The organism is Rhodococcus (subgen. Prescottella) equi, from assembly GCF_003013675.1.
Classification (GTDB): Bacteria; Actinomycetota; Actinomycetes; order Mycobacteriales; family Mycobacteriaceae; genus Prescottella; species Prescottella equi.
Genome location: NZ_CP027793.1, coordinates 1 through 461373 on the forward strand (window position 1 = coordinate 1; position 461373 = coordinate 461373).

Consider the following 461373-nt stretch of genomic DNA (forward strand, 5'->3'; position numbering starts at 1 on the left):
GTGAACGACGATCCGAACGCCTTGGCGAATGTCTGGCGCGACGTCGTTGCCGAACTGACCTCCGACGCATCCGACAGCCCCAAGCTGACGAAAGCGCAGAAGGCCTGGCTCGCCCTCGTTCGACCGCTGACCTATGCGCAGGGCTTCGCGCTGCTGTCGGTCCCGTCGCCTCTCGCTCAGGAAGCGATCGAACGCGACCTGCGGGAGCCGATACTGCGGGCCCTCAACCGTCATCTCGGCCAGAAGGTCGAGGGGCTCGGGGTTCGGATCGCCGCACCGTCCGAGGATCGTGGCGAGGACTCCGGCGACGCCGCGCCTGCGGACGAGACCGACCGCGGAGCCGCACTCGACTTCGCGGACTCGAGTTACCCCGACGGGGCGTCCGCACGCCGCAGGCACCTCACGATGAGCGAGTCCGTGGCCGTCGACCTGGCCGAACACGAGGAAGTCGACGACGACCGGGAGGCGCTCGCGAGCGTCCACGAGTCGTGGCCGTCGTACTTCACGAAGCCGCCGACCGGTCCCTCGACGAGCGCGACCGGCGGCAACAGCCTGAACGCGAAGTACACGTTCGACACGTTCGTCATCGGCGCGTCCAACCGGTTCGCCCACGCAGCCGCGGTCGCGATCGCGGAGGCCCCGGCCCGCGCCTACAACCCGCTGTTCATCTGGGGTGCCTCCGGCCTCGGCAAGACACATCTCCTGCACGCCGCCGGCCACTACGCCCAGCGCCTGTTCCCGGGACTGCGGGTGAAGTACGTCTCCACCGAGGAGTTCACGAACGACTTCATCAACAGTCTTCGTGACGACCGCAAGGTCGCCTTCAAGCGGCGGTACCGCGAGACCGACATCCTGCTGGTCGACGACATCCAGTTCATCGAGGGCAAGGAAGGTATCCAGGAAGAGTTCTTCCACACCTTCAACACCCTGCACAACGCGAACAAGCAGATCGTGGTGTCGTCGGACCGTCCACCCAAGCAGTTGGCGACGCTCGAGGAGCGGCTGCGGACGCGGTTCGAGTGGGGGCTGATCACCGACGTCCAGCCGCCCGAACTGGAGACGCGGATCGCCATCCTGTCGAAGAAGGCACGGATGGATCGGTTGGACGTCCCGCACGACGTCCTCGAGTTGATCGCCAGCCGCATCGAACGCAACATCCGCGAACTCGAGGGTGCGCTGATCCGGGTGACGGCGTTCGCGTCGCTGAACCGCCAGGCGCTCGACCTCAAGCTCGCCGAGGTAGTGCTGCGGGACCTGATGCCCGATTCGGCAGCGCTCGAGATCAACGCGGCGACGATCATGGCCGTCACCGCGGAGTACTTCAACACCTCGATCGACGACCTGTGCGGCCCCGGCAAGGCCCGGCCGCTGGCGCAGGCCCGTCAGATCGCGATGTACCTGTGCCGCGAGCTGACGGACCTGTCGCTGCCCAAGATCGGGCAGACGTTCGGCCGCGACCACACCACGGTCATGTACGCGGACAAGAAGATCCGCAAGGAGATGACCGAGCGCCGCAAGGTGTACGACCAGGTCCAGGAGCTCACCGCCCGGATCAAGCAGCGCTCCAAGAGTTGACGGCCGGTCGCCCCGCACACCCCGCGTCCGCACGGTTCACGCCGTGCGGACGTCGTGTTTCCAGGGGTGACTCGAGACACGAAACCCAAAGGATTAACACCTGTGGATAGGTATGTGTATAAGGTGTAATCGCTGTGGAGAACCGTGGGACAGTTCCGGACATCCTCGAGGTGTCCACAACGTCCCTCGATTCATCCTCGAGTACGTCCTCGAGAAGTCCCCACGCCTCGAGGAAGCCGGACCTGGGGCTTCGAGCGTTCATCCACAGATTCCACAGTGCCTATTACTGTGATTGAAGTCTTCTCGAGAGAAGTTCTTCTAAAACAGGACCTGTGAACATCTCGGCCCAGGCCTCCTGTTCACACCCCGCCTCGAGGTGTCTCGAGACGCGTTCGTCCGCTTTCCAACATGGCGTCCGAACGCTTACGGTGTCCCCTGTCCGCTGTGTCAGACTGCTAGCGCAGCCGTGTGCACTGCGGCCGCCGACCGTCCGCGCCTACCGAGAGGAACACCCGAGCGATGGAGCTTGGAAGTATGAAGTTTCGCGTTGCTCGGGAGGACTTCGCCGACTCCGTCGCCTGGGTCGCGCGCAGCCTGCCGTCCCGGCCGCCCGTCCCCGTCCTCGGCGGTGTGCTGCTGGGTGCGGACGAGCAGGGACTGACGGTCTCCGGCTTCGACTACGAGGTCTCTGCCCAGGTTCGGGTCTCCGCGGAGGTCACGACCACCGGCCAGGTCCTGGTGTCCGGCAAGCTGCTCGCCGACATCACCCGCGCGCTGCCCAACAAGCCGGTCGACGTCACCGTGGACGGCACCCGGGTGCTCATCGCCTGCGGTAGCGCCAAGTTCTCCCTGCCCACGATGCCGGTCGAGGACTACCCGCAGCTGCCGACGCTGCCGCAGCAGACCGGTTCACTGCCGGTGGACCTGTTCTCCGAGGCCGTCAGCCAGGTCGCCGTCGCTGCCGGCAAGGACGACACCCTGCCGATGCTCACCGGCATCCGCGTCGAGATCGAGGGCACCGACGTCGTCCTCGCGGCCACCGACCGATTCCGCCTCGCGGTCCGCAAGCTCGAATGGATGCCCACCGCCGGCGACGTCACGGCCGCGGTGCTGGTGCCGGCCCGCACGCTGTCGGAGTCCGCGAAGACCCTCGGCGGCAACACCCTGTCCCCGGTCGAGCTGGCGCTCGGCGCCGGTGCGTCGGTCGGCACCGAGGGCATGCTCGGCATCGTCGCCGACGGCCGTCGCACCACCACCCGCCTGCTCGACGCCGAGTTCCCCAAGTTCCGTCAGCTGCTGCCGGCCGAGCACACCGCGATGGCCACGGTGACGGTCGCCCCGCTGGTCGACGCGATCAAGCGTGTGGCTCTCGTCGCCGAGCGCGGTGCCCAGGTGCGGCTCGAGTTCAACAGCGAGGGCCTGGTCCTGTCCGCGGGCGGCGACGACGCCGGTCGGGCCGAGGAGGCGCTCGAGGCCGATTTCCAGGGCGAGCCGCTGGTCATCGCGTTCAACCCCGGCTACCTCATCGACGGTCTCAACTCGCTGCACTCCGAGCGCGTCACCTTCGGCTTCACCACCCCGAGCCGTCCCGCGGTGCTGCGTCCGGCCGGCGAGGAAGAGCTCGAGCGCGGCGAGTCCGGGACCTTCGCGGCCCCCGAGAGCGACTACATCTACCTGCTGATGCCGGTGCGGCTCCCGGGCTGATCAACGCCCGCGGCCGGCGCCTTCGGGAAACGGAGCCCAGCTCGAATCACCAACTAGCGGAGGGACATCCCAGGATGCAGCTCGGACTGGTCGGACTCGGCAAGATGGGTTTCAACATGCGCACCCGGCTGCGCGAACGCGGCCACGAGGTGGTGGGCTTCGATCCGCGGCCCGAGGTCACCGACGTGCCCTCCCTCGCGGACCTGGCGACTGCGCTCACGGCGCCCCGGGTGATGTGGGTCATGGTGCCGGCGGGTGAGATCACCCGCAGCACGATCAGCGAGCTGGCGTCCGTGCTCGAGCCCGGTGACCTGGTGATCGACGGTGGCAATTCCCGCTACACGGACGACCGCGGCCACGCCGACCTCCTCGGCGGCCGGGGCATCGGCTACCTCGATTGCGGTGTCTCCGGAGGCATCTGGGGTCTCACGGAGGGTTACGGACTGATGGTGGGCGGCGCGGAGGCCGACGTCGCGCGGGCGATGCCGATCTTCGACGCCCTGTGTCCCGAGGGCGAGCGTGCCGGCGGATTCGTGCACGCCGGACCGGTCGGCGCCGGACATTACGCCAAGATGGTGCACAACGGTGTCGAATACGGGCTGATGCAGGCGTACGCCGAGGGCTACGAACTGCTCGAGGCCGAGGACCTCGTCACCGACGTGCAGGGCGTCCTGCAGGCGTGGACGCACGGCACCGTGGTGCGCTCGTGGCTGCTCGAGCTGTTGGCGAAGGCGCTCGCCGAGGATCCGGAATTCGCCGAGATCTCCGGTTACACCGAGGATTCCGGCGAGGGCCGGTGGACGGTGCAGGAAGCACTGGACCACGCGGTGCCCGCCCCGGTGATCTCCGCTGCCCTGTTCGCGCGGTTCGCCTCGCGTCAGGCCGATTCACCCGCGATGAAGGCCGTTTCGGCACTGCGCAACCAGTTCGGCGGGCACGCCGTCCGGCCGGCCGGGCAATCCGGCGTCGTCCCGCCGTCCGGACAGTCGGGAACCTAGTGTTCGTCCGCAAGTTCTCCCTCCGCGACTTCCGCTCGTGGGACGCCGTCACCGTCGATCTCGAGCCCGGGTGCACCGTCTTCGTCGGACGCAACGGCCACGGCAAGACCAATCTGCTCGAAGCCCTCGGCTATCTGTCGACGTTGTCGTCGCACCGGGTCTCCAGCGATGCGCCGCTGATCCGGGCGGGCGCCCCGCAGGCCTACGCGGGCGCGCTGATCGCCAACCACGGGCGCGAACTGGGCATCGACATCGAGATCAACGACGGAAGGGCCAACCGCGCCAGGATCAACCAGTCCCCGGCGCGGCGGCCGCGGGAGATCGTCGGGATCCTGCAGACCGTGTTGTTCGCACCCGAGGACCTGTCGCTGGTGCGGGGGGACCCCGGAGACCGGCGGCGCTTCCTCGACGAACTGCTCACCGCACGGCGTCCGCGGATGGCCGGGGTCCGAGCCGACTACGACAAGGTGCTGCGGCAGCGCTCGGCGCTGCTCAAGACGGCAGGCGGAGCGCTCCGGCGCGGCGCCCGATCGTCGGATGGCGCGAGTGCTCTTGCCACCCTGGATATCTGGGACGGTCACCTGGCGGCACACGGAGCGCAACTGCTCGCGTCGCGGCTGCGGTTGGTGCACGACCTGGCGCCGCACCTGGTGGCCTCCTACCGGTCGCTGGCGCCGGAGTCACGTCCGGCCTCGGTGCGCTACAAGAGCAGCCTCGGAACCTCGCTACCGCCCGAATTGCTCGACCCGACAAGGGAACCCGATCCCGACGACGTCGAGTTGCTGGAAGTGAGCTTCCTGAACGAGCTGTCGGAGATGCGGCAGCGCGAGATCGAACGCGGAGTGTGCCTGGTGGGCCCGCACCGCGACGACCTGGAACTGATCCTCGGCGATCAGCCCGCAAAAGGCTTTGCCAGTCACGGTGAATCGTGGTCGTTTGCGCTGTCGATGCGGTTGGGGGCGTTCTTCCTGCTGCGGGACGACGGCAGCGACCCGGTCCTGATGCTCGACGACGTGTTCGCCGAACTGGACCGCAAGCGCCGGGCCGCTCTCGCGGGCGTGGCGGCCCAGGCCGAACAGGTCCTCATCACCGCGGCGGTCGCCGAGGACGTGCCGGCCGAGCTGTCGGCGACGCGCTTCGGCGTCGAGGCGCACGACACCGAGCGGGGGCGGCTCTCGCAGCTCACCGCTCTCGGCCGAATCAGCACGACGGGAGGAGACCGATGACCGGCGAACAGTCCGAGTCGCAGCCGGAGCCCGAACTCAAGGGCGTCGACCTCGCCCGGCGGGCGCTCGAGGAGGCCCGCGCGGCGGCGAAGGCGAACGGCAAGGCGGTGGGACAGGGGAGGAAGTCTCCGCGCGGCGGGGTCCGCGCGCTGCGGTCGCGTCGGCGTTCCTGGTCGGGTGCCGGACCGGACGACCGGGACCCGCAGCCGTTCGGTGCCCTGGTGAGCGCGGTGTCGAAGCAGCGCGGCTGGTCGACGCAGGTGTCGGAGGGCACGGTGCTGGGCCGCTGGGCCGATGTCGTCGGCCCGGACATCGCGTCGCACGCCGAGCCGACGGGGCTGCGGGACGGTGTGCTCAGCGTGTCGGCGGAGTCCACCGCGTGGGCGACGCAGCTGCGGATGATGCAGGCGCAGATCCTCGCGAAGATCGCGGCGGCGGTGGGGCACGGCGTCGTGAAGTCGCTGCGCATCACCGGCCCCACCGCGCCGAGCTGGCGCAAGGGCGAACGGCACATCTCGGGCCGGGGCCCACGGGACACGTACGGCTGACCCCTGGATTTACCTATTACCGGGTGTTACATTTACGGCTACTTCGTCGAGTGAACTGGGTCACGACGCCGCCGGCTCGAGGCGGGTCCGGCCTACACGAGTAGCTGGAGCAGTCATGTCGGTCACCTCCACAGCGCGCCCCACCGGGATCGAACCGGATCACATCCTGTTGCAGGCCCGGGACGTCGAATTCGACTGGTCGGACCTGCCGATGCACTGGATGCCGGGCGATCCGTTCACCACGCACGTCCTCAACGTCCTGCACCTGTTGCTGCCCGCCGGGGAGGAATGGTTCGTCGCCACCTACAAGGAGGCGCTGCCGCTGATCGAGGACGAGAAGCTGCGCGAGGACGTCGTCGGGTTCATCGGCCAGGAGGCGATGCACGCGGGCGCCCACACCGGCGTCCTCGAGCACTTGAAGTCCAACGGACTCGACCCCACGCCGTACACCGACCAGATGCACTGGGCGTTCCGAAAGTTGCTGGGTCCCAAGCCTCTCTCCGGTCGACGCGCGCAGAATCACCTGATCGAGCGGCTCGCGATCATCGCCGCCGTCGAGCACATCACCGCCTTCCTCGGCGACTGGGTCCTCAACGCCGACGGCCTCGACCGCGCCGGCATCCATCCGACCATGCTGGACCTGCTGCGCTGGCACGGCGCCGAGGAGGTGGAGCACCGCAGTGTCGCGTACGACGTCATGCGGTACTTCGACAAGCGCGAGTCGCGGCGGATCCGCACCCAGCTGATCGTGACGCCGATGATCGTGTGGCTGTGGGTGCGCGGCACCCGCTTCCTGATGCGCAACGATCCCGAACTGCGGAACTGGGCGCCCAGCCGGCGGCGTCCGCACTACTCCGACTTCCGTGCCGCCGGCCAACGCGGAACCCTGCCCACTGCAATGGAATTGGGCAAGCGCATGTCGACATACTTCCGGCGCGACTACCTCCCCGGCAAGGAGGGGTCGACGGCGCAGGCGGTGGCGTACCTGGCCTCGTCGCCCGCGGCCCGGGCGGCGGCCCGGTGAGGCTGCCCCGCGTCCGCGACCTGGTCACGCGCCGGGAGGAACTGACGCGGCCGGCGCCCCCGGCCGATTTGCAGGGGCGCGACCGGCCCGATCGCGCGATGACGATCGTCGAGGCCGTCGCCGACAAGTACCTGCGGGTGCTCACGGCGTACGACTACGACCCGGTCGTCGCCGGTCACAACCCGGACACCGCGATGACACTGATCGTCACCGAACGCACGATCGTCGCGGAGGACGAGAACGTCGCGGCGTTGACGTTCGCCGCGGTCGACGGCGGGGAACTGCCCGCGTGGCAGCCCGGGTGTCACCTCGACTTCCATCTGCCGTCCGGGCGCCGTCGCCAGTACTCGCTGTGCGGTGACCCCGCCGATCGGCGCCACTACCGGATCGCAGTGCGCTCCATACCGGACGGCGGCGGTGGCTCGATCGAGATGCACGGGCTGGCACCGGGCACCACCGTCACCGTCCGCGGTCCCCGCAACGGTTTCCCCTTCGTGCCCGCGGGCAGCGCGCTGTTCGTCGCCGGCGGCATCGGCATCACCCCGATCGTCGCGATGGTGCGTGCGGCCCGTGCCGCCGGAATGGATTGGCATTTCGTGTATTCCGGACGATCCCGGGAATCGATGCCGTTCCTGGACGAGATCGCGACGTGGGAAGCCGAACGGGTGTTCGTCCGGCCCGACGACGAGTTCGGCCTGCCCGGTGCCGCCGACCTGCTCGGCCGCGCGCCGGCCGGCGGCGCGGTGTACTGCTGCGGTCCCACTCCGATGCTCGACGCCGTCCGTACCGGCTTCGCCGACACCGACGCCGTCGCACTGCACTTCGAGCGGTTCGGGCCGCCGCCGGTGCTCGGCGGGGCACCGTTCGAGGTCCAGTTGGTGAGCACCGGCGAGGTGCTCGCGGTGCCCGCCGACGAGTCCGCGCTCGAGGTGATCCGGGAGCGGCAACCCGGCGTCGGGTACTCGTGCCGGCAGGGCTTCTGCGGTACCTGCAAGGTGCGGGTGCTGTCCGGCACACCGGACCACCGCGAGAACCGGCTCACACCCCAGGAACGGGAGGACCACATGCTGATCTGCGTCTCCCGGGCCGACGGTGGCCGACTGATCCTCGATCTCTGAAAACGGTTGACCGGAAGGAACTTCCATGAGTGCGCATCCAGAACCGCGGATCGTCGCGCGCGACGACGTCCGGCTCGCGGTGTACGAGCAGGGCAACCCGGCCGGCGAGACCCTGGTGCTGGTGCACGGCTGGCCCGACACCCACGACCTGTGGCGGCACGTGATCCCGCACCTGGCGGACCGGTTCCGGATCGTCAGCTACGACACCCGCGGGGCGGGCGCCAGCACCTCCCCGGCCCCGGTGTCGGCCTACGCGCTGCCCGAACTGGCGCGCGACCTGTTCGCGGTGATCGACGCGGTCAGCCCCGACGTCCCGGTGCACGTGCTCGCGCACGACTGGGGCGCGGTGGAGACGTGGGAGGCGGTGTGTGAGCCCGGCGCGGGGGAGCGGATCGCGTCGTACACGTCGATCTCGGGACCGAACCTCGACCACCTCGGGGCGTGGATGCGGCGCCGGCTCGCGCAGCGACGTCCCGCCGGCCCGCTCGCCCAGGCGGTGGCGTCGGGCTACACGGTGCTGTTCCAGATCCCCGTCGTCGGCACGCTGCCGTTCCGTCTGGGGCTGTGGCGGATCTGGCCGACCTTCCTGAAGTTCTTCGACCGCTTGGACCCGGCGCTCGTGCAACCCGCGCCGACGTTGCGTGCGGACATGATCACCGGCCTCAAGCGCTACCGGGCCAACATCCGGCCGCGGCTGCGCAGCCCGCGCGAGCGCCGCACCGACGTCCCCGTCCAGCTGATCCTCAACCGGCGTGATCTCGCGGTCCGCCCGGTCGGGTACGAGGACACCGAACGGTGGGTTTCCGACCTGCGCCGCAGCGAGCTGCCCGCGGGGCACTGGTCACCGATCTCCCACGGCCGCGACGTCGCGCGGCTGACGGCGGCGTTCGTGGACGATCTCCGCGCCGGGACTGCACCGGAGGGTGAGGCGGCCGGTTCCGCGTAGGGTTTCACCCTTCCGGGGCCGAGAAAATTCGTCTGTGAGGCAATCAGGGCTGTGTTAGGTGCCTTGTATGTCGGTGCGGACACGTAAGATGGTCGGGTAACTAGCGGCGAATCTCGACACACCGCTCGCGGTGCCTCGTTGTGCGTGGTTGCCAGAACCAGGGCCACCCTCTTTCGAAGCGCTGTGTAGAGCCGTGTCGGCACAGTACGGAGAAGGAGAGCTACCCACCCGTGGCTGCCCAGAAGTCAGACAAGAGCAACACATACGGCGCTTCCTCCATCACCGTCCTCGAGGGACTGGAAGCTGTCCGCAAGCGTCCCGGTATGTACATCGGTTCCACCGGTGAACGCGGCCTGCACCACCTGATCTGGGAGGTCGTCGACAACTCGGTCGACGAGGCGATGGCCGGCTACGCGAGCAAGGTCGAGGTGACCATGCTCGAGGACGGTGGCATCCAGGTCGTCGACGACGGTCGTGGCATCCCGGTCGCGATGCACGCCTCGGGCGCCCCCACCGTCGAGGTCGTCATGACCCAGCTGCACGCGGGCGGCAAGTTCGACTCCGACGCCTACGCGGTGTCCGGCGGTCTGCACGGCGTCGGCATCTCCGTCGTCAACGCGCTGTCGACCAAGGTCGAGGTCGACATCAACGTCGACGGTTACCGCTGGTCGCAGACCTACGAGCACGCCAAGCCCGGTCCGCTCGTGCAGGGCGAGCCCACGACCGATACCGGCACCACCGTCCGGTTCTGGGCGGATCCGGAGATCTTCGAGACCACCACCTACAACTTCGAGACGGTCGCGCGCCGCCTGCAGGAGATGGCGTTCCTCAACAAGGGCCTCACCATCACCCTCACGGACGAGCGAGTCGCCGAGGACGAGGTCACCGACGACGTCGTCCCCGTCACGGCCGAGGCGCCCAAGACGGCCACCGAGACCGAGGAGGAGGCCGCGGCGCCGAAGGCCCCGAAGGTCAAGTCCCGCGTCTACCACTACCCGGGCGGCCTCGAGGACTACGTGCGGTTCATCAACCGCACCAAGCAGGCGATCCACAACTCGGTCGTCGGTTTCACCGCCAAGGGCACCGGCCACGAGCTCGAGATCGCGATGCAGTGGAACTCCGGCTATTCGGAGTCGGTGCACACCTTCGCCAACACCATCAACACCCACGAGGGCGGCACCCACGAGGAGGGCTTCCGCGCGGCGCTCACCTCGGTCGTGAAGAAGTACGCGAAGGACAAGAAGCTCGTCAAGGACAAGGATCCGGAGCTCACCGGCGACGACATCCGCGAGGGCCTGGCCGCGATCATCTCCGTGAAGGTCGCCGAGCCGCAGTTCGAGGGCCAGACCAAGACCAAGCTCGGCAACACCGAGGTCAAGTCGTTCGTGCAGAAGGCCTGCAACGAGAACATCGCGCACTGGTTCGAGGCGAACCCCGCGGACGCCAAGACCATCGTCACCAAGGCAGTGTCGTCGGCGCAGGCCCGCACCGCGGCCCGCAAGGCCCGCGAACTGGTCCGCCGCAAGAGCGCCACCGACATCGGCGGCCTGCCCGGCAAGCTCGCCGACTGCCGCTCCAACGACCCGAGCAAGTGCGAGATCTACATCGTGGAGGGCGACTCCGCAGGTGGCTCGGCCAAGTCCGGCCGCGACTCGATGTACCAGGCGATCCTGCCGCTGCGTGGCAAGATCATCAACGTCGAGAAGGCCCGCATCGACCGCGTCCTCAAGAACGCCGAGGTCCAGTCGATCATCACCGCGTTCGGCACCGGCATCCACGACGAGTTCGACATCAGCAAGCTGCGCTACCACAAGATCGTGCTGATGGCCGACGCCGACGTCGACGGCCAGCACATCGCGACGCTGCTGCTCACGCTGCTGTTCCGGTTCATGCGTCCGCTCGTCGAGCAGGGTCACGTGTACCTGGCGCAGCCGCCGCTCTACAAGCTCAAGTGGCAGAAGGGCGCGGCCCCCGACTTCGCGTACTCCGACCGTGAGCGTGACGGTCTGCTCGAGGCCGGTCTGGCCGCGGGCAAGAAGATCAACAAGGACGACGGCATCCAGCGCTACAAGGGTCTGGGCGAGATGAACGCCAAGGAACTGTGGGAGACCACCATGGATCCGAGCGTGCGTGTCCTGCGTCAGGTCACCCTCGACGACGCGGCCGCGGCGGACGAGCTGTTCAGCGTGCTCATGGGCGAGGACGTCGAGGCGCGCCGCAGCTTCATCACCCGCAACGCCAAGGACGTCCGCTTCCTCGACGTGTAGGCACCTGCGGCGCCTGTGCGCCTTTCCGGTGGTGGGGACTACCGAAAAGGCGCACGGGCCGCGGAGCGGCCTAATACTTTTCACCAGAAAGCGAGCTCATGACCGACACGACGTTGCCCCCCGAGGAACCGTCGCACGACCGGATCGAACCGGTCGACATCCAGCAGGAGATGCAGTCCAGCTACATCGATTACGCGATGAGCGTGATCGTGGGCCGCGCGCTGCCCGACGTGCGCGACGGCCTCAAGCCTGTGCACCGCCGCGTGCTGTACGCGATGTACGACAACGGTTACCGTCCGGACCGCGGCTACGTGAAGTCCGCGCGCCCGGTCGCCGACACCATGGGTAACTACCACCCGCACGGCGACAGCTCCATCTACGACACCCTCGTGCGCATGGCGCAGCCGTGGTCGCTGCGCTACCCGCTCGTCGACGGCCAGGGCAACTTCGGTTCCCGCGGCAACGACGGCGCGGCCGCGATGCGTTACACCGAGTGCCGGATGACGCCGCTGGCCATGGAGATGGTCCGCGAGATCGACCACGACACAGTCGATTTCGTCCCGAACTACGACGGCAAGACGCAGGAGCCGACGGTCCTGCCGAGCCGGATCCCGAACCTGCTCGTCAACGGTTCCGGCGGCATCGCCGTCGGTATGGCCACCAACATCCCGCCGCACAACCTGCGCGAGGTCGCCGAGGCCATCTACTGGGCGCTCGACAACCACGAGGCCGACGAGGAAGCCACCCTCGAGGCCGTCATGGAACGGGTCAAGGGACCGGACTTCCCGACCTCCGGCCTCATCGTCGGCGGCCAGGGCATCCAGGACGCCTACCGCACCGGACGCGGGTCGATCCGCATGCGCGGTGTCGTCGAGATCGAGGAGTCCGATCGCGGCTCCACCCAGATCGTCATCACCGAGCTGCCGTACCAGGTCAACCCGGACAACCTGATCACCTCGATCGCCGAGCAGGTGCGCGACGGCAAGATCGCCGGCATCTCCAAGATCGAGGACCAGTCGTCCGACCGCGTGGGCATGCGCATCGTCGTCGTCATCAAGCGTGACGCCGTCGCGAAGGTCGTGCTCAACAACCTCTACAAGCACTCGCAGCTGCAGACCAGCTTCGGCGCGAACATGCTGTCGATCGTCGACGGCGTCCCGCGCACCCTGCGTCTGGACCAGATGATCCGCTACTACGTGGCGCATCAGCTCGAGGTCATCATCCGGCGCACCCGGTACCTGCTGCGCAAGGCCGAGGAGCGGGCCCACATCCTGCGCGGCCTGGTCAAGGCCCTCGACGCCCTCGACGAGGTCATCGCGCTGATCCGTTCGTCGCAGACCGTCGACGTCGCACGCACCGGCCTGATGGACCTGCTCACCGTCGACGAGATCCAGGCCGACGCGATCCTCGCGATGCAGCTGCGGCGCCTGGCCGCGCTCGAGCGCCAGAAGATCATCGACGAGTTGGCCGAGATCGAGCGCGAGATCGCCGATCTCAAGGACATCCTCGAGAAGCCCGAGCGGCAGCGTCAGATCGTCAAGGACGAGCTGTCCGAGATCGTCGAGAAGTACGGCGACGACCGCCGCACCCGGATCATCGCCGCCGACGGCGACGTCACCGACGAGGACCTCATCGCCCGCGAGGACGTGGTCGTCACGATCACCGAGACCGGCTACGCCAAGCGGACCCGGACCGATCTGTACCGGTCGCAGAAGCGCGGCGGCAAGGGCGTCAAGGGCGCGGAGCTCAAGCAGGAAGACATCGTCAAGAACTTCTTCGTCTGCTCCACCCACGACTGGCTGCTGTTCTTCACCACCAAGGGCCGGGTGTACCGGGCCAAGGCGTACGAGCTGCCCGAGGCCAACCGCACCGCGCGCGGTCAGCACGTGGCGAACCTGTTGGCGTTCCAGCCGGACGAGAAGATCCAGAGCATCATCCACATCAAGTCGTACGAGGACGCGCCCTACCTGGTGCTGGCCACCCGCAACGGCCTGGTGAAGAAGTCCCGGCTCGCCGACTTCGACTCCAACCGCAGCGGCGGCATCGTCGCGATCAACCTGCGCGACGAGGACGAGCTGGTGGGTGCCGTGCTGTGCTCGTCGGACGACGACCTGCTGCTCGTCTCCGCCAAGGGCCAGTCGATCCGCTTCGCCGCGACCGACGAGGCGTTGCGACCGATGGGCCGCGCCACGTCCGGCGTGCAGGGCATGCGGTTCAACCAGGACGACGAACTGCTGTCGCTCAATGTGGTTCGTGAGGGCACGTACCTGCTGGTGGCGACGTCGGGCGGTTACGCCAAGCGCACCCCCATCGAGGACTACGTCGCACAGGGTCGCGGTGGAAAGGGTGTTCTCACCATCCAGTACGACCCGAAACGTGGCACCCTGGTCGGTGCGGTCATCGTCGACGACGACGACGAGCTGTACGCGATCACGTCGGGCGGCGGTGTCATTCGGACCGCGGCCAAGCAGGTTCGCAAGGCCGGCCGCCAGACGAAGGGCGTGCGGTTGATGAACCTCGGCGAGGGCGACACCCTGCTGGCGATCGCACGCAACGCGGACGAACCCGAGGAGGGCGCTGCAGGTGCTGCGGGTTCCGATGGAGCGAAGGAGTCCTAGTTGAGCACTCCCCACGAGCCCGGCGACGGCAAGCAGCAGTCTTCGCCGCCCTCGGCCGCCGACAAGCGGCCGGGGGCGGCGGGGACGCCCGCGAAGCCGGGGAAGCCCGAGCGACCGGCGCAGAAGTCGTCTCCGGGCCCGCAGGGAAACGGCCAGGGCGCCCCCGCGGCGCCCGCGGCCGGTAAGCCCGGCAAGGGTTCGCCGGCCCCGCAGCCTGGTGCCGGGACGAAACCCGCCGCGGGTGCGAAGCCGAAGGATGCTGCCGCGTCCACCCCCGAACGGGGCGCGGACGGGGCGAAGCCGGATCCCAAGCCGGTACAGACGCCGCCGTGGCAGCGGGGACAGCAGCAGAAGGCGCCGGCGCAGGGTCCCAACGGATCCGCGCGGCCGGAAGCCCCCGGCAAGCCGCCGGCCAAGGCTCAACCGGCGCGGCCCGTCGTCACGGGCACGGCGGCCCCCAAACCGCCGCAGGGTGACGGTCGACCCGCGCGCCCTGTGGTCACGGGCACGGCGGCCCCCAAGCCGCCCGCCGCGGACCGTCGGGACGTCGCCAAGGCCAAGGCCGCGGCCATCGACGGCCCCACGCGCAGCATCGCGCGCACCGATCTGGCCAAGGACATGCCCGACCTGTCCGCGGTCCCGCGGCAGCGGCCCGCGTCCGGTTCTGCGCGCAAGGCGGCCCTGACTGCCGCCGTGACGGAGGACGGCGAGCCGCTGCGGGCCACGGTCCAGCTCCGCCGGATCGACCCGTGGTCGACTCTCAAGGTGTCGCTGGTGATCTCGGTGGCGCTGTTCTTCGTGTGGATGGTGGCGGTCGGTCTGCTGTACCTCGTGCTCGACGGCATGGGGGTGTGGGACCGGTTGAACAACGCGTTCACCGAGTTCACCACCGACTCGAGCGGCGGTGGCCTCGTGACCTCCGGGCAGGTCTTCGGCTACTCGGCACTGGTCGGTGTGATGAATGTGGTGCTCTTCACAGCCCTCGCAACGATCGGTTCGTTCATCTACAACCTGTGCTCCGACCTGGTCGGCGGCGTCCAGGTCACCCTCGCCGACCCCGACTGACCAGGCGAAACAGTGCCCCGCCGGACCCGTTTTGGTGTACGGCGCCACGGTGGGGTACTGTTCTGCCTGGTTCGAGGGCCTATAGCTCAGGCGGTTAGAGCGCTTCGCTGATAACGAAGAGGTCGGAGGTTCAAGTCCTCCTAGGCCCACTCCCACGTGCCGACGAAGGGTCACCGACATGAAGGTCGTCCTGTTCGCAGGAGCCGGATTGCTGGTGGCTCTCGGCCTCGCCAAGCTGCTGAAGAAGCGGCGCGGCGCGGATGTCTGGCACGAGGTCACAAACCACTGATTCCGGTCACGGAAGCGGTGCAAACGGGGCCTTAGCTCAGTTGGTAGAGCGCTGCCTTTGCAAGGCAGATGTCAGGAGTTCGAATCTCCTAGGCTCCACATTCGAAAGACGCCATCCCGGTCGGGACGGCGTCTTTCTGCTTGTGTGGGTAGGTGTCGGGGCAGGAACGACGCCGCGCGCGAAACCACGCCCCGCGCGAGCGATCGCCCGCGGGACGCGAAGCTGCGCGCAGCCGCGCCCAGGGGCCGGTCAGGGCCGCTCCGGGGCCGGCTCAGCCGGTGATCATGTCCTCCTGACCCCACACGGCGCGCATGCTCAGGATCTTGCCGTCGTCGTCGAACTCCATGATGTCGATCGGGGCGATCTCGATGGTCTGGTCGCCCATCTTGGTGACCAGACGGAAGTGGAAAGCGGCGGTGTTCGCGGCGATGCGCAGCGTCACCAGCTCGGCCTCCTGATCGAAGGGCTCGATGATCGCGTAGAACTCGTGGATCGACTCGCGCGTCGTCCGGACGGGGGTGCCCACGGGATCCTCGACGGTGGCGCCCTCCGCGTACAGGGCGAGGACGTCGTCGGCGGTACCGGTGGCGACGGCCTTGATGTAGCTCTCGACGGTGTTGCGGATGCTCTCGGGTGACGCGGCCATGCTGCTCCTCCAAAGTAGAACCTGTTTCAGGCGCGAGGGTATCCCAGCGACGGCGCCGCGCGGAAGGAATCCGGCACTCGTATCGAGGAGCGACGACGTGTGCGGCCACCGCGTCGAGCAACCTCACGGCGGGATGAGAGCGAGGGTGAACGTGCCGCGTGTCGATTCGGCGGCCCCGTTGGAAACCGGTGATGCTCAACGGCTTCTGAAAGCTGCCCGGAACGCGCTGGTCGTGGCCGTCAAATTGCACGCAGGTACATTCCGAGTAAAACGGTTACACGAACGTCCGTTTGGCGCTGAAATAGCTTCGTGGGTGTCGACGATCTGATGCGCGGAGCGCTGTGGAAGCCCTCCGGTGTCGTAGTGCTGCCGCGGGTGCGGGCGGGGGCAGCGGTGCCTGCACCGGTGACCGCGACGGTCGCGCGGCGGAACTCCGCCGTCCGATGGTTACGAGCCGCGGCCGGTGTTCGGCTAGGGATGCCGTTGCAACCGCCGTACGCTGGTGTCGATCTCGGGGACGTTCGGGGGCGTCGAGATCGAGCCGGGAGCGTGGCGCGGAATTTCGGCCGTTCCGGCGAGAAACAGGTTTCCGAACAGGGGGAATGGCAGTGAGTCGAACTGGTAGACAAGCAATTTCGGACGGCAGAACCAAGCAGGCCGAGAGGTCCGGTAAGCGCACGGAGATTCTCGGGGCGGCGTCGGAACTGTTCGCGGCCAAGGGGTACACCGGCACTTCGATGCGCGACATCGCAAGTGCCACGGGCATGCTGGCCGGCAGCCTCTACTACCACTTCGAGTCGAAGGAAGCGCTCGCGGCGACGATGGTGGCCGACCTCCGCGACGACATCCTGGCGGCGACCCAGCAGGAGGCGGATCCGTCGGACACGCCGATCGAGGCTCTCCGCCGGTTCGCGAACGCGGTCGCCGACGCGTCGGCTCGTCATCCCGGTGCGCTGCAGGTGTGCCTCGGTATCCCGGAGACCCAGGATCCGGAGTTGGCGGCGCTGCTGGAGGCCGAACCACGGTGGTCGGACCGCAAGTGGCAGGCACTGGTGAAGTCCACGGAGGACGCGGGCTTCCTGCGCCCCGAGGTGGACACGCGCATCCTTCGGGAGGTACTCCGTGTCGCGACCACGCACAGCGCCACCCTCGCGCCGACGGGTTTCTCGGCGCGCAAGGTGGTGAACTGCACGGTCGACCTCATGTTCGCCGGGCTGTCGAGCAAGCCCGCCGACGGCGATCTCTGCGACTCGGCACCCGCGAAGGTGGCCCGCAAGGTGATCGCGTCGTGGGATCGCGCCGACCAGGTGAGCCTGTCGGACCGGCAGGACCGCATCCTCGACGCTGCGCGGGTGGTGTTCGCGGAGAAGGGTTTCGACGCGACGACGACCCGCGACATCGCGAACGCGGTCGGTCTCACCCAGGGCAGCCTCTACCACCATTTCGAGTCCCGCGAGGCCATCCTCGTCGCCGTCCTGCAGATCTTCTCGGCTCGGATGCGCGACGCGCACGAGGCGATCGGTGAGGCGGGTGGGACACCCCTCGAGACCGTGGACGCGCTGATCCGGATGCGGAGCGCGGCGGGCAAGCGGTTCGCCGACGAGGTCACCATCCTCAAGTCGTGGGCGATGCTCACCAGCAAGGAGAACTACGACTTCCTGAAGATCGACGGCCGGAAGGTGCTGCGCGTGTGGGACCGCGCGTTCGCCGCCGGCGTGCGCGACGGCAGCATCACCATGCCGGGCTCGAGTCGGCTGGTGTTCCAGTGCCTGGGGGAGATCCTGTGGTCGACGCACACCCTGCCGCGGGTGTCGGTCGAACGGTTGACGCGGTACAACCTCGAGACCGTCCTGTGGGGCGCCTCGCCGAAGTAACGGGCAGATCGGGTCACGAACTGGGGAGGTCGGTGTGATCGGAAGGTGGTGTGCCGCAGCGGCGGCAGTGATCGGTGTGGTGGTGGCCGCGAGTCCCGCCGCGTCCGCCGATCCGGAGTTCTACCAACCGCCGCCGGCCCTCCCGGGCCAGGCCGGTGAACTGATCCGGACGGAGCCGCTGCCGTTGGTGTGGCAGCTGGGCAACGTGCCGGCCGCGGCGACACGAATCATGTACCGCAGCAACGATACCCACGACTCGGCGAACGCGGCCACCGGCGTCTTCTTCGATCCGGCCCTGCCGTGGACGGGCCCGGGACCGCGGCCGCTGGTGAGTATGGCGGCGGGCACCCAGGGGCAGGGCGACAAGTGTGCACCCTCCCGCACGATCGGGACGGTGCTGCAGTTCACGCCGCCGTCGGACGTGATCGTCTCCTACGAGGCGGTGTTCGTCGGAGCCCTGCTCTCCCGCGGCATCGCGGTGGTCCTCACCGACCTCGACGGCCTCGGCACCCCGGGCACACACACGTACGTCAACCGGGCGGCGTCGGCGCACGCCGTGCTCGACGCCGCCCGCGCCGCGAAACGCCTGCCCGGCACCGGGATCACCCCGGACGGACCGGTCGCGTTCTGGGGCTACTCGCAAGGTGGCGGGGCATCCGCGGCGGCGGTGGAACTCGCACCCGAGTACGCGCCCGAGCTCGACGTGCGCGGTGCCTTCGCCGGCGCCCCGCCCGCCGATCTCGCGGCGACACTCGACCGGATCGACGGAGCCTCGCTGTCGGGGGCCGTCGGATACACCCTCAACGGTATGGCGCAGAGCTATCCCGAGGTGCGGCCGATGATCGACGCGGAGCTGAACGATCGTGGTCGGCAGTTGCTCGCCGACGTGCAGGACCAGTGCGTGGGGGAGACCCGCCTGCAGTACGGCTTCCAACGCAGCGAGTCCTTCACGCGAACCGGGGAACCGTTGTCGACGGTGCTCGCCCGGTACCCGATCGCGGCGGAGTTGTTCGCCGAGCAGCGGATCGGGAACCGCACCCCGACGGCGCCCGTGCTGATCCAGGCGAGCGTCAACGACGACACGGTTCCGTACGGCCAGGTCCGTCAGCTCGCGAAGGACTGGTGCGGCAAGGGCGCGATGGTGCAGTTGAGCGACAACACCGTGCCGCCCATCAGTCCCGGCACCGGACTCAACCACGCGCTGCCGTATCCGCTCGGCATCGGGGAATCGCTCACCTGGGTGTCGGATCGGTTCGCCGGGGTGCCCGCGCCTAACTCCTGCGGGACGCTGTGAGAGTTACGGGCGCGGATCCGACAGCGACGGCGGCTTCGGGGCCACCGGCGGCATCTCCGGACGGCGGGTGAGCGCGAACACCGCGGCACCCACGGCGGTGACGGCCGCCCCGACACCGATCAGCACACGTCGGCGTCCACCTGCGGACGTCGGGACGGAAGCACTCTTGGTCGCACGCGTCATGGGTCCACTCTTGCACAGCGTGCACACGTGGCCCCGAACGCAATGGCACGATAGGGGGGTGACTTCACAGACTGCTACCGCAACGCTGCACACCAACCGCGGCGACATCAAGATCGCCCTGTTCGGTAACCATGCGCCGAAGACCGTCGAGAACTTCGTCGGCCTGGCGGACGGTTCCAAGGAGTACTCCACCCAGAACGCGAAGGGCGGCGCCTCCGGCCCGTTCTACGACGGCGCGGTCTTCCACCGCGTCATCGACGGCTTCATGATCCAGGGCGGCGACCCGACCGGCACCGGTCGCGGCGGCCCGGGCTACAAGTTCGGTGACGAGTTCCACCCCGAGCTGCAGTTCGACCGCGGCTACCTGCTGGCCATGGCGAACGCCGGCCCGGGCACCAACGGCTCGCAGTTCTTCATCACCGTCGGCCCCACCCCGCATCTGAACCGTCGCCACACGATCTTCGGCGAGGTGCTCGACGAGGAGTCGAAGAAGGTCGTCGACGCCATCGCCACCACCGCGACGGATCGCGCCGACCGCCCGGTCGACGACGTCGTGATCAACAGCATCACCATCGCGTAAGGACTCTCGAATGACGAACCCCGGCTGGGGTGGTGCGGCGAGCGAGGGCACCCCGCCACCTCAGCCGAGGTGCGTGCGTCACCCCGATCGCCCCACTGCCCTCTCCTGCACCCGCTGCGGCCGCCCGGCCTGCCCCGACTGCCTGCGTTCCGCGTCCGTCGGGCACCAGTGCGTCGACTGCATCGCCGCCGACCAGCGGAACACGCCCCAGGCACGCACCGTCGCCGGCGCCCCGGTGCGGTCCCAACTCCCGACGCCCGTCGTCACCTACGTGCTGATCGCACTCAACGTGCTGATCTTCGCGATCACCGCGCTGCAGGCGAAGTCGCTGATGGACAACGGCGGCGGCGTCGTGAACCGGTTCACCGGTGTCGCGACGTTCGACTCGCCGCTGTTCGGCTGGATGGTCCTCGATTCGTCCGCCGTCGCGCAGGGCGAACTGTTCCGGGTGATCGGCAGCGGCTTCCTGCACTTCGGTCTCATCCACTTGGCCGTAAACATGTTCGCGCTGTGGGTGCTGGGTCGCGATACCGAGATCGTACTCGGCCGCAGTCGCTACCTGGCGGTCTACCTGATCTCGCTGCTAGGCGGATCGGCGTCGGCGCTGATGTTCGAATCGCCGTTCGCGTTCACCGCCGGTGCGTCCGGGGCGATCTTCGGCATCATGGGCGCGCAGGCAGTGCTGCTGTTGCGAATGCGCCGCAGCGCCACCCCCGTCCTCACCGTGATCGGCATCAACGTCGTCATCAGCCTGACCGTGCCCGGAATCTCGCTGTGGGGCCACCTCGGCGGTCTCGTCGCCGGTGCCGCGGCGACCGCGGTTCTGGTGTACGCCCCGACGGGTCAGCGGACGCCGGCCGACGTCGCGCGCGCCCGCCAGCTCGGTTGGGCGGGTCTGGCAACCGTCGCCGTCGTGGTGGTCGGACTCATCGCGCTCCGCACCGTGATGCTGCGCGACCAACTGGGCATCGCGTAAAGATTCAGTTCTCCGCCGGCACCAGTCCGTGCACGGCGAGTGCGTCGAAGACGACCACCGGATCGACCCCGAGGTCCCAGCGTCCGAAGATCAGCAGGCGCTCGGTGCCGTCGGGGTCGACGGCGTCGATCTCGAGCATCGGCACCCGCCGGCCCAGCCGGGGGTACGCGACGATCCGGACCCGTTCGATGCTGTCGCGCCTGTAGACCCGTCGCCCGGTGAGCCGGGTGGCCGCGAGCGCGGGCGCGGGACCGTCCTGGACGATCGCCAGCTTGGGACGCTGTCGGCCCCCGAGAAAAGCGAGCACGAACATTCCGAGCGCCGCCAGGACGGCGAGGAAGCGTCCCGGGGCGTCGAGTCCGAGCAGGAGCGCGGCGGCGACCATGACGACGCCGCCCGCGGCCAGCGCGACCACCGCACCCAGTGGTGTGGACCACTCGAGCGACGGACCATGATCGATTTCATCCTCAGGCATGTGTACAACTACCCCTGTTATCCACAGGTGTTATCCACACTGGGGATGAATGACACGTGTGTAATTGGCGGCTGGGGATAACTCGGCTCTCCCGGTGAATATGCAGGTCACCGCCACCGCATCGTCATGATCAAGCCGACGACCATGAATCCGAAGCCGATGAGGAAGTTGTATGCCCCCAGATCGTTCATCCACGAGAGGTTCTCGCCGGCCAAGTAGTACACAATCAGCCACGCCAGTCCGACGAGCATGAAACCGAGCATCACCGAGACGTAAACCGCGCTCGACGGACCGGCCTTCACCTTCACAGGGGTGCGGTTCGCGGGATTGATCGTGTAATCGGTCTTCTTCCGGACCTTCGACTTCGGCATGACGTCCTTGTTTCGTGTGAATGGATAACGCGAGCACGATGCCCGGATCCGTCCGGGCCGCCAGGGTAGATTCGCACCTAACCTGCTGTGAGTACACGCTAACTCAAACCGACGCGGCCAGGACCGATTGTCCGCGGTGAGGAGTGATGATCGAGGGTGTCCGACGTCGGAGACGAGCCGCAGCGCACCCGGCCCCCGTTCGGCTTCTGGTCGATCGCCGTGCTCGTCGTCTGCCTGGTCGCGGGTCTGCTGATCGCCACCACCCGCGAGGTGTCCCACGGCAACGAGATCCGCGCCGCCGACTCCACCCGCCTGTCCGATCTCGTCCGGCAGGCGCAGACCGAGGTGGATCGCGCCGCCCGCACCCGCGACGAGCTGGCCGCCCAGGTCGAGGAACTGCAGGAGACGGCCGCCGGCACCGACACCCGGGTCGCGGAGGTGCTCACCGAGAGCCGGGCGCTCGCGGACGCCGCCGGCCTGACCGAGCTGAGCGGCCGCGGAGTGGTCGTGACCCTGACCGACGCCCCCCGCGACGCCGACGGCAAGTATCCGGCCGGGGCCTCGCCCGACGACCTGGTCGTCCACCAGCAGGACGTGCAGAGCGTGCTCAATGCGCTGTGGGCCGGCGGCGCGGAGGCCGTCGCGATGCAGGACCAGCGCATCGTGAACACGTCGGCGCCGCGCTGCATCGGGAACACCCTGCTGCTGCACGGGCGCACCTACAGCCCCCCGTACGTGGTGACGGCGATCGGTGACCCGGCGCGGCTCGCGGCCACTCTCGCGAACGAACCCGGCATCAAGATGTTCAAGCAGTACGCGGTCCGCTACGGACTCGGCTACACCCAGCAGCAGTCCGACGCCCTCACCGTCCCGGCCTACACCGGGCAGTTGCACACCGAGTACGCGCGACCGGTCGCGTAGCCGCAACGTACTGCGCATTACCCTTCATCTCATGCGCATTCTGGTCGTCGACAACTACGACAGCTTCGTGTTCAACCTGGTGCAGTACCTGGGCCAGCTCGGGACGAACGCCGAAGTGTGGCGCAACGACGATGCGCGACTGACCGGTGACGCCGCGATCGCGGCCGCCGCAGCCGACTTCGACGGCATCCTGCTCAGCCCCGGCCCGGGCACCCCGCAGCGGGCCGGCGCGACGATGCCACTGGTCGGCGCGTGTGCCGAGGCGAAGACCCCATTGCTGGGGGTGTGCCTGGGACATCAGGCGATCGGTGCCGCGTTCGGCGCCACCGTCGACCGTGCCCCGGAACTGCTGCACGGCAAGACCAGCCTGGTCCACCACAACGACGTCGGTGTCCTCGCCGGGCTGCCCGACCCCTTCACAGCCACCCGCTACCACTCGTTGACCGTCCTCGCCGACACCATTCCGGACGAGCTGGAGGTGACGGCCCGCACCGACAGCGGCATCGTGATGGCGATGCGGCACCGTGAGCTGCCCATCCACGGCGTGCAGTTCCACCCCGAGTCGGTGCTGACCCAGGGTGGGCACCGGATGCTCGCGAACTGGCTCGGCGTGTGCGGTCAGGCGCCGAGCGAGACGCTCGTCGCGACCCTCGAAGACGAGGTGGCCCGGTCGCTGGGAGACGCGCTCACGCGCTGACCCCCGACGACCGGGCGACCCGGATCAGCGCGGGATGCCCAGTTCGCCGACGATCACCGTCAGCGGCGCGTTCTTCGCGACGTCGCTGCCCGCGGGCTGCTGCTGTCCGAGGATCTTGCCGACCAGGCTGGCGTCGAGCGTCGACTGACGCGTCTGCGTCAGCTGGTTGGACGATCCGGTCCACCCGGCCTTGCGCAGGGCCTCGACGGCCTGCGACACCGACATCTCGGTGAGGTCGGGCATCGTGAACTGCTTGCCGTTGGACACCTGCACGGTGATGACGTCGCCCTTCGCGGCGGTGGACCCACCCGACGGGGAGGTCGAGATGACCTGTCCCTCGGGCTTGCTCGAGTCGACGGTCGCGACCTGGACCTTGAAGCCGACACCCTCGATGTTGGGCTGCGCGACGTCGATCGTCTGCCCGATCACGTTCGGGATCCGCACCTGTTCGGGTCCGGAGCCCAGCGTGATCGACACCGTGGAGTCCAGGTTGATCTTCGCTCCCGACGACGGGTCCTGCGCGGTCACCTTGTCGAGCTGCGCCGGATCCGACGGGGCCCGATCGACTTCAGGGGCGAGACGCAGCCCGACGGCGTTGAGCGCCTGCGCGGCCTCGTCCTGCGAGAGCCCCGCCAGCTTCGGCACCTGCACCTGCTCCGGGCCCGACGACACCTGCAGGGTGACCGTGCTCTTCTCGCTCACCGACGACCCCGCCGACGGCGTGGTCGCGATGACGTTGCCCTCCGCGACCACCGCGTCCGGGCGGGTCTGGATGCTCGTGTCGAGGTTCATCCCCCGCAGCTGCGCCTCCGCGGCCTGCGCGGTCAGCCCGGCGACGTTCGGCACCTCGACCTTCGCCGGGTTCGACACCAGCGACCAGATGAATGCGCCGATGATGCCGACCACGACCAACGCCGCGACCGAGAGCATCGTGTTGCGGGCGGTGTTGCTCTTCTTGGCCGGCGCCGCGGCGGGGACGGCCACCGGGGCGGCGGTCGCCGTCGACGTGCGCGCGGGTTCGGGGCGGTACCCCGAACCGGTGCCCGCGCCGCTGTCCACGGGGCCGAACATCGTGGTGCGGTCCTCGTCGGACATCACCATCGGCGCACTCGGACGTTGCCCGCCCAGCACCCGCACCAGGTCGCTGCGCATCTCGGCGGCGCTCTGGTACCGGTTGGCGGGGTTCTTGCTCATTGCCTTGAGGATCACCGAGTCCAGCGCCGGCGGCACCGCCGGATTCACCTGCGAAGGCTGCTTCGGGTCCTCCCGGACGTGCTGGTAGGCCACGGCCACCGGGGAATCGCCCTTGAACGGCGGCTCGCCGGTGAGCACCTCGTACAGCACACAGCCCAGCGAGTAGACGTCCGAGCGGGCATCCACCTGCTCGCCGCGCGCCTGCTCCGGCGACAGGTACTGCGCCGTGCCGATCACCGCCGCGGTCTGCGTCATCGGGCTCGAGCTGTCCGAGATCGCCCGCGCGATACCGAAGTCCATCACCTTCACCGCACCCGCGCGGTTGATCATGATGTTGGCGGGCTTCATGTCGCGGTGCACGATGCCGTTGCGATGACTGAAGTCCAGCGCCGCGCAGACGTCGGCGATGACCTCCATGGCCCGTCGCGGCTGCAGCGGGCCCTCGGTGCGGATGATGTCGCGCAGCGTGTCCCCGTCGACGTACTCCATCACGATGTACGGCAGCGGGCCGGCGTCGGTCTCGGCCTCCCCGGTGTCGTACACCGCGACGATCGCCGGATGGTTCAGCGCGGCCGCGTTCTGCGCCTCCCGGCGGAACCGCAGATAGAACGTGGGATCGCGGGCCAGATCCGCGCGCAGCACCTTGATCGCCACGTCGCGGCTCAGCCGTAGGTCCCGACCCAGGTGCACCTCGGACATACCGCCGAAGCCGAGAATCTCACCCAGCTCGTACCGGGAGGAGAGATTGCGCGGTGTCGTCATGGCTGTCCTTGCGTGGCCGTGGTGGTCGTGGTCTCGGCCGTGGTTGTGGTCGTGGTCGGCGGGGTGGTCGTGGTCGTCGTCGTCCGCGGCGGGGTGGTCGTCGTGGTCGTCGGCGGCTCGGTCGTGGTGGTCGTCGTGGTCGGCGGCACCGTCGTCGTGGTGGTGGTCGTCGGCGGCACCGTCGTGGTCGTCGTCCGCGGCGGAGTCGTCCGAGTGGTCGTCACCGGGGTCTTGGACGTCGTCGTCACCGCGGGCGGCGTCGACGGACCGTCCGATCCGCCGCCGAACAGCAACAGTCCCAGGGCGACGATCGCCGCCAGGGCGAGCAGGCCACCGCCGGCCCACGCGACCGCCTTCTGGCCGCTGCTCCAACCACCGCCCCGACCGTCGTCGTCGGTAGCGTCACCACCGTTGTCGCCGTCGAAGCTGCGTTGCTGCTGCGTCGACATCATCGCCGTCGCGGCGGGCGCGGCCACCGGCGGGACCATCCGTGACGCCGCGGTCGGCACCCGTCCCGGCGGCGGCGGTCGATGTCCCGCGCGCACCGCGGCGACCGCGTCCGCGAACTCGCCGCCGTTGGCGTAGCGGCCGGCCGGATCCTTGGTGAGCGTGATGTCGATCAGTTCGCGGATCGGCGCGGGCAGGTCGGCCGGCATCGGCTCGGGCGGTTCCTGCACGTGCTTCATCGCCACCGTCAGGGTGCCGCCGCCGCCGAACGGCCGCCGGCCCGACAGCGCCTCGTAGCCGACGACGCCGAGCGAGTACACGTCGCTGGCGGCGGTCGCCTCCTGGCCCAGGGCCTGCTCCGGGGCGATGTACTGCGCGGTGCCCATCACCATGCCGGTCCGGGTCACCGGCGACGCGTCGACTGCCTTCGCGATACCGAAGTCGGTGATCTTCACCTGCCCCGTCGGGGTGATGAGGATGTTGCCGGGCTTGACGTCGCGGTGCACCACGCCCGCCGAGTGCGCGGCCTGCAGGGCGCGTCCGGTCTGCTCGAGCATGTCCAGCGCATGCGGAATCGACAGGCGACCGACGCGGGCGAGCACCGCGTTGAGCGGCTCCCCGGCCACCAACTCCATCACCAGGTAGGCGAGGTTGGCGCCGGCCTCGTCGCGGGTCTCGCCGTAGTCGTACACCCCGGCGATGCCCGGATGGTTCAGTTGCGCGGTGGTGCGGGCCTCGATCCGGAACCGCTCGACGAACTCGGGATCGGACGAGAACTCGGCCTTGAGCACCTTCACCGCGACCCGGCGGTCCAGACGGCTGTCGGTCGCCTCCCACACCTGGCCCATGCCGCCGGTCGCGATCAGCCGCTGCAGGCGGTAGCGGCCGCCGATCACCGACCCGTTCGTCAACGACATGCCTCAACCCCTCTGCAATCCGGCCGCGATGACGGCTCGTCCGATCGGTGCCGCGACGGAGCCGCCCGTTGCGGCGAGTGCCCGGTCACCGCCGTCCTCCACGATGACCGCGATCGCGACCGTCGGATTCTGCGCGGGCGCGAAGCCGATGTACCAGGCGTGCGGCGGGGTGTTGCGCGGGTCGTTGCCGTGTTCGGCGGTGCCCGTCTTGGACGCGATCTGTACGCCCGGGATCTTGCCCTGACCGGCGGTGTTGTTCTCCGAGCCGATCATCAGCTGCGTCAGCGTCGACGCCACCTCGGGCGAGACGGCCCGGCCCAGCGACTTGGGGCTCGTGGTCGCCAGGTTCGACAGGTCCGGCCCCTGCAGCTGCGAGACCAGGTGCGACTCCATCCGCATGCCGCCGTTCGCGATGGTCGCCGCGATCTCCGCGTTCTGCAGCGGCGTCAGCGCGACGTCGCGCTGGCCGATGCTGGACTGACCGAGTGCCGCGTCGTCGGGGATGGAGCCGATCGTGCTGTCCGCGACCGGGATCGGGATGCCCGGGGTACCCGGCCCGATACCGAAGGCCTTGGCCTGCTCGGCCAGCGCGTCGGAGCCGGTCTTGATGCCCAGCTCGACGAACGCGGTGTTGCACGAGCGGGCGAACGCCTCCCGCAGCGATGCCGTGGCGCCGCCGCCGCACGTGGTGCCGTTGTAGTTCTCGAGCGTCGTCGACGTGCCGGGCAGCGTGATGTTCGGGGCCGCGGTCAGCTGTTCGTCCGGGTTGGCGCCGTTCTCCAGCGCCGCCGCCGTGACGACGACCTTGAACGTCGACCCCGGCGGGTACGTCGCGGACACCGCGCGGTTGAGCATCGGCCTGTCCGGGTCGGAGTTCAGTTCGTCCCACGCCGCCGACGTCTCGGCGCCGTCGTGGCTCGACAGTGTGTTGGGGTCGTAGCTGGGCGTGCTGGCCATCGCGAGGATGTTGCCGGTGCTCGGTTCGATCGCCACGACCGAGCCGGTGTAGCCCTTCGCGGTCAGCTCGTCGTACGCGACCTGCTGCATCACCGGATCGATCGTGCTGACCACGTTGCCGCCACGTGGATCGCGACCCGACACCAGATCGAAGAAGCGCTTGCTGAACAACCGGTTGTCGGAGCCGTTGAGGACCGGGTCCTCGGCCTTCTCGAGGCCGGCGCTGCCGTACTGCATCGAGTAGAAGCCGGTGACCGGCGCGTTCGCGAACGGGCTCGACGGCGCGGCCGGATTCGGCGGGTACACCCGCAGGTACTTGTAGCGGTCGTCGGTCGGGACCGAGGACGCGAGCACCTGCCCACCGGCCGAGATCTGGCCGCGCTGACGCGAGTACTCGTCGAGCAGCACCCGCGAGTTCCGCGGGTCGCCGCGCAGATCGTCGGCCTTGATGACCTGCACGTAGGTGGCGTTGGCGAGCAGCGCAGCGACCATCACCATGACGGCCAGTGCGACGCGGCGGAGGGGAGTGTTCATTGGCGACCCAGCATTTCCGTCGGGGCGTCCGCGATGGGCGCGGGCCCCTTCTTCTTGGGTGCGGCGGGAGTGCGGGCGGCGTCGGAGATCTTCATCAGCAGCGCCAGCAGCAGGTAGTTCGCGAGCAGCGACGACCCGCCGTACGACACGAACGGCGTGGTGAGACCGGTCAGCGGGATCAGCTTGGTGACGCCACCGACGACCACGAACACCTGGATCGCGATCGTGAACGACAGCCCCGCCGCCAACAGCTTGCCGAAGCTGTCGCGCACCGCGAGCGCGGTGCGCAGGCCGCGGACCACCAGGATCAGGAACAGCATGAGCACCGCGGCCAACCCGATCAGGCCCAGCTCCTCACCGATCGCGGCGACGATGAAGTCGGTCTTCGCGAACGGCACCTGCGACGGGCGGCCGCTGCCCAGTCCGGTACCGGCGATACCGCCGGTGGCCAGGCCGAAGAGCGACTGCGAGATCTGGTAGCCGGTGTTCTGGTAGTCGCCGAGCGGGTCCAGCCACGTGTTCACGCGCACCCGGACGTGCCCGAACATCTGGTACGCCAGGAAGAACCCGACCACGAGCAGGGCGCCACCGATCAGCAGCCAGCCGGCTCGTTCGGTCGCGATGTAGAGCATCACCAGCACGGTGCCGAAGACCAGCAGCGATGTGCCGAGATCCTTCTCGAACACCATGATGCCCACCGAGACGATCCATGCCACGAGGATCGGGCCGAGGTCGCGGGCGCGGGGCAGATCCATGCCGAGGAAGTGCCGGCCGGCGGTGGTGAACAGGTCGCGCTTGGCGACCAGCACCGCCGCGAAGAAGATGATCAGCAGGATCTTCGCGAACTCGCCCGGCTGGATGCTGAATCCGGGCAACCGGATCCAGATCTTGGCGCCGTTGACCTCGGAGAACCGGGACGGCAGCAGCGCCGGGATCGCCAACAGCACCAGGCCGGCGAGACCCACGGTGTAGCTGTAGCGCGCGAGCAGGCGGTAGTCCCGCAGGAAGATCAGCACCGCGACGAAGCCGCCGACGGCCAGAGCCGTCCACAGCACCTGCTGGTTCGCGTCCGGGGACGGAATCGGCAGCCCTTGGTACACGGCGTTCTCGGCGTCGGCCAGGTCGAGTCGGTGGATCAGCACCAGCCCGAGGCCGTTGAGCAACGCGACGATCGGCAGCAGCAGCGGATCCGCGTACGGCGCGTACCGGCGCACCGCGAGATGCGCGACGACGAAGACCGCGGCGTAGGTGAGCCCGTACTTCGCGAGATCCCAGGTGATGGTCTGCTCCTGGCTGGCCTCGACCAGCACCAGCGAGATCGTGGTGATGGCGATCGCGCAGAGGATCAAGATCAGTTCGGTGTTCCGCCGCGTCGACTGCGTCGGCGGGGGAGCGAAACCGCCGGGCGGACTGGGGAACGGTGCATCGGACGTGGACATCAGCTACCGGTCCTGCAGTTCTGCCCGGGGATCTGTTCGACGGGCGCGGGCGTCGGCGCGGGTGCCGCCGTGGTCGGCGCGGCCCCTTCGGGAGCCGGCGGTGCGGCCTCGGTGGTGGGTGCGGGCGACTCGGCCGGCGGCAGCGGTGTCGGGGTCGGCGTCGGCGTCGGCGTCGGCGTCGGTTCGGGCGTACACAGCGGCAGCAGGTCGCTCGCGACGAGCCGTCGCATCTGTTCCGTCGCGTCGTCCTTGGTGCCCGACGGCAGACCCGCCCGCACCTGCTCGCGCGCGGACGGTCGCAGGTCGTCGACCGTCAGCACGTGACAGTCGCTCGGTGCGCTGCCGGGGTCGACGATCCGCAGGGTGCCGTCGTCGGCGATACACCCGATCAGTGCGCTCTCCTGCAGCGAGTAGCCGAGGAACGAGCCCGGGATGCCCTGCAGCACGGTCACCCGGTCGTCGGAGGTCCCGACGTAGTAGTAGTTGCGGATCATGTTCCGGCCCACGAAGAGCCCGGCGACGAGCAGGACCACCAGGCCGAGCCCGATCAGCGTCCAGCGCAGCTTGTGCGACTTCTTCGGCGGAGCTTCGGGCGTGGGAGCGACCCGCTTGGGCGCCGCGCGCGGCGGGCGCATCGCCGCGGCCCGCCCGGCCGCCGTGTTCGGGGGAGGCGTGTCCTCCTCCTCGTCGGACGCCGCACCGCCGACGATCGGGTGACTCTGCCCGTAGTCGAGGTCGATGACGTCGGCGACGATGACGGTGACGTTGTCCGGTCCGCCACTGCGCAGGGCCAGTTCGATGAGCCGGTCGGCACACTCGTCATTGGTGCCCTCGCGCATCGTGTTGGCGATGGTCTCGTCGCTCACGACGTCGGACAGGCCGTCCGAGCACAACAGGTAGCGGTCCCCGGCGCGGGCCTCGCGCACCGTGAGCGTCGGCTCGATCTCGTTGCCGGTGAGGGCCCGCATGATGAGCGAACGCTGCGGATGGGTGTGTGCCTGCTCGGCGGTGATGCGGCCCTCGTCGACGAGGGACTGCACGAACGTGTCGTCGCGGGTGATCTGGGTGAGCTGGTCGTCGCGCAGCAGGTACGCCCGCGAATCGCCGATATGGACCAGGCCCAGCTTGCTGCCCGCGAACAGGATCGCGGTGAGCGTGGTGCCCATGCCCTCGAGCTCGGGATCTTCCTCGACGTGGTCGGCGATGGTGGCATTGCCCTCGTGGGTCGCGGCCTCGAGCTTGCCGAGCAGATCGCCCCCGGGCTCGTCGTCGTCGAGGTGCGCGAGCGCGGCGATCATCAGCTGCGACGCGACCTCGCCGGCCGCGTGCCCGCCCATGCCGTCGGCGAGCGCCAACAGTCGCGCACCGGCGTACACGGAATCCTCGTTGTTCGCGCGGACGAGACCGCGGTCGCTTCGGGCCGCGTAGCGGAGGACAAGGGTCACGGGCGGAGCTCGATCACGGTCTTGCCGACGCGCACCGGCGTGCCGAGCGGAACCCGGACGGCCGTCGTCACCTTCGCCCGGTCCAGGTAGGTGCCGTTGGTGGAACCGAGATCCTCGACGTACCAATCCGTGCCGCGCGGAGACAGCCGGGCGTGCCGCGTCGACGCGTAGTCGTCCGTCAGCACCAGCGTGGAGTCGTCGGCCCGCCCGATCAGAACCGGTTGTGTCCCGAGAGTGATGCGGGTACCGGCGAGCGCCCCCTGCGTCACGACGAGGTTCTTCGCGACCTTGGTCCGTCCGAGTGACGGCAGCACCGACGACGTACGCGAGTAACGCGGAGCGGGGCGGGCAACGCCCGCACCCGCGTAGATGTCGCTGCGCAGCGTCTTGATCACTGCCCAGACGAAGAGCCAGAGCAGCAGCAGGAAGCCTGCTCGCGTCAGCTGGAGTATCAATCCCTGCACTGCTCGACACCTCCTTCGGGGGGACGGCGGCGCGGATGCGCAACCGGGGCATTTTCAGCTGGCTGCATCATATGTTGAAGCCGGCGGCGGTGATCATGATCTTGGGCCGCACCCCGTGTCCGGGATGCGGCTTTCGCGGGGTGACGGGCGGCGTCTGCCGTGGTCAGAGGATGCGCACCAGGATTTCGGAGTGCCCGGCGCGAATCACGTCACCGTCCGCGAGCTGCCAGTCCTGCACCGGCGAACCGTTGACGGTGGTGCCGTTCGTGGAACCCAGGTCCGAGAGCATCGCGACCTGGCCGTCCCAGCGGATGTCGAAGTGCCGACGCGAGACACCGGTGTCGGGCAGGCGGAACTGCGCGTCCTGGCCGCGTCCGACGATGTTGTTGCCGTCCCGCAGCTGGTAGAAGCGTCCGCTTCCGTCCTCGAGCTGCAGCGTCGCGGTGAAGGTGCGTCCCGCCTCGGGCGTGTAGCCGGCCTGGTAGCCCTGGCCGTAACCCTGCTCGTACCCCGGCTGGCTGTAGGCCTGGTTGTATCCGGCCTGGTCGTAGTCGCCCTGCTGGTACTCGCCCTGCTGATAGTCGTAGTCGGCGTAGCCCTGCTGCTGGTCGTACTGCTGGTCGTACTGCTGGTCGTAGCCCTGCTGGTACTCGCCCTGCGGCTGGTAGCCCTGCTGGTAGCCGGGGTACTGGCCCGGGTACGGCTGTTGCTGGTCGTACCCCTGTTGATAGCCGCCCTGCTGGGGATAACTCTGGTCGTAACCGCCCTGCTGCGGGTAACCACCCTGCTGTGGGTAACCGGCGTCCTGCGGGTAGCCGCCCTGCGCCGCGCCGTACGCCTGCTGCTGGTCGTAGCGCGGCTGGGCGTAGCCCTGCGGGTAGTCCTGCTGGTAGCCGCCCTGATCCTGGTAGCCGCCCTGATCCTGGTATCCGCCCTGGTCGGCGGGGCCCTGTGCCTGATCCGGGTGGGCGCTGCCGTTACGCGCGCCACGGTCGTCGCGCTGCTCGCGACCGGGCTCGTTTCCGGAGTTCTGGGTCATGGGGCCTGCTCCTGGGGTCGGTGAAACGGGTGTCGGGGCGCGCCGGGCCCGGGGAGCGGGGCCGGATGCGCCGGCGTCGCCGCGGTGAGCATCCGGATCGACCGATCCGGTGGTTCGGAACTGCCCGGTGTGCAGTGTCGGTGACGCCTCGAATCGGACGTCGATGTCACCGTAGGTCTGCCAGCCCTGTTCTCGGATGTATCCCTCGAGGTGTCGCGCGAAAGACTTCACCGTCAGCTCGTGATCCGACGCCAACTTCGCGTGATCGGACTCGTTGATCGTGATCACGTAGCTGTTGGGAGCGAGGTAGTGCCCGCCGTCCAGTTCCTGGACGCGGTCGGTGGCCTCGCGCTGCAGCGCCGCTTCCACTTCCTGAGGTACGACGCCTCCGCCGAAGACGCGCGCGAAGGCGTCACCGACGGCCCCCTGAAGCTTGCGCTCGAAACGTTGAACGATCCCCACGGCATGAACCTTGCTGTTGTCTGTTCGCGGTCAGTCTGCGTGTCGCGGCTGCAATCAACCCGGCCGCTGCCCCTGCATGATATCCGGACACCCCGTCCCGGGGGTCCTGCTAGCCGCTTCGCGATGCGCTTTTTGCACCTCTACCTGCACGAATCGTGATTTCGGCGAAGTGCGTGCTAGTGTTTTCCACGTCGCTCGGGCGAGTGGCGGAATGGCAGACGCGCTGGCTTCAGGTGCCAGTGTCCTTCGGGACGTGGGGGTTCAAGTCCCCCTTCGCCCACAACGAGCAGTTCCACGAACTGCGGCGAACGAGGTCACGAACTCGAAAGAGTTCGTGACCTCGTTTTCGTTGGCGGGTTCGGTTGGACTGTCCACCGGATGCAGCGGCAGGGCTGCGGCCCGCAGGCAGTAGTCGGGTCACCCGAAGAGCCCGGCGGCGAGCGGGTCCGGTGAGTCCGGGCTACTTGCTGTCGACGTGACCGATCGGGTTGGTTGTGTTCGCCAAGGCCGCCCGGGCCGCGGCCCAGGCGTCGGTATCGAGCTCGAGCGCGGTGCGAAGGTACGCAGTGCTCATCCGCTGCAGTAGGGCCACCCGCTCCGGGTTTTCGTCGGTAGTCTCGGCGACCTCGTATCCGGGGATCCCGCCCAGGGCGTGCTCGGCGTCGTGCAGAGTGAGCAGGTCGGTGGCGCCGGGGCTGAAACTGTATGCGTCCGTGAACCAGTCGGGGCCGCGGCTGGACATCCGGGACTGGTCGTGGTCGCCTGCGACGACGAGTGTCGGCGTGGTGAGCTCACGGAACGACGGGTACATGAACGGGAAGTTGGCCCGCGCGAACGGATTCAGGTCCTCACCCCCGATGCCGGTCGCGGCCAGGAGGATGCCGGCCGAGACGCGGCTGTCGGACATGTCCTCCCCGACCTGCCCGTCCTCGTCCAGGATTCGGGCGCCGAGGAGTGCCTGCGCGGTCTGTGCGCCCCAGGAGTGGCCGGCGACGGCGATGCGGGTGTGGTCGACCCGTCCGGTCAGTCCGGGGACGGCGGCCTCGATGTCGGCGAGTTGGTCGAGGATGCGTTCGAGGTCGGCGATTCGTTCAGTCCAGATACTCGGGAAGCGAGGGTCGTCGAATCCGATCCCGTAGCGCCGGGAGTCCAGGTGGGTGGGCTGGATCACGACGAAGCCCCGGGAGGCCCAGAACGCGGCCAGAGGCGCGTAGCCGTCGTGGTTCCACCCGTTGCCGTGCGAGAACAGCACGACCGGCAGGTCGGAGCCGGTGGTCGGCGCGGAGACCCGCACCTCCAGCGGCAGTGCGCGGCCCGGGGCGGACAGTTCGACGGGGGCAACGGAGAGAACGGGGGTGCCGGCGCCGACGAGTTCGTCGAGGGTGGCGGCGAGTGCGGAAGACTGGACCGAAGAGGTCAAGACGGGGGTCCTTTCGAGGGGCTGTGCCCTGCCATAATGGAAAGCGGAGCACTGTTCCGAACAATACGGAGCAGTGTTCCGGATAGCAACCTGGTGCCGACGTGGAGGAGCGTGTTCTGTGACCGATGAGAGCGAGCGCCGGACGAAGCGCGCCGACGCGCGGCGGAACGAGCAGGCTCTTCTCGACGCAGCGGCGGCAGTGTTCGTGACGTCCGGCGTCGACGCGCCGGTGCGGGAGATCGCGGCGAGGGCCGGTGTCGGGATGGGGACGATCTACCGACACTTTCCGACCCGCCCCGAACTCGTGGTCGCGGTGTACCGCCACCAGGTCGAGGCGTGCGCGGACGCCGGCCCCAGACTGCTCGAGGAGAGTCCGACGCCGGAAGCGGCCCTGCGCGAATGGGTGGCCCTGTTCGTGGAGTTCCTGGTCACCAAGCACGGCCTCGCCGGCGCGTTGCAGGGCGACAGCGCCGGATCGGATGCGCTGCACGCCTACTTCGTCGACCGTCTCGTGCCGGTGTGTGCCGCCCTGCTCGACGCGGCGCTCGAGTACTGCGGCGCCATGCCCACGGTGGGCGCGTACAACCTGATGAAAGGCATCGGAAACCTGTGCATCGGGGCGGCCGCGGATCCCGCCTACGACGCCGACCGTCTGGTGCAACTGCTTGTCACCGGCGTACTCGGCGGATCCAGTCGGTAGACGAGAACAGGGACTGAGTCGTGACCCCGGTCTGCGAAGTGGAAAATCGCGGCCTTCGTCGTTCTCGAAGAAGTCGGGCCTTCTACTCTCGGCCGAACAACAACGTCTCGACGAGACCGATGCCCGGCGTGGGCGGGTCGCCGATGGTTCTCAGCAGTGTCGCGAGATCGGGTGCGACCTCGGTGGCGTCCTCGAACTCGGGTTCGGCGCCGTGCACGATCACGCCGTCGTCGCGGATCGCGAGATACGAGTACGGGCCGCGGACCGAGAGCAGGATCGGGCGGTGCCGCCTCCAGAACTCGGTGATCGCGGCCTCGTCTTCGGGGCCCGACGCTGCCTCCCGGCTCATGGTCTCGAACTCGTTCCAGGCGAACGCATCGTCGGACGGCTCCGCGTAGTCGCCGAGGGAGAGGAACCAGGTCGTGTCGTCGGGACCGGACAGGCGTGAGAACGACGACGCCCACGCCGTCTGGCCGGCCGGGGCGGACTCCAGCGGCGCAGGAACCCGCACGTGCACCGGGCCCGGTTCGAAAGACCAACCCGCCGAGCGTAAGCGGGCGATCGCGCCGACGAACTCCTCCATCGGCACCACGTTAGCGGGGTCAGCCGCAGACCGCGGTGGCCTCGACCTCGACGAGCACGTCCGGCTCGAACAGGTATTCCACGCCGATGAGCGATGCCGGGGGCATCGGCACGGCCAGTCCGATCTCGGCCGCGACCTGCTCGATGCCCGCCATGAACCCGTCGATCTTGTCGGGCGTCCAGCCCGTGACGTAGAAGGTGAGCCGCATGACGTCGTCGAAAGTTGCACCGGCGCCGGTCAATCCGGCCGCGGTGTTGCGCAGGGCCTGGGCCACCTGGCCCGTGAGATCGCCCGGTGCCACGGGAGTTCCGTCGGCGAGACGCGCGATCTGCCCGGCCACGTGGACGTGGCGGGTCCCGGATCCGATCGCGACGTGGTGATAGGGGGTCGGCCGGGTCATGCCGTCGGGGTTGCGGAACTGCACGGTCATGGTGGATGTCCTCCAGGATCGGTTGCGGAAGGTATCCAATTGATACTTGGTGTATGCAGGGCACTTCAACGAAACTAGGTGGCATGACCGATACCTACCCGGCCGTTTCCGGAGGACTCGCCGTCACCCCGGCTCATCGAGAACTGCTCGATCAGGTCCTCGACAAGTGGTCGCTGGCGGTGCTCGACCAGTTGTGCGAGCGTCCCAGCCGCTTCAACCACCTACGCCGGGCGATTCCCGCGGTGACGCAGAAATCCCTCACGGCGACGCTGCGCCGGCTCGAGCGCAACGGCATCGTCGAGCGCGAACTGCTGAGCACCCGTCCGGTCGCCGTGGAATACCGCATCACTCCACTCGGCAAGACGCTGCGCCATCCGGTGGATGTCCTCGTCGGCTGGGCGGAGACGAACCGCGCGGCGATCGAGGATGCTCGCGCCCGGTTCGACGCGGAACAGGACGGCGTCTGACGGTTCACGAGGGTGTGCGGACCCCGCCCGGCGCCACTCGTCCGGCATACTCGCGCAGCAGGTTCACCAGGTCGGTGTCGTCGACGGCCAGTCGCCCGGTGGGGCCGATCGCGGCGAGGCCGCCGACGACGGCGCGCCGGCTGTCGTGGACTGGAACGGCGACGGCGGAGCGGCCCACCCGGATCTCGTCGACCTCGCGCGCGGGTTCGCCGCGGCGGATCACCGACAGTTCCACCTCCAATGCGTCGTGGTCGGTGATGGTGCGGGCGGTGACCTTCCGCAGCGGACCGGCCGCGAGGTCGGGACGCGATGCGAGCAGCAGCTTGCCGATCGCCGACGCGTGTGGCGCCGTCACCAGTGTGCGCTCGCCGGCGAGTTCGTGATCGGGGTCGCGGTCGATCAGGCGCACCCGTCCGTTCTCGTACGACGCGAGGTACACGCCGTAGCGGACCCGGGAGCGCAGTTCCTCGAGCACCGCGCCGACGTCGACGGGTCGGTCTGCGGCCCCGGCCAATTCGCGGGTGCGGCGTCCGAGAGTGAAGCCGGAGAGATCGGCGACACGGACGAGATAGCCGTCGGCGACGAGCAGGTTCAGCAGTCGGTACGCCGTCGCCTGCGGGATGCCGGCGAGCGCGGCGATCTCCTTCGCGGAGGCCCCCGAGCCCAGTTGTGCGGCCGCCTCGAGCAGCGCGAGCGCCCGCTGCACGGCGCGCGGTTCGTTGCCGCCGAGGTCTCTCGCGGGCGCCATCAGCGAGCGTCCCGGCCGACCAGGACGGTGCGGCCGGACGCGTCGGCGGCGAACACGCCCGCCCCGGGCAGGACGTCCGCGGATTCGGCGTTGTCGAATGCCCCCATGCGCAGCAGCGCGTCCGGGTGGCGACCGCGCAGCCAGGAGCGCCACACCAGTCCGGACGACAGCACGGCGACCACCGCGACGGGCACCACGTACGACGCGTCGATCACGTTGACGTACACCAGGTATCCGAGCACCGACGTCCCGGCGACGCTGCCGAGGGTGCTCGCGGCGAGCACGCGGGGAGTCTGTTCGCCGATGCGGCTGAGGAAGCGCACCGACGCGATCGCCACCACCACGTACGCGACGATCACGGCGCCGCGCACGACCAGTCTCAGGTCGCCGAACACGACGCCGGTGCCGAGCACCGCGAACGTTCCGGCGCCGAAGACCACCACGCCGACCACGAGCGCCAGGGCCGCGTCCGGGGTGCGGAACGACGCATGCACCCGTCCGCACCAGCGGGGGAGTGCGCCCTCGACGCCGAGCGAATACACCAGCCGGGACGCGGCATTCGACGACGCCATCGACGAGGCCAGCCACGAACAGCTCAGTCCGACGTTCAATGCCACGACGATGACGGGATCGACCCCGGTCGCGGTGCCGTGCAGGTACGCGTCGACGAGGGTGTCGCTGCGCCCGGTCCAGGCCGCCCAACCGGCGAACAGGAACAGCGATCCGCAGATCAGCGGCGTGAGCAACACCGTTCGGGTGACGGTCACCAGCGGCCGCCGGGCCTCGGGTCCGAAGAAGGCGGCGCTCTCGAATCCCGCGAGCGCGAACAGTGCCGTGAGGACGAGCGCCAGCGTGCCGTGCCCCGACGCCGGCGGGACCAGGACCGGCGCGGACGCGTTGTCGCCGAACAGCATCAGGGCGACGATGAAGGCGAGCGAGCACATCTCGACGGCCAGGATCGTCACCGCCGCGAACCGCACACCGCGCACGAGGCAACACAGGATGCCCACCGCGAGCGCGAGGTACACCGGTGGTGCGGGCGGGGAGAATCCGGCGAGCCCGCACAGCGCGATCACCGCCTGACCGCCGTGATACAGCGTCATGACGGCGCTGCCGACGTACTTCACCAGCATCGCGACGGCGGCGGTGAGCGCCGCCCGGCTCCCGGATCCCCGGAACGCGAAGCTGTGCAGACCGCCGGCCGCCGCCATGCGCCGGGTGAACTGGGAGACGCAGAACGCGATGAGGGTGACGGCGATCGTCGCGACCAGGATCGTCACGATGCCGCTCACGAGGCGGTCGTGGGTGAGCATCGTGAGCGGCAGGATCACCATGGACACGGCCGGTGCGGTGGTGGCGACGGACTGCGCCAGCACCTCGACACCGGACAGTTGCCGCCGGCCGAGGGCTCGCATCGACGACAGGGCGGGACGCTCCGGCTCCCCGGTGGTGAACGAGCGCGCTATCGCGTCGGTGAGTGCGGACACGCGCGTGACGCTAGTGAGTCTGTGTAACAACGATATTGCGTGCATGCTTCCTCTGATCGCACCTGCTCGAGAATGCCACGCAACGGCACGACGCATGTTCTCAGTCGACTCCGCGAAACCGTTTCCCCCGTGACAACTCCGCGACCCGAGACGTCCCCAGGATGAGTTCCGAACTGATCACCCGGATCGCCGGGCGGACAACTGGGAGCGTGAAATGGCATTCACACGTAGAACTTTCATGCAGGCCCTCGGCGTCACGGGTGGCGCGGGCCTGGCGTACGGGGCGATGTCCTCGATCGGCATGGCCCCCGCCGCCGCCGGCGCCCCCAAGCGCTTCCAGTCGCTGTCGACCGGTGACTTCGTCGGCTCGGTGCGCGGCGATCACTCGGTGGTGATCCTCGGTGGCGGGCCTGCGGGTCTGTGCGCGGCCTACGAGATGCGCAAGGCCGGCTACAAGGTGACGGTGCTCGAGGCGCGGACCCGCCCCGGTGGTCGGGTGTGGTCGGTTCGGGCCGGCACCGAGGAGACGGATCTCAACGGCGAGACCCAGAAGTGCACGTTCTCCGAGGGGCATTTCTTCAACCTCGGGGCCACCCGCATCCCGCAGGGGCACGTCACGCTCGACTACTGCCGCGAGCTGGGTGTCGAACTACAGATGTTCGGCAACCAGAACGCCAACACGATGGTCAACTACACCGGCACCAAACCGCTGGCCGGGCAGTCCATCACCTACCGCGCCGCGAAGGCCGACACCTTCGGTTACGTCTCGGAGCTGTTGCAGAAGGCGACGAACCAGGGCGCGCTCGACGACGTCCTCACCAAGGACGACAAGGACGCGTTGTCGGAGTTCCTCAGCAGCTTCGGCGACCTGTCCGACGACGGTCGTTACCTGGGGTCGCCGCGCCGCGGCTACGACTCCGAGCCGGGGGCGGGCCTGAACTTCGGTACCCAGAAGCCGGCACTACCGATGTCCGACGTCATCCAGAGCGGCATCGGCCGCAACTTCGCATTCGACTTCGAGTACGACCAAGCGATGACGATGCTCACCCCGGTGGGCGGCATGGACCGGATCTACTACCGCTTCGCGGAGGAGATCGGCGACAGTCTCGTCTACGGCGCCGAGGTCACATCGATGAAGAACACACCCGACGGGGTGACCGTCGAGTACCGGGTGAACGGCCGGCTCGAGTCCGTCACCGCCGAGTACGCGATCTGCACCATACCGCCGCACCTGATCGAGCGACTCGACAACAACCTGCCGGCGGACGTCGTCACCGCACTGCGGGCCGCGACGCCGTCGTCGTCCGGCAAGCTCGGCATCGAGTACTCGCGCCGCTGGTGGGAGATCGAGGACCGGATCTACGGCGGTGCATCCAACACCGACCGGGACATCTCGCAGATCATGTTCCCGTACGACCACTACAACTCCGATCGCGGTGTGGTGGTGGCCTACTACAGCTCGGGTCGGCGTCAGCTCGGTTTCGAGTCGCTCACGCACCGGCAGCGGCTCGCGAAGGCGATCGCCGAGGGCTCGGAGATCCACGGCGACAAGTACACCCGCGACATCTCGTCGTCGTTCTCGGGTTCGTGGCGGCGCACCAAGTACTCCGAGTCGGCGTGGGCGTCGTGGGCCGGGGCCGGCGATTCGCACGGCGGCGCCGCGACCCCCGAGTACACCAAGCTGCTCGAGCCGGTCGACCGCATCTACTTCGCGGGCGATCACCTGTCCAACGCCATCGCGTGGCAGCACGGGGCCTTCACGTCCGCGCGTGACGTCATCACCAAGATCCATCAGCGCGTCGCCCAGGCCGCTTGAGCCCGTTCACCATTCACGAAGGAGCCATCATGACTTCCGTCTCTCGCAAGGCCATCGCCGCGGTCCTCGCAGGCTCGGCTTTGATCCTGACCGCAGCAGGTTGTTCGTCCGACACCGCCGAGGCGGAACCCGCACCCGAGTCGACGTTCGTCTCCAAGTCGGTTCTGGAAGCGGGCCAGGCGAATCCGATGATCGCGCAGGGTGTCGCGATCGGCGGCGGCGCGGCCGTCTACAAGACCAGCGGTCTGGGGCCGGCGGCGTCCAACAAGGCCGCGCCCGAGGGCACCCCGGAGTCGTACATCGACAGCCAGTTCGGCGGTGGGATGCTGCCGGCGGGGGTCACGGTCACCGAGGCGCAGGGCATCAACGTACTCAAGAAGATCCGGGAGAACCTGGAGGCACAGGGACTCACGCTCGAGGACGTCGTGACGATGCGCGTGTTCCTCGACAACGCGCCGGGCACCGATCGCGCCGACTACGCGGGCTGGAATCGCGCCTACCGGCAGTTCTTCGCCAACACGAACCTCGAGACCGGCGACACCGAACTGGTGCCGATGGGGACGGCGGCACCAGCCGCCCCGATCGAGCGGAACAGCGCGCGTCCCACCCGTTTCGCGCTCGAGGTCGGCAGCTTGCCGGTCGCGGGATGGTTGGTCGAGGTCGAGGTGGACGCGGTCTACCCCGACGGCGAGGAGCCGTCCTGATGGGCGCGCTGAGTCCCGGGCACTGGGCGATCGTGGCGGTGGTGCTGCTGGTGCTGTTCGGGTCCAAGAAGTTGCCCGACGCCGCACGCGGGCTGGGTCGCTCGCTGCGGATCCTCAAGAGCGAGGTCGGCGAACTGCAGGCCGACGATCAGCCCGGCGAGATCGGGAAGGTCGAGCCGTCCCGGCAGCTGTCCTCGTAGACGTCGACGAGCGAAGGGCCGCGCAACCAGAGCGTTGCGCGGCTTTCTTCGTTCCCGCCCGGTCACGGCCGCGGCCAGGCCCGGCCGTCGAGTTCCTCGATGTCGGTGTTGAACCGGCGCAGGTAGGCGGCGAAGGCGGCGACGTCCTCCGCGGACCAGTCGCGCATCACCCGGTCGAGGGCCGAGATGTTCGCCGTGCGCTCGGCGTCGAGTTCCTCCCGTCCGGCGTCGGTGAGCCGGAACTTGCGGGCCATGCCGCCGTCGGGGTCGGGGATGCGGTCGACGAGCCCGGCGTTGAGCATCGCGGTGGTCTGGCGGTGGAGGGTGGAGGTGTCGAGCGCGAGGGCGTCGCTGAGCTGTCCGATCGACATCGGTCCTTCCACGCTGATCCGGCTCAGGAGCGTGTACGCGCTGCGGTCGAGTCGGCCGCCGCTGCGGCGGGGGCGCGGATTGTGCAGCGTGAGGTGCCGGCCGAGCAGCATCGTCTCGAAATCGATCAGGTTCGTGGGCTTGTCCATACCGGTCCTCTCGCAAAGCCGCATCGGTGTCGCGATGCCCTCCCATTGTGCCCGCCGGAATCGGACATATCACTCCGAACTGGGATTTTGCGCGATGCAACTTGATTGCACGATACAACTTGGTTGTATGCTGCAACTACTTTGCGTAACGAAATCCATTGATCGAGAAGTTGGGAGACCCGCGTGGACAACTCCGCGCCCGCCACCCGTTCGGGGGGCATCGTCACAGTGCTGGCGGTCGCCGGCATCGTGGCAGCACTCATGCAGACCCTTGTGGTCCCGCTCATCGGCGACCTGCCGCGCATCCTCGACACCACGGCGTCGAACGCGTCGTGGGTCGTCACCATCACGCTGTTGGTGGGTGCGGTCGCCACGCCGGTCACCGGGCGACTGGGGGACCTGCTCGGCAAGCGGCGGATGCTGCTCTTCTGCTCGGTGCCGCTGGTGATCGGCTCGATCACCTGCGCGCTGGCCACGTCGCTCGCGCCCATGGTGATCGGTCGTGGTCTGCAGGGACTCGGCATGGGCATGGTGCCGCTCGGTATCAGTGCGCTGCGTGAACTGGTACCGCCACAGAAGCTCGGTTCGTCGATCGCGCTCATCAGCGCCACCCTCGGCATCGGCGGTGCGCTCGGTCTGCCGATCTCCGCGGCCGTCACCCAGAACACCAGCTGGCGGGTGCTGTTCTGGGGCTGCGCGGTGCTCAGCGTGCTCATCGGTGTGCTGATCTGGCGCCTGGTCCCGGCCACCCCGGCGATGGCCACGGGCGGCTTCGACTTCGTCGGCGCGGTCGGTCTCGGCATCGGGCTCGTGAGCCTGCTGCTCGCGGTGTCGAAGGGCGCCGTCTGGGGATGGGGGAGCCCCGAGATCCTGGGGCTGTTCGCGGTGGCGGTGGTCGTGCTGCTGGCCTGGGGCTGGTGGGAGCTGCGCACCGCGGACCCGCTCGTGAACCTGCGCCTGGCCGCGGGCCGTCAGGTGCTGTTGACCAATGCGGCGTCCGTCGTCGTCGGCTTCTCGATGTACGCGCAGTCGCTGATCATCCCGCAGCTCCTCCAGCTGCCCGAGTCCACCGGTTACGGGCTGGGCCAGTCGATGCTCGCCATGGGCCTGTGGATGCTGCCCGGTGGTTTCGTGATGATGGCCGTCTCGCCCGTGGGCGCCAAGTTGTCGGCGGCGCGCGGCCCGAAGGTCACGCTGGTGCTAGGTGCGCTGGTCATCGCCCTCGGCTACGGCTCGTCGATGCTCCTGCTGGGCTCGACGTGGGGCCTGCTCGTCGTGGTCTGCATCTCGAACGCCGGTGTCGGCCTGGCCTACGGCTCCATGCCCGCACTGATCATGAGCGCGGTGCCGCCGTCGGCCACGGGCTCCGCGAACAGCTTCAACACGCTGATGCGCTCGGTGGGTACGTCCGTCGCGGCCGCCGTGGTCGGTGTCGTGCTCGCGCAGATGAGCGTCGACATCGGCGGTGGGCACACGATCCCGACGGAGGCAGGTTTCCGTACCGGTCTGCTCATCGGGTGCGGTGTGGCGCTCGTCGCCGCCGCCATCGCCGCGGCGATCCCGGGTCGAAGGCCCGCGCCGGCGTCGGTCGAGCCCGGCGCACCCGCTGTCGCGAAGGTCTGACCAGGGCATTCGGGTGGAGTCGGGATCGCGGGATCTCGCACTCGGGCAAGAAGTTCGATCCCTGTGAGACAAACGTTCAACAAGTGCTAATGTTCGTCCTGCACTGGCCGCAGCTGACTACTCGCTGCGGCCAGTAGCTATTTTTGCAGCCGGATCCGCTCGGGGTCCGATGTTTCACGCGAAACGTGAGCCGAGTCCCACGACGACGTCCCGGATGCCGGTCCACCGCCGCGCGGTCGCGATCCGGCCCGCGACGTGCGAGGCCCGCACCAGCCGGCGGGTGGGACGGCGTCGGGCCCGGTCGTAGCGCCGCAAGGCGTCGGGCACAGCGTGTTCGGTGAGCAGCCGGCCCAGCGTCGCGGCGTCGACCATCGCCTCGCATGCACCCCGGCCCAGGTTCGGGGCCATCGAGTGCGCGGCGTCGCCGATCAGCGCGACGTTCCCGTGCACGTACGACGGCAGTTTCGGCGACTCGTAGAGGTCGTGGTGCAGCACGGTGTCCGGGTCGATCTGCTCGAGGATCTTCCGGACGTCCTGGTGCCAGTCGCCGAAACGGCTGCGCAGCAGGTCGACTCCGTCGGAGACGCCGACGGGGGACCGGACCGCGGCGAACCAGTTCACCAGGCCGCCCTCCCGCGGGGTGATGCCGAACAGGGCGCCCGGACCCCACGTCTCGGTGACCGATGCCGTCTCGCCGGGAATCCACCCGCGCCACGCCGTCAGGCCGGTGGGGACGGGGCGGTAGCGGGACCCGAACAACACGTCGCGGGTGGCACTACGGGTGCCGTCCGCCGCGACGACGACGTCGAAGTCGGCGAGGGTGCCGAGATCGGGTGCGGGCTCGCCGAATCGGACGGTGCCGGCCGGAAGACCGTCGACGAGGATGCCCAGCAGCGCCGGACGGGAGATCAGATACGCCGTGCGGCGGGCGCTGTCGACCCGGCCGATCACCGAGCCGTCCGGTCGCAGGAAGGCGGCACGCTGCTGCCGCGCACCGACGTCCCGCACGTGGGGGCCGACACCCGCGACGTCCAACGCGGAGATTGCCTGGGGCCACATCCCGAGAGCGGTCCCCGTGGTCGGCGGTGCGGGGGAGCGTTCGAACACCGAGACGTCCCATCCGCGGCGGATCAGGACGTTGGCGGCCGTCAGCCCACCGATGCCGCCACCGAGGATCGCTGCCTTGCCAGCCATGTGGGGACCGTACCCGACGTCCGGCGGCGCTTCCGGGCATCGATCCGGTGCGCCGCTCGCCCGGGTGTTTACAGGCCCGTCGACGCGGCGTCCAATGGAGGTGAAACGAAGATGCGCCGCCGTCGACGGTGTGTGAGCGCTGTCCGACTCCGGCGATTTGCCCTCTTGGAGAAGGGAAAGCGCGTGACTTCGATGTCCAGGTCCGCGGCGCTGGTGGCGGTGTCCGTGGCAGGCCTGGTCCTGTCCGCGCCGATCGTCCACGCGGACAACGTGACCGCGACCGTCCCGGTCGGTGCCGGACCTACCGAGGTGGCCGTCGCCCCCGACGGCTCCCGCGTCTACGTCACCGACTACTTCGATGCCGCGGTCACCGTCGTCGACACCGCGACCGGCACCGTCACCGCGACGGTGCCGGTCGGCGGGTATCCGACCGACGTCGCGATCGGCCCCGACGGTTCCCGGGCCTACGTCACCAATTCCGACGACGGCACGGTGTCCGTGCTCGACACCGCCGCCGGAACCGTGGTGGCCACCGTCCCGGTCGGCGCCGGCCCGGAGGGGGTCGCGGTGACTCCCGACGGTGCGCGGGCCTTCGTGTCGAACTACGACGGCGGCACGGTGTCGGTGATCGACACCCGCACGGACGCTGTGACCGCCACGGTTCCCGTCGGCCGGTTGCCCTCCGAGGTCGCGATCACCCCGGACGGCACGCGCGTGTACGTCGCCGAACAGGGCAGCAACGCGGTGGCGGTGATCGACGTCGCGACCGCGACCGTCGTCGGCAGCGTCCCGGTCGGCGACGGGCCGTTCGGGGTGGCGATCACGCCGGACGGCACCCGGGCCTACGTCACCGCGTGGGACAGCGACGCGGTGTCGGTGGTGGCGCTGCCGGTGAACGCCGTCGTCGCCACCGTCCCGGTCGGCGACCGCCCGTTCGGCACCGCGGTCACGCCCGACGGGACCCGTGCGTACGTGACGAACTATGCGAGCGACACGGTGTCGGTGCTCGGGACCGCGGTCGACGCCGTCGTCGGGAACGTCGTCGTCGGCGACAGTCCGTCCGCCGTGGCTATCACCCCGGACGGCACCCGGGCGTACGTGTCGAACTACGACGGCGACTCGGTGTCGGTGGTCGCGATCGAGCCGTGACTCGGCGGTGACGGTGCGGCCGACGATCGTGCCGATGCTGCAACTCGTCGGCCCTCCGGGCGCGAAACAATCGCTCTAGGCTGTGATGTGCACTTCATTTCCCTAGCAATGGGGAGAAAAACCACAGGTCACGGAGTGGAGAGGGGAGCCTTGCTTGCGTTTCTCCCGGGTGCGTGAATTAACCTTTTCTCAACACGGTGGACTCATAACCGTCTGAAACGCCCCAGAGCAACGTCGCCGGGGCGGACGTCAGTCCCGTGCCGAGGCTCAACGAGGAGCCATTCTCGGTCGGTGCCGCACAGTGTCGTGCAGGTACATGCTCTGCAGTTGTATGGCCATCAGCGCTGCTGGTCGTCGGTGCATCTACGCATACGAAGGCAGTAGGTATGAAGCATCTTCCCGGGCCCCAGGGGCTCTACCACCCGGCGAACGAGCACGACGCGTGTGGCGTCGCGTTCGTCGTCGACATGCACGGTCGGCGCAGCCGCGACATCGTCGAGAAGGCGATCACCGCGCTCGTGAACCTCGAGCACCGCGGCGCCGCGGGCTCCGAGCCCAACACCGGTGACGGCGCGGGCATCCTGCTCCAGGTCCCGGACCGCTTCCTGCGCGCCGTCGTCGACTTCGAACTGCCCGCCGCGGGCGCGTACGCCACCGGCATCGCGTTCCTGCCGCAGGGCGACGCTGCTGCCGACGAGGCCGCCGCCGGTGTCGAGAAGATCGTCGCCGAGGAGGGCCTGACGGTTCTCGGCTGGCGCGAGGTCCCCACCGACGACTCGTCGCTCGGCACGCTGGCCCGCGCCGCGATGCCGACGTTCCGTCAGGTGTTCATCGGTTCGGCCGGCGATTCGGTCACCGACATGGACCTCGAGCGTCGTGCGTACGTCATCCGCAAGCGTGTCGAGCACGAGCTCGGCGAATCCGGCGCCGGCGAGGACGGCCCGGGCCGCGAGTCGGTGTACTTCCCGAGCCTGTCCGGCCAGACGTTCGTCTACAAGGGCATGCTCACCACGCCGCAGCTCAAGGGCTTCTACCTCGACCTGCAGGACGACCGTGTCGAGAGCGCGCTGGGCCTGGTGCACTCGCGCTTCTCCACCAACACCTTCCCGTCGTGGCCGCTGGCGCATCCGTTCCGCCGCGTCGCCCACAACGGTGAGATCAACACCGTCAGCGGCAACGAGAACTGGATGCGGGCCCGCGAGGCGCTCATCAAGTCCGACGTGTTCGGCGACGGCGCGCTCGAGAAGATCTTCCCGATCTGCACCCCCGGGGCCTCCGACACCGCGCGCTTCGACGAGGTGCTCGAGCTGCTGCACCTCGGCGGGCGCAGCCTGCCGCACGCAGTGCTGATGATGATCCCGGAGGCCTGGGAGCGTCACGAGAGCATGGACCCGGCACGCAAGGCGTTCTACGAGTACCACTCGGCGCTCATGGAGCCGTGGGACGGCCCGGCATCGGTGTGCTTCACCGACGGCACCGTCGTCGGCGCCGTGCTGGACCGTAACGGCCTGCGCCCGTCGCGCGTGTGGGTCACCGACGACGGCCTGGTCGTCATGGCGTCCGAGGTCGGCGTCCTCGACATCGCCCCGGAGAAGATCGTGCGCCGCATGCGCATGCAGCCGGGCCGCATGTTCCTGGTCGACACCGCACAGGGCCGCATCATCTCGGACGACGTGATCAAGTCGGAGCTCGCCGCGGAGCACCCGTACCAGCAGTGGATCGACGAGGGCCTCGTCCAGATCGACGACCTGCCGGAGAGCAAGTACACATACATGACCCACGACCGGGTCGTGCTGCGCCAGCAGATCTTCGGCTTCACCAACGAAGAGGTCAACCTCCTCGTCAAGCCGATGGCCGTCACCGGCGGCGAGGCGCTGGGCTCGATGGGCACCGACACCCCCATCGCGGTGCTGTCGGCCCGTCCGCGGATGCTGTTCGACTACTTCCAGCAGCTGTTCGCGCAGGTCACCAACCCGCCGCTCGACGCCATCCGCGAGGAGATCGTCACGAGCCTGGGCGGCACCATCGGCCCCGAGGCCGACCTGCTGACGCCGTCGGCCGCGTCGTGCCGTCAGATCGTGCTGCCGCAGCCGATCCTGCACAACGACGACCTGTCGAAGCTGATCCACCTCAACGACAACGCGAAGTTCCCGCACTTCCGCAGCGTCGTCGTGCGTGGTGTCTACCCCGTCGCACAGGGCGGCGAGGGCCTGCGCAAGGCACTGGACACGGTGCGCGACAAGGTGTCCGAGGCGATCGCCGGTGGCGCCCGCATCATCGTGCTGTCGGACCGCGAGTCCAACGAGAAGTACGCGCCGATCCCGTCGCTGCTGCTCACCGCCGCGGTGCATCACCACCTGGTGCGCGAGAAGACCCGTACCAAGGTCGGTCTCGTCGTCGAGTCCGGTGACGCCCGCGAGGTCCACCACATGGCGGCGCTGCTCGGCTTCGGCGCCTCGGCCGTCAACCCGTACATGGCGTTCGAGACCATCGACGAACTGCTGCAGTCGGATCAGCTCGCCGGCCTGTCGCTGGACAAGGCCGTCACGAACTACATCAAGGCCGCCGGCAAGGGCGTGCTGAAGGTGATGTCGAAGATGGGCATCTCGACGCTCGCGTCGTACACCGGTGCGCAGCTGTTCCAGGTGATCGGCCTGTCGCAGGAACTCGTCGACGAGTACTTCACCGGCCTGCAGTCCAACCTGGACGGCATCGGTCTGGACGAGATCGCGGCGGATGTCGCTGCGCGCCATGCCAATGCGTACCTGGACCGGCCGGAGCTGCGGGCGCACCGCGAGCTCGAGGTCGGCGGCGAGTACCAGTGGCGCCGCGAGGGCGAGTACCACCTGTTCAACCCGGACACGGTGTTCAAGCTCCAGCACTCCACCAAGACCGGCCAGTACGAGGTCTTCAAGGAGTACACCAAGCTGGTCGACGACCAGTCCGAGCGCCTGGCGTCGCTGCGCGGCCTGTTCAAGTTCAAGAGCGGTCTGCGTCAGCCGATCTCGATCGACGAGGTGGAGCCCGCCAGCGAGATCGTCAAGCGGTTCTCCACCGGCGCGATGAGCTACGGCTCGATCTCCGCGGAGGCACACGAGACCCTCGCGATCGCGATGAACCGACTCGGTGGCCGCTCGAACTCCGGTGAGGGCGGCGAGCATCCGTCGCGCTTCACGCCGGACGAGAACGGTGACTGGCGCCGGTCTGCGATCAAGCAGGTCGCGTCGGGCCGCTTCGGTGTCACGTCGCACTACCTGAGCAACTGCACCGACATCCAGATCAAGATGGCGCAGGGCGCCAAGCCCGGCGAGGGTGGCCAGCTGCCGCCGCACAAGGTGTACCCGTGGGTCGCCGAGGTGCGTGGCTCCACCCCGGGCGTCGGCCTCATCTCGCCGCCGCCGCACCACGACATCTACTCGATCGAGGATCTGGCCCAGCTGATCCACGACCTGAAGAACGCGAACCCGCAGGCGCGGATCCACGTCAAGCTGGTCTCGGAGATCGGTGTCGGTACCGTCGCCGCGGGTGTCTCGAAGGCGCACGCCGACGTCGTGCTCATCTCGGGTCACGACGGTGGCACGGGCGCGTCGCCGCTGACGTCGCTCAAGCACGCCGGTGCGCCGTGGGAGCTGGGCCTCGCCGAGACCCAGCAGACGCTGCTGCTCAACGGTCTTCGCGACCGCATCGTGGTCCAGGTCGACGGTCAGATGAAGACCGGCCGCGACGTCATGATCGCGACGCTGCTCGGCGGCGAGGAGTTCGGTTTCGCGACCGCTCCGCTCGTGGTCTCGGGCTGCATCATGATGCGCGTGTGCCACCTCGACACCTGCCCGGTGGGTGTCGCGACGCAGAACCCGGTGCTGCGCAAGCGTTTCGCCGGTAAGCCGGAGTTCGTCGAGAACTTCTTCATGTTCATCGCCGAGGAGGTGCGCGAGCTGCTCGCCGAGCTGGGCTTCCGCACCCTGCAGGAGGCGGTCGGCCAGGTCGACGTCCTCGACACCACCGCGGCGCTCGAGCACTGGAAGGCGTCCAAGCTGGACCTGTCCCCGATCCTGCACCGGGTCGAGTCCGCGTTCGCGGACCAGGACCTGTACTGCTCGGGCACACAGGAACACGGCCTGGAGAAGGCGCTCGACCAGCAGCTGATCCAGCTGGCTCGTCCGGCGCTCGACAAGGGCGAAGCCGTCGCCTTCGAGTCGGAGATCACCAACGTCAACCGCACGGTCGGCACCATGCTCGGCCACGAGGTGACGAAGGCTTACGGCGCGGAAGGACTGCCGGACAACACGATCGACATCACCTTCACGGGCTCGGCGGGCAACAGCTTCGGCGCGTTCGTGCCCAAGGGCATGACGCTGCGGCTGCACGGTGACGCCAACGACTTCGTCGGCAAGGGCCTGTCCGGTGGACGCATCGTCGTCCGCCCGCCGCTGAAGACGGCCGAGGGCTTCGTGCCCGAGGACAACATCATCGGCGGCAACGTGCTCCTGTTCGGTGCCACTGCGGGTGAGGCTCTCGTCCGCGGCATCGTCGGCGAGCGTTTCGCCGTCCGCAACTCCGGCGCCACCGCTGTCGTCGAAGGTGTGGGCGATCATGCCTGCGAGTACATGACCGGTGGCAAGGTGGTCATCCTCGGAAAGACCGGCCGCAACTTCGGCGCCGGTATGTCCGGTGGTGTGGCGTTCATCTTCAACCCGGATCGTGATTTCGGGACCAACCTCAACACCGAGTTGGTCGATCTCGAGGACCTCAGCGTCGAGGATCTCGAATGGCTGCACGGCGCCGTCGAGCGCCACCGCGACGAGACCGGATCCGAGGTTGCGGCTCGGATCCTCGCCGACTGGTCGCACCAGAAGGCACATTTCGCGAAGGTCATGCCGCGCGACTACAAGAAGGTCCTCGTCGCTATCGAGACCGCGAAGAAGAACGGAACGAACGTGGACGACGCAATCATGGAGGCAGCTCGTGGGTGATCCGAACGGCTTCCTGAAGCACACGTCGCGCGAGCTGCCCATCCGCCGCCCGGTGCCGCTGCGCCTGATGGACTGGAAGGAGGTGTACGAGGACTTCTCCTCGGACACCCTCAAGACCCAGGCCAGCCGGTGCATGGACTGCGGTATCCCGTTCTGCCACAACGGCTGCCCGCTCGGAAACCTGATTCCCGAGTGGAACGACCTGGTCTACAAGGACCGGTGGCGCGAGGGAATCGACCGGCTGCACGCGACCAACAACTTCCCGGAGTTCACCGGGCGACTGTGCCCGGCGCCGTGTGAGGCGTCGTGCGTGCTCGGCATCAACCAGGACGCGGTGACCATCAAGCAGGTCGAGGTCGAGATCATCGACCGCGCCTTCGACGAGGGTTGGGTCCAGCCGGTGCGCGCGTCGCACATCACCGGCAAGAAGGTTGCTGTCGTGGGCTCCGGCCCCGCGGGTCTGGCTGCGGCGCAGCAGCTCACGCGGGCCGGGCATTCGGTGACGGTGTTCGAGCGTGAGGACCGCATCGGCGGTCTGCTGCGCTACGGCATCCCCGAGTTCAAGATGGAGAAGCGCCACATCGACCGCCGGCTGGCGCAGATGGAGGCCGAGGGCACGGTGTTCCGCACCGGTGTCAACGTCGGTGTCGACATCACCGCCGAGCAGCTGCGTGAGCAGTTCGACGCGGTGGTCCTCGCCGGCGGTGCCACCGAAGCGCGTGACCTCCCGATCCCCGGTCGCGAGCTGGACGGCATCCATCAGGCGATGGAGTTCCTGCCGATCGCGAACCGTGTGCAGTTGGGCGATCTGGCGGAGCCGACCATCACCGCGAAGGGCAAGAAGGTCGTCATCATCGGCGGCGGCGACACCGGTGCCGACTGCCTCGGCACCAGCCATCGTCAGGGCGCCGAGAGCGTGCACCAGTTCGAGATCATGCCGCGGCCCCCGGCCGAGCGCGCCGGCTCCACTCCGTGGCCGACGTACCCGCTGATGTACCGCGTGTCGTCCGCTCACGAAGAGGGCGGCGAGCGCGTGTTCTCGGTCAACACCGAGGAGTTCGTCGGTCGCGACGGCAAGGTGACCGCGCTCAAGGCGCACGAGGTCGAGATGGTGAACGGCCGCTTCCAGAAGGTGGAGGGCTCGGACTTCGAGCTCGAGGCCGACATCGTGTTCCTCGCGATGGGCTTCGTCGGTCCCGAGAAGCCGGGCCTGCTCACCGATCTGGGTGTCGACCTCAACGAGCGCGGCAACGTCGCCCGCTCGTCGGAGTGGGCCACCAATGTCGACGGCGTGTTCGTCGCGGGCGACATGGGCCGCGGCCAGTCGCTCATCGTGTGGGCCATCGCCGAGGGTCGCTCCTGCGCGGCCGCGGTCGACAAGTTCCTCGAAGGATCGACGGCTCTGCCGACGCCGATCAGCACCACCAGCGCTCCGCAGCGCTGAGCGATCGGCGGGGATCAACGTCGCTCCCTGCCGATCGTCCTTCGAAGCCCGAAGGCCCCGTTCCACGCATCGCCTCGCGTGGGACGGGGCCTTCGCCCTTTTTTCGGTCCGAAACGTGCGGAGGCACGAATTGTTTTCTGGACGTTCGACCAGAAAACGCTTCTACAACGATCTTGCAACGGCTATGGTCTGCCGCATGTGATGAGTGACACATGACCGCCGAGTCGGGGGAAAGGCGGACCTACCCGAGGAGGATCAGTGTTTTCGTCGAAACTTCGTAGAGCGGCCGGCCCGCTCGTGGCCTTGGCCAGCGCAGCCGCGCTGACCTTGGGCATGGTCGGGACGGCAGGTGCCGATCCCACGGGGCCGCCACCGTCGGCGACATCCGGTGACCAGCCAGCCGACAACCTTGGCTGGAAGACCGAGGTCGTCAGCGTCAACGGTGTGGCCGGCAACGTCGCCAATCCCGGCGACACGGTCACCTACCGGTCGAGCATCTGGGAGAACTCGAAAGCCGGCGGCTTCCTGAATCTGGGCCGGTACATGACCTCCATCCGGCACATCGCGCCCGCCGGATTCCAGTTCCTCAACGGGAACACCACGCCGAACGGCACCGTGACGAGCGAGGGCGCAGCCGGTGTCAAGGCCGTCTGCGCCGGGAACGGTTGTACGTCCGTTCCCGTGCTCGGCACGGACGGGTTCAAGGTCATCGGCAGCACCGTGCTGACTTTCACCGTCAACTACAAGATCCCGGACAACTTCGCGCCCGGTGACTACGACAGCGGCTTCCTCTTCGACGTCTACACGTTCAGCAGCCAGCAGGGCTCCAACGCCTCCGGTGCCAAGGTTCGGGTCCTGGACAACAAGTCGGAGACCACCACTTCCGTGGCTCCCGTCGGCACGGTGGCCATGGGTAGCTCGACGGATCTGACGGCCACGGTCTTGCCGGCCGGTGCCACGGGCACCGTGCAGTTCTTCGACGGGTCCGATCCGATCGGGGCTCCCGTCGCGGTGAGCGGTGGAACCGCCACCCTGGCGCACACTTTCACCGCAATGGGGACGTACTCCATCTCGGCCAAGTACACGGCTACGGGTCTGTTCCACGATTCGGAGTCGGCTCCGGTCGAGGTCGAGGTCGGCCCGGTCCAGACCGCGACGACCGTGACCGTGCCGGCCACGGCCGAGGCAGGCGCGACGGTGCCGCTGCAGGCCACCGTCACTCCGGCCGACGCACAGGGCACCGTCCAGTTCGCGATCAACGGTACCGACGTGGGCAGCCCTGTCCAGGTCAGCGGCGGCACGGCCACGCTGAACCATCGCTTCGACGACCCCGGCAACTTCTCCGTGACGGCGAACTTCGTCGGCGGCTTCGGGGTCGCCGGTTCGGCCGCCACCGCGCAGCAGATCGCCGTCTCGTACGGTGACTGGCAGACCACGACGGTGGTCGTCGAGCCGGTGACCGCCGAGGCCGGTAGCCCCACCAACCTGATGGCGACCGTTCGCCCCATCCCGACCGGTGGCACCGTCACCTTCTCCGTCGACGGCACCGCTGTTGGCACCGTCGATCTGGGCACCGCCGACGGCGTCGCGGCTTTCGCGCACACCTTCGACACCGCCGGCACCTACCAGGTGGTCGCCGACTTCGCCGGTACCGAGGGCTTCTCGGCCTCCACGTCCGCACCGTTCACGGCCACGGTCGCCCCGACCGCGCCCGTGCTCACGGCCGTGAACGCGGACCTGACGGTCCAGGGTCTGTCGGTCGTCGGCCAGACCGTCACGCTCACCGTCGATGTCGACCCGGCCGACGCGCAGGGCACCGTCCAGTTCTACAAGGGCACCGAGGCCGTCGGCGCCCCGGTCGCCGTCGTCGACGGCAAGGCGTCCGTCACCACCACCCTCGACTTCGAGGGCACGCAGCTGATCACCGCGAAATTCGTTGCCGGTGAGGGCTTCCGTGACACGGTGTCGAACCCTGTCGTGCTGAACGTGTCGGCCGCGCCGGTGGCTCCGGAACCGGGCGCCGGCAGCCTCGGCTCGCTGTTGGAAGGCCCGCTCGCCGGGCTGCTCGCCGGATCGATCGGAGGCTGACGAGATGAGTGCAGGAGGATCGATGAGTTCCAAGCTGTACCGCTACCTCGCGCCGGTCGCCGTGGGGGCGACGGTGGTCGCCGGTGCCGGTGTCCTGGGCGTGGGAGCCGCGTCCGCGGCGACGACGACCACGCCGTTCAACAACGCGTGTCAGGCGACGCCGTCCTCGAGTCTGGCCGGTGGGCCGCAGACTCAGGTGCAGGCGGCGTCGGTGACGGTCGATGCGCCCGAAACCGTGGCGCCCGGTGAGGAGTTCGTGGTGACGATCTCGCCGCCGCCGATCTCGGTGCCCAACGATCTCGGTTCGGGCGCGAGCCTGTCGAACATCTCGCGGCTCAAGATCGACGTCGCGATGCCGGAGAACGCGCAGTTCGTCGGCGCCGAGGTGGTGGCCGGGACGTCGTCGGGCATCACGGGTGTCGCGCCGAACGTCCTCGTGGTCAACGAGAGTGGAAATCCCGACCCGAACGGCACGATCATCCGGCTGTCCGGCAACAACGAGACGATCGGAAACGGACCGAAATCCTCGAAGAGTTCCGAGGGCGGCATCAAGGCGAACGCGTCGGGCAGCACCACTACGTTCCAGTTGCCGCAGGTCAAGGCCACGCTGAAGGCCGGCGCGGCCGGTGAGATCTCGATGAAGCTGCGCACCGCAGGAAACGCCGGTCAGTTCGGCAACGACGCCAACTTCCTGACGTTCCTGCCCCGGGCCAGTGCGCCGATCGTCGGCACCGTCTGGGCGCCCACCCAGTGCTCGCCGCGGGACACCGCGAGCGGTCCCCTGAACGCCGGAGCCGGTCCGCTGGCCACGATCCAGATCCAGCGCCAGGCGGTCGCGACCGTCACCTACCTGGACGGCCCGAGCGCGGTCACCAACGGCGGCGAGTTCACGCTCAACGCCACGGTCGTGCCGACCCCGGACAGCGGACAGGTGCAGTTCACCCGCGACGGTGAGGATGTCGGTGCACCGGTCGATCTGGTGAACGGCAAGGCGTCGCTGCCGCAGTCGATCGACACCGACGGCGACTACGTCTACGAGGCGAAGTACCTGGGCGCGGAGTTCTTCAACCCGTCGACCGCGTCGAAGTCGGTCACGGTGACGTCACAGGACATCCAGACCACGACGTCGGTGACCGGGCCGGAACAGGACGCCTACCGTGACCAGCCGGTGAACCTCACCGCGAAGGTCGAGCCGGGTGTCTCGGGTGGCACGGTGGCGTTCGAGGTCGACGGAACGCCGGTCGGAACCGCCGACGTGATGGATGACGGTGTCGCGGTGCTCCCGCACACCTTCACCACCAACGGCACGCACCGGGTGATCGCGCGGTACTCGGGCGCGGACGGCATCTCCCCGTCGGTCTCGCTGCAGTACCCGGTGAGTGTCACCGAGGCGCCGGCCGCCGACGTGGCCACCACGATCACGGTCGATCCGGTCGCCTCCACCGCCAAGGGCTCGCCGGTGACGCTCACCGCGCGCCTGGATCCGGCCGACGCCCGGGGCACGGTGCAGTTCAAGCTCGGCGACGTGCTGCTCGGCGGACCGGTGCGGGTGGACGCGAACGGCGTCGCGACGCTGACGACGTTCTTCCAGAACCCGGGAGAGTTCGTGGTCACGGCCCAGTTCACCGCCGACGCCGGGTTCATCGACTCGGCGGCGACTCCGGTGAACGTCACGGTGACCGGCGATCCGGACACCGTTCCGAATCCGGGCGGTGGCACCGGCAGCCTCGGTGGGCTGACGGGACTGTTCGGTAGCTTGGGCGGCTGATCCGATCCGTCTGGTGGGCCCCCTCGCGGAAGGCGAGGGGGCCCATCGTGTTCCGGGTACGAAGAGGACGTTTCGAAGAAGCCCACCACCGCGCCCCGCTCCGGTAACGTGCGTTTACCGATCGTGCACCGTATCGACATGTGGGGCTGCCAAGATCTACCTGTCGCGTCACCCGCAGGCGTTGTCACGGGAGGGGACGTCACGACATGTGGCCATGGGGAAGTGGCCACTCGGAGCGAGTGAGTGGGGTGCCGGGTTGATGCGTGTGAAGAGGTCGCTGGCGGTGTTCGGAGCCTGCGTCGCAACGGTTGTCGGTTCGGTGGTGTCGGTGGGGGTCGGCACTGCGCAGGCTGCTCCGAGTTGCCCGAATCTGCAGGTGGTGGCGATTCCGGGAACCTGGGAGACCACGACGGATCCGGGCGCGAGCCGCGGTCCGGGTCTGCTGTCGGCGGTGACCAACCGGCTGCCGTCGTCGGTCGGTGTCGACTACGTGACCTATGTGGCTACGGCGTTCCCGTGGGAGACCGAGGTGTACGGCGCGTCCAAGCGGCAGGCCGTCGACAACGCGCGCGGGATCATCGCGGACGTCGCCGGGCGCTGCGGCAACACGAACTTCGCCCTGATCGGGTACAGCCAGGGCGCGGACGCGGCGGGTGACCTGGCAGCCGAGATCGGTACCGGGCTGGGCGTCGTCCCACCGAATCGGATTGCGGCGGTGGGGTTGTTGTCCGATCCGCGCCGGTCCGAGGGTGACAACATCGTCGGCCCGCAGGTGATCGGAAACGGGGCCGGCGGACCGCGGATCGGCGGCTTCGGTCTGGTGAACCCGCAGACGCGCACCTTCTGTGCGGCCGGTGACCTGTACTGCTCCACCCCGAAGGACGACTTCGTGACCCGCCTGGCCGGGTTCATGGCCCAGAACTCTTCACCGCTGGCGCCGCTCAGTGGTCGGTACGCGCAGGAGGCGCTCGTCATCGCGCAGGACGTGATTGCCGCGGGCGGTGTGCCCACCCTCGAATCGCAGTCCTCCGACGGCGCCAACCACGATCGGGCCGACAAGCTCCGTCAGTTCTACGAGTCGCAGGTGCATCAGGACTACTCGACCTATGTCGTCGATCGCAACGGCGCCACCGCGACGTCGTGGCTCGCGAACTGGTTGCGCTCCGTGGCCTGACGGGCGTCAGCAGTACGTCTTCTCGGCCGTCGACACGTAGATCTCCGCGATCCGGTCCGCCGGCATCGGCAAGAACTGTGCGTATGCCTTTCCGGCCGAATCGAATTCGGCCAGAACGCTCGACCGTGAATCGCCCCGTGCCAGGGCCTCGCACGTGCCCTGCGCGTACAGCACCTCGACCCCGTCCATCCCGGTCGGTGGTATGCCCGCGCCCCGCAGTGCGGCGAGGTAGCGCTGCCCACGTTCGCCCGACTCGGCGACGACCTGCTCCGGTGACCGGGCGTCGATTCCGCCGGCCGCAGGTGCGGCCGGGCGCGGAGCGGGCGGCGGCACGGTGGTCACCGGTGGTGGGGGCGCGACCGTCGTGGTCGGTGCCGGCAGGGGAGTGGACGGTTCCGTCGCCGGGGCAGGCGCGGCCTGACCGGGGGACGACGCCTGTGCCGCTGTCGACGTCGTGGGGCTCGCCGAGGTGGCGGAAGCGTCGTGTCCGGTGTGTTCCGGCGTCGAATCCTGCCCGCTACACGCGGTGAGAAGCAGTGCTCCTGCTGCCGCGACGGCGGCGGTAACTGCACGTGTGCTCGTCATGAGCAAACAGTGTGGCATGTCGAACTACTGACCGGTAGACCCAAAAAATTCGATGGGCGAAAAGTCGCGAGATTCGTATTCGGCGGCGCCGTGCTGTGATATAAACCACTCCAGCTGTTACCTTGCGTAACAGTCGAAGGCGCTCCGAGTCCGCGGCGAATGTGCAGGTAGAAGCCATTCATTCGCCGGGCTCTCGGTGCTGTGGACGACGGGGTGTATCCGCAGCACAGTTCGACTGACCGAAACTCGCGGCGAGAGGCGTTCGCCGTTGCTCACCCCTCTGTGTGCCCATAACCCGTGGATACGCACATCGAATGCTCGATAACTGAGGAGGACGTGTGAAGAACGATTCGAGAGTCACGCGGCGTCGCGGGGCAATGCGCACCGTGGCCGTGGCAGGTGCGGTGGGCGCCTCGATGGCGCTGCTGGCTCCCTTGGCGTCGGCAGCTCCGACGCCCGCCCCTGTCCCGGGTGGTGGCGTGTGCGATCCCGCAATCGCGCAAGGCTGCCTCACGGTGCTCGTCGAGAGCGGTACGTTCGCGAACAACGGCTTCAACTTGCCGATCGGGCTCGGCGACATGGTCATCGCGGGCAACGCCCCTGACGACGACTTCATCCCCCGCGACGACGGCCACAACGGTGTCTACGGCAAGCCGTTGACGGTGCCCGGCGGTGTGCTCGGGGTCGATCTCCCGTTCAACAACCTGTTCGGCTTGGCCGCGGTGACCGCGACGGTCGAGGCGGTGGAGGTTCCGGTGTTCAACGGCGACCTCTTCAACTTCGATATGACCCTGAAAACGCGGATGAAGATCGACAATCCGTTCCTGGGCGACAACTGCTACATCGGGACCGATTCGGCCCCGGTCGAACTGAACCTGCACAAGTCCAACCCGGTCGACGACCCGTCGTCCATCGGTGTCAGTGACGGCACGGAGTGGCCCGCCGGCGTCTTGGTTGCGTCCAACATCCAGAACACGGCGTCGGACTTCACTCTTCCGGGGGCGACGGGCTGCGGTCCGTTCGGGATTCTCAACCCGATCGTCAACTGGCGGGCCAAGGTGCCCAACTCCACCGGAACGGAGCTGACGACCAAGGCGACCGGCTTCATTTCGGAGTCCGCCGCCGGTGGTACGGATCCGCTGGACGGTGCGGACGACGGCACCGGTTCGAGCGGTTCGAGCGGATCCAGTGGCTCCAGCGGTTCGAGCGGCTCGGACAGCTCCAGCGCTTCCAGCGGTAGCTGATTCGCCCATGATCCGGGCGTCCTGCCGGCCCGTCGGGGGGTCGGCAGGACGTCCGTTCGTCTACTTCAGCCCGTGGAACCGGGCCATCATCTTCTCGGTGAAGGCCCGCGGCGCGAGTCGACGGACCGTGAACACGAGGGGGGCCTTGTTCCCGACCGCGTACAGCGGCTTGGGTTTGTCCGCCTCGATCGCCTTCACGACCAGTTCCGCGACCGTCTCCGCGCGGATTCCTCGATCCTCGTTGCGCTGCATGGCCTTCGACACCGTCGTGTAGTCCGCCGTGTACGGCGAACCGTCGGCGATGTACCGGGTGCGACGGTCGCCGATGCCGGTGGCGATGGTGCCCGGTTCGACGGTGGTGAGCCACACGCCGAACGGGCTCAGTTCCCGTCTGGCCGCCGTCGCGAAGCCCTTCAGTGCGCACTTCGTGGCCACGTACGACGACCGGAACGCGAGCGGGAAGCTCGCGAGCATCGAGCCCACCATCACGACGCGGCCGTTGCCGCGCTCACGCATGCCGGGGAGCAGTAGTTGTGTCAGCTGGATCGCGCCCAGGACGTTCACCTGGAACAGGCGGTCGATCGCGTCCAGTGGCAGTTCCTCGAGCGGCCCCATCTGGCTCTCACCGGCGTTGTTGACCAGGACGTCCACGGTTCCCGCTGCGCGGGCGCACGCCTCGATACTCGCCCGGTCGGTGAGGTCCAGTGCCAGGTATTCCACGCCGGGAACTCGCGAACTCGGTTGCAGCGCATCCGGGTTTCGAGTGGTGCCGAGTACCCGATACCCGCGCGAGACCAGCGCCCGGGTTACTTCCAGGCCGATGCCCGACGATGCGCCCGTCACGAGCGCGGTGCGGCTCACCCGAGGCTCCGGCCCAGCGCGCGTCCGGCCGCGCGCCCGGAGAAGATGCAGCCACCGAGGAACGTGCCCTCGAGCGCGCTGTAGCCGTGCACGCCGCCGCCGCCGAACCCGGCGACCTCACCCGCGGCGTACAGGCCGTCGAACACGCTGCCGTCGGGCCGGATCACCTGCGAGTCCAGATTGGTCTCGAGACCGCCGAGGGTCTTACGGGTGAGCAGGTTCAGACGCACGGCGATCAGTGGTCCGTGCGCCGGATCGAGGAGCCGGTGCGGCTTGGCGACCCGGATCGCCTTGTCGGGCAAATAGGTTCGCGCGTTGCGGATGGCCATGACCTGCATGTCCTTCGAGAAGGTGTTCTCCATCTCGCGGTCACGCGCGACGACCTCCCGTTCCACCTGGGCGTGGTCGAGTTTCGCGTCGGGGGTCAGCGCGTTCATGCCGTCGACCAGGTCGCGCAGATTGTCGCGGACCACGAAGTCCACGCCGTGTTGCTTGAAAGCCTCGACCGGGCCGGGCGCACCCTTCTTCACGCGTCCGAGCAGGAGTTTCATGTCCTTGCCGGTGAGGTCGGGGTTCTGCTCGGAACCGGAGAGCGCGAACTCCTTCTCGATGATCGACTGCGTGAGGACGAACCACGTGTGATCGTGCCCGGTGCCGAGGATGTGCTTGAGCGTCGCGAGGGTGTCGAAGCCCGGGAACAACGGCACCGGTAGGCGCTTTCCGGTGGCGTCGAGCCACAGCGACGACGGGCCGGGGATGATCCGGATGGCGTGATCGGGCCAGATCGGGTCCCAGTTGACGATGCCCTCGGTGTAGTGCCACATGCGATCCCGGTTGACGATGTTGCCGCCCGCGTTCTCGGTGATCTCGAGCATGCGGCCGTCCACGTGCGCGGGCACGCCGGTGATCATGTGCTCGGGCACGCGGCCCAGGCGGTCGACGGGCCAGTTCTTCTTCACGAGGTCGGGGTTGCCGCCGATGCCGCCGGAGGTCACCACCACGGCCTGCGCGCGGAGTTCGAACTCGCCGGCGGGTGTGCGGGACGACTTCACGCCGCGCGGTTCGGTCGACGGCTCGAGCACCGTGCCGCGCACCCCCACGGCGGCGCCGTTCTCGACGATCAGATCGTCCACCTGGTGCCGGTAGCGGAAGGTGACCTGTCCGCGGGCGGCGGCGTCGAGCACCGGTTCGCGGAACACCCGGACCACTTCCGGTCCCGTGCCCCACGTGATGTGGAAGCGCGGTACCGAATTTCCGTGACCGGTGGCCAGCCCACCGCCGCGTTCGGCCCAGCCGACGTTCGGCATCACGCGCAGGCCGAGATCGTGCAGGTAGGCCCGCTTCTCGCCGGCCGCGAAGTCGACGTAGGCCTCGGCCCACTGCCGGGGCCAACGGTCTTCGCGGTCGCGGTCGAATCCGGCGCTGCCCAGCCAGTCCTGCAGCGCCAGTTCACGGGAGTCCTTGATGCCCATGCGGCGCTGCTCGGGGCTGTCCACCAGGAACAGGCCGCCGAGTGACCAGAACGCCTGTCCGCCCAGGTTTTCCACGTTCTCCTGGTCGACGACGAGAACCTTGCGCCCGGCCTTGACCAGTTCGTGGGTCGCCACCAGGCCCGCCAGTCCCGCTCCGACAACGATGACGTCGGCTTCCGTTGCCACTGCCTGTCTCCTGTCCGTTAGGTACCGCTGCTGTAACTGCTCACGACGGTGACGAACAGCCGCTGACGCGCCTGCCGGACCGCCTCGTTCTCGGGTTCCATCAGCACCTGCACGGCGGTGCCGTCGTGGATCGCGACCAGTGCCCGTCCCAGGGCCGCGCGGTCGGTGGCGCGTCGCCCCGCCGCGGCGAGAGCGTCCTCGACGATCGGCAGGATCGTGCCGAGAATCGCGTCCTCCCGGGCCGCCATGACGCGTTTGAGGGCGGGGTTGCGGAGGGCGTGCGCGGTGAACTCGGCGGTGATCCGGTACCACGCGTCGTCGACCGGAATCGCGGCCAGGACACGCTCGACGGCCGAGTCGAGGGTGAGGGTGGCCGGGCGGTCGGCGAGGGCGGTGCGGATGCCGTCGAGCATGGTTGCCGAGCGCTGCTCCCACATCGCGAGGAACAGCTCGTCCAGCGAGGTGAAGTTCGAGTAGAAGGCGCCGCGGGTGAACCCGGCGCGTTCGCACACCTGCTCCACCGTGGAGCGCCCGAAGCCCTCCTCGGCGAACACGTCACCGGCCGCGTCGAGCAGCCGTTGCCGCGTCTCGGCGCGCCGTTTCGTGACGCGCTTGGGTCGCGGTGTCTCGGCCGTCTGCACTGGTCACCCTCAACTTTCCGCGTCGGACCCCGTTCGATACAAAACTGTATCCGACGAACTCCGGCGTAGCGTCGAAATCGTGCAGATCTGGTATGTGAGCTACGGGTCGAACATGTCGCGCGCCCGCCTCGACTGCTACCTGCGGGGCGGTTGTCCCGCCGGCGGCGGGCGTACCTGTGCCGGCGCGCGGGACCCGCACCCGCCGGTGGGCCGCGCCGCCGTCCGGCTGCCGGGCACGGTCTACTTCGCGGGCCAATCGGTGGTGTGGGGCGGTGGGCGGGCGTTCTACGACCCGGACCTGCCCGGCGACACCGCCGCGTGCGCGTATCTGGTGACGGCCGAGCAGTTCGACGACATCCACGGTCAGGAGCCGTCGTGCTACGACCGAGTCCTCGACCTCGGGACGCGCGAGGGGTCCCCGATGTGGACGTTCACGGCGGCGGTGGGTCGCGCCGACGTCGTGCGGACCGCGCCGTCGGCCCCGTACCTGGACACCATGGCGACCGGACTTCGCGAAGTGTTCGGCTGGAATTCCGAACGGGCGCAGGCGTATCTGCGGCGTTTACGGCTCTGACCAGGGTACCGTCGAGGTGCCGCATACTGTGGCGGCGCTCACAGAATAGGGATCCGATGTCGAATCTGCATGTCGTTGCGACAATTCCGGCCAAGGCCGGCTCCGAGAACACGGTTCGTGCCGCGCTCACCGCGCTGGCCGAGGAGAGCCGCAAGGAGGACGGTTGCGTGTCGTACGACCTGTTCGAGTCCACGTCGGCACCGGGCACGTTCGTCGTCGTCGAGGTGTGGAAGGACCAGCACGCGCTCGACACCCACATGAAGTCGGACCACATGCGTGAGGCCGCCGGCGCGTTCGGCGCCCACCTGGCCGCAGCCCCCGGCATCCACCCGCTGCGCCCCGTCTCCTGACGTTTCCCCTCCTTCCCGCGTTTTGCGCACTTGTCGCGAGTTTTCGCCCCGCGAATCGACGATAAGTGCGCAAAACGCGAGGCCGACCGGGGAGTATTGAGGTTCTCGACGCGGGGTGAGGCGTCGCCCGGAGCATGGGGAGGGCTCGGATGCGGTGGATCTCGAGGACGCTGGCGGCGATCGCGGTCGCGGCGATCGCCACCGTCGGAACGGTGGCGCCGGCGAGTGCCACCCCGGACGCGGGAGAACTCGGCGCGCAGTGGACGGCCACCGCGGACGGCCCCGCGGCGTACCCCGGCATGGACATCGCGTGGGACGTCCCGATCCGGATGAGCGACGGGGTGATCCTGAAAGCCAACGTGTACCGGCCCGCGGACGCGGACGGGCGGCCCGTCGACACCCCGTTCCCGACGATCGTGAGCATGACGCCGTACACCAAGCTCGTGTCGGCGCTCGCCGAGGCAGCGGTGTCGGCTCCGGGAATCAGCGACGCGGTCATGGACTTCGCCCGCGACATCAACTTCTCCGGAACACAGTTGAGCGGTATCACCGATCTGACGCGGGCCCTGTCCGGCGGCGGGCTGCGCACGTTCACCGTCGACCGAGAGCTGATCCGCAGCGGGTACACCCAGGTGGTCGTCGACGTGCGCGGTACCGGTTTCTCGCAGGGGATCTGGCAGGTGTTCCAGGAGCGCGAGCAGCAGGACACCATCGAGACCATCGAGTGGGCCGCGCAGCAGGCGTGGTCGAACGGCCGAATCGGCATGAGCGGGGTCTCGTACTCCGCTATCAACCAGATCCAGGCGGCGTCGAAGCGGCCCGCGGCGCTGCAGGCGATCGTGCCGATCGAGCCGGGCGGCGACCTGGTCCGGGACGTCGTGGCGCCGGGCGGGGGTGCGGGCGTCGGATTCCTGCCGTTCTGGTTGGCGGCGGTCAACGGGCTCAAGCTGATTCCCGACGTCCAGGCGTTGATGCAGGGCAACCTCGACCAGACGTGGTTGCGCGACCGGATCGCCGATCCGGCGACGTTTTTCCAGTACCTCATCCAGGCGATCACCATCCCCGACGTCGACTCCATCCCGCCGGAGCTGCAGACGCTGCTCGAGCCGGACAGCTCGCTGCGCCTGGCCTGGCTGCCGCACGCCGAGCAGATCACGGCACCGACCCTGCTCTACGGCGGCTGGCACGACATCTTCACGAACTCACAGCCCCGGTTGTACAACGCGATCCCGCTGGCGCCCGGGAAGAAGCAGCTCGTCATGGGCGACACCTACCACCTCAACCCGGGCAGCGGCTTCGGTGATCCGGGCTACCCGCCGCGGCTCGACGTCCTGCAGCGGGCGTGGTTCGACCGGTGGCTCAAGGACATCGACAACGGCATCGAGACGTACGGCCCGGTCACGTCGTATCAGCAGGGCAACGGCTGGACCACCACGGATCGGTTCCCGCGCGCGGGCGTCGAACATCGCCGGATGTATCTGGCGGCGCAGCCGTCCGGCACCACCGCGGCGTCCGTGCACGACGGTTCCCTGCTCGCATCGCCACCGTCCGGTACGACGACTCTGACGGTGGCGCCGGGGCTTTCGAGCCTGTGCTCGCGGGACGCTGCGCAGGAACTCGCGGGCCTCCTCGCCGTGATCGACGGCTGCGCCAAGGACAACCGGATCGCGGAGCGGGATGCGCTCACGTTCACCAGCGCCCCGGTCGCGGCACCCACCCAGATCTCGGGGCCGGTGAACGTGCATCTGAACACCGTGCTCGACACCACCGACGGCTACTGGACGGCCACGCTCGACGATGTTGCCCCGGACGGTACGTCGACGGTCCTGACGTCGGGCCAGCTCACGTCGTCGCTGCGGGGCATCGACGAGGCCCGCAGTGAGCGCTCCGCGAACGGTGACCTGACCGACCCGTTCTACACGCTCACCCTCGCGGCGCGTCAGCCGATCGTGCCGGGCCGGCCCACCACGCTGGACGTCGGGCTCACCGCGACGGACGCGCTGCTGCAGCCGGGGCACCGTCTGCGGGTGTCGGTGGCGGCGAGCAACTTCCCGAAGGGCATGCTGTTGCGCCCGCTGCTCAACGAGAGCCGGTTGGCGCCCCAGCATCTGGTGCTGGACCCGGCGTCTCCGAGTTTCGTCAACGTTCCGCTAGACGTCCCGATCCCCTGATCCCACGGTCCGCCCCCCTCCCGCGTTTTGCGCACTTGTCGCGCCCACGACCCCCGAAATTCCGCGATAAGTGCGCAAAACGCGAGGTCAGGGGGAGACGGGGACGGGCGCCGAGGACGCCCCGTGCACGGCCCGCCAGGCACGGTCGCTGAGCAGCGTGGCCGCGACGAGGACCATCCACCCGCTCATCGACAGCAGTTCGACGCGCTGCGCGAAGCCGAGCCAGCTGTGACTGCCGGACGGGTCGTCGACCCCGACGAGCATCCACAGGGTGCCGACGAGGAACAGCACGACGACGGCGAGCCCGGACCACCACATCGCCCGCGGCGCACGGTAGACGAAGATCGCGATGATCAACGCGACCGCCGAGACCACGGCGGCCGTCACCGACACCGTGCTCGTGACGGCGTGCCACTGGTGGGTGAGCGGAACCTGCGTCGCCTCGCAGGCCGCCGTGGAACACCGCAGCGGCAGACGGGAATCGGCGATCGTGCCCACCGCGAAGACACCCAGCGCGAGCCAGCCGACCGTGGTGAGGAAGCGTCGCGGCGTGATCGTCAGCCCCAACACCGCCGCGACGGTGAGCACGATCCCGGTGAGCAGATCGCCGCTGCGGTAGAGGATCCCGTAGCGCTGGTCGGTGGCCGCCAGCTGGCTCGCGAACCCCTCGAACGGGCCCTCACCGGAGTTGAGGAAGAACGCCAGCACCCACGACGAGTACAGCACCGCTCCGGAGATGAGTAGGGCCGCGATGGTGTACCTGCGCAATGTGAGTGACACGGCGACCTCAGTTGCGCGGCTTGGCGAACGGGAACGCCAGCGATTCGCGGATGCTGCCGCCGGTGATGAGCATGACGATCCGGTCGACGCCCATACCGAGCCCGCCGGTGGGCGGCATCGCGTGCTCGAGCGCCTGCAGGAAGTCCTCGTCGAGTTCCATCGCTTCCGCGTCGCCGCCGGCCGCGAGCAGCGACTGCTCGGTGAGCCGTCGTCGCTGGTCGATGGGATCGGTGAGTTCGCTGTACGCGGTGCCGAGTTCGACGCCCCACGCCACCAGATCCCACTTCGCGGCCACACCGGGGATGGTGGGGTGCGGGCGGGTCAGCGGCGACATCGACGTCGGGAAGTTGGTGTAGAAGGTGGGGAACTCGGTCTGACCCTCCACCAGATGCTCGTACAGCTCCTGCGCGACCGCGCCTGCGTCCCAGCTCTTCTGGTACTCGATGTCGTTCTCGTCGCACAACTTCTGCAGCACCTCGAGGGGTGTCTCCGGGCTGACGTCCACGCCCAGTTTCTCGGCGACCGCGCCGTGCATCGTCTTCACGGGCCATTCGCCGGAGATGTCGACGGCGACGAGTTCGCCGTCCGGACCGGGACGCATGATCGTCTGGCTGCCGTGTGCGGCGACGGCCGCGGCCTGGATCAGCTCGCGGCACAGCACCATCATGCGTTCGTAGTCGCTGTGGGCCTCGTACGCCTCGAGGATCGTGAACTCCGGGTTGTGCTTGAAGTCGACCCCCTCGTTGCGGAACACCCGCCCGATCTCGAACACCTTCTCCATGCCGGCCACGCACAGACGTTTGAGGAACAACTCCGGTGCGATCCGCAGGTACAGGTCCAGGTCGTACGCATTGATATGGGTGACGAAGGGGGCCGCGTTGGCGCCGCCGTGGATACGCTGCAGGATCGGCGTCTCCACCTCGAGGTAGTCGCGGCCGGCGAGGGTGTCGCGCAGCGACTTCACGATCGCGGTACGCGCCGCCAGCAGCCGCCGCGACTCGGGGTTGATCGCGAGGTCGACGTAACGCTGCCGCACGCGAGTTTCCGCGTCCGTCAGGCCCTTCCACTTGTCGGGCAGGGGGTGCAGGCATTTGCCGTTCATGCGCCACTCCGTCGCCAGCAGCGACAGTTCACCCTTGCGGCTGCGGCCGATGGTGCCGCTCACCTCCATGAGGTCGCCGAGGTCGAAGTCGGTGGAGAACTCGTCGAGCCGGTCGCCGACCGTGGTGCGTTCGATGAGCACCTGGATGTCGCCGGACCAGTCCCGCAGCACCGCGAACGCGACCCCGCCGTACGTGCGGATCCGCAACAGGCGCCCCGCGATTCGCACCCGGGTGCCCTCCGGGGACGACGTCGCGGCGGCGACGGTGTGGGTGGGCGGGTAGGCGACGGGGTACGGATCGATGCCCTCGTCGGCCAGGCGGGCGAGCTTGTCCATGCGCACGCGAACCTGTTCGGGCCGGCGCGGTCCCACCGATTCCGGGGCCGTCCCGTCCGTCCTGCCCGTGGGCGCGTCGGCCGCCGGAGCGGCAACGTCGGGCGCACTGCCGTCCGCGTGCAGGACACCGGAGACGGCGAGTGCCGCCGGCACCGCGGCGCGGGTCCCGGTGTGCGTGGGCGCCTTCGCCCGGTGCCCGAACGTGGGCAACGTCAGGAAACCCTCGGCGATCGCCGACGCGATTCCGACGCGCGGCAGCTGCCGGTTGTCGTCGAAGCACAGGTACCGCGGCGCCCATTCGGGCTGGTACTTGACGTTCGAGCGGTACAGGGCCTCGAGCTGCCACCATCGGGAGAAGAACAGCAGCATCGACCGCCAGACCCGCAGGATCGGACCGGCACCGATGCGCGCGCCCTCCTCGAACGTGGAGCGGAACACCGCGAAGTTGAGCGACACCCGCACGACGCCGAACTCGTCGGAACGGGTCGCGAGTTCGGTGACCATCAGTTCGACTACACCGTTGGGGGCGTCGGGGTTCCGGCGCATCAGGTCGAGCGATGCGCCGTTCGGACCCCACGGGACCAGCGACAGCATGCCCAGCACCGTGCCGTCCTCGCCGAGCGCCTCGACCAGGAGGCAGTCGCCCTCGAGGGGATCGCCGAGCCGGCCCAGGGCCATCGAGAAGCCGCGCTCGGTCTCGGTGTCGCGCCACGCATCTGCACGCGCGACGACGTCGGCCATCTCGGCGGGCGGGATGTCGCGGTGGCGTCGGATGCGGACGGTGACGCCCTGCTTCCGGACCCGGTGCACGGCCTGGCGGACCTGCCGCATCTCGCGGCCGTTCAGATTGAACTCCCGGGTTTCGAGGATCGCCTCGTCGCCGAGCTGGAGCACCGACAGACCGGCCCGCTTGTACGCGGTGGCACCGGCCTCGCTCGCTCCCATCACGGCGGGCGCCCAGCCGTACTTGGAGCACAGGGCGAGCCACGCGTCGATCGCGTGCGGCCACGCCTCCGGGTTGCCGATCGGGTCGCCGCTGGCCAGGCACACGCCGATCTCCACGCGGTAGGTGACGGCGGCCTTGCCGCTCGGAGCGAAGACGACGGCCTTGTCGCGGCGGGTCGCGAAGTAGCCCAGGGAGTCGTCGGCACCGAAGCTGTCGAGCAGGCCGCGCAACGCCGATTCGTCGTCGCCGGTCAGCGCGTTCGACGCCCGCTGGGAGCGGAACAGCGTGATCACCGCCGCGAGCAGGGCGAGCGCCCCGAACAGTCCCAGCAGGGTGTTGACGAAGACGTGGGGGTGGCCGTCGAACTGTTCGTTCTCGACCACGACGAGGGCGGTGACGCGGTTGAGGGCCCACAGGAACCGCTGACCCGACGGCAGCGTGCCCGGGAACAGCTCCACCAGCCCCCAGCCCAGCAGGGTGCCCACCGCCAGGCCGGACACGAGGACGCCCAATGCCTTCCACGCGGCGCCGCGGCGGACCCGCGTGTAGAACTCCTTGCGGGCCGCGATCAGGATCCCGACGACCGCGAGCTGCACGACGCACGCGACGGCGGCGTTGACGTTCTCGTCCGCCACCGCGGTGACCGCGTTGAGAACTGCGAAGAGGGTCAGGTAGATCGTCAGCAACCACCACGCGATCCGTTTGCGGCTCGCGAGTGCGGCCGCCACCAGACCGACCACGACGGCCCACGACAGGCTCGTGTCGGGGGCGTCGAAGTAGTAGTCGTCGATGTACAGGCGCGGCGTGTGCACCAGGTAGCGCAGCGCGGGCGACAGGCTCCACAGGAACACCAGCACCGAGAAGACGCCGAGGACGAGGCCCGCGATGTGCGGAACCTCCGACAGCCGCCCGCGTTTCGGCGTCACCCGGGTCTGGTGGTGGTCCCGCCTGTCCGTGGTGTCCACAGGGCTACCGGTACTCGTGGCCATCGAGGTCCTTCCAGTGACTGTCGTCTCTCCGAGTCCAGTGTGAGGCGTCGATGGGCCGTTTGGGGCCAAGGAGGAAGATGGAGGCATGTCTGACGCTGTGGACGAGGTCCCGATCCGCGACGAATCGATCCGCCTGGGTCAATTCCTCAAGCTGGCCAATCTCATCGAGTCGGGTGCGGAGGCGAAGGTCGTCGTCGCCGAGGGTCTGGTCAGCGTGAACGGCGAGGTGGAGATCCGACGCGGTCGGCAGCTGCGGGACGGGGACGTCGTCGAGATCGGTGGCATGTCGGCGCGGGTGAGCGCGCCCGTGTCCTAGCGGCCGGCAGATCCCCGTCGGGACCCATCCGCCTACCCGGCCGGCGCCGAATACTCGGACGTAGCCGGAAGGAAAGCGGGGGACACATGACGACGCGTGCACTGTCGGGGATACTCGCGGCCGCGGTCGTGCTCGGGATCGGCCAATTGGTGTCGGTGCCGATCGGGCCCCCGTCGTCGCCCTTCTTCGCGGTCGGGTCCACCACCGTCGACCGCAGCCCAGCGTGGGCGCGGGAGTTCGCGATCACGACGTTCGGCACCAACGACAAGCCTGCTCTGTTCGTCGGGATGACGGTGCTGATCGTGGTGCTGGCGGCGGTGGCCGGCATGGTCGAGCGACCGCGCCGCCCGTACGGCAGCGCGATCCTCCTGGTCCTGGGGCTGGTCGGGGTGTACGCGGCCGTCAACCGGCCCGGGGCCACCGCGTCGTACGCACTGCCGACGATCGTCGGTGTCGCCGCCGGGATCGTCACACTGCGGGTGCTCACCGCGCGTGCGCCGGTGCGGACCGGGTCCGGGCAAGACGCGCCGGGGATGGCGCGCCGCCGGTTCCTGGTGCTGGCCGCGACAGCCGCCGCCGTCGCCGCCGCGGCGGGGGCAACGGGACGCTATCTCGCCGACCGGGTGGCGGGCGCGGTCCGTAACCGCGACGGCCTCGCCCTGCCCACGGTGCCCGCCACCGACCGCGCGCCGGCCCTCGCGCCCGGAACCGACGTCGCGGTGCCGGGCGCCACCCCCTTCGTGACCCGCAACGGAGACTTCTACCGGATCGACACCGCGCTGCAGGTGCCTATGCTCACCACTGACGAATGGCAGCTGCGGATCCACGGCATGGTCGATCGCGAGATCACCCTGAGCTGGGACGACCTGATCGCCCGCACGCCGATCGAACGCGCGATCACGCTGACGTGCGTATCCAACGAGGTCGGCGGCGAACTCGCGGGCAACGCCACCTGGGTCGGGTACCGGATCAAGGATCTGCTCGACGAGGTGGGCGTCGCGTCCGACGCCGACATGTTGCTGTCCACCAGTGCCGACGGCTTCACGGTCGGCACCCCGGTCGAGGTCCTGCGCGACGGCCGCGACGCGATCCTCGCGGTCGCGATGAACGGCGAACCGCTCCCGTTCGAGCACGGCTATCCGGTGCGTCAGGTGGTGCCCGGGCTGTACGGGTTCGTGTCGGCGACCAAGTGGGTGGTCGACTGGGAGCTGACCCGCTTCGACCGCGCCGAGGCGTATTGGACCCGACGCGGATGGGCGGCGCAGGCACCGATCAAGACTGCGTCGCGCATCGACGTGCCCGCCGCGTTCGGGAAGATTCCGTCCGGCCCCACGATCGTCGCGGGGACCGCATGGGCGCAGCACCGCGGCATCGAGAAGGTCGAGGTGCGGGTCGACAACGGCGTGTGGCAGACCGCGACGCTGGCGCCGCAGTACTCGATCGACACGTGGCGGCAGTGGACGTGGCAGTGGGACGCGCCTCCCGGTGTGCACAGCCTGCAGGTGCGTGCCACCGATCGGGCCGGCAACACTCAGACCGAGGAGCGGGCGGCGCCGATTCCAGACGGCGCGAGCGGGTGGCACTCGCGCACGGTGACGGTGTCGTGAGGCGGCCTCGCGGGACCTAGGCCGGATCGGGTGGCGCCGCTGCGGGTTCCGCTTCGCCGCCGAGTGCCGCGGCCAGCCGCTCGCGGGCCCGGGACAGGTGCCCGGTCAGCACTGCGACGGCGCGCTCGCCGTCTCCGTCCGCGAGTGCCTCCAGGATCTGCCGATGCTCGGCGACGATGCTCGACGTGGTCAGAAGGTGTTTGCCCTGCACCTGCACCATGCACAGGCGCACCTCGGACACCAGCGTCCGGAAGATCCGGCTCGTTCGGGGGCTACCGGCGGCGTCGACGAGTGAGGTGTGGAACCGCATGTCGGGTTCGACGACGGACAACGGGGCACCGTCGGTGAGCGTCGCGATCTCGCTGTTCGCGGCCACCGCGTCCGCGGGAACCACGTTGTTGCGGGCGAGTTCTCGGAGCACCTGGGACTCGAGGCCGGCTCGGGTGCGGTAGATGTCGCGCACGTCGTCGGGACCCAGTTGCAGCACCCGCGCGGTCTTGTGCGCGCTGCGCTGCAGCAGTCCCTCGCCGACGAGTTTCTCGATCGCGGCCTTGGCGGTGGGCCGGGCGACCTCGTACGTGCGGGCGACCTCGGCCTCGGTGAGCGCGTCGGAGTGCGTCAGGTCCCCGGAGAACACCCGCTGTCGGAGTTCGGCGGCCAATGCGTCGACGATCGACAGCGCCTCGACTCTGGCCACGGGTCCTCCTTGCTCGATTCCGGTCGATCCTCCCACGGGCCGTCTGCCGTGCACACCCGTTCGTCGGCCGTTCTTGACTTGCATGAATACTTGTCAAACAATCGAGTTTGATCCTGCTCTCGGACGGATGGTTCTGCATGACCCTCGATGGCGTTTCCCCCGCTGCTGCCGACCTGACCGAACGGCTCGGCGCCGCGGTCGTCACCGACCTGGATCAAATGCTCGCGTATCGCCGGGACCAGTCTTTGCTCACGCCCGACGGGGAACCGCTCGCGGTGGTGCGGGCGCGCAGCACCGAGGACGTCGTCGCGACCATGCAGATTGCGCACCGCCGCGGCGTCCCGGTGGTCACCCGCGGAGCCGGCACCGGATTGGCGGGCGGGGCGAACGCCATCGACGGGTGCATCGTGCTGAGCCTCGAGCGGATGAACGAGATTCTGCGGATCGACGAATCCGCGCGCCTCGCGACCGTGCAGCCGGGTGTCATCAACGGGGACCTCGCCGCGGCGGTCGCCGAGAAGGGGCTCTGGTACGTCCCGGATCCGGGCAGCCGGGCGATCTCCTCCATCGGCGGCAACCTCGCCACCAATGCGGGCGGCACCTGCTGCGCCAAGTACGGCGTCACCGCCGACCACGTCGCGCGCATCAAGGCGGTCCTCCCGGACGGTCGGATCATCCACACCGGTGCCGAGACCCGGAAGAACGTCGCCGGGCTCAACCTCACGCAGGTGCTGGTCGGCTCCGAGGGCACACTGGCGGTGATCGTGGAGGCCACCGTGCGGCTGCGGGCACAGCCGTCGGCGGCGTCGACCGTGGTCGCGAGTTTCCCCACCACCGCGCTGGCGATCGACGCGGTCCTGGCGATTCGCCAGGTGGCCGACCCGTGCCTGCTCGAGCTGATGGACCGCACCACCATCGCAGCGGTCAACGACCTGACGAGGATGGGTCTCGACGACACGGCGGGCGCGCTGCTGCTGATCCAGTGCGACGGCGGTGACGCGGCCGCCGAGGCCGCCCGCTGTGCGGCGGCGTGCGCCGCGGCCGGCGCCACCGAGGTGTACGACACCGCCGATCCGGTCGAGGGTGAAGAGTTCATGCAGGCCCGGCGGGTGGCGCTCACCGCGCTCGAGCGCAGGGGCAGCACCCTGCTCGACGACCTCGCGGTACCGGTCCCGGCGCTGCCGCGCATGCTGGCCGCGATCGAAGAGACCGCGGCCCGGCACGACGTCCTGATCGGAACGTTCGGTCATGCCGCCGACGGAAACCTCCACCCCACCATCGTGTTCGACGCGTCCGACGCGCCGATGACGGCCCGCGCCCGGGCCGCCTTCGACGAGCTCGTCTCGGCATGTCTCACGCTCGGCGGTTCCATCACCGGCGAGCACGGCGTCGGCGTGCTCAAGACGCCGTACATGGAGTCGATGGTCGGCGCGACCGAACGCGAGCTCATGGCGGGTATCAAATCCGTCTTCGATCCCACCGGCATCCTGAATCCCGGGCGCGGTTTCTGAGAGAGGTGGGGGTGGGGAGGACACGTCTCGAGTGACAATCGGCGCGGGGCTGACCGTCGCGGGGAAGGCAGAGGATCTCCATCTAGTTGTTCTGCTCGACGGTGACCTGAATCGCGCCGGAGTCGGCGGGCGTGCTCATCTGCCGGCTTGGACGTCGTCGACCAGTAACTTCTTCTGCACCTTGCCCATCGCGTTTCGCGGCAACGAGCTGACGACACGAATTTCTCGCGGTCGCTTGTGGATCGACAGGGTTCGGGCGACGAAGTTGGACAGCTCTACCTCGTCGGTGCAGTCGCCGACCACGTAGGCGACGATGCGCTGCCCGAGATCGGTGTCCGGGACGCCGATCACTGCGGCCTCCTCGACGCCGGGGTGGGCGAGCAACGCCTGTTCCACCTCACCGGCCCCGATCCGGTAGCCACCCGACTTGATCATGTCGATCGACTCCCTCCCGACGATGCGGTGGAAGCCCTGTTCGTCGACGACGGCGATGTCACCGGTCTTGAACCATCCGTCCTCGGTCATCGATTCGGCGGTCTTTTCGAAGTTGCCCAGATAGCCGTCGAACAGGGTTGCGCCCGCGATCTGCAACTGCCCCAGCGTCTCACCGTCGCACGGCACCGGATTGCCCGCCTGGTCACGAATGCGGGTGTGGACGCCACGGATCGGTGATCCCACCCACCCGGGTCGACGTTCGCCGTCGAATCGGGTGCTGAGCGTGATGAGGGTCTCGCTCATTCCGTAGCGTTCGATCGGCGCCGAGCCGGTGAGCGCCTGCATGCGTTCGAAGACCGGGACCGGCAGCGGAGCGCTGCCCGACACCAGGAGCCGGGCGGATCCGAGCGTTCGTGCCGCTGATTCGTCTGCGCACACACGGGACCACACGGTGGGGACACCGAAGTAGAGCGAACCACTCGCCGCTGCATACGATTCCGGGGTGGGGCGCACGGTGTGCACCAACGGCGACCCGTGCCGCAGGGCGCCCACGACTCCGAGGATGAGCCCGTGCACGTGGAACAACGGTAGTCCGTGGACCAGGGTGTCGTCCGGACTCCAGTCCCAGGCCTCGGCGAGCCCGTCCAGTCCCGCCGCGATGGCGGAACGGGCGAGCACGACGCCCTTCGGGGCTCCGGTCGTGCCCGAGGTGTACATGATCATCGCGGTCGTTCCGGGATCGGGCTCGGCATATGTCGAGCCCGATCGTGCGCGGGCGTGGATCGGGACATGCGGGAGTGTGACGTCTTCCCGCCGACCGCCGAGCCAGAGCTGCGCGCCCGAGTCCTTCAGGATGTGATCGCGTTCGGCGGGCCCCGAGTCGGGTGGTACAGGCACTGCCGGCACACCGGCCATCAGGCATCCTGTGACCGCGATGACCGTTTCGAGTGTTGCCGTCGCATCGATGGCAACGCTTGTGGCGCCGCTGATCTCGTCGGCAACGGCGGCCCCCGCCGCGATCAGGTCGGATCGGGTGAGTGCGCCGTCGCCGACGCGGACCGCGGGCTGGTCGCCGGAGCCGTTTCCCGGATCGACGAGCGAAGTCAGGAGTGGCCGGGGCATGAGGGTGGTCATCGGTGAAGGGTCCTTTCTCGAAGTCCCTACTGAACGGAGTCGGTCCACAATGTGGACCGCCGTGCTACGATGTGGTCCGGCTAACGTATAGCCCTCCATGCTCGACGTCAACAGACGTGTGTGAAAGGTCTTGAATGAACAGCGTTCTCACCGCGCTCCGGGTGTTCGAGGAGGTGGCGTCGGCGCAGCCGATCGGCTTGTCGGAGCTCGGTAAGCGGCTCGACGTCCCGAAGAGCACGGTTCAGCGCTGCCTCAGGACGCTGGCGGATGCGGGATGGCTGCGTCCCGCGACGAACGATGCGGGACGATGGGTGATCACCGGTAAGGCTTTCAGCCTGGGCAGCATGATGGCGGCGGGCGACGACCTGCGGGACGTGGCACTTCCGGAGTTGAGCCGGCTGCAGGTGGATACGGGTGAGACCGTTCATCTGGCGGTGCCCGACGGCGAAGAACTGGTGCTGATCGAGCGTCTCGACAGCGCACACCAGCTACGGGCGTTCCTGCCGTTGGGGACGCGCCTGCCGCTGCATGCCGCGTCGAACGGCAAGGCCTACCTTGCGTCGCTCCCGGATTCCGAGGTGGAGCGGATCCTCGCGTCCGACCTGGCCCCTTCGACCGGTCGCACCGTCACCGACCCGCAGGTGTTGCGGCAGGAGATCGAGGAAATCCGACGGCGTGGCTATGCGGTGACCGACCAGGGTCTGCACGACGGGATCGCAGCGGTCGCGGTTGCCCTGCGGGGCAGGGGGGGCGTCGTTCGGGGCTGCTTCAGCGTGTCCGGCCCGGCCTCTCGCCTGACGCCGGACCTCTACCAGGAGTATGGCGAGAAGGCGCTGGCCGCCGGGGCTGCGATCGAGCGCCTGCTGTCCTGAACGCGCTGGCCCGGGTTGTGTCCGAGGGCTCGCCGGCGGAAGCTACTCGGCCAGGACACTCCGGACCGGTGGCGGCATCGGTGAAAGCCGCCGGCGTGCCGGATAGCTGTGCGACACCGGTAGTCGTGCTTTCGTCGGCAGAACAGGGCAATCGCCCGATCTGGCGCGAGTTCCGAGGCGGCAGGCACCTCGTCGGCAGGCGTCGACTCGCAGTGTGGGCCGCATCGCAAAGGGATACTCGGTCCCAGGGAGGTGCTGCCGTGAGCGAATTGAACGTGCAGAGCAACCGGTTGGTCTTGCGATTGTCCGGTTTCGAGAAGATCGCCGCGTTGCACGGGGACGTGGCGATTCCCGTCGACCTCGTCCGTGACGTCGACGTCGTCGCCGATCCGTTCGCGAACACCCGCGGCATGCGGGCTCCAAGCCTGGGCATTCCCCGACGTCTGCGTATCGGGACGTGGCGCGGCGGGGGCGTACGCACGTTCGTCGTGGCGAGCGCCGGGGTTCCCGCGGTTCGGGTGCGCACCCTCGGCCGGACCGCCGGCGCGGAGTTCGACCAACTGCTCGTGAGCGCGCGGGACGCCGTGCAGGTCGCCGACCGGATCCGCGGGGTCGTCGCCGCCGGGCGGCCGGGGGTGTCCGAGCGGGAGGTGACCTTCCGGTCGGGCGACGGGACGGTCCTGGCGGGCACGCTCACCGTTCCGGCGGGGGCCGAGACCGGTCCGGTCGCGGTGATCCTCACCGGGTCCGGGGAGATGAACCGCGACGGCGATCACGCGAAACTTCCGATCGGCGTGAGCCGCGCGCTCGCGGAGGCGTTGGCGCGCAACGGAACCGCGTCGCTGCGCTACGACAAACGTGGGGTTCCGAAGTCGGGGGGCGACTACCTGTCGACCGGGCTGTCCGACAACCTGGCCGACGCCGCGGCGGCCGTCGAATGGCTCCGGACGGCAGGGGGTTTCGTTCGCGATGCGGTGGCGGTGATCGGGCACAGCGAGGGCGCCTGCCTGGCCGTGGCGCTGGGCGCCGACCGCGAGGTCGATCCCGCCGCCGTCGTGCTGATCGCGTGTCCCGCGGTGACCGGACGCGAGGTACTGCTGTGGCAGTCCGCGAAGGCTGCCGACAGTCTGTCGGCGCCCGTCCGCAGCCTTCTCCGGCTCCTGCGGATCGACGTGAAGGCGCAGCAGCGCAAGGCACTCGACAAGATTGCCCGGTCGACCGGCGACACCGCGCGGATGGGATTGCGCCGCGTCAACGCCCGCTGGCTCCGGGAGTTCCTCGACTTCGATCCGAAACCGCTGCTGCGGGAGATACGTTCGCCGGTTCTCGCGATCACCGGGGCGAAGGACCTGCAGGTGGACCCGGACGATCTGTCGGCTATCGCCGATCTCGTGCCCGCGGAGGTCGACACCGTTCGGGTACCCGACCTGACGCACCTGGTGCGGCGTGACGCCGGACCGCCGTCGTTGCGCGCCTACCGGCGCCTCGTCCGCGAACCCGTGGACCCGAAGGTCCTGTCGCTGGTGGCCGACTGGACGGCCGGCCACCTGCCCAGGCGCTGACGCACCCGTGCGCCTTTCTGGTAGTTCTGGCTACCGAAAAGGCGCACGGGTGGCGAAGCCGCCTACCGGACGACGACGCCGTCGTCGTCGCTGTAGACCGTCTCACCCGGGTTGAAGGTGACGCCGCCGAAGGAGACGGGCACGTTCTTCTCGCCGGAGCCGGTCTGGGTGCTCTTGCGCGGGTTGGTGCCCAGCGCCTTGATGCCGATGTCGAGGGTGCGGAGGATCGCCGAGTCGCGGACCGCGCCGTTGACGATCACGCCCGCCCAGCCGTTGGAGACGCCGCGTCCGGCGATGATGTCGCCGACGAGGGCGGTGTGGACGCTCGCGTCGCCGTCCACGACGAGGACGCCGCCGTTGCCCGGCTCACTGAGCGTCTGCTTGACCAGCAGGTTGTCCTGGAAGCACTTGATGGTGGTGATCGGGCCGGAGAAGACCGCCCGGGCACCGAACTGGATGAATTGGGTGTCGCAGCTGCGAATGTCCGGACCGATCTCGTCGGCCAGATCGGCGGTCGCTACCTGCTCACTCATGGTTTCTTCCCTTCGTCGGTTCGCCCGTCAACCATAATTGACCCGCCGGTAACTTGCGGTGGTCAGGCGCGTCCGTGGCGACGTTCGTAGTCGTCGCGCACCCGGTCGGCGCGGCGCTGCGCCTTCTCGGCCACCAGATCCGGATCGAGTCCGTGGCTGTGCAGCCGATGCCGCCGGTACACCTGCATCAGGGCCACCGCGAAGTACACGAGCGGGATGAACAGCAGCGCCATCATCGCCAGCGGAACCCAGATCGGCCCGGGGATCAACAGGAAGAGGGCGAGGATCGGCAGCACCGGCAGGGTGAACCGGATCAGGTACCGCGCCGACGCCCCGGGGCCCACCAGGTCCCGGCGGACCCAGTCCTGCAGCGAGTCCGGGAGCGTGCGCCCGAACTGGTAGCCCACGTACTGCCCGAAGGTGGGGCGCGAAGGTGCCGACATGAGTCCAGGGTAGAGCGGGCCGGTTCCCGAACTGCGACGCGGATCAGTGCCGGGCTTCGATGCCTTCCAGGAAGACGGACACCACGGAGTCGGCCAGGTGGTCCATGCCGAACTCGGCGGTGGGCGAGAACCAGCGCAACGACAACCAGACGGCATCGCGGATGAGGCCGTACAGCACCTCGGCCGGCAGGTCCGCGCGGAACTCGCCCGACGTGATGCCGGATTCGATCACCGTCATCCACGCGTCCTTGGTGGTGCGCGCGGCATCGCGGATCTTGCGGTGCGACTTCAGCTTGCGCAGATAGGTGCCGTTGTTCTGGTAGATCTCGGACGCGTGCGGATGCGCCTGGCTGACCCGGAACGACGCCTTGACGAGGTCGTCGAGGCGTTCTCGTGGTCCGTTCGACGACGCGAGGATCGCCTTGTACTCGTCGACGAGGGCGTCGAGATACTGCGTGACGATCAGTTCGGCTATCGCGTCCTTGGACGGGAAGTAGTGGTACAGGCTGCCGGAGAGGATGCCCACGCCGTCGGCGATGTCGCGGACCTTGGTCCCGGCGATGCCCTTCGTGGCGAACAGGGCGGCGGCCTGCTCCATGATCAAGGTGTGGCGCTCCGACCACTCCATGCCTACCTCCGAAATCGAAACGGCCCGGTGCTCGGGCAGTCGTGTTGTCCAAGTCGACTCTATCGGCAGCAAACATTTGCTTCCGAAGGGTGGTTCCACGCGCGCTCGCCGGGACGGTCCGCGTGCCGGAGGAGCTTCGACGCAGCGTAGGCCTACCTCCGGCGCGCCGATCTGATCAGAGCTTGCTCGCGTAACACCAGGCCTGGGCCGCGAGCCGCTCGGCCTGGGCGCCGAAGCTCTCCGGCGAGCGGTCGCTCGCGCCCATCGCGCCGCCCAGTGTGCGGGTGTTAACGCCTTCGACGATGCACGCGATCTTCCACCAGTTGTAGGCGACGTAGAAGTCGATGTCGGGCACCGTGTCCGGTCGGACGGCAGCGAGATACTGCTCCACCAGGTCGTCGCGCGTCGGAAATCCCGGCACCCGGGTGGGCGGATTCTCGAGCGCGCACACCTCGTCGTCGGGCTGCGCCCAGTACGCCAGTAGCTGGCCGAGGTCGGCGAGTGGATCGCCGACCGTGGTCAGCTCCCAGTCGAGAATCCCGCCGATCGTGCCGTCGGGTGTGAACAGGCAGTTGTCGAGGCGGAAGTCGCCGTGGACGATCCGCGCCGAGCCCTGCCGGGGAATACGTTCGAGCAGGCGGTCGTGGGCGCGTCCGATGTCGTCGAGGACGCGGACGCGGTCCTGTGCCCAGTTCGTCGACCAGCGCCGCAGCTGCCGGGCCAGATAGTCGTCCCGGTCGGCGAGGCCGCCCCAGCCGACGTCGCGGGGATCGACGGCGTGCAGGGCGGCCAGGGCGCGGACCAGTTCGGCCGCGACGGACGGCCGCCGGTCGGCGGGCACCACCGACGTCACGGTGTCGGGATCGCGGAGCACGACGCCGTCGAGGTGGTTCATGACGAAGAACGGCGCGCCGGTCACGGCATCGTCGTCACAGGTGCCGACGACGACCGGGACCGGCACCGGGGTGCTGCGCAGGCGCTCGAGCACCTCCGCCTCGCGGAGGACGTCGTGGGCGCGTGAGCGCGCCATCCCCAGGGGTGGGCGGCGCAGGACCCACCGGGCGCCGTCGGCGCCCTGTACCAGGTAGGTCAGATTCGACCGGCCGCCGGCGATGCGCTCGAAACGGAGTGGTCCCGTTGCGTCGTCGACGTGCTCGGTGAACCACCGGGACACCGCGTCGTCGCGGATCCCGGGGTCGGTGGTGCTGGTCATCGGCTGCCTTTCCGGTAGGGGCAGAGCCGGCGCTCGGCGTGTGCGAACCGCCGGTACGAGAGCGAGACTATACGGCGCATCAAACATTTGCTACATTCCGTTTGCACCACGATCTCGGCATTGTCACCTGCTCTGCGACAGGAGGATTCGTGCAGCACTCTCCCTCGATCACGGATGTGGACCGCCGGTCCGCGCTCAGTGTCTGTCTCGCGGCGACGGCCGACCTTCCGCTCGGGGAGTCGTTGGCGATGCTGCGCCGCATCGGAGCGGACCGCTTCGGGGTACTGGCGGCGACCATGGCCGGTCAGGGCTGGAACGAGTCGGTCGAGACGATCCGGGCGTCCGGCCTGCGGCCGGAGTTCATCGCGGGTGGTTGCCGCGCGATGCACGACGGTGGCGGATGGGAACGCGTGTTGTCCACGCTCGAACGAGCGGTCGACGCCGCGGCGGAGATCGGCGCCCCCACGGTGTGTTTCACCTCCGGTGGATCGGGCCGTCTCTCCTGGGAGGAGGCCGCGGACGCGGCGGTGGACCGGTTCGGTCCGCTCGTGGAGTACGCGCAGGAACGGGGCGTCGGTCTCGCGCTCGAGAACACGATGTCGATCCGGTCGGCGATGAGCTTCACCCACAGTGTCGCGGACATCGCTGCGCTGGGCCGACGGTTGGAAGTGGGGCTCATGGTGGACCTGTGTTCGGCCTGGCAGGAGCGGGGTTTGATGCAAACCATCGGCGACAACCTGGACGCCATTCGGATCGTGCAGATCGGCGATCGCCACGTCGACGCGACGTCGGTGCCGAACCGCCGGGTTCCGGGGGAGGGGAGCATCCCCCTCGACCGGATGGTGTCCGAGGTGGGCGCGCTCGGATACACCGGGTTGGTCGATCTGGAACTGCTCGGCCCGGTGATCGACGAGGAGGGGCCCGAGAACGCGATGGCTCGGGGACTGGAATGGATGCGGATCTACGTGCCGTGATCCCGCGGCGACAGGTAGCAAATGTTTGATACGCGAGGACCCGAAGGGACGCGGGCCCGCAGTCGGGACGCATACGAAGGATGGATCGATTTGTCGGACAAGAGAATGTCGGAGAAAGAGGCGGTCGGCCGGTTGCGGTCCGGTATGACCATCGGAATCGGCGGCTGGGGATCCCGCCGCAAACCCATGTCGCTGGTGCGGGAGATCCTGCGCTCGGACCTCGACGATCTCACCGTCGTGTCCTACGGCGGCCCGGACGTCGGCCTGCTGTGCGCGGCGGGCAAGGTGCGCAAGGTCGTGTTCGGGTTCGTGTCCCTGGACTCGATCCCACTCGATCCTCACTTCCGCGCCGCACGTCAGGGCGGGCGTGTCGAGGTCGCCGAGTACGACGAGGGCATGTTGCAGTGGGGGCTGTACGCGGCCGGCATCAGACTGCCGTACCTGCCGACGCGGGCGGGGCTCGGATCGGACGTCATGCGTGTCAACCCCGAATTGCGCACGGTCACAGACCCCTACGGCGACGAGACCCTCGTCGCGATGCCGGCGATCCCGCTCGACGCGGCGCTGGTGCACATGAACCGAGCCGACGTGCACGGCAACGCGCAATACCTGGGCCCGGACCTGTACTTCGACGACCTGTTCTGCATGGCGGCCGAGCAGGTGTACGTCTCGTGCGAACGCATCGTGCCGACCGCCGAACTCACCGCCGACGCGCATCCGTCGACGATCCGGATCCCCCGCCTGCTGGTGTCCGGCGTGGTGGCCGCGCCCGGCGGCGCGCACTTCACGTCGTGTGTGCCGGACTACGCCCGCGACGAGGCGTTCCAGCGGGAGTACGTCACGGCGGCCAAGGACCCGGAGAAGTGGCAGGCGTTCGTGGACCGCTACCTGGCGGTCCCGGAGGCGGAGTACCAGCGCGCGGTGCGCGGCGCGCGTGAGGAGGCTTCGGCATGAGTGCAGCGACGCGGGCGGAAGTGTGTGCGGTGGCGTGCGCCGAGGCGTATCGCGGCAACGGCGAGGTGATCGCCAGTGCCTTCGGCACCATCCCGGCGATCGGCGTCCGCCTCGCGCGGCACACGTTCGAACCCGACCTGGTGGTGTCGGACGGCGAGGCCGCGGCGGTGCGCGGGACGTGGGCGGTCGGCGGCCCCGCCGACGGCGAGGTCGAGGCGTGGCTGCCCTTCAACCAGATCTTCGATCTGGTGTGGAACGGCAAGCGCCACATCATGATGATCCCGACCCAGCTCGACACGTACGGCAACTGCAACATCTCCGCGATCGGGGACCACGACCGGCCGTCCGTGCAGCTTCTCGGTGTCCGTGGTGCCCCGGGAAACACCGTCTACCACCCGACCAGCTACTGGGTGCCCAAGCACAGCACCCGGGTGTTCGTGCCCAAGGTCGACATGGTGTCCGGTGTGGGCAACGACAACGCCCGCAAGGCCGGACCGGCGGCCACTCGGTATCACCAATTGCGCCGAGTGGTCACGGATCTGGCAGTCCTGGACTTCACCCCGGACTCGGGGCGGCTACGCCTGCTCTCCGTGCACCCGGGCGTCACCGTCGACGACGTCGTCGCGGCCACCGGGTTCGATCTGGTGATCCCGGACTCGGTGCCGCAGACACGCGCCCCGAGTGCGGAGGAGCTGGAACTGATCCGCACCGTGATCGATCCCCGCAACCTGCGCGACAAGGAGGTTCCCGCGTGACCACCGTCGAATCGAGCCGCAACGCGCTGCACACCCGGGTCTGCGACCTGTTCGGCGTGAAGTACCCGATCGTGCAGACCGGCATGGGCTACGTCTCCGACGCCAAGCTCACCGCGGCCACCGCCGCGGCGGGCGGTCTCGGGATCATCGCCGGCGGCATGCTGAGCTACGACGAACTCGAGCAGGCGATCCACTACGTCAAGGACCGGACCGACGCGTCCTTCGGTGTCAACCTGCGCGCCAATCAGGAAGACATCGACAAGCGACTCGATCTGCTGATCCGGTCCGGGGTCAAGGTGGCGTCGTTCGCGCTGGCCCCCAAGCGGGACCTGATCGCGAAGCTCAAGGACGCCGGACTGGTGGTGGTGCCGTCGATCGGTGCCCGCCGGCACGCGGAGAAGGTCGCCGAGTGGGGCGTGGACGCCGTCGTCGTGCAGGGCGGCGAGGGCGGCGGCCACACCGGCGCCGTCCCGACCAGCCTGCTGCTGCCGCAGGTGGTCGACGCGGTCGACATCCCGGTGATCGCCGCGGGCGGTTACTTCGACGGCCGCGGCCTGGTCTCGGCCCTCGCGTACGGCGCCGACGGCATCGCGATGGGCACCCGCTTCATGCTGACCAGCGATTCCCCGGTAGCGCAGGCAGTCAAGGACGTCTACCTGTCGAAGTCGGTGAACGACACCGTCGTGACCCTCGAGATCGACGGGGTTCCGCAGCGCGTCCTGCGGGCCGGGACGATCGACCAACTCGAGTCCACCCGCGGTCCGCAGCGCGTTCTGCGCGCGATGCGTAATGCCGTTGCATTCCAGCGACTGTCGGGGACCCCGTGGAAGGACATGATCCGCGAGGGCCTGGAGATGAAGAAGAGCCACGAACTCGGCTGGCGGCAGGTGGTCATGGCCGCGAATGCGCCGATGCTCTACCGGTCGGCGTTGGTCGACGGCAACGCAGACATCGGCGTGATGGCAACCGGGCAGGTGGTGGGCCTCATCGACGACGTCCCGAGCTGTGCCGAACTGATCGACCGGATCGTGCGGGAGGCGGAGTCCGTACTTCGCCGGCTCACCGCTGTGGACGAGCGCGCCGAGCGCACAACCGAACTCACACTTCCACGAGGAGACATCTGATGAACCAGTTGAAGGATCGAGTGATCGTGGTGACCGGTGCCGGTCGCGGTATCGGTCGCGAGCACGCGCTGTTGGCCGCCGCCGAGGGCGCCCGGGTGGTCGTCAACGACACCGGCGCCGGGCCGGACGGCAAGGGCGCGGACCCGTCGCTCGCGCATCAGGTCACGGACGAGATCACCACGGCAGGCGGTGCCGCGGTCGCGAACACCGCGGACGTCACGACCGTCGAGGGCGCGCAGAGCCTGCTCGACACCGCGCTCGGCAGCTTCGGTGAAGTGCACGGCCTGGTGAACAACGCCGGTGTGCTGCGAGATCGCATGTTCGTCAACATGAGTGAAGACGAGTGGGACGACGTCATCACCGGGCAGCTGCGGGCCACGTTCGCGCCGTGTCGCGTGTTCGGCGCGCACTGGCGCGACCGGTCGAAGGCCGGAGACGACGTCAAGGCGTCGATCGTGAACGTATCGAGCACGTCCGGGCTGCTCGGCGCGGTCGGGCAGAGCAACTACGGCGCCGCCAAGGCCGGCATCGCGTCGCTCACCGTGATCCTCGCGCAGGAGTTGGAGCGCTACGGGATTCGTGCCAACGCCATCACCCCCGTGGCCCGCACCCGGATGACCGAGAACGTGCCCGGCATCAAGGACATGGTTGCGAAACCCGCCGACCCGAACGAGTTCGACGTCTACCACCCCGGGAACGTCTCGCCCGTCGTCGCCTACCTCCTCACCGAACAGTGCCCGGCGAACGGATCGGTGTTCTACGCCAAGGGCGGCGAGATCCGGCAATTCCTGGGCTGGCAGTACGGGAAGGTCCTCGACAAGGGCGCCCGCTGGACAGTCGACGAATTGGTGCAGGAGATGAGCGGACTCGTCTGAGTCCGAACCCGACCGACACAACCCATCTGGAGAGAACATGGCAAACGCAGATGCCGTCGGAGTCGAGGGCGTGCCGTTCGACCTCGACGTCGAGCGGGGCAAGGTCCGCGAGTTCGCACGAGCGACGCACTCGACCAACCCCGACTATCTCGAACGTGAGGACGCGGTCTCCCCGCCGACGTTCCTCACCACCACACTGCACTGGCAGCCGCCGGAGGGAAACCCCTGGAAGGCTGTGGAACTCGACGGCAAGCGTGGTTTGCACGCCGAGCAGCAGTACGAGTTCTTCGGCCCCCCACCGAAGGCCGGCACGCGCCTGCGGTGCACCTCCCGGATCACCGACGTGTACACCAAACAGGGCCGGCGCGGCGGTGAGATGACGTTCGCGGTGATGGTCACCGACTTCGTCGACTCCACAGGCACACTCGTGGCCCGCGCGACCATGACCGGTGTCGAGACCGCCCGACCCGCGACGGAGGCATGATGACCGCGACCCTGACCGTTCCCGAGCCCTGGACCGTCGGACCGGTGACCCGCACCGACTTTGTTCGCTACCAGGGGGCGTCCGGGGACATGAATCCCATCCACCACGACCAGACCTACGCAGAGGCGGCCGGCTACAAGAGCCCGTTCTCGGTGGGCATGTTCCAGGCCGGGCTGCTGGCCACTTATGCCACGGACTGGCTCGGCGCCGAGAACGTTCGGTCGTTCCGCGTGCGCTTCCTCGAGCAGGTGTGGCCCGACGACGTGCTCACCTGCACCGCGCAGATCCTGCGGCGATACGAGGAGGACGGTGAGAGCAAGGTCGACCTCGAACTCGACTGTGCCCGTCAGACCGGCGGGCTCGCGGTCAAGGCGTGGGCGACGTTCGTGGCTGGAGCGGCGACGTGAAGGTGCAGCTGTGTGAAGTGCTCGGTGCTCCGGAGGTGCTGCAGTACAGGGACATCGCCGATCCGGAGCCCGGTCCGGGCGAGGTGCTCGTCGAGGTGCACGCGGCAGGCGTCAACTTCCCCGACGGGCTCGTCGTGTCCGGGAACTACCAGACCAAACCGGCTCTGCCGTTCGTGCCGGGATCCGAGGTCGCCGGCGTCGTCCGGGCCCTCGGCGCCGACGTCGACGGTGTCGCTGTCGGCGACCGGGTGCTGGCATTCTGCGGGATGGGCGGCTACGCGGAACTGGTGACGGTGCCCGCGACGATGGTGTTCCCGATCCCGGACTCGATGTCGTACGTCGACGCCGCGGGCTTCGTGGTGACCTACGGGACGTCGTACCACGGGCTGGTCGACCGGGCCGACCTCGCGGCCGGGGAGACGCTGCTGGTGCTGGGCGCGTCCGGTGGTGTCGGTCTGACCGCTGTCGAAATCGGAAAGGCGTTGGGCGCTCGCGTGATCGCGGCAGCGTCCAGCCCGGACAAGCTGGCGCTGTGTCGCGATCACGGTGCCGACGAGTTGATCGACTATTCCGCCGACGACCTGAAGACGCGACTGGCCGACGAGGCGCCCGGCGGCATCGACGTCGTGTACGACCCGGTCGGTGGGGAGCACGCGCAGACGGCAGTGCGCGCGTTGTGCTGGGGTGGAAGGTATCTCACGGTCGGATACGCGTCCGGTGACATCCCGAAGGTGGGGATGAACCGACTGCTGGTCAGTGGCGGCGCCCTGCACGGTGTCCTGTGGGGGGCGTGGGCCAAGCGCAACCCCGAGCACAACGCCGCGAACATGCGTCGGCTGTTCGATTGGTACGACCGCGGCGCGCTCCGTCCACACGTCAGCGAGACCTATCCGCTGGCGGACGCAGCCGCGGCGCTGGACGTGGTGATGGGCCGCCGCGCGCGCGGCAAGGTCGTTCTCACGAGTGGGAGGAGCTGACGGATGGACCTGTCGCCGAGCCCGGAAGCCCGGGACATCGTCAAGCGCCTCGAGGCGTTCATGGACGAGTACGTGTACCCGGCCGAGCCGGTGTACGCGGAGCAGCTGGAGGCGTCCGGGCCGCGCAGCCACGTGCTGCCGCCCATCGTGGAGGAACTCAAGGCCGAGGCCCGCCGGCAGGGCATGTGGAACCTCTTCCTGCCCGCACTCTCCGGGCTGACGCACCTCGACTACGCCCACATCGCCGAGGTGACCGGCCGGTCGCCGTACATCGCACCGGAAGCCCTCAACTGTTCCGCGCCGTCGACCGGCAACATGGAGATCCTGCACATGTTCGGCACGCCCGAACAGAAGCAGCGGTGGCTCGAACCGCTGCTCGACGGCCGCATCCGGTCCGGCTTCTCGATGACCGAACCGGACGTCGCGTCGTCGGACGCCCGCAACATCTCGACGTCGATCGTGCGCGACGGTGACGAGTACGTGATCAACGGACGCAAGTGGTGGACCACCGGCGCCGCCGATCCGCGGTGCGAGATTCTCGTGGTGATGGGGAAGACCGATCCGGATGCCGCACCGCACCGGCAGCAGTCGATGATTCTCGTCCCCGTTGCGACGCCCGGTGTCGAGATCATCCGTTCGCTGCCGATCTTCGGCTACCACGACCAGCAGGGACACGCGGAGATCCAGTTCACCGACGTCCGGGTTCCGCTGACCAACATGCTCGCCGGTGAAGGCGAGGGCTTCGCGATCGCCCAGGCCCGGCTCGGCCCGGGCCGCATCCACCATGCGATGCGCTGCATCGGTATGGCCGAGCGCGGACTGGAACTGATGGTGCGACGCACGATGGCACGCAACGCCTTCGGCGGTCCGATCTCTGACCAGGGCGTGGTCCGCACCTGGATCGCCGAGTCCCGCATGGAGATCGAGCAGGCTCGACTGCTGGTACTCAAGACCGCGTGGATGATCGACCGGGTGGGCGCCAAGGGCGCGCAGATCGAGATCGCCGCCGTGAAGGTGATCGGTCCCCGCGTCGCCAGGTCGGTGCTGAACCGGGCGATCCAGTGCCACGGCGGCGGCGGTGTCACCGACGACTTCCCGATCGCACGTATGTGGGCGAGCGCACGCATCCTCGGCATCGCCGACGGGCCGGACGAGGTACACATCCGGAGCGTCGCGCGGCAGGAGCTGCGGAAGTACAGGTAGGCATTCACGGTCCGGTGGCAGCGCCGACGAAGGGTGTGAGTGCAACCGATCGTGACCGACCGTACGGGTCGATCGAGACTTCTCAGGAGGATGTCGATGACGGGCATGACGAGGTAGCGACCAGTGACCGGACAGCAGCTTCGCCCAGGTGGGTTCGCCGAAGTACCCGAAGACTACGCCGACGTGCCGATCAGCGACGTGGTCCGGGAGTGGGCCCGGCAGATCCCCGACCACCCCGCGTTCGTGACACCGGGTCGGACGACGACGTGGGCCGAGTACGACCGCTCGGCCGATGCGGTGGCCCGCGGACTTCGCGTGACCGCCGGCGGGTTCCGCTCCCGAGCGGCCCTGCTGTTGCCCGACACGGCCGGCGTCCACGCGGCTCTGTGCGGGTGCTACCGAGCCGGCCGCGTGGCGGCGGCGATCGGGGCGCGGTCCGGCGTCCGGGAGGTCGCTCACATCATGCGGCGCACCGGCGCAACGGTTCTCGTCACGGCACCGGATATCCGTGGCCGGTCGTGGCGGGGACTCGTCGAGGAGTTGCGCGAGTACGGGGTATTTCCGACGGATGTTGTCGTGGTAGAGGAAGACAGCGGTGTCGTCGACCGTCATCGTCTCAGCAGCCCGGGCGTACCCGGTGCCGCGGCGCCCGCAGGTGCCGCGTTCACCACGTCCGAGGTGACGATCCTCAATTCGACGTCCGGAACGACGGGGTTGCCGAAGGTGGTTGCCCACGACGAACGCAAGTGGGTCGAGTTTGCGCGGGAGGCGATGCTGGGCGGCCGGATCGGGCCGGGCGACGTCGTCTGCTCCGTCGTTCCGGCACCCTTCGGCTTCGGGTTGTGGTCGGCGCACTTCCTCCCGGCGCTGCTCGGTGTCCCGGTGGTGGTGACCGCCCGGTTCGACGTCGACGAGATGGCGACAATGATCGAACGCGAACGGGTGACCGTACTGTGCTGCGTCAGTACCCAGTTCCGGATGCTGCTGCGTTCCGAGGCGGCCCGGCACCGGGATCTGTCGAGTCTGCGTGTCCTCTACACCGGGGGTGAGCCGGTGCCCTACCGGGATGCCCGCGCGTTCGAGGAGCGCACCGGCGCCAAGGTGCTGCAGTTCTACGGATCCAACGAGGCCGGTGTCGTGAGCCGCACGACAGTCGACGACGACGTCGAGACGAGGTTGCGCACGTGCGGCCACGTGCTCGGGTCGGCGAACGTGCGGGTCCTCGACGACTCCGGCGCCGAGTGTTCGGGGCGTCCGCGGCGCGGTCGGCCCGCCGTCCGCGGTCCGCTGGTGTCCGCCGGGTACTGGTCGGATCCGGCCGCGAACACCGAGTTGTACACCGAGGACGGCTGGATGATGCTCGGCGACATCGTGGAGATCGACGAGCACGACCGGGTTCGGGTGGTGGGCCGCACAGCCGATTTCGTGATCCGCGGCGGCAAGAACATCTCGATCGTCGAGATCGAGGAACTCGTCGGCGAGCATCCGTCGGTGTCGGAGGTGGCAGTGGTCGGTGTGCCCGACGAACTGTTCGGCGAACGCGTCTGCGCCGTCGTCGTTCCCGTCGCCGGCGGTGAACTCGATACCGAGACGCTCGCACGGTGGCTGCGATCGCGCGGTGTCACCGCCGAATACCTGCCGGAGTACGTCGTCACCGTCGCGAGGCTCGACGTGGGGCCGGGCGGCAAGACCGACCGCCGGGCCGCGAAGGCGACCGCGCTGGAGTCGCTCAGCCGTACAGCTCGCTGATCCGATCCGAGAAGTTGTCGACCACCTTCTTGCGCTTGAGTTTCATGCTGGGAGTGATCTCGCCGTTCTCGACGGTGAGCTCGCGCTCGAGGATCGTGAAGCGCTTGATCTGCTCCCACCGGTTGAGCCCGGCGTTGAGTTGGTCGACGTACGCGCTCATCATCGCGACCGTGGGACCGGCCGAGGCGATCTCGCGCAGCGGCTTGTCACCCATCCCGTTCTCCACCGCCCACTCGGCGATGGACTCGCCGTCGAGACTGATGAGCGCGACACAGTACGACTTCCCCTCGCCGTGCACGATGATCTCGCCGACGTACGGGCAGATCCCCTTGAACGTGGCGGCGATGGCCGACGGTGCCACGTACTTCCCGTTGGAGGTTTTGAACATGTCCTTCTTGCGGTCGGTGATCCGCAGGAACCCGTTCGCGTCGACCGTCCCGATGTCGCCGGTGTGGAACCAGCCGTCCGGCTCCAACGCCTCCGCCGTGGCCTGCGGATTCTCGTGATACCCGCTCATCACACCGGGACCTTTGATCAGGATCTCGCCGTCCTCGGCGATCTTCACGTCGGTGCCGGGGATCGGCCAGCCGACGGTACCGAACCGGTAGGCGGACGGCCGGTTCACGAGCGACGCCGCGCTGGTCTCGGACAACCCGTAACCCTCGAGGACCACGATTCCCACCGCGTCGAACCATTGCGCCACATCACGATCCAACGCCGCCGAGCCCGAGATGAAGAACTTCAGCCGACCGCCGAAGCGGTCTCGGATCTTCTGGAACACCAAACGGTCGGCGATCGCGTACTGGGCCTTCTGCATGCGGGACAACGAGTTTCCGGACTGCCGCGCCTTGGATGCGGCGAGGCCCACACCCATCGCCCAGTCGAAGATCTTCTCCTTGATGCCGCCTTCCGCCCGCACCGTCCCCTCGATCCGGGCGTGCGCCTTCTCGAAGATTCGCGGCGCCGCGCCCATGAAGGTCGGCCGCACGACGGCGAGGTTGTCGACGATCCTGTCGACCCGGCCGTCGACCGCCGTCGCGAACCCGATCTGCAGCGGCAACGTCAGCAACACCTTGCCGAACACGTGGGACAGCGGCAGCCACAGGTACTGGAGGTCGTCGGCGTCGAGGATGCCGGTCGCGTCGATCGCCGCGGCCTCGTACGTCCACGCGGAGTGGGGCAGCCGCACACCCTTGGGGCGGCCGGTGGTGCCCGACGTGTAGATCAGTGTGGCGAGGCTGTCGGGGGAGATGCCGGCGATCCGCTCGTCGACGACGTCGGACCGCTCTGCCAGCAGACGCTCACCGAGGGCGGCGAGTTCGTCGAACCCGATCACCCAGTCGTCGTCCGGAACGGTGCCGTCGAGCAGGACGACGCGAGCGACGTCGGGGATCTCCTCGCGGTGTTCGCGCAACTTGGCCAGCTGCGCATCGTCCTCGGCGACGACGATCCGGCTGCCCGAGTTCGCGACGATGAACGCGACGTCGGAGGCAGTGGTCGTCGGATAGACGGTGGTGGTGGCGGCGCCCGCGCACATCACCGCGAGGTCCGCGAGCACCCACTCGTAGCGGGTCGCAGAGGCGAGTGCCACCCGCTGTTCGGACTGCACACCCAGCGCGATGAGACCGGCCGCGAGTCGTCTGACGCGTTGGCCCACCTCCGACCACGTCACGCTCACCCAGCCCTCGCCACCCGGCCCGGGGTGACGGAACGCCTCGGACCCCGGTGACGCCGCCACCCGATCGACGAACATCCGGGCGACCGTCGGCGCCCGCTCCTCGATCCTGGACCAGTCCACGACCTCGTCTGACGCGCGCGAAGCTGTCATGGTCCCGAGTTTAGGAACCCCGGGGCAACCCCCGAACGGGAATTCACGGCACGGTTCGGTCTCGAATGCGTACCGTGGATTCCCGTTCGCGGGGCTGGTCGGGAGGGATCACATGACGGGGGCTCAACGCAGGTCCCGCCGGCGCAGTGCCGCGAGCCCGACGGCCAGCAGTGCCGCCGCGATCCCCAGCAGCCACAGGATCGGCGCCGCCTGGAACTCGGCGCCCGGCAGCCGCGGCAGGTGCAGGAACGGGACGAGATCGAGCAGCGGCTGTGGCAGGTCCGCGACCATCCCGAACACGTAGAGCGTCATCATCGCCGCGAACACACCCCACGCGGCGGGGGCGAAGCGCGGTACGAGGCCGAACATCGCGACGGTGATGCCGGTCAGCACCCACACCCCCGGCAGCTGCACCAGTGCGGCGGCGAGGATGCGGGGCACCTGACCGCCGACGTCGCCGATCGACGCGCCGTACGCGAGTCCGGCCGCGAGCCCGGCGACTGTGAGCGCGACGGCCGGCCCGGCGAGCGCGAACACGACGTGGCTCGTCGCCCAGCGCACGCGGGAGATCGCCGCGGCCAGCACCGACTCGGCGCGGCCCGTCTCCTCCTCGTCGTGCAGCTGCAGGGTCGCGGAAACGGAGTAGGCGCCGGCGACGAGCCCGAAGATGGTGAACCCCAGCGCGATGAACGAGTCCTCGATCGCCTGTGTGCCACCGAGCCGGGCGAGCGCCTGGAGGACCGTCTCGCTGCTGCCGAGCTGGTCGCTGACGCCGTGGGCGGCACCACCGATCACGAGTGCGAACATCGCCAGCCCCACCGTCCACGCGACGAGCGGCCCGCGCTGTGTGTGCCACGCCAGTCCGACCGGCCCGGACAGCGACGGTGGTGACGTCGCCGGACCGGGCCGTTCCGCGATGAGGCCCGCGCCGAGGTCGCGGCGGGCGAGCGTTCGGTACGCGACGGCGGCGAACACGACAGCGGTGACGGCCGGCAGCAGCAGCACCCACCAGCGTTCGTCCGCGTAGGGGCGCACCTGCTGCGACCACCCGATCGGCGACAGCCACGACAGTGTTCCCGATCCGGCGTCACCGACGGCGCGCAGCAGGAAGGCGACCGCGAGTACCCCGAACGAGATGCCCCGAGCGAGACGGGCCGACGTACTCACCTGCGCCGCAACGGCCGCGACGCCGGCGAAGACGGTCCCGACACCGAGCACGGCGGCACCGAACGCGACCGCCCCGGTTCCGCCGAGCCCGATCGCCGCCAGCCCGACGGCAGCGACGACCGCGCTGACGACGGCTCCGGACCCGGCCACCAGAAGCGCCGCCGTCAGTCCCGCGTATCGCCCCACCGCCGTCGAGTCGAGCAGCTCGGTGCGTCCGGTCTCCTCCTCGGTCCTCGTGTGCCGCACGACCGTGAGGATCACGGCGACGGCCAGGAAGGTGAACAGGTAGCCGGCACGCCACGTCGTCAACGCGCCCACACTGGACCCGAAGATCGGACCCACCAGGGCGATCTCGGATTTCAGTGTGGCCGTCGAGGCCGCGAAGGCGTCGAGCTGACTCTGGGTGGTGTACAGACCCATGATCGCCTTGCCGTAGACGGTCGGGAGCAGTCCGATGACGACGGCCCACAGCGGCAGGACGATTCGGTCGCGCCGCAGCGCCAGGCGCACCAGGGCGGCGGTGCCGGTGAACGGGGACCCGACCGGTACGGCCGCGTCGGCGACCGCCGGCGTCGCGGTGGTGGTCATACCCGCACCTCCTCCGAGAGTTCGTAGTGCCGCAGGAACAGCTCCTCGAGCGTCGGCGGGGTGCTGACCAGGCTCCGGACGCCGATGTCGCCCAGCGTGCGAATGAGCATGCCGAGGCTGTCGGCATCCACCTGGCAGTGCAGTTTCCGGCCGTCGAAGCGGATGTCCTCGACACCTGGGATCCGGCTCAGATCGCCTGCGTTGCCGAGGAGTTCGGCTGTGATGGAGGTTCGGCTCAGATGCCGCATGGACGCGATGGACCCGCTCTCCACCGCTCGCCCGCCCCGGATGATGGTGACCTTCTCGCACAGCGCATCCACTTCGGACAGGATGTGGCTCGACAGCAATACGGTCACACCGCGGGCACGGGCCTCAGCGATACAGTCGCGGAACACCTTCTCCATCAACGGGTCCAGGCCGGACGTGGGTTCGTCGAGCAGGAGCAGCCGGGCGTGCGACGAGAACGCCGAGATCACCGCCACCTTCTGCCGGTTGCCCTTCGAGTACGACCGCGCTTTCTTGCGGGGGTCGAGGTCGAACTGCTCGATCAGATCGGCCCGACGTGCGGCGTCGAGTCCGCCGCGCATCCGCGCCAGCAGGTCGATGATCTCGCCACCCGTCAGCGACGGCCACAGCGTGACATCGCCGGGCACGTAGGCGACCTCGCGGTGCAGGGACACGGCGTCGCGCCACGCATCGCGCCCGAACAGCGTCGCGGTGCCGCTGTTCGCCCGCAGCATGCCGAGCAGCACCCGGATCGTCGTGGACTTGCCGGCGCCGTTGGGGCCGAGGAACCCGTGGACCTCACCCTCGCCCACGGTCAGGTCCAGGCCGTCGAGGGCCCGGGTGGTGCCGAACGTCTTCTGCAACTGGGCGACTTCGATGATCGTGGTCATGCCGGCTCCTCCGAGGTTGCGTGGTGGGTGTAGGCGTCGAGCATCGAGGAATCGGTGAACAGCCCGTCGGTGTAGAGCTCGAGGGCGGGGAGCATGATCTCGTCGGTCATCTCCCGGATCGCACCGGCGACGTCCACCGAACCGTCTGGAGCCGTGTGCATCTGGAGATACAGCAGTGTCGAGCCGAGGCTGTTCATCGCGAGGTACCGGGCGCGCGCGGTGGGGGTGCGACTCGGCCGGACCCGACCTTCGTCGACAGCCGCCTCGAGGTAGCCCTCGACACCGGCCACCATGTGCTCGAACAGGGACGCGGCGAGGTGGCCGCCGGCCTGGAACGACCGGACGAGATAGGCGACCAAGGGTGCGTACCGCTCGATTTCGCCGAGCGCCGCCAGCATCCGCGCCGGGCCGCTCGCAGTGAGCACCTCACGCTTCTCGGTGACGATGACGTCGAGGACGTGCGCGTCGCACACCGCCCGTAGCCCCTGCTTGGAACCGAAGTGGTGGTTGACCAGGCCGGGGGACACACCGGCCGCGGTGGCGACGGCGCGGACACCCGCATCGAACCCCTGCGCTCCGAATACCCGGATCGCCGCGTCGCGGATGCGCGCACGGGTGTTGAGGTCCCGATCCGCCGGCACAGCCATCGCTGAACACATGTTCAAAGCATTGCTCGCCCGTTCAGGGCCCGGCAAGGTGCCCGACCCGGTCTTGACAGGATCTTGACGGCCCACCGAGGCAACGGTTTCGACCCTGTCGAACGCTCGTGCGCTGGCCGTCCCGGGTGACATGGGCAGGTGGAGGAGGGCGGCGCGATCTTCCCGCATTCCGCGGTCGGTGGTTCTCGCGTCTTCGATCCGACGGTCGCCGACCGGCAAGGCCGACCACCGCTGGGCCGAGGAGATCGTGTCGGCGGGCTGAACGAGCACTGCCCCGCGTCCGGCGCGGAGTTGCACACGAATCTGGACAAGCGTCCGAATGTTTGTTGAAATGGGGCGCTTCGCGTGCAACGTGACCACCGTCTCGTTTGCCCGGGGTCCGTAATCCTCATCGAAGGGCGAGCATGCGCAAGGCGACAGCGGTGTTCGGCGCCGCAGCCGTGGTGTCGGCGGTAGTCGTGCCGGGATCGGTCGCCGGTACGGCCATGGCCGCGACCGACGGTGCCACCGACGTCACGTTCACGGTCGGGGGTCAGGAAGGGCCTCTCGAACTGTTCGTTCCGAGAAGCGCTCCCATGCTCTGGGCGAACGGACAGGACGACGTCACCGGCACGGTGGCCGTGTCCGGCGTCCGGGACCGGCGCAGCGGCACGGGCCGATCGGTCACCGTGTCCGCCTCGATCTCGAACGTCACCAACGGGACCACGACCATCCCGAGGTCCGCCGTGACCTACACGGCGACCGGCGGAACCATGGGATTCGTGAGCACCGGCCCACAGTCGCTGGACTCGATCAAACCCGTGGTGGGGATCGCCCGCCACAACTGGCCCGACGTCACGTTCCTGTGGACGCCCTCGCTCTGGATCGACGTCTCCGACGGCGTGACGCTCGGCAACTACAGCGCGACCCTGACCCACTCCGCGGTGTAGTCCGCGTCCCGCCACCATCGGCATCTCACGAAAGCGTGTCCATGCGTCCTCTGTTGCGGAACCTCCTTGCCCTGCTGGCCCTGATCGCGTCGTTCACGGCGGCGTCGACGACGGTCGTCCACGCCGAAACCGGGTCGGGCGGGATCGGTATCGGGCTGGTGAACCCGCCGTCCGACCCGGCCTTTCCGAACTGGGAAACCGAGATCGTCGGCACTCTCGCCCCGGGCAGTGGACTGCAGCGAACGGTGCGGGTCGTGAACGGCGACTCGACGACTCGAACAGTGGACGTCAACGTCGGTGCGGCCTGGATGCGAAGCGGCGTCTACACGATCGGGGAACCCGGCAGTACCAACCGGCTCACGTCGTGGACCGGTCTGGACAAGCAGCGAGTCACACTGGCACCCGGCGCGGGAGCCGACGTGAAGGTGACCGTCAACATCCCGGCGGACGCACCCACCGGGGACCGCTACGCGACGGTGTGGGCGCAACCTGCCGCCCCCGGCGGTGGCGGGGTGGTGTCGACGTCGCGCGTCGGCGTCCGCATGGACGTCCGGGTGGGGCCCGGCGCCGGAACGACCGCGGACTTCACGATCGACGGTCTGACCGCCGAACGCGACGCCGCCGGCCAGGCGGTGGTCGTCGCCGACGTCCGCAACACCGGTGGCTGGGCCACCGAGGTCGGCGGCGAACTCACGCTGACCGAGGGGCCCGCCGGCAGGACCCTCGGGCCGCTGTACGCCGACGAGGTGGTCGTCGCCGCCGGAGCCGGCGCGAAGGTGCGATTCCGCATCCCGGACAGCGCCGAACTACCGGCCGGGCCGTGGCGCGCGCACGTCGCGCTCGAGAGCGGTGCGGTCGAGCGCGAACACGACGGGGAGATCACCTTCCCGGCGCCGGATTCCGGCGGCAACGGCTCGCTCGGCAGCCTCGGATCTTCCGGCGCGGGATCGTCGAGCTCCCCGCTGATGTGGGTCGGTATCGCGGGCGCTGCCGCGGCGGCCATCGGAGCGATCGGGTGGACCGTGCTGCAGCAGCAGAACCCGCCGGGGGTTCGCTGAGCTTCGGTGTGCCGGGCCCGCTCGGCGAGAACGTGGATCGCGCACCGATTCCTGTGACGATGGCCACGGACGGGGTAGGTTGTGTGTAACTCGAAATCTACTCACCAGTAGGAGTACGAAGATGCCCGCTCCGTCTGCGGCGACGTTCGCCCGCCTCGCCGCTCTCATCGCCATCCCGGATGCCGCGGACCGCCCGACGCGCCCGGTGGTCGAAGCGTTCACCGGGCGTGAGCTCGCGACCGTCCCGGTCGGTACCGCGGCCGACGCGCTCGCCGCGATCGAGCGGGCCCGAGTCGCCCAGAAGGCGTGGGAGAAGCGGTCCCCGGTCGAGCGGGCCGAGGTGTTCCTCCGCTACCGCGACCTGGTTCTCGAGCACAAGGACGCGCTGATGGACATGGCGCAGGCCGAGACCGGCAAGTCCCGCGCGTCGGCACAGGAGGAGGTCCTCGACATCGCGATGACCTCCCGGTACTACGCGCGCCTCGCGCCGAAGCTGCTGCGCCCCAAGCGGGTCCAGGGCATGCTGCCGGGGCTGACCAAGACCGTCGTCCGGCACCACGCGAAGGGCGTCGTCGGCGTCATCTCGCCGTGGAACTACCCGATGACGCTCGCGGTGTCCGATGCGATCGCCGCGCTGCTCGCGGGTAACGCCGTGGTGATCAAGCCGGACAGCCAGACGCCGTACTGTGCGCTCGCGTGTGCCGAGCTACTGTACCAAGCAGGTCTGCCCCGGGAGCTGTTCGCGGTGGTGCCCGGTCCCGGTTCCGTCGTCGGCACCGCGCTCGTCGAGAACACCGACTACCTGATGTTCACCGGATCCACCGCGACCGGACGCCTGCTCGCCGAGCAGGCCGGCCGGCGGCTGATCGGCTTCTCGGCCGAACTGGGCGGCAAGAACCCGATGATCGTCGCGAAGGGCGCGGACCTGCGCGAGGTCACCGATGCCGCCGTCCGCGCGTGCTTCTCGAACTCCGGCCAGCTGTGCATCTCCGTCGAGCGGATCTACGTCGAGGAGGCGATCGCCCCCGAGTTCATCCGCCAGTTCGGCGAACGCGTCCGGAACATGACCCTGGCCCCCGGCTACGAGTTCGGCATCGAGATGGGCAGCCTGGTGTCCGAGGACCAGGTCAAGACCGTGTCGGGACACGTCGACGACGCAGTGGCCAAGGGTGCCACCGTCGTCGCCGGCGGCAAGGCGCGGCCGGACCTCGGGCCGCTGTTCTACGAGCCCACGGTGCTCACCGGGGTCACGCCCGAGATGGAGTGCTACGCGAACGAGACGTTCGGGCCACTGGTGTCGATCTACCCGGTCGCCGACGTCGAGGAGGCCATCGCGCGCGCCAACGACACCGACTACGGGCTCAACGCGAGCGTGTGGGCGGGCAGCCACGCCGAGGGCGAGGCCATCGCGGCCCGCGTCATGGCGGGCACCGTCAACGTCGACGAGGGCTACGGCCCCACCTGGGGCAGCACCGCCGCCCCGATGGGCGGCATGGGGGTGTCGGGCGTCGGCCGCCGCCACGGCGCCGAGGGTCTGCTCAAGTACACGGAGGCGCAGACCGTCGCGACCACCAGGGTGGTCAATCTCGGCGGTCCGCGGTGGCTGCCGGCCAAGGTCTGGGCCAAGCTGCTGCCGCCCTTCATCAAGGCCATGAAGTACGTGCCGGGACGCTGACCCGTCCGCCGATCGGCCGAGCCCGCCCGCGTGGTCTCGGCCGATCGTTCGTTAGCCACGCGCACTACCTTCTGCGCGGAGATTCGACCCATTAGTCTCTTTCCTGTGAAAGAAGCTGCGTGGGTGCGTCGGGCGCTGGTGGTCGAGGACCAGCCGCTCATGCGCTCGCTCGTGGCCGACGCGCTGCGGCACGCGGGATTCGAGGTCCACGACCGCCCGTCCGCGGCGACCGATCTCGCCGATCTCGACGAGATCGACCCGGACGTCCTGGTCACCGACATCGACCTCGGGTCGCGGCCCAACGGCATGGAGATGGCGACCATCGTGCATGCGCGGGCGCCGCACTGCGCGACGGTGTTCCTCACGAACTATCCGCGGGCGAGCATCGCACCGGGCGAGGGCGTTCCGGCGGGCTCGGTGTTCCTCGACAAGGTGGCGCTCGAGTCCGTCGAGCAACTCGTGGCGGCGGTGGAATCCGCATTGGCGGAGAAGCCGCTGCCGCCTCGGCACCTTCCCGACGGCCCGGATGCCGCCCTCGGTCACCTCACCCGGACCCAACTCGATGTGCTGCGCTGTATCGCGCTCGGATGGTCCAACGCCGAGATCGCCCGGCGCCGGGCGTCGAGTCTGCGCAGCGTCGAGAAGATGGTGACCCGCACCTTCGACGCGCTGGGGGTCAACCACAACCCCGACATCAACCCGCGGGTCGCGGCAGCGCAGTTGTACGTCCGCCGCTTCGGATTGCCGGCGGAGTCCGATTGATTCGTCGGTTTCCGTGGCTGGCGCGCATCGGCGGCAGCTCCGCCGTCACCCGCTGGTCGTGGATTCTGACCGCCCCGTTCGCCGTCACGGTGATGGGCAGCTACATCACCGCCCGCAGCCCCCGGGACTGGCCGACCTACTTCGGTGTCGCGGTCATGGTGCACCTGATCATGGGTCTCGCTCTGCTGGTCGCGTGGCTCACGGTGTTACGTCCGGACCGTCCCCGGCACCGCCCGGTCGTCTCCCTGATCGTGTTCGCGGCGCTGGGGGCGTGCCGGCCGTTCCTGCTCGACGCGCTGTTGGTGTTCAACGGTTTCGCCACCGACGACCGGTCGCTCTGGGCCAGGCTCTTCATCAACATGACCACCGCGGTGGTGGCGCTCTCGCTGATCGCGATCCTCGTCGACTCCGTGCGGGAGCACGACGCCACGATGCGGCGGTTGCGGGCTGCTCGCACGGCGCTCGACGAGCAGCGGCGCGTCGACGAGGAGTACCTGGCCGGATTGGGGCGCCGCTACGCCGACGATCTGGCGGCGCAGATCGATTCGGCGCTCGCCGCGACCGACAGGGCCGGCATCGACTCCGCGAGCGGCGCGCGTCTACTGCGCGGCATCTCGGAGGAGATCGTCCGGCCCATGAGCCACGCGCTGTTCGACGACGTCACGCCGCCGCCGCGGCCCAGCGTCGCGCTGCCGGTGTTGACCCTGCGCGAACGTCTGCACGGAGTACTGCAGGCGGTGCGCCCGGCCCCACTCGTGCTGCCGGTGCTCCTGTACACCGCGGTCGTCCTGACGTATCTGGTCACGAGTTACGGCGTGCGTGAAACCGTCCTGCAGGTCGCGGCCGGGCTGGTCGTGTGCGTGTCGGGTAGCTGGGTCGTGGCGAAGGTGGCGGTGCGGATCGGGAACGCGGCCGCGCGGACCGGGTTTCTCGCGGCCGCGTACAGCGCCGTCGGCGCCGTCACCGCGGTGGCGTTCTGGCTGATCCTCGGCGGCGTCGGGTTCCCCCCGGCGTTCGTCGTGCCGGGTATCGCGTTCTATCCGTTCGCCGCGCTCGCGATGTGCCTGATCCGGGCCGCCAACGAGCAACGCGCGCTGGAGGAGCAGCAACTCGCCACGGCGCTCGCGGAACAGAGTCACCTGTCGGCGGAGGTGCACGGACGGGTGGTGGCGGCCCGTCGCCGGCTCGCTCACGTCCTGCACTCCTCGGTGCAGGGCGAATTGGTGGCCGCGGCCCTCACGATGCACGGCGCGGCCACGCCGGCACCGATGCGTCCGGCCGATCGTCGTTCGGTGGAGGGAACCGTCTCGGAGATCCTCGGCCGGGTACTCCGAGAGGTGGCCGACGAGAAGTCACGTCCGCGGATCCCCACCTCCGACGCCCGACAGCAGATCACCGAGCTGGTGGGGATGTGGTCGGCCGCGGTACCGGTCCGCAGCGACATCGATCCCGACGTCTGGCCGTTGCTGTCGGCGAGCCCGGTACGCCTCGAGCATGCGATCGACGTCCTGTCCGAGGGCTTCACCAATGCGATACGGCACGGAACCGGCGGGACCCTGTCTCTGACGATGGTCGTCGATCCGCGGACATCGTTGATCTGCATCGGAATTCGCTCGCCGGGACGGATCTCCCGCGACGGCTCGGACGGGGTGGGCCTCACCGCTCTGGCAGCGAAGGTCGGCACGGCCGAACTGGTGCAGGAGCACGACTCGGTGCTTCTCTCCGTGCGCTTGGACTGACCACCTCTCGGGTGGTGTGCCCGCCGTCACGGCGTGATGTCGCAATACCCGAACGTCCGCCGCGACCGCCGAATCGGCGCTCCTAGTGTTCCCCTCGGATGCCGGCCGGGACCGACCGACGAGCTGACGGACAGCTCCCGCATCCCGAGCGTCGAAGGGACGTGAGCCGAGATGGGACACACAGCGGGACAGATCATTCCACTCGCACTGGGCATGGTCGTCAGCCCTATCCCGGTGGCCGCCCTGATCGCGATCCTGCTGTCCGCGCGGGCCAGGACGAACGCGTTCGCCTTCACTGCCGCCGCCGTGGCGGCCTCGGCCGTCGTCGTCGGTATCACCGCCGCGACGACCAGGACGAGTGCCGCGCACGCGGGCCGTGCCGCCCACCCCACCCAGCTGATCTTCGCCACGTTGTTCGGGCTTACCTTCGTGGTGCTGGCCGTCCTCACCTGGCGGGGGCGCCCCCGGAACGGCGCGCCCGCCGTGATGCCGACGTGGATGGCGCAGATCGACACGATGGGACCCGGCCGCGCCGCGGTGCTCAGCCTGCTGCTGACCGTGCCGAACGCCAAGAACCTGCCACTCGAACTCAAGGCCGGAGCCCTCATCGCGGAAGGGCATCTGCCGCCGAGTCACGCCGCCGCACTGACGGCACTCTTCGCCGTCCTCGGCGGCACCGCTCTGATCGTCCTGGCCGTCCTCGCCGCCGTTCCCTCGAAGCGGGTCACCGCGGCGCTGGGTGTGGTCAAGGAGGAGTTGATCCAGCACAACGCGGCCATCATGACCGTGCTGTTCGTCCTGCTTGCGGGACTGCAGGTCTCGCACATCGTCACCGCGCTCACCGCGTGAGCGCACCGAACCGAAGGAGGAGAGACATGACTTACGCTGCCCCCCGAACCGATACGGCCATCATCCAGACCACCTACGGGCCGGTGCGTGGCACCCACTGCGGGCCGGTCGCGGTGTGGAAGGGGATCCGCTACGCGGCCGCCCCGACCGGTGATCGTCGCTTCCGCGCTCCGGTGCCCCCGCAGCCGTGGGCCGAGGTGTTCGACGCCGACCGATTCGGACCGGTGGGCCCGCAGAGCGCGATGCCGGGAATGTCACTCGGCGACGACGTTCGGCAGGACGAGGACTGCCTGTCGCTCAACGTGTGGGCCCCCGACGCCGGCGCGACGAAGAAGCCGGTGATGGTGTGGATCCACGGCGGAGCGTACTTCCGCGGTGCGTCGAGTCAGCCGGTGTACGACGGACGGGCGCTGGCCGAGGCGGGAGACGTCGTCGTCGTGACGATCAACTACCGACTGGGTGCCTTCGGCTTCGTCGACTTCTCGTCGCTGAGCAGCGACCGTCACCGGTTCGACACCAACGTCGCGATGCAGGACATGATCGCCGCCCTGCGCTGGGTGCAGGCGAACATCGCGGCCTTCGGTGGCGACCCGGACTGTGTCACCGTGTTCGGTGAGTCGGCCGGCGGCGGCGCGGTCACCACCTTGTTGACGATGCCGTCGGCGCGGGGACTGTTCCACCGCGCGATCGCCGAGAGCTCACCGGCCACGTCGGTGTACAACCAGGAGAGGGCCGCGCACGTGGCGCAGTTGTTCCTGGAGATCCTCGGCGGCGCAGACGATCCCGTCGATCGTCTGCTCACCGCGAGCACCGACGAGTTGCTCGCCGCGTCGGACGAGCTGTTCTCACGCATCCCCACCGACACCCCCGGGACACTCGCGTTCGGGCCGGTGGTGGACGGCACGCTGATACCGGACTACCCGGTCAACGCGTACTGGAACGGCACCGCGCTGCGAGTCCCGTTGCTGATCGGTACGAACAAGGACGAGGCCTCACTGTTCAAACTGATGAAGTCGCCGCTGATGCCGCTCGACCCGGACGTCATCCGCGGCATGTTCGCCGAGATCGCCGCCGAGCACCCGGACGTCGAGTTTCCCGATCAGGCCCGCATCGAGTCGGCGTACTCGGGACTGGCCACCAGGAACGACGCGATGGGCCTGACCCGCGACTTCGGATTCCGATTGCCGACGCTGTGGATCGTGGAGGCGCACAGCCGCTACGCCCCCACGTGGCTGTACCGTTTCGACTACGCGACCCCGATGCTGAAGGCACTGAAGATCGGTGCCACACACGCGACCGAACTGCCCTACGTGTTCGGAAACATCGCCCACGGTCCCCGGGAGATCACCTATCTTCTGGGCGGATTGTCCACGGCACGAAGGGTGTCGGAGCGGATGCAGCACCGTTGGTTGGCCTTCGCCGAGGCCGGGACCCCACTCGGGCTCGAAGGCGAGCCCGAGTGGCGGGCCTACGACCGCGACGGCCGCTCGACCCTGGTGATCGACAAGCACGACACGGTGGTTGCCGATCTCGACGGACCGCTGCGCGCGGCGTGGGGGGAGCAGGTCATCGCGTTCGCGTGAACACCCTGCGCGGTGGGCGTCGAAAAAATCGTTCGAAAGTTTGAAATGACCGAATCTGCAACGGATTTACCCGTCGGGGCAGCGTCGGCTCTGGTGGAATCGCGGTAGCGTCGTATCGAGACGCGCCACCGGGAGAAAGGCGCACACCATGACCGTGGAATCGCTCGAGGACGAACCGCGGGTAGGCCGCCGGGAGTGGATAGGGCTCGGCGTCCTCGCCGCCGGTCTGTCGCTCATCGTCGTCGACGGCACCATCGTCAACGTCTCGCTCCCGGTGATCATCGACGAACTGGGTCTCGACCTCACCGACGCCCAGTGGATCAACAGCATCTACTCGGTGGTGTTCGCAGCACTGCTGCTCACGGCCGGCCGCCTCGGCGACCGGCTGGGCCGCCGGATGCTCTTCGTCGCCGGTGTCGTCGTGTTCATCGGCGGCAGCCTGATGGCGGCGGCGTCGGAGTCCTCGACGGCGCTGATCGTCGCCCGCGTCGTGCAGGGCGTCGGCGGCGCGCTGGTGCTGCCGTGCACGCTGTCGACGGTCAACGCCACGTTCCGCGGACGCGACCGGGCCATCGCGTTCGGAGTGTGGGGCGCGGTCATCTCCGGCATGGCGGCCGTGGGCCCGCTGCTCGGCGGCTGGCTCACGACGTCGTTCACGTGGCCGTGGATCTTCCTGGTGAACGTGCCGATCGGCATCCTCGTCATCATCGGCGCGTTTCTCACGGTCCCCGAGACCCGGGCGAAGATCACCGTGCCCGGACTCGATGTGGTGGGTCTGCTGCTGAGCGCAATCGGTTTCGGCGCGTTGATCTTCGCGCTCATCGAGGGCCAGACCATCGGCTGGTGGAAGCCCATCGCGGATCTCCACGTGTTCGGGGCGACGTGGCCGTCGACGGCGCCGATCTCGGCCACCCCGGTCGTCGCCGCCGTCGGCGTCGTCGCACTCGTCGGATTCGTCCTGTGGGAGCGGCACCGGGCGCGGATCCGGTACTCCGCCATCCTCGATCTGGGGCTCTTCCGGTTCCACACCTTCAGCTGGGGCAACTGCACCGCGATGGCGGTCGCGATCGGCGAGTTCGGTCTGCTGCTGGTGCTACCGCTGTTCCTCGTCAACGCGTACGGGCTCAGTACACTGGGCGCCGGCTACGTGCTCGCGGTGATGGCGCTCGGCGCGTTCGCGTCCGGAGCGGCCGCGCGTCACGTCACCGCCCGCTTCGGTGCCCCGCGCACCGTGATGCTCGGTCTGGCACTCGAGGTGGTCGGCGTCCTGGCGTTCGCGCTGTACCTGCGGCCGTCGTCGGCGGCGTGGCTGCTGGCGCTGCTGCTCGCGATCTACGGCCTCGGGCTGGGGCTCGCGTCGGCGCAGCTCACCGGCACGGTTCTCGTCGACATCCCGACGTCGGAGTCCGGCCAGGGATCGGCGACGCAGAGCACGGTCCGTCAGCTGGGCGCCGCGCTGGGCACTGCGATCCTGGGGACCGTGCTCTCGCTCGGGCTCGCGCACGCCCTCACCGACCGCCTCGAACCGGTGGCGCTGCCGCCGCAGGTGGAGTCGGGACTCGTCGACAGCACCCGTGACTCGGCCGGCGGCACCATCCCACCGATCCGGGAGCAGGGCGACCACGGCAGGCTCGGCCCGGCCGGACCCGAGACCGCCGACGCGCTGTCCGAGGGCTTCGCCGACGCCACCCGCTGGTCGCTGTTCGTCGCGGCCGGATTCCTCGCCGTCGGACTCGCAACCGCCACCCGACTGCAGCACCGACGCCCGGAGGACGACGACGCAGCGGCCACCGCCCCGGCGTAGGCGGCGCGTCGGACAGGCGCCCAGCGGCGAGCGCCGGACGTGGCTGCGGGCGGGAAAGGTCACTCGTCGGTGGGCGGGAGGATCTGCCACAGCAGCATGGTGGCGGCGACACCGAGCGCGCACGCCACCCCGAACGCCGCCGCCAGCAGGAACGATCCTGTCAGCGACAGCGTCACCGCGATGACCAGTACCGCCAGCACCGCGACCCCGACGGTCTGGATCGCCCGCACCGGCCGTCGACCGGGGTGTTCGTGCACTACCTGTGGTTACCGCGCCGGGTCATCGCCATCGCCATCCCCGCCGCGCCCAGCACGACGACCACGGCACCGACGACGACGTTCGACAGGATCATCCCCGTACTCGTGCTCACGCCGGAGACGAGCCACGGCGACACGATCAGCCACACCCCCAGAAGCGGTGCGACGAAAGCGATCCCGTGCGTGCGGCCGTACGTGGTCGCGTACCCGGCGGCCAGCAGTGCCACCGCGAGACCACAGATGAGATTGCTCATCATGAGCGACGTCTGCCCGCTGAATCCGACGATCCACGACGACGCCGCCGCGTAGAGACCGGCCAGCACCATCAACCCCTCCGCAACCTGGAGGGCCGGACCTCCGCCGAGTTCGTCGTAGCTGTTGCGGAGCGCGACGATGTCCGGGTGGGTTTCCATCGACATGTTCGGTGTGATCGACATGGCGAATCATCTCCTCGGCCTGTTCGACCTGTGTCCTTTCGACACTAATTGCCCGGCCGGGCGGCGTACAGGGCCTGTCCGGATCGCCCGGCGGAACGACCGGAGCGGGCGACGCCCCGACGGCCGCCGCCCGCTCCGGTGCGCTGTCGCGCCAATCAGTTCGGGCGGAAACCGAAGTCCGTGCCCGCGACGCTGTCCCAACGTGACGTCACGTACTTCGGACGCGTGTAGAAGCTCCACGATGCGTTGTTCAGGCCGGTGTCGCCGTAGGCGGAGTCCTTCCAGCCCTGGACGGCATACGCCGCCACGGGGACGGGGATGGCGACGTTGATGCCGACCATGCCCGCGGACGCCCGGCGTTCGAACTCGTTGGCCGCGGCCCCGTCCCTGGTGAAGATCGATGCCCCGTTGCCGTAGCGGTGATTCGCGATCAGTGCGAGACCGTCGTTCAGCGAGTCCACCCGCATCACCACGAGTACCGGGCCGAACAACTCGTCCTGGTACGCGGGCGAGGACACGTCGACGTCGGCCAGCACGGTCGGCCCGATGAAGTATCCGCCTTCGTATCCGGCCACGACCTCGGTGCTGCGGTCGACCACCGCCCGGGCACCGGCCGCGACCGCCTCCTTGACGGCGGCCTGGATGCGCTGCTGCGACTGGCGGTTGATCACGGGACCGACCTCGGTGTCCGGGGCATTGCCGGCGCCGAGGCGCACCTGCTGGGCGCGGCCGACGAGCTTGTCGAGCAGGGGCTCGGCGGTGTCGCCGACGACCACCGCCACCGAGATCGCCATGCACCGCTGGCCGGCGGCGCCGAAGCAGGCGGAGGTGAGCTGGTCGGCGACGACGTCCAGGTCGGCGTCGGGCATCACGATCATGTGATTCTTCGCGCCGCCGAAGGCCTGCACGCGTTTGCCCGCGGCCGCGGCCCGCGAGTAGACGATGTGCGCCACCTTGCTCGAACCCACGAACGACACCGCCTCGGTGTCGGGCGAATCGATCAGCTGCTCCACGGTGTCCTGCCGACCGTGCACGACGTTGAGCACGCCGTCCGGCAGACCGGCCTCCCGGAACAGCTCGGCGATACGCAGGCAGACGCCGGGATCCTGCTCGCTCGGCTTCCAGACGAAGGTGTTACCCGCCGCCAGGGCCACCGACACCATCATCATGCCCATCATCGCGGGGAAGTTGAACGGTGTGATGCCCACGCAGACACCCAGGGGATGCAGCACCGACTTGGTGTCGATGTTCGGACCGGTCTGCAGCGACGTGCCGCCGCGGGCCAGTGCCGGTCCACCACAAGCGAGTTCGACGGAGTCAGCCGCTCGTGAGATCTCGCCGGCGGCGTCGTCGAGGGTCTTGCCGTGCTCCTCGGTGATCATCGCAGCGAGCTCGGAACGGTTGGCCAAGAGCAGTTCACGGAACCGGTACAGCACGTGGGCCCGCTTGGACAGGGGCGTGGCGGCCCAGCCGTCGAAGGCGCTCGCGGCAGCGGCGATCGCTGCGTCCACCGTGGCTGCGTCCGCCATGGGCACGGTGGCGACCGGCTGGTCGGTGGCCGGGTCGAGCACATCGATGGTGTCGGAGCCGCCCGCGACGGGGGCGCCGTTGATCCAGTGGGGGATGGTGCGCATGGGTGATGAACCTTTCAGGGGTAGAGCAGAATTCACAGGGAAGTGCCGAAGCGGGCGCGGTGTTCGTCGTCGAGCGCGGCCAGCGAGGTGCCCTTGGTCTCGCGCATGAACAGGACCGCGACGATCGAGATCAGTCCGGCGACCGCGACGTAGATCGCGATCGGAACCCAACTGTCGAAGGTGCGCAACAGCATCGTGGCGATCACCGGGGCGAGGGACCCGGCGAAGATCGCGGTGACCTGTGCGCCGAGGGAAACACCAATGTAGCGCATGTGCGTGGGGAACATCTCCGAGAGGAGCGCCGGCTGCGGTGCGTACATGACGGCGTGGATGATCAGGCCCACCGTGATCGCGCACAGGATGAGCGCGTCGGACTTGGTGTCCATCAACGGGAATGCCACGAAGCAGTACACCGTGGCCAGAGTCGCGCCGGCGAGGTAGACGGGGCGGCGGCCCACCTTGTCGGACATCCAGCCGAACACGAGGATCATCGCGGCGTGAACGATGTGCGAGATCAGCATCAGAGTCAGGATGGTGGAGGTGTCGACGTCGAGCTGCACCTTCAGGTACGTCAGCGAGAAGGTGACGACCATGTAGTAGAGGATGTTCTCGATCACCCGGGCGCCCATCGCGGTGAGCACCTCGCGGGGGCGTGCCTGGAAGACGCGTTTGATCGCCTTCCACGTGCTCTCCGCCTGCGGCTGCTCCTCGGCGGCGTCCTTGAAGATCGGTGAGTCCTCCACCTTGGTACGGATGAACCAGCCGATCAGAACGATGAAGGCGGAGAAGAAGAACGCCACACGCCAACCCCACGAAAGGAAGGCGGCCTCGGGAAGCGCGAAGGACAGCACCAGGAGCACCACGGTCGCCAGGACGTTGCCGAGTGGCGCGCCGACCTGCGGGAAACTGGCCCAGAACCCACGCTTGTCGTCGGGGCTCTGCTCGGCGACGAGCAGCACGGCGCCGCCCCACTCGCCTCCGATCGCGATGCCCTGCATGAAGCGGAGCACCACGAGGATGATCGGTGCCGCATAACCGATCTGGTCGAAACTCGGGATCGCGCCGATCAGGAAGGTCGAGACACCGATGACCAGAAGCGAGACCTGCAGCAACTTCTTGCGGCCGAACTTGTCGCCGTAGTGCCCGAAGATGATGCCGCCGATCGGACGGGCGACGAAGCCGATCGCGTAGGTCAGCAGAGCGGCGATCACACCGTCGAGCGGATTGCCGGTCGCCTTGAAGAACACGTCGCCGAAGACGAGCGCGGCCGCCATGCCGTAGAGGAAGAACTCGTACCACTCGGCGACCGTCCCGGCCATGGAGGCCGCGACGATCCGGTGGAAGCCGGCGGGGGTCTTCTGCTTGGGCGTCTCGGGAGCCGGGTCGGTCAACCGTGCGGTCACCGGACCCCCTCCCGGGCAGGCTCGATCTCGATCGTGCCGTCGACGAGGCGGATCAGGGCCGAGAAGTCGAGGCCGCCGAAACCGTTGTCGGCGAGCAGGTCCAGTCGTCGGGCGACCTCCGCGGTTGCCGAGGCGTCGATCCCGTGCGAGGCCGCCGCGTCGAGCGCGAGGCCGAGATCCTTGCGCATCAGGGTGACGGCGAAGCCGCCCGTGAAATCCCTGCTGGACGGTGCGGACTCCACGGCGCCGCCGACGGGGTAGTAGCTGCGCAGCGCCCAGCTGTCGCCGGTGGAGACACCGGCGATCTCGATGACCGTCTTCGGTGCGATACCCAGACGTTGTGCCAGTGCCGCGGCTTCACAGGTGCTCTGCATGTTCGCGGCCAGCATCATGTTGTTGAGCATCTTGGCGCTCTGGCCCGCGCCGAGGTCGCCGGCGTGGAAGACGCGCGTGCCCATGGCCTGCAGGAGTGGGCGAGCCTCGTCGAGGTCCGCTTCCGCGCCGCCCACCATGAACGTCAGCGTCGCGTTCGCGGCGCCGGCGGTGCCACCGGAGACCGGGGCGTCCAGGAAGCGACGACCGGTCGCGGCCACGGCCGCGGCGATGTCGACGGCCTGGGCGGTGGCAATCGTCGAGGAGTCGATCACCAGCGCGGCCGGAGCGGCGACGGCGAGGGCGCCGGAGTCGAGCAGGGCTGCACGCACGTGGTCGCCCTTGGGCAGCATGGTGATCAGGACGTCGGCGTCCGCTGCGACGTCGACGGGCGAATCGGTGGTGGGGATGCCGTGGGCTGCCGCGTCGTCGCGGGCGGCGGACGACAGGTCGAAACCGACCAGTTCGAACCCCGCACTGTGCAGATTTGCAGCCATCGGCAACCCCATGTTGCCCAGGCCGATCCAACCGATCTTCATGGTGGTGCCCTTCCGTCCAATGTCGAGCTGTAGGTGTCTACGTCGACCGTGGGACAAGAGTGAGCTAGATTACAGCGCCGGAAAAGGCCCTATTCGACACACAAGCTGTGCAGCAATGCACAGGCGAGCCGGGAGTCAATATGCGTGCGGACGATCTCGTGGTGCTGCTGGAAATCGCCCGGTGCGGCTCGCTCGTCGGGGCCGCGTCCGCCCTCGGGCTCAACCACGCGACGGTGTCGCGGCGGATGTCCGCGCTGGAGGCGGAACTGCACGCGCCGGTCCTGGCGCGGGGCGTCCAGGGATGCGAACTGACCGACCTGGGTCATCGGTTGCTGAGGTCGTGTGAGCAGATCGAATCGGCGCTGACCGATGTGCGCGATCTGGCCAGCATCACGCCCCGCGAACGGGAACTCTCCGGGCTCGTGCGGATCGCCACGACGGAGGCCTTCGGTTCGTACTTCATCGCGCCGCTGATGGCCGACCTGCATCGCATCAACTCCGACCTTCTCGTGGAGATCGTCACCCAGACACGGCTCAGCGCGTTCGGGGCCGGCGCCGACATCGAGATCGGAGTGGGCGAGCCGGTCTTCGGGCGACCGGGCGCCGAGAAACTGACGGACTATCGGCTGGGCCTGTACGCATCCGACGCGTATCGGGCCGAACGCGGCATGCCGACGTCGCTCGAGGACCTGGAGGGGCATTCGCTCGTCTACTACATCGAGGGCCTGCTCCGGGTGGAGGACCTCGATGTACTGACGAAGCTCACCGGCAACCACAAGGTCACCTTCGGCTCGACCAGTGTTCAGGCGCAGACCGCGGCGACACTGGCCGGTGCCGGGATCGGACTGCTGCCCGCGTTCGTGGCCGAGCGTGAGCCGACGCTCCAGCGAGTGCTGCCGTCGGACGTCGCCATCACCCTCGAGTTCTCGGCGTGCCTGGCGCCGAGACGGCTGCGCCGACCCGCGGCGGCCACGGTGCTGCAAGCGATCCGGGAGATGGTGGCCGACAGGCAGTCCGAACTGATGCCGCAGTGGTGAGCGGGCCGGTCAGCCGCCCGACGCGAACCTCCGGTGCCGGGCGGCGTCGGCGCGCTCGGTGCTGATCGCGTCGATCAACCGGGTCAGACGTCCCAACGTCGGGCCCATCCGCCGCGGCCGGTGGACGATCGCGTCGCAGACGACCCGGCCCGCCTCCTCGGGGCTGAGCGCCGCGGCCTTCAGGTACTGATTGTTCGGGGCGACCATCGCGGTCCGCACCAGCGGCATGTAGATCGACGTGAACGTGACGTTCTCACTGAGCGTTTCGGCCTGGAAGCTGGCGCACACCTCGTCGAGCGCGGCCTTCGACGCCACGTACGCGCTGTAGCCGGGTCCGCCGAACAGGTTCGCGGCCGACAGCACGTTGATCACCTGCCCGTAGCGACGCTCCCGCATCCCCGGCAGTACGGCCAGCATCAGGCGCACCGCAGCGAAGTAGTTGAGCCGCATGGTCCGTTCGAAGTCGTGTGCCCGGTCGTAGGACTGGTCGAGTGGCCGCCGGATCGAGCGGCCCGCGTTGTTGACGAGAATGTCCACGCCGGCGTGCTCGTCCAGGATCCGAGCGATCGTCGCATCGGTCGCGTCGGCGTCGTTGAGGTTGCACGGGTAGGCGAACGCCTTCCCACCGTGGGCCTCGATGGTTCGGACGACCTCGTCGAGTTCGGCCTCGCGACGGGCGAGGAGCAGCACCGTCGCACCGGCCGCACCGAGATCGATCGCGGCGGCCCGGCCGATCCCCGACGACGCCCCGGTGACCAGGACCCGGCGTCCGGCCACCGCGTCGGCGAGCGAGCCGCGCCGACGGCGCGGAAACGGCCCCCGAGTGTCGAGCGCGTGCTTGGCCCGGAACCACCACCCCGTCGAAGTCACGATCCCGAATATTAGTGCCGACCTCGGCGCCCCAGCTGCGAAAACGATCAGAGTCGGTGCCCGCCAATGCCATCGCCGGGTGCCGTCCGGGTCGAGAGTCGCGAAAACGGCAAAACAAACAAACGTTCCGGGTACCGTCCGAGCCGAGCAAAATAATTCGATTCCCCTACTGGACACTTGACCAACTGTCGAGTATCAATAGTCGACCCCCGAATCGGGCCGTTTGGTTCTGTTCGGTAACGGGCTGCTGTCTGTTCCACCCGAACATCCCCCCGAAGAGGAAACATGCGCAAAGTAACGCTTCTCGCCGCCGGCTTGGTCGCTGCCGCCGGTCTCGTCGTCCCGGCCACCGCCGCGAACGCCGCCAACGACGCCAGCACCACCGTCAATTTCTCCATCCTCGGAACCGAGGGTGGTGGCCTGTCCGTCACTGTCGCCGGTGGGCTCGGCACCGTCACGCCTACGGCCGGTAAGGCCAGCGGTCTGTTGACCCTGGTTTCCGTGAGTGACAGCCGTAACCAGGCGCCGCGCGGGTGGGTTGCCAGCGCATCCTCGACGGACTTCGTCGGCACCAACGAGACCATCCCGAAGAGCGCGGTCACCTACTCGGCCTCGTCACCCGCGGGCAAGGTCGGTGGGGGCACGCTCGCGTCGACCGGAGAGCAGACCCTCGACTCTCCCAAGACCGTCGTCAGCCGGACGGGCCTGACGTGGCCGTTGGAGGTCGCGACGTGGAGCCCGACCCTGACCGTCAACTACCCGGACGGCGCCTCCATCGGCAGCTACACGGGCACCATCACCATTTCGGTCGCCTAGAGCTCGGTACCCATCGGCCGGGGACGCTTCCTGCGTCTCCGGCCGTTCGGCCAGAAAGTGATCCATGCGTTCCCTCCTCGCGTTCCTCGTGGCCGTCATCGCGGCCGTCAGTGTGCCCGCGCCGGCTCTTGCTGCCCCGGATCAGGCCACCCCCGACGGATCGATCGGCGTGCGCCTGCTCGACGCGCCGGTCGCGCTGAAGGACGATCCTCGGGCACTGCGCTACATCGTCGACAACCTCCCGCCGGGCACCACTGTCACCCGACATGTGATGGTGTCCAACGACACCGGCGCGCCCGCGCAGATCGACGTCTACGCCGGTGCCGCACGAGTCGCGGACGGGACATTCGCGCTGGGGGAGCCGGGCGAGACGAACGCACTCTCGTCATGGATTTCCGTCGACCGGCCCACGGTCGACCTAGCCGACGGCGAACAGGCCGAGGTGGCCGTGACGATCGCCGTGCCGCAGGATGCGCCGGAGGTCGAGCAGTACGCCGTGATCTGGGCGTCCCACAAGGCGCCGGCGTCGAACGGCATCACCAACGAATCACGCGTCGGGGTGCGGGTCTACCTGTCGGTGGGGCCGGGCAACGGTCCGCCCGCCGACTTCACGATCTCCAGCCTGACGCCGCGTCGCACGGCCGACGGGCTCGCGTCCGTCGTCGCCTCGGTCACCAACACGGGCGGACGAGCGGTCGATCTTGCCGGGACCCTGAACCTTTCGGGCGGCCCCGGGGGACTGTCCGCCGGCCCCATCGACAGTGCGGTCGCCACCATCGCGCCCGGGGAGGACGGCGAGGTCGTCATCGCCGTACCCGACAGTGTCGCGTTGCCCGCCGGTCCGTGGAAGGCCGACGTCAAGCTCGAGAGCGGCATCATCAAGCACGACACGTCGGCGACGCTCACCTTTCCCGACAAGGGTGACGGCGAGTCGGTCGGCGCGTCCGACTCGACGTCGTGGCCGCTGATCGCCGGGATCGTGGTGGCGGTGCTCGCCGTCGCCGGAGTCGGCGGCTACCTGGTGGTGCGGAAGCGTCGCCCGTCGGGATCGGAGCAGTAGCCGTGTGGCGCAACACGATGCCGCGAGGCCTCCGTCTGTCCCTGGCCGCTGTCGGGGCCCTGGTCGTCGTCGGCGCGCCCACCGCGACGGCAGCGCCGTCCGATGGGGCGAACGAGGTGACGACGACGGTAGCGCCGACGACCACGACGGTAGCGCCCACCACGACGGCCGCGCCGACGACCACTCGCGAGCGCTACGTGTCCCGGCGGGACTCCGAAGAAGGCACGTCGACGACCACGACGGCCGCGCCCCCCACGACGACCACCACAACGACTGCGGCCGAGGAACCGTCGATCCCGACGACGAGCACGATCACGCCGACACCGCCGAGCGGCGCCGGAAAGCTCGCGGCAGCAGCCGCCCGGTCAGGCCTGTCCATCACCGTGTTCGGACAATGGGCGACCATCGTTCCCGGTGCGCAGAGCGCGAACGGAACCCTGACGCTCATTTCCGTCTCGGACAACGCTCTCGGCTCGGATAAATCGTGGGTCGCGACTGCGTCGTCGACCGACTTCGTCGGGCCTTACGGCACGATCCCGAAGAGCGCCGTCACCTACGAGCCGACCGCTGTTGCAGGCAAAACTCTGGGAGGGACTCTGAGTGTGCAGGGGCCGCAGAGCCTCGGCACACCACAGACAGTCGTTGAACGCACGGGCTTGGACTGGCTCGAGACGATTACGTGGACCCCAAGGCTCCGCGTCAACTACCCCGACGGCGCCGCGGTCGGTTCCTACACCGGAACGATCACGATCTCGGTCGCCTGATCGCAGGTCAGGCGGTGGTCGCGAGAGCCGCGGCCAGCCCGAATGCGACTGCCATCGTGGCCGATTCGCCGACGGCTCGACGCAGTGACGCGTCGGCGTCGATCCGGTGTGCGGCCGCCGGGCCCACCCACGTGCGGCGCAGCCACCACCCGGCGGCGAGCAGCCCGGCCAGCGCGACGACCTTCGCGAGGACCACGCGGCCGTAGCCGGTGGTGACCAGCGGAGCGATGCCGCCGAGCCGGACCGCCGCGTTGATCAGGCCCGTTGCGGCGAGGACCCACACACACCGCCACGCGATGGTCGAGTAGCGGGGGAGCAGGGACGCCCACGCGCCGCGTGAGCGGGCCGTGAGGGCCAGGGCGGTGAGCATCCCGAACCACGTGGCCGCCGCGAGGACGTGCGCGGCGTCGAGCAGCGAGCCGAGGGTCTGCTGCGACATGTGCCCGCCGATCGGGCGGGCGATCAGCGCCAGGCCTGTCAGCGCGAGTACCGGCGCGGCCGGCCACGGCAGGCTGCGGCGGTAGGCGACGGCCGCGATCAGCGTCACCAGTGCCGTGCAGGCCACGGTGACGGCACCGAGACGTCCGGCCCCGACGACGCGGACGAAGTCGACGACGGTGCCCGGCGCCACCGCGAAGTGCGACCGCCCCTCGGTCTCGGCGGCCTCGAGAACCACCAGTACGCACTCGGCGATCGTCCAGGCGCCCGCGACGGCTGCCAATGTCCGCCACAGCAGTCCGGCGTCGAGCGCGGGGCGACGCTCGTCCCGCTGCAGCCACTGCCACGCGGCCAGCCCGAACACGGTGGCTCCCAGCCCGACGGCCAGCACCCGCACCGCGGCGGTGGGGGACGGGCCGTCGGGGGTGGCGAGCAGCCACGCGAGCGCCACCCCGGCCAGCGCGGTGGGGACGGCGAACAGCAGCCGGCCCCGGCCGATGTTCGCCGTCCTCATCGGGGTACCGCTCGGCTCAGTTCTCGCCGCGCGGCTTGCGCAGCGCGAACCACAGGCCGCCGCCGAACACCACCACGGCGACACCGACGATGACCCAGATGATCATGTTCGAGTCGGAGTCGCCGTCACTGCTGCTCGACGCGTCCTGACCGCCCGCCTTGGGGCCGGGGACGCCGGTGCCCTCCTGCGTCAACGTGAACACGCGGGTGCCGCTCACCGGATGGCCGTCGGCCGAGGTCACGCGGAACGCGATCGTGTACTCGCCCACCGGGCCGAGGCCCTCGAGTGGGACGCTGGCGGTGTCACCCTGGATCGTCGGGTCGCCCTTGGACCACAGGTTGCCGTCGGGGCCGACGACGGTGAGGGACGCGAACTTCTCCTGCAAGGCCTCGTTGAACTGGAGGCTGACCCGCTGGGGCGCGGTCGCGATCTGGGCGCCGTTGTCGGGGGTGCTGGCGATCACCGCGGAGTGCGCGGACGCCGTGCCGGCGCCGAGCAGCGTTGCGAGCATCGCAACGAAACCGACGGCGACGACGCGGAAACGTCGGATCAGGTGCGGGCTCATGAGCGGCGCCCCCGCAGCGTCGCGCCGATGCCCAGGGCGGCGCCCAACGCACCGAGCACCAGGCCGATGCCGCCGAGCCAGCGGGCGGTGGTGTCGGTGGTGTTGGTGGTCTCGTCGACCGAGACCGTCGCGTCCACGGTGCCGTGGCCGTCGCCGCTGCCCGCCGCAAGCGTCAGCGACGGAGCCGGCTTGTCGGGTTCGGATCCGTCCGGGCCGGGCTTCTGGTCCCACTGCACGACGTTGCCGTCGCTGTAGGTCTGGGTGGCCGGGAACTCGACGGCCTCCTGCTCGGGCAGCGGGCCCGCGGAGAGCACGAACTGCTGGAACTGGCCGGGGCCGACGCTCACGCCGGGGTCGGCCGTCCACGTCACGGACGTCGCGACGCCGGATGGGTCCTTCTGCACGGCGGACGTCCAGCCGGGCATGGGCTCGGTGCGCGCCGACTTCAGGCCCGGCAACTGCACGGTGAGTGCGGTGGTGCCGGCGGTGTCGGACTCGGTGGGGACGCGGAAGGTGAGGACGGAGTAGCCGCCCTGCTCGGCGCCGGGGGCGGCGACCGAGACGTGCGCGGAGGCCACGCCGGTCGCGAGCAGCAGCGCGCTGCCGGCGGCGCCCACCGTGAGGAGGACGCGCGTGATGGTCTTCTTCATCTGGTTCGGGTGTCTTTTCTGTGCGGAGGTACCGGTTCGCGGGTCAGGCGAACAGCGGAGGTCCGCGGCGGGACAACCCGGTGGCGAGCACCGTCAGGCGCGGCGCGCGGCGGTCGAGCGGTCGCGGCGCGCACACGGGTGCGGATGCGACACCCAAAACGGGTGGCGCCAGAACGGCCCGGAGGACACGGGTGATCGGCCCGTACAGGCGCTCGGCGCCGAGGACCAGACCCGCGCACACGACGGTGGCCGCAGCATGCGCGGCGAGCATCGCGACGACCGGTACACCCTGGTGGAGGTGCCCGTCGGCGGAGACGGTGAGCGCGAGGTGGCCGGCGCCCTGCCCGGCCGCGAGGGCACCGAACAGAGCGGTCCGGCTGCGGCTCAGCACGGGGACCCCGCCCGCCGCGGCGCCGACCGCGGCGCACGCGGCCAACAGCAGCGTCAGGGCCGGCGACCCGGGGAACCCGCCGCCGGCGACGCCGTGCGCCGCGACCGCCAGCGCCGCCGCCAGCGCGCCCACGGCACCACCGCGAAGCGCGGCGGTCGGGGCGGGGCGGGGAGCGGACACGGCGGTCGGGGCGGGACGGTCAGCGCACGCCGAGGCGCGCCAGGATGTCGGCTTCGACGCCGTCGAGCTCGGAGGAGATGGCGTGGTGCGCCTGCTTGCGGCGGGCGGGCGGCATCTGCTCGGAGGCGTGGACGGCGGTCTCCAGGTCGGTGAGCCGGGCCCGGATTGCGGTCGCGAACTGCTGCGTCTCGGCGTCCCCGGGGTGCCGGCTGACGATCTCGGCGACCGACTTCTCGGCGCCGGCGATGCGGGCACTGAGCTTGGCGCCGTGGCCGGTGTACTCGCCGAGCTGGTCGACGGCGATACCCATGCGCTGGGCACGCTGGGCGTCGAGCTGACCGCGCAGCGCGGTGGCGCCGCGGTATGCCAGCGGCACGACGACCGGCGCGAGCAGGCGGGCGACGCCCATGTAGCGGCGCAGCTGGGCGACCGTCAGGCCCTTCTCGGCCGCCTTGGCGGCGGCCTTCTCCTGCGCCTTCAGCGCCGAGATCTGGGCCTTGTCGACCTTCTTCTGGGCCTTCGCATACGACCGGTGCTTCTTGCGGTCGTTCTTGGCGCCGAGCTTGGCCTCGAGCTTCGCCTTGTGCTTGAGCGCCTTCGCCTCGGCCTTGCGCGTGGCGCGCCGCTTACGTTTCTTGAACAACCCCACTGGAAAGGCCCCTCCATCTGGTGTTTCGGCGCGGCGACGGACTGCGTCACAGCCTATCCGCGTTTGCTCGGGCTCCGCCGCTTTCGGCTTTACCCTAGGTGAGCACATAATCTTCCACATCGTGTGTTCCCCCAACGGCCCGCAGGACGGCGCCCCCGTGCTTCTCGAGCCCGGTGCGCTGACGCGGTGCCGCCACCGCGTCCATCTCGATGCCGCCTACCCCGATCTGCTGGCGGCGGCCCCCGAGAACACCGGAGTGAAGCAGCGGCAGGAGGCGGCGGCCGCGCAGCGCGAGGCGGTCCGCGTCCGCCTGATGGACGCCGACCCCGACGCGTGGGTGCGGATCGACCCCGACGGCCCGGCCGGGCAGCGCGCCCGCGCCACCCTCGAGGCGTGCCGGAACGGTGCCGACAAGATCTGGGGTGCGGTGCTGCCGTCCGAACGGGACACCGGCCGGCGGGGGCGGGTCGAGATCCTGCTCCGCGACGTCGAGCGCGGCGGCTACCTGCCCGTCATCGTCGTCAACCACAAGGTCACCGACCCCGGAACCGGAGCGGTCACGACCGGGTTGTTCGAGTGGGCGCCCACCGTCGACGAGAAGCGGAAGGTGCGCGCCCAACTGCGAGACCAGATGCGGCTCGCCCAGGTGTACCGGATGCTCGAGCGGCACGGTCTGGCGAGCCCGGCGCTGTCGGGCGGTGCCATCGGCTACGGCGCCGACTGCATATTGGTGCACGACCTGGCGAACGTCCTCGACGACTACGACGAACGTTTCGCCGACCGCATCGCCGTCGCGCGCGGCGAGATCGCGACGGTGCCGTCGCAGATCGGCGAGTGCCGCTCGTGCCCGTGGTGGCCGGGCTGCCGGGAGAAGCTCGAGGAGACCCAGGACGTGTCGCTGGTGGCGTCCGGGTCGCGGGCCGACGTGCTGCGTGAGCGTGGCGTGCGCACCGTCGAGCAGCTCGCCGCGTGGGAAGGCGATGCCCCGGAGGAGTGGCCGCACAACTCTTTCCACGACACCGTCGTCACGGCGAAGGCGTGGATCGCGTCGGTGCCGCTGGTGCGGCGCCACGAGACCGTGACGGTGGCCCGCGCCGACGTCGAGGTCGACGTCGACATGGAGAGCTATCAGGAGCACGGCGCCTACCTGTGGGGCACGCTGCTCAACGTCGCGGGCACGTCGGTGTACCGGCCGTTCGTGAGCTGGGATCCGCTACCGACGGTCGACGAGGCGCGCTCGTTCGCCGAGTTCTGGACGTGGCTCATGGCCGAGCGGGCCGGCGCGGCCGCCGTCGGCAAAACCTTCGCCGCGTACTGCTATTCGCGATCCGCCGAGGACAAGTGGCTGCTCGACTCGGCGCGTCGCTTCGCCGGCATCGACGGAATCCCCAGCGTCGCCGAGGTCCGCGAGTTCATCGACAGCCCGCAGTGGGTGGACATCTACCAGGCCGTCAGCGACAACTTCGTGTGCCCGAACGGCAAGGGGCTCAAGAAGATCGCGCCCGTCGCCGGATTCCACTGGCGCGACGCCGAGGCCAACGGCGAGGCCTCGATGAGCTGGTACCGCGAGGCCGTCGGCTACGACGGCGACCCCGACCTCACCCAGCGTCAGCGTCTCCTCGAGTACAACGAGGACGACGTCATCGCCACCAAGGTGCTGCGCGAGTGGATGAGTGAGCGCGCCGCCGCCGAGATCCCGCACGAGTCGGAACTGTAGACGCTTCGCGCCTGTGCGCCTTTCTGGTACCTGTCGCTACCAAAAAGGCGCACGGGCGCGAAGCGCTCCGGGCGATGAGTTCTCGGCAGGGTCCGGGTCTGTACTTGTGACAGCACCCCACGAGACGGGAGACCCCCATGACCGCGCAGCTGCCCGCCGCCCAACTCGACCGCCGATACAGCGACGAGAAAGCGCCGGCCTCCACGTGGCCGCAGGTGACGGCCGCACTCGACGCCGCCGAGGTGTTCTGGCTGTCCACGGTCCGCGCCGACGGCCGACCGCACGTGACGCCGCTGATCGCTGTCCGCGTCGACGACCGGATGCACTTCTGCACCGGGCCCGACGAGCAGAAGGCGCGCAACCTCTCCGAATCCAGTGCGTGCGCGCTGACGACCGGGGCGAACGCCCTCGGATCCGGACTGGATGTCGTGATCGAGGGGCGAGCGGTACGGATCTCGGATCCGGAGTCGCTGACCGGGATCGCCGACGCCTACCGCGCGAAGTACGGGTCGGACTGGAGCTTCGACGTCACGGACGGACGGTTCGTCAACGCGGCCGGCGGGCCGGCCACGGTGTTCCGCGTCGAACCGTCCCTCGTCTTCGCCTTCGCGAAAGGCGTCTATGCGCAGACGCGTTGGCGATTCTGACCGGACGACGAAAGCCCCGAGGCGCTCGCCCCGGGGGCGTCGGGCCTCTACCGCGGCGCCATGCGTAGCGCGCCGTCCATGCGGACCGTTTCGCCGTTGAGGTAGTCGTGCTCGACGAGGAACTGCGCCAGCTGCGCGTACTCGTCGGGCTTGCCGAGGCGCGACGGGAAGGGAATGCCGGCCTCGAGGTTGGTGCGGTACTCGTCGGTCACGCCGGCGAGCATCGGGGTGTCGATGGTGCCGGGGGCGATGGTGTTGACCCGGATGCCGACCTGCGCGAGGTCGCGCGCGGCGGTGATCGTCATGGCATGCACGCCGCCCTTCGACGCGGTGTAGGCGATCTGCCCGATCTGCCCCTCGAACGCCGCCACCGACGCGGTGTTGATGATGACGCCGCGCTGGCCCGAGTCGTCGACGGTCGGCAGGTGCTGCATCGCGTTGGCGGCCAGTCGCATCACGTTGAACGTGCCGAGCAGGTTGACGGTGATCACGGTCCGGAACAGTTCGAGGTCGTGCGGGCCGTTCTTCGACAGGATCCGGCCCGCCCAGCCGACGCCGGCGCAGTTGACGACGGTGCGCAGCGGAACCCCCGACTCGCCGATCTTGTCGACCGCGCCCTGGACGTCGGCCTCGCTGGTGACGTCGGCGGGAAGGAACGTGACACCCGCGGGCACGTTGTCCCCGGCGCGTTCGATCGACTGCGCGAGGTCGAGCCCGAACACGGTGGCGCCCGCGTCGGCGAATCGCTTCGCGGTCGCGGCCCCGAGGCCGGAGGCTGCGCCGGTGATCAGTGCCGCGGTTCCCTGGATTTCCACTGCGGTTTCCCCTTCGCGTCGGGTCGACCCCTCACGGTCGGCCGTGTGACCTGCACCATAACGCGCGGTCGGGACTGTCGCTGGGGTGTGCGCGCTGTTCGTCGGCACGTGTCCCGGGGCGGGCTATGGTCGGCCTGATCCGTTGCTGTCGACCTCAGAGGAGGCACTCGATGTCGTTGACCGAGGTGTCCGCCGACCACCCCTACAGCCCGGCGTTCGTCGCCGCCGGCCTCGTCTTCGTCTCGGGCGCCCTGTCCGTCGACGAGAACTGCGTTCCGGTGCCGGGCCGTACGGAGGCGCTCGACGCCGCGGTCGACCGGATGGTCGACCGGCTCGCGACGGTCGGCGGCGAACTGAGGGACGTCGTGAAGGTCACCTACTTCGTCACCGACCTGTCGCTGCGCGAGGAGGCGAACCGCCAATTCGAGCGGATCTTCGACGCTCCCCGTCCCGCCCGCACCTTCGTCGAGGTGAGCGGGCTGCCCTACGGCGCGACGGTGGAGATCGACGCGGTCGCGACGGCCCGCACCGGCGGCTGAGTCCGGGCGGCCGGTGCGTCGGCGTCGACGGATCGGGCCGAAAGCCTGGCCACACCCGCGCAGATGAGTGACACTGGAAGTGACACATACCTGGGGAAGGGTGCAGCGGTGGACCGGAATACGCAGTACGACGCCGTGATCGTCGGTGCCGGCTTCGGCGGGATGGGTGCGGCGATCGCCCTGGGTCGGCTCGGGCTGACCAACCTGGCGATCCTCGAACGCGAAGACGACCTCGGCGGCACGTGGCACGTCAACCGCTACCCGGGTCTGGCCGTCGACATCGCGTCGGTCACCTACTCGTACTCGTTCGAGCCGAATCCGCACTGGTCGCGGTTGTTCGCGCCGGGCGCCGAGCTCAAGCGGTACGCCGAGCACGTCGCCGACAAGTACGACCTGCGCCGCCACATGCGCTTCGGGACCGTCGTCACCGGTGCGCGCTGGGACGAGGACGCCCGGCACTGGGTGGTGTCGATCGACGGGGGCGGGCAGGTCACCGGGCGCTACCTGCTCACCGCGACCGGGTTCCTGTCGCAGCCGCAGCTACCGGCCATCGACGGCATCGACACGTTCGCCGGGCGGGTGCTGCACACCACCGCGTGGGAGGACGGTATCGACCTGGCCGGGTCGCGGTCCGCGATCATCGGTACCGGCGCCACCGCCGTCCAGTTGATCCCCGAGGTCGCCCGCAAGGCGCGGGAGCTCACCGTCTACCAGCGCACCCCCATCTGGGTGGTGCCGAAGCTCGACATGCCGATTCCCGCTGTGGTGCAACGACTCTTCTCGCGGGTGCCGGTGACGCAGTGCGTGGCCCGGGCGGTCAGCGACGCCATTCTCGAGGGCATCATGGTGAGCGCGGTGCTGCACTACCGGCAGGCGAAGATCCTCAACAAGGGCGCCGCGGCGGCGTCGAAGCTGTTCCTGCGCGCGCAGGTGCCCAACGCCGATCTACGACGAAAACTGACGCCGCACTACGACTTCGGCTGCAAACGGCCCACCTTCTCGAACCACTACTACCGGACGTTCACGAAGAAGAACGTGAAGTTGGAGACCACCTCGATCGCGCGTATCGAACCGGACGCCGTCGTCACCACCGACGGCCGGCGCACCGACATCGACACGCTGATCCTGGCGACCGGCTTCAACCTGTGGGATGTGAACTTCCCGGCCATCGAGGTGATCGGCCGGGACGGCCGTAACCTCGGGAAGTGGTGGCGGGACAACCGCTTCCAGGCATACGAGGGGGTCGCGGTGCCGAAGTTCCCGAACTTCCTCACCCTGGCGAGCCCGTACTCGTACAGCGGGCTGTCGTACTTCACCACCATCGAGTCGCAGATGGCGCACATGACCCGGCTGTTCACCGAGATGCGACGACAAGGCGCCGACGTCTTCGAGGTGACCGAGGACGCCAACACCCGGTTCCTGGACCGGATGACCGCGAACCTCGACGACTCGGTGTTCTACGGCGGCAGCTGCAGTTCGGCGCGCTCGTACTACTTCAACCAGCACGGCGAGGCGGCCCTGCTGCGTCCGACGTCGACGGCCAACGCCTTCGCGGAGGCGCGGAGTTTCCCGCTGGACGACTACCGGATGGAGTCGGCGAGCGTGTGAGGGCCGGGGCACCACCTCTCGCGCGGAGTCGAGCGCCGTCGGCCCAGTATCCTCGAAGGTCGCCCCACAACTCGAGGATCATCCATGCCTGACATCCACCCTGCCGCGACCGACGCCAACTTCGAGCTGCTGCAGACCGACCCGTTCTTCGATGTGGTGGTCGATCTGATCGCCGGCTACCTGGCGTCGGCGTTCGACGATCCGGCGTCGGGTGAGGTGGACGAGTGGACTCTGAGCTGCCTGCCGACGACGAACAAGACCGCCGAACGCGAACGTCTGTTCACCCTCAACGTCGGGCCTATGGAAGTGCTGTACGTGGAGCGCTACACCGAGAACGGTGAGACCGTCGACTTCCGCACCGTGCTGTACACGTCGCTGTCGGCGCTGCAGCGCAGCACCGGCTACAGCCTCGACGGGCTGGCGCTGGCCAATCCGCTGCTGCGCTTCAAGAAGACCGACAATGCCGCTGCGGACGGCGACGGCGTACTCATCGACTGGTTCCTGTCCGACGAGGGTGCCGACGAACAGTTCTTCGAACTGCCCCTCGACGAGACGACGATCCGTCCGCTGGCGCAGGCGCTGGTCGGCAAGGGGCGCGGACCGTACGCGCAGTACCACAATCGTTCGTTCGCCCAGCATGTGCTGGACGTGATGAACGAGGATGACTGACATGACGATTCGGCTCCCGAAGGTGCTCGTGGCCGACGACGACGGCGCCGCCGTCGAAGTCCTGCGGAGGTACTTCACCGAGCCGCTCGTCAAGACCGGGTATCTGCGCAGCGGTGCCCGCTGGGACACCTGGGACTCGACCGGGACCCGCGGGCGAGACGCCGACACTTTCACGGCGGACGATCTTGTGGCGGTCACGATGCTGTCGGTCGACGTGTCTCCGGATGGCGCGCAGATCCTGTTGCGGGAGCGTGTCGACGAGTTCGGCGAGTTGCTGGTCGCGGTGGGGCCGGACCGTGACCTTGCCGACGAAGCTGACGAGCTGACCCCCGAGTCGCCGGTGTGCCGGCTCGAGGCGGCGCTGTGGACGGTGCCGAGCATCGGCCGCACCGTGGCGTCGAAGCTGATCGCGCGGAAACGACCGCGGCTCTTCCCGATCTACGATCGCGTGATCGGTGAGGTACTCGACACGAAGCAGGCGCACCTCGAGCCCGTGCGGACAGCGTTGCGTGCAGACGACGGCGCACTGCAGCGCCGCCTCGTCTCACTGCGCGAACAGGCTGGGTTGGACGAGGCGATTCCGGCGCTACGGATCCTCACGGTGCTCGCGTGGATGCAGCTCAAGTCCCCGCAGTGATCCGGCGACGATGAGTTTCGCGCCCCCGCCCGGTCGATACCAGTGAGACGACATTCGACGGACGGAGGCACTCATGACGACCGAGTACGACCTGGGCCCGGCGTCGATGCAGGTGGCGCGGGTGGCCGCCGGGGTTCGTGACGAGCACCTGGGACTCCCGACGCCCTGCACCGATTGGTCGGTGGCCGACCTGCTGCGGCATCTCCTCGAGCTGACGACCGCGTTCGCGGCCACTGCGCGCAAGACCCCGTACCCCGGGGACGGGTCGGCGCGGCCGACAGAACTGCCGGTGGACTGGCGGGAGCAGCTCGAACGACAACTCGAGGCACTGCCTGCCGCGTGGCGCGAGCCCGGAGCCTGGGAAGGCGAAGCGGCGGCGGGCGGCGTGACGATGCCCGCCGCCGTCATGGGCACCGTGGCGATCGACGAGCTCGTCCTGCACGGCTGGGACCTTGCACGCGCCACCGGTCAGCCCTACGAATCCGATCCGGCCAGCGTCGAGGCGAGCCTGAGCTTCGCGGCCTCGATGTCGGTGCCGGGGGAGGAGGCGGGCCGCGAGGGGCTCTACGGGCCGGTGGTTCCGGTCCCGGACGACGCCTCCGATCTGGACCGGCTCCTCGGATACGCCGGACGCGATCCGCGATGGGCGGCGTCCGGGCAGATGGTGGGCGACTAGCCGGCGCGACCTTCGGGGATCATGGTTCGGCATGCGGTAGCGCCGAGCCCTGATGGAGGAACAGTGTCCGATACCCGGCAGCCCCACGGCGACGTCGCGGGGGCGGTCGTCAGTGCCCTGCCCGACGCGGGACACCGGGGTGTGAACCGGTTGAGCGTCGCAGTCGTGACCGAGGCACAGTCCTTCGATGCGCTGCTCGCAGCGTTCCGGGAAATCGAGGCGGCCCATCGAAACGACGGCCGGTGCTTCCTGACGCTGGACGACCCCAACCAGTGCCTCTACACGAGCGGCCACGCGCGCGGTAAGCACGATCTGGACGGCGACGTGGAGTACCCGGACGACGAGACCGACGAGGCCGTCCTCGCCTACGACACCGCGGTGTTCGAGTCGGCCCGGGCGGTGCTCGCGGACCCGGATCGTGCGGTGCGATGGGAGGACGTGTGCGGTTCGCTCGTCACCGCGCCGAGCGACATCGAGGCACTGATCGCGCTCAATCGCGATCCCGGTCTGGTGGTGGACGACGTGCACGTGGTGCAGTGCCTGCCGACCGAGGTCGACATCGACCTGCTCGCCGACCTCCCGAACGGCTACTTCGCCGGGGACTGGACGCCGTTCGAGAGTTGCGCGGTGGCGCGCCGGATGCGGGAGCGGCACGGGTACGAGCTCGTCGGGATCGGCGCGTCCACAATGGGGTTCCTGAGTGTCCTCGATCCCGAGCAGCGTGACGTCGACGCGCTCATCGCGGATCTGCGGGAGCTGTACGGGCAGCGCGACGCCGACGCCTGGAACGAGCTCGGCGCCGTACTGCGGGGCTCGTCGGTGCTGCTGCTCGGCTACACGGAGAACTTCGCGGACCTCATCGAGTCTTAGACCGCGCCGGCGAGCGGCTGCGGGTCAGCCTCCGCTCTCCGTGAACCGCTGCGCGTTCGACTCCTCGGTGGCCGCGTAGTTCGCGGCGATCTTCTCGAACACCGACCGCATCTCCTCGACGACGGTGATGTGGTCGGCGAGCGCCTGATCTAGCGGATACTCACCGCCCGACGCCTTCTGTTCGAACTTGCGGGCCAAGGCTGTGCCGGAGGGGAGGTGGCCGAGGCCGTCGACACGTGCGAGGCGTTTGGCGTCTCGCTGGAGTGTGATCAGTTCACGGTTCAGTTCGGCGCAGCGGGCCGCACATTTCTCGGCGACGCCGACCTCGAGGAAGAGTTCGCCGGAATCGGCCATCGCACCGAGTTCACTCCATGACGGGGTCGTCCACATGATCGAGCCTTTCGGTCAGCGAGGCAGGGCCGGTTCGAGAAGCTGTGCGTTCTCGACCGCAAGAGGACAGGGGCTTTCGGACGGTGGCAGGCCCTTTGCGTAGTCGGACTGCAGCATCAATGTGTCCGGCCCGGCGGCGAGGACGACGTCGCAGTGCTCGTTGCGCTTGTCCGATGTCTCACGAACTGTGAAGGCCTCGCGTCCGTTGATCGCGACAGGTGTGACGTCGGTGAATCGCTCATCGGTGAGGATCGAGTCGAGCGGCCTGCCCGTGGCGAAGATCGTGACGAAGAAGGAGACGTCCGGGTCGTTCCAACTGCACAAGCTCCAGCCCGGCTGCTTGACGTCCTGGATATCCCGCGCTTCCGAGGCCGGATCCAGCCCGATCGCGCGCAGCACATCCTCCGGAATGCTGCACGGATCGAATGCCGGCTCGCCGGCCTCGGGCTTGGCGGTCTCGGCCTGCCCCTCCACGCTGGTCGACCCGCAACCGGCCAGTCCTACGACACCGGCCACTACGAGAACAGCCATACCCCACCGACTCACTGACCTCACGTTTCCCCCTCAACCGCCCAGACGACTCGCTCATTGGATCAGACGCAGCGAGACCGCACCCGGTTCCATCGCATGATCCGCCGGGAAGGTCGGTGACCCACGCCACCCTTTTCAAAGATACGATCACGATATATCGTGAGTGTGTCGGAAAACGATGAAAGGAAGAACCGATGAGGAACATCAATCACCGGCGAGGGCCGGAACAGATGCACGGACACCCCGCGTGGGGTGAGGAGATGGGCCGTCAGCGCCGCCATCACCGCCCCTTCGACGGCGAGGACCCCCGCATGCGCGGTGGCCGGGGCCGGGGGCGCGGACACGGAGGACCCCGCGGACGCGGTGGCATGGGTCGAGCAGGTCGCGGCGACGTCCGCGCAGCCGTCCTGCTCCTGCTGAAGGAGGACTCGATGTACGGCTACCAGCTGATGCAGACCATCACCGATCGCACCAACGGTGCCTGGCGCCCGAGCGCCGGCGCGATCTACCCGAAGCTCCAGCAGTTGGAGGACGAGGGCCTGGTGCAGACGACCGCCGAGGGCGGACGCAAGCTCGTCACCCTCACCGACGCCGGACGTGAGTTCGTCGAGCAGAACGCCGAATCCTGGGGCGACCCGTTCGCCTTCGCGGGATCGGGACCCGATCTACGCGGACCGCTCCACGACCTGCACGGCGCCGCCCGTCAGGTCCAGATGTCCGGGACCGCCGAGCAACTCGCCGCGGCGGAGAAGGTGCTCACCGACGCCCGTCGGGCGCTGTACCTGATCCTGGCCGGAGACGAGCAGGACGCGGGCTCAGGCGACACCACCACGGAGTCGTGAACACCGGCGTGACCGGCAGTCCGGTCACGGCAGGCGCTGCGCGTCGAGCGGTTCGAGGTCGAACTCGTTCTCGCCGAACAACTCCACCGACTCGGCGCGCAGCACCGTCACCGCCGCATCCAGTGAACGTCCGAGCAACCGCAGCGAGTTCATCCCCTGCGAGCAGTACACCGGGAACTCGCCGTGCTCGTCGCGAGCGGCGGTGTCCCACACCAGCACGTCCCCGTTCTCGCTGATCGCGAAGACGTGCAGCGAGTCGATCAGCGACCAGGCGCCGTCCGGTTCGATCATCCAGCCGAAATCCTCGGCGTGACCGTCGCGGTAGATCTCCTGTAGCCGCTCGGTGAGGATGCGGCTGCGGGCCTGCCAGCCGTCCGCGTAGCCGTCGAGTACGGGCGGATACACCAGCCACAGCCTGAACAGTCGTCCCCAGCCGAAATTTCGCACGAAGTCGCGATACGACGCCGGGAGCCCGCCGCCGTCGGCGAACGTGAAAGTCTCCAGCAGCGCGAGATCGAGATGTGAGACCGTGGGCGTGCCCTGCACGCGGATCGAGGAGAACCCGGACATCCGTCAGCGAATCCCGTCCCGCCGCAGGGCGATCGAGACCGCAGCGGCCCGCGAGTCGACACCGAGCTTGGCGTAGATATGCGCGAGATGGGTTTTCACGGTCGCCTCGCTGATGAACAGCCGTTTGCCGAGTTCCTTGTTCGTCAGACCCTCCGCGAGCAGGCTCAGCAACTCGGCCTCCCGCGCCGTCAGCGCCTGATCGGGGCGTCGCATCCGGTCCAGCACCCGCGCCGCCACCGGCGGCGACAGCACGCTGCGTCCGGCGACCGCGTCTCGGATCGCGCCGAAGATGTCCCGCGGCGCAGAGTCCTTGAGGAGATAGCCGATCGCGCCGGCGTCGAGCGCGCGCACCACGTCGGCGTCGGTGTCGTAGGTGGTGAACACCAACACCGGCTGATCGGGCCGCGCCGTGCGGATCCGTCGGATCGCCTCCACGCCATCGATTCCCGCGCCGAGCGCCAGATCCATCATCACCACGTCGGGGGACCGGTCCGCGGCCATCGCGACGGCGTCCTCACCGGTGTCGGCCTCGCCGATCACCTCGACGTCCGGCTGCGAATCCAACAGCGCTCGCAGCCCGGCCCGCACCACGAGATGGTCGTCGACCAGCAGCACCGAGATCACGGCGCGCCCCCGACCGGGATCTGCGCCGCGACGACGGTGCCCTCACCGGGCGTGCTCTCCACCGAGAACGTGCCGCCCAGCGCCTCGACCCGCTGGCGCATCGCGGGCAGGCCGAATCCGCTGGTCTCGCCCACCACGAACCCGGCGCCGTCGTCGAACACGTCCAGGGCGACGGCGTCGGGCAGATACGTCAGGGTCACCCCCACAGTGTGCGCGTTCGCGTGCCGTCGGATGTTCGACGCCGCGCTCTGCACGATCCGCAGCAGCGCGTGCTCGACGTCCGACGGCAGCTCCACCGATTCACCGATCACCCGCAGCTGCGCCGACGGCACGTACCCGCGGACCGCGGCCAGCAGGGCGGCGTCGAGCGTCTGCGTCTCGAGGTCGGGGGAGCTCAGGTAGTGGACGAGATTGCGGGTTTCGGCGAGGTTCTCGCGCAGCGAGCGGGTGGCCACCCGCACCTCGTCGCGGGCCCGCGCGTCGCCCTGGTCCCACACCGCGTCGGCCGCTTCGAGGTGCAGCAGCGCGCTGGTGAGGCCCTGGGTGACGGTGTCGTGGATCTCCCGCGCGAGACGCTCGCGCTCGGACAGCACGCCCGCCTCCCGCTCGGTCTCGGCGAGCCGCGACTTGGCGTCGACGAGCTCGCCGAGGAGGCGTTCGCGCTCGGCGCTGTCCCGCTCCACCTGCCCGTACGCGAGCACGATCAGCGCACCGGTGCACAGCGGCGCCAGCAGCACGGCCCACTCGGTGCGGCCGCTGAACGACGCGAACTCGATGCCCGCGAACACCGCGAGTGCCGCGACGATGAGGTAGGCCGCCCAGCGCGGGAACGCACGTGTGCACAGGAAGAAGATCGGGAACGCCGTCCACGCGAAGCTCGGCGCCAACCACACCAGCGCCACCCACGACGTCAGCACCGGCCACACCCACGGTTGCCACGCACCGCCGCGCCGGGACAGCACCACGATCACCGCGTACAGCCCGGCCAGCACGACGATCAGACCGGCGACCACGAGCCACCGCCCGCTCACCCCGTGATACGTCAGGTAGCGGGCCGTCGACGCCGCGAGCAGCACGTAGAACGAGAGGTGGATCGCGACACCGAGCGGTCCGCGGAAGGCGGCGTTGTCCGCGTTTTCCCGGTTGCCCTGCATCGGGCCGATCCTACGGACGCCGCAGCGACCCGGGATCGGCCATTCGGATGATCCGACCGTGGCCGCGCGGCCGATGTCGCGAACCCGGTGCCGGCGTGAGGGTGGAAGCACTCGTTTCCCCCTCGTTTCGAAAGGCTCCCGATGAACATCTCCCGCCGCCTGCCCCGCGCCCTCGCGATCACCGTCCCCGCCGTCGCCCTGCTCGCCGCAACCGCGTGCGGTTCCGGCGAGAACACGACCGCCACGTCGACCGCCACCGAGGTCACCCCGGTGGCCGTGTCGTCGCAGAAGCCCGGCGACGCCGACAAGGGAACCGTGGCGGCCAACCGGCTGTCGGTAGCGACCGCGGGCCGCGCCGCGCAGGCCGCGCTCGCCAAGTGCCAGGCCGACGGTCTCGGCTTCGTCACCGTCTCGGTGGTCGACCGGTTCGGGAACGTGCAGGCGATGCTGCGCGGTGACAATGCTGCCGAGCACACCGTCGAGGCGGCGCGCGCGAAGGGCTACACCGCCGCCGCGTTCGGCGCGAACACCAGCGATCTCGCCGGACGCGTGAAGGGCGACGGCCCGACGATCGCCGACCTGCCCGGCACGCTGTTCCTCCCCGGCGGCGTGAGCGTCAAGGTCGGCAACGTGTCGATCGCCGGCATCGGTGTGGGCGGGGCGCCCGACGGCAACGCCGATCAGGCCTGCGCGGCGGCGGGTCTCGCCGAGATCGCCGGCAGCCTCCAGTGAGAGCGGCCGTCCTGGTGGCCGCCGTCGCGCTGACGGCGGGCGCCTGCGGCACCGCCGATGTCGCCCTGACGCCCACCCCGACTCCCCCCGCCGTCACCTCGGCAACCGTGGAAGCCGCGGACGCCGTGCCGCCCTCCACCCCGGACCTCGAACGCCGCCTCGTCGCGGCCACCAAGGCGAACGAGGTCGCAGAAGCGATCGCGCTGATCGAGGCCGGGGCCGACGTGAACGCGAAGGACGCCATCGAGGATTCGGCGTTCCTGTACGCCGGTGCGGAAGGTCTGAACGACATTCTCGTCGCGACGCTCGAACACGGCGCGGACGTGCACTCCACCAACCGGTTCGGCGGTACTGCGCTCATTCCCGCGGCCGAGCACGGCCATGTCGAGACGGTTCGCATCCTCATCGCGGCCGGCGTGCCGGTGAACCACGTCAACGACCCGGGGTGGACGGCGCTGCTCGAGGCCGTCTTCTACGGCGACGGCTCGGCGCGCTACGTCGACGTCGTCGGGCAACTGCTGGACGCCGGGGCCGACCCGTCGATCCGGGACGCGCGCGGGCGGACGGCGCTGCAGCACGCGCAGGCCCGCGGCCAGCACGACATCGTCGCGCTCTTTACCGCGGCCGAGGCGAACTGACGGGTCGTCAGACTGCGTGGTGGGCGAGGAGATCGGCGATCCGGGCGAACGGTTCGCGGGGGCCGACGGTCACCACCGCGAGGGCCGCGGCGGCTGCGGCGAGATGCTCCGGCAGTGTGGCGGGCTCGACGAGGATCAGCGTCCGTAGCGCCGGAAAGGCGAGGGCGTCGGCGGTGAGCGGGCTCTGCCCGTCGACGACGAGCACCCGGGCCGGTCCCGACGCCTGTGCACCGGGGCGGGCTGTGTTCGCCAGTGTGGTCTCGAGGTCGCCGGACAGCGTCACGTACGACACCGCGGAGCGGTAGTCGGACAGGGTGAGTCCCTCGTCGGCGAGCGCCCGGTGCAGCCGCAGCATCGGCATCGCGATGACGACGGTCGACCCGCCCGCCGGTACCACGGTGAGCGGTTCGGGCAGGTCTTCACCGCCGAGCACACCGTCGCCGAGTTCCTCTGCCGCGGTAGCCCAGAACGTGCCGTCGGCGGCCAGATCGGCGGACACCGTGCGGACGGAATCGAGGAACGTCCGCTCGATGCGACGCAGCGCGCGGTCGCCGGCTCCTCGGGTGTCCCGTAATGCTGTCGCGTACGCCGCCGCGAGCGCCCCGAGGACGCGCAGCGACGGTGCGAGCATCTGCCCGGCTCCGGTCTGCAGATCCACCCAGTCGACGCGACCGGCCCGCCGATCGACGCGCAACTCCGTCAGGTCGCCGTCGCGGGCGATCACCGCCGCGCCGTCACCCGCGAACGGAGGATTCGACCACCGCCCCGGGTAAGGGAGCGCCCGCACCTCGTCGGTCAGGTGCGCCGTGATGTCGGCGTCGTCGATCATCCGTGATTGCCTTCCGTACCGGACGATTCCGCGTTCAGGCCGGGTCCTGGATGCGGGCCCACGGCTTGGCCGCCTCGAGCTCGTAGGCGAGTTCGAGGAGCGTGCGCTCGTCTCCGTGGTTCGCGGAGAAGTGTGACGCCAGTGGCAGACCGGCCGAGGTCTGGTGCAGGGGCAGGGAGATGGCGGGTCCGCCCGTCGCGTTGTTGAGTGGCGTGAAGGCCGCGTAGTTCACCAGGCGTTCGAGAAGAGTGTCGAAATCCTGTGCGGGCGAGAGGTAACCGATCTTCGGGGTCGTGTGACTCAGGACCGGCGACAGCACGAGGTCGTAGTTCCGGAACATTCTCGAGTAGGCGTTCGCGCTGCGTCGAAGCCGATAGAGCATGCGGGGTGTCTGCGCCAGGTGTTTGCGGTACAACGCGTCGAGGCCGCGGCTGAGGTTGTCGGTACCGGTCCGCTCGAACGACGGTCCGAACATGCGCTTTCCGCCGGTGAGGACGGCGAACGACAGGAATCCCCAGTAGAGACGGAAGTCGTTCATGAACGTGGCGTCGACCGGTAGCGACGCCTCCTCCACGTGGTGGCCGAGCGAATCGAGCAGATCCGCGGTGGCCTGCACCGACTTCCGCGTCTCGTCGTCGGTGGGTACACCCGTCACGGAGTCGACGATCACTCCGATCCGCAGGCGCGCGGATCCGGGGCCCTCGACGAGCCGGATCGGTGGCTGCTTCGGGTTGCGGTAGTAGCGTTCGGCTGCCGCATAGAACCGCGCGGAGTCGCGCACCGACCGAGTGACCACGCCCTGGGAGATGATGCGGATCGGCATCGTCTTGTCGGTCGCGTCGGCCACCGTGCGTCCGCGTGTCGGTTTGAGCCCGACGAGCCCGCACGCCGCAGCCGGGATCCGGATGGAGCCGCCGCCGTCGTTGGCGTGCGCGAAGGGCAGCGCACCGGACGCCACCAGCGCCGCGGATCCTCCCGACGACGCGCCCGACGAGTAGTCGGGGTCCCAGGGATTACGCACCGGATCGGCGTCCTCGTATTCGGTGGACGCGCTGAATCCGAACTCCGGGAGCCGGCTCTTGCCGATCGACACGGCGCCGGTGGACAGGAACTGGTCGACGAAGTCGCTGTTGCGGCGTGCCGGGGAGGGGGTGAACGCCGCGCTGCCGTGCCCGGTCGGGGCACCCGCGACGTCCACGTTGTCCTTCACGATGGTGGGGACGCCGGCGAAGACGCCCGGGCGGGGGGTGTCGGCATGCCGCAGCGCGCGCTCGAAGTCGGCGAACTGGATGCCGTTCAGGGACCCCTGCACCAGTTCGGCCCGCTCGATCGCGGCTTCGACCACTTCACGCGCCGACACCTCACCCGACGCGATCCGTGCTGCGACACCGGTCGCGTCGAGATCGCCGAGGGCGTCGTCACGGAACGCGTGCACACGCGAACTGTCCGTCATGCCCGGAGTGTAGGACGACACGACGCCCGCGGGGAACAGTCGCGTCGCGAAAGGGTCAGGGTGCGTCGGAGCGATCGGCGATGGCCGCGCGGATCGCGCGCATCTCGGTGCGCAGCGAGTCCAGTTCGGACCGGATGTCCTGGACGTCGTCCCCTGCCTTCTCGGACGGCGTCGGATCCGAGGCGACGGACCGTTCGGGAACTCGCTTCCGCTTGGGCGGGGGCGGCGGGGCCGCCGCCCCCGACGGCGGCGGGACGAAGCCGTTGAGGAACACCGTCGTGAGCGTCTCGGTGAGCGTGTCGATGTCCTGGCCGAGCGTCTTGCGGTGCCAGCGCACCGACATGAACACGCACTCGCGCATCATTCGCTGGAACTCGAAGATGTCTATACCCGAATTGAATTCGCCGTCCCGGACGCCGTCCTCGACCACGCTGTACCACGCATCGTGCGACGCCTGGACCGCGTCGGCGATCTCCGGGTAGCCGGGCAGGGACCCGAGGTTCGCGAAGTCGTTCTGGTAGATCTCCGTCGCGTACGGGTGCATGTCGGCGATCTCGAGCGAGGCGCGGACGATGCCGACGAGACGGGCCCGCGCGCTCTCCGGTCGGGCGACGACCGCGCGGTACCGCTCCACGAGGTCCGTCAGAAAGCTGACCAGGATCTCCGAGACGATCGCGTCCTTGGACTTGAAGTAGTGGTACAGCGTGCCCGAGTTCAGGCCCACGGCCTCACCGATCTCCCGGATCGTCGTGGCCGCGATGCCGCGGTCGGAGAACAACCGCGCCGATTCTGTCAGGATGACTTCGCGTCGACCCGCTGACGCCACACGTACTCCTCATTGTCCAGGTATTCGGTTCGACCGAGTATCACCGAAGGCTAGCAGCGGCGAACTGGACGATTGATCGACGAAGCGCTTGCTCGGTGGCTGCCTCAGAGCGGGAGCCCCTTCGCACTGGCCGGTGCGGGCGTGTACTTGTGCCCCCACACCGCTCCCTCGGTGATCCGATAGGTCGGTGCCGGGCCCTCGATCTGCTCGCCACCCCAGCCGATCTCGGTGGCATGACCGTCGGGGGAGTAGACGTAGAACGACAGCATGCGGTCGTTGGTGTGCTTGCCCAGCGACTGCATCATGGGGATGCCGAGCCCGTCGACGCGGTCGAGTGCCTTGCCGACGTCGTCGATGTCCGCCGTCTCCACCATGAGGTGCAGCAGGGCCGGCCCCTGGGCCGGATTGAGTCCGAGCGTGTGCTGGCGCGCGTTGCAGCCCAGGAAGTAACTGGTTCCCCCGGGGAGCTCGAGCGAGTTGCGCTCGGCGAATCCCAGTACGTCCACGTAGAACTCGTACGCCTTCTCGGTGTCCACCACGTTCAGGATGACGTGGCCCATGCCCTGATCGCCGGTGACGAAGCCGGACACGTGCGGGAGTTCGACCGGACGATGACTGAGCACCGGTCCGTAGAACAACTCCACCCGGTTGCCCGAGGGGTCGTCGAACCCGGCGAACCCCGAGACCTGCCGCAGCGCGCACTCCTCCGCGGTGCCGGCCCGGGTCTCGATCCCGGCCGCCTCGACGCGGGCCACCAGTTCCCGCAGATCGCCACGGTCGAGGACTTCGAATCCGACCGCCTCCAGACCGGGCGTCGCGGACTCGGTGACCACCAGCCGTGGCGGGTAGTCGTCCATGCGGTAGTGCTGCGAGCCCGGCAGCGGGCCGTCCACGGGCATCATGCCCAGGAAGTCGGCCGCAAAGGGCTTCCATCGCGCCGCCGATTCGACGTTCAGGCGCAGGTATCCCAGCGAGAGAACAGGCATTGCGTACTCCTCGGATCAGTAGAGGGTGCCGGGGTTTCCGGTGAGCAGGTATTCGCCGTACTCGTGATCGGACCGGTCGGGCAGATTGACGGCGTGGTGCTGACCGGCGTGGACGTCGCGCCACACCGCCTGCAGCGCGCTCGCCGTGGAGATCGAGCGGGGGCCACCGACCTGGTAGGCCTTGTCGGCGGCCGAGACAGCAAGCCGGACAGCGGCGATGTGGTCCCGTCTGGTGTGCTGACGGACCTCCATCGGCACCTGGTCGCCGCGTTCGACGGCGGCGTAGGCGTCGGCGAGGTTCGCCTGCAGGATCCGGTACGCGGTGTCGACCTCGAAGTCGGCCTCGGCGAGGCGGGTGAGGGAGGCCGGGTGGGGGAGCTTCGACGCGTCGACGGCCAAGCGGGACTGGTGGATTCCCACGGCCTCGTCGAGCACCCGACGCGACATACCCACCAGTGGCATCACGACGGCGTTGACGAACAGCGTGTACCACGGGATCCGGAACAGGCCCGCGGTGTTCACCTCGTTGCCGGGGTAGCGCTGGGCGTACAGGTCCGCGACGTCGAGTACACGATGGTCGGGCACGAAGGCCCCGTCGACCACGATGTCGTTGCTGCCGGTGCCCGCGAGCCCGGACGTGAACCAGACGTCGTCGATCGTGTAGTCGGCGCGGGGGAGCAGCAGGTGCACCTGCTGTCCGGTGCGGCGCCCGTCCGCGTCGGTGACCATCGCACCGACGAACACCCAGTCACAGTGATTGCTGCCCGACGAGAAACCCCAGCGCCCGGTCAGTTCGTAACCGCCGGGCACGATCCGGGCGGTGCCGGCTGGGCTGTACGACGAACTGATCCACGTGTCGGGGTTCTCGCCCCACACGTCGTGCTGCGCCCGATCCGGGTACAGACCCAGGTGCCACGAGTGGACGCCTACGACGCCGGTCACCCAGCCCGCCGAACTCGACAGCCGGGCGATCTCGTACATCGCGGCGTTGAATACGCCGGGGTCGGCCTCGAAACCGCCGTAGCGCCTGGGCTGCAGGAGCCGCATGACACCCGCGTCGCGGAGGATCTTGGCGGAGTCGTCGGCGAGCTTGCGCTGCTCGACGCACTCGGATTCCAGGTCGCGCATCCGGTCGCCGGCGGCGCGGACAGAATCGATGGCTTCGTGCTGAAACTGCATGGTGAGGAGCACCTTTCGTCAGCGTGGAGCGGGGACTAGCGGGTCAGGAATTCCGTGACGAGGGACTCGAAGTCGTGCTTGCGCTCGACCTGTGCCCAGTGCCCGCACTCGCCGAGGATGTGCAGGTCCGCCTTGGGCATCCGGCGCAACGCGAACAGGGCCCCGTCCGGTGGCAGCATGCGGTCGTCGCGGCCCCAGGTGACGAGCGTCTTGTGCGGGATCTCGTCGGTGCGCGCCCACAGCGGCGCCTTGCCGGGCAGCCCGAGCGACGCCATCACCGCGCGCATGCGCTCGATCGCCCGCGGTGCGGTGGCGTTGGCCCAGCGCTCGTCGAGAAGCTGCGGGGTGATGGTGGCCGGGTCGTAGACCATCGAGTCGACCCACGCCTCGAGGGCTTCGCGCGTGGGATCCACCAGGAAGGCGTTGAGGCGCCGCGCCCCCTCGCTCATCATCGGACCGAGCAGCGGCGCGTACAGGCCGCCGGGGCCCATCAGAGCCATCCGGTCCACCCGGTCCGGGGCCAGTGCGGCGGTCTCGAGTGCAACCCAGCCGCCCATCGAATTGCCCAGCAGGTGCGCCTTCTCGATGCCGAGATCGTCGAGCAGTGTGACGATGGTTTCGGCGGCGACCTCGGGGTACGGCCGGTCGTACTCCATGTCGGGGCTCGCGCCGAACCCCGGCATGTCGACGACGATGGTGCGGAAGTCGCGCGCGAAGACCGGCAGGTTCTTCGAGAAGTTCGACCAGCCGGACACGCCCGGACCGGAACCGTGCAGCAGCACGAGCGGGTGCCCCTCGCCCGCCTCGTGGAAGTGCAGCTTGTCGGTCGCGGAAGGGCCGCGGGTGGTGTCGGCGTAGTCGAGCGTGTCCATTCTGGTCCCATCCTCCGTGCGGTTTCGTTGGCGAAGAGCAAGAAGCCTTGAGCGCGAACCGATCTCGGTAACAGTTCGAATTCCGATACTGGATCGTGAGCCTACGGTCACTCCCGAGTTCAATCAAGCGATTGAGTGATTCTGGTGACCGCATGTTCCACCAGGCAGGAAGTTCGTTGAATAGAACTGAAATGTTCGTCTGACCGAACTCGAGCTAGTCTGACGGCAATTCATCGACGAAAGGTGACCAGAGATGCCCGATTACGTTCTTCCCGACCTGGCCTACGACTACGGGGCGCTCGCACCCGCGATCTCCGGCGAGGTGATGGAGTTGCATCACGGCGCACACCACGCTGCATACGTGAGGGGCGCGAACACCGCAGTGGAACAACTCCAGGAGGCACGCGCGTGTGGCGACCACTCGGCGCTCGCGGGACTCGAGCGTGCCCTCGCCTTCAACCTGTCCGGCCACGCGCTGCACTCGATCTTCTGGCGCAATCTGTCGCCGACGGGTGGCGACCGGCCCGACGGCGAACTGGCGGCCGCGATCGACGAGTTCTTCGGGAGCTTCGAGGGTTTTCGTGCAGAGATGTCTGCGGCGACGGCCACGGTGCAGGGATCGGGCTGGGGCGTGCTGGCCTGGGATCCGGTGGGCGCCCGACTCGTGGTGCACCAGTTGCACGACCACCACACGAACTTCGCGATCACCAGCACACCGCTGCTCGTCTTCGACGCGTGGGAGCACGCCTTCTACCTGCAGTACCGGAACGTGAAGGCCGACTACATCGATCGGCTGTGGTCGCTCGTCGACTGGTCGGATGTGGGACGCAGGTTCGAGGCGGCGCGCGCCGGACGCGCGTTCGACCTACGGGAGGCGATCGGCGGTGAGTGACCGCCTGGTCGATCGGGTTCACGCGATCAACTGGAACCGGGTGCCCGACCCCAAGGACGCCGAGGTGTGGGACCGACTCACCGGCAATTTCTGGCTGCCCGAGAAGATTCCGCTGTCCAACGACCTGGCCTCGTGGGCGACGCTGACCGACACCGAGCGAGAGATGACCATCCGGGTGTTCACCGGGTTGACGTTGCTCGACACCGCGCAGGCCACCGTCGGAGCCGTCGCGATGATCGCCGATGCCGTCACCCCACACGAGGAGGCCGTCCTGACGAACATGGCCTTCATGGAGTCGGTGCACGCCAAGAGCTACAGCTCGATCTTCTCGACGCTGTGCTCCACTCGACAGATCGATGCGGCGTTCGAGTGGTCGGAGCGCAACCCGCACCTGCAGCGCAAGGCGCAGATCGTCGTCGACTACTACCGCGGCGACGACGCCCTCGCCCGCAAGGCGGCGTCGGTGATGCTCGAATCGTTCCTGTTCTACAGCGGCTTCTACCTGCCGATGTACTGGGCAAGCCACGGCGAACTCACCAACACCGCCGACCTGATCCGGTTGATCATCCGCGACGAGGCAGTACACGGGTACTACATCGGATACAAGTGCCGCAAAGCGCTCGAACGGCTCGACGCGAGCGCGCGCGACGCGCATCGGCGCTACACCTACGACTTGTTGGAGACGCTCTATGCCAACGAGGTCGCGTACGCCGCCGATCTGTACGACGAGGTGGGATGGACGGCAGAGGTGCTGTCCTACATGCGGTTCAACGCGAACAAGGCGCTCGCCAATCTCGGATACGAGCCCATGTTCCCAGTGTCCGAGTGCCAGGTGAATCCGGCGATCCTGTCGGCCCTCGATCCCGGGGCCGGAGAGAACCACGACTTCTTCTCCGGCTCCGGCAGCGCATACGTCATCGGGAAGCAGAAACCCACCGAGGACGTGGACTGGAACTTCTGAATCCTCAGTCCGCCCGGCGCAGTTCCGCGCGCAGGTGATGAGTCATCGGCACCGCGTCGAATGTCATCCACATGTCGTACGCGAGCACCGTCCCGCCCTCGAGAAGCTCGAAGCGGCGCCGGATCTCGTGGACCGGCTTGGCGTCCGGGGAGGCGTCGAGCGCGTGCGAGACGAAGTCGAGAACCCCGTCGGACAGGGTGGCACGGTGGATCTCCACGAAACCGGTGGGCTGCGCCACCAGGAGTTCGACGCCATCGCCGGCCCGCCGCAGGTAGCCGGTCTCGGTGTGCATCGGCATGCCGCCGCCGGGCTTGCGGGTGCGGGACCGGTAGAACAGGAACGGCTTGCCGCTCGGCGCGAGTTCGATCTCCTCGTCGTACGCGAAGTCGTCGATCGTGGGGTAGTGGCCGGAACCGCCCCCCACCCAGCGTCCGGCGAACGCGGTGAGATCACCGAGGGGCGCGAGCAGTTCGGGCTGCGTCTGATCCATGCCGTCAGTCTAGGAAGTGCGCGACCGGTCGGGCTGATCGGCGGACTCTTCGAGTGCGGGACGGCCCTTGGTCAGGCGTCGAACGCCGGCGCCCACAGCGGCGACCGCCACCACCGCACCGGCGGTGATCGGGCCGGCCGGGCTCTCGGGGAAGAGTCCCTCGAGGACGAGCCACGCGCCGAAGGCGAAGAACAGGACCGCCGCGCCGATCCGGACGACCGCCTCGGGCAGGTGCTTGCCGAGAACCGCGCCGACGACGATCGCGAGGGCGTCGGCCGCCACCATGCCGACTGTGGAGCCGATCCAGACGCCCACCCAGTCGTTGTCGGCTGCGAGCGTGACGGTGGCCAGCATCGTCTTGTCGCCGAGTTCGGCGAGGAAGAACGCCGACGCGACCGCCAGGAAGGCCGAGCCGGTGACCTTGCCGGCCTTGCTCTCCTCGTCGTCGGAGAGGCTGTCGCCGCGCAGGGTCCACAGACCGAAGATCACGAACGCGATGCCGCCGACGATCGAGATCGCCGTGGTGGGCAGTGCCGCCCCGAGGAAGTGGCCGACGCCGACCGAGACCAGGTGCACGACGGTGGTGGCGACGGTGATGCCCGCGATCACCACCCACCAGCGGTAACGCAGGGCGAATGTCATTGCCATGAGCTGGGACTTGTCGCCCAGTTCCGCTACGAAGATGACGCCGAAACTCAGCAGCATCGCGGCCAGCATGTGGAACCTCCTCCGGACTTCTCGTTCTCGGAGGATGTCGGGAAACCTTCCTCCGGCCCCGAACGCGGCGCGCTCGCGGGCCGAAGGTCTCGCCCACCGGTACGGAGACCGGTCCGCTGAGCCGGGCGGGCACTTGGTCGTGCCGGCCAGTATGTCGACCCAGCGATTGGGGGCTACTCCCCTTCGCTGACGCAACGATAACCGTGGATTGGTGAAAGTGCAAAGGCTGCAATAAGTTTGGAATACCGAACTTTTCTCTTTCGGTGCCGGTCACGCCGCGAGCAGCATTGCCAGAACTGCGGTGTCGGGATCGCTGATCGGGTCGATTCCCACGCGCGAAATCATCGATGTGACAGTGCCGTCCGCCTCCGCCTCGACCCATGCGGCGCGATGCTCGAGCCCGAGATGCGGCAGTCCCGGCAGCAACAGGCAACCCGACGCGGCGCCCGTGCACTCCGGCAGCGACGGGACCGTCTCGGCCGGCGGATGCAACATCATCAGGGCCGGGGGCTGGTGTTCAACGAAGCGACCCGGCGACACCGCGGAGTCGCCGAGGACGGGACCCTCCGCGATGATCAAACCGACCGTTCCCGGTGCCGGATCGTCCGGGACCTCTTCCCGGGCTCCGAACACGGTGGACGTGGGCAACAGTCCCGGCAGCGACGCGATCCGCACCGCGAGTGCCAGCAACTGCGCCCACTCCCGCGTGGTGTCCGGCCAACGTCCGGAGATGACGAAGCCGCGCAGGTCTCCCGAGGCGTGGAACGGCGCGATTCCGACGAAGTCGTTCTCGTTCATCTCGGCCTCGATTCTTCCCGCGCGGTACCCGTCGACGACGGGAGCGCCGGGCGAACCCGATGTCGGGCCCGCCCGGCGCGCGTCGTTCACACCTCGTTGGGTACTACGAGCATGCGCCGCGGTAGTGCTGGCACACAAGGGGTCTCGAGTGCCAGCCCGGCGTCAGAGGCCCGCGCCGGGCACCGCGACCCGCATGCGCCGGATCGCGCCGCCGCCGAGCCGCAGGGCCTCCTCGGGGACCCAGGTGTCTGCGGTGCAGACGAACAGATCGCGGCCGTCGGCGCCGCCGAGCGCCACCGCGTACGGGTGCGGCACGGAGACACGATCGAGAATCGCGCCGTCCGCGCCGACGCGGATGACCTCTTCGCTGAACGGCGACGCCACCCAGACGGCCCCCTCGGCATCGAGCGCGATCCCGTCGGGCATGACCCGGGGATCGTCGAACTCGACGAGTGCGCGGCGGTTCACCAGGCTGCCGTCGGCCTCGATCGTGAACGCGGACAGGCGTGCCGGTGTCGCGCGGGTCTCGGCAACGATGAGTGTCGAGCCGTCCGGGGTGATCGCCATGCCGTTCGCGAACATCATCTCCGTCGCCACGATGTGCGCGGTACCGTCGGCCTCGACCATCGCCAGGTCGGCCGGGAACGGCGGTTCCGGGGGTGCGCTGGCATCGCCGTAGTTACCGATGTACGTCCGGCCGTGCCGGTCCACCGTCATGTCGTTGAGGTGCCAGGTGGCGATGCCGCTCAGGTTCGCGTGCGGCCGGAGCGTGCCGTCGGAACCGAGACGATAGATCCTGCGTTGCTCCACCGACGCGACCAGGAGATCGCCGTCGGGCAGAAACCCCAGGCCTGCGGGCTGACCCGGCACCTCGACGACATGCTCGACGTCCCCGGTGGTGGGATCCAGCCGCAGGACCACACCGCGGTAGATGTCGGAGAACCACAGGCGGCCGTCCCGCCACCGAGGGCATTCGGGGAACGCCAGACCGGTGGCGAGGGTGTCGAGTGTGAGGTCCGTCATAGTGGCCAGACTACGTACTGAACGCTTGCTCGGCGAGACGGAGCAACCTCCCAGGTTCACCGCAGGTCCACTCGAGGTTCACCCGATGAACTGGTGCCGCCCCCGAGAGAAAGGCTGCACCGACCATGTCATCACCCGGTTCGCGCGGACTCGCCGCGCCCTCCGGCTACCTGCAGACCGCCAGCTCACTGCACGCGTTCAACCGCTACGAGATCAAGTATCTGGCGGAGGAACGCGACGTGCCGCGGTTGCGGGAGGCGCTCGCCGCCCATATGGCGGCCGACGAGTTCAGCCCCGTGGGCGGGTATCCCGTCACGAGCCTCTACTACGACACCCGGAACCTGCGGTTCTACTGGGAGAAGATCGAGGGGCTCCGCTTCCGGCGCAAGCTGCGTGTCCGGCTCTACGGCCGGCCGTCCGAGGCGACCGACGCGACGCCGGTGTACGTCGAGATCAAACAGCGGGTCAACCGCGTGACGCAGAAGCGCAGAATCCAACTGCCGTACGCGCAGGCACGACAACTGTGCGACGAGCGTCGGTCGATCGAGCACGACGACCGGCAGCGGGCCTTCGTCGGCGAGGTGTCGACTCTCCTCGGCAATCTCGACCTGGTGCCGACCGTCACCACCGGATACCTGCGCGAAGCCTTCGTCGGCACCGAGGCGGACCTGGGCCTGCGCGTGACGATCGACCACCGGGTACACGGCCGCGACCGGGACTTCCACTTCGCGTCGACGTCCGAGAACCGCTTCATCATTCCGCCGCACCTGTGCATCGTCGAGATCAAGGCCAACGAGCGTGTGCCGTACTGGGTCACCGACCTCACGGCACGACTGGACATGTCGGTGGTGCGCGTCTCCAAGTACTGCCAGAGCGTGGAGGCCTTCGGCCTGGCGCCACGGTCGCGCCTGCACGGACTCCCCGAAAACCTCACCACCGCACCGGCCGACGTGTTCGACACTCGGTTCGCCCCGACAGGAGCATGATGAACTTCGACCTCCAAGACCTCAGCGGTACGTTCTCCACGTTCGACATCATCGTGTCGTTGTCGTTGGCGTTCGTGCTCTCCGCGATCATCGGCTGGGTCTACCGGCTGACCCACAAGAACGTCTCCTACAGTCAGTCCTACGTGCAGACCCTCGTGCTCGTGGGCATGGTCATCAGCCTCATCATGCTGGTGGTCGGTTCCAACATCGCGCGAGCCTTCGCGCTCGTCGGTGCGCTCTCCGTGGTGCGATTCCGCAACGCCATCAAGGAAACTCGTGACGTCGGGTTCATCTTCCTGGTAATGGCGATCGGCATGACCACGGGTACACGGTTCTACGTCCTCGCGATCGCCGCGACCGTCGCGATCTGCCTCGTGCTGGTGCTGATGAGCCGGTTCAACTGGTTCAAGCTCGACGTCCAGCGTCAGGTCGTCAAGGTGCAGGTGCCGCCGGAGCCCGGCTACACCGCGGTGGTCGAGGACATCCTGGTCCAGTTCACCAAGGAGTTCGAACTCGTCAGCACCGAATCCGTTCGCGCCGGCGCGCTCACCGAGCTGTACTACACCGCGCAGCTGAAGCCCGGGAAGAAGCCGGCCGAGTTGATCGCCGCGCTCAGCGAGGTCAACACCGGTCAACGCGTGACGGTCCTGACCGGGTACGACCAGACCGATATCTGATGACGACCGATAACGGTTCCGGGGGCCCGCCGCGGCGACTGCGGCACCGCATTCCGGTGTCGCTTCGGCAGCACTGGCCGCTCGTCGCCGTGTTCTGTGCGTTCGTCCTCGTCGCCGCAACGGTATTCGGGTCGACGCGCGTGCGTCCCTACATCACCGGCAACGCGAGCGTCATCGCATCGGACATCACCGAGAACATCGCAGGAACCGTCGACTTCTTCGATGCCGAGCAGGACCACACGGTGAATCTCGATTTCTCGCAATCGGATTACGACCGGATGATCGCGGCCTACCAGGACGAGGGCGAGAAGGAGTGGATCACCGCCGACGTCACCGTCGACGGCACGCTGATCACCGACGTCGGGGTGCGGCTGAAGGGCAACTCCACGCTGATGGGGCTGCGCGGCGGGACGGAGGGACCCGGTGGCATGCAGATGCCGGAACTGCCCGAGGGGATGGAGCTTCCGGAAGGAATGGAACTTCCGGACGGAATGGGACTTCCCGAGGGGATGGAGATCCCGGAGGGGTTCGCCCCACCGGGCGGTGGCGGCCCGGGCGGCATGGTGTCGTTGTCCGTGGACGACCCGACCTCGCTGCCGTTGCTGATCCGGTTCGACAAGTTCGTCGAGGGCCGGGCGTACCAGGGGATGACCGAACTGTCGGTGCGTCCCGGATCGCCGGTGCTGAACGAGGCCACCGCGCTGTCGCTCACGGCGGAGTCCGGGCAGGCGACGCAACGCTACAGCTACGCGACCTACTCGGTGAACGGCGGTGCGACGCAGACACGTCTGCTGCTCGAGCATCCCGACGACGGCTACGCCAACTCACTGTTCGACGACCCCGGCGTGCTCTACAAGGCCGACGCCAACTCGTCGTTCACGTATCAGGGCGACGACCAGACGACGTACGCCGACCAGTTCACGCAGGTGAACGGTCAAGGCTCCCAGGACCTGCAACCGATCATCAGCTTCCTGAAGTGGATGGACGGCGCGAGTGACGACGAGTTCGCCGCACACCTGTCCGATCACGTCGACGTCGAGTCGTTCGCCCGCTACGTCGCGACGCAGAACCTCCTGGTCAACAGCGACGACATGGCTGGGCCCGGACGCAACTACTACCTCTGGTACGACCTCGGAACGAAGAAGCTCACGGTGGTCTCGTGGGATCTCAACCTCGCGCTGTCGTCGAACTCCACTGCCGGACCCCATGATTCGATCGGCATGGGAGGCATGGGGGGACCCCCCGGTGCCGCGACCACCGAGGTTCCGACCGCAGACACCGCCGGTGAGCCGCAGCAGCGCGGACCGAGGATGGGTGGACAGCGGCAGGAGCAGGGCGCACCGGTTCAGCAGGGAGGTCCGGGTCGGCAGGGGGCGCCGGCGATGGGCGGCGGGGGGATGCGTAGCGGAAATGCCTTGAAGGAGCGGTTCCTCGCGTCCGGCGCGTTCACCGGCATCTACGAGAACGCCTACAGGGAGTTGTACGAGCAGCTGTTCGCGAGCGGCCGGGCGATCGAGATCCTCGACGAGATCGCCGACTCCGTCCCCACCAGCGACTCGCTCACCGCCGACGCCCTGGCCGAGCAGGTCGAGACGCTGCGCACGCGCCTGCAGGCCCGCACCGACGCCCTCGCCGACCACGAGGTCATCGTCGGATGACCCCCTCAGCTCCCGCGTTTTGCGCACTTGTCGCGCTCCCGGACCCCGAAAACGCGCGATAAGTGCGCAAAACGCGGAGGGGGCGAGGCGCGGGGAGGGGAGGGGAGGGGTGGGGCGGGAATGCGCGACGGCGCCGCACCCCCGAGAGGGGAGCGGCGCCGTCGGATGTTCCGGAGCGCTGACGCGCGTCGGATCAGGCGGGGACGATGAGTCCGGTGGTCTGGGTGCGTGCCTTGGTGAAGCGGTCGGCGACGTCGGCCCAGTTGACGATGTTCCAGAAGGCGTTGACGTAGTCGCCCTTGACGTTCTGGTAGTCGAGGTAGAAGGCGTGTTCCCACATGTCGAGCATGAGCAGGGGGGTCAGGCCGATGCTGATGTTGCCCTGCTGGTCGTAGAGCTGGACGATGATCAGGCGCTGGCCGATGGAGTCCCAGGCGAGGATGGACCAGCCGGAGCCCTGGATGGCGTTGGCGTTGGCGGAGAAGTGGCTGCGGAAGGCGTCGAAGCTGCCGAACTGGTCGTCGATGGCGGCTGCGAGTTCGCCTTCGGGCTTGTCGCCGCCTTCGGGGGAAAGGTTGTTCCAGAACACGGAGTGGTTGGTGTGGCCGCCGAGGTGGAAGGCGAGGTTCTTCTCGTGCAGGTTGACCACGGGGGCGAGGGCGTCGGCCTCACGGAGCTCGGCGAGCTTGTCGAGGGCGGTGTTGGCGCCGGCGACGTAGGCGGCGTGGTGCTTGTCGTGGTGGAGCTCCATGATCTTGCCGGAGATGTGGGGCTCGAGAGCGGCGTAGTCGTACGGCAGATCGGGCAGCGTGTAGACAGACACGAGAATCCCTTCTTTGCGGGCGTGGTGCCCTGACGTGTGTATTCGTGAATCGTGCTCGGGGATAACCCAATCTCATTGGTACACCCTGCGCAACCAGACCGCTCAGGTGGGAAGGCCCTCACAAAAAAGTTCGGCCACCCTCAATTTGGTCGATTTCGCGTGTGTCGGACATTACGGTCGGCGCCCGAAATTGGAACGCGAAGTGAACGGAACACTAATATCGAGCGGTGCCTTCCGTGACGCCCGCTTCATCCCCGGGTGTCGAGAGGGCGCCACGTGTCGAACTGACCGGGGCAAATCTCCTGCGCGCCATCGCGGTGCTCGCCGTGATCTATTCGCACATCTCCTTTTATCTGATCGACGACCTCGGTGACGGCTGGTGGTTGATCGACGGCGTCTACGCGGTGTTCGTCGAGGGACTCGGTCTCAATCAACATCTGTCGTTCGTCGGCGTTGCGATCTTCATGGTGTTGACGGGCGCGGTGATCACCAGATCCGCGATCCGGCACGCACCCGGCCGATTTCTGCTCGACCGGATCGGCCGACTGCTCCCCGCGTTCTGGGTCGCGATCGCGGCCGCGATCCTGCTGGTCCGCTTCGGTATCAACGGGATGTTCAGTGGGCAGCAGGGGGTCTCGAACGTCGAAGCCGCGCTCAGTTTCGTGCTCGGCGGCTTCTTCCTCAAACCCGAGGTCGCGGTGCTCGGGGTCACCTGGACGCTGGTCGTGCAGGTGCTGTTCTACGTGTACTGCGTCGCGATGCGCCCCGTGCTGCGGACGCGGCCGGTCGCCGTCCCGCTCGTCGGCGCCGCTGCGTGCGCGCTGGTGCTGCTCTACAACCTCTACGCGCCGCACCCGTACACCGTGCCGATGCTGTCGAAGGTCGCAGCCACGCTGCCGGCCGTCTTCCTCGGGCAGCTGATGTACATGTGGTGGGCGCGGCTGACGACGTGGCGCTGGATCGTCGTCGGCGTCCTCGCGCAGATCGAGGTGGTGCGCCTCGCCACCGACATCCGGGTCTACTGGGCCGGCGACCGCTACCTGTGGACGATCACCGCGGTGACCGTGCTGGTGGTGGCACTCGGACGGTGGCGCGGCAGCCCGACACGCTGGACGGTCGTCCGCTGGACCGCGACCCGCAGCTACGCGATCTACCTCGTGCACACGCTGATCCTGTACCGGGTGTACGAGAACGCCGTCGGTCCACTGGGCCGGACGGGGGCGGTGGTCGCCTTCCTGGTGGTCACGGCTCTGGTGTCGGAGGCCCTGTACCGGTGGGTCGAGGTACCGGCCGCCCGGTGGTTGACCGAGCGCACCAGACGTGGCGCCACCACCTCGACCCAGCCGACCGAGCCGACCGGGCGGACCGAGCCGGCCGGGCCCACGGAGCCCGCTGACGATCCGGTGGCGAACCGCGACCGCGCGTAGCATCGGATTATGTCTTGGTTCGATGACCTCTTCGCCCCTGCCGGTACGAAATCCGTGATGGTCACCCAGGATCAGGCGCTTCCCGGTCGTGACGCCGTGATGCCCGTTCCCGATGCCCACTACGTCAACGGGCACCCGTTGCGGCCGCCGTTCCCCGACGGCATGCAGACCGCCGTCGTCGGCATGGGTTGTTTCTGGGGTGCGGAGAAGGAATTCTGGGAATTGGACGGCGTGTATTCGACCGCCGTCGGTTATGCGGGTGGCTTCACACCGAATCCCACCTACGAGGAGGTGTGCTCGGGCCGTACCGGACACTCCGAGGTGGTGCTGGTCGTGTTCGACCCGGCGAAGATCTCGTACGAGGGCATCCTCAAGCAGTTCTGGGAGAACCACGACCCCACTCAGGGCATGCGTCAGGGCAACGACCGCGGCACCCAGTACCGGTCGGTGATCTACACCGAATCGGACGAACAGGCCGAGACCGCGCGAGCCACGGCGGAAGCGTTCGGCAAGCGGCTCGCGGCCGCCGGCTACGGCGAGATCACCACCGAGATCGCCCCGCTCGACACCTTCTACTACGCCGAGGACTACCACCAGCAGTACCTCGCCAAGAATCCCGGCGGTTACTGCCCCGTCCACGCGACCGGCGTGAGTTGTCCTGTGGGACTGGGAGCCTGAGCCGGGGTTTCCTGATCCGTGGAACCGGCGCCGAGGGAGTCGGCGCCGGTCCCGTGCGGGCGCTGATCAGGCGGCCACGACCGGTTCCCTGGTGGGGACCTCGGCGGCCGTCTGGGCCGCGACCTGCTCGGTGATCTGCTTGCGACGGCGGTGCAGGGTCAGCACGATGACGATCGCGACCAGCGACGACGCGGCCGAGATCAGGTAGGCGACGCTCATACTGCCGTCCGTGTAGAAGCCGTACCCGTCGACCGCGGTGGCGACGTTGGAGTTCAGCACCGCGAACGCGATGACCGGCATGATCGAGGCGATCAGCGTCTGCGACGCCTGGACCATGCTCGACATCGACGCCTGGACCGACGGCGGCACCGAGGCGATGGTGAGGTTCGGGATCGACGCCGTGGTGGCGCCCATACCGAGGCCGAACAGCAGGATGCCGAAGAGGACCTCGACCTTGCCGACGTGCCAGAACGCCGTGAACACGGAGCCGAGCAACAGCAGACCCGCACCGCCCGCAAGGGTGAGGGTGGGGAAGGTCCTGCGCAGGATTCGGCCGACGACGATGCCGGCGATGACGCTGCCCAGGCCCATCGGGATCTGGAGCAGACCGACACCCTTCGCGTCGACACCGAAGCCGTAGCCCAGGCCGAGCACGGACGGCGTCATGCACATGATCGGGACGAGTGTCGCGTACAGGGAGATGGTGCCGTACGCGAATCCTGCGGAGAGGCAGATGCGCAGCATCGGGCCGTGACGGAAGAAGCGCAGATCCACGATCGGGTCGGTGGTACGCAGTGCGATCGGCACCCAGATCGCGATGAGCGCGAGGCCGCCGAGGAGCATCAGCAGCGTGCCGCCGTCGGTCCAACCCCACGACGGGCCGAAGCTGATGCCGGCCAGGATCGTGGCGAGGCCACCGCCGAGCAGGGCGCCACCGAGGTAGTCCAGGCGCGCGTTGTTGCGGACGGGCGACTCGGGGGTGGTCAGCATGACCAGCGGGGCGAGCACCGCGAGGGCGATCAGCAGGAACCAGAACAGCGAGCGGAATCCCCACGCATCGACGAGCAGGCCAGTGATGAACGGCGACGGAATCGTCATCAGTCCCATGCCGCCGGCCGCGATGCTCACCGCGAGCGCAAGGGTCTTGGGCGGAAAGACGTCTCGCATCAGCGAGAAGCCCAGGAACATGCAGGCGATGAGCACGCCGAACAGGCCACGGCCGATCACGAGGACCAGGAAGCTGGGAGCGACCGCGGACATCAGCGCGCCGACGGCGGCAATGGCCATGGCGATCAGGAACACCTTGCGCTTGCCGTGGATGTCGGCGAGCTTGCCGGCCAGCGGGCAGGCCACTGCGGCGGCGAGCAGGTAGGCCGTCGTCACCCAGGCGACCTGATCGGTCTCGAAGTGTTCACCGATGGGCATCATGGCGACCGCGGCCATCGTCGAACTGAGCGAGACGATTTCGAGGACGAGCGCGATCGAGACCAGGGACAGGGCGAGCCGCGGGGTCCAGCCGCTTCCGGATGCGGCGCGCGGGTTGGTGGCCGCGGTGCCGAGAGTTCCTGACATGTAACGCCTTTCTGCAAAATGTGGTCCGAGTCACACGAATGACGTCCCATTACAGATGGCGCGGACGAGATCACAGATAGCCCTCCCGTTCAACGGAACACTTTGTTCCGGGGGGCGGGGAAACGGCGAGGTGCGCACCCGACGGATCCGGATGCGCACCTCGTGTGGTGCTTCGGTGACGCAAAAGCCTTGCGGCCGTTGCTGTGCCCGATTGGTGAAGTTGTCGGTCGGTTGTTCGTCGGTCGGATCAGCCGATCTGGGGCATGACCTCCGACGCGACCAGTTCGATGTGGTCGAGGTCGGCCAGATCGAGCATCTGCAAGTAGATGCGCTGCGATCCGGCCTCGCGGTAGCGGCCGATCTTGTCGACGAGTTCGGCCGGGGTGCCGGCCAGCCCGTTCTCGCGCAGCTCGTCGACCTCACGGCCGATGCGCGCGGCGCGGCGGGCGATTTCCTCGTCGTTGCGTCCGCAGCACAGCACCAGCGCGTTGGAGTAGACGAGCGCATCGGGGTCGCGGTCGATCGCCTTGCACGCCTCCCGGACTCGCCCGAACTGCGCGACGGTGTCGTCGACCGACACGAAGGGCAGGTTGAACTCGTCGGCGTAGCGGGCCGTCATTGCGGGCGTGCGCTTCTTGCCCATCCCACCCATCACGATCGGCGGACGCGGCGACTGCACCGGCTTGGGCAGGGCGGGCGAGTCGGTGATCGGGAAGTGCTTGCCCTCGTGAGTGAACGTCTGTCCCTCCGGCATCTGCCACAGTCCGGTGATGATCGCGAGCGACTCCTCGAGGCGGTCGAAGCGCTCTCCGAGCGGCGGGAACGGGATGCCGTACGCGCGGTGCTCCTCCTCGTACCAACCGGCGCCCAGGCCCAGTTCGATCCGTCCTCCGCTCATCGCGTCCACCTGGGCGACCGAGATCGCGAGCGGACCGGGGTAGCGGAACGTCGCCGACGTCACCAGCGTGCCGAGGCGAATCGTCGACGTCTCGCGCGCGAGTCCGGCGAGTGTGATCCATGCGTCGGTCGGACCGGGGAGGCCCTCGACGTTCATGGCGAGGTAGTGGTCGGACCGGAAGAAGGCGTCGTACCCGCACTGTTCGGCGGCCTGCGCCACCGCGAGAAGATCGTCGTAGGTGGCGCCCTGCTGCGGTTCGGTGAAGATTCTCAGGTCCATGCAGTCCACTGTGCCGCACCTGCGAGTGTGACGTGCGTCGGACGCCGAGGGAACCGATTCGCCCGCCGCCGCGTCAGAGCAGATGTCGGGATGGGAGCGTCCCGACGGAGGGGGGAGGCCGGGCCGGAACTCGGGGGCGGGACGTGGGCACGCGTCCCGGGTGGGAGTTCCGGTCCGCGCCGGCTCGCGGCAGTCCGCAGAGGGGGTGAATCCACACAGGCTGTGGATTGCCGCGAGTCCCACGGTGCACAGTTGTCAGCGAATCACCCACAGCATGGCGCTGACCTGTGGATGATCGCCGCGAAAGTTGTTCAGAACTGTGGATGAGCCTGTGGAAACTGTGGATAACTCCTCAGCGCAAGTGGTGCAGGTCACATTTGAATACTCATTTCGGTGCTGTGATCTCCACTACAGTCTCGGTCCGGTCACGAACCCGACCGTGGCGTAACGCCGGACGCGCCTCCTGCGACGGGGGGTCGTGCCAGAATCGACGGTGTGACCTCTCCACACGTTCCGACAGTGCACGTGACGGACCTCCCGGTGGAGCGCGACGGGACCGTCGTGCTGCTCGACGTGCGTGAAGACGACGAATGGTCACTCGGCCACGCGCCGGGTGCGCAACACATCCCGGTCGTCGATCTCCCGGCCCGCATGGACGAGATCGACATCGACGCCGAGGTGTACGTCGTGTGCCGGCAGGGTGGCCGCTCGATCGTCGCCGTCGAGTTCCTCAACTCCGTCGGTTTCGACGCCTATCACGTCGACGGAGGCATGGTGGCGTGGCAGGTCGCGGGGCTCCCGCTGACGTCGGACGACCATCCCAATACACCGAAGATCTTCTAGATGACCGTCGTCCAGGTGTGCGCCCGGTGCGCGTCGCAGTGGCCGGTGGCCGGTGCGCCCGCACAGTGGTGTCCGCGCTGCCAGGGCGTCCTCCTCTCTCCCGTCGACACGCGGCGACCGGCGCCGGTCGCCGGCCGCAACTTCCGCTGGGTGGCTCGCAGCCCGTACCCACCCGAAGTGCGTCGCCGGACTGGCACGTCCCCCGGCCCCACCCCGCGGTACCGCCAGATCCCGCGCTGGGGCCTGCTGGATGCGCCGCCGGACGAGCGTGAGGCGCCGGCCCGCCGCACCGACGCCGTCGCCGACCTCGCGCCCACCCTGCTCGCCTGCACGGCCCTCGTGTTCGGCCTCGCGACCCTCGCCGAGGCTTTCCGTTACGGGCTGCTCGTCTTCAACCGCGTCCGGCTCGTGGATCCGCTCACCCTCGCGATCTCCGACGCGATGGTGTGGTCGACGCAGCTGTCCGGGCCGCTGGTCGCGGTCGCCGCGGCCGTCGCGGTCGCCTGCCGGCTGCACGTCGAACGCGCCCGCGTCTTCGCCGACCGCGGCCTCACCGATCCCCGCCCGCTGCGTGAAATTCTCGTCGGCGTGCTCGTGCCCGGCCTCAATCTGGCGATGCCCGCCGTGTACCTCCGCGAGATCGCCGGCGACGATCGCCGCCTGCGGCGCGCGATCCGCCTCTGGTGGACGGCCTGGGTGACCGGCGGCGTCCTCGTCGTGGGAAACGTGGTGTGGCGCAACCAGGACTCGCTGCAGGCGCGCGCGGACGGTGTCGTGCTGGCCGCGGTCACCGCGGCCGTCGGCGTCGCGACGGCGCTGCTGGCGTTGCTCGTGATCCGGCGGCTGGACGGGCGTGACCTGTTGGGTCGGCCGCACCCCGTCACCCGCTGGATCAACGTCCCGCGGCCCGAGGAGGCGATGGCCGGATGAGCCCCGACCGCCGTGGACCACTCGTCGTCGCACACCGCGGCGCCTCCGCCTCCCGCCCCGAGCACACCCTCGCCGCGTACGAACTGGCCCTTGCCGAGGGCGCCGACGGACTCGAGTGCGACGTGCGGCTCACCCGCGACGGCCACCTGGTGTGCGTCCACGACCGCCGGGTCGACCGGACGTCGTCCGGCACGGGTGTGGTCAGCGAGATGACACTGAGCTCGCTCGGCGAACTCGACTACGGCGACGGCGACGAGCCCGCCGGCCTGTTGACGCTGGCAGACCTGATCACGCTGGTCCTCGACTGGACGTCGCGGCCCACCAAGCTGTTCATCGAAACCAAGCATCCTGTCCGCTACGGGGGTCTGGTCGAGAGCAAACTGCTCGCGGAACTGGCCCGGTTCGGACTGGCGGCCCCCGCATCCGCCGACCACTCGCGGGCCGTGGTGATGTCGTTCGCGGCGAGCGCGGTGTGGCGGATCCGCCGATCCGCTCCGCTTCTCCCGACGGTCCTGCTGGGCGACGCGTCGCGCTATCTCGGCGGCGGCGCCGCCACCACCGTCGGGGCCACCGCGGTGGGGCCGTCGATCAAGACACTGCGCGAGCACCCCGAAATCGTCGACAAGGCGGCCGCCGCCGGCCGCGCCACCTACTGCTGGACCGTCGACGATCACCAGGACGTCGCGCTGTGCCGGGAACTCGGGGTCAGCTGGGTCGCCACCAACCATCCGGGACGCACCAAGAATTGGCTGGGCGGCTGAGCGAACCGTCGCGTCCGTGTAGGTTTTGGCCTCGTGGGTAAGAAGAGCAAGAGAAACAGTGGTCCCAAGCCGGGCAGCAACCGAGCCGAGAAGCTCGAGCAGCGCCGCCTCGAACGCGAGGCGGAGGTCGCCGCGCCGACCCGCCCGTTCGAGGGCCTTGCCGTCGAATGCGATCTCGTCGCGCTGCGCGAGTTCGTGCCGTCCGCGCTCGTCGAACTCCCGGTCCGTGACACCGCCACCCCGGTGACCGCGGCGACCGTCCTGCCCGGTGCCGTCGCCGCGCTGGTGCGCGACGAGGCCGGCACCGCCGGCCGCTACGTGGGCCTGCAGGTCCAGGCGCACACCGCCGACCCGGGTGCCGACCTCGGTGCCGCGGTGACGTGGGCGCAGACCGCCGAGCCCGGCACGTCGCTGGCCTTCGCCGACCCGCAGGCCGGCGGCCCGCGCCTGGCCGATGTCCTCGTCGCCGACACGCTCCCCGAGATCACCGTCCACCAGACCTTCGACTGGTGGATCCCCGAGGGCGTCGAGCCGACCCCGGACGTCGCTGCCACCGTCGTGCAGGCGAACCAGGCGATCATGCCGTCCGCGCGTCTCGAGGCCGACGGCGTCGTCGCCGCGTGGTGGGTCGACGCCGGCGAGAAGGCCCACCTGCGCTGGGTGCGCCCCGAGGACGAGGACGATCTGATGCTCGCCCTCGCTCGCGTGCACGCTGCCGGCGCGCTGCATCTCGGTGAGGGTTCGCGGTTCGCCGGGTCGTTCCGTACGCACGGCCTGCTGGTCCCGGTCTTCGACCTCGATCCGGAGAAGCACGTCAACGAGTGGGCGGCTGCGACCGCCGAACTGGGCGAGCGTCTCGCCGAGGCACTGGCCACCGACGCGCCGCTCACCGTGGCGGAGCGCGGAGCGCGGGACGGCCTGCGCAGCCGTCAGGTCACCCTGCGCTGAGTTGTTTCCGAACAGCTGAAGGGTCCCTTCGTGCGCTCAGAGCGCATGAAGGGACCCTTCAGCTGTTTCGACAGTTAGATGGTGCCGCCGGCGGCCGGAGGGGCGCCCGAGGCGTCGTCGACGCTGCGCATCTCCCGGGCCACGAAGTCCTCGAGATCGAACAGGTTGGACCCGGCCCGATCGGCGATGGTCAGCAGCGTCGTCATGCGCGCGACCTCCTCGACCTGCTCCTTGAGGAACCACTGCATGAACTGTTCGCCCAGATAGTCGCCGTCGTCGCGGGCCGTCCGCGCGAGGGTCACGATCTGTTCGGTGACGGCCTTCTCCTGGGCGAGGGCGAGCGCGATGGGCTCCCGGGCGCCGTCGAAACTGCACCGCGCGGGGTCGACCCCGGTGAGTTCGACAGCGATGTCCCGATCCAGGAAGTACTGGATGATCATCATCGCGTGATTGCGTTCCTCGTTGCCCTGCTTGTAGAAGTGGCGGGCCAACTGGGGAAGATCGGCATTGTCGAAATACACAGCGGTCGCGAGGTACTGATGCGACGCATTGAATTCGTTGCGGATCTGGTCGTGGAGAAGTGCGTGGAATTTCGTCCGATGCGAATCGTCTGCAGCACTCATGGAGCCACGATATAGGCGCGTGGATCGAATTGTCACCCAAGCGGAACCTAATTAAGCCTAGTATTGCCTCAATTAGTGTTGCCTCAATTCGGCGGACTGTCCCGGTGTTCGGTTTCGCTGCAATTGCCGGGGATGTCGGCAATTGCAGCGAAGGGGTGTCAGGCGCCCGAGCCGGCGATCCGGGGCGCCGTGGAGTCCGCCGTCACCGCGGAACTCATCTCGCGGGCCACGAAGTCCTCGATGTTGAAGTAGTTGTCACCGGCGCGATCGACGATGGTGAGCAGCGTCGTCATGCTGGCGACCTCCTCGACCTGCTCCTTGAGGAACCACTGGACGAACTGCTCGCCGAGGTAGTCGCCGGTGTCCCGGGCCGTGCGGGCGAGGCGCGTGATCTGCTCGGTCACGGTCTTCTCCTGCGCGACGGCGAGGGCGACGGGTTCTCGGACGGACGCGAACTCGGTGACGACGTCGTCGACGCCGGGCACCGTCACCGGCAGGTCGTTGTCGATCAGGTACTGGATCATCATCATCGCGTGGTCGCGTTCCTCGGCGGCCTGGCTGTAGAAGCGACCGGCGAGCTGCGGCAAATCATGCGAATCGAAGTAGACGGCGACCGCGGTGTACTGCTGGGAGGCAGTGAATTCGTTGCGGATCTGGGCCTGTAACAATCGATGGAACTCGCTGGTGTGTGCCGCGTCAGTCATATACGGAACATTACCGCCCGCAATGCTGCCGTAGTGCCGTCGCTGTCGGGACAGCGACGAGCATCACGGTGCGCCGGTGAGGAGGCTCGGGGGAACCTGTCGGTCATTTGCCAGAGCTTCGAAGAATTCCGACGCCTTTTCCCGGTCCCACAGGAGCACGTCGCCCCAGCCGTCGACGACGTCGAAGCCGCCGACCGGGACCGTCGTGGTCACCATCCTGCCGCGCAGCGCCCACGCCAGGCCGGCGAGATTCCACAGGTGATCGCCTTCGGCCACCTGCAGCGAATTGGCCGTCTTCGTCATCATCGGCCACAACCGCAACGGGTTGACCAGCGTCCACGGTGACGTCGCCTTCTTCAGCAGGGCGCTCATGAACGCCCGCTGGTTGTTCATCCGGTCCAGGTCGGCCATCGCCGTCGCGCGACTGCGGACGAAGCCGAGGGCCTCCGGGCCGGTCAGTTCCTGGCAGCCCTCCTGCAGGTTGATGCCTGCCAGCGGGTCGTCGATCGGATACGGCACGCACATGTCGACGCCGCCGAGCGCGTCGACGATGCCCGAGAAACCGCCGAAGCCGATCTCGGCGTAGTGGTCGATGTGCAGACCGGTGGCCTCCTCGACCGTCTGCACCAGCACCTGCTCGCCGTCGTCCTGTGAGAACGCGGCGTTGATCTTGCCGCGACCCATGCCCGGGATGTTCACGTACGAGTCGCGCGGGATCGACACCATCGTGGTGGCGCCGCTCTTCGGAATGTGCACCAGCATGATCGTGTCGGTGCGCTTGCCCTCGATGTCACCGCCGGCGGCGAGTTGCCGGTCCTCCTCGGCCGAAAGGCCGGCGCGACTGTCCGAGCCGACCAGCAGCCAGTTGGTACCCGGGGTGTCCGCGACGCGGCCCGGGTAGTCGGCGAGGGCGTCGACACGGTTCAGTTTGGTGTCGAGGAAGACCACACCGCCGACCGATGCGACCAGCAGCACCACGAGCGCCAACGCGACGCGGCGCAGCCACGTGCCGCGCTTGCGTGGTCGGCGCTGCTTCGGGGGTTCGGCCGGCGCGGCCGGGGGCCGAGGCGGCGCAGGCGGCTGCGGATTGCGCGGCGCCGGCGGGATCCGGCGTGGTTCGGCGTACGGGCGCGGCGTCTGGGTCGGTGCGTGACCGGATCCGCGGGACTGCGAGTACGCCTGCGGTTCCGGTGCCTGCGACCAGGCGCGGGCCGGCTCCGGACGCGGAGCGGGACCGCCGTGCCGCCCGTCGCGGCGGATGATCTGGGTGCCCTCGGGCTGCTGTGGGTGACGCTGCGGCGGCGGCCCGCCCCGACGCGGCGGCGGGGGCGGGGGGACGTTGCGCGGTGGCTGGGGCCGGCCGCGGTGCGGCGGGCCCGGCTGACGTCTGTCGGGGGTCTCGCCGTTCACGACATCCGAGAATACGCACGACGACGGCGAACCGGGGTCAGGGCAGCCACGACAGGTGCCCGCGCAGCAGTGCGTAGCCCACGAAGGCGACGGCGTCGATGAGGGCGTGCGCGATCACCAGCGGCCACAGTTTGCCGGTGCGCTGCCAGTAGCGGCCGAAGATCAACCCCATGACTATGTTGCCGAGACCGCCGCCGAGTCCCTGGTACAGGTGGTAGCTGCCGCGCAGCAGCGCCGACGCCAGCAGTGACGAGTTCTCGCTCCACCCGAGCCGGCGCAGGCGCGAGATCAGGTACGCCACGACGAGGATCTCCTCGGCGGCCGAGTTCGCGATCGCCCACAGCACCAGCACCGGCAGGCGCCACCAGTGGTCGTCGATGGTGCTCGGCAGGACGGTGAGGTTCATGTCCAGCGCGACGGCGGCGAGATAGAACGCCAGCCCGGGCAGCCCGATCAGGGCGGCGAGCCCGACGCCGGGCAGAATCCCGCCGCGCAGCTGCGACCGCCCGAGACCGATTCGGCGGGGGCCGAGGCCGCTGCGCCACAGCAGGTACAGGCCCAGCGCCGCCCACGCCGCGAGCTTGACGACACCGAGCAGCTGCCGGGCCAGGTCGATGAACGACTGCGTCGACCGGGACGAGTTGAGCGCGACCGCCTGGTCCGAGAGACCACCCGGCTGCAGCGCCGACTCGAGCAGCGACAGGATGCTGTAGACCCCGTTGAGCCCGAACGTGACCAGCAGCACGATGGTGATCTCGAACCAGAGGGCGCGGCGTTCGCGGGCGCCCAGCGGCGGTGCGGACGGAGTCGGCGAGGCAGGCCGGAGCCACGAGTCGACGGTCGTGCGGGTGATCACCTCGCCGACGCTAGCCGCTATCGGTGTCAGAGGTTGTCAGAGGTTGTGGGCGAGCGATTCGGCGCGGGCGCCGAGGCTCGGCAGCCGCAGGTCCGCGAACGGCGTCACCGCGTTGCCGAGCCGGTTCGTCACGAAGGCCACCGACAGTCCGGTGTCGGGGTCGGCGAAGGCGCCGGACCCGCCCATGCCGTAGTGCCCGAACGCGCCCGAGTGCTGAGTGCGGGCCGCGACCAGCGCGGCGTGGTAGCCGAGCCGCCAGTTCATCCGGATGCCCAGCACGTAGTCGCGCGCACGGGTCTGCACCTCGCTGAGCTGCGCGATCGTGTCGGGTTCGAGGAATCGGATGCCGTCGACGACGCCGTCGTTCGCGAACGCCGCGTACATGCGGGCCAGCGCGCGGGCGCTGAACACCCCGTTCCATCCGGGCATGACGAAATCGTGGATCGTGGGGTTGCGCACGAGCAGGTCGAAGCCCTCCGGCATGCCGGCGTCGGCGATGTCCTTCAGGCGCGGCACCCGCGACAGTGTCAGCGACGTCAGCCCCCACGGCACTCCGAACGGGTTGATGTGCGGAAAGACCTTCGCGATGCGCGCCTTCTCGGATTCGGGAACCTGGAACCAGAACTCGGGGATGCCGAGCGGTTCGGCGACCTCGGTGCGGACCAGTTCGGTGAACGGTTTGCCCGCCACCCGTGCGGTCAGTTCCGCGATCAACGTTCCGTAGGTGACGGCGTGGTAACCGGGCATCTTGGTGCGGCGCGGGTCCGGGACGGCCGCGGCGAGGGCCGCGGTCACCCGGTCGTGGTCGAGCAGCGCGAGTCGGCCGGGCACCAGGCCGCGGATCCGGTGCAGTCCGGCGCGGTGACTGAGCAGTTCACGGACGGTGATCGATTCCTTGCCGGCCTCCCCGAATTCGGGCCAGTAGGCGGCCACCGGGGTGTCGTAGTCGACGAGCCCGCGCTGCGCGAGGCGGTGCAACACCGTGCTCGCGACACCTTTGCCGGTCGAGAACGACAGCGTGACGGTCTCCGAGTCCCACTTGCGGATCGGTGACGCCCACCCGGCCCACACGTCCAGGACCGGCCGGCCGTGCAGGTACACGGCGAGGGCGCCGCCGCCGTCGCGGGTGCGATGGAACAGGTGGAAGAACTGTGTCGCGAGCGCCTCGAAGCGCGGGTCGACGAGCATCGTCGTCGGCGGTCGATACGCCGGCTCGCCGGGCTTCCGGCGCGGATCCCCGTCCGAGGCGCGCCGAGGTACTGCGGCAGTCATGACGAGTGCACTTCCGATGGTCGTTCGAGATCGCCGAGTGCAATCTCGATCTCATCCGTAAAACACCCGGGGTCCGGCACAGATTCCGGATGCGCGAGGACGCCGAAGTCGACGCGGTCGGCGTACCGGCAGATCGTGATGTTCAGCCCGGTCCCGTCGAACACGATCGACAGCGGGTACATGTGCTGCAACTCGGCGCCGTTCCAGAACAGCGGAGCCCCGGGACCGGGAATGTCCGAGATGACGACGTTGTAGCTGGGCGGCAACAGGTCGCCGAACGGCAGGATACGTGCGACGTTCGATGCGAGCGTCGGGATCGCGGCGATCACGGACGCACCGGCCCCGGCGGCGCGGACGCGGCGCTTCGCGTCGATCATGGAACGGCGGATCCGGTCGAGGCGTTCGTGCGGGTCGTCCAGATCGGTGCCGAGGTTGCACAGCGCCAGTCCGAACGCGTTGCCGCCGGTCGCGTCTTCCCGTCGGCGCTGCGCGATCGGGACCAGACCCACCAGCGACGACGTCGGCAGGGCGTCCCGCGTCACCAGATAGCTGCGCAAAGCGCCCGCGCACATCGCGAGGACGACGTCGTTGCCCGTCGCGCCCGTCGCGCGTTGCACTGCCCGCAACCTCTTCTTGGGCCAGGACCGGCCGGCGAAGACGCGTTCCGGGCGGATCCTGCCGTCGAACACCGTGTGCGGGGCGCGCATCGGCAGAACCGTCGATTCGGTGGTGATCGCGCGGCCGATCCAGTCCGCCGCGCCGACCGTGGTGCGGCGTGCCAGGCCCGCGGCGTCGGCGACCGCGGTCAGACCGCTACCGACCAGGCTCAGTGGATTCCGTCGACGCCGGGCCTGCGGTGCGGGTGCGGCCTCCGGGGCGAGAAGGAGCGGCATGTCGCGGCGGGACGGGTCGGTGGTGAGTGACTGCTCGATCATCCGGATTCCGGACATCCCGTCCAGCGTCGCGTGGTGGATCTTCCCGTAGAGGGCGAACCCGCCGTCGGCGAGACCCTCGATCAGGTAGCCCTCCCACATCGGCCGGGACCGGTCGAGGCGGTTCTCGTGCAGTCGGGCGACCAGTGCGAACAGTTCGGTTTCGCCCCCGGGGTGCGGTAGAGCCAGTCGCTGCAGGTGCCGGCCCATGTCGATGCGCTCGGCCGATCGCCACACGGGGACGCCGCCGGTGCTGTACGAGAGGACGGGCATCTCCATCAGCGCCGACTGCGCGGACTCGGCGAGGAGCGCCTTCCGGTAGGCGTCGGCCGCGACGCTGTCGGACCCGTCGGGGGAGGGGCCGAAGATCAGCAACACCCCGATGTGCAGCGTTCGGGAACCGATCTCCCCGACGAGGAGCGCCAGATCCACCGGCTGCATCACCGTCATCGCGCACCGCTACGTCCGCTCACAGATTCTCTGTACACCCGTGGCGGCGGATCGGCTGCGGGTTCGGTCTCCGGTGACCGACCCGCAAGGAACTAGTGCCTCGCCCGCAACCCGTTCACGAACGGGCAGCCGACGAGGATCCGCAGCGCCCGGCTCAGGGCCATCGCGTCACCGACCGGTTCGGTGAAGTCGAGACGGACGTCGTGATCTCCGGACGCGCCCTCGATCCGCAGGCGGACCCCGTACCGGTCGATGCCGAGCGGACGCACCCGACCGGTGCGCAGGGTCGACGGCAGGCGCCGGGCCAGCATCTCGACGAGGTCCGCGTGATCCTCCTCGAGGTGCTGCAGCCACACGGTCTCGACGTCCTGGAACGGGTCGGGTGCGGCGGCCAGGAGGGCGTCGATCGCGACGGACTCGGCGCCGCTGCTGTCGGCGACGACGGCGGACTCGAGCCGCAGGGTCAGCAGTGCGGCGCCGTGCCCGAGGTCGAGCAGGGCGGGATCGGGGTGCTCGGCCGCGACGGCGTCGGCGAGCTGCCGGGCCCGCTCGTCGGGCAACGCGACCAGGTTGCCCCGCAACCACACGAGCGAGCGCACGGGTTCCCGCAGTGCGAGCGGCGCGTAGTCGGTGAGTTCGAGGACCGCCGGCAGCCCGCCGGGACCGTACTGCCAGGCCAGCGCGGTGACGGCCGCGTCGGACGGGGCCACGACGACCACGGTGCCGTCGCCGCGCAGGTGGTGCAGCGAGGTGACGACGGGGTCGGTGCCGGCGACAGCGAGGACGGCGTCGGTGGCGCGGGCGCTCGCGCTGCGTACGCGTTCGGCGGTGGACGGTCCGGTGGTGCGGGTCATGACGGCATCCTTCGGTTCGTGGGACGCGAGCTCGGTTTGTTTAGGTAAACCTAAGCTAATTCCTCGGGTGGTGATGGGCAACCCCCAGGCGCGGAAGCGGGAGTTGTCGCCGGTCCGGGCTAACGTGGTGGTGTGTCGATCCCTGTGTCCCTGTCGATGCCGACTCTTCCGTCCCGCAACAGCGAGCCGCAGCCGCTCGTCGCGGGGCTGCTCCATCAGCGGCGAGAGGCCGCCGTCCCGGCCGCCGTTCGCAACTCCGTCACGGCCGGCCACCCGATCGTGGCCGCGTCCGTGCTCACCTCCGCGGTCGGTACCGACGCAGATGCGGGCACCCTGGTCGTCGAGCTCGACGTCGAACCCCGGGCACTCGAGAGCTCCATCGATCACCGCGCCGTCCGGTACCACGTGGACTGCACCACCGAGCAGGTCGACGACGCCCTCCAACTCAGCCTGTCCGCGCCGGTCGCCGTCTTCGTCGCGCCCGACGAATCCGGCCCGACGCTCGCCGAATCGGCGCAGCTCCTCGCCGACGCCGGGCACAGCCCCGGACTCGTCGCCGGTCAACCGGCCGACGTGGTCGCCGACTTCCTCGCGGTGCTCACCCACACGTCCGTCGGGTTCGTCGCCCGCGCGAACGACGGCGCCGAGGTCCTCGCGTTGCTCGCCGGTACGGTCGCGTCGCTGCGCGGCGACGACGTCCGGACCGCCCTCGCGGCACCGGATGCGACGGCGTTGGCTGCACTGAACCCGGAGGCGGCCGAGGCAGTGCGCGGCGTGCTGCTCGGCATCGAGGTTGCCGATGCGGACGAGGTCGACCGCGTGCTCGCCGACGCCGGTCTGCTGTAACGGAACCGGGACCGATCGCGGAAGTGCGCCGCGGCCGAGTGCGTAATCTCGTAGGCGTGCCACGTATCGCGTACTTCGGACCCACCGGAACCTTCACCGAGATGGCCCTCGCCCAGCTCGAGGCTGCCGGAACGTTCGACGGAGAGGTCGAACGGATCGCCGCCGTCAGCCAGCCCGCGGCGCTGGAGATGGTGCGCCGCGGCGAGGTCGCCGGCGCCGTCGTCCCGATAGAGAGTTCCGTCGAGGGATCGATCCGGCCGACGATGGACGCGCTCGCGCTCGGCGACCGGCTGCAGATCATGGCCGAGACCGAACTCGACGTCGCCTTCACGATCGTCGGACGCCCCGGCACCACGCTCGACGACGTCCGGACCGTGCGCGCGTACCCGGTTGCGACCGTCCAGGTGCAGGGCTGGCTGGACCGGAACCTGCCGAACGCGGTGGTCGAACCGGCGGCATCGAATGCCGGCGCGGCCGAGGACGTCGCGGCCGGTGTCGCCGACGCGGGGGTGTCCACCGCGCTGGCGGGCGAACGGCTGGGGCTGACGGCGCTGGCGTCCGGTGTCGCCGACTACGAGGGGGCGCGCACGAGGTTCGTGCTCGTCACCGAGCCCGGCCCGGCGCCGGCACGCACCGGCAACGACCGCACCAGCGTGGTGCTGCACCTCGACAACGTGCCGGGTTCGCTGGTCCGCGCGATGACCGAGTTCGCCACCCGCGGCATCGACCTCACTCGGATCGAATCCCGGCCCACCCGTAAGGAATTCGGGACCTACCTGTTCCACCTGGACTGCGTCGGGCACATCGACGACGGCCTTGTCGCGGAGGCGCTCAAGGCGCTGCACCGCTTCAGCGACGTCCGGTTCCTCGGGTCGTGGCCCTCGGCGGTGCCCGGAGGCGGCGCACCGATGCCGGATGCCGACGACACCGCCTGGCTCGAGCGGCTGCGCCGCGGGGAGGCCGGCGCATGAGCGGGCGGCTGATCCTGGTCCGGCACGGTCAGACGGAGGCCAACGTCGAGCGTCGGCTCGACACCCGGCTGCCCGGGGCGCGGTTGACGGACCTGGGGCGGACGCAGGCGCAGTCGCTGGGCTCGCGGCTGGCGCTGCGCCCGCCGACGGCGCTGGTGTCGTCGCAGGCGCTGCGCGCGCGGGAGACCGCGGGATTCGTGGAGACCGAGTCGGGCATCACGCTGCAGGTGCGCGAGGGGCTGCACGAGGCGCAGGCCGGCGAGCTCGAGGACCGCTCCGACCTCGAATCGCACCGAATGTTCGCGAAGGTGTTCCACACGTGGCACACCGGCGATCTGTCGGCGCGCATCCCGGGTGGAGAGTCGGGCTACGACGTCGTCGAACGCTATGTCCCCGTGATCGACGAGTTGCGTGGCGAGTACCTCGACGGCGGGGCCGGTGGCGACGTCGTGGTGGTCAGTCACGGCGCCGCGATCCGGCTCGTCGCCGCCTATCTGTCGGGTGTGCCGGGCGCTTTCGCGGCGGACCGGCACCTCGAGAACACGTCGTCCGTGGAGTTGGTGCCGACGGACATCGGCTGGCAGTGCGTCCGCTGGGGCACCTACGATCCGCCGTTCGATGCCACCCCGCAGCGGCCGTGGTTCGAGCCCGAGGCGGCCGCGGCCACCGACGACCCGATGGGCTGACGGCTCAGACGAGTTCGTCGAGCAGGCCGACCAGGGCCTGACGCAGCCGTCCGGGGTGGCCGGGGCTCAGCGACGTCCAGCGGCTCCCGTCGGCGGCGATGCTGGTGGTGCCGACGATCCGCCCGGCCGCGGTGTCGAATACCGTGACCGGCCCGTGCATCAGGTCGGGGCGCCCGTCCTCGTGGACGATGCCGACGATCTCCGTGAAGACGGGGCACCCGGCCAACGCCGGTCCGATCATCGCGGCGTCCGCGGCGGGCACCCCGATTCCGGCCAGTTCCGCGGCGGCCCGATCGGGGTCGGCGAGACGGTCCAAGGCCGCGCCGAGCACCTCCGTGGGCCGATTGACCACACCGAAGGCGAGGGCATCGGCGGTGCCGAGGGCCTGTGCGACCGGCCCGGCGAGGTCGTGCTGCACGTGCTGCAGGGTGAGCGAGTCGCCGCTGCGCAGCGCCAGCACGGCGCCGTCGTCGTCGAAGGCCAGGCACAGCCGCGCGATGGTGCCGGCGGCGAACCGGCGGGCCGCGATCTCCCCGCGAGGCCGGGCCAGGACCCGCAGCCACCGCGCCAGGTCCGGGTGCACGGACCCTCCGTCGAGCAGTCCGGCCGTGGTGAGCGTGGCGTGCGCGCGGTCGAACGCGGCGTCGCGTGCGGGCACCGAGTCGAAGCGCGAGCCGGCATCGAGCACCACAGGCAGCACGTCGACGTCCAGCAGATGGACCAGCAGATCGAGTTCGTCGACGGTGAGTGCCGCCGACGGCAGCACGGTGCCCACGGGGTCGATGCCCAAGTCGATCACCGCCCGTCCTCGTCCGCGTCGGCGCCGATCACCGACGGGATCACCGTGCGGCCGTCGGTGAAGTGCTCGAAGCTCCGCAGGTAGTCCGGAGTGTTGTGGGCGGGGTCGTCGGCGTCGGCCGCTCCGCGCGGCGCCATCGCCGGGGCACCCGCGGCGGCCTGGTTCCGGGCGGTGGTAGCTGCGGCGTCCGTGCGGACCGTGTCGGAGGGCGCGACGGATCCCGGCCCCGCGGCCGCCCCGCCGTGGCCGGTGCCGCCGCGGGCACCCGAGCCGTCGAGCTGCCCGGCCTGCGTCCACCCTTCGGGCAGGGCGGCACCTGCTCCGCTGCCGACCCCCGCGGCCCGGGATGCCGCGGGACCGAACGGGCCGGACGCACCGGCAGCGCCGGATCGGGATCCGGCCGGACGCACGTCCCCGGTGGTGCCGGCCGGGCCGGTGCCCGACAGCGCGGGTGCGCCCCCGCTGAACCCGCCGAGGACCGCACCACCGATGTTGGCGGCCGCCGACGTGGCGGAGGAGACGGCACCGGCGGCGGAGCCGATCTGCGAGGCCGCCGTCGCCGCGCCCGGGCTCTGCGCGAACGCGGTCGCGACCGCCGCGACCGTGCCGACCGGGTCGGTGCGGAAATCGTCCTCGAGCCGGCGCCGAGACACTTCGCCCGCGTCGCCGGCGTCGAGCCCGGCAGTCGCACCATTGCTGAGCGGCGGTGGCTGGGTGAACGTCTCCGGTGTCGTGACGATGCTCGACGCCGCCTCGTACACCTCCATCACCACGCCGGCCCGGAAGTCCATCGCGCGATCGGCAGCCTCGGCGGCGGCCGCGGAACCGTTGACCACCCCACCGGTGCTGTACGCGGCGGTCTTGGCGGCCTTCACCGCAGTGATCTCCGGCAGGCTCGGCATGGTCATCGCCGCGGTCGTGTACGACCCGGCCTGGGTGGACGCCTTGGTCGACGTCTCCGCGGCGAGCGCGGCGGACTGTTCGACCCACGCGGTGAACGGTGCGAGCCGGGCGAGCGCGGCGTCGGCGGCCACCCCCTCCCAACCCGCGCGCAGTTCCGTCATCACCCGGTTGAGCGTGGCGCCCGCGTCGGCGAGGCTCGCCGACAGCGCCGCCCAGGCCGGGCTCGCCGCGCCGAGTGGCACCGGGCCGGCCCCGGCCGAGAGTGTGGTCGAGTTGACCGTTGCCCCGCGCGGCATCCAGACGACGCCGGTGACACCGATGGTCATGCTGCGTTTCTCCTCGAGATCGACTGTGGGGTGCGGCGTCACATGCCGGTGATGAGCGAGGTGCCGAGTGTCCGGTCCTCTTCGCGATAGGCGGCGGCCTGTGCCCGGAGCATCGCGGCGGCTGCGGCCAGTTCCTCGATCCCGCGGCTCGTAGCGGCGCCGAAGCTGCCCGCCAGCCGGTTGAAGTAGCCGGCGGCCAGTACCGACACCTCCTCGGCGCCGGACGGCGCGACGTTCAGCGCGGGGGAGTGGACGGCGAGCGAGGTCTGCAGGCGCGTGACGAGCGCCTCGATTTCTCCGGCCGCTGCGAGGAGGACGTCGGGGTCGACATACACGTGGTCCGACATGGCGGTGGTCTCCTCGGCTCGGGACGGCGGCAACCGGAACCAGCGGCAGGCTTGTTCCTCGATTGGTTGGACGCCGGAGGAGGCCGGTCGGTTCCATGTGAAACCGACGAAAACTCGTCCTGGGCGGGGGTCAGCCCCAGCCGAGCTCGTGCAGGCGGTCCTCGTCGATGCCGAAGTAGTGCGCCACCTCGTGGATCACCGTCACCATGACCTCGTGCACGACGTCGTCGTCCGTCTCGCACACGTCGAGGATCGCGTCGCGGTAGATGGTGATGGTGTCGGGCAGCGCGCCGCCGTAGTGGCTGTCGCGCTCGGTGAGCGCGATGCCCTGGTAGAGCCCGAGCAGGGTCGGTTCCTCGTCGTTGCGCGGCTCCACCAGCACCACGACGTTGTCGATCGCGCGGGCCAACTCCGGCGGGATGAGGTCGAGCGCCTCGGAGACCAGCTCCTCGAAGCGGTCGGCCGTCATGGTCACCGTCATGTCAGCCGCCGGGGGCCGGCAGCGGCGCCGCACCGGGCAGCGGGGTGGGCACCGAACGTCCGTCGGGGGCAGCGGGCGGCGGGACCGGCGCCTGACCGTTGATCAGGATGTCGCCCTTGGCGCTGCCGACGATGGTGGCGAAGCCGGTGCCGTCGACCTCTTGGCCGATCGAGCAGTTGATCTTGCGGCTGCCGACGAGCCAACTGTCGAGGTCCAGGTTGTCCCAGAACAGGGTGAGCGTCTTGTCGCGCAGCACATCGGGCGACCCGAGGTAGCCGGTACTGGCGTCGGTGCACGCCTTCTCGAGGAACCGGTCCTGGTCCTCGACCGACGGCATGCCGCCGGGGAACTGGCTGGCCAGGTCGATCACCCCGACCACCTCGAAGGCATGGGGCTGGGCGCAGTCGACGGGGTCGGACGGCACGTTCTGGTTGATGCCGACGCAGGTACCCGTCTCCCACACCTTCGACTGGTCCTGCTGCTCGACCAGGCCCTGGAACGGCAGCAGCGTGCCGGTGACGCCGGAGAACTGCAGACCGCAGCGGATGGTCCGCTCGCCGGCCGACCAGCCGGCCTCGCCGGGATTGATCAGTCCGACGCTGAACTTGCCCTTCGGGTCGAAACGCCCGTTCAAGTAGGTGTTGACGGCCGGTGCGCACTGCTCGTCGCGCAGTTCGGAGAAGCGCAGGACGCCCGGGAACTTGGCACCGGGGCCGAACTCGATGCCGGGGTACAGGCTGAGGTCGATGTCGGTGGCCACCTCGAACTGGTGCGGTTGCGCGCAGTCGACCTGCTCGAGGTCGCTCGCGTCGGCCTCGGACCATGTGAGGCAGTCACCGGTCGTGGCCGAACCGAACGCGTCACCGGCGACGGCGCCGGTGGGCTGCGGCCCCACCGTGCTGGTGTGCGCGGGAAGCTTCTCGCCCCGGTCGAAGCCGCCGGCCAGGAAGATCGTGGCGATCGCGGCCAGGACCGCACCGATCGCGACGAGCGCGAGAGCGCGCCTGGTCACGGGCGCGGACAGGTGTCGGCCCCGCTCCGGGTGTGGAGTCGGCTGCGGTTGCTCGTCGGACATCGCCTACATAATGCCCGCATCGGGCGCGGTTGCCGAAGTTTCGGCGTAGGTTCGTGCGGCATGAGTGAGGAATCTCCCGATCGGCGCGACGGCGGGGAGCCCGCGGACGTGCAGGAGCTGGCGGGTCGATTGTTCGACATGGCCCGCACCGGCGACGCGGCCACGCTGGCGCAGTACGTGGACGCCGGTGTCCCGGTGAACCTCACCAACGGCAGCGGCGACACGTTGGTGATGCTCGCGGCGTACCACGGGCACGCCGACACGGTGCGTGCGCTCGTCGACCGCGGTGCCGACGTCAACCGACCGAACGACCGTGGGCAGACGCCGCTGGCGGGCGCGGTCTTCAAGGGTGAGGACGGCGTGGTGGCCGCCCTCGTGGCCGCCGGAGCCGACGCGGCGGCCGGTCAGCCGTCGGCGCTCGACGCCGCACGCATGTTCGGACGCGAGGACTATCTGCGGATATTGGGGCAGCAGCCGGAATGAGCGCGGCGTAACCAAGTAGGGTTTGTGGTCGTGATTGACCTCAAGTTCCTTCGCGAGAACCCCGACGCCGTCCGCACCTCGCAGCGCACCCGCGGCGAAGACCCCGGTCTGGTCGACGCGCTGCTCGAGGCCGATGCATCCCGCCGCGCCGCGATCCTGGCCGGCGACACGCTGCGCGCCGAGCAGAAGGCGTTCGGCAAGAAGGTGGGGCAGGCCTCACCCGAGGAGCGTCCCGCACTGCTCGCCGGCTCCAAGGAACTGGCGCAGAAGGTGAAGGACGCCGAGGCCGCCCAGCACGAGGCGCAGGCCAAGCTGGACGAGGCGCACCGCGCGATCTCCAACATCGTGCAGGACGGCGCCCCGGCCGGCGGCGAGGACGACTTCATCACCCTCGAGACGGTCGGCGAGATCCCGACGTTCGACTTCGAGCCGAAGGACCACCTCGAGCTCGGTGAGTCGCTGGGGCTGATCGACATGGAGCGCGGCGCCAAGGTGTCGGGCTCGCGGTTCTACTTCCTCACCGGCTTCGGCGCGATGCTCCAGCTCGGCATGCTGCAGCTGGCGGCGCAGAAGGCGATGGCCAACGGATTCACCATGATGATCCCGCCGGTGCTGGTGCGCCCCGAGGTCATGCAGGGCACCGGCTTCCTCGGCCAGCACTCGGACGAGGTCTACCACCTGGCCGACGACGACCTGTACCTCGTCGGTACCTCCGAGGTCCCGCTCGCCGGCTACCACTCGGGCGAGATCCTCGACCTGTCGAAGGGCCCCAAGCGGTACGCGGGCTGGTCGTCGTGCTTCCGCCGCGAGGCCGGCAGCTACGGCAAGGACACGCGCGGCATCATCCGCGTCCACCAGTTCGACAAGGTGGAGATGTTCACCTACTGCAAGCCGGAGGACGCCGACGCCGAGCATCAGCGCCTGCTCGCGTGGGAGCGCGACATGCTCGACGCGATGGGGCTTCCGTACCGCGTCATCGACGTCGCCGGTGGCGACCTCGGATCGTCCGCGGCCCGCAAGTTCGACTGCGAGGCTTGGGTTCCCACGCAGCAGGCCTACCGCGAGCTGACGTCGACGTCGAACTGCACCACCTACCAGGCGCGCCGCCTGAGCGTGCGGTACCGCGACGAGAACGGCAAGCCGCAGACCGCGGCAACCCTCAACGGCACCCTCGCCACCACCCGCTGGCTCGTTGCGATCCTCGAAAACCACCAGCAGGCAGACGGTTCCGTGCGTGTCCCGGCTGCACTCGTGCCCTTCGTCGGGCGTGAGGTGCTGACGGCGCCGTAGTTTTCCGCCTACAAGCTGAAGGGTCCCTTCATGCGCTCGCAGCGCATGAAGGGACCCTTCAGCTTGTAGGGCGCGGGTAGTCAGCGCAGGATCAGGCAGGTGGTCGACGCCGTCGCCAGCAGTCGGTCCCGGTCGTCGCGGACCTCGGCGCGCGCGGTCGCGGTGGTGCGACCTGTGTGCTCCGAAAAACCGTGCACCCGAATCGATCCGCCGTCTCCCTTGATGCCGCGGATGTAGCGGACGGTGATGTCGAGGGTGGTGTAGCCGACACCCGCCGGTAGCGTGCTCGACACGGAGAACCCCATCGCGGTGTCGATCATCGTGGCGATGACGCCGCCGTGCACGCTGCCGACGGCGTTGTAATGCCACTCCTGCGGTTCCGCCGTGATCTCGACGAAGCCCTCGCGGGCGTCGGTCACGCGGAACCCGAGAGTCGACGCCGTCGGGTGGTGGGGGACCGTGCCGTCGACGAGTCCGCGGACGAACTCGAGGCCGCTGAGGCTGCGGTTGGCCTCCGCGATCGGGGCCGGGTCGTTCCAGGAATAGGTGCGCTGACGTTCGGTGGACACCTACCGGACGGTACCCGGTCGGCTTCCCCGAGCACTCGCGCGAATATTGGAATTCAATTCAGAAATGGAATTCGGACCGTATTGTTTTCGATGAGAATTTCGGTTCGAGTCGTGTCCTGAGGGTGTTGCGTGCTGAGCCGATCGGGCGTCGGCCCGCCGCTCGGGCAACGAAGCCCCGGACTTCGGCTAACTGGAGCGCGGTGGGGTTAATCGAGGGGTGAAAGATCTGCGTGGATCTGTAAACCCAGATTCGGACATGGTACTGGACTAGTGTCCATCAGAGTAGGTGCTGTTGAAGGCCGTGAAGCTCGGCGCTCCGGGTGGCACAGGCCGAGCCGACGGGCCGGCCTAGGTTACTGGTCGGTAGTCTGACTTCGCACGGAGCTAACTGTCAGCAACATTTGGACGTTTGATTCGCAAAAGCGATACGCGGATGTAACGGCGCCGTTATGGTGTGTCGACCTATGCGGATTCCCTCCCCCCATCCGCAACTTCTTACAAGGAAGTGGTGCATGAAAAATCCAATAGTTATGCGCTGTGCCGCCCCCATCACAGGCGCAGCGCTCGTGGCCGGCGTGATGTTGGTGGCCGCTCCCACCACCGCATCCGCGGCGAATACTCCGGTCACTACGGTGACCAACTTCAAGACGTCGTGCCGAGCGAACAACTCGCTGGCGCAGGTCACGAAGTATCAGGACACGTCCGTGTCCGTGACGGCACCGACGCAGGTCGAGCCGGGCGAGACCTTCACCTACCGGATCCAGTCGGGCCCGGCTGCCTACCCGAACTCGGACTCCGGCGCGACGACCACGAACATTTCGCGCATCAAGTTCGACTTCATGATTCCCGACAACGCGACTTTCGTCAGCGCCGCGGTCGTCGGCGCGGGTATCAACCTCGACAACGTCGCCCCAGGCGTGCTGCGTGTCGACGACTCAGGAAACCCGTCGTCGACTGGTCAGATCCTGCGACTGTCCGGCAATAATCAGACGGTCGGTAACGGGCCTTCGTCCAGCACCAACAGTGAGGGTGGCATCCGGGCACCCAAGCTGAAGAAGAACCTCGACGGCACGACGAACGGCAGCGGCGACAGCTGGTTCCAATTGCCTGCCGTCGATGTCACAGTCGTTGCTGGTGTCGCCGGCACGCCTATCACGCCGAAGATTCGTACGGCTGGCACGGCCGGAAATTGGAACGCCTTCGAGAACTTCAACACGACCTTGCCGAAGGCGTCGCTGTTCGGCACTCAGTGGGCGAACACTCGATGTGTGCCTCGCGACACCGAGAACGCAGCCCTCAATGCCGGTGCCGGTCCGCTTGCGACCATCAATGTCGTTGCTGCGCAAGAGTCGACCACCACGACGCTGACTGCCCCGGCGACGGCCGAGACCGGTACGTCGGTCACGCTGACCGCGAACGTCGCGCCCAACAACGCGACGGGCTCGGTGCAGTTCAAGGACAACGGCACCGACATCGGTTCGCCGGTGGCAGTGTCCGGCGGCGTGGCCAGCCTGGACCACACCTTCACCTCGGCCGGTTCACACTCGATCACCGCGGTGTTCACCGCCACCGGTAGCTTCGCCGGATCGACGTCGGCGGCCTCGACGGTGACGGTCTCCGATCCGACTCCCGTCGACGTCGAGACCACGCTGGGGCTGACGGTTCCGCAGACCGCGGAGACCGGTGCGGCTGTCGATCTGACTGCCAACGTGACCCCGTCGAATGCTCAGGGCACGGTCCAGTTCAAGGACAACGGGAACAACATCGGTTCCCCGGTGACCGTGGCGGCCGGTGCGGCGACGCTGTCCCATCCGTTCGCGGCGGCCGGTTCGCACAGCATCACCGCCGAATTCACGGGCGCACCGGGCTTCGCAGGTTCGACCGCGGTTGCGCAGACCGTGACGGTCACCGATCCGGTGGTGCCGGACACGGAGACCACCACGTCGGTGTCGGTTCCGGCTGACGCCGCGACGGGCGCCTCCGTGACCCTCACGGCCAACGTGGCGCCCGCAAACGCGACCGGCACGGTTCAGTTCACCGCCAACGGCGTCGACATCGGATCGCCGGTGCCGGTGTCCAATGGTGTTGCAACGCTGCAGCACACGTTCACGGCCGCCGGTGCCCAGGCGATCGGTGCCGTGTTCTCGGGTGACGCCGGATTCGCCGGCTCCACTGCGGCGCAGACGCAAACCGTCACTGTGACGGATCCGGATGTCGCCACCACGACGTCCCTGACGGTTCCGCAGAGCGCGGAGACGGGCACCGCCGTCGATCTGACGGCAAATGTGCTTCCGGCCGGCGCGACCGGCACGGTGCAGTTCCAGGACAACGGTGCCGACATCGGTGCCGCCGTGACGGTGTCGAACGGTGTCGCGACCCTGTCGCACGCCTTCACGACTATGGGCTCGCACAGCATCACCGCCAGCTTCAGCGGCGGCGCAGGATTTGCGGGTTCGGTGGCTTCGGCACAGACCGTGACGGTGACCGACCCGGCCGTGCCGGACACGGAGACCACGACGACGGTGTCGGCGCCCGCTACCGCTGAGACCGGAACTTCGGTGACGCTGTCGGCGGCGGTGGCTCCGGTCCCCACCGGTGGCACGGTGCAGTTCAAGGTGGCCGGCTCCGACATCGGTGCGCCGGTGAACGTCGACGTCTCGGGTCACGCAACCATGCCGTACACGTTCAATGCTTCTGGTGCGTACGACGTTTCGGCTGTCTACTCGGGTACCACCGGGTTCGCGGCGTCGACCGCATCCGCGCAGACGGTCACGGTGTCGGATCCGACCCCGTCGGATGTGGAGACCACTCTGGGACTGCAGGTTCCGCCCAACGCCGAGACCGGTGACGATGTGGATCTCACCGCGACGGTGACTCCAACCAATGCTCAGGGCACGGTGCAGTTCTCGGTGGACGGTACCCCCGTGGGTGCTCCGGTGACGGTGTCGGGTGGCGCTGCGACGCTGTCGCACGCCTTCGCTTCGGCCGGCACGAAGTCGGTGACGGCCGCGTTCACCGGCGGTGCCGGGTTCGCGAACTCGACGGCGTCGGCGCAGACCGTCACGGTCTCGGACCCGACCCCGATCGATGTCGCCACCACGACGATGCTGGTAGTGCCGGGCAACGCCAAGACCGGTGAGGCCGAGGACCTGTACGCAACCGTGTACAACTCCACGACCTCGGATGTCGTGCCGAGCGGCGGCACCGTCGATTTCTTCGACGGCACAACCTCGCTCGGCAGTGCACCGGTGATCGACGGTGTCGCCACGCTGTCGCACACCTTCACCACCGTCGGCACGCACGACATCACCGCGACGTTCAGCGGCGCAACCGGATTCATGGGCTCCACCGCCGCGGCCAAGCAGGTCGTGGTTACGGTCCCGACGCCGGCGGATGTGGAGACGGCCACCGTCCTGACGGTGCCGGCCAACGCGGCCAAGGGTGCGGCGGTGCAGCTGTCGGCTCAGGTGACCGGCGCCGGTAATGCTCCGGTCGACGGCACGGTCCAGTTCTTCGACGGGGCCACCCCGATCGGAGACGCGGTGCAGGTTGTCGACGGCGTCGCGGTTCTGAACCACACCTTCACCACGGCGGGTGCCCACAGCATCCACGCGGTGTTCAGCGGCGGCCAGGGCGTCGCGGACTCGACCTCGGGTTCACGGACGATCCAGGTCTCCGGTGGCGGCTCGAGCGGCAGCTTGGGCAGCCTGAGCGGAATTCTGGGCGGCCTGCTCGGCAACCTGCAGTTCGGCTCGTAATCCCCACTGGTAAGCAGTAATTCGCGACCCAAGCGGGGCTCCGTCCATCCGGACGTGGCCCCGCTTGTGGCCGTTCCCCGCCGTCTGCGCGACGGTTGCGGGCCGCCGGAAAAGTAATTGGACGATTGATCAGAAACGCTGTTCGACACGCTCCGGCAACGACTAACGTCACGGCGTGCGAGTGCAGACACGAAACCGCCGAGTCGGGGGGCGGGCTACCCGAGGAGGATCTGTGCGTGTGTCAACCTTTCGCCGATTAGCGGCGCCGCTCGTGGCGGGCGTCGCCGCCGTCGGCCTGATAGTGGCCGGCTCCGGCACTGCCATGGCGGCTGATCCGCCGCCCGCCTGGTCGGGCGACAAGACGGCCGACAATCTCAGGTGGAACCTGAGCTTGTCCGCCGTGAACGGGGCGGCGGTCGACCGCACCCAGGTCGGGGTCAACGTCGTCTACCCAGGCGACACCGTGACCTACACCGCCAAGATCTGGAAGAACAGCGGAATAGGCCGGTACATCACCACGATCCGACAGATCGCGCCCGCGGGCTTCCAATACCAGTCCAACACGGTCAGCAAGCAGTCGACCGTCACCAACGAGGGCACCGCCGGCGTCAAGGCGACCTGTTCCGGAGGCGGCTGCAATTCCGTGCCGGTCCTCGGCAACAAGGGCTACCTCGACAACGTGGACTTCGCTGTCACCTACAAGATCCCCGACACGCAGGCTGCTGGCGACTACAACGCCGGCTTCCTCTTCGACGTGTACTCGTTCTCCACCGGGCAGGGCACCAACCCCGCCGGCGCGTGGGTTCGTGTCGCCGACCCGGTCCCCACGACAACGACGGTGCAGACCCCGGGGTCCGCGACGACGGGCGAACCCGTAACCCTCACGGCGACTGTGGATCCAGTCAACGCCGACGGCCAGGTGCAATTCAAGGACGGCGCCTCGAACATCGGCTCTCCGGTCACCCCGGTGAACGGTGTCGCGACGCTGACACACACCTTCGACACAGCAGGCTCGCACGCCATCACCGCTCAGTTCACCGCGGGTAGGGGCTTCGACGATTCGACGTCGACGGTGCAGACCGTTGCCCTGTCGAACCCGGATGTGGCGACCTCGTTGTCGCTGAGTGCGCCGGCGTCGGCCGAAACGGGTTCGTCGGTAGACCTGACGGCGACCGTCACCCCGGCGAATGCCCAGGGCTCGGTGCAGTTCACCGACAACGGGGCTCCGATCGGATCTCCCGTCCCGGTGGCCAATGGTTCTGCAACACTGCCGCATACGTTCACATCCGTGGGCACGCACAGTCTTGCCGCGAACTTCACTGCTGCAGCGGGTTTCACGAACTCTTCGGCGACCGCGCAGAACGTGACGGTTGTGGACCCGGATATCGAGACGACGCTCTCGGTGACGGTGCCGGGCACAGCCGAGACGGGGCAACCCGTCACGTTGTCGGCTGCGGTGACTCCGCCGACAGCGCAAGGCGATGTGCAGTTCAAGGTCGACGGCAACCCGGTGGGTGCGCCGCAGGCGGTGTCCGGCGGCTCCGCGAGCCTGCCGTACACGTTCGATGCTGCCGGTTCGTTCGAGGTGACGGCCGACTTCACGGGTGCGAGTGGGTTCACGAACGCGTCGGCCGCTGCTCAGACCGTCACGGTATCCGTTCCTGACGTGGTGACGTCGTTGACACTGGACGTTCCGGCGACCGCGGTCACGGGAACCCCGGTGGATCTGGCGGCGACTGTCTCGCCGTCCGGTGCGCAGGGCACGGTTCAGTTCACCGACGACGGTACTCCGATCGGTGCCCCCGTTGCTGTGGTGAACGACGTTGCCACGCTGCCGTATACATTCACCGATGCAGGCTCGCACAGCGTCGGTGCGTCGTTCACCGCTGGTCCGGGCTTCACGGACGCAGCAGCCTCGTCGCCGGCGTCGGTCGTGGTCAGTGATCCGGATCAGCTGACGACGACCACGGTGACGGTGCCGGGCGCCGCCCAGACGGGCACGGCGGTGATGTTGGAGGCGACGGTGGCCCCGATTCCGTCCGCCGGCACGGTGCAGTTCCAGATCGGTGGTGTGGACGTCGGTGCCCCGGTGACGGTGTCAGGCGGTGCGGCGAGCCTGCCGTGGACGTTCGACGCCGCAGGCTCGTTCGCGGTGACCGCCGTGTACTCGGGCGCAACCGGTTTCGAAGGTTCGACTTCGGCTCCCCAGTCGGTGGCGGTGTCCGATCCGGACGTGACGACGTCGCTTACGGTTCAGGCCCCGGCTACTGCGGTCACGGGTACGTCGGTCGATCTGACCGCGACGGTGTCGCCGTCGAACGCGCAGGGCACTGTGCAGTTCGAGATCGACGGCGTGCCTGTCGGATCGCCGCAAACCGTGTCCGGTGGTGCGGCCTCGCTGCCGTACACATTCAATGCTGCCGACACCCATGCGGTGACGGCGGAGTTCACCGGTGCTGCCGGGTTCACGAATTCGACGGCGTCGGCGCAGACCGTGACCGTGAGCGATCCGGCGCCGGTCGATGTCGCGACGTCGACATTGGTCGGTGTGCCGGGGTCGGCGACGACGGGTGCGCCGACCACGTTGTCAGTGACGGTGCAGGCGCAATCGGGGTCGGCGGTGCCGACGGGTTCGGTGCAGTTCCGCGAGAACGGCAGCCCGATCGGGTCACCGGTGGTTCTGGTGAACGGTTCCGCCTCGGTCGACCACATCTTCACCGTGGTGGGCACACGCCAGGTCTCGGCGGTGTACACCGCCGATGCCGGGTTCGTGGGGTCGGCATCGGTCGATCGTCCGGTGGTGGTGTCGGCTCCGAACCCGTCGGATGCGGTGTCGTCGGTGGTGATCGTGTCGACGCAGTCGCCGACGGCCGGTGCGCCGTACGTGTTGAAGGCGCAGGTGATCGGTGCGCCATCGTTGCCGGGAACGGTGCAGTTCTTCGACGGTGGTGTCGAGATCGGTGCTCCGGTTCCGGTGGTCGACGGGGTTGCTGAGCTCACGCACACGTTCACGCAGAGCGGGCCGCGTCAGATCCATGCGGTGTACTCGGGTGGCACGGGCGTGGCGGGTTCGACGTCGGTGACGCAGACCCTCGACGTCGTGCAGTCCGGTGGAGGCACGGGTGGCACCGGGTCGCTGGACCTCGGATCCTTGGGCAGCCTGAGCGGATTCCGCTTCGGGTTCTGACTCGAGAGGTGAATCAGGCTGTGGCCCTCCGCGCTCCTGTGCGGAGGGCCACGGCCCATTCTCACCAATCGTCCTCGACTTGGACGTTCGTCCGATAGAGTTCGACTCGCATTTCAGACGCGGAGTCGGGCTGCGGATTGGCTGCAGGGGGTGGCGTGGGCCCTGCAGCGCGCCCCGAACTCGATACTCATCGGCGCAGTGTCCCAGGTCGAAACCTGATCCGTTGAGCTGACGACCGATCGTCGTCGTCGAGAGGGAAGTGCATGGTTGGCAGGGGATTACGCCGAATAGTCGGCGGAGTGAGCGTTTTCGCAATGGCTGCGGGATTCGCGGCAACGGTGGGTGTCGGGTCGGCAGGCGCGGCGGCCGCATCGGTGAACTGGTCGGACGGCAGCAGCGCATTCAAACGGACGGTGAGTAACTCGACGCCGTCCGTGGGCGAGACGATCTCGATAACCACCGATTTCGACCGCACCGGTGGCGTCGTGGAGTACATCCAGGCCGTGAAGGACATTCACCCGCCGTGTCTGACATACGTCAGCGGCAATCGTTCCAGTCCGGAGGTCGCGGCGGACTACACCCGCGTAACGGGCTCGTGGCCGGTGTATCCCAACATCTCGCCGAATATCCAGACCTTCACGTTCAACTACCTGGTGACGGCGAGTTGCGCTCGCTCGACGCCGCTGATGACGACGATGCACTACTCGGGCAGCCTCGGCAGCGGCACCTACTCGGACAAGGGCCCGACGATCACGGTGTCGAAGGACACCACCACTACGACCTTGGCGGCGGTGCAGACACCGATACTGACGGGGCAGTCGGTGACGTTGACCGCGACGGTGACCGGTGCCGCGCAGGGCAACGCGGTGGAGTTCTACGACGGCGCGACGAAGCTCGGGGAGGGCCCGATCAATGCCTCGGGCGTGGCAACCTATGCGTGGACGCCGACCACGGCGGGGGCGCGGAGTCTCACGGCGAAGTTCGCGGGCACGGCGATCGCGAACTCGTCGCAGTCGGCCGCGCAGAACGTTCAGGTGAACGCCCCGGTGACGACGGGTACGACGGTGTCGGTCCCGGGTACGGCCGTGACGGGTACGCCGGTGACACTGTCGGCATCGGTGACCCCGGCGAATGCGGTGGGCACGGTGCAGTTCAAGGACAACGGCGCCTCCGTCGGTGCGCCGGTGACGGTCACCGCCGGCCAGGCAACGCTGCCACACGCGTTCACGACCGCGGGCGCTCACAGCATCACCGCTGATTTCCTCGCAGGGTCCGGGTTCGTGAACTCGTCGGCGCCGGCGCAGACGGTGACGGTGAACGCCCCGACAACCACGACGCTGCAGGTTCCGGCCTCCGCGACGACGGGCGCACCGGTGACGTTTTCGGTGTCGGTGATGCCGGTGAATGCCGCCGGGACGGTGCAGTTCAAGGACAACGGTACGGCCATCGGATCACCGGTCGCCGTCGCAGCAGGACAGGCATCGGTACAGCACACGTTCGGTGCTGCCGGATCGCACAGCATCACCGCGGAGTTCAGCGGTGGTCCCGGATTCGCTTCCTCCGCAGCCGCTGCGCAGACCGTGACGGTTGCCGATCCGGATGTGGAGACCTCGCTGTCGGTGTCTGCTCCTGGTTCCGCGACGACAGGTGCGTCGGTGGACCTGGCGGCGACGGTGAGCCCGTCGACTGCGGTCGGGTCGGTGCAGTTCAAGGTGAACGGGAGCCCGGCGGGCGCAGCGGTTCCGGTATCCGGTGGTGAGGCTGTGCTGCCGTACACGTTCAATGCTGCCGGCTCGTTCGCGGTGACGGCGGAGTTCACGGGCGGTGCCGGGTTCACGAACTCGAGTGCGTCGGCGCAGAACGTGGTGGTCAGCGATCCGGATGTGTCCACGTCGTTGTCGGTCACTGCTCCCGAGTCGGCGACGACGGGTAGCTCGGTGGATCTGTCGGCGACGGTGAACCCGTCGAACGCGGTCGGCTCGGTCCAGTTCACGGACAACGGTGCGCCGATCGGGTCTCCGGTTGCGGTGGTGAATGGTGTTGCGGCGCTGTCACACACATTCACGTTGGCGGGCGGGCACAGTGTTGGCGCCGATTTCGTTGCCGACGCCGGTTTCACGAATTCTTCGGCTACGGCGCAGTCGGTGACGGTGGCTGATCCGGATGTGGAGACGTCGCTGTCGGTGACCGTTCCGGCTTCTGTGACAACTGGTGAGTCGGTGAGCTTGTCGGCTCAGGTGACGCCGGTGAGCGCTCAGGGTTCGGTGCAGTTCAAGGTGAACGGGAGCCCGGCGGGCGCAGCGGTTCCGGTATCCGGTGGTGAGGCTGTGCTGCCGTACACGTTCAATGCTGCTGGTTCGTTCGCGGTGACGGCGGAGTTCACGGGCGGTGCCGGGTTCACGAACTCGAGTGCGTCGGCGCAGTCGGTGACGGTTGTGGATCCGAATGTGACGACCTCGTTGTCGGTCACGGCGCCTGGGTCGGCGACGACGGGTAGCTCGGTGGATCTGTCGGCGACGGTGAACCCGTCGAACGCGGTCGGCACTGTTCAGTTCACGGACAACGGTGCGCCGATCGGGTCTCCGGTTGCGGTGGTGAATGGTGTTGCGACGCTGTCACACACGTTCACGTCGGCGGGTGCGCGCAGTGTCGGTGCTGATTTCGTTGCGGGCGCGGGTTTCACGAATTCTTCGGCTGCCGCGCAGTCGGTGACGGTGGCTGATCCGGATGTCGCGACGTCGCTGACGGTTCAGGTGCCGCCGACGACCACCTCGGGCGCTGAGCTGAACCTCGTCGCGAATCTGACACCCACCAACGCCCAGGGCTCGGTGCAGTTCAAGGTCGACGGTGACCCTGTCGGGTCCCCGGTTCCGGTGTCCGCGGGTGCGGCGATCCTGCCACACACGTTCAATGCTGCTGGTTCGTTCGCGGTGACGGCGGAGTTCACGGGTGCTGCCGGGTTCACGAACTCGAGTGCGTCGGCGCAGTCGGTGACGGTTGTGGATCCGAATGTGACGACCTCGTTGTCGGTCACGGCGCCTGGGTCGGCGACGACGGGTAGCTCGGTGGATCTGTCGGCGACGGTGAACCCGTCGAACGCGGTCGGCACTGTTCAGTTCACGGACAACGGTACGCCGATCGGTTCTCCGATTGCGGTGGTGAATGGTGTTGCGACGCTTCCGCACACATTCACGTCGGCGGGTGCGCACAGTGTCGGTGCTGATTTCGTTGCGGGCGCGGGTTTCACGAATTCTTCGGCTGCCGCGCAGTCGGTGACGGTGGCTGACCCGGATATCGCGACGTCGCTGGCGGTGACCGTTCCGGCTTCTGTGACAACTGGTGAGTCGGTGAGCTTGTCGGCTCAGGTGACGCCGGTGAGCGCTCAGGGTTCTGTGCGGTTCAAGGTGAATGGTTCTACGGTGGGCGCCGCGGTTCCGGTATCCGGCGGGGCAGCGAGCGTACCCCATACCTTCAATGCTGCTGGTTCGTTCACGGTGACCGCGGAGTTCACGGGTGCCGCCGGGTTCACGGATTCGACTGCGGAGCAGAGCGTGACGGTCTCCGATCCCGATGTGACCACGTCGCTGGCGGTGACTGTTCCGGGTTCGGCCACGACCGGTGAGTCGGTGAGCTTGTCGGCTCAGGTAACACCGGCGACCGCTCAGGGTTCTGTGCAGTTCAAGGTGAACGGTTCTCCGGTGGGGCCTCCGGTTCCGGTGACCGCGGGTGCGGCGACTCTGCCGCACACGTTCGACGCTGCCGGCTCGTTCGCGGTCACGGCCGAGTTCACCGGCGCCGCCGGCTTCACGAGCTCGTCTGCGCAGGCGCAGAACGTGACGGTTTCCGTTCCGGTTGTTCCCGATGAGGACACCACCATCACGGTGACCGCTCCATCGACTGCGGAGACAGGCCAGCAGGTGACCCTGTCGGTGGCGGTGTCACCGGTTCCCACCGGCGGCACGGTCCAGTTCTCGGTGGCCGGCACCGATGTGGGGGCTCCGGTCTCCCTGGACGGCAGCGGTCAGGCGAGCATGCCGTACACCTTCGGTGCGGCCGGTTCTTTCTCAGTGGCGGCCGTGTATTCCGGCACAACAGGTTTCGCTGGTTCGACCGCCGCGGCCCACACCGTCGTGGTGAGCGACCCGGCACCGGTCGATGTTGCAACGGCGACGCTGGTCGGAGTTCCGGAATCGGCGATAACGGGTGCGCCGACGACGCTGTCGGTGACGGTGCAGGCGCAGTCGGGTTCGGCGGTGCCGACGGGTTCGGTGCAGTTCCGTGACAACGGCAACCCGATCGGATCCCCCGTGGTTCTGGAAAACGGCTCCGCCACTGTCACTCACAACTTCGGCTCTGCCGGGACACACCAGATCACAGCCGAGTACCTGCCCGGTGCCGGATTCCTCGCGTCTACCTCGACGCAGTATCCGGTGGCGGTGTCGGCTCCGAATCCGTCGGATGTGGTGTCGTCGATCTTGATGTCCTCGGCTCAGTCGACCACGGTCGGAACCGCCTTCACCCTCGAGGCTCAGGTGACCGGTGCGCAGACGTTGCCTGGGACAGTTCAGTTCTTCGACGGTGGCGTCGAGATCGGCTCGCCCGTGGCTGTGGTGGACGGTCTCGCCACAATCGTGCACACATTCACGTCGACCGGGCCGCACCATGTTCATGCCGTGTACTCGGGTGGCACGGGTGTGGCCGGTTCGACGTCACCGGTCCAGGTGTTCGACGTGAGCGAGGCCGGCGGCGGCACCGGTGGTGGTGGGTCGCTGGACTTCGGATCGCTGGGGAGCTCGAACGGGTTCCGCTTCGGCTTCTGATCCATTGACCGACGGGTGGCCCCTGCCGTGGAGGCAGGGGCCACCCCTCGTTTGGGGGGGGCGTCACACTCAACTGGACATTTGTCCGGCAAAACTGACACGCGTTGCAGTTTTCCGGTCTATGGTGACTCACTCGGAGCGCTGTATCCATAGCGCCGGTCAAACCGTTGTTTCAGGGAGTCAGATGAGTTCCTCGTTACGGAGGCGCTGCACCGTGGCGTTCACCGGGTCCGCGTTGATCGCCGGATCGTTCTTGGTTGCCCAACCGGCCACGGCCGCGACGACGACGGTCGACTTCACGACGACATGCCGTGCGTCCGCGACGATCAACGTCACCAAGACCCCTGCCGCGTCGGTGACCGTCGCTGCTCCCGACACGGTGGCCCCGGGGGAGACCTTCACGTTCCGGATGCAGACGAACGCGCAGTCGTTCCCCGACTCCGATTCGGGCGCGAGCACGACGAACCTGTCGAGGCTGAAGAACGACTTCGAGATCCCGTCGAACGCAACCTTCGTCAGCGCGGTGATCGTGCCGGGCTCCTCGGCGAACCTGAGTGGGGTCGCGCCGAGCGTCATCCGCGTCAACGACAACGGAACCGCCGACGCCAGCGGCACGATTCTCCGGATCTCGGGCAACAACGAGGTGATCGGCAACGGAGCGTTCACCAGCACCAGTAGCGAAGGCGGCATCGTCGCGCCCAAGCTGAAGAAGAACATCGACGGTAGCAACAACGGGAGCGGTGATTCCTGGTTCCGGCTGCCGGCGATCGACGTGACGATGGTGGCCGGCGAGTCCGGTGTCATCCAGCCGAGGATCCGAACGAGTGGAGCGGCGGGCAACTTCAACAACGACAAGAACTTCAGCACGCAGCTCGCGAAAGCCTCATTCCTGGGCGTGCAGTGGGCGCCCACGCGCTGCAGTCCGCGCAACTCCGAGAGCGCCGCCCTCAATGCCGGCGCGGGCCCGCTGGCGACCGTCCGGATCGCAGTACCGGACACCGTCACCTCGACGACGCTGAGCGTGCCCGACTCTGCGGCGACCGGCACTGCCGTGCAACTCGCCGCGACCGTGGCGCCCGCAGGGGCGTCGGGCACGGTGCAGTTCAGGGACGGTGGCGCGAACATCGGTGCTCCGGTCCCCGTGATCGACGGGTCCGCAAGCCTGTCGTATGCGTTCGGATCGCTCGGCGCCCACAGCATCACGGCGGTGTACTCGGGAGGGGCGGGATTCGCGTCGTCCACGTCGGAGGCACGGACTGTGACGGTGACGCCGCCGGTCGTGGCCACGTCGACGACGGTCACCGTACCGCCGACCGCCACGACGGATCTCGCAGTGGACCTGGTCGCCGCCGTGACCCCCGTCGGCGCCAGCGGCACGGTGCAGTTCAAGGACGGTGCTTCCGAGATCGGTGCACCGGTTCCCGTCACCGGCGGAGTCGCGACGCTCCCGCACGCCTTCACGACAACTGGCGCCCACAGCGTCACCGCGGTCTACTCGGGCGGCGCGGGTTTCGGGCCGTCCACCTCGAGTGCGCGGACGGTGACCGTGTCCGAGCCCATGCCCGACGCCGTTGCCACCGTCACCACGTTGACGGCCCCCGGCGCCGCAGAGGTCGGAAGCCCGGTCACCCTCTCGGCCACGGTGTCTCCGACGCCGGTCGACGGTGCCGTTCAGTTCCGGGACGGAGCGACGAATCTCGGTTCTCCGGTGCTCGTTTCGGGCGGAGTCGCAAGCCTGTCCCATACCTTCACCCGGGGTGGCTCGCACGTGATCAGCGCGGTCTTCAGCGGTGGATTGGGGACGCTCGGTTCCTCGGCTGCGCCGGTGACCGTAGCCGTCACCGCGTCGAACATCGGTACCGCCACCCTGTTGAACGTGCCCGGTGAGGCGAAGTCCGGCCGGCCGGTCGACCTGTGGGCGAGTGTGTTCGACTCGGTCGACGGTGTGCCGGTGCCGGCCGGTGGAACCGTGCAGTTCCGCGACGGCGCCTCGGCGATCGGCAACCCGGTAGCCGTGATCGACGGTTTCGCCAAGCTGACACACGTTTTCGATGCGACCGGTGCGCACTCGATAACGGCCACGTTCTACGGAACGGGCGCCTATACGGCGTCGAACTCCGACGCCCAGGACGTCAACGTGGCGCTCGCTTCGGTCACGGACCTCGCGACGGCCACCGAGTTGGTGCTGCCCGGTGGTGCAGTTCCGGGAACGCCGGTCAGCCTCTCGGCGCGCGTGGTCGCCCCACGGACCCCGCACGGCACCCTGCAGTTCTTCGACGGCGACAAGCCGATCGGCGAGGCAGTCGATCTCGTCGACGGGCGGGCGAGTCTTACGCATTCCTTCAGTGGAACGGGGTCGCACACGATCGTCGCGAAGTACAGCGGTGCAGAGGGATTCATCGAATCTTCCTCGATCGCGGGAGTGCTCGTGATCGCTGAACCCGGCGGACCGACGGGCGCCGGCACCGGCAGCCTCTCCTTCGGTTCGTGAGGGCGGGAACGACCATGCGACAGCGAAACGCCGACATGGCGAGAGAAGAACGGACGATCAGCATGACGAGCAGGACGGGGCGGAGATTGGCCGCCGCTGCGGGGGTGGCCGCGTTGACAGTGGGTCTCGTCGGAGCCGGCGCAGGATTGGCCGGTGCCGCTGCGGATTCGACGATGTGGCAGGACGGAAGCAGCAAGTTCACTCGAACCGTCAGCGACACCACCCCGAATGAGGGCGACGTCGTCACTGTGTCGACGAAGTTCGAGCGAACCGCCATTCCTGGCGAGTACATCTACACGGTCAAGGACGTCCATCCGACGTGTCTGACGTATGTGGACGGTTCCGCGAAGGTCAACGGCTCCACACGGGCCTTGGAGAGCCAAGGCGCCGACTTCGCGCGCGTCAAGGGAACTGTGACGGAGTGGCCGGTGGGCGCTCTGATCGGTGGAAAGCCACACACATTCGAGTTCTCGTACCGGGTCGGCGCGGACTGTGCGCGAGGCGTGGCGTTGCCGACGACGATGCACTACACGAGCAGTCTCGGGAGCGGCACCTATTCCGACAAGGGACCGGCTCTCACGGTCGGCAAGAACGTGTCGTCGACTTCGTTGGCGGCGGTGCCGGCTGCACAGGTCGGCAAACCGGTGACGCTCAGCGCGACGGTGACCGGCGGCAAGCAGGACGATCCGGTCGACTTCTACGACGGCTCGACGAAGATCGGCACGGGTCGACTGAACGCATCAGGTGCGGCCACGTCCTCGTGGACACCCACGACGGCGGGTACGCGGTCGGTGCAGGCGCGGTTCGCGGCCACGGCGTTCGCCAACGGATCGGATTCCGCGGTGCAGTCGGTCCAGGTGGCGGAGGCCGACGTGGTCACGTCGCTGACGCTGCAGGCGCCCCAGTCCGCGCTCACCGGAACACCGGTGACGCTGTCCGCCACCGTCGACCCGAGCTCGGCGTCGGGCACGGTGCAGTTCAGGGACGGGAACACGAACCTCGGTGCGCCTGTTGCCGTCTCGAATGGTGTGGCCATGTTCCCGCACACGTTCACGACGGCAGGTGCGCACTCGATCTCGGCGGTGTTCACGGGTCCGGGCTTCGTCTCGTCCACGGCACCTGCGCAGACGGTGACCGTCTCGGTTCCGGACCTGGCCACGGTCACCACGGTCGACGCGTCCGTGACGGCGCAGACCGGAGCGCCGGTGATGCTCTCCGCGTCGGTCACCCCGGCGCCGAACGGTGGAACAGTCCAGTTCAAGGACGGCGTCGCCGCGATCGGCGGAGCGGTCGAGGTCGTCAACGGAACAGCCACACTCGAGCACACGTTCTCATCCGTCGGCAGTCACTCCATCACCGCGACATACTCTGGTGCAGCAGGATTCGAACCTTCGACTTCATCGGTCCGGTCCGTGTCCGTCACCGATCCGGTGGTGACGCCGCGTAGCACGGTGACTCTGCTGAGCGTCCCCGGTGAGGCCAAGACCGGCGCAACCACCGACCTCTGGGTGACCGTGCGCGACTTCTCCGGAGCTGCGGTCGACGGCGGTACCGTCCAGTTCCGCGACGGCGGGCAGGATATCGGCGACCCGGTCGCGGTGAGCTCGGGTGTCGCGCGGCTTCCGCACACCTTCACAGTGGCGGGAACGCACTCCGTCTCTGCGGTCTTCTCGGGAGTCCCTGCGTTGGACGGCTCGGTGGCAGCGACCCGGAACGTGAACGTGACGGTTGCGGCCCCGACCGACGTCGAGACCGCGACGGCGCTGACTGTGCCGGCCTTGGCGACCAGTGGCACCGAGGTGACGTTGTGGGTATCGGTGGTGTCGTCGGGTCCGGTTCGCGGGACGATCCAGTTCTTCGACGGCGCCACCCCTATCGGTGAGGCTGTGGAACTGGTCGACGGTGCTGCGACGCTGCAGCACTCGTTCGTCACACCCGGTGCGCACCCGATCACCGCGGTCTACTCGGGAGCGGAAGGATTGAGTGGATCCACCTCCGAGGCTCGGACCGTCCAGGTCGCAAGCGTCGACTCGACGCCGGGTGGTGGCACGCGAACCGGAAGCCTCAGCGGACTGCCCTTCGGTTCCTGACGGGTCGGGGCGGGCGCGCAAGCGGCCGCCCCGGATCCGCTGTAGCGAAAACCGTCCGAAGTTGGACGTTTGTTCTATAAGGTCCGAAAGGCTCGGTGCGCCGTGATCGTGGGACGCCGGGCCCTGTCGGACAACCGGAGTCGGGCCGGATGCCGACAGGAACGCACAAGCATGCGTACTGCGCTGTGTCGGTGGGACGTCCATCGGTACACGAACGCTCTGGAAGGAGTCGGAATGGCCCGATCGGTCATGCGGCGAGCTGTGTCGAAGGTACTCGTGGGCGCAATGGCTGTCGCCGCGCTCGGAGTCGGGCAGGCCGTTCTCGGCAGCGGCGTCGCGTCCGCGGCGCCGGTGTCCCAGACGGTGACTACGTCGAATATCAGCGCCACCAAAACCGTCGACAACGCAAACCCTTTTCCCGGAGACACCGTGGTGTCGACTGTGACGTTGAGTGCCAGCGGAGTCGACCGCTACATGCAGACCTTCACCGATCTTCCGCCGACGAACTACATACTCCAGAGCGTCAACGCCGACGTGTGGCGCGGTGACGGTGTATCGGGCGGCCGCAACAAGTCCGGGCCGTTCGACGGCACCGCGTCACAGGATCCGGTTTCGGGCGCCGTGCGGCTCGACTGGAAAGGTTCGGGCAACTGTGTCGCCGCGTGGTGCCGGCTGGGCCTTCTGAACAAGAACGCAACGCTGACGTTCACCTACAAGGTCGCGGCCAGCGCCCAGCCCGGACCGCGAAGCACCGGTATGGAATTCGACATCTACTCCTTCCAGACGACGCAGCGTTGGAACCCACTCGGTGAGCTGAGCCTGTCCGTCCAGCAGGCGTCTACGGCTACCAGCACCACGGTGACGGTGCCGCCGAGTGCGAAGACGGGTGAGTCGATCCAGCTTTCGGCCTCGATCTCACCGGTGAACGCGACTGGCACCGTGCAGTTCAAGGACGGAACTGCGAACATCGGGGCGCCGATTCCGGTGGTCAACGGAATCGCCTCGACTTCGCACACCTTCGCGACTGCGGGGTCCAAGCCGATCACCGCGACGTTCGCCGGCAGTGGGGGATTCTCCAACTCGACCTCGGCCGGACGCATCGTGGACGTATCTGTTCGTGGGCAGGACGACGTGGAGTCCAACACGATCATGACGGCGCCCCAATCCGCGACGGTCGGCGTGGCGGTGCGCCTGTCTGCGCAGGTCTCGTCGACTGCACTCACCCTGCCCGGCACGGTGCAGTTCTACGACCGTGGCTCACCGATCGGACCGCGGTTGCCCGTCGCGAACGGTGTCGTCGCGCTCGACTACGTCTTCGACAGCGCGGGTGCGCACGAAATCAGCGCTGCCTACACCGGTGGCGTGGGAGTCGACGGGTCGGCGTCCCTTGCCCAGACCATCCAGGTTGCCGATGCCCCGACAGTCCCGGGTCCGGCCGGCAGCCTGGGTAACGGAAGTGCGATGTTCGGTTCCTGATCGGCAGTCGAATCGAGGCCCTCACGTCCCGCGTGAGGGCCTCGATTTACGTTTGCGCCATTTTCGATCCGACTTGGACGCACGTCCGATACAGTGAGTCGCGTTTCGCTCGATGCACGCCGTCGAGGCGAAACGACCAGGTGATGGAGTCGGGCCGCCACCTGTGCGTAGACCCGTGCAACCGGTGGGCAGGTGGGCCGGAACCGCGGGACCGTGCTCTGGAGGGAGTCGGAACATGGCCCGATACACGACGCCATCGGCGACATCTTTCGGATCGGCATTCATCGAAGGTCGGCGTCGAGAGGAATTGCATGTCTGACAGGAATATCCGTCGGGTCGTCGGGGGACTCAGCGCATTCGCGGTGGCAGCCGGATTTGCGGTCACAGCCGGTGTGGGGATCGCAGGTGCGGCGCCGGGTTCGGTGACGTGGACCGACGGCAGCAGCAAGTACACGCGGACGGTCAGCAACACCACTCCGAACGAGGGCGACATCATCACGGTGTCGACGAAATTCGAGCGGACCGGGATTCCCGTCGAGTACATCTACGCGGTCAAGGATGTGCATCCCACCTGCCTCACCTACGTCGAGGGATCGGCCAAGGTGGACGGGTCGCCGCGCGGCCTCCAGAGCAAGGGGGCCGACTTCGCGCGGATCGAGGGATCGTCGATCGATTGGCCGGTGTACCCGAACATCAATCCGAAGTCCCACACGTTCGAGTTCTCTTACCGCGTCGGCGCGGATTGCGCTCGAGGTACGGCGCTTTCGACAACGATGCATTACTCGGGGAGCCTGGGGAGCGGCACCTACTCGAACAAGGGGCCGTCGATCACCGTAGGTAAGAACGTGACGTCGACGATCCTGGCTGAGGCCACGAGCGCACAGGTCGGTCAGGTCACGAACCTGGTGGCGACGGTGACAGGCGGCGCCCAGGGCGACACGGTCGAGTTCTTCGACGGCGGCGCCAAGATCGGATCCGGCACTCTCGACGCCAACGGCACCGCGACGTACGCGTGGACGCCGGGGACCCGTGGCGCGCACACCCTCATGGCGAAGTTCCCGGGAACCACGCGGGCCAACGCTTCTCAGTCCGGCCAGCAGACCATCGACGTCGCTCAGGTCGACACGGTGTCGAGCACCACGATCGGCGCGGTCGCAGGTGCCCAGGTGGGGCGTGCTTCCACTCTCGAGGCCACCGTGTCGCCTGCAGGCGCCGGCGGAACCGTCGTGTTCAAGGACGGCTCCGAGGTGCTGGCCCAAGTTCCCGTCGACGGCGCCGGCAAGGCCACGTACCAGTGGACGCCGACGAGCGAGGGCAGCCGTACGCTCGTCGCGGTCTTCTCCGGTCGCGACGGCGTGGCCGGGTCGACCGGCACCGCGACCGTCACGGTGGCGGCCAAACCCGTCGGCAACATCGAGTCGGCCACGGCGATCGCGAACGTCGTCGGAGCGAAGGTCGGTTCGCCGCAAAGCATCTCCGCACAGGTGACCCCGGGCAACGCCGGCGGAACCGTGACGTTCAAGGACGGCGACACTGTCGTCGGAGCGGCGACGGTCGACGGCAGTGGCGTCGCCACGGTCAGCTGGACTCCTGCGGTCGAGGGGCAGCGTGTGATCCGCGCCGAGTACTCGGGGGCCGGCAACGTCAATGCGTCGTCCGATGCCCTTTCCGTCAGCGTCGCACCCGCCTCCACCGGCGGTGGTGACGGTGGTACGGGCGGGGGCACCGGAAGCCTCGCGTCCCTCGGCGGCTAGTCCTCTTCGAAGTCTCGACCCTCGTCCGGCCCGTCACTGACCTCGCGGCCGGACGAGGGGTCCACCAGTCGATCGCAGAACGGCCGGCCACGCCCGCCGTCGGAGGGAACCTATGTCTGACAGAAGAGTTCGCTGGATGGCGGCAGGCGCGACGGCCGCAGTCGCCGCCGGGTTCGTGGTGGCGCTGGGGACGGGCTCGGCCGGCGCGGCGTCGGGTTCGGTGACGTGGGAGGACGGGAACAGCAAGTTCACTCGGACGGTGAGCAACACGACGCCGAACGAGGGCGACATCGTCACGGTGTCGACGAAGTTCGAGCGCACGGGGATTCCGGTGGAGTGGATCCAGGCGGTGAAGGACCTTCACCCACCGTGTCTGACCTATGTCAGCAGCAATCGGTCGGGCCCGGAAATCGCTTCCGATTATGTTCGGGTGACCGGCAATTGGCCGGTGTATCCGAACATCGATCCGAAGTCGCAGACATTCGAATTCTCGTACCGGGTAGGTGCCGATTGTGCCCGTAATGTGCCGTTGACGACGACGATGCATTACAGCGGTTCACTCGGCAGCGGCACGTATGCGGACAAGGGACCGGCGATCACCGTCGCCAAGAACGCCACCACGACGACACTGGCGCCCGTATCGGCTCCGGTGACGGCGGGCCAGTCGGTCACCCTCACCGCGACGGTGACCGGTGGTGCGCAGGGTGATGCGGTCGACTTCTACGACGGCACGACCAAGGTGGGAACCGGAACCCTGAGTGCTTCCGGTGTCGCGACGCTCGCGTGGACACCCACCACAGCGGGAACGCACCCATTGCAGGCGAAGTACCTGGGCACCGCGAAGGCGAACCCGTCGGATTCGGCGCCGCAATCGGTTTCGGTTGTCGTTCCGACGTCGATGACGGTGTCGGCGCCGTCGACAGCTCTGACAGGTACCGCGGTGACGTTGTCGGCGACGGTGACACCGTCGAATGCGGTGGGCACCGTGCAGTTCAAGGACAACGGGACGAACGTCGGGTCGCCGGTGCCGGTGTCGAACGGCGCGGCGACGATGCAGTACGCCTTCACGACGGCAGGCAACCGCAACATCACGGCGACCTTCACTTCCGGTTCCGGCTTCGCGGAGACGACGTCGGCGCCCCAGCCCGTGGCCGTCAGTGCTCCCGCCGTGCAGACGACGATCGCGATGCAGGTGCCTCCCACCGCCGAAACCGGGACGGCGGTGACGTTGACCGCCAATCTCACCCCGGTCGATGCCTCCGGAAAGGTGCAGTTCAAGGACGGCAACGCCGACATCGGCTCGTTGGTCACCGTGTCGAACGGGAAGGCGCAGCTCAGTCACACCTTCACCAACCCCGGAAATCACTCCATCTCCGCCGTCTTCACCGGTGAACCGGGCTTCCTCGGATCGACGGCGACAGCGAAACCGGTGATCGCGACCGACCCACAGGTTCCCGATGTCCAGACCACCACGGCGTTGACGGCCCCGACGACCGCCCAGACCGGGGTGGCGGTGGCTCTGACCGCGAATCTCACCCCGGCCGATGCTTCCGGAAAGGTGCAGTTCAAGGACGGCGACGATCCGATCGGCTCGCCGGTCGACGTGGCGAACGGTGTCGCCGCTATCCAACACACCTTCCAGGCCTCCGGGGTGCATTCGATCACCGCCGTCTTCACCGCCGGTACGGGCTTCGTCGGTTCCACTTCGTCGCCGCAGTCGGTCCAGGTGTCCGACCCGGCGCCGGGTGACGTGGTGACGTCGACGGCACTGACGGTTCCGGGCAACGCCACGGTCGGGCAGCAGGCGACCCTGTCGGCGCGGGTCACGGGCAACGGATCACTGACCGGCACGGTCCAGTTCTACGACGGGGCAATCCCTCTCGGTTCCGGTGTGGCGCTGCAGAACGGTGTGGCGACACTTCCGCACACCTTCACGTCGGCAGGCCCGCACGAGATCACTGCGGTCTACTCCGGTGGCGCGGGATCCCAGGCGTCGACTTCGGCGCCGCGAACCGTCCAGGTTGCCGCCGCAGGGGGTGGCAACGAGGGAGGCGCGGGTCCACTCGGCTCGCTGAGCGGGTTCGGTTCCTGAACCGCAGTCGTTCATTCAGTTCGAAACTCCCGCGCTCGGGGTCGGGCCGGCGTGGAAGGTGTCATCCGAGTCGATCACTCGAACGGTCGGGAATCTTTGAATCCGATGGGCCGCAGAGTGCTCTGGAGAAGGGGAAAGCGATATGGCCCGATCGAGAACGCGGACAATCGTGGCGGCGGGTGCCGCAGCCGCAGTTGCCGCGGGGTTCGTGGTGACGCTGGGCGCGAGTCCGGCTGGTGCGGCACCGGGATCGGTGACGTGGAGCGACGGCAACAGCAAGTTCACCCGGACGGTGAGTAACACGACGCCGAACGAAGGTGACATCGTCACGGTGTCGACGAAGTTCGAGCGCACCGGCGGCGTGGTGGAGTGGCTGCAGGCCGTCAAGGATCTGCATCCGCCATGCCTGACCTACGTGGGTGGTGCCCGGGCGACTCCGGAGATCGCTGCTGACTACGCGCGCGTCACGGGTTCGTGGCCGGTGTACCCGAACATCGATCCGAAGTCGCAGACCTTTGACTTCCAGTATCGGGTGGGAGCGGATTGCGTGCGTGGTGTGCCGTTGACGACGACGATGCACTACAGCGGAACCCTCGGCAGCGGTACGTATGTGGACAAGGGCCCGACGGTCACGGTCGCCAAGAACACGACGACCACGACACTGGCAGCGGTGGCGGGTCCGGTCACTGCGGGTCAGTCGGTCACCCTCACCGCGACGGTGACCGGTGGTGCGCAGGGTGATGCGGTCGACTTCTACGACGGCACGACCAAGGTGGGAACCGGAACCCTGAGTGCTTCCGGTGTCGCGACGTTCACGTGGACGTCCACAACGCAGGGTTCGCACTCGCTGCAGGCCAGGTACTTGGGCACCGCGAAGGCGAATCCGTCGGATTCGGCGCCGCAATCGGTTTCGGTGGTCGTTCCGACGTCGATGACGGTGTCGGCGCCGTCGACAGCTCTGACAGGTACCGCGGCGACGTTGTCGGCCACGGTGACACCGTCGAATGCCGTGGGCACCGTGCAGTTCAAGGACAACGGCGCGAACATCGGTTCGCCGCAGTCGGTGTCGAACGGGACGGCGACGTTGCAACACACGTTCGCCACGGCCGGTAGCCACAGCATCACCGCGGAGTTCAGCGGCGCCGGCTTCGTCAGCTCGTCGGCCCCCGCGCAGACGATCACGGTCAGCGTCCCCGACCTGGCGACCACGACCACGCTGACCGTCCCGCAGACTGCACGGACCGGCACCGAGGTGACCCTGTCGGCCGACGTCGCGCCGAACCCGGGCAGCGGCACGGTCCAGTTCAAGGACAACGGGGCGGAGATCGGCGCACCGGTCGCGATCTCGAACGGCACCGCGCAACTGCCACACACCTTCTCGTCCGCGGGCCAGCACAGCATCACGGCCGTGTTCTCCGGTGCGCCCGGCTTCACGGCCTCGAGCGCTGCCGCGCAGCCGGTGACCGTGAGCGTCCCGGACCAGGCGACCACGACCACGCTGACCGTCCCGCCGACCGCGGAGACGAATCAACAGGTCACCCTTACGGCGAACCTCGATCCGACCAACGCTTCCGGCACGGTGCAGTTCAAGGACAACGGGACGAACATCGGCTCCGCGGTTGCCGTGGCCAATGGTGTCGCCGCCTTGCAGTACTCTTTCGCGACGGCCGGAAACCACAGCGTCACAGCAGCTTTCGCCGGCAACGCGGGCTTCTCGAACTCCTCGGCGGCGGCGCAATCCGTCACCGTGACCACCCCGGTGGTCCCGGACGCCCCGACCACCACGACGCTCACCGTGCCTGCAACCACGGTCAAGGGCACGGCGACCACACTCACCGCCACCGTCACCCCCGCCAACGCGTCCGGCAGCGTCCAGTTCCTGGACGGCCAGACACCGATCGGCGGGCCGGCCACAGTCACGAACGGAACCGCTTCCGTGCAGCACTCGTTCGCGACGTCCGGTAACCACAGCATCGGTGCCGTGTTCACCGCCGGCGCGGGCTTCCTGGGTTCGACGGCGACGGCCAAGTCGATCATGGTGACCGATCCGGTGGTCGTCGACGTCACGACCACCACCACGCTCACCGTCCCGCCGACCGCGGAGACCGGCCAGCAGATCACGTTGACGGCGAATCTGGATCCGTCCAACGCCGCCGGCTCGGTGCAGTTCAAGGACGGCGCCACCAACATGGGTGGACCGGTGGCCGTAGTGAACGGTACGGCGACCGCGCAGACCTCGTTCACGACAGCGGGCGGCCACAGCATCACCGCGGTCTTCACCGGAAGCACCGGCTTCAAGAGCTCGACGTCGTCGGCGCAGACGGTGACCGTCAGCGCACCGGTGGTCCAGACGTCGCTGACGCTGTCGGCGCCGTCGGACGCACAGAGCGGGTCCGCGATCACCTTCACCGCGGCGGTGACGCCCGCCAACGCGGCCGGCACCGTGCAGTTCACGGTCGACGGCAACAACATCGGGGGAGGCGTCACCGTCTCGAACGGTATTGCCACGCTGCCGTACACGTTCTCCGCTGCGGGTGTACACAGCGTCGGCGCCTCGTTCGCCGGCGCGGCGGGCTTCACGAACTCGTCGGCCACGTCGCGGACGGTCCAGGTGTCCGTCCCGACCCCGGCGGACATCGTCACGACGACGGCCGTGACCGTGCCGTCGACGGCCACCGTGGGACAGCCGGTGACGCTGTCGGCGGAGGTGTCGGGCGGCACGAATCTGCCTGGCACGGTGCAGTTCTTCGACGGTGACGTCCCGATCAGCGGCAACGTCGACCTCGTCGACGGTGTCGCGACGGCTCAGCACACCTTCGCTACCGACGGCGCGCACGCGATCACCGCGCGCTACTCGGGTGGCCAGGGTGCCAAGGCGTCGGCCTCGCCGGTGCAGTCCGTCCAGGTGTCCCCGGTCGACAACGGCGGTGACGGTGGCGGCACCGGCAGCCTGGGCTCGCTCGGGAACCTCTCCGGTTCCCTGAGTGGCGTGGGGCGTTCGGGCTTCGGGTCCTGATCGGCGACCCGAGTCGACAGCCGACGAGACCCCCGACCGTCAGGTCGGGGGTCTCGTGCGTGTTGTGCCGGATCGAACGGTTTTCCCACCTCGTCCCGGCTCGCGTCGATACAGTGTGAGCGCACATCACTCGTCGGGGCAGTCGGGGTGAAGCGTGGCAGGCGCGTTCGCAGTCGGGATGCGTCGGCCGAGTTCGGCAAACGTGTTCTCCTGAGCGCGGTTCCGGCACGCGTCATCCCCGGTCCGCACTCTCCTGCGAAGAGAGGAGTGCCAGTGAGCCGATCCTTCACGCGACGACTGGTGTCGACAGTCGTGGCAGGGGCTTTGGCCGCCAGCGCCGTAGCCGCCGGCCAGGTCCTGTGGGGAGCCGGAAGCGCCTCGGCCGCAACGGTGTCGCAAACCGTCACGACCGACAACATCATCGCCACCAAGACGGTGAGCCCTGCCGTCGCGCATCCCGGTGAGACCGTCACGTCCACCATCACGTTCAAGACGTCGTCCGGGTTGTTGAGCGTGGACCGGTATCTGGAGAACCTGACCGACTTCCCGCCCGCCGGCTACGTGTTCCAGGGCGTCAGCGGCAACGTGTGGCGGGGCGCCGGGGCGAACCTGAACGGTCCGTCCCTGTACGACGGTGCCGCCGTGCAGAATCCGACCAACGGCTCCGTGACGATCAAGTGGACGGACGCCACCCTCGCACTGGGCCTCATACCGGGGCAGGGCAACGGCAGCAAGAACCCGACGCTCACGTTCACCTACAAGGTCGCGGACAACGCTCAACCCGGACCACGCTCCACCGGAATGGGCTTCGACATCTTCGCGTTCTCGAGCTATCAAGCCTTCAACCCGATGTCGAACCTGGCCGTCTCGGTCGAGCCGGTCGTCACGTCGACCACCGTGACAGCTCCGGCCACCGCGGTCGCCGGAACGCCGGTGACGCTGACTGCCGGCGTGACACCGCCGACCGCCACCGGTTCCGTCCAGTTCCGCGACAACGGCACCAACATCGGTGCCCCGGTCCAGGTGTCCGGTGGACAGGCCCAGATGTCGTACAGCTTCCCGGCTGCCGGCTCGCGCAACGTCACGGCGGTGTTCACCGGCACAACGACTTTCGCGAACTCGACATCGCAGCCACGAACGGTCTCGGTGACAGCGGCGGATGTCCAGACCACGACGACGCTCACCGCGCCGAGCGACGCCAAGACCGACACGTCGGTGCTGCTGTCCGCAACGGTCGCACCGTCGAATGCGGCGGGAACGGTGCAGTTCCGCGACAACGGCGCCGACATCGGTGGACCGGTCCCGGTGTCCGGGGGTGTCGCGAGTCTGCAACACACCTTCCCGACGGTGGGCTCGCACAGCGTCGTCGCGGTTTTCACCGCCGCAAGCGGCTTCGTCGGGTCGACGTCGCCCGCACGCACCGTCGTCGTGACTGCACCGACACCCGACGACGTCGCGACATCGACGACGCTCTCCGTGCCGACATCCGCAACGGTCGGCCTGCCGGTGCAACTGTCGGCGCAGGTCTCGGGACCCGCGACGTTGCCGGGCACGGTGCAGTTCTACGACGGGGCGACGCCGATCGGGACTCCGCAGACAGTGTCGGGCGGCGCCGCCGCGTTGACCTACACCTTCCCGACGCCGGGAGTGCGCGACGTCAGGGCCGTCTACTCCGGGGGCCCCGGAGTGATCGGGTCCTCGTCGGCGCCCCAGACGATCCAGGTGACCGGGTCGGACACCGGTGGGGGCGACGGCGGTACCGGCAGTGCCGGATCGCTCGGCGGCGGCGCACCGATGTTCGGGTCCTGATCCGCTGATCGCGACCACGGTCCCCCGCCGCACCACGGTGGGGGACCGCGGTCGTGTCCGGGCCGTGGCCGACGACGCGAAGTGCGCCCGGCCACACCGCGCCGACTACGCTGCACACTGTGGAACCCTTCTACCGAACGATCATCGGCGTCGCCCGCACAGTGTTCGCAGGCCAGGGACTGAAATTCACCGTCACCGGCGAGCAGCACATCCCCGCGACCGGGGGCGCGGTGATCGCGATCAACCACACCGGCTACATGGACTTCACCTACGCCGGGCTGCCCGCCCGCGCCGTCAAGCGGTACATCCGCTTCATGGCGAAGAACGAGGTGTTCGTCAACAAGGTGTCCGGCCCGATGATGCGGGCCATGAAGCACATTCCCGTGGACCGGGCCGCCGGTGCCGACTCGTACCGCGCAGCCGTGCAGGCGCTGCGGGACGGCGAACTCGTCGGCGTGTTCCCGGAGGCGACGATCAGCCGCAGCTTCGAGCTCAAGGAGTTCAAGTCCGGCGCGGCGCGCATGGCACTCGAGTCCGGCACCCCCATCGTGCCGATGGTGATCTGGGGTTCGCAGCGGGTGTGGACGAAGGGCTTCCCGAAGCGTCTGGGCCGGACGAACACCCCCATCTCGATCGCGGTCGGCGAGCCGATCGCGCCGTTCGAACCTGCGTCGGAGATGATGGCGTTGCTGCATTCGCGGATGGAGGAACTGCTCCGCGGCGTGCAGGCGAACTACGAGCACCCGGCCGGTGAGTACTGGGTGCCCGCCCGGCTCGGCGGCGGCGCCCCGACGCTCGAGGAGGCCAACCGGATGGATGCGGAGGAGGCCGAGGCCAAGGCTGCGGCCCGCCGCGCCAAGGAGTCCGGCGGGGCGTAGATCGGCGGCCGGCCCGGTGAGTTAGGGCTCACCGGGCGTACGGAGGGGCCGATTGTCACCGGAACGGGGCAGAATGGCCCGGTGTCCACCGAACTGCCCAGCCTCGTCGCCAGCGATGTCGACGGCACCCTGATCGACGACGACGAACGCGTGACCGCGCGCACCCGCGCCGCCGTACGGGCCGTCGTCGAGTCCGGAACGCCTTTCGTCCTGGCCACCGGACGACCGCCGCGCTGGCTCGCCCCGGTGGTCGACGGGCTCGGGTTCGCTCCCCTCGCGGTGTGCGCGAACGGCGCGGTGCTCTACGACGCCGCCACCGACCGGGTCCTCAGTGCGTCGACCCTGTCGGTGGAGACCCTCGCGTGGCTGGCCGATCTCGTCGACTACGAACTGCCCCGGGCCGGGCTCGCGGCCGAACGCATCGGTACCAGCGCGCACGACACGGCCACCGCGCAGTTCGTCAGCGCGCCGGGCTACGAACATGCCTGGCTCAACCCCGAGCACACGGAGATGGCCCCCGAGGATCTGCTGTCCGCGCCGGCCGTGAAGATGCTCATCCGCCTGCCCGGAGCGAGCAGCGCCGACATGGCCGCCAAGCTGCGTCCGTTGGTGGGGGAGAGGGCCGATCTCACCTACTCGACGAACAACGGCCTGATCGAGGTGTCGGCGCCGGGGGTGACCAAGGCGTCGGGACTGAAACTGATGGCGCAGCACGTCGACGTGCTCCACGACCGCATCGTCGCGTTCGGCGACATGCCCAACGACATCCCGATGCTGGCGATGGCCGGTCACGGCGTCGCGGTCGAGAACGCACACCCCGAGGCGAAGGCGGCGGCCGACGAGGTCACCGCCACGAACTCGGACGACGGCGTCGCCCGGGTGCTCGAAAGGCTTTGGCGGAGCTGAGTTCCCGCTCCCCGCGAGAACGAAAAAGGCCTGCCCTCCACGAATCCGTGGAGGGCAGACCTTTTGCGTGGGACGGTCAGTTGATAGCGACCGGAGCCTCGGACACCGCGTCCGCCGGAGCGGGGGCCGCAGCCGGAGCTGCCGCGTCGTTCATGATCGTGGTGACCTGGCCGGTGACCTCGTCGAAGATCATCGAGCCGCGCTCGAAGTCGGAGCGCTTGCCGCCGTCCACCGAGTACTCGTCGCTGATCGGCAGGCCGATGTCGCTCATCACGCCCCCGGCTGCGGTCCACTGCTCGAAGATCTTGCCGATCATCGTGACCACGCCGCCCAGCGGCGAAGTGAAGATGCCGCCGTTCTGGAAGAACGCGTAGAGCTGGCCGGTGGCCGTGGTCAGCAGACCGGTGATCGCGTCACCGACCATGCTGCGGTTACCGCCCATCGCGAGCCACTGGCGCGCGATCGGGTTGGAGTCGGCGATCGACAGGATGCCGTTCACCACTGCCGGGATCTGCGCATTGAGGTCGAGCGACCCGACCGGGTTGGCGCCACCGTTGTTGCCGCCGCCGTTGCTGGGGTTGGTCGGCGGCGTGCTGCCGCCACCACCGGTGTTGCCGCCGTAGTTGGCTGCGGCGATGTTTCGGATCTGGTCCATCTGGGCGTACGCGGCGCTACCGGGGCACTCGGTGTAGCCGACATCGCGGTGGGCGAAGATCGTCGGCAGGACCACACGCTGTCCCAGCGGGTACTTCGAGTACTGCGTGCCCTCGGAGTACATGGTGACCTGGCCCTTGGGGTTCAGGTTCGCGAGCTTGAGCCGCCAGCCCAGGTACTTGCCGACCGACTCGATCGTCGCCGCCGGCGCCGGCTCGTTCACGAAGTTGCCCATCATGGCGATACCGACGGTGTTCTCGTTGAAGCCACCGGCGTGCGCGCCCTGGACGGGACGGTCGAGGCCTCCGAAGCGACCCTCGAAGATCTGACCGAAGCGGTCGACCAGCACGTTGTAGCCGATGTCGCACCAGCCGAGCGACTGCGCGTGGTAGGCGTAGATGCCGCGCACGATGCCCGCGGACTGCTCACGCGTGTAGTTGTTGGTCTCGGCGGTGTGGTGCACCGTGGCGCCACCGGTGGAGTCGTCGTAGGTCGGGTTCTGGCAGCGGATGCCCTCGTTCGCGCCCCACGCCTTGCGGGAGATGATGTTGACGCCGTTCACCGAGGTCGGGGTGGCGATGTCGGCGAGGTTCGCATCCTGCGGCCCGCTACCCGGATTGATCAGCACAGCCGCGACGTCGTTCGCGGTGAGCGTCGCCTGTCGCAGCGGCTTCGACACCGCGGCCGGGGTGTAACCGAGCGGCTGGGTTGCGTCGGATTCCTCCTGCGGTGCAGGCGCTTCGGCGGCCGGCGCTTCCGGAGCCTCGGCAGCACCCGGAGCGCGGAGTGCCGGGTCGGTGGGATCCGTGACGGCCGGCGCCTCGGTGGTGCCTGCAGCGCCCGCCGCGCCGTCCTTCGGGGTCACGAGGATCTGCACGGCGTTCGTGTCGCCGACGAAAACCGGCTCGGTGCCCTGCTTGCCGTTGCTGCTGCCGTCGATGAGATCCGGCGTGATCCACTCGCCCCACGAGCCGTCCGCGAGCTTCGCGCGCAACTGGGTGACCGACGACTGGAGATCGGCAGCGGTGACGCCGACCATCGAGAACGGCGTGTCCTGCGTGACCTCCTTGACCGTCGCACCGAGGGTCTCCGGGGAGACCTCGCCCGGTGCGGGGGCAGCGATGTCGCCGGGCGCGGTCGACGGCGCCGTGGGAGGTGCCAGCGGCGTCAGCGACGGAAGCGTGAGCGTCCCACCACCCGGCAGGGGGATCTCGTGCGGGAGCGGCAGGTCACCGAGGCGCAGGTCGGGCAGGTCCAGGCCCGTCAGTTCCTTCAGCGGGATGACGATGTCCGGAACGGACGCGAGAACGACTTCCGCGATCTGCGTCTCGATCGTCGGGGCCGAATCGCTCGCCGAGAGGACGTCCGAAGGCTCGCTGTTCAGTGCCTGGACAGCGAACGGGGTGGCGACGGCGACTGCTGCGACTGCGGCCAGGACTATCGAGTTCTTCGGTCGACGGTGCGGCAAGGCGAATCTCCTCGTGGTAATGCGCGGGGTGTCTTCGTGCGCTGCGAGCGACCTCTCGGCCGGCCGATTCCGGGCGGTTCGGTTTCGGACTGAATCCTGGGGGCTCCCCCGGGAGGAAGTCCACAGTTCATCCGAGGATGTCTGCAACTTGTGATGCAGATGTTACTGCTGTGACTGAAGTTACTTCAGTGGCGGATGTTGCCAACAGCAGTCACAGTTGCCACACTAGTCGCAACATCCATAACGCTCAACCTTAGCTTGAGCCTTTTGATGACTGTGCAGGTCGGGGCTGCTTCGCTCCCGTTCCATCGCCCGTTCCGGACTTCGCACAGGCCCGCACGACCCCCAGAACCCAGTGATGAGGAGCGAGCCTATGGCGACCCCCCGCCTTCGCATTTCCGCAGATCGTGTCCTGCGTCGCCGACGTCCGGGCAGGCGCCCGTCGCGTTCCGTGGGGCGCCTCGCCGCCCTCGGTCTGGTGCCGGCCCTCGCCGTGGGCGCCGCGGTCGCGCTGACGGTCGTCGATCGCGGCCCGGACTCGGAGATCGCGCCCGCCGTCGCCGCCGATACGCCCGTCACCCTGTACGGGCACGGCTACGGGCACGGCCGCGGCATGGGGCAGTACGGCGCCTACGGCTACGCGAAGAACTTCGGGTGGACCGCGGAACGCATTGTCGGGCACTACTACGGCAACACCCAGCTCGGTCAGGTGGCGGATCCCTTCGTCGCGGTACGTCTGATCGGCCGTGACGACAAGCGCCTCGACGTCTACGCGCAGGCCGGTCTCAACGTCGCGGGCCGGTACTTCGGGCCGAACTCGGCCGCGCACCTCGTCCCGACGCCCGGCGGTGCCGACGTCACCGTCACCGAAGGGTGCACCGGCCGGGAAATCTGGCGGGGCTCCACCAACCATCCCTGGGTCGACCCGGTCAACCTCGGCGCCAACCGTCCGGCCAACGAGCATCTGCGCCTGTGCGACGGCAACGTCCCGTATCGCGGCGCGATGAACGCCACCCGGGACGGCAACGGCGCCTGGCGCACCGTGAACCGTGTGCTGATGGAGGACTATCTCTACAGTGTCGTTCCCTCCGAGTCGATCCCGTCGTGGGCCGACTCCGGTGGCAGGGAGGCGCTGCGGGCGCAGGCCATCGCGGCGCGCTCGTACGCCGCGGCCGAGCGCCGCTACGGCTACGCGCAGACCTGCGACACCCAGTCCTGCCAGGTCTACCGCGGATCGTCCAACGAGGACTGGCGGACCACCGAAGCCGTCCGCACCACGAGCGGAACCGTCATCAAGCGCGGCAACCAGATCATGGCGGCCGAGTTCTCGTCGTCCTCGGGCGGATTCACCGCCGGCGGCGTCTTCCCGGCCGTCGTCGACGAGGGTGACGTCGTCTCACCGAACCGCAACTGGCAGCAGACCGTCACCGCCGGAGCCATCGCGAACGCGTACGGCGTCGGCGAGCTGATCTCCTTCGACGTCATCGGTCGCAACAACCTCGGCGCCGACGGCGGTCGCGTCACCCGCGTCAAGGTGGTGGGAACGGCCCGCACCGTCGAGGGTTCGGGCGACGAGGCCAGGTGGAAGCTCGGGCTCAAGTCGGACTGGTTCACCGTCGGTGGCCCCGGCGCGCCCGGGCCGATCCCGGGCCTGCCGCTCCCGCCGGGCTCGCTCGAGTCGCTGCCGCTGCCGGAGTTGCCGCCGCTGCCCGAGATCACCCCGGGGTCGGTGGAGTCGCTCCTGCCCCCGTTGCCCCCGCTGCCGCCGGGCTCGGCCGCACCCCTCCCGTTCGCTGCTGCAGCGGGTGACGCGATCGCCGAACCCATCGCTGCTCCCGTGGAGCAAGCTGCCGCCCCGGCGGAGGAGTCGCCCATCGACGCCAAGTACCGGGAACTCGGCGGCGCGGCCGGCACGCTGGGTGAACCGACGGGACCCGAGCTGATGCTGGTCGACGAATCGGGCAAGTTCCGGACCTACGCGGGCGGCACCATCGTGTGGACGCCCGCGCTCGGCACGCGGGTCGTCGACTCGAGTGTCGTCGTGCAGCCGGCGCCGGCGGAAACGGACGTCGTCGCCGGATAGGAAATCCGCAGGACCCGAGAAGGGGCAGGGCCACCGCACAGCGCGGTGGCCCTGCCCCTTTTCTCGTCGAGCGGGGAATTCCCCTTGACCTTGACGCTGCGTCAACCTGCAGGCTGGTGGTACCGACGCACCGAGGAGGCGACATGAAGCGGACCGGAGAGTGGTCGATCCAGCAGCTCGCGCGGATCACCGGGACCACGAGCCGGACGCTGCGGCACTACGACAGCATCGGTCTGCTCGCCCCCAGCCGGATCGGGACGGGCGGCTACCGCCACTACGACCAGGCGGCGCTGATGCGACTGCAGCGGATCCTGCTGCTCCGCGATCTGGGGCTGGGGCTGACCGCGATCGCCGAGGTGCTGGCAGGAGACATGGACACCCTGTCCGCGCTCACGACGCACCTGGAACTGCTCGAGGAGGAGCAGGAGCGACTGCGGCGCCGCATCGCGTCGGTGCGAACCACGCTGGACAGGACGAGAAGAGGAGAGCCACTGATGGCCGAGGAGATGTTCGACGGATTCGACCACACGCGCTACGAGGAAGAAGTGGTCGAACGGTGGGGCCGGGACGCCTACGACCGCGGCGACCGCTGGTGGCGGACCCTGTCGGATGCCGACAAGACCGGCTTCCAGCAGGACCAACTGGACATCGCCGCCGAGTTCGGGCGAGCGCACGCGGCCGGCCTCGCACCCGACTCAGCCGAGGTGCTGGCGATCACCCGACGGCACTACGAGTGGGTCGCGGCAGGCTGGCAGGACCGGCGTCCCACCGCCGACGCCTTCGCGGGCCTGGGGGAGATGTACGTGTCCGATCCGCGGTTCGCGAAGCACTACGACCGGCACGGCCCAGGCACCGCCGAGTTCGTACGGGACGCGATGCTCGCGTTCGGGGTGGCCCTGTAGGCGCTCCGCGCCCGTGCGCCTTTTCGGTGGTTCGCGCCACCGGAAAGGCGCACAGGCGACGGAGTCGCCTACCCTGTTTTCCGTGACTGCCCAAAACGCGCCCCAGCCGTCCGCAGGTCAGTACGACCTCATCATCGTCGGATCCGGATTCTTCGGACTGACGATCGCCGAAAGGGCCGCGACGCAGCTCGGTAAGCGCGTGCTAGTGGTCGAGCGCCGGCACCACCTCGGCGGCAACGCCTACTCCGAGGCGGAGCCCGAGACCGGCATCGAGATCCACAAGTACGGCGCCCACCTGTTCCACACGTCCAACAAGCGGGTGTGGGACTACGTGAACCAGTTCACCGAGTTCACCGGCTACCAGCACCGCGTCTTCGCGATGCACAAGGGCCAGGCCTACCAGTTCCCGCTGGGTCTGGGCCTGGTCTCGCAGTTCTTCGGCCGGTACTTCAGCCCGGACGAGGCCCGAGCGCTCATCGCCGAGCAGGCCGCCGAGTTCGACGTCAAGGAAGCGGCGAACCTCGAAGAGAAGGGGATCGCGCTGATCGGCCGCCCCCTGTACGAGGCGTTCGTGCGCGACTACACGGCCAAGCAGTGGCAGACCGATCCGAAGAACCTGCCCGCCGGCAACATCAGCCGCCTGCCCGTCCGGTACACGTTCGACAACCGCTACTTCAACGACACCTACGAGGGTCTGCCCGTCGACGGCTACACCGCGTGGCTCGAGAACATGGCGAAGGACGACAAGATCGAGGTCCGGCTGGACACCGACTGGTTCGACGTCCGCGACGACATCCGCGCCGCCAGCCCCGACGCCCCGGTCGTGTACACCGGACCGCTGGACCGCTACTTCGACTACGCCGAGGGCGAGCTGGGCTGGCGCACCCTCGACTTCGAGACCGAGGTCCTGCCGACCGGCGACTTCCAGGGCACCCCGGTCATGAACTACAACGACGCCGACGTGCCGTTCACCCGCATCCACGAGTTCCGCCACTTCCACCCGGAGCGGGACTACCCCACGGACAAGACGGTCATCATGCGCGAGTTCTCCCGGTTCGCGGAGAACGGCGACGAACCGTACTACCCGATCAACACCCCCGAGGACCGGGCCAAGCTCGAGGCCTACCGGGTGCGCGCCAAGGCCGAGGCCGCGGAGTCGAAGGTGCTGTTCGGCGGACGCCTGGGCACCTACCAGTACCTCGACATGCACATGGCCATCGCCAGCGCGCTGTCGATGTTCGACAACACGCTGCGGCCGCACCTTGAGTCCGGCGCGCCGCTGGCCGGAGAGCTCGCGTGAGTGCGCTGCTCCAGCGGGTCCTGCTGCCCAGGCCCGGCGAGCCGCTCGACGTCCGCAGCCTCTACGCCGAGGAGTCGACGACCAATGCCCGGCGGGCGCACGCGACGTCGCGCACGTCGCTGTCGATCGGTGCCGAGTCCGAGGTGTCGTTCTGCAGCTACTTCAATGCGTTCCCGGCCAGCTACTGGCGTCGGTGGACGGTGCTCGAGTCCGTCCTGCTGCGACTGGAGCTGACCGGGCACTGCCGCGTCGACGTCTACCGCTCCAAGGCGGACGGCTCGCGAATCCACGTGGAAGGCAAGGAGTTCCGCGAAGGCGCGCTCGAGTTCGAGGTGGATCTGGGCCCGTTCGAGGACGGCGGTTGGATCTGGTTCGACATCACCACCGACACCGAGGTGGAACTGATCGGCGCCGGTTGGCACGCACCGGTGGACGCTCCCGGTGAGGGGCGCGTCGCCGTCGGTATCCCCACGTTCAACCGCCCCACCGACGCCGTCAAGGCGCTCGCCGCGCTGGCGTCCGACCCGCTCGTGCTCGACGTGATCGACGCCGTCATCATGCCGGACCAGGGCACCCGCAAGGTGCGCGACGAACCCGGTTTCGCGGAGGCCGCGGCGATCCTCGGGGACCGCCTGGCCATCCACGACCAGGGCAACCTCGGCGGTTCCGGTGGCTACAGCCGCATCATGTACGAGGCGCTGAAGACGACCGACAGCCCGTACATCCTGTTCATGGACGACGACATCGAGATCGAGCCGGATTCGATCCTGCGCGCGCTCGCGATGTCGCGGTTCGCGAAGAGCCCGATGCTCGTCGGCGGTCAGATGCTCAACCTGCAGGAGCGCAGCCACCTGCACACCATGGGCGAGGTCATCGACCGCTCCGTCACGATGTGGGCCGGAGCGCCGAACGCCGAGTACGACCACGACTTCTCCCGGTATCCGCTCAGCGACCGCGAGCACTCGAAGAACCTGCACCGCCGGATCGATGTCGACGGCAACGGCTGGTGGATGTGCATGATTCCGCGCGTGTGCGCGGAGGAGATCGGGCTCCCGATGCCGCTCTTCATCAAGTGGGACGACTGGGAGTACGCGCTGCGCGCCCATCGCGCCGGCTACCCCACGGTCACGGTGCCCGGCATCGCGATCTGGCACATGGCGTGGAGCGACAAGGACGACGCCATCGACTGGCAGGCGTACTTCCACCTCCGGAACCGCCTCGTCGTCGCCGCGCTGCACATGCCGGACAGCATCACCGGCCTGGTCCGCCACACGGTCAAGGCCACCGTCAAGCATCTGATGTGCCTCGAGTACTCGACGGTCGCGATCCAGAACCTCGCGATCGAGGACTTCCTCGCCGGGCCCGAGCACGTTGCCGACCTGCTGCCCACCGCGCTTGGCACCGTCCACGCGCTCCGCAAGCAGTACCCCGACGCCGTGGTGCTGCCGTCGTCGACCAGCCTGCCCGAGCCCTCGCGCGCCGACGTCGGCGACGTCGGCCTGCCCACGGGCAAGGTGGCCATCGCCACCCGCCTGGTCAAGGGTTTGGTCCACAACGTCAAGAAGACCAAGCGTGAGCACCTCGACACGCCGCAGCTGAACGTCCCGACGCTCGACGCCCGCTGGTTCCTGCTGTCGCAGGTCGACGGTGTCACCGTCACGACGGCCGACGGTCGTGGCGTCGTCTACCGCAAGCGAGACCCCAAGGTTGCCGCGCGCCTGTTCAAGGAGGCGCTGCGCCTGCGCCGGGAACTGGCCGAGCGGTTCCCCGAGCTCGCCCGTGAGTACCGTGCCGCAGCGCCGGACCTGACCAGCAAGGAAAGGTGGGAACGTGTCTTCGGCATCTGAGGTCCGGATCCTGCAGACCGTCCAGGGCACCATCGGCGCCGCGCCGGCGGTCGTCAAGGCCGCGCGGGGCATGTCGCACTTCGGTGAGCACGCCCTCGGCTGGGTCGCCGTCGCCGGTGTCGGCGCCGCGCTCGACAAGCCGCGCCGCCGCCGCTGGGCAGGTGTCGCCGTCGGCGCCCTCGGTGCGCACGCGGCGTCGATCGTCATCAAGCGCGTCGTCCGCCGTCCCCGCCCGAACGACCCGTCCGTCCAGGTCAACGTGTCGACGCCGAGCAAGCTGAGCTTCCCGTCGTCGCACGCCACGTCCACGACCGCGGCGGCAGTGCTGCTCGGCCGGCTCACCGGGCTACCCTTGCCTGCGGTACTGATCCCGCCGATGCTGCTCTCACGCCTCGTTCTCGGAGTGCACTACCCGACCGACGTGCTCGCGGGGTCGGCACTCGGCGCCGTGTCCGCGGCTGCCGTGCTGCGGGCCGAGCAGAAGTTTGGAGTGAAATGAGCGAGGAGCCTGCAGTCGTCACCGGGCCCCCGAAGACCCTGGCCGGCGGCATCGTCAAAGCCGTCCGCCCGCGTCAGTGGGTCAAGAACGTGCTCGTCCTCGCCGCGCCTCTCGCGGCCGGGTCCGTCACCGAAGCCGACGTGCTGTTGCCGGTCGCGCTCGCGTTCGTCGTGTTCTGCATGGCCGCGTCCGGCATCTATCTCGTCAACGACGCAATGGACGTCGAGGCCGACCGCGCGCACCCGACCAAGCGTTACCGGCCCATCGCGGCCGGTGTGCTGCCGGTCAACATGGCGTACGCCATGGCGGTCGTGCTGCTCGCCGGCTCGATCCTGCTGTCGTTCGTCGCGAACTGGCAGTTGGCCGTGGTCATGGCCGTGTACATCGGGATCCAGCTGGCGTACTGCTTCGGGCTCAAGCACCAGGCCGTGCTCGACATCTGCATCGTCTCGTCCGGCTTCCTGCTGCGCGCGATCGCCGGTGGCGTCGCCGCCGAGATCCCGCTGTCGCAGTGGTTCCTGCTGATCATGGCGTTCGGTTCGCTGTTCATGGCGGCCGGCAAGCGGTACGCCGAGCTGCAGCTCGCGGAGCGCACCGGTGCGAAGATCCGCAAGTCGCTCGAGTACTACACCGGCACCTACCTGCGGTTCGTGTGGACGTTGTCCGCGACCGCGGTCGTGATCTGCTACGGCCTGTGGGCGTTCGAGCAGGATCGCGCCAACGACACCAACTGGTTCGCCATCTCGATGGTGCCCTTCACGATCGCGATCCTCCGCTACGCGGTCGACGTCGACGGTGGCGAGGCGGGCGAACCGGAAGAAATTGCACTGGGTGACCGGGTGCTCCAGTTCCTCGCGATTGCCTGGATCGGAGTAGTAGGTGTCGCTGTCTACCTCGTCTGAGCCGACTTCTGCCGCCGACGAGACCGACACCGAGTCGCGCCCCCTGGGGGAGCGGATCTCGCGTGCGGTCTTCGTCGGCGGTGTCGCGCTGACGGCGCTCCTCTTCGCGTGGGGGGCGTGGCAGCGACGGTGGATCGCCGACGACGGGCTGATCGTGCTGCGCACGGTCCGCAATCTGCTGGCCGGCAACGGCCCCGTGTTCAACGCGGGCGAGCGGGTCGAGGCGAACACCAGCACGTTGTGGACGTACCTCGTCTACGTCGTCGGATGGGTGACCCAGGCTCGGCTCGAATACGTGGTGCTCGGCATCGCGCTCGTGCTCTCCACATCGGCGATCGTGCTGGCGATGGTCACGGCGCGGCGGCTCTACCGGGGCAGGATGTCCGGCCCCACCGTGCTGCTGCCTGCCGGCGCGCTGGTCTACATCGCGCTGGTCCCCGCGCGTGACTTCGCAACGTCCGGGCTGGAAACCTGCCTGGTCATCTTCTGGATCGCCCTGCTGTCGCTGTTGCTGTTGCGGTGGGCGCAGGCGTCCGCGCCGTCGACGTCGTCGATCCTGGTGCTGGCCTTCGTCGCCGGACTGGCACCGCTGGTTCGGCCGGAGATGGCGTTGCTCGGTGCCGGGGCGCTCCTGATGGTGCTACTGGCCACCGGCATGAGCCCACGGCTCAGGGTGGCCGTGATCGTCGTCGCCGGTGCGGTGCCGGTGGCGTACCAGATCTTCCGCATGGGTTACTACGGGCTGCCCTACCCGAACACCGCGGTGACGAAGGAAGCCGGCGGCTCCAAGTGGGGCAAGGGCTTCGAATACCTGCAGAACCTGGTCGACCCCTACAAGCTGTGGGTCCCGATCCTGCTCCTGTGCGTCGCCGGGCTCGTCGTCTGGCTCCTGCGCCGTCCGGTCCCCTCCCGGGAGCCCGCCGCCCCCGATTCTGCGCACTCCTCGCGCGTGCACCGGTTCCGGACCTGGCTGCGCAGTCCCGGTGCCGCGGTGGCTTTCATGCTCGGCAGTGGGATCGTGTCCGCGGCGTACTCGATTCGCGTCGGTGGCGACTTCATGCACGGCCGGACGCTGCTGCCCGCCCTCTTCTGCCTACTGCTCCCCGTTGCCGTCGTGCCGGTGCGACTTCCGACCCGCCGCGATCGGGAGGACCGCCGCGCGATGATCGTCGGTGTCGTGTCGCTGGCGACGTGGGCGGGCGTCGTCGGATGGGCGCTGTGGGCGGCGAACTCCGACGGCATGCCGAACGGCACCGTCGTGGGCCGCAACGGAATCGTCGACGAGCGGGCGTTCTACTCGCTCGAAACCGGCCACGCGCACCCCATCCGCGCCGAGGACTACCTCGACTTCCCGCGGGTCCGGGCCATCGCCGAGTCGATCGCCGCCAGCCCCAACGGCGGCGTCGTCATCTCCGCCGGCAACCACGACTTCATGTACGTCGTTCCGCCCCCGGGTGTGCCGCCGGAGGGCGGCGCCGGGCACACCGTCTTCTTCCCGATGCTGGGGATGGCGTCGATGAACACCTCGCTCGACGTGCGGGTTCTCGACAACATCGGCCTGGCGAACCCGATTGCGGCGCACACCGATCGAATCGAGGACGGGCGCATCGGTCACGACAAGGATCTCGCGCCGGACTGGATCGTCGCCGACGCCGGCATGGTCGGACTGCACCCGTGGATCCCGCCGTTCATGGACGAGCGCTGGGTGGCCGACGCCCGGGTGGCACTGACCTGCCCGCAGACCCAGGACCTGCTCGCCTCGTACCGGGCGGACCTGACGTGGGCGCGATTCAAGCAGAACCTCCGCCGGTCGTTCGAGTTCGCCGACTACCGGATCGACCGGGTGCCGGCCTACGAGATCCAGCGGTGCGGTCTCGAGGTTCCGCAGCCCTGATCGCCGCCGACCGTCGTGTCGGACCAGCGGATTTGTCTCTTTTGTGTAACGCCGAGCCCACCGGAGTCGATGATCATCCAGTGGCGCGACGGCGGCATCGGATGCCGCCGTTGTCGTTTCGAGGGCATTTGTCTATGTGCACCGCGTGACATAAAGTCCTCCGAGCGCAGTGTGACCTGAAACAGGATCGTTATCTCCCTTGCGGTGGTGCGGCCCTGCTTCCCCGACGGAATCGGGTCGGCACGCTCCTCGAGCGGTGCCGCGGACGAAGACGAAGAGAGAGCAGTATCCATGCGTTTTGATCGACAGAGGCTTACCCGGCGCCTCAAGCAGCGCCTGCTCGGTGTGTCCGCCGCAGCGCTGGTCCTGCCGGTGGTTGCCGGAATCGCCGGCACGGCCGTCGCAACGGCAGCGCCTGCCGTGCACCGTGCCCCGGCCGGCGGATACGAGGAAGTCTTCGTCGACTCGAGCATGGGCCCGATCAAGGTTCAGATCCAGTGGGCCGCACGGGGTGGCGACGCTGCCCTCTACCTGCTCGACGGCCTGCGGGCCCGCGACGACGCGAACGCGTGGACCTTCGAGACCAACGCGCTCGAGCAGTACCGCCTCGACAACCTCACTCTCGTGATGCCGGTCGGCGGACAGTCGAGCTTCTACACGGACTGGTACGCGCCCAGCAACTTCAACGGGCAGAAGATCACCTACAAGTGGGAGACGTTCCTGACCGAGGAACTTCCCGCCTACCTCGAGACCCGTGGCGTCTCGCGGACCAACAACGGCGTCCTCGGACTCTCGATGGGTGGCTCGGCGGCCCTCACTCTCGCTGCGTACCACCGCGATCAGTTCAAGTTCGCCGGCTCGCTCTCCGGTTACCTGCACATCTCGGCGCCCGGCATGCGTGAGGCGATCCGCATCGCGATGCTCGACGCGGGCCGCTACAACGTCGACTCGATGTGGGGTCCGCCGTGGAGCCCGAACTGGCTGCGCAACGACCCGTTCGTGTTCGCGCCCAAGCTCGAGGGCCTGTCGATGTACATCTCGGCCGCCAGTGGCCTGCCGGGCAAGTACGACAACCCGAAGAAGGCGATCGACTACTACAACGCCGCGAACGCGATGGGCCTGGAGGCGCTGTCGCTGGTCAACACTCGCGCCTTCCAGCTCAAGCTCGCCTCGCTGAAGATCCCCGCGACCTACAGCTTCCCGGCCAACGGCACCCACGCGTGGGGCTACTGGTCCGAGGAACTGTGGAAGGCCCGCGGCCAGATCCTGAACACTCTGAACGCGTGGTGACATCCCATGACGTGACGTGAGACGCCTTCCCCCGCACAGCTCGTGCGGGGGAAGGCGTCCCGCGTTCGGGCGCAGGTGACTGCGCCCGGCCCGGATCGAAAAATTCACTTACCGCCCCAGCGAGGCAACCCCGCATCGTCCCTTCCGCCGTGTAGTAAGGAAGCGACGTTCTCGGCCCCGAGGGGCGCCCGCCACGACGAAGGAGAGTTGTCCCCATGCGATCAGGTCTCGAGCGGTCGTCGTACCGCGCCGGCACCGAAGGTAGGTGGCGAAGGAGGGCGCTCAGCGTCGCCGCAGCCGCGCTTGTCATGCCGATCGCGGCGGGCATCACCTCGGTCGGTACCGCCGGTGCACAGTCCCTCGGCACCCCCGGTGGCACCGCCACCGTGCAGGCGGGTGCGCCGGGAACCATCAGCAAGGTCGACTGGCTCACCGACCGTCGCGTCGCGGTGTGGGTGAACTCGCCGTCGATGGGTGTCCCGATCCAGGTGCAGCTGCTCCTCGCGCGCGACTGGAACGCCAAGCCCGACGCCAAGTTCCCCGCCGTCTACATGCTCGACGGCATGCGAGCGCGGGACGACGAGAACGGCTGGACGCTCGAGACCGACGCCGAGGCCTTCTACGCGGACAAGAACGTCAACGTCGTGATGCCGATCGGCGGCCAGTCCAGCTTCTACGCCGACTGGCTCGACCAGAACAACGGCCACAACTACCAGTGGGAGACGTTCCTCACCAAGGAACTTCCGCCGATCCTCGAGAACGAGTGGCGCACCACGCAGACGCGTGGCGTCGTCGGTCTGTCGATGGGCGGCACGTCCGCGATGATGCTGTCGGCACGCAACCCCGGCTTCTTCAAGTTCGCGGGCTCGCTGTCGGGCATCCTCACGACCACCACGCTCGGTATGCCGCAGGCCATCTCCTACGCGATGAGCGACGCCGGCGGCTACGACGCCGACGCGATGTGGGGCAACCCCACCAACGACGCGTGGGCCGCCCACGATCCGTACCTGCTGGCCGACAAGCTGAAGGGCATGAGCCTCTACGTCTCCAGCGGTAGTGGCACCACCGGCCCGTACGACCAGCCGTCCGGCATCCCGGGCATCAGCACCAACTACGCGGGTATGGGTCTCGAGATCCTGTCGCGTCTGACGTCGCAGACGTTCACCACCAAGCTGCGCAAGCTGAACATCCCCGCGACGGTCAACTACCGTCCGTCGGGCACGCATTCGTGGCCGTACTGGGAGTTCGAGCTGCACCAGCTGTGGCCCCAGCTCGCCCAGGCGATCGGCGTCGACGCCGACAAGCCGGGCTGCGGCGTGGGCGGTGCGATCGCGCCGGTCGCGAACGGCAACAACTGGCTCGGCGACTGCCTCACCGGCGAGTACTCGGTGCCCGGCGGCGTCGCGCAGGACTTCCGCTTCGGACGCATCTTCTTCTCGCAGGGCTCGGGCGCACAGCCCGTCGCGGGACGTATCGGCGGCGCCTACCAGGGCGCGAACGGACCGGGCGGCGCGCTCGGGTTCCCGACCACCCCGGAGAACGGCACCCCCGACGGCCGCGGCCGCTTCAACCACTTCCAGAAGGGCTCGATCTACTGGACGCCGCAGACCGGCGCCCACGCGGTGAGCGGCCCGATCAGGGACGAGTGGGTCAAGCAGGGCTACGAGACGGGCCCGCTCGGTTACCCGAGGGCCGACCAGAAGAAGCTGCAGGGCAAGGACGGCCTGGTCCAGGACTTCGAGATCGGTTCGATGTACTGGAGCGAGCCGACGGGTACGCACTCGGTCCAGGGTCTGATCATCAAGAAGTACGGCGAACTCGGCTGGGAGGGCGGCTGGCTCGGTCTGCCGCTGACCAATGAGATCGGTATCCGGGACTTCGGCGCCTTCAACCGCTTCCAGGGCGGCAACATCTACTGGAGCCCGGCGAGCGGTGCCTGGTCGGTGAAGAACGGCCCGATCTTCGACGCCTGGGCGAAGGAGAATTACGAGAACGGACGACTGGGCTACCCGATCAGCGACCAGTTCGACGTTCCGGGCGGCGTGCAGCAGAAGTTCCAGCACGGCGTCATCACCGTCAAGGACGGAAAGGCGACCATCGCCTGACGATGGTCCGACTACGCGCGGGGCGGTGACCGGATCGGAGGATCCGGGCGCCGCCCCGCATCGTATGTAGCCTGTTTCAAGACATTGTTTCGACACAGCAAACTCGAGGACTGACATGTCGCACTTCTCCCGTACCCGTTCCGCGCTCGCACGCACCGTCGTGACTAGCGCGCTCGTAGTCGCCGCCGGCGGGCTGCTGGTCGCCTGCGGCGACGACGATTCGTCGGCCACGGGGGAGCCGTCGACCACGTCCGCCGTCGCGTCCACCACCACCAAGGCGCCGTCGAGCAAGACGACGGGTGACGCCGCTACGCCCGCTCCCTCCGGCGGCGGCAGCCAGGCCACGACCGACGCCGTCGAGCAGCAGCAGCCTGTGCCGAGCGGTTTCCCCGGCCCCACCGAGGTGCCGATCGACCCGCGCGGTCAGGCATTCCTGGACGGTCTGAAGAAGGAGGGCATCACGCCCGCCGGTGACGGCCAGATCGCCGTCTCGACCGCCGACTACATCTGTGCCGCGAAGGAACAGGGCAGCTCCAACGAGGAGATCTCCACGTTCGTCACGGCCGCCGTCGGCAGCGAGGCGACCGCGTCGGGCCAGGACATCACGCCCGAGCAGGCCGGCAAGAACGCGGGGATCTACATTCAGGTCGCCCAGGCCGAGTACTGCCGGTAGCCGCGCGTGAGTGTGAGCGGCCGCGGAACGCGGAAGGTCGGGAAGAACCGGGGGCGTAGGCGCTTCGGGATCGTCGCAGTGTTCGCGACGATCCTGGTGCTAGTCGTCGTGGCGGTGTGGTACCTGCTGGCCGGGCGAGTGCCCGAGCCGGGGCCGCCGACACCGCCGGGTCCGACGCCACCGGCGGCCCAGCCGGCGGACTGCCCCGACGTCCAGGTGATCTCGGTGCCCGGCACGTGGGAGTCCAACGCTGCCGACGACCCGTACAACCCGACGGCCAATCCCGCGTCGCTCATGCTCAACGTGACCCGGCCGCTGCAGGAGCGCTTCTCGCCGGACCGCGCCGACGTCTACACGGTCCCGTACGTCGCGCAGTTCTCCAATCCGATCGCGCTCCCGCCGGACGGCCAGGAGTCGTACAACAATTCGCGTGCGGCCGGGACCGCGGCGACGATCGACCTCATCGAGCGCCGGCACGCGGAGTGCCCGCTCACGACGTATCTGTTGACGGGCTTCTCGCAGGGCGCCGTGATCGCGGGCGATGTCGCGGCGCGGATCGGCGCCGGGGACGGCCCGGTGTCGCCGGATCTGGTGCTGGGCGTCGGCGTGATCGCCGACGGCAGGCGTGATCCCGCCGCCGCGCCGACGATCGGGCCGCCGGTCGCCGGTGTCGGTGCGGAGCTGTCGCTCGCGGGGCTGAAGCTGCCCGGGATCACGATGACCGGTGTGCGGCCGGGAGGCTTCGGAGCGCTGGCGGATCGCGCGGTCCAGATCTGTGCCCCCAGCGACGGAATCTGCGACGCACCCGCAGAGGCGCTCAAGGTCGGCAACTGGCTCAGCAGCGCGTCGAGGTTGACCGAGTACTACAACAATCCGATCCATGCGATGTACAACACATTCGTCGTGGACGGCAACGGCACGACCGCCACGCAATGGATCACGAACTGGGCCGCGGACAAGATCGACGCAGCTCCAGCGCCTGCGCACGAGTGATCCGCCGAAAGTCGTAGGCCGAACCGACTCCTCAGTAGCCTCACGAGCGGTAATGTCCGTGCTCGCGACCCGATCACGGGTCAAGGGGGTGGATCCCTATGCTTGATTGGTTGTGCCGGAACAGGCAGGGGGCTGCATGCGTGAACGAGGAAGAAGGCTTTGATGGGTTCCACCGACGTCTCGGACGTCTGCGCGCCGCGCAAGTTCCGGTTCGCGGCCGGCGGCGAGGGTAATGCCGAAGAGGGTGGTGCTCGTCGATTTCTCAAGCTCGCGCAGAAGGCCGAGGAGTTGGGCTACGACAGCTTCATGATCCCCGATCACCTGGGCAACCAGGTGGGGCCGATCGCGGCACTCGGCGCGCTCGCCGTCGCGACGGACAGGATCCGACTGGGCACCGCCGTTCTCGCGAACGGGTTCCGGCATCCCGCGGTGCTCGCCAAGGATGCCGCCACGATCGACGTCCTCTCGGGCGGCCGTCTGGAACTCGGCATCGGTGCCGGATGGATGAAGGAAGAGTTCGACAAGGGCGGCATCGAGTACGAACGCCCCGGTGTCCGAATTGCGAAACTCGAGGAGTCCCTGCAGATTCTGGACACGCTGCTGCGTGGCCAGGAGTGCAACTTCGAGGGCGAGCACTACCGGATCAGCGGCCTCAAGGGCAGTCCCCGTCCGCGGCAGGGCCCGCGTCCGCCGATCGCGGTCGGTGGCGGAGGCCCCAGGATGCTGGCCCTGGCAGCCAAGTACGCCGACATCATCTCGGTGGCAACACCCACCAGTAAGGACGGTCGTCTTCTGCTGTCGGGTATCACGATGGAGAAGACCATCGAGCGGGTCGAACGGATCCGCGACGCCGCCGGCGACCGGTTCGACGACATCGAGCTGAACTGGACCATCACCACGATCATGGTCACCGACGACCGGGAGCAGGCCGCCGAGATGGCGCTGGCCGCACTCGACCAGGGTTTTCCGCCGAACATCGAGGTCGACACCACGTTGTCGGTGCAGGAGCTCCTCGACTCGCCGTACCTGGCGATCGGCACGCACGAAGAGATCGCAGATCAGATCCGTAACGTGCGGGAGAAGACGTCGATGTCATATGTGGGCGTCTTTCCGACTCAGATGGAAGCATTCGCGCCGGTGATCCCATTGCTCCGGGGCGAGTAGACGATGCGCATCTGTAACATGTTGCTGGTTTCGAGTCGATGGACCGACTCGTAGGCGTGTCGTCTACGTCCCGCAAGTTGCGAGTGGCTACAAAGGGAAAGGGTAGTCACGGGCAACGACAAGAAGCAGGCCACGACCGACGAAACAGAGAACTAACGATGAATCCGCGCGGCGAAGGAAGTCTGGGGCGCAACCATGTCGGTTGATGGTTGTGTGATCGCTTCGACAGGAGAAGGAATGAACGCGATGTTCGACGACTACCTCGACGAACACGGCCACATCCGGCTCACGCCGGGGCACACGCTGATCGACTACGTCGACGAGCACACGCGCAACAACGCAGGCGACCTGGTGTACCGCTACGTCGACTACTCGCGCGAGCGTGACGGCGAAGCGCACGAGTTGACCTGGGGCCAGTTCGGTCTGCGTCTTCGTGCTGTCGCCGCCCGTCTGCAGCAGGTCACCGAGTACGGCGACCGCGTCGCGATCCTCGCGCCGCAGGGCCTCGACTACGTGACGTCCTTCTTCGCGGCCATCCACGCCGGTCGTATCGCGGTTCCGCTGTTCGATCCGGACGAGCCCGGCCACACCGACCGCCTGCACGCCGTTCTCGGCGACTGCGAGCCGGCCGCGATCCTGACCGCGACCTCGTCGGCGGCCGGTGTCCGTCAGTTCTTCCGTTCGCTGCCCGCCGCGAAGCGTCCCCGGATCATCGCCGTCGACGCGATCCCGGACAGTGTCGGCGACACCTGGGTCCGTCCCGCGATCGAACTCGACGACATCGCCTACCTGCAGTACACGTCCGGTTCCACCCGGACGCCGGCCGGTGTCGAGATCACGCATCGCGGTGTCGCCACCAACGTGCTCCAGATGGTCGATTCGCTCGGCCTGAGCGAGCACTCGCGCGGTGTCACCTGGCTGCCGCTCTACCACGACATGGGTCTGCTGACCGTGATCCTGCCCGCGCTCGGTGGCCAGTACATCACCATCATGAGCCCGCGCGCGTTCGTCCAGCGTCCCTACCGCTGGATCAAGGAACTCGCGGCGATCGCCGACGGCGCCGGAACGTACGCCGCGGCCCCCAACTTCGCGTTCGAGCACGCGGCGATCCGCGGTCTGCCCAAGGAGGGCGAGCACCTCGACCTGAGCAATGTCATCGGCCTGATCAACGGCAGCGAGCCGGTCACGGTGTCGTCGATGCGCAAGTTCAACGAGGCGTTCGCGCCGTACGGCCTGCCCAAGACGGCGATCAAGCCGTCGTACGGCATGGCGGAGGCCACGCTGTTCGTCTCGACCACGCACCCGTCGGACGAGGCCAAGGTCATGTACGTCGACCGCGACGAGCTCAACGCGGGCCGCATGGTCCAGGTCGACCAGGACGCCCCGGGCGCGGTCGCGCAGGTGGCGTGCGGCGCCGTCTCGCGTAGCCAGTGGGCCACGATCGTCGATCCCGAGACCGCCGCCGAGCGTCCCGACGGCTACGTCGGCGAGATCTGGCTGCACGGCGACAACATCGGGCAGGGGTACTGGGGTCGCGAGCAGGAGACCGCCGAGACGTTCCACAACAAGCTGCTCCAGCGCCTGCCCGCGGACTCGCACGCCGAGGGCGCGCCGGACGACGCGAACTGGCTGCGCACCGGCGACTACGGCGTGTTCGTCGACGGCGAGCTCTACATCACCGGCCGCGTCAAGGATCTGGTGATCGTCGACGGCCGTAACCACTACCCGCAGGATCTCGAGTACTCGGCGCAGGAGGCCAGCTCGGCGCTGCGCCCCGGGTTCGTCGCCGCGTTCGCCTGCCCGGCGAACCAGCTGCCGCCCCAGGTGTTCGAGAACTCGCATTCCGGACTGGTCTTCGACCAGGACGACGCGTCCGAGCAGCTGGTCATCGTCGCGGAGCGTGCGCCGGGTGCCGGCAAGGCCGACCCGCAGCCGATCGCGGACGCCGTTCGCGCCGCGATCTCGGCGCGGCACGGTGTCACTGCGCGCGACGTGCTGCTGGTTCCGGCCGGCTCGATTCCTCGTACGTCCAGCGGCAAGCTTGCCCGCCGCGCGTGCAAGGCGGCGTACGTCGAGGGGACGCTGCGTGGCGGCCACACCCAGACCGCGTTCCCGGACGCCGTTTCCGACTAGATCCTTTTCTGACGGATAGCTTGGTGAGTTGATGGCTGAACACGAGATGACGGTCGCGCAGTTGCGCGAGTGGATGCGCAACTGGATCGCTGAGGCCACCGGGCAACCGGCGGCGGCGATATCCGACGATCGGCCGTTGGAGGAGTTCGGTCTCTCCTCCCGCGACGCGGTCGCGCTGTCGGGGGAGATCGAGGATCTCGTGGGCGTCACGCTCTCGGCCACGGTCGTCTACCAGCATCCGACCATCGCCTCGTTGGCCACCCGCATCATCGAGGGTGAGCCGGATCTGCCTGCGGACGGCGACGACGCCGCGTACTACCGCGGGGGCGTCCCGGGCGGGCAGTCGCACGACATCGCGATCGTCGGCCTCGCGACGCGCTTCCCGGGCGCCGGGCACACGCCGCAGGAGATGTGGAAGCTGCTGATCGAGGGCCGTGACGCGGTCACCGATCTGCCCGAGGGCCGCTGGACGGAGTTCACCGCCGATCCGTATGTCGCGGCCGCCGTCGAGAAGGCCGCCACCAAGGGTGGTTACCTCGACGACGTGCACGGCTTCGACGCCGAGTTCTTCGCGATGTCGCCGCTCGAGGTCCAGAACGTGGACCCGCAGCAGCGGCTGGCGCTGGAGCTGACGTGGGAGGCGCTCGAGCACGCCCACATTCCGGCGAGCGCGCTCAAGGGCCGCGACGTCGGTGTGTTCCTCGGCTCGTCGGCCAACGACTACCAGCTGCTCGCGGTGAGCGATCCGGCGTCGGCGCACCCGTACGCCCTGACGGGCACGTCCACGGCGATCGTCGCGAATCGTGTCTCGTACTTCTACGACTTCCGCGGCCCGTCGATCGCGCTGGACACGGCGTGCTCGTCGTCGCTCGTCGCGGTGCACCAGGCGGTCCGCAGCCTGCGCTCGGGCGAGTCCGAGATCGCGCTGGCCGGTGGCGTGAACATGCTGCTCGCCCCGCCTGCGACGCTCGGCTTCGACGAGGGCGGCGTCCTCACCGAGGACGGCAAGATCAAGGCCTTCTCGTCCGACGCGAGCGGAATCGTCCGCGCCGAGGGCGGCGGCATCGTCGTGCTCAAGCGGCTCGAGGACGCCGAGCGCGACGGTGACACGATCCTCGCGGTCGTCGCGGGTTCCGCGGTCAACCAGGACGGCCGCTCCAACGGCCTGCTCGCGCCGAACCCGGACGCGCAGGCCGACTGCCTCCGCCACGCCTACCGCGACGCGGGCATCGCGCCGTCCGGTGTCGACTACATCGAGGCGCACGGCACCGGCACCATCCTCGGCGACCCGATCGAGGCGGACGCGCTCGGCCGCGTCGTCGGCCGCGGCCGGGACGACGACAAGCCGGCGCTGCTCGGATCGGCGAAGACCAACTTCGGTCACCTCGAGGCCGCCGCGGGCGCGGCGGGCCTGATCAAGGTCGTGCTCGCGCTGCAGGAGGACGTCATCCCGGCGTCGCTCAACTACGCGGGCCCCAACCCGTACATCCAGTTCGACAAGGCGCACCTGCAGGTGATCCCGGAGGCGACGGCGTGGCCGCGCTACACGGGTCAGGCCGTCGCGGGCGTGTCCGGCTTCGGTTTCGGTGGCACCAACGCGCACGTCGTGGTCCGTGAGTACACGGGCTCCGCGAAGACCGACGAGGTCGCGGCGGAGCCGATCGACCTCGACAACGAGAACACCACCATCGAGGCCGAGGCGGAGCGGATGCTCGCCGAGGCCGCCGAGTCGGTCGGGCTCGATGCGGCGTCGGACGCCGTGGAGGTCGCGGAGACCGCGGTCCTGCTGGCGGTGTCGGCGTCGATGCCGTCGCGCCGTCGTCGTGCCGCCGAGGACTTGGCCAACTGGCTCGAGACCGAGGAGGGCAGCCGCACGCCGCTCGCCGACGTCGCGCGCACCCTCGCCAAGCGCAACCACGGCCGCTCCCGCGCCGTCGTGATCGCGAAGAACCGCGCCGAGGCCGTCACCGGCCTGCGCGCCGTCGCCGCCGGCAAGCCCGCCCCGGGCGTGCTGACCGCCGACGCGCCCGCCGCGAAGGGCCCGGTCTGGGTGTTCTCGGGTTATGGCTCGCAGCACCGCAAGATGGCCAAGCAGCTGTACATCGAGAACTCGGTGTTCCGCGCGGCCGTCGACGAGGTCGACGCGCTGATCGAGGACGAGGCCGGCTACTCCATGAAGGAGAAGTTCCTCGACGACTCGATCGACTACGACGTCGAGACGTCGCAGGTCGGCATCTTCACGATCCAGGTCGCGCTCGCCAAGACGCTGCGCCACCACGGGGCCGAGCCGGCCGCGTTGGTCGGACATTCGATGGGTGAGGCCGCCGCCGCATACGTGTCGGGCGGCCTGTCGCTCGAGGACGCGGTCCGCGTCATCTGCTCGCGGTCGCGGTTGATGGGCGAGGCCGAGGGCCTGCTCGAGGGCGACGACATCCGCCTGATGGCGCTCGTCGAGTACAGCTCCGAGGAGATCGAGAAGGTTCTGCCGGACTTCCCGAACCTCGAGGTGTGCGTCTACGCGGCCCCCACCCACACTGTCATCGGTGGCCCCGAGCCCGAGGTGAACGCGATCGTCGCGCGCGCCGAGGCCGAGGAGAAGCTGGCTCGGGTCCTGCAAACCAAGGGCGCGAGCCACACGTCGCAGGTCGATCCGCTGCTCGGTGAGCTGGCGGCCGAGTTGGCCGGCATCGAGCCGTACAAGCTGAAGGTCGGGCAGTACTCGTCCGTCGATCAGGACGCGTACTACCCGGCGGGCCACGCCCCGATCCACCCGGTCGAGTACTGGACCAAGGGTCTGCGGCACAGCGTCTACTTCACCAACGCGGTGAAGGCCGCCGTCGACGCCGGACACACCACGTTCGTCGAGCTGGCGCCCAACCCGGTGACGCTGATGTCGGTCGCCGCGACTGCGTGGGCCGCTGGTGTGGCCGACACCCAGCTGATCCAGACGCTCAAGCGCAAGGAGGACGAGCCGCTCGGCGTGCTCACCGCCCTCGCGCAGCTGTATGTCCACGGGCACTCCGTGGACCTGCCGTCGCTGCTCCCGGCCGGCGCCTTCGCCGACCTGCCGCGCACCGCGTTCCTGCGCAAGCGGCACTGGATCGAGGCGCGGGTCTCCACGTCGGGCAACACCCGCGTCCCGGGTGCGCACGTCGCGCTGCCCGACGGCCGGCACGCGTGGGAGGTGCAGGCCTCCGCCGTCACCGATCTCGGTGCACTCGTCACCGCGGCCGCGGAACAGCTGTTCGCGGACGTCGCGCTGACCGGCGCCGTTGCGCACGGCGACGTGCCGGCGGCCGGGACCCTGACCACCACGCTGGTGCCGCATCTCGGTGGCGCGTCGGTGCAGGTGCACGCGAAGTCCGATGCCGGGTTCGCGCTGGTGTACGACGCGGTCGTGTCGTCCGGTGAGGCGCTGCCCGAGCCGGTGGTCGCCGCGGCCGTGACCGAGCCCGCGGTGTCCGACGAGGTGTCGACCAAGTCCGCGGAATCGTTCGGCGATCGTTGGGATCCGGAGAGCTCGCAGTCGCTCGAGGACCGGCTGACGATCATCGTCGCGGAGTCGATGGGCTACGCGCCGGAGGATCTGCCGGGCGAGATCCCGCTGATCGAGCTGGGTCTGGACTCGCTGATGGCGGTCCGGATCAAGAACCGCGTCGAGTACGAGTTCGACATCCCGCAGCTGCAGTTGGCCGCGGTGAAGGACGCGAGCCTGCACGACGTCGCGAAGTACCTGCGCTACGCGGTGGAGAACCGCGAGGAGGTCGCGGCGATGGCCGCGCAGCAGCAGGCGGACAAGGACGCCGGCGAGACGGTCGAGGCTGTCGCGGCCCCGGTCGCCGAGCAGCAGACGGCGAAGGCTCCGGCCGAGTCCGGCGAGGTCGACGTCCCGCCGCGGGACGCGGCCGAGCGTCTGACGTTCGCGTCGTGGGCCGTCGTCACCGGCAAGTCGGCGCCGGGCATCTTCGGGACGCTGCCGATCCTGGGCGACGAGGACGCGGAGAAGCTGGCGGCTCGTCTCACCGAGCGGTCGGGCGGCGAGATCACCGTCGACGACGTGCTCGACGCCGAGACCATCGAGCAGCTCGCCGAGACGGTACGTCAGCACCTCGAGGACGGCCTGAAGATCGACGGACTGGTGCGCACGCTGCGCCCGCGCGCCGAGGGCTCGGACGCCGTGCCGGTGTTCGTGTTCCATCCGGCCGGTGGGTCGACGGTGGCGTACGAGCCGCTGCTCAAGCGCCTGCCCGCGCACACCCCGATGTTCGGTCTCGAGCGGGTCGAGGGCCCGATCGACGAGCGCGCCGCGGCGTACGTGCCGCTGCTGCGGGAGATCCAGGGTGACGGCCCGTACGTGCTGGCCGGGTGGTCGCTCGGCGGCGTGCTCGCCTATGCGGTGGCGCGGCAGCTGCGTGAGCAGGGCGCCGACGTCCGCGTCGTCGGCCTGATCGACACCGTCATGGCCGGTGAGAAGGTCGAGGACACCCCGGACGAGATCCGGGCCCGTTGGCAGCGCTACGCGAAGTTCGCGAAGAAGACGTACGGTGTCGATGCACCCCTGCCGTTCGATCGGCTCGCGGAGGCGGGCAGCGACGAGGAGCAGATCGGGATCCTGATGGATCTGCTGAAGCTCAGCGGCGCGAAGATCCCCGGCGGCATCATCGAGCACCAGCGGACGTCGTGGCTCGACAACCGGGCCATCCAGACGGCGGATCCGCAGCCGTACGACGGCGATGTCGTGCTGTACATGGCGGACAGCTACCACGAGGACGCGATCAATCTCGAGCCCTCGTTCGGGACTCGACAGCCCGACGGCGGCTGGGGTGACGTGGCGAAGAACCTGGAGGTCGTCTACATCGGTGGCGACCACATCCAGATCGTCGACGAGCCCTACATCTCCAAGGTCGGCGCGGACCTGTCGAACAAGCTGGCCGAGATCGAGAAGCGGAGCAACTGAGTGAGCACCACCACCGCAGAAAAGCTTGCGGAACTGCACGAAAAGCTCGAGCTGTCGAAGGCCCCGGGTAACCCCAGAGCGATTCAGAAGCGCAAGGACAAGGGTCTGCCGACGCCGCGCGAGCGGATCGAGATGCTGCTCGACCCGGGCACGTTCGTCGAGATGGGCCAGTTGGCCCGTCAGCCCGGCGACGACTCCAATCCCTACGGCGACGGCGTCGTCACCGGCCACGGCCTGGTCGACGGGCGGCCGGTCGCGGTGTTCGCGCACGACCAGACCGTCTTCGGCGGCGCGGCCGGCGAGATCTTCGGCCGCAAGGTCGCCGCGGTGAACGACTTCGCCATCAAGATCGGCTGCCCGGTCGTCGGTATCAACGAGTCCGCCGGCGCCCGCATCCAGGACGCGGTGACCTCGCTCGCGTGGTACGCCGAGATGGGCCGGCGCCAGGAGCCGCTGTCGGGCATGTGCCCGCAGATCTCGATCATCCTCGGCAAGTGCGCCGGCGGCGCCGTGTACGCGCCCATCAACACCGACATCGTGATCGCGACCGAAGAGTCGTACATGTTCGTCACCGGGCCGGACGTCATCAAGTCGGTCACCGGCGAGGACGTCAGTCTCGACGAGCTCGGCGGCGCGCGGAACCAGGCCGAGTACGGCAACATCCACCACGTCGCGCCCGACGAGAAGGCGGCGTTCGAGTACGCGCGCCAGTACCTCAGCTACATGCCGTCGAGCTGCACCGAGAAGCCCCCGATCATCAACCCGGGCCTCGAGCCGGAGATCACCGAGGACGACCGGTCGCTCGACGCGTTCATGCCCGACGCCGACAACGCCGGCTACGACATGCACGACGTCCTGCTCAAGATCTTCGACGACGGGGAGTTCCTCGAGGTTCGGAGCCAGTCGGCGCAGAACCTCATCACCGGCTTCGCGCGGGTCGACGGCCGCCCGGTGGGTGTGGTCGCGAACCAGCCGATGCAGCTGTCCGGTGCGCTCGACGCGGCGGCTTCCGACAAGGGCGCTCACTTCGTGCGCGTCTGCAACGCCTACGACATCCCGCTGGTGTTCGTCGTCGACACTCCGGGCTTCCTGGTCGGTGTGGAGCAGGAGAAGGTCGGTGTCATCAAGCGCGGCGGCCGCTTCCTGTTCGCGTACGTCGAGGCGACGGTCCCCAAGGTGACCGTCGTGGTGCGCAAGGCGTACGGCGGCGCATACGCGGTGATGGGCTCCAAGCAGCTCGGCGCCGACGTCAACCTCGCCTGGCCCACTGCACGCATCGCGGTCATGGGCGCCGAGGGCGCGGTGAACCTCATCGGCCGCAAGCAGATCGAGGCCGCCGGCGACAACGCCCCCGCGGTTCGCGCGCAGCTCATCAACTTCTACAACGAGCACGTCGCGACGCCGTACATCGCGGCCGAGCGCGGCTACATCGACGCCGTCATCGAACCGTCGACCACCCGCCTCGAGATCCGCAAGGCACTCACCCTGCTCCGCGACAAGAAGGTGTTCAAGAACCCGCGCAAGCATCATCTGCTTCCGTTCTGACCTCTTCGTCTCCAAGCTGAAGGGACCCTTTGTGCGCTCGCAGCGCATGAATGGTCCCTTCAGCTCTTCAGTGGGTCGGCCGGGGCCGCATGCGGAGCGGTGGCCGCGGTCTGGACCGCGCCAGTTCGTAGTGCGCGCGCAGGTCTGCCAGCGCGCGTTCCGGGGAGTCCCGCAACTGCCGTGGGATGACGGCGAGCACGATGATGCCCTCGCTTTGCATGCGTGCCCGCCGTGCGAGCGTGGCGTCGTACTCGTCGGGTGACAGATGCCAGTCGAGCGAGTCGATTTCCCACGCGAGGGCGACCTCGTCGATCCAACCGTCGGGTCGTGCCACGAATGTGCCCGCCCTCGTCTCGATCTCGCGGTTGAAGTGCATCGGCGGAAGACCGCTTCGGAGCCACAACTGTCGGGCGTCGGCCTCGGCCACGGAATGGATGTCGGCGCTGACCTCGCGCAGAATTTTCCTGGGTAGTGCCGATCCACGATTGCTGCCCGACTCGAGTTCGTCTGCGAGCGTGGCGGGCGAGACATCGCCACGCTGCACTGCCTCCGCAAGTAGCGCCCGTGCTGCAGAGGTTGTGGTGCATCGTCTGGCGGCATCGAGCAGCGCTCGGGGTAGCGGGCTGCAGGCGAGTCCACTCCGATCCACCGGCGTCGGTAGCCGGGTCGTCCGCTCCACCACGAGGAAGCCTGTCGACTGCATCCGCCGCGAATGGTCGAGGAGCACATGCACGTCGGAGAACGATTCGGATGATCGGTATCCGTGTTCGGCCAGCGCCGCGCGCCCGGTCAGCATCGAGCCGGTTCCGCAGTAGAGCAACGCCGCGGTGCGCCGCTCGCGCTGACTCGGTACGCCGTTGTGCATGAGCACGAGGCCGGGCAGTATTCGTTGCCACGGCCCCTCGGGCCTGCATCGAAAGCTGATCGCCGAACCGGACATCCCGGCTTCGAGAAGGTCTCGCACCCGCACGATGCCGCTGACCGCGAAGCGGCGGAGCTCGCGAAGTGCGTCCGCGCTCCAATGTCGTCGTCCCATGCGCACAGCTTGGTGGACGGTCCGGTGGGTCAGAGCTGACGAGCGACGCGGATGCGTCCGCCTGTGGATGAACGTGCGGCTGTGGATAAAGCTGAAGGGACCCTTCATACGCTGGGAGCGCATGAAGGGACCCTTCAGCTGAGAAGAAACCAGCCTACGGCTCGTACACCCGCATGGTGCCTGGCGACCAGAAGCCGGATCGGGTGACTTCGCGGGTCTCGACGGTGGTGGGCTGGGCGTCGGGGTAGTGCCGGTCGTACCGTTCGAGCGAGCCCCAGTCGCGGCCCCAGTCGTGGTTCAGGTAGGTCGGGATGGTGGTGGCGCTGGAGAGCATTTCGGTCCAGCCGAGGGGGCCGCCGTTCTCGAGGGACTGCCAGGTGTCGGTGGAGCTGACCGCGAGGGGCCGGTCCGGCAGGATCCGGTACTCGGGCATCTCGGCGACGCCGTTGAGGTGGTCGAACGGGCGTTGGCACGGGAACTGCAGTCCGACGGCCCAGTCCAGCAGTACGGGTCGTTCGTTGCCGACGACGGTGCCGAGCGATTGGAGCTTCGGGACGCGGGGCGGCGTGAATGCGAGCCACTGGTCGCCGGTGAGGTTGGGGTCGCTGGCGTTGATCCGCACGACGTCGGTGTCGGCGGGCAGTTCGTCGATCGGGACGCGCAGGTTGCGCCACGACGGGGCGGGGCCGATGTCGCGGGGCACGTAGGTGCCTTGGACGTCGACGGTGCCGTCGGCCTGCCGCTTGCCGTATTCGACGACGAGGGACTGGCCGTAGTTGGTCTGTCCGCTGATCTGGTCGACGGAGAAGATGCGGCCGGCGGCGGACAGCACGACGAGCGGGGAGTCGTCGCTGCGTTCGGGCAGCTGGTACCAGCTGGACACGACGGACGCCGACTGCTGGATGCCGTCCTGGTAGCTGCCGAGGACGGGGGTGCGGGCCGGGTCGAGTCCGAAGGGCAGTTTGACGGTGCTGCCGTTGACGCCGAGCGCGCCGACGCCGCCGGTGGTGCCGGAGCCGGAGCCGGTCTCGAAGCTCGGTCCGATGCTCTGGCCGTCGGTGTTGCCCATGCCGGCCTTGACCTCGACGTAGTCGGCGGTCAGGTCGTCGGGCACGCCGTTGGGGGTGAAGCCGACGGGCTTGCTGCCGGCGAGCGGATCGCTCGGGTCGGCGAGTGGGTTGGCGGGGTCTGCGATGGGGGTGAGCGCGCCGTCGTTGGGGTCCGATTCCACCAGCACGTCCTCGGCGAGACCACAGGTCTTGCCGGCGAGGGCTTCGACGTTGGAGCGGCCGAGCGAGTACGCGGGGTACTGCGACACCGCGCCCTTGAGCATCGACAGGACCTCGAACAGCACCATGGCGCCGGCGACGACGGTGAGAGGTGCGGCCGCGAACTTGCGGATCCGTCGGCCCTTGGCGGTGCCGGGCTTCGCCGGCGGCGGCGCGTAGCCCTCGCGCAGGTACTGCCATGCGACGAGTGCGACCGACAGGCCGAACAGCACCAGGAACAGGGTGCTCGATTCGCGGCCGCTGAGCTGCACGGTCTTGTCGAACCACGGGACGCCGTAGCTGGAGACGTACCAGTAGCCGTTGATGCCGGAGAACGACAGCGCCAGCACGAACAACAGTCCGGCGAGGAACATTGTGCGGTTGCGCCGCGAGCGCAGTGCGCTGGCGGACACGACGACGGCGGTGAGCGCGGCCAGTGAGCCGGCGATGCCCGCGTACGCCCCGAAGTGGTGGGTCCACTTCGTGGGGTTGAACATCATGAAGAACATCGTTCCGAAGACGATGCCCATCAGACGCCACGACGGACCGGCGGCGACGCCGGGGATCCGCTTACGGCGCAGGAACACGAACAGCACCGTGAACAGGCACAGCAGCATCGTCAGGAACGCGAAGCGGCGGGCGAGCGAGCCGTCGGTGGTCTGGACGAACAGGAAGTAGTAGCGCTGGTAGTCCTGGAACCACTCGAGGTTCGGGCCGATGATCGTGCGGACCCGGGTGGCTTCCATGACGGTGGAGAACGTCTGGTCGGCGAAGACGACGACCAGGACCAGCGTGCCGGCCGCGGCGAGCGGCAGCAGCTGCGAGAAGGTGCCCACCTGGCGGCGTCGTCGGACGATGAGCCGGGTGATGGGGCGCAGACCGGCCAGCAGCGCGGCGATACACATCAGTCCGGTGGGGGCCGCGGCCAGCGTGAACGCGCCGACGAGGGCGGCGATCGCGGCGGGCAGCAGACGTCGGGTGCCGATGGCACGTTCGATCGAGCACCAGGTCAGCAGCGCGCCGACGGCGACGATCGGTTCGGGGCGCAGACCGTTGTTGTAGGGCAGCCAGAACGCGAGGAACACCAGGCCCGCGGTCCACAGCGCGACACGGTTGTGGCGTACCGCCCGTCCGAGGCGCGGGATCACCTCGCGGCTGATGACCATCCAGCACAGGATCGCGGCGAGGAGCGCGGGCAGACGCATCCACGGGCTCGCGGTGGAGATCTTCGCCATGAGGGCGAGGACGTCGTAGTACCAGCCGAACGGGGCCTCGGGGACGCCGAACCAGCGGAAGTAGTTGGCCATGTAGCCCGAGTGCTCGGAGGCGCGGGCCATCGTGAGCAGGTAGCCGTCGTCGGCGGTGTTGGCGCCGAAGAAGTGCCAGCCGACGAGGGTGCCGACGACGACGCCGTCGACTGCGGTGAGCTTCCACCAGCGGGACGGCAGGAAGCGGCGGGCCCGACGGCCGTCCGCGCCGTCGAGGCGGTGCAGGGCGACGAGCGAGATCAGGGTGGCGAGGATCGCGCCGATCATCGCGATCAGCTTGACCGCGGTGGGGCTCGACGAGAACCGGGAGTCGATGTCCATCGAGAACTGCAGACCCGGGACGCTCTTGCCGGCGAGGTCGGTGAAGATGCCGACGACCTGCGGCCGGTAGTCGAATATCATCTCGCCGACGAGGGGCTTGCCGTCGTCGTCGGTGAGGCCGACGAATTCGGCGGTGGTGCCGTTGACGTCGGAGGCGATCGAGATCTCGCTGCAGCCGGATTCGACGTCTTCGCGCGGCGCGGTGGCGATGACGACGTTCCGGTTGAGGACGTCGACGGACTCGCTGGACACGCGCACGAACATCGCGTTGACGGGCGCGTCCTCACCCTGGGCGGGCGCGGTGGCGAGCAGGATGCCGCCGGCCTCGGGCATCTCGGCGACGGCCCGGCAGGGGATCGTCGCGGACAGCGACGTCGGTACCTGCGACATCAGCGGCGCCTCGACGTTGGCGGCGACGCCGTTCTCGGGCCACGACACGCTCGCTGCGGTCTGGGTGACCGGCAGGAACGGCGTCGCCAGCGCCAGCAGTAGGCCGACCAGGCCGGTGACGACGGCGATCAGCCGAGCGTTGCGGAGATCCGCTTTTCGGGGTCGGGAAGCCGGCGGCGGTGAGCCTGCTTCGGGTCCGGGAGCGGGGACTGTCACAACGTCGGGCACGGTGTTCGATCGTAGGCGAGATGTTTTCGTTATCCGAACGAGGTCACCGGCTCTCAGTTACTTCACAGGCTGGTCAAGCGGGTGGGGTCTCCCGGATCGGGCCCGGCGACCACAGGCCCGACCGGTTGATCTGCTCGACATCCACCTGCGCGGGCTGCGCCGATTCGACGATCGGGGTGAATCGTTCGAGGGAACCCCAGTCCCGCCGCCAGTCGCCGTCCAGGTAGGTCGGGATGGTCTCGGCGTTCAGCAGCAACGGCGTCCAGCCGAGCGGTCCGCCACCGATCGCGTCCTGCCACGCGTTGGTGGCCTGGGCGCCCACCCGGTCGGGCAGGATGCGGTACTCGGGGATCTCGGCGACGCCGTCCCGGTGCGCGAACGGGCGCTGGCACGGGAACGCCAGGCCCACCGACCAGTCGAGCAGCACGGGTGCGCTGCTGCCGACGACGGTCTGCAGGGTCTGCATGCGCGGTACGCGCGGCGGGGTGACGGCCAGCCACTGGTCGGGGGCGAGCCCGGTGTCGGACGCGACGAGCCGGACGGCGTTCGCGCCGGCGGGCAGCTGGTCGAGCGGCACCCGCAGGTTCCGCCACGACGGTGCCGGTCCGATGTCGATGGGTGCGATGCGGCCGAGGGCCTCGACGCTGCCGTCCGCCTGCCGGGTGCCGTACTCGACGTCGAGTAGCTGGCCGTCGGTGACGATGCCGTCGGGATCGACGGAGTGGATGCGTCCGGCCGCCGCGATCGTCAGGATCGGGGCGTCGTCGCTGCGGTCGGGGAGGCCGTACCAGCCGGTGACCAGTTCGGCGGACTCCTGGGCGCCGGACTGGTAGCTGCCGAGCACCGGGGTGGTGGCCGGGGACAGCCCGAACGGCAGGGACACGGAGCTGCCGTTGACGCCGGTGGACGCCTCGGTACCGCCGCCCGTGCCGGCGCCGGTGCCGGTGGTGCTCTGACCCGAATCGGAGTCGGCGTCGACGGAGTTGGCGCCGCCGGTCGCGACGGTCTCCTTGTCGGCGGTGAGGTCGCGGGCGACACCGTCCGCGGTGAAGCCGGTCGCCGCGGTGGCCCCGAAGGCGCCGGCACCCGCGAGATCGGTCGGCTGGTCCAGCAGTCGCAGCACGGAAGCGTTCGTGTCGTCCTCGACGAGGACGTAGTCGGCGAGCGCGCACGAGTTTCCGGCTGCGGAGCGCAGGTTCGCGTGCGCGATCGAGTACGACGGGTACTGCGCGACGGCGCCCTTGAGGAGCGAGAGCACCTCGAACAGCACGACGGCGGCCGCGGCCAGCGTCAGTGGCGCGGGCGACCACCGGCGGATGCGGGCGAGCCGGCCGTTGCCGTTCGGTGCGGCGGTCCCGGCATTCTTCGCGTCCCTGGCGCGCTCGTACGGTTCGCGGATGTGGAACCAGGCCGCGAGCAACAGCGCGAGGACCGTCAGCCCGAGCAGTGCGGTCGAGAAGCCCTTGCCGCCGATGGACGGCGGCTTGTCCCACCACGGCACGCCGTAGCTGGACACGTACCACCAGCCGTTGGGGCCGGTGAACGACATCGTCAGGATGAACAGCACCGCCGCGGCGAACAGGGTGCGGTTGCGCTTGGAGCGCAGGCTGGCGCCGGCGACCGCGACGGCGGCGAGCGCGGCGACGGATCCGGCCAGGCCCGCGTACACGCCGAAGTGGTGGGTCCACTTGGTCGGTGTGAAGCTCATCAGCAGCAGTGACGCGAAGATGATGCCGAGGATGCGGCGGGACGGGCCGATCGCGGTGCCGGGGATCTTCCCGCCGCGGCGCAGCAGCATCAGGATGCACACGATCAGGCACAGCAGCATCGCGAAGACCGCGAAGCGGCGCGCCAGCGAGCCGTCGGGGGAGACGTTGAGCAGGGCGTCCCAGCGGACCCGCTCGTCGAACCAGGCGACGTTCGGGCCGACGGCGGTGCGCACGCGCGTCGCCTCGAGCACCGAGGCGAGGGTCTGGTCGGCGAACACGGCGACGAGTACGACGGTGCCGGACGCGAGAATCGGCGCGATCTGGCCGACCACGCCGACCTTCGGTGCGCGCCGGACGGCGATCTGCACGATCGACCGGGCGCCGGCGATGAGTGCGGCGATCGCGATGAGCCCGGACGGTCCGGCGGCGAGGGAGAACGCGGCGATCAGCACCGCGACGGCGGCGGGCAGCATGCGTCCGGTTGCGATCGCGCGTTCGATCGAGCACCACGTGAGCAGCGCGCCGAGGGCGATGATCGGTTCGGGCCGCAGTCCGTTGTTGAACGGGAGCCAGAACGCGAGGAACACCAGGCCCGCGGTCCACATCGCGACGCTGTTGCGGCGGACGGTGCGGCCGAGGCGGGGGATCACCTCGCGGCTGATGATCATCCAGCAGAGGATTCCGGCGATCAGCGCGGGCAGGCGCATCCACATGCTGGCGGTGCTCACCTTCGTGAACAGCACGAGGACGTCGTAGTACCAGCCGAACGGCGCTTCGGGGACGCCGAACCAGCGGAAGTAGTTGGCCATGTAGCCGGCGTGCTCGGAGACGCGAGCCATGTTGAGTAGATAGCCGTCGTCGGACGTGTTGGCGCCGATCACGTGCCACAGCAGCAGTCCACCGATGACGACCGCGTCGATGCCGGTGAACCGCCACCACCGGGCCGGGAGGAAGCGGCGGGTGCGGCGGCCGTCGATGCCGTCGAGGCGGTGCAGGGCGACCAGCGAGACGATCGTGGCGAGCACTGCACCGATCATCGCCACCAGTTTGATCAGCGTGGGGCTCGACGAGAAGCGCGAGTCGAGGTCGGCGCGGACGTCGAGCCCGGCCGGCGGGGTGCCCTGCAGATCGGTGAAGACGCCGACCATCTGTGGACGGACGTCGCCGTCGACGACGGTCGCCTCCTGGTCGGGGATTCCGGCGACGGCGGCGGTGGTGCCCTGCGAGTCGGACGTCACGACGATCTCGGTGCAGCCGCGCAGGTCGTCGAGGGGCAGCGAGAGAAGCGCGGTGTCGCGCAGGATCGCTCGCAGCCGGGCGGGTTCGCCGTCGGACGCGGCGTCCACCTTGATCACGAGGCCGTCGGCCTCGGCGCGTCCGGCGGACGTCGGGACCGTCGAGACGAGAGCGCCGCCCTTCTCGGTCAGCTGGCCGACGGCGGTGCACGGGATGCTCACGTGCAGTTGCTGCGGTGTGTAGGAGACGAGCGGCGCCTCGACGTTCGTGAGGCTGCCGTTCTGCGGCCAGCTGATCGACGCCGCATCCTGCTGCACCGGCAGGAACGGGGTGGCGAGCGCGAGGATCGCGCCGAGCAGACCGGTGACGATCGCGACGAGGCGAGCGGTTCGAACCCCGCTCGCCTTGCGGCTCGAGTCGACCTGGGCGGGGGCTGTCACGTCGTCTGGCACGAGACTCGACTCTAGGGGAGCGCGCGGGTCACGTCAGATTCCGCACGTCCCAGGCCCAGACGCCGTCCACCCAGCGGCCGTCGACGCCGAGGAGTCGTTCGAGGGTGGTGTGCAGCGCCTGCTGGTTCTTCCCGGGCGGCAGCACGACGACGTCGGCGTTCCAGAACCGCAGGTCGTCGAGTGCGGTGGCGCGGGTGGTGTCGTCGACGGGCGGCACCACGCCGGTGCCCTGCGCCTTGGCGAGCAGCAGCGCGGTCGGGCGGTCGTCGGGGCCGTACTTGCCCTTGTCCTCGGGGCCGGCGGGGCCGACGAAGTAGCCGCCGGCGATGGGATACCCGAACTTCTGCCCGACCTGCCATTGCAAAGCCTTGGCATCCTCGGGCCGGGGGAGCGGAACCGTGACGACGGATCCGTCGGAGACGTAGGAGCGCCACGTGCCGTCGGCGAAGAACGCCGGAGTGGGGGCCCGGTGCGCCACTTCCAGCGGGGCCGGCGCGAGCGGCAGCAGCGAGACGGCGAGCCAGCCGAGCCACAACAGGGTCGTGGAGCGCTGGCCGACGCGTCCGGCGGCGATCGCGCGGTCGGTGCCGAGCGCGAGCAGGATCGCGATGGCCGGGATGCAGCCCATCGCGAAGCGGGATTCGAGGACGGATTCGAGCAGCGGCAGTTTCGCGAACCAGGCCCACGGCAGCGTGATCCCGGTGTCGGTGTGCGCGACGGTCAGTTCCACGCCGAGCGAGAGGACGCCCATCGCCGCCACGGTCGCGGCGGCGGCACGGGCCATCGGCACCAACCACAACCACACTGCGGTCATCGCGACCAGCAGCAGCAGTGGCCAACCGAAGAACGCGTTCTCCTCGGTCGCGTTCATCGACAGTCCGGCCGCGGACCCGGGATCGCCCGCGAGGGACTGGGTCGGGAAGCGGGTGAAGGCGTTGACGTCGTTGCCGACCGGGCCGTGTTCGATCGAGTGGTAGCTCTGCGGTCCGAGGAACTGCCACCACAGCGGGACCGCGACGATCGCGAGCGCGACGACGCCGGCCACGCACAGCCCTTTGACGCCGCGCCTGGCCGCCGCGATCGCTTCCCCGGGTCGCGACGCGCCGTAGGCGATGCCGAAGACGACGAACGCGATCGAATAGATCAGGAGCGGCTCTTCGCCGAGGAAGATCTGGTACGCGACGGCGAGGCCGAGCATCACACCGTTGCGGATCGGTCGTTCACCGCTCGCGAGCCTGATGACCAGCAGGGCGATGAACGGCAGCAGGAACAGCGCGACGAAGTTCGGGTGGCCGTTGGTGTGCGAGATCATCGCGGGCGCGAAGCCGCAGAAGACGCCGCCCACAGCGGCCGCGAACCGGGACTGCACGACGTGCCGTGACAGCACCCAGTACCAGGCGGTCGCGGTCCCGGCGAGGCCGAGCGTGAGCGCGAGCGTGAATGTCACGCTGGGGCCGAAGATCAGGGTGATCGGGGCCAGCGGGACGCTGACGCCGAACATCGCGGTGTTGGCCATCAGATTCACGCCGAGCGGATAGTTCTGCAGCGTGCTCGACAGCGGATTCTCGAAGTTCGCGAGGGAGTGCGCGGTGACCGCGAAGAACCACTCCCACATCGTCTGGTCCTGGCCGCTGCGGATCAGATAGCCGTCGCCGAGGTGCTTCCACTGACGTCCGAGGACGAACACGGCCAGAGCGAGGAACGATGCGGTGGCGACGAAGTCGGCCGGTGCGATCCGAATCCGCCCGGCGCGGGTGGTGGCCGGTCGGGTCGTCGTGGTCGTCGTCGCCGGGGACGACGCGCTCCCGTCTGACAGTTGCAGAATCTCGCTCACATCGCCCCTTTCCGTAATGCTGGACGGTGGGGCGTGGCGCCGCGCAGCCGTCGGTTGGCCGGAGGCGAGAGTACCGCAGCTACCTGGGTCCTACCTGTGAGAAGTGGTGGGACGCGGGGGCGTAACGGGCATAGGGGATAGGTCGGTCGGAGCTTTCGGTGCCGTCGAATTGATGCAACCGGGGGGTTGCGCTGGGCCAGCGCAGGTGCAACCCTGAAGTTGCAGTTATTCGCCGAACCGGAGGGATGGGACCGATGGACGCGCTGGACCGAATCGAACGAACCGTGGAGATCGACGCCCCGGCGTCGCGGGTGTGGAAGCTGATCAGCGAACCCGGCTGGTACATCAACGACGAACGGATCGTGGAGCACCGGATCGAGCGTCGCGTTGAGCTGGACGTCGTGCACGACCCCGTGCACGGCGAATTCGCCTTCGCGACCGTGCACCTGGACGAACCTCGTTACGCGGCCTTCCGCTGGCTCGCCGACCCCGCCGTAGCCGACAGTCCGTCGACGCTCGTGGAGTTCACGATCGCGGAGGTGGCGCCGGGGCGGGTGACGCTGACGGTGGTCGAGACGGGATTCGCGGCGCTGCCGGGCACCGAACTGGAGCGTCGCGAGAAGTACGACGGAAACGTCGAGGGCTGGGCGATCGAGATGGCGCTCGCGAAGAGTCACCTGGAGGCCGTGGATGCCGTCGGGTGACCCCTCCGCTGCTCCCGTGGTGTTCGCGGCCCTCGCCGACGACACCCGGTGGGACATCCTGCTGCGGCTCGGACGGCATCCGGCGTCCGCGTCGGCGCTGGCCCGGGAGTTGCCGGTGTCGCGGCAGGCGATCGCCAAGCATCTCGCGGTGCTGCAGGACGTCGGTCTGGTCGTGCCCGAGCGGGACGGCCGGGAGGTGCGGTTCGTCGCGGTCGGTGCGCGGCTGAGCGAGGCGGCCGCTCAGCTCGAGCGGATCGCGTCCGGTTGGGACCGTCGCCTCGCGCGGATCAAGATGCGCGCCGAGGCGCCCGATCGGGACTGACCGCGCCGGGGTCGAGGGCGGCGGCGATGTCGTCGAGGGAGATGTCGAGGACGCGCGCGACGGCGGTGATGGTGAAGAACGCCGGCGTCGCGATGCGCCCGGTCTCGATCTTGCGCAGCGTCTCCACAGAGATCCCGGCGTCCAGCGCCACCTGCACCATGCTCGTCTCGCCTCGCGCGGATCGCAGCAGCTCACCGAGTCTCTGTCCACGTTCGAGTTCCTCCGCCGTCAACGGCACACGCACCATGCTGCATATAGTAATACCGGTATAGTTATTCGAACCGGAGGTGTGTGGTGGTCGAACTCAAGACCGAATCCGAGATCCAGGGGATGCGAGCGGCGGGCCGCGTGGTCGCGGACGCGCTCGCGGCGGCGCGTGCTCACGCGCAGGTGGGGGTGAGTCTGCGCGAACTCGACGCCGTGGCCGCCCGCGTCGTCGCCGATGCCGGCGCGGAGCCGCTCTTTCTGAACTACCGGCCGAACTGGGCCGCCACCCTGTTCCCGGGGGTGCTCTGCACGTCCGTGAACGATGCTGTGGTGCACGGTATCCCGTCGGGCTACCGGCTTCGCGACGGTGACCTGGTGAGCATCGACGGCGGCGCGAGGCTGAACGGCTGGTGCGGCGACTCGGCGATCAGTTTCGTCGTCGGCGCCGCGAACCCCGCCGACGAGGCGTTGGTCGCGGCCACGGACGAGGCCCTTCGTCGCGGGATCGAGGCCGCGCGAGTCGGGAACCGTCTCGGCGACATCGGCGCCGCGATCGGTACGTTCGCCCGCAGTCGCGGTTTCGGGCTGCTCGCCGACCACGGTGGCCACGGCATCGGCCGGGTCATGCACGAGAGCCCGGACGTGCCCAACGAGGCCCGCGCCGGACGGGGCATGCGGCTGCGCGCCGGTCTGGTCCTCGCGATCGAGCCGATGCTCATCGCCGACGGGTCCGACGACTACCGGCACGACGCCGACGGCTGGACGTTGCGAACCGTCACGGGGGCCCGCGCCGCGCACAGCGAGCACACCGTCGCGATCACCGACGACGGCCCGGTGGTGCTCACGGCGCGGCACTAGGCTGCACCTATGCCGGACTGGACGCCGATCTCCGACGCGCTGCGCCGCGCGGGGGTGCGGGACGTTCGCGCCGACGGCACCACCCGGGCGATGTACTCGTCGGACGCGTCGCTGTACCGGGTGCCGCCCACGACGGTGGTCTTCCCCCGCGCGGTCGACGAGGTCGCGGCGGTGCTCGACGTCTGCCGCGCCGAGGGGGTGCCGCTCACTGCGCGCGGCGCGGGTACGTCGGTCGCGGGCAACGCGGTCGGCCCGGGCGTGGTCCTCGATTTCAGCCGGCACCTGGGCCGGGTGCTGGCGGTCGACCCGGAGGCCCGCACCGCCGTCGTCGAGCCGGGTGTCGTACAGGCGGTGCTGCAGCGGGCGGCGGCGCCGCACGGGCTGCGGTTCGGTCCCGACCCGTCCACCCACAACCGCTGCACCGTCGGCGGCATGATCGGCAACAATGCCTGTGGCGCAAGAACTCTCGGCTACGGCCGCACGTCGGACAACGTCGCCGGTCTGGAGTTCCTCGCCGGAACGGGTGCGGCGCTGTCGTTGCCGGCCGCGACGGGCTCACTGATCCTGGACCGGCTCCGCGACGTCACCCGTGCCGGATTGGCCACGATCCGAACCGAATTCGGCCGTTTCGGTCGGCAGGCGTCGGGATACGCGCTCGAGCATCTCCTGCCGGAGAACGGCTTCGACGTCCGGAGGTTCGTCGTCGGCAGCGAGGGCACGCTCGGGATCGTCACGCAGGCCACCGTGAATCTGGTGCGGGATCCGGCGCACCGTGTGCTGGTCGCGTTGGGCTACCCCGACATCGCGTCCGCGGGCGACGACGCCAAGGCCGTCCTCGGTTTCCGTCCCACTGCGTGCGAGGGCATCGATTCGCGTCTGGTCGACGTCGTGCGCGATCGCCGGGGGCCGCAGGCGGTGCCGCCACTGCCGAACGGTGCGGCGTGGCTGTTCGTCGAGATCGCGGGGGAGTCCCGCGACGACGTGCTCGACCGGGCGCGAGCCCTGGCCGGCGGCTGCGGTGCCGTCGACGCACTCGTCGTCGACGACCCGGCTCGGGCCGCTGCGCTGTGGCGGATCCGGGAGGACGGCGCCGGCCTGGCCGGACGCAGCCCCACCGGTGCCCCCGCCTATGCGGGTTGGGAGGACGCGGCCGTCCCGCCCGACCGAATGGGCCCCTACCTGCGTGACTTCGACGCCCTGCTCACCGACTTCGGTATCACCGGCCTTCCCTACGGTCATTTCGCCGACGGCTGCCTGCACATCCGCCTCGATCTGCCGCTGGACCGGCCCGACGGTTCGGCCGTCTTCCGACGCTTCCTCACCGCCGCTGCGGAACTGGTCGCCCGCTACGACGGATCACTGTCCGGCGAACACGGCGACGGCCGCGCCCGCAGCGAACTGCTACCGCTCATGTACTCGCCCGAGGCGCTGCGGCTCTTCGGTGCGGTCAAGCACATCTTCGATCCCGGCAACGTCCTCAATCCCGGCGTCCTCGTCGACCCGCGGCCGGTGGACGCGGACCTGCGCGTCCCCCGGACGGCGCCGCTGCGCCGGGGCCTCGCCCTCGCCTACCGCGACGACGACGGCGACTTCGCCCAGGCCGTACACCGCTGCACGGGTGTCGGGAAGTGCCGCGCCGACACCACCGGCGCCGGCGGTGTCATGTGCCCCTCCTATCTGGCGACACGAGAAGAGCAGGATTCGACGCGCGGACGTGCCCGCGTCCTGCAGGAGATGGTGAACGGCAGCTTCGTGCGTGACGGCTGGCGTTCAGCGGAGGTGCACGACGCCCTCGACCTGTGCCTGTCCTGCAAGGGCTGCGCGTCCGATTGCCCCACCGGCGTCGACATGGCTTCCTGGAAGGCGGAGGTCCTGCACCAGAGCTATCGGAGACGGCTGCGCCCGGCGTCGCACTACTCACTCGGCTGGTTGCCCCGGTGGGCGGCCCTCGCCGGGCGGGCGCCGCGGCTGGTCAATGCCGTCACCAGGCTTCCTGGCGTGGCGCCGGCCGCGCTGACTCTCGGGGGAGCGGACCGGCGCCGGCACGTCCCGCAGTTCGCGCCCGTGTCGTTCCGGCGCTGGTTCGCGTCCACGGCCACCCAGCGCCGCGCTACCGGCGACCCGGTGCTGCTGTTCGTCGACACGTTCACCGATCACTTCACGCCCGAGGTCGGTATCGCGACCGTCCAGGTGCTCGAAGACGCCGGCTTCCGGCCGCAGCTCACCCCGAAGCAGCAGTGCTGCGGTCTGACGTGGATCACCACCGGTCAGCTCGACACGGCCCGGCGCATCCTCGGCCGCACCGTCACAGCGCTGGCGGAAGCAGGAGCGCCGATCGTCGGGATGGAGCCGTCGTGCACGGCGGTGCTGCGGGCCGACGCCGTCGAACTGCTCGACACCGACGACGCCCGGGCCGTCGCCGAATCCACCCGCACCCTCGCCGAGCTGCTCGCGGGCCGCGACGGCTGGTCGCCGCCGGACCTGTCGGGCACCACCGTCGTCGCGCAACCGCACTGCCACCACCACGCCGTGATGACGTGGAATGCGGACGCACAGTTGTTGCAGCGCGCAGGCGCACAGGTGGAACGCCTGGGCGGCTGCTGCGGACTCGCCGGGAACTTCGGTGTCGAGAGGGGGCACTACGACGTGTCCGTCGCGATCGCGGAGCACCAACTCCTACCGACGATCGAGAGGATCCGCCCCGAAACCGTCGTCCTGGCCGACGGCTACTCGTGCCGAACCCAGATCGCCGATCTGGGTCGGCGCCAGGGCACTCACCTGGCTCAACTCCTGGCCGATCAGGGAAAACGCGGCTGAGGCACAATCCAGGCATGCTCTCGACTCCGGTCCTCGTCACGATCGTCTCCGTCTGTATCGGGTTCGTGCTGTTCGTCCTGGCGGCGAGCGGTGCACGTGGGCAGTGGGACAAGCGACTGGTGATCGGCCTGTTGGTGGCGGCGGTGCTGTGTCTGACGGCCGTGCCGCTGTCCGTCGCGCTGAGTGCGGCGGTCTGACGCCGATGGGTACCAGTTGGCCCGCCGAATGGCCTACGACGCCCCGGCAGATCGCGGTGACGACGGACGCCGCCATCAACGCTGCGCGGTCCGCCGACGGTGAGCAGTTCGTCGAGGAGATCGAGAACCTGACACTTCTCCCGTTCGAGCAGGTGACGCTCGTGCACGCGGGTGTGATCCGGGCGCTGCTCGAGGACCTCCACCCCGACGGCTTCTCCGGTGACGACATCCAGGACGCGCTGACGCGAGTTGCCGGCGCCGCCCTCGTATGGCTGCCCGGTCTCGACATCTCCGCTCTCGCCGCGGTTCTCACCGGATCGCTGGGGCTGACGGAAATGAGCGACGACGCGCAGCGCATCGGCCAGTCCGAGTACCTGCGAAGTGCGGTCCTGGTGATGACCGATCTCCTCCTGACGGCCGACGCCTCGTCGCACGGCTATCTGAAGACCGCGATCGCAGAGATCGCCCGGGCGGAGACCGTCGAGATGCCCTAGCCGAGGCGCGGATGTCACGTATCTGCACCGGATGCACATAGTTCGAGGCGTTGACCAGCCGATTTGGCAATCGCCGAACGGTTCGCGTAACCTATTCCAGGTCAGAGCGACACGGACACCGACCCGGCCGCGACCTTCACTGGTCAGCGAGGGAAAACGAGGTTGTACGGGGAGCGCCTGGCGGTTGCCGATACTCCTTCCGGTCGCCGATTTGCGTCGGTGTCGGGTGCGGGTTAGGCTGGAACGGTTGCCCCGGAACGAGAAACTGTGTGTTTCGAGTGATGGTGTGTGCGTGTTCTTTGAGAACTCAACAGTGTGTCGATGAATGTCAGTGCCAATTTTTGGTACTCCATCACTTTTTGTGGTGGGTATTTGCTGATTGTCTCATTCTTCCGTCTGGGATGGTCAGCGCAAACAGCTAGTTTGAGTTTATTTTGCTAGTGATTTGACTCGATGTCTATGACTGATTGCCGGTTTTGCCGGCCAATCTTGAGTCTTCAACGGAGAGTTTGATCCTGGCTCAGGACGAACGCTGGCGGCGTGCTTAACACATGCAAGTCGAACGGTAAGGCCCCTTCGGGGGTACACGAGTGGCGAACGGGTGAGTAACACGTGGGTGATCTGCCCTGCACTCTGGGATAAGCCTGGGAAACTGGGTCTAATACCGGATATGAGCTCCTGTCGCATGGCGGGGGTTGGAAAGGTTTACTGGTGCAGGATGGGCCCGCGGCCTATCAGCTTGTTGGTGGGGTAATGGCCTACCAAGGCGACGACGGGTAGCCGGCCTGAGAGGGCGACCGGCCACACTGGGACTGAGACACGGCCCAGACTCCTACGGGAGGCAGCAGTGGGGAATATTGCACAATGGGCGAAAGCCTGATGCAGCGACGCCGCGTGAGGGATGACGGCCTTCGGGTTGTAAACCTCTTTCAGCAGGGACGAAGCGAGAGTGACGGTACCTGCAGAAGAAGCACCGGCCAACTACGTGCCAGCAGCCGCGGTAATACGTAGGGTGCGAGCGTTGTCCGGAATTACTGGGCGTAAAGAGCTCGTAGGCGGTTTGTCGCGTCGTCCGTGAAAACTTGGGGCTCAACCCCAAGCTTGCGGGCGATACGGGCAGACTTGAGTACTGCAGGGGAGACTGGAATTCCTGGTGTAGCGGTGAAATGCGCAGATATCAGGAGGAACACCGGTGGCGAAGGCGGGTCTCTGGGCAGTAACTGACGCTGAGGAGCGAAAGCGTGGGTAGCGAACAGGATTAGATACCCTGGTAGTCCACGCCGTAAACGGTGGGCGCTAGGTGTGGGTTTCCTTCCACGGGATCCGTGCCGTAGCTAACGCATTAAGCGCCCCGCCTGGGGAGTACGGCCGCAAGGCTAAAACTCAAAGGAATTGACGGGGGCCCGCACAAGCGGCGGAGCATGTGGATTAATTCGATGCAACGCGAAGAACCTTACCTGGGTTTGACATATACCGGAAAGCCGTAGAGATACGGCCCCCCTTGTGGTCGGTATACAGGTGGTGCATGGCTGTCGTCAGCTCGTGTCGTGAGATGTTGGGTTAAGTCCCGCAACGAGCGCAACCCTTGTCCTGTGTTGCCAGCGCGTAATGGCGGGGACTCGCAGGAGACTGCCGGGGTCAACTCGGAGGAAGGTGGGGACGACGTCAAGTCATCATGCCCCTTATGTCCAGGGCTTCACACATGCTACAATGGCCGGTACAGAGGGCTGCGATACCGTGAGGTGGAGCGAATCCCTTAAAGCCGGTCTCAGTTCGGATCGGGGTCTGCAACTCGACCCCGTGAAGTCGGAGTCGCTAGTAATCGCAGATCAGCAACGCTGCGGTGAATACGTTCCCGGGCCTTGTACACACCGCCCGTCACGTCATGAAAGTCGGTAACACCCGAAGCCGGTGGCCTAACCCTTGTGGAGGGAGCCGTCGAAGGTGGGATCGGCGATTGGGACGAAGTCGTAACAAGGTAGCCGTACCGGAAGGTGCGGCTGGATCACCTCCTTTCTAAGGAGCATCTCCCCACACACCCCGAAGAGTCGGGGAGCGTGTGAGGGCAGAGCCATTTCGGATTCACATGTAATCCGGTGGTGCTCATGGGTGGAACACTGACAAGTATTCTTCTTCACTACTGCCGGCCCGAGTGCTGGTGGGAAGAGAGTTATATCGGCATACTGTTGGGTCCTGAGAGAACACGTGAGTGATCTTCTCGAAGGAAGGAACGACAAGACCTGGGCGTGGTCATACCGCGGTGCGAGAGTGCCGGCTGGTGCCACATGAGTTCGGGTGTTGTGTGTTGTTTGAGAACTGCACAGTGGACGCGAGCATCTTTGTTGTAAGTGTTTAAGAGCGTACGGTGGATGCCTTGGCACCAGGAGCCGATGAAGGACGTAGGAGGCTGCGATAAGCCTCGGGGAGCTGTCAACCGAGCTGAGATCCGAGGATGTCCGAATGGGGAAACCCAGCCACAGTGATGTGTGGTTACCCGCGCCTGAATATATAGGGCGTGTGGAGGGAACGTGGGGAAGTGAAACATCTCAGTACCCACAGGAAGAGAAAACAACATGTGATTCCGTGAGTAGTGGCGAGCGAAAGCGGAAGAGGCTAAACCATGGGTGTGTGATAGCCGGCGGGCGTTGCATTCGTGGGGTTGTGGGATCCGTCTTGTCAATTCTGCCGGATTGGCCGACAGTGAGAAATCATCGTGTTAGTCGAAGTGGTCTGGAACGGCCTGTCGTAGAGGGTGAGAGTCCCGTAGACGAAAACATGGTGACTGTCGTGACGGACACCCGAGTAGCAGCGGGCCCGTGAAATCTGCTGTGAATCTGTCGGGACCACCCGATAAGCCTGAATACTCCCTGGTGACCGATAGCGGACTAGTACCGTGAGGGAAAGGTGAAAAGTACCCCGGGAGGGGAGTGAAATAGTACCTGAAACCGTGCGCTTACAATCCGTCAGAGCCTGCGCCACTTTGGTGGGTGGGTGATGGCGTGCCTTTTGAAGAATGAGCCTGCGAGTTAGCGGCATGTCGCGAGGTTAACCCGTGTGGGGTAGCCGTAGCGAAAGCGAGTCCGAATAGGGCGTTTGTAGTGGCATGTTCTAGACCCGAAGCGGAGTGATCTACCCATGGCCAGGGTGAAGCGACGGTAAGACGTCGTGGAGGCCCGAACCCACTTAGGTTGAAAACTGAGGGGATGAGCTGTGGGTAGGGGTGAAAGGCCAATCAAACTCCGTGATAGCTGGTTCTCCCCGAAATGCATTTAGGTGCAGCGTCGCGTGTTTCACTCTGGAGGTAGAGCTACTGGATGGCCGATGGGCCCCACAAGGTTACTGACGTCAGCCAAACTCCGAATGCCAGAGTGTGAGAGCGCGGCAGTGAGACTGCGGGGGATAAGCTTCGTAGTCGAGAGGGAAACAGCCCAGATCGCCGGCTAAGGCCCCTAAGCGTGTACTAAGTGGAAAAGGATGTGGGGTCGCGAAGACAACCAGGAGGTTGGCTTAGAAGCAGCCACCCTTGAAAGAGTGCGTAATAGCTCACTGGTCAAGTGATCCTGCGCCGACAATGTAGCGGGGCTCAAGTACACCGCCGAAGCCGCGGCATTCACATAACACCCATGCGGGTCTACGGGCCTGTGTGCAGTGGTGTGGATGGGTAGGGGAGCGTCGTGCAGCCATGGAAGCGCCGGAGTGATCCAGGTGTGGAGGCTGCACGAGTGAGAATGCAGGCATGAGTAGCGAAAGACGAGTGAGAAACTCGTCCGCCGAATGACCAAGGGTTCCTGGGCCAGGTTAATCCGCCCAGGGTGAGTCGGGACCTAAGGCGAGGCCGACAGGCGTAGTCGATGGACAACGGGTTGATATTCCCGTACCCGTGTGAACGCGCCCCTGGTGAATCAGTGATGCTAAGCGCCCTGAAGCCGCCTTCGAACCTTCGGGTTCTCCGGTGTGTGGATGCGCGTGAACCGATCTGGTAGTAGCCAAGCGATGGGGTGACGCAGGAAGGTAGCTGAGCCAGTCAGTGGTAATACTGGTGTAAGCGTGTAGGGCGTGACCTAGGCAAATCCGGGTCACATACAGCCTGAGACGTGATGCGTAGCCGATTGAGGCGAATTCAGTGATCCTATGCTGCCGAGAAAAGCCTCTAGCGAGCTTTCACACGGCCCGTACCCCAAACCGACACAGGTGGTCAGGTAGAGAATACTAAGGCGATCGAGATAACTGTGGTTAAGGAACTCGGCAAAATGCCCCCGTAACTTCGGGAGAAGGGGGGCCTCGTCTGGTGACGGAACTTGCTTCCTGAGCTGGGTGGGGCCGCAGAGACCAGAGAGAAGCGACTGTTTACTAAAAACACAGGTCCGTGCGAAGTCGTAAGACGATGTATACGGACTGACGCCTGCCCGGTGCTGGAAGGTTAAGAGGACCGGTTAGCCAGTAATGGCGAAGCTGAGAATTTAAGCCCCAGTAAACGGCGGTGGTAACTATAACCATCCTAAGGTAGCGAAATTCCTTGTCGGGTAAGTTCCGACCTGCACGAATGGCGTAACGACTTCTCTGCTGTCTCAACCACAGACTCGGCGAAATTGCATTACGAGTAAAGATGCTCGTTACGCGCGGCAGGACGAAAAGACCCCGGGACCTTCACTATAGCTTGGTATTGGTGTTCGGTTCGGTTTGTGTAGGATAGGTGGGAGACTGTGAAGCGGGCACGCCAGTGTTCGTGGAGTCGTTGTTGAAATACCACTCTGATCGTATTGGACATCTAACCTCGGACCATGATCTGGTTCAGGGACAGTGCCTGGTGGGTAGTTTAACTGGGGCGGTTGCCTCCCAAAATGTAACGGAGGCGCCCAAAGGTTCCCTCAGCCTGGTTGGCAATCAGGTGTCGAGTGCAAGTGCACAAGGGAGCTTGACTGTGAGACTGACAGGTCGAGCAGGGACGAAAGTCGGGACTAGTGATCCGGCACCGGCAAGTGGAAGCGGTGTCGCTCAACGGATAAAAGGTACCCCGGGGATAACAGGCTGATCTTCCCCAAGAGTCCATATCGACGGGATGGTTTGGCACCTCGATGTCGGCTCGTCGCATCCTGGGGCTGGAGTAGGTCCCAAGGGTTGGGCTGTTCGCCCATTAAAGCGGCACGCGAGCTGGGTTTAGAACGTCGTGAGACAGTTCGGTCTCTATCCGCCGCGCGCGTTAGAAACTTGAGGAAGGCTGTCCCTAGTACGAGAGGACCGGGACGGACGAACCTCTGGTGTGCCAGTTGTTCCGCCAGGAGCACTGCTGGTTAGCTACGTTCGGAAGGGATAACCGCTGAAAGCATCTAAGCGGGAAGCCTGTTCCAAGATGAGGTTTCTCACCCCCTCGAGGGGGTAAGGCCCCCGGCAGACCACCGGGTTGATAGGCCAGAACTGGAAGCACAGTAATGTGTGGAGGTGACTGGTACTAATAGGCCGAGGACTTACCACAAAGAAGCTACGCGTCCACTGTGCGGTATCTGAAACAACACACAGATACCATTCACCCCCACCATCTTTCGGGTCTTCGGACCCCGGGGATGGGTTCGGGTAGGGGTGTTGAATGTGTGACAGTTTCATAGAGTTACGGCGGCCATAGCGGAGGGGAAACGCCCGGTCCCATTCCGAACCCGGAAGCTAAGCCCTCCAGCGCCGATGGTACTGCACTCGACAGGGTGTGGGAGAGTAGGACACCGCCGAACACCCGTTAACCGGAAGGCCCCCACCAGCATTGGTGGGGGCCTTCCGGCATTTCCACATGTCCTTCACCTGATCGATCACGTTTCGCAAGACAGCGGCCGGCTCCGCGGGCCATCGGAATGCAATTCCTGTGCGCTGTCGCGTGCCCGGCAACGCCGAGGTCGGCTCGACGACCGCCCGTGCTCGTTACAGTGGTCGGATGCTCAATTCCGTCGACGTCATCGACGTTCTCGACCCGATGCCGCGGCTCGTTCCCGTCGGGGACGCAGCCGGACGGTTCGTGCAGTGGCGGGACGGGGCGGTGCATCTGCTCGACGACAGGCTCTCCGAGATTGCACGGCGAGATCTGCCGCTGGCGGACGACGTCTGTGTCCTTGCGGCATCCAGCCTCGATCGGATCGTGCTCGACTTCGCCGGCGGGCTCGCCATCGCGGGCGACGAAGTGATCACTGTGCCTGGACTGCGTGCCGATGCTGCAGCCTTCCTGGGGCACCTACTTGTCGTCGCGGTCCCGGACGGCCAGAGACACCGGCTGCTCGCGCTCGACCCTGCGACCGGGGACCTCCTGCACGAGCAGGACGTCGACGCCCCCGATGCGCGCGCATTCCTGCATCCGCATCCGACGGGAGATACGGCCGTACTCGAGCTCGCCATGGGACAGGACGGCGTACTCGCCTACCGCGTAGACGTCGATGGAATGCGCGTACACCTGGCCGAGATCCTTGCTGGAGAAGATCCCGTGATCGCGGGCTTCAGTCCTTCCGGCACCGGACTGCTCGTCACCCCGTACCCGAGCGATCCGGAGACCGTGCGGATCCTGGCGTGGCCCAGTCTGAAGGAGACCGCGCAGCTCGACGCGAGTGACGTCGGGGCGGCATACGGGTTCGGGCTCGCTGGGTGCTGGCTCGACGACGAGCTGGTTGCTGTTTACGCGACCGAAGACTCGTTGATCGTCACCGATTCGCACTTCGACTCGGTCGAGAGGGTCGCATTGCCGATCGACTTCCGCGAAGAAGGAGAGATCGAGAGCCTCACTCGACTGACTTCGGGTGACGTCGCCGTCGGTGCGTGGACACCGGCCGGTCGACTCACCTTGATTGCGCGCATCATCGACGGAAAGCGCACTGAATGACAGCGCCACTGCCTGCCCCGCCTCACCGCCGGCCGTAGCGAGCTGCCCGACGGGGCTGGCGCCCGTCTTCGCGAAGACGCTGCTGTGCGCGCTACATGATGTGGCGTGTGGACTGAAAATGTCTGAAGCCAAGCATGATTCATGAGCGGTGTGGCAGACCGGCCCCCCAGCGATGGAGCCGCAGTGAGAGCTGCGTCGCCCGAGCCGGCTGTCCACCGCCCGACGGGCGAGAGTCGAGGGACTCTGGAGGAGCGCCCTGGGTGAGGCTGCCGACGTCGTGGGAGCTGTGTCGTCCCGTCGGCGCGCCCGACTCCGGTGACGTCCTGTCCGTCACACTCCTGTCGGGGCCGTCCCCTATCCGGAGCTGCCTTGTCCCGTCGAGTTCCGCTGCGGCGAAGGCGAGATGGCTCTCCGTCCTCGGCCAGGGGGGGCGTCTGGACCCACTCCTCTGCGACCAATCGCCGGGAGTCACGAGGGCAACCGAAGGACAGAGATTCGCAGGGCGGACCGGACCGTATGCGGCTGGCCCAGACGTCCGGCGAAGCAGGGGCTCGTTGCCATCTCTGGGTCTACCGAGCGGTCTACGGACGGTGGCCACTATCCATGCGGTCAGGGAAGTCGACTGTCTCGACGCGTCCTCCCTCCGCCCCTGTTCTTCGAATGCGGCTCATACCCGCGCCGGAAAGGGGCGGTTCGATGCAAGGCCGGGGAACTGCAAGTCCGTGCCCGTCCGCGGGTCGGATGGGCCCGACCAGCCAGCGGTTGTTTCAGCTACGGCCACACGCCGCCACGTCCCGCCGCGATCGCGCAGCGAACGTACGAGCCGGCGTGCCGTCGGCGTAGACGGGCGTCCGGGGCGGCCGACAATTGGTTGAGCCGTGCGCCCCACTTTTCACGGTTGCTCCCCTCGACCTGACATACCCCCGAAGGTGCAGTGAAAGCCGGCAAGTCGAGCGGCCGCGAGCACGTCAATGGTCGAGCCGGGGGAGCGCGGGGGCACCGGTTCGTACAGTGCTCCGCTGAACTCGATGGATGGGCCGGGTCGATGCGTCCGCTTGTGATGGTCTCCCTCGCGAGGTCGATATCCGGTCCAGCGTGCGGGGCCAGAGCCCGGAACGAGGCTCGGGTTCGGTTTGTCGCCGCCATTTGCCCGCGTCGGAGTGGCCGGGGAGTGAGGAGGGCCGACCGCTGCCCGCAACCCTCGCGATGACACGCATCCCCCGCCGGCTGATGGAATGAGCCACGGACCAAGGGGCTCGGCGATCGTCGCCGCGGTGCCGGGCGCCTGGCCCCGAGCCGAGGGGGTGTGCGCGCGTCGTGAGCTGTGCACCTGTTCCGGAAACAGGCGATTTGGTGTTCTGCGGGAGGATCGCGTAACTTATTCCGAGTCAGAGCGACACGGACACCGACCCGGACGCGATCTTCACTGGTCAGCGAGGGAAAACGAGGTTGTACGGGGAGCGCCTGATATTCCCGGAAGTTGGTCGACGATCCTGCCGTGTGTAGGGTGGTTGTACCGCGTCCGGGTGGCCCGGAAGGGAAGCGAGTTTGCACTCGACTCTCGGGTGGGCTAAGCTGGAACGGTTGCCCCGGAACGAGAAACTGTGTGTTTCGAGTGATGGTGTGTGCGTGTTCTTTGAGAACTCAACAGTGTGTCGATGAATGTCAGTGCCAATTTTTGGTACTCCACCACTTTTTGTGGTGGGTATTTGCTGATTGTCTCATTCTTCCGTCTGGGATGGTCAGCGCAAACAGCTAGTTTGAGTTTATTTTGCTAGTGATTTGACTCGATGTCTATGACTGATTGCCGGTTTTGCCGGCCAATCTTGAGTCTTCAACGGAGAGTTTGATCCTGGCTCAGGACGAACGCTGGCGGCGTGCTTAACACATGCAAGTCGAACGGTAAGGCCCCTTCGGGGGTACACGAGTGGCGAACGGGTGAGTAACACGTGGGTGATCTGCCCTGCACTCTGGGATAAGCCTGGGAAACTGGGTCTAATACCGGATATGAGCTCCTGTCGCATGGCGGGGGTTGGAAAGGTTTACTGGTGCAGGATGGGCCCGCGGCCTATCAGCTTGTTGGTGGGGTAATGGCCTACCAAGGCGACGACGGGTAGCCGGCCTGAGAGGGCGACCGGCCACACTGGGACTGAGACACGGCCCAGACTCCTACGGGAGGCAGCAGTGGGGAATATTGCACAATGGGCGAAAGCCTGATGCAGCGACGCCGCGTGAGGGATGACGGCCTTCGGGTTGTAAACCTCTTTCAGCAGGGACGAAGCGAGAGTGACGGTACCTGCAGAAGAAGCACCGGCCAACTACGTGCCAGCAGCCGCGGTAATACGTAGGGTGCGAGCGTTGTCCGGAATTACTGGGCGTAAAGAGCTCGTAGGCGGTTTGTCGCGTCGTCCGTGAAAACTTGGGGCTCAACCCCAAGCTTGCGGGCGATACGGGCAGACTTGAGTACTGCAGGGGAGACTGGAATTCCTGGTGTAGCGGTGAAATGCGCAGATATCAGGAGGAACACCGGTGGCGAAGGCGGGTCTCTGGGCAGTAACTGACGCTGAGGAGCGAAAGCGTGGGTAGCGAACAGGATTAGATACCCTGGTAGTCCACGCCGTAAACGGTGGGCGCTAGGTGTGGGTTTCCTTCCACGGGATCCGTGCCGTAGCTAACGCATTAAGCGCCCCGCCTGGGGAGTACGGCCGCAAGGCTAAAACTCAAAGGAATTGACGGGGGCCCGCACAAGCGGCGGAGCATGTGGATTAATTCGATGCAACGCGAAGAACCTTACCTGGGTTTGACATATACCGGAAAGCCGTAGAGATACGGCCCCCCTTGTGGTCGGTATACAGGTGGTGCATGGCTGTCGTCAGCTCGTGTCGTGAGATGTTGGGTTAAGTCCCGCAACGAGCGCAACCCTTGTCCTGTGTTGCCAGCGCGTAATGGCGGGGACTCGCAGGAGACTGCCGGGGTCAACTCGGAGGAAGGTGGGGACGACGTCAAGTCATCATGCCCCTTATGTCCAGGGCTTCACACATGCTACAATGGCCGGTACAGAGGGCTGCGATACCGTGAGGTGGAGCGAATCCCTTAAAGCCGGTCTCAGTTCGGATCGGGGTCTGCAACTCGACCCCGTGAAGTCGGAGTCGCTAGTAATCGCAGATCAGCAACGCTGCGGTGAATACGTTCCCGGGCCTTGTACACACCGCCCGTCACGTCATGAAAGTCGGTAACACCCGAAGCCGGTGGCCTAACCCTTGTGGAGGGAGCCGTCGAAGGTGGGATCGGCGATTGGGACGAAGTCGTAACAAGGTAGCCGTACCGGAAGGTGCGGCTGGATCACCTCCTTTCTAAGGAGCGTTCTCCAGTGGAGGGGCAACAGAGGTTGTCTTCTTGCTGGCAGAGGCCGTTTAGTCCCCAATCGTGGGACTGCGGTTGCTCATGGGTGGAACACTGACTACCTCATCCGCGTTGGGTCGGCCCGAGTGCCGGCTGGTGGGTGATATATCGGCATACTGTTGGGTCCTGAGAGAACACGTGAGTGATCTTTCATGGAAGAAACGACAAGACCTGGGCGTGGTCATACCGCGGTGCGAGAGTGCCGGCTGGTGCCACATGAGTTCGGGTGTTGTGTGTTGTTTGAGAACTGCACAGTGGACGCGAGCATCTTTGTTGTAAGTGTTTAAGAGCGTACGGTGGATGCCTTGGCACCAGGAGCCGATGAAGGACGTAGGAGGCTGCGATAAGCCTCGGGGAGCTGTCAACCGAGCTGAGATCCGAGGATGTCCGAATGGGGAAACCCAGCCACAGTGATGTGTGGTTACCCGCGCCTGAATATATAGGGCGTGTGGAGGGAACGTGGGGAAGTGAAACATCTCAGTACCCACAGGAAGAGAAAACAACATGTGATTCCGTGAGTAGTGGCGAGCGAAAGCGGAAGAGGCTAAACCATGGGTGTGTGATAGCCGGCGGGCGTTGCATTCGTGGGGTTGTGGGATCCGTCTTGTCAATTCTGCCGGATTGGCCGACAGTGAGAAATCATCGTGTTAGTCGAAGTGGTCTGGAACGGCCTGTCGTAGAGGGTGAGAGTCCCGTAGACGAAAACATGGTGACTGTCGTGACGGACACCCGAGTAGCAGCGGGCCCGTGAAATCTGCTGTGAATCTGTCGGGACCACCCGATAAGCCTGAATACTCCCTGGTGACCGATAGCGGACTAGTACCGTGAGGGAAAGGTGAAAAGTACCCCGGGAGGGGAGTGAAATAGTACCTGAAACCGTGCGCTTACAATCCGTCAGAGCCTGCGCCACTTCGGTGGGTGGGTGATGGCGTGCCTTTTGAAGAATGAGCCTGCGAGTTAGCGGCATGTCGCGAGGTTAACCCGTGTGGGGTAGCCGTAGCGAAAGCGAGTCCGAATAGGGCGTTTGTAGTGGCATGTTCTAGACCCGAAGCGGAGTGATCTACCCATGGCCAGGGTGAAGCGACGGTAAGACGTCGTGGAGGCCCGAACCCACTTAGGTTGAAAACTGAGGGGATGAGCTGTGGGTAGGGGTGAAAGGCCAATCAAACTCCGTGATAGCTGGTTCTCCCCGAAATGCATTTAGGTGCAGCGTCGCGTGTTTCACTCTGGAGGTAGAGCTACTGGATGGCCGATGGGCCCCACAAGGTTACTGACGTCAGCCAAACTCCGAATGCCAGAGTGTGAGAGCGCGGCAGTGAGACTGCGGGGGATAAGCTTCGTAGTCGAGAGGGAAACAGCCCAGATCGCCGGCTAAGGCCCCTAAGCGTGTACTAAGTGGAAAAGGATGTGGGGTCGCGAAGACAACCAGGAGGTTGGCTTAGAAGCAGCCACCCTTGAAAGAGTGCGTAATAGCTCACTGGTCAAGTGATCCTGCGCCGACAATGTAGCGGGGCTCAAGTACACCGCCGAAGCCGCGGCATTCACATAACACCCATGCGGGTCTACGGGCCTGTGTGCAGTGGTGTGGATGGGTAGGGGAGCGTCGTGCAGCCATGGAAGCGCCGGAGTGATCCAGGTGTGGAGGCTGCACGAGTGAGAATGCAGGCATGAGTAGCGAAAGACGAGTGAGAAACTCGTCCGCCGAATGACCAAGGGTTCCTGGGCCAGGTTAATCCGCCCAGGGTGAGTCGGGACCTAAGGCGAGGCCGACAGGCGTAGTCGATGGACAACGGGTTGATATTCCCGTACCCGTGTGAACGCGCCCCTGGTGAATCAGTGATGCTAAGCGCCCTGAAGCCGCCTTCGAACCTTCGGGTTCTCCGGTGTGTGGATGCGCGTGAACCGATCTGGTAGTAGCCAAGCGATGGGGTGACGCAGGAAGGTAGCTGAGCCAGTCAGTGGTAATACTGGTGTAAGCGTGTAGGGCGTGACCTAGGCAAATCCGGGTCACATACAGCCTGAGACGTGATGCGTAGCCGATTGAGGCGAATTCAGTGATCCTATGCTGCCGAGAAAAGCCTCTAGCGAGCTTTCACACGGCCCGTACCCCAAACCGACACAGGTGGTCAGGTAGAGAATACTAAGGCGATCGAGATAACTGTGGTTAAGGAACTCGGCAAAATGCCCCCGTAACTTCGGGAGAAGGGGGGCCTCGTCTGGTGACGGAACTTGCTTCCTGAGCTGGGTGGGGCCGCAGAGACCAGAGAGAAGCGACTGTTTACTAAAAACACAGGTCCGTGCGAAGTCGTAAGACGATGTATACGGACTGACGCCTGCCCGGTGCTGGAAGGTTAAGAGGACCGGTTAGCCAGTAATGGCGAAGCTGAGAATTTAAGCCCCAGTAAACGGCGGTGGTAACTATAACCATCCTAAGGTAGCGAAATTCCTTGTCGGGTAAGTTCCGACCTGCACGAATGGCGTAACGACTTCTCTGCTGTCTCAACCACAGACTCGGCGAAATTGCATTACGAGTAAAGATGCTCGTTACGCGCGGCAGGACGAAAAGACCCCGGGACCTTCACTATAGCTTGGTATTGGTGTTCGGTTCGGTTTGTGTAGGATAGGTGGGAGACTGTGAAGCGGGCACGCCAGTGTTCGTGGAGTCGTTGTTGAAATACCACTCTGATCGTATTGGACATCTAACCTCGGACCATGATCTGGTTCAGGGACAGTGCCTGGTGGGTAGTTTAACTGGGGCGGTTGCCTCCCAAAATGTAACGGAGGCGCCCAAAGGTTCCCTCAGCCTGGTTGGCAATCAGGTGTCGAGTGCAAGTGCACAAGGGAGCTTGACTGTGAGACTGACAGGTCGAGCAGGGACGAAAGTCGGGACTAGTGATCCGGCACCGGCAAGTGGAAGCGGTGTCGCTCAACGGATAAAAGGTACCCCGGGGATAACAGGCTGATCTTCCCCAAGAGTCCATATCGACGGGATGGTTTGGCACCTCGATGTCGGCTCGTCGCATCCTGGGGCTGGAGTAGGTCCCAAGGGTTGGGCTGTTCGCCCATTAAAGCGGCACGCGAGCTGGGTTTAGAACGTCGTGAGACAGTTCGGTCTCTATCCGCCGCGCGCGTTAGAAACTTGAGGAAGGCTGTCCCTAGTACGAGAGGACCGGGACGGACGAACCTCTGGTGTGCCAGTTGTTCCGCCAGGAGCACTGCTGGTTAGCTACGTTCGGAAGGGATAACCGCTGAAAGCATCTAAGCGGGAAGCCTGTTCCAAGATGAGGTTTCTCACCCCCTCGAGGGGGTAAGGCCCCCGGCAGACCACCGGGTTGATAGGCCAGAACTGGAAGCACAGTAATGTGTGGAGGTGACTGGTACTAATAGGCCGAGGACTTACCACAAAGAAGCTACGCGTCCACTGTGCGGTATCTGAAACAACACACAGATACCATTCACCCCCACCATCTTTCGGGTCTTCGGACCCCGGGGATGGGTTCGGGTAGGGGTGTTGAATGTGTGACAGTTTCATAGAGTTACGGCGGCCATAGCGGAGGGGAAACGCCCGGTCCCATTCCGAACCCGGAAGCTAAGCCCTCCAGCGCCGATGGTACTGCACTCGACAGGGTGTGGGAGAGTAGGACACCGCCGAACACCCGTTAACCGGAAGGCCCCCACCAGCACTGGTGGGGGCCTTCCGGCATTTCAGCATCTCCTTCACCGACCATTCTTTTACCGCCGCCGGCCCCGGACGAGGCGGGCGAGTCGAATGCCTACGGGCGCTCGGCGTCGTCGGAATTTCGGGCGATCCGGCGCAGGAGGCCGGCCAAGAGCGCACGCTCGTCGTCGTCGAGTCCTTGCAGCAGTTGCCGATCCCGCTCGACCCGGCGCGGAAATTCCTCGTCGACCATTGCGCGGCCGGCGTCGGTCACCCTGAGCAGGACGACGCGACCGTCGCGCTCGAAACGCTCCCGCGCCACGAGCCCCAGCTTCACCAGCCGATCGGCATGCTTGGTGGTGGCAGCACCGCTCACCATCGTCACCGCGGTCACCTCGCTGGCACGGAGCGGGCGCTCGCTGCGGGCAAGTGCGCAGAGCACCTCGAACTCGGCGCGCGACACTCCGCTGGGGCCCAAGGCGCGGTCGAGTCGGTGCAGAGCCTGTGAGCTGATCCGAGTGATCCGTCCGAGCACCTCGATCGGAGACGTGTCGACGTCCGGGTAGGTCGATGCCCACTCCAGACGGACTTTGTCGATGAAATCAGGCTCGGCGCTGACGGTCGGATCCACTTCCCCATCCTAGCCGCGAGCACTGTTCACTTCATTAGTATTTTACTAGTGAACTAGTGCGCGTACACTGGTTGAAGTGACGGCGCTCGAGACCCCCGACCCCACCCGGTTCGACCACGCCCGCGGAGCCTTGGCGCACGCGGTCGCACCGAGCACCTGGCGCCGGGCGTTCGACCTGCGGGCGGCCGACGCGACGATCGCGCCGGCGCTGCGGGTCGGTTTCGCCACGGCGATCGTGTTCGTCGTGGCCGGCCTCCTCGGTTATCGGGAGTTGGCCGGATTCGCGGCGTTGGGTGCGTTGGCGTCGGCGTTCGGCCGATACGAGCCGTACCCGCGTCTGGCGGGGAAGTTGTCCCTCGTCGGTCTGGCGCTCGTTGCCTTCGTCGCGTTCGGTGGTCTCCTGGGCGCGGCAGCGCTGCCCACCGTCGTGCTGATCGGCGTTCTGTCGGTGGCGGCGGGCCTTGCATCGGCCTTCATGAACACCTTCCAGCTGATCGGGCCCGGCCCGGTGATCCTGATCTTCGCGGCAACCGGGGCGGCCGGCTACTCGACGGCGTCGGGCGAAGTCCTGTCGGTGACGACGGCCGCCGCCGTGGGCGTCGCGGTCGGCTGGGTAGCGGCGATGCTGCCGGGCCTGCTTCTGCCGTTGGGTCCGGCTCGGCTGGCGGCCGCGCGGGCGCTGGTGGCCGTCGGGTCACTCGAACATACGGGCGCCGAGCAGGTTTCGGCGGCGCGAGCGGCCGTGGGGCGCGCCCGGGATATCCTGGCCGCCAGCGGACACTCGCGCGCGCGGCGCGGGCACGGCCACGATCTCGCGCTGCTGCTCGACGCCGCCGCAGATGCGATCGACACCTGGGTGGCCGAGGGTGACCCGACCCGGATTCGTGAGATCGCCCGGCACGAACGTGAACTCCGCAAGGTCAAGAGGTCCGGACGTCTCGGCGGCGTCGGTGACCGCCCGACACCTCGCACCGAACTGCCGGCCCCGGCCCGAATGCTGCACGTGGCACGGATGAACGTTCGGTCCGCCGCGCTTCGGCACACCGCCTATCGGGTTGCCGCGGCCTCTGCCGCCGCGGGTTGGCTCGCGTGGGCGTGCGGGCTCGCACATCCGCTATGGGCGTCGATGGGCGCGATCGCGGCTCTGCAGGGCCTCAACTTCACGCAGACCGTACAGCGGGGTATCCAGCGACTGGTGGGCAACATCGGTGGTGCCGTCATCGCGGCCGGGCTCATCGCCCTGTCCCTGGGATTCTGGCAGGCAGTCGTCGCTGTCATCGTCCTGCAGACCGCCGCCGAGCTCATGGTGCTGATCAACTACGCGCTCACGTCGCTCGTGGTGACACCGATGGCTCTGGTGCTCACCGGGTTCACGTCGCCGATCACCCCCGAGGCCGGTATGACCCGAATCCTGGACACACTCATCGGCGTCGTGGTCGGTGTGCTCGTGGCGGCGGTGACGGTCAGCCGGGCCGACCGTCACCACCTGGTCTGACTCAGCCGACGCGCGTCACGATCGCGAACGGTCCCACCTCGTCGACGGTGAAGCGCGGGTCGTCGAACAGCGATTTCGGGAAGGAGACGCTGTAACGGCGGACGTTCGGATCGTTCGGGTAGACGTCCTCGGCCAGGCGCAGGGTGTAGCCGTCGGCGCTCTTGCGGAAGACGAACACGTCCGGTGCGCGCCAGGGCAATTCGTCGAGCGCAGCGACGAGCTCGTCCGGCGTCTCGAACTCCGTCCAGCTCTCGATCGCCTCCGAGCGCTCGCGGAACTGCGCCAAAGGATTCGCGTAGTGCGACGTCAGCGCCTGGAATCCGTAGTACGGGTAGAAGCTGAGGAAGCTGGTGTCCGACGTGAGCACCACCGTGTCGTGGCGCTCGCCGGGGCGCCGCTCGAGGATCGTCCGGTCGATGTCGCCGTAGTAGGAGGCCGCGCCGGGCGGGCGCTGGTCGCCGCGGGCACCGTCGCCGTCCGTGTCGGTGTACGCGACGGTGATGTCGTTCGACAGCACCTGGGGGATGTTCTGCGCGAAGGCGATCAGACCCACGAGTCCGATCACGACGACGGACGCCTTCACTCGCGGATTATCGCGAGTCGCCAGGACGAGCCAGCGCGCGAAGTCGAAGAAGCCGAACACGCCGGCGGCCCCGAGCAGCAGGATGAGCACCGGTTCGAGGCGGAAGGACAGCAACGTGCCACCCACCGCGGTGAACGCCATCGACATCAGCGACCACAGGTAGATCGCCACCACGCCGATGCCGAGCGCTTGGGCTCGACGTGACGAGGTCACCCGGAACACCAGCCAGATCGTGCCGAGCAGACACAGCGCCCCGGAGAGCGAGAGCTGGAGCATCGGAAGCGGCAGGCGCGCACCGGCGTCGGGGAGGTAGTGCGTGGCGGTGCCGCTACCGGCGGGCACACCGTGCAGCGCCTCGAGCAGATAGGGCAGCCAGACGGTAAGCGCGATCGCGATCGCGATCGCGGCGATGACGGCCAACCGAACCAAGGGGGCGACCGCTCCGCGCCACGAGCCTTGCGCCCGGACGGCGAGACCCGCCGCGACCAGGGCCATGAGCGTGATGGCGAATGCCGAGAGTCCGAGGTACAGCGTGTAGAACGCGGCGGCGACACCGAGGAAGATGCCGGTGCCGACAACGGCGCCCCATCCTCCGCGGCCGGTCCGATCCGGACGGTGCAGTCCGCCCCACGCCAGCACGAGGACCGGCGGAATCAGGACGGCGATTACGGCGCCGTACGGCTCGGACGAGGCGTACGCGACCGTCAGCGCGGCGGTTGCCAGCGCGGCCACGATCGCGCGGTCGGTGCGAATCAGCTTGGTCCACAACACCAGCGCGACGACGGCGGCTACGGCGATCGAACCGATCGCGTACGGCTTGAAGGTCTCCCAGCCGTCCATGCCGAGCAGGTTCGCGACACGTCCGCCGATCCAGAACCACCCGGCCGGGTAGTACGGCGGCAGATCCGCGTACGTCATGTCGTGCAGCGCTGCGGAATCGGTGAGGCGCGTGAGATATTCGGTGCGGAACTCCTGGTCGACCGAAACGCCGTGCAGGTACAGCTTCGTCGCGCTCAGCGGCATGCCGAGCGTCACCGTCACGAAGCCGGACAGCCCGGCCCACGACAGTAGGGTCGCCGCGCGGGTCCACCGTCGGGCGCGGAAGAGGGCGACACACAGCGCGAGAACGGCGATCGTGACGACCTGCCCCACCGTCGTGACGGCCTGTGTGACGTTCGACGACGGAAACGCCGGCCACGACACCCGACCGAAGGCGAACAGTCCCACCGCGGCGACGATCGCGGCCACGAAGGCCCCGAGGATCATCTCGACAGCGGTTCCACCGGCCAGTCGGGCAGGGGCGACTCGCGACGTTGCGAGGGGGGCTGCACCTGATTGCGACACGGCCCGAGCTTACTTGGGCGCGGGTCCGGGACCGGGGTTCAGTAGGTTCGAGGAATGAGTGACGAGCACGCGCAGACTCCGCAGTGGTTCCGGGAGGCGCTGGCTGCGCCGGTCGAGACCGGCGAGGTGGACGTCGACGGCGCTGCCATCCGATTCCGCGCGTGGGGCGCAGCGGGGCAGCCGGGTCTCGTGCTCGTGCACGGCGGGGCGGCGCATTCGCGGTGGTGGGACCATATCGGCCCGCAGCTCGCGGGCGATCGCCGCGTCGTCGCACTGGACCTCAGTGGGCACGGTGACAGCGACACCCGTGAGCACTACTCGCTCGACCAGTGGGCGCACGAGGTGGCGGCGGTGGCATCGGCGTCGGGCATCGAGGGCCGTCCGGTCGTGGTGGGCCACAGTATGGGCGGCATCGTGTCGTTCGTCGCGGCGGACCTCCACGGCGACCGGCTCGCCGGCGTGCAGATCGTCGACTCGCCGATCCGGCAACGCACCCCCGAGGAGGATGCCGCGCGCCGCAAGGCCGCGTTCGGACCCAAGAAGGTGTACCCGACGCGGGAGGAGGCGCTCGCCCGCTTCCGATTCGTGCCGCCGCAGGAGGCGGCGGTGCCGTGCGTTCGCGAGCACGTGGCGGAGACGTCGCTCATGGCCGTCGAGGGCGGCTGGTCGTGGAAGTTCGACCCCGCCATGTTCACCCGCTCCGGCGGTGACACGCTGGCCGTCGCCGTGCCGCGCTGCCCGATTGCGTACTTCCGTGCCCAGCACGGCATCGTCTCCGACGAGTTGATGGAGCAGATGCGGGAGCGGTTCGGTCCGTCGGCGATCGTCGCCGAGATCCCCGACGCGGGCCATCACACGATGATCGACCAGCCTCTCGCCCTGATCACCGGCATCCGCACGGTCCTCGCCGCCTGGGCCGCCGCCTCCTCCTGACCGCGTTTCGCGCACTTGTCGTCAGAATCCGGCCCTCCGGAGCGCATCAAGTGCGCAAAACGCGGGGGATCAGGGGGCGGGGTCGGTGCGGGTGATCGCCCGCGTGAGCGCCGCTGCCGAGAACTGCGCGAACTCGTCGGAGTCGAGGTAGGACGCCCAGTTGTTGACGATGCTGGCGGCGACGCCCTGCATGCCGGACAGCAGGAAGGGCAGCACCGCGGCCTCGTCGCGTAGGACGCGCCCCTCCTTCGCTGCCGCGTCGGTGACAGCCTCGAGTACCGCCTCGTCGTAGCGGCTACCCGAATCATGCACTGCGCGAAGTGATTCACGCTCCGCGTCCGCGGGCCGCTCGGCGTCGCGCCAGATCTGGGACATGCGACCGAGGCGACCCCACCGGCGGGCGGACTCGTCGATGATGGCGGCGATCAGCGCGGCCACGCCGCGGTCGCGGGGAAGCGCCGCGACGGCCCGCGTCGACTCGACGATGTTCTCGTCGAGCAGCGCCATGAAGATGTCCTGCTTGTCGGCGAAGTACTGGTAGATGAGTCCGGTGCTCGTGCCGGAGCGCTGAGCGACCGACCGGATCGTCAGTGCCGAGTACCCGCCCTCGTCCAGCAATGCCGCGGCAGCGTCGAGCGTCCGGCGTCGCCGGGCCTCCGCATCGCCGTAGATCGACCCTCCGCTCGCTTCACCCACCGCAACACCGTAGCGGGGCGGATCGCCGACCACCAAGAATGAACAATGTTCGTTTTGGGATTGAACATGGTTCATTCTGTGGTTACAGTCACTCCCATGACCACTCGTGCCGTGACCCCGACCACATCCGATTCTGCTTCCGCGTCGGGAGCAGACTCGCTCGCCGCGGTCGAAATCGCCACGGAGGCCGGGAAACTGCTGCTCGATCTGCGTGAGGGTCTGGCGACTCCGGGGGTCGACGCGGTAGAGATCCGGGCGGCGGGCGACCGACGGAGCCACGAGCTCATCACCGGACTCCTGCGGGACCGGTTCCCGCAGGACGCGGTGCTCTCCGAGGAGGGTGCCGACGACCTGGCCCGCCTCGACGCCGAGCGCGTGTGGATCGTCGACCCGCTCGACGGCACCCGAGAATTCGGGGAGGCCGATCGCGCCGACTGGGCGGTGCACGTCGCCCTCGTCGAACGCGGCGCCCTCACCGTCGGGGCCGTCGCGATGCCCGCGGCCGGCGTCACGTACTCGACGATGGACGGGCCGGTCGACCTGCCGCCGCTGCGCGTCGTACCTCGCGTCGTCGTCAGTCGGACCCGACGGCCGGCGCCCGTCATGGAGTTGGCCGCTGCGCTCGACGCCGAACTGGTCGAGATGGGCTCGGCCGGCGCCAAGGCGATGGCGGTGGTCCGCGGCGACGTGGACGTCTACGCGCACGCCGGAGGCCAGTACGAGTGGGATTCGGCGGCGCCCGTCGCCGTCGCGCGTGCTGCCGGACTTCATGTTTCACGTATCGACGGGTCCGAACTCGTCTACAACCAGGAGAACCCCTGGTTGCCCGATCTACTGATCTGCCGCCCCGAGTGGGCGGACAAAGCACTGGAGGTACTTGCACGATGACCCGTGCGCTGACCCACCTCGAGAGACTCGAGGCCGAGAGCATCCACATCATGCGCGAGGCCGTCGCGGGGAGTGAGAACCCCGTGATGCTGTACTCGGTCGGCAAGGACAGCGCGGTGATGCTGCACCTTGCCCGCAAGGCGTTCTACCCGTCCCGGCTGCCGTTCCCCTTGCTGCACGTGGACACCACGTGGAAGTTCAAGGAGATGTACAAGCTGCGCGACGAGTCCGCAGCCGCAGGTGATTTCGATCTCCTCGTTCACCAGAACCCCGAGTGTGTGGAGAAGGGCATCAATCCCTTCACGCACGGTTCGTCGACCCACACCGACATGTGGAAGACCGAGGGCCTCAAGCAGGCACTCGACCACTACAAGTTCGACGCCGCGTTCGGCGGCGCGCGCCGCGACGAGGAGAAGTCCCGCGCCAAGGAGCGCGTCTTCTCGGTGCGCTCGGCGGAACACCGCTGGGATCCCAAGCGCCAGCGTCCCGAACTGTGGCGGATGTACAACGTCCGGCGTTCTCCCGGTGAGACGCTGCGGGTGTTCCCGTTGTCGAACTGGACCGAGCTCGACGTCTGGGAGTACATCCGGCAGGAGGACATCCCGATCGTGCCGCTCTACTTCGCCGCGAAGCGGCCGGTCGTGGAGCGGGACGGCACCCTCATCATGGTCGACGACGATCGAATGCCGTTGCGTCCCGGCGAGGTTCCGGAAATGCGGAGCGTACGGTTCCGGACCCTGGGCTGCTACCCGCTGACCGGCGCCGTCGAGTCGACCGCCGCCACCCTCACCGACGTGATCCAGGAGATGCTGCTCACCACCACGTCCGAGCGGCAGGGGCGCGTGATCGACCACGACAGCAGTGCCTCGATGGAGAAGAAGAAGCAGGAGGGGTACTTCTGATGGCCCACGCATCCAATCTGATCGCCGACGACATCGAGCAGTACCTCGAACGGCACGCGAACAAGTCCATGCTGCGCTTCATCACGTGCGGCAGCGTCGACGACGGCAAGTCCACCCTGATCGGGCGTCTGCTGTACGAGTCCAAGCTGGTGTTCGAGGACCAGCTCAGCGCACTCGAGAACGATTCGAAGAAGGTCGGCACCCAGGGCGAGGGACTCGACTTCGCGCTCCTGGTGGACGGGCTCGCGGCAGAGCGCGAGCAGGGCATCACCATCGATGTCGCCTACCGCTACTTCACCACCGAGCGGCGGAAGTTCGTCGTCGCCGACACTCCGGGGCACGAGCAGTACACACGCAACATGGTCACCGGCGCCTCGACGGCTGACCTCGCCGTGATCCTGGTCGACGCCCGCAAGGGTGTGCTCACACAGACCCGCCGACACTCGTACCTGGTGTCGCTCCTGGGGATTCGGCACGTGGTCCTGGCCGTGAACAAGCTCGATCTCGTCGACTACTCGCAAGAGGTGTTCGAGCGCATCGCCGGCGAGTACGCGGACTTCGCGGCCGAGATCGGGCTCGAAAACGTGGTACCGATCCCGATGTCGGCGTACGTCGGCGACAACCTCACCGAGCACAGCCCGAACACCCAGTGGTACACCGGGCCGACGCTGATCGATCACCTCGAGACCGTCGAGATCGAGGACGCGGTGCAGACCGCACCGTTCCGGATGCCCGTGCAGTGGGTGAACCGGCCGGACCTCGATTTCCGTGGCTTCTCGGGGCAGATCGTGAGCGGCATCGTGCGCCCCGGGGACCGGGTGCGCGCGCTGCCGAGCGGGCGGGAATCGACCGTGGCGCGGATCGTGACGATGGACGGCGATCTGGACGAGGCCGTGGCCGGCCGGTCGGTCACCATCACCCTCGCCGACGAGATCGACATCAGCCGCGGTGACGTCCTCGCCGGTGTCGACGCGCTGCCGTGCGTCGCCGACCAGTTCGAGGCGCAGCTGGTGTGGATGGGTGAGCACGAGATGCTGCCCGAGCGGCCCTACCTGTGCCAGATCGGCACCGTGACCGTGCAGGCGCGAATCACCCGGCCGAAGTACAAGGTGAACGTCAACACTCTCGAACAGACCGCCACCAACACGTTGGCCCTCAACGAGATCGGCGTCTGCAACATCAGCTTCGACCGGCCGGTGCCGTTCGATCCCTACGCCGACAACCGCGATACCGGTGGCTTCATCCTCATCGACCGGCTGACGAACACCACCGTCGGGGCCGGAATGATCGCGCACTCGCTGCGCCGTTCGGACAACATCCACTGGCAGGCCGTCGACGTGAACGACGAGGCCCGTTCGCTGCTGAAGGGCCACCGCCCCCAGATCGTCTGGTTCACCGGACTTTCGGGCTCGGGGAAGTCGACCATCGCCAACGAACTGGAACGTCGGCTGTACACCCTCGGGTGCCACACCTACCTGCTCGACGGCGACAACGTGAGGCACGGTCTGGGTCGCGACCTCGGCTTCACCGAGGCGGACCGGGTGGAGAACATCCGCCGGGTCACCGAGGTGGCCCGGTTGATGGCCGATGCCGGCCTGATCGTCCTCGCGTCGTTCATCTCGCCGTTCCGTGCCGAACGCGATGCTGCCCGCGAACTGATCGGGACCGATCGATTCTGCGAAGTGTTCGTCGACACGCCCATCGAGGTGGCCGAGGAGCGCGATCCCAAGGGGCTCTACCGGAAGGCGCGACGTGGGGAGCTCGCCAACTTCACCGGCGTCGATTCGCCCTACGAGACGCCCACCTCACCGGACGTCCGGATCGACACCGCCGAGCTGACCCCGGAACATGCGGCCGACCGCATCGTCGAGGTCCTCCGCGAACGCGGCGTCATCTCCTGATCCGGCCCGATCCTGCCAATCACACCCGAGGAGCGTTCCCTGTGCCTACCCGAGACGAAATATGTTCGGTGATCGATTCGTACGTCAAGCATCTCGGCAATCACGATGTCGACGAACTGGTGGCGTTGTTCGCGACCGACGCGGTCCAGCATGAGCCGCTGGGTGTCCGGACCTACCGCGGCATCGACGAGATCCGCGAGTTCGACACCGCGAACGCAAAGGTGGCGTTCACGGTGAGCCGTCACTCGCCGATCGTCGTCTCCGGCCGGTATGCCGCGATGCAGTTGCGCGTGCAGCGAGAGGGCATGCCCGACTTCCTTGCCAGCGATCTCTTCGAGTTCGACGACACCGGCAAGATCGTCTCGCTCAGCGTTGTTCTGGATCCGGAGGCGCAGGTATGACGTTGGGATTGCAAGCACCACAGCAGATGCCGGCGCTGCTCGACGGGAAGGTCGTGGTCGTCTCCGGTGTCGGGGCGGGGCTCGGGCGCTCGGTGGCGGTCCGCGGCGCGCTGGCCGGCGCCCGGATCGTCCTCGCCGCACGGACCGAGTCGCGGCTGACCGAGGTCGCCGAGGAGATCCGAGAACTGGGCGGTATCGCGCTGTCCGTGCCGACCGATCTCACCGACGATGCATCGGTGACGAACCTCGTCGACGCGGCACTCGCGGAGTTCGGGGCGGTCGACGCGGTGGTGCACAACGCGTTCGTGCAGCCACCCCACGAGCGACTACTCGACGCCGACTTCGATATGGTGCGTCAGGGTCTGGACATCAACCTGCTGGCAGCGCTCAACCTGACCCGGAAACTGGTGCCCGCGCTGGAGAAGTCGCAGGGGTCGGTCGTGATGATCAACTCGATGGTGCTTCGGAACCAGTTGCCGAACTTCGGGGCCTACCGGGTGCAGAAATCCGGGCTGCTGGCTCTCGCTCGCAGTCTCTCGGTGGAGATGGGCCCGATGGGTATTCGGGTGAATTCTGTTGCACCGGGTTATATCTGGGCGGAACGAGTCCAGCGGATGGTGGAGAAGCAGGCCGATCAGCGCGGAGTCGAGCCGGCCGAGGTGTACGCCGAGATCGCGGCCGACACCGATCTGCGTCGGCTGCCCGAACCCGACGACATCGCGAATGCGGTGCTGTTCCTCGCCTCCGACCTCGCTCGCGCGATCACAGGGCAGTGCCTGGACGTCAACTGCGGCCATGCCCACCACTGATCCACTCTCACAAGGATGTAGGAATGACTGAGGATTACGACGGAATCGGTTCCATCGAGGACCTGCACGCGCAGGCGTCTGAAGAAACCGGTCTGGACGATTTCGGTGGCGACGAGCACCTCGAGGGTTTGCGGGTTCTGTTGGACTCGTTCGCGAACGAGGCCGACCTCACCCCGCAAGGGCGAGTGGTCGCCCGGAAGATGATCGTGTCGGCGCTCAGAGGCAGGCTGATCAGCGAGGCTGCGTTCGCGCGCAACCCCGGGCATGTCGATGTTGCGATCGAGCGGCCGATCTTCATGTGCGGACTGACCCGTACGGGCACCACCGCGCTCCATCGCCTTCTCAGCGCAGACCCTGCCAATCAGGGTGTCGAGATGTGGCTGGCCGAGGCTCCGCAACCGCGTCCCGCCCGCGAGACCTGGTCCGAGAACCCCGATTTCCTCCGCTGCGACGCCTTCTACCGGGCCCGTCAGGCGAACGAGGCCGACCTGATGAAGGTGCACTTCATGGGCGCCGAGGAGGTCGAGGAATGCTGGCGACTGCTCCAGCAGACGATGCTGTCGACCTCGTTCGACACCATCGCGTACGTGCCGTCGTACACGGAATGGCTGGCGAAGCAGGACTGGACCGACACCTATGCCCGGTACAAGAAGAACCTGCAGCTCATCGGTATGAACGATCGTGATCGCCGCTGGGTGCTCAAGAGCCCGAGCCACGTCTTCGCGATCGACGACATCCTGAAGGTCTTCCCGGACGCGCTGTTCGTTCGCACCTTCCGTGACCCGCACACCTCGATGGCGTCGACCTTCAGCCTCGCCGAGCAGGGTGGTCACGGTATGTCGAAGGCCTTCGACCGCAAGACCATCGGACGGACCCAGCTGGATCTGTGGGCGCGCGGGAACGCGAACTTCCAGGAGGCCCGGGCTCGCCACAACCCCGAGCAGTTCATCGACATCGACTACCGGGACTTCGTGGCCGACCCGATCGGGACGGCCGAGAAGGTCTACACCCAGTTCGCGATGCTGTTCTCCGACGAGGCGCGCCGGGCGATCGCGGATGCCCACGAGGCCAGCCTCGCCGACCACCGCCGTCCGTCGCACAAGTACTCGCTCGAAGACTTCGGAATCACCGCTGCTGAGGTCGACGCCAAGTTCGCCACCGTCTGACCCCCACCTGGATAGGAATCCACAATGAACGCCACCTGGGAAAAGTTCTGCACCGACCTGCTCGACGTGGGCAAGATCTTGTCGGACCCGATCGTGCCGCAGGATCCGCTGACGCAGGCCGAGGGCGCCCGCTACCTGTCGCGCCTGCTGCGCTACTCGACGATCAACTGCGTCGAGTACACCGATCCGCGCTGGCCCCAGTTCACGTCGGCGCCGAACCCGAACATGATGACGAAGATCGGCGCCGACAACCCGGACAACATCTATATGCGCGCCAACATCTCCGGCAAGTACACGTACCGGATCACCGGCACGCGCGGGACCATCCCGCTGATCACGTTCGGTTCCCGCGTCAATCGGTACCACATCGACGGCACCATGCTGCAGACCGGCGACCTCCACATCCACGACCTCGAAATCGACCAGCACGGCCGGTTCGAGTTCATTGCCAGCGTGGACAAGCCGGCCGAAGGGGCATGGCTGCCGCTTTCCGTGGACAGCAACCTGATTTCCGTGCGGCAGACCTACGCGGACCGCCGCAACGAGGTGCCCGGTGAGCTGTCGATCGAGTGCCTGAACCCGGACGGTGACTTCGTTCCACTGACCGAGGAAGAACTCGGAGAACGTTTCGACCGTGCGATCGGCATGCTGAAGGGGTCGGCAGCGACGTTCCTCGAATGGTCGCGTGAGTTCATGCCGCAAGCCAACGAGATCTTCGACCGGGGCCAAGAGCAGTTCCAGAAGGCCGGCGGTGACCCGACGATCTTCTACTTCCACGGCTACTGGAAGCTCGCCGAGGACGAGGCGTGGGTGATCGAGACCGAGGTCCCGAACTGCGAGTACTACAACTTCGTGCTGCAGAACTTCTGGGTGGAATCGCTCGACTACCACCGCTCGAACATCTACATCAACAACCACACCGCCAAGCTCAACGACGACGGGACCCTCACGATCGTCGTTGCGGCCAAGGACCCCGGTTACGGCAACTGGATCAGCACCGATGGCCACACCGAGGGCACGTGGGCAATGCGCTGGATCAAGGCCGACTCGCACCCGATCCCGACCGCCAAGGTCGTGAAGATCTGAGTCACAGCGCTTTCCGTACGGTCCGTCCGCGCCGCTCGTCGCGGACGGACCGTGCTCGTGAGTCGACCGATCCGACAACGGAGGACAACGTGCACAACCAGGCCTTCCGGCCCGCTCGACTGTTGGTGGGCGGCCTCACTGCGGTCGCCGTCCTGCTCGCGGGATGCGCGTCCGGGAACTCGGATGCCACCGCTGCGTCCACGTCCCCACGGCAGGCCGGTTTCGTGGGCGAGCAGCCAGACGACGCCGAACCCGCCGCCGGTGGCTCGCTCACCTTCGGGTCGTACTCGCTGCCGACCGTTCTCGACCCGGCACGGACCCAGGCCGCCGCCTCGACCGGCGGAACCGAGATGGCGGCAATCTACGACACCCTCCTCCGGCACGACTTCGACAGCCGAACATTCGTTCCACAGCTGGCGGAGACGTTCGAGGGCAGTGACGACCTCACGACCTACACCGTGACGTTGCGTCCCGGCACCCGTTTCAGCGACGGGAGCGTCCTCGATGCCGACGCCGTGAAGTGGAGTATCGAGCGCTTCGTGACGGCGAAAGGCGATGCATCCCAGACCTGGACGAACGTCGTCGACACTGTCGACACGCCGGACGAGTTGACCGTCGTGTTCCGGCTGAAGCGGCCCTGGAGTGATTTCCCCGCCCTCCTCAGCCTGGGGCCGGGAATGATCGTCGGAGCCGGATCCGACACGGGCGGCACGTTCACCCCGGTCGGCGCAGGACCGTTCACGGTCACGAAGTTCGCGCCCCGCGAGGAGCTGCTGCTCTCCGCGCGTGCCGACTACGTGGATGGGAAACCACTCTTGAACACATTGCGTTTCGTTCCGACGGCGGGCGCGCAGGCCCAGTACGAGTCAATGCGCAGCGGCCAGTTCGACATGACGTTCATCCTCCGCGACGAACGGGTCATCGATCAGGCACTGGCCGACGGGTACACCGGATTCCTCAGTCCGACCGGCCAGAACGGAATCGGCGTGATCAACAGCCGTCCGGGACGGCCGGGCGCGGATGTCCGGGTGCGCCAGGCCATCGCCTACGGTGTCGATCCCGAGGCGATCAATCAGCGCGCCAACGCAGGATTGGGTACCGCCAGCTCGGAACTCGTTCCCGAAGGTTCGCGGTGGTACAGCGGCGCCGAGGGACTCCGGTTCGACCCGGAACGGGCCCGAGAGCTGCTCGACGAGGCGAAGGCCGACGGCTTCGACGGGCGCATCTCGTATCTGACGACCCAGGATCCCGGCCAGCAGGCGACGGCGCTCACGGTCCAGGCGATGCTCCAGTCGATCGGGTTCGACGTCGCCGTCGACTATGCGACCGACACCACCGATCTGGTTCGAAAGGTCTACCGGGACCACGATTTCGATCTGACCCGGGGCGGCGCACCCATCGGGGAGGAAGCGCCGTTCCTGAACCTCTACGGCAGCATGGGAAGCGACTCCCGCAACAATGCAACGGGATTCGCCGATCCCGAGATGGATCGCCTGCTGCTCGCGGTGCAGACGGCTCCCACCGACGACGCCAAGCGGGATGCGATAGGTGACGTCCAGCGCTACGCGAACGAGACCGTGCCCTACGTGCTCTGGGGGCCGGCGGCCGTCCTGACCGCGTGGGAGCCGACGGTGCACGGCGTCAAGCGCACCGTCACCGACATCATGCTGTTCGACGACGCCTGGAAGTCCGGGCCCTGACCCGTGCAGGTTGCGCGGGACGAGCGGTAGTGGGTGAGGAGTCGAGGGTGAGCGATTCGGACCCCTCGGGTGCCTGGTGGCGGTCCCGGGCGGACGCCACTGTTGTAGGTGTCCACCCGGACCCCGACACAGAAGGACCCTCTCAGATGATCTCTCGCACCGTAAAGACGCTCGCCGCTTCGCTTCTCGTCGCCGGCGGTGTGGTCGGCGCCCAAGCCGCAGTTGCCCACGCCGAGATTCGTACCGCCCCCGACGGCACCCAGACGACCGTGTGCGTCTACGACGGCAAGGACTACAGCGTCGGCAGTAAGGTCTACCACCCGGACGGCACCTACCAGACCTGCAAGAGCGACGGCACGTGGCAGCGCGTCAAGCCCAACACCGGCAACGACATGCGGGCCGTCCCCGCCCAGCCCCGCTCGGCGATGTAGTCCAGAGCGAAACGATCAGGCCCACCGCAGTGCACTGTGGTGGGCCTGATCGCGAATGCTGTTCCTAGACGGGCAGCTTGCGGAAGATCGCGCGGGGGATGTGCCGCAGCACGACCATCACGAACCGGAACGGGCCCGGTGCCCAGACGATCTCCTTGCCCTTGTCGGACGCGGCGACCGCGAGCGCGGCGACGTCCTCCTTGTTCACCGTCAGCGGCGCTTCCTTGACGTGCGCGCTGAACTTGGTGCGCACCATGCCCGGTCGCACGACCGTGACCTTGGGTCCGAACGGGGCGAGTGCCTCGCCAAGTCCGAGGTAGAAGCCGTCGAGACCCGCCTTGGTGGAGCCGTAGACGAAGTTGGCGCGCTTGACACGCTCGCCGGCCACCGACGACATCGCGATGATGCGGCCGAAGCCCTGTGCCTTCATCTTCTCGCCGACGAGGACGCCCACCGAGACGGACGCGGTGTAGTTGACGTTCGCGATCAGCACGGCCTTGCGCTGGTTCTGCCACAACTCCTCGGCGTCACCGTCGAGAGCGAACGCGACGATCGCGACGTCGACGTCGCCCTTGGACCACGCCTCGTCGATGACCTTGGGGTGGCTGTCGGTGTCGAGCGCGTCGAAGTCGATGACGTCGACCTCGGTGGCTCCCGCAGCCTTCATCTGGGCCACGGCCGCCTCGCGGCCCGGATCGTTCGGCAGCGCAGCGAGAATCACGCGCAGCGGCGACTTCTTCAGGTACTCCTCGCAGATCGCGAGCCCGATCTCGGACGTGCCACCGAGGAGCAACAGGGTCTGGGGATTGCCGACGGCGTTGATCACTGCAGTTCCAACCTTCTGGACATGTCGGAGGCGAAGACGCCTGTGGGGTCGACGGATCGGCGAACCTTGATCCATTCGTTGATGCGCGGGTACATCGCGTGGAACGTCTCGGCCGTGGTCCGCGAATCCTTCGCGGTGTACAGGCGGCCACCGAATTCGAGCACCCGCTTGTCGAGTTCGGTGACGAACTCGTTCAGGCCCGGCTTGATCCGGAAATCGACGCAGATGTTCCAACCGGCCATCGGGAAGCTCAGCGGCGCCTTGTTGCCCTCGCCGAACAGCTTGAACACGTTGAGGAACGAGTAGTGCCCCGACGACTGGATGTCGCGGATGATCTGCTTGAACTCGCCGACGGCCTCCGGCGGCACCACGAACTGGTACTGCAGGAAACCGTTGGAGCCGTACGCGCGGTTCCACTCACCGAACATGTCGAGCGGGTGGTAGAACTGCGTCAGATTCTGGACCTTGCCGCGGTAGTTGCCGGCCTTGCGGAACCACACCTCGCCGATCGCCGAGAAGTTGAACTTGTTGGCCAGACCGTTCGGGAAGATGTCCGGGAACGTCAGCAGCGTCGGCGCGTCGAACTTCAGTGGGTTCTTCTGCAGCTTCGTCGGTAGCTGGTCCAACTTCGCGAGGCTGCCGCGGGAAATCGCGGCGCGGCCCAGCTTGGGCTCGGGCGCGATGGCGTCGAACCACGCGCTCGAGTAGTCGTAGTTGTTCTCGCTGCCGTCGCTGTGCAGGGCGATGGTCTCGTCGAGCGTGTGGGTGACGTCGCCGTCGGCGATGAAGTACGCCGTCTCGGTCGGCGTCATCTCGATGGTCGCCTTGAGGATGATGCCCGTCAGACCCATGCCGCCGACCGTGGCCCAGAACAGCTTCGCGTTCCGGCCGGCCGGGGTGAGGGTGCGGATCTGGCCGTCCGCGGTGAGCAGATCCATCGAGCGCACGTGATTGCCGAAGCTGCCGGCGCTGTGATGGTTCTTGCCGTGGATGTCGGACGCGATCGCGCCGCCGATGGTGACCTGACGGGTGCCCGGCAGCACCGGAACCCACAGGCCGAAAGGCAGCGCGGCACGCATCAGCTGATCCAGGTTCACACCGGCGTCCACCGTCACCAGACGGGTGTTGGAGTCGATGTTGTGGATGCGCTTCAGCGCGTTCATGTCGACGACGAGCCCGCCCGCGTTCTGCGCCGGGTCACCGTACGAGCGGCCCATGCCGCGCGCGATGACGCCGCGTCGCAGATGCGACGGCTTCGACTCGTTCTGCTCCGCCACCTGCGCGACCGCCTTGGCGATCAGCTCGACGTCGGGCGTGGACAACACCTGTGCGGTGGTGGGCGCGGTGCGTCCCCATCCGGTGAGGGTGCGGGTCTGCGTGGGGAGCGGCTCGTGAACCGTCTCTTCTGCTGTCTCGGACATCGGGTACGAGGTTACCTGGCGGTAGTGGACGACCCTCGGAAAGCGTGCGCCGTTCCACATCTTCTTTACCCGCGTTTTGCGCACTTATCGCGGGAATTCCGGGGTCCGGGAGTGCGATAAGTGCGCAAAACGCGGGAGTGGGGGACGGGATCAGGCGGGGACGATGAGTCCGGTGGTCTGGGTGCGTGCCTTGGTGAAGCGGTCGGCGACGTCGGCCCAGTTGACGATGTTCCAGAAGGCGTTGACGTAGTCGCCCTTGACGTTCTGGTAGTCGAGGTAGAAGGCGTGCTCCCACATGTCGAGCATGAGCAGCGGGGTGAGGCCGATGCTGATGTTGCCCTGCTGGTCGTAGAGCTGGACGATGATCAGGCGCTGGCCGATGGAGTCCCAGGCGAGGATGGACCAGCCGGAGCCCTGGATGGCGTTGGCGTTGGCGGAGAAGTGGCTGCGGAAGGCGTCGAAGCTGCCGAACTGGTCGTCGATGGCGGCTGCGAGTTCGCCTTCGGGCTTGTCGCCGCCTTCGGGGGAAAGGTTGTTCCAGAACACGGAGTGGTTGGTGTGGCCGCCGAGGTGGAAGGCGAGGTTCTTCTCGTGCAGGTTGACCACGGGGGCGAGGGCGTCGGCTTCGCGGAGCTCGGCGAGCTTGTCGAGGGCGGTGTTGGCGCCGGCGACGTAGGCGGCGTGGTGCTTGTCGTGGTGGAGCTCCATGATCTTGCCGGAGATGTGGGGCTCGAGAGCGGCGTAGTCGTACGGCAGATCGGGCAGCGTGTAAACGGTCATGACGTTGATCTTGCAACCTCGAGTGCACTCGAGGTCCAGGGCCCTGTGCGGGATGTCACGCCGGTGTGCCCGGCGCGGGTCGCCTAGTCTCGTTGCGTGTCCGGAAGCCCCCACGCCCCCGATCCGCATGCGCCGCTGCCCGTCGAGATCCCCGTCACCGATTCCCTCGCGGACGAGTCCCTGGACCTCAAGACGCAGATCGTGCGCTTCGTGCTCACCGGTGGCCTGTCGGCGGTCGTCGACTTCGGGCTGTACCTGCTGCTGCTCGCCGTCGGACTGCCGCTCAACCTCGCCAAGGCCATCAGTTTCATCGCCGGCACCACCACCGCGTACCTGATCAACCGGCGCTGGACGTTCAAGGCTGAGCCGAGCCGGGCTCGCTTCGTCGCCGTGGTCGTCCTGTACGGGCTCACGTTCGCCGTGCAGGTCGGACTCAACGGACTGATGGCCCACGTCTTCCCGGACGAGTGGTGGCGCATTCCGCTGGCCTTCGTGATCGCGCAGGGCACCGCGACAGTGATCAACTTCGTCGTCCAGCGTGCTGTGATCTTCAAGATTCGATAGCTGTCTGGACAGCTGTCTGTAGAGTCTTCCGATCCGGAGTGGAACCGGTTACATTTCCTGGTACCGACCACCCCGGAGGAGTCAGATCGTGCGCTACGGCATCAGCCTGTTCACCAGTGACCGAGGCATCACTCCCGCGACCGCCGCACAGGCCGTCGAAAAGTGCGGGTTCGACGCGTTCTACGTGCCCGAACACACCCACATTCCGGTCAACCGGGCGTCGAACCATCCCGGCACCGGCACCGACGCGCTGCCCGACGACCGCTACATGCGCACCCTCGACCCGTGGGTCGCGCTCGGCACCGCGGCGTCGGTGACGTCCCGGATCCGGCTGGGCACGTCGGTCGCGCTGCCGCTCGAACACGACCCCATCACGCTCGCCAAGACCATCGCGTCGCTCGACCACCTGTCCGGCGGCCGCGTCACGTTCGGTGTCGGCTACGGCTGGAACGCCGAGGAACTCGCCGACCACGGCGTCGATCCCAAGAAGCGCCGCACCGCGCTGCGCGAGTACCTCGAGGCGATGCAGGCGCTGTGGACGCAGGAGGAAGCGTCCTACGACGGTCAGTTCGTGAAGTTCGGTCCCAGCTGGGCGTGGCCCAAGCCGGTCCAGCAACCCCGCCCGCCGGTCCTCGTCGGTGCGGGCGCGTCGGAGAAGACGTTCGGGTGGATCGCGCGCTCGGCGGACGGCTGGATCACCACCCCGATCGAGCAGGACATCGAGGACAACGTCACGTTGCTGCGCAAGATCTGGGCGGACGCCGGCCGCACCGGGCAGCCGGAGATCATCGTCCTGGCCGGCAAACCCGACGCCGACAAGCTCGCCCGCTGGCAGGACCTCGGCGTCAGCGAGGCACTGTTCGGCATGCCCGACGCCGACGAGGAACAGGTGCTCGCCTACCTGCAGCGCCTGGCGTCCAAACTGGGCATCGGCGGCTGATCAGCGCGGCGGACCTTCCGTCAGCACCATCGAGCCCGACCGCTGCGCGCCGGTGGCGTCGATCCACGCGACGTCGACGACGTCACCGGGGTGCAGCGCGATCATCCGGACCGTGAGGTCGGACGCCGTCCGGATCGGGACGCCGCCGAACTGCACGATCACGTCGCCGCGCGCCAGGCCCAGCCCGTCGGCGGGGGAGCGGTAACTCACCTGCACGATCTGCGCGCCGGCCGGAGTCCCCGCCTGTGGTTCGACGTGGTCGCGCACGCTCACGCCGAGCTGCGGGGTGGGGCCGATGTGCACCGAATCCGACGGGCGTCCCGCGAGGATCTGGTCGACCACCTCCAGCGCCGAGTCGATGGGGATCGCGTACGACTTCGGTGCGGGGGCCGACGGCTCGTCCCGCTGGACGGCGTTGCCCGCGCTGCTCACGCCGATCACCTCGCCGAACGCGTCGACCAATGGCCCACCGGAGTCGCCGGGCCGGACGTCGGCGTTCACCTCGATGAGCCCGGCCAGCTCGTTGCGGGAGCCGTCGACGGAGTTACGGGTGAGCACCGTGACCCCGAGCCGGGTGACCGCGCCCGGCGCCGACTGCGGGACACCACCGCCCTCTGCGTTTCCGATCGCGGTCACCGGATCGCCGACACCGGCGTTCCGCGACGACCCGAGCGCGGCGGGTGGTAGCGCCGCGCCGCCGGGCAGGCGCAGAACCGCCAGGTCGCGGGAGCTGTCGTAGCCTAGAACCTCGACCGGGTAGGGGGTGCCGTCGCGCATGCTCTCGGCCGTGATGTCCGTCCCGCCGTCGATCACGTGATGGTTGGTGAGCACGATGGCGGCAGGTCCCGCCGGACGCAGCACGATCCCGGTGCCCGCCGTCGTGCCCAGTCCCGTCCGCGTCGTGATGGTGACGATCGTCGGGACGACGCGCTCGGTGATCTGCTGCGGGGCGAGGGGGACGGGTGGCGGTGGGGGCGGTGGCGCGAGGGCCGTCGTCGCCTGCGCCTGCTTCGGGACGTCGAGTGTGCCGTGTTCGAGAGGAATTGCCAGGAGTGCGAGGCCCACTGCGGCGAGCACTGCGATCGCAGCGCTGACGCGGCGCACCCCGAAGGCACTCATCGGCTCACTCGTGGCCCTCCCGGTAGACGGGCAGCAGACCCGCGTCGCGAGCCTGCTGAAGTGTCGGCGCCGCCAGGTCCTTGTCCGACAGCGTCCACTGCAGTGAGCTGCCGTCGCGGCCGACGACCGGCCAATCGATACCGATGCCCGGATCCAGCGGGCTCACCTCGTGCTCGCGGTCCGGGGCGTAGCCGGTGGAGCACAGGTAGATCACCGTCGAATCGTCCTCGAGGGACAGGAACCCGTGGCCCAGCCCCTCGGAGATGAAGACGGCGCGGCGGTCGACGTCGTCGAGCAGCACCGAATCCCACTGTCCGAACGTCGGCGAGCCCACCCGCAGGTCGACGACGACGTCGAGGATCGCGCCCCGCACACACGTGACGTACTTGGCCTGGCCGGGCGGGACGTCGGCGAAGTGGATGCCGCGCAACACGCCGGCCGCCGACACCGAACAGTTGGCCTGAGCCAGATCGAGGGTGCGACCGACGTTCGCGGAGAAGCCGGGGTCCTTGAACCATTCGAGGAACACCCCGCGGTGATCGCCGAACTGTCGGGGCGTGATCTCCCACGCCCCCGGAACCTTCAACTCCCGATAATCCATGGTCACCATTCTCGGCCGCGGTCGAGCAACCCCAGCAGGTACGTGCCGTAACCGGACTTGACCAGCGGTTCGGCGCGCTCGCGCAGTTCGTCGTCGGAGATGAATCCGCGCCGCCACGCGACCTCCTCGGGCACACCGATCTTGAGGCCCTGCCGCTGCTCGATGGTCCGCACGTAGTTCGACGCGTCGAGCAGGGAGTCGAACGTGCCGGTGTCGAGCCAGGCCGTGCCGCGCGGGAGCACCTCCACCTGCAGCCGTCCGGCCTCGAGATACGTGCGATTGACGTCGGTGATCTCGTACTCGCCGCGCGCCGAGGGCGTCAACTCCCGCGCGATCGTGACGACGTCGTTGTCGTAGAAGTACAGCCCCGGCACGGCGTAGTTCGACCGCGGCACCGCCGGCTTCTCCTCCAGCGAGACCGCGGCGCCGGTGTCGTCGAACTCGATGACGCCGTACGCGCCCGGATCGGACACCCAGTACCCGAACACCGCGCCGCCCTTGACGTCGTGGAAGCGGGTGAGCGTGGTGCCCAGGCCGGGACCGTAGAAGATGTTGTCGCCCAGGACGAGGGCCACCGAGTCGTCGCGGATGTGGTCGGCACCCAGCACGAACGCCTGCGCCAGACCGTTCGGCTCGCGCTGCACCTGGTAGCTCAGCGAGATGCCGAACCGGGAGCCGTCGCCCAGCAGATTGCGGAACTGTCCGGCGTCCTGCGGGGTGGTGATGATCAGGATATCGCGGATTCCGGCAAGCATGAGCGTCGAGAGCGGGTAGTAGATCATCGGCTTGTCGTAGACGGGCACCAGCTGCTTGCTCACGCCCAGCGTGATCGGGTGCAGCCGGCTGCCGGTACCGCCAGCCAGAATGATTCCGCGCATGTAGAGCAGTGTTTCACGGGCGACGGCGGGAGATCGCGGGAGTGACGAGGCCGGTCGGCTACGACGCGATTGTCGGGGTGCGCCGCTCCTCCGCGCGCGGGCCCGCCGCTCGTTGTGCCAAGCGGAGTCGGACATGTCCCGTTAGCGTCGAAAACGACCGATGAAGAAGGTCTGCCTACCGCAGACCCCACGTCTGAAGGGGCCCTACGCATGCAGGAATCGACGTACGGTCCCGCGCGCCAGAAGACTGGCGGCGCCACCGAACCGGGCGCTGACGTGGACCAGCGGACGCTACGCAAGGCCATCGCCGGCTCGGCTATGGGCAACGCGACCGAGTGGTTCGACTACGGCGTCTACGCCACGACGGCCACCTACCTGACCCAGAACTTCTTCCCGGGGCACCTCGGCTCGATCGGCACGATGCTCGGCTTCGCGGTCTCGTTCGTGCTCCGTCCGCTGGGCGGCATGATCTGGGGTCCGCTGGGCGACCGGCTCGGCCGCAAGGCTGTGCTGGCGACGACGATCCTGCTGATGTCGGGCGCGACCGCGTTGATCGCGGCGATCCCGTCGTACGCGTCGATCGGCATCGCGGCACCGATCCTGTTGATCCTGCTACGCGTGGTCCAGGGCTTTTCCACCGGCGGCGAGTACGGCGGCGCGGCCACGTTCATGGCCGAGTACGCGCCCGACGACAAGCGCGGCCGGTACGGCAGCTTCCTGGAGTTCGGCACCCTCGGCGGGTTCGCCGCCGGCACCGCCGTGGTGATGCTGTGCGAGCTGATGATCTCCGACGACGACATGGCGTCGTGGGGCTGGCGGATCCCGTTCCTGATCGCGCTGCCGCTCGGGTTGGTCGGTTGGTTCCTGCGCAGCAAGCTCGACGAGTCGCCGGTGTTCGACGAGGTGGACGCGCAGGGCGACAGTCAGAACTCGATCCTGGGTGGTCTCGCCGATCTGCTGAAGAACTACTGGCGCCCGATCCTGGTGCTGACCGGCATGGTCGTCGCTCTGAACGTGGTCAACTACACGCTGCTCACGTACCAGCCCACCTACCTGGAGTCGACGCTCGGCCTGAGCACGCAGTCGACGACGGTGATCATCCTGATCGGCGAACTGGTCATGATGGCGTGCATCCCGTTCTTCGGGCGCTGGTCGGACACGCTCGGCCGCAAGCCCATGTGGTGGGGCTCGCTGATCGGCTTGCTGATCGCTGCCGTGCCGATGTACTGGCTGATGGCGCAGGGATTCGGGTGGGCACTGCTCGCGTTCGCGGTGCTCGGGCTGCTCTACCTGCCACAGCTGGCGACCATCTCCGCGACGTTCCCGGCCATGTTCCCCACCCAGGTCCGCTACGCCGGCTTCGCGATCGGCTACAACGTCTCGACGGCCGTCTTCGGCGGCACCGCCCCACTCGTCAACGACGCGGTCATCCACTCGACGGGCTGGAGCCTGTTCCCCGCGATCTACATGATGGGCGCGTGCGTCATCGGCCTCGTCTCGGTGGCCTTCCTCCGCGAGACCGCGGGTGTCTCCCTCCGCGGCACGTCGATCCCGGGCGAGGAGGAGCAGACGCCGGAACCGGTGCGGGCATGAGCGGTCCGCGACCGTCGGTAGTCTCCCCGGTATGAGGCTGCTCGTCACCGGTGGCGCCGGGTTCATCGGTGCCAACTTCGTCCACCAGACCGTCGCGGAACGGCCCGACGTCCGGGTCACGGTCCTCGACGCGCTGACGTACGCCGGCAACCGGGCCTCGCTCGACGCGGTCGCCGATCGGATCGACTTCGTGCACGGCGACATCGCCGACGCCGACACCGTCAACCGCCTGGTGGCCGATTCCGACGCCGTCGTGCATTTCGCGGCCGAGTCGCACAACGACAACTCGCTGGCCGACCCCTGGCCGTTCGTGCGGACCAACGTCGTGGGCACGTTCACGCTGCTGCAGGCCGTGCGGGACCACGACGTCCGCTACCACCACATCTCGACCGACGAGGTGTACGGCGACCTCGAGCTGGGCGATCCGGGGCGCTTCACCGAGGCCACCGCCTACAACCCGTCCAGTCCCTACTCGTCGACGAAGGCGTCGAGCGACATGCTGGTGCGGGCCTGGACGCGATCGTTCGGGATCCGGGCGACGCTGTCGAACTGCTCCAACAACTACGGCCCCTTCCAGCACGTGGAGAAGTTCATTCCGCGGCAGATCACCAACCTGCTCGACGGCGTCCGCCCCAAGCTCTACGGGCAGGGCCGCAATGTGCGCGACTGGATCCACGTCGACGACCACAACCGCGCCGTGTGGACCGTCCTCGAGAAGGGGCGGATCGGGGAGACGTACCTGATCGGTGCGGACGGCGAGGTCGACAACCGCACCGTCATCGCGATGCTGCTCGAGATCTTCGGGCGATCCGCCGACGACTTCGACTTCGTCCCGGACCGGCCCGGCCACGACCTGCGGTACGCGATCGATTCGACTCGGCTGCGCACCGAGCTGGGGTGGGAGCCGCGCTACCGGGACTTCCGCAGCGGTCTCGAAGCGACCGTGCAGTGGTACCGCGAGCACCCCGAGTGGTGGCGTCCGGCAAAGGCCGCGACCGAGGCCGGATACGCGCGCACCGGGCAGTAGCCGCAGCCTGCGCGAAGCCGTCGATCCGGCCACGGCGACGGACGTCACGCGGTAGCGTCACCAGCATTCGCGTCGGGATCTGTCGCTCAGGGGACGAACCGGAGGGGGCGCTCGTATGCGGGCCGGACCGAAGAACACTGCCGCACCGAACAACACTGCCGCACCGAACAGCACTGCCCGCCGGCGTCGTGCGTGCCGGGCACTCGTGGTCGCATCCGCGCTCGGGGCGGTGGCCCTGGGCTCCGCCGGCACCGCCGCCGCCGACCCGGTCGCGGGCGCGCCGGCCTGCGCGCCGTTCCGGGTGGAGGGACTGCTGGCCAACGCCACGGCCACCGTCGCGCCGGGCCTCGAACTTCCCGTGCCGTGCCAGGATGCGGTCGGCGTCGGCTACGTCGGACCCGCCGAGATCCAGGCCGGCGCCATCGGTTCGGCTGTCGCCGCCGGACTCGGCAGCCTGGGCCTGCTCGCCGCGAGCAGCATCGACTGGAACAACATCGGCCCCGACAACACCGGCTCCTTCAACCTCGGGTGGGCCAACACCGGGTCCAACAACGTCGGATCGGCGAACACCGGCTCCGGCAACGTCGGGTCCGCGAACACCGGCTCCGGCAACGTGGGGTCGGCGAACACCGGCTCAGGCAACCTCGGGTCCGCGAACACGGGGTCGTTCACCTACGGCTCCCTCAAGACCGGCATCGGGTCGATCGCCGCGGGTTCGCTCGGGATCGGCACGCTGAGCTGACATCGGGGCGCAGGGACCCGCGCGCGGTAACCCCCTAAGCTGGGGGTGCCCGGCGTACCTGCGGCGGCGGCCTCGCAGGGTGCGTGGGTTTATCGAGGAGATTGTCGAATGCTGTTGTCCGTCGTGGTGCCGTGCCACAACGAAGAGAGTGTTCTCGAGGAGCTCGTCCGGCAGGTTCTCGACACCCTCGAGGACGCGGACGTCGAGGCGGAACTCGTTCTCGTGGACGACGGCAGCCGGGACGACACCGTCCGGCTGATGCGCGAGATCAACGCGCGCGATCCCCGTTGCCGTTTCATCAGCTTCAGCCGCAATTTCGGCAAGGAAGCGGCGATGCTGGCCGGGCTCCGATACGCACGCGGCGACGCCGTCGTGATCATGGACGCCGATCTGCAGCATCCCCCGCATCTGCTGCTCGACATGCTGCGCCTGCACGGCGAGGGGTACGACCAGGTGATCGCCCGGCGCACCCGGGAAGGGGACGCGTTCGGCCGCACCCTGGTGTCGCGGCTGTACTACCGGCTCGTCAACTCGCTGGTCGACGTGAACATGGAGGACGGCGCCGGCGACTTCCGCTTGCTGAGCCGCCGCGCGGTCGACGCTCTGCTGCAGATGCGCGAGTACAACCGGTTCTCCAAGGGCATGTTCTCGTGGATCGGATTCCCCACTGCGACCGTGGACTACCACAACGTCGCACGTCAGGGCGGTGGTGAGAGCAAGTGGAGCTTCCGGAGACTGCTCAACTACGGCATCGACGGCATCATGTCGTTCAACAACGCGCCGCTGCGGCTCGCGGTCTACCTGGGCGCGGTCGTCACGGCGGTCTCGTTCGTGTACGTCGTCGCACTGGTCATCGCCGCCCTGGTGCACGGTGTCACCGCGCCCGGCTACGTCACGCTGATCGCCGCGATCACCGGTATGGGTGGTCTGCAACTGCTGTTCCTCGGCATCATCGGCGAGTACGTGGGGCGGATCTACTACGAGACCAAGCGGCGACCGCACTTCCTGGTCGCCGAGACCGAGCCGGGCGGCCGTGAGGTGGAGTCGCAGTGATGCGGCACATCCTGCGGTTCGGGGTGGTCGGGGTCGTCAACACCGGCGTCTACTACGCGCTGTATCTCGTGTTCAACACGGTGATGCCGTACCTGGCCGCGCACCTGCTCGCGATTGCGATCTCGATGGTCGGCTCGTTCTTCCTGAACTGCTACTGGACGTTCAGGACGCGGCCGACGTGGCGCAAGTTCGCGCTGTTCCCGCTGACCAACGCCACCAACTACATCGTGACGACGGTCGGCATGGTGCTGCTCGTGACGTTCCTCGGCGTGGACGACCGGATCGCCCCGCTCATCGCTGCGGTCGCGGCCATCCCGGTCACCTTCCTGCTGTCGCGCCGCATCCTCACGCATCAGCCGGCGTCGACGGTGACGGTGGTCGAGACAGCCGACGGTCCCGGCGCGAACTCGGCCGGAAGCCCGACCGAGCGCCACTGACGCGGTCCCCGACGATTCCGGAACCCGCTCGTCACTGACTTATGCTCGCCCGGATGTCTGTGAGGGGTACGAACCAGTGACGGCAGTGACGACGCAGAGGAGCACGGTGGACGGCGGGCGGGCGACGGGCCTTCGGCGGCTGAACGACCGCTTACCGGACTGGGCCGTCGCGATCGGCGTCGGACTCGTCACCGCGGTGGTCGCCTCCATCGCCCAGTGGCGGGGAAGCTTCTTCTTCTACGTCGGCGACCAGCACGAGCAGTTCGCGCCCATGTGGCACATGTTCGGCGAGAGCCTGCGCGACCGCCAGTGGCCGACGATGGACCCGTCCGGCTGGATGGGCGGCAACTACGCCGCCGAGGGGTTGGACGGTATCTGGAACCCGCTCAACTGGGCGAACTTCCTCCTCGTGTCGCGGTTCGACAACCTGTCTCTGGCCGCGTTCGTGGTGATGATCGAGATCCTCGCGATCCTGGCGGCCGGTGTCTTCCTGCTCGCACGTGAGTACGGCGCGCGTCGCAGCGCAGCGATCATGGTGGCCGTCGCCGTCCCGGTCTCCGGTTTCACCCTGTGGTACGAAGCGTCGGGGTGGCCGGCCGGGCTGATGGCGTTCACGTGGATCACGCACTTCTGGTGGGCGACCCGCCGCTTCTCGCGGGGCGGCACCAATCCGCTGGTGCCGTTCCTGTTCGGGTTCCTCGCGATGACCACCGGAAACCCGTACGCGACGCTGGGCGCGATCGTCGTGCTCGCCGCCGTCGGCATCGAACTGCTGCTCGCCCGGGGTTACGGGCGCCTGGTGCAGGTCGCGGTGATGGGCGCGTGTGTGGGTGCGACGGCGCTGCTGGTGTTCCTGCCGCTGCTCGGCAGTAGCGACGTCACGACCCGGGACTCCCTGGCGGCCATCGCGAACGACACCTTCCTGGTGCCGGACCTCGGTGACATCGCCGCGAGCAGTTCGCCCACCTACCTGCCCTCGATGTCGACGTGGGCCGGTGGCCGTCTCGAGGCCAACCCGACCACGTATTTCGTGTGGTTCGCGCTGCCCCTGCTGCCGTGGATCCGGTGGCGGGAGCTGCGGGCCCGCACGGTGGGCGCGGTCAGTGTCTTCGTCGTCGGCGGCTTCTATCTGGTGGCGACGCTCGCGCCGTCGAACGTGTGGTTGTTCCGCTGGCCGGTGCGGTTGGTCGAGTACCTCTATCTCGCGGGCGCCATACTGCTGGCCCTCGGGCTCTCGTCGGGCCTGGCCCGTGACCACGTGCGACGCCGGGCCGTCACGACCGCGGTGATCGTCGCCGCGGGCGCGTACCTGTCCTGGGCCGTGCGTCCGGACGAAACCTCGACCCATCTGCTCGGACTGGCCGTCACGGCCCTGCTGGTCACGGCGCTGCTGGTCGCGTTCCGGCGGGCCGGCGCCGCAGCGGCGGCGTCCGTGGCCGTCGTCGGTACCGCCGCAGTCCTGTTCCTGCAGTCGAGTCTGCTGCCCGCACCGGCCCCGAAACCGGACCAGCCGCCGGCACCGGCGACGGCGGCGCCGGCCTTCGATCTCCCGCGGGTCGCCGCGGGCACCTCCGGTTATCGCGGCACCGTGCTGCAACTGGCCGCGCTGGACCGCACCGGACCGGAGGACGCCCGCAACGGCGAGATCCTGTTCGGCAATCTGCCGCGCGCCGCGGGCGTCGAGGCGATCGCCAGCTACACCGGCATGGGGTTCGCCGAGTTCGCCGAAGAACTGTGCATGGACTATCGGGGCGCCACCTGCGCCGCGGCCTACGACCGGCTCTGGCAGTCGGCCGACGATCGGACGCCCGCCCCGTTGATCGACGTCATGGGCGTCTCGACTCTGGTGTTGCAGCGGGCGCTGCTTCCCGAGGTCGCGGCCGGTGACCCTCCGCCCGGCTGGCACGTCGCCTACGACACCCCGGTCCGGGTCGTGTGGGTCCGCGACGTCGTTCTGCCGGAGGCCGGGCGGGTCACGTGGGCGTCCCCGGGGGTCGAGGTGACCGCGGAGTCTTCGGCGCCGGCCCGCGCGGAGATCCGGTTCTCGGCCGACGAGCCGGGACACATCGTGTTCGCGCGGCTGGCGTGGCCGGGCTACACCGCGGCCGTGGACGGCCGAAGTGTCGATCCGTCCGACGGCCCCGCCGGGTTGCTCGCGGTGGACGTGCCGGCGGGGGAGCACACCCTGGTCGTCGAGTACCGGTCGCCGGGACTGAGGTTCGGCGTCGCCGCAGCTCTGGGCGCGTTCGCCGTCGTGCTGGTGCAGACAATTCTCTGGTACGTACGTCCCCGGCGGCGGTCCGCGAGTCCGGAGCCGTCGGACGCCGCTTGATACCCTCGAGCGACGGAACGGCCGGGTCCGGACCGGAACAGTCGTGGGAATGTACATGTAGGAGCGGGATGAGCGAGTCGGCGTCGGTGGTACCTGTGGACGGGAGCACGGCAGCTGTTCGCAGCGCCCTCCACGAGCATCCGGCGTCGGGTCGACTGGTGGTGCAGCGAGGCGTCTTCACAGGACCGACGCCCCGGGTGAAGGACGAGCTCTACGCCTCCATCACGTCGGGGTCGGCGCATCGGGAGCGTTTCGAGCTGCGGCTGGACAAGGGTGCGGTCGTCGACACCGACACCTACTTCGGGCGTTTCGCGGCCAGCTACTACCAGCGATGGACCACGGTCACCGAGGTCGAGGTGTCGTTCGCGTACGACGCCGCCGGTGTCTCGCTGGCGTTGCTGCGGGGATCCGACTCGGGCGGCAACACCCGGACCATCGCGACCGTCGAGGTGGACGGGGCGGGAACGGCGCGTCTGTCCGCGAAGCTCGACATGTTCCTCGACGGTGGCTCGCTGTGGCTCGAATTCCGGGCGGTGGACGGTCCGCTGGGCGTCCGCGAGTGTGAGTGGACCGTGCCGGCGCCCGCCGTCATCCGGCCCGCCGCGATCGCCATCTGCACGTTCAATCGTGCGCAGGATTGCGCGGACACGGTTGCCGCCATCGCCGGCGACGAGCAGATGTGCGCCGGGATCGACGCCGTCTACGTCGTCGATCAGGGCACCGACCACGTGTCCGAGCGTGAGTCGTTCGCCGCCACGGCGGACAAGCTGGGCGACAAGCTCGTCTATCTCCGACAGCCCAATCTCGGTGGGGCGGGCGGCTTCACCCGCGGCATGTACGAGGTGACGGCCGTCAACGAACACGCCAACGTCATCCTGATGGACGACGACATCCTGTGCGAGCCGGAGACGGTGCTGCGGATGAATGCGTTCGCGAACGTGACGACGGAGCCGACCCTCGTCGGTGCCCAGATGCTCTATCTGATGAATCCGCAGAACCTGCACGTGAGTGCCGAGGAAGCGGATCTGGGGAAGCTGCGTGCCGGCCGCTGGGCGGCGAATTCGCTGCACGACGCCAACCTGATCAAGAAGCGTCAGGAGAAGCGCGTCGACGCCGGGTACAACGCGTGGTGGTCCTGCCTGATCCCCGCCGAGGTGGTCTCGCGCATCGGACTGCCGATTCCGATGTTCTTCCAGTGGGACGACATCGAGTACGGAATCCGCGCCCGCGCAGCAGGTTTCGTCACCGTGACCCTCCCGAACGCCGGTGTGTGGCATGCGGACTTCCACTGGAAGGATCGGGACGACTGGGCCAAGTACTTCAGTGTGCGCAACTCGCTCATCGTCGCGGCCCTGCACAGCGACTTCGACACGAAGTCCTTGAGCGTGACCCTCGGCCGGGAGATCAGCCAGTACCTGGTGTCGATGCAGTACGGCCTGGCGCACACCACGTTGCGCGGTATCGAGGACTTCCTCGTCGGCCCTGACGTGCTCCAGGACGGCGGGCAGGCGGTCCTCGGTGCGATCCGCAAGGAACGTGCCCGGTTCCCGGAGACGGTGAAGCACCCCGCGAACGACGTCCCCGGTATCCGGTCGTCGGATCTGGTGACCCGGGTGGCGGGCCCCGAACCCGATTCGGCCCGTGAGGACCTGGTCCTCGCGAAGCGCGTCGCGATGCAGTGGCTGGGGCGCACCCAGCACGGCATCGCGAACATCCCCGCCGCCGACGCGCACTGGTGGCACGTCTCGCTCTTCGACCACGCGGTCGTGACCGATGCTTCGCAGTCGGGGGTGCGTGTCCGTCGCCGCGACAAGGACCTCGCGAAGGAGATCACCGCCCGGATGGCGGCGCTGCTCAAGCAGTTCCGGGAGCAGGGTGCGACCGTCCAGCAGCGTTACCGCGACGCATTGCCCGAACTGACCGCCCGGGAGAACTGGGCTCGGCTCTACGGAAAGTAGTTCGCCGCAGTCCTATTCGCGGATGCGGACCACGACCTGTTCGTGGTCCGCGGTGTAGGCGAGGTAGTCGAACGGGACGCCGGTGCGCTCGACGAACTCCGTCCACGCCCGGTGTTCGTGGTTCTGCCAGCCCGGGTAGTTGAAGTACTCGTCGAAGACGAGGACCGAACCGGGCACCAGCCGGTCCTCGAGGAGGTCGAGCACCGCCCGGGTCGACGAGTACAGGTCGGCGTCGAGGTGGGCGAACGCGACCGGCCCGGGATGCTCGTCGAGGAAACCGGGCAGGGTGTCCTCGAACAGTCCCGACACCAGTCGTGCGCCCGGCACCGTCGGCTGGGACTCCTGTGCGAACTCGCCGGCCGGGAAGCCGGTGCGCCACGCCTCGGGCAGGCCGGTCCACACGTCGAAGCCCCACACGTCGTGCCCCGTGGCGCGTAGGGACTCGCTGACGATCCGCAGCGTGGTGCCGCTCGCGACGCCGAACTCGAGCGCCAGGCCGTCGACCTTGACCAGCTCCAGCGCGTACCGGAGCGTGTCGTGCGGGTGCCAGAACACCGGTGCCGTCGGCATGTGGTCGAGCACGAACTGTGCGCTCTCCGCTGTCGCCCGGATGTCGAGAGCGTGCGTGATGTCGCGGCGGGCGCGCTGTTCCAGGACGTCGAGTCGTTCGCTGATCGCCGCTACCTGGCCGCGGGTCTGCGCGAGCTCGTCGAGGACCCGCCGGGTCTCCGCGTTGTGTGCGGTGAGCTCCGCGAGTATCTGGTCGTGTCTGTTCTCGTGCTCGATCCGCGCCTGGCGGTCGGACTCCCGCACCACCTCGGCGACCGCCCGCTGCATCTTGAGCCTGGCCGATTTCCGGAACCGATCGAACATGCGTGGGAACCCCTCTCGCGTGCGTACGTCGAGTTCGCACTCATGCTGCCAGGGTCGGACGGACCTTGCCGGGATGAATCTCGGGGTGAGTCGGGTCGCCGGCGGGTCAGGGGCGCTGGAACCGCTCCCGCCGGCCCAGCCCACGCAGGCGCATCCACTCGACGAAGCCCTTGGGGTCGCGCCGGTTCACCAGGAAGTACCAGCCGAATCGCGCGTACTCCTGGGGCAGCAGCCGGCGCATGCCCGGCTGGGACATGAGGTAGCCGCGGTTGCGGTACGTGAAGAAGCGTTTGGTCTCGTTGTCCGGGTACTGCGTGTGCATCCGGCCGCCGAGGATCGGCTTGAACTCGTCGGCGCCGTCGGGATGCACGTAGGCGGTCTGCAGGCACGTGCCGAACGGCAGCCCCGACCGGACCAGGCGGCGGTGCACCTCGACCTCGTCGCCGCGCACGAACAGGCGCAGGTCCGGGACACCGACGGTGTCGATCGCGGCGGCCGAGAACAGCGCTCCGTTGAACAGCGACGCGATGCCGGGCAGCAGATCGTCGTCGCCGAGTTCGGAACGCAGCCGCTTCCACTCGACGCCGCGGCGGAGCGGAAACGCCAGCCGGTCCGGGGCGTCGATGTCGCACACGACGGGGGAGACCTCCGCCAGGCCGTGCCGCTGCGCGCACGCGAACAGCGTCGCCAGGACGTCGGGGCCCTCGGGGCGACCGTCGTCGTCGGCGAGCCACACCCAGTCCGCGCCCAGCGACAGCGCGTACAGGATGCCGAGCGCGAAACCGCCCGCCCCGCCGAGGTTGTGCTTGGAACCCAGGTACGTGGTGGGGACGTCGGCGCTCTCGACCAGTTCGCGGACGTCGGCCTCGTCGGCGTTGTCGACGACGACCAGGTGATCGAGGGGGCGCGTCTGCCCGGCCAGCACCTTCAGGGACTGGGCGAGCAGCTCGCGGCGCTTGTGGGTGACGACGACGCCGATGATCTTTTCGCTGTTCGTGTCACCGATCGTCTCGGTCACGACGCCCGCTCCTCGTCCTCTTCTCGCTTCATGTCCGCGATCACCTGGCGGACATGGTCGGCGGCGTCGTCGCCCTCGTAGGCGCGGACGACGTCCTCGATCTCGCCGTGCTGGCGCACCTGGCCGTGGTCGATCCACATCGCGCTGTCGCACAACTGCGCCAGGAACTCGTTGGAGTGGCTGGCGAAGACGAGGATGCCGGAGCGTTCCACCAGCTTCTGCAGCCGGATCCGGGCCTTCTTCATGAACTCGGCGTCGACGGCGCCGATGCCCTCGTCGAGCAGCAGGATCTCGGGGTCGATGCTGGTGACCACGCCCATCGCGACGCGCACGCGCATGCCCGTCGAGTAGGTGCGCAGCGGCATGCTGAGGTACTCGCCGAGTTCGGTGAAATCGGCGATCTCGTCCATCTTCGCGAGCATCTGCTTACGGGTCTGCCCCAGGAACAGGCCGCGGATGATGATGTTCTCGTAGCCGGAGATCTCCGGGTCCATGCCGACGCCGAGGTCGAACACCGGCGCGACGCGGCCGCGGACGCGGGCGCTGCCACGGGTGGGTTCGTAGATGCCGGACAGCAGCCGCAGCAGCGTCGACTTGCCGGCGCCGTTGTGGCCGACCAGTCCGACGCGGTCGCCCTCCTTGAGGGAGAGGGTGATGTCCTTGAGCGCCTCGACGACGATGACGTCGGAGTCGTTGCGGCCGATGGATCCGCCCGCCTTGCCGAGGAAAGCCTTCTTCAGCGAGCGCGACTTGGCGTCGAAGATCGGGAAGTCGACGCACGCATTCCGCGTCTCGATGCTCACGTTGCCGGTCATGTCAATTACTCCTCGGACCCCTAGACCCAGTAGGCCACGCGGGCCCGGTACTTGCGCAGCGCGAACAGCGCGATCGCCCAGCCGACGGCGGTGATGGCCAGCACGATGTACCAGTGGTAGGCCTGCTGATCCTTCCCGAGCATGGGCGCGCGGACGATCTCGAGGAAGTGGAACAGCGGATTGAGCTCGGCGATCTTCGCGCGCTCGGCGACCTGCCCGCCCTGGGCCTTGAGGGCCTCGGTGGACCAGAAGATCGGGGTGAGCACGAACAGCAGCAGCGTCAGGCTGCCGAGGATCGGTGCGATGTCGCGGTAGCGGGTGGCGAAGATGCCGAACACGATCGACACCCACAGCGCATTGAGCACCAGCAGGGCGAGAGCCGGGATCGCGGCCAGATCGGGCCAGGTCAGGTTCCGCCACACCCCGAACGCGACCAGCATGATCACGTAGATCAGCAGGTTGTGGGCGAAGAACAGGATCTGCCGCCACACCAGTCGGTAGACGTGCACACTCAGCGCCGACGGCAGCTGCTTGATCAGGCCCTCGTTGGCGATGAACACCTCGGAGCCCTCGAGGATCGACGCGCTGATCATGGCCCACACGATCAGGCCGACGGTGACGTACGGCAGGAACTCCTTGATCGACATCCCCAGCAGCGCCGAGTACAGGATGCCCATCGCTGTGGCCTGTACGCCGGTGGCGATCGTGATCCAGAACGGACCGATCACCGACCGGCGGTACCGCTGCTTGATGTCCTGCCAGCCCAGGTTCAGCCACAACTCGCGCTGCGCGAAGCCGTCCCGGAGGTCCTTGAACGCACGACGGAACGTCTGCGAATCGGACACGACGACGTCGGTGTCGGCGTCGGACGCCGGTTCGTGATCCAAGGCTGCTGCTGACACGAGTTCCGAGCCTACCGCTCGCGTCGGAAGAACCCGCGTGACCGTCGCGTCGGGTTACAGGTACTGACCGGTCCCCCCGGGAGCGGGACCGTCGTCCGGGACCTGCATCCGGTGCTGCGGACCCATGCTCATGCCGGGCGGAAGCGCACCCTGCCGCATCTGCTCGAGCTGCGCACGTGCCGCCATCTGCTGCGCGAACAGGGCCGTCTGGATGCCGTGGAACAGTCCCTCGAGCCAGCCGACGAGCTGCGCCTGCGCGATCCGCAGCTCCGCATCGGTGGGCACCGAGTCGTCGGTGAACGGCAGCGTGAGCCGCTCGAGTTCCTCCCGCAACTCGGGTGCCAGACCCTGCTCGAGTTCCCGCACGGACGACTTGTGGATCTCCCGCAGCCGAGTGCGGCTGGCGTCGTCGAGAGGCGCCGCCCGCACCTCCTCGAGCAGTTGCTTGATCATGGTGCCGATTCGCATCACCTTCGCCGGCTGTTCCACCATGTCGGTGAGCGAGTCGCCGTCCGCTCCCTCGGGGGCGGCCGTCTGGGCGCTCCCGTCCTGGGTGGGCCCGGCAACGGGCACGGGGTGGCCGTCGGGGCCGATGACGAGCACACGTTCGTTCTCCGGTTGCGTCATGGCTCCATCTTGTACGGTTCCGTAGCGGATTGGCGAGGGCGGGTTGGTGGTGTCGAAAGTGTCGTGTGCTAGCACGCATTCCGAAAAGTCGGATCTGAATCACAGGGTGTTGACATCGGGTCCTAGAGTGTCGGGCATGGCTTTCGACGTTGCCCGGGTACGGGGACTGATCCCGTCGTTGGGCGACGGATGGGTCCACCTCGATCCACAGGCCGGCATGCAGATCCCCGACGCGGTGTCGCGCACCGTGTCGACGGCCTTCCGCGCATCCGCGTCGTCGGCCGGTGGGAGGCACGTGTCGTCCCGGCGCAGCGCGGCGATCGTCGCCGCCGCACGCGAGGCCGTCGCCGATCTGGTCGGCGGTGATCCCGCCGGTGTCGTGCTCGGGGCCGATCGGGCGGTGCTGCTGGCGTGGCTCGCGGAGTCGCTCAGTTCACGGTTGGGACTGGGCACCGGACTGGTGCTGTCCCGGCTGGACGAGGAAGCCAACGTCGCCCCGTGGCTGCGGATCGCGAGCCGCTACGGCGCGCAGGTCCGTTGGGCCGAGGTGGAGATCGAGACGTGTGAGCTGCCGAGCTGGCAGTTCGCGGAACTGATCCAGCCGACGACCCGGCTGATGGCGCTCACCGCCGCATCGCCGATCGTCGGTTCGGCGCCCGCGGTCCGTGTCGCGGCCGACCGGATCCACGAGGTGGGGGGCCTGCTGGTGGTCGACGCCGTCGGCGCCGCGCCGTACGCGCACCTCGACATCAACGAACTGGGCGCCGACGTCATCGCGGTGAGCGCGCCGTCGTGGGGTGGCCCGCAGGTCGGTGCGCTGGTGTTCCGCGATCCGACGCTGCTCGACCGCATCCCGGCGGTCTCGCTCAACCCGTACGCCCGCGGCGCCGAGCGAATGGAGGTCGGCGGTCACCAGTTTGCGCTGCTGGCCGGGCTGACCACGTCGATCGACTTCCTCGCCGGGCTCGAGGAGACCGCGACCGGCAGCCGTCGGCAGCGCCTCGAGACGTCGATCAGTTCGCTGCAGGCCTACCACGACCAACTGTTCGACTATCTGTTGCGCTCGCTCGACGCGCTGCCGCAGGTGACCGTGATCGGCCGGTCGCCGCTCCGGGTGCCGACGCTGAGCTTCACCGTCGCCGGTGTACCCGCCGACAAGGTGGCGGCGCACCTCGCCGACAACCGGATCGCGACCGTGAGCGGTCCCCAGAACGGCGGCCGGCTGCTCGACGCGCTGGGCGTCAACGACGAGGGCGGCGCGATCACCGTAGGCCTCGCGCCGTACACCACCCGTTACGAGATCAACCAGCTCGTCAAGCACCTGTCGGCGCTGGGCTGAGCCGCCCCGTCAGTCCTCGCCGACGGTGAGGACCACCTTCCCGACGGTGTCGGGGGAATCGAGCAGCTCGTGCGCCGTCGGCGCCTCGGTGATCGGCAGTTCCGCCGACACCACGGGCACGACGATGCCGTCGCCCACCAGCGGCCACAGCTTGTCGCGCACCGCGGCGATCACGGCGGCCTTGCTCGACGGCCCGGTCTCCGGACGTCCCCGCAGGCCCGTCGCGAGCACGCGGGCACGCTTACCGAGCAGCTTGCCGATGTCCAGTTCGCCCTTGCGGCCGCCCTGCATGCCGATGATCACCAGCTGGCCGTCGGGCGCGAGCGCGTCGATGTTGCGATCCAGGTACGACGCCCCCATGTTGTCGAGGATGATGTCGGCGCCGCGGCCACGGGTGGCTTCGCGCAGCACCTCGACGAAGTCGGCCTCGCGGTAGTTGATCAGGATTTCGGCGCCCAGTTCGGCGCAGCGCTCGAGCTTGTCGGCGGATCCGGCGGTGACGGCGACGCGAGCACCGAGCGCCTTACCGACCTGGATCGCGTGGGTGCCGATGCCCCCGCCGCCGCCGTGGACCAGCAGCACCTGGCCGGCGTGCAGACCGCACTCCATCACCAGGTTCGACCACACGGTGCACGCCACCTCCGGCAGCGACGCCGCGGCCCGCAGGTCCAGCCCCTCCGGCACGGGCAGCAGTTGAGTGGCGGGAACCGTGACCTTCTCGGCGTAACCGCCGCCGGCGAGGAGCGCGGCGACGCGGTCGCCCACCTTCCAGCCGTGCACGTCGGGGCCGATCTCCGCGATCACTCCCGAACACTCGAGGCCGATGATGTCGCTCGCGCCGGGCGGCGGCGGGTAGAAACCCTGCCGTTGCAGCAGATCGGCGCGGTTGACGGCGGTGGCGACCACGTCGAGGAGGACCTCGCCGCGGCCGGGCGTCGGATCGGGAACCTCGGACCAGGACATCACGTCGGGTCCGCCGGGCTCGGAAACTGTGATCGCGTACATGTCCCCGACGCTAGTCCGGTCGCGCCGTCCCCACCGCGCGAGTGTTCCCCGCACCGGCACGGCGCCCGACATGCGGTTCGATTCCGAACGGACAAACCGTGGTGGGCAAGGTAACTCGTCGTCCTGCAGCCCCGACGTCCGAGGACCGAACCGGTCTCCTCTTTTCGTCCGAAAAGTGTTGTCCACGAACAGGAAGAATGCGCGCGTGTCGGGAATGTCGTTGGCGGAACAGGATCCGGAGAATGGGGTCGACCGGTTTGACAAATCTCACGAAACTCGCGCGAGTGTGCTGCACACTGTCGAACGACCGATAGCACTACGATGCATTCGTGACAGCAGATGCTCGAGTAACCACGGGTGCCGGGGTGGCGTGGCTCGGTGCCGAGGAAATGCGCGCGTGGCGCGGTTTCATCGACGGCAGTCAACAACTGATGGCGGTGCTGAACCGGGAGTTACAGTCCGCGCACGACATGTCGCTCGCCGAGTACCGGATCCTCGTGATGCTGTCGGAGTCGCCGGACGGCTCGCTGCGCATGAGCGACCTCGCCGACGGTGTGCTGTCGTCGCGCAGCCGACTCACCCACCAGATCCGCCGGATGGAAACCGAGGGCATGGTCGAGCGCAGCCAATGCGTCGAGGACGGGCGCGGTGTGCTCGCGGTCATCACCGACGAGGGCCGGCGCCGTCTCTCCGAGGCCGCGCCGACGCATCTGGCCGGCGTCCGCCACTACCTGATCAACCTGCTCGACAAGCAGGAGATGCGGGTCCTGGCGAACGTCTTCGACAAGGTCGACAACGCCATCGGCGACCGCGCCGTCGGCTGAGCGGTTTCACGCGCCACCGTCCGTGCGGTTAGGATCCCCCACGGAAGCGTGGCAGAGCGGCCGAATGCACTCGCCTTGAAAGCGAGCGTGGCGTTAAACCCACCGGGGGTTCAAATCCCTCCGCTTCCGCCAAGAGCCCCTCGCCTGCACCGCAGGTGAGGGGCCTTTTTGTGGTGTGGAGAAGCGCTAGCCGGCGCATCCGATGCACGTGCGGGCGCCGGGCAGGGCGTCCAGCCGCGCCTCGCCGATCAGGTTTCCGCAGCGGGCGCAGACCCCGTAGGTGCCGTCCTCGATCCGTTGCACGGCCGCGTCGAGTTCCTCGAGTTCGCGGCGTGCGTCGGCGAGCAGAGCGGCCACTTGGGCGCGCTCGAACGCGATGGTCGAGCCTTCGGGATCGTGTTCGTCGTCGTCGGTAGTGAACTCGGAACCCGCGACGATCGCGGTGAAGCGTGCCGAAAGGGACTCGATGCGTCGTTCGGTATCCGCTCGTTCGGCGGCGATCCGGGCGCCGTGATCCGGAGCGGACATCGGTGAACCTCCAGCACGAGGACTGACAGGGAAGAAGAAGAGCGGACCGATGCGCTCGGTCGCCTCACGGCGAAAGGCGCAACGCGGCTCCAGCCGAACGGAACTCCGCGAAGGCAGATAATTGAGCCCGGGGGACACGGAGCGCATCGATCCGAACAGGTCAACGCCGTCCCCTGTGGGGGTATTCCGGACGTTCAGAGTGATGTAGGCCACCCGTCGGCCGTTGCCCGGCGGCGGCTCGGTTCCGTACGTACCGTGGGTGTCCACCGATACCCAGGGGGAGGGCGGAGGAACGATGGGTCGAGCAGCAACGACGGTCGCGGGGGTCGTCCTCGCGCTGTCGATGTCCGGGCCGGCGGTCGTGGCACAGGCCGCGCCCGTCCACCAGGCGCCGCCGGTGGCCGAGGCGGCTGCGCGCGTCGACCACGTGGTGAGGATCGACGACCGGCGCACCGCACTGTTCGTGTTCTCGCCGGCGATGGACAAGATCGTGCAGGTGCAGATCCTGCATCCGGACGGGAACGCCGAGCGGCCGTCGCTGTACCTGCTGGACGGCGTCAGCGCCGGATCCGAGTCCGACTACACCGAGAGCACCTGGACGCAGAAGACGGACGTCGTCGACTTCTTCGCCGACAAGAACGTCAACGTACTGCTCCCGGTCGGTGGCACGGCGAGCTATTACACCGACTGGGAGAGAAACGATCCGGTGCTGGGCACGATTCGGTGGGAGACGTTTCTGACGAAGGAACTCCCGCCGATCGTCGACGGACGCTTCCACGGCAACGGGACCAACGCGATCGCGGGACTGTCGATGGGCGCACAGGGCGCGATGACGCTCGCCACCCGGAACCCCGATCTCTATCGCGGCGTGGCCGCGCTGAGCGGCTGCATGGACACCGGCCGCGTCGAATCGCAGGCGGCGGTGCGGGGCACCGTCGCGTCGAAGGGCGGCGACGCCGACAACATGTGGGGGCCGTCCGGCGACCCCGCATGGCCTGCGCACGATCCGACGGTGAATGCGGAAACACTGCGCGGCAAGGACATCTTCGTCTCGACCGGCAACGGCCTCGCGGGTCCGTACGAGCTGGGCGCGCCCGACGCCGTCGAGAAGGTCGTGGTGGGTGGACCGCTGGAGGCGGCCTCCAACTCGTGTACCCAACTGTTCGAGGCGCGCCTCTCCCAGCTCGGTATTCCGGCCACGTTCCTGTTCCGCCCGTACGGAACCCATTCGTGGCCGTACTGGCAGGACGACCTCCACGAGGCATGGCCGACGTTGGCCCGGGCGCTGGGAGTCTGACGAGCGTCAGTCGAGCTCGCCGGACAGCATCGCGAGGTAGTCGTCGACAGGCCCTGCGGTCAGCAGTCCGCTCGCCGCGCCGGCGATCTGCCCTGCGGCCGGAGCCAGCGCGGCGTGGCTGCGCCTCATGAGGGCGGTGTCGTGTACTTCGACCGCCGCCGTCGCGGCGAGTGCCCACAGTGCCTCGGCGAGGTGGTCCGCAGGCGGGTCCGGGAGGGATCGCGCCGCAGCTGCGGCCTGCTCGCGACGGCCGTCGGCGAGGAGGAGCAACGGGCGTGCCCACGGCGCGTACGGGCCCCAGTCGATGTCTCGGTCGAACTCGATCGGCCGCCTCTGCCACACGCGCAGACACAGCACGGCCAGCGGCAGAATTCCCCGGTCGACGCCGGTCATCCCGGCGTCCTCGAGGCTCGCGGAGGCACTCCGATACGCGGATTCAGCCTCCCTCCAAGGGATCCCGCTCGCCGCTCGCCGCATCGCGCGGTACCACGTGGCGAACGGCGCCACCAGCGGACGCTCGTGCAGCGCGCCGAGCGCTTCCACCGCGTCGGCCTGGTGGTCCGCGTCGTCGAAGCGTCCCAGCCCGCCGAGGGCCTGCATGCGGATGAGGTGGCCGAGGACCTCGAAGTTCACCAGCGCGTGTCGACGCGCGAGCCCGAGAATCTCCCTCCCGATCGAATCCCGCTCGGGTGCAAGGCCGCAACGGTGGAAAGACTGCATGAAGACTCCGCTCAGGGCATGTGCCAGCAGGGCCGGATCGTCGAGTGCTCGCGCCAGACGCTCGGATTCCGCGGCGGCATCCATGGCGGCCGGGTCGCGGGTGCCACGCGACTCCATCGCGACGACCGCCAGCAGCCGACACCGCACGCTGTCGTTGCCGTCGGGAAGGGCGGCCAGCGCGCGCCGGGCGGCGGCGACGACGTGTGCAGCCTGCTCGGGATCGTCGGAACGTGCCCAGACGCCCGGTACGTCGTAGCTCCCGATCACCCGGGCGGTGAGCACGGGATCGTCGAGTTTCTCCGCTGCGGTGATCGTTGCGAGTCGTTGCTCGCGGGCCGCGGTCAGTCCGGCGCCGCCGGTCACCGCGAGGCTGCGCAGCAGGCTCACCGCGGACTCGAGTCGGGCGCGCGAGCCGCCGCCGGCGACCCGCTCGTAGGCCGTGGCCGCGGCGGTGAAGACCCGCGCCGTGTCGGAGTCGTCTCGGCCGCGATCCAACTTCGGACTCTGCTGCAGCACATCGATTTCCAGTTGTCGCAGCGCCGGAGACGGGTCGATTCCGAGCTCGTCCGCGAGCCGTGCCCGCGCGCGCCGCAGCACAGCGAGGGACTCGCCCTGCCTGCCGCAGCGGTAGAGCGCGAGCCCGAGAAGCCGCCATCCCTCCTCGCGCCACGGATGCTCGGTGACGTGCGCGTCGAGTTCGGGGACGGCGTCGACCTCCAGACCGAGCGCCAGAAGGGTCCCCGCCCGGCGTTCGACGGCGACCAGCCGGAGCTGCTCGAGGCGTACGCGTTCGCTTCGCGCCCAATCCATCTCGTCGAAGTCGGCATAGGCGGGCCCGCGCCACGTCGCGAGAGCGGCGTCGAGTAGTTCGCGGGAACGATGGGGCGGCATGCCGGCCGACTCGACGACCATCCGCTCGAAAGCCCAGGCGTCGACCGCGTCCGGGACGGGACGTACCGCATATCCGGGTCCCTCGGTGACGAGCAGAGTTGCCGGCGCACGCGGCGGACGGTCCGGCTCGAGGGAGCGGCGTAGTGCGGCGACGAACGTGCGAACGGCAGCGGCCGCACCGTCCGGCGGCGTGTCCCAGAGATCGTCGATCAGCACGTTCAGCGGGACGACGCGGCCCCGCGCCGCGAGCAGGCGGGCGAGGACGGCGCGATGACGTGGCCCCTTCAACGCGACGGGACGACCGCCGTCGTCCCACGCCGCGGTCGGGCCGAGCACACCGAACGTCGTCGACACCGGTGCTCGCCCCTTCCCGTCGCGTGCTCATCGATTGCTCATCCGTTCCCGCCAGGGTGGACAGCGCATCACCGACAGCGAAAGGACCGACACATGTCTGCAGTGCACTCCGGGCCCACGATTCCCGGCTTCGACTACCAGCGCGTGACCGTGGCCGACGGCGTCGACCTCAACGTCGCCACCGGCGGAACGGGCGACCCGATCGTACTCCTGCACGGCTTCCCGCCAGACCCACCTCATGTGGCGTCACGTCGCCGGTGCGCTCGCCGACGATCACACCGTCATCTGCCCCGACCTGCGCGGATACGGCGCCAGCGACAAGCCGGTGGAGGCGGACCGCGACGTGTACTCCAAGCGCACCATGGCGGCCGACGTGGTCGCCGTGGCCACCGCGCTCGGCCACGACCGCTTCGCCCTGGCCGGCCACGATCGGGGTGCGCTGGTCGCGATTCGCGCCGCGCTCGACTATCCCGAGACCGTGACGCACGTCGCGAGTCTGGACGTGCTGCCCACCCTCGACATGTGGGACGTGTTGCACGGCGCGAACGCGGCCGTGGCCTTCCACCTCTATCTGATGGCCCAGCCGCCGGGGCTTCCGGAGCAGATGATCGAGGCGACCGCCGACGCCTTCTTCGGCTACTTCCTTGATGCGTGGACGCCGAATCCCGACGCGATGCCCGCCGAGATTCGGGCCGAGTACCTGCGGGCGTCGCGGGAGGCCGTGCCGTCCATCGTCGCCGACTACCGGGCCTCGGCGGGTATCGACGTCGAACACGACCGCGCGGACCGTGAGTCGGGGCGACGGCTCGCGATGCCGGTCACCGTCGTCCAGCAGAACTGGGGCGACGCTCTCGGCTACGACGCGGTCGCGCTGTGGCGGGCATGGGCACCCGACCTGGTCCACCGGACGACCGACGCCGGTCACTTCATGGCGGAAGAGTCGCCGCGGGAGATCGTCGCAGTCCTTCGCGATCTCCTCGTGCGATAGTCGCGGAAGATGCCGCACAACGACGCCCTCTACCGACGCATGCGACCCGATCAGGAGATGCCCGGACCCGGCGACATGGAGGGTTTCATGCATGGGCCGCAATCGGTTCCGACGCCGTGGCTCGAGCCTGAGGGTTTTCGTGGACGGCGGCAACGCCGGCCGCGTCACGGCCGGGACATCTCGACCCGGCGTGGAGACGTGAGGTGGCCAAGAGTGGTTGCGGGCGCATGCCCGCGAACGTGAGGGGTACGACCGAACTCGGGTGATCTGTGGTCGTGGGGTCGAGCGCCGCATCGAACGCTCGACCCCACGGCCGGTGGCACCGAGCTCAGGCGCCGAGTGATCCGCTGAAGAAGTCGAGAGCGCCGAACAGATCGGAGAAGGCGCCGAAGAACTCGGACAGGTAGCTCAGGTCCATGGGAGAAAAACCTTTCGGTCGTAACGGGTTACGCGGTTGCGCATTGCCATGCTGCACACCCCGGCTGTGGGCCGGCTTGAATCCGTCTGGCAGTTCTCTGGCAAACCCGTGCCGCACCGGGTGATGTCAGTTCGGGGCCGCGATCGCGATGCGTCCAGGTGCGGGCGGTGCGACGGGGGAGTGGGCTTCGAGGTACGAGGTGAGGGCTTCGAGATCGTTTCCGGCGGAGGCGGGTTCGGTTCCGCCACGCAGAGCGGTGAACCCGTCGCCGCCGTCGGCCAGGAACTTGTTGACCGCAACCCGGTAGCGGCCGTCCGGGACGACGGTGGTGCCGTCGACCCGCAGATCGGCGATGCGGGCGCCGACAGGCGCAGCACGGTCGATGCGGTAGGTCAACGACGCCGACGGCGCCAGGATCAGCTCGAGAGTCGAGCCGTCCGGTCTCGTCTGGAACTGTTGCTCCAGAACTTCTTTCAGCTGCGCGCCGGTGAGGGTGCGCACTTCGAGCGAGTTCACGAACGGCTGCACCTGGTAGGCGTCGCCGAACGTCACCGTCCCGTCGGCGCCGCGGAGCAGGTCGGTCCGCACGCCGCCGGGATTGGTGAGAGCGATCTGCGCGCCGCGCCCGCGCGCGGCCGCGAGTTGAGCGTCGGCGATGAGGTCGCCGAGCGGGCTCTCGCCGCCCGGTCCCGGCTCGCGGGTGATGTCGGCGGTGATCGCGCCGACGGGTCGCTGCGCCACCTCCGCCGACTGCACGCCGGCGCGGGCCACCAGGTCGGCGACGGTGGGATCGGGCGGGATGTCCTGCGTCACGATCTGGTTGAAAGCCTGGGTGCTCGGCCGGTCGACCTCGCCGGTGGCCCGGTCGAGCGTCATGTCGACCACCGAGACGATCCGGCCGTGGGAGGCCGCCTGCATCACCGGCCGTGGGTCGCCCGCCGGGTCGTCGACGCTGCAGTTGTACTGGGCGTGGCTGTCGGCGGTGAAGATCGCGTCCACCAACGGCGTCGCGCGGGTCGCGATGGTGCGGACCGGGCCGTCGGCGAGGTCGCACGAGTTGGGCCCGCCGACCGTCGGCTCGTCCCCGCGGTGCAGCAGCACGACGACCGCGTGGACGCCGAGGAAGTCCAGTGTCGCGGCGGTCCGGTCGATGGTGGCGAGTTCGTCGCCGAACTCGAGTCCTGCGACACCGTCGACCGCCACCTTCGCCGGGGTGTCGGAGGGCATCACCCCGATCACGCCGACCGGGACGCCGTCGACGTAGTCCACCGTGAACGGGAGCGTCGCGGGGGTGCCGTCGGCGAGAGCCATGTTCGCCGCGAGAATGGGGAACTTCGCGCCCGCGAACTCGGGTTCGAACTGGCAGCCGTCGACGGTGTGGCAGCCGCCGGTCTGCATCCGCCGGAACTCGCCGAAGCCCTCGTCGAGTTCGTGGGTGCCGACCGAGGCGGCGTCCACGCCCATCGTGTTGAGCAGGTTGACGGCCGGTTCATCGTGAAACAGTGCGGATTCGATGGGGGAGGACCCCCAGTTGTCGCCCACCGAGTAGAGCAGCGAGTTCGGCGCCTGCCCGCGCAGCTGCCGAATGTACGCGGCGAGGTACGCGGCCCCGCCGGCGTCGACCGGTGGGCCGTCGGGACGCAGGATCTGTGCCCGCGCCCCCTGCGGCGGTTGCAGGCTGCCGTGCAGGTCGTTGATCGCCAGCAGGCGGACGGGCACCTTGTCGACGTCCGGCGGGCGCGCCTGCGCGGTGTGGATGCCGACGGTCAGCGACGTGCCGAGCGCGGCGGCGAGAACGATCGCGGGGCCGCGTCGGCGGCGTCCGGACAAATCGCTTCCTGGTCGGCACACCGGGACGAGTTTGCCAACGAATCGGTGGTGGCGGACCCGTCGACCGATAACGGTTGGATTACACCGTGGGCGACCCGGCCGGGATCCCGGCCAGTTCCTGCGCCGCCGGCGACGTCGCGAACGCGAGGAACGCGTCGTTCTCGTGGGGATCGCCGATCGTGATCCGCACCCCGTCGACGCCGTACGGGCGGATCAGCACGCCGGCCTCGGCGCTCGCCTCGCCGTACGCGGCGGAGCGGTCGGCCAACGGCAGCCAGACGAAGTTGGCCTGCGACTCCGGGACGTCGTAGCCGGCGGCCCGGAGCGCGTCGCGGACCCGGTCGCGCTCGGCGACGACGTCGTGCGTGCGGCGGAGCAGTTCGTCCCGCGCTCCCAGGCACGCGATCGCAGCGGACTGCGCCACCGCGTTGACGCTGAAGGTGATGTGGACCTTGGCCAGCGCGGCGATGATGGCCGGATCGGCAACCGCGTACCCGACGCGCAGCGCGGCCAGGCCGTACGCCTTGGAGAAGGTGCGCAGCACCACGACGTTGCGGCGGGTGCGGGCCAGGTCGATGCCGTCGACGCCGGACCGGTTGTACTCGAAGTACGCCTCGTCGAGCGCGACGACGACCCGGGCCGGGACGGCGTCGAGGAAGCGCTCGAGCTCCTCTCGGCCCAGCGCGGTCCCGGTGGGGTTGTTGGGGTTGCACACGAAGATCAGACGGGTGCGGTCGGTGATCGCGGCCAACATCGCATCCAGGTCGTGGCCGTGCTCGGGGGTGAGCGGCACCGGGACCGAGACGGCGCCGGCGACCTTGGTCACGACGGGGTACGCCTCGAACGAGCGCCACGCGTAGACGACTTCGTCGCCCTCGTTGCACGTCGCCTGGACCAGTTCCTGGCACAGCGCCACCGAGCCGCAGCCGGTCGCGATGTTCTCGGCCGGTACCCCGAGCGACTCGGACAGCGCGCGGATCAGCGCGGCCGACGTGTTGTCGGGGTAGCGGTTCGCGACGGACGCGGCGTCCGCGATGGCCTGCGCCACGCCGGGCAGCGGACCCTGGGTGGTCTCGTTGCTGGCCAGCTTGATGGCCCCGGGATAGCTGCGGCCCGGCACGTAGGTCGGGATGGATTCGAGGTCTGCGCGGGTCACGGGGGTCACGATGCGATTATGCGCCCCGCGATCGCGTGCACTGCCGCCGTGGTCGTGCCAAGGTTGATTCATGCCGGGGATCTTCCGGGACGACGCCCCCTTGCGCTCCGACGTCGACGCCCCCGTGGAGTCGGAGGAACGCGTGCCGCTCACCGCCGTCGAGCCGGATCGACCGGCCCGCGGCGGCATCGTGCTCCTGCACGAATCCCGAGACTTCGCTCCCGCGCTGCTCGATCTGATGCGCGCGCTCGCCGCGGAGGGCTGGGTGGTGGCCGCCCCGCATCTTTTCCACCACGAACCCGCGCACAGCGACAGCGAAGTGTTCGGCGAGACCCTGTTCGCGGCCTTCGACGCCACCTTCGACTGGCTGGTCGGACGTGGTATCTATCCGGACTGTGTGGGCGTCCTGGGCTTCGACGACGCCGGCACCGCCGCGTTGCTCGTCGCGACGAACCGCCCGGTCGGGGCCGCGGTCAGTGTGTCGGCGCGCGGCATCGTGGCACCGCTCACCGACGACACCCCCGCGCTCGTCGACGCGGCGCCGTCGCTCCGGGCGCCCTGGCTGGGCCTGTACGGCGAGGACGATCCGCGAACCCCGCCCGAGCATGTCGAGCGACTGCGGGATGCCGTGGCGAGGTCGGACGCGCCCACCAACATCGTCAGCTACGTCGGACTCGCGCACCGCGCCGACGAACCGCCCGTCCCGGAGCCGTCGGCGGACGACGACGATCCGCTCGTGGTCGCGATCCTCGACGCCCAACGCCGGATCTTCGACTGGTTCGACAGCAACCTGAGATAGGAGATGACGCTGACCAGGCGTTTTGCGTTTGCTGGCGAACTCTGTGTAATGTTTCGCCCGGCGGATCGGAAACGAGCCGGCCCCCAAGGAGGCGTGCCAGAGCGGCCGAATGGGACTCACTGCTAATGAGTTGTCCCCCTTAAAGGGGACCGGAGGTTCAAATCCTCTCGCCTCCGCCACACTGGTCCTTTCGCGGGTCCAGTACAACTGAAGATAGAACATGCGCCCGTAGCTCAACGGATAGAGCACTTGACTACGGATCAAGAGGTTAGGGGTTCGAATCCCTTCGGGCGCACATCAGAAAGACCCCCACCTGCAGTGATGCAGGGGGGTCTTTCTCGTTCCCAGGAAGAGGGCATTTGCCGCCGTTTGGTGATGTGGGCGGGCTCACGCCTCGCCGTCGACGGTGCCCTCGAACCGATGTGCCGTGTAGGCGTCGGCTGCGGCGACTGCGCCACTGTTGATCCATCGAGGTCGCTCGCTCGCGCCTTCACGACCCGCCGACATCGCCTGCCAGAGGTCGCGTGCCAGTCGCTGGATCTCGTCCACTCCGACGTCGTTGCGTTCGACGACGTCGAAGGCGACGATTCGCATTGCCATGCCGTCGTCACCCCTGTCCGACGAGTTCGGCTGGAGAGTCGAGGAGCAGGGCCATCTGTCGGTATCCGTACGCGGTGTCTGCGCCCGGCTCGACGATGGCGATGTCGATACGACTTCCGTTGCGGCCGTCGACCCTCATGACTCGGCACGGCTGGCCGGGCTCGGGGCCGGTGACGTCCAACCCGTCGTCCGAGTCGATCTGGCGTTGCATCGCGCTGACCGCGTTCCAGTCGAAACGGATGCGCGCGACAGGGCCGAGTCTCGGGGTGAGAGCGACGACGAGGTCATGGAGTTCGATGCTCAGGTTCTGGGTGCGCGGCCACCACACCGCTTCCACCTCACCCAGGCTTCCGGTGCTGAACAGCAGCCTGGTGATGCGGGTCGGGGCAGAGAAGGGCTGGCCTCCGTCCCCCGGCGGAGATTCCCGGCGAAGGTCGAAATGGGCAGGAGTTTGCGTCATTCGAGACGCTCCTTAGCGTGGCCGCGAATCGGCCTTGATTTCCAAAAGCGGCCCGCACGGGAGTGCCGATGCGTGGATAGCTGCGATGACTCGACCGTACACGTCACGAGTCTGCTGAACGCCCGGGCTCGCGACCGGGCTGTTTCGTGCGCCCCGCTTCCTCGAGCCACCGCGCCGGGACGTGTGACGCGTAGGCTGAAGGTATCGACGTGCTAGGTCGCCGGCGGTTCTCGTACGGCAGTGCATCGGTCGGACAAGGATCGGTTTCGTCCTCCGATGAAGGAGCGGCAGGAGTCATGACACGACAACCGGATCTGGTCAACGGCCTTCTTTACGAGGTCGAGACCGCGGACGGCCTGCAGCCGTTCCCCGTCCCGACTCGTACTCCACGACTGGTCCTGCGTGGGCAGAAGTCGGGGTCCGGCCAGATCGCCGGTGCGTGGTGGCCGTGGACTTCGAACCTCACCGCTCAATTGCACGACCTGATCTCGGTGCTGGCACCGCGAACGGGGCCGATCGAGCGGATCGCATTCGATTGGGACATGCTCAGCATCAACCAACGTCGAATCGACAACACCGATGGGATCCGGTTCACCGAACCGCTGCCGGGGCAGCCCGCCGGGGTCATGTGCCTGATCGGCACGGATAGGCGCGGCACCCTCCTGGTGGTGATTCCACCGACGACCCAGCCGCAACGCGCTTACGACGACATGCGATCGATAGTCGACGACGGCTACCGGGTGGCATAGACACTCGGCGTCGAGGCGACCGGCTGATCAGGCGCACGCCGAGAGTTGTTCGTCTGCAGGTAGATTCATGCACCCTGCTCGGTCGGCGGCGGCGGGGTCTTACGCTGTTGCTCGGCGCGTGCGGTGTCGGCCCGGTGGATCTGGTCGAGTTCGTTTCGGGCGGCGCGCCCCCGTCGGGAGGACCGCCGGGCTCCGGCCAGAAGTAGCGCGAGGCCGGCCACGCCGACCGCGCCGACGACGACGCCGAAGAGGAAGAGCGTCCCGGTCGATCCGGTCACGTGGTAGCCCAGGATGGAGAAGTCATCCGTTATCGCGTGCTCACTACCGCCGTTGGTCAGGACTCCCGCGACCGCGATCACGATGGCTGCGATGAGGAGAATCAATCCGATGATCACAAGCATGTCGACTCCAGTCGGAAGTGGGTGTTCAGGGGCGTGGGACGTATACCCGTTCCTGGACCTCTTCACACCAATGCCGTGCCGTACGGTCGGACGATCCTGACGTTCCTCCGGATCCGACAGCCTCCTGAGTCATGCGCGAAGCGCGACAACACGATTGCGAGGTATTTCGTCGTTCCCATGTCTCTCTCGGGGGAGGACACTCGGAGAATGAGGCTCGGAATCCACTCCCCGCCGAATCACAGCAGGGGTGTCTGTTGCACTGCTGCGGTCCGCGTCGACGGCCGCGGCCGATGAACCCCGGGGACCGGGCCTGGGATCTCGGGTATGCGGCAGGTTGGCGGTTGGTGCGCGCCCTGCCGGAGCGGTCGGCGAGGCGACTGTTCGACTTCGCGGCTGATCGCGCGGCCCGGGGCGGCGGCCCGGACCAGCTTCGTCGCAATCTGGCCCGGGTGCTGTCCACGACGCCTGCGCAGGTGCCGGACGATCTCGTGCGGGCAAGCCTGCGTTCCTACGCCCGCTACTGGTGCGAAGCCTTCCGGCTCCCGACGATGGATCCGGTGCGGCTGGTCGAGGAGATCGAGTCGTCGGCCACGGGGCTCGGCAACATTCACGAGGCGGTCGAGCGCGGCAGGGGTGCGGTTCTGGCTCTGCATCACAGCGGAAACTGGGACATGGCCGGTGTATGGATCGCGCGACGCGTGGGTCCGCCGGTCGTCGTCGCCGAGCGCCTCCGGCCCGAATCGCTGTACCGCCGGTTCGTGCGATTCCGGGAGGGGCTCGGATTCGAGATCATCCCCCTCACCGGCTCCGCGCAACCACCGTTCGAACAACTGACCACGCATCTACGCCGCGGGCGGATCGTCGGGCTCCTCGCCGAACGCGACGTGACCGGCACGGGCGTGCCCGTCACGTTCTTCGGCGAACCGACTCGCATGCCGGCCGGGCCGGCGCGGCTGGCGCTCGACACCGGTGCGCCCCTGCTACCGGTCAACTGTTGGTTCACACCCGACGGCTGGGGGTTCCATGTCGGGCCGCCGATCGACACCAGCGGTGGACTGCAGCCGACGACTCAGGCGATGACCAGCCGGTTCGCGGCGGGGATCGCCGCACACCCGGCCGACTGGCACATGCTGCAACGGGTGTGGACCGCCGACATCCGGGTCGATCGGTAGCACGCGGTATGCACTGTGCGTCCACGTATTTCGTCGACGGCTACTCCGACTCCAACCACCGGTGCAGCGCGCTGCGTGACTGCGCGATCTTGTCGTCCCACGCTGCGCACTGCTCGCACTGTGGATAGGCGAGACCGTCCGGCCCTACCCCGGGCTCCCGGTCGGCCCGGGCGATCCGCATGCCCGCCGGGCAGTCCAGGAAGTTGTGGTACACCCGCGCCGCCCCTCGTCGAGTCGAGAAATACGGCAGGAACTTCCTCACACTTCTTCACCCCGGGATGCCGATCGAAATCCGATATGCCCTGACGATGCCGTCGGAGGTCCCCATTCGGATAGGGGACAACGCCCCGTCGCTCCAGGGGCTTTCGTCCTGGACGAACCCGAATGGAAACGCCGGACGCCCCCACCTGCGGTGTGCGGGTGAGGGCGTCCACGGGTGACGGAGGGTCTACGAGCCGAACGGCAACTCCAGCGAGCCGAAGGAGAAGCCGGACGAGCCGGCGGACGAGCCCGTCGATCGGCGCCACGGCCCGCGGATCGCGACGGTGATGCCGGGGCTCTGGATGTTGGCGTACAGCGTCTGGCCGTCGTGGCTGAACGCCGGACCGCAGAACTCGCTGTCGTTCAACTCGTTCCGGGCGACGGAGAACGGCTCGCCGCTCTCGGTCACGCCGATCAGGTGGCTGATGCCGTCGCCGTCCTCGGCGAGGATGAGACCACCGTGCGGCGAGACGGTGATGTTGTCGGGGCCGTCGTAGTTACCGGTGTCGACGGACGGGTCGGGGTTGACCCCGAACAGCGTCTTCAGTTCGACGGTCTGGGTGGCCGGGTCGTAGAACCACACCTGTCCGTCGTGCTCGGCGACGCTGCCGTCGCTGGTGCGGGCGAAGCTGGCGACGAAGTACGCGCCGCCGTCGCCCCACCACTGCCCCTCGAGCTTGCGGCTGCGGGTGACCTGGTCGTTGGTGAACTGCTTGCGCACCGAGGTGGTCTTGGCGTCGCGGTCGGGGACGTCGACCCACTGCACGGTGTACTTGACCCCCGGCGTCGCGGCCTGGGCGAGGTCGGGCACGTGGGTGCCGTCCTGGAAGCACTTCATCGCCTGCAGGCTGCCGGCGGTGTCCCCGCCCGGCGACTGTGCGAGCGCGTGGAACGCGCCCGGTCCGCCGACGAAGCCCTGCGGCGGCGTCCACCGGAAGAACAGGCCGTTGGGGCTGCCCGCGTCCTCGGTGAGGTAGACCGCGCTCGACGACGGGTCGACGGCCACCGCCTCGTGCGCGAACCGGCCGAGGAACTTCAGCGGGATCGGGCTCTTGCCGACGTTCGCAGCCTGGCTCGCCGGATCGACCTCGAAGACGTAGCCGTGGGCCTTGGTGAAACCGTTCGACCCGGCACGGGCCTCGGTCTCCTCGCACGTGAGCCAGGTGCCCCACGGGGTGATGCCGCCCGCGCAGTTGTTCACGGTGCCCGCGACACTGACGTACTGGGCCTGACGCGCGCCGCTGCGGTCGAGCGTCGTCGTGGTGGTGCCGCCGCGGGCGCCCGGGTCGTAGGTGAGGCCGTCGACGGCCGGGACACCGAACGGCTCGCTGCCACCCACCTCGTGGTTGGTGACGATCGTGGTGCCGTTGCCGGCCGCGAACACGCCGTTGGCGTCGGGATCGCTGGGGAACGGGACGCCGCCGTCGAGCAGCGTCTCACCCGAGCGGGAGACGATCGTGTACGAGAAACCCTTGGGCAGGGCGAGGATTCCGGCGGGATCGGCGACGAGCGGGCCGTAGCCGATCGCGGCACCGGGGGCGGCGCCCGCGACGGCGGGGCGGAACAGGGTGCCCACACTGCCGGCGAGCGTCACCCCGATTCCGGCGAGGGCGGTGCGCTCGAGAAACGTGCGGCGGTTGAGCGGTGACATGGGCACGATGCGGCCTCCCTGTTGATGATCAAGGTCGGGAGGAAGGTAGGACGGCAACCGCAACGACAGAATGCGGCCGGATGGCCGGCCGGTGAACCGGGCCGGAACTTCCGCGTACCGGCGCCGGATCGTAAGCCGCGCGTGTGATTGCGGGCCGCGCAAACGAAAGTCCCCCACCGGATTCGCCGGTGGAGGACTTCCCGTTGCGGAGGACCGCGGTGTACGCGCGGCCGCGCTTCGGGTCAGCTGAAGGAAGCCAGCGTTCCCAGCACACCGAGGATCGTGGCGACCGCGGTGAGTGCGCCGGCGATGCCGCTCACGACCGGCTTGACCTCGGCGACGGACGTGGCGAACTCGGAAGAACTCATGACTGCTTCCCATCCATTTGTTTGTTTGATTGCGCAGATCGCGCGCTCGCAAGTTACCCCAAGGTAAGGCCGGGGTGTGCACCCTCCCCGGAATTCACCCGTGGATTCAACCGGCCCGGTCGGCCGGGTCAGTGACTCCAGCTCGAGGGCAGGATTGCCGCGACGGCGCCGAGGGCGAGGCCGGTGAAGACGACGAGCCAGAAGATCGCGAAGAGGGACCGGCCGAGGGCGAAGGCGATGGCGCCGGGAATCAGCGACAGCAGCACGAATGTCACCGCCACCGCCAGCCGCGACGCGGCCGTGTGCGCATGCGCCCGACCGCGGTGCGGTCCGTTCGGAGAAGCACTCATGATCTCGCCCCGCTCGGAACACCCCTATCGACTGACCCTACGCCGGATTTCGTCGGCTCAGCCGTCGGGCGTTTCAGGTCTCGCGAATATTCGGCAGGTGGGGGAGCAGGTCGTCCGCGTGGATCGGCAGTTCCCGCACGCGTGTCCCGGTCGCGTTGCAGACGGCGTTGACCACGGCGGCAGCGCTGCCGACATTTCCGATCTCGCCGGCGCCGCGGGAACCCATCGGGGTGGCGCGCTCGTCGACGTCGTCGAGCCAGATCGCGTCGATGTCCCGGACGTCCGCGTTCGTGGGGAAGTGATATGTCGCGAGATCCTGCGTGACGACGTGCCCGAACCGCCCGTCGCGGACGCTCTCCTCGAACAGCGCCATCGAGATCCCGAACGTCATGCCGCCGAGTAGCTGCGAGCGGACGGTGCGCGGGTTGACGACCCGGCCGATGGAGAACACCCCGAGCATGCGGGGAACGGTGATCTCGCCGGTGTGGATGTCGACCCGAGCTTCGACGAAATGCGCTCCGTAGGAATTGATTCGATAGTCGTCGTGGGGTTCGGTGTCCGCTTCCGCGGTCACTTCGGCTCCTGGGAGGGGATCGTCGCCGAACTTGGCGCGGAACTCGCGTGCGGCCGTCAGGATCGCCCCACCCCACGACGACGTCCCGGACGATCCTCCCGCGACGGTTCCGTACGGCAACGCGGTGTCGCCGATCTCGAGTGCGATGCGTTCGGGGTCGCAACCCAGGGCGTCGGCGGCGATGAGCGTGAGCGTGGTCCACGTGCCGGTGCCGATGTCCACGGCGCCGATCTGCACGCCCAGCCGACCGTCCTCGCGCAGTCGGATCGTGGCCTTCGAACCCGGATTGATCATGTGTGGGTAGGTGGCGCTCGCCACGCCGAATCCGACGAGCGTGTTCCCCTCGCGCCGACTCCCGGCCGGCCGCGGCCGCGTCTCCCACCCGAATCGGTGGGCGCCCTCCCGCAGGCAGTCGACCAGTCGGCGCGACCCCCACGGTTTGCCGCTTTCGGGGTCGACGGGCGGATCGTTGCGGACCCGCAGCTCGATCGGATCGATCCCACAGGCGTCGGCGAGCTCGTCCATCGCGACCTCACCCGCATACATTCCGGGGGCCTCGCCCGGGGCGCGCATCCAGTACGGCACCGGGACGTCGAGTGCCACGGCTCGGTGCGAGGTGCGCCGATGCGGCGCCGTGTACATCGACCGCGACGGGACCGCCGTCTGCTCGACGAACTCCTTGGTGTGCGAACTCTGCGAGTACGCATCGTGCACCAGCGCGGTGATGCCGCCGTCGCGGTTCGCGGCGATCCGGATGTGCGACGCCGTCGGTGGGCGATAGCCGACGAAGACGAACATCTGCTGCCGCGTCACCGGGAACTTCACCGCTCGGCCGGGCAGTGTCATCGCGGCCAGGGCGGCGAGCACGTCGTGCGCGTGCGGGGCGCCCTTGGAGCCGAATCCGCCACCCACGTGCGGCGCGATCACCCGGATCTGTTCCGGGGACAACCCGAGTATCGGCCCGAGTGTGTCCGCGACGCCGTGCGGCCCCTGGGTGGAGTCGTACAGCGTCAGTTCCTGTGCGTCCTCGGCCCACAGCGCGACGGTGGTGTGCGGCTCCATCGGATTGTTGTGCTCTTCCGGGGTGGTGTACCAGCCGTCGACGATCACCCCGTCGGCGCGGGCGCGGGCGAACGCAGTGTCGGGATCACCTTCCTCCGTGGAGGTCTCGTAGCCGCCGTTGGCGGATTCGGGGAGGTACATGCCCGCTGCGTCCGTACGAAACGTTGTGTCGTGAGCCCGGACGTCGTACTCGACGCGCACGAGCGTCTGCGCGTGACGCGCCTGCTCCGGGGTCTCGGCGATCACGGCACCGATCGGTTGCCCGCGGAACGCCACCTCGAGGCCCTGCAGCAGGCGGTACTCACCGTCCGAGGTGTCCTCCAGGCGCGGCGCATTCCACGGTGTGAGCACCGCCAGCACGCCGTCGGATCGTTCGGCCGCGGTGCTGTCGATGTCCACGATGGAACCGCGTGCAATCGTCGAGGTGATCGGGTACAGGAACGCCGGGGCGGCGACCGAGTGCTCGTACGCGTACGGCGCCGTTCCGGTTACCTTGGCGGGGCCGTCGATGCGCGCGAGGGATGTGCCGATGGCATTCACTGTGTCGCCTCCCCGGCAAGCTCCCGCAGCACGGCAACGGTGGCGCGTTGCAGCAGTGGGACCTTGAATCGGTTGCCGTCCAGGGGATGTGCCGACGCCAGTTCGGCGTCGACCGCATCGGCGAACGCGTCGACGTCCGCGGTGCGCCCCCGCAATGCCGCCTCGGCGCGCGTGGCCCGCCACGGCTTGTGCGCCACGCCGCCGAAGGCGATGCGGACACGGGTGACGACTCCGGCGTCGAGTCCCAGTTCCGCGGCGACGGAGACCAGCGCAAACGCGTACGACGCGCGCTCGCGCACCTTCCGATACGTCGACACCGCACCGGGCGCCGGCGCCGGCAGTTCGACCGCGAGGATCATCTCGTCGGGTTCCAGCACGGTGTCGATGTCGGGGTCGCGTCCCGGAAGCCGGTGGAAGTCTGTCACCGGGATGCGGCGCTGACCATCGGGCCCCAGCGCCAGCACCTGGGCGTCGAGCATTGCGAGCGCCACCGCCATGTCCGACGGGTGGGTCGCGACGCAAGCGTCCGAGGCGCCCAGAATGGCGTGATGCCGGGTGAATCCGCCGACCGCCGAACACCCGGTGCCGGGCTGCCGCTTGTTGCACGGCGTCGACACGTCCTGGAAGTAGACGCAGCGCGTGCGTTGGAGCAGGTTTCCGCCCGTCGTGGCCAGATTGCGCAACTGTGGTGACGCGCCGGCGACAAGTGCGCGCGACAACGCCGGATACCGTTCGCGGACAACGTGGTGGGCGGCCAGATCGCTGTTGCGCACGTTGGTCCCGATCCGGAGTCCGCCGTCGTCGGTCGGCTCGACGGAATCGAGTGGAATACGCGAAATGTCCACGACGAGTTGGGGGGTGGCGATGCCGAGCTTGAGGTGATCGACCAGGTTGGTTCCGCCGGCCAGCAACTTCGCGCCCGGGTTCTCGTGCAGCAGCGCCACCGCCGCGGGCGCGTCGGCGGGTCGCTCGTAGCGGAACGGGATCACGTGTCCGCAGCCTGCTCGTGGGCGACCTGTCGGACCGCGGCGACGATGTTGGGGTAGGCGCCGCACCGGCACAGGTTGCCGCTCATCCGTTCGCGGATCTCGTCGTCGGTCAACTCCGGTGCGGAGGTGAGGTCCTCGGTCACGTGACTGGGTGCCCCGTCCGCGGCTTCGGTGAGCATCCCCACCGCCGAGCACACCTGGCCGGGCGTGCAGTAGCCGCATTGGAACGCGTCCTGATCGATGAACGCCTGCTGGACAGCGTGGAGGCCGGAGTCCGACAGTCCGGACGCCGTGACGATGTCGGCGCCGTCCTGCGCCACGGCGAGCGACAGGCACGTGGTCACCCGTCGGCCGTCCAGCAGCACCGTGCAGGACCCGCATTGGCCGTGGTCGCAGCCCTTCTTGGGCGAGAAGACGCCGAGGCGGTCACGGAGTGCGTCGAGCAGCGTCGTGCGGGTATCGACGGTGCAGGTCCGTTCGGCGCCGTCCACACAGAGGGTCACACGCATCTCCATGCCCAGGGACTACCCCCGGATCGCCGGGCGGAAACACCCACCGTGCGGAACCGGGGCGCCACTCCCGGTTCCGCCTTCGCCGTGGTCAGGCCGCGGTGCCCGCGGAGGGCATCAGCCGCGCAAGGACGTCGGCGAGGGTGATCAGTCCGATCAGGTGGCCGGCGTCGTCTCGGACGACCGCGATGTGGCTGCGGGTGTTCCGCATCGTCGCGAGCGCCTCGTAGACCGGTGTCGCAGCCTGGACGGTGAGCACGTCGCGCATCAGATCGCGGGCCCGGGTCTCGGACGCCGCGCCCAGGCTGTCGCGGACGTGCAGGACGCCGACGACGTCGGTGCCGCTGCGGACCAGCAGGCGCAAGTGCCCACTGGCATCGGCGGTCTCGCGGATCCGTTCGACGGGCGCATCCGCGTCGACACTGCTCGGCCGGTCGTTGGGGCGGACGATGTCGCCGACGGTGAGCGACTCGAGTTCCAGCGCGCTGGTGAGATGCCCGTGGTAGCGCTCGTCGAGCGTGCCGACGGTCGCCGAGTGCTCGACGAGGTGTCGCAGGGCCTCGGGATCCTGGCCCGACGCCACCTGGTCCACCGGCTGCACGCCGACCTTGACCAGGCACCAGTTCGCGGCCCGGTTCAGGATCACGATCAACGGCCGTGTGAGCCACATGAATCCGCGCATCGGGATCGCGAGCAGGGTGGCCGACTTCTCCGGGTGGGCGATCGCCCACGACTTCGGCGCCATCTCGCCGACCACCAGGTGCAGGAACGTCACGATGAGCAACGCGAGCACGAAACCGGCGACATCGGCCAGCCACAGCGGGGCGCCCCAGTTCGCGAACGCCGGCGTGAGCCAATGGTGCACAGCCGGTTTCGTCACCGCACCGAGCGCGAGGGTGCACACGGTGATGCCGAGCTGCGAGCCGGCGAGGAGCACCGACAGCTCGGACGCGCTGCGCAACGCGGCGCGGGCCGAACGGCTGTTCGGGGCTGCGTCCTCGAGACGGTGCCGGCGGGCGGCGATGAGTGCGAACTCCACCGCGACGAAGAACGCGCTCGCGGCGATCAGCAGGACGGTGACGGCCAGGACGGTCCACGGGTTACTCATCGACGGCGTCCTTCCGGTCGGTGTGGACGGTCGCGAACAGCGCCGACGGCACGTGCTTGTCGACGGCCCGGACCTCGATGTCCAGATACGTCGGTGGCGGCGGTTCGTCGGCGACGAGGTCGGCCGGATCGGCGGGCAGCTGGACGGTCACGGTGTCGCCCACCCGCGGGAGCCCGCCGAACTCGGCGATCACGAGGCCCGCGAACGTCTCGTAGTCGTCGTCCTCGGGCAGGTGCTCGTCGAGCACGCGGGCGACCTCGTCGACGTGCACGCCGCCGGGGATCAGCCAGCCGCCGGCGACGGCCTGCACCTCGGTCTCCACGTGGTCCGGATCGTGCTCGTCGGCGATCTCGCCGACCAGCTCCTCGGCCATGTCCTCGACGGTGACGACACCGGCGAAGCCGCCGTACTCGTCGATCACCAGCGCCATCTCGTCCTTCGCGGCGGTCAGCTGGGCGAGGACGTCGGGCAGCGGCAGCGTCGTCGGGACGATCACGGCGGGCCGGGCGTGGTCGGCGGCGGTGCCGCCCGGGTCGGCGCCGAGGAGGTCGTGCAGGTGGACGACGCCCAGCAGGTCGTCGCTGGTGGCGCCGACGACCGGGTAGCGGGTGTGCCCGGCGCCCATCGACGCCACGACGGCCGCGATCGGTTCGGCCGCGCGGATCACGTCGACCCGGGCCCGCGGGATCATCGCGTGCTCGGCGGTGCGGGTGGGGAAGTCGAGGATGCGGTCGAGCAGCGTCGACAGCTCTCGCGGCAGTTCGCCCGCGTCGCGGGACTCGGCGACGATGTGCTCGAGGTCGCGCGCGGTCGCCGAGTGTTCGACGTCGTGCACGGGCTCGATCTTGAGCGCACGCAGCAACAGGTTCGACGACTGGTCGAAGAGCCAGATCAGCCAGCCGAACAGCTTGAGGTAGAGCGTCGTGGACAACGCGAGGCGTCGGGCGACGGGTTCGGGTCGGGCGATGGCGAGGTTCTTCGGGAACAGTTCGCCGAAGACCATCTGCACGACGGTGGAGAACAGCACCGCGAGGATCGCGCCGACGGCGATGCCGACGCCGGTGGGGATCCCGATCCCGCCCATCAGTTCGCCGAGCCCGCGGCCGATGAGCGGTTCGGCGACGTAGCCGACGAGCAGACCGGTGACGGTGATGCCGAGTTGGGCGCCGGACAGCATGAACGAGGTGCGGCGGGTGACGCCGAGGGCGCGGGCCGCGGCGCCGTCGCCGGATTGGGCGCGCGCCTTCAGGCGGGACCGGTCGACCGCCATGTAGGCGAATTCCTGCGCCACGAAGTAGCCGGTCAGCGCGGTGATCGCCAGGACGACGGCGACACCGGCGACGATTCCGAGCAGGGTCAGCACGTGGACACCTCCACAGTGGTGGTGTCAGTGATGATCACACGTCGGACGACGGGTCTTCGAGGTTTGCGGGGCCTGCGTTTCATAGCCTTCTTTCTCTGTTGGTGGACATGTCCTACGAAAATAGGACGAATCACCCATGGGGATGGTTCCCGAGGTCTGCGATCCGACGCGAGGACGCCTAGCCTCGGACCGAGATCCGGACGCCCGGGTCGTGCCGTGTGAGGAGAATCCGTGACGACGACGCCGACGCCCATCGCGCTGGGACCCGAGCCCGACGACCTGCTCGTGGACGCCGTCGTCCGCGGGGGCGGCCGCGTCGCCGGCCTGGCCGACGCCGAGGCTCTCGTGTGGGCGGGCGACGACACGACGCGCTTCCCGGACTCGCTGCCGGACTCGATCCGCTGGGTGCAACTGCACTCGGCCGGCGTCGAGCACTGGTTCGACGCCGGGGTGATCCAGCGGCACCCCGACGTGGTGTGGACGTCGGCGGCGGGCGCATTCGCCGCGACCGTCGCCGAGCACGCATTCACGCTGTTGCTGGCGGGGGTGCGGGCGCTGCCCGAGCACCTGGCCGCCACCACATGGCGGCAGCGGGAGTTCTTCGACAAGGTCGGCACGTTGCGCGGGGCCCGGGTCGCGATCGTCGGCGCCGGCGGGATCGGTCGCGCGATGATCCCGATGCTCACCGCGGTGGGTGCGACGGTCGTCGCGGTCAACCGCTCCGGCCGGGAGGTGCCCGGCGCCGCCGAGGTCGTCACCGCCGACCGGGTCGACGAGGTGTTCGGCCGTGTCGACCACGTCGTCGTCGCGGCTCCGGCCACCGCCGACACGCGGCACCTCGTCGGGGCTCCGCAGCTCGCGAAGCTGGGGCCCCGGTCGTGGGTGATCAACGTGGCGCGGGGTCCGCTGGTCGACACCGACGCGGTCGTGGACGCTTTGCGGGACGGTCGGATCGGCGGCGTGGGACTCGACGTGACCGACCCGGAACCCTTGCCCGACGGTCATCCGCTGTGGGCGCTGCCGAACGCGATCATCACCCCGCACGACTCGAATCCGCCGTCGGTCCGCTCGGCCGCTTTCGCCGATCACGTCGCGGAGAACGTGCGACGCTTCGTCGGCGGCGACGAGTTGGCGGCGCAGATCGACCCGGCGGCCGGCTACTGACCCGTCTCATCGCTAATTTTCTAGTCGAAATATCTCGTTCAACGGTCATCCGCGGGATGCGACCGGCGCCGCCGATCTAGCTTCGGCCGCATGACGCAGACATCCAGCCAGACCCTGCCCCTGCACGGGAAGAGTGCACTGATCATCGGTGGTGCAGGGGGCATCGGCGGCGCCGGCGCCCGGGCACTGCTCGCCGACGGGGCATCGGTCACGATCATGAGCCGGGACGAGGCGCGCATCGCGGCGTTCGCGTCCGAACTCGCGGCGGTGGCGCCGGCCGGTGCATCCGTCCGGCACATCGCCGGAGACTCGTTGGTCGAGGACGACGTGGCCGCGGCCGTCGCGCACGCGAGTGGGGACATCGGCCTGGACATCTGCGTCAGCACCGTCGGTCGCGGCAGCACGACGCCGTTGTTGCTGGGCGACGCGGAGAGCTTCACGAACGAACTGCGGATCAACGTCACCAGCGCGTTCGTCGCGATCAAGGCGTGCGTCCCTGCAATGGCCGCGGCCGGCGGCGGGTCCATGGTGTTCACGTCGTCGGTGATCGCCGCCCAGAGCTTCCCGTACATGAGTGGCTACTGCGCCGGCAAGGCTGGTCTCGAAGCGCTCGTCCGCACGGCCGCAGACGAATTCGGGCACCTCGGGATTCGTGTCAACTGCATCAGGCCGGGGTTGGTGAACTCGCCCGACAACCCCAAGGTGGCCGCGAGCTTCGAGGGTGACAGGCCCGCCGCCTTCCTGGAACAGACGCCGCTCGGCCGCCTCGGGGTCCCGGCCGACATCGCCGGAGCTATCCGTTTTCTCGCCGGCCCGGAGTCGTCTTGGGCCACCGGCACTTTCGTCACCGTCGACGGCGGCGCCCACCTGCGCCGGGCCCCCGACGTGCAGCAGCGGCTGCGTCAGGAGCTCGGCGACGACGTGGTCGACACGATCCTCGCCGGACGAATCCCCGGACGGGACAGCTAGGCAACAGCTTTCGCTTCAAGGTGCGGTCACCGGCAGTACCGTGCCCTGGGCGACGGCGCACAAGCGGGGGCGGCCGTCGTCCGCGATCATCTCGAGGCTGCACGTGCACACTGCGCGGCGGCGCCCGGCATGGGTGACCCGCGCGGTGGCGCGCAGCGTGCGGCCCTGCGCCGGGCGCACGTACTCGATCGTCATGCCTCCCGTGAGCACACCCGGCCCGAGGGCCGTCCCGGCCGCGTAGGTGAGCGCGTTGTCGGCGGCATAGGCGAGCACCCCGCCGTGCAGGAAACCGTTCTGCTGCAGCAGGTCCGGTCGGGCATCGACCTCGAGCACGGCGCCGTACTCGTCGAACGAGACCAGTCGGGCACCGAGCAGCACACTGAACGGTTGTGACGCCAGGTGGGCGCGGGCCTCGTCGAGATCGAGTCGAGGGGCGGTCACGATCGCACCGCCTGCAGCGGCGACCAGTGGTCGAGCAGCGCGCTGAAGGTCTCGCACGCGGAATCGGAGAGTCCGTACGGCGCTTCCAGGTGCACGCTCAGCGGGAACCCGAGGTCGCCGACGCCGTCGAGGATCCGACGGTAGAGGTCCACGAGGTCGGTGCGGCGTCGCTGCGGTGACCTCGCGGCGAGGCGCGCGACGAATGCCTGCTCCGGTGCCACGTCGGCGTTGCCGTCGTCGTGGAGCAGCCAGTCGATGAGGCGAACCCGTGTCTCGACGCCGGGGACGAAGCCGAACGACAACAAAATCTCCGGGCGGTGTTCGGAGCGGGCGGCGAAGGCGCGGAGGAATCCGACGATCCGGTCGGAGTAGAGCATTTGGGTGAGCGCGAACGTCGCGCCGTGCGCGCACTTGGTCTCGAACCGATCGAGTTCGCCGCGGCGTGTGGGCATAAGCACCACACCGCGGTGCGCGACCTGGCCCCGGAAGCGGGTGAGCGCCTCCTGTGGCGTGGGCCCCGGCGTGTCGGCGACCGGGGACCCGTGCGGTTTGCCGACGAAGACGACACCGTCCATCCCGGCACCGACGAGTTTGCGGACCCGGTCGGCCAGCGCCGATTCGGTCTCGAAGACGGTGACCTGGGTGCACAGACCCGACACGGGCGCGAGCGCGGGCCGGAGCGCGGTCCAGACGTCCAGAATGTCCATTCGCGGGGTCAGCGGCACCGGGCGCGCCCCGTCCTCGGGGATGATGCCGGGAACCAGCACATGCCCGAGACGCTCGAGCAATCCGTGCTCGTGACAACGTTCGGCCACGGCCCGTGCCGCCTCGACCGCCGACGCGGTCAGCTCCGGCGGGGCCAGTTCCAGGGCCACCGTGCGCAGGGCGCTCAAGTGCGTTCGGCCGTCGCGAGCCAGGCCGGCACGAGCAGTCGGCCGCGGTCGTCGACCTGCATGTCCGCAGCGGCCGCGGCGACCGGGGAACCGGGCTGCGTCATCATCTCGTCCCGAGTGAAGGCCGTGGTGTAGGTGGTCGGTTCGATGCGCTGCACCGTCCACCCCGCCGCGGTGAGGGTGTCCCGGAGATTGTCCTCGGTGATGCGGTACGGCCCGGGAAAGCCGTCCGGCACCCGGTCCGAGAAACAGACCACGTGCAGGCGGGCCTGCGGGCGGCACGCCCCGAACAACGACGCTGCGTAGCGGTGGCGCTGGTCCTCGGGGAAGCAGTGGTAGAGCGCGCTGTCGATGACCGACACGAATCGGTCGGCATAGTCGGACAGATCCGTCGCGTCGGCCACCTCGAACTCGACCCCACGCTCCATACCGCGCTGTCGGGCGCGGTCGCGGGCGATGTCGATCGCGGCGGGTGCGGCGTCCAGTCCCCACACCCGGTAGCCGCGCGAGGCGAGGAAGAGCGCGTTCTCGCCCGGTCCGCAACCGATGTCGAGCACCTCGCGGGCGAACTGGCCGCTCGACTCGAGCGCCCGCACCGCCGGTTGGGCCTCGCCGATGTCCCACGGCACCCGATCGAACGTGAATCCGGGAGCGGTCGGCTCGGCGTCGGCATTGACGGCGGCGAAGTCCCCGCGATAGAGCGCGTCGAAATCTCCGACCTTCGGCGGGGGAGTCGATTGGGGAACATCGGCATTCATGAAATGCTCCTTCCTGCTCTGGTCTCTCCCGATCGGGTCGGCGCAGAGCTTGCGCAGAGGCGGGCGAGTTGCCGGGCAGCGCGTCCGGATACCCGTCCGGCGGCGGCGCACGGGCGGACAGTCCGTTACCGATGGTACCGAGAAAGCCGACGATGCCTCCGCCGATTACTCGACGGAGGCATCGATTTCGCCTCGGCGGCCTACTTCTTCGCGGCCGGGGCAGGCAACTCCAGGCCGCGCTCGGTGAGGACGGTGCGCAGACGGTCCGGCCGGTCGGTGATGATTCCGTCCACCCCGAGGTCCATCAGCACGTGCATGGTCTCGGGGTCGTTGACGGTCCACGGGACGACATCGATGCCACGGGCATGTGCTGCTTCGACCATCTCCTTTGTCACGTACAGGGTGAAGCCGGGATCGGAGACTTTGCCGCCCTGCGGGTTTCCCTGCACGGGGGAGTATGCGGACGCCCCGAACGTGGCGATCGCCGCGATCGCATCGCCGCCGAAGTCGTCGATGTCGAGTCCGCCCAGCCAGGGCGAGGCGCCGTCCTTGCCGACCTGCAGGAAGTCACCGTTGGTGAGCGCGACGGTGGGTACCGACGGCTCGAGATCGCGGGTGAGCATCAATGCGCCCCAGTCGAAACTCTGGATCGTCACCCGATCGAGCATGCCGGCGTCGCGGATCGTGTCCAGGACGGTACGGACGAACTTCTCGCGGGGAGCGGTCTCGGACGGTGCGCCGGCCTCCACTTTGGTCTCGATGTTCATCTTCACGTCCGGAGCGTTGTACGACTCGACGAGGTCGAACACCGCGGCCAGCGTCTGGATCTTCGCGCCGGGGACGGTCTGCTGCTCGAGGTGGTCAGCCAGTTGCAGTGAACCGCAGTCCATGGTCTGGATCTGGGCGAGCGTGAGGTCCTTGATGAACTTGCCGACATACGGGAACTCGGGGTCGCCGGTCGTGACGGGCGCGGTGTCCTGGCACTTCTTGTTCGAGATCTTGCGGTCGTGGGTCACGACGGCGATCCCGTCCTCGGTGATCTGGGTATCGAGTTCGAGTGTGGTGACGCCCATTTCGAGCGCGTTGGCGAACGCTTCGAGGCTGCTCTCGGTGAACAGGCCCAGACCTCCGCGGTGAGCCTGGACGTCGAAGACTGCATCAGTCTGTGAACCGGTGCTGCCCAGCGAGCCGCTCCAATCGAGGCTGCCGGTGGCGGACGCGGTGGCCGGGGTCAACGCGGCGAGGGGCAGGGCGGTGAGGGAAGTGACGGCGATAGTGGACAGTGCCCGACGGATATTCATGCCGCGAAAACTATGCGCAGGCCGTGGCCGCCCGATGGTCGGAAGGTAAACGAAAGGTAATGATCTGAGCTATTTCGATCGCGCCACATCGTCTCTCGGTGCCCGTCCCGGGGTAGCGCACACGCCACCCCGAGACGGTCCTGTGGGCTACAGAGATTCGCGGCTGCACGCCGTGAAGTGGAGGCATGACAACTGCACCGCCCGTTCCGACATCGGTAACCGACCGTGACCGTTGCGTGCGCAGGCGCGGAGTCGGCTGGTTCCTCGCCCTCGCCTTCGGGGCGTCCTGGATTCCGTGGGCGATCGTCTGGGCGGCCGGATACTCCCTCGACGACCCGATCGTCCAACTGCTCACCGCGGCATTCGTGCCCGCGCTCGCCGCGATCGTCACGCGCCGCTGGATCACCCGTGAAGGGTTCGCGGACGCGGGGCTGAGGCCACGTCTGTCCGCTGCCTGGACCTCCTACGTGATCGCCGCGCTGCTGCCGATCGGGATCCTCGCGACCGCGTCGGCGTTGGCGGCGGCCACTGGGGTGTGGGACGTCGCCGCGTGGCAGTTCGGGCGGGACGATCTGCTGTTCGTGGGGTTCGCGCTGGTGGTGCCGGTGGTGGCTGCGCCGATCTTCTGGGGCGAAGAGTTCGGTTGGACCGCCTACCTGCGTGACCGGTTGGTGCCGGGCCGGCCGGTCGCGACGACGTTCGCGACCGGCCTGATCTGGGGGGTATGGCACTGGCCGCTGCCCTGGGTGGGGTACTTCGGGTCCGGCGGCACCGCGAGCGACGCCGTCGTCGCGATGCTGTTGTGGCTGCCGCTGTCGGTGCTCCTGGAATTCGTGATCGGTTGGCTGTGGAGCCGGAGCCGATCGGTGTGGCCGCCCGCGATCCTGCACGGCGGCAGCAACCTGGTGGTGGCCGTCGGCCTCGAGCGTTTCGTGGGCTCGGGTGGTCACGCGAGTGCCGCTACCCTCCTGATGTGCGCTGCGTACGTACCGGTCGTTCTCTGCATCGTGGCAGCGTCGATCATGCGTGAGCGTCGGAAGGCGGGGGTGGAGCAGTGACGGACAGTGTCGGGGCGGCCCTGCGCACCGGCCCGCGCTACCTCGGTACCCGGTGGCCGTGGCGGTCGCTCGCGTGCCTCGTCGTCGCGGGCATCCTCTCGTGCGCCACTGTGATCGGCATCGTCCCGGTTCTGCTGATGGGGCTCACGCGGCGACTGCGCACGGCGTTGTGGGAGCCGATGCTGCGAGCGCACTGCGCGCGGCTGCGGTTGATCGACCCGTCGGTCGCGGAACGTGCGGACGCGGAGGTGCGGACCTCCGCCGACGAGCAGCGGGTGCCGACCGTGCGGCACGTGGCCTATGTGCTGGCGGCGGCGGTCTCCGGCGGTGTCGCCGCTCTCCTGGCGGTGTTCGCCGTCGTGATCGTCGGGGTGCTCCTCGCGGCACCTCTCGTCGTGCGGGACGACCGCTTCGACCTCGGCGCATGGACCGTCGAAACCGTCTCGGGTGCTTGGGGACTGGCGTTGTGCGGCGTGGTGGTTCTCGCCCTCCTGGCGGTGGTCGCCGGTGGTTGGGCGGCTGCGGAGGCGCAACTGGCCCGACTGCTGCTCGGGTTCGATGCCGACCCGTGGCGTCTCGAGGCCGCCCGACTGGAGACGACGCGATCGGCGCTGCTCGACGCGGAGGGATCCGAGCGGGCGTTGCTCGAATCGGAACTGCACGACCGGGTCCAGCACCGGTTGGTCGCGCTGTCGATGAGCCTCGGGTTGGCGGAGGCCGCCGACGCGGACGGGCCCGCCGGCCGGCTCGCCGCCGACGCGCATCGTCAGGTGGACGAGACGCTCGCCGAACTGCGCGCCGTACTGCTCGGGTACTCCCCGCGGGCGCTGATCGAGCGGGGGCTCGCTCCCGCGCTCGCGGATCTGGTCGCGGACGTCCCGCTGGACGTCGACGTCCGACTCGACGGGCTGTCCGATCGGCGGCTGCCCGCGCCCGTCGAGCACATGTCGTACGTGCTGGTGTCCGAGGCCCTGACGAACGCGGTTCGGCACGCTCGGGCGCGGCACGTCACGGTCCGCGGAGGCCGCGTCGGCGGCACGTGGGTGTTGACCGTCGCCGACGACGGCGTCGGGGGCGCACAGCTCGCGGCCGGGCGCGGTCTCGACAGGCTGCGTGGTCGCGTCGGCGCCGTCGACGGAACCCTCACCGTGACAAGCCCCGTCGGGGGACCGACGACGATCCGGATGGAGTGCCCGGTGTGACATCGACGGAACGGCCGCTGCGGATCGTGCTCGCCGAGGACAGCCCGCTGCTCAGAGCGGGCGTGGAGAGCGTGCTCGCCTCCGCCGGACACGACGTGTGCGCCGCCGTGGGGGACGCCCCGACGCTCCTGCACGCGTGGGAGGCGTACCGGCCGGACCTCGTCGTCACCGATGTCCGGATGCCGCCGACCAACACGGACGACGGGTTGCGGGCGGCCGCCGCGATCCGGAAGCGGGAGCCCGCACTGCCCATCGTCGTGCTGTCCCAGTACGTCTCGGTGGCGTATCTGGACGAGCTTCTCGACGACGACGCGGAGGGCGGTGTCGGGTACCTCCTCAAGGAGCGTGTCGGTCACGTCCGCCAGTTCCTCGACGCGGTGGCCCGGGTGGCGCGCGGCGAGGCGATCATCGATCCGGACGTCGTGCGGGCACTCGTGAAGGCGACCAGGAGTCGGGGTCCACTCGCGGCACTCACCCCGCGCGAGCGGGAGGTCCTCGCGCTGGTCGCCGAGGGGCACACCAACACCGGCATCGCGCAGCGGCTGACGGTGTCCGAGGCGGCGGTGCGCAAGCACATCGGATCCATCTTCTCCAAACTGCCGTTGGAGGACGGCGATCGGCGAGTGCAGGCCACGCTCGTCTACCTGCGCTCGCTCGGATGACCGCCGACGGTCGCCCGCAGCCCGCGTCAGCCCGACATCCCCATCCGCCACGACGGATACTTCGGCACCCAGCCGAGGTTGCGCGCCTTGACGTTCGACGCGCCGCGGCCCGCCCCCGGGCTCAGCCCGGTCGGGGTCTGTCCGCCCACCCAGCGGCAGAACACCGGCAGCCACTGGTCCGGACCGGCCGGTTCGTCGTCGACGACGTTGACGATGCCTGCGGGCCAGCCGAGTGCGGCGACGGTGGGAGCGACGGTGTCGGCGATGTGCAGGAAGCTCTCGATTCCGTTGCCGCTGAACACCCCGTCCCGGGCGGCACGGCCGAAATCGCCGTCCGGGGAGTACCACGTGCCGGGGCCGTACAGCTTGCCGTAGCGCAGGATCACGTGGTCCGGGATCTCCCTGGCCGTGTGCTCCATCGCGACCACGCCCTCGATGGTGCGCGCGCTGGGTCCGGTGGCCTCGCGCAGCGGCACCGTCTCGTCGGCCAGGCCGTCGCCGTCGGCGTAGAGCCACGCGATGCTCTGGGTGATCAGGCGTTGCACGCCGTATCGGCGCATCGCGTCGACGAGGTTGCGGGTGCCGACGATGCGCAGTTCGGCGTTGGCCTCGAGGTCGACGGCGGAGAGGTCGGTGAGCTGATGGATCACCGCGTCGGGGCGCGCCTCGGCGATCGCGTGCTCCACCGACGCGAGGTCGAAGGCGTCCATCCGGACGACGGTGGCACCGGCGTCGTGCAGTTCGGGACGGGAGTCCGGATTGCGCGAGGTGCCGATCACGGCGTGGCCCTGCGCGATCAGTTCCCGGGTCAGTGGCAGTCCGACGACGCCCCCGGCGCCGGCGACGAGGATCCTCATGTCGACGAGCCTAGGAAACTCGCGGCGTCCACACCGGTTTCGCGGCCGATTCGAGACCGACCGATCACGCGGCCCGCAGTGCCGCCTGCACCCGATCCGCCGCTTCCGTCGGGTCCTCGTGTTCCCAGATCCGCACCACCGTCCAGCCCGCGTCCGCGAGCCGGGTGTCGGTGTCGCGATCGCGAACGACGTTGGCGGCCAACTTGTCCGCCCACCATTGCGCGTTGTTCTTCGGGGAGGTGGCGTGCTGTGGGCAACTGTGCCAGAAGCAACCGTCGACGTAGACCGCGACGCGGCGGCGGGGGAACACCAGGTCGGCGCGCCGTCGCAACCCGCGTAGCGGTGCCCGATCGACGAAGAACCGGGCCCCGCGGCGGTGCAGTTCGCGGCGCAGTGCCACCTCCGGCGCGGTGTCGCGGCGGCGTTGCGCCCGCATCCGGGCGCTGGTCAGGGGATCGGTCGAGGGCATCGACACCATCCTCGCACCGCGATCAGGCAACCGCTTCGGGGTAGCCGCCCATCCGGTCGAGGTGGCTCTCGACGTCGTCGAGGAAACCGGGCACGAACCGCAGGCTGCCGGTGCGGGCGCGCTTGAGGAACCCGGCCGTCGCGCGCGCGGACAGCAGCTGCGAGTGCTCGAGGAAACCGCTGAGGTCCTCGTACGGTTCCTGCACCGGCCAGTGCGACTCGTGCACCCGGAACGCCTGCCGGTTGCGGCCCCACGCCGCGCTGGGCCACGCGTCGCCCGGCTTCAGCGGGGTCTCGTGGTCCGGGCTGTACGCGATGCGGTCGACGAGGCGTCCGCCCACCCACTCGGCCATCCGCACGCTCACCGCGTTGCCGACCAGGCGCCAGCGGTGCCCGTTGCGGATGCCCTTCAGTTCGGTGGCCGGGGCCGTCCAGTCGGGGTCGAAGCCCTGCAGGCGTTCGGCGTCGATCAGGCCGGGCGTCACGATCTCACCCGACGGCAGCCGTACCGCCGGGGGAGAGGCGATCCCCACCGTCGACCCGCCCTTGAGCGTGGGCACCGCGTTGACGGCCCAGCCGAGCCCGCGGATGCCCTCGGTCCAGTAGAAGCCGCACGGGAACTGCGACGGGTCGCCCTCGTCGGGCAGGCCCGCATCCTGCCCGAACAGCACCTCGCGGGGGTCGTCGGTCCGCGAGGCCAACATCAGCACCCGCTGGCGGCGCTGCGGCAGCCCGAACGCCCGGGCATCCACCACCCGGTACGCCCACGTGTAGCCGAGGTCCTCGAGCGCGTCGGTGATGTGCCGCATCGCGGCACCGCGGGAGAGGTTGAGCATGAACGGGACGTTCTCGATCAGCAGCCAGCGCGGCCCTTTCTTGCGCTTGACCAGACGGAACACCTCGTCGACCAGGCCGGAGCGGGCGCCGGTGATGCCGGCCGTCCTGCCGGCCTGGGACAGGTCCTGGCACGGGAAACCCGCGGCGACCAATTCCGTGCGCTGCGGCAGCGAGCGCAGCCGGGTGACGTCACCGTGCAACTCGACGTCCGCGAACCGGGTACGCAGAACCTGCTGGGCGCCCGGGTCGATCTCGCACAGCAGCTCGGTTTCCCAGCCGTGACTGCGCAGGCCCAACTCCACCCCGCCGATGCCGGCGAACAGCCCCACCATGTTCCCCGTCGACGTCACAGCACCCTTCCTCACGCACAGATACAGGAGCACGTTACTCGAGTCCTCCGGCGTTGCCGCGTCACACTCTCTGTAGCAGCGCTGCCGTGGTGGACGGGGTGATGATGGGATGAAGGCAGGCTCGCCGACCGTGATGCGGCGCATTGTCACCCTCTGGCACGACTCGGTCGTCGCCCGCACAATGACCGCCTTTCGGCATCGGTGAACGCGCCGGCTTCGGAATGCGGTACCTGTGAGGTTGCTGGGCGATTCCCCGACAGGCACCGGCCGGGACCGCCATGATGAAGGCCGCACCGGACTCGAGTGTCGGCTCCGATCGAACGAAAGACCCGCACATGACGACCGTCTCTGACTCACTCGGCGCGGCGGCGGCGATCACTGCGTTGAGTGCTGCCACCCAAACACTCGACGACCTGACCGAGCTGCCTTCAACCTCGGGGCTGTACGCGTGGTGGGCGGCCCCCACCGTCCTACCGAGCCTGCCTGGTCCCGCTCACTCACGCGAGCGGAATCTACGCCTGCTTTATGTCGGGCTCGCTTCGAACCTCCGGCGCCGCATCATCAGTAACCATATGCGGCGCAGTGGAAGTTCGACCCTGCGCCGGACAGTCGCCGGGCTACTGCTGACTGAACAGGGGTATCGCACCGAGCGCACCGATCGTGTCGTGCTGATCGCCGAGGACGAGGAGCGGCTCACCGACTGGATGCGCGCACACCTGCGCTTGACCTGGTGTGAGCACGCCACCGCGCGAGCCGTCGAGCCCGCCGTCATCGGGCGGTGGGCGCCGCCGCTGAACATCGATCACACGACCGGCGCGGTACGTGAGCTCGTCAAGGCTGCCCGGACCGCCTACAACACGAGCGCCTGACGGGCTAGCCGCTATCGCGGATTGCGACATCATCTCGGCCGGCATCAGCTGGCCCACGACGCCAGAGTGATCGCTGAGTGGGAGCTCGAGCATCTCCCGGTGCCACGCAGCAAACAGGCTCGGCCCGAAGCCTGACGTGGCTTCGGGCCGAACACAGTCGAATGCGGAGCGCAGGATTAGCGGGCGGTGAAGAAGCTGGGCTTACCCGTGAAACCTGCAGATACCGACCACAGTCCGTCGGCTCCGGCAGGAACAGCGACGCAGGTGTTCCCCTCCGCGACACCGCCGGGATAGACCTCGTCCACATCGTTGAGATTATCGGGGATCACGCCGCACCTGTCGCTGTACGCCTTGTTATCCGAGCCGACGAACTTGATTGTCAGATCGACCCATGCGGTCCCAGTGTCATCACCGGTATATGTCGCCGTGACCGGCACGATCCAGAATTCCATTCCTGGCTTCGGAGCGTCGTTGAACTGGTTTTCGGCGCTGACCTCACTGCCGGCCTCGCGGGGAGTGCCGAGGACGATGTTCCAATCGTTGTTGACGACCATCGCGCCGATCGGAAGGGGGTTCTCCCGGCTGCCCATGGCGCCTTCGTTGTTGCCGCTTGTCACGGACCCACCGCCGGAGTTGGGTTCGACTGCCGACAGATCTGATTCACTGAATGCGTCGTCGACAGCATCTGTGACCACGGCGAAGAAGACGATGAAACCGACAATGGTGCCAACGACCGCGACGATAACCGCAGCAATGCTTGTGCCTTTGACTTTGCCGGATTGGCATAGCCCCACGATGCCGAGGATGAAAGCGATTGGGAGCAGGACCCACCCCACGATGAGGGCGCCAGGAATGCACGCGAAGACGAAGCCGGCCGCCGCCGTGATGACAGCAATCAAACCTATGGTGTTCTTCTGCTTCATCGGCTGCTCGGGCATCGCCGGGTAGGGGGCATATCCAGGCGGAGGCATGTTCATACTCGGGTTCTCCATCGGTGTCATGTTTCTGTCGCACGGCGAAGTCGCCTGCGCGCAGAGGGATTCAGTTCAACTTAATAGGGCATCCACCCTGAGGCTGTCCTTTTCGAGGTGAATGCTCCGAAGTATCTGCTCAGATATAAGCAGACGCCACTGACAAATGCGAAAACGCGGCCTGGATGTGAGCATCGGCCGCGCTCGATCCCTGCACCCTGCAGCGACAACACCCGCCGTTGGAGGTCGATCTCGGCTCGCGCGCTCGCGCAACGAAGTGCACGGAAGGTGACCTCCCCACTTTCGAATGGGCGATCTGAGTGGGGAGCGGCGGTGTGCAGACGAAAAGGGCAGCACAGGTGAACAAGCGAACGCGTGATGAGGGAAGCGGGGCACTCTGCGATCCTTTCGGGATCGCGGAAGCCGCAAGAGTGGGATGCACGAGTCGGCAGGTACCGGAACTCGTCAAGAGTCCAAACCGGTCATGCTGACGCGGTGCGAGGAGTTCCTACAGCACGGCGCTCGGCCGGATGATCCGGCCGAGCGCCGTGCACGAGCGGGAGATCAGGTGTCCGACGACGCCTTCTCCGGTTCGGTCGGCAACGAGCCCTCACCCTTGCCGGGATGCACGACGCCGAGTTCGAGGCCGCCGTTCGCGGACACCCTCACGATGTCCTCCGGTTCGAGTTCGCCGGACAGCAGCAGCCCGGCGAGCCGGTTGTCGAGCTCCTTCTGGATGGTCCGCCGTAGTGGCCGGGCGCCGAACTCCGGCTGGTAGCCCTTGTCGGCCAGCCAGTCGACGGCCTCCTCGGTGATGTCGAGTTCGACGTTCTGCGCGTGCAGCTGGCGTCGGGTGCCGTCGAGGATGAGCTCGATGATCTGCCGCAGCTCGGTCTGGTCGAGGCGGTGGAAGACGATGGTCTCGTCGATCCGGTTGAGGAACTCGGGCCGGAAGTGCGCCCGCAGCCGCTCCATCAGCGTCGGCACCAGGTCTTCGACGTCCTCACCCTTCGCGCCGAGGATCAGATCGGAGCCGATGTTGCTGGTGAGGATCACGATGGTGTTCTTGAAGTCGACGGTGCGGCCCTGCGCGTCGGTGACGCGGCCGTCGTCGAGCAGCTGCAGCAGCACGTTGAACACGTCCGGATGGGCCTTCTCGACCTCGTCGAACAGCACCACCGAATACGGCTGCCGCCGCACCTTGTCGGTGAGCTGACCGGCCTCCTCGTAGCCGACGTATCCGGGCGGGGCGCCGACGAGGCGGGAGACGGTGTGCTTCTCCTGGAACTCGCTCATGTCGAATCGGATCATCCGGCCCTCGTCGCCGAACACGGCCTCCGCCAACGCTTTCGCGGTCTCGGTCTTGCCGACACCGGTGGGTCCGAGGAACAGGAACGAGCCGATGGGACGGTTCGGGTCGGACAGCCCGGCCCGGGACCGGCGTACCGCCTCCGCCACCGCGGTGACGGCCTCGTTCTGCCCGATCACCCGGGCGTGCAGGACGTCCTCGAGCTTCATGAGCCGCTCGCGTTCCTCCGACGTCAGGTCTGCCACCGGGATTCCGGTCTGCCGCGACACGACGTGCGCGATGTCCTCGACGGTCACCTCCGGGGTGGTCTCCTCCGCCGTCTCGCCCAGGCGTTCCTCGGCCTCGGTGATCTGCCGCTTGAGGGCGTTGGCGCGCTCGTAGTCCTCCTGCCCGACGGCGGAGTCCTTCTCCCGCTTGAGCCGGGCGATCTCCTCCTCCGCGGCACGGGTGTCGACGTCGGGTGTGCGGGTGCGCAGCCGCACGCGGGCCCCGGCCTGGTCGACGAGGTCGATTGCCTTGTCGGGCATGAACCGGTCGGTGATGTAGCGGTCGGACAGTTCGGCCGCCGCGACGAGCGCCTCGTCGGTGTAGTGCACCTGGTGGTGCGCCTCGTAGCTGTCGACGAGACCGCGCAGGATCTCGATGGTGTCGTCCACCGACGGCTCCGCGACCAGCACCGGCTGGAAACGGCGTTCGAGCGCGGCGTCCTTCTCGATGTGTTTGCGGTACTCGTCGATGGTGGTGGCGCCGATGGCGTGCAGCTCACCGCGGGCCAGCGCCGGCTTGAGTAGATTGCCGGCATCCATCGCACCCTCGCCGCCCGCTCCGGCGCCGACGATGGTGTGCAGCTCGTCGATGAACAGCACCAGTTCATCCGAGTGCGCCTTGACCTCGTCGAGAATCTTCGTCAACCGCTCCTCGAATTCACCGCGGTACTTGGTGCCCGCGACGAGCGAGCCGACGTCGAGCGCCACGACGCGTCGGTCGGTGAGCGTCGACGGCACGTCGCCGTTGACGATGCGCTGCGCGAGACCTTCCACGATCGCGGTCTTGCCGACACCGGGATCGCCGATGAGGACCGGATTGTTCTTGCGGCGGCGGGACAGGATCTCGATGGTCTGCTCCACCTCCTTGGCGCGCCCCACCACGGGGTCGACGTTGCCGGCGCGGGCCTCGGCGGTGAGGTCGCGGCCGTACTCGTCGAGCGTCGGCGTGGAACTCGGCGGCGCCGACGACTTCTCGCCTTCGATGGTGGCGCCGAGCAGCGCCTTGCCGGCGGGGCTCTCGGAGTTCGCGGCGATGCCGATCAGGATGTGCTCGGGGCCGATGTAGCTGCTGCCGGATTCGCTGGCCTGCTGCTGCGCCGTCCGGAGTGCGAGCTTGGCCGCCGGACTGAGGCTGGGTGCACCGGGTGTCGTCTTCGGCGTGCCGTGCTTGTCCAGGTGCGCGGCCATCTTCGACGCCAACTCGTCCGGGTCCAGATTGATGCTGCTGAGCACGCCACGCGTCGGATCGTTCTGCGCCGCCGCGTACAGCAGGTGCTCGGGGGTGATCTCACTGTTCCCCCATTCGCTCGCCGCGTCGCGCGCGGTGGCGATGAGGCGCCGGGCGTCGTCGTTGAGCAACCGCCCGAGATCGACGCGCTGCACCGGGGGCTGGGACGACAGTCCCGATCCGAAGAACCTCGCGAAAATGTCGTCGAAGGGACTGTCCATGCGTCCCCAACCTTCGGTCATGTCCTATCCTCCAAATCTCTGCACACAGCTATCTGGTTCGGACTCGTCCGCACTCTCGGTGGACTCACCCTCAACCTTGCGGCCACCGTGAGGGAATGTAAAGAGTCTTCGTACCCCGTCGCCGGCGCCGGCCGTCGACGACGACCGAAAGGGTTTGCGCCGCATGGCGACAATCAGCACGCCACCCGAACGGGCGTCCAGGGTTCGGAATCCGAGACTGTTGCGTGATGCCCAGGCCGGTGCGTTGGTCGAGGCGTTCGTCGTCATCGGGATCCTCACGATCCTCGTCACACGCGCCTACCTGCACGCGACGGGGTACCCCCAGATCGGTGGTTCCACGCTGCACATCGCGCACGCGCTGTGGGGCGGCCTCGGCATGGTCGTCGCGCTCGTGGTGGTCTTCTCGTTCCTGGGCGCGCTGCCGCGGATGGTCGCGGTGGTGGCCGGCGGCATCGGTTTCGGGCTGTTCCTCGACGAGGTCGGCAAATTCGTCACCCAGACCAACGACTACTTCTTCCAGCCCTCCGTCGCGATCATGTACGTCGTCGTCGTGGCGCTGCTGTTGGTCAACCGCTGGATCCACGACAACCGCACGCAGTCCGCGGCGGAAGACCTCGCCAATGCCGCCGGCACCGCAGCGGACGGCCTGATCCACGGCCTCACCCCGGAGCGTCTCGCGCGGGCGCGGCGGCAGTTGCGGCGGGCTGCGGCGGCGGGCGTCGACCCGGGCGCGATCGCGGGCGTCGAGGACCTGCTGTCGCGGTGCGCGCCGCGCCGCAACGGGCGGCTCGACGCCACCGGAACGTGGCTGCGCGTGCACCTCTCCCGAGTGTTCGACGGCCCGCGCGCGGTGTGGGTTGCGGCGGTCGCTCTCGCCCTGTTCTCCACGGCCGGCGTGGTCAATGCGATCGTCACGCTCGCCGAGGATCTCGAGGGCGGTACCGGCACCGACATCACCACGATCGGTCAGATGTGCGGGTCGACCGTCGCGTTCGTGCTGTGCTGGGTCGCGATTGCCCGACTGCGCGGCGGCCGGATCTGGCCGGTGCGGATGCTCCGGATCGCGGCGCTCGTGACGATCCTGCTGACGGAGATCTTCAACTTCGTCGCCGAGGAGTTCGGCGCGCTCATCAACGTCGCGGTGGGCCTGAGCGCGCTGGTGGTGTTCTCGCGCCGCATCTCGGTCCTCGAACGCGAACAGGTCGAATTGTCCGAATGACGACGCGGGCGAACCAATCTCACCCGCCGTCCCCGCCTGGACGGCCGTCGTCGCCTAACGTAGAAGCCGTGAGCAATCCGAGTCCTGCGTCGCACTGGCCTGCCGTTCTGACGTGGCGTGCCCACTCCGCGCCCCGCATGGAGTCCGTGCGCGTGCAGATGAGCGGGAACCGGATCAAGGCCACGGGCCGCATCGTCGGTGGCGCGTGCCCCGAACATCCCGCGTTCAGCGCGTCCTACGACCTGGTGACCGACGAGAACGGGGTCACCCGCCGACTGTCGCTGCACACCGCCCTCGCCGCGGGGGAGCGGCACATGTCGATCAGCCGCGACGAGGAGGGCGTCTGGATGGTCGAGACCGGCACCACGCACCTGCGGTCCGGATTCGCCGGAGCCAAGGACGTCGACGTCGTGCTGAGCCCGTTCTTCAACACCCTGCCCATCCGCCGCTTCGGCCTGCAGCACGAGTCCGAGGACATCCAGGTCCCCGTCGTGTACGTCAATCTGCCCGACCTCGCGGTGCAGGAGGCCTCGCTCACCTACAGCAGCGGCGCCGACGGCATCCATGTGCTCTCGCCGGTGTCGTCGTCGTCCATCAAGGTCGACGCGGACGGTTTCGTGCTCGACTACCCGGGACTGGCCGAACGGATCTGACGGGTCACCCCGCCGCGGCACAGTCGCTTTCCGTCGGAATCACACACGGGTTCCCCGGTTCACACATGTGTTCGCTGCCGAGAGCGTGTGTGAACCCTGCAAAGGGGGTGTGATCCGCCTGACGGGCGAGAGGTCAGCCCACCGCGAGCGCGCAGGCCAGGGCCGCGGACTCCGCGGGGTGCGACCCGTGCCCGCCGGCCGTGGTCGGCAGCCCGATCACCTGGATCCCGATCGGATCGCCCTCCACCCCCGGTGCCGGTACCGAGATGGCCGGAATGCCGAGCGCGTTGAACGGGATGCACATGCGCAGCAACGGGGTTCGGGCCACCGCCGGATCCGCCGAGAGCGCCTGCTCCTGGGAGACCGCACGCAGAGGGGTGGTCGCGGTGACCAGTGCGTCCAGCCCCAGCTCGCCGCGAAGCCGGGAAAGCGCTTGGCGGCGAAGGCGTTCGATGGTGCGGGCGGCGTGCAGGTACTCGACGGCGGGGCGATCCTTCTGTGCGTCAAGCAGCGCGGCGGTGGCCGGTTGATACCGCTCGGGTGCGTGCTCGAACCACTGCCGGTGCGTCTCGTACGCCTCCGAACCCGTGATGATCGGGTACGCCGCGAGGAACTGCTCGGTCTCGGGCAGTTCGACGTCCAGTACCTCGGCGCCCGCGTCCACCAGCGCCCGGCAGGCGGCGTCGACGGCGGCCGCGATCGCCGGATCCGCCACGTCCCAGTTGGCGCCGCGCAGCCGGCCCACCCGCAAACCGGCGACCGGGGTACGCACGTGCGCGATGCCGGGCAGTGCACCCCACGCGAGCGAGACGTCCAGCACGTCGGCGGCCAGTAGACCGATGTGGTCGAACGTCGTCGACAGCGGGAACGCCCCCGACGTGGGGAGCGCGTCGAAGCTCGGCTTCATCCCGACGATGCCGCACAGCGACGCGGGAGTTCTTGTGCTGCAGCCGGTGTCGGTGCCGATCGCGATTGGGACGACGCCCTTGGCGACCAGTGCCGCCGACCCCGACGACGAGCCGCCCGGGACGAGGTTCGGGTCGTGCGGGTGTGCGGCCGGACCGGAGGCGTTGATCGCGCCCGTCGGGCCGTACGCGAACTCGTGCAGGTGCGTCTTGGCGACGACGATCGCGCCGGCTTCCCGCAGGCGCGCGACGATCCGGGCGTCGTTCGCGGCCGGCGGGGCGTCGGCGAGTACCGCGCTACCGCAGCGCGTGGGCATCCCGGCGACGTCGATGTTGTCCTTCACGGCCACCGCGATGCCGTGCAGCGGGCCGATCCAGTCGCCGGCGGCGATCGCCTCGTCCGCCCGCGTCGCGGCGGCGAGCGCGGCGTCGTCGTTGCGGGCCGCGACAAGGTTCTCCCACGGCGTGCCGAGCAGCCCGTCGAGGGCGTCGAGCGTCGCGCGGACGTGTTCGGTGGCGGACATCTCGTTCTTGGCGAGCAACTGGGCGACGTCCCGCAGCGTCGGCATGCTCACGGCCGCAACATCCCGCCGCGGCGTCCGGCGTCGCGCAGTCGCTCGCGCCAGTTCTCGGACCCGGGTTCGATGCCGGTGATCGTCCAGCGTTCGCGGTCCTCGTAGCGGCGACGGGCCTCGAAGCCGGGCCCGACGAGCCCCGCCAGGGTGCCGTGATCGGCCAGTTCGGCGCGCGCCCGGGTGAGGACGTCCAGCGTCTCGTCCAGCGCGTTCAGCAGCGCGTCCCGGTTGCCCTCGCACATCGCCCGCACCAGGGCCGGCGCGCTGCCGGCCACGCGGGTGCCGTCGCGGAACGACCCGGCGGCCAGTCCCAGCGCCAGATCGCCGCCGGCCGCGCCGGACAGCGCGAGCGCCTCGGCCAGCACGTGCGGCAGGTGCGAGATCCGTGCGGCGGCGGCGTCGTGCTCGACGGACTCGGCGGGCACCACCACCGACCCGCAGTCCAGCGCCAGCCGCACCACCTGCGACCACACCTGCGGGTCCACCCCGTCGTCGGCGCTCACCACCCACACCGCGTCGCGGAACAGTTCGGCGTCGCCGGCCTCCCACCCGGACTCGCTGGTTCCGGCCATCGGATGCCCGCCGACGAACCGGTCCTGCAGACCGTGCCGGGCGACCGCCGCGGCCACCTCGGCCTTGACGCTGACGACGTCGGTGACCGGACAGTCGGGGGCGTGCTCGGCGATGGCCGCGAGCGTCGCGTCGACGGCCGGCATCGGCACCGCGACCACGATCAGGGCGCGCGCGGCCCGGGCTCGGCGCAGCACCGCGGTCAGGTCGGTGTCGGCGTCGAACCCGTCGGCGCGTGCGGCGCCGACGGTGGGTGCGGACCGGTTCCATCCCCAGCCGTCGCGGCCGGCGGCGACGGCCGCGCGGAGCAGCGATCCACCGATCAAACCCAGGCCGAGAATGCAGACGGGCGGTGCGGAGACGGCATCAGACACCACATCAGGTTGGCACATTCGTCGCTGGACTTCTGTTACCGGCACCGCGCGGGCTACCGTTGCGCGCATGGGTGCACAGCGCGCGAACAACAACAGCGCCTCCGCAGGCTCGATGGAGGATCTGGACGGCTTCGGTATCGCCGTCGTCCGTGAGGAAGGCCGCTGGAAGTGCACCCCTTTGACGGGCGATGCGCTCACCAGTCTGCGGGTCGCGGAGAAGGAACTGCTCGAGCTTCGCAGCTCCGGTGCCGTGTTCGGTCTGCTCGACGTCGACGAGGAGTTCTTCGTCATCGTCCGGCCCGCGCCCGCGGGCACTCGGCTGCTCATCTCCGACGCGACGGCGGCCATCGACTACGACGTCGCGGCCGATGTCCTCGACGCCCTCAACGTCGAGATCCCGGACATCGACCCGGACGAGCTCGACGACGTCGAGCCGTGGGAGGAGGGCGACCTCGGCCTGCTCTCCGACCTGGGCCTGCCCGACGCGGTGCTCGGTGTGATTCTCGCCGAGACCGACCTGTACCCGGACGAGCAGCTGACGATGATCGCGCAGCGCTGCGGTTTCGAGTCGGAGTTGTCGGCGGCGCTCGACAAGCTTCCCCGCTGACCGCCCGGCGTCCGGCGTGACCCTGCAAGACGACGAGCGGATGATCCGCGCCGCCCTGTCCGCGGCGGCCGCGGCCTCGGATGTCGACGTTCCGGTGGGCGCCGTGGTGTTCGACGCGGACGGCGTCGAACTCGCGCGTGCCGCGAACGCGCGGGAAGCCACGGGCGACCCGACGGCGCACGCCGAGATCCTGGCCCTGCGCGCGGCGGCCCGCGTGCACGGCGACGGCTGGCGTCTCGAGGGCGCGACCCTGGCGGTGACGTTGGAGCCGTGCACCATGTGCGCGGGTGCGCTGGTGCTCGCCCGCGTCGAGCGGGTGGTGTTCGGGGCATGGGAACCCAAGACCGGCGCGGTCGGTTCGCTGTGGGACGTGGTGCGCGACCGCCGACTCACCCATCGCCCCCAGGTGCGCGGCGGGGTGCTCGAGGGCGAGTGTGCGGGCATTCTCGAAAGTTTCTTTCAGGGCCAGCGTTGATGTCCTGACCAGGTGTAATGGCTGTTTTTCGGCGTTCGGCGGACGAAGTTCCCCGGCACGATTGCGCAGATCGTGGTGTCGTGGAGGTAGGTGCTCGTGTGGCACCGGGACCGCATGGTCATTCACAGATTCACGGAGGTGACTCGTGGGAATCGGAGACAAGGCCCAGAACAAGGCTCAGGACCTCGGTGGCAAGGCCAAGGAGGCTGCCGGCAAGGCAACCGACGACGAGGATCTGAAGAACGAAGGCAAGGGCGATCAGGTGCAGTCCGCCGTCAAGGACGCGGGCGAAAAGGTCAAGGACGCCGCCTCGACGGTCAAGGACAAACTCACCGGAAAGTAGTGCTGACCAGCCGATTTCTTGCTGAACGCTGACTCCGGTACAGTTCTCGGCGGTGGCGTGTCCGAGCGGCCGAAGGTGCAGCACTCGAAATGCTGTGTACGGTAACCCCGTACCGAGGGTTCAAATCCCTCCGCCACCGCCAAAGAGCCTCCCATCTGCTTGCAGGTGGGAGGCTTCTTTTGTTTCGGTTGGCGGTCGCGCGCGTCAGCTCAGGGCCGCGAACAGGTTGAGCTCGCTCATCGAGCCGTTCTCGCTGACGAAGAGGTCGACGAAGCTGCCGAAGGCGAAGCCGAGCAGGTCGAGCGCGGACAGAGATCCCATGTGATTACCCCTTGGACGAATGCGATTGGACTGCAACGAGTGCCGAGACCGAACGGTCGACCGTTCCGGAACGTGGCAGGTTGCGACATGAAGCTAGCTGCCGCGCCCTCCGCTTGTCGTCCCGAGACCTGATGAAGGAGCGGGTGATTCGGAGTTCTTGACGCATCGATTGAGTCCGTCAACTTCACCCGATCGACAGCGCATGTGATTCGGGACACGGTAAGTCCCGGTGGTCGGGAACTTCCCGCAGGCCCCGATGTGATCGACGTTACTTTTCGGACCGAATTGCCGGTTTCGTGGAAGGGGCGTCATGTCAGGACGAGTAGCCGGAAAGGTCGCGTTCGTCACCGGTGCGGCCCGGGGGCAGGGGCGCAGTCACGCGCTCCGGCTGGCGGAGGAGGGCGCCGACATCATCGCCCTCGACATCGCGGACGGTATCGACACCGTCACCCCGCTCTATCCGCCCGCCACCGCCGAGGACCTTGCCGAGACGGTGCGCGGGGTCGAGGCCCTCGGACGTCGGATCGTCGCCGAGAAGGCCGACGTCCGCGATTTCGACGCCGTGCGCGCGGTGGTCGACCGCGGTGTCGCGGAGCTGGGCCGCATCGACGTCGTGGTGGCGAACGCCGGCATCTTCATCAGCGGCGAACCCGCACACCGGATCACCGAGGCCGAGTGGGACGACGTCCTCGACGTCAACCTCAAGGGCGTCTGGCACACGTGCAAGGCCGCCATCCCGCACCTGATCGAGCAGGGTGACGGCGGATCGATCGTCATCACCAGTTCCACCGCCGGGCTCAAGGGTGCGGCTCGTACCGCCGCCTACGGGGCCAGCAAGCACGCCGTCGTCGGACTGATGCGCACCCTCGTCGGCGAACTCGGCGGGCACCGTATCCGGGTCAACACCGTCCACCCGGGCGCGACGGACACCGACATGATCATCAACGACCGCTGTTTCGGGCTCTTCCTGCCCGGCGTCGAACACCCCTCCAAGGAACAGGTGGCCCCGTTGTTCGCGGGCGCCAACGCGATCCCCGTGCCGTGGGTGGAGCCGGTGGACGTCTCTCATGCCGTGCTGTTCCTGGCCTCCGAGGAGGCGCGGTACGTCACCGGCACCGAACTCAAGGTCGACGCCGGATTCACCACCCGCTGAAAGTGAAGGAGTCTCGATGACAATGCAATTGGAGTCTCCGGAGGTGGACGACGCCGCCGTCGCAGCGGTGGCGCAGCAATGGCTGACCGGGTTCGCGGAGTTGCTCCGTGCGGGTACGGGAGCCGAGGCGGTTCTGCACACCGATCTGTGGTGGCGCGACCTGCTGGCCTTCACCGGCGACCTGCGCAGCCTGCACGGCGCCGAGAGGATCGGTGCCGTGCTCGACGTCGGCCGCGCACAACAGGTCTCCGGCGAGCGGCTGGATCCGGCCGCGCCACCGGTCCTGCTCCCCGGCGCGGCCGGTGCCGGTTCGATCCAACTGTTGTTCCGCTTCGACACCCGGCTCGGGCACGTGCGTGGCGTCGCGCGCCTGGTGGTCGACGGCGGCGCGTGGCGGGCCCGGAACCTGCTCACCGCGCTCGACTCGCTGGCCGGGCGCGAGGCGGCGATCGGCACCCGACGGCCGGAGGGCACCGAGATGCCCGCCGATCGGGTCGAGTACTGGTCGGCGCGCCGGGAGCGTGAGCTCGACTGCCGTGACGGCGATCCCGACGTTCTGGTGATCGGCGCGGGACACTCGGGTCTGGCCCTCGCTGCTCAGCTCGGCGTGCTGGGGGTGCGGACGCTGCTGGTCGACCGGTCCGATCGGGTCGGTGACAACTGGCGCAGTCGGTACGACTCGCTGGTGCTGCACGACGCGGTCTGGTCGAACCACCTCCCGCTGCTGCCGTTCCCGGCGAACTGGCCGGTGTTCACGCCCAAGGACAAGATGGGGGACTGGCTCGAGATCTACTCCCGGGCGATGGAACTCGACGTCTGGAACAGCACCGAGGTCGTGGAATCGACATTCGACCCGGACCGTCGGCGGTGGACCGTCGTCGTGGACCGCGACGGGACCCGGCGCACCCTGCACCCGCAGCACGTGGTGCTGGCCACCGGGCTCAGCGGCACCGAACCGGTGATGCCCGCGTTCCCCGGTGCCGACGATTTCGCCGGGGAACTGCTGCATTCGAGCGCGTACCGAACCGATCCGGCGCGACGTGGTACCCGGGTGGTCGTGATCGGTACCGGCAACAGCGGCCACGACATCGCCCAGGACCTCCAGGAGGCCGGGGCCGAGGTCACGCTGGTCCAGCGCGGTCCCACGCACGTGGTCAGCGGGCAGGCGCTGGCGCGGCAGGCGCGCCGCAGGTACGCCGAGCACATTCCCACCGAGGTCGCGGATCTGCTCGACGCCGCCACTGCCCGGCTGGATCCGCAGTTCGTCGCCGGACTGCGGATGGGTGTGGGCATGCTCGCCGAGCACGATCGCGAAATGTTGGACGGGCTCACCGCCCGCGGTTTCACGCACGACGGCGGACCGGACGGGACCGGCGTGATGATGCTGTTCCTCACCCGCAACGGCGGCTACTACATCGACGTGGGTGCCTCGCCGATGATCGTGGACGGTCGGATCGGGCTGGTCTCCGGGACGATCGAGCGGCTCGACGCGGACGGACTGGTGATGTCGGACGGCACCCGCGTCCCGGCCGACACCATCGTGTGCGCCACCGGGTTCCGCGGCATCCTCGACACCGCGCGCCGGGTGCTCGGTGACGCGGTCGCGGACGCCTGCGGACCGGTCTGGGGGCTCGACGACGAGGGCGAGCTGCGTTCGGTGTGGCGGCGCTCCGGCCACGACCGGTTCTGGATCCACGGCGGCAATTTCATGCTGGTGCGCAATTACAGCAAGTACCTGGCGCTGCAGATCCAGGCGGACCTGGCGGGCGTCGACCTGCCCGCGCTCGGCTGTCGTGTTTGATCGAGGTTCGACGGGACCGACAGTGGGAGGACGTTCGATGACAGGCAAGCAGGCACGGCTCGATCTGGAGACCGCGAGGCGCGCGGCGGACGCGGCGATCGCGGCGGCCCGGGAGGGCGGCAACCGGGTGAGTGTCGCCGTCGTGGACACCCGTGGCCACGACCTGCTGGTGGTCCGCGACGACGGCGCCGCGTGGTTCACCGCCGGGGTGGCGCGGGCCAAGGCCGCCACGTCCGCGCTGATCGGCATCCCCACCACCGCCTACTCGGGGCTCGCCGACGCACATCCCGCGCTCGCCGACCTGATCGACAGCCAGGCCGCGCAGTCCCTGACGACCCTGCCCGGTGGCCTGCCCTTCGTAGTGGACGGTGACGTGGTCGGCGGCATCGGCGTCAGCGGCGCCCAGCCCGACGAGGACGTCAGCTACGCGAAAGCGGGCCTGGCCGCAGGCTGATCCGGCTGCCCGCCCTCGGTTCAGCGTCCGGTCGCGCCGTCGATCAGTTCGCGGAGGATGTCGACGTGACCGGCGTGCCGGCCGGTCTCCTCGATCATGTGGGTCAACGCCCAGCGGACACCCGGGGCGTGGTCGTTGGGCGTCGGTCGCGGGACCGGCGCCCCGAGGTCGGTGCATTCGTCCAGGACGAGGTTCGCTTCCCGGGTGGCATTGCGGTAGCGGGTGGCGACGTCGGCCACGGCAGCGGTGGGCGGCACGTGAAACGTCTTCTTCCAGTTGGTGACTCGTTCGCCAAGGAAGACCGAGCGTTCGACGAACGTCAGGTGGTTCAGCAGACCGAGCAGATTCGTGCCCGACGGCACCGCGGCGGTCCGGACCTGCGGTTCGGGCGCACCCTCGACCTTGGTGAGCACGGACGCCCGAAGGTAGTCGAGGAAGGCGCGCAGGGTCTCGGACTCGCTGTTCCCGGCGTGAGGGGGCGGGGTGTCGGCGCGTCGCGCGATGCGTGAGGTCGGCATGGTCTCTCCTTCGTCGCTGACTCGGTCGCCCAGTCTGGCCGCGCACTGGACGGTTCGGCACGAGAACTTGCGGTTCTGGCAACCTGATCGGATGGACCCCGTAACGGAGGACGTACTCGGCGCGGTCGGGCCCCGGCTGCGTGCGCTGCGGCGTCAGCGCGCCATCACGCTCGCCGAGCTCGCCGCGGAGACCGGCGTGTCGGAGAGCACCCTGTCCCGCTTGGAGAGCGGGCAGCGCCGGGCCACACTGGAGTTGCTGCTCCCTCTGGCCCGCACCTACGACGTGCCGTTGGACGATCTCGTGGGCGCGCCGCGCACGGGAGACCCGCGGATCCATCTGAAACCGATCACCCGATCCGGGATGGTGTTCGTCCCGCTCTCCCGACGGCCCGGTGGGGTGCAGGCCTTCAAGATGATGATCCCGGCGCAGCCGTCGCCGCCCGTGCCCGCGCCGAAGCGGCACGAAGGATTCGAGTGGCTCTACGTCCTCGACGGACGCCTGAGGCTGGTGGTCGGCGACCGGGACGTGACGCTGCCGGCCGGCGAGGCGGCCGAATTCGACACCGCCCTGCCGCACTGGCTGGGCAGTGCCGACGGCGGCGCGGTCGAGTTGCTCATCCTGTTCGGGATGCACGGAGTGCGGGCCCATGTTCGCTCCGATCGGCTCGGGCCGACCCGCGGGGCGCCGACGCCGAGAAATCCGGAAGGGTAGGAACGTCCGGTTTCCGGATGCGAGTGCGAATCGCGGTGCAGCGCGGCAACGGCCCGTTGCCGATAGCCTTGGACGGCATGGACAGGCCTACGCGACCGCTGCTGCAGTTGCGTCTGGCCGCCGCCGGGTACCGCTTTCGGGAAAGCCTGTTCGCGCTGCCGACGGTGCTCGTTGCGGTGGGGGTGGCGCTCGCGGAAGCCACCGCCTATCTCGATCGCGCCCTGGACGACGACGGCCCCGTCGGATGGGGCGTGCAGATGAACAGCAACGGCGCGACATGGTTGCTCAGCACCGTGGCGGGCGCAACGATCACCACGGCCGGCGTGGTCTTCTCCCTGACCGTCGTCAGTCTCCAACTGGCCAGCAGTCAGTTCTCGCCCCGCGTGATGCGTTCGTTCATCCGTGATCGGGTGAGCCAGACGGTCATCGGAATGTTGGTGGCCACGTTCGTCTTCTGTGTGCTCACGTTGCGGCACATCAGCGGCAACGCGACCGATCCCGCACCGCGGATTCCGCTGACCACAGCGCTGATCCTCACGGTGGGCACCGTCGTGCTCATCATTGCGTACCTCGGGCGGCTCGCCCGGGGGCTGCAGGTCGGCGAGGTCGTGCGCACCATCGCCGCCGAGGCGGACGGCGTGATCGGCGCCGCCTCCCACGCCGCCCAGAGGGAGACCACGGGTGCGACGGTCCCGGACATTCCGGAAGGAAAGCCGCAGTTGATCGTTCGAGCGGTTCGCGACGGATGGGTCACGCAGGTACCCACCGAGCAGATCCTCGCCGCGGTCCCCGCCGCAACCGTGGTGCGACTGGAGACGCGGACCGGCGCGTACATCCACCGCGGCGAGGTGCTGCTGCGCGTGTCGCCGATCCCGCGACGAGACGACCGGGTGCGGCGGCGGCTCGAGTCTGCGGTCGATATCGCCGACAGCCGCACCATGCAGCAGGACGTCGACTTCGCGCTGCGTCAACTGGTCGACATCGCGCTACGCGCTCTGAGTGCGGCGATCAACGACCCGACCACTGCCACAGAAGTGGTGCTGCGGCTGGGCAGTCTGCTGCGGACGCTTCTGGTCACGGACATGCCGCCGGTCGCGGTGTCGGGCCGGGACGGCCGCACGCTCCTGCGACCGTGGTTGCTGTCCCCGCCTGAGTACGTCGACCACGCCTTCGACCAGATACGGCAGGCGTGTCCGCGTCAGCTGCACGTCGCCGTCGCGCTCGCCCGAGTGCTGCGCATGCTGATCGACCACGTCACCGAATGCGGTCGCCGCGAACATGTCCCGTCTCTGCGTCGGCAGCTGCGGTTGCTGGTGGACGGGGTGAGCGCGGAACCGGGGCTCCACCCGGAGGATCTGCAGCGGTTCCTCGCTGTGGCCGAGTCGACCGTCGACCCGGCCGAACACGACACATCGAACTGAGGAGTGCGAATCCGATGTCCAACCTGCCAGCTGCGGTGCTCTTCGATATCGACGGCACCCTGGTCGACTCGAACTACCTTCACGCGGACGCGTGGCACCGTGCATTCGTGGACGCGGGACTGACCGTGCCCACGTGGCGGATCCACCGCGCCATCGGCATGGACGGCTCCACCCTGATCCGTGACCTGTGCCCCGGTATCGACGATGCCACCGCCGATCGTGTGGACGAACTGCACTCGCGTTTCTACAAGAACGAGGCGGATCAGTTGCGCCTGCTGCCGGGGGCGCGGGAGATCCTCGAGCAGTTGCACGACAGTGGCCTGCGAGTGGTGTTGGCAACGTCCGCGCCGGCTGACGAGTTGGCCATCCTGCGTCGGCTGCTCGACAGTGAATCCGTGCTGTACGCGGTCACGAGTGGAGAGGACGTCGACACGGCGAAGCCCGACCCCACCATCGTGAAGATCGCCCTCGAACGTGCCGGAACCGAATCCGGCAGAGCAGTTTTCGTGGGCGACAGTGTCTGGGACATGCGTGCGTGCCAGGCTCTGGGGGTGCCCACCGTGGGTGTATTGAGCGGCGGGATCTCGCGCGGGGAACTGACCGAGGCGGGCGCCGATCACTGCTGCGACGACGTCGACGCGCTGCGCCGCGAACTCGACCGCAGTCCGTTGGGCCGCCTGCTCTGACGTGGCGCCACGAGCCAGAGGTCTGTTGCCAAGCGGGACCTCCCTGGGTCCGGTATACGGGAAGTATGACGTCTGCACATTCGCTGTCGGTCATCGTGCCCACCTTCAACGAGGAGAACTACATCGGCGCATGCTTGGAGGCGCTGCTCCGGTCCGAGGACGATCTTCACGAGGTTCTGGTCGTCGACAACAACTCCACCGACCGCACCGTCGAGATCGTCGAGCGGATCGCCGCGTCCCACCCCGTCGTCAAGTTGGTCCGTGAGGCCACTCCCGGCGCGGTGCACGCCCGCAACACCGGCTTCGACGCCGCCACCGGCGACATCCTCGGCCGCATCGACGCAGACACCCGCGTCGGCGAAGGGTGGGCGCGGATTGTTCTCGACTACTTCGCTCGACCCGACACCCAGGCGGTGGGTGCCGTGACCGGGCTGAGTAATTCGTATGACTCGCCGTACCGGGGGCTCAAAGGTTGGTACCTGCGTCGCCTCGTGTCGAAGGGTGTGCTCGGCAACGAGCAACGGATTCGGAATCTGCACGGCGCCAACATGGCTCTGCGCCGCACCACCTGGGAACAAGTGAAGTCGGCGACGAGCGTCGATTCCGACGTCCACGAGGATGCCGACCTGGCGCTGTGCATCTGCGACGCCGGCGTCGAGATCGTCCAGCTGTCGGAGCTGTGTGCGGATCTCTCACCCCGCCGGGCACTGACCCCGCCCCGCGAGTTCTCGGACTATCTGCGGGCCGGTATCAAAACCCTCGAACGGCACGACGCCATGACGCCCCAGCACCGCCGGCTCCTGCGCCTGCACTGGTTCACCCACCTCGGCGCCTACCTGGCATACCGTCCATACGATCCGGATCGGCAACGGTTCACTCTGCGCCGCTTGATCTTCGGCGGGCCGCCTCGCACGATGCCGGTCTCCGCCGCCGTGGCGTAGCCCCGGTCGGTTTACCTGTCGGCGCCGCCGGGTAACTCCCGAAGATGACAGCTCGCGACGACCGACAAGCCGCGCGCCCGACCGGGCGTGCGGCAGAAGAGGTGGTCGAGCCGGAATCACCGGACGACCTCACCAAGCGTTCCTGGATGTACGTGTTGCGCAAGACGGCGCGCGAGTTCGGCACCGACCAGTGCACGGACCTCGCCGCAGCGCTCACCTACTACGCCGTTCTGGCGCTGTTTCCGGCGCTGCTCGTGATCGTGTCGCTACTCGGTGTCTTCGGCCAGGGGCAGCGCACGGTGGACGCGGTGATGGAGATGGTCGGGCAGCTCGGCCCCACCAATGCCGTGGACACGCTGCGGGAGCCCGTCGAGCAACTGGTCGCGGCCCCCTCCGCCGGGATCGCGTTGGTCATCGGTGTCCTCGGTGCGCTGTGGTCGGCCTCCGGCTATGTGGGCGCCTTCGCCCGGGCGATGAACCGCATCTACGAGATCGAAGAGGGCCGGCCGATCTGGAAGCTTCGCCCGCTCATGTTCGTGGTGACTGCGTTCTGCCTCGTGGCTGTCGGCGCGTCCGGCTTGATGCTGGTGATCAGCGGACCGGTCGCCCGCTCCGTCGGGGACGTTCTCGGACTGGGTGACGCGGCCGTGACGGCATGGGACATCGCCAAGTGGCCGGTGCTGCTCCTCGTCGTCGGCGTCCTCGTGGCGGTGCTGTACTACGTGACGCCCAACGTGTCCCAGCCGAAGTTCCGCTGGATCAGCCCCGGCGCGGCCATTGCGATCGTCGTCTGGATCGGGGCGTCGGCGCTGTTCGCCGTGTACGTGTCGAACTTCGCCAGCTACAACAAGACGTACGGTTCGCTGGCCGGTGCGGTGGTGTTCCTGCTGTGGCTGTGGATCACCAATCTCGCGCTGCTCTTCGGGGCCGAATTCGACGCAGAGCTCGAGCGTGGCCGGGAACTGCAGGCGGGACTTCCCGCGGAGAAGTCCATCCAACTGCCGCCCCGCGATACGCGCGACATCGAGAAGCGCGAGAAACAGCGCAGCAAGGACGTCGAGGACGGTCGCCGCCTTCGGCTCTCCCACTCCGCGGCCTCGCCGACACAAGGGAAGGAAAGTGACGATGCCTGACGCGATGGGTCCTGGAGAAGCCGACCCGCACGAATTGTCCACAGCCCAGCTGACCGAGCGCCTCGCCGGCCAGGTCTCGACGCTGGTCCGCACGGAAGTCGCCAGCGCCGTCGAAGAGGTGAAGGCCAAGGGCACCCGGATGGGAATCGGTGTCGGGATATCCGGTGCCGGCCTGATGTTGATCTATCTCGGTGTCGGGGCGCTCATCGCCACCGCCATCCTGGGGTTGGCGACTGCGGTCGCCCCCTGGCTGGCGGCGTTGATCGTCTCCCTGGTGGTGCTGGCCGTCGGGGGAATTCTCGCCGCAGTGGGCGCTGCGCGCGCCAAGAACGCCGCACCCCCCGTGCCCGCCGACACCGTCGACAGCGTCCGCCGCGACGTACAAGCTGTGAAAGGAACAGTGCGATGACCGGACCCGGAGACAGCGACGAATCGCAGATCGACGTCGAACGGCAGCGCGCCGAACTCGCCGAGACGTTCGAGGAACTCACCCACCGGGTGGATGTGCCGGCACGGACCAAGGTAGCGGTCCACGAGAAGTCCGACGCCGCGGTCGAACTCGCCCGCCGGAGAGCACCTGCCCTGGCCGTCGTGGCCGGTGTGGGCGTCGTGCTGATCTTCCTGGGCGCTGTGCGCAGGAGACGCCGACGGCGGCACTGAACCGGCCGTACAGCTGGGCCCCCGGCGATCTCGCCGGGGGCCCAGTGCCGTGAATCCGAGGTCGGAAGCTTAGACCGGGTTCTCCACGGAGGTGTTCAGCTGGAAGCCGGCGGAGCCGACGCGCAGACCCAGGTTGAGGATGACGGCGAAGAGATCGTTGACACTCAGCATTTCGATACTCCCTGTATGACAGTGGAACTGAACCGAATGGACGGCTCGAAACTTATCAACCTTTTGGTTCGGTTTCACGGCGGGGTTCCATCGGCGATGGTCTCGGGCACGGAAGGCGACGTCTCCCTCGCATTCGATTTCGGTCATTCCCCAGTCCGGGCGCAGTTCGCGGTGATATTCGTCCGTCGTGAGCGACGGTGCGGATGTGGTGGTGACCTCGGGCCGCAGCCTGGCGGGCCGCGTAGCACGATGTTCGGAGCCCTCGAGAGGTCGAACCTGCAAGCGGGACGTCCACCCGCCGGAGACCGTCGAGGCTCTCTACGAAGCCGCGCGGCGGTCCACGACCTGGCAACCGTGATCCGCGTCGGATTGTGTGCCGGGTTGTCCCGTAGGCTTCCGATGCAGCTTGGTTGGTGAACCTCGGGAGTAACACGTGGCACAGAAGGTAATTGTCGAGCTCATCGATGATCTTGATGGTGAGCCCATCGATGCCGGCGGCGAAACGATCAGCTTCGCGGTCAACGGCGTCGAGTACACCATCGACCTCAACGACAAGAACGCCACCGAGTTCCATCGCAAGATGGACTACTACATCCGGCACGCGAGCAAGGTCGGCGGTCGTCAGAAGCCCCGCGCCGCCGCCACCCCCTCGACCGACGGTGCGAGCACCCAGGAGATCCGCGAGTGGGCGTCCCGCAACGGCTTCGCCGTGTCCACCCGCGGACGCATCTCGCGTGAGATCGCCGAGGCGTTCGCGGCCGCGCACTGACCCATGACCACCGTCAGTGACAACGAGGCGGCGAACGCGGCCGCTCCGGATGCCGATCCGCAGACGATCGAACCCGCGCCCACCGCGCCGGCGGCCGACGACGCCGCCGATCAGGCCTCCGACTACTCGCACGGCGACCCGATCCGGGTGTTCCTCTACGACATCCCGAACGACGGCGGCGAGTGGACCGCCCGCTACGAGCAGGGCATCACGCGGATCCGCGCCAAGAAGGTGAGCCCCGGGGTCTACCTGGACCTGCTGCACCGGGTGTTCCCCAAGCACGAGGTGCTCGTCAAGGGCGAACTGCTCAGCGTCAAGAACCGGCCGCACCCCGACGACCCGAAGGTCCTCACCGAGGTCACCCTCCTCGTGTACCTCGCGACCGAGGTTGCGCTGTTCAAGGCTTTCCTCGCCTGGGCCGGCGGCGATGTGGCGCCGATCCGGATCACACCCGACAAGCTCGACGACGTGGCCCGCAAGATCCACAACGACGTCTACCGCATCCACCTGTTCAAGCAGCGCCTCGTGACCGCGGGGATCGAGGATCCGGCGGAACTCGACGAGGACGTCGCGCGCCCGCTCGAGGTCATCAAGAGCGAGATCGACGCCATCCAGGATCTGCGGATCTCGGTCAAGCGGTATCGCGACCGGGTGGTCCAGGCCAAGCGCGAACGCGTCGTGAAGGAGAGCCAGAACCTCGTCGGCAACATCGAGATGGCCACGTGGGACTCGGTGCAGCGTCGCGAGGAGATGGTCGTGATGCGTGAGTGGGTGGACAACCAGCAGCGCGTCCTGCCGATCGGCAAGGCCGTCAAGCTGACCTGATCCCCGTACGTAAGCCGCGCAGGGCCGCTCCGATCTCGATCGGGAGCGGCCCTGCTTCGTTGGGCCCGGGGGTCGGTTGCAGGGGTGCGCGATCACCACCCTCGGGTGTATGCTTGCCGACAAGCAAGTAAATTGGAGGGTGGCTGTGACGAGCCTGTTCGACGACGACGAAGTGTCCCGGCTGCGGGTCGCGCTCGGCCGCATCTCGCGGCAGGTCGATCGCCAGACGTCGGCCGGTGAACTGACCAAGACGCAGTTCTCGATCCTGACGACGGCGGTGCGGCGGGGACCGATCCGGGCCAGTGAAATGGCCGAGATCGAGACCCTCAACCCGACGATGCTCTCGCGCATGATCGGCAAGATGGAGGCCGCCGGGCTGCTGATGCGTTCGGCGCACCCCGACGACGGTCGCGCCGTGGTGGTGGCCGCCACCGCGGAGGGGATTGCCCTGCATGCCGAGTTGCGTGACAAGCGGACCCGGCTGTTCGCCGAGTACCTCGGCCAGCTTCCCGAGACGGAGACCCGTAACCTGCTCGACGCCCTACCCGCCCTCGAGGCGCTCGGCGAACGGATGTGTCAGGCCCGGGCCACGGCCCGCTCATGACGGCGGCCGCGAAACTCGGGCGCCAGACCTTCGCCGCGCTGGCCAATCGCAACTACCGGCGTTTCATCGGCGGGCAGGGCATCTCGCTCGTCGGCACCTGGATGCAGACCGTCGCGCAGTCCTGGCTGGTCCTCGAGCTCACCGGATCCGGTACCGCGATCGGTGTCGTCGTCGCGCTGCAGACCCTGCCGATCCTGCTCCTCGGCCCGTACGGTGGCGTCATTGCCGACCGGACGGACAAGCGCCGCTTGATGATCGGGCTGCAGTCCATCATGGGTGTGCAGGCGCTGCTGCTCGGCATCCTCACGATCACCGGCACCGTGCAGTTGTGGCACGTCTACGTGCTGGCGCTGCTGCTCGGGCTGAATCAGTGCTTCGAAAACCCTGCGCGGCAGTCGTTCCTGCTCGAAATGGTGGGCCCGGAGGATCTGCGCAACGCGGTCAGCCTCAATTCGACCCTCGTCAGTGTGTCCCGCATCGTCGGGCCCGCGGTGGCCGGTGTGACCATCGCGGCGGGCGGCCTGGGCGTGTGCTTCCTGATCAACGCCGCCAGCTTCGTCGCGGTGGTCAGTTCGCTGTTGCGGTTGGATACTTCGGCGCTGCATCGATCCGCTCCGGCGGAGCGGGCCCGTGGTCAGCTGCGAGAGGGGCTGCGCTACGTGCGCGGTAACCGGAACCTCGCGGTGCCGCTGCTGATGATGGCGTTCATCGGCTGCCTCGCGTTCGAGTTCCAGGTGGTGCTCCCGATCGTCGCCGACCAGACCTTCGGTGCGGGTTCGCAGGCCTACGGTTTCATGACGGCCGCGATGGGCATCGGCTCGGTGTGCGGCGGTCTGCTCGTCGCGACCTGGGGGAGGACCGGAACGCGGGTACTGATCGTGGCCGCAGCCGCCTTCGGGTTCGCGCTCGTCGCGGCCGCCGCGGCTCCGACGCTCGCCCTGGAACTGGTTGCGCTGGCGCTCGTCGGTGCGGTGAGCATCGCGTTCAACTCGACCACCAACAGCACGCTCCAACTCGAGGCCGACCCGCAGATGCGGGGCCGGGTCATGGCGCTGTGGTCCACCGCGTTCATGGGGTCGACGGCGATCGGGGGTCCGATCGCCGGTTGGGTCAGCCAGCAGTGGGGTGGGCGCGCCGGTCTGCTGCTCGGCGCGATCACCTGCCTCGTCGTGGCGCTGGTCGCGTGGATCGTGATCGGCCGCGGCAAGGACGTGACCGCCCGGACCGAGCCGATAACCGAGGACCCGGAGGAGCACACCGTCGAGAACCCGGTGGTCTCCGAGGACCCGACACTGACGGACGCCGAGGCACGACGCCGGGCGGCTTGACCTTCGACCTGCTCGAAACTTCATGATGTCCGGGTGAGTGCATCCGGGCCAGACGACCTCGTCACCATCGGTGTCTTCGCGCGGGCCTGCGGGCTGACCCCGAGCGCGCTGCGGTTCTACGACGACAGCGGACTGCTCTCGCCCGCGCACATCGACCCGGTGACGGGCTACCGGTACTACAGCACGACCCAGCGCGACCGCGCCGCGACCATTCGACGGTTGCGGGAGATCGGCGTCCCGCTCGAGGCCGTGACACGGATCCTCTCGGCCGATCGGGTCGAGGCCGCCCGCGTGCTCGACGAGCACGTCCGCCTTCTGCACGAGCGCGCCGCCACGGCCGCCGCCGTTGCCGCGGAGCTGAAGGCCTCGCTGCCGGTGCAGGATCGTGGGAGTGCCGTGACCCTGTCGGCGCGTCTGCTCGCGGAGGCCGTCCGGCAGGTGCGGCGTGCCGCGGCCGCCGAGGCGGAGTTCCCGATCCTCACGGGGATCCTGATCGAGGTCGGCGACGGCGCCGTCGTGCTGACGGCCACCGACCGCTACCGGCTGTCCACCCGGAGCCTGCCGGCTCACACGCCCGACCGTGCTTGGACGGGCGTGGTGTCCGCGTCCGAACTCGACGCGATCGGCGCAGCCCTGAGCCCCGACGCTGCGGCGATCCTGCGTCCCGATTCCGGTGCCGTGGACATCGCCACCCCCGGCCTCTCTGCCCGGTTCGCTGTGCTGGAGGGCGAGTACCCCGACTACCGGACGATGCTCGACGCGTTGCCTCCGGCCCGTACCCGGGTGGTCACCCGCCGCGACGAGTTGTTCGCCGTCGCCGAAGGCCCGGCGGACGACACCGTCCGCCTCGTCGGCGCGTCCGGACAACTGACGGCGAGTGTGCGGGACGGTCCGCCGCAGGCGGTGGCGGCCCGTGTCGACGGACCCGACGTGACCCTGACCTTCCGTCGTGGAAACCTGCTGGCCGCGTTGGAAACTGCCGTCGGCCCGGACGTCATGCTCGACATCTCCGCCCCGGACCTGCCCGTCGTGTTCCGCTCCGCGACCGACGGCGACCTCACGACGCTTGCGATGCCGACCGCGTCGGACATCTAGAGCGACAGGACGATTCCCATGACCGCACCCGACCCGACGATGGACGCCATCACCCGAGCGGTGACCGTCGGCCGCGACGGCGACGCCGAGGCCGCGAGATCGGCGCTGGTGGAGCTGTGGGCCGAGATCACCCCGATCGGGGATCCCTTCCACCGGTGCACGCTCGCGCACTACCTCGCCGATCTGCACGACGATCCGGCGCAGGCGCTGGTGTGGGACGTCCGCGCGCTCGACGCGGCCGATGCCCTCACCGACGACCGCGCCCGGCAGCACCACGCGAGCCTGGAGGTGCGCGGGTTCTACCCGTCGCTGCACCTCAACCTGGCCGACAACTTCCGCCGTCTCGGCTCCTTCGATGCCGCGCGTGCGCACCTCGATGCCGCCGCCGGGTACCTCGATGCGCTCGGCGCCGACGCGTACGGGGCGATGATCCGGGCGGCACTCGACGAGGTCGCCGCCGACATCGGCCGCGGATCCACCGCCCGCCGGGCGTCGGCGCCGGGATCGTAACTGTGGCGCATCCACCGCCCCGCTCATAGTCTGTGCCCGTGAAGAAGTGGTGGATCATCGGTGGGGCGGTCGTCGTGGTACTCCTGGGGGTCCTCGCCGGCCCCTGGATCTACGGCAAGTTCATCGCCGAGGACGACGCCCCGGCCGCCTCGGTGTCGACCGAGGGCGCGCAGGCCGCGTCGGGGTCGGTGGACGGGCAGTGGGCGGTGGGTCCGGGGGAGGGCGCCAACAAGACCGCCGCGGGTTACACCGTGTCCGAGATCCTCAACGGCGCCCGGGTCACCGTCGTCGGCACCACCGACCAGGTCAACGGGAACGCCACCGTCGCCGACCAGAAGTTGACCTCCGCCGAGGTCGTCGTGCAGGTCGCCGGCATCGCCACCGACAACGCACGGCGGGACGGCCAGTTCCGCGGCAACGTGATGGACACCGAGAACTTCCCGACCGCCGTGTTCAGGCTCACGACGCCGGTCGACCTCGCGACCCTGCCCACCGACGGCACCGCCGCCACGGTGAAGGCGGACGGAACGCTCACACTCAAGGACCAGACCCGGCCGGTGAGCGTCGACGTGAAGGTGCTGCACACCGGCGACACGCTGGTCGCGTCCGGCGCGGTGCCGGTCACGTGGTCGGACTACGGAATCACGCCGCCGTCACTGGGATTCGTGACCGTCGACGACAACGGCACGGTCGACTTCCTGGTGAGCCTGGTCCGCGCCTGACGGCGCCCATCCGGGCGGCCCGAAGACGTAGCCGAGGCGGTCGCGCCACGACTGCGCGGCCCGGACGTCGCGTCCGATCGCGGCGTACTCGTGCGTCTGCAACTTCCAGATGTCGTAGGTGCCCACCGGCTTCGTCAACCCGTAGGTGGGGCGTTGCTGCTCGGCGCGGAACGTGCCGAACATCCGGTCCCAGACGATGAGGATGCCGCCGTAGTTGCGGTCCAGGTACTCGGGATCGCAGCCGTGGTGGACGCGGTGGTGCGACGGGGTGTTGAACACGTACTCGATCGGCCGGGGCAGCCGGTCGACCCGTTCGGTGTGCACGAAGAACTGGTAGACCAGGCTCACCGAGAAACCCACGAAGATCATCCACGGCGGAATGCCGATCAGTGGCAACGGAATCCACATGAGAATCTCGCCACTGTTGTTCCACTTCTGGCGCAGTGCCGTCGCGAAGTTGAAGTACTCGCTCGAGTGGTGCGCCTGATGTGTCGCCCAGATCAGCCGGATGCGGTGCGCCATGCGGTGATACGTGTAGTAGAGCAGGTCGATGCCGACCAGCAGCAGCACCCAGGTGTACCAGGCATTCGCGGGCAGGTGCCACGGGGCGAGGTACACCCAGATCGCGGAGTAGCCGATGAGCGCCAGGAACTTCCAGAACGCGGTGGTCGCGATCGACACGAGTCCCATCGAGATCGATGCCCGCGCATCCCGGAACTCGTAACCGGCCGTCGGCGGATAGGCGCGCCCGTCGCGGATCTCGGTCTCCTCGAGCTTGCGGGCGGCGAACCACTCGAGCCCGAGGAACACGACGAACGCCGGGATCGCGAGGGTGACCGGGTCCCCGAGCGGTTCGAGCAGCGATCCCCACGCCGTGGTGAGGGTCTCCCACATGTTGCCTCCGAGCTGTCATGCGTACCTGCCTGGAAATCTACGCTGCCCGGTGACCTGGGTCACCAGGGTCGCGAACCTGGGTAACGTCTGTGCCGAGTCGAATCGGATCAGGAGGACGGGTGCACATCTCGGCACGGGTGGACTGCGCGGTGCGTGCCCTCGTCGACCTCGCCGCGGCGGACGCCCCGGCGCTGGTGAAGGCCGACGCGTTGTCCGCATCGCAGTCGGTCGCACCCAAGTTCCTCGAGGCCGTGCTCGCCGACCTGCGCCGCGGCGGACTGGTCGACAGTAGGCGCGGCCCCGACGGCGGCTACCGGCTCACCCGACCGGCCACCGACGTCACGATCGCCGACGTGATCCGCACCGTCGAAGGACCGCTCGCGTCGGTGCGCGGGGAGCGGCCCGAGGACGTCACGTACGACGGCGCGGCCGAATCGCTGCAACAGGTGTGGATCGCCGTTCGCGTCAATCTGCGCACGGTGCTCGAGGGCGTCACCATCGCCGACGTCGCCGCGGGCGCGCTTCCCTCCTTCGTCGACGAGCTCACCGCCGACCCGGGAGCCTGGCGCCGACGCTAGTGGTGCACCCGCAGGTCGGCACGCATCTGGGTGAACAGGAACAGTCCGGCCTGCCCCGACACCTCCTCGTACGCGCGAACCCAGTCGTCGAGGAAGTGCGGCCGGTCCTGGGGCGCCAGGCGTCCGGTCCATGCGTCGGCGCCGTTGCTGCACCACGCGGCGAACGCGTCGTGCGTGCCGAAGTCCCACGTGACGTCCTGCACCGACAGATCGGTCACGCGTAGGCCTGCCGCCGCCGCGAGGTCGGGATAGCCGTCGGGGTCGACGTGGACGAACGGGGGAGCGAATCCGGCGAACCGGTCCACCCAGCGGGGCGAACCGGCCACCTCCATCGCGACGGTCTCGAGACTGGGCCGGTCACCGGCGCACACCACCTGGATCAGGACGCGGGCGTCGGGCCGGGCCGCCGCCGCGATCGATCCCAGTGCGCGCTGCTGTTCCACCACCCAGTGCAGGGCGTTGAATGACACCACGACGTCGAACTCGGCACGGAACGGCAGGTCGCGGGCGTCGGCCAGCACGAACTGCACATTCGACGACGCCGTGTCGGCCTTCGCGATCATCCGCGGCGACGCGTCGACGCCCACCGCGCGGCCCTCGGGCAGGCGTTCGGCGAGCAGCCTGGTGACGTAGCCGTCGCCGCAGCCGACGTCGAGCAGGCGGTCGTCCGGTTCCAGGTCGAGGCCGGCGACCGCGCGGGTGGCCATCGCCCGCTGCAGATCGCTGGTCTGCGCATACTGCTCGCCGTCCCAATCGGGCATTCTCGCCGCCGTTCCGTGGTCCGCCGGGTGTGCGATCAGCGTATGCCGAGGGGCGCCGGGCTGTGGCCCCGATCACCCACATCGAAACAGTGTGCCGAATGCCACAAAGGTGCACTCGGCTGCAACATTGCAGAGGTCTGCAATTTCGGTACCTTCGATGGAGTGGGAGAAGAACTCGGACTCCGGGACCGCAAGAAGGCGGCAACACGGATCGCGCTCAGTGAGGCCGCAGCACGCCTCGCGATGGAGCGCGGGATCGAACTCGTCACCGCGGACATGATCGCGTCCGAAGCCGGCGTTTCCGTCCGCACGTTCCACAACTACTTCTCCTGCAAGGAAGAGGCTGTTCTGCACCACCTCGAGGCCGACGTCCTCGAGTGGGCCGACTGGCTGCGTGAGCGGCCCGGCGACGAACCGATCCTCGATTCGCTCGAGCACATCGTGCGGAGGGCTCTTCTCGAGTCCGACCACGAACTCGAGAAGATGCAGGCGCTCGCCGACCTCATCGACTCGAGCCCCACTCTTCTGGCCAAGAAGATGGAGATGCACGTGCGCCTGACCCCGATGCTCGACGAGGTGATCGCCGAGCGCACCGGCGCCACGGGCCTGTATCCGAGTCTGCTGCAGACCGTGGTCGGTGCCGCCGTCAAGGCATCCCTCGACCTGTGGATGAGCGGTCGGTCGTCGGCCGCCGGCCCCGAGCAACTCGTCCACGAGGCGTTCGACCACCTGCGCTCCGGCCTCGCCGTACCCGCCAGCTAGACCCGCACCCGATCAGAAGGAGCCTTCCATGGCCACCTACCTATATCGGATCGGCCGCTTCGCCTACCGGCGAAAAGGCACGGTCCTGTCCATCTGGCTGGCCATCCTCGTTCTGATGGGGGTCGGCGCCGCGACGCTGTCGGGTCCGACGAACGACTCGTTCTCGATTCCGGGAACGCCCGCGCAGAAGGCGCAGGACCTGATGGCCGAGCGGTTCCCTGCCTCGGCCAAGGATCCTTTCAGTTCCATCTCCGCTCGGTACGTCTTCGCCGCCCCCGAGGGCGAGACGCTCGAGAGCCCGGAGAACCAGGCCGCGATGGATGCCACCCTGGCCCAGATCCGCGGCATCGACCTCGTCGACTCGGCCGCCAAGGTCGACCCGGCCACCGCATCTCCCGAGGCAGCTCAGGGTGCGCTGGTCAACCCGGTGGTCGCCGATGCCAGCCTGACCCAGATGGTGACGGCGCAGGCAGAGCAGGCGGGAACCCCTCTCGACGTTGCGTTGGCGAACGCGGCGGCGCTGTCCCCGCTGAGCCCGGACAAGACTGTCGGCTACGTCGAGGTTCCCTTCGCCGGCACCTTCGAGGACGTCGACGTCGAACTGACCGACAAGGTCGCCGCCGCCGCTCAGGTCGCGCGTGACGCCGGGCTGACCGTGGAGCTCAGCGGCAGCGCCGCGCAGGCCCCCGAGATGCCGGGCGGTTCCGCCGAACTGATCGGCCTGGCAGTTGCCGCCGTCGTGCTGCTGCTCACGTTCGGTTCCCTCGTCGCCGCCGGCCTCCCGCTGATCGCCGCGATCATCGGTGTCGGCATCGGCAGCCTCGGTATCACCGTCGCGACCGGATTCACCGAGCTCGGGTCGATGACGCCGACGCTGGCGGTGATGATCGGCCTCGCCGTGGCCATCGACTACTCGCTGTTCATCGTCTCCCGCTTCAAGCACGAGGTCAGCGTCAGTGGTAACCGCGAGGAGGCCGCGGGCCGTGCGGTCGGCACCGCCGGTTCGGCGGTCGTGTTCGCCGGCCTGACGGTGATCATTGCGCTCGTGGCGCTCCGCGTCGTCGGCATCAAGTTCCTCAGTGACATGGGTATGGCGGCGGCGTTCGCGGTGTTCGTCGCGGTGCTCGTCGCGCTGACGTTCCTGCCGGCGTTCCTCGGTCTGCTGGGCCGCAAGGTGTTTGCGGGCAAGGTCCCGTTCGTCAAGGCTCCGGACCCGGAGGCGGCGGACGCGGTCCCCGGTCCGGCCGCCCGCTACGCAGGCTGGGTCGCCCGCAAGCCCGCGATCCCGTTGATCATCGGTATCGCGATTCTGGGCGCGCTGGCGCTGCCGGCAACCGGACTGAAGCTGGCCCTGCCGTCGGAGAGCACCGGTGACCCCGCGACCAGCTCGCGGCAGGCCTACGACCTGGTGTCCGACGCGTTCGGTCCCGGCCGCAACGCCCCACTGCTCGTCGTCGTCGACGCCAAGGACGCCACCGTCCCGGCGCCGGAGGCCTTCGGCGAGGTGGTCCGGACCATCTCCGCGCAGGACGACGTCGTCAACGCACAGATCGTGGCGATGAACCCGGAGGGAGACACTGCCCAGGTCCTGGTGACCCCCGGCAGTGCACCGACCGACGAGAAGACCATCGACCTGATGCAGTCCATCCGCGACGGCGAGGGCGCGCTCAACGAGCAGATCGGCGTCCACTACGGCGTCACCGGACAGACCGCGCTCGAGACCGACGTCTCGGACCGACTGCTCGAGGCCCTCGTGCCGTACCTGATCATCGTGGTCGGGCTGGCGTTCATCCTGCTGATGCTGGTGTTCCGCTCGATCCTGGTGCCGCTGACCGCGGCCCTGGGCTTCCTGCTCAGCGTCGCCGCCACGTTCGGCGCCACCGTCGCGATCTTCCAGGAGGGCTGGGGCGGGCTGATCTCCAACCCGCAGCCCCTGGTCAGCTTCATGCCGATCTTCCTCATCGGTGTGGTGTTCGGTCTCGCGATGGACTACCAGGTGTTCCTGGTGACGCGGATGCGCGAGGAGTACGTGCACGGCGCGTCCGCCAAGGGCGCCATGACGATCGGCTTCAGCCACGGTGCCCGCGTGGTCGCCGCGGCCGCGCTGATCATGATCTCGGTGTTCGGGGCGTTCATGCTCGAGCCCAACTCGTTCATCAAGTCGATCGGGTTCGCGCTTGCCGCGGCGGTGCTCTTCGACGCCTTCATCGTCCGCATGGTGATCATCCCGTCGGTGATGGCGCTCATGGGCGACAAGGCGTGGTGGCTGCCCAAGTGGCTCGACAAGATCCTGCCGAACGTCGACATCGAGGGCGAGAAGCTGGCCCGCTCGCTACCGCGGGACAAGCAAGAACTCGAAGACGCCCCGGTCTCCTGAAAGAGACTGTGAACATTCGATGAAGAGGGAGGGATCGGGCCCCGAGAAATGGGCCTGATCTCTCCTTTTTCGTCCTGCAGATTGGTAACCTTCGCAAACCATGCTGATCAGACTCCTCGGCACCTATCTGGGGCCCTACAAGCGCGACCTCGCCGGCGTCATCCTCCTCCAACTCGTCGCCACCGGCGCTGCGCTGTATCTCCCCAGCGTCAATGCCGACCTGATCGACAACGGAGTGGCGGCCGGCGACACCGGCTACATCATGACGGCGGGCGGCAAGATGCTGCTCGTGACGCTGGTGCAGATCATCTGCTCCATCGGGTCCGTCTTCTTCGGTGCCCGCGCCGCGATGGGCTTCGGCCGCGACGTGCGCGCCTCGATCGTCAGCCGCGCCCGGTCGTTCTCCTCCCGCGAGTTCGGGCGATTCGGCGCGCCGTCGCTCATCACCCGCAGCACCAACGACGTGCAGCAGGTGCAGATGATGGTGGTGCTGAGCGCGACCATCCTGGTGATGGCACCGATCATGTGCGTCGGCGGCATCATCATGGCGATCCGCGAGGACGCCGGATTGTCGTGGATTCTCGCGGTGAGCGTTCCCCTGCTCGCGCTCACCATGATCGTCATGATCACCAAGTTGGTGCCGTCGTTCCGCACCATGCAGACGCGGATCGACGCGGTGAATCGCGTTCTGCGCGAGCAGATCACCGGCATCCGGGTGGTGCGGGCGTTCGTGCGCGAACGCTCCGAGGCCGAACGCTTCGACGAGGCCAACGGCGCTCTCACCCAGACCGCACTGCGCGTCGGCCGGATGACGGCGCTGATGATCCCGCTCGTGATGATGATCGCGAACCTCACCAGCGTCGCGGTCATCTGGTTCGGCGGCCACGAGATCGACAACGGCAGCATGGGCATCGGCTCGCTGACCGCGATGCTCAGCTACATCATGCAGATCCTCATGGCCGTGATGATGGCGTCGATGATCGCGATGCTCGCCCCCCGCGCCGCGGTGTGTGCCGAGCGCATCACCGAGGTCCTCGACACCGAGCCGTCGGTGCTCGCGCCGTCGAACCCGGTCACGGTCATGGACCGTCCCGCGCTCGTGGAACTGCGCGACGCCGAGTTCAAGTACCCCGGCGCCGACGAATCGGTGCTGCGCGGCATCAGCTTCACCGCCGAACCGGGCAAGACCACCGCGATCATCGGTGCCACCGGCTCCGGCAAGACCACGCTGCTCGGCCTGATCCCGCGGCTGATCGACGTCACGTCGGGCGCGGTCACCGTGTCGGGCACCGATGTCCGTGAGCTCGATCCCGGGCTGCTGCGCTCCCACATCGGCCTCGTGCCGCAGAAGGCGTTCCTGTTCTCCGGCACCGTCGCGAGCAACCTGCGTTACGGCAAACCCGACGCCACCGACGACGAGTTGTGGCGGGCACTCGAGATCGCCCAGGCCGCCGACTTCGTGCGCGCCATGCCCGAGGGACTGGAAACCCCGATCTCCCAGGGCGGCACCACTGTCTCCGGCGGACAGCGACAGCGCCTGGCGATCGCCCGCGCCCTCGTGCGACGGCCGTCGATCTACCTGTTCGACGATTCGTTCTCGGCGCTCGACCTCAGCACCGACGCCCGCCTGCGTGCGGCGCTGCGACCCGAAACCGAGGATGCCTGCGTGATCATCGTGGCCCAGCGCGTGTCGACGATCGCCGACGCCGACCAGATCGTCGTCCTCGAGGAGGGCACGACCGTCGGTATCGGCACGCACGAGCAGCTGCTCGAGACGTGCGCGACGTACGTCGAGATCGTCGAGTCCCAGCGTTCGGTTCAGGAGGCGCTGTGAGCACCGCGACCCAATCCTCGCCCCCCATGCCCGGTGCCCCGGGGGCGCCCGCCGCGAAGGCGGAGAACTTCGGCGCATCGATGAAGCGTCTGCTCGGGCGGCTCGGTCCGCAGCGGGTGGCGGTCATGTTCGTTCTGATCCTCGCGGTGTCGAGCGTCGTGCTGTCGGTGATCGGTCCGCGCCTGATGGGCCATGCCACCAACATCATCTTCGACGGCGTCATCGGCCGGCAGTTGCCCGAGGGCCTGACGAAGGACCAGGCCGTCGAGGGACTGCGGGCGGCCGGGCAGAACCAGTTCGCGGACATGGTTTCCGGCATGGACGTGGTGCCCGGTGTCGGCATCGACTTCACCGAGGTCGGCCAGGTGCTCGCGCTGGTGTTGGCCCTGTACCTCGGGTCGGCGCTCGTGTCGTGGGCGGCCGCCTACCTGCTCAACAACATCGTGCAGGGCGTGGTGCGGCAGCTGCGCAACGATGTCGAGCGCAAGATCAACCGTCTTCCGCTGCGCTACTTCGACTCCACGTCGCGCGGTGATCTGCTCAGCCGCGTCACCAACGACATCGACAACGTCTCGCAGAGCCTGCAGCAGACGCTGAGCCAGCTGGTGATCGCGGTTCTGAGCGTCATCGGCATCCTGGCGATGATGATCGTCATCTCGCCGCTGCTGGCCCTGATCGCGGTGCTCACCGTGCCGCTGTCGGCGATCGTCGCCGCCAAGATCGCAAAGCGGTCCAAGCCGCACTTCGCGGCGGTGTGGAAGACCACCGGTGAGCTCAACGGACAGATCGAGGAGTCCCTCACCGGACACGAGCTCGTCACCGCGTACGGCCGCGGCCGCGAGGTGCAGGCCGCGTTCCAGGAGAAGAACGAGCAGCTGTACCAGTCCGGGTTCAAGGCGCAGTTCATCTCCGGCATGGTGATGCCCGCAATCATGTTCCTGGGCAACCTGAACTACGTCGCGATCGCCGTGATCGGCGGCATGCGCGTCGCGTCGGGCACCATGAGCCTCGGTGACGTGCAGGCGTTCATCCAGTACTCGCGCCAGTTCACGCAGCCGCTCACCCAGATCGGTTCCATGGTCAACCTGCTGCAGTCGGGTATCGCATCTGCGGAGCGGGTGTTCGCCGTCCTCGACGAGGAGGAGGAGTCCGACGATCCGGACCCCGCCGCGACCCCGGCGCAGGCCCGCGGCCGCGTGCAGTTCGAGGACGTCCGCTTCGGCTACGACCCGGAGACCCCGCTCATCGAGGGACTCTCGCTCACCGCCGAGCCGGGCCAGATGGTCGCGATCGTCGGCCCCACGGGTGCCGGCAAGACGACACTGGTGAACCTCATCATGCGGTTCTACGAGCTCGACGGCGGCCGGATCACCCTCGACGGCACCGATATCGCGCAGATGACGCGCGACGACCTGCGGTCGCGGATCGGCATGGTCCTGCAGGACACCTGGCTGTTCGGCGGCACCATCCGCGACAACATCGCGTACGGTCATCCGAACGCGACGGACGAGCAGGTCCGCGAGGCGGCCCGGATGAGCTACGTCGACCGCTTCGTGCACATGCTGCCCGACGGCTACGACACGGTCATCGACGAAGAGGGCAGCAACGTCAGCGCCGGTGAGAAGCAGCTCATCACGATCGCGCGGGCGTTCATCGCGCAGCCGTCGATCCTGATCCTCGACGAGGCCACCAGTTCGGTCGACACCCGCACCGAGCTGCTGGTGCAGCAGGCGACCGCGCAGTTGCGCAGCGACCGGACCAGTTTCGTGATCGCGCACCGGCTGTCCACGATCCGCGACGCCGACCTGATCGTCGTCATGGAGGACGGCCACATCGTCGAGCAGGGCGGCCACAGCGAGCTGCTCGAGCGGCGCGGGGCGTACTACGACCTGTACAACAGCCAATTCGTGGGAGCGGTGGACTGACATGACGATGAAGCCGCTGGACCTGTTCGGGATCGACGCCCTCCTCTCCCACGAGGAGCGCGACATCCAGGCCACGGTCCGGCGGCTCGTCGACGAGCGGCTGCGCCCGCAACTGCCCGAATGGTTCGAATCGGGAACGCTGCCGAAGGAGATCGCACGCGAGCTCGGCGGCCTCGGACTGTTCGGCATGCATCTGCAGGGCTACGGGTGCGCGGGCACCAACGCCGTCAGCTACGGACTGGCGTGCCTCGAGCTCGAGGCCGGCGACAGCGGACTACGCAGCTTCGTCTCGGTGCAGGGCTCGCTGTCGATGTTCTCCATCCACCGCTACGGCTCGGAGGAACAGAAGCAGGAGTGGTTGCCGCGGCTGGCGTCCGGTGAGGCGCTCGGCTGCTTCGGGCTCACCGAGCCCGACTTCGGCTCCAACCCCGCGGGCATGCGCACCCGTGCCCGCCGCGACGGTGCCGACTGGATCCTCGACGGAACCAAGATGTGGATCACCAACGGCAGCCTCGCCGACGTCGCGACCGTGTGGGCGCAGACCGACGACGGGGTGCGCGGCTTCGTCGTCCCCACGGATACACCCGGTTTCACGGCGAACACCGTGCACGGCAAACTGTCGATGCGGGCGTCGGTGACGTCCGAACTGGTGCTCGACGGCGTCCGGCTGCCGGCGTCGGCGCAGCTGCCCGAGGCGCGGGGGCTGGGCGCGCCGCTATCGTGCCTCAACGAGGCCCGCTTCGGCATCGTGTTCGGCGCGCTCGGCGCGGCGCGGGACAGTCTCGAGACGGCCATCGCCTATGCCGGGACGCGCGAGGTGTTCGACCGCCCGCTCGCCGGCTACCAGCTGACGCAGGAGAAGCTGGCGGACATGACCCTCGAACTCGGCAAGGGCATGCTGCTGGCAATCCAGTTGGGCCGCATGAAGGATCGTGGCGAGATCAGCCCCGACCAGATCAGCGTCGGCAAGCTCAACAACGTCCGCGAGGCCATCGCGATCGCCCGCGAGTGCCGGACCATCCTCGGCGCCAACGGGATCACGCTCGAATACTCGCCGCTGCGGCACGCCAACAATCTCGAGTCGGTCCTCACCTACGAGGGCACCAGCGAGATGCATCTGCTGTCGATCGGGCGGGCACTCACGGGGCACGCGGCGTTTCGCTGAATCCTTCGGAACATTTGCGGTAATCCCGTCAATGTGAACGAAAACCCCTGGGCAACGAAGCACTTCGTGCGATACCGTACTGGCTGAGGCCTTCTGCTGACTATCACCCGGAATCCCCCGACGGCACCTACCGCGACGGGGTGACCCGCCGGTGGAGGTGTAGAGATGGCCCACAACACTGTCGAACGAGCCGGCGAGGAGCCCCCGTCGCGGCGCTCGCCCATGAAGATCTCGAAGACCTGGGCGCAGGCAGTCGCGCTGGTCATGATCTTCGGATTCTTCGTGCTGGGATTCCTGGCCTATCGCACCTATTCGGATTCGATGCCCAAACCGGTGCGTGTAGTGGACAGTTCGGGCGAGGTGGTCTTCGACGGCAACGACATCACCGCGGGCCAGGAGCTGTTTCTGAAACGTGGTCTGATGCAGTATGGGTCGATCGTCGGGCACGGGGGCTACCTCGGGCCCGACTACACCGCCGACTACTTGCGCCGTTCAGCGTCGACGGTGCGCGAGGATCTGATGCGGGAGGGCGTGCCCGATCCGAACGCCGCGATGCTCGAGGAGTTCCGCACCAACCGCTACGACGAGAACACCGGCGTTCTCGTGCTCACCGATCGTCAAGTGAAGGCGTTCGGCGAGGTGCAGAAGCACTACGCCACGTTCTTCGGTCCGGACGCGGACCGCAACGGTCTGCTGCCCGACGCGATCACCGACCCCGGTGAGATCCGCCAGCTCACCTCGTTCTTCGCATGGACGGCGTGGGCAGCGGCCGCCGAACGCCCCGGGGTGGACTATTCGTATACCAACAACTGGCCGCCAGAACCGTTGGTGGACAACAAACCGACCGCCGACACCGTGGTGTGGAGCGTGCTGTCGCTGATCGCACTGCTCGGCGGGACCGGCGTCCTGTTCGCGGTCTACGGGCGGTGGAGCCAGAAGATCGGGTGGCGCAGCATCGACGCCCCGACGATCTCGTTCCGTCAGCCCGGCGAGGTGCGGATCACTCCGGCGCAACGGGCCTGCGCGTGGTTCTTCCTCGTCATCGCACTGCTCTTCCTGGGGCAGACGTTGGTGGGCGGCGCGACCGCGCACTACCGCTCCGACATTCTGAGCTTCTACGGATTCGACCTGGCGCAGTACCTGCCGTTCAATCTCGCCCGGACGTGGCATGTTCAGCTCTCGATCCTGTGGCCGGCCGCGGGATTCCTTGCCGCGGGAATCTTTCTCGCTCCGTTTATTTCCGGAAGGGAGCCGAAGAACCAGCACCTGTTGGTGTACGGCTTGCTGGGTGCGGTGGGGTTGGTGGTCGCCGGCAGCATGACCGGGGAGGCGCTGTCGATCTACGGTGTGGAGTGGTCGGTGGGCGCGCCGTTCATCGACCAGCAGTGGGAGTACATCGACCTGCCGCGGGTGTGGCAGATCCTGTTGGTGATCGGCCTCTTCATCTGGATCGCGATCATCTACCGCGGCATCCGAGCCCGATTGAAAGGCGAGTCGCGCGGAAACATGCCCTGGCTGTTCTTCTACTCGGCCCTGGCGATTCCGGCGTTCTATGCGGTGGGCCTGCTGGCGAGCACGGAGACGCACCTCAGCGTCGCCGACTTCTGGCGCTTCTGGGTGGTGCACCTGTGGGTCGAGGACTTCCTCGAACTGTTCACCACGGTGATGGTCGCGTACGTCTTCGTGATGCTCGGCGTGGTCCGCGAGCGGATCGCGCTCGGGATCATTTTCCTGGACATCATTCTGTACTCGGCGGGCGGCGTGATCGGAACGATGCACCACGTGTATTTCTCCGGGACACCGGTGGAACACATGGCACTGGGTTCGTTCTTCTCCGCGCTCGAGGTCATCCCGCTGACGTTCCTCACGGTGGAGGCGTGGAGCTTCCTGCAACTCGGTGCCAGGCAGCAGTCCCGCTCCGCCAGACCCTTCCCTCACCGGTGGGCCGTCATGTTCCTGGTGGCCGTCGGCTTCTGGAATTTTCTGGGCGCCGGTGTGTTCGGCTTCCTCATCAATCTGCCTATCGTGTCGTACTTCGAGATCGGAACGGGCTTGACGGCCAACCATGCGCACGGCGCGATGATGGGCGTGTACGGCAATCTCGCGGTCGGGCTGTCGCTGTTCGCCCTGCGCTACCTGATCCCGCCTGAGCGATGGCCCGACAAGCTCGCGCGCCTGTCGTTCTGGTGCCTCAACCTCGGACTCGCGTGGATGGTGTTCGCCTCGCTGCTCCCGCTCGGTGTGGTGCAGTTGTACGAATCCGTGGCCAACGGTTACTTCGAAGCCCGCTCACTCGGTGAGCTCACACAACCGGGCAATCTCCTCCTCGAATGGATGCGGTTGCCGGGCGATCTCGTGTTCATCATCGGTGGCGTGCTGCCGTTCCTTTGGATCTGTTGGCTCGGTGTGCGCTACAAGATCAAGGCCACCACCCACGAGCATCCCCAAGACGTGCTGTTTGTCGAAGTGCAGCCCGCTGACGGGGAGCGCGAGCCGTGAGCGGCGTCGACCCGTGGGTGTGGATCACCGGAGGCTACGCGGCCTTTCTGGTCGCGGTGGCGTACGGGCTGGACTGGCTGGCGCGGCGGATCGCGCGTCGCGCCGGGGACTGGACGCACGGTGCGTTCATTTACCACCGCGACCACGACGCGTGGGAGTGTCCGGAGAACCAGTGGCTGTGGCCCACCTCGTTCGACCCGGAGAACCGGGTGATGCGTTACCGGGCGAGTCCGGCGGTATGCAATAGCTGCCCGGTGAAGTCGTCGTGCACCACGTCCGAGCACGGCCGGGAGGTGACTCGATCGCTCGACCCGTGGCCGCACTCGGAAGCCGGCCTCTTTCATCGGGGAATCGCCTGCGTCCCTGCGGGACTCGCGGTGGTGTTCCCGATCCTTGTGCTGATCGGATTCCACACGCCGGTGGAGTCGGCGCTTCTCGTCGGGTTCGCCCTGTTCGCTGCCGTGTGCTCGATCCCGCTCACCACGCATCTGCGCCGCAACCCTGCCAACTTCGACATGCCCGATCCTGCTGTACCCGAGAACAATCCAGGGGAGGACGCCATGCCGCACGACCGCTATCGAACTCGTTGGGGTGGTTTCGACCCAACGCCTACGGACGGCAGTCCGCCGGCCGGCCGGAGCCGGGTGAGGCGGTCATGACCGCCGCCGTGATCGTCACTGTGGTGATCGTCCTCGCCGCCGGGCTCCTCACGTTGTCGATTCGCGTGCTGCGCGAGTACGAGCGCGGCGTCGTCTTCCGCCTTGGGCGGGTGCGTCCCGCATGCGGGCCTGGCCTGCGACTGCTCGCCCCCGCGCTCGATCGGATGATCCGCGTCGACCTACGTGTGGTGACGCTGACGATCCCACCGCAGGAGGTCATCACCAAGGACAACGTGCCCGCGCGCGTCAACGCTGTCGTCCTGTTCCAGGTGACGGACCCGGTGCGGTCGGTGACGGCCGTCGAGAACCATGCGGTGGCAACGTCACTGATCGCCCAGACCACGCTGAGGTCGGTGGTAGGCCGAGCCGACCTCGACACCTTGCTGGCGCATCGTGACGAACTCAATCAGGACCTGCGGGCGAGCATCGATGCGCAGACCGAGCCGTGGGGTGTGCAGGTCCGAGCCGTCGAGATCAAGGACGTCGAGATCCCCGAGGCCATGCAGCGGGCGATGGCGCGGGAGGCGGAGGCCGAACGCGAGCGTCGGGCGAAGGTGATCAACGCGCACGGGGAGTTGCAGGCGTCGGAGGAACTGCGGCAGGCCGCTGAGGTGCTCAGCCGTAATCCGGCGTCGCTCCAGTTGCGGTATCTGCAGACGCTGCTGGAACTGGGCGCCGACCAGAACTCGACAGTGGTGTTCCCGCTACCCATCGACATCGTCGGACCGTTCCTGTCGGGCGCTGGTGGCGCGTGGTCGCAGTCGGCTGCGGCGTCCAACGGCGCATCTGCGGACGGGCATTGGGGCTGAGTCAATCTGTCGAAAAGCGGCTTCCCGACCGCCACCCGCATGTACCAGGACTGCGCGACGAAGAACAGCAGCGGACCACAGAACAGCAACGCGTTGGTGGTGAGATCCGTTGTCCGTGGTCCGGGTGCCCGATAGAGAGTTCGTCGCCCACCGCGATCGCTAGCAGTCCGGCGACCGCCAGCATGAGCGTGTACATCGCGTACCGGCTGACGCGCACCGGGGATTCGTGGTCGAGCTGTCGACGGGCCGACCAGATGGGGGCGTGGCGAAGAGCCGGCCCCAGGTTTCGAGAGGAGTGGCCTCCTGCTGGTCGGGCCTCTTCTGCAGTGACCGGCTTCCATCAGATGTCATCGAACCTCCAGCGATCGGCCGCCGACATCGATCGTCTCGCCGATAGGCTGGACAAGCACCCGGACCGAGTCGATCAGGAGAGTGCGTCATGGCCGTCGCCACCGCCGAAAGCGTCACCCGCGAGCAGTTGCTCGAGTTCGTCCGCCCCCGCCATCGTGCTGTGCTCATAACGCACAAAAGGTCCGGGGGACTACAGATTTCGCCCGTCACCTCCGGTGTCGACGAGGAGGGTCGGATCGTGATCTCGACCTACCCGCAGCGCGCGAAGGCCACGAACGTGCGCCGGGATCCGAGCGTGAGTGTGTGCGTGCTCTCGGACGACTTCAACGGCGCGTACGTGCAGATCGACGGGACCGCCGAGGTCCTCGACATGCCCGATGCGCTCGAGCCGCTCGTCGAGTACTTCCGGTGCATCTCGGGTGAACACCCGGATTGGGACGAGTACCGCGAGGCGATGCGCAAGCAGAACAAGAGCCTGATCCGGATCACCGTCGACGAGTGGGGGCCGATCGCGACCGGCGGCTTCCCGCCGCAGCTCACACGGGACTAGCCCGGTCGGTCGTCAGCTGGCGGGGTCGTAGTGGAACGCGCGCACTTCCTGCGCGCACCGGCAGGCGTCCGCGAGTTTCGCGGCCCAGTCCAGAGCCGCCTCGCGAGACGGCACCTCCAGCACCGTGAAGCCGCCGTCCAGTCGGCTCGTCTGCTGGTACGTATCCTCGGTCACGGTGCCGTCCGCGGTGACCCGCACCGGCGGGACGGTCTCGTCGATTCCGCCACCGAACACCCACACGCCGGCCGCCTTCGCCTCCTCCACCACTGCGTGCGCCGCGTCCGCCGACGCCTGCAGGTCTTCGGCCGAAAGGTTCATGGCGGCGCTGGGGAACGAGATCAGATACTTCGTCATCGTCTGCATTCCTTCGTTTCGGGGGTTTCGGGACGGGGATCGAAACTATCCTTGCCGATATGGGCGCTGCTGTGACGAAAACCGTTTACCGCCTGGCTCTCTGCGCGGGAATCGCGGGGTGTTCGGTACTCGCGTCCGCGGCGGTCGCCTCCGCCGCGGTGACCGTTCCGTTCCAGATCGCCCCGGCGCCGTACGGGAATCCGAACGGCAGCTTCGATGCGCCCGCGGTGCGCTGTGTGGCCGTGGTCGGTGAACAGTCCGGCGCGGCGACGATCACCGGCGGCAACTCGGGCGGGTGGGGATGCCTGCTCTCGTCCGAGGTGCACTGGCTGAATCTGTCCACCGGGGCGTCGGGCTCGGCTCGACTGTCGGACGGGCTCAACGGGATCCCTGCGGCAGTAACCCTGCAGACCGGACCCGGACAGATCGCCGTGGCGGTCCTGTCCGCGACACCCGGGCCGATCACCCCGGGTGTCGCGACCTTCGCCGTGCAGTAGGAGGCGGAAAGGGAACACACTCCAGTCGCTGGCGGTGGTGGTTCACATCCTCCCGTAGCGCGCCAGGACGAAGCAGTACGCGCCGTAGGCGATGACACCGAGCCCGGCCGCGACGAGAAGGACCTGGCCGAACGGGGCCGCGCCGAGCGTCTTGACGGCGCCGTCCAACCCGGACGCCTTCGAGGGGTCGGTCGTGAACGTCGCGACGACAACGAGGACGCCGGCGCCGACGATGGCCAGTCCCTTCGCGATGTAGCCGACCACGCCGAGGGGTGTGGCCACTCGCGGAAGCCCGCCCCGGTGCAGGTCGTCGAGGAACTTCTTCTTGGCGCCCTTGTAGACGTGGTAGGCCCCGATACCGATGATTACCAGGCCGGCGACGACGAGAACGGTCTTGCCGCCGGCGGACTGCATCAGCCGGGCGCTGAGGCTGACGTTCTGCTCGGTGCTCGACTTTCCGCCGCCGCGAGCGAACTGGAACGCCGTGAACGCCAAGGCGAGGTAAGCCACCGCGACGCCCGCGGTCTTCGCCCGGTCGAGCGCGGACGGCTCCTCCACGTCGGATCGCTTCCCGACGAACGCCTCCACCGCCCGCCACGCGGCCAGGGCGGCCAGGGTCACGGCCGCCACCCACAGCGCCACGCGTCCGCCCGGTTGCGAGGCGAGAGCCGTCAGGGCGCCCGACTGATCGGCGGTACCACTGTCGCCGAACGCCAGCCTGATGACGATGTAGCCGATGAGTAGGTGCACGACGCCGCTCGCGGCCTGGCCGACTCGGGCGATCTTCTCGAAGGCGGGATGCTGGGCGGAATTCGCGGTTCCAGCCTTGGTGCGTGGTGTCACGCGCAGGCCTCCCTCTTGTGCGGTGGTCCTTGATTTCGTGCGCTGGTCGCTGACTCGAAAAAGCGTATCGCCGCGGCGCACCCCCCGCCCGGGACCACCGGAACCGCACGTCACGGGCGCGCGGGGTGGCGAAATCGTTCCCCCGGGGTGGGTTGTCGGGCCCGGGTCCTCGGCGCACGCTCGAACCATGAGCGAATCACTTGTAGCCAGAGAAGCCGATCGAGCCCTCAAGACCAAACATCGGGCGGTGTGGGCGTCGGGCGACTACGCGGCCGTCGCGGAGGACGTCATCCCGGATCTCGGTGCGGTCCTCGTCCGGGCGTCCGGTGTCCACGACGGGCAGCGGGTGCTCGACGTCGGCGCCGGCACCGGCAACGCCGCGATCCCCGCCGCCCTCACCGGGGCCGACGTGGTGGCGTCGGATCTCACTCCCGAACTCTTCGACCGCGGCCGCGAACTCGCCGCCAAGCGCGGTGCGCACCTCGACTGGCGGGAGGCGGACGCCGAGGCGCTGCCGTTCGCCGACGACGAATTCGACGTTGTTCTCTCGTGTGTGGGGGTGATGTTCGCGCCGCACCACCAAGCCGGCGCCGACGAGATGGTCCGGGTGTGCAAGCCGGGCGGCACGATCGGTCTGCTCAGTTGGACGCCGGACGGGTTCATCGGCCGGATGTTCGCCGCGATGAAGCCGTACGCGCCGCCGCCCCCGCCCGGGGCGCAGCCTCCACCGCGCTGGGGCGACGAAGCTCACGTGCGCGAACTCCTGGGCGACCGGGTCACCGACGTCACCGCGCAGCGCGACACCGTCCGCGTCGACCACTTCGACGGACCCGACGCGTTCCGTGACTACTTCAAGGCCAACTACGGGCCGACGATCGCGGTGTACAAGGCGATATCCGGCGATCCGGACAAGGTTGCGGCGCTCGATCGCGACCTCGCTGACCTGGCCCGAGAGTTCGACGTCGGTGACGGCTCGTTCGCGATGGACTGGGAGTACCTGCTGCTCACCGCGCACGAGCGCGCCTGACCCGGAGGCGCGGTGTCGCGCCTCGCCTGTGACACCATGGCCAGGTGAGTGATGTTGTGCCGACCCCGCCCGACCCGTTCTTCACGGTGGGCACCCGCCTGCCCGACCGGTTGGGCCGCACCGGCACCATCCATACCCCGCACGGGGACATCCGGACGCCCGCGTTCATCGCGGTCGGCACCAAGGCGACCGTCAAGGCGGTGCTGCCGGAGTCGATGAAGGACCTCGGCACGCAGGCCGTGCTCGCCAACGCGTACCACCTGTACCTGCAGCCGGGACCCGACATCGTCGACGAGGCCGGCGGTCTCGGCAAGTTCATGAATTGGGACGGCCCCACCTTCACCGACAGCGGCGGCTTCCAGGTGATGTCGCTCGGCGTCGGGTTCAAGAAGGTGCTCGCGATGGAGGCCGTCGGCGTGCAGTCCGACGACGTCATCGCCGAAGGCAAGCAGCGCCTCGCGCACGTCGACGACGACGGCGTCACGTTCAAGTCGCATCTCGACGGCTCGCCGCACCGGTTCACCCCCGAGGTGTCGATGCAGATCCAGCACCAGCTGGGCGCCGACATCATGTTCGCGTTCGACGAGCTGACCACGCTGCTCAACACCCGCGGCTACCAGGAGCAGTCGGTCGAGCGGACGCAGGCGTGGGCCGTGCGCTGCATCGCCGAGCACGAGAAGCTCACCGCCGAGCGCGCGCACCGCCCGTACCAGGCGCTCTTCGGTGTGGTGCAGGGCGCACAGTACGAGGACCTGCGCCGGCAGGCGGCCCGCGGACTCGAATCCATCACCGGCGTGAGCGGGCGCGGCTTCGACGGCTACGGCATCGGCGGCGCGCTCGAGAAGCAGAATCTCGGCACCATCGTGCGCTGGGTCAACGAGGAACTGCCCGAGCACAAGCCGCGGCACATGCTCGGCATCAGCGAGCCCGACGACATGTTCGTCGCGATCGAGAACGGTGCCGACACGTTCGACTGCGTCAACCCGTCCCGGGTGGCCCGCAACGCGGCGATCTACCACCCGGACGGCCGCTTCAACATCAACACCGCGCGCTTCCGCCGGGACTTCACACCCATCGACGACGAGTGCGACTGCTACACGTGCGCCCACTACACGCGCGCGTACATCCACCACCTGTTCAAGGCGAAGGAGATGCTCGCCTCGACGCTCTGCACCATCCACAACGAGCGGTTCACCGTGCGTCTGGTGGACCGGATCCGGGAGAGCATCGAGGGCGGCTACTTCGACGAGTACAAGGCGGAGGTGCTGGGCCGGTTCTACGGCAGCAAGCCGTCCTCGACCGGCGCATAGCTCGGTTCGCGCTTCTTGACGTACGCGATCACCCGGTACGTCACCGGCATCACCAGGATCTCGACGAGGGTCTTCCAGACGAAGCCGACGATCAAGTAGTTGATGAAGTCTTCCCACGTCGAGATGCCGATCGCGCCGGCGGCGATCGAGCAGAAGATCAGGGTGTCGGCGAACTCGCCCACCACGGTCGAACCGATCAGGCGCGCCCACAGGTACTTCTCGCGGGTGCGTTCCTTGATGAGCACCAGCACCGCCGAGTTGAGCAACTGGCCGACGAGGTAGCCGGCGAGACCGGCGATCAGCAGCCGCGGCACCACGCCGACGACGGCGTCGAACGCGGCCTCGTTCTCGTAGAAGTCGGCCGAGGGCAGTTGCTGGGTCAGCCAGAAGCTGATCGCCGCCAGCAGCAGCGAGCCGAAACCGATGTAGATCGCGCGGCGGGTGGCCTTGAAGCCGTACACCTCGCTGAGGACGTCGCCGACGACGTACGCGAGCGGGAAGAGGAAGAAGCCGCCGTCGGTGATGATCGGCAGGATCTGGAACGGGCCGACCGAGACGTCCTGGTCGACGAAGAACGCCACCCCCTTGGTGGCGCAGATATTGGAGATCAGCAGAGTCGCCGTGAACAGGGCCACCAGGGTGGCGTAGTAGCCGCGGTGGACGGGGGCGAAGGACGCCGGATCGGACGCGTGGGGCGGGGACTGTACTGGCTCTGTCACCGCGCAATCCAAGCATCCGCGGTGGTGTGACGCCGATTCGCACCCCACCCTCGCCCGTTTTGCGCACTTGTCGCGATTCCGGGGGGCTCCCCGATCGCGACAAGTGCGCAAAACGCGGGAACTACGGGGCGACGGGCCCGCGAACGGTGACGCGGTACGCGTAGGTGGACGCGATGATCGAGACCGGGATGGTCACGAGCAGGCCGACAACGCACAGCAGCACACCCAGGACATTCAGGAAGAACAACGTGATCGCCAGGAGCAGCAGCGTGCCCCAGTTGGACGAGATCGCGCGGAAGCTGGACTTGATCGCGGTGATCGCATCCTGATCCTGGTCGACGACGAACTCGAGCGTCCACCAGGTCAGGAACATGAGGATCAGACCCGGGATGACGAGCAGGACGAAACCGACCGCGGTCATCAGACCCACGAGGAAACTCGCGATGATGATCGCGCCCACGTTCTTGAACTCGAAGAACGACCCGAAGGCGGGCGGACGGCCGTCGACCTCGTGCAGCGCGCCGCGGATGAGAGCGGCCGAGATCAGGTAGCCGACGATCGCGGTGACGACGTTGCCGATGATCTGCCACACGCTGAACGACGACGTCGCCAGATCACTCCAGTCCTCGATGTCGCGGTTGCTGCCGAAGCTGAACGGCAGCGACACCACGACGGAGATCAGGAAGGCGACCGCGAGGATGCCGATCCAGACGCCGGGATTGGCCTTGTACCGGTTCCAGCCGTACGACAGCGCATCGCCGACCGTCACCTGGCTGGGCGGCGGCCCGGCCGGGCGCTGACCGTAGCCGGAGTCGAACGCCGGCGGCGGCGGAGGATAGTTCCCCGGCGGGGGCGGGAAGCCGCCTTGCGGAGGCGGATATCCGCCGCCCTGACCCGGAGGCGGGTAGTTCCCCGGCGGCGGGTAGCCGCCACCCGGCCCGGGCGGAGGCGGATAGCTGCCCGGCGGAGGCGGGTAGCTGCCGGGCGGAGGCGGGTAGCTGCCGGGCGGCGTGGCGCCGGGCGGGGGTGGGTAGTTGCCGGGCGGGGGCGTGCCACCCTGTTGCGGCTCGTTGCCGCCCTCGGGATTCTGGTTCGGATCCTGTCCACCACTGGTCATGTGTGTACCTGGTTCTCGTCGTCGGGGTATTGCTCACGGCGATGATGAATCTTTCGTCGTGACCCTACGTCGCGAATGGTCTGTTTTGTATATGCGCCGGCGGAGATTCACACGACGTAAACCCACGGGTCCAGGGGGAGCGCCTTCGGATCCCAGCGATCGAGGAGTTGCGGCAGCGTCACGGCCTCGCGGGCGCCGGCCATGTGCAGCGACCGCGCGAGCATGCTCAGTACGTCCTCCGGGGTGTGCCCCTGCGCGGCCTGGTCGGCCAACGTGACCGCACCGTCACGCTTGGCGAGCCGTTTGCCTTCGGCGTTGAGGGCGAGTGGCACGTGCGCGTACGTGGGCGCGGGCAGCCCCAGGAGCCCCGCGAGGTACGCCTGACGCGGCGCCGACGACAGTAGATCGTCGCCACGCACCACCTGGTCGATGCCCTGCGCCGCGTCGTCGACGACGACGGCGAGGTTGTACGCAGGGATGCCGTCACCGCGGCGGAGGACCAGGTCGTCGACCGCGCCGGTGTAGTCGCCGTGCAGGACGTCGTGCACGGTGAATCGATCGGTGCCCGCCAGCAGCCGGACGGCCGGAGGGCGCCCGCTCGCCCGACGCTCGGCGCGCGCGTCCTCCGAGAGGTTGCGGCACGTGCCCGGGTAGGCGCCCGCCGGGGCGTGCGGCGCCGACGCCGCCTTCAGGATCTCCCGCCGGGTGCAGAAGCACTCGTAGGTCAGACCGGCGCGCTGCAGGCGGGCGATCGCCGCGTCGTACAGCGGCAGTCGCGTCGACTGGTACTCGACGTCCTCGTCCCAGTCGAGTCCGAGCGCGGCGAGGTCGGCGAGCTGACGTTCCGCCGCGCCGGGCCGCACCCGGTCGAGGTCCTCGACGCGGACGAGGAAGCGGCGCCCGGTGGATCGGGCGAACAGCCACGCGAGCAGGGCGGTGCGCAGGTTGCCGAGGTGCAGGTCGCCGGAGGGGCTGGGGGCGAATCGTCCCGCTTGCGAAGATGGGTCGACCTCTTTCGGCATTGCTGCAGCTTATCGAGGGCGTGGCGGCCCCTTTGCGCCCGGTGGAGGTGGACGAATCCCGTAGCCAACGATGGGCCGGAGGCGTAGCGTCCACAGTGCTGAGCTTGTGCCGGTTGCCGTGTCGAAGCGTCGAGCAGGCCGCGACCGGTCACGTCTCGACGAGGGAGCGCGCCCGGAGTGCGGGGCGTGCGGTCAGGAGGACCGGTGGCCACCGTCGCATCCGAACCCGTTGCCGTTCGCCCGTATCCGGCGAGGTTCGCCCGTAAGGGCAGTCTGATCTACCGGGTGATCACGACGACGGATCCCAAGGTGCTCGGAATCATGTACCTGATCACGTCGTTCGCCTTCTTCATGTTCGGTGGTCTGCTGGCGCTGCTGATGCGCGCCGAACTCGCGGTGCCGGGAATGCAGTTCCTCTCGAACGAGCAGTACAACCAGCTCTTCACGATGCACGGCACGATCATGCTGCTGCTGTACGCGACGCCCATCGTCTTCGGTTTCGCGAACTACATTCTCCCGCTGCAGATCGGCGCGCCGGACGTGGCGTTCCCGCGGCTCAACGCCTTCAGCTACTGGGCCTATCTGTTCGGTGCCCTCATCGCGTCTGCGGGCTTCATCACTCCGGGCGGTGCCGCAGACTTCGGGTGGACCGCCTACACGCCGCTGAGCGACGTCCTCCACTCGCCGGGCATGGGCGCCAACCTGTGGATCATGGGCCTGGCCCTCAGTGGCCTCGGCACGATCCTCGGCGGCGTCAACATGATCACCACGGTCATTTGTCTGCGGGCACCCGGCATGACGATGTTCCGGATGCCGATCTTCACGTGGAACATCTTCATCACCAGCATCCTGATCCTGGTGGCGTTCCCGATCCTCACCGCGGGACTCATGGGCCTGTTCGCCGACCGGGTGGTGGGCGCCAACGTCTACGACCCGGCCACGGGCGGAGTCCTGTTGTGGCAGCATCTGTTCTGGTTCTTCGGACATCCCGAGGTGTACATCGTGGCGTTGCCGTTCTTCGGCATCGTCTCGGAGATCTTCCCGGTGTTCTCCCGTAAGCCGATCTTCGGTTACACCGGCCTGGTGTACGCGACGATCGCGATCTCCGCGCTGTCGGTGGCGGTGTGGGCGCACCACATGTACGCGACCGGCGCGGTGTTGCTGCCGTTCTTCTCCTTCATGACGTTCCTCATCGCGGTCCCGACCGGTGTGAAGTTCTTCAACTGGATCGGCACGATGTGGAAGGGGCAGTTGACGTTCGAGGCGCCGATGTTGTTCGCGGTCGGGTTCCTCGTCACGTTCCTGTTCGGCGGACTCTCGGGTGTCATCCTCGCGAGCCCGCCGCTCGACTGGCACGTCACGGACTCCTACTTCGTCGTCGCGCACTTCCACTACGTGCTGTTCGGAACGATCGTGTTCGCCACCTATGCGGGCATCTACTTCTGGTTCCCCAAGATGACGGGACGGTTCCTCGACGAGCGGCTGGGCAAGTGGCACTTCTGGCTCACGTTCATCGGCTTCCACAGCACATTCCTGGTGCAGCACTGGCTCGGTGCCGAGGGCATGCCGCGCCGGTACGCCGACTACCTGCCCAGCGACGGTTTCACCGTGCTGAACTCGGTGTCCACCGTCGGCTCCTTCATCCTCGGCGCGTCGACCCTGCCCTTCCTGTGGAACGTCTTCAAGAGCTTCCGCTACGGCACGGTCGTCACGGTCGACGACCCGTGGGGTTACGGCAATTCGCTGGAATGGGCCACCACGTGTCCGCCACCGCGGCACAACTTCACCGAGCTACCGCGAATCCGTTCGGAGCGGCCCGCTTTCGAGCTGCACTACCCGCACATGATCGAGCGGATGCGGGCCGAGGCACACATCGGCCCGGGGGTGGCCAAGCAGCAACTGACGGAAGTGACCGAGAGCAGCGACCGGGAGGCGGACAGCGATCGCCGACCGCCACCGGAGGAGGAACGGCGTCGGACGCACCGACGCAGCGACGACACATGACGTCGCCGCCGCGCGTGGCGCGGTCAGGACGAGCGCCCCAGCGTGGCGAGGATGCGTGTCTGCCGATCGGCGTCCACGGGCACGTCGAGGGCGGGCCCGCACACGCCGTCCATACGGAGCGAATCGCCCAACTGCGCGACGACGGCGTCGAGCAGGTCGAGATCGACGTCCGGGATCGTCTCGTCGAGCCCCGCTGCCCGGGCGATGTCCCAGCCGTGAACGACGAGGTCGAAGCAGTAGAAGGTGCGCATCGTGGCGGCCAGATCGGTGCGCCCGAAGTGCCCGTCGTACTCGAGCGAGGCCTTCGCGGGGTCGTCCAGGATCGCCTGCACGGCGTCGCGGGTGTGCCGCCACGCCGCAGCCGGATCGTGTGCTGGGGAGGGGCCGTCGGGGATGGACAGTCCGACGACGCCGACCATGTGCGACTGCGTCTCGACGACGTGGGTGAGGACGTCGCGGGCGGTCCAGCCCTCGCACGGCGACGCGGCCTCCCAGCGGTCGGCGGGCACCGCGTCGACGCGGTCGGTGAAGGCGGCGGCCAGCCGCCGGTACAGGTCCGGGGTGGATTCGGTGGTGATCATGCGGCCGATTCTCCGTCCGTCGCGGCGGTGCGGTCTTGTACGGATCGGACTCCGGCGTCGAGCACCGACGCGTCGCCGTGCCAGTCGGGGGCCTCGCTGTCGAGTAGTGCGGTCGGTGTCAGTGATGCGATTCGCCGGCACTCCCGCGACAGGTGGGCCTGGTCGCTGAAACCGGCTTCGGCGGCGAGGGACGCGAGGCCGCGGTGGCGGCCGGTGCGGGCCGACGCCATGAAGCGCTGCAGGCGCAGGATCGACCGCAACGTCGACGGCCCGTACCCGAACGCCTCGTTGCAGCGTCGGTGCAGTTGCCGACTGGTCATCGACGACGCGTCCGCCAGGCTCTCCACGGTCCACGAGCGGACGGCGAGCGCCGAGGTGATCCGGGCCGCCAGCGGGTCCGGCTCGTGCCGCGCCGCCAGCCAGCTCCGGCCGGTGTCCTGCAGGATCGTCAACCGTTCCGCGGTGTCGTGCGCGTGCTCGAGCCGGTCCACGAGCACCCGTTCGGCCGCGGCACCGAGCACATCCGCGAGCGAGACGCGGATGTCACGGATCTGTGCCGCCGACGTCCGCAGTACGTGCGGCGCCGCGCCCGGGCGGAACCGGATGCCGAACGACTCACTGCCCGGCGGCAGGGTGAACGACCACGCCGACGTCTCCGGGCCGCAGACCCGGACGCCGACACCCGCTATCCACAGCACGTCGACGCAGCCGTCCGGCACCAGCAGGTGCCGCCCCTCGGCGTTCGCGGACCATGCGCACACGAGTGCCTCGGACAGGTCCGGTGCGACGGTCGTCGGCGTGTACCACCCCATGACGCTCAGGGTAGGAGCCGCCACCGACAACCCGGGCCCGAATCGGGCCGGGCAGGACACACGGACGGGAGTAACGGCATGAGAAGAATCCTGGTGATCTCGCTCTCCGCGGTCGCGGTGGGGGCCGCGCTCGTCGGCTGCTCCGACAACGACGATTCCGGCCCCGCCCCGTCGTCGACGACGATGCCGTCCACCGTGCCGGCCGCGGGGCCGGTGTTGACGACGGGGGAATCGAGCATCGGTCAGGTCGTGGTGAACGTCGACAACATGACCGTCTACGCCTACGACCGGGACGAACCCGGCACCAACGCGAGCGCGTGCGACGCGGTGTGCCTGCAGATGTGGCCGCCCGTGACCACGGACGAGTCCCGGCCCGAGATCGCGGGCGTCTCCGGCGTGATCGGCACCATCCCGGGCCCGCAGGGCGGCAAACAGGTGACGGTCAACGGGATGCCGCTGTACCTGTTCGCCGGCGATCCACGCCCCGGATCCGTTGCGGGACAGGGCATGGACAATCTGTGGTGGGCGCTCAACCCGGCGGGGGAGAAGATCACCGACGCCCCGGGTGGGTGACGCCGGAACTCACTGCGATCGTCGGGGTTTCGCGAGGAACTTGTGTGCGGCGGCCTTGACGGATCCCGGCAGGACCGCCCCCGCCGCGGCGAGAGCCTTGGACTTCCAGGAGGCGGCCACCACCTTCCGCCGTCCGTCCTGCATCGCGTCGTAGCCCTGCCGGGCGACGTCGGCGGGATCGTCCTTCGGCATGCGCCCCATCACCGAATCCTCCAGTCGCGCTCGACGAAAGAAGTTCGTGGCGGTGGCGCCGGGCATCAACGACGTGACGGTGATGCCGCTGTCCTTCAGTTCGGACTGCAGCCCGGCGGTGAAGGACTGCAGGAACGCTTTCGAGGCGTTGTACACCGTCTGGTACGGCCCGGGCAGCGTCGCCGCGACGGACGAGGTGACGAGCACCTTGCCCGCGCGGGCCGAGGCCATTGCGTCGAGCACGATCTTGGCGAGGTGGACGGTACCGCGCACGTCGAGGTCGACCACGTCGAGTAGCTCGGTCACGTCGGTGTCGAGGAAGGTGCCGCCGCGGCCGATGCCCGCGTTGAGTGCCGCGGCGGCCGGCGGACGCCCGTCCGCGGCGAGCGCCTTGCCGACCGTCTCCACGCCCGCCTCCGTGCGGAGGTCGGCGACGACGGCGTGCACCGTGCCGGGCCCGGCGGACAAGCCGGCGGCAACCGCCTCGAGGTCGGGATCCTCGGCGACGGCGACGACGTCGTAGCCGTCGGCGACGAAGAGCTTCGCCAGTTCCAGTCCGATACCGCTCGAGGCCCCGGTGACCAGGGCGAGCGGTGCGCGAGTAGTCATCGGAACGTCTCCTCTGCTGTGGCCGCCGGAGGCACTACGGCGACGGCATGCCACCGTTGACGTGAAGGGTGGATCCCGTGACGTAGCTCGACTCCGGTGAGGCGAGGTAGACGTACGCGGGAGCGAGTTCCGTCGGCTGCCCCGCGCGTCCCATCGGGGTGCTGTGCCCGAACTCCGGCAGCGCCTCCTTCGGCTGCCCGTCGCTCGGTTGCAGCGGCGTCCAGATCGGTCCCGGAGCCACGGCGTTGACGCGAATTCCCTTGTCGGCGAGCTGGTTGGCGAGCCCCTTGGTGAAGTTGTTGATGGCGGCCTTCGTCGACGCGTAGTCGAGCAGCGTCGGCGCCGGCATGTACGCCTCGACCGACGTGGTGTTGATGATCGAGCTGCCGGCCGGGAGATGGGCGAGGGCGGCGCGCGTGGTGCGGAACATCGCCAGGATGTTCGTCTGGTACGTCTGCTCGACCTGCTCGTCGGACAGCTCACCCAACGTGTCGGCGACGATCTGCTTGCCCGCGTTGTTGACCAGGATGTCCAGGCCACCCAGCCGCTCGGCCGCCTCGTCGACCATCCGTCGGCAGAACTCCGCGTCGGTGAGGTCACCGCTCACGGTCACCGCCGTTCGGCCACTCTCGGTGACGATGCGGGCGACATTCTGCGCGTCGTCCTCCTCGGCGGGCAGGTAAGCGATCGCGACGTCGGCGCCCTCCCGCGCGAACGCGATCGCCACAGCCGCGCCGATGCCCGAGTCGCCGCCGGTCACCAGCGCTTTACGCCCTTCCAGACGCCCGGTGCCGCGGTACGAGAACTCGCCGATGTCGGCCCGGGGCTGCAGCTCGCTGTCCAACCCCGGCTCGGGCTGATGCTGCTTAGGAGGTTCGATCACCGGGTACCGGGTCACCGGGTTCTGGAAGACAAGTTGATCGGTTCGTGTGGTGTCGGCATCGGCGTCGCCCACCGGATCTCCTTCCGTCGTGCGGCCGCGGCGGCCGCGTCTCGCTTCCTCGACCGAATGCCCAGATCGCGGCTGCGGCAAACGCCGGACGACGGGCTCCGGCACGACTGCGACGGAGGTCACGGCAAGACGGAGGTCACGGCAAGACGGAGGTGACGGCAAAAGGAACAAGCCCCCGGTGACATGTCACCGGGGGCTTCCCGTGGCGGAGGATAGGGGATTTGAACCCCTGAGGGCGTTAACCCAACCCGCGTTCCAGGCGAGCGCCATAGGCCACTAGGCGAATCCTCCGTGGGGGAGCCTACCTGTTGGAGGGGTGGGAATGCCAAACGGGGTCCGCGGGAGGGGTGGATCACCGCGATTCCCGATCGTCCGGTTACACTCGTAGGCGGATCCCGCGCGGCGCGCATCCTGTGAACTCCCCCAGGGCCGGAAGGCAGCAAGGGTCAACGGGCTCTGCCGGGTGCGCGGGGTCCCCTATCTCTTCCCGTCCCCGACCGGTCGTGTCGGTGAAAGGCCGCCCAGATGCCTGTGCAAACCCAAATCGGGTTGATGAGCCATGAAGAACTTCGCGCCGAACTCGAGCGTCAGACCGCGAAGTACGAGCAGCTCAAGGCGGAGAAGCTGAAGCTGGACCTCACCCGTGGCAAGCCGGCACCGGAACAGTTGGATCTGTCGAACGGTCTGCTCGCGCTTCCGGGTGAGGACAATTTCCGGGACGGCGACGGTACCGACTGCCGCAACTACGGCGGCCTGACGGGTCTGCCCGAGCTGCGCGCGATCTTCGGCGAGCTGCTCGGTATTCCGACGGCGAACCTGATGGCCGGCAACAACGCGAGCCTCGAGATCATGCACGACACCATCGTGTTCTCGCTGCTGCACGGCACCCCGGACTCCGCGCGGCCGTGGTCGCAGGAGTCGGTTGTCAAGTTCCTGTGCCCGGCGCCCGGCTACGACCGGCACTTCGCGATCACCGAGTCGTACGGCATCGAGATGATCGCGATCCCGATGCGCGACGACGGCCCGGACATGGCGAGGGCCACCGAGCTGGTGGCGTCCGATCCGCAGATCAAGGGCATCTGGTGTGTGCCGACGTACTCCAATCCGACGGGTGCGGTGTACTCCGAGGACGTCGCCCGGGCCCTGGCGTCGATGCCGGCCGCGGCCCCCGACTTCCGCATCTACTGGGACAACGCGTACGCGGTGCATCCGCTGGTCGCGGACTGCGCGCCCGCGCACGACATCCTCGGCATGGCCGCCGCGGCCGGTAACCCCAACCGTCCGCTGGTGTTCGCGTCCACGTCGAAGATCACGTTCGCCGGTGCGGGTGTGAGCTTCTTCGGCAGCTCCGACGCCAACCTGGCGTGGTACCAGCAGCATCTGGGCAAGAAGAGCATCGGTCCCGACAAGGTCAACCAGCTGCGTCACCTGCGCTTCTTCGGCGACGCCGCCGGTGTCCGCGCGCACATGGACAAGCATCGCGAGATCCTGGCTCCCAAGTTCGCCAAGGTGCTCGAGATCCTCGAGGACCGTCTCGGTGACACGAAGGTCGCGTCGTGGACCGAGCCCAAGGGTGGCTACTTCATCAGCCTCGACGTCGTGGACGGCACCGCGAAGCGCGTCATCGAGCTCGCGAAGGAGGCCGGCATCGCGCTCACCGCGGCCGGTTCCGCCTTCCCGTACAAGCAGGATCCCGAGGACAAGAACATCCGCCTCGCCCCGAGCTTCCCGTCGATGGACGAGCTCGCCAAGGCGATGGACGGCGTCGCGACCTGCGTGCTGCTCGCCGCGGCGGAGCACGCGCTCACCAAGCAGTAGCCCGTCGAACGCCACAGTGGCCGGTCACCTCGCGGTGACCGGCCACTGTGCATTTCCCCCCGGGTGGCGTTACTACGACAGCGCCGCGACGATCCGGTCGACGACGTTGTTCGCGCTGTAGAAGTCCAGGCGGAAGCTGTCGAAGTCGAGCGGAAAGACTGCGCCGCGCTGCACCGACGGCACGGCGGCGAGCGTCGGATCGGCCTTCAGTCTGTCGGCGCCCGGCTGCTGCGCGTTGATCACGAACGTCGTCGCGCCGGTGAGCGCGCGGGGCAGGTTCTCCATGTTCACGCTGACGATGTCCGAACGTCCGGCAGCCGCGCCGCTACCTGCGATCTCGGCGGGCAGTTCGCCGACGGTGAGGCCGAGTCGGGAGATCAAGCGGCCCTGTGCCGATTCGGCGGTGAAGATCTTCGAATCGTCCGGCGAGTTGTACGCGAGGATGTTCACCGGGGCCGCGCCGTTCTGCAGTGCCGGTGCGATCGCCCTCTTGGCCTCGTCGATCCTCGCGTCGAACTCGGCGAGCAGCTCGGTCGCCCGATCCTCCTTGCCGACCGCGGCGGCCAGTTGGGTGGTCAGGTCCTGCCACGACTTGTCGGAGTAGTCGAACAGCAACGTCGGTGCGATCTGCGACAGCGTGGCGACCTGCTGTGCGGCCGAGTCGGCGCCGCTGGTGGAGACGACGATGAGGTCGGGGGCGGCCGCAGTGATCTTCTCGACGTTCGGCTGGCCCTGGTAGAGCACCTCGACGTCACGTTCGGCGGCGACGTCGGCCCACTGCGTGAACAGTCCCTGATCGTTGGTGACCGTGCTCTTCGGCTGTGCACCCGTGCCGATCAGCGGTGCGTCGAGGGACAGCAGCGACCCGGTGAGCGTGACGCTCGTGGAGACGATGCGCTGCGGCTGGGCGTCGAGCGTGACCGGGCCCGTGGCGGTGTCGACGGTGCGCGGCCACTCGTCGGACTGGGTGGTGGTCGCTGCCGCGGCGTCCGCGGAATCGCCGTCCGACGAGCAGGCCGCCGTCGACATGCCGATCGCGAGGGCGCCGAGGGTGACCGCGATCCGGGTGCCGACCGAGCGCCGACGAAGGGTTGTGGATAGCAAGGGGGGTCCTCCTGAGGGGTAGGTGGCCCGACTTTACTATTAGGAAAGCGTCACCTAAGTAAGGGGTACCTATGTCCGATGTCGAAGCGGTCGACGACCTGCAGCGTCGCCTGCAGGTGGAGGGTGGCCCGTTGATCGATCCCGGGCCGCCGGGGTTCGCGACCGTGACGTTCGTGTGGCGGGCGCCGGCGGGGTCACCCGTGCGGCACGTGTATCTCGAGGCGAACGGCGTCACCGACCGCCGAGATCCGGACGCGAACGCGCTGCGGCGGTTGCCGGGCAGTGATCTGTGGGTGTTGTCGCGGCAGGTGCCCGAGGCGTGGCGCGGCGGCTACGGATTCCTGCCTCGCGTCGACCCGATCACCGAACCCGCTGCCGGACAGACGGAATGGGAGTGGTGGCGCGGCGTGCTCGCCGGTCTCGTCACCGACGAACTGAACCCGCTTCCGGTTGTGGCGTCGATGGGGTTGCCTGCGCGCTCGGAGGCGGTGATGCCGGAGGCGCCCGCGCAACGGTGGTGGGTTCACGGGGTACTGCCACGCGGGCACATGACCGAGGAAACGTGCTCGCTTGCCGGCGTGGAGCGGAGTATCTGGCTCTACGAGCCGCCGGGGATCGCCGACCGGGACCGTCCGGTGCTGGTCGTCTTCGACGGCCGGGTGGCTGCGGTCGAGATTCCGCTGGCGCCCGCGCTCGACCGGTTGGGAGATCGTGGCTACCGGGTGCCGCTGGTGGTGATGATCGACAGCATCGAACCGGGGCTGCGATCACGTGAACTACCCTGCAGTCCAGACTTTCTCGACGCACTCACCGGCGACCTACTGCCGCATCTGCGTGAGCGCTGGGGCGCCACCGGTGATCCCTCGTCGGTGCTGGCCGGCGGGTCCAGCTACGGCGGGCTCGCCGCCACGTACGCGGCGTTGCAGGCCCCCGAACATGTCGGCGGAGCGGTGAGCCTGTCGGGATCGTTCTGGTGGCCGCGGCCCCCGATGGTGGGGCGCTCGATCCAGCAGCGGGTCGCGGACCTCGACCCGGGCGGATCGCGCTTCTGGATGGCCGCCGGGCTGCTCGAGCCCCGACTGATCGAGGAGAATCGCGAGGTACGGGACCTACTGCGGGCCAGAGGGTTCGATGTGACCTACCGTGAGTTCTGCGGCGGCCACGACTACGTCCAGTGGCGGGACCTACTGGTCGAGGGTGCGTCGGCGCTGCTGGGTCGTTCCGACGTCTGATCGGGGTTCCCGTTCCGGCGGAAAGCTGACATACTCCGGCCAGGGTCGCCGCGCCGGTCGCGGTGGGTTCGAAAGTGGTGAGTGTCTTGGCCACCCCGGCCGTTGTCGAGGGGCGTGGACTACCGACGGCGTCGTCGCGTCCAGCGGGCTGCCTCGACGTCTTCCTTCTGGCACTGAACATTCCGGACAGGCCGGACGACTCGGCCGAGCGTTCGGAGCTGGCGGGAGGCTGCGGGTCCGGGCCGTTCCTCCCCGCGTCGAATCCCGACCCGGTGAGCGTGTCGTTGCCGGTGAACCTGCTCGCCGTACGGGAGTGCGTCGAGTTCACGGCAGACCCGCTGGTGTTCGGAAACGGCTCGGCCCCGATCCATGTCGGACCACCGGCGCACTGCCTGTCGCTGTGGGCGGTTCCCGGTCACGGGGTGGTGCTCGCGTGCGAGGACTGGACCGCCGATCCGGTCGAGGGGCTCGCGGACTGGCGTGCGAGCGGCGTCGACGGCGCGGTCGACCGCTTGCTCGCGTCCTTCGGGTTCACCACCGCCACGCGTCTGCGTGACGTCTTCCCGGACGCGCACGCTGTGCTGCCGAATGTCCGGCTGGCCGATCTGGTCGCGGGTACCGGGCACGAACGCGCGTCGGCCGGACTGGTCGTCGAGGTGCGCGGCGACGGCGGTGACCGCATCCGGCAGGGCGTGGGTGGGCACGGAACCGACGTCGCCGGGTGGCGGTGGGAGCGCGTGGCCCTCGCCGAACGGCCCGCGCGGGAGGGTGCCGTCGTCGCCGTACGGGAGGACGCGGGCGCGATCCTGCTCGACCTCGAGGCGGTCGCCGCAGATCACGATCACGCCGTGTTCGGGGTGAGCGAGATGATCCGGGCCTTGGTCCCGTGGGTCGCCGTCCGGGCGCGGCACGCCGCCGACTACCGGTTGGTGCTCGATCATCTGCGCGATCACGCGGCACTCGAGGATTCGCGCCTGCTGGCGGCCCTCGACGACGTCGCGGCCGTGCAGGCGCGGCGCATGGAGCGAGTGCTGCTGGTCGCCGAGGCGCGGCACGACGCGGCGGCACTGGCCAGGATGGCGCCCGCACAGCTGCGGACGATGCTGGTCCGGCGGCTGTCGACGGAGATGGCAGCGCTGGACGCCGAACTGGGGGAGGCGACGCGAGTGATCGAGCGGGCGTTGCTGCGCAGTGCCGAACGTCGCGGACACCGGCACTCGAGGATCGCGCAGGCGTGGTCGGTCGCGGCCGGTGTCATCGCGGTGGTTGCGGTGTTCGCTGCGCTTGCGGCGGTGCCGGCGGTGGATCAGCCGACGCTGTTCGGGCACTGGCTCGAGGCGCTGGCCGCGACGATCGCCATCACCGCGGGCGTCATAGTCGTCGTGGTCGCCTGGCGGCGACCGCCCGGCCGGTGACGGCGATGGTCGTCTGCGGAACCCTCCCGGATGGCAGGATCGGGGTATGGCCCTCACCTTGAACCTCGTCGGTGACCCCGAAGCGGACGCCCTGCTGGCGTCGGATCCGCTCGCGCTGCTGATCGGCATGCTGCTCGATCAGCAGGTGCCGATGGAGACCGCCTTCGCCGGACCGAAGAAGCTCGACGACCGTCTCGGGGGCCTCGACGTCCACAAGATCGCCGAGATGAGCCCGGACGACTTCATCGCGGTGTGTGCGCAGCCGCCCGCGGTGCACCGGTTCCCGAAGTCGATGGGGGAGCGCATCCAGTCGCTGTGCGGCTACATCGTGGAGCACTACGACGGCGACACCGCCGCGATCTGGACGTCGGGCCGGCCGAGCGGCAAGGAAGTGCTGAAGCGGCTCAAGGCGCTGCCCGGGTACGGCGACCAGAAGGCCCGAATTTTCCTGGCGCTGTTGGGTAAGCAGATCGGCGTACAGCCGGAGGGCTGGCGTGAGGCGGCCGGAGCCTACGGTGACGAGGGCTCTCGTCGGTCGATCGCCGACGTCGTCGACAGGCAGACACTGCTCGAGGTGCGCGAATTCAAGCAGGCCGCCAAGGCTGCCGCGAAGGCGGCGAAGGAGAAGTAGGCGGTCGGCACCTCGGTACAGGTGAGGGAGCTGCCCGGGGCGGTCCCGACCGGCGACGGCGGTGAAAATGGCTGTCTCCGAGCATCGGTCGTGTGGTACACACCGGTGACCGTGAACTGCCGAGAGGATCCGTCATGCACATCGCCGATGCCATTGCCGCCAACCGTGCGAACTGGAACGAGCGGGCGGACGTTCACGCATCCTCACAGATGTACGACGTCGACGGGTTTCTCGCCGACCCGGAGAGGATCTCGACTGTCGTCCGCAACGACCTGTCGGTCCTGGAACCGCACCTTTCGGGGACGGGCGTCCGAGGTCGAAGTCTCCTTCATCTGCAGTGTCATATCGGGACCGACACGATCTCGTGGGCACGACTGGGAGCGGTGGACGTGCACGGAGTGGATCTGTCGCCCAACTCGTTGAGGCACGCGAGCCGGATCGCAGACGCGGACGGCCGTGAAATCCGTTGGTTAGAGGGCGATGTGCGTTTCGCATCGAGCCTCGTGAACCGTAGCTTCGACGTCGTCGTCACGAGCGTGGGAACGATCGCGTGGTTGCCGGAACTGGGTGACTGGGCGCGATCGATTCACGATCTCCTGGTTCCGGGCGGGGTGTTCATGATCCGCGACGATCACCCCATCCTGGGGGCGATGGACCACGAACCGTGGTCGATCTGCGACGACTATCTCGGCGGTGACGGGTACCGCAGCTACGACGATTCGGGCTCCTACACCGAGAACTCTGCCGGTCGGATCAGTCAGGTCACGAACTACGAATGGCGGCACGATCTCGGCGAGGTCGTCGGCGCGCTGCTCGACGCGGGGCTCGTGATAGAGGCTCTGGCCGAGCTGCCGTACATGGATTGGCCGGCGTTCGAGGATCTGGTGCCCTGTCCACGAGGCTGGGAGTTGCGGCAGGGCGCGCCCCGGATTCCGCTCAGCTTCGCTGTCGTGGCGCGGCGGCCGGCGGCGTGAGGCTGGACGACGGGCGCAGGATGGATGCCATGGCACACGTGAAACGTTTCGACCATGTCGGCATCACCGTCGCGGACCTCGACACGGCGACGGCGTTCTTCGTCGGTCTCGGACTCGAGGTGGAGGGCACCGGATCCGTGGAGGGGGAGTTCGTCGAGACGGTGTGCGGCATCCCCGGCGCGCACTGCAACATCGTGATGCTGCGGCCGCCCGGCGCGGGGGCCCGGCTGGAACTGTCGTCGTTCGTCACACCCCCTCACGTGCCCGGGTCGCCGGCGGCGATGGCGAACGAGCTCGGGCTGCGCAACGTTTCCTTCGAGGTCGGCGACCTCCAGGCGGCCGTCGATGCGGTCGCCGCGGACGGGTACGGGCTCGTCGGTGGCATCGGCGAGTACGAGAGCAGCGTGCGCATGGCGTATGTGCGTGGGCCCGAAGGGATCATCGTGTCCCTGTTCGAGCAGCTCGGCTGACGTCCCCGCGCCCCTGTCGTCGCGTGTGACCGATGCGGTCCGCGGCGCGCTCGGTGGTGCGCCGGTACACGGCTCGGGCGGTCGCCGGCCGCGTGGGGCGTCCGAACACCACCTGCATCCAGCGTCCACCGCCGTCGTGCAGCGAGACGACAGCCTCGGGTTCGCGTAGTGCGGCGTGGGCGATGAATCCGAAGATCATCATCGTGGTGATCATCGAGGTGCCGCCCGCGGAGATCAACGGCAGCTGAAGTCCCGTGACCGGTATGAGGCCGACGACGTAGGCGACGTTGATGAACGCCTGCAGCACAATCCACGTGGTGGACGCTGCCGCGAGAAGACGCAGGAAGGGATCGGTCGAGCGCTGAGCGATCCGCATGCCGGTCAGGAGCACTACCACGAACAGCCCGATGAGCATGGCCGCGCCGACGAAGCCCAGTTCCTCACCGATGACCGCGAAGATGAAGTCGTTGTGGGACTGCGGCAGGTAGCTCCACTTCGCGTCCGACTGCCCCAGGCCCTTGCCGAACAACCCACCGTTGGCGAGGGCGTACTTGGCCTGGATGGTCTGGTAGTTCAACCCCTGCGGGTCGAGGTCGGGATTCATGAAGGCCTTGATCCGGTCCGAGCGGTAGCCCGCGGTCAGACCGAGGACCACCGACGTCGAGACGGCGGCGACGGTGATCGTGGCGACCGTGCGGGTGCGGAATCCGCCGAACCACAGCATCGACATCAAGATGATGCCGATCGTGATCATGGTGCCGAGATCGCGCTGGAGCACGACGAGCGCCATGACCGTCACGCTCACCACGGCCAGCGGTTTGAGTGCGGTGTTCACGTCGGCACCCGCCGACTGGTAGTTGGCGATCAGATGCGCACACCAGAGCACCAGCGCGACCTTCGCGAACTCCGATGGCTGAAAGGAGATTCCGCCGACGACGAACCAGCTACGGGCGCCCATCTGCTCGACACCGATTCCGGGAACGAGGACGAGGACGAGGAGCACCCCGGCCATTCCGAGGAGCCACGGCGCCCACGTGCGCAGCGTCCTGGTGCCGATGCGCACGATGGCGACGAAGGCGACGGCTCCGATGGCCGCATACATCGACTGGGGAAGGAACCGCGCATAGGGCGATCCGGAGGTCACGAACGACTCGACGCTCGACGACGACAGCACCATGGTCAGCCCGACCGTCACCAACAGGGCTGTCACGCTGAGGATTACATGGAAGTCGAACAGCGGTCGCGCAAGCCACACACCGAGCCGAGTTCTCGGCACCGGACCGGCCTCCCCGGCTCGCGGTGTCGTCTTCGTCTTGTCGCGGCGGGTGGAACTGGGGACGTTCCGCGAACGGGATCGAGCCCGATTTCCCGCCGGATCCATCTCCGGCTGCGCTCTCACGCCTCGATGCTCTCATGAACCTCCTGAATCTCATCAATCACAGAAGGTGGCGTCCGAGACCCGGGCACGCGCAATTCGACTCGGAAGCAGTCGGGTTCAGCCGAGTGGTGCGAAGAACTCGAGCGCGATGTTGTCGGGATCGCGAAAGGACAGGCCCGAGCCGTAGGCGGCGGTCCGGATGCCGCCGTGGGCGATGCCGAGTTCGTCGAGGCGGGACTTCCAGAAGTCGAGTTCTTTTGTGTTGCAAGTGAAGGCGACGTGATCGAGCCCGATGTTCCGTTCGTCGAAAGCGGTGTCCGGGTTCGACCCGGTGTGGGTGTGCAGGCCGAACATCGTCCCGCCGCCGAGCGCGAACACGGCGTGATGAAAGGCGCCGGATTCCTCGTCCTCGTCGAGTACCGGCGGCGCCCCGAACAGACGGGTGTACCACTCGGTGCTGACGGCCATGTCGGACACGGTGACGGCGATGTGGGTGAGGGCTGGGAACGGTGCCACGAGAGACCCCTTCCTCGGGAATCGCTGACGCCGCCAAGCCTATCGCCGCAGGGCTCCGACCGGGGCGGTGTTGGTCCGGCCGACACCCTCGAGTTAGGTTAGCGTCAGTTAACCTCTTGGGAAGGTCTTTGCTGTGACTGTTCGTCGGCGTTCGCTCGCGCTCTCCCTCGTCGCCCTGGCCGGGACGTTCTCTCTGGTCGCGTGCAGTTCCGACGCCGCGACCGATGACGGTGCCGCGTCCTCGGGGGACGGGGCGTTCCCGGTGACCATCGAGCACGCGTACGGCTCCACGACCGTGGAGGAAGCGCCCTCACGCATCGTCACGGTCGGATTCAACGATCTCGATTTCGTGCTGGCGCTCGGTGAGACGCCTGTGGCGACCCGCGCCTACTCCGGGTACGCCTACAAGGATCGGCCGTGGGCGGCGGGCTATGCCCGCGACATCCCCGAGGTCGGCGAGATGGATCTGCAGTACGAGAAGATCGCGGAGGCGAATCCGGATCTCATCGTCGGCACGTACTCGCTGACGGAGAAGTCGGGCTACGACACCCTGGCGGCGCTCGCCCCGACGATCGGGGACCTGAACGGGGCGAGCGGTGGCTCCGGCTCGTGGCAGGATCAGCTCGCCACGATCGGCCGGGCGCTCGGCAAGGAGACCGAGGCGCGCGAACTGCAGCAGTCCGTCGAGTCGGACTTCGCAGACGCGAAGACGTCGAACCCGCGGTTCCAGGGCCGCACCGCCGCGGTCGCGATGTACATGGACGGCGATTTCTACATCTTCGAGGCCGGCGATCCGCGTGGCGACTTCTTCACCAACCTCGGATTCTCGACGCCTGCGCAGACCGGTTCGATCAGCGCCGAACAGCTGGCCTTGCTCGACCAGGACAACCTGATCGTCCTCGGCGCCACCAAGGAACAGCTCGCGTCGAACCCGGTGTTCGCGCAGCTCGGTGTCGTGAAGGAGGACCGTACCGTCTACCTCGGCGAGTTCGGCACGGACGTGCCCGCCGCGCTCGGGTTCGCGAGCCCGCTGAGCTTGCCGTACCTGATCGACGCCACCGTTCCGGCGCTGGCCGCCGCGTCCGACGACGATCCGGCGACCTCCGTTCCCACTGTCGGCTAGGGGCGTCCCGTGTCCGCGATCTCGACAGTTGCCGAGCTGGAGGCGATCTACGGCGAGCAGCCGCCGCTCACGCTCGAGAAGTCGATCTCGGTGCTCGACGAGCACTGTGTCGCCTTCCTGTCGTTCGCGCCGTTCGCCGTACTGGGAGTGCAGGGGCGTTCGGGCGCACAGCATTCGGTGGTCGTCGGCGGCGATCCCGGGACCCTGACGGCGGAGCATGCGACGGCGCTGCGCGTCGACGTGGCCGGAGGCGTCGTGCCGCCGGACGTCGAAGACGGCGCGCCCGCAGGGCTGGTGGCGCTGGTACCCGGGTACGGCGAGACGCTGCGAGTGAACGGGCGGGTGCGGCGCGACGGCGAGTCGGTAGTCCTCGACGTCGAGGAGGCGTTCCTCCACTGCGCGAGGTGCGTCACCCGCTCGAAACTGTGGCGCGACCACCAGCCGTCCGAACTTGCTCCGATCACCATGGAGGACAGCGGGTTCGATGACCCGCATGTGCTGGCGTTCCTGGGAGCGACTTCGTTCCTGACGCTGTCGAGCACCGACGCCGGTGGTCACGGCGACGTCAGCCCCAAGGGCGACGACCGCGGCTTCCTCGTGCCTCTGGACTCCCACCTGATCGCGTTGCCGGACCGACCCGGGAACCGGCGCACCGACACCTTCCGAAACCTCCTCGCCAATCCCGCCGTGTCGCTACTCGCCCTCGTCCCGGGAGACGACCGCGTCCTCGAGGTGCGCGGTACAGCCCACGTGACCACCGACCCCGCCGTGCGCGCACGGGTGCAGGGCGGCGGCGCGCTTCCCGAACTGGCGCTCCTGATCGACGCCGAACGGGTCGACCTCCGGCACGAGGACTCCCTGCAGGCGTCGGGTCTGTGGCGTCCGGACCGTCGGATACCGAAGGGCGCCCTGCCGACAGCGGGTGCGATCTGGACCGCCCACGTCGGCGCCTCCTGAACCCTTGCGCGACGTCGGTGGTCGCCCGGTCGAGCCGTCGTGTCGGTGGTTCAGCGGGACGTCGCCGGGCTCGACAGATGGGACTCGAGCAGCCGAATCATCGAGTCCCGCAGGGCGACGCGGCTCACCGGATCGCCCGGCCGGGCGATCTCGTGCAGCGTGAAACCGTCTATCAGGGCCACGAACTGGCGTGCGGGTAGCGCGGGGTTCTCCACCCCGAACATCTCCAGGGCGCGTTCGGTGGCCTCTTCGATTGCGCCCATGATGCGATGGACCGCCTCCGCGAGTTCGGGTCGCCGTCGCGCCGCGAGATATGCCTCGAACTGTGCGACGGAATCGTCGTTGTCCTGCCCCGTGACGAGTTCCACCAGGGCCTCGGCCAGTTCGTCCCGGCCGACCGTCTCGGACCGAGCCGCGGTGAGCAGCGTGGCCACCTTGTCGGTGACCGCGTCCGCGATCTGTGTGATGGCCGCGTCGATCACGTCGGGGACCGAGTCGAAGAAGTAGCTGGTGGTGGAGGCGGGGAACCCGGCCCGGTCGGCGACGGCTCGGAATGTGACGCGCTCGAGCCCCTTCTCGGCGATCACCGCAATTGCCGCGGCGACGAGCTCCGTGCGTCGTTCGCGTCCGCGTGCGTAGTGCGAGCGACGTGAGGGGTTCATGGGACGAGGATACTTATCGAGCAAAGTCTGGCCATTTGGCCAAACTTTGCCTAACGTGTCTCCCGCGACCGTCGGTCGGTGCGGCCGTCGGATCGGTTCGACGGCCGGCGCGGACGGAGCCGAGAGTTGTTCGCAGTCGAGGAGTGGGGGAGGTGACCGTGGCATCGACAACCGATGTGATCGTGGTCGGTGCCGGATTGGCGGGGCTGACGGCAGCCCGTCGACTCGTGGACGCCGGACTGGCCGTGCAGGTCGTCGAGGCGCGTGACCGGGTCGGTGGACGCACGCTCAATCACGACCTGGGCGACGGCCGGATCGTCGACTCCGGTGGCCAGTTCGTGGGCCCGACCCAGGACCGGGTCCTGGCGCTGGCCAAGGAGCTGGGGGTCGAGACCTTCTCGACCTTCGATCAGGGGCTCAGTACGTACGTCAAGAACGGCACGGCCCGGACGTTCACCGGTGACGTTCCGCCGGACCCCGCCGCGCTGGCCGACGTGGGTGCGCTGATCCTCCGGGTGAACCGGGCCGCCAGGTCGATCCCGGTCGACGAGCCGTGGAACGCGCGTGGGGCACGCTCTCTCGACTCGCAGTCGCTGACGAGTTGGATCCGGCGCGGCGCGGTCACCGACGGCGGACTGGACCTGCTCAACGTCCTGCTGGGTTCGGCGTTCGGTGGGTCCGCCACCGACGCGTCCGCGCTGTTCGGCCTGTGGTACGTCGCCGGTGCGGGCAACGAATACACCGCCGGTACCGTCGAGCGGATGATCGGAGTGCTTGGGGCAGCGCAGGATTCGCGGTTCCACGGCGGTGCCCAGATGCTCTCGCTGCGGCTCGCCGACGAGCTCGGGGATGCGGTGGCGCTCGGCGAGCCGGTGCGGAGGGTCGAGCAGGATGGACGTGGCGTGCGGGTGTTCAGCGACAACCGTGAATGGTCCGCGAGCCGGGCGGTCGTCGCTGTGCCTCCCGCGCTGGCCAGCCGAATCGCGTGGGATCCGCTGCTCCCGGCCCAGCAGGACGCACTCTTCTCACGCATGGCACTCGGCACGCTCTGCAAGATCGAGGCCGTCTATCCGGAACCGTTCTGGCGCAAGGACGGACTGTCGGGTCAAGGGGTCTTCCGGGATCCCACCTCGCCGGTGTGCTCGATGTTCGACAACTCCCCACCGGACGGCGGCCCCGGCATTCTGATGGGCTTCGTCGGCGGCGCCCAGTGGCGGCGATGGGTGTCGCTCCCGGCCGGTCAGCGCCGAGGAGCGGTGCTACGGGCCTTCGCCACGGTCGTCGGGAAGCAGGCGCTCACACCCGTCGAGTGGATCGAACAGGACTGGACGAAGGAAGAGTGGACGCGCGGCGGCCCGACGTCGGTGCTCGCGCCAGGCGTGGTCACCGAACTGGGGATGTGGCGGGACGTGCCCTTCCAGCGAGTGCACTGGGCCGGTGCCGAGCACTCGCCGTACTGGAACGGGTATCTCGACGGTGCCGTCCGTTCCGGTGAATCATCTGCAGCCGAAGTCATTGCGGCCGAAGGGAAGATGTGATCATGCCCAATCGCTTCGTGATCAGCGCACAGCGCGTTCTCGCCGCCACGCTCGACGAGGTGTGGGAGCTGACGTCGGACACCGGGCGCTACGGCGACTGGGTGGTGAGTGTCCGGGAGGTGACCTCCCACCACGGTCCCGCCATCGTCGGCAAGTCGTATCGTGAACGTGTCACGTCGGTGGGTCCGCTGACGTCGCGCGCCGAGTGGACCGTTCGCACCCTCGAACCCAAGACGCTGCGAATCGATTCCGGTGTGGGCCTTGCGCCGCTGCGCGACGTCGTCAACATCTTCCGGTTCGCGCCGGTCGGCGACGCCGCCACCTCGATGACCTATGAATTCCACTTCACGCTCGGGCCGGCCCCGCTCGGCGCCCTCGTCCACAAGATCCTCCGTTCCTCGATGGCCGCCGCGTTCGACGAATCGATGCGCGCACTCGAGACGGTGATCCTCTCCGAACGTCCGACACAGCAGGAACTCCGGGAAGGGAACGAAGTCCGGTGACGACAACGAATGCGGCAGATTCCGTGCGGGCGATGATGTTGGGCGTGCATGTGCTCGACACCCTGGTCCGGCCGGTGGAGAGCATTCCCGAGGGCCAGGGCGGTGCCCTCGTCGAACAGATCGCGATCTCGCCGGCCGGCACGGCGGGTGGGACGGGCCTCGTCCTGTCACGTCTGGGAGTGCAGGTGCGCGCCGCCGGAGCGATCGGCGACGACGTGGTGGGCGAGATGCTCACCATGCTCCTCGAACGCGAGGGCATCGATACCTCACTGCTGCACCGGATCACCGGTGCGCAGACGTCGGCCTCGGTTCTTCCCATCCGCCCGGACGGCTCACGGCCGGCACTGCACGTGGTGGGCGCGAATCAGTTCCTCGGCGAGCATGTTCCGTGGGAGGACCTGGCGGGTGCCGACTTCGTGCACCTGGGGGCGGTGGAGTTCTACGGCGGCGACCTCGGTGCGCAGATCCTCGAGCGGGCACACCAGCACGGTGCGATCACGTCGGCGGACAGCCTGGCGCAGGGCCTGCCCGGGGTCCTCGACTACATCCGGGCGGCGTTGCCGCACATCGACTACCTGCTGCCCAACGACGAGCAGGTGATCGGCTGGACCGAGGCGTCGTCGTTGCGTGAGGGCTGCGAACGCCTGCTGGAACTGGGCGCCCGGTGCGTCGTCGCCACGGCAGGAGCGGAGCCGACGGTGGTCGCCACCGCGGACGGCATCACGGAGGTGCCGGCGTTCCCGGTCGACGTCGTCGACACCAGCGGGTGCGGTGACGCGTTCTCGGCCGGGTTCCTGCGCGGCATCTCCCTCGGACTCGACGTCGTCGGCGCCGCGGAGTTCGGCAACGCCACCGCCGCGCACACCGCGCAGGGGCTCGGCAGCGCCTACGGGACGTACGACGCGGACACGGTGCGCGCCTTCATCGCGGCACGGCGCCCGGCCGAGGATCTCGGATGACGAGCCCCGGTGCGTTCACCGAGCTGCGCGCGTCGGTCGCCGACACCGCCCGGCAGGTCGCGGCGCGCGGACTGGTGCTCGGGAGCGCCGGCAACGTCAGTGTCCGCGACGGCGACGCGGTCGCGGTCACCGCGAGCGGGGTGCACCTGATCGACGCGACCGTCGACGACGTCACCGTCGTGCACCTGGACGGCCACGTGATCGAGGGCGGGTTGCGCCCGACCACCGAACTCGAAATGCACCTTGGCATCTACCGGTCGACCTCGAATAGCAGTGTGGTGCACGCGCACTCGACGTCCACCGTTGCGCTGTCGTTGGTGACCGACGAGCTGCCCCCGGTGCACTATCAGCAGCTGCTGCTCGGGGGCGCCATCCCCGTGGTCCCGTTCGCGGCGTTCGGGAGCGAGCAACTCGCCACGTCGACGGTCGAGGCGCTGGCGCACCACAACGCGGCGATCCTGGCGCACCACGGCTCCGTGGCGGTGGGCCAGTCGCCGACCGAAGCGCTCGACCGGATCGTGCTGTTGGAGTGGCTGTGCGAGGTCTACCTCCGCGCCGCGGCGGTGCGCCGGCCCCGCGCGCTCACGCCCGACGACCTACAGGCCGTGATCGAGATGGCGATCGCGACGCAGTATGGGGAGAAGCGCCGCGTGTGAGCAGCGGGCGCGTCAGCCGGGCGGTGCGAAGAACTCGAGTGCGATGTCGTCCGGGTCGCCGAAGGGCAACCCGACGCGAAGCTCGTCACCCTCATCGTGCCCCGCGGTTGTTCCGCGGGGCACGAAGTCGCACACATTGCTGCTCCAGTTCGCTTCGGTCAACCGCGCAGTGGCAGAATGGAACCCATGTCCCTCACCCTCGATGCGGCCTTCTGGCGCCGCGTGTATGCGGATCGGCAGCGGGTGGAGGACGAGCGGGCGAGGGTGACCAGGACGGGGCACCGCCGACCGGTCGGGGATGATGCAGTGCGGGCGGTCCCACTCAGTCACACCGCTGCGATGAAGTCCGCGCGGGCAGAGCTGACCAGGGTGGCGCGTGCTGCGGAGAACTTGCACGGGGTCGTTCACCCATAAGCAGTAGCTCCGCGCCGAACGGGTCCGCTTCGGGATGGTGACCCGGCGTGTGTACGAAACACGTCGGGGCTCGCCCCCTTGCATAGGAGGGGCGAGCCCCGACGTGGCCTCACATCCCCGCGAGGGGGACGAGCGGGGATGGATCAGATGACGGTGATACCGGTCGCCTGGGGGCCCTTGGCGCCCTGGCCGATCTCGAACCGCACGTGCTGGTTCTCTTCGAGGCTGCGGAACCCGCCGCTCTGGATCTCCGAGTAGTGAACGAAAAGGTCAGCGGAACCGTCCGAAGGTGCGATGAAGCCGAACCCCTTCTCCGAGTTGAACCACTTCACGGTGCCTTCTGCCATGTGTATTTCCTTTTCTCCTGCTGTACGGCTCTGCCGAAAAGGGGCAGAGTCCGGCCGATATCGCATGACGAGAAGATTTTCCCGGACAGGAGATCCAACCGCACGCAACAGAGAATTTGCGAGCGCGGTAAACGCGAACAAAGACTACGACCAAGCACAGTCAACCACAGATCCGATGGAAAGTCCCGCACCCGAACCCGCGATCCAACGTGGGGACGCGTTCGGGAACCTCGGAAACGTTGTCGCAGTGGACTATCGAGTGCTGAAGAGTTCGCGACTTATCTCCTCGCTGCTTCTCGGCATGGGGAGAGAAGCGGCAGGGATGCGGTCGGTGAGTGCTTCGGCCGCAGTGCGGTTGATCCCGCAATCGCCGTCTGCTGTGTCCCACGGGTCGTAGAAGAGTCGTCCGTTGACCGGATCATGCGTGCTGTTCACAAAGTGTCCTTCTGTCTGTCGGCACAGCGCGGAGGGACCGATTCCAGGTCGGTCGGGATGCCGCGCCGCGAAAATGTCGTTGGTCCGTACCCGCGACGTCTGATGTGGCGCGGCGGACTCGGGTATTCGGTCACCCAGTGGTGGCCTGGGTGCGAAGAGATCGTCGGGGCAGAGAAGGGGCCCCGGGCACCGTCCCCACTGTACGGCTCGCCCGAGGTATCGGCAGCCCGGCCGGCTTCCTTCGCCTTCCGCGCATGAACCTGCGCGCTTCGACGCGGGCCTCCGCCTGCGCACGCAGAGCCGACAGCAGCCCGCGCCGGCGCCCGGTGGTGGCGTCGATTCGCAGCGCCCCCGCGATTCGCGAACCATTCGTGTGGAATTTGCGTTCCGACGAGGTCTCGGGCGCGTCGTCGGAGGTGCGCTCGAGGAAGCGGTCTGGCAACGCCAGCTTGTGGATCGTCCGCAGCGTCAGCAGGTATTGCCTGGTCAAGGGTCCCGTCGTATATGGCAGGTCGTATCGGGTGCACAGCGCCCGCACCCGCTCGGCGATCTCGGAGTACCGGTTCGACGGCAGGTCCGGGAACAGGTGGTGCTCGATCTGGTAGCTGAGATTTCCGGTGAGGAATCCCATGATCGGGCCGCCGTCGATGTTGGCACTGCCGAGCATCTGGCGCAGGTACCACTGCCCGCGTGTCTCGGTCTCGAACTGCTCGGCGGTGAACTTCTCTGCGCCGTCCGGGAAGTGCCCGCAGAAGATCACCGCGTATGCCCACAGATTCCGCACGAGATTCGCGGTCGCGTTCGCGGTCAGCGTGTGCTTCCACGCCCGGCCCGTGAGGGCCGGAAACAGCACAAAATCCTTGCCGACCTGTCGGACGATCTTGACCGCGAACTGTTTGTTGGGCGCCGAGTTCCACTGCATGGGGTCGACGCCCTCACGCTTTTGCTGCGCTTCGAGGTCGTGCAGGGCGATGCCCCACTCGAAGGTGGCGGCGAGGATCACGTTCGCAATCGGCTGCAGTAGGTTGATCGGACGCCATTCCTCGTCGCGGGTCATCCGCAAGATCCCGAATCCGACGTCGTCGTCCATACCGACGATGTTGGTGAAGGTGTGGTGGGCGTAGTTGTGCGCACGCTTCCAGTGCTCCGACGGCCCGGTCTGATCCCATTCCCATGTGGTGGAGTGGATCTCCGGATCGTTCATCCAGTCCCACTGCCCGTGCATCACATTGTGCCCGAGCTCCATGTTCTCGATGATCTTCGCCAGTGAGAGCATTGCGGTCCCGACCGCCCACGCCGGCCGGCGGCGGCTGCCGAACAACACCGCCCTCGCGCCCAATTCGAGGGCCCGCTGGAGGCCGATGACTCGCCGAATGTAGCGGGCATCGCGAATGCCACGAGACTCCTCGACGTCGCGCCGAATCTCGTCCAGTTCCCGCCCGAGGGCGTCGATGTCGTCGGCGGTGAGATGAGCGAACTCGTTTATGTCGGTGATGGCCACCAGGGGTCCTCCGTTGGACTCGATAGGTTCGCCGGCGTCAACTGGCGACGCAGTTCACCAGGCGCAGGGATACGAGACACCGCGCCTCGGCTGCGTAGGGCGTCGGGTGGAAGCGCTCGCAGCGAGGTAGCGAGTCCTTGTTCTCGGCGAATTTTCGTTAGAAGTAGTTGCTGCACAAAAGAATTGGGCGCAGTCATTCGATCATCGAACCAGCGGCGAGCGGCTGCGTCGAGCTCGGCCGGGTTCTGGGGAGAATGAAGAACTCCGTTCGGAGAAATCGATTGGTGCGGTAATGGTGAGCAGGCCGCCTGAGTCCACAATAGCCTTTTCGGACTGAGAGATCGCTGAGTGTGTTCGATCAGGCACCTTGCGTAAGCAGGTGTGGGATACCGTCACATGTCGAGGTTCGCTCGCGGGAGCCCCTGACTGCCTGCCGAGGCGCGCACTGGACCCGGCCTGATCCGCGTGTGCCTCGGTCCGCTCGGGATAGATACGTTCAGCGGGAACAGTGCAGGGTCAAATTCGTTCAGGCTTCTCCGAAGTTCGTCAGACTGCGTCGGACTCCGGCTCCGGCCGCGGCCGCTCGTGCTCGCGCCCGAACAGCCCGGTGGGCGCGCCGTGGGCGAGGACCGCGTGCTCGTAGGCCGACTCGGCGTGCAGCGCGAGGTCGATGCCGGACGTCTCCTGTTCGGCGCTGACGCGGAATCCGACGACCCGGTCGATCAGCTTGCCCACGCCGTACGTGACCCCGAACGCGTAGAGGCCGACGACGGCGACCGCGAGCACCTGCTTGCCGAGTTGGGCGAATCCGCCGCCGTAGAAGAGGCCCTCGACTCCGCCGGTCATGACCTCCGACGCCAGCAGTCCGATGAGCACGGTGCCGACGACGCCGCCGACCAGGTGCACGCCCACGACGTCGAGCGAGTCGTCGTAGCCGAAGCGGAACTTCCAGCCCACCGCGAACGAGCAGACGGCACCGGCGACGACACCGATGACGGCGGCGCCGACCATGCCGACCCACCCGCACGACGGGGTGATCGCGACGAGACCGGCGACGACGCCCGACGCGGCGCCGAACGTGGTGGGGTGGCCGTCGCGTTTCTGCTCGACGAACAGCCAGCCCAGCAGGCCGGTGCAGCCGGCGACCAGGGTGTTGAGGAACACCGCGGCGGCGGTGCCGTCGGCGGCCATCGCGGAGCCGGCATTGAACCCGAACCAGCCGAACCACAGCAGGCCGACGCCGAGCAGCACCATCGGCAGGTTGTGCGGGCGCATCGGCTCGTTGCGGAACCCGATCCGCGGGCCGAGCACCAGTGCCAGGGCCAGGGCGGACGCGCCGGAGACGATCTCGACGACCAGGCCGCCCGCGTAGTCGAGCACACCGAGCTTCGAGATCCAGCCGTCCGGCCCCCACACCCAGTGCGCGACCGGCACGTACACCAGCAGTGCCCACACCGGCACGAAGAACATCCACGACGAGAACTTCGCGCGGTCGGCGATTGCGCCGCTGATCAGTGCGGCGGTGAGGATTGCGAACGTCAGCTGGAAGGTCGCGAACAGGAACTCGGGAACGCCGGAGCGCGCGGTGTCCGGGGTGATGCCGGCCATGCCGAGGTGTTCGAGTCCGCCGATGAGTCCGCCGCCGAGGTCGTCGCCGAACGCCAGGCTGTAGCCGGCGACCAGCCACACCACCGTGACCAGCGCGATCGAGATGAAACTCATCATGATCATGTTGAGGACGCCCTTGGAGCGGACCATGCCGCCGTAGAAGAGGGCCAGGCCGGGCGTCATCAGCAGAACCAGCGCGGTGCTGATCAGCAGCCACGCGGTCGTCGCGGGATCGATCGTCTCGAGCATGTGAACTTCTCCTCACCGGCGGGGTGTCACCGCACGCGAGAAATGACGATCGCGTCCTGCAGTTTCGACGACGGGACGCTCGTGTTGCTTCTGTGTTTCGGAAATCTCTCGGCGCCCGCCGGCCGGGATCGGCGCGGGTCGTCACTCCGGCGACCGACTGTCGCCGGTCGCCGGTAGTCTTTCGCCGTGGCCCTGTACCGGAAATATCGACCAGCTTCGTTCGCGGAGGTGGTGGGTCAGGAGCACGTCACCGAGCCCCTGAGCACCGCACTCGACGCCGGACGCATCAACCACGCTTATCTCTTCTCGGGCCCGCGCGGCTGCGGCAAGACGTCGTCGGCCCGCATCCTGGCGCGCTCGCTCAACTGCGTGCAGGGGCCCACGTCCACGCCGTGCGGTGAGTGCGCGTCGTGCATCGCGCTCGGCCCGGGCGGCGCCGGCAACCTCGACGTGATCGAACTCGACGCCGCCAGTCACGGCGGTGTGGAGGACACCCGCGAGCTGCGCGATCGCGCTTTCTACGCGCCGGCCGAGTCGCGGTACCGGGTGTTCATCGTCGACGAGGCCCACATGGTCACGACGGCGGGGTTCAACGCGCTCCTCAAGATCGTCGAGGAGCCGCCGGAGCACCTCATCTTCATCTTCGCGACCACCGAGCCGGAGAAGGTGCTGCCGACCATCCGGTCTCGCACGCACCACTACCCGTTCCGGCTGCTCGCGCCGTCGACCATGCGCGGGCTGCTCGAGAAGATCTGCGCGCAGGAGCACGTCCCGGTGGAGGACGCGGTGTACCCGCTCGTCATCCGCGCCGGTGGCGGCTCGCCGCGTGACTCGCTCAGCGTGCTCGACCAGCTCCTTGCCGGCGCCGGCGAGGAGGGCGTCACCTACGCGCGGGCGCTGGCACTGCTCGGCGTCACCGACGTCGCGCTCATCGACGAGGCCGTCGATGCGCTTGCCGCGAACGACGGCGCCGCGCTGTTCGGGACTGTCGACAAGGTGATGGACGCCGGGCACGATCCCCGGCGCTTCGCCGTCGACCTGCTCGAGCGGTTGCGCGACCTGATCCTCATGCGGGCCGTCCCGGACGCCGCCGAACGCGGGTTGGTCGACGCACCCGGCGACGTGCTGGACCGCATGCGTGAGGAGGCCGAGCGAATCGGCCCCGCCACCCTGGCCCGGTACGCGGAGCTGGTGCACGACGGTCTCGGCGAGATGCGCGGTGCCACGGCGCCGCGCCTGCTGCTCGAGGTGATGTGTGCTCGGATGCTGCTGCCGTCGGCGACGGACGCGGAATCGGCTGTGCTGCAGCGACTCGAGCGGATCGAGCAGGGCGTCGTGATCGCGCCGACGTCCGGCGGTGCGCCCGCGGGTGCACCCGCTGCGGCGCCGCGCCCGGCCGCCACCGAGCCGCCGCCGTCCGGGCCCGTCTACCAGCGCCCCTCGCAGCGTCGCGAGACCGAGTCTGCCCCGCCCGCTCAGCCGGAACCACCCCGGCAGCCGGAACCACCCCGGCAGCCGGAACCACAGCGGCAGCCGGAACCACAGCGGCAGCCGGAACCACAGCCCGAACCGGTGGCGGAGCGCCCCGCGGTCGAGGTTCCGCCGCCGCCGGCAGCGCCGGGGCCGACCCCGCCCCAGGCGCCGCCGCAACAGGTGGCTCCCGAACCGGTCCGGCAGGCCCCGGCGCCTGCACCGGTCCCGCCCGCCCCCGAACCGGAGCCTGTGGCCGCTGTCGAGCCGGAACCCGTTCCGGCGGCGCCGGTTGCGTCCGGCCGCCCGGATGCTGCCGCAGTCCGCGCGGTGTGGTCCGAGGTGCGCGCCAAGGTGCGGGAACGGAGCCGCACCGTCGAGGTGATGCTGTCCGGTGCCACGGTGCGCGGCATCGACGGTGATCGGCTGGTCCTCGCACACGACTCCGTCCCGCTGGTCAAGCGGCTCGCCGAACCGCGCAATACCGAGGTGATCCGTGCGGCGATGCACGACCTTTTCGGCGGCGAATGGGACGTGACGTGCGAGCACGGTTCCGCGCCCGTGCAGCAGGCGCCCACTCAGGCGGCTCCGCAGGCGAAAGCTCCTGCAGCACCCAAGTTCTCGCGTCCCAGTCAGGGGCGGGCGCCGGCCGCTGCGCCGCAGCGACCGGCGGCTCCCCGCGACGACGACATCCCGCCGCCCGAGGCTCCGGACTACCCGGACGATCCGGGGCCGCCGCCTGCGGACTACGACTACGACGCGCCGCCTCCCCCCACCACGCCGGAGGACGAGGCGGAGATGATGGCGGAGGCCGCGGTGCCCGTCGATCAGGCGAGCCGACGCGACCCCGAGGAGATGGCGGGCGAGATGCTCGTCGAGGTGCTCGGGGCCCGGAAGCTCGACTGATCGCTGGATCGAGGCAGGTTCCGGAAGTGCCTCCGCGGTGACCGACCCATACCTTGCTTGGAGTAGTGAACGGACCGAGCGGGTACTCAGAGGCATGACGATGGACGAGCATCTGCAGCCAGGCCGGCTCGGTGCCGCGGAGGACATCTCGGTGCTCCTCATTGCGGATCCAGGCGAACCAGCGGCGCTTGCCGCCCGCATCGCAGAATTCTTGCCGCAGCGACTGCGCAGCCCTGACACGGGCAGCCCTGGCGGGGACGAGCGTCGGTGGACGACCTGTGTACGCCGGAAGCCGTACCTCCCCGACGAGCAAGCGGAACTCGCCGAGGTCATAGACGCGGTCGATCCGTCCTCCGAAGAAGAAGACATCGTCGTCTACCTCACCGATCTACCGCGCCGCGAGGACACCATGCCCGTGGTGGCCGACGTCAGCGCCGACCACCGATTCGCGCTCATCTCCGTCGCCGGAGTGGGTGGCCTCCACGTCGAGCGCCGCGTCCGTGCCGTCACCGAACTGGCTATCGCCTGCATCCTCGGTGAGCCCGAGCTCGTGCCCTCCGGCGCCGCGCGGAGGTTCCCGTCTGCTCCGATCAGTGGGGGGATCCGGTACTTTGCGCCGTCGGGACTGTGGCGACTGCGATTGCTGTCGGGGATGGTGCGGGCAAACCGGCCGTGGCGACTGGTCACTGGACTGTCGAAGGTCCTTGTCGGCGCCTTTGCCACGGGTGCGATCGCGCTGGCAACCAGCACGATCTGGTTGTTCGCCGACACGATGGGGCCTTGGCGTACGGGAGCCGCGACGGTCCTGTCGATCGTGGCGATGGTTCTCTGGCTGATCCTCGACCACGGGCTGTGGGAGCGGCCGGACTCACCGGAGGCGCGTGATCGTTCGGTGCTGTACAACACCGCGACGGTGGTCACCTTGGCCATCGGGGTCGTCGTACTGCACGTGGCCCTGTTCTGCCTGGTGCTGCTCACGGCGTGGCTCACTCTGCGCCCGGAAGTGCTGGCCCGAACCCTCGGGCACGACGTGAAGTTCTCCGACTATTTGACGCTCGCCTGGTTGCTGGCGTCCATCGCGACCATCGGTGGGGCGCTCGGGTCGGGTCTCGAGGACGACGCTGCCGTCAAGGACGCAGCTTACGGGGTCAGGCAACGGCAGCGCCTCGAGGAGGCGGAACACCCGTCGAACAACGAGGCGGGGTGAGCTCGGCGAGACCACCTTCGGCGCCCGGTCCTGTACGTCCAGGGTGGGTCCCCATCTGACGGCAGGCTTGGACCAGGATCAGGAATGCACACGTACGCCCGAGCTGACCTTGTGGTGTCGCCGACTCAGATCCACTGCCCGCTCTGGATGGCGAGCAGTCGGTCCATCGCCTCGGCCGACCACGTGGCGGCGGGCGGGCTCGCTGCTCGCCGTGCCCGGCGCGGCTGCCCGAGTTCGGGGTGAAGGGTGCGGGAGACCTCGCGCGCCGCGTCCGCCACCAGCGGTGCCACGCGCTCGAGTGGTGCCGTACGCGCCTCGCCGCACAGCGAGATGGCGGCGACCGGGCCCGCGTGTCCACGGACGGCGACGCCGACGCACGCCACTCCGCGAACTGACTCGCCGCTCTCGAATGCCATCCCGCGCCGCTGCCGGATGCGGTTGAGTTCCTGGTGCAGCGTCGAGAGGCCGGAGATGGTTCGGTCGGTGCAGGGGGCCAGCCGCTGCTCGTACAGGCTGTCGACCCGCTCGGGGTCGAGCCACGCCAACATCGACTTGCCGCCCGCCGTCGAGTACGCAGGGCCGCGTCCGCCGACTCGCGACGGAAGGGTCGAGGCGAAGCGACCGCCGATCTTGTCGAGGTAGACGCTTTCGGCTCCGTCGAGGACGGCCAGGTGCACCACCATGCCGGTCTGCATGTGCAGTTCGTGCAACAACGGGGCTGCGGCAGCACGGATTTCGCTGTGGCCGCCGTCGCCGCCGGCGAGTCCGAGCGCTCGGCGGCCGAGGCAGTAGCCGAAAGAAGCGTGCTCGACCCAGTTCAACCGCACCAGCTGCAGGAGGATGCGGTGCACCGTCGAGCGCGGAAGCTGCGCTCGGTACGTCACCTCCTCCAGCGTCAGGCGCGAGGTCCGACTGTCGAATGCGCTGAGGACCAGGGTCATGCGCTCGATCATCGACGGTGGCAGATCTCGGCGCGGGGTTGCGACGGCATCGCCGGACTCGACGACTGTCATCGACACCTCCAAACAACTTCCGCACCCCTGGTCGGACCGGCGGAGGCGGGAAAACTGTGATCAAGTCCGACACGCTAGCAGGTGTGTCCCGCTGAACGGGAGGCTTCCCAACAAATGTTTGTCTGAATTGGGCGTCGCCACCATACGTGGGTCCCACGCGACTACGCACCCCGGTCGGACGTGTCCCCCCGGTCCGCCGCTGTCAGGGCGTCGGGCGAGTCATCCTCGCGGCGTCTCGACCATCGAGAAACGCAGCAGGTTGGATTCGCGCGGGACGAATCCGAGCTTCAGGTAGATCCGGTTCGCGGCGACGCGCGAGTCGCGGGACGTCAGATCGACTGTGCGGGCGCCGAGTTCGTCAGCGCGGGCGAGGGCGGCTCGGGTGAGTGCGGCTCCTACCCGGCGTCCTTGCGCGGCGGCGTCGACCACGACGTCCTCGATCCAGGCCCGAGTGCCGGTAGGGATGGGGGACACGACCAGGGTCAGCGTTCCGACGATGCAGCCGTCCAGCCTGGCGACGAAGAGGGTGTTGGTGGGGCAGCCCACGACCTGCTCGAGGTACGCCGCGGTGATCGGCGGTGCCGACGTCGACAGTTGCGGTATGAGCATCGTGCACGCCTGTACCAGCTCGTCGGTGACCTCGGAGGCCTCGTGGATCGTGACCGTCATGTACTGCTCCTCGGGCGTGGGGTTCCGAGTCAGCGTACGCAGGACGGCGGTGCCGAACGGCGGATCAGCGAACCTCGACCGCAGGACGACACGGCTCGATCGTGAGCGCGAAATCGTAGACCGCCCTGTCGATCCCGTCAACGCCCGGACGGGGGTCGAGGATCGCGGACTCGGGTGCGTCGTGCCGGATCCACGCGTCCCGTCGGAAGTACAGCCTGGCTGTCGCGGTGCGCGTGTGCGGAGACCGCACCGTGATGTGGAGGTGCGCCGGCCGCCACGGACTCCACTTCTCGTTCACGATGAACCACCCGGTAGGGCCGTCCGTCGGAATCTGGTAGGGCACAGGAGTGATCGTCGAGATCGCGTAGCGGCCGTCGGTGTCGGTCGTCACCCGGGCCACCGTCGAACCGGCGTGCGCACCGCCGGATCCGTCGCTGCGGCGGACCTGGACCGTGGCACCGGGGACCGGCCGTCCGTCATCGTCGACGGCGCGGCCGGTCAGAATCAGTGGGCCGCCGGGGTCCGGGGAGGCAGGGGGAGCGGCGGCGGGCACACGGGTGGTGAAGCGGGACACGACGATCACGATGATTCCTTCGGGTGGGCGGATCAGGAACTGCGGAGCGCCGCGGAGGGCGACGTGCCGAAACGGGTGCGATAGGCCGCGGCGAAGCGGCCCGAATGAGCGAACCCCCACCGCAGCGCGACGGCGGCGACGGTGTCACCGGGTCCGGCCGCGTGCAGGTCGTCGCGGGCCCGGACCAGACGGATGTCGGTGAGGTACTCGGTGGGACTGCGGTCCACGTACTGCCGGAAACCCTCCTGCAGTCGCCGCACGCTCACCCCCGCCTTCTCGGCCATCTCCGCGGCGGTCCAAGCGTGGGCCGGGTCGTCGTGCAGGGCGTCGATCACCCGCTTGACGATCCGCGGCCGCGTCGCGGCGGTTCCCTCCGCGTCGTCAGGCACGGCCGCGAGGACGAACGCGGTGGTGACAGCGCTCAGGATCTGGCTCGCCACCAGATCGTTGTGCAGCAGGCACCGCGGTCCGTCCATCTGATCGGACAGCGATTCCACGAATCGAAGCCACGTCGTCCCGGCGGACGTGGACAGGTTCACCTGGCTCGGCAGCGGCCGACCGGCACGCCCCAGGATCCGGTGCATCTCGCGTTGCAGGTACTCGTGATCGAAACGGACGCCGATGATTTCGCACGACGACGTCCAGTGCGGCATCAGTGTCGTGACATCCGGCGGGCACACGGTCGCAGTGCCCGGCAGCGACGACACCTCCTTCCCGCCCACCACCGAGTCCAGCCGACCGGTGAGCGGTATGTTCACGCCGTAGGCACCAGGGTGCTCGGACTGCACCGACACGTCGGCGCCCCACGCGAGGCGGGCGATGCGGACGGGACCGGTTCCGGTTTTGCGTAGCGAGACGTTCGCCGCGGGGAAGCGGGTACTGGGCGTGAGGGTGTGCGGGAAGTAGGCGTCCGCGACCGCCTGGGAGACCTCATCCCAGTCTCTCGACGCGAGTCCGTCGGCCGGCTTCGACATCGCTGCTACCTCCAAACCCGTGGTCGAAAGGGCGTGTCACGGGTGTATGAGCCAATTGAACGCCGCCGGCAGGCGCGTGGAAAGGGCCGGCCGCCGGTCGGCGGTGGTTTTCCGCGCGATGTGGATCGAACTCGCGTTCTCCGGATCTTGTGTTCGGTCCTCTAATCTCGTCGTCATGCTTGTTGTGACGACTAACGACATTCCCGGCTGGGAGATCCAGCGGGTGATCGGCGAGGTGTTCGGACTGACCGTCCGGTCCCGGAACATCGGGTCGCAGATCGGCGCGGGCCTCAAATCCCTCGTCGGCGGCGAATTGCAGGGAATGACCAAGAACCTCACCGAGAGTCGGAACGAGGCGATGAGCCGTCTCGTCGCCGAGGCAGCCCAGCGGGGCGGGAACGTCATCGTCGCGATGCGCTTCGAGACCTCCGACCTGGGAGGCAACTGGTCCGAGATCTGTGCCTACGGGACCGCCGCGTACGCGGTGCCGGTCACGGACGCCGCCCGGCAGACCGCAGCGGAACTGGGGTACGGCCCGCGCTGACTGCTGTCCCGGGTACTCGGGACAGCAGTCCCTGGTGCCCGGGATGCCGGGCGTCGGAGCCTGACTGGCGAACGCGGTGACCGTGTTCCGGTGACGTCGCCCGACCGGGTGGGCGCACCGCGACCCGCAGGAGCAGCCCGTGAGTGCAGTCGAGATATCGGAGTTGTCGCCCGCCGGGGAACCGGCCGCTGCCGGACACCGGCCCCGGACGTGGGCGTACGTCGGTGTGGTGGCCGGGCTTGCCGGTGTGATCGGTATCCAGGCCAGCGGATTCATCGACGCCGCCTACGCGGAGGGCGTGGCCGGTGACGCGGTGGCGATCGCGAACCGCCTGGCCGACCAGCGCACCGCCGTCGTCGTGATGCACGTGTCGTTGATGATCGCGGCGCTGTTGATGTTGGTGTTCGCCGCCGGACTGGCGCGCCGGCTGTCCGATCGTCTGCCCGAGGGCACGCTGCTGCCCGCGGTAGCCGGGGGCGGGCTGGTCCTCACCAGTGCGGCGTGTCTGCTCGGGACCGGTTTCACCACCGAACTGATCTTCGGACTCGGTCACCTCGACGAGGTGGTTCCCGAGTACGCGGTCGTCGGGGCGCACTGGATGGGCACCATCCCGTGGCTGTGGGCGGGCGTCGGTGTCAGTGCGCTCGCGGTGGCATCGGGGATGCTGCGCCACGGCGCGGGACCGCGCTGGATCGGCTGGACGTCGCTGGTGCTCGGCGGGCTCACCGCGCTGTTCGGCGTGTCCCCGCTGCAGTACTTGGCCGGCTTCACGGGGCCGGTGTGGGTGCTGGTCGTGGCGATCGGATTCGCGTTCGGTGACCGGGTGCGGGGCTAGCGGTTCATACTCGCTAGCGATTCACATGCCGGGCGGATCGGACGACACGGGAGGGTGCATGGTCGAGCGGATCGCGGGAGTCGGTGCGCCGGTCGCGGCCGCCGCGGTGGCGGTGACCTGCTGGACGCTCGTTGTGCTGTCGCTCGTGACCTTCCTCGTCGCCGACCCCGGCGTCGACTCGAACCAACTGTTCTTCCTCGTCGACGTCGTCGGCTCGGCCGTCTACGGCACGGTCGCCGGAGTGGTGCTGGCCCGGCGCGTGCACCCCGTCCCGATCATTCTGGGGGCGGCGGCGATCGGCATCGGACTCGCCGCCCTCGGCTACGCCTACTCGCAGTGGGCGGCGGTGCGGCCGGACCTGCCGTGGGTGGACGTCCTGTCGCCGCTGCAGAACACCGCGTGGATTCCGGGGACGCTGGCGCTGTTCCTCGTGATCCCGTGGCTGGTGCGCGACCACCGGTTGGACGACGCGGCGCGAGTGGGACTCGTCGCCGGCGCACTGGTCACCGCGTGGTTCTTCCTGGCGCGCACCTTCACCGACGTCTCGGAGGTGCCGTTGCTCGCGCCCGTCGTGGCCGTCGGATTCGTGGCCGCCGCCGACGTCGCCCGGCGGTGGCGGTCCGGCCCGGTCGACGAGCGGGTCGGACTGGGTTGGCTCGCGCTGGGGACCGCACTCATGGCGCTGTCCTTCGTGCCGCTGATGCTGCCGGCGACGGTGCCGGGATTGTGGATGATCACCCCCGTCGCGCATCTGGTGGTGCAGCCCTTCTTCCTCGGTGCGATCTTCGTCTCGATACTGCGGCAACGCATGTGGGGCTTGGATCTGGCGGTGAGCCGGGCCGTGCTGGCGGGCAGTCTCACCGCGCTGTTGATCGGGCTGTACGTCGTGGTGGCCACCGTGCTGGCGGGCCTGCTGCCCGACGGAGGTTCCACCGGCGCGCAGTTCGTCGCCGCGGCCGTTGTGGCAGTCGCGGTACAGCCGTCCCGAATGTGGCTGCAGCACAGGGTGCACCGGTTGGTCTACGGATCGGGGAGCGAACCAGGGCACGCGGTGCGGGAACTCGGTCGGCACTTCGGGAGCGCCGAGTCCCCGACCGAACTGCTCGAAGGCCTGGCCGCGGGGGTCGGTCTGGGACTGCGGCTCGAATCGGTGACCGTGCATCGCGCCGACGGCGCCGAGTCGGTGTGCTGGGGGAGGGCCACCGGTCCGGCCGAAACCGTGGACCTGGTGCATCGCGGCGCCCGCGTCGGAAGCCTCGCGGTGACCGCACCACCCGGCGAGTCGCTCGGCCTCCGCTCGCGGAAATCCCTGTCCGAGTTGGCCTCTGTGGTGACGGCTGGTCTCGTCGTCGTCCAGTCCGCCGAGGACCTGGCGACCGCACGACGTCGACTGGCCTCGGTGCGGGCAGAGGAACGCCGGGTGATCCGACGTGAACTGCACGACGGGCTGGGCCCGTCGCTCGCGGGAATTCGGCTGGGACTGCAAGGCGTCCGCAACCTGCTCGTCGCCGACCCGCAGGCCGCCGCGAAGTTGCTGGACTCGCTGCAGGAGCAGCTCGACCACCAGGTCGACGGCGTGCGCTCGCTCTCGCGCAACCTCTTCCCGCCGGTCCTCGACGAACTCGGTCTCGGCGCTGCGCTCGAGGAACTCGCGACCGGATACGCCCGCAGCGGATTCGATCTCGACGTGGTGGCCGACGTGCCCGCCGACATCGGTGGGCAGGCCGGTGCGGCGGCCTACGGCATCGCGATCGAGGCGGTCACCAACGCGCGACGGCACAGCGGCGCGCCCGGATGCCGGGTCGAGGCGTCCTGCGGCACGGACGGTGCCGGACTGCCGGTCCTCACCCTGGTGGTGCGTGACGCTGGCCGGGGATGCGACCCGTCCGCGCCCATCGGCATCGGGACGCGGTCCATGCGCGAGCGGGCGGACGAGCTCGGCGGCACCGTCACCATCGAAACCGGTTGCCCCAGAGGTACCGTCGTCACGGCACGGCTTCCGCTGGTGGCGTCGTGAGCGGGATCGCCGTCGCCGTCGTCGACGATCACCCGGTGTTCCGACTGGGCATGGTCGCACTGCTGTCGACCCTCGACGGCATCGAGGTGGTGGCCGAGGCCAGTTCGGCCGCGGAGGCGCTCGACGTGGTCACCGCGGACGTCGACGTCGTGCTGATGGACCTGGAGCTGGGGGACGGATCGGGGCTCGACGCCACGCGGGCGCTGTGCGCCCGGTACCCGCACCTGCGGGTGCTGGTGGTGACGATGCACGAGGACGAGGATTCCCTGCTGGCATCGCTGCGTGCCGGGGCGCGTGGCTACCTCGTCAAGGGCGCCGACCCGGCCGAGGTGGAGCGGGCGATCCGCGCGGTCGCGAACGGCGACATGATCGTCGGCGCCGCGGTCGCGGCCAAGGCGATGACCGCGGTCGCCGCACCGCGGGCCCGGTCGAGTGTGTTCCGTGAACTCACCGAACGCGAGCACGAGGTGCTCGACCTGATTGCCCGCGGCCACGACAACGCGACCATTTCCCGACGACTGGTGCTCAGCCCCAAGACCGTTCGCAACCACGTGTCGAATGTCCTGACCAAACTGGGCGTGCCGGACCGATCGACCGCGATCGTCCGGGCACGGGAGGCCGGTATGGGGCTCTGACGACGCTCGATCAGACCGGAGCGGTCGCCGTCGTCGGCAGGAAATGGAATCCGAAGCCGACGTTGTCGGTGTTGGTCGGATCCGGTCCGGGTCCGGGAGTGGTCGCCTGCACTCGCGGGATGTCGCGCGGTGCCGGGGGAATCGTGGGCGCCGCCTGCCAGTCGGGGCGGGCCGCCTGCAGTTCCAGCGCGATCTCGATGAGTCCCTTCTCGTCCCACGGGCGTCCGCCGATCTGGACACCGAAGGGCAGACCGGTGGCCGAGGACCGACCGGCGGGCGTGCAGACCACCGGCGTACCGGTGAGGTTGGCCCACCGCACGTCGCCCGTGGTGCCCCCGAACACCGAGACACCGGCGATCTCGATGCGCTTGGCCCCGTCCATCTTGGAGCCCGGCACCAGGACGGCGTCGAGGTCGTTGTCGGCGAACATCCGGTTGTAGTCGTGCTGGTACACCATCCGGTTCCGGGCGGACGTCATGTAGTCGATCGAGGGGACCGCCAGCGCCGCGAGCGTGCCGGCGACCGTCGCCCCGTTGTCGAGGCGGTAGTCGCCGAGTCGGTCGGAGAACTGCCGGTGGTAGCTGCCCATCTCGGCGGAGTCGCCGGTCAGCAGGTCGGGGGCAGCGATCGGCAGGGAGACGTCGAGGACGGTGCCGCCGAGACGGCGCACGAGATCGAGGAACTCGCCGAACAGCGTGCCGAGCGTCGCGGGCAGGGCGTCGGCGCTGCGGCGGGCCACGCCGAAACGCTTGCCGGCCAAAGGCTGTGCCCCGCCCGTAGCGGCGAGGGGATAACCCTCCGCGGGAACGGAGGGGGCGGCGTACGTGGCGGGGAAGTTGGGATCGGCGCCCGCCATGTGACCGAGCAGAAGTGAGGCGTCGGCGATGCTGCGGGCCATCGGACCCGGATGATCGCGCGTCCACGTCAACGGAATCACGCCGTACGCGCTGCACCGGCCGAACGTCGGTTTGATCGAGGTGATGCCGCACGCGCTCGCGGGCAGCCTTAGGGATCCGCCGGTGTCGGTGCCGGTGGCGAGCGGGACGAACCGTGCCGCGAGCAGCGCGGCGCTGCCGCCGGACGAGCCACCCGGCGAGAACTCGGTGTTCCACGGGTTGCCCACCTGTTCGGTCGCGACGCCGATCGCGAACTCGTCGGTGTGGGCGTGGCCCATCAGCACCATGCCCGCGTCCCGCAGCTGCCGCCACACCGTCGAGTCACCCGCCGCGATGTTGCCGGCGAGCACCCGGCTCGACGCGGTCAGGGGCAGTCCGGAGACGGCGAACAGGTCCTTGAGGGCCAACGGGATTCCGCAGACCAGGGGCGCGTCGCCGTTGGTGCTGCGGCTCTTCGCGGACAGTCTTTGCGCCGCGGCATCCGCGGCCTCGTAGGCCATCTCGGGATAGATCCGGATCCAGCCACCGATTTCCCCGTCGAGGGCGGCGCTTCGGGACAGGCAGGCGTCGAGCAGTTCCCGGGGGTGCAGGCGGCCGGAACGGAGCAGGCTCGCGGCCTCGACCGCGCCGAGCAGCGCGGGATCGGTGACCGTGACGGAATCGGGCGACGGCAGGGTGTGCGAGGCGGCTGCGGTGTGACGGATTGCCGATCGGGCCGCAGCGGTGCCGGTGGTCCCCAGCGTCGCGGCTCCGGCGGCGCCGAGCGCGGCCGCGCCCAGGAACCCTCGTCGTGACAGACCGGTTCTCCGCTCGATCGCGGGTTCACCCATCGAAACGCCCCCTCTCGAGCATGACTCTCCCGTGGAGAGGTTAGCGGTCGACCGCCGGGAGCAGCGTGGGCAGGGCGGGTTTCGGCGGGTACCGGTGATCGCCTCGGTCACAGACGGGGATCGCTTCGGTCCTTCCCGCTAACTGGAACACGTTCTAAGGTGGGGGCAGCCGAGGTGTGTGCCGTGTATAGGCAGGTTTGCCGCGCGGCACGCAGACGTGAACAGGAAGGAACACCGTGACCACAGAGGCATTCATCTATGAAGCCATCCGGACCCCGCGTGGCCGGGGCAAGCAGAGCGGATCGTTGCACTCGGTCAAGCCGATCTCACTGGTCACCGGCCTGATCGACGAGCTGCGCACCCGCTTCCCGGACCTCGACGAGGACCGCATCTCCGACCTGATCCTCGGCGTGGTCAGCCCGCTCGGCGACCAGGGCATGGACATCGCGCGTATCGCGGCCACCGACGCCGGCCTGCCCGACACCGTCGGCGGCGTGCAGATCAACCGTTTCTGCGCGTCGGGCCTCGAGGCCGTGAACATGGCCGCGCAGAAGGTCCGTTCGGGCTGGGACGAGATGGTCATCGCCGGCGGCGTCGAGTCGATGTCGCGCGTGAAGATGGGCTCGGACGGCGGGCCGTGGGTCAACGACCCGGCCACCAACTACGACAACTACGTGGTGCCGCAGGGCATCGGCGCCGACCTCATCGCGTCGATCGAGGGCTTCAGCCGTGACGACGTCGACGCGTACGCGGTGCGCTCCCAGGACCTGGCCGCCAAGGCGTGGGCCGGTGGCTACTTCGCCAAGTCCGTCGTCCCGGTTAAGGACATCAACGGCATCACGATCCTCGACAACGACGAGCACATGCGTCCCGGCACCACGGCCGAGAGTCTTGCGGGCCTGGCGCCGGCGTTCGCGATGGTCGGCGACATGGGCGGCTTCGACGCCGTCGCGCTGCAGAAGTACCACTGGGTCGAGAAGATCAACCACGTCCACCACGGCGGCAACAGCTCCGGCATCGTCGACGGTGCCGCGCTGCTGCTCGTCGGCAGCGAGGACGCCGGCAAGGCGATGGGTCTGACCCCGCGCGCCCGCGTCGTCGCGACCGCCACCTCGGGTGCCGACTCGACGATCATGCTGACCGGTCCGACGCCCGCGACGAAGAAGGTCCTCGCGCAGGCCGGTCTGACGATCGACGACATCGACCTGTTCGAGATCAACGAGGCGTTCGCGTCCGTGGTGCTGAAGTTCCAGAAGGACCTGAACATTCCGGACGAGAAGCTCAACGTCAACGGTGGCGCCATCGCGATGGGCCACCCGCTCGGCGCGACCGGCGCCATGATCACCGGAACCATGGTCGACGAGCTCGAGCGCCGCGGCGCCAAGCGGGCCCTCGTCACGCTGTGCATCGGCGGCGGCATGGGTGTGGCCACCATCATCGAGCGCGTCTGACGCTCACGAATCAACCAGGAGAGACGAAACAGTGAGCGATCAGAACATCATCAACTGGGAGCAGGACGCGGACGGCATCGTCGTGCTCACCATCGACGACCCGAACCAGGGCGCGAACACCATGAACGACCGCTACATCTCGTCGATGCGGGACACCGTCGACCGGCTGTACGCGGAGAAGGACTCGATCACCGGCGTCGTGCTGACGTCGGGGAAGAAGACGTTCTTCGCCGGTGGCGACCTCAAGAACCTGATCAAGGTCGGCCCCGAGGACGCCGAGCAGATCTTCGAGCACTCGCTCAACCTCAAGGCGGACCTGCGTCGCCTCGAAACTCTCGGTAAGCCCGTCGTCACGTGCATCAACGGTGCCGCTCTCGGCGGCGGCCTCGAGATCGCGCTCGCGACGCACCACCGCATCGCGGCCGACGTCAAGGGCGTCAAGATCGGTCTGCCCGAGTCCACGCTGGGTCTGCTTCCGGGTGGCGGCGGCGTCGTCCGCACCGTCCGCATGTTCGGCATCATGACGGCACTGACCCAGTTCCTGCTCCAGGGCCAGCAGCGTGGTCCGCAGCAGGCCAAGGAGGTCGGGCTCATCGACGAGGTGGTCTCCTCCGTCGAGGAGCTGGTCCCCGCCGCGAAGGCGTGGATCAAGGACAACCCGGAGTCCGGTGTGCAGCCGTGGGATGTCAAGGGCTACAAGATCCCCGGTGGCACCCCCGCCACCCCGGCGTTCGCCGCGAACCTGCCGGCCTTCCCGGCGAACCTGCGCAAGCAGCTCAAGGGCGCGCCGATGGAGGCTCCCCGCGCGATCATGGCCGCGGCGGTCGAGGGCAGCCAGGTCGACGTCGACAACGCGCTGCTGATCGAGTCGCGCTACTTCACGAAGCTGGTCACCGGCCGCGTCGCGAAGAACATGATCCAGGCGTTCTTCTTCGACATGCAGGCCATCGGGTCCGGTGCCTCGCGGCCGAAGGACATCCCCAAGCGTGAGATCAAGAAGGTCGGTGTCCTCGGTGCCGGCATGATGGGCGCGGGCATCGCGTACGTGTGCGCCAAGGCCGGAATCCCGGTGGTGCTCAAGGACGTCACGATCGAGGCGGCGGAGAAGGGCAAGGCGTACTCCGAGAAGATCGAGGCCAAGGCGCTCTCGCGGGGCAAGACCACCGAGGAGAAGTCGAAGGCACTGCTGTCGCTGATCACGCCGTCCGCGGATGCGGCCGACTTTGCCGGCGTCGACTTCGTGGTCGAGGCGGTCTTCGAGTCTCCCGACCTGAAGAAGAAGGTGTTCCAGGAGATCGAGGACATCGTCGAGCCCGACGCGCTGCTCGGCTCGAACACCTCGACGCTGCCGATCACCGACCTCGCGACCGGCGTCAAGCGGTCCGAGGACTTCATCGGCATCCACTTCTTCTCGCCGGTCGACAAGATGCCGCTGGTCGAGATCATCCGCGGGGAGAAGACGTCCGACGAGACCCTCGCCCGCGTCTTCGATTTCGTCCAGGCGATCCGCAAGACCCCGATCGTCGTCAACGACTCGCGCGGCTTCTTCACCTCGCGTGTCATCGGCACGTTCGTCAACGAGGCCATCGGCATGGTCTCCGAAGGCATCGAGCCGGCCACCATCGAGCAGGCGGGCATGCAGGCCGGCTACCCGGCCGCGCCGCTGCAGCTCTCGGACGAGCTGAACCTGACGCTCATGCAGAAGATCCGCGCCGAGTCGAAGGCCGCCGCGTTGGCCGAGGGCAAGGAACTTCCGGCCGACCCTGCGGGCGACGTCATCAACTACCTCGTCGAGGACAACGATCGTAAGGGCCGCCTCGGCGGTGCCGGGTTCTACGACTACGCGGACGGCAAGCGCACCGGCCTGTGGCAGGGGCTGCGCGACCACTTCAAGTCCGGCTCGGCCACCCCGCCGCTGCAGGACCTGATCGACCGCATGCTGTTCATCGAGGCCATCGAGACCCAGAAGTGCTTCGACGAGGGCGTCATCACGTCCACCGCCGACGCCAACATCGGCTCGATCATGGGCATCGGCTACCCGGCCTGGACCGGTGGCGTCAGCCAGTTCGTCGCCGGATACCCGGGCGGCAAGGCCGGATTCGTCGCTCGCGCCGAGGAGCTCGCCGCCAAGTACGGCGAGCGCTTCACCCCGCCGGCGTCGCTGAAGGGCTAGTCACACAGCTCCACCCACGGCACCCCCGCCCGGCCCCGGGCGGGGCTGCCGTTGCGTTCGGGACATCCGGGTTTCGAACCGCGCACGCAGATCGGGGCTCACACAGCGGGAAGACTGCAGACGGAACGCCTTCGCCCGGCCTAGATTCGGAGTGACGCAGACCACAGGCGGGTGAGAGCATCTTGGCGAACTGGACGCACCACCGTGCACGAATCAACGGGCTCGACATGCACTACGTGACAGAGGGGGAGGGCCCGCTCGTCGTCCTTCTGCACGGCTTCCCACACACGTGGTTCAGTTGGCGTCATCAGATCGGTGTGCTGGCCGACGCGGGATACCGGGTCGTGGCACCGGATCTGCGCGGCATGGGGCAGACCGATGTTCCCGATCGCCTCGAGGACTACCGCGTCGACAACGTCGTCGCCGACATCTGCGGGCTGCTCGACCACCTCGGTCACGACAGCGCCGTGTTCTCGGGTTTGGACTACGGACAGTTCATCGCCTACGACGTCGCGATCGAGCACCCGGAGCGGGTGCGGGGCGTGATCGGTCTACAGAATCCGTTCTACGCGTCCTACGACCGACTTCCCAGCGAGGTCGAAAGGGAGCGCGGGCGAGAGCATTTCAACCACATGTCGTACTACCTCGACGACCCGGAAGGGGCCCGCCTCGATCTCGACGGGAATCCACGCGAGATCCTCACGAAGATCTTCCACGTCCTCTCCGGCGACGGTGACTTCGCACAGGTGTGGCAGTATCCGCCGGGCACCACATATCGACAGGCGTTGCCGCAGCCGCCGGCCCTGCCGTGGTCGTGGCTGTCGGAATGGGAGTTGGAAACCTACGTCTCGGAGTACTCACGCAGCGGTTTCGCCGGCGGGATCAACTGGTACCTCGCCGCGGACATGAACTGGACGTACCGCAGGTCCCGCCCCGACAACATCACCCGAACGCCCTTCTACTTCCTGTGCAGCGCGTCGGACGTCGACCTCCTGAACTGGCACGGTGACGACCCGATCGACAAGCTGCAAGAGCATCACGCCGACGTTCGTGCGGTCCGCACAGTCCCGGGCGGCGGGCATCTGCTCGCAATGGAGAACCCGACCGAGGTGAACAAGGTGCTGCTCGATTTCCTCGGGGACCTCGACAGGTCGCCGTCGACCTGACGATGACGACCTGTCGAGATCGCCACGGGCATTAGCCGAGAAGTCGTTCGGTGTAGGCCGCTGCCCGCTCCTCGAGTTGTGTCACACGCTGGGCCGGTGTCACTCGCGTGGTCTCAGCCGGGAGCGCCGCATCGAGATCGGCGAGGTCGACGAGGCGGGCGGACCGTACCGTACGTGACAGTTCGACGTCTGCAGGGGCCGACTGCCAGCGGATCGCGTACATCCCTCCGTCGATCCCGTTCGTGTCCAACCAGTTCCAGACTCCCGGATCCCCGGCGGAAATGACGTAGGTGATCGTCCCGTCCGGGTTGGGCCGGGCCTGGGCCTGGTTGAGGCTCCCTGGCCGATCGACGTACTCGCGCGCGACGCCCCACGGATCGGTCAGCTGGAATCCGAGGTAGCGCGCACCGACCGGATCGAGCGTCACGACCAGCGCCTGATCGGGGCCGAGCGCGAAGTGCCCGCTGGTCGCGAATCCGAAGCCCGAACCGCGGACTGCAGGAGCCTGAATGTCGTTGGCCGCCTTGGAATAGATGAATGTGTTGTCCCAGTCGAGCCAGTACCGACCGATCGTGCGGAGCAGATCTGCGGTTTGTTTCGCCAACTGCTCGGGCGTGCGGGAGGCGTGGGCCGTGGGGCCGGCCGTGCGCTCGATCTCGAGCCGCGACGGCTGCTCCTCGGCCCAGTTGTTCAGCGAGTCCCGTGCGATGAGGAGTCTGGCCGCGGCGGTGGTGCGGATGTGGTTGGGGCGTCCGTCCGCGGGCTCCGAGTCGACGGTGATCGTGAACGATCCGTCTGGATCGATCTGCATCCGATCGGAGGTGAGCGAGCCCAGGACGGGCGCGCCCTCCTTCGTCACCGCTCCGGTTCCGGGGAGCTGGCCGTAGAGGACGAAGGACAGCTGAGCGGGGCGCCGTTCCGGCATGCGACCGTGAATGACGAACGACGACTGGCCGTCGACGGCTGTGTGGCGATACACGTTGTCGGGGTTGTCGATTCCGTAGCCGGAACGGTGCACCTCGAATCCGTGCCAGCAGTGCGGAGCCGTCACCATCCACGAGAACCTGGGGTGACTCGGATCGTCGGTGACCACTGTTTGCGCCCCGGCCCGGGCGATCGAGTCGACGGCCTCTTCCAGGGTGGCCTGGCCGGCGCGGGTGGTGCCCTGTGGGTCGGCGCGGTACATCGCTGCGACGTCGGCCTTCGCTGCACGCACCAGCGGATGCGCCGCCACCTCCTCGACCGTTCTCTCGAATGCGAGCTGACCGGGGGTGTCGAGCGCGGCGCCGGGCGCGAAGCTCCGGTCACATCCGCCGTCGGAGCTTCCACCGGCAGAACTGCCGGTCGAAAGGCTGCCGGTCGGTGAGGAACCGAGTGGACCGGCGCCCGACATCGTGGGCAGGAGGACAGTGACGGCCGCTGCCATCAGTCCCGCGGTCAGGATGCGTCTGTGTACTGGCATGGAATCTCCTCGTTCATCGCTTCCCCGTGTCGAGGGTCGCGGCTTCGGGGTGCCTGCGAGCGATACCCCGGAGGTGGGGAACAGGCTGTGTACGAACTGGTTCGGGCCTACTGGGTGGTTCTGCAGCCAGTGGCGGTCCGGACGCAGGATCTGCGCCGTGCTGTGGTTGATTTCACAGTAGACGACCGTCTACTGTCAAGGGGTGAGCGAAGGCGAGGTGGCCGACAAGGCCTGGGGCAGAGACGAAGTGCGCAGAGCGGTACGAATGGCGGCTCGCAGGCTGCTCGCCGCGAAAGGGCTGTCCTTCAGCATGCGTGAGCTCGCGGCCGACGCCGGCGTGAACCTCGGGTTGATCCACAAACACGTCGGGAACAAGGACGACGTCGTTCGGGCGGTGCTCGCGCGAAGTCACGAGAAGTCGGCGGCGATCGTCGCGGGGGTCGACTCGCTCCCCGAGGCCGTGCGTGCGTTGTTCATGGTGGGAGTCGCCGACCCCGAGTACGTGCGAATCGTCGCGTGGTTGAACCTGCACGGACGTTCGGATCTCGTTCCGAACGAGGACATGGACGCCTTCGAGGCGCTCACCCGGTCCTCGGACGTCTCCGTCGACGATCGGGTTCGGCAGATGGCAGTGCTGGCTGCGATCTCCGGCTGGTCGTTGTTCGGGAGCGGGATCCTGCAGTCGTCGGAGGTCCCCGACGCCGAACGGGAGTTCTACGAGGCGCGGATCGCCGATCTTCTGGCGACGATCGCGAAAGGGGATGCACCGCCGAGCGGCGCCTGAGGCGTGAACTGGCGTTTCTCGGGAGGCGGGAAAGAGTCTGGGCGGATCGCGGAGCCGGAGATAGCTTCTGCCCGGTGTGGCGCGGGACACATTCGGTCCCCGCTGCGCCGCGTCCGGCCTCCGGTCGGCGCGGACACTCAGGAGAACGGAGAATCGCTATGTTGGCGTTGACTTTTCCCGACGGCGTAGCCCTGATCTTCGGTGGCAGTGGCGGCATCGGCCGCGGCGTCGCCGAGCAGTTCGCACAGGCGGGGACGGCCGTGGCCGTCTGCTACAACTCCAAGCGCGACGTGGCCGAGGAGACCGTTTCAAAGCTGCATGCGCTCGGGGTGAAGGCGAGCGCGCATCAGGTCGACGTTCGTGACGCGGCGGCGGTCGTGGCCGTACTCGCCGACGTCGCAGCCGAGTACGGCCGAATCCACACGCTGGTATGGGGCGCCGGGCCGGTGGTGGAGCAGATCGCCGTCGCCGAGACCAGCCCGGCGCAGTACCGTCGGTCCGTCGAGATCGAGACGCTCGGGATGTACACAGCCGTTCATGCCGTGCTCCCGCACTTCCGCGAACAGGGCGGTGGATCGATCGTGCACCTGGGATCGGCCGGCGACCGTTGGTTCCCGCAGCTCGACGGGTTGTCGGTGATCCCGAAGGCCGCCAACGAGGCGCTCGTCCGGGGAATCGCGAAGGAGGAGGGCGCTCACGGGATCCGGGCCAATTCCGTCCTTGTGGGCGTGATCGAGGCCGGAATGTTCCTCGAACTCCAGGCGCAGGGCGTGTTCGACGAGGAATGGACCCGTGAGGTGCACAAACTGGTCCCATTGAAGCGCTGGGGCAAGCCCGCCGACATCGGTTCGGCGGCCGTGTTCCTCGCCTCGGAGCAGGCCAACTATATTACGGGGCAGCAAATCTCGGTGTCAGGTGGATTCGGTGTCTGACCTGCTGCCCTAGCAGAGAGGACGCGGCCGTGTCAGATGACCGTGAACAGGCTCCGGCCACGTCGATGCTCGACCGGATCGAACTGGTGCTCGAGGCACTCGACGACAACGGTTACCTGACGCTGAGCGAGACCACCCGGCTCACGGGAATCCCCAGCTCGTCCGCGCACCGTCTCCTGGAGAAGATGGTGTCGATGCGGTGGCTCAACCGGGACGGATCCCGGTACGAGCTGGGGATCCGCCTGTTCGAGCTGGGTTCACGGGCGATCCGCAATCACTGGTTCCACCGGGTGTCGCTGCCGATCATGCAAGAACTGCATCGCAGTACGGGGTCGGTGGTCCACCTCGCGTTCCTCGACGGCGCCGACGGCGTCTACTGGGAGAAGGTGTCGGGATCGTTCGGGGCCAACGTGCCGTCCCGGATCGGCGGACGCTACCCGGCGCACCGCTCGGCGGTCGGCAAGGCGCTGCTCACCCAACTGCCGCCCGAGGCGCTGGACGGTCCGGTGTTCGATCATCTCGAGACCGGTATCGTCGGCGGCCGCCGCGCGCTGCGCGAGGAACTCGACCGCGCGGTCTCCGAGGGTGTCACGTACGACAGGGGCACGTTGTCGCCGTCGCTGGGGTGCGTGGGGGCGGCCGTGTCGAAGGGGATCCCCAAGCCGGCGGCGATCTCGATCTGCGGTCCGGTGGACCGGATCACGACGGACCGGCGCATGATCGAGGCCGTCCAGCGGGCGGCTGCGGCGATCGAGAAGGCAGCGCGTCAGGTCGACGTCGCCTCTCGCACCACGTGACGGAGGGCCGCCGTCCGAGTGGACGACGGCCCTCCGGGTCTCGGTCGGGTCAGCCCTTCCACCACGGGCGCAGCGGCACGTCCGCCTCGCCGTTCGGGCCGAGCTTGACGGCCAGCACCTGGTGGAGCTGAACGACGTTGCGCTCGAAGCCCAGTCGCGAACCTGCCATGTACAGGCCCCACACCTTCGCGGTGCCCTCACCGACCTCGGCGACGCACTTGTCCCAGTTGTCCACCAGGTTCCGGCACCAGCCCGCCAGGGTGAGCGCGTAGTGCTCGCGCAGGTTCTCCTCGTGGCGCACCTCGAGGCCCACGTTCTGGATCTCACTGATGATCCGGCCGGAGCCGGTGAGCTCGCCGTCCGGGAAGATGTAGCGGTCGATGAAGTAGCCGGCTTTCGCGCCGCCGCGGTTGCCGGGGCGGGTGATGCAGTGGTTGAGCATCCGGCCGCCGACCCGCAGCTTGTCCTTCATGAACCCGAAGTACGACGGGTAGTTGTGCACACCGATGTGCTCGGTGAGACCGATCGAGGAGATGGCGTCGAACCCGGTCTCCGGCACGTCGCGGTAGTCGGAGAAGCGGACCTCTGCCAGATCTTCCAGGCCCTCCTCGCGGATCGCCGCCTGCGCCCACTCGGCCTGCTCGCGGGACAGCGTCGCACCGATGACCTTGACGCCTCGACGTGCCGCGTAGCGGACCATGCCGCCCCAGCCGCAGCCGATGTCGAGGAGGCGATCGCCCTCCTTCAGCCCCAGCTTGTCGAATACCAGGCGGTACTTGTTCTCCTGCGCGTCCTCGAGGCTCTGGTCCTCGGACTCGTAGGCGGCACACGTGTAGGTCATCGACGGGCCGAGGACGTACTCGTAGAAGGTGTTGGAGACGTCGTAGTGGTGGTGGATCACCTCGGCGTCGCGAGTCTTGGAGTGCCGCAGGCCTTCCGCGAAGCGGCGCCAGCGGGGCAGGTGTTCCTGCGGCGGCGGCGCGATGGGGCGCAGGTTGTCCCATCCGATCGAGCGGGTGATGGCCGCGAGTTCCTTCGCCGACGGGCGGTGGAAGTGCAGGTCGGTCATCGCCTTGAGGATCTCGTAGGGATCACCGGGGTGGACACCGATGGCCTCGAGTTCCCCGGAGACGTAGGCGCGGGCCATGCCGAGGTCGCCCGGGGCGGTGGCCAGGTAGGTGGTACCGCGGGTCGAGTTCAGGTGCAGCCCGTACGGCGCGTCCTCCGGGCCCGTCGCACTGCCGTCGTAGGCGGTGAAGCGCAGCGGAATCCGGCCGTCGGAGACGGTATCGACGATCTCCGCGATCGTGAGCCTGTGCGGGTCGGATTTCGTCCTGAGGGTCGTCACTTTCGTTGCACCGCCTTCGAATAGAGGTCCAGTAGACGTGAATCGGGGTCGTAGCGCTTCTTGATCTGGGTGTAGTGGTCGCCGCCGTACAGCAGCGCGAAGTCGTCCTCGGTGTAGAACGACTCGGAGTAGAGGGACTTGTGGCCGTCGAGCTCGCTGACCTTCTCTTCGATCCGCCGGTTGGCGGCGCCGACGGGCTCGCCGGGCACGATCGGCACCGAGGACCAGAAGCCCACGTTGACGTAGGTGCGTCCGGGGTCGAGGGGATACAGGGGCCACGGCCGCGGTGCGGCCTCATGATCCGGCCGCGGTGCGGCCTCGGTGGTGGATGCGGGTTGCGCGGGTTCGCGGAGCCGCAACGGGCACAACCACAGCGGTTCGATCGGGATCTCGTCGAGGAACCAGCTGAGGAACTGCTCGCAGCGGTCGATCGGCACCTCGATGTCCTGCACGACCCGTTCGCGCGGGGGCCGACCCTTCCGCGCCTCGAGCCGGTCGCCGATGTCGTACTTCTGGTCGAGTCCGATGAGCTTCCAGTAGAAGCTGCTGCGCAGGTACCGCTTCGGCCAGAATCGGCGGATCTTCGGGTTCTGGGTCCCGAAGGCGCGCGAGCACCAGAACCAGTCGGTGTCCCAGCGCCAGAGGTAGTCGCGGATGGTCAACCGGTCGGTCTTGGGGTGGTTGATCGATTCGTGTTGGATGGACCGGTAGTAGATGTCCATGTCCGTGTAGTCGCTGACCGGGCCCGGCTCGTCGGTCTGCACGCCGAGCGTCAGATAGGCCTCGGTGGCGGTGAAGACCGTGCCGTCGAGGTAGTCGACGTCGACGCCGTCCCACGTGCGGTCGGTGACGATGCGCGCCATCGTCTCCTCGAGCTGCTTCAGGTCCGTGAAACGCAGATGCCGCAGCGAGACGAACCGCTTCACCGGTTCGAGCTCGATGCGGATGCGCGTCGAGTAGCCGAGAGTGCCATACGAATTGGGGAACGCATGGAACAGGTCCGCGTACTCGTTGTCGGGGGTTGCGGTGACGATCTCGCCGTTGCCGGTGAGGATGTCGATCTCGAGGACCGATTCGTGCGGGAGACCGTTGCGGAACGACGTCGACTCGATGCCGAGACCGGTCACGGCGCCGCCGAGAGTGATGGTCTTGAGCTGCGGCACCACCAGCGGCGCCAGCCCGTACGGAAGTGTCGCGTCGACGAGGTCCTCGTACGTGCACATCCCCTGCACGTCGGCGGTTCGCGCGTCCGGGTCCACCGAGATGACGCCGCTCAGACCGGACACGTCGAGGCCCGGGGCGGTGCTTTTCGCCCGCGCGCGGAACAGGTTGGACGTCTTCTTCGCCAGGCGCACGTTCGCGCTCGGCGGGATCGCCCGGTAACTGGACAGCAGGCGTCGGACCCCCGCACTGTGCGCGGCAAGCCCGATTTCGCGGATACCACTCTTTGAGTCGGCCACGCACTGACGCTATCGCTAGTCGGATCGGTCGGCCATCGATATCCCGGTGAGTCAAAAATATATAGCTATGCTAACGACCGCGCGGGGCGTCCCGGAGCACCCGGGACGCCCCGCGTCGATCACTGTCCGACCCAGGCCTGGTCGAGCAGCATGATGTTGTCCGCGTTGCGCTTGACGCCGTGGACGTTGCTGTCCCACGCGGTCAGCACCTTGCTCGGACCCCACACCGCGTACGGGATCGTCTCGTTCGCGCGCGTCTGCACCTTGGCGATGGCGGCCTTCTTGGCGTCGTCGGTGGTCGCGGTCTTCACCTCGACGAGCAGTGCGTCCATCTGCGGGTCGGCATAGCCGGCCGCGTTGTTGCGCGAATCGCTGCCCATGCCGCCGTACAGGCGCAGGTAGGGCGCCTCGTCCATGAAGGCGAACGCCGCACGGGTCAGGTCGAAGTCGTGCTCGACATACAGCTTGCGCACCAGGTCGGTCGTGCTGTTGACGTACTCGATCTGAACGTCGAAGCCCACCGAGTTGAGCGATGCCTGGGCTGCCAGTGCGGCGGCCTCGGCGCTCTTCTCGCTGGTCGCCAGGTACTTCAGCTTGCCGTCGTAGCCGTCGGCCTTGGCCTCGGCCAGGAGTTGCTTCGCCTTGTCGGGGTCGAACGCCACGCCCTCGGCGCCCGACGACCAGCGGGAGCTGTCCGGCACGAGCGTCGAGGCGGCGATGCCCAGACCGTCGTTGGCGCGCTGATTGATCGCCTGCGGGTCGACGCCGTACGCGACCGCCTGCCGCACGCGCACGTCGGCGCCCGGGCGGCCTTCGCGGGCGTTGATCATGCCGAGTGCGCCGAGTCCCTGGATGTCGAGGTAGCCACTGAAGCCGGCGTTCACGGCGTCCCGGATCGTCGCCTCGTCACGCAGGATGTAGGCCATGTCCAGCTGGCCGCTCTGCAGCGACTCGAACTGTCCGCGAGCGCCGTTCGTCGGAACGAACCGGAGCTTGTCGAGGTTGGGGCGACCGTTCCAGTAGTCCTCGCGCGGGCTGAGCACGATCTCCTCGTTGGGCGCGAAACGCGTCAACGTGAACGGGCCCGCGCCGATCGGGGTGAATTTCCCGTCCGCCTCGGAGTTCTTCGAGACGACCATGCCGGGGCCCATCGCCAACAGCACGGGGAAGTCGTTCCACGGCGCGTTGAGCGTGAAGGTCACGGTCTTCGCGTCCGGGGTGGCGATCGAGGTCACCGAGTTGGCCCACACCTGCGAGACGTCGGCGCGTGCGGCGACGAAACGGTCGATGCTCCACTTGACGGCGTCGGCGTCGACCGGCGAGCCGTCGCTGAACGTCGCGCCCTCGCGCAGCTTCACGGTGAACTGGGTGTAGTCGGCGTTGTGCTCGAGGAACTCGGCGAGCTGCGGCTCGAAGGTGCCGGACTCGGCGTCGGTGCGGATCAGGGTGTCGTAGATCGCGGCCATCTCGGTGCCGCCGGTGGAGCCCGCCGCCTGGGTCTTCGTCGGATCGAGCGCGTTCGGGAAGGAATACGAACCGAACGTCACGGTGCCGCCGCGGACCGGATCTCCGGCGTCCTGGGCGACGTTGACCGGGCCGGTCGTGACGGCCGATCCCTCGTTCGACTGGCCGTCGGCGGACGCGCATCCGGCCACGAGCACGGCTGCCGCCGCACCGAGCGCGGCCAGTCGGATGCCCGACCGGAACCACAAGTTCTTCAAAGCTCACCTCGCTGTTCGTTGTTTCGAGGCGGAGATTAGGACAAATGCCCCATGTCTGTGGCGTAGGTCTCAGTGAGTGAAAACGGTGCTTTGGGTCACTCCGCGGGGCCTGGAAGCGGGGCCGGTCGAGCAGGCAGGATGGAGGAAACCCCGAGCAAGGAGACGTATCAGTGGCACAGGTCAGCGCGAGCAGTTCGATCACCCTCACCGCGACGCCGGAGCAGGCGCTCGGTGCGCTCACGGACTACGAGACGATGCGCCCGCGGATCCTGCCCCAGCAGTACCGCGACTACCAGGTCCTCGAGGGCGGCCAGGGGGGGGGGACCGTCGCGCAGTGGACGTTGCAAGCCACCGAGAAGCGGTCGCGCAACGTCAAGGCGACCGTGACGGTCTCCGGCAACACGATCACCGAGCGCGACGCGAACTCGTCGCTCGTCACCACCTGGACCGTCGCTCCGTCCGGCGCCGGGTCCACGGTTACCACCTCCACCGAGTGGAAGGGCGCCGGCGGTATCGGCGGCTTCTTCGAGCGCACCTTCGCTCCGCTGGGGCTGCGCCGGATCCAGGAGGCCACCCTCGCGAATCTGCAGCGCGAGCTGGCCTAGGGCCGACGGACTACGCTGGCGAACCGACCCGAAGAAAGGACCAGTCCCGTGCAACCAGGTGGACAGCCCGACATGCAGCAGCTCCTCGCGCAGGCGCAGCAGATGCAGCAGCAGTTGATGGCGGCGCAGGCCGAGATGTCGCAGGCCGAGGTGACTGGCCAGGCGGGTGGCGGTCTGGTGACCGCGACGGTCAAGGGCACCGGTGAGGTCGTCGGTCTCACGATCGATCCCAAGGTCGTCGACCCGGAGGACATCGAGACGCTGCAGGATCTCGTGATCGGTGCGATCGCCGACGCGTCGAACAAGGCTCAGGAGATCGCGGCGAGCAAGCTCGGCCCGCTCGCCGGCGGCCTGCCCGGACTCCCCTTCTAGAGGCGCGCCTTGTACGAAGGTCCCGTCCAGGACTTGATCGACGAGCTCGGCAAGCTGCCCGGCATCGGACCCAAGAGCGCCCAGCGCATCGCGTTCCATCTCCTCTCGGTCGAGCCGCCGGAGATCGACCGGCTCCAGGCGGTTCTGCAGAAGGTGCGTGACGGCGTCCAGTTCTGCGTGGTGTGCGGCACGGTCTCCGAGGAGGAGAAGTGCCGCATCTGTTCCGACCCGCGCCGGGACCGGACGATGGTGTGCGTCGTGGAGGAGCCCAAGGACGTCCAAGCGATCGAGCGCACGCGCGAGTTCAAGGGGCGATATCACGTGCTGGGCGGCGCACTCGACCCGCTCAGCGGTATCGGCCCGGACCAGTTGCGGATCCGGGAGCTGTTGGCGCGCATCGGAAACCAGGAGGACGGCGTCGACGTCAGCGAGGTGATCATCGCGACCGATCCCAATACCGAGGGCGAGGCGACGGCGACCTACCTGGTGCGGATGCTCCGCGACTTCCCGGGACTGACGGTGTCGCGGCTGGCGTCGGGCCTGCCGATGGGCGGCGACCTCGAGTTCGCCGACGAACTCACCCTCGGCCGCGCGCTCTCGGGGCGACGGACGCTGTAGCTACCGCTCTTCCGGTGTGCCCCTGATCTGCTGCGGCGGATTCAGGGGCACACTGCTGTCCGCGGTCACGGTGTGGCGAAGCGACTGCACGAGGCTGGCCAGTCCGGGCGACGACGCCGCACCGCTGCGGACGATGCCGCTCACCGGCACCCGCAAGCGGTTGTTGCGCTCTCGCATCACGCACAGGCCGGTCCCCGGGACCTCGGCGACCGTGCTCGCGTACAGCACCGTCCACGCGCGCGGGTTCGTGATCACGTCGAGGATCGCGGTGTGGTCGCGGGCGAGCGGCGGGCCCAACTGGACCCGTCGCCCGACGTCGACGAACGCGTTCTCGACCACGGTGTGGATCAGGATCTGGCTGTGCCGGGGCGGCAGCAGTAGCGGGTAGGGGGCCAGTTCGCTCAGTTCGACGGTGGAGAACGCCGACACCGGGTGGTGATTGGACGTCGCGATCATCAGGTCCTCGACGCCCAGTTCGACGGTCTCGAGCCCGGGCCGGTCCACCTCGCCGCGGATCAGTGCGATGTCCGCGTCACCGGCCGACACCGCGTCGATGCGGTCGGTGAAGTTCTTGATCACGAACTCGATGTCCAGGCCGGGGTGTTTCTCCCGGACGTCGGCGATCGCGGCGAGGCTCTGCGGCGCGAAGCTCATGCTGGCGGTGATCCTGATGCGGTTACGGGGCTCCTTCGCGACCGCGAACGCCCTCGTCTCGAGGGTCAACACCTCCTGCGCGATGGGCACGAGCCGGGAGCCGGCCGGGCTCAGCTTCACCACCCGGGTCGAACGTTCGAACAGCGGCGCACCGAGTTCCTGTTCGAGCTTGTTGATCTGGTGGCTGATGGCAGATTGCGAAATGAAGCAGCGTTCCGCCGCCCTGCTGAAGCTGAGCTCCTCGCTCACCGCAAGGAAGTAGCGCAGCTGACGAAAGTCCATGACCCCATCCTACTTATGAGCGATCGAGATAACTGTTCTCCGAATATCCCTGATTACTGGCGTAAATGTCCTTAGCGCTCCTACGGTGTCTCTCATACATCTCGACAAGGTCTCTCGAAAATCTCGAGAAGGAGGCAACCGTGAGCGAAGCAGTTATCGATCGGACCGAAGTTGTGATCGTCGGTTCCGGATTCGGTGCCCTCGCCACGGCGAAGAAGCTGGCCAAGGCCGGCAAGCGGTTCGTCCTCATCTCGGAGACCACCGAACATCTCTTCCAGCCGCTGCTGTACCAGGTGGCCACGGGTGTTCTCGCCGCCGGTGAGATCGCCCCCTCGGTGCGCGCGATCCTCGCGAAGTACCCCAACGCCGACGTCCGCCTCGGCCGCGTCGTCGACGTGCACCCCGAGGAGAAGGAACTCGTCTACGAGGCCGCCGGCGAGCGTCACACGATCGGCTACGACTCGCTCGTCGCCGCCACCGGTGCCCGGCAGAGCTACTTCGGGCGCGACGAGTTCGCGAAGGTCACCTACGCGCTCAAGACCGTCGAGGACGCCGAACGCCTGCGCGCCCAGATCGTGCGCTGCTTCGAGGAGGCCCACACCACCACCGACCTCGAGCGACGCAAGAACCTGCTGAGCTTCATCGTCATCGGTGCCGGCGCCACGGGCGTCGAGCTCGCCGGTCAGATCAAGGAGCTCGCGGGCCGCTACTTCGAGCAGTCGATCCGCGGCATCACCGCCGACGACGTCACCGTCACCCTCGTCGAGGGCGCGGGTGTCGCGATGCCGGCGTACGGCGGCAAGCTCAGCGAGTACACCAAGGAGTCGCTCGAGAAGTCGGGTGTCGAGGTCGTTCTCAACACGCTCGTCACCGACATCGACGAGCACGGCGCCACCCTCAAGGCCCACGGTAGCGAGACCGGTGAGCGTCGCACCGCCGAGACCGTCATCTGGTCGGCCGGCGTGCAGGCCAACGACTTCGCGGCGGCGCTCGCCGAGCGCACCGGCTGCGAGACCGACCGCGCCGGCCGTCTGCTCGTCAACCCCGACCTCACCGTCGGTGGCCGCGCCGACATCTTCGCGGTCGGCGACATGACGTCGCTGAACAAACTGCCCGGCCAGTCGCCCGTCGCGATGCAGGGCGGCCGCCACGTCGCCGCCACCATCCTCGGAAAGACCAAGCGCGGCACGCCTTTCAAGTTCCGCGACAAGGGCTCGATGGCGATCATCAATCGCTTCCGCGCGGTCACCAAGGTCAAGAGCATCGAGCTCACCGGCTTCGTCGCGTGGGTGCTGTGGCTCGCCGTCCACATGGTCTACCTGGTGGGCTTCCGCAACCGCTACGTCGCGGTGATGTCGTGGTTCGGTTCGTTCCTCGGCCATCGGCGTCCGCACTTCTACTACGCACAGGAGATCGGGCCGATCCAGGCGCCCGACGCGCGCGTGACCGACGACGACCAGCCTGCGAAGGTCGCCGCCTAGCTTCGCCGACGACGGGCGGTTACTGCGCCATCGGCCGAGAGCCGAACGCAGTAACCGCCCGTTTCGGCTATGCGAGAGCGCGCAGTGCGGCGTCGCGCAGGTCGTGCTTCTTGACCTTGCCGGTGGCCAGCCGCGGCAGGTGGTCGCAGAACTCGATCGTCTTCGGCACCTTGTACTTGGCGAGGTGTTCGCGGACGTACGCCCGCAGCGCCTCCGCGGTGTCGTCGTCGCCGGGCACCCCGGGATCGAGTTCGACGACGGCGTGTACGTACTCGCCCATCTCCGGGTCGGGCAGGCCGAACACCGCGACGTCGGCGACGTCGGGGTGCGCCGCGAGACACGACTCGATCTCGGCCGGGTAGATGTTGACGCCGCCGGAGATGATCATGAACGACTTGCGGTCGGTCAGGAACAGGTAGCCGTCCTCGTCGACGTAGCCGACGTCGCCGACCGTGGACAGGCGTGGATTGCTCGGGTGCCGGGAGTCGGCGGTCTTGTCGGCGTCGTTGTGGTACTCGAACGGCACGACGTCGCGCTCGAAGTACACGGCACCGATCTGACCGGCGGGCAGCGGCTGCCCCTCCTCGTCGCACACCACGGGGGTGCCGAGCACCGGGCGGCCGACGGATCCGGGGCGCTCGAGCCACTCGTCGGCGGTCAGGAATGTCATGCCCATTCCCTCTGTGCCCGAGTACAACTCGCTGACGATCGGACCCAGCCAGTCGATGGTCGCCTGCTTGACGGCGGGCGGGCACGGCGCCGCGGAGTGCAGGAAGTCCTGCAGCGACGAGACGTCGAACGAGGTGCGCTCGTCGTCGGGCAGCTTGAGCAGCCGGACCATCATCGTCGGCACGACCTGGGTGTGGGTGACCGAGTACTTCTCGATGTTCGCGAGGAACTCGCGGGCGTCGAAGCGGTCCATCAGCACCACGGTGGCGCCGAGGCTCTGTGCGCCGGCGGACCACTGCAGGGCCGCCGAGTGGTACATCGGAGCCGGGACGAGATACGTCGACTCGTCACTCATGCCCAGCAGCGTCTTCGCGAAGTGCCCGACGTTCATCCCGCGCGGGTCGTCGATCGTGATGCCGGTGAGCGGGCGTCGGATGCCCTTGGGGCGTCCGGTGGTTCCCGACGAGTACAGCATCATGTCGCCGCGGGGCTGCTCGGCGAGCGGCACCGGGGCGAACTCGGCCATCGACTCCTCGTACGACTCGAAGCCGACGACGACACCGTCCATCATGAACACGTGCGGCCGCTCCGTCAGTTCGTCCACGACCGCGGACGCGAGGTCCGCGAGGCGGAAGGTGGTGACGAGAAGCTTTGCCTGGCAATCGGTGACGATGTAGGCCGCCTCGTCTGCCGTGAGATGCCAGTTGACGGCCGTGATGTACAGGCCGGACCGCACGGCGGCCCAGTACACCTCCAGGAATCGTGGATGGTTCTCCGCGAGGATCGCCACGTGGTCACCTTTGCGGAGACCGAGCGCGAACCATTGTTGGGCAAGCTGGTTGGAGCGGTCCTCCAGCTCGCGGTAGGTCACCACCTCGCCGGTGGGTGTGAAGACGACCGCCGGTCGCTCGGGCGCGGTTGCCGCGTGGATGCCCGGGTACATCTCGAGAAGCCTCCTGGGTGTCTGAGTCGTGGTGCAGGGATGCACGGTGACACTCGACGCGTGTCCGGTGTCACAGTGGACGGGACCTCGCGCCGATGGAACGAGAATCTCGTTCAGCGGGACCGGTCGGGCCGCGACGCGACGTACCACGCGGTGGCGACGACGGTCGCGCAGCCGACGAGCTGCAGGGTCGACGGGCGTTCGCCGAGCAGCGCCATCGCGGCCGCGATCGCGAGCACCGGTTGCAGGAGCAGCAGCGTGGCGCCTACCTCCGGCGCGAGTCGGGGGAGCGACCGGCCGAGCAGCATCCAGCCGAGGACCTGCGCCGACACGGCGAGGGCTGCGAGCCAGCCGAACGCGGCCCATCCGGGCGCCAGGTCGACGGTGCCCCACACGGACCCCAGGGCGGAGCCGACCACACCCGCGGCCGCGGTGGAGACCAGGACCTGGGTGCCGGCAGTGGCAGCCGTGCCGCGCCCGCCGACGACGAAGATGTAGCCCGCGTACGCCACCCCGGACAGGAGGGCCAGAAGCGTCCCCCACAACAGGTCCGGACTGGTCGCACCGTCGTCGACGACGCCCGCCGTGAGTGCGATGCCGGCGAACAGCACCGGGATCGTCGCGACGAAGCGGGCCGGAATCCTGGTGCCCAGGAACAGGAACGACAGCAGCGGCACCACCGCCACCTGAATGTTGACGAGCACCGTGGAGATGCCCGCCCCGACGAGCATGATGGCCTGCGACCACAACGCGAAGTCGACACCGAGCAGCGCCCCGGCGACGGCGAACCGCACCGCGTCCGCGCGGCTCGTCCGACGGCTGCGCCGGTGCTCTCGCCACGCGAGCACGGCCAGCGGCGGCAGCGCCAGCGCGCAGCGGAAGAACACCGACGTCGCGGGGGAGACGTCGGCGAGGCGGATGAACACCGCGGTCAGGGAGATGCAGGCCGCTCCCGCCACGGCCAGCGCGCGCGCGTCGGTGACGCGGCCGGCGGCGAGGGGAACGCTGCGAACTTCGACGATCTGCACGGGCTCAATTGTTGGGTCTACCTGCACAAACAACAACTAAGAAGTATTTCTCGAGATTCGGTAGTGTTGCTTCCGTGTTGAACCTCGACCGCGTCCGGGCATTGTGTGCGGTGGCCCGCTCCGGGTCCGTCGCGGCGGCTGCGCGGGTTCTGCACGTGACGCCGTCGGGCGTGTCGCAGCAGTTGGCGAAACTCGAGCGTGAAGTCGGGGTCGCACTGCTCGAACCGGCGGGGCGCGGGGTGCGTCTGACGCCCGCGGGAGAACTACTGGCGCGCCGCGGCGGCGAGCTGTTGGCCCGCGCGTCCGGCGTGGAGGCGGAGATAGCCGCGATGGCCAGCGAGGTGGTGGGCCCGCTGCGGTTCGGTGCCTTCGTGACCGCGTCGCGGCTGGTGCTCCCGTCGGCGGTGGGGACGCTTCTGTCCCGGTATCCGCTGCACGTGACGGTGACCGAGGCCGAGACCGAGGTGACCCTCGAGTCCGTCGCCCGCGGCCGTATCGATGTGGGTGTCGTCGACAGTTGGGAATCGGCGCCGGTCGATGTTCCGGCGCACCTGGAGTCGCGACTGATCCACCGCGACACCGCCGATCTCGCGCTGTCCGTCGATCATCCGTGTGCGCGGGACGCCGAGGTGCGGTTGTCGAGTCTCGCCGACATGCCGTGGGTGGCCTGGGGGTCCGGCACCGCATTCCACGAGTGGCTGGTGGTCACCCTGCGTCGGCAGGGTTTCGAGCCGCGCGTCGATTTCGAGGCGTCGGACGTCTCGACACACCTCGCGTTCGCGGCGGCAGGACTCGCGGCCGCGCTGGTTCCCCGGCTGGCAATGGACCGCACGCCAGAGGGGGTGGCGCTGGTGGCGACCGAACCGCGCCTGCACCGCGACATCTACGCGGTGTGGCGGGCCGACAACGCCGGCCCGGCCGTGCGCGCGGGTATCGACGCGGTGGAGGACGCGTTCGGGGGTAGGAGAACGGCGTAGGAGAACTCAGTTCGCCCGTTGCGGGTGATCGTGCTCGACACCCAGGTCGCGGGGGCAGTAACCCACCGGATAACCGGGATAGGTGCGATTGTCCGGGTCGGTTGCCGCCGACGAAGTCCGACGTTTGGGTAGCAGGCGCACCACCGCGGACCGCGCACGCAGGCCCGCCTCGGCCACCGCTCGCACCCTGGGCGACCCCTTCGGGAACCCGAAAGCGAGCGACATGCGTTCGTCGATCAACGCGTACACGGCTGTGGCGACGGGTCTGGCGAGGAAGCCGGGGTACCACGACTGGAACAGCTCGAGCGTGTACGTGCCGATCCGATGATTGTCGTCGCTGTAGACGAACTTCTCCCGCTCGTAGTCCATCTTGAACCGATGGAATTCCTGGTAGGAGTCGGGGATGTGCTTGATCCCCATGCGAATTCCCACCTGACGGTAGAAGTGGAACGAGGCGAGCCGCTCGTGTGGGTGCAGTCTGCGCCAGCCGTAGCGGTCGATCCAGTCGATCGGGTCGTACACGAACGTCGACAGCACGTACAACATGTCGTCGTTCGAGATCGTGTAGCGGCCGTGCATGCGGTTGATGTTGCGCAGGGACTCCCGGCCGCGGGGCGAGTCGTAGCCGTGCTCGACCAGTTCGCTCATCAGGAGGGCGGTGTCGTCGTAGCGCTTCTGCGGTCGCTTCTCGAACTCGCCCGTGCGGGCCAGGAGTTCGGAGATCGACGGCACGCAGTAGGTGCGGAACAGGGCGAACTCGAGCGATCGTTGGTAGTCCCACGGGAACTCGTACCCCGAGGTGATCCGCAGGATGTCCTGGTGCCGGGTCACCGGATCGAGGCCCTCGACGACCTTCACCCACCCCCGCCGCCCCGGTCGTGGTCGCGGATCGCGGTCCGGGCCGGGGAAGCTTCCCGCGCGGCGTCCGTTCGTCAGGGTCATCGCCGTCACCGCCCGTGCCGAGCCTTGAGCATCCACGCGGAGATCTTCATGTCTCGCGCCGATCGCTCGAGCGTCAGCAGATTCAGTGGCGCCGAGAACTTCTGGACGGTCACGGCCTTGGGCCGGCTGAACTCGCGCAAGCCGTCGGCGCCGTGGATGCGCCCGAACCCGGACTCACCGATGCCACCGAACGGCAACGACGGGATTCCGGCGAAACCGAGAACCGAGTTCACCGACACCATGCCGGTGCGCAGACGGTCCGCTATGTCCCTGCCGCGACTGCGGTTCGACGTGAAGACGGATGCTCCGAGGCCGTACGAGGTGGCGTTCGCGCGCTCGATGCCCTCCTCGATGTCGCGCACCCGGTTGACCACGACGGTCGGACCGAACGTCTCCTCGCACACCGCCGACGACGATTCCGGGACGTCGGTGAGGATCACCGGCTCGACGAAACGCTCGTGCACCGAGTCGATTCCGCCGGTCACTGCGCGAGCGCCCTTCTCCAGAGCGTCGGCGATGTGGTTGCGGACGACGTCCACCTGGCGCGGCAGCGTCATCGGTCCGTAGGTGTCGGCGTCGGACCCGCCCGGTCGGACCCGCTCGACCGCGGCCGTGAACTTGTCGAGGAACTGGCGGTACACCGGTTCGGCGACGTAGATGCGTTCGACACCGGCACATGTCTGGCCGGCGTTGCCGAACGCGCCGAACGCGGCGAACTCGACCGCCTTGTCGAGGTCGGCGTCCTCCGCGACCAGCATCGCGTCCTTGCCGCCGCATTCCGCAACGAGGGGAGTGAGGGTTTCGGCGCAGACCGCCATGACCTTGCGGGCCGTGGGGCCGGATCCGGTGAACGCGATCTTGTCGACGCCGGCGCGACACAGGTCTGCACCGGTTGCGCCGAGGCCCGTGATCACCTGGAGCACGGGTTGGGTGGGGGCGAGCGAGTTCCACTTGGCCTCGAGCCACTTTCCGACACCCGGGGTGAGCTCACTGGGCTTGAAGACGATCGCGTTGCCGGCGGCGAGGGCGTACGAGATCGATCCCATCGGGGTGTACACGGGGTAGTTCCACGGTCCGATGACCCCGACCACCCCGAGCGGCTTGTAGCCGAGGGTGGCCGATTGGTTGGCGCTCACCAGTCCGGACGGGACCCGGCGCGGTTTGAGTACCTTCTTCGCGTTGCGGGCGGCCCAGTCCAGATGCTCGACGGCGAGCATCACCTCGAGCAGGGCGTCGTCGTGCGGCTTGCCGGTCTCGGCCGAGATCACCCGTGCCAGGTCGTCGCCGTCCGAGGCGATCGCCTTCTTGAATTCGAGCAGCCAGTCGCGACGGCCGCGGAAGCCCTGGGCGTCCCACCAGCGCGCCGCGCCGCGCGCCCGCTCGACGGCCGCTCGGACGTCGGCGGCGGTGGCGACCGGGTATTCGGCAAGCGTTTGCCCCGTCCGCGGATCCAGGCTCGCGAAGGTCGTCGCCGCGTCCTGCGCGGCGGGTTCGACGGTTGATCCGGGTGCAGCGTCGCTCGAAGACAGTTCTCGGGTCATGTCGGGCTTCCTTCGTGCCGGGGATCGCATCACATATATGTGATGTGATTTACTGTGTTGACGCTCACACTATTGGTCCCGGCAGACGGGGACAACCCCACGCGCGGTATCCGCGGCCGATCGTGGCGTTCGAGCCCTCGCTTCACTCGACTCTTCGCAGGCAGGAGCACATCAGGTGACGATCGACTTCACCGCCGAGCAGCAGGCCTTCGCGCAGGCCGTGGCGGCGTTCTGCCGCAAGGAGTGCGGCACTCGCGAGCAGCGTGACGCCCTCACCGGTCGCGGCGAACACAACCACAACCAAGACCTCTACCTGAAGATGGCCGACCTGGGCTGGCTGGGCATCACGGTGCCCGAGGAGTACGGCGGTTCTGCCGGCACCGCAGTCGACATGTGCATTCTGCTGGAACAGGCGGCGCGGGGGATGGCGCCGATCGGCGGGGTTGGCCCCACGCTCATCACCGGCGCAGCGTACGCCAAGTTCGGCACCGACGCCCAGAAGGAGACCGTGCTCGGTGGCATCGTCCGGGGTGCATCCGAGTCGATCTCGATGTCCGAACCCGAGGCGGGCTCCGATGTGGGGAATCTCAGCTGCAAGGCCGAGAAGGTGTCCGGCGGCTGGCTGATCAACGGACAGAAGACGTGGTGTTCCAACGCGCATTTCGCCGAGAACATCCTGTTGGTGGCCCGAACCGATCGCACCGGATCGAAGCACGAGGGGTTGACGATGTTCCATCTGCCGGCCGACACGCCGGGACTGAAGATCAGCGGCATCGCAACGATGGGTGGCAAGGAGGTCAACGACCTCTATCTCACTGACGTGCTGCTCCCCGAGGACGCGGTGGTCGGCGAGGTGGGACAGGGATGGACGCAACTGATGACCGGCCTCAACATCGAACGCCTGATCCTGGGCGCCATGATGCTCGGCACGGCCCAGCGGGCATTCGACGACGCGCTCGAATTCGTCACGCAGCGAAAGCAGTTCGGACGGCCGGTCGGAACCTTCCAGGCGCTGCGGCACCGTATCGCCGACCTCGCGACCGAGATCGAGTGCACCCGGCTACTGGTGTACAATACCGCGCGACTGGTCGACGACAACCCGACGAAGATGTTCCCGCGCGAGGCGTCCATGGTGAAGCTCAAGGCCACGGAGACCGCGAAGAAGGTGGCCCTCGAGGGAATGCAGATGATGGGCGGGTACGGCTACGCCACCGAATTCGACATGGAGGGCCACGTCCGCAAGACCCTGGTCGCGTCGATCTACGGTGGTACCAACGAGATCCAGCGCGACATCATCGGCAAGACGTACGGGCTGTAGGGGGTGCCATGGCTGCGCCGGTTCGGCCCACGCGGCCCCTCCGCCGGACCCAACTCTCCGACGACGTGGCGGCGCACCTGCGTGGTGCCGTCATGTCGGGCCGGCTGCGGACCGGCGCATTCGTCCGCCTCGACGAGACCGCGGCCGAACTCGGGGTGAGCGTCACCCCGGTGCGGGAGGCGTTGCTGACGCTCCGGGGAGAGGGGATGGTCGAATCGGTCCCCAACCGTGGATACGTCGTCTCGCCGCTGGATCGAGACGACGTGTACGACATCTTCTGGCTGCAGGGCCGGATCACGGTGGAACTGGCGGTGCGTGCCTCCGGTTCGGCGGACGCCGACGACCTGGCGCGGCTCACCGATCTCAACGCGGTTCTCCACGACGCGGTCGGCGCGACCGATGCGGAGCGGATTGCCGAGGCCGAGTACGAGTTCCATCGCGAACTGTGCCGTATCGCGGGCGGCCCCAAGCTTGCCTGGTTCCTGGCCGGCGCGGCCCGGTACACGCCGCATCAGCTGTACGCGGCCGACCCGGAGTGGGGTGCCCTCGCCGTGCGCGCCCACGCGGATCTGATCGCGGCGATCGCGGCCCGCGATGGTGCCGCGGTCGTGCGGCACACTCGGATCCAGTTCGACGACGCGGCCGACCGGCTCGTGGCGCACCTCGAGCGGAGCGGGATCTGGCAATGACCGACCACCGTCCATCACCCGACGAAAGCGACGACCGATGACGATCGATGCCACCACGCGGCCGCGCCGCGCGCTCCCGGACTCCCTGGACCCGCCCGCCGGATCACTGGACCTCGCCGATTTCGTGGGCGAGTCCATGCTGTTGATCGGCGCCGGAGCCACCGTGTTGTTGCAGTTGGCGCTGCCGGGCGTCGGCCGTGGAGTCGCCGAGCACAGCTCGACCCTCGAGCGTCCCCTGGACCGGTTGCGGACGACCATGACGTACGTGTACGCCGTCACCCTCGGCACTCCCGAGGAGAAGCAGGCGGTGGTGCGGCTGGTCAACAAGGCGCACGTCCCGGTGCGGTCGGAGCGGTACAACGCATTCGATCCCGAACTGCAGCTGTGGGTAGCGGCAACGTTGTACCGCAACGGTTCCGACATGTACCGCCGATTCTTCGGTGAACTCGCTGACGCCGACGCGGATCGGCTGTACCGACAGTCCGCGGTGTACGGGACGGCGCTGCAGGTCAGGGACGACATGTGGCCGGCCACCCGTGCCGAGTTCGACGCCTACTGGGACCGGATGATCGAGAGCGCGGAGGTCGACGACCAGGTGCGCGCGTACGTGCGCGGACTGCTCTCCGGCGGTAAGGCCCCGCTACCTGTCCGCTTGACGATGCCGCTGCAGCGCTTCTTCACGATCGGCCTGCTGCCGCCCCGGGTGCGGGACCAGTTCGCCCTGCCGTGGAGCCCGCGCGATCAACGGCGATTCGATCGGCTCATGACCGTCCTGCCCGTCGTCTACCGGCGGGTGCCGCGACCGATACGGCAGGTGACAGCGACGTTCTACCTGTGGGACATGCGCCGGCGCCTTGCGGCACACCGGCATCTGATCTGAGCATCGCCGTCGCGCACGGACGCTGCGGTGTCAGAGTGCGACGTCTCGCTCCAGCCCGAACCAGAAGTGTTCGCCGCCGTCGAACACCAACGTGCCCTTGCCGTTCATGACGCCGATGACGGTGTCGTCGTCGACCTTCTTGAAGTGGTCGGACACCGGCATGCCGTCGTAGACCATCGTCGCGGTCACCTCCCCGCGGAACACGACCTCCCACAGGCTGGCCTCGCCGTGCCCGGTTCCGATGTCGGAGAACAGCTGTCCGTCCTCGCTGCGGCACAGCAGAGGCTGCACGTCGGACTCGCTGGCGAATGCCTTGCCGTACCAATGCGCTCGACGGAGGAGCCCACTCGTGCGATGTCCGGTGTCGAAGTCGAAACCCCGCCAGCGGTACCCGATCAGATCCACGGGCCGACACGGGGCCAAGCGGTCCCAGATCGAATCGAGTTCCCGCGGATCGATCCGGTCGGTGCGCGCCCGCAGCGCGGCGACCTCGTCTCGTACGTTCATGCTCGTCCTCCGGTGTCGTTGTCCGCGAACGTGAGTACCGCCTTGACCACCTCTCCGGACCGTGTCGCGGCGATCGCGTCGTCGATCCGGTCGATCGGGAACGTTCGTACCAGCTTCTCGACCGGAAAGCGACCCTGACGCCACAGGTCGACGAGCATCGGCAGGAACGTCAGTGGATCGGCATCGCCCTCGATGACGCCGGTGAGGGTGCGCCCGTTCAGGAGATGGCTCTGGTCGATCGTGATGGGATTACGTCCGGGCAGTAACCCCAGTGTCGCGCAGACTCCGGGCGGGCGTAGCGAGGACAGTGCATGACGGACAACCTGTTCGGTTCCCACGGATTCCACTGCGAAATCCACACCGCCACCGGACTCGCGGCGAACCGCCCGCCCGACGTCGTCGACGTCGACGGGCGACAGCGCCGCCGTCGCCCCCAGTTCCAGCGCCAGGGTTCGGCGGGCCGAGATCGGGTCCACGGCGATGACGTTCCCGCACCCGGCTACCCGCGCGGCCATGATCGCCGCCATCCCCACGGCGCCGAGCCCGAACACCGCGATCGCCGATCCGGGATCCGGGCGCAGGACGTTGAAGACGGTCCCGGCCCCGGTCTGGAGTCCGCAGCCGAGCGGACCGGCGAGCGCGACCGGCACGTCTGGGGGAAGGCGTACCGCGTTGCGGGCAGAGGCCACCGCGTGTGACGCCATCGAGGATTGACCGAACCAGTTGCCGTGTAGCGCAGTACCGTCGGTGCCGGTCAGCGTGGTGGTCCCGTCGAGCCGGGTTCCACCGTGGTTCAGGGCGGTTGCGTTCTCGCAGTAGGCCGCCCGCCCCCGGCCGCAGTTGCGGCAGGATCGGCACGAGTCGAAGCCGAGGACCACGGGGTCTCCCGGCGTGAGTCCGGCGACACCGACGCCGACGGCCTCGACGATCCCGGCACCCTCGTGGCCCAGAACCGCCGGAAGAGGGAACGGGACACCACCGTCTGCGGCCGTCAGGTCGGTGTGGCAGATGCCCACTCCCTGGATGCGCACCAGAATCTCGTCGTCGCGTATCTCGGGTACCCGGATGGGTTCGAGGCGGAGTGGTCCGCCGTGGGCGCGTAGCACCACTGCGGCCGCTCCGCTCATGCGTCGCTCGTCTCACCGAACAACGTCGCGAGCATCAGCTGCCGGACCCGGGCTTCATTGGCTGCGGTTGACTCGAAGTGCATCACCCGCCCGACGTCGAGTACCAGGCTGAGCGCCGCGTGGACGAGGAAGCGACATTCCGCGACGGACAGATCGGGCCGAGCCTCGCCGAGTAGCAGAGCCCATTCTTCGACATTGAGGCGCTGCGTGTTTCGCAGCGAGGTGCGCTCGGGCGCCGGCAGGCTCCCGATCTCCGCGAAGTACACGCTCATGAGCTCGGACTGGGCGAACGACAGACGCACGTAGACCTCGACCAGCGACTCGAGAGCCTGTCGGGGGGTGTCGGAATTGCCCAGTGCGGTGCTCACCGCGACGGCGAGTCGCTCCGCCGCGCGATGAAAGGTCGCTGCCAGCAGATCCGACTTGCTCGAGAAGTAGCGATACACCCCGGAGGCGTTGATACCCGCGGCCTGGCCGATGTCCTCGATGCTCACCTCGTGGTAGCCGCGCGCCTCGAAAAGCAGGATGGCCTCGTTGAGCACGACTTCGCGCTTGTTGGCCAACGGGATTCCGGCGTTCCTCGGGTGGACTCCGGTGGATGGCGTCTCCGCGGGGAGTTCGGCGCGAGCGATCGATCGGCACGCGCCGAGCAGGAGTCGCTCGAGTCGCCGCGCCGGCAAGGCGGCCCGATGAACGGTGATGCTTCCGATCGCTCCGAGGATCGCGACGCAGATCTGTACCGAGTCCCGGTGGGTGATGTCGGGCCTGATGTCCTCGAGCGTCGCGCCGATGCGACGGTTGACCGCTTCGACGGCTCCCCGGACCGCCGCCCTGTCCGGCGGTTCGAGATAGCGGCTCTCCCACCTATAGAGCCCGGCCGTGCGGCGATGGGCGACGGTGGTCCTGACCGCCGCGAGGATCTGGTGATCGAGCCGATCGACGGGGTCGCCGACCACGTCGGCGTCGTCCTGTGCGACGGCATTCTCCAGGGCTTCGGCGAGATCGGTCGCGGCCTGCGAGAACAGTGCGTACTTGTTCGGGAAATGGCGGTACAGGGCAGGACCCGAGATACCGACGGCCGCGGCGATCTCGTCGATACTGACGCCGTGATAGCCGCGCTCGGTGAAGGCCTCGGCGGCCACCGCGGCGATCTGGGCCTTCCGGTTCTTCGGCCGGCGTCGAATCTCGCTGGTGGGCAGATGCTGCACGTCGATGCGAACGCGCCCAGTGCGGGATCCGGTCTTCGTCCGCTCCGTCACCGAACCTCCTGACGTGTAAGGACTGGTACCGGAAGCATAGCCGAGAGGTGAGTGCCGGTGTCTCCGGTTTCGCTTCCGGATTCGACCGGCGGTCAAATCAATTCGCCTGTAGGTAAGGGGTTGACAAACGAGTCGATCGACACAAAAGTTAACGCCGATTCTCGTACTGATCCGGCCCGATCGCGTTGCCGGACGCTTCACCCCTCGGCTGTTCTCCGGCCACAGCACTGCACCAGGCTCTCGAGGCTCTTGTACCTGTTCCAGGGATCCGAGGAGGTCCATGTGAGAACCCGCTTCACCGAGATGTTCGGAGTGCGCCACCCCATAGTCCAGGGCGGAATGATGTGGGTGGGTCGTGCCGAGTTGGTAGCGGCGGTGGCCGAGGCCGGTGCGCTCGGGTTCCTCACCGCGCTCACCCAGCCCACGCCGGACGCCCTCGCGAAAGAGATCGAGCGCACGAGGCGTCTCACCGACGAGCCGTTCGGTGTCAATCTCACTCTTCTGCCGTCGATCTCGCCGCCGCCGTACGCGGAGTACCGGCAGGTGATCATCGACGCCGGGATCGGGATCGTGGAGACGGCCGGGTCCAACCCCGTGGAGCACCTACCGCATTTCGAGGACGCGGGCGTCAAGGTCATCCACAAGTGCACCAGTGTGCGGCACGCACTCAGAGCCGAGCAGATCGGCGTGGACGCGGTCATCGACGGCTTCGAGTGCGCCGGCCATCCCGGTGAGGACGATGTACCCGGGTTGGTGCTCATCCCTGCCGCCACCCGCAGGCTGAGTATCCCGGTCATCGCGTCCGGAGGTATCGCGGACGCGCGGGGTCTGGTCGCGGCACTCGCGCTCGGCGCCGACGGCGTCAACATGGGTACCCGCTTCATGTGCACAGCGGAATCGCCGGTCGCCCAAGAGGTCAAGGAACGGATCGTCGCCAACAGTGAGCTGGAAACGCGATTGATCTTCCGGACACTCGGGAACACGGCTCGGGTCGCGGCGAACACGGTGAGCGCCGAGGTGATCGACATCGAATCCCGCGGTTGCGAATTCGGCGACATCGCGGATCTGGTCGCCGGAGCGCGGGGCAGGCGGGTGTTCGAGCGGGGTGAGCTGGACGCGGGCATCTGGACCGCAGGCCAGAGTCAGGGATTGATCGAGGACATTCCCAGTTGTGACGACCTGGTTCGGCGGATGATCGGAGAGGCCGAGGCGATCATCCGCGACCGCCTCGCCGGTGCGATCGAGGAAGGGGTTCGGGTATGACCACGACGACGGGCGACGGCCTGCGGCGGGAATTGAAGGACTCCGTTCTCGAGCTGACGATCTCACGACCGGAACGGATGAATGCCGTCGACATGTCGACGATGCGGGAGCTCGGTGCCGCGATCCGTGAGGCAGGGTGCGACCCGAGCGTGCGATCCATCCTGATCACCGGGACGGGGCCGGCGTTCTGCACGGGCGCCGACCTGGCTGCCGGTGCCGTGAATCCCGCCGATCCCACGGTCGTCATGGACGTCGCCAACGAAGTGATCCGCGCGATCGTCGAGGTGCCGGTCCCGGTTGTTGCGGCGGTGAACGGTCCGGCCGCCGGGGTCGGGGTGTCGATCGCGCTCGCGGCCGATCTCACGTACGCGGCCGAAAGTGCGTACTTCCTGCTCGCGTTCGTCGGTGTCGGCCTCATGCCGGACGGTGGGTCGAGCGTGTTGGTGTCGGCATCGATCGGACGGGCGAAGGCAGCAGAGCTGGCGCTGCTCGGGGAGCGGCTGTCCGCTGCCGAGGCGGATAGCTCAGGCCTGGTCTCGAGGACGCTGCCGGACGGCGACTTGCTCGATCATGCTCGGGACGTGGCCGGCAGGCTTGCCGCGGGCCCGCGTCGCGCACTGGAACTGACCAAGCGGGCGCTCGCGGCCGCAACGCTGGCGGCACTCGACGACGCGCTCGAGCGAGAGAAGATCGGCCAGGCGGAGCTCCTCGCTTCTCCGGACTTCGCGGAAGGTGCCGCAGCGATGCTGCAGAAGCGGAAGCCGCGATACAGCGGCTAGCGGAATTCGCATCCACTTCCGCCGCCCCTGGACCGGCCGCTACGTCGCGGAGACGAGGCTACTCGCGCGTGCGAAAAGCGCAGGAAGCGAACCGAGTCGGAGTGAACCTGGGGTTCCGGTCGCCACATCGCCGGCACGGTCGACCGCACGAGAATCGCAATTAACAAAACGAGCCTCGAAACCACTCAAACCATGTAATCTGCATCACATCGAACCATGGGTCCGGTCAGGTCGGGAGGACCCGCCACGCACGAGAGGAACCCTCGATGGTCACTTCCGCTGCTGTGCCTGCCGCCTTGCTCGAGGCGCAGCGATCGCGTCGAACCAACTGGAACAACCAGGTGGCCCGGCACGCTCGCATGATCCCGGATCGTCCGGCGCTGCGTTTCCAGGGCGCGTCGATCACGTGGTCGACGCTGCACGAGCGGGTCGAACGGCTCGCCGACGCGCTTTCCCGCCGGGGCGTCGAGTTCGGCGACCGGGTGCTGATCCTGATGTTGAACCGTCCCGAGTACCTCGAGGCCGTGCTGGCGGCCAACGCTCTCGGTGCGATCGCGGTCCCTGTGAACTTCCGCATGACCGTTCCCGAGGTGGCGTTCCTGGTGCGCGACAGCGGCGCCCGTGCTGTCGTCGCCGATACGACGCTGGCCCCGCTCGCCGCGGCCGTCCGGGCCGAGACCGGCAGTCTGGAGCTGTCCGTCACGGTCGGAGGGGAGACGACCGGCGACACCCTCGGGTACGAGGAGCTGATCTCGGAGGTTGGCACTCCCCGCGTGCCCCTGGATGTTCCGGACGACACGCCGGCGCTCGTCATGTACACCTCCGGCACCACCGGTCGACCCAAGGGTGCGGTGCTCACCCACAGCAACATGGAGGCGCAGGCGCTCACCTGTATCCGTGCGTTCCAGCTCAACCGCTCCGACGACATCGGGTTCTGCGCGTCGCCGATGTTCCACATCGCGGCGCTGGGGTCGATGGCCCCGAGCCTCATGCTGGGTCTCACCACCGTCATCTACCCAGTCGGCGCGTTCGATCCCGGCGCACTCCTCGACGTTCTCGAGGAGGAGCAGGTCACCACGCTGTTCCTCGTCCCGGTGCAGTGGCAGGCGGTATGCGCGGTGCAGCAGGCGCAACCGCGAAAGCTGAAGTTGCGCGGCATCTCCTGGGGTGCGGCGCCCGCCTCGGACACCGTGCTTCGGGCGATGGCCGAGACGTTCCCCGACGCGTCCAACGTCGCGGTGTTCGGGCAGACCGAGATGTCGCCGATCACCTGCGTGCTCGACGGTGACGACGCGCTGCGCAAGCTGGGTTCGGTCGGTCGGGTGATTCCGACCGTCCAGGCCCGGGTCGTGGACGACGACATGAACGACGTCGCCCCGGGCGCGGTGGGTGAGATCGTCTATCGCGGCCCGACGATGATGCTCGAATACTGGCAGAACCCCGCCGCGACCGCGGATGCGTTCCACGGCGGATGGTTCCACTCCGGAGATCTGGTTCGAGTGGACGACGAGGGGTTCGTCTACGTGGTCGACCGCAAGAAGGACATGATCATCTCCGGTGGTGAGAACATCTACTGCGCCGAAGTGGAGAACGCGCTCTTCGCGCACCCGAAGATTCTCGAGGCGGCCGTGATCGGGCGCCCCGACCCCAAGTGGGGCGAGATCCCGGTGGCCGTCGTGGCACTTCGGCCGGATGCGGGTGGCGAACTCACTCTCGAGGAGTTGCAGCCGTTCCTGGACGAGCAACTGGCCCGGTACAAGCATCCCAAGGCTGTTGTCTGTGTGGAAGCGTTGCCGCGCAACGCGAGTGGAAAGGTCGTCAAGGGCGATCTGCGGGGCGGGGCGTCGCCCGTCGTCCAGGGCTGAGTGCGGGGTCCGGCGCCGCGCGGCAGGGGCGCGTCGTCAGGTCGAGGGTCGAAACGGAACTGGGGAGGGCCGGCGCATGACCTACGAACTACCCCCCGCGAAGGGGCCGGTGCAGGACGTCGCGCTCCAGGGCGGGTACCTCATCGGCTTTTCCGTGCAGGCGATGGTGTCGTTGGCCAGAGCTCTCCTTCGCGGTCGGCTGTCGCTCGAGGAGACCGTGAAGCAGACCCTGTTCATCGGCAGGGTCAGCACCGGTCCTTCTCTGCTGCTGATGGTGCCGATCGGTGTGTTCGTCGCGGTGTCGGTCGGTGAGCTCGCCGGGCGGATCGGTGCCGGCGGCTATTCCGGTGCGGTGGTGGCGTTCATCATCGTCGGGCAGGCCTCCGCGCTGGTCTGCGCGCTGATGATGGCGGGGGTGGCCGGCTCGGCGATCTGCACGGATCTGGGCTCACGGAAGATCCGTGAGGAGATCGACGCCATGGAAGTCATGGGTATCGACGTGGTCGAACGGCTCGTCGCCCCGCGACTGCTGGCTGCCGTGGTGGTCTCGGTGGCGCTGTGTGCGATGGTGACCTTCGGTGGCGTGATGGCGTGCTACCTGTACCACATCTACGTCCAGCACCTGCCCGCCGGAACGTTCCTGGCGACATTCGGTCAATACGGCCGGACAGCGGATTTCGTGATGGCGCTCGTGAAAGCCGCGATCTTCGCTCTCACCTCTACGCTCGTCGCGACGTTCAAGGGGTTGCACGCGAAGGGTGGTCCGCGCGGTGTCGCCGACGCCGTCAACGAGGCCGTCGTGATCGCCTTCGCGCTCGTGTTCGTCGTGAACACCGCGTTGTCCGCGCTGTACACCGTGATCGTCCCGGCCGTGGGAGCGTATTGATGGTTGCCTTCGACACCCGGGTGCGCCTGCGCCGGGCGATGCGGCCGGCGTCCGCCGTGGTCGACGGACTCGCCGACGTCGGCCGGCACGTCACGTTCTTCTTCCGCACCCTGGTTTCGCTGCCCTACGCGGCGACGCGGTATCGCAAGCACGTGTTGGCGCAGATCAGCGAGGTCAGCTTCGGAACCAACTCTGTGCTCTCCGGCGGCGGAACCATCGGGATCGTGTTCGCGATGTCACTCGCCGCCGCGATGATGCTCGGAGTCGAGACGCAGCGCGGACTCGAACTGGTAGGCATGACAACCCTTTCCGGGATGTTGTCGGCCATCGCCAACACGCGGGAACTCGCGCCGGTGGTGGTCGCGATCGCGCTCGCCGCGAAGGTGGGCACCGGGTTCACCGCGCAACTCGGGGCGATGAGGATCTCCGACGAGATCGACGCACTCGACTCGATGGGGGTGCGGTCGATCCCGTTCCTGGCCGGCACACGGGTGCTGGCGGCAATGGTGTGTGTGCTCCCGATCTTCATGATCGGACTGCTCGCCAGCTATCTGTCGACCCGTCTGGTGATCGTGGTGTGGGGTGGCGCCTCGGCGGGCACCTACGACTACTTCTTCCACCTTGCGCTGTCGCCGGTGGACCTCGTCTACGCCGCGATCAAGGCCATCGTGTTCGCGGGAGTTGTTGCACTGGTGCACTGTTCGTACGGATACTTCGCCTCGGGTGGACCGGCCGGTGTGGGTCAGGCGGCGGGACGGGCGCTGCGTACCGCGATTCTCGCGATCGGGGTGTTGGACGTGCTCATGACGTTCGCGCTGTGGGGGCTGGTCCCGACGATCCCCGGGATGGGGGTCTGAGATGGACGTCTACTCGCGGCGTCGAACCGCCTTCGTTCTGCGGGGCGCCGTGGCCGTGCTGGTCGCGGTGGTGGCGGGAACGGCGATGGTGCTGCGGGGAACCGGCCAACTACATCGGGACCCGGAGGTGCTCGTCGCGATACCGGCCTCCGCGGGGCTCGTCAACGGCGAGGCGCCGGTCCGTTACAGCGGCGTCGATGTCGGTCGCATCGCCGGGATCGACTCGGGGACCGAATCGTCGGTTGTCCGACTTCGGATCGACTCGGATTCGATCGACCTGATCCCCGCCGCCGTACTGGCGCGAGTCGTTCCCCGTACCTTCTTCGGGGACATTTACATCCAGCTCGTCGACGATCCCGTGGGACAGCCGCAAGGGAGCCTGGCCGACGGCGACGAGGTGCGGGCCGACACCGGTCCGGACGCGGTGGCCCTGTACGCGGTCTACACCCGTCTGGTCGACATCCTCGACCGGATGCAGCCCCAGAACATCCAGGTCGCGCTGTCCGCGATCTCCCATGCGCTGGACGGTCGCGGAGCCATGGTCGGCCGGATCGTCGATCGACTCGACGGGGCGTCGCAGACGTTGGCCCCCGCGGTGCGGACGTTCCTCGACTCGACTCCCGACTTCCGATCCGTGCTGCAGACGTTGCACACCGCCAGCCCCGACGTGCTCGCGACGCTGTCGTCGTCGACGAACGTGTCGCAGAGCATGGTCGACAATCGGCAGGCGCTCGACGAAACCATCGAATCCGCAGCGCGTTTCGCGCCGGTGTTCACGGGATTCGTCGGTGAGCAGCGCGACCGCGTGGTGACAGTGGTCGATTCGGCCGGCACGATTCTGGCCACTACCGCGGCGAACCCCGCCGGCCTGGTCGACACGCTCGAGGGCGCGCGCACCTTCGGTGCCGCGGGTGCCCGTGTGTTCGCCACCGGTCACTTCGACATCACCGCCGTCCCGACGTTTGCCGACCCCATGCCGTACACCGCCGCCGACTGCCCCGCCTACGGCGGGCAACCTGGCGACTGCGGTCCCCCGTCCGTCGCCGGGGGAGCGGACGAGCAGGAGGCCTTCCGGCTGCTGGAGGAACGCTTGCTCGGGGACACTGCCGTGGCAGCACGGAATCCGGCCTCCACCTTCATGCTGGGTCCGCTCGTCCGGGGAACCGAGGTGCGGATCCGATGAAGCTCGGGTGGGTTCCGATCGCGAAGGTGCTCGGCTTCTGTGCAGTGGGAGCGGCGTGCGCGTCGCTGGTCGCCAACACCCTCTCGGTTCCCGTACGTGGGGACAGCGAGCGGTACACGGTCGAGTTCACCGACGTCGAGGGCCTGCACGAGGGAAACCCGGTGACGATGGCCGGGGTCCGGGTGGGCCGCGTCGATTCCATCGCCTTCGCCGATGCGGGCGGCGGGACCAGCAAGGCGGTCGTGGGGATCGAGGTGTCGTCCGACCACTCGCTCGACCGGAACACCACTGCGGCCGTGCGCTACGGCGACATGCTCGGTGCCCGGTACGTAGCCCTCAGCCCTCCCGACGATGTCGCCCTGCAACCGGACGCCGGCGTCGCGTCGGACACCCTCGAGCCCGGGGGTGTGATCCCCCTCGACCGCACCACTCCGCCGGTCGACCTCACCGCACTGATGAACGGATTCGCGCCGCTGTTCGACGCGTTGGAGCCGGCCGAGGTCAACACGCTGACCCGAAGTTTCGTCGAAACCTTCGACGGGCAGGGCGCCACCGTGGCGGCCCTGCTCGACCGGATCGCCACCCTCTCCGGTGATCTCGCGGACCGGAGCGGAGTGTACGAGCAACTCCTCACGAACATGAACGCCCTGATGACTTCCGTCGACCGGCGGCAACCGGAACTCGAGCAGCTCGTCACCGGTCTGCGCGACCTGAGCACGTCGGTGGTCGGCAGCAACGACAGGCTGGCCGTCCTGCTCGACGACGGTAATCGTGCCGTCGCCTCCCTCGCCGCGGCGTTGACCCGCTCGCAGGGTGCCTTCGGGGCATCGGTCACCGATCTGAAGTCCTTGACCGACACCTGGATCGCCGGCACTCCCGCCTTCGAGCAGTTCGTCGCGAAGATGCCGCAGTTCGCGGACGGGGTGAACAGCATCAGCGCCTACGGCGGCTTCGTGAGTCTCTATCTGTGCAATTTCGTCCTGAAGGCCGGCGACGCCGAAGCGAACATCTTCGGCGGCACCCACTCGGAGGTGTGCCGATGATGTTCGTGGTCAAAGTGATCGACGTCGTCGTCGGCGCGTGGCTGTTCCTGTTCCGTGGTGAGCGTCGCCCCGGATACGGCGCCCCGCTCGCACTCGGAACCGTCGGCATCGTGTTGCTCGTGGCCGGTCTCGCCGCGGCGATCGGAATCCCGAAGCTCTGGTACCTGTCCCGAACCAGTCCGTACTCGGCCGAATTGGCGAACGCCAGTGGGCTGTCCGACGGCGACCCCGTCTACGTCGCCGGTGTCCCCGCTGGTCGGGTCGAGGGAATCGATATCGCGGGGGACCACGTGCGGGTGGACTTCCGGCTCGACGACGGGCAGCCCCTCGGTAACCGGACCACCGCCTCGGTGCGTCTCGAAACCGTGCTCGGCAAGCGCTACCTCGAGGTGGTCCCGGCCGGCGTCGTCACCTCCGAGAATGCCGATGCGACTGCGGCGAACGTCATTCCGCTCGCGCGCACCACGGTGCCCTACAGTCTCGACGACATCAGCCGTGATGCGACCGACGCGGCCACCGAGATCGACACCGCATCGCTGGAAGCGATGATGAGGACGCTGTCGGAGGTGATGCCGGACGACCCCGAGCAGCTCGGCCGGGTTCTCGCCGGAGTCAGTGGGGCGTCTGCCGTGGTCTCCCGGAACGCCGAGCAGATCGACCAGCTCCTGGAGATGTCCAGATCGGTGTCGGATCTGGCTGTTCGGCAGGGAGATTCGCTGTCGACTACGGTCGCCAACGCGCAGACGATCGTCCGCACGCTCGCGGTGCGCAGGGAAGTCCTCACCGAACTGGTCGAGAATCTGCGGTCGGTGCTGTCGACCCTCGCGTCCACCTACACCGAGCACGAGGAGGAGTTCGGGCAGATGACGACGAACCTCGTCGACGTGACGGACACGTTGCAGCGCAACGCCGATCACATCGGACAGATACTCGACCGGCTCCCTCGGGCCCTGCGAGCGGCTACCGACGCGACGGGCAACGGGGCGTGGACGGACGTCACCGCCCCGGCGGCGGTCGTCCCGGACAACCTGCTGTGCGCACTCGGTGTCATGCAGGGGTGCCGATGACCGCCCCGAGGACTCCCCGCAGAATCGGTAGAACCGTCCTGGCGTTCGTCCTGGTGGCGGCAGTCGCGGCGGGTGCCTGGTACGTCTTCGCTCGAACAGACCGCACCACGACCGTCCGGGTCGACTTCGCCTACGTCAACGGCCTCTACGCCGGCAGCAATGTGACGGTGCTCGGCGTCCCGGTCGGCACCGTGGAGAAGGTGGAACCGATGGGCACGTTCGTGCGCGTGACCGCGTCGGTGCCTGCGTCGGTGGAGCTACCGGCGGACGTGCACGCGTATGTGCTCAACCCGTCCGTGATCAGCGACCGGCACCTCGAGTTCGGCCCGGCGTACCAGGGCGGTCCGAGGCTGCAGGACGGAGACGTCGTCCCGCTCGGCCGCAGTCACGCTCCGATCGACTTCGACGGCCTCATCGGCAGCCTCGCCACCCTCGCCGAGGCGCTGGGGCCGGAAGGCGGGAACGCCGGCGACCTGCTGTCGCGTGCCGCGGCCGGCCTGCAAGGGCGCGGCGACGACTTCAATCGCGCCGTACGGGACCTCGGTGCCGCGACCGGTGTCGTGGGAGCTCGGAGCGAGGACATCGGTGCCGTCGTCGAGAACCTGAACACCCTGATGGCGCAGCTCGACGACCGCCAGGTCAGCCTCGACGCGCTCGTGTCCGATCTCGCTGCGCTCGGCGACGAGTGGTCCACACGGGATCTCGATCTGTCCGAGCCGCTGCAGGACCTGGCGACGGTCTTCGACCAGATCGACCGGTTCACCGCGGAACACGGGGACGATGTGGGGGCCGTCGCGCAGAACCTGACGGCACTCGGCGGCACACTCGTCGCGAACCGGTCGGGCCTCGCCGAGTTCATGGATCTGGTGCCGCTGTTGATGCAGAACCTGTCGCAGACCGTCGGGCCGGACGATCGCGGTCGCATCCGGCTCAACGTCTCCACTGCGCTCACGCAGTTCGCGGTGGCTCAGCCCCTGTGCGAGCAGTACCCGATGCCGCTGTGTACGGGCGCCGGATTCACCAACCCGATCTCCTTCCCGATCAGTGCCTCCGACCCGCTCGGGTTGGCGACGCTGCTCTCGGGTGGGATGGCCCCGGCCGGAGGGAACTGATGCGGCGCGCAGCGGTGGTCGTCGGGGGAGCGCTGGTCGGCGCGGTGCTGGTCGCGGGGTGCGGTGCGGGGATCCAGGACCTGCCACTGGGTCGCTCCGTGCCGGGGGACACCTACACGGTCCACGTGCAACTCGCGCACGCGGACGGCCTGCTGACGGGTGCCGACGTGCGGAACGGTCAACGCGTCGTCGGACGGGTCTCCGACCTGTCGACCGACACTGTCGGTGCAATCGTGGATCTGAATCTGTCGTCGTCGGTCGCACTTCCGGAGAACGTCGAGGTGGCGGTCGAACTCCCGTCGGCTCTCGGAAGTCCGTTCATCCGCCTGCGTGCGCCCGAGCAGCCGTCCACCGAGATGCTCGCCGACGGCGACGTGATCGCCGAGTCGCGCACCGAGGTCGGGCCACAGATCGAGAGCGCGCTCGCGGCACTCGGCACGATCCTCACCGGCAGCGGCTTCGATCAGTTGCAGACCGTGCTGGACGAGCTGAACGTCGCGTTCGCCGGCCGTCCCCGACAGGTGCGGGACCTCCTCGGCACCGTCACCACGCTCACGGGGACTGCGATGTCACATCGGCAGGAGTACGACACCGCGATGGAGTTGGCTGCGGACATCTCACGCCGATTCGCGGCCCAGCAGCAGACGATCGACCAGTTCCTCGACATCGCGCCGGAGGTGACGAACGTGCTTGTGGGGCAGCGGGAGCGAATCTCGACTCTGCTCGACTCGAGTGCGGCGCTCGCCGGTCACCTCGACTTCGTGCTGTCACAGGCGTCGACGGGGCTGGACGCGATGCTCGGCGACACCGCCACGGTGTTGGCGTCGCTGAGTTCGTTCAACGCGAGTATCGGCGAAACCCTCACCACCATGAACGGTTTCCTCGACAACTTCGGCGGGGCCGTCGAGGGTGACTACCTGATGTTCGACGGCACCCTCGACATCCCCGGTTCCATCGAGAACCTGCTGACGGGCGGTACGGCGCCCCTGCCGGCCGAGGCCGGGTCGCTGGAGTCCCTGCTGTCGGGAGGAATCCGATGAGGCGAGTCGTCCTGGTCCAGTTGGTGCTCTTCGCGATCACCGCCGCCGTGGTCGTGCCCTTCGGCATCGCCTACGTCGCGGGCCCGGGCGCATTCCGGGATCCGATCCGGTTGCACGCGAACATGTCCAATGCTCTCGGGCTCACCGCGGGAACCAGCGTCACCTATCGCGGCGTACAGGTGGGGAAAGTGGCCTCGGTGGTGCTGGTGCCCGATCGGGGCGGCGCCCGGATCGAGTTCGATCTCGATGCGGGTACCCGGATTCCGCGGGACAGCATCGCGAAGGTCGGAATGGGGACCGTCGCCGGCATCCAGAGCGTGGACATCTTCCCGAACACCGACACCGGACCGTTTCTCGCGGACGGCGACGAACTCGCGGCGCCGCAGGATCTGCAGCCGGTCCAGATGGACCGATTGATGGGCGATGCCGCGAAGCTGCTCGACGGCATCGCCCCCGACGCGGTCGGCACGCTGGGCACCGAGCTGGGGGCGTCGTTCGAGGGTCTCGGCCCGACCCTCTCCGGATTGATCGAGGACGGAGACCGGATCAGCACGCTGCTGGGCGAGCAGGCCCCACAGTTGCGGTCGCTGCTCGTACGCAGTGCGAACCTGCTGGGCACGATGTCCGCCACCGGGGATTCGTTCGTGCGCGGGACCGGCGCGGCCCGCACGTTCACCGAACAGTTGGACACCAGCGGTCCCGTGCTGGTCTACCTCCTCGACCAGTCGCCCGCCGCGCTGAACCGGACCCGGGACCTGTTCGATCGCTATCACGATTCCTTCGGTGCGCTGCTCGCGAACCTCGCCACGGTCACTCCGGTCATATCCGACCGAAGTAACGCTCTCGCGGCCGGACTCGACGAGATCCCCGAGGGACTCGGCAAACTCGAGTCGATCGTCAAGGGGGATCGTGCGCAGTTCGCGCTCGTCGCGACGCAGGGACCGGTGTGCAACTACGACACCGCCCGGCGTGCGGTAGGCGACCTCACTCCCGCCGAGCCGAACCTCACGTTGTACTGCCCGCCCGGAGAGAACATCGCCCAGCGCGGATCGCGAACGGCCCCGCGCCCCGACGATCTCGGGTTGCAGAACGCGACCACTCCGGGAACGGTCATCGGTCCGCCGATGGTGGCGGACCCGATCCTCGTTCCCACCGGGGCCGAGGCGCTCGACCAATGGAATCACCTCCTGGAGGAGCTCGGAAGATGACGGAACAGAAGCGGGACGCCGCCAACGCCGCCGCACCGGTCACCACGCTGCCGGAACCCGCGCCGGAAGGCGTCGCCACGGAACCGCGCGAAAAGCGACCTGCAGCGAAGGTCGCCCGAAGCTTCGGCCCGGTGCCGGTTGCAGTGCTCTGCGTGCTCGCCGTCGTGTTCGGCGCACTCGCCGGCTGGCAGTGGTGGGAGCGGCGGCAGCTCGACACGCTGCGCGACCAGGCCGTCGAGACCACCCGCGACTACGCGCAGACCGTGGCGTCGTTCGACTACCAGAATCTCGATGCCAACCGCGACAAGATCGCCGGGATGTCCACCTCCGAGTTCACCGGCCAGTACAACAAGATGGTCGATGCGCTGCGGAGCCTCGTCACCGACGGGCAGGGGCAGGCGACGGCAACCGTCTCGAACATCGGTGTCGAGAGCGTGGACGAATCCAGTGCGGTCGTCCTGGCCTTCGTCGACCAGGAGGCGAAGAATGTGGTTGCCCCCGAAGGTAAGTCGCAGAAGTACCGAATGGTCGTCACCCTCGAACGAGACGGTGACCGTTGGATCGTCGACAACGTCGAGACCAAGTGACCGCGGACGACGGAGGGGATTCATGCCGACCCGCTACCTCGACCTGCCCGGCGCCGAACCGCGCCTGACGAACGAGCGCACCCGGATCCGCATCGCGACCACTCCTCGCCGCGGCGGACGGCCGGCGCGGATCGCCGACGCGCTCGACTTCTGGTCGTTCGCGGGCGGCGCGGCGAACGTGGTGATGCAACTGTCGTGGCCGGAGGTGGGCCACGGCGTAGCGGAGAGCAAGGTCGAGTCCGGCAGCCTGGCCAAGCATCCATGGAAGCGTGCTCGCACCACGTTCACCTACCTGTCGGTGGCGATTCTCGGCTCGGACGACGAACGCCGGGCATACCGGGAGGCGGTCAACGGAGCCCACCGGTACGTCCGCTCCGACGAGAACAGCCCGGTGTCCTACAACGCGTTCAACCGAGAGTTGCAGTTGTGGGTGGCGGCGTGCCTGTTCATCGGGTTCGAGGACACACACCAGCTGCTGCACGGCAGGATGACACCCGAGCAGGCCGAGGAGTTCTACCGGTCGTCGTCGACGCTCGGCACGACATTGCAGGTCACCGAGGACATGTGGCCGGCGACGCGAGCCGATTTCGACCGGTACTGGAACATCGCCTGCGAGCGCGTCGCGATCGACGAGACCGTCCGGGACTACCTGAACGATCTGCTCGCGTTGCGCATGGTTCGCCCGCCTCTGCGTCTCGTGTTCGGTGACCTGCTGAGGTTCCTCACGACGGGCTTCCTGCCGCCGCTGTTCCGCGAGCAACTCGGGATGGAGTGGAACGAGGACGATCGCCGCCGCTTCGAGCACCTCTTCGTCTTCGTGTCTTTCGTGAACCGGTTCGTGCCCCGATTCGTCCGGCACTTGCCGAGTCGGGTGCTCATGCGGGATCTGCAACGCCGGATCCGCTCCGGGAAGCGGCTCGTGTAACGCACAGGACGCGAAATCCGGGGCGCGGTCACAACTCGGAAAACTGGCGCCGGAAGCATTGCAGGGCGCTACCGGCGGGCGTAGTTTCAGTAGTGCGGATCGAGTAAGTAATCGGAAACGGTGAAAGTCTCGTGAAACAGAGATGCGGCCGAGGATGTGAAAGCATTCCCGGCCACACCCCTGTTCGGGGCAGTTTCGCTCCCGGCTCGTAGCGCGGCACCTCGGTGGCTGCGCCGGCCCGACCGACAGTCCGCCCTGCTAGTGGTCTTCCTCCCCGATCCGGTGCACGTGGATCAGGTTGGTCGAGCCTACTGTGCCCGGCGGGGAGCCGGCCACGATGACCACGAGGTCGCCCTTGTTGTAGCGGCCGAGGGAGAGCAGCGCGTGGTCGACCTGCGTGAACATCTGGTCCGTCGAGTCGACCGGGTCCACGATGAACGTCTCGGTACCCCACGACAGCGCCAGCTGGCAGCGCACCGACTCGAGCGGCGTGAACGCCAGCAACGGCAGCGGCGAATGCAGCCGAGCGAGACGGCGGACCGTGTCCCCGGACTGGGTGAACGCCACCAACGCCTTCGCATCGAGCCGCTCACCGATGTCACGGGCCCCGTAGGAGATGACACCACGCTTGGTCCGCGGGACGTGAGTGAGCGGCGGCACGCGCGCGGGATCGGTCTCGACCGCCTCGAGGATCCGCGCCATCGTCTGCACGGTCTCCATCACGTACTTACCGACCGACGTCTCCCCGGAGAGCATCACAGCGTCGGCGCCGTCGAGGACGGCGTTCGCGACGTCCGACGCCTCCGCACGGGTGGGCCTCGAGTTCTCGATCATCGATTCGAGCATCTGCGTCGCCACGATCACCGGCTTGGCGTTCTCGCGGGCGATCTGGATCGCCCGCTTCTGCACCAGCGGCACCTGCTCGAGGGGCAGTTCCACACCCAGATCACCACGGGCGACCATGACCGCGTCGAACGCCAGGACCACGGCCTCGAGGTTCTCGATCGCCTCGGGCTTTTCGAGCTTCGCGATCACCGGAACCCGGCGACCGACCCGATCCATCACGTCGTGGACCAACTCGACATCGGCGGGCGAACGCACGAACGAGAGCGCGATGAAGTCGACTCCCAGCCCGAGCGCGAACTCGAGATCCTCGATGTCCTTCTCCGACAGCGCCGGCACCGACACGTTCATCCCGGGCAACGACACACCCTTGTTGTTGCTCACCGGACCGCCCTCGGTCACCCGGCACACCACATCGTCACCGTCGACGGCCTCGACGACGAGCCCGACCTTGCCGTCGTCGACGAGCAACCGGTCACCGGGCTGCGCGTCCTGCGCGAGCTGCTTGTAGGTGGTCGACACCCGATCGTGGGTTCCCTCACAGTCCTCGACCGTGATCCGGATCTGTTCACCCGTCTCCCACCGCGTCTTGCCCTCGACGAACCGGCCGAGACGAGTCTTCGGTCCCTGCAGATCGGCCAGGATGCCCACCGCGCGGCCCGTCGCCTCCGACGCCGCCCGCACACGACGGTAATTGTCCTGGTGATCAGCATGTTCACCGTGACTGAAGTTGAGTCTGGCTACATCCATTCCGCTCTCGACGAGCTCGCGAACGCGGTCGCCGGATGCAGTAGCAGGGCCAAGAGTGCAGACAATCTTCGTGCGTCGCAAGGACTCGGCAACGCTCGGGGACAGGGGCGTCACGGGTTCGATGGTTCTTCTCCTCGAAAATCGACGGTCAGGCCGAGGCCGATGCCGTCCCAGGTGGTCAATCGAACGGTCCGATCTCGTTGTTCGACAACGGCTTCCAGTGTGCGACCGCGGCCGTGTCCGTAAGCTGTCATACCGCTCAGGGTTAGCGCCGCAACGGTGGTGGACACGAACGTGTGCACCACGGCCGGCTCCGCGGCAGGGAAGTCCACCTCGACCACCCGCTCCGAATGACGTTGCGGTGCAGCGAGATGATCGGCGACACGTCGGCGTGCATCCGCGAGATCGCGAGCGACGACAGTGACCGGTCGTCGGCGGTCGGGCAGGGGTGCGGGTTCGTGGATCCCGGTCGGCAGCGAGAGCGCCGACCAATCAGGCTCGGCGACAGCGAACGACGCGACGGCCGACCACATCGCGGTCAGCGAATCGGTCACGACGGTACGGCCCGTGGGGGTGGACACCGTCCAGCCGTGCCCAGTGGCCCGCACCCGTGCCGACCGGGTGTCGGCCATCCGGGCCACCGCCTCTCGTTGGGGGTGGGTGCGGACGACCAGCCCGAGCCAGTCGTCCACCCGCCCTCCCGGGCACCCGCCGCACATCAGGGCATCACATCGCCGCTGTTCGGGCCGAGAGTCTGCCCCACGTAGAGGTTTCCGCCGGGATCCGACGCCAGCAGGACCGCCGTCGGGGCGACCTCGGAAGGCAGCCCGAAACGACCGAGCGGAAGTTCTCGTCGCTTGGCCTGTTTCCACTCGTCGGTGATTCCGTCGACGAGTGGAGTTTCGATCGGCCCCGGCGCGATCGCGTTCACGAGCACATTGTGTCGGGACACTTCGAGCGCCAGCGACTTCGTCAGTGCGATCGCACCCGCCTTCGCGGCCGCATAGTGGGTGAGGCCGACGCCGCCCTTGATGCCCAGCTGCGAGGCGATGTTGACGATCCGTCCGCTCCGGGCGGCGATCATCGCGGGGACGGCGGCGCGGCACATCAGGAAGATCCCCGTCAGGTCCACGTCCAGGGTCCTGCGCCACATGTCGAGGGACATCTCGCTCAGCAGCGACTCCTCCAGGATTCCTGCCGAGTTGACGAGAACGTCGACCGCACCGATGGCACCCACGGCGGCGGCGTATGCATTTTCCACCGACTCCTCGTCGGCGACGTCGACTGCGACGGCACCGTCGGCCGCCATCGCGCGAGCCGCGTCCTCGGCGGCTGTGAGATCCCTGTCGGCGATCACCACGCGGGCGCCGGCATCGACGTACGACTCCGCAATCGCGCGTCCGATTCCACTGGCGCCGCCGGTGACCAGCGCGCGTCGGCCCTCGAGAACTCCCACGGTCGCTCCTAGTCCTGCATCTTGGTGGTGAGCCCGCCGTCCACGACGAGCGATTGTCCGGTGAGGTAGCGGGATTCGTCGCTCAGAAGGAAGCGGACGACGGTCGCGATCTCGTCGGGCCTGCCGACACGTCCCCACGGGATCTTCGCGCCCGCGGCGACGAGTCCGTCGGGGCCGAGAGAGTTCACCGGATCCGACGACTGTGGCGTCTCGATGAGTCCCGGAACGATTGCGTTGGAGCGGATCCCCCGCGGGGCGAGTTCGACCGCCAACGCGCGACTGAGTCCGAGAACGCCCGCCTTCGCCGCCGAGTAGTGAGCGTGATCGCCCCATCCGTAGACGCCGCCTGCGATCGACGAGATCGACACCATCGCGCCCGGGCCGGTCATACGGGTCGCTGCGGCGCGAAGCGTCCGCATCACGCCGGTCAGGTCGACCTGGAGCATGTCGTCCCAGGCGGCATCGTCGAGTTCTGCGATCGAATGCTTGCGGAGGACACCGGCATTCGCGACCGCGAAGTCGAGGCGTCCCCACTCGACCAGCGCTCGCTCGGCGAACGCGTCCACTTCACCGGTCGACCGGACGTCGACCTCGTGGACGACACCTGTGCCGCCTGTCTCCTGCACGCGGCGCAGGGTCTCGGCCGGATCGTGCGGATCTCCGGGGAACGTGCCGATCACGACCCGGGTTCCGACCTCGGCCAGGGCCACTGCGGCCTCGAGGCCGATACCGCTGGCAGCACCGGACACTATCGCGACCTTGCCGCGCATGTGCTCGTAAGGGTTGTTCATCTGTCGTGATCCTGTCTTTCGAGAGTCGGTCGGTGCGTCACCCGGACGTGACCGCGACCTTCTTGGCGAGCAGCATGACCAGACCGGAGGCGAAGGTGCCCACGGCGCCGACCCAGAAGGCGGCGGTCCCGAAGCTGATACTGGCGGAGACCATCGCGGTCAGGAGGAAGCCGCCGATCACCGCGCCCGGCTGGCTCATCGCACCGATGAAGGTGGCACCGGTCGCGCGACAATCCGTCGTGTAGCACTCGGCCATGAAGAAGTTCATCGCCGAGTACGGGCCGAGGAGGAAGAAGAGTCCGAACATGTAGGTCGGGAGCACGAAGGCTGCCGACGACGGCCCGAGGAGCATGAGCGAGAACAGAATTCCGCCCATCATCCACCCGCCGACGATTGCGTTGCGCCGGCCGAACCGGTCGCCTATCCAGCCGTGGAACAGGTAGCCGAAGATGCCGACGATGTTGGCGAACACGACCAGTAGCAGGGTGAAGTTGCCCGAGAACCCCTTGCCGTCCTCGAGGACGGTGGTGCCGAGGACGCTGAACGTCTGGATGCCGAACCAGTTCACCATCCAGGCCAGCGACAGGACGATCGTGTTCCGTCGGTTCGCGCCCTGGAAAATTCGTTTGAGGGGTGTGGCGTCGGAATGCTCGATGCCGTACTCGGCGGCAAGGGTTCGTGCTTCCTCGACCTTGCCCGCCTTGCGCAGGCGGCGGATGCGGTCCTGCAGGTCGAACTGGGGAGATTCCTTCAGCCGCGCACAGACGAAGGCGATGACCAGTGCGGGCAGCGTCGCGACCAGGAACACCAGGCGCCAGTTGTCCGGTCCGACGATCGAACCCATGAGTGCGACGAACCCGGCGGCGAGCAAGGCGCCGAGAGGCCACCCGGTCTGCACGAACGAGTAGAGGAAGCCGCGGTGCTTGCGAACAGCGTCGCTTTCGGAGACCGCGTAGATCTCGTTGAGATACGTTGCGTTGACGGCCTGTTCGGACAACCCCATGCCGCCGACGGACTTGGCGGCGACGAGGCTGAGAGCGCCGCCGGACGCAGCAGTCGCTGCGGACGAGAGCGCGGTACCACCGACGGTGATCATCATGCCCTTGCGCCGACCGAGTCGGTCGACCACCGGGCCGACGCCGAGCACGACGACAGCGGTGCCGATGCTCACGAAGGTGGAGATGAGCAATGCATGTGAGCTA

Annotated in this window: 402 protein-coding genes, 8 tRNA genes, 6 rRNA genes, 1 other RNA gene and 1 pseudogene (1 of these 418 only partly in view); 250 read left to right on the forward strand and 168 right to left on the reverse strand. The window is 68.3% G+C overall.

The window, feature by feature from the left end:
- The 13 genes from dnaA to C7H75_RS00065 all read left to right on the forward strand — a co-directional run bounded on the left by dnaA (position 1) and on the right by C7H75_RS00065 (position 15476).
- Positions 1–1575: a chromosomal replication initiator protein DnaA gene (gene dnaA, locus C7H75_RS00005; RefSeq protein ID WP_013414367.1), complete on the forward strand. Its 1575-nt coding sequence runs from the start codon at positions 1–3 to the stop codon at positions 1573–1575.
- A gap of 519 nt (positions 1576–2094) precedes the next feature.
- The gene (gene dnaN, locus C7H75_RS00010) at positions 2095–3279 is read left to right on the forward strand and encodes a DNA polymerase III subunit beta (protein ID WP_005516611.1); all 1185 of its coding nucleotides are present in this window, start codon (positions 2095–2097) and stop codon (positions 3277–3279) included.
- 74 nt (positions 3280–3353) lie between these two features.
- Positions 3354–4277, forward strand: coding sequence for a phosphogluconate dehydrogenase (NAD(+)-dependent, decarboxylating) (gene gnd, locus C7H75_RS00015; protein ID WP_106850772.1), 924 nt, complete (start codon positions 3354–3356; stop codon positions 4275–4277).
- Positions 4277–5503, forward strand: coding sequence for a DNA replication/repair protein RecF (gene recF, locus C7H75_RS00020; protein ID WP_013414369.1), 1227 nt, complete (start codon positions 4277–4279; stop codon positions 5501–5503). The genes gnd and recF overlap by 1 nt, the downstream gene beginning before the upstream one ends.
- The gene (locus C7H75_RS00025; RefSeq protein ID WP_064059516.1) at positions 5500–6051 is read left to right on the forward strand and encodes a DUF721 family protein; all 552 of its coding nucleotides are present in this window, start codon (positions 5500–5502) and stop codon (positions 6049–6051) included. The genes recF and C7H75_RS00025 overlap by 4 nt, the downstream gene beginning before the upstream one ends.
- Positions 6052–6166: 115 nt before the next feature.
- On the forward strand, positions 6167–7075 hold the full coding sequence (locus C7H75_RS00030; RefSeq protein ID WP_106850773.1) for a metal-dependent hydrolase: 909 nt from the start codon (positions 6167–6169) through the stop codon (positions 7073–7075).
- On the forward strand, positions 7072–8193 hold the full coding sequence (locus tag C7H75_RS00035; RefSeq protein ID WP_064076445.1) for a PDR/VanB family oxidoreductase: 1122 nt from the start codon (positions 7072–7074) through the stop codon (positions 8191–8193). Before C7H75_RS00030 ends, C7H75_RS00035 begins: the two co-directional genes overlap by 4 nt.
- Before the next feature lie 25 nt (positions 8194–8218).
- Entirely contained in the window at positions 8219–9139 is a 921-nt protein-coding gene (locus tag C7H75_RS00040) for an alpha/beta fold hydrolase (protein ID WP_013414373.1), read from the forward strand.
- Between the two features lie 230 nt (positions 9140–9369).
- The gene (gyrB, locus tag C7H75_RS00045) at positions 9370–11406 is read left to right on the forward strand and encodes a DNA topoisomerase (ATP-hydrolyzing) subunit B (RefSeq protein WP_069855354.1); all 2037 of its coding nucleotides are present in this window, start codon (positions 9370–9372) and stop codon (positions 11404–11406) included.
- A gap of 98 nt (positions 11407–11504) precedes the next feature.
- A complete protein-coding gene (gyrA, locus tag C7H75_RS00050; protein ID WP_005516595.1) occupies positions 11505–14024 on the forward strand; it encodes a DNA gyrase subunit A in 2520 nt (839 codons plus the stop codon).
- Positions 14025–15089, forward strand: coding sequence for a DUF3566 domain-containing protein (locus C7H75_RS00055; protein ID WP_106850774.1), 1065 nt, complete (start codon positions 14025–14027; stop codon positions 15087–15089).
- 75 nt (positions 15090–15164) lie between these two features.
- Positions 15165–15238 (forward strand) — tRNA-Ile (locus C7H75_RS00060).
- A gap of 165 nt (positions 15239–15403) precedes the next feature.
- Positions 15404–15476: transfer RNA gene (locus C7H75_RS00065), tRNA-Ala, on the forward strand.
- Between the two features lie 173 nt (positions 15477–15649).
- Here C7H75_RS00065 and C7H75_RS00070 read toward each other — a convergent pair.
- The gene (locus tag C7H75_RS00070) at positions 15650–16024 is read right to left on the reverse strand and encodes a nuclear transport factor 2 family protein (RefSeq protein ID WP_005516589.1); all 375 of its coding nucleotides are present in this window, start codon (positions 16022–16024) and stop codon (positions 15650–15652) included.
- 602 nt (positions 16025–16626) lie between these two features.
- Between C7H75_RS00070 and C7H75_RS00075 the strand changes: the two genes are divergently transcribed.
- Both C7H75_RS00075 and C7H75_RS00080 read left to right on the forward strand, forming a co-directional pair.
- A complete protein-coding gene (locus C7H75_RS00075; RefSeq protein ID WP_106850775.1) occupies positions 16627–17898 on the forward strand; it encodes a TetR/AcrR family transcriptional regulator in 1272 nt (423 codons plus the stop codon).
- Positions 17899–17932: 34 nt separating this feature from the next.
- Positions 17933–19192 carry a lipase family protein gene (locus tag C7H75_RS00080; protein WP_106850776.1) on the forward strand — a complete coding sequence of 420 codons (1260 nt, stop codon included), beginning with the start codon at positions 17933–17935 and terminating at the stop codon, positions 19190–19192.
- Between the two features lie 3 nt (positions 19193–19195).
- On the opposite strand, the gene C7H75_RS25595 is transcribed toward C7H75_RS00080, so the two are convergent.
- Positions 19196–19375 carry a hypothetical protein gene (locus C7H75_RS25595; protein WP_037084784.1) on the reverse strand — a complete coding sequence of 60 codons (180 nt, stop codon included), beginning with the start codon at positions 19373–19375 and terminating at the stop codon, positions 19196–19198.
- 58 nt (positions 19376–19433) lie between these two features.
- Between C7H75_RS25595 and C7H75_RS00085 the strand changes: the two genes are divergently transcribed.
- The gene (locus C7H75_RS00085; protein WP_013414380.1) at positions 19434–19955 is read left to right on the forward strand and encodes a peptidylprolyl isomerase; all 522 of its coding nucleotides are present in this window, start codon (positions 19434–19436) and stop codon (positions 19953–19955) included.
- A gap of 10 nt (positions 19956–19965) precedes the next feature.
- Entirely contained in the window at positions 19966–20931 is a 966-nt protein-coding gene (locus C7H75_RS00090; RefSeq protein WP_013414381.1) for a rhomboid family intramembrane serine protease, read from the forward strand.
- Positions 20932–20935: 4 nt separating this feature from the next.
- On the opposite strand, the gene C7H75_RS00095 is transcribed toward C7H75_RS00090, so the two are convergent.
- Together C7H75_RS00095 and crgA are read right to left on the reverse strand one after the other, a co-directional pair.
- On the reverse strand, positions 20936–21406 hold the full coding sequence (locus C7H75_RS00095) for a PH domain-containing protein (protein ID WP_013414382.1): 471 nt from the start codon (positions 21404–21406) through the stop codon (positions 20936–20938).
- Positions 21407–21513: 107 nt separating this feature from the next.
- Positions 21514–21777: a cell division protein CrgA gene (gene crgA, locus C7H75_RS00100; RefSeq protein ID WP_005516576.1), complete on the reverse strand. Its 264-nt coding sequence runs from the start codon at positions 21775–21777 to the stop codon at positions 21514–21516.
- Between the two features lie 156 nt (positions 21778–21933).
- Here crgA and C7H75_RS00105 point away from each other — a divergent pair, with 156 nt between their 5' ends.
- Together C7H75_RS00105 and C7H75_RS00110 are read left to right on the forward strand one after the other, a co-directional pair.
- The gene (locus C7H75_RS00105; RefSeq protein WP_005516575.1) at positions 21934–22698 is read left to right on the forward strand and encodes a DUF881 domain-containing protein; all 765 of its coding nucleotides are present in this window, start codon (positions 21934–21936) and stop codon (positions 22696–22698) included.
- A gap of 31 nt (positions 22699–22729) precedes the next feature.
- The gene (locus C7H75_RS00110) at positions 22730–23395 is read left to right on the forward strand and encodes an aminodeoxychorismate/anthranilate synthase component II (RefSeq protein ID WP_005516573.1); all 666 of its coding nucleotides are present in this window, start codon (positions 22730–22732) and stop codon (positions 23393–23395) included.
- A gap of 24 nt (positions 23396–23419) precedes the next feature.
- Here the strand turns inward: C7H75_RS00110 and pknB are convergent, their stop codons facing one another.
- From pknB to C7H75_RS00145, 7 genes are all read right to left on the reverse strand, one after another.
- Positions 23420–25351, reverse strand: coding sequence for a Stk1 family PASTA domain-containing Ser/Thr kinase (gene pknB, locus C7H75_RS00115; protein WP_005516571.1), 1932 nt, complete (start codon positions 25349–25351; stop codon positions 23420–23422).
- Entirely contained in the window at positions 25348–26715 is a 1368-nt protein-coding gene (locus tag C7H75_RS00120) for a serine/threonine-protein kinase (RefSeq protein WP_084844079.1), read from the reverse strand. The genes pknB and C7H75_RS00120 overlap by 4 nt, the downstream gene beginning before the upstream one ends.
- Positions 26716–26718: 3 nt before the next feature.
- Positions 26719–28206, reverse strand: coding sequence for a peptidoglycan D,D-transpeptidase FtsI family protein (locus tag C7H75_RS00125; RefSeq protein ID WP_013414386.1), 1488 nt, complete (start codon positions 28204–28206; stop codon positions 26719–26721).
- Positions 28203–29645 (reverse strand): FtsW/RodA/SpoVE family cell cycle protein, encoded by a 1443-nt coding sequence (locus tag C7H75_RS00130; protein WP_022593206.1) that lies wholly within the window; start codon positions 29643–29645, stop codon positions 28203–28205. The genes C7H75_RS00125 and C7H75_RS00130 overlap by 4 nt, the downstream gene beginning before the upstream one ends.
- Complete coding sequence (locus tag C7H75_RS00135) at positions 29645–31090, reverse strand: PP2C family protein-serine/threonine phosphatase (RefSeq protein WP_106850777.1); 1446 nt, start codon at positions 31088–31090, stop codon at positions 29645–29647. The genes C7H75_RS00130 and C7H75_RS00135 overlap by 1 nt, the downstream gene beginning before the upstream one ends.
- Entirely contained in the window at positions 31087–31554 is a 468-nt protein-coding gene (locus tag C7H75_RS00140; RefSeq protein ID WP_005516561.1) for an FHA domain-containing protein FhaB/FipA, read from the reverse strand. Before C7H75_RS00140 ends, C7H75_RS00135 begins: the two co-directional genes overlap by 4 nt.
- A gap of 163 nt (positions 31555–31717) precedes the next feature.
- Positions 31718–33055 carry an FHA domain-containing protein gene (locus tag C7H75_RS00145; protein ID WP_106850778.1) on the reverse strand — a complete coding sequence of 446 codons (1338 nt, stop codon included), beginning with the start codon at positions 33053–33055 and terminating at the stop codon, positions 31718–31720.
- 197 nt (positions 33056–33252) lie between these two features.
- Here C7H75_RS00145 and C7H75_RS00150 point away from each other — a divergent pair.
- A tRNA-Leu gene (locus C7H75_RS00150) sits at positions 33253–33335 on the forward strand.
- 180 nt (positions 33336–33515) lie between these two features.
- Here C7H75_RS00150 and C7H75_RS00155 read toward each other — a convergent pair.
- A complete protein-coding gene (locus tag C7H75_RS00155) occupies positions 33516–34475 on the reverse strand; it encodes an alpha/beta hydrolase family protein (protein WP_081187751.1) in 960 nt (319 codons plus the stop codon).
- 118 nt (positions 34476–34593) lie between these two features.
- Between C7H75_RS00155 and C7H75_RS00160 the strand changes: the two genes are divergently transcribed.
- The gene (locus C7H75_RS00160) at positions 34594–35175 is read left to right on the forward strand and encodes a TetR/AcrR family transcriptional regulator (RefSeq protein ID WP_084844075.1); all 582 of its coding nucleotides are present in this window, start codon (positions 34594–34596) and stop codon (positions 35173–35175) included.
- An 82-nt stretch (positions 35176–35257) separates the two neighbouring features.
- Here the strand turns inward: C7H75_RS00160 and C7H75_RS00165 are convergent, their stop codons facing one another.
- Both C7H75_RS00165 and C7H75_RS00170 read right to left on the reverse strand, forming a co-directional pair.
- A complete protein-coding gene (locus C7H75_RS00165; RefSeq protein ID WP_106851959.1) occupies positions 35258–35758 on the reverse strand; it encodes a hypothetical protein in 501 nt (166 codons plus the stop codon).
- Between the two features lie 19 nt (positions 35759–35777).
- Positions 35778–36188, reverse strand: coding sequence for a RidA family protein (locus C7H75_RS00170; protein ID WP_106850779.1), 411 nt, complete (start codon positions 36186–36188; stop codon positions 35778–35780).
- An 83-nt stretch (positions 36189–36271) separates the two neighbouring features.
- Here C7H75_RS00170 and C7H75_RS00175 point away from each other — a divergent pair, with 83 nt between their 5' ends.
- A complete protein-coding gene (locus C7H75_RS00175; protein WP_005516553.1) occupies positions 36272–36655 on the forward strand; it encodes a winged helix-turn-helix transcriptional regulator in 384 nt (127 codons plus the stop codon).
- 4 nt (positions 36656–36659) lie between these two features.
- Here the strand turns inward: C7H75_RS00175 and C7H75_RS00180 are convergent, their stop codons facing one another.
- Both C7H75_RS00180 and C7H75_RS00185 read right to left on the reverse strand, forming a co-directional pair.
- Positions 36660–37403 (reverse strand): IclR family transcriptional regulator, encoded by a 744-nt coding sequence (locus C7H75_RS00180; protein ID WP_005516552.1) that lies wholly within the window; start codon positions 37401–37403, stop codon positions 36660–36662.
- Positions 37403–38890: an APC family permease gene (locus C7H75_RS00185; protein WP_106850780.1), complete on the reverse strand. Its 1488-nt coding sequence runs from the start codon at positions 38888–38890 to the stop codon at positions 37403–37405. The genes C7H75_RS00180 and C7H75_RS00185 overlap by 1 nt, the downstream gene beginning before the upstream one ends.
- Positions 38891–39128: 238 nt before the next feature.
- On the opposite strand from C7H75_RS00185, the gene C7H75_RS00190 reads away from it, so the two are divergent.
- Genes C7H75_RS00190 through tatA form a run of 3 tightly spaced genes read left to right on the forward strand, consistent with a single transcriptional unit; the run spans position 39129 to position 41610 of the window.
- Positions 39129–40706 carry a flavin monoamine oxidase family protein gene (locus C7H75_RS00190; RefSeq protein ID WP_064076455.1) on the forward strand — a complete coding sequence of 526 codons (1578 nt, stop codon included), beginning with the start codon at positions 39129–39131 and terminating at the stop codon, positions 40704–40706.
- A gap of 29 nt (positions 40707–40735) precedes the next feature.
- The gene (locus tag C7H75_RS00195) at positions 40736–41410 is read left to right on the forward strand and encodes a Rid family hydrolase (RefSeq protein WP_005516548.1); all 675 of its coding nucleotides are present in this window, start codon (positions 40736–40738) and stop codon (positions 41408–41410) included.
- Complete coding sequence (gene tatA / locus C7H75_RS00200) at positions 41410–41610, forward strand: Sec-independent protein translocase subunit TatA (RefSeq protein WP_005516546.1); 201 nt, start codon at positions 41410–41412, stop codon at positions 41608–41610. The genes C7H75_RS00195 and tatA overlap by 1 nt, the downstream gene beginning before the upstream one ends.
- Positions 41611–41672: 62 nt before the next feature.
- Here tatA and C7H75_RS00205 read toward each other — a convergent pair whose 3' ends face one another.
- Positions 41673–42128: a MarR family winged helix-turn-helix transcriptional regulator gene (locus tag C7H75_RS00205; protein WP_022593215.1), complete on the reverse strand. Its 456-nt coding sequence runs from the start codon at positions 42126–42128 to the stop codon at positions 41673–41675.
- A 183-nt stretch (positions 42129–42311) separates the two neighbouring features.
- Here C7H75_RS00205 and C7H75_RS00210 point away from each other — a divergent pair, with 183 nt between their 5' ends.
- Positions 42312–43751 carry an MFS transporter gene (locus C7H75_RS00210; protein WP_013414397.1) on the forward strand — a complete coding sequence of 480 codons (1440 nt, stop codon included), beginning with the start codon at positions 42312–42314 and terminating at the stop codon, positions 43749–43751.
- 174 nt (positions 43752–43925) lie between these two features.
- On the opposite strand, the gene C7H75_RS00215 is transcribed toward C7H75_RS00210, so the two are convergent.
- Positions 43926–44945 carry an FAD-dependent monooxygenase gene (locus C7H75_RS00215; protein WP_022593217.1) on the reverse strand — a complete coding sequence of 340 codons (1020 nt, stop codon included), beginning with the start codon at positions 44943–44945 and terminating at the stop codon, positions 43926–43928.
- Between the two features lie 192 nt (positions 44946–45137).
- On the opposite strand from C7H75_RS00215, the gene C7H75_RS00220 reads away from it, so the two are divergent.
- The 6 genes from C7H75_RS00220 to C7H75_RS00245 all read left to right on the forward strand — a co-directional run bounded on the left by C7H75_RS00220 (position 45138) and on the right by C7H75_RS00245 (position 57541).
- On the forward strand, positions 45138–46094 hold the full coding sequence (locus C7H75_RS00220; protein WP_233281934.1) for a beta-propeller fold lactonase family protein: 957 nt from the start codon (positions 45138–45140) through the stop codon (positions 46092–46094).
- 386 nt (positions 46095–46480) lie between these two features.
- A complete protein-coding gene (gene gltB / locus C7H75_RS00225) occupies positions 46481–51067 on the forward strand; it encodes a glutamate synthase large subunit (RefSeq protein WP_106850781.1) in 4587 nt (1528 codons plus the stop codon).
- Positions 51060–52511, forward strand: coding sequence for a glutamate synthase subunit beta (locus tag C7H75_RS00230; RefSeq protein ID WP_005516534.1), 1452 nt, complete (start codon positions 51060–51062; stop codon positions 52509–52511). The genes gltB and C7H75_RS00230 overlap by 8 nt, the downstream gene beginning before the upstream one ends.
- Before the next feature lie 297 nt (positions 52512–52808).
- Positions 52809–54599, forward strand: coding sequence for an Ig-like domain-containing protein (locus tag C7H75_RS00235; protein WP_106850782.1), 1791 nt, complete (start codon positions 52809–52811; stop codon positions 54597–54599).
- Positions 54600–54621: 22 nt separating this feature from the next.
- A complete protein-coding gene (locus C7H75_RS00240) occupies positions 54622–56367 on the forward strand; it encodes an Ig-like domain-containing protein (protein ID WP_106850783.1) in 1746 nt (581 codons plus the stop codon).
- Positions 56368–56626: 259 nt separating this feature from the next.
- Positions 56627–57541 carry a cutinase family protein gene (locus tag C7H75_RS00245; RefSeq protein WP_005516530.1) on the forward strand — a complete coding sequence of 305 codons (915 nt, stop codon included), beginning with the start codon at positions 56627–56629 and terminating at the stop codon, positions 57539–57541.
- 6 nt (positions 57542–57547) lie between these two features.
- Here C7H75_RS00245 and C7H75_RS00250 read toward each other — a convergent pair whose 3' ends face one another.
- Positions 57548–58126 carry a DUF732 domain-containing protein gene (locus C7H75_RS00250; RefSeq protein WP_106850784.1) on the reverse strand — a complete coding sequence of 193 codons (579 nt, stop codon included), beginning with the start codon at positions 58124–58126 and terminating at the stop codon, positions 57548–57550.
- A gap of 338 nt (positions 58127–58464) precedes the next feature.
- Between C7H75_RS00250 and C7H75_RS00255 the strand changes: the two genes are divergently transcribed.
- Complete coding sequence (locus C7H75_RS00255) at positions 58465–59370, forward strand: hypothetical protein (RefSeq protein ID WP_233281828.1); 906 nt, start codon at positions 58465–58467, stop codon at positions 59368–59370.
- A 60-nt stretch (positions 59371–59430) separates the two neighbouring features.
- On the opposite strand, the gene C7H75_RS00260 is transcribed toward C7H75_RS00255, so the two are convergent.
- The 3 genes from C7H75_RS00260 to C7H75_RS00270 are packed head-to-tail and all read right to left on the reverse strand — an operon-like array spanning position 59431 to position 62530.
- Positions 59431–60231 carry an SDR family oxidoreductase gene (locus C7H75_RS00260; RefSeq protein WP_013414406.1) on the reverse strand — a complete coding sequence of 267 codons (801 nt, stop codon included), beginning with the start codon at positions 60229–60231 and terminating at the stop codon, positions 59431–59433.
- Positions 60228–61889: an FAD-binding dehydrogenase gene (locus C7H75_RS00265; RefSeq protein WP_084844067.1), complete on the reverse strand. Its 1662-nt coding sequence runs from the start codon at positions 61887–61889 to the stop codon at positions 60228–60230. The genes C7H75_RS00260 and C7H75_RS00265 overlap by 4 nt, the downstream gene beginning before the upstream one ends.
- Positions 61890–61906: 17 nt before the next feature.
- Positions 61907–62530: a TetR/AcrR family transcriptional regulator gene (locus tag C7H75_RS00270; RefSeq protein WP_084844066.1), complete on the reverse strand. Its 624-nt coding sequence runs from the start codon at positions 62528–62530 to the stop codon at positions 61907–61909.
- A gap of 79 nt (positions 62531–62609) precedes the next feature.
- Between C7H75_RS00270 and C7H75_RS00275 the strand changes: the two genes are divergently transcribed.
- The 3 genes from C7H75_RS00275 to C7H75_RS00285 all read left to right on the forward strand — a co-directional run bounded on the left by C7H75_RS00275 (position 62610) and on the right by C7H75_RS00285 (position 65625).
- Entirely contained in the window at positions 62610–63104 is a 495-nt protein-coding gene (locus tag C7H75_RS00275) for a hypothetical protein (RefSeq protein ID WP_084844065.1), read from the forward strand.
- Positions 63105–63160: 56 nt separating this feature from the next.
- Positions 63161–63454: a putative quinol monooxygenase gene (locus C7H75_RS00280; RefSeq protein ID WP_013414408.1), complete on the forward strand. Its 294-nt coding sequence runs from the start codon at positions 63161–63163 to the stop codon at positions 63452–63454.
- A 149-nt stretch (positions 63455–63603) separates the two neighbouring features.
- The gene (locus C7H75_RS00285; RefSeq protein WP_233281829.1) at positions 63604–65625 is read left to right on the forward strand and encodes a CocE/NonD family hydrolase; all 2022 of its coding nucleotides are present in this window, start codon (positions 63604–63606) and stop codon (positions 65623–65625) included.
- 87 nt (positions 65626–65712) lie between these two features.
- Here C7H75_RS00285 and C7H75_RS00290 read toward each other — a convergent pair whose 3' ends face one another.
- Positions 65713–66405: a DUF998 domain-containing protein gene (locus C7H75_RS00290; protein WP_106850786.1), complete on the reverse strand. Its 693-nt coding sequence runs from the start codon at positions 66403–66405 to the stop codon at positions 65713–65715.
- A gap of 7 nt (positions 66406–66412) precedes the next feature.
- Positions 66413–69754 carry a bifunctional lysylphosphatidylglycerol synthetase/lysine--tRNA ligase LysX gene (gene lysX / locus C7H75_RS00295; RefSeq protein WP_511772079.1) on the reverse strand — a complete coding sequence of 1114 codons (3342 nt, stop codon included), beginning with the start codon at positions 69752–69754 and terminating at the stop codon, positions 66413–66415.
- Between the two features lie 109 nt (positions 69755–69863).
- Here lysX and C7H75_RS00300 point away from each other — a divergent pair, with 109 nt between their 5' ends.
- Complete coding sequence (locus C7H75_RS00300; RefSeq protein ID WP_005516516.1) at positions 69864–70094, forward strand: RNA-binding S4 domain-containing protein; 231 nt, start codon at positions 69864–69866, stop codon at positions 70092–70094.
- Between the two features lie 86 nt (positions 70095–70180).
- Positions 70181–71701: a molybdopterin-dependent oxidoreductase gene (locus tag C7H75_RS00305; protein WP_106850787.1), complete on the forward strand. Its 1521-nt coding sequence runs from the start codon at positions 70181–70183 to the stop codon at positions 71699–71701.
- Positions 71702–71717: 16 nt separating this feature from the next.
- Here the strand turns inward: C7H75_RS00305 and C7H75_RS00310 are convergent, their stop codons facing one another.
- Positions 71718–72398 carry a GntR family transcriptional regulator gene (locus tag C7H75_RS00310; RefSeq protein WP_064059540.1) on the reverse strand — a complete coding sequence of 227 codons (681 nt, stop codon included), beginning with the start codon at positions 72396–72398 and terminating at the stop codon, positions 71718–71720.
- A gap of 137 nt (positions 72399–72535) precedes the next feature.
- Here C7H75_RS00310 and C7H75_RS00315 point away from each other — a divergent pair, with 137 nt between their 5' ends.
- Positions 72536–73909: an FAD-binding oxidoreductase gene (locus C7H75_RS00315; protein ID WP_106851962.1), complete on the forward strand. Its 1374-nt coding sequence runs from the start codon at positions 72536–72538 to the stop codon at positions 73907–73909.
- A gap of 135 nt (positions 73910–74044) precedes the next feature.
- On the opposite strand, the gene C7H75_RS00320 is transcribed toward C7H75_RS00315, so the two are convergent.
- Entirely contained in the window at positions 74045–75478 is a 1434-nt protein-coding gene (locus C7H75_RS00320) for an acyl-CoA synthetase (protein WP_022593252.1), read from the reverse strand.
- A 134-nt stretch (positions 75479–75612) separates the two neighbouring features.
- Here C7H75_RS00320 and C7H75_RS00325 point away from each other — a divergent pair, with 134 nt between their 5' ends.
- Together C7H75_RS00325 and C7H75_RS00330 are read left to right on the forward strand one after the other, a co-directional pair.
- Positions 75613–76350 carry an IclR family transcriptional regulator gene (locus C7H75_RS00325; protein WP_022593254.1) on the forward strand — a complete coding sequence of 246 codons (738 nt, stop codon included), beginning with the start codon at positions 75613–75615 and terminating at the stop codon, positions 76348–76350.
- A gap of 260 nt (positions 76351–76610) precedes the next feature.
- Positions 76611–77912: an alpha/beta hydrolase gene (locus C7H75_RS00330; protein WP_022593256.1), complete on the forward strand. Its 1302-nt coding sequence runs from the start codon at positions 76611–76613 to the stop codon at positions 77910–77912.
- Positions 77913–77974: 62 nt separating this feature from the next.
- Here C7H75_RS00330 and rraA read toward each other — a convergent pair whose 3' ends face one another.
- The 4 genes from rraA to C7H75_RS00350 all read right to left on the reverse strand — a co-directional run bounded on the left by rraA (position 77975) and on the right by C7H75_RS00350 (position 80729).
- On the reverse strand, positions 77975–78445 hold the full coding sequence (rraA, locus tag C7H75_RS00335; RefSeq protein WP_005516483.1) for a ribonuclease E activity regulator RraA: 471 nt from the start codon (positions 78443–78445) through the stop codon (positions 77975–77977).
- 62 nt (positions 78446–78507) lie between these two features.
- The gene (locus C7H75_RS00340; protein ID WP_005516481.1) at positions 78508–78888 is read right to left on the reverse strand and encodes a DUF5313 family protein; all 381 of its coding nucleotides are present in this window, start codon (positions 78886–78888) and stop codon (positions 78508–78510) included.
- A gap of 43 nt (positions 78889–78931) precedes the next feature.
- The gene (locus C7H75_RS00345) at positions 78932–79516 is read right to left on the reverse strand and encodes a TetR/AcrR family transcriptional regulator (protein WP_022593258.1); all 585 of its coding nucleotides are present in this window, start codon (positions 79514–79516) and stop codon (positions 78932–78934) included.
- Between the two features lie 175 nt (positions 79517–79691).
- Entirely contained in the window at positions 79692–80729 is a 1038-nt protein-coding gene (locus tag C7H75_RS00350; RefSeq protein ID WP_106850788.1) for a phosphotransferase family protein, read from the reverse strand.
- Positions 80730–80878: 149 nt separating this feature from the next.
- Between C7H75_RS00350 and C7H75_RS00355 the strand changes: the two genes are divergently transcribed.
- The 10 genes from C7H75_RS00355 to C7H75_RS00400 all read left to right on the forward strand — a co-directional run bounded on the left by C7H75_RS00355 (position 80879) and on the right by C7H75_RS00400 (position 90231).
- Entirely contained in the window at positions 80879–81703 is an 825-nt protein-coding gene (locus C7H75_RS00355; protein WP_022593262.1) for a sugar phosphate isomerase/epimerase family protein, read from the forward strand.
- Between the two features lie 90 nt (positions 81704–81793).
- Positions 81794–82657, forward strand: coding sequence for a CoA transferase subunit A (locus tag C7H75_RS00360; RefSeq protein WP_022593264.1), 864 nt, complete (start codon positions 81794–81796; stop codon positions 82655–82657).
- Positions 82654–83412, forward strand: coding sequence for a CoA-transferase subunit beta (locus C7H75_RS00365; protein WP_022593266.1), 759 nt, complete (start codon positions 82654–82656; stop codon positions 83410–83412). Before C7H75_RS00360 ends, C7H75_RS00365 begins: the two co-directional genes overlap by 4 nt.
- The gene (locus tag C7H75_RS00370) at positions 83409–84536 is read left to right on the forward strand and encodes an NAD(P)H-dependent flavin oxidoreductase (RefSeq protein ID WP_106850789.1); all 1128 of its coding nucleotides are present in this window, start codon (positions 83409–83411) and stop codon (positions 84534–84536) included. Before C7H75_RS00365 ends, C7H75_RS00370 begins: the two co-directional genes overlap by 4 nt.
- Positions 84536–85411, forward strand: a complete 876-nt coding sequence (locus C7H75_RS00375; RefSeq protein WP_084865500.1) for an SDR family oxidoreductase — start codon at positions 84536–84538, stop codon at positions 85409–85411. Before C7H75_RS00370 ends, C7H75_RS00375 begins: the two co-directional genes overlap by 1 nt.
- A gap of 37 nt (positions 85412–85448) precedes the next feature.
- On the forward strand, positions 85449–85895 hold the full coding sequence (locus C7H75_RS00380) for an FAS1-like dehydratase domain-containing protein (RefSeq protein ID WP_022593271.1): 447 nt from the start codon (positions 85449–85451) through the stop codon (positions 85893–85895).
- Entirely contained in the window at positions 85892–86302 is a 411-nt protein-coding gene (locus tag C7H75_RS00385) for a MaoC/PaaZ C-terminal domain-containing protein (protein ID WP_084924114.1), read from the forward strand. Before C7H75_RS00380 ends, C7H75_RS00385 begins: the two co-directional genes overlap by 4 nt.
- The gene (locus C7H75_RS00390; protein WP_233281831.1) at positions 86269–87279 is read left to right on the forward strand and encodes an NADPH:quinone oxidoreductase family protein; all 1011 of its coding nucleotides are present in this window, start codon (positions 86269–86271) and stop codon (positions 87277–87279) included. The genes C7H75_RS00385 and C7H75_RS00390 overlap by 34 nt, the downstream gene beginning before the upstream one ends.
- Before the next feature lie 3 nt (positions 87280–87282).
- Positions 87283–88482 carry an acyl-CoA dehydrogenase family protein gene (locus C7H75_RS00395; protein WP_005516469.1) on the forward strand — a complete coding sequence of 400 codons (1200 nt, stop codon included), beginning with the start codon at positions 87283–87285 and terminating at the stop codon, positions 88480–88482.
- A gap of 123 nt (positions 88483–88605) precedes the next feature.
- A complete protein-coding gene (locus C7H75_RS00400) occupies positions 88606–90231 on the forward strand; it encodes a class I adenylate-forming enzyme family protein (protein WP_084924109.1) in 1626 nt (541 codons plus the stop codon).
- On the opposite strand, the gene C7H75_RS00405 is transcribed toward C7H75_RS00400, so the two are convergent.
- The 4 genes from C7H75_RS00405 to C7H75_RS00420 form a co-directional block, all read right to left on the reverse strand.
- Positions 90212–92059 (reverse strand): AMP-dependent synthetase/ligase, encoded by a 1848-nt coding sequence (locus tag C7H75_RS00405; protein ID WP_106850790.1) that lies wholly within the window; start codon positions 92057–92059, stop codon positions 90212–90214. The genes C7H75_RS00400 and C7H75_RS00405 overlap by 20 nt on opposite strands.
- Before the next feature lie 123 nt (positions 92060–92182).
- Positions 92183–93814 carry an ABC transporter permease gene (locus C7H75_RS00410; RefSeq protein WP_106850791.1) on the reverse strand — a complete coding sequence of 544 codons (1632 nt, stop codon included), beginning with the start codon at positions 93812–93814 and terminating at the stop codon, positions 92183–92185.
- Positions 93811–94710: an ABC transporter ATP-binding protein gene (locus tag C7H75_RS00415; protein WP_106850792.1), complete on the reverse strand. Its 900-nt coding sequence runs from the start codon at positions 94708–94710 to the stop codon at positions 93811–93813. The genes C7H75_RS00410 and C7H75_RS00415 overlap by 4 nt, the downstream gene beginning before the upstream one ends.
- A complete protein-coding gene (locus tag C7H75_RS00420) occupies positions 94707–95357 on the reverse strand; it encodes a TetR/AcrR family transcriptional regulator (RefSeq protein WP_005516462.1) in 651 nt (216 codons plus the stop codon). Before C7H75_RS00420 ends, C7H75_RS00415 begins: the two co-directional genes overlap by 4 nt.
- 416 nt (positions 95358–95773) lie before the next feature.
- On the opposite strand from C7H75_RS00420, the gene C7H75_RS00425 reads away from it, so the two are divergent.
- From C7H75_RS00425 to C7H75_RS00460, 8 genes are all read left to right on the forward strand, one after another.
- Complete coding sequence (locus tag C7H75_RS00425) at positions 95774–96298, forward strand: hypothetical protein (protein ID WP_106850793.1); 525 nt, start codon at positions 95774–95776, stop codon at positions 96296–96298.
- A gap of 41 nt (positions 96299–96339) precedes the next feature.
- Positions 96340–97356: a hypothetical protein gene (locus C7H75_RS00430; protein ID WP_106850794.1), complete on the forward strand. Its 1017-nt coding sequence runs from the start codon at positions 96340–96342 to the stop codon at positions 97354–97356.
- 79 nt (positions 97357–97435) lie between these two features.
- The gene (locus tag C7H75_RS00435) at positions 97436–99031 is read left to right on the forward strand and encodes a succinic semialdehyde dehydrogenase (RefSeq protein ID WP_258013573.1); all 1596 of its coding nucleotides are present in this window, start codon (positions 97436–97438) and stop codon (positions 99029–99031) included.
- A 105-nt stretch (positions 99032–99136) separates the two neighbouring features.
- Entirely contained in the window at positions 99137–99793 is a 657-nt protein-coding gene (locus tag C7H75_RS00440) for a response regulator transcription factor (protein ID WP_233281832.1), read from the forward strand.
- Positions 99790–101532 (forward strand): sensor histidine kinase, encoded by a 1743-nt coding sequence (locus tag C7H75_RS00445; RefSeq protein ID WP_106850795.1) that lies wholly within the window; start codon positions 99790–99792, stop codon positions 101530–101532. Before C7H75_RS00440 ends, C7H75_RS00445 begins: the two co-directional genes overlap by 4 nt.
- Positions 101533–101703: 171 nt before the next feature.
- Positions 101704–102381, forward strand: a complete 678-nt coding sequence (locus C7H75_RS00450; protein WP_022593290.1) for a GAP family protein — start codon at positions 101704–101706, stop codon at positions 102379–102381.
- A gap of 26 nt (positions 102382–102407) precedes the next feature.
- Positions 102408–103964: a carboxylesterase/lipase family protein gene (locus tag C7H75_RS00455; RefSeq protein ID WP_084848257.1), complete on the forward strand. Its 1557-nt coding sequence runs from the start codon at positions 102408–102410 to the stop codon at positions 103962–103964.
- A 148-nt stretch (positions 103965–104112) separates the two neighbouring features.
- Positions 104113–105768, forward strand: coding sequence for a DHA2 family efflux MFS transporter permease subunit (locus C7H75_RS00460; protein WP_022593292.1), 1656 nt, complete (start codon positions 104113–104115; stop codon positions 105766–105768).
- Positions 105769–105827: 59 nt separating this feature from the next.
- Here the strand turns inward: C7H75_RS00460 and C7H75_RS25600 are convergent, their stop codons facing one another.
- The 5 genes from C7H75_RS25600 to mmsB all read right to left on the reverse strand — a co-directional run bounded on the left by C7H75_RS25600 (position 105828) and on the right by mmsB (position 110467).
- Positions 105828–106025 carry a hypothetical protein gene (locus C7H75_RS25600; RefSeq protein WP_022593293.1) on the reverse strand — a complete coding sequence of 66 codons (198 nt, stop codon included), beginning with the start codon at positions 106023–106025 and terminating at the stop codon, positions 105828–105830.
- A complete protein-coding gene (locus tag C7H75_RS00465) occupies positions 106025–106462 on the reverse strand; it encodes an SPW repeat protein (protein WP_022593294.1) in 438 nt (145 codons plus the stop codon). The genes C7H75_RS25600 and C7H75_RS00465 overlap by 1 nt, the downstream gene beginning before the upstream one ends.
- A 155-nt stretch (positions 106463–106617) precedes the next feature.
- Complete coding sequence (mmsA, locus tag C7H75_RS00470) at positions 106618–108096, reverse strand: CoA-acylating methylmalonate-semialdehyde dehydrogenase (protein WP_022593295.1); 1479 nt, start codon at positions 108094–108096, stop codon at positions 106618–106620.
- 32 nt (positions 108097–108128) lie between these two features.
- Positions 108129–109499: an MFS transporter gene (locus C7H75_RS00475; RefSeq protein ID WP_084848256.1), complete on the reverse strand. Its 1371-nt coding sequence runs from the start codon at positions 109497–109499 to the stop codon at positions 108129–108131.
- Positions 109496–110467, reverse strand: coding sequence for a 3-hydroxyisobutyrate dehydrogenase (mmsB, locus tag C7H75_RS00480; RefSeq protein ID WP_084848255.1), 972 nt, complete (start codon positions 110465–110467; stop codon positions 109496–109498). The genes C7H75_RS00475 and mmsB overlap by 4 nt, the downstream gene beginning before the upstream one ends.
- Positions 110468–110550: 83 nt before the next feature.
- Here mmsB and C7H75_RS00485 point away from each other — a divergent pair, with 83 nt between their 5' ends.
- Positions 110551–111447, forward strand: a complete 897-nt coding sequence (locus C7H75_RS00485; protein ID WP_106850796.1) for a LysR family transcriptional regulator — start codon at positions 110551–110553, stop codon at positions 111445–111447.
- 9 nt (positions 111448–111456) lie between these two features.
- Here C7H75_RS00485 and C7H75_RS00490 read toward each other — a convergent pair whose 3' ends face one another.
- Entirely contained in the window at positions 111457–112317 is an 861-nt protein-coding gene (locus C7H75_RS00490) for an SDR family NAD(P)-dependent oxidoreductase (RefSeq protein ID WP_005516446.1), read from the reverse strand.
- Positions 112318–112602: 285 nt separating this feature from the next.
- On the opposite strand from C7H75_RS00490, the gene C7H75_RS00495 reads away from it, so the two are divergent.
- The 3 genes from C7H75_RS00495 (at position 112603) to C7H75_RS00505 (ending at position 114957) form a co-directional block, all read left to right on the forward strand.
- Positions 112603–113133 (forward strand): hypothetical protein, encoded by a 531-nt coding sequence (locus tag C7H75_RS00495; protein ID WP_005516445.1) that lies wholly within the window; start codon positions 112603–112605, stop codon positions 113131–113133.
- A 64-nt stretch (positions 113134–113197) separates the two neighbouring features.
- A complete protein-coding gene (locus C7H75_RS00500; protein ID WP_106850797.1) occupies positions 113198–114193 on the forward strand; it encodes a COG1361 family protein in 996 nt (331 codons plus the stop codon).
- A gap of 17 nt (positions 114194–114210) precedes the next feature.
- On the forward strand, positions 114211–114957 hold the full coding sequence (locus C7H75_RS00505; RefSeq protein WP_233281834.1) for a hypothetical protein: 747 nt from the start codon (positions 114211–114213) through the stop codon (positions 114955–114957).
- A 7-nt stretch (positions 114958–114964) separates the two neighbouring features.
- On the opposite strand, the gene C7H75_RS00510 is transcribed toward C7H75_RS00505, so the two are convergent.
- The 5 genes from C7H75_RS00510 to C7H75_RS00530 form a co-directional block, all read right to left on the reverse strand.
- Positions 114965–115909, reverse strand: coding sequence for a CopD family protein (locus tag C7H75_RS00510; RefSeq protein ID WP_013414447.1), 945 nt, complete (start codon positions 115907–115909; stop codon positions 114965–114967).
- Between the two features lie 16 nt (positions 115910–115925).
- Positions 115926–116474, reverse strand: a complete 549-nt coding sequence (locus tag C7H75_RS00515; protein WP_013414448.1) for a copper resistance CopC family protein — start codon at positions 116472–116474, stop codon at positions 115926–115928.
- On the reverse strand, positions 116471–117124 hold the full coding sequence (locus tag C7H75_RS00520) for a YcnI family copper-binding membrane protein (RefSeq protein ID WP_106850799.1): 654 nt from the start codon (positions 117122–117124) through the stop codon (positions 116471–116473). Before C7H75_RS00520 ends, C7H75_RS00515 begins: the two co-directional genes overlap by 4 nt.
- A gap of 43 nt (positions 117125–117167) precedes the next feature.
- On the reverse strand, positions 117168–117647 hold the full coding sequence (locus tag C7H75_RS00525; protein WP_226347426.1) for a hypothetical protein: 480 nt from the start codon (positions 117645–117647) through the stop codon (positions 117168–117170).
- 67 nt (positions 117648–117714) lie between these two features.
- The gene (locus C7H75_RS00530) at positions 117715–118344 is read right to left on the reverse strand and encodes a DUF6474 family protein (protein ID WP_005516436.1); all 630 of its coding nucleotides are present in this window, start codon (positions 118342–118344) and stop codon (positions 117715–117717) included.
- A 121-nt stretch (positions 118345–118465) separates the two neighbouring features.
- Between C7H75_RS00530 and C7H75_RS00535 the strand changes: the two genes are divergently transcribed.
- Entirely contained in the window at positions 118466–120061 is a 1596-nt protein-coding gene (locus tag C7H75_RS00535) for a TM0106 family RecB-like putative nuclease (RefSeq protein ID WP_106850800.1), read from the forward strand.
- Positions 120062–120198: 137 nt separating this feature from the next.
- Entirely contained in the window at positions 120199–120708 is a 510-nt protein-coding gene (locus tag C7H75_RS00540; protein ID WP_106850801.1) for a pyridoxamine 5'-phosphate oxidase family protein, read from the forward strand.
- A gap of 47 nt (positions 120709–120755) precedes the next feature.
- On the opposite strand, the gene C7H75_RS00545 is transcribed toward C7H75_RS00540, so the two are convergent.
- The gene (locus C7H75_RS00545) at positions 120756–121523 is read right to left on the reverse strand and encodes an SDR family NAD(P)-dependent oxidoreductase (protein ID WP_005516432.1); all 768 of its coding nucleotides are present in this window, start codon (positions 121521–121523) and stop codon (positions 120756–120758) included.
- Positions 121524–121693: 170 nt separating this feature from the next.
- On the opposite strand from C7H75_RS00545, the gene C7H75_RS00550 reads away from it, so the two are divergent.
- The 6 genes from C7H75_RS00550 to C7H75_RS00575 all read left to right on the forward strand — a co-directional run bounded on the left by C7H75_RS00550 (position 121694) and on the right by C7H75_RS00575 (position 126522).
- Positions 121694–122062 carry a RidA family protein gene (locus C7H75_RS00550; RefSeq protein ID WP_106850802.1) on the forward strand — a complete coding sequence of 123 codons (369 nt, stop codon included), beginning with the start codon at positions 121694–121696 and terminating at the stop codon, positions 122060–122062.
- Between the two features lie 63 nt (positions 122063–122125).
- Positions 122126–123670: a flavin-containing monooxygenase gene (locus C7H75_RS00555; RefSeq protein ID WP_106850803.1), complete on the forward strand. Its 1545-nt coding sequence runs from the start codon at positions 122126–122128 to the stop codon at positions 123668–123670.
- 84 nt (positions 123671–123754) lie between these two features.
- Positions 123755–124339 (forward strand): hypothetical protein, encoded by a 585-nt coding sequence (locus tag C7H75_RS00560; RefSeq protein ID WP_005516427.1) that lies wholly within the window; start codon positions 123755–123757, stop codon positions 124337–124339.
- Between the two features lies 1 nt (position 124340).
- Positions 124341–124976, forward strand: a complete 636-nt coding sequence (locus C7H75_RS00565; protein WP_372488018.1) for a DUF6308 family protein — start codon at positions 124341–124343, stop codon at positions 124974–124976.
- A 73-nt stretch (positions 124977–125049) separates the two neighbouring features.
- Positions 125050–125652, forward strand: coding sequence for a TIGR03086 family metal-binding protein (locus C7H75_RS00570; protein ID WP_106850805.1), 603 nt, complete (start codon positions 125050–125052; stop codon positions 125650–125652).
- 63 nt (positions 125653–125715) lie between these two features.
- Positions 125716–126522, forward strand: coding sequence for a hypothetical protein (locus C7H75_RS00575; protein WP_106850806.1), 807 nt, complete (start codon positions 125716–125718; stop codon positions 126520–126522).
- 24 nt (positions 126523–126546) lie between these two features.
- Here the strand turns inward: C7H75_RS00575 and C7H75_RS00580 are convergent, their stop codons facing one another.
- Together C7H75_RS00580 and C7H75_RS00585 are read right to left on the reverse strand one after the other, a co-directional pair.
- Positions 126547–126912: a hypothetical protein gene (locus tag C7H75_RS00580; RefSeq protein WP_106850807.1), complete on the reverse strand. Its 366-nt coding sequence runs from the start codon at positions 126910–126912 to the stop codon at positions 126547–126549.
- A gap of 15 nt (positions 126913–126927) precedes the next feature.
- A complete protein-coding gene (locus C7H75_RS00585; protein ID WP_233281835.1) occupies positions 126928–127443 on the reverse strand; it encodes a DUF3558 domain-containing protein in 516 nt (171 codons plus the stop codon).
- Between the two features lie 194 nt (positions 127444–127637).
- On the opposite strand from C7H75_RS00585, the gene C7H75_RS00590 reads away from it, so the two are divergent.
- Positions 127638–128285, forward strand: coding sequence for a PadR family transcriptional regulator (locus C7H75_RS00590; protein WP_013414461.1), 648 nt, complete (start codon positions 127638–127640; stop codon positions 128283–128285).
- Between the two features lie 24 nt (positions 128286–128309).
- On the opposite strand, the gene C7H75_RS00595 is transcribed toward C7H75_RS00590, so the two are convergent.
- Genes C7H75_RS00595 through C7H75_RS00605 form a run of 3 tightly spaced genes read right to left on the reverse strand, consistent with a single transcriptional unit; the run spans position 128310 to position 130633 of the window.
- Positions 128310–128855: a hypothetical protein gene (locus tag C7H75_RS00595; protein ID WP_106850809.1), complete on the reverse strand. Its 546-nt coding sequence runs from the start codon at positions 128853–128855 to the stop codon at positions 128310–128312.
- 3 nt (positions 128856–128858) lie between these two features.
- Positions 128859–129479, reverse strand: a complete 621-nt coding sequence (locus C7H75_RS00600) for a response regulator (protein ID WP_106850810.1) — start codon at positions 129477–129479, stop codon at positions 128859–128861.
- Complete coding sequence (locus tag C7H75_RS00605) at positions 129476–130633, reverse strand: sensor histidine kinase (protein ID WP_106850811.1); 1158 nt, start codon at positions 130631–130633, stop codon at positions 129476–129478. The genes C7H75_RS00600 and C7H75_RS00605 overlap by 4 nt, the downstream gene beginning before the upstream one ends.
- Positions 130634–130774: 141 nt before the next feature.
- Here C7H75_RS00605 and C7H75_RS00610 point away from each other — a divergent pair, with 141 nt between their 5' ends.
- Both C7H75_RS00610 and C7H75_RS00615 read left to right on the forward strand, forming a co-directional pair.
- The gene (locus C7H75_RS00610) at positions 130775–131365 is read left to right on the forward strand and encodes a GlcG/HbpS family heme-binding protein (RefSeq protein WP_069855323.1); all 591 of its coding nucleotides are present in this window, start codon (positions 130775–130777) and stop codon (positions 131363–131365) included.
- Positions 131362–132003, forward strand: coding sequence for an ankyrin repeat domain-containing protein (locus tag C7H75_RS00615; RefSeq protein ID WP_106850812.1), 642 nt, complete (start codon positions 131362–131364; stop codon positions 132001–132003). The genes C7H75_RS00610 and C7H75_RS00615 overlap by 4 nt, the downstream gene beginning before the upstream one ends.
- 7 nt (positions 132004–132010) lie before the next feature.
- On the opposite strand, the gene C7H75_RS00620 is transcribed toward C7H75_RS00615, so the two are convergent.
- The 6 genes from C7H75_RS00620 to C7H75_RS00645 all read right to left on the reverse strand — a co-directional run bounded on the left by C7H75_RS00620 (position 132011) and on the right by C7H75_RS00645 (position 138148).
- The gene (locus C7H75_RS00620; RefSeq protein WP_106850813.1) at positions 132011–132832 is read right to left on the reverse strand and encodes a hypothetical protein; all 822 of its coding nucleotides are present in this window, start codon (positions 132830–132832) and stop codon (positions 132011–132013) included.
- 34 nt (positions 132833–132866) lie between these two features.
- The gene (locus tag C7H75_RS00625) at positions 132867–134285 is read right to left on the reverse strand and encodes an amidase (protein ID WP_084848238.1); all 1419 of its coding nucleotides are present in this window, start codon (positions 134283–134285) and stop codon (positions 132867–132869) included.
- A 55-nt stretch (positions 134286–134340) separates the two neighbouring features.
- Complete coding sequence (locus C7H75_RS00630) at positions 134341–135111, reverse strand: TetR/AcrR family transcriptional regulator (protein ID WP_013414469.1); 771 nt, start codon at positions 135109–135111, stop codon at positions 134341–134343.
- Between the two features lie 104 nt (positions 135112–135215).
- Entirely contained in the window at positions 135216–136097 is an 882-nt protein-coding gene (locus C7H75_RS00635) for a VOC family protein (RefSeq protein WP_106850814.1), read from the reverse strand.
- A 15-nt stretch (positions 136098–136112) separates the two neighbouring features.
- Positions 136113–137276: an acyl-CoA dehydrogenase family protein gene (locus C7H75_RS00640; RefSeq protein ID WP_013414470.1), complete on the reverse strand. Its 1164-nt coding sequence runs from the start codon at positions 137274–137276 to the stop codon at positions 136113–136115.
- Between the two features lie 35 nt (positions 137277–137311).
- Positions 137312–138148, reverse strand: coding sequence for an alpha/beta fold hydrolase (locus tag C7H75_RS00645; protein ID WP_005516405.1), 837 nt, complete (start codon positions 138146–138148; stop codon positions 137312–137314).
- Between the two features lie 253 nt (positions 138149–138401).
- Here C7H75_RS00645 and C7H75_RS00650 point away from each other — a divergent pair, with 253 nt between their 5' ends.
- Complete coding sequence (locus tag C7H75_RS00650; protein WP_013414471.1) at positions 138402–139040, forward strand: superoxide dismutase; 639 nt, start codon at positions 138402–138404, stop codon at positions 139038–139040.
- Complete coding sequence (nrdF, locus tag C7H75_RS00655; protein WP_069855318.1) at positions 139033–140001, forward strand: class 1b ribonucleoside-diphosphate reductase subunit beta; 969 nt, start codon at positions 139033–139035, stop codon at positions 139999–140001. Before C7H75_RS00650 ends, nrdF begins: the two co-directional genes overlap by 8 nt.
- Positions 140002–140005: 4 nt before the next feature.
- Here nrdF and C7H75_RS00660 read toward each other — a convergent pair whose 3' ends face one another.
- From C7H75_RS00660 to C7H75_RS00675, 4 genes are all read right to left on the reverse strand, one after another.
- Positions 140006–140491: a heme-binding beta-barrel domain-containing protein gene (locus tag C7H75_RS00660; RefSeq protein WP_106850816.1), complete on the reverse strand. Its 486-nt coding sequence runs from the start codon at positions 140489–140491 to the stop codon at positions 140006–140008.
- A gap of 9 nt (positions 140492–140500) precedes the next feature.
- Positions 140501–141208 (reverse strand): TMEM165/GDT1 family protein, encoded by a 708-nt coding sequence (locus C7H75_RS00665; protein ID WP_005516399.1) that lies wholly within the window; start codon positions 141206–141208, stop codon positions 140501–140503.
- Positions 141209–141478: 270 nt separating this feature from the next.
- Positions 141479–142006 carry a hypothetical protein gene (locus tag C7H75_RS00670; RefSeq protein WP_041674502.1) on the reverse strand — a complete coding sequence of 176 codons (528 nt, stop codon included), beginning with the start codon at positions 142004–142006 and terminating at the stop codon, positions 141479–141481.
- A gap of 162 nt (positions 142007–142168) precedes the next feature.
- Positions 142169–143029: an SMP-30/gluconolactonase/LRE family protein gene (locus C7H75_RS00675; RefSeq protein WP_106850817.1), complete on the reverse strand. Its 861-nt coding sequence runs from the start codon at positions 143027–143029 to the stop codon at positions 142169–142171.
- Between the two features lie 125 nt (positions 143030–143154).
- Here C7H75_RS00675 and C7H75_RS00680 point away from each other — a divergent pair, with 125 nt between their 5' ends.
- Genes C7H75_RS00680 through C7H75_RS00690 form a run of 3 tightly spaced genes read left to right on the forward strand, consistent with a single transcriptional unit; the run spans position 143155 to position 146350 of the window.
- A complete protein-coding gene (locus C7H75_RS00680; RefSeq protein ID WP_013414476.1) occupies positions 143155–144015 on the forward strand; it encodes a polyphosphate polymerase domain-containing protein in 861 nt (286 codons plus the stop codon).
- On the forward strand, positions 144015–144692 hold the full coding sequence (locus C7H75_RS00685) for a DUF4956 domain-containing protein (RefSeq protein ID WP_005516395.1): 678 nt from the start codon (positions 144015–144017) through the stop codon (positions 144690–144692). Before C7H75_RS00680 ends, C7H75_RS00685 begins: the two co-directional genes overlap by 1 nt.
- Positions 144692–146350, forward strand: a complete 1659-nt coding sequence (locus C7H75_RS00690) for a CotH kinase family protein (protein WP_106850818.1) — start codon at positions 144692–144694, stop codon at positions 146348–146350. The genes C7H75_RS00685 and C7H75_RS00690 overlap by 1 nt, the downstream gene beginning before the upstream one ends.
- A 193-nt stretch (positions 146351–146543) precedes the next feature.
- Here C7H75_RS00690 and C7H75_RS00695 read toward each other — a convergent pair whose 3' ends face one another.
- Complete coding sequence (locus C7H75_RS00695) at positions 146544–147173, reverse strand: superoxide dismutase (protein ID WP_013414479.1); 630 nt, start codon at positions 147171–147173, stop codon at positions 146544–146546.
- Positions 147174–147400: 227 nt separating this feature from the next.
- On the opposite strand from C7H75_RS00695, the gene C7H75_RS00705 reads away from it, so the two are divergent.
- Positions 147401–148600 (forward strand): acyltransferase family protein, encoded by a 1200-nt coding sequence (locus C7H75_RS00705; RefSeq protein WP_394342291.1) that lies wholly within the window; start codon positions 147401–147403, stop codon positions 148598–148600.
- A gap of 9 nt (positions 148601–148609) precedes the next feature.
- Entirely contained in the window at positions 148610–149278 is a 669-nt protein-coding gene (gene msrA, locus C7H75_RS00710) for a peptide-methionine (S)-S-oxide reductase MsrA (RefSeq protein ID WP_041673737.1), read from the forward strand.
- 66 nt (positions 149279–149344) lie between these two features.
- On the opposite strand, the gene C7H75_RS00715 is transcribed toward msrA, so the two are convergent.
- Together C7H75_RS00715 and C7H75_RS00720 are read right to left on the reverse strand one after the other, a co-directional pair.
- On the reverse strand, positions 149345–150850 hold the full coding sequence (locus tag C7H75_RS00715) for an MFS transporter (RefSeq protein ID WP_005516387.1): 1506 nt from the start codon (positions 150848–150850) through the stop codon (positions 149345–149347).
- 247 nt (positions 150851–151097) lie between these two features.
- Positions 151098–152027 (reverse strand): LLM class F420-dependent oxidoreductase, encoded by a 930-nt coding sequence (locus tag C7H75_RS00720; protein ID WP_106851964.1) that lies wholly within the window; start codon positions 152025–152027, stop codon positions 151098–151100.
- Between the two features lie 495 nt (positions 152028–152522).
- Between C7H75_RS00720 and C7H75_RS00725 the strand changes: the two genes are divergently transcribed.
- Genes C7H75_RS00725 through C7H75_RS00740 form a run of 4 tightly spaced genes read left to right on the forward strand, consistent with a single transcriptional unit; the run spans position 152523 to position 155509 of the window.
- Positions 152523–152870 carry a rhodanese-like domain-containing protein gene (locus C7H75_RS00725; RefSeq protein ID WP_175280009.1) on the forward strand — a complete coding sequence of 116 codons (348 nt, stop codon included), beginning with the start codon at positions 152523–152525 and terminating at the stop codon, positions 152868–152870.
- On the forward strand, positions 152871–153800 hold the full coding sequence (locus C7H75_RS00730) for a DUF4328 domain-containing protein (protein ID WP_106850820.1): 930 nt from the start codon (positions 152871–152873) through the stop codon (positions 153798–153800).
- Entirely contained in the window at positions 153797–154561 is a 765-nt protein-coding gene (locus C7H75_RS00735) for a glycerophosphodiester phosphodiesterase (protein WP_022593329.1), read from the forward strand. The genes C7H75_RS00730 and C7H75_RS00735 overlap by 4 nt, the downstream gene beginning before the upstream one ends.
- Positions 154562–154594: 33 nt before the next feature.
- Positions 154595–155509: a DUF5926 family protein gene (locus C7H75_RS00740; RefSeq protein ID WP_013414485.1), complete on the forward strand. Its 915-nt coding sequence runs from the start codon at positions 154595–154597 to the stop codon at positions 155507–155509.
- Between the two features lie 74 nt (positions 155510–155583).
- On the opposite strand, the gene C7H75_RS00745 is transcribed toward C7H75_RS00740, so the two are convergent.
- From C7H75_RS00745 to C7H75_RS00775, 7 genes are all read right to left on the reverse strand, one after another.
- A complete protein-coding gene (locus C7H75_RS00745) occupies positions 155584–156132 on the reverse strand; it encodes a ferritin (protein WP_005516379.1) in 549 nt (182 codons plus the stop codon).
- A gap of 158 nt (positions 156133–156290) precedes the next feature.
- Positions 156291–156836: a ferritin gene (locus tag C7H75_RS00750; protein ID WP_005516378.1), complete on the reverse strand. Its 546-nt coding sequence runs from the start codon at positions 156834–156836 to the stop codon at positions 156291–156293.
- Positions 156837–156899: 63 nt separating this feature from the next.
- Positions 156900–158099 (reverse strand): LCP family protein, encoded by a 1200-nt coding sequence (locus tag C7H75_RS00755; protein WP_106851966.1) that lies wholly within the window; start codon positions 158097–158099, stop codon positions 156900–156902.
- Between the two features lie 184 nt (positions 158100–158283).
- Positions 158284–159102, reverse strand: a complete 819-nt coding sequence (locus C7H75_RS00760) for a CPBP family intramembrane glutamic endopeptidase (protein WP_106850821.1) — start codon at positions 159100–159102, stop codon at positions 158284–158286.
- Positions 159103–159138: 36 nt separating this feature from the next.
- Entirely contained in the window at positions 159139–160374 is a 1236-nt protein-coding gene (locus C7H75_RS00765; protein WP_005516374.1) for a serine hydrolase domain-containing protein, read from the reverse strand.
- Positions 160371–161756, reverse strand: coding sequence for a wax ester/triacylglycerol synthase family O-acyltransferase (locus C7H75_RS00770; protein ID WP_106850822.1), 1386 nt, complete (start codon positions 161754–161756; stop codon positions 160371–160373). Before C7H75_RS00770 ends, C7H75_RS00765 begins: the two co-directional genes overlap by 4 nt.
- A gap of 92 nt (positions 161757–161848) precedes the next feature.
- Positions 161849–162610: a DUF2470 domain-containing protein gene (locus tag C7H75_RS00775; RefSeq protein WP_005516371.1), complete on the reverse strand. Its 762-nt coding sequence runs from the start codon at positions 162608–162610 to the stop codon at positions 161849–161851.
- A gap of 132 nt (positions 162611–162742) precedes the next feature.
- On the opposite strand from C7H75_RS00775, the gene C7H75_RS00780 reads away from it, so the two are divergent.
- The 3 genes from C7H75_RS00780 to C7H75_RS00790 are packed head-to-tail and all read left to right on the forward strand — an operon-like array spanning position 162743 to position 165113.
- The gene (locus tag C7H75_RS00780; RefSeq protein WP_084847061.1) at positions 162743–163456 is read left to right on the forward strand and encodes a hypothetical protein; all 714 of its coding nucleotides are present in this window, start codon (positions 162743–162745) and stop codon (positions 163454–163456) included.
- Between the two features lie 56 nt (positions 163457–163512).
- Entirely contained in the window at positions 163513–164427 is a 915-nt protein-coding gene (gene pheA / locus C7H75_RS00785; protein WP_013414491.1) for a prephenate dehydratase, read from the forward strand.
- Positions 164424–165113, forward strand: coding sequence for a histidine phosphatase family protein (locus C7H75_RS00790; RefSeq protein ID WP_013414492.1), 690 nt, complete (start codon positions 164424–164426; stop codon positions 165111–165113). Before pheA ends, C7H75_RS00790 begins: the two co-directional genes overlap by 4 nt.
- Before the next feature lie 4 nt (positions 165114–165117).
- Here C7H75_RS00790 and C7H75_RS00795 read toward each other — a convergent pair whose 3' ends face one another.
- From C7H75_RS00795 to C7H75_RS00815, 5 genes are all read right to left on the reverse strand, one after another.
- Positions 165118–165912: an ESX secretion-associated protein EspG gene (locus tag C7H75_RS00795; protein WP_005516364.1), complete on the reverse strand. Its 795-nt coding sequence runs from the start codon at positions 165910–165912 to the stop codon at positions 165118–165120.
- Entirely contained in the window at positions 165909–167141 is a 1233-nt protein-coding gene (locus tag C7H75_RS00800; protein WP_106851968.1) for a PPE domain-containing protein, read from the reverse strand. Before C7H75_RS00800 ends, C7H75_RS00795 begins: the two co-directional genes overlap by 4 nt.
- Before the next feature lie 38 nt (positions 167142–167179).
- Positions 167180–167488: a PE family protein gene (locus C7H75_RS00805; protein WP_005516359.1), complete on the reverse strand. Its 309-nt coding sequence runs from the start codon at positions 167486–167488 to the stop codon at positions 167180–167182.
- 130 nt (positions 167489–167618) lie between these two features.
- Positions 167619–167969 (reverse strand): metallopeptidase family protein, encoded by a 351-nt coding sequence (locus C7H75_RS00810; RefSeq protein WP_013414495.1) that lies wholly within the window; start codon positions 167967–167969, stop codon positions 167619–167621.
- Position 167970: 1 nt separating this feature from the next.
- Positions 167971–169044, reverse strand: a complete 1074-nt coding sequence (locus C7H75_RS00815; protein ID WP_005516357.1) for a septum formation family protein — start codon at positions 169042–169044, stop codon at positions 167971–167973.
- A gap of 60 nt (positions 169045–169104) precedes the next feature.
- On the opposite strand from C7H75_RS00815, the gene C7H75_RS00820 reads away from it, so the two are divergent.
- On the forward strand, positions 169105–169527 hold the full coding sequence (locus tag C7H75_RS00820) for an ankyrin repeat domain-containing protein (protein ID WP_013414496.1): 423 nt from the start codon (positions 169105–169107) through the stop codon (positions 169525–169527).
- Positions 169528–169557: 30 nt separating this feature from the next.
- Complete coding sequence (gene serS / locus C7H75_RS00825) at positions 169558–170817, forward strand: serine--tRNA ligase (protein ID WP_037085833.1); 1260 nt, start codon at positions 169558–169560, stop codon at positions 170815–170817.
- Between the two features lie 80 nt (positions 170818–170897).
- On the opposite strand, the gene C7H75_RS00830 is transcribed toward serS, so the two are convergent.
- Positions 170898–171386: a PaaI family thioesterase gene (locus tag C7H75_RS00830; protein WP_005516350.1), complete on the reverse strand. Its 489-nt coding sequence runs from the start codon at positions 171384–171386 to the stop codon at positions 170898–170900.
- A gap of 632 nt (positions 171387–172018) precedes the next feature.
- Here C7H75_RS00830 and C7H75_RS00835 point away from each other — a divergent pair.
- The 3 genes from C7H75_RS00835 (at position 172019) to C7H75_RS00845 (ending at position 183151) form a co-directional block, all read left to right on the forward strand.
- Positions 172019–175144 (forward strand): beta strand repeat-containing protein, encoded by a 3126-nt coding sequence (locus C7H75_RS00835; RefSeq protein ID WP_233281837.1) that lies wholly within the window; start codon positions 172019–172021, stop codon positions 175142–175144.
- Positions 175145–175382: 238 nt separating this feature from the next.
- The gene (locus tag C7H75_RS00840) at positions 175383–178331 is read left to right on the forward strand and encodes a beta strand repeat-containing protein (protein ID WP_233281838.1); all 2949 of its coding nucleotides are present in this window, start codon (positions 175383–175385) and stop codon (positions 178329–178331) included.
- A gap of 299 nt (positions 178332–178630) precedes the next feature.
- Positions 178631–183151 carry a beta strand repeat-containing protein gene (locus C7H75_RS00845; protein ID WP_159025958.1) on the forward strand — a complete coding sequence of 1507 codons (4521 nt, stop codon included), beginning with the start codon at positions 178631–178633 and terminating at the stop codon, positions 183149–183151.
- 180 nt (positions 183152–183331) lie between these two features.
- Here C7H75_RS00845 and C7H75_RS25605 read toward each other — a convergent pair whose 3' ends face one another.
- The gene (locus C7H75_RS25605; protein WP_159025959.1) at positions 183332–183487 is read right to left on the reverse strand and encodes a hypothetical protein; all 156 of its coding nucleotides are present in this window, start codon (positions 183485–183487) and stop codon (positions 183332–183334) included.
- Between the two features lie 19 nt (positions 183488–183506).
- Here C7H75_RS25605 and C7H75_RS00850 point away from each other — a divergent pair, with 19 nt between their 5' ends.
- The 9 genes from C7H75_RS00850 to C7H75_RS00890 all read left to right on the forward strand — a co-directional run bounded on the left by C7H75_RS00850 (position 183507) and on the right by C7H75_RS00890 (position 199663).
- On the forward strand, positions 183507–185642 hold the full coding sequence (locus C7H75_RS00850) for an Ig-like domain-containing protein (protein WP_159025960.1): 2136 nt from the start codon (positions 183507–183509) through the stop codon (positions 185640–185642).
- Positions 185643–185704: 62 nt separating this feature from the next.
- Positions 185705–187732 carry an Ig-like domain-containing protein gene (locus C7H75_RS00855; RefSeq protein ID WP_233281839.1) on the forward strand — a complete coding sequence of 676 codons (2028 nt, stop codon included), beginning with the start codon at positions 185705–185707 and terminating at the stop codon, positions 187730–187732.
- Between the two features lie 234 nt (positions 187733–187966).
- Positions 187967–189208 (forward strand): Ig-like domain repeat protein, encoded by a 1242-nt coding sequence (locus tag C7H75_RS00860; protein ID WP_106850828.1) that lies wholly within the window; start codon positions 187967–187969, stop codon positions 189206–189208.
- A 311-nt stretch (positions 189209–189519) separates the two neighbouring features.
- Positions 189520–190962 (forward strand): Ig-like domain-containing protein, encoded by a 1443-nt coding sequence (locus C7H75_RS00865; RefSeq protein ID WP_106850829.1) that lies wholly within the window; start codon positions 189520–189522, stop codon positions 190960–190962.
- Between the two features lie 112 nt (positions 190963–191074).
- Positions 191075–193054, forward strand: coding sequence for an Ig-like domain-containing protein (locus tag C7H75_RS00870; protein WP_233281840.1), 1980 nt, complete (start codon positions 191075–191077; stop codon positions 193052–193054).
- A 142-nt stretch (positions 193055–193196) separates the two neighbouring features.
- Entirely contained in the window at positions 193197–196070 is a 2874-nt protein-coding gene (locus tag C7H75_RS00875; protein WP_233281841.1) for an Ig-like domain-containing protein, read from the forward strand.
- A gap of 273 nt (positions 196071–196343) precedes the next feature.
- The gene (locus C7H75_RS00880; protein WP_106850832.1) at positions 196344–197879 is read left to right on the forward strand and encodes an Ig-like domain-containing protein; all 1536 of its coding nucleotides are present in this window, start codon (positions 196344–196346) and stop codon (positions 197877–197879) included.
- A gap of 119 nt (positions 197880–197998) precedes the next feature.
- Complete coding sequence (locus tag C7H75_RS00885; RefSeq protein WP_106850833.1) at positions 197999–198757, forward strand: lysophospholipid acyltransferase family protein; 759 nt, start codon at positions 197999–198001, stop codon at positions 198755–198757.
- Between the two features lie 81 nt (positions 198758–198838).
- Positions 198839–199663, forward strand: a complete 825-nt coding sequence (locus C7H75_RS00890; RefSeq protein WP_013414504.1) for a Cof-type HAD-IIB family hydrolase — start codon at positions 198839–198841, stop codon at positions 199661–199663.
- Between the two features lie 76 nt (positions 199664–199739).
- On the opposite strand, the gene C7H75_RS00895 is transcribed toward C7H75_RS00890, so the two are convergent.
- Positions 199740–201785, reverse strand: coding sequence for an N-acetylmuramoyl-L-alanine amidase (locus tag C7H75_RS00895; RefSeq protein ID WP_106850834.1), 2046 nt, complete (start codon positions 201783–201785; stop codon positions 199740–199742).
- Between the two features lie 373 nt (positions 201786–202158).
- Here C7H75_RS00895 and C7H75_RS00900 point away from each other — a divergent pair, with 373 nt between their 5' ends.
- From C7H75_RS00900 to C7H75_RS00970, 15 genes are all read left to right on the forward strand, one after another.
- Entirely contained in the window at positions 202159–203868 is a 1710-nt protein-coding gene (locus C7H75_RS00900; RefSeq protein WP_106850835.1) for a SpoIID/LytB domain-containing protein, read from the forward strand.
- A 143-nt stretch (positions 203869–204011) separates the two neighbouring features.
- Positions 204012–204770 (forward strand): MerR family transcriptional regulator, encoded by a 759-nt coding sequence (locus C7H75_RS00905; RefSeq protein ID WP_084979210.1) that lies wholly within the window; start codon positions 204012–204014, stop codon positions 204768–204770.
- A gap of 82 nt (positions 204771–204852) precedes the next feature.
- Positions 204853–206070, forward strand: coding sequence for a UDP-galactopyranose mutase (gene glf / locus C7H75_RS00910; RefSeq protein ID WP_005516324.1), 1218 nt, complete (start codon positions 204853–204855; stop codon positions 206068–206070).
- The gene (locus C7H75_RS00915; protein ID WP_084848820.1) at positions 206067–207917 is read left to right on the forward strand and encodes a glycosyltransferase; all 1851 of its coding nucleotides are present in this window, start codon (positions 206067–206069) and stop codon (positions 207915–207917) included. Before glf ends, C7H75_RS00915 begins: the two co-directional genes overlap by 4 nt.
- A complete protein-coding gene (locus C7H75_RS00920; RefSeq protein WP_022593358.1) occupies positions 207901–208416 on the forward strand; it encodes a phosphatase PAP2 family protein in 516 nt (171 codons plus the stop codon). Before C7H75_RS00915 ends, C7H75_RS00920 begins: the two co-directional genes overlap by 17 nt.
- Positions 208413–209318, forward strand: a complete 906-nt coding sequence (locus C7H75_RS00925; protein WP_005516321.1) for a decaprenyl-phosphate phosphoribosyltransferase — start codon at positions 208413–208415, stop codon at positions 209316–209318. Before C7H75_RS00920 ends, C7H75_RS00925 begins: the two co-directional genes overlap by 4 nt.
- Positions 209296–211212 (forward strand): arabinofuranosyltransferase AftB family protein, encoded by a 1917-nt coding sequence (locus C7H75_RS00930; RefSeq protein ID WP_084925054.1) that lies wholly within the window; start codon positions 209296–209298, stop codon positions 211210–211212. Before C7H75_RS00925 ends, C7H75_RS00930 begins: the two co-directional genes overlap by 23 nt.
- Before the next feature lie 291 nt (positions 211213–211503).
- On the forward strand, positions 211504–212502 hold the full coding sequence (locus C7H75_RS00935; RefSeq protein WP_005516318.1) for an alpha/beta hydrolase: 999 nt from the start codon (positions 211504–211506) through the stop codon (positions 212500–212502).
- 215 nt (positions 212503–212717) lie between these two features.
- Positions 212718–214607 (forward strand): alpha/beta hydrolase-fold protein, encoded by a 1890-nt coding sequence (locus tag C7H75_RS00940; RefSeq protein WP_013414512.1) that lies wholly within the window; start codon positions 212718–212720, stop codon positions 214605–214607.
- A gap of 115 nt (positions 214608–214722) precedes the next feature.
- Positions 214723–215280 carry a DUF732 domain-containing protein gene (locus tag C7H75_RS00945; RefSeq protein WP_013414513.1) on the forward strand — a complete coding sequence of 186 codons (558 nt, stop codon included), beginning with the start codon at positions 214723–214725 and terminating at the stop codon, positions 215278–215280.
- A 6-nt stretch (positions 215281–215286) separates the two neighbouring features.
- Positions 215287–216273 (forward strand): cutinase family protein, encoded by a 987-nt coding sequence (locus tag C7H75_RS00950; protein ID WP_175271765.1) that lies wholly within the window; start codon positions 215287–215289, stop codon positions 216271–216273.
- 162 nt (positions 216274–216435) lie between these two features.
- A complete protein-coding gene (locus C7H75_RS00955; protein ID WP_005516313.1) occupies positions 216436–217437 on the forward strand; it encodes an LLM class F420-dependent oxidoreductase in 1002 nt (333 codons plus the stop codon).
- A 237-nt stretch (positions 217438–217674) separates the two neighbouring features.
- Positions 217675–219570 (forward strand): long-chain-fatty-acid--AMP ligase FadD32, encoded by a 1896-nt coding sequence (fadD32, locus tag C7H75_RS00960; protein WP_005516312.1) that lies wholly within the window; start codon positions 217675–217677, stop codon positions 219568–219570.
- Between the two features lie 31 nt (positions 219571–219601).
- On the forward strand, positions 219602–224527 hold the full coding sequence (gene pks13 / locus C7H75_RS00965; protein WP_106850836.1) for a polyketide synthase Pks13: 4926 nt from the start codon (positions 219602–219604) through the stop codon (positions 224525–224527).
- Positions 224528–226072 carry an acyl-CoA carboxylase subunit beta gene (locus C7H75_RS00970; RefSeq protein ID WP_005516310.1) on the forward strand — a complete coding sequence of 515 codons (1545 nt, stop codon included), beginning with the start codon at positions 224528–224530 and terminating at the stop codon, positions 226070–226072. It abuts the gene before it with no gap.
- Positions 226073–226139: 67 nt separating this feature from the next.
- Here C7H75_RS00970 and C7H75_RS00975 read toward each other — a convergent pair whose 3' ends face one another.
- The 4 genes from C7H75_RS00975 to C7H75_RS00990 all read right to left on the reverse strand — a co-directional run bounded on the left by C7H75_RS00975 (position 226140) and on the right by C7H75_RS00990 (position 235814).
- Positions 226140–227108 carry a hypothetical protein gene (locus C7H75_RS00975; RefSeq protein ID WP_084868103.1) on the reverse strand — a complete coding sequence of 323 codons (969 nt, stop codon included), beginning with the start codon at positions 227106–227108 and terminating at the stop codon, positions 226140–226142.
- A gap of 154 nt (positions 227109–227262) precedes the next feature.
- Positions 227263–230583 carry an arabinosyltransferase domain-containing protein gene (locus C7H75_RS00980; protein ID WP_106850837.1) on the reverse strand — a complete coding sequence of 1107 codons (3321 nt, stop codon included), beginning with the start codon at positions 230581–230583 and terminating at the stop codon, positions 227263–227265.
- Between the two features lie 73 nt (positions 230584–230656).
- Positions 230657–233980, reverse strand: coding sequence for an arabinosyltransferase domain-containing protein (locus C7H75_RS00985; RefSeq protein WP_081123041.1), 3324 nt, complete (start codon positions 233978–233980; stop codon positions 230657–230659).
- A 28-nt stretch (positions 233981–234008) separates the two neighbouring features.
- A complete protein-coding gene (locus C7H75_RS00990; RefSeq protein ID WP_106850838.1) occupies positions 234009–235814 on the reverse strand; it encodes a glycosyl transferase in 1806 nt (601 codons plus the stop codon).
- Positions 235815–236068: 254 nt separating this feature from the next.
- Here C7H75_RS00990 and C7H75_RS00995 point away from each other — a divergent pair, with 254 nt between their 5' ends.
- Together C7H75_RS00995 and C7H75_RS01000 are read left to right on the forward strand one after the other, a co-directional pair.
- Positions 236069–236518, forward strand: coding sequence for an SRPBCC domain-containing protein (locus C7H75_RS00995; protein ID WP_233281842.1), 450 nt, complete (start codon positions 236069–236071; stop codon positions 236516–236518).
- Complete coding sequence (locus C7H75_RS01000; RefSeq protein WP_005516304.1) at positions 236505–236840, forward strand: ArsR/SmtB family transcription factor; 336 nt, start codon at positions 236505–236507, stop codon at positions 236838–236840. Before C7H75_RS00995 ends, C7H75_RS01000 begins: the two co-directional genes overlap by 14 nt.
- On the opposite strand, the gene C7H75_RS01005 is transcribed toward C7H75_RS01000, so the two are convergent.
- Complete coding sequence (locus C7H75_RS01005; protein ID WP_106850840.1) at positions 236806–237087, reverse strand: helix-turn-helix domain-containing protein; 282 nt, start codon at positions 237085–237087, stop codon at positions 236806–236808. The two genes, C7H75_RS01000 and C7H75_RS01005, sit on opposite strands and share 35 nt — an antisense overlap.
- A gap of 47 nt (positions 237088–237134) precedes the next feature.
- Between C7H75_RS01005 and map the strand changes: the two genes are divergently transcribed.
- The 11 genes from map to rrf (C7H75_RS01060) all read left to right on the forward strand — a co-directional run bounded on the left by map (position 237135) and on the right by rrf (C7H75_RS01060) (position 255322).
- The gene (gene map, locus C7H75_RS01010) at positions 237135–237905 is read left to right on the forward strand and encodes a type I methionyl aminopeptidase (protein ID WP_106850841.1); all 771 of its coding nucleotides are present in this window, start codon (positions 237135–237137) and stop codon (positions 237903–237905) included.
- Positions 237906–237914: 9 nt separating this feature from the next.
- Positions 237915–240722, forward strand: coding sequence for an FAD-binding and (Fe-S)-binding domain-containing protein (locus C7H75_RS01015; RefSeq protein WP_106850842.1), 2808 nt, complete (start codon positions 237915–237917; stop codon positions 240720–240722).
- A gap of 14 nt (positions 240723–240736) precedes the next feature.
- Positions 240737–240919: a hypothetical protein gene (locus tag C7H75_RS01020; RefSeq protein WP_005516298.1), complete on the forward strand. Its 183-nt coding sequence runs from the start codon at positions 240737–240739 to the stop codon at positions 240917–240919.
- Positions 240920–240924: 5 nt separating this feature from the next.
- On the forward strand, positions 240925–241413 hold the full coding sequence (locus tag C7H75_RS01025) for a hypothetical protein (protein ID WP_022593384.1): 489 nt from the start codon (positions 240925–240927) through the stop codon (positions 241411–241413).
- A 497-nt stretch (positions 241414–241910) separates the two neighbouring features.
- Positions 241911–243429 (forward strand): 16S ribosomal RNA (locus C7H75_RS01030).
- A gap of 326 nt (positions 243430–243755) precedes the next feature.
- A 23S ribosomal RNA gene (locus tag C7H75_RS01035) occupies positions 243756–246886 on the forward strand.
- 133 nt (positions 246887–247019) lie between these two features.
- Positions 247020–247136, forward strand: a 5S ribosomal RNA gene (gene rrf / locus C7H75_RS01040).
- The 16S, 23S and 5S rRNA genes sit together here, the layout of an rRNA operon.
- 197 nt (positions 247137–247333) lie before the next feature.
- Entirely contained in the window at positions 247334–248266 is a 933-nt protein-coding gene (locus C7H75_RS01045; RefSeq protein ID WP_217451367.1) for a hypothetical protein, read from the forward strand.
- Positions 248267–250100: 1834 nt separating this feature from the next.
- A 16S ribosomal RNA gene (locus tag C7H75_RS01050) occupies positions 250101–251619 on the forward strand.
- 322 nt (positions 251620–251941) lie between these two features.
- Positions 251942–255072 (forward strand): 23S ribosomal RNA (locus C7H75_RS01055).
- Between the two features lie 133 nt (positions 255073–255205).
- Positions 255206–255322, forward strand: a 5S ribosomal RNA gene (gene rrf, locus C7H75_RS01060).
- Positions 255323–255441: 119 nt separating this feature from the next.
- On the opposite strand, the gene C7H75_RS01065 is transcribed toward rrf (C7H75_RS01060), so the two are convergent.
- Positions 255442–255957 (reverse strand): MarR family winged helix-turn-helix transcriptional regulator, encoded by a 516-nt coding sequence (locus tag C7H75_RS01065; protein WP_013414525.1) that lies wholly within the window; start codon positions 255955–255957, stop codon positions 255442–255444.
- Between the two features lie 76 nt (positions 255958–256033).
- Here C7H75_RS01065 and C7H75_RS01070 point away from each other — a divergent pair, with 76 nt between their 5' ends.
- Positions 256034–257452, forward strand: a complete 1419-nt coding sequence (locus C7H75_RS01070) for an FUSC family protein (protein ID WP_106850843.1) — start codon at positions 256034–256036, stop codon at positions 257450–257452.
- A 1-nt stretch (position 257453) separates the two neighbouring features.
- On the opposite strand, the gene C7H75_RS01075 is transcribed toward C7H75_RS01070, so the two are convergent.
- A complete protein-coding gene (locus C7H75_RS01075) occupies positions 257454–259301 on the reverse strand; it encodes a galactan 5-O-arabinofuranosyltransferase (protein ID WP_106850844.1) in 1848 nt (615 codons plus the stop codon).
- A 132-nt stretch (positions 259302–259433) separates the two neighbouring features.
- On the opposite strand from C7H75_RS01075, the gene C7H75_RS01080 reads away from it, so the two are divergent.
- Positions 259434–260312 (forward strand): alpha/beta fold hydrolase, encoded by an 879-nt coding sequence (locus C7H75_RS01080; RefSeq protein WP_013414528.1) that lies wholly within the window; start codon positions 259434–259436, stop codon positions 260310–260312.
- Positions 260313–260381: 69 nt separating this feature from the next.
- Here C7H75_RS01080 and C7H75_RS01085 read toward each other — a convergent pair whose 3' ends face one another.
- Entirely contained in the window at positions 260382–261008 is a 627-nt protein-coding gene (locus tag C7H75_RS01085; RefSeq protein ID WP_081188602.1) for a TetR/AcrR family transcriptional regulator, read from the reverse strand.
- Positions 261009–261104: 96 nt separating this feature from the next.
- On the opposite strand from C7H75_RS01085, the gene C7H75_RS01090 reads away from it, so the two are divergent.
- The 9 genes from C7H75_RS01090 (at position 261105) to C7H75_RS01130 (ending at position 270292) form a co-directional block, all read left to right on the forward strand.
- Positions 261105–261896, forward strand: a complete 792-nt coding sequence (locus C7H75_RS01090; RefSeq protein WP_081188596.1) for a 3'(2'),5'-bisphosphate nucleotidase CysQ — start codon at positions 261105–261107, stop codon at positions 261894–261896.
- A complete protein-coding gene (gene cysD / locus C7H75_RS01095) occupies positions 261893–262798 on the forward strand; it encodes a sulfate adenylyltransferase subunit CysD (protein WP_005516287.1) in 906 nt (301 codons plus the stop codon). Before C7H75_RS01090 ends, cysD begins: the two co-directional genes overlap by 4 nt.
- On the forward strand, positions 262798–264699 hold the full coding sequence (gene cysN / locus C7H75_RS01100) for a sulfate adenylyltransferase subunit CysN (protein WP_081188594.1): 1902 nt from the start codon (positions 262798–262800) through the stop codon (positions 264697–264699). Before cysD ends, cysN begins: the two co-directional genes overlap by 1 nt.
- A 41-nt stretch (positions 264700–264740) precedes the next feature.
- Positions 264741–265100: a nuclear transport factor 2 family protein gene (locus C7H75_RS01105; protein WP_013414532.1), complete on the forward strand. Its 360-nt coding sequence runs from the start codon at positions 264741–264743 to the stop codon at positions 265098–265100.
- The gene (locus C7H75_RS01110; RefSeq protein WP_106850845.1) at positions 265097–265909 is read left to right on the forward strand and encodes an SDR family oxidoreductase; all 813 of its coding nucleotides are present in this window, start codon (positions 265097–265099) and stop codon (positions 265907–265909) included. The genes C7H75_RS01105 and C7H75_RS01110 overlap by 4 nt, the downstream gene beginning before the upstream one ends.
- A gap of 23 nt (positions 265910–265932) precedes the next feature.
- A complete protein-coding gene (locus C7H75_RS01115) occupies positions 265933–267075 on the forward strand; it encodes a sulfotransferase family protein (RefSeq protein WP_106850846.1) in 1143 nt (380 codons plus the stop codon).
- Between the two features lie 24 nt (positions 267076–267099).
- Positions 267100–268161: a DUF1214 domain-containing protein gene (locus tag C7H75_RS01120; protein ID WP_005516281.1), complete on the forward strand. Its 1062-nt coding sequence runs from the start codon at positions 267100–267102 to the stop codon at positions 268159–268161.
- Between the two features lie 89 nt (positions 268162–268250).
- Positions 268251–269861, forward strand: a complete 1611-nt coding sequence (locus tag C7H75_RS01125; RefSeq protein ID WP_106850847.1) for an ABC transporter substrate-binding protein — start codon at positions 268251–268253, stop codon at positions 269859–269861.
- Positions 269862–270007: 146 nt separating this feature from the next.
- Positions 270008–270292, forward strand: a complete 285-nt coding sequence (locus tag C7H75_RS01130) for a hypothetical protein (RefSeq protein ID WP_064059765.1) — start codon at positions 270008–270010, stop codon at positions 270290–270292.
- Positions 270293–270356: 64 nt separating this feature from the next.
- Here C7H75_RS01130 and dprE2 read toward each other — a convergent pair whose 3' ends face one another.
- From dprE2 to C7H75_RS01145, 3 genes are all read right to left on the reverse strand, one after another.
- Entirely contained in the window at positions 270357–271118 is a 762-nt protein-coding gene (dprE2, locus tag C7H75_RS01135) for a decaprenylphospho-beta-D-erythro-pentofuranosid-2-ulose 2-reductase (RefSeq protein ID WP_005516276.1), read from the reverse strand.
- Positions 271115–272539: a decaprenylphosphoryl-beta-D-ribose oxidase gene (dprE1, locus tag C7H75_RS01140; RefSeq protein WP_022593412.1), complete on the reverse strand. Its 1425-nt coding sequence runs from the start codon at positions 272537–272539 to the stop codon at positions 271115–271117. The genes dprE2 and dprE1 overlap by 4 nt, the downstream gene beginning before the upstream one ends.
- A gap of 150 nt (positions 272540–272689) precedes the next feature.
- Positions 272690–273319 carry a superoxide dismutase gene (locus tag C7H75_RS01145; protein WP_013414538.1) on the reverse strand — a complete coding sequence of 210 codons (630 nt, stop codon included), beginning with the start codon at positions 273317–273319 and terminating at the stop codon, positions 272690–272692.
- A 96-nt stretch (positions 273320–273415) separates the two neighbouring features.
- Between C7H75_RS01145 and C7H75_RS01150 the strand changes: the two genes are divergently transcribed.
- Together C7H75_RS01150 and C7H75_RS01155 are read left to right on the forward strand one after the other, a co-directional pair.
- On the forward strand, positions 273416–273883 hold the full coding sequence (locus C7H75_RS01150) for a GtrA family protein (protein ID WP_106850848.1): 468 nt from the start codon (positions 273416–273418) through the stop codon (positions 273881–273883).
- 88 nt (positions 273884–273971) lie between these two features.
- On the forward strand, positions 273972–274823 hold the full coding sequence (locus C7H75_RS01155; protein WP_013414540.1) for an LLM class F420-dependent oxidoreductase: 852 nt from the start codon (positions 273972–273974) through the stop codon (positions 274821–274823).
- Here the strand turns inward: C7H75_RS01155 and C7H75_RS01160 are convergent, their stop codons facing one another.
- From C7H75_RS01160 to rfbA, 3 genes are read right to left on the reverse strand one after another with little or no spacing between them, the layout of a single operon-like run.
- Complete coding sequence (locus C7H75_RS01160) at positions 274824–275942, reverse strand: S1C family serine protease (RefSeq protein WP_081185589.1); 1119 nt, start codon at positions 275940–275942, stop codon at positions 274824–274826.
- Positions 275943–275946: 4 nt separating this feature from the next.
- Positions 275947–276543: a dTDP-4-dehydrorhamnose 3,5-epimerase family protein gene (locus tag C7H75_RS01165; RefSeq protein WP_013414542.1), complete on the reverse strand. Its 597-nt coding sequence runs from the start codon at positions 276541–276543 to the stop codon at positions 275947–275949.
- Between the two features lie 2 nt (positions 276544–276545).
- Positions 276546–277421 carry a glucose-1-phosphate thymidylyltransferase RfbA gene (gene rfbA / locus C7H75_RS01170; RefSeq protein WP_005516267.1) on the reverse strand — a complete coding sequence of 292 codons (876 nt, stop codon included), beginning with the start codon at positions 277419–277421 and terminating at the stop codon, positions 276546–276548.
- A gap of 210 nt (positions 277422–277631) precedes the next feature.
- Between rfbA and C7H75_RS01175 the strand changes: the two genes are divergently transcribed.
- From C7H75_RS01175 to C7H75_RS01205, 7 genes are all read left to right on the forward strand, one after another.
- Positions 277632–279014 carry an MFS transporter gene (locus C7H75_RS01175; protein WP_005516266.1) on the forward strand — a complete coding sequence of 461 codons (1383 nt, stop codon included), beginning with the start codon at positions 277632–277634 and terminating at the stop codon, positions 279012–279014.
- 31 nt (positions 279015–279045) lie between these two features.
- A complete protein-coding gene (rfbB, locus tag C7H75_RS01180; RefSeq protein WP_005516265.1) occupies positions 279046–280041 on the forward strand; it encodes a dTDP-glucose 4,6-dehydratase in 996 nt (331 codons plus the stop codon).
- A gap of 115 nt (positions 280042–280156) precedes the next feature.
- Positions 280157–280783 carry a pentapeptide repeat-containing protein gene (locus C7H75_RS01185; protein ID WP_084924784.1) on the forward strand — a complete coding sequence of 209 codons (627 nt, stop codon included), beginning with the start codon at positions 280157–280159 and terminating at the stop codon, positions 280781–280783.
- A gap of 108 nt (positions 280784–280891) precedes the next feature.
- Positions 280892–281836 (forward strand): glycosyltransferase family 2 protein, encoded by a 945-nt coding sequence (locus C7H75_RS01190; protein WP_005516262.1) that lies wholly within the window; start codon positions 280892–280894, stop codon positions 281834–281836.
- Positions 281836–282273: a GtrA family protein gene (locus C7H75_RS01195; RefSeq protein ID WP_022593438.1), complete on the forward strand. Its 438-nt coding sequence runs from the start codon at positions 281836–281838 to the stop codon at positions 282271–282273. Before C7H75_RS01190 ends, C7H75_RS01195 begins: the two co-directional genes overlap by 1 nt.
- 85 nt (positions 282274–282358) lie before the next feature.
- Entirely contained in the window at positions 282359–284605 is a 2247-nt protein-coding gene (locus tag C7H75_RS01200; protein ID WP_106850849.1) for a hypothetical protein, read from the forward strand.
- A 68-nt stretch (positions 284606–284673) separates the two neighbouring features.
- The gene (locus C7H75_RS01205; protein WP_106850850.1) at positions 284674–286563 is read left to right on the forward strand and encodes a glycosyltransferase; all 1890 of its coding nucleotides are present in this window, start codon (positions 284674–284676) and stop codon (positions 286561–286563) included.
- 12 nt (positions 286564–286575) lie between these two features.
- Here C7H75_RS01205 and C7H75_RS01210 read toward each other — a convergent pair whose 3' ends face one another.
- The 5 genes from C7H75_RS01210 to C7H75_RS01230 all read right to left on the reverse strand — a co-directional run bounded on the left by C7H75_RS01210 (position 286576) and on the right by C7H75_RS01230 (position 290798).
- Positions 286576–287436, reverse strand: coding sequence for a class I SAM-dependent methyltransferase (locus C7H75_RS01210; RefSeq protein ID WP_005516257.1), 861 nt, complete (start codon positions 287434–287436; stop codon positions 286576–286578).
- A gap of 106 nt (positions 287437–287542) precedes the next feature.
- Complete coding sequence (glfT1, locus tag C7H75_RS01215; protein ID WP_005516256.1) at positions 287543–288454, reverse strand: galactofuranosyltransferase GlfT1; 912 nt, start codon at positions 288452–288454, stop codon at positions 287543–287545.
- Positions 288451–289269, reverse strand: coding sequence for a galactan export ABC transporter ATP-binding subunit Wzt/RfbE (gene wzt / locus C7H75_RS01220; protein WP_005516255.1), 819 nt, complete (start codon positions 289267–289269; stop codon positions 288451–288453). The genes glfT1 and wzt overlap by 4 nt, the downstream gene beginning before the upstream one ends.
- Positions 289270–289289: 20 nt before the next feature.
- Positions 289290–290171 carry a galactan export ABC transporter permease subunit Wzm/RfbD gene (gene wzm / locus C7H75_RS01225; protein ID WP_005516253.1) on the reverse strand — a complete coding sequence of 294 codons (882 nt, stop codon included), beginning with the start codon at positions 290169–290171 and terminating at the stop codon, positions 289290–289292.
- A 54-nt stretch (positions 290172–290225) separates the two neighbouring features.
- Entirely contained in the window at positions 290226–290798 is a 573-nt protein-coding gene (locus tag C7H75_RS01230; protein WP_005516251.1) for a bacterial proteasome activator family protein, read from the reverse strand.
- Positions 290799–290934: 136 nt separating this feature from the next.
- Between C7H75_RS01230 and C7H75_RS01235 the strand changes: the two genes are divergently transcribed.
- Positions 290935–292137, forward strand: a complete 1203-nt coding sequence (locus C7H75_RS01235; protein WP_013414548.1) for a cysteine desulfurase-like protein — start codon at positions 290935–290937, stop codon at positions 292135–292137.
- Positions 292138–292146: 9 nt separating this feature from the next.
- Here C7H75_RS01235 and C7H75_RS01240 read toward each other — a convergent pair whose 3' ends face one another.
- A complete protein-coding gene (locus C7H75_RS01240) occupies positions 292147–293142 on the reverse strand; it encodes an NAD(P)H-quinone oxidoreductase (RefSeq protein ID WP_005516249.1) in 996 nt (331 codons plus the stop codon).
- Positions 293143–293531: 389 nt separating this feature from the next.
- Between C7H75_RS01240 and C7H75_RS01245 the strand changes: the two genes are divergently transcribed.
- Positions 293532–293966 (forward strand): MarR family winged helix-turn-helix transcriptional regulator, encoded by a 435-nt coding sequence (locus C7H75_RS01245; protein ID WP_049799583.1) that lies wholly within the window; start codon positions 293532–293534, stop codon positions 293964–293966.
- A gap of 42 nt (positions 293967–294008) precedes the next feature.
- Positions 294009–294098 (forward strand) — tRNA-Ser (locus tag C7H75_RS01250).
- A 54-nt stretch (positions 294099–294152) separates the two neighbouring features.
- On the opposite strand, the gene C7H75_RS01255 is transcribed toward C7H75_RS01250, so the two are convergent.
- Positions 294153–294494, reverse strand: a complete 342-nt coding sequence (locus C7H75_RS01255) for a TraR/DksA family transcriptional regulator (protein WP_013414550.1) — start codon at positions 294492–294494, stop codon at positions 294153–294155.
- 295 nt (positions 294495–294789) lie between these two features.
- Here C7H75_RS01255 and C7H75_RS01260 point away from each other — a divergent pair, with 295 nt between their 5' ends.
- Positions 294790–295791, forward strand: coding sequence for an alpha/beta hydrolase (locus tag C7H75_RS01260; RefSeq protein WP_106850851.1), 1002 nt, complete (start codon positions 294790–294792; stop codon positions 295789–295791).
- A 6-nt stretch (positions 295792–295797) separates the two neighbouring features.
- On the opposite strand, the gene C7H75_RS01265 is transcribed toward C7H75_RS01260, so the two are convergent.
- Positions 295798–297756 carry an AfsR/SARP family transcriptional regulator gene (locus tag C7H75_RS01265; protein WP_064058540.1) on the reverse strand — a complete coding sequence of 653 codons (1959 nt, stop codon included), beginning with the start codon at positions 297754–297756 and terminating at the stop codon, positions 295798–295800.
- A gap of 93 nt (positions 297757–297849) precedes the next feature.
- On the opposite strand from C7H75_RS01265, the pseudogene C7H75_RS01270 reads away from it, so the two are divergent.
- A pseudogene (locus tag C7H75_RS01270) lies at positions 297850–298744 on the forward strand (alpha/beta fold hydrolase).
- A 544-nt stretch (positions 298745–299288) separates the two neighbouring features.
- Here C7H75_RS01270 and C7H75_RS01275 read toward each other — a convergent pair.
- Together C7H75_RS01275 and hisC are read right to left on the reverse strand one after the other, a co-directional pair.
- The gene (locus C7H75_RS01275) at positions 299289–300992 is read right to left on the reverse strand and encodes a bifunctional metallophosphatase/5'-nucleotidase (protein WP_064075878.1); all 1704 of its coding nucleotides are present in this window, start codon (positions 300990–300992) and stop codon (positions 299289–299291) included.
- 79 nt (positions 300993–301071) lie between these two features.
- Positions 301072–302157, reverse strand: a complete 1086-nt coding sequence (hisC, locus tag C7H75_RS01280) for a histidinol-phosphate transaminase (protein ID WP_044990306.1) — start codon at positions 302155–302157, stop codon at positions 301072–301074.
- A 61-nt stretch (positions 302158–302218) separates the two neighbouring features.
- On the opposite strand from hisC, the gene C7H75_RS01285 reads away from it, so the two are divergent.
- The 3 genes from C7H75_RS01285 to C7H75_RS01295 all read left to right on the forward strand — a co-directional run bounded on the left by C7H75_RS01285 (position 302219) and on the right by C7H75_RS01295 (position 303242).
- The gene (locus C7H75_RS01285; protein ID WP_064075879.1) at positions 302219–302947 is read left to right on the forward strand and encodes a dienelactone hydrolase family protein; all 729 of its coding nucleotides are present in this window, start codon (positions 302219–302221) and stop codon (positions 302945–302947) included.
- Positions 302948–303034: 87 nt separating this feature from the next.
- Positions 303035–303126 (forward strand) — tRNA-Ser (locus C7H75_RS01290).
- A 43-nt stretch (positions 303127–303169) separates the two neighbouring features.
- Positions 303170–303242 (forward strand) — tRNA-Arg (locus tag C7H75_RS01295).
- Positions 303243–303334: 92 nt separating this feature from the next.
- Here the strand turns inward: C7H75_RS01295 and C7H75_RS01300 are convergent.
- Both C7H75_RS01300 and C7H75_RS01305 read right to left on the reverse strand, forming a co-directional pair.
- The gene (locus C7H75_RS01300) at positions 303335–303547 is read right to left on the reverse strand and encodes a hypothetical protein (RefSeq protein WP_139791980.1); all 213 of its coding nucleotides are present in this window, start codon (positions 303545–303547) and stop codon (positions 303335–303337) included.
- 7 nt (positions 303548–303554) lie between these two features.
- Complete coding sequence (locus C7H75_RS01305) at positions 303555–304007, reverse strand: DUF5994 family protein (RefSeq protein WP_064078252.1); 453 nt, start codon at positions 304005–304007, stop codon at positions 303555–303557.
- 296 nt (positions 304008–304303) lie between these two features.
- Here C7H75_RS01305 and C7H75_RS01310 point away from each other — a divergent pair, with 296 nt between their 5' ends.
- The gene (locus tag C7H75_RS01310) at positions 304304–304756 is read left to right on the forward strand and encodes a DUF5994 family protein (RefSeq protein ID WP_022593471.1); all 453 of its coding nucleotides are present in this window, start codon (positions 304304–304306) and stop codon (positions 304754–304756) included.
- 65 nt (positions 304757–304821) lie between these two features.
- Here the strand turns inward: C7H75_RS01310 and C7H75_RS01315 are convergent, their stop codons facing one another.
- Positions 304822–305157: a hypothetical protein gene (locus C7H75_RS01315; RefSeq protein WP_022593473.1), complete on the reverse strand. Its 336-nt coding sequence runs from the start codon at positions 305155–305157 to the stop codon at positions 304822–304824.
- A gap of 290 nt (positions 305158–305447) precedes the next feature.
- Between C7H75_RS01315 and C7H75_RS01320 the strand changes: the two genes are divergently transcribed.
- Positions 305448–306329, forward strand: a complete 882-nt coding sequence (locus C7H75_RS01320; protein WP_044990308.1) for a phosphatidylinositol mannoside acyltransferase — start codon at positions 305448–305450, stop codon at positions 306327–306329.
- Positions 306330–306369: 40 nt separating this feature from the next.
- On the opposite strand, the gene C7H75_RS01325 is transcribed toward C7H75_RS01320, so the two are convergent.
- From C7H75_RS01325 to C7H75_RS01360, 9 genes are all read right to left on the reverse strand, one after another.
- Positions 306370–306591, reverse strand: a complete 222-nt coding sequence (locus C7H75_RS01325) for a hypothetical protein (protein WP_037084727.1) — start codon at positions 306589–306591, stop codon at positions 306370–306372.
- 186 nt (positions 306592–306777) lie between these two features.
- On the reverse strand, positions 306778–308247 hold the full coding sequence (locus C7H75_RS01330; RefSeq protein WP_087576482.1) for an alkaline phosphatase PhoX: 1470 nt from the start codon (positions 308245–308247) through the stop codon (positions 306778–306780).
- Positions 308248–308483: 236 nt separating this feature from the next.
- Positions 308484–308609 (reverse strand): hypothetical protein, encoded by a 126-nt coding sequence (locus tag C7H75_RS26265; protein WP_005516225.1) that lies wholly within the window; start codon positions 308607–308609, stop codon positions 308484–308486.
- Between the two features lie 128 nt (positions 308610–308737).
- The gene (locus C7H75_RS01335) at positions 308738–308959 is read right to left on the reverse strand and encodes a hypothetical protein (protein WP_022593479.1); all 222 of its coding nucleotides are present in this window, start codon (positions 308957–308959) and stop codon (positions 308738–308740) included.
- Between the two features lie 73 nt (positions 308960–309032).
- Entirely contained in the window at positions 309033–311135 is a 2103-nt protein-coding gene (locus C7H75_RS01340) for a xanthine dehydrogenase family protein molybdopterin-binding subunit (RefSeq protein WP_022593481.1), read from the reverse strand.
- Complete coding sequence (locus C7H75_RS01345; protein ID WP_022593483.1) at positions 311132–312124, reverse strand: FAD binding domain-containing protein; 993 nt, start codon at positions 312122–312124, stop codon at positions 311132–311134. The genes C7H75_RS01340 and C7H75_RS01345 overlap by 4 nt, the downstream gene beginning before the upstream one ends.
- Entirely contained in the window at positions 312121–312639 is a 519-nt protein-coding gene (locus tag C7H75_RS01350) for a 2Fe-2S iron-sulfur cluster-binding protein (RefSeq protein ID WP_084957343.1), read from the reverse strand. The genes C7H75_RS01345 and C7H75_RS01350 overlap by 4 nt, the downstream gene beginning before the upstream one ends.
- An 85-nt stretch (positions 312640–312724) precedes the next feature.
- Positions 312725–313741: a hemolysin family protein gene (locus C7H75_RS01355; protein WP_106850852.1), complete on the reverse strand. Its 1017-nt coding sequence runs from the start codon at positions 313739–313741 to the stop codon at positions 312725–312727.
- Positions 313734–315104, reverse strand: coding sequence for a hemolysin family protein (locus C7H75_RS01360; RefSeq protein WP_081188100.1), 1371 nt, complete (start codon positions 315102–315104; stop codon positions 313734–313736). Before C7H75_RS01360 ends, C7H75_RS01355 begins: the two co-directional genes overlap by 8 nt.
- Positions 315105–315335: 231 nt before the next feature.
- On the opposite strand from C7H75_RS01360, the gene C7H75_RS01365 reads away from it, so the two are divergent.
- Entirely contained in the window at positions 315336–316268 is a 933-nt protein-coding gene (locus tag C7H75_RS01365) for a D-isomer specific 2-hydroxyacid dehydrogenase family protein (protein WP_081185551.1), read from the forward strand.
- A gap of 90 nt (positions 316269–316358) precedes the next feature.
- Positions 316359–317237 (forward strand): SDR family NAD(P)-dependent oxidoreductase, encoded by an 879-nt coding sequence (locus tag C7H75_RS01370; RefSeq protein ID WP_022593492.1) that lies wholly within the window; start codon positions 316359–316361, stop codon positions 317235–317237.
- Positions 317238–317252: 15 nt separating this feature from the next.
- Here C7H75_RS01370 and C7H75_RS01375 read toward each other — a convergent pair whose 3' ends face one another.
- The 4 genes from C7H75_RS01375 to C7H75_RS01390 form a co-directional block, all read right to left on the reverse strand.
- The gene (locus C7H75_RS01375) at positions 317253–317678 is read right to left on the reverse strand and encodes a PaaI family thioesterase (RefSeq protein ID WP_081185548.1); all 426 of its coding nucleotides are present in this window, start codon (positions 317676–317678) and stop codon (positions 317253–317255) included.
- Positions 317675–318571: a mycobacterial-type methylenetetrahydrofolate reductase gene (locus tag C7H75_RS01380; protein WP_081185545.1), complete on the reverse strand. Its 897-nt coding sequence runs from the start codon at positions 318569–318571 to the stop codon at positions 317675–317677. Before C7H75_RS01380 ends, C7H75_RS01375 begins: the two co-directional genes overlap by 4 nt.
- Complete coding sequence (locus C7H75_RS01385) at positions 318568–319329, reverse strand: SAM-dependent methyltransferase (RefSeq protein WP_106850853.1); 762 nt, start codon at positions 319327–319329, stop codon at positions 318568–318570. Before C7H75_RS01385 ends, C7H75_RS01380 begins: the two co-directional genes overlap by 4 nt.
- Positions 319330–319529: 200 nt before the next feature.
- On the reverse strand, positions 319530–320630 hold the full coding sequence (locus C7H75_RS01390) for a glycerophosphodiester phosphodiesterase family protein (RefSeq protein ID WP_022593498.1): 1101 nt from the start codon (positions 320628–320630) through the stop codon (positions 319530–319532).
- 236 nt (positions 320631–320866) lie between these two features.
- Between C7H75_RS01390 and C7H75_RS01395 the strand changes: the two genes are divergently transcribed.
- From C7H75_RS01395 to C7H75_RS01405, 3 genes are read left to right on the forward strand one after another with little or no spacing between them, the layout of a single operon-like run.
- Entirely contained in the window at positions 320867–321688 is an 822-nt protein-coding gene (locus tag C7H75_RS01395; RefSeq protein ID WP_231814147.1) for a CPBP family intramembrane glutamic endopeptidase, read from the forward strand.
- Entirely contained in the window at positions 321685–322890 is a 1206-nt protein-coding gene (locus tag C7H75_RS01400; protein WP_106850854.1) for a sensor histidine kinase, read from the forward strand. The genes C7H75_RS01395 and C7H75_RS01400 overlap by 4 nt, the downstream gene beginning before the upstream one ends.
- Complete coding sequence (locus C7H75_RS01405; protein WP_005516204.1) at positions 322887–323552, forward strand: response regulator transcription factor; 666 nt, start codon at positions 322887–322889, stop codon at positions 323550–323552. The genes C7H75_RS01400 and C7H75_RS01405 overlap by 4 nt, the downstream gene beginning before the upstream one ends.
- Before the next feature lie 26 nt (positions 323553–323578).
- Here the strand turns inward: C7H75_RS01405 and C7H75_RS01410 are convergent, their stop codons facing one another.
- The 3 genes from C7H75_RS01410 to C7H75_RS01420 form a co-directional block, all read right to left on the reverse strand.
- Positions 323579–324409 (reverse strand): NAD-dependent epimerase/dehydratase family protein, encoded by an 831-nt coding sequence (locus C7H75_RS01410; RefSeq protein WP_005516203.1) that lies wholly within the window; start codon positions 324407–324409, stop codon positions 323579–323581.
- A gap of 64 nt (positions 324410–324473) precedes the next feature.
- Positions 324474–324878 carry a very short patch repair endonuclease gene (locus C7H75_RS01415; RefSeq protein ID WP_022593502.1) on the reverse strand — a complete coding sequence of 135 codons (405 nt, stop codon included), beginning with the start codon at positions 324876–324878 and terminating at the stop codon, positions 324474–324476.
- 22 nt (positions 324879–324900) lie between these two features.
- Positions 324901–326064, reverse strand: a complete 1164-nt coding sequence (locus tag C7H75_RS01420; protein WP_013414575.1) for a DNA cytosine methyltransferase — start codon at positions 326062–326064, stop codon at positions 324901–324903.
- Positions 326065–326399: 335 nt separating this feature from the next.
- Here C7H75_RS01420 and C7H75_RS01425 point away from each other — a divergent pair, with 335 nt between their 5' ends.
- Positions 326400–326933, forward strand: coding sequence for a GIY-YIG nuclease family protein (locus C7H75_RS01425; RefSeq protein ID WP_064058555.1), 534 nt, complete (start codon positions 326400–326402; stop codon positions 326931–326933).
- A gap of 176 nt (positions 326934–327109) precedes the next feature.
- Here C7H75_RS01425 and C7H75_RS01430 read toward each other — a convergent pair whose 3' ends face one another.
- Both C7H75_RS01430 and C7H75_RS01435 read right to left on the reverse strand, forming a co-directional pair.
- Positions 327110–327871, reverse strand: a complete 762-nt coding sequence (locus C7H75_RS01430) for a hypothetical protein (protein ID WP_081263898.1) — start codon at positions 327869–327871, stop codon at positions 327110–327112.
- 597 nt (positions 327872–328468) lie between these two features.
- Positions 328469–330949, reverse strand: a complete 2481-nt coding sequence (locus tag C7H75_RS01435; RefSeq protein ID WP_106850855.1) for an ATP-dependent Clp protease ATP-binding subunit — start codon at positions 330947–330949, stop codon at positions 328469–328471.
- A 163-nt stretch (positions 330950–331112) separates the two neighbouring features.
- Between C7H75_RS01435 and C7H75_RS01440 the strand changes: the two genes are divergently transcribed.
- Both C7H75_RS01440 and C7H75_RS01445 read left to right on the forward strand, forming a co-directional pair.
- Positions 331113–332168 (forward strand): hypothetical protein, encoded by a 1056-nt coding sequence (locus C7H75_RS01440; RefSeq protein WP_081188080.1) that lies wholly within the window; start codon positions 331113–331115, stop codon positions 332166–332168.
- A 68-nt stretch (positions 332169–332236) separates the two neighbouring features.
- A complete protein-coding gene (locus tag C7H75_RS01445; protein WP_080559291.1) occupies positions 332237–332821 on the forward strand; it encodes a putative glycolipid-binding domain-containing protein in 585 nt (194 codons plus the stop codon).
- A gap of 133 nt (positions 332822–332954) precedes the next feature.
- Here C7H75_RS01445 and C7H75_RS01450 read toward each other — a convergent pair whose 3' ends face one another.
- Both C7H75_RS01450 and C7H75_RS01455 read right to left on the reverse strand, forming a co-directional pair.
- A complete protein-coding gene (locus C7H75_RS01450) occupies positions 332955–334301 on the reverse strand; it encodes an amidase (RefSeq protein WP_394342292.1) in 1347 nt (448 codons plus the stop codon).
- On the reverse strand, positions 334298–335263 hold the full coding sequence (locus tag C7H75_RS01455) for a prephenate dehydrogenase (protein WP_106850857.1): 966 nt from the start codon (positions 335261–335263) through the stop codon (positions 334298–334300). Before C7H75_RS01455 ends, C7H75_RS01450 begins: the two co-directional genes overlap by 4 nt.
- 49 nt (positions 335264–335312) lie before the next feature.
- On the opposite strand from C7H75_RS01455, the gene C7H75_RS01460 reads away from it, so the two are divergent.
- From C7H75_RS01460 to C7H75_RS01490, 7 genes are all read left to right on the forward strand, one after another.
- A complete protein-coding gene (locus C7H75_RS01460; protein WP_005516190.1) occupies positions 335313–335852 on the forward strand; it encodes a tRNA adenosine deaminase-associated protein in 540 nt (179 codons plus the stop codon).
- A gap of 16 nt (positions 335853–335868) precedes the next feature.
- Positions 335869–336327: a nucleoside deaminase gene (locus C7H75_RS01465; protein ID WP_005516189.1), complete on the forward strand. Its 459-nt coding sequence runs from the start codon at positions 335869–335871 to the stop codon at positions 336325–336327.
- A gap of 145 nt (positions 336328–336472) precedes the next feature.
- A complete protein-coding gene (locus tag C7H75_RS01470) occupies positions 336473–336670 on the forward strand; it encodes a CsbD family protein (protein ID WP_005516188.1) in 198 nt (65 codons plus the stop codon).
- Between the two features lie 51 nt (positions 336671–336721).
- Positions 336722–336812, forward strand: a tRNA-Ser gene (locus C7H75_RS01475).
- 489 nt (positions 336813–337301) lie between these two features.
- Positions 337302–338144: a mycofactocin-coupled SDR family oxidoreductase gene (locus C7H75_RS01480; RefSeq protein ID WP_005516186.1), complete on the forward strand. Its 843-nt coding sequence runs from the start codon at positions 337302–337304 to the stop codon at positions 338142–338144.
- Positions 338145–338160: 16 nt separating this feature from the next.
- Positions 338161–339945, forward strand: a complete 1785-nt coding sequence (locus C7H75_RS01485; protein ID WP_106850858.1) for a flavin-containing monooxygenase — start codon at positions 338161–338163, stop codon at positions 339943–339945.
- Positions 339946–339982: 37 nt separating this feature from the next.
- A complete protein-coding gene (locus C7H75_RS01490) occupies positions 339983–340399 on the forward strand; it encodes a GlcG/HbpS family heme-binding protein (protein ID WP_005516182.1) in 417 nt (138 codons plus the stop codon).
- Between the two features lie 20 nt (positions 340400–340419).
- Here C7H75_RS01490 and C7H75_RS01495 read toward each other — a convergent pair whose 3' ends face one another.
- A complete protein-coding gene (locus C7H75_RS01495; protein ID WP_106850859.1) occupies positions 340420–340917 on the reverse strand; it encodes a DinB family protein in 498 nt (165 codons plus the stop codon).
- Positions 340918–341008: 91 nt separating this feature from the next.
- Here C7H75_RS01495 and C7H75_RS01500 point away from each other — a divergent pair, with 91 nt between their 5' ends.
- The 14 genes from C7H75_RS01500 (at position 341009) to C7H75_RS01565 (ending at position 352494) form a co-directional block, all read left to right on the forward strand.
- Positions 341009–341629 (forward strand): helix-turn-helix domain-containing protein, encoded by a 621-nt coding sequence (locus tag C7H75_RS01500; protein ID WP_022593549.1) that lies wholly within the window; start codon positions 341009–341011, stop codon positions 341627–341629.
- Positions 341630–341706: 77 nt separating this feature from the next.
- Positions 341707–343050, forward strand: a complete 1344-nt coding sequence (locus C7H75_RS01505) for a DUF2254 domain-containing protein (RefSeq protein WP_175271895.1) — start codon at positions 341707–341709, stop codon at positions 343048–343050.
- Positions 343051–343064: 14 nt separating this feature from the next.
- Entirely contained in the window at positions 343065–343736 is a 672-nt protein-coding gene (locus C7H75_RS01510) for an HAD family hydrolase (protein WP_022593553.1), read from the forward strand.
- Between the two features lie 65 nt (positions 343737–343801).
- Entirely contained in the window at positions 343802–344677 is an 876-nt protein-coding gene (locus tag C7H75_RS01515; RefSeq protein WP_106850860.1) for a glycosyltransferase family 2 protein, read from the forward strand.
- 44 nt (positions 344678–344721) lie between these two features.
- Entirely contained in the window at positions 344722–345810 is a 1089-nt protein-coding gene (locus tag C7H75_RS01520) for a YihY/virulence factor BrkB family protein (RefSeq protein ID WP_013414587.1), read from the forward strand.
- A complete protein-coding gene (locus C7H75_RS01525; protein ID WP_013414588.1) occupies positions 345803–346219 on the forward strand; it encodes a phage holin family protein in 417 nt (138 codons plus the stop codon). The genes C7H75_RS01520 and C7H75_RS01525 overlap by 8 nt, the downstream gene beginning before the upstream one ends.
- Complete coding sequence (locus C7H75_RS01530) at positions 346216–346470, forward strand: DUF3618 domain-containing protein (protein WP_064066966.1); 255 nt, start codon at positions 346216–346218, stop codon at positions 346468–346470. Before C7H75_RS01525 ends, C7H75_RS01530 begins: the two co-directional genes overlap by 4 nt.
- A 604-nt stretch (positions 346471–347074) precedes the next feature.
- Positions 347075–347410, forward strand: a complete 336-nt coding sequence (locus C7H75_RS01535; RefSeq protein ID WP_005516168.1) for a histone-like nucleoid-structuring protein Lsr2 — start codon at positions 347075–347077, stop codon at positions 347408–347410.
- 3 nt (positions 347411–347413) lie between these two features.
- On the forward strand, positions 347414–348235 hold the full coding sequence (locus C7H75_RS01540; RefSeq protein ID WP_005516167.1) for a hypothetical protein: 822 nt from the start codon (positions 347414–347416) through the stop codon (positions 348233–348235).
- 145 nt (positions 348236–348380) lie between these two features.
- Positions 348381–348839: a MarR family winged helix-turn-helix transcriptional regulator gene (locus tag C7H75_RS01545; protein WP_022593567.1), complete on the forward strand. Its 459-nt coding sequence runs from the start codon at positions 348381–348383 to the stop codon at positions 348837–348839.
- Positions 348836–350167, forward strand: coding sequence for an MFS transporter (locus C7H75_RS01550; RefSeq protein ID WP_005516165.1), 1332 nt, complete (start codon positions 348836–348838; stop codon positions 350165–350167). The genes C7H75_RS01545 and C7H75_RS01550 overlap by 4 nt, the downstream gene beginning before the upstream one ends.
- Positions 350168–350200: 33 nt before the next feature.
- Positions 350201–351262, forward strand: coding sequence for a DNA polymerase III subunit beta family protein (locus tag C7H75_RS01555; protein WP_106850861.1), 1062 nt, complete (start codon positions 350201–350203; stop codon positions 351260–351262).
- A gap of 18 nt (positions 351263–351280) precedes the next feature.
- Complete coding sequence (locus C7H75_RS01560) at positions 351281–351772, forward strand: hypothetical protein (protein ID WP_084870684.1); 492 nt, start codon at positions 351281–351283, stop codon at positions 351770–351772.
- A gap of 38 nt (positions 351773–351810) precedes the next feature.
- A complete protein-coding gene (locus C7H75_RS01565) occupies positions 351811–352494 on the forward strand; it encodes a YceI family protein (RefSeq protein ID WP_069854794.1) in 684 nt (227 codons plus the stop codon).
- Here the strand turns inward: C7H75_RS01565 and C7H75_RS01570 are convergent.
- The gene (locus tag C7H75_RS01570) at positions 352426–353388 is read right to left on the reverse strand and encodes a sterol desaturase family protein (protein ID WP_064076882.1); all 963 of its coding nucleotides are present in this window, start codon (positions 353386–353388) and stop codon (positions 352426–352428) included. The genes C7H75_RS01565 and C7H75_RS01570 overlap by 69 nt on opposite strands.
- 119 nt (positions 353389–353507) lie before the next feature.
- Here C7H75_RS01570 and C7H75_RS01575 point away from each other — a divergent pair, with 119 nt between their 5' ends.
- Positions 353508–353966 carry an RrF2 family transcriptional regulator gene (locus tag C7H75_RS01575; protein WP_013414598.1) on the forward strand — a complete coding sequence of 153 codons (459 nt, stop codon included), beginning with the start codon at positions 353508–353510 and terminating at the stop codon, positions 353964–353966.
- On the opposite strand, the gene C7H75_RS01580 is transcribed toward C7H75_RS01575, so the two are convergent.
- Positions 353963–354727 carry a class I SAM-dependent methyltransferase gene (locus C7H75_RS01580; RefSeq protein WP_005516159.1) on the reverse strand — a complete coding sequence of 255 codons (765 nt, stop codon included), beginning with the start codon at positions 354725–354727 and terminating at the stop codon, positions 353963–353965. The two genes, C7H75_RS01575 and C7H75_RS01580, sit on opposite strands and share 4 nt — an antisense overlap.
- A gap of 162 nt (positions 354728–354889) precedes the next feature.
- Between C7H75_RS01580 and C7H75_RS01585 the strand changes: the two genes are divergently transcribed.
- The 9 genes from C7H75_RS01585 to C7H75_RS01630 all read left to right on the forward strand — a co-directional run bounded on the left by C7H75_RS01585 (position 354890) and on the right by C7H75_RS01630 (position 367658).
- A complete protein-coding gene (locus C7H75_RS01585) occupies positions 354890–355489 on the forward strand; it encodes a TetR/AcrR family transcriptional regulator (RefSeq protein WP_005516157.1) in 600 nt (199 codons plus the stop codon).
- A 28-nt stretch (positions 355490–355517) separates the two neighbouring features.
- Positions 355518–357866 (forward strand): MMPL family transporter, encoded by a 2349-nt coding sequence (locus C7H75_RS01590; protein ID WP_069854693.1) that lies wholly within the window; start codon positions 355518–355520, stop codon positions 357864–357866.
- Positions 357867–357966: 100 nt separating this feature from the next.
- Positions 357967–359700 carry an ABC transporter ATP-binding protein gene (locus C7H75_RS01595; protein WP_005516155.1) on the forward strand — a complete coding sequence of 578 codons (1734 nt, stop codon included), beginning with the start codon at positions 357967–357969 and terminating at the stop codon, positions 359698–359700.
- Positions 359701–359726: 26 nt separating this feature from the next.
- Positions 359727–361625: an ABC transporter ATP-binding protein gene (locus C7H75_RS01600; protein WP_005516154.1), complete on the forward strand. Its 1899-nt coding sequence runs from the start codon at positions 359727–359729 to the stop codon at positions 361623–361625.
- Position 361626: 1 nt separating this feature from the next.
- The gene (locus C7H75_RS01605) at positions 361627–362790 is read left to right on the forward strand and encodes an acyl-CoA dehydrogenase family protein (protein ID WP_013414601.1); all 1164 of its coding nucleotides are present in this window, start codon (positions 361627–361629) and stop codon (positions 362788–362790) included.
- A gap of 165 nt (positions 362791–362955) precedes the next feature.
- Positions 362956–365289, forward strand: a complete 2334-nt coding sequence (locus C7H75_RS01610; protein WP_013414602.1) for a nitric-oxide reductase large subunit — start codon at positions 362956–362958, stop codon at positions 365287–365289.
- The gene (locus tag C7H75_RS01615; RefSeq protein WP_013414603.1) at positions 365286–365948 is read left to right on the forward strand and encodes a hypothetical protein; all 663 of its coding nucleotides are present in this window, start codon (positions 365286–365288) and stop codon (positions 365946–365948) included. Before C7H75_RS01610 ends, C7H75_RS01615 begins: the two co-directional genes overlap by 4 nt.
- Complete coding sequence (locus C7H75_RS01620; RefSeq protein WP_013414604.1) at positions 365945–366757, forward strand: slipin family protein; 813 nt, start codon at positions 365945–365947, stop codon at positions 366755–366757. Before C7H75_RS01615 ends, C7H75_RS01620 begins: the two co-directional genes overlap by 4 nt.
- 439 nt (positions 366758–367196) lie before the next feature.
- Positions 367197–367658: a PPOX class F420-dependent oxidoreductase gene (locus C7H75_RS01630; RefSeq protein ID WP_005516152.1), complete on the forward strand. Its 462-nt coding sequence runs from the start codon at positions 367197–367199 to the stop codon at positions 367656–367658.
- Positions 367659–367670: 12 nt separating this feature from the next.
- Here C7H75_RS01630 and C7H75_RS01635 read toward each other — a convergent pair whose 3' ends face one another.
- Positions 367671–368012 carry a YciI family protein gene (locus C7H75_RS01635; protein WP_037085788.1) on the reverse strand — a complete coding sequence of 114 codons (342 nt, stop codon included), beginning with the start codon at positions 368010–368012 and terminating at the stop codon, positions 367671–367673.
- Positions 368013–368071: 59 nt separating this feature from the next.
- Here C7H75_RS01635 and C7H75_RS01640 point away from each other — a divergent pair, with 59 nt between their 5' ends.
- A complete protein-coding gene (locus C7H75_RS01640; protein WP_106850862.1) occupies positions 368072–368509 on the forward strand; it encodes a hypothetical protein in 438 nt (145 codons plus the stop codon).
- A 42-nt stretch (positions 368510–368551) separates the two neighbouring features.
- Here the strand turns inward: C7H75_RS01640 and C7H75_RS01645 are convergent, their stop codons facing one another.
- On the reverse strand, positions 368552–369352 hold the full coding sequence (locus tag C7H75_RS01645) for a DUF1206 domain-containing protein (RefSeq protein WP_106850863.1): 801 nt from the start codon (positions 369350–369352) through the stop codon (positions 368552–368554).
- A 187-nt stretch (positions 369353–369539) separates the two neighbouring features.
- Between C7H75_RS01645 and C7H75_RS01650 the strand changes: the two genes are divergently transcribed.
- Together C7H75_RS01650 and tgt are read left to right on the forward strand one after the other, a co-directional pair.
- Positions 369540–370379 carry a class I SAM-dependent methyltransferase gene (locus tag C7H75_RS01650; RefSeq protein WP_022593592.1) on the forward strand — a complete coding sequence of 280 codons (840 nt, stop codon included), beginning with the start codon at positions 369540–369542 and terminating at the stop codon, positions 370377–370379.
- 44 nt (positions 370380–370423) lie between these two features.
- On the forward strand, positions 370424–371689 hold the full coding sequence (tgt, locus tag C7H75_RS01655) for a tRNA guanosine(34) transglycosylase Tgt (RefSeq protein WP_080559290.1): 1266 nt from the start codon (positions 370424–370426) through the stop codon (positions 371687–371689).
- Here tgt and C7H75_RS01660 read toward each other — a convergent pair.
- From C7H75_RS01660 to gluQRS, 3 genes are all read right to left on the reverse strand, one after another.
- On the reverse strand, positions 371656–372408 hold the full coding sequence (locus tag C7H75_RS01660) for a queuosine precursor transporter (protein WP_005516146.1): 753 nt from the start codon (positions 372406–372408) through the stop codon (positions 371656–371658). The genes tgt and C7H75_RS01660 overlap by 34 nt on opposite strands.
- A 121-nt stretch (positions 372409–372529) precedes the next feature.
- Positions 372530–373525, reverse strand: coding sequence for a DUF2189 domain-containing protein (locus C7H75_RS01665; RefSeq protein WP_013414610.1), 996 nt, complete (start codon positions 373523–373525; stop codon positions 372530–372532).
- Between the two features lie 107 nt (positions 373526–373632).
- Positions 373633–374547 carry a tRNA glutamyl-Q(34) synthetase GluQRS gene (gluQRS, locus tag C7H75_RS01670; protein ID WP_106850864.1) on the reverse strand — a complete coding sequence of 305 codons (915 nt, stop codon included), beginning with the start codon at positions 374545–374547 and terminating at the stop codon, positions 373633–373635.
- Positions 374548–374751: 204 nt separating this feature from the next.
- Between gluQRS and ctaD the strand changes: the two genes are divergently transcribed.
- Positions 374752–376551 carry an aa3-type cytochrome oxidase subunit I gene (gene ctaD / locus C7H75_RS01675; RefSeq protein WP_005516143.1) on the forward strand — a complete coding sequence of 600 codons (1800 nt, stop codon included), beginning with the start codon at positions 374752–374754 and terminating at the stop codon, positions 376549–376551.
- A gap of 23 nt (positions 376552–376574) precedes the next feature.
- Here the strand turns inward: ctaD and C7H75_RS01680 are convergent, their stop codons facing one another.
- Both C7H75_RS01680 and C7H75_RS01685 read right to left on the reverse strand, forming a co-directional pair.
- On the reverse strand, positions 376575–377132 hold the full coding sequence (locus tag C7H75_RS01680) for a TIGR03086 family metal-binding protein (RefSeq protein ID WP_022593600.1): 558 nt from the start codon (positions 377130–377132) through the stop codon (positions 376575–376577).
- Entirely contained in the window at positions 377129–377944 is an 816-nt protein-coding gene (locus tag C7H75_RS01685; RefSeq protein ID WP_081122596.1) for a helix-turn-helix domain-containing protein, read from the reverse strand. Before C7H75_RS01685 ends, C7H75_RS01680 begins: the two co-directional genes overlap by 4 nt.
- A 78-nt stretch (positions 377945–378022) precedes the next feature.
- On the opposite strand from C7H75_RS01685, the gene C7H75_RS01690 reads away from it, so the two are divergent.
- On the forward strand, positions 378023–378517 hold the full coding sequence (locus C7H75_RS01690; RefSeq protein WP_084924814.1) for a COG4315 family predicted lipoprotein: 495 nt from the start codon (positions 378023–378025) through the stop codon (positions 378515–378517).
- A gap of 9 nt (positions 378518–378526) precedes the next feature.
- Here the strand turns inward: C7H75_RS01690 and C7H75_RS01695 are convergent, their stop codons facing one another.
- The 3 genes from C7H75_RS01695 to C7H75_RS01705 all read right to left on the reverse strand — a co-directional run bounded on the left by C7H75_RS01695 (position 378527) and on the right by C7H75_RS01705 (position 380561).
- The gene (locus C7H75_RS01695; protein WP_081188034.1) at positions 378527–379318 is read right to left on the reverse strand and encodes an SDR family NAD(P)-dependent oxidoreductase; all 792 of its coding nucleotides are present in this window, start codon (positions 379316–379318) and stop codon (positions 378527–378529) included.
- Between the two features lie 34 nt (positions 379319–379352).
- Positions 379353–380273, reverse strand: a complete 921-nt coding sequence (locus C7H75_RS01700; RefSeq protein WP_081122598.1) for a glucose 1-dehydrogenase — start codon at positions 380271–380273, stop codon at positions 379353–379355.
- A 200-nt stretch (positions 380274–380473) separates the two neighbouring features.
- Positions 380474–380561 (reverse strand) — tRNA-Ser (locus tag C7H75_RS01705).
- 96 nt (positions 380562–380657) lie between these two features.
- On the opposite strand from C7H75_RS01705, the gene ffs reads away from it, so the two are divergent.
- Together ffs and C7H75_RS01715 are read left to right on the forward strand one after the other, a co-directional pair.
- An RNA gene (gene ffs, locus C7H75_RS01710) (signal recognition particle sRNA small type) lies at positions 380658–380752 on the forward strand.
- A 43-nt stretch (positions 380753–380795) separates the two neighbouring features.
- Positions 380796–382088 carry an aspartate aminotransferase type Ic gene (locus tag C7H75_RS01715; RefSeq protein ID WP_106850865.1) on the forward strand — a complete coding sequence of 431 codons (1293 nt, stop codon included), beginning with the start codon at positions 380796–380798 and terminating at the stop codon, positions 382086–382088.
- Positions 382089–382160: 72 nt separating this feature from the next.
- On the opposite strand, the gene fepB is transcribed toward C7H75_RS01715, so the two are convergent.
- A complete protein-coding gene (gene fepB / locus C7H75_RS01720) occupies positions 382161–383192 on the reverse strand; it encodes a Fe2+-enterobactin ABC transporter substrate-binding protein (RefSeq protein WP_106850866.1) in 1032 nt (343 codons plus the stop codon).
- 71 nt (positions 383193–383263) lie between these two features.
- On the opposite strand from fepB, the gene fes reads away from it, so the two are divergent.
- The 5 genes from fes to C7H75_RS01745 all read left to right on the forward strand — a co-directional run bounded on the left by fes (position 383264) and on the right by C7H75_RS01745 (position 387914).
- Positions 383264–384424 (forward strand): enterochelin esterase, encoded by a 1161-nt coding sequence (fes, locus tag C7H75_RS01725; protein WP_106850867.1) that lies wholly within the window; start codon positions 383264–383266, stop codon positions 384422–384424.
- A gap of 77 nt (positions 384425–384501) precedes the next feature.
- Positions 384502–385839 (forward strand): hypothetical protein, encoded by a 1338-nt coding sequence (locus C7H75_RS01730; protein WP_233281844.1) that lies wholly within the window; start codon positions 384502–384504, stop codon positions 385837–385839.
- A gap of 46 nt (positions 385840–385885) precedes the next feature.
- Complete coding sequence (locus C7H75_RS01735; protein ID WP_013414620.1) at positions 385886–386470, forward strand: HhH-GPD-type base excision DNA repair protein; 585 nt, start codon at positions 385886–385888, stop codon at positions 386468–386470.
- A 134-nt stretch (positions 386471–386604) separates the two neighbouring features.
- Positions 386605–387444 carry a class I SAM-dependent methyltransferase gene (locus C7H75_RS01740; protein WP_106851970.1) on the forward strand — a complete coding sequence of 280 codons (840 nt, stop codon included), beginning with the start codon at positions 386605–386607 and terminating at the stop codon, positions 387442–387444.
- 29 nt (positions 387445–387473) lie between these two features.
- Complete coding sequence (locus C7H75_RS01745; RefSeq protein WP_037085786.1) at positions 387474–387914, forward strand: VOC family protein; 441 nt, start codon at positions 387474–387476, stop codon at positions 387912–387914.
- Here the strand turns inward: C7H75_RS01745 and ftsW are convergent.
- Positions 387883–389295, reverse strand: coding sequence for a putative lipid II flippase FtsW (gene ftsW, locus C7H75_RS01750; RefSeq protein WP_084957391.1), 1413 nt, complete (start codon positions 389293–389295; stop codon positions 387883–387885). The two genes, C7H75_RS01745 and ftsW, sit on opposite strands and share 32 nt — an antisense overlap.
- Before the next feature lie 114 nt (positions 389296–389409).
- Positions 389410–389808: a VOC family protein gene (locus tag C7H75_RS01755; RefSeq protein WP_084957393.1), complete on the reverse strand. Its 399-nt coding sequence runs from the start codon at positions 389806–389808 to the stop codon at positions 389410–389412.
- A 133-nt stretch (positions 389809–389941) separates the two neighbouring features.
- Here C7H75_RS01755 and C7H75_RS01760 point away from each other — a divergent pair, with 133 nt between their 5' ends.
- Positions 389942–390931, forward strand: a complete 990-nt coding sequence (locus C7H75_RS01760; protein WP_005516124.1) for an iron-siderophore ABC transporter substrate-binding protein — start codon at positions 389942–389944, stop codon at positions 390929–390931.
- A 9-nt stretch (positions 390932–390940) separates the two neighbouring features.
- Positions 390941–391888, forward strand: a complete 948-nt coding sequence (locus tag C7H75_RS01765; RefSeq protein WP_084987708.1) for a pyridoxamine 5'-phosphate oxidase family protein — start codon at positions 390941–390943, stop codon at positions 391886–391888.
- A 50-nt stretch (positions 391889–391938) separates the two neighbouring features.
- Here C7H75_RS01765 and C7H75_RS01770 read toward each other — a convergent pair whose 3' ends face one another.
- On the reverse strand, positions 391939–392550 hold the full coding sequence (locus C7H75_RS01770) for a TetR/AcrR family transcriptional regulator (protein ID WP_013414627.1): 612 nt from the start codon (positions 392548–392550) through the stop codon (positions 391939–391941).
- A gap of 158 nt (positions 392551–392708) precedes the next feature.
- On the opposite strand from C7H75_RS01770, the gene C7H75_RS01775 reads away from it, so the two are divergent.
- From C7H75_RS01775 to C7H75_RS01790, 4 genes are read left to right on the forward strand one after another with little or no spacing between them, the layout of a single operon-like run.
- Positions 392709–394088: a flavin monoamine oxidase family protein gene (locus tag C7H75_RS01775; protein WP_233281846.1), complete on the forward strand. Its 1380-nt coding sequence runs from the start codon at positions 392709–392711 to the stop codon at positions 394086–394088.
- Positions 394089–394090: 2 nt separating this feature from the next.
- Positions 394091–394591: an SRPBCC family protein gene (locus tag C7H75_RS01780; protein ID WP_064058601.1), complete on the forward strand. Its 501-nt coding sequence runs from the start codon at positions 394091–394093 to the stop codon at positions 394589–394591.
- A 32-nt stretch (positions 394592–394623) separates the two neighbouring features.
- The gene (locus C7H75_RS01785) at positions 394624–395550 is read left to right on the forward strand and encodes a carbohydrate kinase family protein (protein WP_064079490.1); all 927 of its coding nucleotides are present in this window, start codon (positions 394624–394626) and stop codon (positions 395548–395550) included.
- Positions 395547–396206 carry a class II aldolase/adducin family protein gene (locus tag C7H75_RS01790; RefSeq protein WP_005516114.1) on the forward strand — a complete coding sequence of 220 codons (660 nt, stop codon included), beginning with the start codon at positions 395547–395549 and terminating at the stop codon, positions 396204–396206. Before C7H75_RS01785 ends, C7H75_RS01790 begins: the two co-directional genes overlap by 4 nt.
- A gap of 557 nt (positions 396207–396763) precedes the next feature.
- Here C7H75_RS01790 and C7H75_RS01800 read toward each other — a convergent pair.
- From C7H75_RS01800 to C7H75_RS01810, 3 genes are all read right to left on the reverse strand, one after another.
- Complete coding sequence (locus C7H75_RS01800; RefSeq protein WP_005516111.1) at positions 396764–396967, reverse strand: cold-shock protein; 204 nt, start codon at positions 396965–396967, stop codon at positions 396764–396766.
- 565 nt (positions 396968–397532) lie between these two features.
- The gene (locus tag C7H75_RS01805) at positions 397533–398903 is read right to left on the reverse strand and encodes a fatty acid desaturase family protein (RefSeq protein WP_022593626.1); all 1371 of its coding nucleotides are present in this window, start codon (positions 398901–398903) and stop codon (positions 397533–397535) included.
- A gap of 546 nt (positions 398904–399449) precedes the next feature.
- Positions 399450–400760 carry an ammonium transporter gene (locus C7H75_RS01810; protein ID WP_005516109.1) on the reverse strand — a complete coding sequence of 437 codons (1311 nt, stop codon included), beginning with the start codon at positions 400758–400760 and terminating at the stop codon, positions 399450–399452.
- Positions 400761–400946: 186 nt separating this feature from the next.
- Between C7H75_RS01810 and C7H75_RS01815 the strand changes: the two genes are divergently transcribed.
- Both C7H75_RS01815 and C7H75_RS01820 read left to right on the forward strand, forming a co-directional pair.
- Complete coding sequence (locus C7H75_RS01815; RefSeq protein ID WP_106850869.1) at positions 400947–403136, forward strand: DNA polymerase III subunit gamma and tau; 2190 nt, start codon at positions 400947–400949, stop codon at positions 403134–403136.
- A 94-nt stretch (positions 403137–403230) separates the two neighbouring features.
- Complete coding sequence (locus C7H75_RS01820; RefSeq protein ID WP_106850870.1) at positions 403231–404343, forward strand: hypothetical protein; 1113 nt, start codon at positions 403231–403233, stop codon at positions 404341–404343.
- A gap of 125 nt (positions 404344–404468) precedes the next feature.
- Here C7H75_RS01820 and C7H75_RS01825 read toward each other — a convergent pair whose 3' ends face one another.
- The 4 genes from C7H75_RS01825 to C7H75_RS01840 form a co-directional block, all read right to left on the reverse strand.
- Positions 404469–405356, reverse strand: coding sequence for an IclR family transcriptional regulator (locus C7H75_RS01825; RefSeq protein WP_037085777.1), 888 nt, complete (start codon positions 405354–405356; stop codon positions 404469–404471).
- A 219-nt stretch (positions 405357–405575) separates the two neighbouring features.
- Complete coding sequence (locus tag C7H75_RS01830) at positions 405576–406025, reverse strand: GNAT family N-acetyltransferase (protein WP_106850871.1); 450 nt, start codon at positions 406023–406025, stop codon at positions 405576–405578.
- Between the two features lie 64 nt (positions 406026–406089).
- Positions 406090–406608 (reverse strand): dioxygenase family protein, encoded by a 519-nt coding sequence (locus C7H75_RS01835; RefSeq protein ID WP_106850872.1) that lies wholly within the window; start codon positions 406606–406608, stop codon positions 406090–406092.
- Positions 406609–406631: 23 nt separating this feature from the next.
- Positions 406632–407573, reverse strand: a complete 942-nt coding sequence (locus C7H75_RS01840; RefSeq protein WP_081185486.1) for an AraC family transcriptional regulator — start codon at positions 407571–407573, stop codon at positions 406632–406634.
- Positions 407574–407748: 175 nt separating this feature from the next.
- Between C7H75_RS01840 and C7H75_RS01845 the strand changes: the two genes are divergently transcribed.
- From C7H75_RS01845 to C7H75_RS01860, 4 genes are all read left to right on the forward strand, one after another.
- Positions 407749–408117 (forward strand): YbjQ family protein, encoded by a 369-nt coding sequence (locus tag C7H75_RS01845; RefSeq protein WP_037084711.1) that lies wholly within the window; start codon positions 407749–407751, stop codon positions 408115–408117.
- A gap of 139 nt (positions 408118–408256) precedes the next feature.
- The gene (locus C7H75_RS01850) at positions 408257–408952 is read left to right on the forward strand and encodes a hypothetical protein (RefSeq protein ID WP_005516096.1); all 696 of its coding nucleotides are present in this window, start codon (positions 408257–408259) and stop codon (positions 408950–408952) included.
- A 58-nt stretch (positions 408953–409010) separates the two neighbouring features.
- A complete protein-coding gene (locus C7H75_RS01855) occupies positions 409011–410969 on the forward strand; it encodes a sensor histidine kinase (RefSeq protein ID WP_106850873.1) in 1959 nt (652 codons plus the stop codon).
- The gene (locus tag C7H75_RS01860; RefSeq protein ID WP_106850874.1) at positions 410966–411604 is read left to right on the forward strand and encodes a response regulator; all 639 of its coding nucleotides are present in this window, start codon (positions 410966–410968) and stop codon (positions 411602–411604) included. The genes C7H75_RS01855 and C7H75_RS01860 overlap by 4 nt, the downstream gene beginning before the upstream one ends.
- Before the next feature lie 10 nt (positions 411605–411614).
- Here C7H75_RS01860 and C7H75_RS01865 read toward each other — a convergent pair whose 3' ends face one another.
- Complete coding sequence (locus C7H75_RS01865) at positions 411615–413330, reverse strand: amidase (RefSeq protein WP_081188018.1); 1716 nt, start codon at positions 413328–413330, stop codon at positions 411615–411617.
- Positions 413331–413566: 236 nt separating this feature from the next.
- On the opposite strand from C7H75_RS01865, the gene C7H75_RS01870 reads away from it, so the two are divergent.
- The 3 genes from C7H75_RS01870 (at position 413567) to C7H75_RS01880 (ending at position 418120) form a co-directional block, all read left to right on the forward strand.
- Positions 413567–414781 (forward strand): acetyl-CoA C-acetyltransferase, encoded by a 1215-nt coding sequence (locus C7H75_RS01870; RefSeq protein ID WP_022593645.1) that lies wholly within the window; start codon positions 413567–413569, stop codon positions 414779–414781.
- A gap of 31 nt (positions 414782–414812) precedes the next feature.
- Positions 414813–416954: a 3-hydroxyacyl-CoA dehydrogenase NAD-binding domain-containing protein gene (locus C7H75_RS01875; protein WP_081122625.1), complete on the forward strand. Its 2142-nt coding sequence runs from the start codon at positions 414813–414815 to the stop codon at positions 416952–416954.
- Between the two features lie 227 nt (positions 416955–417181).
- Positions 417182–418120, forward strand: a complete 939-nt coding sequence (locus C7H75_RS01880) for an alpha/beta fold hydrolase (RefSeq protein ID WP_233281847.1) — start codon at positions 417182–417184, stop codon at positions 418118–418120.
- Between the two features lie 31 nt (positions 418121–418151).
- Here C7H75_RS01880 and C7H75_RS01885 read toward each other — a convergent pair whose 3' ends face one another.
- Complete coding sequence (locus C7H75_RS01885) at positions 418152–419582, reverse strand: hypothetical protein (protein ID WP_013414647.1); 1431 nt, start codon at positions 419580–419582, stop codon at positions 418152–418154.
- Between the two features lie 202 nt (positions 419583–419784).
- On the opposite strand from C7H75_RS01885, the gene C7H75_RS01890 reads away from it, so the two are divergent.
- The 3 genes from C7H75_RS01890 (at position 419785) to C7H75_RS01900 (ending at position 422095) form a co-directional block, all read left to right on the forward strand.
- A complete protein-coding gene (locus tag C7H75_RS01890; RefSeq protein ID WP_231815008.1) occupies positions 419785–420366 on the forward strand; it encodes a TetR/AcrR family transcriptional regulator in 582 nt (193 codons plus the stop codon).
- Between the two features lie 158 nt (positions 420367–420524).
- Positions 420525–421298, forward strand: coding sequence for an SDR family NAD(P)-dependent oxidoreductase (locus tag C7H75_RS01895; RefSeq protein ID WP_084961225.1), 774 nt, complete (start codon positions 420525–420527; stop codon positions 421296–421298).
- Positions 421299–421327: 29 nt separating this feature from the next.
- The gene (locus C7H75_RS01900; RefSeq protein ID WP_005516081.1) at positions 421328–422095 is read left to right on the forward strand and encodes an IclR family transcriptional regulator; all 768 of its coding nucleotides are present in this window, start codon (positions 421328–421330) and stop codon (positions 422093–422095) included.
- A gap of 49 nt (positions 422096–422144) precedes the next feature.
- Here the strand turns inward: C7H75_RS01900 and C7H75_RS01905 are convergent, their stop codons facing one another.
- The 3 genes from C7H75_RS01905 to C7H75_RS01915 form a co-directional block, all read right to left on the reverse strand.
- Complete coding sequence (locus C7H75_RS01905) at positions 422145–423443, reverse strand: class I SAM-dependent methyltransferase (RefSeq protein ID WP_005516080.1); 1299 nt, start codon at positions 423441–423443, stop codon at positions 422145–422147.
- Positions 423440–424903: an FAD-binding oxidoreductase gene (locus tag C7H75_RS01910; protein WP_106850876.1), complete on the reverse strand. Its 1464-nt coding sequence runs from the start codon at positions 424901–424903 to the stop codon at positions 423440–423442. Before C7H75_RS01910 ends, C7H75_RS01905 begins: the two co-directional genes overlap by 4 nt.
- Before the next feature lie 119 nt (positions 424904–425022).
- Positions 425023–426624 (reverse strand): ABC transporter substrate-binding protein, encoded by a 1602-nt coding sequence (locus C7H75_RS01915; RefSeq protein ID WP_106850877.1) that lies wholly within the window; start codon positions 426622–426624, stop codon positions 425023–425025.
- 170 nt (positions 426625–426794) lie between these two features.
- Between C7H75_RS01915 and C7H75_RS01920 the strand changes: the two genes are divergently transcribed.
- From C7H75_RS01920 to recR, 3 genes are read left to right on the forward strand one after another with little or no spacing between them, the layout of a single operon-like run.
- Positions 426795–427229: an SRPBCC family protein gene (locus C7H75_RS01920; RefSeq protein ID WP_106850878.1), complete on the forward strand. Its 435-nt coding sequence runs from the start codon at positions 426795–426797 to the stop codon at positions 427227–427229.
- A gap of 48 nt (positions 427230–427277) precedes the next feature.
- Positions 427278–427601 (forward strand): YbaB/EbfC family nucleoid-associated protein, encoded by a 324-nt coding sequence (locus C7H75_RS01925; RefSeq protein WP_005516073.1) that lies wholly within the window; start codon positions 427278–427280, stop codon positions 427599–427601.
- Between the two features lie 9 nt (positions 427602–427610).
- Positions 427611–428219, forward strand: a complete 609-nt coding sequence (recR, locus tag C7H75_RS01930; RefSeq protein ID WP_005516072.1) for a recombination mediator RecR — start codon at positions 427611–427613, stop codon at positions 428217–428219.
- Here the strand turns inward: recR and C7H75_RS01935 are convergent, their stop codons facing one another.
- Positions 428220–429155, reverse strand: coding sequence for a LysR family transcriptional regulator (locus C7H75_RS01935; protein ID WP_084848680.1), 936 nt, complete (start codon positions 429153–429155; stop codon positions 428220–428222).
- Positions 429156–429310: 155 nt separating this feature from the next.
- On the opposite strand from C7H75_RS01935, the gene C7H75_RS01940 reads away from it, so the two are divergent.
- A complete protein-coding gene (locus C7H75_RS01940) occupies positions 429311–430636 on the forward strand; it encodes an NAD(P)/FAD-dependent oxidoreductase (protein WP_041674534.1) in 1326 nt (441 codons plus the stop codon).
- 67 nt (positions 430637–430703) lie between these two features.
- Here C7H75_RS01940 and C7H75_RS01945 read toward each other — a convergent pair whose 3' ends face one another.
- Together C7H75_RS01945 and C7H75_RS01950 are read right to left on the reverse strand one after the other, a co-directional pair.
- On the reverse strand, positions 430704–432248 hold the full coding sequence (locus tag C7H75_RS01945) for an acyl-CoA synthetase (protein WP_106850880.1): 1545 nt from the start codon (positions 432246–432248) through the stop codon (positions 430704–430706).
- Positions 432249–432361: 113 nt separating this feature from the next.
- Positions 432362–433276: a DMT family transporter gene (locus tag C7H75_RS01950; protein ID WP_022593665.1), complete on the reverse strand. Its 915-nt coding sequence runs from the start codon at positions 433274–433276 to the stop codon at positions 432362–432364.
- A 74-nt stretch (positions 433277–433350) separates the two neighbouring features.
- Here C7H75_RS01950 and C7H75_RS01955 point away from each other — a divergent pair, with 74 nt between their 5' ends.
- Complete coding sequence (locus C7H75_RS01955; RefSeq protein WP_106850881.1) at positions 433351–434253, forward strand: LysR family transcriptional regulator; 903 nt, start codon at positions 433351–433353, stop codon at positions 434251–434253.
- 6 nt (positions 434254–434259) lie between these two features.
- Here C7H75_RS01955 and C7H75_RS01960 read toward each other — a convergent pair whose 3' ends face one another.
- Both C7H75_RS01960 and C7H75_RS01965 read right to left on the reverse strand, forming a co-directional pair.
- Positions 434260–435195: an oxygenase MpaB family protein gene (locus C7H75_RS01960; protein ID WP_044990355.1), complete on the reverse strand. Its 936-nt coding sequence runs from the start codon at positions 435193–435195 to the stop codon at positions 434260–434262.
- A gap of 5 nt (positions 435196–435200) precedes the next feature.
- Entirely contained in the window at positions 435201–436736 is a 1536-nt protein-coding gene (locus C7H75_RS01965; RefSeq protein ID WP_005516059.1) for an aldehyde dehydrogenase family protein, read from the reverse strand.
- A gap of 175 nt (positions 436737–436911) precedes the next feature.
- On the opposite strand from C7H75_RS01965, the gene C7H75_RS01970 reads away from it, so the two are divergent.
- Genes C7H75_RS01970 through C7H75_RS01980 form a run of 3 tightly spaced genes read left to right on the forward strand, consistent with a single transcriptional unit; the run spans position 436912 to position 439623 of the window.
- The gene (locus C7H75_RS01970) at positions 436912–438054 is read left to right on the forward strand and encodes an acyl-CoA dehydrogenase family protein (protein ID WP_013414655.1); all 1143 of its coding nucleotides are present in this window, start codon (positions 436912–436914) and stop codon (positions 438052–438054) included.
- 8 nt (positions 438055–438062) lie between these two features.
- On the forward strand, positions 438063–438743 hold the full coding sequence (locus C7H75_RS01975) for a GntR family transcriptional regulator (RefSeq protein WP_022593669.1): 681 nt from the start codon (positions 438063–438065) through the stop codon (positions 438741–438743).
- A gap of 37 nt (positions 438744–438780) precedes the next feature.
- Positions 438781–439623 carry an oxygenase MpaB family protein gene (locus tag C7H75_RS01980; RefSeq protein WP_022593670.1) on the forward strand — a complete coding sequence of 281 codons (843 nt, stop codon included), beginning with the start codon at positions 438781–438783 and terminating at the stop codon, positions 439621–439623.
- A 30-nt stretch (positions 439624–439653) separates the two neighbouring features.
- Here the strand turns inward: C7H75_RS01980 and C7H75_RS01985 are convergent, their stop codons facing one another.
- The 3 genes from C7H75_RS01985 to C7H75_RS01995 are packed head-to-tail and all read right to left on the reverse strand — an operon-like array spanning position 439654 to position 442516.
- Positions 439654–440130, reverse strand: coding sequence for a DUF4334 domain-containing protein (locus C7H75_RS01985; protein ID WP_022593671.1), 477 nt, complete (start codon positions 440128–440130; stop codon positions 439654–439656).
- Complete coding sequence (locus C7H75_RS01990; protein ID WP_022593672.1) at positions 440127–441257, reverse strand: NAD(P)-dependent alcohol dehydrogenase; 1131 nt, start codon at positions 441255–441257, stop codon at positions 440127–440129. The genes C7H75_RS01985 and C7H75_RS01990 overlap by 4 nt, the downstream gene beginning before the upstream one ends.
- Positions 441254–442516 (reverse strand): TetR/AcrR family transcriptional regulator, encoded by a 1263-nt coding sequence (locus C7H75_RS01995; RefSeq protein ID WP_022593674.1) that lies wholly within the window; start codon positions 442514–442516, stop codon positions 441254–441256. The genes C7H75_RS01990 and C7H75_RS01995 overlap by 4 nt, the downstream gene beginning before the upstream one ends.
- Positions 442517–442798: 282 nt before the next feature.
- Here C7H75_RS01995 and C7H75_RS02000 point away from each other — a divergent pair, with 282 nt between their 5' ends.
- From C7H75_RS02000 to C7H75_RS02060, 13 genes are all read left to right on the forward strand, one after another.
- A complete protein-coding gene (locus tag C7H75_RS02000; RefSeq protein ID WP_022593676.1) occupies positions 442799–443779 on the forward strand; it encodes an NAD(P)H-dependent flavin oxidoreductase in 981 nt (326 codons plus the stop codon).
- Positions 443776–444558 (forward strand): enoyl-CoA hydratase, encoded by a 783-nt coding sequence (locus C7H75_RS02005; RefSeq protein ID WP_069854717.1) that lies wholly within the window; start codon positions 443776–443778, stop codon positions 444556–444558. Before C7H75_RS02000 ends, C7H75_RS02005 begins: the two co-directional genes overlap by 4 nt.
- Positions 444559–444824: 266 nt before the next feature.
- The gene (gene fadD5 / locus C7H75_RS02010; RefSeq protein WP_005516049.1) at positions 444825–446423 is read left to right on the forward strand and encodes a fatty-acid--CoA ligase FadD5; all 1599 of its coding nucleotides are present in this window, start codon (positions 444825–444827) and stop codon (positions 446421–446423) included.
- 76 nt (positions 446424–446499) lie between these two features.
- A complete protein-coding gene (locus C7H75_RS02015) occupies positions 446500–447309 on the forward strand; it encodes an MlaE family ABC transporter permease (protein ID WP_005516048.1) in 810 nt (269 codons plus the stop codon).
- Positions 447309–448166, forward strand: a complete 858-nt coding sequence (locus tag C7H75_RS02020) for an MlaE family ABC transporter permease (protein WP_005516047.1) — start codon at positions 447309–447311, stop codon at positions 448164–448166. Before C7H75_RS02015 ends, C7H75_RS02020 begins: the two co-directional genes overlap by 1 nt.
- Before the next feature lies 1 nt (position 448167).
- On the forward strand, positions 448168–449349 hold the full coding sequence (locus C7H75_RS02025) for an MCE family protein (protein WP_022593679.1): 1182 nt from the start codon (positions 448168–448170) through the stop codon (positions 449347–449349).
- Positions 449346–450392: an MCE family protein gene (locus tag C7H75_RS02030; RefSeq protein ID WP_106850883.1), complete on the forward strand. Its 1047-nt coding sequence runs from the start codon at positions 449346–449348 to the stop codon at positions 450390–450392. The genes C7H75_RS02025 and C7H75_RS02030 overlap by 4 nt, the downstream gene beginning before the upstream one ends.
- Positions 450389–451459: an MCE family protein gene (locus tag C7H75_RS02035; protein ID WP_175278753.1), complete on the forward strand. Its 1071-nt coding sequence runs from the start codon at positions 450389–450391 to the stop codon at positions 451457–451459. The genes C7H75_RS02030 and C7H75_RS02035 overlap by 4 nt, the downstream gene beginning before the upstream one ends.
- A complete protein-coding gene (locus tag C7H75_RS02040) occupies positions 451456–452571 on the forward strand; it encodes an MCE family protein (protein WP_106851972.1) in 1116 nt (371 codons plus the stop codon). The genes C7H75_RS02035 and C7H75_RS02040 overlap by 4 nt, the downstream gene beginning before the upstream one ends.
- Positions 452571–453611 (forward strand): MCE family protein, encoded by a 1041-nt coding sequence (locus C7H75_RS02045; RefSeq protein WP_106850884.1) that lies wholly within the window; start codon positions 452571–452573, stop codon positions 453609–453611. Before C7H75_RS02040 ends, C7H75_RS02045 begins: the two co-directional genes overlap by 1 nt.
- Positions 453608–454819: an MlaD family protein gene (locus C7H75_RS02050; protein WP_022593689.1), complete on the forward strand. Its 1212-nt coding sequence runs from the start codon at positions 453608–453610 to the stop codon at positions 454817–454819. The genes C7H75_RS02045 and C7H75_RS02050 overlap by 4 nt, the downstream gene beginning before the upstream one ends.
- On the forward strand, positions 454816–455406 hold the full coding sequence (locus C7H75_RS02055; RefSeq protein ID WP_106850885.1) for an Rv1363c family protein: 591 nt from the start codon (positions 454816–454818) through the stop codon (positions 455404–455406). The genes C7H75_RS02050 and C7H75_RS02055 overlap by 4 nt, the downstream gene beginning before the upstream one ends.
- Before the next feature lie 22 nt (positions 455407–455428).
- Positions 455429–456331 carry an oxygenase MpaB family protein gene (locus C7H75_RS02060; protein WP_081185464.1) on the forward strand — a complete coding sequence of 301 codons (903 nt, stop codon included), beginning with the start codon at positions 455429–455431 and terminating at the stop codon, positions 456329–456331.
- A gap of 258 nt (positions 456332–456589) precedes the next feature.
- Here C7H75_RS02060 and pyk read toward each other — a convergent pair whose 3' ends face one another.
- The 5 genes in view from pyk to C7H75_RS02085 are tightly spaced (at most 37 nt apart) and all read right to left on the reverse strand, a layout consistent with a single transcriptional unit that may run on beyond the window.
- Positions 456590–458005, reverse strand: coding sequence for a pyruvate kinase (gene pyk, locus C7H75_RS02065; protein ID WP_106851973.1), 1416 nt, complete (start codon positions 458003–458005; stop codon positions 456590–456592).
- A 29-nt stretch (positions 458006–458034) separates the two neighbouring features.
- Positions 458035–458616, reverse strand: a complete 582-nt coding sequence (locus C7H75_RS02070; protein ID WP_081185775.1) for a hypothetical protein — start codon at positions 458614–458616, stop codon at positions 458035–458037.
- Between the two features lie 26 nt (positions 458617–458642).
- Positions 458643–459380, reverse strand: coding sequence for an SDR family NAD(P)-dependent oxidoreductase (locus C7H75_RS02075; RefSeq protein ID WP_022593713.1), 738 nt, complete (start codon positions 459378–459380; stop codon positions 458643–458645).
- Positions 459381–459388: 8 nt separating this feature from the next.
- The gene (locus C7H75_RS02080; RefSeq protein WP_022593714.1) at positions 459389–460171 is read right to left on the reverse strand and encodes an SDR family NAD(P)-dependent oxidoreductase; all 783 of its coding nucleotides are present in this window, start codon (positions 460169–460171) and stop codon (positions 459389–459391) included.
- Between the two features lie 37 nt (positions 460172–460208).
- A protein-coding gene (locus C7H75_RS02085) for an MFS transporter (RefSeq protein WP_005516035.1) crosses the window boundary here: on the reverse strand, positions 460209–461373 show its 3' portion. 191 nt of this gene lie beyond the right edge of the window; only the last 1165 of its 1356 coding nucleotides appear in the window; its start codon lies beyond the right edge, outside the window; the stop codon is at positions 460209–460211.

Bases quoted from the DNA above. Each gene is read 5' to 3' on its own strand.
- dnaN (WP_005516611.1), top strand. From the start codon at position 2,095: ATGGAGCTTGGAAGTATGAAGTTTCGCGTTGCTCGGGAGGACTTCGCC.
- gnd (WP_106850772.1), top strand. From the start codon at position 3,354: ATGCAGCTCGGACTGGTCGGACTCGGCAAGATGGGTTTCAACATGCGC.
- C7H75_RS00025 (WP_064059516.1), top strand. From the start codon at position 5,500: ATGACCGGCGAACAGTCCGAGTCGCAGCCGGAGCCCGAACTCAAGGGC.
- C7H75_RS00030 (WP_106850773.1), top strand. From the start codon at position 6,167: ATGTCGGTCACCTCCACAGCGCGCCCCACCGGGATCGAACCGGATCAC.
- C7H75_RS00040 (WP_013414373.1), top strand. From the start codon at position 8,219: ATGAGTGCGCATCCAGAACCGCGGATCGTCGCGCGCGACGACGTCCGG.
- gyrA (WP_005516595.1), top strand. From the start codon at position 11,505: ATGACCGACACGACGTTGCCCCCCGAGGAACCGTCGCACGACCGGATC.
- C7H75_RS00070 (WP_005516589.1), bottom strand. From the start codon at position 16,024: ATGGCCGCGTCACCCGAGAGCATCCGCAACACCGTCGAGAGCTACATC.
- C7H75_RS00075 (WP_106850775.1), top strand. From the start codon at position 16,627: ATGGCAGTGAGTCGAACTGGTAGACAAGCAATTTCGGACGGCAGAACC.
- C7H75_RS25595 (WP_037084784.1), bottom strand. From the start codon at position 19,375: ATGACGCGTGCGACCAAGAGTGCTTCCGTCCCGACGTCCGCAGGTGGA.
- C7H75_RS00090 (WP_013414381.1), top strand. From the start codon at position 19,966: ATGACGAACCCCGGCTGGGGTGGTGCGGCGAGCGAGGGCACCCCGCCA.
- C7H75_RS00095 (WP_013414382.1), bottom strand. From the start codon at position 21,406: ATGCCTGAGGATGAAATCGATCATGGTCCGTCGCTCGAGTGGTCCACA.
- crgA (WP_005516576.1), bottom strand. From the start codon at position 21,777: ATGCCGAAGTCGAAGGTCCGGAAGAAGACCGATTACACGATCAATCCC.
- C7H75_RS00110 (WP_005516573.1), top strand. From the start codon at position 22,730: ATGCGCATTCTGGTCGTCGACAACTACGACAGCTTCGTGTTCAACCTG.
- pknB (WP_005516571.1), bottom strand. From the start codon at position 25,351: ATGACGACACCGCGCAATCTCTCCTCCCGGTACGAGCTGGGTGAGATT.
- C7H75_RS00120 (WP_084844079.1), bottom strand. From the start codon at position 26,715: ATGTCGTTGACGAACGGGTCGGTGATCGGCGGCCGCTACCGCCTGCAG.
- C7H75_RS00125 (WP_013414386.1), bottom strand. From the start codon at position 28,206: ATGAACACTCCCCTCCGCCGCGTCGCACTGGCCGTCATGGTGATGGTC.
- C7H75_RS00130 (WP_022593206.1), bottom strand. From the start codon at position 29,645: ATGTCCACGTCCGATGCACCGTTCCCCAGTCCGCCCGGCGGTTTCGCT.
- C7H75_RS00165 (WP_106851959.1), bottom strand. From the start codon at position 35,758: ATGGAGGAGTTCGTCGGCGCGATCGCCCGCTTACGCTCGGCGGGTTGG.
- C7H75_RS00170 (WP_106850779.1), bottom strand. From the start codon at position 36,188: ATGACCGTGCAGTTCCGCAACCCCGACGGCATGACCCGGCCGACCCCC.
- C7H75_RS00175 (WP_005516553.1), top strand. From the start codon at position 36,272: ATGACCGATACCTACCCGGCCGTTTCCGGAGGACTCGCCGTCACCCCG.
- C7H75_RS00180 (WP_005516552.1), bottom strand. From the start codon at position 37,403: ATGGCGCCCGCGAGAGACCTCGGCGGCAACGAACCGCGCGCCGTGCAG.
- C7H75_RS00190 (WP_064076455.1), top strand. From the start codon at position 39,129: ATGCAGGCCCTCGGCGTCACGGGTGGCGCGGGCCTGGCGTACGGGGCG.
- C7H75_RS00195 (WP_005516548.1), top strand. From the start codon at position 40,736: ATGACTTCCGTCTCTCGCAAGGCCATCGCCGCGGTCCTCGCAGGCTCG.
- tatA (WP_005516546.1), top strand. From the start codon at position 41,410: ATGGGCGCGCTGAGTCCCGGGCACTGGGCGATCGTGGCGGTGGTGCTG.
- C7H75_RS00205 (WP_022593215.1), bottom strand. From the start codon at position 42,128: ATGGACAAGCCCACGAACCTGATCGATTTCGAGACGATGCTGCTCGGC.
- C7H75_RS00215 (WP_022593217.1), bottom strand. From the start codon at position 44,945: ATGGCTGGCAAGGCAGCGATCCTCGGTGGCGGCATCGGTGGGCTGACG.
- C7H75_RS00220 (WP_233281934.1), top strand. From the start codon at position 45,138: ATGTCCAGGTCCGCGGCGCTGGTGGCGGTGTCCGTGGCAGGCCTGGTC.
- gltB (WP_106850781.1), top strand. From the start codon at position 46,481: ATGAAGCATCTTCCCGGGCCCCAGGGGCTCTACCACCCGGCGAACGAG.
- C7H75_RS00240 (WP_106850783.1), top strand. From the start codon at position 54,622: ATGAGTTCCAAGCTGTACCGCTACCTCGCGCCGGTCGCCGTGGGGGCG.
- C7H75_RS00245 (WP_005516530.1), top strand. From the start codon at position 56,627: ATGCGTGTGAAGAGGTCGCTGGCGGTGTTCGGAGCCTGCGTCGCAACG.
- C7H75_RS00250 (WP_106850784.1), bottom strand. From the start codon at position 58,126: ATGACGAGCACACGTGCAGTTACCGCCGCCGTCGCGGCAGCAGGAGCA.
- C7H75_RS00280 (WP_013414408.1), top strand. From the start codon at position 63,161: ATGTCGAATCTGCATGTCGTTGCGACAATTCCGGCCAAGGCCGGCTCC.
- C7H75_RS00285 (WP_233281829.1), top strand. From the start codon at position 63,604: ATGCGGTGGATCTCGAGGACGCTGGCGGCGATCGCGGTCGCGGCGATC.
- C7H75_RS00300 (WP_005516516.1), top strand. From the start codon at position 69,864: ATGTCTGACGCTGTGGACGAGGTCCCGATCCGCGACGAATCGATCCGC.
- C7H75_RS00305 (WP_106850787.1), top strand. From the start codon at position 70,181: ATGACGACGCGTGCACTGTCGGGGATACTCGCGGCCGCGGTCGTGCTC.
- C7H75_RS00315 (WP_106851962.1), top strand. From the start codon at position 72,536: ATGACCCTCGATGGCGTTTCCCCCGCTGCTGCCGACCTGACCGAACGG.
- C7H75_RS00320 (WP_022593252.1), bottom strand. From the start codon at position 75,478: ATGACCACCCTCATGCCCCGGCCACTCCTGACTTCGCTCGTCGATCCG.
- C7H75_RS00325 (WP_022593254.1), top strand. From the start codon at position 75,613: ATGAACAGCGTTCTCACCGCGCTCCGGGTGTTCGAGGAGGTGGCGTCG.
- rraA (WP_005516483.1), bottom strand. From the start codon at position 78,445: ATGAGTGAGCAGGTAGCGACCGCCGATCTGGCCGACGAGATCGGTCCG.
- C7H75_RS00340 (WP_005516481.1), bottom strand. From the start codon at position 78,888: ATGTCGGCACCTTCGCGCCCCACCTTCGGGCAGTACGTGGGCTACCAG.
- C7H75_RS00345 (WP_022593258.1), bottom strand. From the start codon at position 79,516: ATGGAGTGGTCGGAGCGCCACACCTTGATCATGGAGCAGGCCGCCGCC.
- C7H75_RS00350 (WP_106850788.1), bottom strand. From the start codon at position 80,729: ATGACCAGCACCACCGACCCCGGGATCCGCGACGACGCGGTGTCCCGG.
- C7H75_RS00365 (WP_022593266.1), top strand. From the start codon at position 82,654: ATGAGTGCAGCGACGCGGGCGGAAGTGTGTGCGGTGGCGTGCGCCGAG.
- C7H75_RS00375 (WP_084865500.1), top strand. From the start codon at position 84,536: ATGAACCAGTTGAAGGATCGAGTGATCGTGGTGACCGGTGCCGGTCGC.
- C7H75_RS00380 (WP_022593271.1), top strand. From the start codon at position 85,449: ATGGCAAACGCAGATGCCGTCGGAGTCGAGGGCGTGCCGTTCGACCTC.
- C7H75_RS00385 (WP_084924114.1), top strand. From the start codon at position 85,892: ATGATGACCGCGACCCTGACCGTTCCCGAGCCCTGGACCGTCGGACCG.
- C7H75_RS00395 (WP_005516469.1), top strand. From the start codon at position 87,283: ATGGACCTGTCGCCGAGCCCGGAAGCCCGGGACATCGTCAAGCGCCTC.
- C7H75_RS00405 (WP_106850790.1), bottom strand. From the start codon at position 92,059: ATGACAGCTTCGCGCGCGTCAGACGAGGTCGTGGACTGGTCCAGGATC.
- C7H75_RS00410 (WP_106850791.1), bottom strand. From the start codon at position 93,814: ATGACCACCACCGCGACGCCGGCGGTCGCCGACGCGGCCGTACCGGTC.
- C7H75_RS00415 (WP_106850792.1), bottom strand. From the start codon at position 94,710: ATGACCACGATCATCGAAGTCGCCCAGTTGCAGAAGACGTTCGGCACC.
- C7H75_RS00420 (WP_005516462.1), bottom strand. From the start codon at position 95,357: ATGGCTGTGCCGGCGGATCGGGACCTCAACACCCGTGCGCGCATCCGC.
- C7H75_RS00425 (WP_106850793.1), top strand. From the start codon at position 95,774: ATGCGCAAGGCGACAGCGGTGTTCGGCGCCGCAGCCGTGGTGTCGGCG.
- C7H75_RS00430 (WP_106850794.1), top strand. From the start codon at position 96,340: ATGCGTCCTCTGTTGCGGAACCTCCTTGCCCTGCTGGCCCTGATCGCG.
- C7H75_RS00450 (WP_022593290.1), top strand. From the start codon at position 101,704: ATGGGACACACAGCGGGACAGATCATTCCACTCGCACTGGGCATGGTC.
- C7H75_RS00455 (WP_084848257.1), top strand. From the start codon at position 102,408: ATGACTTACGCTGCCCCCCGAACCGATACGGCCATCATCCAGACCACC.
- C7H75_RS00460 (WP_022593292.1), top strand. From the start codon at position 104,113: ATGACCGTGGAATCGCTCGAGGACGAACCGCGGGTAGGCCGCCGGGAG.
- C7H75_RS00465 (WP_022593294.1), bottom strand. From the start codon at position 106,462: ATGTCGATCACACCGAACATGTCGATGGAAACCCACCCGGACATCGTC.
- mmsA (WP_022593295.1), bottom strand. From the start codon at position 108,096: ATGCGCACCATCCCCCACTGGATCAACGGCGCCCCCGTCGCGGGCGGC.
- C7H75_RS00485 (WP_106850796.1), top strand. From the start codon at position 110,551: ATGCGTGCGGACGATCTCGTGGTGCTGCTGGAAATCGCCCGGTGCGGC.
- C7H75_RS00495 (WP_005516445.1), top strand. From the start codon at position 112,603: ATGCGCAAAGTAACGCTTCTCGCCGCCGGCTTGGTCGCTGCCGCCGGT.
- C7H75_RS00500 (WP_106850797.1), top strand. From the start codon at position 113,198: ATGCGTTCCCTCCTCGCGTTCCTCGTGGCCGTCATCGCGGCCGTCAGT.
- C7H75_RS00505 (WP_233281834.1), top strand. From the start codon at position 114,211: ATGCCGCGAGGCCTCCGTCTGTCCCTGGCCGCTGTCGGGGCCCTGGTC.
- C7H75_RS00510 (WP_013414447.1), bottom strand. From the start codon at position 115,909: ATGAGGACGGCGAACATCGGCCGGGGCCGGCTGCTGTTCGCCGTCCCC.
- C7H75_RS00515 (WP_013414448.1), bottom strand. From the start codon at position 116,474: ATGAGCCCGCACCTGATCCGACGTTTCCGCGTCGTCGCCGTCGGTTTC.
- C7H75_RS00520 (WP_106850799.1), bottom strand. From the start codon at position 117,124: ATGAAGAAGACCATCACGCGCGTCCTCCTCACGGTGGGCGCCGCCGGC.
- C7H75_RS00540 (WP_106850801.1), top strand. From the start codon at position 120,199: ATGACCGCGCAGCTGCCCGCCGCCCAACTCGACCGCCGATACAGCGAC.
- C7H75_RS00550 (WP_106850802.1), top strand. From the start codon at position 121,694: ATGTCGTTGACCGAGGTGTCCGCCGACCACCCCTACAGCCCGGCGTTC.
- C7H75_RS00555 (WP_106850803.1), top strand. From the start codon at position 122,126: ATGAGTGACACTGGAAGTGACACATACCTGGGGAAGGGTGCAGCGGTG.
- C7H75_RS00560 (WP_005516427.1), top strand. From the start codon at position 123,755: ATGCCTGACATCCACCCTGCCGCGACCGACGCCAACTTCGAGCTGCTG.
- C7H75_RS00565 (WP_372488018.1), top strand. From the start codon at position 124,341: ATGACGATTCGGCTCCCGAAGGTGCTCGTGGCCGACGACGACGGCGCC.
- C7H75_RS00570 (WP_106850805.1), top strand. From the start codon at position 125,050: ATGACGACCGAGTACGACCTGGGCCCGGCGTCGATGCAGGTGGCGCGG.
- C7H75_RS00580 (WP_106850807.1), bottom strand. From the start codon at position 126,912: ATGTGGACGACCCCGTCATGGAGTGAACTCGGTGCGATGGCCGATTCC.
- C7H75_RS00585 (WP_233281835.1), bottom strand. From the start codon at position 127,443: ATGGCTGTTCTCGTAGTGGCCGGTGTCGTAGGACTGGCCGGTTGCGGG.
- C7H75_RS00590 (WP_013414461.1), top strand. From the start codon at position 127,638: ATGAGGAACATCAATCACCGGCGAGGGCCGGAACAGATGCACGGACAC.
- C7H75_RS00595 (WP_106850809.1), bottom strand. From the start codon at position 128,855: ATGTCCGGGTTCTCCTCGATCCGCGTGCAGGGCACGCCCACGGTCTCA.
- C7H75_RS00605 (WP_106850811.1), bottom strand. From the start codon at position 130,633: ATGCAGGGCAACCGGGAAAACGCGGACAACGCCGCCTTCCGCGGACCG.
- C7H75_RS00610 (WP_069855323.1), top strand. From the start codon at position 130,775: ATGAACATCTCCCGCCGCCTGCCCCGCGCCCTCGCGATCACCGTCCCC.
- C7H75_RS00620 (WP_106850813.1), bottom strand. From the start codon at position 132,832: ATGATCGACGACGCCGACATCACGGCGCACCTGACCGACGAGGTGCGG.
- C7H75_RS00625 (WP_084848238.1), bottom strand. From the start codon at position 134,285: ATGACGGACAGTTCGCGTGTGCACGCGTTCCGTGACGACGCCCTCGGC.
- C7H75_RS00635 (WP_106850814.1), bottom strand. From the start codon at position 136,097: ATGCCTGTTCTCTCGCTGGGATACCTGCGCCTGAACGTCGAATCGGCG.
- C7H75_RS00640 (WP_013414470.1), bottom strand. From the start codon at position 137,276: ATGCAGTTTCAGCACGAAGCCATCGATTCTGTCCGCGCCGCCGGCGAC.
- C7H75_RS00645 (WP_005516405.1), bottom strand. From the start codon at position 138,148: ATGGACACGCTCGACTACGCCGACACCACCCGCGGCCCTTCCGCGACC.
- C7H75_RS00650 (WP_013414471.1), top strand. From the start codon at position 138,402: ATGCCCGATTACGTTCTTCCCGACCTGGCCTACGACTACGGGGCGCTC.
- C7H75_RS00660 (WP_106850816.1), bottom strand. From the start codon at position 140,491: ATGGATCAGACGCAGCCCGAACTGCTCGCGCCCCTCGGTGATCTCACC.
- C7H75_RS00665 (WP_005516399.1), bottom strand. From the start codon at position 141,208: ATGCTGGCCGCGATGCTGCTGAGTTTCGGCGTCATCTTCGTAGCGGAA.
- C7H75_RS00670 (WP_041674502.1), bottom strand. From the start codon at position 142,006: ATGAACGAGAACGACTTCGTCGGAATCGCGCCGTTCCACGCCTCGGGA.
- C7H75_RS00675 (WP_106850817.1), bottom strand. From the start codon at position 143,029: ATGACGGACCTCACACTCGACACCCTCGCCACCGGTCTGGCGTTCCCC.
- C7H75_RS00680 (WP_013414476.1), top strand. From the start codon at position 143,155: ATGTCATCACCCGGTTCGCGCGGACTCGCCGCGCCCTCCGGCTACCTG.
- C7H75_RS00685 (WP_005516395.1), top strand. From the start codon at position 144,015: ATGAACTTCGACCTCCAAGACCTCAGCGGTACGTTCTCCACGTTCGAC.
- C7H75_RS00690 (WP_106850818.1), top strand. From the start codon at position 144,692: ATGACGACCGATAACGGTTCCGGGGGCCCGCCGCGGCGACTGCGGCAC.
- msrA (WP_041673737.1), top strand. From the start codon at position 148,610: ATGTCTTGGTTCGATGACCTCTTCGCCCCTGCCGGTACGAAATCCGTG.
- C7H75_RS00715 (WP_005516387.1), bottom strand. From the start codon at position 150,850: ATGTCAGGAACTCTCGGCACCGCGGCCACCAACCCGCGCGCCGCATCC.
- C7H75_RS00720 (WP_106851964.1), bottom strand. From the start codon at position 152,027: ATGGACCTGAGAATCTTCACCGAACCGCAGCAGGGCGCCACCTACGAC.
- C7H75_RS00730 (WP_106850820.1), top strand. From the start codon at position 152,871: ATGACCGTCGTCCAGGTGTGCGCCCGGTGCGCGTCGCAGTGGCCGGTG.
- C7H75_RS00735 (WP_022593329.1), top strand. From the start codon at position 153,797: ATGAGCCCCGACCGCCGTGGACCACTCGTCGTCGCACACCGCGGCGCC.
- C7H75_RS00745 (WP_005516379.1), bottom strand. From the start codon at position 156,132: ATGAGTGCTGCAGACGATTCGCATCGGACGAAATTCCACGCACTTCTC.
- C7H75_RS00750 (WP_005516378.1), bottom strand. From the start codon at position 156,836: ATGACTGACGCGGCACACACCAGCGAGTTCCATCGATTGTTACAGGCC.
- C7H75_RS00765 (WP_005516374.1), bottom strand. From the start codon at position 160,374: ATGACTGCCGCAGTACCTCGGCGCGCCTCGGACGGGGATCCGCGCCGG.
- C7H75_RS00770 (WP_106850822.1), bottom strand. From the start codon at position 161,756: ATGACGGTGATGCAGCCGGTGGATCTGGCGCTCCTCGTCGGGGAGATC.
- C7H75_RS00775 (WP_005516371.1), bottom strand. From the start codon at position 162,610: ATGACCCGCACCACCGGACCGTCCACCGCCGAACGCGTACGCAGCGCG.
- C7H75_RS00790 (WP_013414492.1), top strand. From the start codon at position 164,424: ATGAGCGGGCGGCTGATCCTGGTCCGGCACGGTCAGACGGAGGCCAAC.
- C7H75_RS00800 (WP_106851968.1), bottom strand. From the start codon at position 167,141: ATGACCATCGGTGTCACCGGCGTCGTCTGGATGCCGCGCGGGGCAACG.
- C7H75_RS00805 (WP_005516359.1), bottom strand. From the start codon at position 167,488: ATGTCGGACCACGTGTATGTCGACCCCGACGTCCTCCTCGCAGCGGCC.
- C7H75_RS00810 (WP_013414495.1), bottom strand. From the start codon at position 167,969: ATGACGGTGACCATGACGGCCGACCGCTTCGAGGAGCTGGTCTCCGAG.
- C7H75_RS00815 (WP_005516357.1), bottom strand. From the start codon at position 169,044: ATGTCCGACGAGCAACCGCAGCCGACTCCACACCCGGAGCGGGGCCGA.
- C7H75_RS00820 (WP_013414496.1), top strand. From the start codon at position 169,105: ATGAGTGAGGAATCTCCCGATCGGCGCGACGGCGGGGAGCCCGCGGAC.
- C7H75_RS00855 (WP_233281839.1), top strand. From the start codon at position 185,705: ATGACGAGCAGGACGGGGCGGAGATTGGCCGCCGCTGCGGGGGTGGCC.
- C7H75_RS00860 (WP_106850828.1), top strand. From the start codon at position 187,967: ATGGCCCGATCGGTCATGCGGCGAGCTGTGTCGAAGGTACTCGTGGGC.
- C7H75_RS00865 (WP_106850829.1), top strand. From the start codon at position 189,520: ATGTCTGACAGGAATATCCGTCGGGTCGTCGGGGGACTCAGCGCATTC.
- C7H75_RS00870 (WP_233281840.1), top strand. From the start codon at position 191,075: ATGTCTGACAGAAGAGTTCGCTGGATGGCGGCAGGCGCGACGGCCGCA.
- C7H75_RS00875 (WP_233281841.1), top strand. From the start codon at position 193,197: ATGGCCCGATCGAGAACGCGGACAATCGTGGCGGCGGGTGCCGCAGCC.
- C7H75_RS00900 (WP_106850835.1), top strand. From the start codon at position 202,159: ATGGCGACCCCCCGCCTTCGCATTTCCGCAGATCGTGTCCTGCGTCGC.
- C7H75_RS00905 (WP_084979210.1), top strand. From the start codon at position 204,012: ATGAAGCGGACCGGAGAGTGGTCGATCCAGCAGCTCGCGCGGATCACC.
- C7H75_RS00925 (WP_005516321.1), top strand. From the start codon at position 208,413: ATGAGCGAGGAGCCTGCAGTCGTCACCGGGCCCCCGAAGACCCTGGCC.
- C7H75_RS00935 (WP_005516318.1), top strand. From the start codon at position 211,504: ATGCGTTTTGATCGACAGAGGCTTACCCGGCGCCTCAAGCAGCGCCTG.
- C7H75_RS00940 (WP_013414512.1), top strand. From the start codon at position 212,718: ATGCGATCAGGTCTCGAGCGGTCGTCGTACCGCGCCGGCACCGAAGGT.
- C7H75_RS00945 (WP_013414513.1), top strand. From the start codon at position 214,723: ATGTCGCACTTCTCCCGTACCCGTTCCGCGCTCGCACGCACCGTCGTG.
- C7H75_RS00955 (WP_005516313.1), top strand. From the start codon at position 216,436: ATGGGTTCCACCGACGTCTCGGACGTCTGCGCGCCGCGCAAGTTCCGG.
- fadD32 (WP_005516312.1), top strand. From the start codon at position 217,675: ATGAACGCGATGTTCGACGACTACCTCGACGAACACGGCCACATCCGG.
- pks13 (WP_106850836.1), top strand. From the start codon at position 219,602: ATGGCTGAACACGAGATGACGGTCGCGCAGTTGCGCGAGTGGATGCGC.
- C7H75_RS00975 (WP_084868103.1), bottom strand. From the start codon at position 227,108: ATGGGACGACGACATTGGAGCGCGGACGCACTTCGCGAGCTCCGCCGC.
- C7H75_RS00995 (WP_233281842.1), top strand. From the start codon at position 236,069: ATGGACGCGCTGGACCGAATCGAACGAACCGTGGAGATCGACGCCCCG.
- C7H75_RS01000 (WP_005516304.1), top strand. From the start codon at position 236,505: ATGCCGTCGGGTGACCCCTCCGCTGCTCCCGTGGTGTTCGCGGCCCTC.
- C7H75_RS01005 (WP_106850840.1), bottom strand. From the start codon at position 237,087: ATGGTGCGTGTGCCGTTGACGGCGGAGGAACTCGAACGTGGACAGAGA.
- C7H75_RS01015 (WP_106850842.1), top strand. From the start codon at position 237,915: ATGCCGGACTGGACGCCGATCTCCGACGCGCTGCGCCGCGCGGGGGTG.
- C7H75_RS01020 (WP_005516298.1), top strand. From the start codon at position 240,737: ATGCTCTCGACTCCGGTCCTCGTCACGATCGTCTCCGTCTGTATCGGG.
- C7H75_RS01025 (WP_022593384.1), top strand. From the start codon at position 240,925: ATGGGTACCAGTTGGCCCGCCGAATGGCCTACGACGCCCCGGCAGATC.
- C7H75_RS01045 (WP_217451367.1), top strand. From the start codon at position 247,334: ATGCTCAATTCCGTCGACGTCATCGACGTTCTCGACCCGATGCCGCGG.
- C7H75_RS01075 (WP_106850844.1), bottom strand. From the start codon at position 259,301: ATGATCCTCGGGGCCTTCGTGGCCGCGATCGTCGCCGCGGTGGGACTG.
- C7H75_RS01080 (WP_013414528.1), top strand. From the start codon at position 259,434: ATGAGTGACGAGCACGCGCAGACTCCGCAGTGGTTCCGGGAGGCGCTG.
- C7H75_RS01090 (WP_081188596.1), top strand. From the start codon at position 261,105: ATGACCACTCGTGCCGTGACCCCGACCACATCCGATTCTGCTTCCGCG.
- cysD (WP_005516287.1), top strand. From the start codon at position 261,893: ATGACCCGTGCGCTGACCCACCTCGAGAGACTCGAGGCCGAGAGCATC.
- cysN (WP_081188594.1), top strand. From the start codon at position 262,798: ATGGCCCACGCATCCAATCTGATCGCCGACGACATCGAGCAGTACCTC.
- C7H75_RS01110 (WP_106850845.1), top strand. From the start codon at position 265,097: ATGACGTTGGGATTGCAAGCACCACAGCAGATGCCGGCGCTGCTCGAC.
- C7H75_RS01115 (WP_106850846.1), top strand. From the start codon at position 265,933: ATGACTGAGGATTACGACGGAATCGGTTCCATCGAGGACCTGCACGCG.
- C7H75_RS01120 (WP_005516281.1), top strand. From the start codon at position 267,100: ATGAACGCCACCTGGGAAAAGTTCTGCACCGACCTGCTCGACGTGGGC.
- C7H75_RS01130 (WP_064059765.1), top strand. From the start codon at position 270,008: ATGATCTCTCGCACCGTAAAGACGCTCGCCGCTTCGCTTCTCGTCGCC.
- dprE1 (WP_022593412.1), bottom strand. From the start codon at position 272,539: ATGTCCGAGACAGCAGAAGAGACGGTTCACGAGCCGCTCCCCACGCAG.
- C7H75_RS01145 (WP_013414538.1), bottom strand. From the start codon at position 273,319: ATGACCGTTTACACGCTGCCCGATCTGCCGTACGACTACGCCGCTCTC.
- C7H75_RS01160 (WP_081185589.1), bottom strand. From the start codon at position 275,942: ATGAGTGCCTTCGGGGTGCGCCGCGTCAGCGCTGCGATCGCAGTGCTC.
- C7H75_RS01165 (WP_013414542.1), bottom strand. From the start codon at position 276,543: ATGGATTATCGGGAGTTGAAGGTTCCGGGGGCGTGGGAGATCACGCCC.
- rfbA (WP_005516267.1), bottom strand. From the start codon at position 277,421: ATGCGCGGAATCATTCTGGCTGGCGGTACCGGCAGCCGGCTGCACCCG.
- C7H75_RS01175 (WP_005516266.1), top strand. From the start codon at position 277,632: ATGCAGGAATCGACGTACGGTCCCGCGCGCCAGAAGACTGGCGGCGCC.
- rfbB (WP_005516265.1), top strand. From the start codon at position 279,046: ATGAGGCTGCTCGTCACCGGTGGCGCCGGGTTCATCGGTGCCAACTTC.
- C7H75_RS01185 (WP_084924784.1), top strand. From the start codon at position 280,157: ATGCGGGCCGGACCGAAGAACACTGCCGCACCGAACAACACTGCCGCA.
- C7H75_RS01190 (WP_005516262.1), top strand. From the start codon at position 280,892: ATGCTGTTGTCCGTCGTGGTGCCGTGCCACAACGAAGAGAGTGTTCTC.
- C7H75_RS01195 (WP_022593438.1), top strand. From the start codon at position 281,836: ATGCGGCACATCCTGCGGTTCGGGGTGGTCGGGGTCGTCAACACCGGC.
- C7H75_RS01205 (WP_106850850.1), top strand. From the start codon at position 284,674: ATGAGCGAGTCGGCGTCGGTGGTACCTGTGGACGGGAGCACGGCAGCT.
- C7H75_RS01210 (WP_005516257.1), bottom strand. From the start codon at position 287,436: ATGTTCGATCGGTTCCGGAAATCGGCCAGGCTCAAGATGCAGCGGGCG.
- wzt (WP_005516255.1), bottom strand. From the start codon at position 289,269: ATGACCGGCAACGTGAGCATCGAGACGCGGAATGCGTGCGTCGACTTC.
- C7H75_RS01230 (WP_005516251.1), bottom strand. From the start codon at position 290,798: ATGACGCAACCGGAGAACGAACGTGTGCTCGTCATCGGCCCCGACGGC.
- C7H75_RS01235 (WP_013414548.1), top strand. From the start codon at position 290,935: ATGGCTTTCGACGTTGCCCGGGTACGGGGACTGATCCCGTCGTTGGGC.
- C7H75_RS01240 (WP_005516249.1), bottom strand. From the start codon at position 293,142: ATGTACGCGATCACAGTTTCCGAGCCCGGCGGACCCGACGTGATGTCC.
- C7H75_RS01245 (WP_049799583.1), top strand. From the start codon at position 293,532: ATGCGCGCGTGGCGCGGTTTCATCGACGGCAGTCAACAACTGATGGCG.
- C7H75_RS01255 (WP_013414550.1), bottom strand. From the start codon at position 294,494: ATGTCCGCTCCGGATCACGGCGCCCGGATCGCCGCCGAACGAGCGGAT.
- C7H75_RS01260 (WP_106850851.1), top strand. From the start codon at position 294,790: ATGGGTCGAGCAGCAACGACGGTCGCGGGGGTCGTCCTCGCGCTGTCG.
- C7H75_RS01285 (WP_064075879.1), top strand. From the start codon at position 302,219: ATGCCGGGGATCTTCCGGGACGACGCCCCCTTGCGCTCCGACGTCGAC.
- C7H75_RS01300 (WP_139791980.1), bottom strand. From the start codon at position 303,547: ATGGCAATGCGAATCGTCGCCTTCGACGTCGTCGAACGCAACGACGTC.
- C7H75_RS01305 (WP_064078252.1), bottom strand. From the start codon at position 304,007: ATGACGCAAACTCCTGCCCATTTCGACCTTCGCCGGGAATCTCCGCCG.
- C7H75_RS01310 (WP_022593471.1), top strand. From the start codon at position 304,304: ATGACACGACAACCGGATCTGGTCAACGGCCTTCTTTACGAGGTCGAG.
- C7H75_RS01315 (WP_022593473.1), bottom strand. From the start codon at position 305,157: ATGCTTGTGATCATCGGATTGATTCTCCTCATCGCAGCCATCGTGATC.
- C7H75_RS01320 (WP_044990308.1), top strand. From the start codon at position 305,448: ATGAACCCCGGGGACCGGGCCTGGGATCTCGGGTATGCGGCAGGTTGG.
- C7H75_RS26265 (WP_005516225.1), bottom strand. From the start codon at position 308,609: ATGAGTTCTTCCGAGTTCGCCACGTCCGTCGCCGAGGTCAAGCCGGTC.
- C7H75_RS01335 (WP_022593479.1), bottom strand. From the start codon at position 308,959: ATGAGTGCTTCTCCGAACGGACCGCACCGCGGTCGGGCGCATGCGCAC.
- C7H75_RS01350 (WP_084957343.1), bottom strand. From the start codon at position 312,639: ATGGAGATGCGTGTGACCCTCTGTGTGGACGGCGCCGAACGGACCTGC.
- C7H75_RS01355 (WP_106850852.1), bottom strand. From the start codon at position 313,741: ATGAGTAACCCGTGGACCGTCCTGGCCGTCACCGTCCTGCTGATCGCC.
- C7H75_RS01370 (WP_022593492.1), top strand. From the start codon at position 316,359: ATGACGCAGACATCCAGCCAGACCCTGCCCCTGCACGGGAAGAGTGCA.
- C7H75_RS01385 (WP_106850853.1), bottom strand. From the start codon at position 319,329: ATGAATGCCGATGTTCCCCAATCGACTCCCCCGCCGAAGGTCGGAGAT.
- C7H75_RS01390 (WP_022593498.1), bottom strand. From the start codon at position 320,630: ATGAATATCCGTCGGGCACTGTCCACTATCGCCGTCACTTCCCTCACC.
- C7H75_RS01410 (WP_005516203.1), bottom strand. From the start codon at position 324,409: ATGAGGATCCTCGTCGCCGGCGCCGGGGGCGTCGTCGGACTGCCACTG.
- C7H75_RS01415 (WP_022593502.1), bottom strand. From the start codon at position 324,878: ATGCCCTCGACCGATCCCCTGACCAGCGCCCGGATGCGGGCGCAACGC.
- C7H75_RS01425 (WP_064058555.1), top strand. From the start codon at position 326,400: ATGACGACCGTCTCTGACTCACTCGGCGCGGCGGCGGCGATCACTGCG.
- C7H75_RS01430 (WP_081263898.1), bottom strand. From the start codon at position 327,871: ATGCCCGAGCAGCCGATGAAGCAGAAGAACACCATAGGTTTGATTGCT.
- C7H75_RS01435 (WP_106850855.1), bottom strand. From the start codon at position 330,949: ATGACCGAAGGTTGGGGACGCATGGACAGTCCCTTCGACGACATTTTC.
- C7H75_RS01440 (WP_081188080.1), top strand. From the start codon at position 331,113: ATGGCGACAATCAGCACGCCACCCGAACGGGCGTCCAGGGTTCGGAAT.
- C7H75_RS01455 (WP_106850857.1), bottom strand. From the start codon at position 335,263: ATGTGCCAACCTGATGTGGTGTCTGATGCCGTCTCCGCACCGCCCGTC.
- C7H75_RS01460 (WP_005516190.1), top strand. From the start codon at position 335,313: ATGGGTGCACAGCGCGCGAACAACAACAGCGCCTCCGCAGGCTCGATG.
- C7H75_RS01480 (WP_005516186.1), top strand. From the start codon at position 337,302: ATGTCAGGACGAGTAGCCGGAAAGGTCGCGTTCGTCACCGGTGCGGCC.
- C7H75_RS01485 (WP_106850858.1), top strand. From the start codon at position 338,161: ATGACAATGCAATTGGAGTCTCCGGAGGTGGACGACGCCGCCGTCGCA.
- C7H75_RS01490 (WP_005516182.1), top strand. From the start codon at position 339,983: ATGACAGGCAAGCAGGCACGGCTCGATCTGGAGACCGCGAGGCGCGCG.
- C7H75_RS01495 (WP_106850859.1), bottom strand. From the start codon at position 340,917: ATGCCGACCTCACGCATCGCGCGACGCGCCGACACCCCGCCCCCTCAC.
- C7H75_RS01500 (WP_022593549.1), top strand. From the start codon at position 341,009: ATGGACCCCGTAACGGAGGACGTACTCGGCGCGGTCGGGCCCCGGCTG.
- C7H75_RS01505 (WP_175271895.1), top strand. From the start codon at position 341,707: ATGGACAGGCCTACGCGACCGCTGCTGCAGTTGCGTCTGGCCGCCGCC.
- C7H75_RS01510 (WP_022593553.1), top strand. From the start codon at position 343,065: ATGTCCAACCTGCCAGCTGCGGTGCTCTTCGATATCGACGGCACCCTG.
- C7H75_RS01515 (WP_106850860.1), top strand. From the start codon at position 343,802: ATGACGTCTGCACATTCGCTGTCGGTCATCGTGCCCACCTTCAACGAG.
- C7H75_RS01520 (WP_013414587.1), top strand. From the start codon at position 344,722: ATGACAGCTCGCGACGACCGACAAGCCGCGCGCCCGACCGGGCGTGCG.
- C7H75_RS01525 (WP_013414588.1), top strand. From the start codon at position 345,803: ATGCCTGACGCGATGGGTCCTGGAGAAGCCGACCCGCACGAATTGTCC.
- C7H75_RS01530 (WP_064066966.1), top strand. From the start codon at position 346,216: ATGACCGGACCCGGAGACAGCGACGAATCGCAGATCGACGTCGAACGG.
- C7H75_RS01540 (WP_005516167.1), top strand. From the start codon at position 347,414: ATGACCACCGTCAGTGACAACGAGGCGGCGAACGCGGCCGCTCCGGAT.
- C7H75_RS01550 (WP_005516165.1), top strand. From the start codon at position 348,836: ATGACGGCGGCCGCGAAACTCGGGCGCCAGACCTTCGCCGCGCTGGCC.
- C7H75_RS01560 (WP_084870684.1), top strand. From the start codon at position 351,281: ATGACCGCACCCGACCCGACGATGGACGCCATCACCCGAGCGGTGACC.
- C7H75_RS01570 (WP_064076882.1), bottom strand. From the start codon at position 353,388: ATGTGGGAGACCCTCACCACGGCGTGGGGATCGCTGCTCGAACCGCTC.
- C7H75_RS01580 (WP_005516159.1), bottom strand. From the start codon at position 354,727: ATGCCCGATTGGGACGGCGAGCAGTATGCGCAGACCAGCGATCTGCAG.
- C7H75_RS01590 (WP_069854693.1), top strand. From the start codon at position 355,518: ATGGCCACCTACCTATATCGGATCGGCCGCTTCGCCTACCGGCGAAAA.
- C7H75_RS01595 (WP_005516155.1), top strand. From the start codon at position 357,967: ATGCTGATCAGACTCCTCGGCACCTATCTGGGGCCCTACAAGCGCGAC.
- C7H75_RS01600 (WP_005516154.1), top strand. From the start codon at position 359,727: ATGCCCGGTGCCCCGGGGGCGCCCGCCGCGAAGGCGGAGAACTTCGGC.
- C7H75_RS01605 (WP_013414601.1), top strand. From the start codon at position 361,627: ATGACGATGAAGCCGCTGGACCTGTTCGGGATCGACGCCCTCCTCTCC.
- C7H75_RS01610 (WP_013414602.1), top strand. From the start codon at position 362,956: ATGGCCCACAACACTGTCGAACGAGCCGGCGAGGAGCCCCCGTCGCGG.
- C7H75_RS01620 (WP_013414604.1), top strand. From the start codon at position 365,945: ATGACCGCCGCCGTGATCGTCACTGTGGTGATCGTCCTCGCCGCCGGG.
- C7H75_RS01630 (WP_005516152.1), top strand. From the start codon at position 367,197: ATGGCCGTCGCCACCGCCGAAAGCGTCACCCGCGAGCAGTTGCTCGAG.
- C7H75_RS01635 (WP_037085788.1), bottom strand. From the start codon at position 368,012: ATGACGAAGTATCTGATCTCGTTCCCCAGCGCCGCCATGAACCTTTCG.
- C7H75_RS01640 (WP_106850862.1), top strand. From the start codon at position 368,072: ATGGGCGCTGCTGTGACGAAAACCGTTTACCGCCTGGCTCTCTGCGCG.
- C7H75_RS01650 (WP_022593592.1), top strand. From the start codon at position 369,540: ATGAGCGAATCACTTGTAGCCAGAGAAGCCGATCGAGCCCTCAAGACC.
- C7H75_RS01665 (WP_013414610.1), bottom strand. From the start codon at position 373,525: ATGACCAGTGGTGGACAGGATCCGAACCAGAATCCCGAGGGCGGCAAC.
- gluQRS (WP_106850864.1), bottom strand. From the start codon at position 374,547: ATGCCGAAAGAGGTCGACCCATCTTCGCAAGCGGGACGATTCGCCCCC.
- C7H75_RS01680 (WP_022593600.1), bottom strand. From the start codon at position 377,132: ATGATCACCACCGAATCCACCCCGGACCTGTACCGGCGGCTGGCCGCC.
- C7H75_RS01685 (WP_081122596.1), bottom strand. From the start codon at position 377,944: ATGGGGTGGTACACGCCGACGACCGTCGCACCGGACCTGTCCGAGGCA.
- C7H75_RS01690 (WP_084924814.1), top strand. From the start codon at position 378,023: ATGAGAAGAATCCTGGTGATCTCGCTCTCCGCGGTCGCGGTGGGGGCC.
- C7H75_RS01695 (WP_081188034.1), bottom strand. From the start codon at position 379,318: ATGACTACTCGCGCACCGCTCGCCCTGGTCACCGGGGCCTCGAGCGGT.
- C7H75_RS01715 (WP_106850865.1), top strand. From the start codon at position 380,796: ATGCCTGTGCAAACCCAAATCGGGTTGATGAGCCATGAAGAACTTCGC.
- fes (WP_106850867.1), top strand. From the start codon at position 383,264: ATGTCCGATGTCGAAGCGGTCGACGACCTGCAGCGTCGCCTGCAGGTG.
- C7H75_RS01735 (WP_013414620.1), top strand. From the start codon at position 385,886: ATGGCCCTCACCTTGAACCTCGTCGGTGACCCCGAAGCGGACGCCCTG.
- C7H75_RS01740 (WP_106851970.1), top strand. From the start codon at position 386,605: ATGCACATCGCCGATGCCATTGCCGCCAACCGTGCGAACTGGAACGAG.
- C7H75_RS01745 (WP_037085786.1), top strand. From the start codon at position 387,474: ATGGCACACGTGAAACGTTTCGACCATGTCGGCATCACCGTCGCGGAC.
- ftsW (WP_084957391.1), bottom strand. From the start codon at position 389,295: ATGGATCCGGCGGGAAATCGGGCTCGATCCCGTTCGCGGAACGTCCCC.
- C7H75_RS01770 (WP_013414627.1), bottom strand. From the start codon at position 392,550: ATGAACCCCTCACGTCGCTCGCACTACGCACGCGGACGCGAACGACGC.
- C7H75_RS01780 (WP_064058601.1), top strand. From the start codon at position 394,091: ATGCCCAATCGCTTCGTGATCAGCGCACAGCGCGTTCTCGCCGCCACG.
- C7H75_RS01785 (WP_064079490.1), top strand. From the start codon at position 394,624: ATGATGTTGGGCGTGCATGTGCTCGACACCCTGGTCCGGCCGGTGGAG.
- C7H75_RS01790 (WP_005516114.1), top strand. From the start codon at position 395,547: ATGACGAGCCCCGGTGCGTTCACCGAGCTGCGCGCGTCGGTCGCCGAC.
- C7H75_RS01800 (WP_005516111.1), bottom strand. From the start codon at position 396,967: ATGGCAGAAGGCACCGTGAAGTGGTTCAACTCGGAGAAGGGGTTCGGC.
- C7H75_RS01810 (WP_005516109.1), bottom strand. From the start codon at position 400,760: ATGCTCGAGACGATCGATCCCGCGACGACCGCGTGGCTGCTGATCAGC.
- C7H75_RS01820 (WP_106850870.1), top strand. From the start codon at position 403,231: ATGACGATGGACGAGCATCTGCAGCCAGGCCGGCTCGGTGCCGCGGAG.
- C7H75_RS01825 (WP_037085777.1), bottom strand. From the start codon at position 405,356: ATGACAGTCGTCGAGTCCGGCGATGCCGTCGCAACCCCGCGCCGAGAT.
- C7H75_RS01830 (WP_106850871.1), bottom strand. From the start codon at position 406,025: ATGACGGTCACGATCCACGAGGCCTCCGAGGTCACCGACGAGCTGGTA.
- C7H75_RS01840 (WP_081185486.1), bottom strand. From the start codon at position 407,573: ATGTCGAAGCCGGCCGACGGACTCGCGTCGAGAGACTGGGATGAGGTC.
- C7H75_RS01845 (WP_037084711.1), top strand. From the start codon at position 407,749: ATGCTTGTTGTGACGACTAACGACATTCCCGGCTGGGAGATCCAGCGG.
- C7H75_RS01855 (WP_106850873.1), top strand. From the start codon at position 409,011: ATGGTCGAGCGGATCGCGGGAGTCGGTGCGCCGGTCGCGGCCGCCGCG.
- C7H75_RS01865 (WP_081188018.1), bottom strand. From the start codon at position 413,330: ATGGGTGAACCCGCGATCGAGCGGAGAACCGGTCTGTCACGACGAGGG.
- C7H75_RS01880 (WP_233281847.1), top strand. From the start codon at position 417,182: ATGCACTACGTGACAGAGGGGGAGGGCCCGCTCGTCGTCCTTCTGCAC.
- C7H75_RS01885 (WP_013414647.1), bottom strand. From the start codon at position 419,582: ATGCCAGTACACAGACGCATCCTGACCGCGGGACTGATGGCAGCGGCC.
- C7H75_RS01895 (WP_084961225.1), top strand. From the start codon at position 420,525: ATGTTGGCGTTGACTTTTCCCGACGGCGTAGCCCTGATCTTCGGTGGC.
- C7H75_RS01935 (WP_084848680.1), bottom strand. From the start codon at position 429,155: ATGGACTTTCGTCAGCTGCGCTACTTCCTTGCGGTGAGCGAGGAGCTC.
- C7H75_RS01945 (WP_106850880.1), bottom strand. From the start codon at position 432,248: ATGTACCCGGGCATCCACGCGGCAACCGCGCCCGAGCGACCGGCGGTC.
- C7H75_RS01960 (WP_044990355.1), bottom strand. From the start codon at position 435,195: ATGACCCTGACGAACGGACGCCGCGCGGGAAGCTTCCCCGGCCCGGAC.
- C7H75_RS01965 (WP_005516059.1), bottom strand. From the start codon at position 436,736: ATGACCCGAGAACTGTCTTCGAGCGACGCTGCACCCGGATCAACCGTC.
- C7H75_RS01975 (WP_022593669.1), top strand. From the start codon at position 438,063: ATGGCTGCGCCGGTTCGGCCCACGCGGCCCCTCCGCCGGACCCAACTC.
- C7H75_RS01980 (WP_022593670.1), top strand. From the start codon at position 438,781: ATGACGATCGATGCCACCACGCGGCCGCGCCGCGCGCTCCCGGACTCC.
- C7H75_RS01985 (WP_022593671.1), bottom strand. From the start codon at position 440,130: ATGAACGTACGAGACGAGGTCGCCGCGCTGCGGGCGCGCACCGACCGG.
- C7H75_RS01990 (WP_022593672.1), bottom strand. From the start codon at position 441,257: ATGAGCGGAGCGGCCGCAGTGGTGCTACGCGCCCACGGCGGACCACTC.
- C7H75_RS02005 (WP_069854717.1), top strand. From the start codon at position 443,776: ATGACCACGACGACGGGCGACGGCCTGCGGCGGGAATTGAAGGACTCC.
- fadD5 (WP_005516049.1), top strand. From the start codon at position 444,825: ATGGTCACTTCCGCTGCTGTGCCTGCCGCCTTGCTCGAGGCGCAGCGA.
- C7H75_RS02015 (WP_005516048.1), top strand. From the start codon at position 446,500: ATGACCTACGAACTACCCCCCGCGAAGGGGCCGGTGCAGGACGTCGCG.
- C7H75_RS02020 (WP_005516047.1), top strand. From the start codon at position 447,309: ATGGTTGCCTTCGACACCCGGGTGCGCCTGCGCCGGGCGATGCGGCCG.
- C7H75_RS02025 (WP_022593679.1), top strand. From the start codon at position 448,168: ATGGACGTCTACTCGCGGCGTCGAACCGCCTTCGTTCTGCGGGGCGCC.
- C7H75_RS02030 (WP_106850883.1), top strand. From the start codon at position 449,346: ATGAAGCTCGGGTGGGTTCCGATCGCGAAGGTGCTCGGCTTCTGTGCA.
- C7H75_RS02035 (WP_175278753.1), top strand. From the start codon at position 450,389: ATGATGTTCGTGGTCAAAGTGATCGACGTCGTCGTCGGCGCGTGGCTG.
- C7H75_RS02040 (WP_106851972.1), top strand. From the start codon at position 451,456: ATGACCGCCCCGAGGACTCCCCGCAGAATCGGTAGAACCGTCCTGGCG.
- C7H75_RS02045 (WP_106850884.1), top strand. From the start codon at position 452,571: ATGCGGCGCGCAGCGGTGGTCGTCGGGGGAGCGCTGGTCGGCGCGGTG.
- C7H75_RS02050 (WP_022593689.1), top strand. From the start codon at position 453,608: ATGAGGCGAGTCGTCCTGGTCCAGTTGGTGCTCTTCGCGATCACCGCC.
- C7H75_RS02055 (WP_106850885.1), top strand. From the start codon at position 454,816: ATGACGGAACAGAAGCGGGACGCCGCCAACGCCGCCGCACCGGTCACC.
- C7H75_RS02060 (WP_081185464.1), top strand. From the start codon at position 455,429: ATGCCGACCCGCTACCTCGACCTGCCCGGCGCCGAACCGCGCCTGACG.
- C7H75_RS02080 (WP_022593714.1), bottom strand. From the start codon at position 460,171: ATGAACAACCCTTACGAGCACATGCGCGGCAAGGTCGCGATAGTGTCC.